468 protein-coding genes, 7 tRNA genes and 2 pseudogenes (2 of these 477 cut by a window edge) are annotated in these 448,134 nt (G+C 70.5%); 193 read left to right on the top strand and 284 right to left on the bottom strand.

Annotated features, from left to right (window positions below):
* The 7 genes from EDF40_RS10640 to infA form a co-directional block, all read right to left on the bottom strand.
* Window positions 1–817, bottom strand: partial view of a hypothetical protein gene (locus EDF40_RS10640; RefSeq protein ID WP_123339474.1) — the 5' portion only. Its footprint begins 302 nt before the window's first position; the window shows 817 of its 1,119 coding nt (coding positions 1–817); the start codon lies at window positions 815–817; its stop codon lies beyond the left edge, outside the window.
* A gap of 160 nt (window positions 818–977) precedes the next feature.
* Window positions 978–1,547 (bottom strand): 50S ribosomal protein L17, encoded by a 570-nt coding sequence (rplQ, locus tag EDF40_RS10635; RefSeq protein WP_123339473.1) that lies wholly within the window; start codon window positions 1,545–1,547, stop codon window positions 978–980.
* 63 nt (window positions 1,548–1,610) lie between these two features.
* Window positions 1,611–2,606 carry a DNA-directed RNA polymerase subunit alpha gene (locus EDF40_RS10630; protein WP_066656999.1) on the bottom strand — a complete coding sequence of 332 codons (996 nt, stop codon included), beginning with the start codon at window positions 2,604–2,606 and terminating at the stop codon, window positions 1,611–1,613.
* Window positions 2,607–2,796: 190 nt separating this feature from the next.
* Complete coding sequence (gene rpsK, locus EDF40_RS10625; protein WP_017885507.1) at window positions 2,797–3,195, bottom strand: 30S ribosomal protein S11; 399 nt, start codon at window positions 3,193–3,195, stop codon at window positions 2,797–2,799.
* Between the two features lie 9 nt (window positions 3,196–3,204).
* A complete protein-coding gene (rpsM, locus tag EDF40_RS10620; RefSeq protein WP_058728274.1) occupies window positions 3,205–3,579 on the bottom strand; it encodes a 30S ribosomal protein S13 in 375 nt (124 codons plus the stop codon).
* A 186-nt stretch (window positions 3,580–3,765) separates the two neighbouring features.
* On the bottom strand, window positions 3,766–3,882 hold the full coding sequence (rpmJ, locus tag EDF40_RS10615; protein WP_071276701.1) for a 50S ribosomal protein L36: 117 nt from the start codon (window positions 3,880–3,882) through the stop codon (window positions 3,766–3,768).
* A gap of 70 nt (window positions 3,883–3,952) precedes the next feature.
* Window positions 3,953–4,174, bottom strand: a complete 222-nt coding sequence (infA, locus tag EDF40_RS10610; protein ID WP_017885509.1) for a translation initiation factor IF-1 — start codon at window positions 4,172–4,174, stop codon at window positions 3,953–3,955.
* Window positions 4,175–4,467: 293 nt separating this feature from the next.
* On the opposite strand from infA, the gene EDF40_RS10605 reads away from it, so the two are divergent.
* Window positions 4,468–5,751, top strand: a complete 1,284-nt coding sequence (locus EDF40_RS10605) for an LCP family protein (RefSeq protein ID WP_123339472.1) — start codon at window positions 4,468–4,470, stop codon at window positions 5,749–5,751.
* Between the two features lie 223 nt (window positions 5,752–5,974).
* On the opposite strand, the gene map is transcribed toward EDF40_RS10605, so the two are convergent.
* From map to EDF40_RS10385, 44 genes are all read right to left on the bottom strand, one after another.
* The gene (map, locus tag EDF40_RS10600; RefSeq protein WP_243692395.1) at window positions 5,975–6,754 is read right to left on the bottom strand and encodes a type I methionyl aminopeptidase; all 780 of its coding nucleotides are present in this window, start codon (window positions 6,752–6,754) and stop codon (window positions 5,975–5,977) included.
* Window positions 6,755–6,814: 60 nt separating this feature from the next.
* The gene (locus EDF40_RS10595) at window positions 6,815–7,405 is read right to left on the bottom strand and encodes an adenylate kinase (protein ID WP_123339470.1); all 591 of its coding nucleotides are present in this window, start codon (window positions 7,403–7,405) and stop codon (window positions 6,815–6,817) included.
* Window positions 7,402–8,724, bottom strand: coding sequence for a preprotein translocase subunit SecY (gene secY / locus EDF40_RS10590; RefSeq protein ID WP_111083457.1), 1,323 nt, complete (start codon window positions 8,722–8,724; stop codon window positions 7,402–7,404). Before secY ends, EDF40_RS10595 begins: the two co-directional genes overlap by 4 nt.
* 147 nt (window positions 8,725–8,871) lie before the next feature.
* Complete coding sequence (rplO, locus tag EDF40_RS10585) at window positions 8,872–9,336, bottom strand: 50S ribosomal protein L15 (protein ID WP_027466723.1); 465 nt, start codon at window positions 9,334–9,336, stop codon at window positions 8,872–8,874.
* Window positions 9,333–9,518 (bottom strand): 50S ribosomal protein L30, encoded by a 186-nt coding sequence (rpmD, locus tag EDF40_RS10580; protein ID WP_173168934.1) that lies wholly within the window; start codon window positions 9,516–9,518, stop codon window positions 9,333–9,335. Before rpmD ends, rplO begins: the two co-directional genes overlap by 4 nt.
* A complete protein-coding gene (gene rpsE, locus EDF40_RS10575) occupies window positions 9,518–10,384 on the bottom strand; it encodes a 30S ribosomal protein S5 (RefSeq protein ID WP_123339469.1) in 867 nt (288 codons plus the stop codon). Before rpsE ends, rpmD begins: the two co-directional genes overlap by 1 nt.
* A complete protein-coding gene (rplR, locus tag EDF40_RS10570; RefSeq protein ID WP_031259041.1) occupies window positions 10,381–10,755 on the bottom strand; it encodes a 50S ribosomal protein L18 in 375 nt (124 codons plus the stop codon). Before rplR ends, rpsE begins: the two co-directional genes overlap by 4 nt.
* A gap of 2 nt (window positions 10,756–10,757) precedes the next feature.
* Window positions 10,758–11,294 carry a 50S ribosomal protein L6 gene (rplF, locus tag EDF40_RS10565; RefSeq protein WP_111083459.1) on the bottom strand — a complete coding sequence of 179 codons (537 nt, stop codon included), beginning with the start codon at window positions 11,292–11,294 and terminating at the stop codon, window positions 10,758–10,760.
* Window positions 11,295–11,300: 6 nt separating this feature from the next.
* Entirely contained in the window at window positions 11,301–11,699 is a 399-nt protein-coding gene (gene rpsH / locus EDF40_RS10560) for a 30S ribosomal protein S8 (RefSeq protein WP_017885519.1), read from the bottom strand.
* A gap of 153 nt (window positions 11,700–11,852) precedes the next feature.
* Window positions 11,853–12,446, bottom strand: coding sequence for a 50S ribosomal protein L5 (gene rplE / locus EDF40_RS10555; protein WP_111083460.1), 594 nt, complete (start codon window positions 12,444–12,446; stop codon window positions 11,853–11,855).
* Complete coding sequence (gene rplX, locus EDF40_RS10550) at window positions 12,446–12,805, bottom strand: 50S ribosomal protein L24 (RefSeq protein WP_111083461.1); 360 nt, start codon at window positions 12,803–12,805, stop codon at window positions 12,446–12,448. Before rplX ends, rplE begins: the two co-directional genes overlap by 1 nt.
* Window positions 12,806–12,808: 3 nt before the next feature.
* Window positions 12,809–13,177, bottom strand: a complete 369-nt coding sequence (gene rplN, locus EDF40_RS10545) for a 50S ribosomal protein L14 (RefSeq protein WP_111083462.1) — start codon at window positions 13,175–13,177, stop codon at window positions 12,809–12,811.
* A gap of 31 nt (window positions 13,178–13,208) precedes the next feature.
* Entirely contained in the window at window positions 13,209–13,493 is a 285-nt protein-coding gene (gene rpsQ, locus EDF40_RS10540; protein WP_111083463.1) for a 30S ribosomal protein S17, read from the bottom strand.
* A complete protein-coding gene (rpmC, locus tag EDF40_RS10535) occupies window positions 13,493–13,813 on the bottom strand; it encodes a 50S ribosomal protein L29 (protein ID WP_111083464.1) in 321 nt (106 codons plus the stop codon). Before rpmC ends, rpsQ begins: the two co-directional genes overlap by 1 nt.
* Window positions 13,813–14,232 (bottom strand): 50S ribosomal protein L16, encoded by a 420-nt coding sequence (rplP, locus tag EDF40_RS10530; RefSeq protein ID WP_111083465.1) that lies wholly within the window; start codon window positions 14,230–14,232, stop codon window positions 13,813–13,815. The genes rpmC and rplP overlap by 1 nt, the downstream gene beginning before the upstream one ends.
* Window positions 14,233–14,234: 2 nt before the next feature.
* Window positions 14,235–15,047 (bottom strand): 30S ribosomal protein S3, encoded by an 813-nt coding sequence (rpsC, locus tag EDF40_RS10525; RefSeq protein ID WP_017885527.1) that lies wholly within the window; start codon window positions 15,045–15,047, stop codon window positions 14,235–14,237.
* Complete coding sequence (gene rplV, locus EDF40_RS10520; RefSeq protein WP_111083466.1) at window positions 15,047–15,439, bottom strand: 50S ribosomal protein L22; 393 nt, start codon at window positions 15,437–15,439, stop codon at window positions 15,047–15,049. Before rplV ends, rpsC begins: the two co-directional genes overlap by 1 nt.
* 25 nt (window positions 15,440–15,464) lie before the next feature.
* Window positions 15,465–15,746 carry a 30S ribosomal protein S19 gene (gene rpsS / locus EDF40_RS10515; protein ID WP_017885529.1) on the bottom strand — a complete coding sequence of 94 codons (282 nt, stop codon included), beginning with the start codon at window positions 15,744–15,746 and terminating at the stop codon, window positions 15,465–15,467.
* 11 nt (window positions 15,747–15,757) lie between these two features.
* The gene (gene rplB, locus EDF40_RS10510; protein WP_111083467.1) at window positions 15,758–16,597 is read right to left on the bottom strand and encodes a 50S ribosomal protein L2; all 840 of its coding nucleotides are present in this window, start codon (window positions 16,595–16,597) and stop codon (window positions 15,758–15,760) included.
* An 18-nt stretch (window positions 16,598–16,615) separates the two neighbouring features.
* Window positions 16,616–16,915, bottom strand: coding sequence for a 50S ribosomal protein L23 (rplW, locus tag EDF40_RS10505; RefSeq protein WP_111083468.1), 300 nt, complete (start codon window positions 16,913–16,915; stop codon window positions 16,616–16,618).
* Window positions 16,912–17,571: a 50S ribosomal protein L4 gene (gene rplD / locus EDF40_RS10500; RefSeq protein ID WP_111083469.1), complete on the bottom strand. Its 660-nt coding sequence runs from the start codon at window positions 17,569–17,571 to the stop codon at window positions 16,912–16,914. The genes rplW and rplD overlap by 4 nt, the downstream gene beginning before the upstream one ends.
* A gap of 2 nt (window positions 17,572–17,573) precedes the next feature.
* Window positions 17,574–18,230: a 50S ribosomal protein L3 gene (gene rplC, locus EDF40_RS10495; RefSeq protein WP_027466731.1), complete on the bottom strand. Its 657-nt coding sequence runs from the start codon at window positions 18,228–18,230 to the stop codon at window positions 17,574–17,576.
* A 12-nt stretch (window positions 18,231–18,242) separates the two neighbouring features.
* A complete protein-coding gene (gene rpsJ / locus EDF40_RS10490) occupies window positions 18,243–18,551 on the bottom strand; it encodes a 30S ribosomal protein S10 (protein ID WP_017885534.1) in 309 nt (102 codons plus the stop codon).
* Between the two features lie 510 nt (window positions 18,552–19,061).
* Window positions 19,062–19,889 carry a DarT ssDNA thymidine ADP-ribosyltransferase family protein gene (locus tag EDF40_RS10485; protein ID WP_123293140.1) on the bottom strand — a complete coding sequence of 276 codons (828 nt, stop codon included), beginning with the start codon at window positions 19,887–19,889 and terminating at the stop codon, window positions 19,062–19,064.
* A gap of 79 nt (window positions 19,890–19,968) precedes the next feature.
* The gene (locus EDF40_RS10480) at window positions 19,969–20,946 is read right to left on the bottom strand and encodes a DNA topoisomerase IB (RefSeq protein WP_123293138.1); all 978 of its coding nucleotides are present in this window, start codon (window positions 20,944–20,946) and stop codon (window positions 19,969–19,971) included.
* 205 nt (window positions 20,947–21,151) lie between these two features.
* Window positions 21,152–22,339, bottom strand: a complete 1,188-nt coding sequence (gene tuf, locus EDF40_RS10475) for an elongation factor Tu (RefSeq protein WP_123293136.1) — start codon at window positions 22,337–22,339, stop codon at window positions 21,152–21,154.
* Window positions 22,340–22,486: 147 nt separating this feature from the next.
* Window positions 22,487–24,604 carry an elongation factor G gene (fusA, locus tag EDF40_RS10470; RefSeq protein WP_111083473.1) on the bottom strand — a complete coding sequence of 706 codons (2,118 nt, stop codon included), beginning with the start codon at window positions 24,602–24,604 and terminating at the stop codon, window positions 22,487–22,489.
* 87 nt (window positions 24,605–24,691) lie between these two features.
* A complete protein-coding gene (gene rpsG, locus EDF40_RS10465; RefSeq protein WP_055950927.1) occupies window positions 24,692–25,162 on the bottom strand; it encodes a 30S ribosomal protein S7 in 471 nt (156 codons plus the stop codon).
* A gap of 5 nt (window positions 25,163–25,167) precedes the next feature.
* Window positions 25,168–25,536, bottom strand: coding sequence for a 30S ribosomal protein S12 (gene rpsL / locus EDF40_RS10460; RefSeq protein WP_017885540.1), 369 nt, complete (start codon window positions 25,534–25,536; stop codon window positions 25,168–25,170).
* Window positions 25,537–25,765: 229 nt separating this feature from the next.
* A complete protein-coding gene (locus tag EDF40_RS10455; RefSeq protein ID WP_123339468.1) occupies window positions 25,766–26,977 on the bottom strand; it encodes a hypothetical protein in 1,212 nt (403 codons plus the stop codon).
* 36 nt (window positions 26,978–27,013) lie between these two features.
* Complete coding sequence (locus tag EDF40_RS10450) at window positions 27,014–27,499, bottom strand: DUF6121 family protein (RefSeq protein WP_123339467.1); 486 nt, start codon at window positions 27,497–27,499, stop codon at window positions 27,014–27,016.
* Between the two features lie 27 nt (window positions 27,500–27,526).
* The gene (locus EDF40_RS19225; protein ID WP_185002963.1) at window positions 27,527–28,120 is read right to left on the bottom strand and encodes a hypothetical protein; all 594 of its coding nucleotides are present in this window, start codon (window positions 28,118–28,120) and stop codon (window positions 27,527–27,529) included.
* 176 nt (window positions 28,121–28,296) lie between these two features.
* Entirely contained in the window at window positions 28,297–29,028 is a 732-nt protein-coding gene (locus EDF40_RS10440; RefSeq protein ID WP_123339466.1) for a hypothetical protein, read from the bottom strand.
* A 2-nt stretch (window positions 29,029–29,030) separates the two neighbouring features.
* Window positions 29,031–29,654 (bottom strand): hypothetical protein, encoded by a 624-nt coding sequence (locus EDF40_RS10435; protein WP_123339465.1) that lies wholly within the window; start codon window positions 29,652–29,654, stop codon window positions 29,031–29,033.
* A 137-nt stretch (window positions 29,655–29,791) separates the two neighbouring features.
* Window positions 29,792–30,844 (bottom strand): type IV pilus assembly protein PilM, encoded by a 1,053-nt coding sequence (gene pilM / locus EDF40_RS10430; protein WP_123339464.1) that lies wholly within the window; start codon window positions 30,842–30,844, stop codon window positions 29,792–29,794.
* A 50-nt stretch (window positions 30,845–30,894) separates the two neighbouring features.
* Window positions 30,895–31,737 (bottom strand): A24 family peptidase, encoded by an 843-nt coding sequence (locus EDF40_RS10425; protein ID WP_260212652.1) that lies wholly within the window; start codon window positions 31,735–31,737, stop codon window positions 30,895–30,897.
* Entirely contained in the window at window positions 31,734–33,575 is a 1,842-nt protein-coding gene (locus tag EDF40_RS10420; protein WP_123339463.1) for a hypothetical protein, read from the bottom strand. The genes EDF40_RS10425 and EDF40_RS10420 overlap by 4 nt, the downstream gene beginning before the upstream one ends.
* Window positions 33,572–34,282 carry a type II secretion system protein J gene (locus EDF40_RS10415; protein ID WP_185002961.1) on the bottom strand — a complete coding sequence of 237 codons (711 nt, stop codon included), beginning with the start codon at window positions 34,280–34,282 and terminating at the stop codon, window positions 33,572–33,574. Before EDF40_RS10415 ends, EDF40_RS10420 begins: the two co-directional genes overlap by 4 nt.
* Window positions 34,279–35,655: a prepilin-type N-terminal cleavage/methylation domain-containing protein gene (locus EDF40_RS10410; protein WP_123339461.1), complete on the bottom strand. Its 1,377-nt coding sequence runs from the start codon at window positions 35,653–35,655 to the stop codon at window positions 34,279–34,281. Before EDF40_RS10410 ends, EDF40_RS10415 begins: the two co-directional genes overlap by 4 nt.
* A gap of 76 nt (window positions 35,656–35,731) precedes the next feature.
* A complete protein-coding gene (locus tag EDF40_RS19610; protein ID WP_123339460.1) occupies window positions 35,732–36,181 on the bottom strand; it encodes a type II secretion system protein in 450 nt (149 codons plus the stop codon).
* A gap of 195 nt (window positions 36,182–36,376) precedes the next feature.
* Window positions 36,377–37,600, bottom strand: coding sequence for a type II secretion system F family protein (locus EDF40_RS10400; RefSeq protein ID WP_123339459.1), 1,224 nt, complete (start codon window positions 37,598–37,600; stop codon window positions 36,377–36,379).
* Window positions 37,600–39,126 (bottom strand): type IV pilus twitching motility protein PilT, encoded by a 1,527-nt coding sequence (locus EDF40_RS10395; RefSeq protein WP_123339458.1) that lies wholly within the window; start codon window positions 39,124–39,126, stop codon window positions 37,600–37,602. Before EDF40_RS10395 ends, EDF40_RS10400 begins: the two co-directional genes overlap by 1 nt.
* 19 nt (window positions 39,127–39,145) lie before the next feature.
* On the bottom strand, window positions 39,146–40,813 hold the full coding sequence (locus EDF40_RS10390; protein ID WP_111083486.1) for a GspE/PulE family protein: 1,668 nt from the start codon (window positions 40,811–40,813) through the stop codon (window positions 39,146–39,148).
* A gap of 178 nt (window positions 40,814–40,991) precedes the next feature.
* Complete coding sequence (locus EDF40_RS10385) at window positions 40,992–42,020, bottom strand: GNAT family N-acetyltransferase (RefSeq protein WP_185002959.1); 1,029 nt, start codon at window positions 42,018–42,020, stop codon at window positions 40,992–40,994.
* 85 nt (window positions 42,021–42,105) lie between these two features.
* Between EDF40_RS10385 and EDF40_RS10380 the strand changes: the two genes are divergently transcribed.
* Window positions 42,106–42,501: a VOC family protein gene (locus EDF40_RS10380; RefSeq protein ID WP_123671416.1), complete on the top strand. Its 396-nt coding sequence runs from the start codon at window positions 42,106–42,108 to the stop codon at window positions 42,499–42,501.
* A 129-nt stretch (window positions 42,502–42,630) separates the two neighbouring features.
* On the opposite strand, the gene rpoC is transcribed toward EDF40_RS10380, so the two are convergent.
* The 6 genes from rpoC to EDF40_RS10350 form a co-directional block, all read right to left on the bottom strand.
* A complete protein-coding gene (gene rpoC / locus EDF40_RS10375) occupies window positions 42,631–46,512 on the bottom strand; it encodes a DNA-directed RNA polymerase subunit beta' (protein WP_111083489.1) in 3,882 nt (1,293 codons plus the stop codon).
* A 45-nt stretch (window positions 46,513–46,557) separates the two neighbouring features.
* A complete protein-coding gene (gene rpoB, locus EDF40_RS10370) occupies window positions 46,558–50,046 on the bottom strand; it encodes a DNA-directed RNA polymerase subunit beta (protein WP_111083490.1) in 3,489 nt (1,162 codons plus the stop codon).
* A gap of 394 nt (window positions 50,047–50,440) precedes the next feature.
* On the bottom strand, window positions 50,441–51,052 hold the full coding sequence (locus EDF40_RS10365) for a hypothetical protein (RefSeq protein WP_123339456.1): 612 nt from the start codon (window positions 51,050–51,052) through the stop codon (window positions 50,441–50,443).
* Between the two features lie 306 nt (window positions 51,053–51,358).
* Window positions 51,359–52,009, bottom strand: coding sequence for a response regulator transcription factor (locus tag EDF40_RS10360; RefSeq protein ID WP_123339455.1), 651 nt, complete (start codon window positions 52,007–52,009; stop codon window positions 51,359–51,361).
* The gene (locus tag EDF40_RS10355) at window positions 52,006–53,361 is read right to left on the bottom strand and encodes a histidine kinase (RefSeq protein WP_123339454.1); all 1,356 of its coding nucleotides are present in this window, start codon (window positions 53,359–53,361) and stop codon (window positions 52,006–52,008) included. Before EDF40_RS10355 ends, EDF40_RS10360 begins: the two co-directional genes overlap by 4 nt.
* Window positions 53,358–53,882 carry a hypothetical protein gene (locus EDF40_RS10350; RefSeq protein ID WP_123339453.1) on the bottom strand — a complete coding sequence of 175 codons (525 nt, stop codon included), beginning with the start codon at window positions 53,880–53,882 and terminating at the stop codon, window positions 53,358–53,360. Before EDF40_RS10350 ends, EDF40_RS10355 begins: the two co-directional genes overlap by 4 nt.
* A 142-nt stretch (window positions 53,883–54,024) precedes the next feature.
* Here EDF40_RS10350 and EDF40_RS10345 point away from each other — a divergent pair, with 142 nt between their 5' ends.
* The 6 genes from EDF40_RS10345 (at window position 54,025) to EDF40_RS10320 (ending at window position 59,192) form a co-directional block, all read left to right on the top strand.
* Window positions 54,025–54,867, top strand: a complete 843-nt coding sequence (locus tag EDF40_RS10345) for a spermidine synthase (RefSeq protein ID WP_123339452.1) — start codon at window positions 54,025–54,027, stop codon at window positions 54,865–54,867.
* A gap of 115 nt (window positions 54,868–54,982) precedes the next feature.
* Entirely contained in the window at window positions 54,983–55,669 is a 687-nt protein-coding gene (locus EDF40_RS10340) for a DUF4064 domain-containing protein (RefSeq protein ID WP_123339451.1), read from the top strand.
* Window positions 55,670–55,794: 125 nt separating this feature from the next.
* Entirely contained in the window at window positions 55,795–56,625 is an 831-nt protein-coding gene (locus EDF40_RS10335; protein WP_123339450.1) for a hypothetical protein, read from the top strand.
* The gene (locus tag EDF40_RS10330; protein WP_123339449.1) at window positions 56,622–57,113 is read left to right on the top strand and encodes a SprT-like domain-containing protein; all 492 of its coding nucleotides are present in this window, start codon (window positions 56,622–56,624) and stop codon (window positions 57,111–57,113) included. Before EDF40_RS10335 ends, EDF40_RS10330 begins: the two co-directional genes overlap by 4 nt.
* Before the next feature lie 47 nt (window positions 57,114–57,160).
* Entirely contained in the window at window positions 57,161–57,856 is a 696-nt protein-coding gene (locus tag EDF40_RS10325) for a CGNR zinc finger domain-containing protein (RefSeq protein ID WP_111083499.1), read from the top strand.
* 76 nt (window positions 57,857–57,932) lie between these two features.
* Window positions 57,933–59,192 (top strand): Nramp family divalent metal transporter, encoded by a 1,260-nt coding sequence (locus EDF40_RS10320; RefSeq protein ID WP_123339448.1) that lies wholly within the window; start codon window positions 57,933–57,935, stop codon window positions 59,190–59,192.
* Window positions 59,193–59,210: 18 nt separating this feature from the next.
* Here EDF40_RS10320 and EDF40_RS10315 read toward each other — a convergent pair whose 3' ends face one another.
* Both EDF40_RS10315 and EDF40_RS10310 read right to left on the bottom strand, forming a co-directional pair.
* Complete coding sequence (locus EDF40_RS10315; protein ID WP_111083501.1) at window positions 59,211–59,513, bottom strand: DUF427 domain-containing protein; 303 nt, start codon at window positions 59,511–59,513, stop codon at window positions 59,211–59,213.
* A gap of 67 nt (window positions 59,514–59,580) precedes the next feature.
* Complete coding sequence (locus EDF40_RS10310) at window positions 59,581–60,186, bottom strand: hypothetical protein (RefSeq protein WP_260212651.1); 606 nt, start codon at window positions 60,184–60,186, stop codon at window positions 59,581–59,583.
* A gap of 97 nt (window positions 60,187–60,283) precedes the next feature.
* On the opposite strand from EDF40_RS10310, the gene EDF40_RS10305 reads away from it, so the two are divergent.
* The gene (locus tag EDF40_RS10305) at window positions 60,284–60,916 is read left to right on the top strand and encodes a GNAT family N-acetyltransferase (RefSeq protein WP_123339447.1); all 633 of its coding nucleotides are present in this window, start codon (window positions 60,284–60,286) and stop codon (window positions 60,914–60,916) included.
* A 3-nt stretch (window positions 60,917–60,919) separates the two neighbouring features.
* Here the strand turns inward: EDF40_RS10305 and EDF40_RS10300 are convergent, their stop codons facing one another.
* Window positions 60,920–61,687: a carbonic anhydrase gene (locus tag EDF40_RS10300; protein ID WP_148053820.1), complete on the bottom strand. Its 768-nt coding sequence runs from the start codon at window positions 61,685–61,687 to the stop codon at window positions 60,920–60,922.
* A gap of 74 nt (window positions 61,688–61,761) precedes the next feature.
* Between EDF40_RS10300 and EDF40_RS10295 the strand changes: the two genes are divergently transcribed.
* The 3 genes from EDF40_RS10295 to EDF40_RS10285 all read left to right on the top strand — a co-directional run bounded on the left by EDF40_RS10295 (window position 61,762) and on the right by EDF40_RS10285 (window position 63,318).
* Complete coding sequence (locus tag EDF40_RS10295; RefSeq protein WP_123339445.1) at window positions 61,762–62,244, top strand: hypothetical protein; 483 nt, start codon at window positions 61,762–61,764, stop codon at window positions 62,242–62,244.
* A 131-nt stretch (window positions 62,245–62,375) separates the two neighbouring features.
* On the top strand, window positions 62,376–62,948 hold the full coding sequence (locus EDF40_RS10290; protein ID WP_123339557.1) for a DUF1684 domain-containing protein: 573 nt from the start codon (window positions 62,376–62,378) through the stop codon (window positions 62,946–62,948).
* A gap of 10 nt (window positions 62,949–62,958) precedes the next feature.
* Window positions 62,959–63,318, top strand: coding sequence for a GntR family transcriptional regulator (locus EDF40_RS10285; protein ID WP_165901018.1), 360 nt, complete (start codon window positions 62,959–62,961; stop codon window positions 63,316–63,318).
* A gap of 111 nt (window positions 63,319–63,429) precedes the next feature.
* Here the strand turns inward: EDF40_RS10285 and EDF40_RS10280 are convergent, their stop codons facing one another.
* On the bottom strand, window positions 63,430–64,263 hold the full coding sequence (locus tag EDF40_RS10280; protein ID WP_123339444.1) for an endo alpha-1,4 polygalactosaminidase: 834 nt from the start codon (window positions 64,261–64,263) through the stop codon (window positions 63,430–63,432).
* Between the two features lie 288 nt (window positions 64,264–64,551).
* On the opposite strand from EDF40_RS10280, the gene EDF40_RS10275 reads away from it, so the two are divergent.
* A complete protein-coding gene (locus EDF40_RS10275) occupies window positions 64,552–66,159 on the top strand; it encodes a DEAD/DEAH box helicase (protein ID WP_123293088.1) in 1,608 nt (535 codons plus the stop codon).
* A 144-nt stretch (window positions 66,160–66,303) separates the two neighbouring features.
* A complete protein-coding gene (locus EDF40_RS10270) occupies window positions 66,304–66,513 on the top strand; it encodes a CsbD family protein (protein WP_111083508.1) in 210 nt (69 codons plus the stop codon).
* A gap of 102 nt (window positions 66,514–66,615) precedes the next feature.
* On the opposite strand, the gene EDF40_RS10265 is transcribed toward EDF40_RS10270, so the two are convergent.
* Window positions 66,616–67,158: an NUDIX hydrolase family protein gene (locus EDF40_RS10265; protein WP_111083509.1), complete on the bottom strand. Its 543-nt coding sequence runs from the start codon at window positions 67,156–67,158 to the stop codon at window positions 66,616–66,618.
* Window positions 67,159–67,302: 144 nt separating this feature from the next.
* Here EDF40_RS10265 and EDF40_RS10260 point away from each other — a divergent pair, with 144 nt between their 5' ends.
* The gene (locus tag EDF40_RS10260; protein ID WP_123339556.1) at window positions 67,303–67,848 is read left to right on the top strand and encodes an alpha/beta hydrolase; all 546 of its coding nucleotides are present in this window, start codon (window positions 67,303–67,305) and stop codon (window positions 67,846–67,848) included.
* A 168-nt stretch (window positions 67,849–68,016) separates the two neighbouring features.
* Here the strand turns inward: EDF40_RS10260 and EDF40_RS10255 are convergent, their stop codons facing one another.
* On the bottom strand, window positions 68,017–68,673 hold the full coding sequence (locus tag EDF40_RS10255) for a PadR family transcriptional regulator (protein WP_111083510.1): 657 nt from the start codon (window positions 68,671–68,673) through the stop codon (window positions 68,017–68,019).
* 162 nt (window positions 68,674–68,835) lie between these two features.
* Here EDF40_RS10255 and EDF40_RS10250 point away from each other — a divergent pair, with 162 nt between their 5' ends.
* Together EDF40_RS10250 and EDF40_RS10245 are read left to right on the top strand one after the other, a co-directional pair.
* On the top strand, window positions 68,836–73,623 hold the full coding sequence (locus tag EDF40_RS10250) for a DEAD/DEAH box helicase (RefSeq protein WP_123339443.1): 4,788 nt from the start codon (window positions 68,836–68,838) through the stop codon (window positions 73,621–73,623).
* Window positions 73,616–74,395, top strand: a complete 780-nt coding sequence (locus EDF40_RS10245) for an Fpg/Nei family DNA glycosylase (protein ID WP_123339442.1) — start codon at window positions 73,616–73,618, stop codon at window positions 74,393–74,395. The genes EDF40_RS10250 and EDF40_RS10245 overlap by 8 nt, the downstream gene beginning before the upstream one ends.
* A gap of 37 nt (window positions 74,396–74,432) precedes the next feature.
* Here EDF40_RS10245 and EDF40_RS10240 read toward each other — a convergent pair whose 3' ends face one another.
* Window positions 74,433–75,359 (bottom strand): LysR family transcriptional regulator ArgP, encoded by a 927-nt coding sequence (locus tag EDF40_RS10240; protein ID WP_123339441.1) that lies wholly within the window; start codon window positions 75,357–75,359, stop codon window positions 74,433–74,435.
* Between the two features lie 70 nt (window positions 75,360–75,429).
* On the opposite strand from EDF40_RS10240, the gene EDF40_RS10235 reads away from it, so the two are divergent.
* Window positions 75,430–76,149: a LysE/ArgO family amino acid transporter gene (locus tag EDF40_RS10235; protein WP_185040727.1), complete on the top strand. Its 720-nt coding sequence runs from the start codon at window positions 75,430–75,432 to the stop codon at window positions 76,147–76,149.
* A gap of 14 nt (window positions 76,150–76,163) precedes the next feature.
* On the opposite strand, the gene EDF40_RS10230 is transcribed toward EDF40_RS10235, so the two are convergent.
* The 7 genes from EDF40_RS10230 to EDF40_RS10200 form a co-directional block, all read right to left on the bottom strand.
* On the bottom strand, window positions 76,164–77,639 hold the full coding sequence (locus tag EDF40_RS10230) for an amino acid permease (RefSeq protein WP_123339439.1): 1,476 nt from the start codon (window positions 77,637–77,639) through the stop codon (window positions 76,164–76,166).
* A gap of 142 nt (window positions 77,640–77,781) precedes the next feature.
* Window positions 77,782–78,654 (bottom strand): hypothetical protein, encoded by an 873-nt coding sequence (locus tag EDF40_RS10225; RefSeq protein WP_123339438.1) that lies wholly within the window; start codon window positions 78,652–78,654, stop codon window positions 77,782–77,784.
* Window positions 78,655–78,722: 68 nt separating this feature from the next.
* Complete coding sequence (locus EDF40_RS10220; RefSeq protein WP_185002957.1) at window positions 78,723–79,544, bottom strand: alpha/beta fold hydrolase; 822 nt, start codon at window positions 79,542–79,544, stop codon at window positions 78,723–78,725.
* 146 nt (window positions 79,545–79,690) lie between these two features.
* Window positions 79,691–79,951: a type II toxin-antitoxin system RelE/ParE family toxin gene (locus tag EDF40_RS10215; protein ID WP_123293075.1), complete on the bottom strand. Its 261-nt coding sequence runs from the start codon at window positions 79,949–79,951 to the stop codon at window positions 79,691–79,693.
* Window positions 79,948–80,208, bottom strand: a complete 261-nt coding sequence (locus EDF40_RS10210; RefSeq protein WP_123339436.1) for a type II toxin-antitoxin system Phd/YefM family antitoxin — start codon at window positions 80,206–80,208, stop codon at window positions 79,948–79,950. Before EDF40_RS10210 ends, EDF40_RS10215 begins: the two co-directional genes overlap by 4 nt.
* A 28-nt stretch (window positions 80,209–80,236) precedes the next feature.
* Window positions 80,237–80,749: a methylated-DNA--[protein]-cysteine S-methyltransferase gene (locus tag EDF40_RS10205; RefSeq protein WP_111083519.1), complete on the bottom strand. Its 513-nt coding sequence runs from the start codon at window positions 80,747–80,749 to the stop codon at window positions 80,237–80,239.
* The gene (locus EDF40_RS10200; RefSeq protein ID WP_260212650.1) at window positions 80,746–82,344 is read right to left on the bottom strand and encodes an AlkA N-terminal domain-containing protein; all 1,599 of its coding nucleotides are present in this window, start codon (window positions 82,342–82,344) and stop codon (window positions 80,746–80,748) included. Before EDF40_RS10200 ends, EDF40_RS10205 begins: the two co-directional genes overlap by 4 nt.
* 343 nt (window positions 82,345–82,687) lie before the next feature.
* Here EDF40_RS10200 and EDF40_RS10195 point away from each other — a divergent pair, with 343 nt between their 5' ends.
* Window positions 82,688–83,224 carry a molybdenum cofactor biosysynthesis protein gene (locus EDF40_RS10195; RefSeq protein ID WP_123339555.1) on the top strand — a complete coding sequence of 179 codons (537 nt, stop codon included), beginning with the start codon at window positions 82,688–82,690 and terminating at the stop codon, window positions 83,222–83,224.
* Window positions 83,225–83,290: 66 nt separating this feature from the next.
* On the opposite strand, the gene EDF40_RS10190 is transcribed toward EDF40_RS10195, so the two are convergent.
* From EDF40_RS10190 to folE, 5 genes are all read right to left on the bottom strand, one after another.
* A complete protein-coding gene (locus EDF40_RS10190) occupies window positions 83,291–83,833 on the bottom strand; it encodes a type 1 glutamine amidotransferase domain-containing protein (protein WP_111083520.1) in 543 nt (180 codons plus the stop codon).
* Between the two features lie 115 nt (window positions 83,834–83,948).
* Window positions 83,949–84,602: an HAD-IA family hydrolase gene (locus tag EDF40_RS10185; RefSeq protein ID WP_123339435.1), complete on the bottom strand. Its 654-nt coding sequence runs from the start codon at window positions 84,600–84,602 to the stop codon at window positions 83,949–83,951.
* Window positions 84,603–84,612: 10 nt separating this feature from the next.
* A complete protein-coding gene (locus EDF40_RS10180; RefSeq protein WP_123339434.1) occupies window positions 84,613–85,428 on the bottom strand; it encodes a pyrimidine reductase family protein in 816 nt (271 codons plus the stop codon).
* Window positions 85,425–86,420, bottom strand: a complete 996-nt coding sequence (gene folP / locus EDF40_RS10175) for a dihydropteroate synthase (RefSeq protein ID WP_260212649.1) — start codon at window positions 86,418–86,420, stop codon at window positions 85,425–85,427. The genes EDF40_RS10180 and folP (EDF40_RS10175) overlap by 4 nt, the downstream gene beginning before the upstream one ends.
* On the bottom strand, window positions 86,417–87,010 hold the full coding sequence (gene folE, locus EDF40_RS10170) for a GTP cyclohydrolase I (protein ID WP_123339433.1): 594 nt from the start codon (window positions 87,008–87,010) through the stop codon (window positions 86,417–86,419). Before folE ends, folP (EDF40_RS10175) begins: the two co-directional genes overlap by 4 nt.
* 176 nt (window positions 87,011–87,186) lie before the next feature.
* Here folE and EDF40_RS10165 point away from each other — a divergent pair, with 176 nt between their 5' ends.
* On the top strand, window positions 87,187–88,659 hold the full coding sequence (locus EDF40_RS10165; protein ID WP_123339432.1) for an NCS2 family permease: 1,473 nt from the start codon (window positions 87,187–87,189) through the stop codon (window positions 88,657–88,659).
* Between the two features lie 147 nt (window positions 88,660–88,806).
* On the opposite strand, the gene EDF40_RS10160 is transcribed toward EDF40_RS10165, so the two are convergent.
* A complete protein-coding gene (locus tag EDF40_RS10160; protein ID WP_123339431.1) occupies window positions 88,807–89,259 on the bottom strand; it encodes a hypothetical protein in 453 nt (150 codons plus the stop codon).
* A gap of 135 nt (window positions 89,260–89,394) precedes the next feature.
* On the opposite strand from EDF40_RS10160, the gene EDF40_RS10155 reads away from it, so the two are divergent.
* A complete protein-coding gene (locus tag EDF40_RS10155) occupies window positions 89,395–89,655 on the top strand; it encodes a hypothetical protein (RefSeq protein WP_148053818.1) in 261 nt (86 codons plus the stop codon).
* A gap of 19 nt (window positions 89,656–89,674) precedes the next feature.
* Here the strand turns inward: EDF40_RS10155 and EDF40_RS10150 are convergent, their stop codons facing one another.
* On the bottom strand, window positions 89,675–90,934 hold the full coding sequence (locus EDF40_RS10150; RefSeq protein WP_260212648.1) for an MFS transporter: 1,260 nt from the start codon (window positions 90,932–90,934) through the stop codon (window positions 89,675–89,677).
* Window positions 90,931–91,503 (bottom strand): transcriptional regulator, encoded by a 573-nt coding sequence (locus EDF40_RS10145; RefSeq protein ID WP_123339429.1) that lies wholly within the window; start codon window positions 91,501–91,503, stop codon window positions 90,931–90,933. Before EDF40_RS10145 ends, EDF40_RS10150 begins: the two co-directional genes overlap by 4 nt.
* A 90-nt stretch (window positions 91,504–91,593) precedes the next feature.
* On the opposite strand from EDF40_RS10145, the gene EDF40_RS10140 reads away from it, so the two are divergent.
* Window positions 91,594–92,109 (top strand): DUF1697 domain-containing protein, encoded by a 516-nt coding sequence (locus tag EDF40_RS10140; protein ID WP_123339428.1) that lies wholly within the window; start codon window positions 91,594–91,596, stop codon window positions 92,107–92,109.
* A complete protein-coding gene (locus tag EDF40_RS10135) occupies window positions 92,106–92,492 on the top strand; it encodes a VOC family protein (protein WP_123339427.1) in 387 nt (128 codons plus the stop codon). Before EDF40_RS10140 ends, EDF40_RS10135 begins: the two co-directional genes overlap by 4 nt.
* A 39-nt stretch (window positions 92,493–92,531) precedes the next feature.
* Here EDF40_RS10135 and EDF40_RS10130 read toward each other — a convergent pair whose 3' ends face one another.
* From EDF40_RS10130 to hxlB, 6 genes are all read right to left on the bottom strand, one after another.
* Window positions 92,532–95,042: a glycoside hydrolase family 65 protein gene (locus EDF40_RS10130; protein WP_123339426.1), complete on the bottom strand. Its 2,511-nt coding sequence runs from the start codon at window positions 95,040–95,042 to the stop codon at window positions 92,532–92,534.
* A gap of 76 nt (window positions 95,043–95,118) precedes the next feature.
* On the bottom strand, window positions 95,119–95,886 hold the full coding sequence (locus EDF40_RS10125; protein WP_111083533.1) for an HAD family phosphatase: 768 nt from the start codon (window positions 95,884–95,886) through the stop codon (window positions 95,119–95,121).
* A gap of 85 nt (window positions 95,887–95,971) precedes the next feature.
* Window positions 95,972–96,712, bottom strand: coding sequence for an alpha/beta hydrolase (locus EDF40_RS10120; RefSeq protein WP_123339425.1), 741 nt, complete (start codon window positions 96,710–96,712; stop codon window positions 95,972–95,974).
* Window positions 96,709–97,203, bottom strand: coding sequence for a GNAT family N-acetyltransferase (locus EDF40_RS10115; protein ID WP_123339424.1), 495 nt, complete (start codon window positions 97,201–97,203; stop codon window positions 96,709–96,711). Before EDF40_RS10115 ends, EDF40_RS10120 begins: the two co-directional genes overlap by 4 nt.
* A 105-nt stretch (window positions 97,204–97,308) precedes the next feature.
* The gene (gene hxlA, locus EDF40_RS10110; protein ID WP_111083537.1) at window positions 97,309–97,935 is read right to left on the bottom strand and encodes a 3-hexulose-6-phosphate synthase; all 627 of its coding nucleotides are present in this window, start codon (window positions 97,933–97,935) and stop codon (window positions 97,309–97,311) included.
* Between the two features lie 11 nt (window positions 97,936–97,946).
* On the bottom strand, window positions 97,947–98,510 hold the full coding sequence (gene hxlB / locus EDF40_RS10105) for a 6-phospho-3-hexuloisomerase (protein WP_123339553.1): 564 nt from the start codon (window positions 98,508–98,510) through the stop codon (window positions 97,947–97,949).
* Window positions 98,511–98,621: 111 nt separating this feature from the next.
* Between hxlB and EDF40_RS10100 the strand changes: the two genes are divergently transcribed.
* A complete protein-coding gene (locus tag EDF40_RS10100) occupies window positions 98,622–99,467 on the top strand; it encodes a LuxR C-terminal-related transcriptional regulator (protein WP_123339423.1) in 846 nt (281 codons plus the stop codon).
* Here the strand turns inward: EDF40_RS10100 and EDF40_RS10095 are convergent.
* From EDF40_RS10095 to EDF40_RS10060, 9 genes are all read right to left on the bottom strand, one after another.
* Complete coding sequence (locus tag EDF40_RS10095) at window positions 99,451–99,945, bottom strand: helix-turn-helix domain-containing protein (RefSeq protein ID WP_123339422.1); 495 nt, start codon at window positions 99,943–99,945, stop codon at window positions 99,451–99,453. The genes EDF40_RS10100 and EDF40_RS10095 overlap by 17 nt on opposite strands.
* Window positions 99,946–100,048: 103 nt before the next feature.
* Window positions 100,049–100,738 carry a response regulator gene (locus tag EDF40_RS10090; RefSeq protein WP_123339421.1) on the bottom strand — a complete coding sequence of 230 codons (690 nt, stop codon included), beginning with the start codon at window positions 100,736–100,738 and terminating at the stop codon, window positions 100,049–100,051.
* The gene (locus tag EDF40_RS10085; protein ID WP_123339420.1) at window positions 100,735–103,227 is read right to left on the bottom strand and encodes an ATP-binding protein; all 2,493 of its coding nucleotides are present in this window, start codon (window positions 103,225–103,227) and stop codon (window positions 100,735–100,737) included. The genes EDF40_RS10090 and EDF40_RS10085 overlap by 4 nt, the downstream gene beginning before the upstream one ends.
* A 126-nt stretch (window positions 103,228–103,353) precedes the next feature.
* Window positions 103,354–103,959, bottom strand: coding sequence for a potassium-transporting ATPase subunit KdpC (gene kdpC / locus EDF40_RS10080; protein ID WP_123339419.1), 606 nt, complete (start codon window positions 103,957–103,959; stop codon window positions 103,354–103,356).
* 2 nt (window positions 103,960–103,961) lie between these two features.
* Window positions 103,962–106,058, bottom strand: coding sequence for a potassium-transporting ATPase subunit KdpB (gene kdpB, locus EDF40_RS10075; protein ID WP_123339418.1), 2,097 nt, complete (start codon window positions 106,056–106,058; stop codon window positions 103,962–103,964).
* Window positions 106,055–107,743, bottom strand: coding sequence for a potassium-transporting ATPase subunit KdpA (gene kdpA, locus EDF40_RS10070; protein WP_123339417.1), 1,689 nt, complete (start codon window positions 107,741–107,743; stop codon window positions 106,055–106,057). The genes kdpB and kdpA overlap by 4 nt, the downstream gene beginning before the upstream one ends.
* Window positions 107,743–107,832, bottom strand: coding sequence for a potassium-transporting ATPase subunit F (locus EDF40_RS10065; RefSeq protein ID WP_017887940.1), 90 nt, complete (start codon window positions 107,830–107,832; stop codon window positions 107,743–107,745). Before EDF40_RS10065 ends, kdpA begins: the two co-directional genes overlap by 1 nt.
* On the bottom strand, window positions 107,829–107,966 hold the full coding sequence (locus tag EDF40_RS19220) for a hypothetical protein (protein ID WP_155896901.1): 138 nt from the start codon (window positions 107,964–107,966) through the stop codon (window positions 107,829–107,831). Before EDF40_RS19220 ends, EDF40_RS10065 begins: the two co-directional genes overlap by 4 nt.
* A 94-nt stretch (window positions 107,967–108,060) precedes the next feature.
* Window positions 108,061–109,008: a YafY family protein gene (locus EDF40_RS10060; protein ID WP_123339552.1), complete on the bottom strand. Its 948-nt coding sequence runs from the start codon at window positions 109,006–109,008 to the stop codon at window positions 108,061–108,063.
* A gap of 62 nt (window positions 109,009–109,070) precedes the next feature.
* On the opposite strand from EDF40_RS10060, the gene EDF40_RS10055 reads away from it, so the two are divergent.
* Window positions 109,071–109,490, top strand: coding sequence for a VOC family protein (locus EDF40_RS10055; protein WP_123339416.1), 420 nt, complete (start codon window positions 109,071–109,073; stop codon window positions 109,488–109,490).
* Window positions 109,491–109,509: 19 nt separating this feature from the next.
* On the opposite strand, the gene EDF40_RS10050 is transcribed toward EDF40_RS10055, so the two are convergent.
* On the bottom strand, window positions 109,510–110,340 hold the full coding sequence (locus EDF40_RS10050; RefSeq protein ID WP_123339415.1) for a putative RNA methyltransferase: 831 nt from the start codon (window positions 110,338–110,340) through the stop codon (window positions 109,510–109,512).
* A gap of 35 nt (window positions 110,341–110,375) precedes the next feature.
* Here EDF40_RS10050 and EDF40_RS10045 point away from each other — a divergent pair, with 35 nt between their 5' ends.
* The 3 genes from EDF40_RS10045 (at window position 110,376) to EDF40_RS10035 (ending at window position 112,714) form a co-directional block, all read left to right on the top strand.
* On the top strand, window positions 110,376–111,131 hold the full coding sequence (locus tag EDF40_RS10045) for an SDR family NAD(P)-dependent oxidoreductase (protein WP_123339414.1): 756 nt from the start codon (window positions 110,376–110,378) through the stop codon (window positions 111,129–111,131).
* Window positions 111,132–111,207: 76 nt separating this feature from the next.
* On the top strand, window positions 111,208–112,146 hold the full coding sequence (locus EDF40_RS10040; RefSeq protein ID WP_123339551.1) for an aldo/keto reductase family oxidoreductase: 939 nt from the start codon (window positions 111,208–111,210) through the stop codon (window positions 112,144–112,146).
* A 22-nt stretch (window positions 112,147–112,168) separates the two neighbouring features.
* Entirely contained in the window at window positions 112,169–112,714 is a 546-nt protein-coding gene (locus EDF40_RS10035) for a GNAT family N-acetyltransferase (RefSeq protein WP_123339413.1), read from the top strand.
* Window positions 112,715–112,818: 104 nt separating this feature from the next.
* Here the strand turns inward: EDF40_RS10035 and EDF40_RS10030 are convergent, their stop codons facing one another.
* From EDF40_RS10030 to EDF40_RS09965, 14 genes are all read right to left on the bottom strand, one after another.
* Window positions 112,819–113,340, bottom strand: coding sequence for a hypothetical protein (locus EDF40_RS10030; RefSeq protein ID WP_123339412.1), 522 nt, complete (start codon window positions 113,338–113,340; stop codon window positions 112,819–112,821).
* A 72-nt stretch (window positions 113,341–113,412) separates the two neighbouring features.
* Complete coding sequence (locus EDF40_RS10025) at window positions 113,413–113,625, bottom strand: hypothetical protein (RefSeq protein ID WP_139179591.1); 213 nt, start codon at window positions 113,623–113,625, stop codon at window positions 113,413–113,415.
* A gap of 64 nt (window positions 113,626–113,689) precedes the next feature.
* Window positions 113,690–113,920 carry a hypothetical protein gene (locus tag EDF40_RS10020; protein ID WP_017887929.1) on the bottom strand — a complete coding sequence of 77 codons (231 nt, stop codon included), beginning with the start codon at window positions 113,918–113,920 and terminating at the stop codon, window positions 113,690–113,692.
* Between the two features lie 34 nt (window positions 113,921–113,954).
* Window positions 113,955–117,125 (bottom strand): GH92 family glycosyl hydrolase, encoded by a 3,171-nt coding sequence (locus EDF40_RS10015; protein ID WP_260212647.1) that lies wholly within the window; start codon window positions 117,123–117,125, stop codon window positions 113,955–113,957.
* Window positions 117,126–117,172: 47 nt separating this feature from the next.
* Entirely contained in the window at window positions 117,173–118,777 is a 1,605-nt protein-coding gene (locus EDF40_RS10010; RefSeq protein ID WP_185002954.1) for a serine/threonine-protein kinase, read from the bottom strand.
* A 220-nt stretch (window positions 118,778–118,997) separates the two neighbouring features.
* Complete coding sequence (locus EDF40_RS10005) at window positions 118,998–119,819, bottom strand: phosphatase PAP2 family protein (protein WP_123339410.1); 822 nt, start codon at window positions 119,817–119,819, stop codon at window positions 118,998–119,000.
* A gap of 48 nt (window positions 119,820–119,867) precedes the next feature.
* Entirely contained in the window at window positions 119,868–121,553 is a 1,686-nt protein-coding gene (locus EDF40_RS10000; protein WP_123339409.1) for a bifunctional 3'-5' exonuclease/DNA polymerase, read from the bottom strand.
* A 48-nt stretch (window positions 121,554–121,601) separates the two neighbouring features.
* On the bottom strand, window positions 121,602–121,808 hold the full coding sequence (locus EDF40_RS09995) for a hypothetical protein (RefSeq protein ID WP_111083557.1): 207 nt from the start codon (window positions 121,806–121,808) through the stop codon (window positions 121,602–121,604).
* 34 nt (window positions 121,809–121,842) lie between these two features.
* Complete coding sequence (locus EDF40_RS09990; protein WP_123339408.1) at window positions 121,843–122,616, bottom strand: hypothetical protein; 774 nt, start codon at window positions 122,614–122,616, stop codon at window positions 121,843–121,845.
* Window positions 122,613–123,473 (bottom strand): carbohydrate ABC transporter permease, encoded by an 861-nt coding sequence (locus tag EDF40_RS09985; protein ID WP_165901014.1) that lies wholly within the window; start codon window positions 123,471–123,473, stop codon window positions 122,613–122,615. The genes EDF40_RS09990 and EDF40_RS09985 overlap by 4 nt, the downstream gene beginning before the upstream one ends.
* Window positions 123,470–124,447, bottom strand: a complete 978-nt coding sequence (locus EDF40_RS09980; RefSeq protein WP_111083559.1) for a carbohydrate ABC transporter permease — start codon at window positions 124,445–124,447, stop codon at window positions 123,470–123,472. Before EDF40_RS09980 ends, EDF40_RS09985 begins: the two co-directional genes overlap by 4 nt.
* A gap of 11 nt (window positions 124,448–124,458) precedes the next feature.
* Window positions 124,459–125,784 carry a sugar ABC transporter substrate-binding protein gene (locus tag EDF40_RS09975; protein ID WP_123339407.1) on the bottom strand — a complete coding sequence of 442 codons (1,326 nt, stop codon included), beginning with the start codon at window positions 125,782–125,784 and terminating at the stop codon, window positions 124,459–124,461.
* Window positions 125,785–125,807: 23 nt separating this feature from the next.
* Entirely contained in the window at window positions 125,808–127,058 is a 1,251-nt protein-coding gene (locus EDF40_RS09970) for a Gfo/Idh/MocA family protein (RefSeq protein WP_123339549.1), read from the bottom strand.
* Between the two features lie 148 nt (window positions 127,059–127,206).
* The gene (locus EDF40_RS09965; protein ID WP_165901013.1) at window positions 127,207–127,995 is read right to left on the bottom strand and encodes a DeoR/GlpR family DNA-binding transcription regulator; all 789 of its coding nucleotides are present in this window, start codon (window positions 127,993–127,995) and stop codon (window positions 127,207–127,209) included.
* 132 nt (window positions 127,996–128,127) lie between these two features.
* Here EDF40_RS09965 and EDF40_RS09960 point away from each other — a divergent pair, with 132 nt between their 5' ends.
* The 5 genes from EDF40_RS09960 to EDF40_RS09940 are packed head-to-tail and all read left to right on the top strand — an operon-like array spanning window position 128,128 to window position 132,818.
* Window positions 128,128–129,006, top strand: a complete 879-nt coding sequence (locus EDF40_RS09960; RefSeq protein ID WP_123339406.1) for an SIS domain-containing protein — start codon at window positions 128,128–128,130, stop codon at window positions 129,004–129,006.
* Window positions 129,006–129,911 (top strand): ROK family protein, encoded by a 906-nt coding sequence (locus tag EDF40_RS09955; protein ID WP_123339405.1) that lies wholly within the window; start codon window positions 129,006–129,008, stop codon window positions 129,909–129,911. Before EDF40_RS09960 ends, EDF40_RS09955 begins: the two co-directional genes overlap by 1 nt.
* Window positions 129,908–131,029, top strand: coding sequence for an N-acetylglucosamine-6-phosphate deacetylase (gene nagA, locus EDF40_RS09950; RefSeq protein WP_123339404.1), 1,122 nt, complete (start codon window positions 129,908–129,910; stop codon window positions 131,027–131,029). Before EDF40_RS09955 ends, nagA begins: the two co-directional genes overlap by 4 nt.
* On the top strand, window positions 131,026–131,985 hold the full coding sequence (locus EDF40_RS09945; protein WP_123339403.1) for a 1-phosphofructokinase family hexose kinase: 960 nt from the start codon (window positions 131,026–131,028) through the stop codon (window positions 131,983–131,985). The genes nagA and EDF40_RS09945 overlap by 4 nt, the downstream gene beginning before the upstream one ends.
* Window positions 131,982–132,818, top strand: a complete 837-nt coding sequence (locus EDF40_RS09940) for a class II fructose-bisphosphate aldolase (protein WP_185002952.1) — start codon at window positions 131,982–131,984, stop codon at window positions 132,816–132,818. Before EDF40_RS09945 ends, EDF40_RS09940 begins: the two co-directional genes overlap by 4 nt.
* Before the next feature lie 28 nt (window positions 132,819–132,846).
* Here the strand turns inward: EDF40_RS09940 and EDF40_RS09935 are convergent, their stop codons facing one another.
* From EDF40_RS09935 to EDF40_RS09925, 3 genes are all read right to left on the bottom strand, one after another.
* Entirely contained in the window at window positions 132,847–134,244 is a 1,398-nt protein-coding gene (locus EDF40_RS09935) for an L-serine ammonia-lyase (RefSeq protein ID WP_123339402.1), read from the bottom strand.
* A gap of 153 nt (window positions 134,245–134,397) precedes the next feature.
* Window positions 134,398–134,592: a PspC domain-containing protein gene (locus EDF40_RS09930; RefSeq protein WP_111083567.1), complete on the bottom strand. Its 195-nt coding sequence runs from the start codon at window positions 134,590–134,592 to the stop codon at window positions 134,398–134,400.
* Window positions 134,593–134,761: 169 nt separating this feature from the next.
* Window positions 134,762–135,700 carry an NADP-dependent oxidoreductase gene (locus tag EDF40_RS09925; protein ID WP_260212646.1) on the bottom strand — a complete coding sequence of 313 codons (939 nt, stop codon included), beginning with the start codon at window positions 135,698–135,700 and terminating at the stop codon, window positions 134,762–134,764.
* 78 nt (window positions 135,701–135,778) lie between these two features.
* Between EDF40_RS09925 and EDF40_RS09920 the strand changes: the two genes are divergently transcribed.
* Window positions 135,779–136,597, top strand: a complete 819-nt coding sequence (locus EDF40_RS09920) for a shikimate 5-dehydrogenase (protein WP_123339401.1) — start codon at window positions 135,779–135,781, stop codon at window positions 136,595–136,597.
* A 75-nt stretch (window positions 136,598–136,672) separates the two neighbouring features.
* On the opposite strand, the gene EDF40_RS09915 is transcribed toward EDF40_RS09920, so the two are convergent.
* The 4 genes from EDF40_RS09915 to EDF40_RS09900 form a co-directional block, all read right to left on the bottom strand.
* Complete coding sequence (locus tag EDF40_RS09915) at window positions 136,673–137,116, bottom strand: SRPBCC domain-containing protein (protein ID WP_123339400.1); 444 nt, start codon at window positions 137,114–137,116, stop codon at window positions 136,673–136,675.
* A gap of 5 nt (window positions 137,117–137,121) precedes the next feature.
* Window positions 137,122–138,567 (bottom strand): NAD(P)/FAD-dependent oxidoreductase, encoded by a 1,446-nt coding sequence (locus tag EDF40_RS09910; protein WP_123339399.1) that lies wholly within the window; start codon window positions 138,565–138,567, stop codon window positions 137,122–137,124.
* Between the two features lie 39 nt (window positions 138,568–138,606).
* On the bottom strand, window positions 138,607–139,032 hold the full coding sequence (locus tag EDF40_RS19500) for a hypothetical protein (protein ID WP_260212645.1): 426 nt from the start codon (window positions 139,030–139,032) through the stop codon (window positions 138,607–138,609).
* Window positions 139,033–139,419: 387 nt separating this feature from the next.
* Complete coding sequence (locus tag EDF40_RS09900; protein WP_111083572.1) at window positions 139,420–140,088, bottom strand: hypothetical protein; 669 nt, start codon at window positions 140,086–140,088, stop codon at window positions 139,420–139,422.
* Between the two features lie 102 nt (window positions 140,089–140,190).
* Between EDF40_RS09900 and EDF40_RS09895 the strand changes: the two genes are divergently transcribed.
* Complete coding sequence (locus EDF40_RS09895; RefSeq protein ID WP_123339397.1) at window positions 140,191–140,466, top strand: hypothetical protein; 276 nt, start codon at window positions 140,191–140,193, stop codon at window positions 140,464–140,466.
* Between the two features lie 32 nt (window positions 140,467–140,498).
* Here the strand turns inward: EDF40_RS09895 and EDF40_RS09890 are convergent, their stop codons facing one another.
* From EDF40_RS09890 to EDF40_RS09880, 3 genes are read right to left on the bottom strand one after another with little or no spacing between them, the layout of a single operon-like run.
* Window positions 140,499–141,026: a GNAT family N-acetyltransferase gene (locus tag EDF40_RS09890; RefSeq protein WP_123339396.1), complete on the bottom strand. Its 528-nt coding sequence runs from the start codon at window positions 141,024–141,026 to the stop codon at window positions 140,499–140,501.
* A 26-nt stretch (window positions 141,027–141,052) separates the two neighbouring features.
* Window positions 141,053–142,330, bottom strand: a complete 1,278-nt coding sequence (locus EDF40_RS09885) for an ABC transporter permease (RefSeq protein ID WP_123339395.1) — start codon at window positions 142,328–142,330, stop codon at window positions 141,053–141,055.
* The gene (locus EDF40_RS09880; protein WP_111083576.1) at window positions 142,327–143,073 is read right to left on the bottom strand and encodes an ABC transporter ATP-binding protein; all 747 of its coding nucleotides are present in this window, start codon (window positions 143,071–143,073) and stop codon (window positions 142,327–142,329) included. The genes EDF40_RS09885 and EDF40_RS09880 overlap by 4 nt, the downstream gene beginning before the upstream one ends.
* A gap of 80 nt (window positions 143,074–143,153) precedes the next feature.
* Here EDF40_RS09880 and EDF40_RS09875 point away from each other — a divergent pair, with 80 nt between their 5' ends.
* The gene (locus EDF40_RS09875; protein ID WP_123339394.1) at window positions 143,154–143,783 is read left to right on the top strand and encodes a TetR/AcrR family transcriptional regulator; all 630 of its coding nucleotides are present in this window, start codon (window positions 143,154–143,156) and stop codon (window positions 143,781–143,783) included.
* A gap of 81 nt (window positions 143,784–143,864) precedes the next feature.
* On the opposite strand, the gene EDF40_RS09870 is transcribed toward EDF40_RS09875, so the two are convergent.
* The 8 genes from EDF40_RS09870 to EDF40_RS09835 form a co-directional block, all read right to left on the bottom strand.
* On the bottom strand, window positions 143,865–144,875 hold the full coding sequence (locus EDF40_RS09870; RefSeq protein WP_123339393.1) for a glycine betaine ABC transporter substrate-binding protein: 1,011 nt from the start codon (window positions 144,873–144,875) through the stop codon (window positions 143,865–143,867).
* Window positions 144,872–145,633, bottom strand: a complete 762-nt coding sequence (locus tag EDF40_RS09865; RefSeq protein WP_123339392.1) for an ABC transporter permease — start codon at window positions 145,631–145,633, stop codon at window positions 144,872–144,874. Before EDF40_RS09865 ends, EDF40_RS09870 begins: the two co-directional genes overlap by 4 nt.
* The gene (locus EDF40_RS09860) at window positions 145,630–146,907 is read right to left on the bottom strand and encodes an ABC transporter ATP-binding protein (protein ID WP_123339391.1); all 1,278 of its coding nucleotides are present in this window, start codon (window positions 146,905–146,907) and stop codon (window positions 145,630–145,632) included. The genes EDF40_RS09865 and EDF40_RS09860 overlap by 4 nt, the downstream gene beginning before the upstream one ends.
* Window positions 146,894–147,541 carry an ABC transporter permease gene (locus EDF40_RS09855; RefSeq protein ID WP_111083581.1) on the bottom strand — a complete coding sequence of 216 codons (648 nt, stop codon included), beginning with the start codon at window positions 147,539–147,541 and terminating at the stop codon, window positions 146,894–146,896. Before EDF40_RS09855 ends, EDF40_RS09860 begins: the two co-directional genes overlap by 14 nt.
* Window positions 147,542–147,749: 208 nt before the next feature.
* Window positions 147,750–148,454 carry a DinB family protein gene (locus EDF40_RS09850; protein WP_123339390.1) on the bottom strand — a complete coding sequence of 235 codons (705 nt, stop codon included), beginning with the start codon at window positions 148,452–148,454 and terminating at the stop codon, window positions 147,750–147,752.
* Window positions 148,451–149,062: a hypothetical protein gene (locus tag EDF40_RS09845; protein ID WP_123339389.1), complete on the bottom strand. Its 612-nt coding sequence runs from the start codon at window positions 149,060–149,062 to the stop codon at window positions 148,451–148,453. The genes EDF40_RS09850 and EDF40_RS09845 overlap by 4 nt, the downstream gene beginning before the upstream one ends.
* 58 nt (window positions 149,063–149,120) lie before the next feature.
* Window positions 149,121–149,999: an aminoglycoside phosphotransferase family protein gene (locus EDF40_RS09840; RefSeq protein WP_123339388.1), complete on the bottom strand. Its 879-nt coding sequence runs from the start codon at window positions 149,997–149,999 to the stop codon at window positions 149,121–149,123.
* A 116-nt stretch (window positions 150,000–150,115) separates the two neighbouring features.
* Window positions 150,116–150,766, bottom strand: coding sequence for a ScbR family autoregulator-binding transcription factor (locus EDF40_RS09835; protein WP_185002949.1), 651 nt, complete (start codon window positions 150,764–150,766; stop codon window positions 150,116–150,118).
* Between the two features lie 73 nt (window positions 150,767–150,839).
* Between EDF40_RS09835 and EDF40_RS19215 the strand changes: the two genes are divergently transcribed.
* Complete coding sequence (locus EDF40_RS19215; protein WP_131920918.1) at window positions 150,840–151,283, top strand: hypothetical protein; 444 nt, start codon at window positions 150,840–150,842, stop codon at window positions 151,281–151,283.
* A gap of 46 nt (window positions 151,284–151,329) precedes the next feature.
* On the opposite strand, the gene EDF40_RS09825 is transcribed toward EDF40_RS19215, so the two are convergent.
* From EDF40_RS09825 to EDF40_RS09815, 3 genes and pseudogenes are all read right to left on the bottom strand, one after another.
* The gene (locus EDF40_RS09825) at window positions 151,330–151,875 is read right to left on the bottom strand and encodes a SpoIIE family protein phosphatase (protein WP_185002947.1); all 546 of its coding nucleotides are present in this window, start codon (window positions 151,873–151,875) and stop codon (window positions 151,330–151,332) included.
* 166 nt (window positions 151,876–152,041) lie between these two features.
* A pseudogene (locus EDF40_RS19660) lies at window positions 152,042–152,491 on the bottom strand (GAF domain-containing protein); the annotation flags it as partial.
* Complete coding sequence (locus EDF40_RS09815) at window positions 152,488–153,264, bottom strand: ThuA domain-containing protein (protein ID WP_260212644.1); 777 nt, start codon at window positions 153,262–153,264, stop codon at window positions 152,488–152,490. The pseudogene EDF40_RS19660 and the gene EDF40_RS09815, both read right to left, overlap by 4 nt.
* A gap of 89 nt (window positions 153,265–153,353) precedes the next feature.
* Here EDF40_RS09815 and EDF40_RS09810 point away from each other — a divergent pair, with 89 nt between their 5' ends.
* Complete coding sequence (locus EDF40_RS09810) at window positions 153,354–153,806, top strand: DUF3817 domain-containing protein (RefSeq protein ID WP_123339384.1); 453 nt, start codon at window positions 153,354–153,356, stop codon at window positions 153,804–153,806.
* A gap of 256 nt (window positions 153,807–154,062) precedes the next feature.
* Here EDF40_RS09810 and EDF40_RS09805 read toward each other — a convergent pair whose 3' ends face one another.
* Window positions 154,063–156,273, bottom strand: coding sequence for an NADP-dependent isocitrate dehydrogenase (locus EDF40_RS09805; RefSeq protein WP_123339383.1), 2,211 nt, complete (start codon window positions 156,271–156,273; stop codon window positions 154,063–154,065).
* Window positions 156,274–156,466: 193 nt separating this feature from the next.
* Here EDF40_RS09805 and EDF40_RS09800 point away from each other — a divergent pair, with 193 nt between their 5' ends.
* Window positions 156,467–156,832 (top strand): hypothetical protein, encoded by a 366-nt coding sequence (locus tag EDF40_RS09800; protein WP_148053817.1) that lies wholly within the window; start codon window positions 156,467–156,469, stop codon window positions 156,830–156,832.
* Window positions 156,833–156,961: 129 nt separating this feature from the next.
* Entirely contained in the window at window positions 156,962–158,653 is a 1,692-nt protein-coding gene (locus EDF40_RS09795; RefSeq protein WP_123339381.1) for a sodium:proton antiporter, read from the top strand.
* 33 nt (window positions 158,654–158,686) lie between these two features.
* Here the strand turns inward: EDF40_RS09795 and EDF40_RS09790 are convergent, their stop codons facing one another.
* The gene (locus EDF40_RS09790) at window positions 158,687–159,181 is read right to left on the bottom strand and encodes a hypothetical protein (RefSeq protein ID WP_111083592.1); all 495 of its coding nucleotides are present in this window, start codon (window positions 159,179–159,181) and stop codon (window positions 158,687–158,689) included.
* A gap of 161 nt (window positions 159,182–159,342) precedes the next feature.
* Between EDF40_RS09790 and EDF40_RS09785 the strand changes: the two genes are divergently transcribed.
* The 7 genes from EDF40_RS09785 to pucL all read left to right on the top strand — a co-directional run bounded on the left by EDF40_RS09785 (window position 159,343) and on the right by pucL (window position 166,289).
* The gene (locus EDF40_RS09785) at window positions 159,343–160,413 is read left to right on the top strand and encodes a M23 family metallopeptidase (RefSeq protein WP_123339380.1); all 1,071 of its coding nucleotides are present in this window, start codon (window positions 159,343–159,345) and stop codon (window positions 160,411–160,413) included.
* Between the two features lie 142 nt (window positions 160,414–160,555).
* The gene (locus tag EDF40_RS09780) at window positions 160,556–161,815 is read left to right on the top strand and encodes a hemolysin family protein (protein ID WP_123339379.1); all 1,260 of its coding nucleotides are present in this window, start codon (window positions 160,556–160,558) and stop codon (window positions 161,813–161,815) included.
* A 114-nt stretch (window positions 161,816–161,929) separates the two neighbouring features.
* The gene (locus EDF40_RS09775) at window positions 161,930–162,841 is read left to right on the top strand and encodes a helix-turn-helix transcriptional regulator (protein WP_123339378.1); all 912 of its coding nucleotides are present in this window, start codon (window positions 161,930–161,932) and stop codon (window positions 162,839–162,841) included.
* Between the two features lie 40 nt (window positions 162,842–162,881).
* Complete coding sequence (locus tag EDF40_RS09770) at window positions 162,882–163,664, top strand: class I SAM-dependent methyltransferase (protein ID WP_123339377.1); 783 nt, start codon at window positions 162,882–162,884, stop codon at window positions 163,662–163,664.
* A gap of 182 nt (window positions 163,665–163,846) precedes the next feature.
* The gene (locus EDF40_RS09765; RefSeq protein ID WP_123339376.1) at window positions 163,847–164,329 is read left to right on the top strand and encodes an FBP domain-containing protein; all 483 of its coding nucleotides are present in this window, start codon (window positions 163,847–163,849) and stop codon (window positions 164,327–164,329) included.
* Window positions 164,330–164,568: 239 nt separating this feature from the next.
* Window positions 164,569–165,366, top strand: a complete 798-nt coding sequence (uraD, locus tag EDF40_RS19605; protein WP_221180463.1) for a 2-oxo-4-hydroxy-4-carboxy-5-ureidoimidazoline decarboxylase — start codon at window positions 164,569–164,571, stop codon at window positions 165,364–165,366.
* Window positions 165,367–165,371: 5 nt separating this feature from the next.
* Window positions 165,372–166,289 carry a factor-independent urate hydroxylase gene (pucL, locus tag EDF40_RS09750; protein ID WP_123339375.1) on the top strand — a complete coding sequence of 306 codons (918 nt, stop codon included), beginning with the start codon at window positions 165,372–165,374 and terminating at the stop codon, window positions 166,287–166,289.
* Here pucL and EDF40_RS09745 read toward each other — a convergent pair.
* Together EDF40_RS09745 and EDF40_RS09740 are read right to left on the bottom strand one after the other, a co-directional pair.
* The gene (locus EDF40_RS09745) at window positions 166,286–167,692 is read right to left on the bottom strand and encodes a nucleobase:cation symporter-2 family protein (protein ID WP_260212643.1); all 1,407 of its coding nucleotides are present in this window, start codon (window positions 167,690–167,692) and stop codon (window positions 166,286–166,288) included. The two genes, pucL and EDF40_RS09745, sit on opposite strands and share 4 nt — an antisense overlap.
* Before the next feature lie 178 nt (window positions 167,693–167,870).
* Window positions 167,871–168,857, bottom strand: coding sequence for an aldo/keto reductase (locus EDF40_RS09740; RefSeq protein WP_123339374.1), 987 nt, complete (start codon window positions 168,855–168,857; stop codon window positions 167,871–167,873).
* A 142-nt stretch (window positions 168,858–168,999) separates the two neighbouring features.
* Between EDF40_RS09740 and EDF40_RS19210 the strand changes: the two genes are divergently transcribed.
* The 7 genes from EDF40_RS19210 (at window position 169,000) to EDF40_RS09705 (ending at window position 176,773) form a co-directional block, all read left to right on the top strand.
* Entirely contained in the window at window positions 169,000–169,266 is a 267-nt protein-coding gene (locus EDF40_RS19210) for a hypothetical protein (protein ID WP_123671343.1), read from the top strand.
* Window positions 169,263–170,813, top strand: a complete 1,551-nt coding sequence (locus tag EDF40_RS18880; protein ID WP_185002944.1) for an FAD-binding oxidoreductase — start codon at window positions 169,263–169,265, stop codon at window positions 170,811–170,813. The genes EDF40_RS19210 and EDF40_RS18880 overlap by 4 nt, the downstream gene beginning before the upstream one ends.
* Window positions 170,814–170,958: 145 nt before the next feature.
* On the top strand, window positions 170,959–171,591 hold the full coding sequence (locus EDF40_RS09725; RefSeq protein ID WP_123339372.1) for a YdeI family protein: 633 nt from the start codon (window positions 170,959–170,961) through the stop codon (window positions 171,589–171,591).
* 9 nt (window positions 171,592–171,600) lie between these two features.
* Window positions 171,601–172,482, top strand: a complete 882-nt coding sequence (locus EDF40_RS09720) for an aldo/keto reductase (RefSeq protein WP_123339371.1) — start codon at window positions 171,601–171,603, stop codon at window positions 172,480–172,482.
* A gap of 165 nt (window positions 172,483–172,647) precedes the next feature.
* A complete protein-coding gene (locus EDF40_RS09715; protein ID WP_260212642.1) occupies window positions 172,648–173,232 on the top strand; it encodes a PadR family transcriptional regulator in 585 nt (194 codons plus the stop codon).
* The gene (locus EDF40_RS09710) at window positions 173,229–173,957 is read left to right on the top strand and encodes an ABC transporter ATP-binding protein (RefSeq protein ID WP_123339369.1); all 729 of its coding nucleotides are present in this window, start codon (window positions 173,229–173,231) and stop codon (window positions 173,955–173,957) included. The genes EDF40_RS09715 and EDF40_RS09710 overlap by 4 nt, the downstream gene beginning before the upstream one ends.
* Window positions 173,954–176,773 (top strand): FtsX-like permease family protein, encoded by a 2,820-nt coding sequence (locus tag EDF40_RS09705; RefSeq protein ID WP_123339368.1) that lies wholly within the window; start codon window positions 173,954–173,956, stop codon window positions 176,771–176,773. Before EDF40_RS09710 ends, EDF40_RS09705 begins: the two co-directional genes overlap by 4 nt.
* 45 nt (window positions 176,774–176,818) lie before the next feature.
* On the opposite strand, the gene EDF40_RS09700 is transcribed toward EDF40_RS09705, so the two are convergent.
* Both EDF40_RS09700 and EDF40_RS09695 read right to left on the bottom strand, forming a co-directional pair.
* Window positions 176,819–177,256 (bottom strand): hypothetical protein, encoded by a 438-nt coding sequence (locus EDF40_RS09700; RefSeq protein WP_123339367.1) that lies wholly within the window; start codon window positions 177,254–177,256, stop codon window positions 176,819–176,821.
* 102 nt (window positions 177,257–177,358) lie between these two features.
* Complete coding sequence (locus EDF40_RS09695; RefSeq protein ID WP_148053815.1) at window positions 177,359–177,682, bottom strand: DUF952 domain-containing protein; 324 nt, start codon at window positions 177,680–177,682, stop codon at window positions 177,359–177,361.
* A 53-nt stretch (window positions 177,683–177,735) separates the two neighbouring features.
* Here EDF40_RS09695 and EDF40_RS09690 point away from each other — a divergent pair, with 53 nt between their 5' ends.
* Window positions 177,736–178,278, top strand: coding sequence for a TetR/AcrR family transcriptional regulator (locus EDF40_RS09690; RefSeq protein WP_123339365.1), 543 nt, complete (start codon window positions 177,736–177,738; stop codon window positions 178,276–178,278).
* Window positions 178,279–178,420: 142 nt separating this feature from the next.
* Here EDF40_RS09690 and EDF40_RS09685 read toward each other — a convergent pair whose 3' ends face one another.
* Complete coding sequence (locus EDF40_RS09685) at window positions 178,421–179,092, bottom strand: SDR family oxidoreductase (RefSeq protein ID WP_123339364.1); 672 nt, start codon at window positions 179,090–179,092, stop codon at window positions 178,421–178,423.
* A complete protein-coding gene (locus EDF40_RS09680; RefSeq protein WP_123339363.1) occupies window positions 179,089–179,487 on the bottom strand; it encodes a cupin domain-containing protein in 399 nt (132 codons plus the stop codon). Before EDF40_RS09680 ends, EDF40_RS09685 begins: the two co-directional genes overlap by 4 nt.
* 108 nt (window positions 179,488–179,595) lie before the next feature.
* On the opposite strand from EDF40_RS09680, the gene EDF40_RS09675 reads away from it, so the two are divergent.
* The 4 genes from EDF40_RS09675 to EDF40_RS09660 all read left to right on the top strand — a co-directional run bounded on the left by EDF40_RS09675 (window position 179,596) and on the right by EDF40_RS09660 (window position 182,842).
* Window positions 179,596–180,765, top strand: coding sequence for a sorbosone dehydrogenase family protein (locus EDF40_RS09675; RefSeq protein ID WP_260212641.1), 1,170 nt, complete (start codon window positions 179,596–179,598; stop codon window positions 180,763–180,765).
* A 73-nt stretch (window positions 180,766–180,838) separates the two neighbouring features.
* Window positions 180,839–181,717 carry a helix-turn-helix transcriptional regulator gene (locus EDF40_RS09670; protein WP_123339361.1) on the top strand — a complete coding sequence of 293 codons (879 nt, stop codon included), beginning with the start codon at window positions 180,839–180,841 and terminating at the stop codon, window positions 181,715–181,717.
* 52 nt (window positions 181,718–181,769) lie between these two features.
* Window positions 181,770–182,642 (top strand): helix-turn-helix transcriptional regulator, encoded by an 873-nt coding sequence (locus EDF40_RS09665; protein WP_165901010.1) that lies wholly within the window; start codon window positions 181,770–181,772, stop codon window positions 182,640–182,642.
* Window positions 182,639–182,842: a hypothetical protein gene (locus EDF40_RS09660; RefSeq protein ID WP_123339360.1), complete on the top strand. Its 204-nt coding sequence runs from the start codon at window positions 182,639–182,641 to the stop codon at window positions 182,840–182,842. Before EDF40_RS09665 ends, EDF40_RS09660 begins: the two co-directional genes overlap by 4 nt.
* Window positions 182,843–182,922: 80 nt before the next feature.
* Here EDF40_RS09660 and EDF40_RS09655 read toward each other — a convergent pair whose 3' ends face one another.
* The gene (locus EDF40_RS09655) at window positions 182,923–183,939 is read right to left on the bottom strand and encodes an aldo/keto reductase (RefSeq protein WP_123339359.1); all 1,017 of its coding nucleotides are present in this window, start codon (window positions 183,937–183,939) and stop codon (window positions 182,923–182,925) included.
* A gap of 123 nt (window positions 183,940–184,062) precedes the next feature.
* Between EDF40_RS09655 and EDF40_RS09650 the strand changes: the two genes are divergently transcribed.
* Window positions 184,063–184,761 (top strand): carboxymuconolactone decarboxylase family protein, encoded by a 699-nt coding sequence (locus EDF40_RS09650; protein ID WP_123339358.1) that lies wholly within the window; start codon window positions 184,063–184,065, stop codon window positions 184,759–184,761.
* Window positions 184,762–184,777: 16 nt separating this feature from the next.
* Here EDF40_RS09650 and EDF40_RS09645 read toward each other — a convergent pair whose 3' ends face one another.
* Complete coding sequence (locus tag EDF40_RS09645) at window positions 184,778–185,749, bottom strand: NAD(P)-dependent oxidoreductase (protein ID WP_123339357.1); 972 nt, start codon at window positions 185,747–185,749, stop codon at window positions 184,778–184,780.
* Window positions 185,749–186,237 (bottom strand): DUF4126 family protein, encoded by a 489-nt coding sequence (locus EDF40_RS09640; protein ID WP_123339356.1) that lies wholly within the window; start codon window positions 186,235–186,237, stop codon window positions 185,749–185,751. The genes EDF40_RS09645 and EDF40_RS09640 overlap by 1 nt, the downstream gene beginning before the upstream one ends.
* 107 nt (window positions 186,238–186,344) lie before the next feature.
* Here EDF40_RS09640 and EDF40_RS09635 point away from each other — a divergent pair, with 107 nt between their 5' ends.
* Complete coding sequence (locus EDF40_RS09635; protein WP_123339355.1) at window positions 186,345–186,995, top strand: SDR family oxidoreductase; 651 nt, start codon at window positions 186,345–186,347, stop codon at window positions 186,993–186,995.
* Between the two features lie 11 nt (window positions 186,996–187,006).
* Here the strand turns inward: EDF40_RS09635 and EDF40_RS09630 are convergent, their stop codons facing one another.
* From EDF40_RS09630 to EDF40_RS09610, 5 genes are all read right to left on the bottom strand, one after another.
* On the bottom strand, window positions 187,007–188,098 hold the full coding sequence (locus EDF40_RS09630) for an acyl-CoA desaturase (RefSeq protein WP_123339544.1): 1,092 nt from the start codon (window positions 188,096–188,098) through the stop codon (window positions 187,007–187,009).
* Between the two features lie 96 nt (window positions 188,099–188,194).
* Window positions 188,195–188,911: a GAF and ANTAR domain-containing protein gene (locus EDF40_RS09625; protein ID WP_123339354.1), complete on the bottom strand. Its 717-nt coding sequence runs from the start codon at window positions 188,909–188,911 to the stop codon at window positions 188,195–188,197.
* A 12-nt stretch (window positions 188,912–188,923) separates the two neighbouring features.
* Window positions 188,924–189,622, bottom strand: coding sequence for a GAF and ANTAR domain-containing protein (locus EDF40_RS09620; protein ID WP_123339353.1), 699 nt, complete (start codon window positions 189,620–189,622; stop codon window positions 188,924–188,926).
* A gap of 118 nt (window positions 189,623–189,740) precedes the next feature.
* Window positions 189,741–190,199 carry a hypothetical protein gene (locus tag EDF40_RS09615; protein WP_123339352.1) on the bottom strand — a complete coding sequence of 153 codons (459 nt, stop codon included), beginning with the start codon at window positions 190,197–190,199 and terminating at the stop codon, window positions 189,741–189,743.
* Window positions 190,200–190,349: 150 nt separating this feature from the next.
* A complete protein-coding gene (locus tag EDF40_RS09610) occupies window positions 190,350–191,051 on the bottom strand; it encodes an SDR family oxidoreductase (protein ID WP_123339351.1) in 702 nt (233 codons plus the stop codon).
* 96 nt (window positions 191,052–191,147) lie between these two features.
* On the opposite strand from EDF40_RS09610, the gene EDF40_RS09605 reads away from it, so the two are divergent.
* On the top strand, window positions 191,148–191,543 hold the full coding sequence (locus tag EDF40_RS09605; RefSeq protein WP_123311419.1) for a MerR family transcriptional regulator: 396 nt from the start codon (window positions 191,148–191,150) through the stop codon (window positions 191,541–191,543).
* 126 nt (window positions 191,544–191,669) lie between these two features.
* On the opposite strand, the gene EDF40_RS09600 is transcribed toward EDF40_RS09605, so the two are convergent.
* Window positions 191,670–192,164 (bottom strand): MarR family winged helix-turn-helix transcriptional regulator, encoded by a 495-nt coding sequence (locus EDF40_RS09600; protein WP_123339350.1) that lies wholly within the window; start codon window positions 192,162–192,164, stop codon window positions 191,670–191,672.
* Between the two features lie 107 nt (window positions 192,165–192,271).
* On the opposite strand from EDF40_RS09600, the gene EDF40_RS09595 reads away from it, so the two are divergent.
* Complete coding sequence (locus EDF40_RS09595) at window positions 192,272–193,063, top strand: SDR family NAD(P)-dependent oxidoreductase (protein ID WP_123339349.1); 792 nt, start codon at window positions 192,272–192,274, stop codon at window positions 193,061–193,063.
* Window positions 193,064–193,071: 8 nt separating this feature from the next.
* Here the strand turns inward: EDF40_RS09595 and EDF40_RS09590 are convergent, their stop codons facing one another.
* The gene (locus EDF40_RS09590; protein ID WP_123339348.1) at window positions 193,072–194,292 is read right to left on the bottom strand and encodes an FAD-dependent monooxygenase; all 1,221 of its coding nucleotides are present in this window, start codon (window positions 194,290–194,292) and stop codon (window positions 193,072–193,074) included.
* Window positions 194,293–194,351: 59 nt separating this feature from the next.
* Between EDF40_RS09590 and EDF40_RS09585 the strand changes: the two genes are divergently transcribed.
* A complete protein-coding gene (locus EDF40_RS09585) occupies window positions 194,352–194,891 on the top strand; it encodes a MarR family winged helix-turn-helix transcriptional regulator (protein WP_260212640.1) in 540 nt (179 codons plus the stop codon).
* Here the strand turns inward: EDF40_RS09585 and EDF40_RS19205 are convergent, their stop codons facing one another.
* On the bottom strand, window positions 194,892–195,167 hold the full coding sequence (locus EDF40_RS19205) for a hypothetical protein (RefSeq protein WP_185002942.1): 276 nt from the start codon (window positions 195,165–195,167) through the stop codon (window positions 194,892–194,894).
* Window positions 195,168–195,341: 174 nt separating this feature from the next.
* Here EDF40_RS19205 and EDF40_RS09575 point away from each other — a divergent pair, with 174 nt between their 5' ends.
* A complete protein-coding gene (locus EDF40_RS09575; RefSeq protein ID WP_123339346.1) occupies window positions 195,342–196,337 on the top strand; it encodes an NADP-dependent oxidoreductase in 996 nt (331 codons plus the stop codon).
* Between the two features lie 12 nt (window positions 196,338–196,349).
* Here EDF40_RS09575 and EDF40_RS09570 read toward each other — a convergent pair whose 3' ends face one another.
* The 7 genes from EDF40_RS09570 to EDF40_RS09540 all read right to left on the bottom strand — a co-directional run bounded on the left by EDF40_RS09570 (window position 196,350) and on the right by EDF40_RS09540 (window position 202,034).
* Window positions 196,350–196,949, bottom strand: a complete 600-nt coding sequence (locus EDF40_RS09570; protein ID WP_260212661.1) for a TetR/AcrR family transcriptional regulator — start codon at window positions 196,947–196,949, stop codon at window positions 196,350–196,352.
* A gap of 167 nt (window positions 196,950–197,116) precedes the next feature.
* Complete coding sequence (locus tag EDF40_RS09565) at window positions 197,117–197,767, bottom strand: dihydrofolate reductase family protein (protein ID WP_123339344.1); 651 nt, start codon at window positions 197,765–197,767, stop codon at window positions 197,117–197,119.
* Between the two features lie 17 nt (window positions 197,768–197,784).
* Entirely contained in the window at window positions 197,785–198,507 is a 723-nt protein-coding gene (locus EDF40_RS09560) for an SDR family NAD(P)-dependent oxidoreductase (RefSeq protein ID WP_123339343.1), read from the bottom strand.
* A gap of 53 nt (window positions 198,508–198,560) precedes the next feature.
* Complete coding sequence (locus tag EDF40_RS09555; protein ID WP_123339342.1) at window positions 198,561–199,130, bottom strand: manganese efflux pump MntP family protein; 570 nt, start codon at window positions 199,128–199,130, stop codon at window positions 198,561–198,563.
* A gap of 356 nt (window positions 199,131–199,486) precedes the next feature.
* Complete coding sequence (locus EDF40_RS09550) at window positions 199,487–200,341, bottom strand: LamG domain-containing protein (RefSeq protein WP_123339341.1); 855 nt, start codon at window positions 200,339–200,341, stop codon at window positions 199,487–199,489.
* Window positions 200,338–201,222, bottom strand: coding sequence for a S26 family signal peptidase (locus EDF40_RS09545; protein WP_123339340.1), 885 nt, complete (start codon window positions 201,220–201,222; stop codon window positions 200,338–200,340). Before EDF40_RS09545 ends, EDF40_RS09550 begins: the two co-directional genes overlap by 4 nt.
* 158 nt (window positions 201,223–201,380) lie before the next feature.
* The gene (locus EDF40_RS09540; protein WP_123293393.1) at window positions 201,381–202,034 is read right to left on the bottom strand and encodes a hypothetical protein; all 654 of its coding nucleotides are present in this window, start codon (window positions 202,032–202,034) and stop codon (window positions 201,381–201,383) included.
* A 173-nt stretch (window positions 202,035–202,207) separates the two neighbouring features.
* Here EDF40_RS09540 and EDF40_RS09535 point away from each other — a divergent pair, with 173 nt between their 5' ends.
* Window positions 202,208–202,657: a MarR family winged helix-turn-helix transcriptional regulator gene (locus EDF40_RS09535; protein ID WP_123339339.1), complete on the top strand. Its 450-nt coding sequence runs from the start codon at window positions 202,208–202,210 to the stop codon at window positions 202,655–202,657.
* 7 nt (window positions 202,658–202,664) lie between these two features.
* On the opposite strand, the gene EDF40_RS09530 is transcribed toward EDF40_RS09535, so the two are convergent.
* The 12 genes from EDF40_RS09530 to EDF40_RS09475 form a co-directional block, all read right to left on the bottom strand.
* Window positions 202,665–203,225 carry an MOSC domain-containing protein gene (locus EDF40_RS09530; protein ID WP_123339338.1) on the bottom strand — a complete coding sequence of 187 codons (561 nt, stop codon included), beginning with the start codon at window positions 203,223–203,225 and terminating at the stop codon, window positions 202,665–202,667.
* A gap of 42 nt (window positions 203,226–203,267) precedes the next feature.
* Entirely contained in the window at window positions 203,268–203,582 is a 315-nt protein-coding gene (locus tag EDF40_RS09525; RefSeq protein ID WP_123339337.1) for a multidrug efflux SMR transporter, read from the bottom strand.
* Window positions 203,582–203,944: a multidrug efflux SMR transporter gene (locus EDF40_RS09520; protein WP_123339336.1), complete on the bottom strand. Its 363-nt coding sequence runs from the start codon at window positions 203,942–203,944 to the stop codon at window positions 203,582–203,584. Before EDF40_RS09520 ends, EDF40_RS09525 begins: the two co-directional genes overlap by 1 nt.
* Entirely contained in the window at window positions 203,941–204,555 is a 615-nt protein-coding gene (locus EDF40_RS09515; RefSeq protein WP_123339335.1) for a TetR/AcrR family transcriptional regulator, read from the bottom strand. Before EDF40_RS09515 ends, EDF40_RS09520 begins: the two co-directional genes overlap by 4 nt.
* Window positions 204,556–204,699: 144 nt before the next feature.
* Window positions 204,700–204,885 (bottom strand): hypothetical protein, encoded by a 186-nt coding sequence (locus tag EDF40_RS09510; RefSeq protein WP_123339334.1) that lies wholly within the window; start codon window positions 204,883–204,885, stop codon window positions 204,700–204,702.
* Window positions 204,886–204,904: 19 nt separating this feature from the next.
* Window positions 204,905–205,771, bottom strand: coding sequence for a hypothetical protein (locus EDF40_RS09505; RefSeq protein WP_123339333.1), 867 nt, complete (start codon window positions 205,769–205,771; stop codon window positions 204,905–204,907).
* 267 nt (window positions 205,772–206,038) lie between these two features.
* Window positions 206,039–207,403 carry a replicative DNA helicase gene (gene dnaB, locus EDF40_RS09500; protein ID WP_111083664.1) on the bottom strand — a complete coding sequence of 455 codons (1,365 nt, stop codon included), beginning with the start codon at window positions 207,401–207,403 and terminating at the stop codon, window positions 206,039–206,041.
* Window positions 207,404–208,050: 647 nt separating this feature from the next.
* Window positions 208,051–208,503: a 50S ribosomal protein L9 gene (gene rplI, locus EDF40_RS09495; protein ID WP_111083665.1), complete on the bottom strand. Its 453-nt coding sequence runs from the start codon at window positions 208,501–208,503 to the stop codon at window positions 208,051–208,053.
* 14 nt (window positions 208,504–208,517) lie between these two features.
* The gene (gene rpsR, locus EDF40_RS09490; RefSeq protein ID WP_017887834.1) at window positions 208,518–208,775 is read right to left on the bottom strand and encodes a 30S ribosomal protein S18; all 258 of its coding nucleotides are present in this window, start codon (window positions 208,773–208,775) and stop codon (window positions 208,518–208,520) included.
* 50 nt (window positions 208,776–208,825) lie between these two features.
* Window positions 208,826–209,413: a single-stranded DNA-binding protein gene (locus EDF40_RS09485; RefSeq protein WP_123311310.1), complete on the bottom strand. Its 588-nt coding sequence runs from the start codon at window positions 209,411–209,413 to the stop codon at window positions 208,826–208,828.
* Between the two features lie 3 nt (window positions 209,414–209,416).
* Window positions 209,417–209,800, bottom strand: a complete 384-nt coding sequence (gene rpsF / locus EDF40_RS09480) for a 30S ribosomal protein S6 (RefSeq protein ID WP_111083667.1) — start codon at window positions 209,798–209,800, stop codon at window positions 209,417–209,419.
* Window positions 209,801–209,992: 192 nt separating this feature from the next.
* Window positions 209,993–211,432, bottom strand: a complete 1,440-nt coding sequence (locus tag EDF40_RS09475) for a CCA tRNA nucleotidyltransferase (protein WP_123339543.1) — start codon at window positions 211,430–211,432, stop codon at window positions 209,993–209,995.
* A 110-nt stretch (window positions 211,433–211,542) separates the two neighbouring features.
* Here EDF40_RS09475 and EDF40_RS19390 point away from each other — a divergent pair, with 110 nt between their 5' ends.
* The 7 genes from EDF40_RS19390 to EDF40_RS09440 all read left to right on the top strand — a co-directional run bounded on the left by EDF40_RS19390 (window position 211,543) and on the right by EDF40_RS09440 (window position 221,032).
* Entirely contained in the window at window positions 211,543–215,688 is a 4,146-nt protein-coding gene (locus EDF40_RS19390) for a DUF6049 family protein (protein ID WP_221180462.1), read from the top strand.
* Between the two features lie 83 nt (window positions 215,689–215,771).
* The gene (trxB, locus tag EDF40_RS09465) at window positions 215,772–216,758 is read left to right on the top strand and encodes a thioredoxin-disulfide reductase (protein ID WP_111083668.1); all 987 of its coding nucleotides are present in this window, start codon (window positions 215,772–215,774) and stop codon (window positions 216,756–216,758) included.
* Between the two features lie 76 nt (window positions 216,759–216,834).
* Window positions 216,835–217,161, top strand: coding sequence for a thioredoxin (trxA, locus tag EDF40_RS09460; RefSeq protein WP_017887828.1), 327 nt, complete (start codon window positions 216,835–216,837; stop codon window positions 217,159–217,161).
* Between the two features lie 161 nt (window positions 217,162–217,322).
* Window positions 217,323–218,627, top strand: a complete 1,305-nt coding sequence (locus EDF40_RS09455) for a PLP-dependent aminotransferase family protein (RefSeq protein WP_123339332.1) — start codon at window positions 217,323–217,325, stop codon at window positions 218,625–218,627.
* A 60-nt stretch (window positions 218,628–218,687) separates the two neighbouring features.
* Window positions 218,688–219,650 carry a D-alanine--D-alanine ligase gene (locus EDF40_RS09450; RefSeq protein ID WP_123339331.1) on the top strand — a complete coding sequence of 321 codons (963 nt, stop codon included), beginning with the start codon at window positions 218,688–218,690 and terminating at the stop codon, window positions 219,648–219,650.
* A 159-nt stretch (window positions 219,651–219,809) separates the two neighbouring features.
* Complete coding sequence (locus tag EDF40_RS09445) at window positions 219,810–220,448, top strand: ClpP family protease (RefSeq protein WP_123339330.1); 639 nt, start codon at window positions 219,810–219,812, stop codon at window positions 220,446–220,448.
* Window positions 220,445–221,032 carry a ClpP family protease gene (locus EDF40_RS09440; protein ID WP_123339329.1) on the top strand — a complete coding sequence of 196 codons (588 nt, stop codon included), beginning with the start codon at window positions 220,445–220,447 and terminating at the stop codon, window positions 221,030–221,032. The genes EDF40_RS09445 and EDF40_RS09440 overlap by 4 nt, the downstream gene beginning before the upstream one ends.
* A gap of 24 nt (window positions 221,033–221,056) precedes the next feature.
* Here the strand turns inward: EDF40_RS09440 and EDF40_RS09435 are convergent, their stop codons facing one another.
* The 9 genes from EDF40_RS09435 to rpmH all read right to left on the bottom strand — a co-directional run bounded on the left by EDF40_RS09435 (window position 221,057) and on the right by rpmH (window position 226,552).
* Window positions 221,057–221,365, bottom strand: coding sequence for a helix-turn-helix domain-containing protein (locus tag EDF40_RS09435; RefSeq protein WP_123339541.1), 309 nt, complete (start codon window positions 221,363–221,365; stop codon window positions 221,057–221,059).
* A 179-nt stretch (window positions 221,366–221,544) separates the two neighbouring features.
* Entirely contained in the window at window positions 221,545–222,510 is a 966-nt protein-coding gene (locus tag EDF40_RS09430) for a ParB/RepB/Spo0J family partition protein (RefSeq protein ID WP_123339328.1), read from the bottom strand.
* Window positions 222,511–222,515: 5 nt separating this feature from the next.
* Entirely contained in the window at window positions 222,516–223,403 is an 888-nt protein-coding gene (locus EDF40_RS09425) for a ParA family protein (RefSeq protein WP_131845076.1), read from the bottom strand.
* Window positions 223,404–223,484: 81 nt separating this feature from the next.
* Window positions 223,485–224,165 carry a 16S rRNA (guanine(527)-N(7))-methyltransferase RsmG gene (gene rsmG, locus EDF40_RS09420; RefSeq protein ID WP_123339327.1) on the bottom strand — a complete coding sequence of 227 codons (681 nt, stop codon included), beginning with the start codon at window positions 224,163–224,165 and terminating at the stop codon, window positions 223,485–223,487.
* Window positions 224,162–224,662, bottom strand: coding sequence for a R3H domain-containing nucleic acid-binding protein (locus tag EDF40_RS09415; RefSeq protein ID WP_123339326.1), 501 nt, complete (start codon window positions 224,660–224,662; stop codon window positions 224,162–224,164). The genes rsmG and EDF40_RS09415 overlap by 4 nt, the downstream gene beginning before the upstream one ends.
* Window positions 224,663–225,631 (bottom strand): membrane protein insertase YidC, encoded by a 969-nt coding sequence (gene yidC, locus EDF40_RS09410; protein ID WP_123339325.1) that lies wholly within the window; start codon window positions 225,629–225,631, stop codon window positions 224,663–224,665.
* Window positions 225,632–225,639: 8 nt separating this feature from the next.
* Window positions 225,640–226,020 (bottom strand): membrane protein insertion efficiency factor YidD, encoded by a 381-nt coding sequence (gene yidD / locus EDF40_RS09405; protein WP_165901008.1) that lies wholly within the window; start codon window positions 226,018–226,020, stop codon window positions 225,640–225,642.
* The gene (rnpA, locus tag EDF40_RS09400; protein WP_123339324.1) at window positions 226,017–226,367 is read right to left on the bottom strand and encodes a ribonuclease P protein component; all 351 of its coding nucleotides are present in this window, start codon (window positions 226,365–226,367) and stop codon (window positions 226,017–226,019) included. The genes yidD and rnpA overlap by 4 nt, the downstream gene beginning before the upstream one ends.
* Window positions 226,368–226,414: 47 nt before the next feature.
* The gene (gene rpmH / locus EDF40_RS09395; protein ID WP_022889115.1) at window positions 226,415–226,552 is read right to left on the bottom strand and encodes a 50S ribosomal protein L34; all 138 of its coding nucleotides are present in this window, start codon (window positions 226,550–226,552) and stop codon (window positions 226,415–226,417) included.
* A 517-nt stretch (window positions 226,553–227,069) separates the two neighbouring features.
* Here rpmH and dnaA point away from each other — a divergent pair.
* The 10 genes from dnaA (at window position 227,070) to EDF40_RS09345 (ending at window position 238,478) form a co-directional block, all read left to right on the top strand.
* Complete coding sequence (gene dnaA, locus EDF40_RS09390; protein ID WP_111083682.1) at window positions 227,070–228,524, top strand: chromosomal replication initiator protein DnaA; 1,455 nt, start codon at window positions 227,070–227,072, stop codon at window positions 228,522–228,524.
* Window positions 228,525–228,931: 407 nt separating this feature from the next.
* Window positions 228,932–230,077, top strand: coding sequence for a DNA polymerase III subunit beta (gene dnaN, locus EDF40_RS09385; RefSeq protein WP_111083683.1), 1,146 nt, complete (start codon window positions 228,932–228,934; stop codon window positions 230,075–230,077).
* A gap of 70 nt (window positions 230,078–230,147) precedes the next feature.
* Window positions 230,148–231,035: a phosphogluconate dehydrogenase (NAD(+)-dependent, decarboxylating) gene (gene gnd, locus EDF40_RS09380; protein WP_123292939.1), complete on the top strand. Its 888-nt coding sequence runs from the start codon at window positions 230,148–230,150 to the stop codon at window positions 231,033–231,035.
* A gap of 31 nt (window positions 231,036–231,066) precedes the next feature.
* Window positions 231,067–232,377 (top strand): DNA replication/repair protein RecF, encoded by a 1,311-nt coding sequence (recF, locus tag EDF40_RS09375; protein ID WP_123339323.1) that lies wholly within the window; start codon window positions 231,067–231,069, stop codon window positions 232,375–232,377.
* A complete protein-coding gene (locus tag EDF40_RS09370) occupies window positions 232,377–232,877 on the top strand; it encodes a DUF721 domain-containing protein (protein ID WP_111083686.1) in 501 nt (166 codons plus the stop codon). Before recF ends, EDF40_RS09370 begins: the two co-directional genes overlap by 1 nt.
* A 133-nt stretch (window positions 232,878–233,010) precedes the next feature.
* Window positions 233,011–235,014, top strand: a complete 2,004-nt coding sequence (gene gyrB / locus EDF40_RS09365) for a DNA topoisomerase (ATP-hydrolyzing) subunit B (protein WP_123292937.1) — start codon at window positions 233,011–233,013, stop codon at window positions 235,012–235,014.
* Between the two features lie 126 nt (window positions 235,015–235,140).
* On the top strand, window positions 235,141–237,798 hold the full coding sequence (gyrA, locus tag EDF40_RS09360) for a DNA gyrase subunit A (RefSeq protein WP_216834274.1): 2,658 nt from the start codon (window positions 235,141–235,143) through the stop codon (window positions 237,796–237,798).
* Window positions 237,791–238,198: a DUF3566 domain-containing protein gene (locus EDF40_RS09355; protein ID WP_027466922.1), complete on the top strand. Its 408-nt coding sequence runs from the start codon at window positions 237,791–237,793 to the stop codon at window positions 238,196–238,198. The genes gyrA and EDF40_RS09355 overlap by 8 nt, the downstream gene beginning before the upstream one ends.
* Before the next feature lie 75 nt (window positions 238,199–238,273).
* Window positions 238,274–238,350 (top strand) — tRNA-Ile (locus EDF40_RS09350).
* Between the two features lie 55 nt (window positions 238,351–238,405).
* Window positions 238,406–238,478 (top strand) — tRNA-Ala (locus EDF40_RS09345).
* 398 nt (window positions 238,479–238,876) lie between these two features.
* Here the strand turns inward: EDF40_RS09345 and EDF40_RS09340 are convergent.
* Window positions 238,877–239,452, bottom strand: coding sequence for a hypothetical protein (locus EDF40_RS09340; RefSeq protein ID WP_123339322.1), 576 nt, complete (start codon window positions 239,450–239,452; stop codon window positions 238,877–238,879).
* 117 nt (window positions 239,453–239,569) lie between these two features.
* Between EDF40_RS09340 and EDF40_RS09335 the strand changes: the two genes are divergently transcribed.
* Complete coding sequence (locus EDF40_RS09335; RefSeq protein WP_111083688.1) at window positions 239,570–240,109, top strand: peptidylprolyl isomerase; 540 nt, start codon at window positions 239,570–239,572, stop codon at window positions 240,107–240,109.
* Window positions 240,110–240,116: 7 nt separating this feature from the next.
* Window positions 240,117–240,971 (top strand): rhomboid family intramembrane serine protease, encoded by an 855-nt coding sequence (locus EDF40_RS09330; protein WP_123339321.1) that lies wholly within the window; start codon window positions 240,117–240,119, stop codon window positions 240,969–240,971.
* A 444-nt stretch (window positions 240,972–241,415) separates the two neighbouring features.
* Here the strand turns inward: EDF40_RS09330 and EDF40_RS09325 are convergent, their stop codons facing one another.
* A complete protein-coding gene (locus EDF40_RS09325) occupies window positions 241,416–241,670 on the bottom strand; it encodes a cell division protein CrgA (RefSeq protein ID WP_123339320.1) in 255 nt (84 codons plus the stop codon).
* Window positions 241,671–241,751: 81 nt separating this feature from the next.
* On the opposite strand from EDF40_RS09325, the gene EDF40_RS09320 reads away from it, so the two are divergent.
* Window positions 241,752–242,396, top strand: coding sequence for an aminodeoxychorismate/anthranilate synthase component II (locus EDF40_RS09320; RefSeq protein WP_123339319.1), 645 nt, complete (start codon window positions 241,752–241,754; stop codon window positions 242,394–242,396).
* 117 nt (window positions 242,397–242,513) lie between these two features.
* On the opposite strand, the gene pknB is transcribed toward EDF40_RS09320, so the two are convergent.
* From pknB to EDF40_RS09285, 7 genes are all read right to left on the bottom strand, one after another.
* Window positions 242,514–244,310 carry a Stk1 family PASTA domain-containing Ser/Thr kinase gene (pknB, locus tag EDF40_RS09315; RefSeq protein WP_260212639.1) on the bottom strand — a complete coding sequence of 599 codons (1,797 nt, stop codon included), beginning with the start codon at window positions 244,308–244,310 and terminating at the stop codon, window positions 242,514–242,516.
* 127 nt (window positions 244,311–244,437) lie between these two features.
* Entirely contained in the window at window positions 244,438–246,186 is a 1,749-nt protein-coding gene (locus tag EDF40_RS09310) for a serine/threonine-protein kinase (protein ID WP_123339317.1), read from the bottom strand.
* Window positions 246,183–247,637: a penicillin-binding protein 2 gene (locus EDF40_RS09305; protein WP_123339316.1), complete on the bottom strand. Its 1,455-nt coding sequence runs from the start codon at window positions 247,635–247,637 to the stop codon at window positions 246,183–246,185. Before EDF40_RS09305 ends, EDF40_RS09310 begins: the two co-directional genes overlap by 4 nt.
* A complete protein-coding gene (locus EDF40_RS09300) occupies window positions 247,634–249,076 on the bottom strand; it encodes an FtsW/RodA/SpoVE family cell cycle protein (RefSeq protein WP_123339315.1) in 1,443 nt (480 codons plus the stop codon). The genes EDF40_RS09305 and EDF40_RS09300 overlap by 4 nt, the downstream gene beginning before the upstream one ends.
* Window positions 249,073–250,431 carry a Stp1/IreP family PP2C-type Ser/Thr phosphatase gene (locus EDF40_RS09295; RefSeq protein ID WP_123339314.1) on the bottom strand — a complete coding sequence of 453 codons (1,359 nt, stop codon included), beginning with the start codon at window positions 250,429–250,431 and terminating at the stop codon, window positions 249,073–249,075. The genes EDF40_RS09300 and EDF40_RS09295 overlap by 4 nt, the downstream gene beginning before the upstream one ends.
* Before the next feature lie 6 nt (window positions 250,432–250,437).
* Window positions 250,438–250,989, bottom strand: a complete 552-nt coding sequence (locus EDF40_RS09290; protein WP_123339313.1) for an FHA domain-containing protein — start codon at window positions 250,987–250,989, stop codon at window positions 250,438–250,440.
* Window positions 250,986–251,666: a DUF3662 and FHA domain-containing protein gene (locus tag EDF40_RS09285; protein WP_123292929.1), complete on the bottom strand. Its 681-nt coding sequence runs from the start codon at window positions 251,664–251,666 to the stop codon at window positions 250,986–250,988. The genes EDF40_RS09290 and EDF40_RS09285 overlap by 4 nt, the downstream gene beginning before the upstream one ends.
* 86 nt (window positions 251,667–251,752) lie before the next feature.
* Here EDF40_RS09285 and EDF40_RS09280 point away from each other — a divergent pair.
* Window positions 251,753–251,839: transfer RNA gene (locus EDF40_RS09280), tRNA-Leu, on the top strand.
* A 224-nt stretch (window positions 251,840–252,063) separates the two neighbouring features.
* Window positions 252,064–252,765: an NUDIX domain-containing protein gene (locus EDF40_RS09275; RefSeq protein ID WP_123339312.1), complete on the top strand. Its 702-nt coding sequence runs from the start codon at window positions 252,064–252,066 to the stop codon at window positions 252,763–252,765.
* Here the strand turns inward: EDF40_RS09275 and EDF40_RS09270 are convergent.
* Both EDF40_RS09270 and EDF40_RS09265 read right to left on the bottom strand, forming a co-directional pair.
* Window positions 252,748–253,365, bottom strand: coding sequence for a TetR/AcrR family transcriptional regulator (locus EDF40_RS09270; RefSeq protein WP_123339311.1), 618 nt, complete (start codon window positions 253,363–253,365; stop codon window positions 252,748–252,750). The genes EDF40_RS09275 and EDF40_RS09270 overlap by 18 nt on opposite strands.
* Window positions 253,366–253,385: 20 nt before the next feature.
* Window positions 253,386–254,921 (bottom strand): PucR family transcriptional regulator, encoded by a 1,536-nt coding sequence (locus tag EDF40_RS09265; RefSeq protein WP_123339310.1) that lies wholly within the window; start codon window positions 254,919–254,921, stop codon window positions 253,386–253,388.
* Window positions 254,922–255,013: 92 nt separating this feature from the next.
* Here EDF40_RS09265 and gabT point away from each other — a divergent pair, with 92 nt between their 5' ends.
* Genes gabT through EDF40_RS19200 form a run of 4 tightly spaced genes read left to right on the top strand, consistent with a single transcriptional unit; the run spans window position 255,014 to window position 259,484 of the window.
* Window positions 255,014–256,375 (top strand): 4-aminobutyrate--2-oxoglutarate transaminase, encoded by a 1,362-nt coding sequence (gene gabT, locus EDF40_RS09260; protein WP_123339539.1) that lies wholly within the window; start codon window positions 255,014–255,016, stop codon window positions 256,373–256,375.
* Window positions 256,372–257,904: an NAD-dependent succinate-semialdehyde dehydrogenase gene (locus EDF40_RS09255; protein WP_123339309.1), complete on the top strand. Its 1,533-nt coding sequence runs from the start codon at window positions 256,372–256,374 to the stop codon at window positions 257,902–257,904. Before gabT ends, EDF40_RS09255 begins: the two co-directional genes overlap by 4 nt.
* Entirely contained in the window at window positions 257,901–259,289 is a 1,389-nt protein-coding gene (locus EDF40_RS09250; protein WP_123339308.1) for an NAD(P)/FAD-dependent oxidoreductase, read from the top strand. Before EDF40_RS09255 ends, EDF40_RS09250 begins: the two co-directional genes overlap by 4 nt.
* 36 nt (window positions 259,290–259,325) lie before the next feature.
* A complete protein-coding gene (locus EDF40_RS19200) occupies window positions 259,326–259,484 on the top strand; it encodes a hypothetical protein (protein ID WP_185002939.1) in 159 nt (52 codons plus the stop codon).
* Between the two features lie 323 nt (window positions 259,485–259,807).
* Here EDF40_RS19200 and EDF40_RS09245 read toward each other — a convergent pair whose 3' ends face one another.
* From EDF40_RS09245 to EDF40_RS09230, 4 genes are all read right to left on the bottom strand, one after another.
* Window positions 259,808–261,166: an NAD-dependent succinate-semialdehyde dehydrogenase gene (locus EDF40_RS09245; protein ID WP_123339307.1), complete on the bottom strand. Its 1,359-nt coding sequence runs from the start codon at window positions 261,164–261,166 to the stop codon at window positions 259,808–259,810.
* Window positions 261,167–261,185: 19 nt separating this feature from the next.
* Window positions 261,186–262,607 carry an APC family permease gene (locus EDF40_RS09240; protein ID WP_123339306.1) on the bottom strand — a complete coding sequence of 474 codons (1,422 nt, stop codon included), beginning with the start codon at window positions 262,605–262,607 and terminating at the stop codon, window positions 261,186–261,188.
* A gap of 161 nt (window positions 262,608–262,768) precedes the next feature.
* The gene (locus EDF40_RS09235) at window positions 262,769–263,827 is read right to left on the bottom strand and encodes an agmatine/peptidylarginine deiminase (protein ID WP_123339305.1); all 1,059 of its coding nucleotides are present in this window, start codon (window positions 263,825–263,827) and stop codon (window positions 262,769–262,771) included.
* Window positions 263,824–264,858 carry a nitrilase-related carbon-nitrogen hydrolase gene (locus EDF40_RS09230; RefSeq protein WP_123339304.1) on the bottom strand — a complete coding sequence of 345 codons (1,035 nt, stop codon included), beginning with the start codon at window positions 264,856–264,858 and terminating at the stop codon, window positions 263,824–263,826. The genes EDF40_RS09235 and EDF40_RS09230 overlap by 4 nt, the downstream gene beginning before the upstream one ends.
* Before the next feature lie 60 nt (window positions 264,859–264,918).
* Between EDF40_RS09230 and EDF40_RS09225 the strand changes: the two genes are divergently transcribed.
* The gene (locus EDF40_RS09225) at window positions 264,919–265,359 is read left to right on the top strand and encodes a VOC family protein (RefSeq protein WP_123339303.1); all 441 of its coding nucleotides are present in this window, start codon (window positions 264,919–264,921) and stop codon (window positions 265,357–265,359) included.
* A 106-nt stretch (window positions 265,360–265,465) separates the two neighbouring features.
* A complete protein-coding gene (locus EDF40_RS09220) occupies window positions 265,466–266,284 on the top strand; it encodes an SDR family oxidoreductase (protein WP_123339302.1) in 819 nt (272 codons plus the stop codon).
* 6 nt (window positions 266,285–266,290) lie between these two features.
* Here EDF40_RS09220 and EDF40_RS09215 read toward each other — a convergent pair whose 3' ends face one another.
* Together EDF40_RS09215 and EDF40_RS09210 are read right to left on the bottom strand one after the other, a co-directional pair.
* A complete protein-coding gene (locus EDF40_RS09215) occupies window positions 266,291–266,944 on the bottom strand; it encodes a DUF1345 domain-containing protein (RefSeq protein ID WP_123339301.1) in 654 nt (217 codons plus the stop codon).
* Window positions 266,945–267,437: 493 nt separating this feature from the next.
* A complete protein-coding gene (locus EDF40_RS09210) occupies window positions 267,438–267,815 on the bottom strand; it encodes a hypothetical protein (RefSeq protein WP_123339300.1) in 378 nt (125 codons plus the stop codon).
* Window positions 267,816–267,870: 55 nt separating this feature from the next.
* On the opposite strand from EDF40_RS09210, the gene EDF40_RS18875 reads away from it, so the two are divergent.
* Window positions 267,871–268,338 carry a hypothetical protein gene (locus tag EDF40_RS18875; RefSeq protein WP_148053814.1) on the top strand — a complete coding sequence of 156 codons (468 nt, stop codon included), beginning with the start codon at window positions 267,871–267,873 and terminating at the stop codon, window positions 268,336–268,338.
* A 5-nt stretch (window positions 268,339–268,343) separates the two neighbouring features.
* Here the strand turns inward: EDF40_RS18875 and EDF40_RS09205 are convergent, their stop codons facing one another.
* From EDF40_RS09205 to EDF40_RS09190, 5 genes are read right to left on the bottom strand one after another with little or no spacing between them, the layout of a single operon-like run.
* Window positions 268,344–269,681 carry an NAD(P)/FAD-dependent oxidoreductase gene (locus tag EDF40_RS09205; RefSeq protein WP_123339299.1) on the bottom strand — a complete coding sequence of 446 codons (1,338 nt, stop codon included), beginning with the start codon at window positions 269,679–269,681 and terminating at the stop codon, window positions 268,344–268,346.
* Window positions 269,681–269,839 carry a hypothetical protein gene (locus EDF40_RS19485; protein ID WP_260212638.1) on the bottom strand — a complete coding sequence of 53 codons (159 nt, stop codon included), beginning with the start codon at window positions 269,837–269,839 and terminating at the stop codon, window positions 269,681–269,683. Before EDF40_RS19485 ends, EDF40_RS09205 begins: the two co-directional genes overlap by 1 nt.
* Window positions 269,836–271,044, bottom strand: a complete 1,209-nt coding sequence (locus EDF40_RS09200) for an FAD-binding oxidoreductase (RefSeq protein WP_260212637.1) — start codon at window positions 271,042–271,044, stop codon at window positions 269,836–269,838. Before EDF40_RS09200 ends, EDF40_RS19485 begins: the two co-directional genes overlap by 4 nt.
* Window positions 271,045–271,046: 2 nt before the next feature.
* Window positions 271,047–272,489 carry an aspartate aminotransferase family protein gene (locus tag EDF40_RS09195; protein WP_123339298.1) on the bottom strand — a complete coding sequence of 481 codons (1,443 nt, stop codon included), beginning with the start codon at window positions 272,487–272,489 and terminating at the stop codon, window positions 271,047–271,049.
* Window positions 272,486–272,968 carry an Lrp/AsnC family transcriptional regulator gene (locus EDF40_RS09190; RefSeq protein ID WP_035809531.1) on the bottom strand — a complete coding sequence of 161 codons (483 nt, stop codon included), beginning with the start codon at window positions 272,966–272,968 and terminating at the stop codon, window positions 272,486–272,488. Before EDF40_RS09190 ends, EDF40_RS09195 begins: the two co-directional genes overlap by 4 nt.
* Window positions 272,969–273,101: 133 nt before the next feature.
* On the opposite strand from EDF40_RS09190, the gene EDF40_RS09185 reads away from it, so the two are divergent.
* The 5 genes from EDF40_RS09185 to EDF40_RS09165 are packed head-to-tail and all read left to right on the top strand — an operon-like array spanning window position 273,102 to window position 278,781.
* Window positions 273,102–274,556, top strand: coding sequence for an aminobutyraldehyde dehydrogenase (locus tag EDF40_RS09185; RefSeq protein ID WP_123339297.1), 1,455 nt, complete (start codon window positions 273,102–273,104; stop codon window positions 274,554–274,556).
* A 31-nt stretch (window positions 274,557–274,587) separates the two neighbouring features.
* Entirely contained in the window at window positions 274,588–275,775 is a 1,188-nt protein-coding gene (locus EDF40_RS09180) for an ABC transporter ATP-binding protein (protein ID WP_123339296.1), read from the top strand.
* The gene (locus EDF40_RS09175) at window positions 275,772–276,992 is read left to right on the top strand and encodes a PotD/PotF family extracellular solute-binding protein (protein WP_221180461.1); all 1,221 of its coding nucleotides are present in this window, start codon (window positions 275,772–275,774) and stop codon (window positions 276,990–276,992) included. Before EDF40_RS09180 ends, EDF40_RS09175 begins: the two co-directional genes overlap by 4 nt.
* The gene (locus EDF40_RS09170) at window positions 276,989–277,924 is read left to right on the top strand and encodes an ABC transporter permease (RefSeq protein ID WP_123339295.1); all 936 of its coding nucleotides are present in this window, start codon (window positions 276,989–276,991) and stop codon (window positions 277,922–277,924) included. The genes EDF40_RS09175 and EDF40_RS09170 overlap by 4 nt, the downstream gene beginning before the upstream one ends.
* On the top strand, window positions 277,921–278,781 hold the full coding sequence (locus EDF40_RS09165) for an ABC transporter permease (protein ID WP_123339294.1): 861 nt from the start codon (window positions 277,921–277,923) through the stop codon (window positions 278,779–278,781). Before EDF40_RS09170 ends, EDF40_RS09165 begins: the two co-directional genes overlap by 4 nt.
* Before the next feature lie 471 nt (window positions 278,782–279,252).
* Here the strand turns inward: EDF40_RS09165 and EDF40_RS09160 are convergent, their stop codons facing one another.
* Both EDF40_RS09160 and EDF40_RS09155 read right to left on the bottom strand, forming a co-directional pair.
* The gene (locus EDF40_RS09160) at window positions 279,253–280,542 is read right to left on the bottom strand and encodes a hypothetical protein (protein WP_123339293.1); all 1,290 of its coding nucleotides are present in this window, start codon (window positions 280,540–280,542) and stop codon (window positions 279,253–279,255) included.
* Window positions 280,539–281,255 carry an ABC transporter ATP-binding protein gene (locus tag EDF40_RS09155; protein ID WP_123339292.1) on the bottom strand — a complete coding sequence of 239 codons (717 nt, stop codon included), beginning with the start codon at window positions 281,253–281,255 and terminating at the stop codon, window positions 280,539–280,541. The genes EDF40_RS09160 and EDF40_RS09155 overlap by 4 nt, the downstream gene beginning before the upstream one ends.
* A gap of 86 nt (window positions 281,256–281,341) precedes the next feature.
* On the opposite strand from EDF40_RS09155, the gene EDF40_RS09150 reads away from it, so the two are divergent.
* The 5 genes from EDF40_RS09150 to EDF40_RS09130 all read left to right on the top strand — a co-directional run bounded on the left by EDF40_RS09150 (window position 281,342) and on the right by EDF40_RS09130 (window position 289,743).
* On the top strand, window positions 281,342–283,909 hold the full coding sequence (locus EDF40_RS09150; RefSeq protein ID WP_123339291.1) for a carboxylate--amine ligase/circularly permuted type 2 ATP-grasp protein: 2,568 nt from the start codon (window positions 281,342–281,344) through the stop codon (window positions 283,907–283,909).
* A complete protein-coding gene (locus tag EDF40_RS09145) occupies window positions 283,909–285,693 on the top strand; it encodes an N-acetylglutaminylglutamine amidotransferase (protein WP_123339537.1) in 1,785 nt (594 codons plus the stop codon). The genes EDF40_RS09150 and EDF40_RS09145 overlap by 1 nt, the downstream gene beginning before the upstream one ends.
* A 2-nt stretch (window positions 285,694–285,695) precedes the next feature.
* Window positions 285,696–287,639 (top strand): prolyl oligopeptidase family serine peptidase, encoded by a 1,944-nt coding sequence (locus EDF40_RS09140; RefSeq protein WP_260212636.1) that lies wholly within the window; start codon window positions 285,696–285,698, stop codon window positions 287,637–287,639.
* 83 nt (window positions 287,640–287,722) lie between these two features.
* Window positions 287,723–288,640 carry a GNAT family N-acetyltransferase gene (locus tag EDF40_RS09135; RefSeq protein WP_221180460.1) on the top strand — a complete coding sequence of 306 codons (918 nt, stop codon included), beginning with the start codon at window positions 287,723–287,725 and terminating at the stop codon, window positions 288,638–288,640.
* A gap of 113 nt (window positions 288,641–288,753) precedes the next feature.
* Entirely contained in the window at window positions 288,754–289,743 is a 990-nt protein-coding gene (locus EDF40_RS09130) for a matrixin family metalloprotease (RefSeq protein WP_148053813.1), read from the top strand.
* A 49-nt stretch (window positions 289,744–289,792) separates the two neighbouring features.
* On the opposite strand, the gene EDF40_RS09125 is transcribed toward EDF40_RS09130, so the two are convergent.
* Window positions 289,793–290,659 carry a phosphotransferase family protein gene (locus EDF40_RS09125; RefSeq protein WP_123339288.1) on the bottom strand — a complete coding sequence of 289 codons (867 nt, stop codon included), beginning with the start codon at window positions 290,657–290,659 and terminating at the stop codon, window positions 289,793–289,795.
* An 89-nt stretch (window positions 290,660–290,748) separates the two neighbouring features.
* Between EDF40_RS09125 and EDF40_RS09120 the strand changes: the two genes are divergently transcribed.
* From EDF40_RS09120 to EDF40_RS09090, 7 genes are all read left to right on the top strand, one after another.
* Window positions 290,749–291,465 (top strand): GntR family transcriptional regulator, encoded by a 717-nt coding sequence (locus tag EDF40_RS09120; protein ID WP_123339287.1) that lies wholly within the window; start codon window positions 290,749–290,751, stop codon window positions 291,463–291,465.
* 91 nt (window positions 291,466–291,556) lie between these two features.
* Window positions 291,557–292,555: a sugar phosphate isomerase/epimerase gene (locus tag EDF40_RS09115; protein ID WP_123339286.1), complete on the top strand. Its 999-nt coding sequence runs from the start codon at window positions 291,557–291,559 to the stop codon at window positions 292,553–292,555.
* Window positions 292,552–293,505, top strand: coding sequence for a 3-hydroxyacyl-CoA dehydrogenase family protein (locus tag EDF40_RS09110; RefSeq protein WP_123339285.1), 954 nt, complete (start codon window positions 292,552–292,554; stop codon window positions 293,503–293,505). Before EDF40_RS09115 ends, EDF40_RS09110 begins: the two co-directional genes overlap by 4 nt.
* Before the next feature lie 11 nt (window positions 293,506–293,516).
* Window positions 293,517–294,278: an SDR family NAD(P)-dependent oxidoreductase gene (locus tag EDF40_RS09105; protein ID WP_123339284.1), complete on the top strand. Its 762-nt coding sequence runs from the start codon at window positions 293,517–293,519 to the stop codon at window positions 294,276–294,278.
* Between the two features lie 118 nt (window positions 294,279–294,396).
* Window positions 294,397–295,788 (top strand): MFS transporter, encoded by a 1,392-nt coding sequence (locus EDF40_RS09100; RefSeq protein ID WP_123339283.1) that lies wholly within the window; start codon window positions 294,397–294,399, stop codon window positions 295,786–295,788.
* On the top strand, window positions 295,785–297,491 hold the full coding sequence (locus EDF40_RS09095; protein WP_123339282.1) for a dihydroxyacetone kinase family protein: 1,707 nt from the start codon (window positions 295,785–295,787) through the stop codon (window positions 297,489–297,491). The genes EDF40_RS09100 and EDF40_RS09095 overlap by 4 nt, the downstream gene beginning before the upstream one ends.
* Window positions 297,488–298,249, top strand: a complete 762-nt coding sequence (locus tag EDF40_RS09090; protein ID WP_123339281.1) for a triose-phosphate isomerase family protein — start codon at window positions 297,488–297,490, stop codon at window positions 298,247–298,249. Before EDF40_RS09095 ends, EDF40_RS09090 begins: the two co-directional genes overlap by 4 nt.
* On the opposite strand, the gene EDF40_RS09085 is transcribed toward EDF40_RS09090, so the two are convergent.
* The 3 genes from EDF40_RS09085 to EDF40_RS09075 all read right to left on the bottom strand — a co-directional run bounded on the left by EDF40_RS09085 (window position 298,246) and on the right by EDF40_RS09075 (window position 301,065).
* Window positions 298,246–298,920, bottom strand: a complete 675-nt coding sequence (locus tag EDF40_RS09085; RefSeq protein WP_123339280.1) for a response regulator transcription factor — start codon at window positions 298,918–298,920, stop codon at window positions 298,246–298,248. The two genes, EDF40_RS09090 and EDF40_RS09085, sit on opposite strands and share 4 nt — an antisense overlap.
* On the bottom strand, window positions 298,917–300,128 hold the full coding sequence (locus EDF40_RS09080; RefSeq protein WP_123339279.1) for a sensor histidine kinase: 1,212 nt from the start codon (window positions 300,126–300,128) through the stop codon (window positions 298,917–298,919). The genes EDF40_RS09085 and EDF40_RS09080 overlap by 4 nt, the downstream gene beginning before the upstream one ends.
* Before the next feature lie 250 nt (window positions 300,129–300,378).
* Window positions 300,379–301,065, bottom strand: a complete 687-nt coding sequence (locus EDF40_RS09075) for an SDR family NAD(P)-dependent oxidoreductase (RefSeq protein ID WP_123339278.1) — start codon at window positions 301,063–301,065, stop codon at window positions 300,379–300,381.
* 107 nt (window positions 301,066–301,172) lie between these two features.
* Between EDF40_RS09075 and EDF40_RS09070 the strand changes: the two genes are divergently transcribed.
* The gene (locus EDF40_RS09070; RefSeq protein ID WP_123339277.1) at window positions 301,173–301,925 is read left to right on the top strand and encodes a helix-turn-helix transcriptional regulator; all 753 of its coding nucleotides are present in this window, start codon (window positions 301,173–301,175) and stop codon (window positions 301,923–301,925) included.
* Window positions 301,922–302,764, top strand: coding sequence for a hypothetical protein (locus EDF40_RS09065; protein WP_221180459.1), 843 nt, complete (start codon window positions 301,922–301,924; stop codon window positions 302,762–302,764). Before EDF40_RS09070 ends, EDF40_RS09065 begins: the two co-directional genes overlap by 4 nt.
* Before the next feature lie 13 nt (window positions 302,765–302,777).
* Here EDF40_RS09065 and EDF40_RS09060 read toward each other — a convergent pair whose 3' ends face one another.
* Entirely contained in the window at window positions 302,778–303,428 is a 651-nt protein-coding gene (locus tag EDF40_RS09060; RefSeq protein ID WP_260212635.1) for a helix-turn-helix domain-containing protein, read from the bottom strand.
* On the bottom strand, window positions 303,425–304,942 hold the full coding sequence (locus EDF40_RS09055; RefSeq protein WP_123339276.1) for an APC family permease: 1,518 nt from the start codon (window positions 304,940–304,942) through the stop codon (window positions 303,425–303,427). Before EDF40_RS09055 ends, EDF40_RS09060 begins: the two co-directional genes overlap by 4 nt.
* 208 nt (window positions 304,943–305,150) lie before the next feature.
* Here EDF40_RS09055 and EDF40_RS09050 point away from each other — a divergent pair, with 208 nt between their 5' ends.
* The 6 genes from EDF40_RS09050 (at window position 305,151) to EDF40_RS09030 (ending at window position 311,405) form a co-directional block, all read left to right on the top strand.
* Window positions 305,151–306,644 carry an APC family permease gene (locus tag EDF40_RS09050; protein WP_123292882.1) on the top strand — a complete coding sequence of 498 codons (1,494 nt, stop codon included), beginning with the start codon at window positions 305,151–305,153 and terminating at the stop codon, window positions 306,642–306,644.
* Between the two features lie 80 nt (window positions 306,645–306,724).
* Window positions 306,725–308,764 (top strand): primary-amine oxidase, encoded by a 2,040-nt coding sequence (locus EDF40_RS09045; protein WP_123339275.1) that lies wholly within the window; start codon window positions 306,725–306,727, stop codon window positions 308,762–308,764.
* Window position 308,765: 1 nt separating this feature from the next.
* The gene (locus tag EDF40_RS09040; RefSeq protein ID WP_123339274.1) at window positions 308,766–309,398 is read left to right on the top strand and encodes a hypothetical protein; all 633 of its coding nucleotides are present in this window, start codon (window positions 308,766–308,768) and stop codon (window positions 309,396–309,398) included.
* Between the two features lie 462 nt (window positions 309,399–309,860).
* On the top strand, window positions 309,861–310,043 hold the full coding sequence (locus EDF40_RS18870) for a hypothetical protein (protein ID WP_123292879.1): 183 nt from the start codon (window positions 309,861–309,863) through the stop codon (window positions 310,041–310,043).
* 18 nt (window positions 310,044–310,061) lie between these two features.
* A complete protein-coding gene (locus tag EDF40_RS09035; RefSeq protein ID WP_123339273.1) occupies window positions 310,062–310,598 on the top strand; it encodes a MarR family winged helix-turn-helix transcriptional regulator in 537 nt (178 codons plus the stop codon).
* A gap of 192 nt (window positions 310,599–310,790) precedes the next feature.
* Entirely contained in the window at window positions 310,791–311,405 is a 615-nt protein-coding gene (locus EDF40_RS09030) for a TetR/AcrR family transcriptional regulator (RefSeq protein WP_111083743.1), read from the top strand.
* Between the two features lie 136 nt (window positions 311,406–311,541).
* On the opposite strand, the gene EDF40_RS09025 is transcribed toward EDF40_RS09030, so the two are convergent.
* Window positions 311,542–312,678 (bottom strand): Gfo/Idh/MocA family protein, encoded by a 1,137-nt coding sequence (locus EDF40_RS09025; protein ID WP_123294463.1) that lies wholly within the window; start codon window positions 312,676–312,678, stop codon window positions 311,542–311,544.
* A complete protein-coding gene (locus tag EDF40_RS09020; RefSeq protein ID WP_185002937.1) occupies window positions 312,654–313,454 on the bottom strand; it encodes a sugar phosphate isomerase/epimerase in 801 nt (266 codons plus the stop codon). Before EDF40_RS09020 ends, EDF40_RS09025 begins: the two co-directional genes overlap by 25 nt.
* A 255-nt stretch (window positions 313,455–313,709) precedes the next feature.
* Between EDF40_RS09020 and EDF40_RS09015 the strand changes: the two genes are divergently transcribed.
* The 5 genes from EDF40_RS09015 (at window position 313,710) to EDF40_RS08995 (ending at window position 318,757) form a co-directional block, all read left to right on the top strand.
* Window positions 313,710–315,008, top strand: coding sequence for an MFS transporter (locus EDF40_RS09015; RefSeq protein ID WP_123339271.1), 1,299 nt, complete (start codon window positions 313,710–313,712; stop codon window positions 315,006–315,008).
* A 4-nt stretch (window positions 315,009–315,012) separates the two neighbouring features.
* Window positions 315,013–316,245, top strand: coding sequence for an MFS transporter (locus EDF40_RS09010; RefSeq protein ID WP_123339270.1), 1,233 nt, complete (start codon window positions 315,013–315,015; stop codon window positions 316,243–316,245).
* 10 nt (window positions 316,246–316,255) lie between these two features.
* On the top strand, window positions 316,256–317,578 hold the full coding sequence (locus EDF40_RS09005; RefSeq protein WP_123339534.1) for a carboxylesterase family protein: 1,323 nt from the start codon (window positions 316,256–316,258) through the stop codon (window positions 317,576–317,578).
* 81 nt (window positions 317,579–317,659) lie between these two features.
* On the top strand, window positions 317,660–318,250 hold the full coding sequence (locus EDF40_RS09000) for a TetR/AcrR family transcriptional regulator (RefSeq protein ID WP_123339269.1): 591 nt from the start codon (window positions 317,660–317,662) through the stop codon (window positions 318,248–318,250).
* Between the two features lie 66 nt (window positions 318,251–318,316).
* A complete protein-coding gene (locus EDF40_RS08995; protein WP_123294468.1) occupies window positions 318,317–318,757 on the top strand; it encodes an NUDIX hydrolase in 441 nt (146 codons plus the stop codon).
* Between the two features lie 4 nt (window positions 318,758–318,761).
* On the opposite strand, the gene EDF40_RS08990 is transcribed toward EDF40_RS08995, so the two are convergent.
* The 3 genes from EDF40_RS08990 to EDF40_RS08980 all read right to left on the bottom strand — a co-directional run bounded on the left by EDF40_RS08990 (window position 318,762) and on the right by EDF40_RS08980 (window position 320,108).
* Window positions 318,762–319,478: a hypothetical protein gene (locus EDF40_RS08990; protein WP_123339268.1), complete on the bottom strand. Its 717-nt coding sequence runs from the start codon at window positions 319,476–319,478 to the stop codon at window positions 318,762–318,764.
* Entirely contained in the window at window positions 319,475–319,663 is a 189-nt protein-coding gene (locus tag EDF40_RS08985; RefSeq protein ID WP_148053812.1) for a hypothetical protein, read from the bottom strand. The genes EDF40_RS08990 and EDF40_RS08985 overlap by 4 nt, the downstream gene beginning before the upstream one ends.
* A gap of 76 nt (window positions 319,664–319,739) precedes the next feature.
* Window positions 319,740–320,108, bottom strand: a complete 369-nt coding sequence (locus tag EDF40_RS08980; protein ID WP_123339533.1) for a VOC family protein — start codon at window positions 320,106–320,108, stop codon at window positions 319,740–319,742.
* Window positions 320,109–320,162: 54 nt separating this feature from the next.
* Between EDF40_RS08980 and EDF40_RS08975 the strand changes: the two genes are divergently transcribed.
* Window positions 320,163–320,801 carry a nucleoside/nucleotide kinase family protein gene (locus EDF40_RS08975; RefSeq protein ID WP_123339266.1) on the top strand — a complete coding sequence of 213 codons (639 nt, stop codon included), beginning with the start codon at window positions 320,163–320,165 and terminating at the stop codon, window positions 320,799–320,801.
* Between the two features lie 37 nt (window positions 320,802–320,838).
* Window positions 320,839–321,672: an SDR family oxidoreductase gene (locus EDF40_RS08970; protein WP_123339265.1), complete on the top strand. Its 834-nt coding sequence runs from the start codon at window positions 320,839–320,841 to the stop codon at window positions 321,670–321,672.
* A 50-nt stretch (window positions 321,673–321,722) separates the two neighbouring features.
* Here EDF40_RS08970 and EDF40_RS08965 read toward each other — a convergent pair whose 3' ends face one another.
* The 11 genes from EDF40_RS08965 to EDF40_RS08915 form a co-directional block, all read right to left on the bottom strand.
* Window positions 321,723–323,012 (bottom strand): CynX/NimT family MFS transporter, encoded by a 1,290-nt coding sequence (locus EDF40_RS08965; protein ID WP_123339264.1) that lies wholly within the window; start codon window positions 323,010–323,012, stop codon window positions 321,723–321,725.
* Window positions 323,009–323,683 carry an HAD hydrolase-like protein gene (locus tag EDF40_RS08960; protein ID WP_111057287.1) on the bottom strand — a complete coding sequence of 225 codons (675 nt, stop codon included), beginning with the start codon at window positions 323,681–323,683 and terminating at the stop codon, window positions 323,009–323,011. The genes EDF40_RS08965 and EDF40_RS08960 overlap by 4 nt, the downstream gene beginning before the upstream one ends.
* A gap of 282 nt (window positions 323,684–323,965) precedes the next feature.
* Window positions 323,966–325,162, bottom strand: a complete 1,197-nt coding sequence (locus tag EDF40_RS08955) for an ABC transporter permease (RefSeq protein ID WP_123339263.1) — start codon at window positions 325,160–325,162, stop codon at window positions 323,966–323,968.
* Window positions 325,152–326,090 carry an ABC transporter ATP-binding protein gene (locus EDF40_RS08950; protein WP_123339262.1) on the bottom strand — a complete coding sequence of 313 codons (939 nt, stop codon included), beginning with the start codon at window positions 326,088–326,090 and terminating at the stop codon, window positions 325,152–325,154. Before EDF40_RS08950 ends, EDF40_RS08955 begins: the two co-directional genes overlap by 11 nt.
* Window positions 326,087–326,881, bottom strand: coding sequence for a bifunctional 2-polyprenyl-6-hydroxyphenol methylase/3-demethylubiquinol 3-O-methyltransferase UbiG (locus tag EDF40_RS08945; protein ID WP_185002935.1), 795 nt, complete (start codon window positions 326,879–326,881; stop codon window positions 326,087–326,089). Before EDF40_RS08945 ends, EDF40_RS08950 begins: the two co-directional genes overlap by 4 nt.
* Window positions 326,878–327,474 (bottom strand): DUF5819 family protein, encoded by a 597-nt coding sequence (locus tag EDF40_RS08940; protein WP_123339260.1) that lies wholly within the window; start codon window positions 327,472–327,474, stop codon window positions 326,878–326,880. The genes EDF40_RS08945 and EDF40_RS08940 overlap by 4 nt, the downstream gene beginning before the upstream one ends.
* A complete protein-coding gene (locus tag EDF40_RS08935) occupies window positions 327,474–329,387 on the bottom strand; it encodes an alpha/beta fold hydrolase (RefSeq protein ID WP_123339259.1) in 1,914 nt (637 codons plus the stop codon). The genes EDF40_RS08940 and EDF40_RS08935 overlap by 1 nt, the downstream gene beginning before the upstream one ends.
* A 159-nt stretch (window positions 329,388–329,546) precedes the next feature.
* Window positions 329,547–329,759, bottom strand: a complete 213-nt coding sequence (locus EDF40_RS19195) for a hypothetical protein (protein ID WP_185002932.1) — start codon at window positions 329,757–329,759, stop codon at window positions 329,547–329,549.
* Between the two features lie 11 nt (window positions 329,760–329,770).
* Entirely contained in the window at window positions 329,771–330,001 is a 231-nt protein-coding gene (locus EDF40_RS08925; protein WP_148053811.1) for a hypothetical protein, read from the bottom strand.
* 236 nt (window positions 330,002–330,237) lie between these two features.
* Entirely contained in the window at window positions 330,238–330,933 is a 696-nt protein-coding gene (nucS, locus tag EDF40_RS08920) for an endonuclease NucS (protein ID WP_111083752.1), read from the bottom strand.
* A 9-nt stretch (window positions 330,934–330,942) separates the two neighbouring features.
* Window positions 330,943–332,355 (bottom strand): MFS transporter, encoded by a 1,413-nt coding sequence (locus tag EDF40_RS08915; RefSeq protein ID WP_260212634.1) that lies wholly within the window; start codon window positions 332,353–332,355, stop codon window positions 330,943–330,945.
* Between the two features lie 127 nt (window positions 332,356–332,482).
* Between EDF40_RS08915 and EDF40_RS08910 the strand changes: the two genes are divergently transcribed.
* Window positions 332,483–333,610, top strand: a complete 1,128-nt coding sequence (locus tag EDF40_RS08910) for a LacI family DNA-binding transcriptional regulator (protein ID WP_185002930.1) — start codon at window positions 332,483–332,485, stop codon at window positions 333,608–333,610.
* 59 nt (window positions 333,611–333,669) lie between these two features.
* On the opposite strand, the gene EDF40_RS08905 is transcribed toward EDF40_RS08910, so the two are convergent.
* Both EDF40_RS08905 and EDF40_RS08900 read right to left on the bottom strand, forming a co-directional pair.
* On the bottom strand, window positions 333,670–334,266 hold the full coding sequence (locus EDF40_RS08905; RefSeq protein WP_123339257.1) for a TetR-like C-terminal domain-containing protein: 597 nt from the start codon (window positions 334,264–334,266) through the stop codon (window positions 333,670–333,672).
* A complete protein-coding gene (locus EDF40_RS08900; protein ID WP_123339256.1) occupies window positions 334,263–335,354 on the bottom strand; it encodes an amidohydrolase family protein in 1,092 nt (363 codons plus the stop codon). The genes EDF40_RS08905 and EDF40_RS08900 overlap by 4 nt, the downstream gene beginning before the upstream one ends.
* Window positions 335,355–335,402: 48 nt before the next feature.
* Between EDF40_RS08900 and EDF40_RS08895 the strand changes: the two genes are divergently transcribed.
* The gene (locus EDF40_RS08895) at window positions 335,403–336,341 is read left to right on the top strand and encodes an amidohydrolase family protein (RefSeq protein WP_123339255.1); all 939 of its coding nucleotides are present in this window, start codon (window positions 335,403–335,405) and stop codon (window positions 336,339–336,341) included.
* Here the strand turns inward: EDF40_RS08895 and EDF40_RS08890 are convergent.
* Window positions 336,307–336,945: a TetR family transcriptional regulator gene (locus EDF40_RS08890; RefSeq protein WP_123339254.1), complete on the bottom strand. Its 639-nt coding sequence runs from the start codon at window positions 336,943–336,945 to the stop codon at window positions 336,307–336,309. The two genes, EDF40_RS08895 and EDF40_RS08890, sit on opposite strands and share 35 nt — an antisense overlap.
* Window positions 336,946–337,061: 116 nt before the next feature.
* Between EDF40_RS08890 and EDF40_RS08885 the strand changes: the two genes are divergently transcribed.
* Together EDF40_RS08885 and EDF40_RS08880 are read left to right on the top strand one after the other, a co-directional pair.
* Window positions 337,062–338,801: a CocE/NonD family hydrolase gene (locus EDF40_RS08885; RefSeq protein ID WP_123339531.1), complete on the top strand. Its 1,740-nt coding sequence runs from the start codon at window positions 337,062–337,064 to the stop codon at window positions 338,799–338,801.
* The gene (locus EDF40_RS08880) at window positions 338,798–339,454 is read left to right on the top strand and encodes a hypothetical protein (protein WP_123339253.1); all 657 of its coding nucleotides are present in this window, start codon (window positions 338,798–338,800) and stop codon (window positions 339,452–339,454) included. The genes EDF40_RS08885 and EDF40_RS08880 overlap by 4 nt, the downstream gene beginning before the upstream one ends.
* Before the next feature lie 110 nt (window positions 339,455–339,564).
* Here the strand turns inward: EDF40_RS08880 and EDF40_RS08875 are convergent, their stop codons facing one another.
* The 5 genes from EDF40_RS08875 to EDF40_RS08855 form a co-directional block, all read right to left on the bottom strand.
* Window positions 339,565–340,368, bottom strand: coding sequence for a MerR family transcriptional regulator (locus EDF40_RS08875; RefSeq protein ID WP_185002928.1), 804 nt, complete (start codon window positions 340,366–340,368; stop codon window positions 339,565–339,567).
* Entirely contained in the window at window positions 340,361–340,903 is a 543-nt protein-coding gene (locus EDF40_RS08870) for a VOC family protein (RefSeq protein ID WP_123339251.1), read from the bottom strand. Before EDF40_RS08870 ends, EDF40_RS08875 begins: the two co-directional genes overlap by 8 nt.
* A 706-nt stretch (window positions 340,904–341,609) precedes the next feature.
* Window positions 341,610–341,999, bottom strand: coding sequence for a tautomerase family protein (locus EDF40_RS08865; RefSeq protein WP_123339250.1), 390 nt, complete (start codon window positions 341,997–341,999; stop codon window positions 341,610–341,612).
* A gap of 191 nt (window positions 342,000–342,190) precedes the next feature.
* Window positions 342,191–343,402, bottom strand: a complete 1,212-nt coding sequence (locus tag EDF40_RS08860) for a lipopolysaccharide biosynthesis protein (protein WP_148053810.1) — start codon at window positions 343,400–343,402, stop codon at window positions 342,191–342,193.
* 29 nt (window positions 343,403–343,431) lie between these two features.
* Window positions 343,432–344,754, bottom strand: a complete 1,323-nt coding sequence (locus EDF40_RS08855) for an MATE family efflux transporter (RefSeq protein WP_123339248.1) — start codon at window positions 344,752–344,754, stop codon at window positions 343,432–343,434.
* A gap of 130 nt (window positions 344,755–344,884) precedes the next feature.
* Here EDF40_RS08855 and EDF40_RS08850 point away from each other — a divergent pair, with 130 nt between their 5' ends.
* On the top strand, window positions 344,885–345,706 hold the full coding sequence (locus tag EDF40_RS08850; RefSeq protein WP_123339247.1) for an ornithine carbamoyltransferase: 822 nt from the start codon (window positions 344,885–344,887) through the stop codon (window positions 345,704–345,706).
* A 13-nt stretch (window positions 345,707–345,719) separates the two neighbouring features.
* On the opposite strand, the gene EDF40_RS08845 is transcribed toward EDF40_RS08850, so the two are convergent.
* The 6 genes from EDF40_RS08845 to EDF40_RS08820 all read right to left on the bottom strand — a co-directional run bounded on the left by EDF40_RS08845 (window position 345,720) and on the right by EDF40_RS08820 (window position 352,015).
* Window positions 345,720–346,586 (bottom strand): arginase family protein, encoded by an 867-nt coding sequence (locus tag EDF40_RS08845; protein ID WP_260212660.1) that lies wholly within the window; start codon window positions 346,584–346,586, stop codon window positions 345,720–345,722.
* A gap of 99 nt (window positions 346,587–346,685) precedes the next feature.
* Window positions 346,686–347,342, bottom strand: a complete 657-nt coding sequence (locus EDF40_RS08840) for a response regulator transcription factor (RefSeq protein WP_123339245.1) — start codon at window positions 347,340–347,342, stop codon at window positions 346,686–346,688.
* Window positions 347,339–348,517 carry a sensor histidine kinase gene (locus tag EDF40_RS08835; RefSeq protein ID WP_123339244.1) on the bottom strand — a complete coding sequence of 393 codons (1,179 nt, stop codon included), beginning with the start codon at window positions 348,515–348,517 and terminating at the stop codon, window positions 347,339–347,341. Before EDF40_RS08835 ends, EDF40_RS08840 begins: the two co-directional genes overlap by 4 nt.
* Window positions 348,517–349,326 (bottom strand): hypothetical protein, encoded by an 810-nt coding sequence (locus EDF40_RS08830; RefSeq protein ID WP_148053809.1) that lies wholly within the window; start codon window positions 349,324–349,326, stop codon window positions 348,517–348,519. The genes EDF40_RS08835 and EDF40_RS08830 overlap by 1 nt, the downstream gene beginning before the upstream one ends.
* A gap of 170 nt (window positions 349,327–349,496) precedes the next feature.
* The gene (locus EDF40_RS08825; RefSeq protein WP_123339242.1) at window positions 349,497–350,309 is read right to left on the bottom strand and encodes an isocitrate lyase/phosphoenolpyruvate mutase family protein; all 813 of its coding nucleotides are present in this window, start codon (window positions 350,307–350,309) and stop codon (window positions 349,497–349,499) included.
* A 368-nt stretch (window positions 350,310–350,677) separates the two neighbouring features.
* Entirely contained in the window at window positions 350,678–352,015 is a 1,338-nt protein-coding gene (locus EDF40_RS08820; protein WP_123339241.1) for a uracil-xanthine permease family protein, read from the bottom strand.
* A 98-nt stretch (window positions 352,016–352,113) separates the two neighbouring features.
* Here EDF40_RS08820 and EDF40_RS08815 point away from each other — a divergent pair, with 98 nt between their 5' ends.
* From EDF40_RS08815 to EDF40_RS08805, 3 genes are read left to right on the top strand one after another with little or no spacing between them, the layout of a single operon-like run.
* Complete coding sequence (locus tag EDF40_RS08815; protein WP_123339240.1) at window positions 352,114–353,562, top strand: hypothetical protein; 1,449 nt, start codon at window positions 352,114–352,116, stop codon at window positions 353,560–353,562.
* Window positions 353,563–353,601: 39 nt separating this feature from the next.
* Window positions 353,602–355,566 (top strand): M13 family metallopeptidase, encoded by a 1,965-nt coding sequence (locus EDF40_RS08810; RefSeq protein WP_123339530.1) that lies wholly within the window; start codon window positions 353,602–353,604, stop codon window positions 355,564–355,566.
* A complete protein-coding gene (locus EDF40_RS08805; protein ID WP_123339239.1) occupies window positions 355,566–356,504 on the top strand; it encodes a serine hydrolase in 939 nt (312 codons plus the stop codon). The genes EDF40_RS08810 and EDF40_RS08805 overlap by 1 nt, the downstream gene beginning before the upstream one ends.
* 42 nt (window positions 356,505–356,546) lie before the next feature.
* On the opposite strand, the gene EDF40_RS08800 is transcribed toward EDF40_RS08805, so the two are convergent.
* Window positions 356,547–356,966 carry a GNAT family N-acetyltransferase gene (locus EDF40_RS08800; RefSeq protein ID WP_260212633.1) on the bottom strand — a complete coding sequence of 140 codons (420 nt, stop codon included), beginning with the start codon at window positions 356,964–356,966 and terminating at the stop codon, window positions 356,547–356,549.
* 130 nt (window positions 356,967–357,096) lie between these two features.
* Window positions 357,097–357,504: a DUF4232 domain-containing protein gene (locus EDF40_RS19480; protein ID WP_260212659.1), complete on the bottom strand. Its 408-nt coding sequence runs from the start codon at window positions 357,502–357,504 to the stop codon at window positions 357,097–357,099.
* Here EDF40_RS19480 and EDF40_RS19475 point away from each other — a divergent pair.
* Together EDF40_RS19475 and EDF40_RS08790 are read left to right on the top strand one after the other, a co-directional pair.
* Window positions 357,467–357,898, top strand: a complete 432-nt coding sequence (locus EDF40_RS19475) for a hypothetical protein (RefSeq protein WP_260212663.1) — start codon at window positions 357,467–357,469, stop codon at window positions 357,896–357,898. The two genes, EDF40_RS19480 and EDF40_RS19475, sit on opposite strands and share 38 nt — an antisense overlap.
* Window positions 357,895–358,170 carry a hypothetical protein gene (locus EDF40_RS08790; protein ID WP_123294504.1) on the top strand — a complete coding sequence of 92 codons (276 nt, stop codon included), beginning with the start codon at window positions 357,895–357,897 and terminating at the stop codon, window positions 358,168–358,170. Before EDF40_RS19475 ends, EDF40_RS08790 begins: the two co-directional genes overlap by 4 nt.
* A gap of 4 nt (window positions 358,171–358,174) precedes the next feature.
* Here EDF40_RS08790 and EDF40_RS08785 read toward each other — a convergent pair whose 3' ends face one another.
* Together EDF40_RS08785 and EDF40_RS08780 are read right to left on the bottom strand one after the other, a co-directional pair.
* Window positions 358,175–358,579, bottom strand: a complete 405-nt coding sequence (locus tag EDF40_RS08785) for an NUDIX domain-containing protein (protein WP_260212658.1) — start codon at window positions 358,577–358,579, stop codon at window positions 358,175–358,177.
* Between the two features lie 23 nt (window positions 358,580–358,602).
* The gene (locus tag EDF40_RS08780) at window positions 358,603–359,925 is read right to left on the bottom strand and encodes a glutamyl-tRNA reductase (RefSeq protein ID WP_123339529.1); all 1,323 of its coding nucleotides are present in this window, start codon (window positions 359,923–359,925) and stop codon (window positions 358,603–358,605) included.
* A 111-nt stretch (window positions 359,926–360,036) separates the two neighbouring features.
* Here EDF40_RS08780 and EDF40_RS08775 point away from each other — a divergent pair, with 111 nt between their 5' ends.
* The 14 genes from EDF40_RS08775 to EDF40_RS08710 all read left to right on the top strand — a co-directional run bounded on the left by EDF40_RS08775 (window position 360,037) and on the right by EDF40_RS08710 (window position 372,734).
* Window positions 360,037–361,878: an alpha/beta hydrolase gene (locus EDF40_RS08775; protein ID WP_123339235.1), complete on the top strand. Its 1,842-nt coding sequence runs from the start codon at window positions 360,037–360,039 to the stop codon at window positions 361,876–361,878.
* Between the two features lie 5 nt (window positions 361,879–361,883).
* The gene (locus EDF40_RS08770) at window positions 361,884–362,549 is read left to right on the top strand and encodes a hypothetical protein (protein WP_148053808.1); all 666 of its coding nucleotides are present in this window, start codon (window positions 361,884–361,886) and stop codon (window positions 362,547–362,549) included.
* Window positions 362,550–362,576: 27 nt separating this feature from the next.
* The gene (gene hemE, locus EDF40_RS08765) at window positions 362,577–363,683 is read left to right on the top strand and encodes a uroporphyrinogen decarboxylase (protein ID WP_123339233.1); all 1,107 of its coding nucleotides are present in this window, start codon (window positions 362,577–362,579) and stop codon (window positions 363,681–363,683) included.
* Complete coding sequence (locus EDF40_RS08760; protein ID WP_123339232.1) at window positions 363,680–365,020, top strand: NAD(P)/FAD-dependent oxidoreductase; 1,341 nt, start codon at window positions 363,680–363,682, stop codon at window positions 365,018–365,020. The genes hemE and EDF40_RS08760 overlap by 4 nt, the downstream gene beginning before the upstream one ends.
* 100 nt (window positions 365,021–365,120) lie before the next feature.
* The gene (locus tag EDF40_RS08755; protein WP_017887727.1) at window positions 365,121–365,375 is read left to right on the top strand and encodes a hypothetical protein; all 255 of its coding nucleotides are present in this window, start codon (window positions 365,121–365,123) and stop codon (window positions 365,373–365,375) included.
* Window positions 365,372–365,830, top strand: a complete 459-nt coding sequence (locus tag EDF40_RS08750; protein ID WP_123339231.1) for a phage holin family protein — start codon at window positions 365,372–365,374, stop codon at window positions 365,828–365,830. Before EDF40_RS08755 ends, EDF40_RS08750 begins: the two co-directional genes overlap by 4 nt.
* A gap of 32 nt (window positions 365,831–365,862) precedes the next feature.
* Entirely contained in the window at window positions 365,863–366,093 is a 231-nt protein-coding gene (locus EDF40_RS08745) for a DUF3618 domain-containing protein (protein ID WP_111083767.1), read from the top strand.
* Window positions 366,094–366,160: 67 nt separating this feature from the next.
* A complete protein-coding gene (gene hemQ, locus EDF40_RS08740; protein WP_123339230.1) occupies window positions 366,161–366,904 on the top strand; it encodes a hydrogen peroxide-dependent heme synthase in 744 nt (247 codons plus the stop codon).
* Window positions 366,901–368,136, top strand: a complete 1,236-nt coding sequence (locus EDF40_RS08735; RefSeq protein WP_123339229.1) for a ferrochelatase — start codon at window positions 366,901–366,903, stop codon at window positions 368,134–368,136. Before hemQ ends, EDF40_RS08735 begins: the two co-directional genes overlap by 4 nt.
* Entirely contained in the window at window positions 368,133–369,092 is a 960-nt protein-coding gene (gene hemC / locus EDF40_RS08730; RefSeq protein WP_123339228.1) for a hydroxymethylbilane synthase, read from the top strand. Before EDF40_RS08735 ends, hemC begins: the two co-directional genes overlap by 4 nt.
* 35 nt (window positions 369,093–369,127) lie before the next feature.
* On the top strand, window positions 369,128–369,844 hold the full coding sequence (locus tag EDF40_RS08725) for a uroporphyrinogen-III synthase (protein ID WP_123339227.1): 717 nt from the start codon (window positions 369,128–369,130) through the stop codon (window positions 369,842–369,844).
* Window positions 369,841–370,896 (top strand): porphobilinogen synthase, encoded by a 1,056-nt coding sequence (hemB, locus tag EDF40_RS08720; RefSeq protein ID WP_260212631.1) that lies wholly within the window; start codon window positions 369,841–369,843, stop codon window positions 370,894–370,896. The genes EDF40_RS08725 and hemB overlap by 4 nt, the downstream gene beginning before the upstream one ends.
* Entirely contained in the window at window positions 370,893–372,224 is a 1,332-nt protein-coding gene (hemL, locus tag EDF40_RS08715; protein ID WP_123339225.1) for a glutamate-1-semialdehyde 2,1-aminomutase, read from the top strand. The genes hemB and hemL overlap by 4 nt, the downstream gene beginning before the upstream one ends.
* A 45-nt stretch (window positions 372,225–372,269) precedes the next feature.
* Window positions 372,270–372,734, top strand: coding sequence for a DIP1984 family protein (locus EDF40_RS08710; RefSeq protein WP_123339224.1), 465 nt, complete (start codon window positions 372,270–372,272; stop codon window positions 372,732–372,734).
* Between the two features lie 227 nt (window positions 372,735–372,961).
* Here the strand turns inward: EDF40_RS08710 and EDF40_RS08705 are convergent, their stop codons facing one another.
* The 5 genes from EDF40_RS08705 to EDF40_RS08685 form a co-directional block, all read right to left on the bottom strand.
* Window positions 372,962–373,570, bottom strand: coding sequence for a hypothetical protein (locus EDF40_RS08705; RefSeq protein ID WP_123339223.1), 609 nt, complete (start codon window positions 373,568–373,570; stop codon window positions 372,962–372,964).
* A 142-nt stretch (window positions 373,571–373,712) separates the two neighbouring features.
* Complete coding sequence (locus EDF40_RS08700) at window positions 373,713–374,543, bottom strand: ABC transporter ATP-binding protein (protein WP_260212630.1); 831 nt, start codon at window positions 374,541–374,543, stop codon at window positions 373,713–373,715.
* Window positions 374,544–374,562: 19 nt separating this feature from the next.
* Complete coding sequence (locus tag EDF40_RS08695; RefSeq protein ID WP_123294516.1) at window positions 374,563–375,270, bottom strand: GntR family transcriptional regulator; 708 nt, start codon at window positions 375,268–375,270, stop codon at window positions 374,563–374,565.
* Between the two features lie 88 nt (window positions 375,271–375,358).
* The gene (locus tag EDF40_RS08690) at window positions 375,359–376,336 is read right to left on the bottom strand and encodes an acryloyl-CoA reductase (protein WP_123339222.1); all 978 of its coding nucleotides are present in this window, start codon (window positions 376,334–376,336) and stop codon (window positions 375,359–375,361) included.
* A gap of 168 nt (window positions 376,337–376,504) precedes the next feature.
* On the bottom strand, window positions 376,505–377,533 hold the full coding sequence (locus EDF40_RS08685) for a 6-phosphofructokinase (RefSeq protein WP_111083779.1): 1,029 nt from the start codon (window positions 377,531–377,533) through the stop codon (window positions 376,505–376,507).
* Between the two features lie 175 nt (window positions 377,534–377,708).
* Between EDF40_RS08685 and EDF40_RS08680 the strand changes: the two genes are divergently transcribed.
* Window positions 377,709–378,638, top strand: coding sequence for a DNA-3-methyladenine glycosylase 2 family protein (locus EDF40_RS08680; protein WP_123339527.1), 930 nt, complete (start codon window positions 377,709–377,711; stop codon window positions 378,636–378,638).
* Window positions 378,639–378,734: 96 nt separating this feature from the next.
* Here the strand turns inward: EDF40_RS08680 and EDF40_RS08675 are convergent, their stop codons facing one another.
* Genes EDF40_RS08675 through EDF40_RS08665 form a run of 3 tightly spaced genes read right to left on the bottom strand, consistent with a single transcriptional unit; the run spans window position 378,735 to window position 381,183 of the window.
* On the bottom strand, window positions 378,735–379,592 hold the full coding sequence (locus tag EDF40_RS08675; RefSeq protein ID WP_123339221.1) for an NAD-dependent epimerase/dehydratase family protein: 858 nt from the start codon (window positions 379,590–379,592) through the stop codon (window positions 378,735–378,737).
* 56 nt (window positions 379,593–379,648) lie between these two features.
* On the bottom strand, window positions 379,649–380,161 hold the full coding sequence (locus EDF40_RS08670) for a GNAT family N-acetyltransferase (protein WP_123339220.1): 513 nt from the start codon (window positions 380,159–380,161) through the stop codon (window positions 379,649–379,651).
* Between the two features lie 11 nt (window positions 380,162–380,172).
* Window positions 380,173–381,183, bottom strand: a complete 1,011-nt coding sequence (locus tag EDF40_RS08665; protein WP_123339219.1) for a TerC family protein — start codon at window positions 381,181–381,183, stop codon at window positions 380,173–380,175.
* 138 nt (window positions 381,184–381,321) lie between these two features.
* Between EDF40_RS08665 and EDF40_RS08660 the strand changes: the two genes are divergently transcribed.
* From EDF40_RS08660 to EDF40_RS08650, 3 genes are read left to right on the top strand one after another with little or no spacing between them, the layout of a single operon-like run.
* Entirely contained in the window at window positions 381,322–382,011 is a 690-nt protein-coding gene (locus EDF40_RS08660) for a YceI family protein (protein WP_123339218.1), read from the top strand.
* The gene (locus EDF40_RS08655) at window positions 382,008–382,523 is read left to right on the top strand and encodes a sigma-70 family RNA polymerase sigma factor (protein ID WP_123294523.1); all 516 of its coding nucleotides are present in this window, start codon (window positions 382,008–382,010) and stop codon (window positions 382,521–382,523) included. The genes EDF40_RS08660 and EDF40_RS08655 overlap by 4 nt, the downstream gene beginning before the upstream one ends.
* Window positions 382,520–383,227 (top strand): zf-HC2 domain-containing protein, encoded by a 708-nt coding sequence (locus EDF40_RS08650; RefSeq protein WP_123339217.1) that lies wholly within the window; start codon window positions 382,520–382,522, stop codon window positions 383,225–383,227. The genes EDF40_RS08655 and EDF40_RS08650 overlap by 4 nt, the downstream gene beginning before the upstream one ends.
* A 343-nt stretch (window positions 383,228–383,570) precedes the next feature.
* On the opposite strand, the gene EDF40_RS08645 is transcribed toward EDF40_RS08650, so the two are convergent.
* A complete protein-coding gene (locus tag EDF40_RS08645) occupies window positions 383,571–384,047 on the bottom strand; it encodes a MarR family winged helix-turn-helix transcriptional regulator (protein ID WP_123339216.1) in 477 nt (158 codons plus the stop codon).
* Window positions 384,048–384,175: 128 nt separating this feature from the next.
* Here EDF40_RS08645 and EDF40_RS08640 point away from each other — a divergent pair, with 128 nt between their 5' ends.
* Window positions 384,176–387,748, top strand: a complete 3,573-nt coding sequence (locus EDF40_RS08640; RefSeq protein ID WP_123339215.1) for a bifunctional proline dehydrogenase/L-glutamate gamma-semialdehyde dehydrogenase — start codon at window positions 384,176–384,178, stop codon at window positions 387,746–387,748.
* Window positions 387,749–387,841: 93 nt separating this feature from the next.
* Here EDF40_RS08640 and EDF40_RS08635 read toward each other — a convergent pair whose 3' ends face one another.
* The 4 genes from EDF40_RS08635 to EDF40_RS08620 form a co-directional block, all read right to left on the bottom strand.
* Entirely contained in the window at window positions 387,842–388,039 is a 198-nt protein-coding gene (locus tag EDF40_RS08635) for a hypothetical protein (protein WP_123339214.1), read from the bottom strand.
* A 10-nt stretch (window positions 388,040–388,049) separates the two neighbouring features.
* Window positions 388,050–388,592 (bottom strand): dihydrofolate reductase family protein, encoded by a 543-nt coding sequence (locus tag EDF40_RS08630; protein WP_123339213.1) that lies wholly within the window; start codon window positions 388,590–388,592, stop codon window positions 388,050–388,052.
* Between the two features lie 90 nt (window positions 388,593–388,682).
* Window positions 388,683–389,024, bottom strand: coding sequence for a hypothetical protein (locus EDF40_RS08625; protein ID WP_123339212.1), 342 nt, complete (start codon window positions 389,022–389,024; stop codon window positions 388,683–388,685).
* Complete coding sequence (locus EDF40_RS08620; protein WP_123339211.1) at window positions 389,021–390,016, bottom strand: SDR family oxidoreductase; 996 nt, start codon at window positions 390,014–390,016, stop codon at window positions 389,021–389,023. Before EDF40_RS08620 ends, EDF40_RS08625 begins: the two co-directional genes overlap by 4 nt.
* 100 nt (window positions 390,017–390,116) lie before the next feature.
* Here EDF40_RS08620 and EDF40_RS08615 point away from each other — a divergent pair, with 100 nt between their 5' ends.
* On the top strand, window positions 390,117–390,779 hold the full coding sequence (locus EDF40_RS08615; RefSeq protein ID WP_123339210.1) for a hypothetical protein: 663 nt from the start codon (window positions 390,117–390,119) through the stop codon (window positions 390,777–390,779).
* Here EDF40_RS08615 and EDF40_RS08610 read toward each other — a convergent pair.
* The 4 genes from EDF40_RS08610 to EDF40_RS08595 are packed head-to-tail and all read right to left on the bottom strand — an operon-like array spanning window position 390,751 to window position 393,199.
* The gene (locus EDF40_RS08610; protein ID WP_221180457.1) at window positions 390,751–391,524 is read right to left on the bottom strand and encodes a YqjF family protein; all 774 of its coding nucleotides are present in this window, start codon (window positions 391,522–391,524) and stop codon (window positions 390,751–390,753) included. The genes EDF40_RS08615 and EDF40_RS08610 overlap by 29 nt on opposite strands.
* On the bottom strand, window positions 391,521–392,354 hold the full coding sequence (locus tag EDF40_RS08605; protein WP_123339209.1) for a nitroreductase family protein: 834 nt from the start codon (window positions 392,352–392,354) through the stop codon (window positions 391,521–391,523). The genes EDF40_RS08610 and EDF40_RS08605 overlap by 4 nt, the downstream gene beginning before the upstream one ends.
* Before the next feature lie 22 nt (window positions 392,355–392,376).
* The gene (locus EDF40_RS08600; protein WP_123339208.1) at window positions 392,377–392,751 is read right to left on the bottom strand and encodes a hypothetical protein; all 375 of its coding nucleotides are present in this window, start codon (window positions 392,749–392,751) and stop codon (window positions 392,377–392,379) included.
* 10 nt (window positions 392,752–392,761) lie between these two features.
* Entirely contained in the window at window positions 392,762–393,199 is a 438-nt protein-coding gene (locus tag EDF40_RS08595; protein WP_111083794.1) for an Lrp/AsnC family transcriptional regulator, read from the bottom strand.
* 246 nt (window positions 393,200–393,445) lie between these two features.
* On the opposite strand from EDF40_RS08595, the gene ddaH reads away from it, so the two are divergent.
* Both ddaH and rocD read left to right on the top strand, forming a co-directional pair.
* Entirely contained in the window at window positions 393,446–394,348 is a 903-nt protein-coding gene (gene ddaH / locus EDF40_RS08590; RefSeq protein ID WP_123339207.1) for a dimethylargininase, read from the top strand.
* Window positions 394,348–395,577 (top strand): ornithine--oxo-acid transaminase, encoded by a 1,230-nt coding sequence (gene rocD, locus EDF40_RS08585; RefSeq protein WP_123339525.1) that lies wholly within the window; start codon window positions 394,348–394,350, stop codon window positions 395,575–395,577. The genes ddaH and rocD overlap by 1 nt, the downstream gene beginning before the upstream one ends.
* A 105-nt stretch (window positions 395,578–395,682) precedes the next feature.
* Here rocD and EDF40_RS08580 read toward each other — a convergent pair whose 3' ends face one another.
* Entirely contained in the window at window positions 395,683–396,675 is a 993-nt protein-coding gene (locus EDF40_RS08580) for an SDR family oxidoreductase (RefSeq protein WP_123353908.1), read from the bottom strand.
* A 126-nt stretch (window positions 396,676–396,801) separates the two neighbouring features.
* On the opposite strand from EDF40_RS08580, the gene EDF40_RS08575 reads away from it, so the two are divergent.
* Window positions 396,802–397,812: an aldo/keto reductase family protein gene (locus EDF40_RS08575; RefSeq protein ID WP_123339205.1), complete on the top strand. Its 1,011-nt coding sequence runs from the start codon at window positions 396,802–396,804 to the stop codon at window positions 397,810–397,812.
* Window positions 397,813–397,880: 68 nt separating this feature from the next.
* Here EDF40_RS08575 and EDF40_RS08570 read toward each other — a convergent pair.
* The 3 genes from EDF40_RS08570 to EDF40_RS08560 all read right to left on the bottom strand — a co-directional run bounded on the left by EDF40_RS08570 (window position 397,881) and on the right by EDF40_RS08560 (window position 398,157).
* Window positions 397,881–397,953: transfer RNA gene (locus EDF40_RS08570), tRNA-Phe, on the bottom strand.
* Window position 397,954: 1 nt separating this feature from the next.
* Window positions 397,955–398,031: transfer RNA gene (locus tag EDF40_RS08565), tRNA-Asp, on the bottom strand.
* Between the two features lie 53 nt (window positions 398,032–398,084).
* Window positions 398,085–398,157 (bottom strand) — tRNA-Glu (locus EDF40_RS08560).
* A 258-nt stretch (window positions 398,158–398,415) separates the two neighbouring features.
* Here EDF40_RS08560 and EDF40_RS08555 point away from each other — a divergent pair.
* Window positions 398,416–399,693: a M23 family metallopeptidase gene (locus tag EDF40_RS08555; RefSeq protein ID WP_123339204.1), complete on the top strand. Its 1,278-nt coding sequence runs from the start codon at window positions 398,416–398,418 to the stop codon at window positions 399,691–399,693.
* A gap of 33 nt (window positions 399,694–399,726) precedes the next feature.
* Window positions 399,727–401,193 (top strand): NlpC/P60 family protein, encoded by a 1,467-nt coding sequence (locus EDF40_RS08550; protein ID WP_123339203.1) that lies wholly within the window; start codon window positions 399,727–399,729, stop codon window positions 401,191–401,193.
* Between the two features lie 231 nt (window positions 401,194–401,424).
* Here the strand turns inward: EDF40_RS08550 and EDF40_RS08545 are convergent, their stop codons facing one another.
* Window positions 401,425–401,916, bottom strand: coding sequence for an inorganic diphosphatase (locus tag EDF40_RS08545; protein ID WP_111086931.1), 492 nt, complete (start codon window positions 401,914–401,916; stop codon window positions 401,425–401,427).
* 64 nt (window positions 401,917–401,980) lie between these two features.
* Here EDF40_RS08545 and tilS point away from each other — a divergent pair, with 64 nt between their 5' ends.
* From tilS to EDF40_RS08480, 14 genes are all read left to right on the top strand, one after another.
* Window positions 401,981–403,000 (top strand): tRNA lysidine(34) synthetase TilS, encoded by a 1,020-nt coding sequence (tilS, locus tag EDF40_RS08540; RefSeq protein ID WP_123339202.1) that lies wholly within the window; start codon window positions 401,981–401,983, stop codon window positions 402,998–403,000.
* A gap of 9 nt (window positions 403,001–403,009) precedes the next feature.
* Window positions 403,010–403,561, top strand: a complete 552-nt coding sequence (gene hpt / locus EDF40_RS08535; RefSeq protein WP_111086933.1) for a hypoxanthine phosphoribosyltransferase — start codon at window positions 403,010–403,012, stop codon at window positions 403,559–403,561.
* Between the two features lie 135 nt (window positions 403,562–403,696).
* Window positions 403,697–405,685, top strand: a complete 1,989-nt coding sequence (gene ftsH / locus EDF40_RS08530; protein WP_123294542.1) for an ATP-dependent zinc metalloprotease FtsH — start codon at window positions 403,697–403,699, stop codon at window positions 405,683–405,685.
* Between the two features lie 9 nt (window positions 405,686–405,694).
* Complete coding sequence (gene folP / locus EDF40_RS08525) at window positions 405,695–406,561, top strand: dihydropteroate synthase (RefSeq protein ID WP_185002926.1); 867 nt, start codon at window positions 405,695–405,697, stop codon at window positions 406,559–406,561.
* Window positions 406,558–406,947 (top strand): dihydroneopterin aldolase, encoded by a 390-nt coding sequence (gene folB, locus EDF40_RS08520; RefSeq protein ID WP_123294543.1) that lies wholly within the window; start codon window positions 406,558–406,560, stop codon window positions 406,945–406,947. The genes folP (EDF40_RS08525) and folB overlap by 4 nt, the downstream gene beginning before the upstream one ends.
* Window positions 406,944–407,501 (top strand): 2-amino-4-hydroxy-6-hydroxymethyldihydropteridine diphosphokinase, encoded by a 558-nt coding sequence (folK, locus tag EDF40_RS08515; protein ID WP_123339201.1) that lies wholly within the window; start codon window positions 406,944–406,946, stop codon window positions 407,499–407,501. The genes folB and folK overlap by 4 nt, the downstream gene beginning before the upstream one ends.
* On the top strand, window positions 407,498–407,986 hold the full coding sequence (locus EDF40_RS08510; RefSeq protein WP_123339200.1) for a DUF3180 domain-containing protein: 489 nt from the start codon (window positions 407,498–407,500) through the stop codon (window positions 407,984–407,986). Before folK ends, EDF40_RS08510 begins: the two co-directional genes overlap by 4 nt.
* Window positions 407,987–408,013: 27 nt before the next feature.
* Complete coding sequence (locus EDF40_RS08505; RefSeq protein WP_123339199.1) at window positions 408,014–408,535, top strand: PH domain-containing protein; 522 nt, start codon at window positions 408,014–408,016, stop codon at window positions 408,533–408,535.
* A gap of 9 nt (window positions 408,536–408,544) precedes the next feature.
* The gene (locus tag EDF40_RS08500; RefSeq protein WP_123339198.1) at window positions 408,545–410,302 is read left to right on the top strand and encodes a PH domain-containing protein; all 1,758 of its coding nucleotides are present in this window, start codon (window positions 408,545–408,547) and stop codon (window positions 410,300–410,302) included.
* Window positions 410,299–410,991 carry a Rossmann-like and DUF2520 domain-containing protein gene (locus tag EDF40_RS08495; protein WP_185002924.1) on the top strand — a complete coding sequence of 231 codons (693 nt, stop codon included), beginning with the start codon at window positions 410,299–410,301 and terminating at the stop codon, window positions 410,989–410,991. Before EDF40_RS08500 ends, EDF40_RS08495 begins: the two co-directional genes overlap by 4 nt.
* Before the next feature lie 84 nt (window positions 410,992–411,075).
* Entirely contained in the window at window positions 411,076–412,602 is a 1,527-nt protein-coding gene (gene lysS / locus EDF40_RS08490; protein WP_123339196.1) for a lysine--tRNA ligase, read from the top strand.
* Window positions 412,603–412,631: 29 nt separating this feature from the next.
* Entirely contained in the window at window positions 412,632–412,835 is a 204-nt protein-coding gene (locus tag EDF40_RS08485) for a hypothetical protein (RefSeq protein ID WP_111086942.1), read from the top strand.
* Window positions 412,836–412,999: 164 nt separating this feature from the next.
* Entirely contained in the window at window positions 413,000–413,131 is a 132-nt protein-coding gene (locus EDF40_RS19470) for a hypothetical protein (protein WP_258373406.1), read from the top strand.
* Between the two features lie 378 nt (window positions 413,132–413,509).
* A complete protein-coding gene (locus tag EDF40_RS08480) occupies window positions 413,510–414,568 on the top strand; it encodes a sigma-70 family RNA polymerase sigma factor (protein ID WP_123294550.1) in 1,059 nt (352 codons plus the stop codon).
* A 150-nt stretch (window positions 414,569–414,718) separates the two neighbouring features.
* Here EDF40_RS08480 and EDF40_RS08475 read toward each other — a convergent pair whose 3' ends face one another.
* A complete protein-coding gene (locus tag EDF40_RS08475) occupies window positions 414,719–415,651 on the bottom strand; it encodes an NAD(+)/NADH kinase (protein ID WP_123339195.1) in 933 nt (310 codons plus the stop codon).
* A gap of 70 nt (window positions 415,652–415,721) precedes the next feature.
* On the opposite strand from EDF40_RS08475, the gene EDF40_RS08470 reads away from it, so the two are divergent.
* Window positions 415,722–416,198 carry a Clp protease N-terminal domain-containing protein gene (locus EDF40_RS08470; RefSeq protein WP_185002921.1) on the top strand — a complete coding sequence of 159 codons (477 nt, stop codon included), beginning with the start codon at window positions 415,722–415,724 and terminating at the stop codon, window positions 416,196–416,198.
* Window positions 416,199–416,420: 222 nt separating this feature from the next.
* Window positions 416,421–418,940, top strand: coding sequence for an ATP-dependent Clp protease ATP-binding subunit (locus EDF40_RS08465; protein ID WP_123339193.1), 2,520 nt, complete (start codon window positions 416,421–416,423; stop codon window positions 418,938–418,940).
* Window positions 418,941–419,025: 85 nt separating this feature from the next.
* Here EDF40_RS08465 and EDF40_RS08460 read toward each other — a convergent pair whose 3' ends face one another.
* Window positions 419,026–419,478 (bottom strand): SRPBCC family protein, encoded by a 453-nt coding sequence (locus tag EDF40_RS08460; RefSeq protein ID WP_123339192.1) that lies wholly within the window; start codon window positions 419,476–419,478, stop codon window positions 419,026–419,028.
* Window positions 419,479–419,601: 123 nt separating this feature from the next.
* Here EDF40_RS08460 and EDF40_RS08455 point away from each other — a divergent pair, with 123 nt between their 5' ends.
* Both EDF40_RS08455 and EDF40_RS08450 read left to right on the top strand, forming a co-directional pair.
* The gene (locus EDF40_RS08455; protein WP_173170102.1) at window positions 419,602–420,144 is read left to right on the top strand and encodes an amino-acid N-acetyltransferase; all 543 of its coding nucleotides are present in this window, start codon (window positions 419,602–419,604) and stop codon (window positions 420,142–420,144) included.
* Between the two features lie 64 nt (window positions 420,145–420,208).
* The gene (locus tag EDF40_RS08450) at window positions 420,209–420,877 is read left to right on the top strand and encodes a hypothetical protein (protein ID WP_123339191.1); all 669 of its coding nucleotides are present in this window, start codon (window positions 420,209–420,211) and stop codon (window positions 420,875–420,877) included.
* Window positions 420,878–420,970: 93 nt separating this feature from the next.
* On the opposite strand, the gene EDF40_RS08445 is transcribed toward EDF40_RS08450, so the two are convergent.
* Together EDF40_RS08445 and EDF40_RS08440 are read right to left on the bottom strand one after the other, a co-directional pair.
* A complete protein-coding gene (locus EDF40_RS08445) occupies window positions 420,971–421,702 on the bottom strand; it encodes a DUF3800 domain-containing protein (RefSeq protein WP_123339190.1) in 732 nt (243 codons plus the stop codon).
* Window positions 421,703–421,776: 74 nt separating this feature from the next.
* Window positions 421,777–421,986, bottom strand: a complete 210-nt coding sequence (locus EDF40_RS08440) for a cold-shock protein (protein ID WP_017887662.1) — start codon at window positions 421,984–421,986, stop codon at window positions 421,777–421,779.
* Between the two features lie 281 nt (window positions 421,987–422,267).
* Here EDF40_RS08440 and EDF40_RS08435 point away from each other — a divergent pair, with 281 nt between their 5' ends.
* Window positions 422,268–422,651 carry an SseB family protein gene (locus EDF40_RS08435; RefSeq protein WP_123339189.1) on the top strand — a complete coding sequence of 128 codons (384 nt, stop codon included), beginning with the start codon at window positions 422,268–422,270 and terminating at the stop codon, window positions 422,649–422,651.
* A 58-nt stretch (window positions 422,652–422,709) separates the two neighbouring features.
* Here the strand turns inward: EDF40_RS08435 and radA are convergent, their stop codons facing one another.
* Together radA and EDF40_RS08425 are read right to left on the bottom strand one after the other, a co-directional pair.
* Entirely contained in the window at window positions 422,710–424,071 is a 1,362-nt protein-coding gene (gene radA / locus EDF40_RS08430) for a DNA repair protein RadA (protein WP_185002918.1), read from the bottom strand.
* A gap of 10 nt (window positions 424,072–424,081) precedes the next feature.
* Window positions 424,082–425,047 (bottom strand): SGNH/GDSL hydrolase family protein, encoded by a 966-nt coding sequence (locus EDF40_RS08425; RefSeq protein ID WP_185002915.1) that lies wholly within the window; start codon window positions 425,045–425,047, stop codon window positions 424,082–424,084.
* A gap of 143 nt (window positions 425,048–425,190) precedes the next feature.
* Between EDF40_RS08425 and EDF40_RS08420 the strand changes: the two genes are divergently transcribed.
* From EDF40_RS08420 to EDF40_RS08395, 6 genes are all read left to right on the top strand, one after another.
* Window positions 425,191–425,280 (top strand) — tRNA-Ser (locus EDF40_RS08420).
* 250 nt (window positions 425,281–425,530) lie between these two features.
* A complete protein-coding gene (locus EDF40_RS08415; RefSeq protein WP_123339186.1) occupies window positions 425,531–427,015 on the top strand; it encodes a phospholipid carrier-dependent glycosyltransferase in 1,485 nt (494 codons plus the stop codon).
* A gap of 46 nt (window positions 427,016–427,061) precedes the next feature.
* On the top strand, window positions 427,062–427,856 hold the full coding sequence (locus tag EDF40_RS08410; RefSeq protein WP_123339185.1) for a polyprenol monophosphomannose synthase: 795 nt from the start codon (window positions 427,062–427,064) through the stop codon (window positions 427,854–427,856).
* 6 nt (window positions 427,857–427,862) lie between these two features.
* The gene (locus EDF40_RS08405) at window positions 427,863–428,291 is read left to right on the top strand and encodes a barstar family protein (RefSeq protein ID WP_221180456.1); all 429 of its coding nucleotides are present in this window, start codon (window positions 427,863–427,865) and stop codon (window positions 428,289–428,291) included.
* A gap of 99 nt (window positions 428,292–428,390) precedes the next feature.
* On the top strand, window positions 428,391–428,819 hold the full coding sequence (locus EDF40_RS08400; protein WP_185002912.1) for a DUF4265 domain-containing protein: 429 nt from the start codon (window positions 428,391–428,393) through the stop codon (window positions 428,817–428,819).
* Between the two features lie 144 nt (window positions 428,820–428,963).
* The gene (locus EDF40_RS08395; RefSeq protein WP_123671171.1) at window positions 428,964–429,290 is read left to right on the top strand and encodes a DUF6984 family protein; all 327 of its coding nucleotides are present in this window, start codon (window positions 428,964–428,966) and stop codon (window positions 429,288–429,290) included.
* A gap of 30 nt (window positions 429,291–429,320) precedes the next feature.
* On the opposite strand, the gene EDF40_RS08390 is transcribed toward EDF40_RS08395, so the two are convergent.
* From EDF40_RS08390 to EDF40_RS08370, 5 genes are all read right to left on the bottom strand, one after another.
* Window positions 429,321–429,740, bottom strand: a complete 420-nt coding sequence (locus tag EDF40_RS08390; protein WP_123339182.1) for a MauE/DoxX family redox-associated membrane protein — start codon at window positions 429,738–429,740, stop codon at window positions 429,321–429,323.
* A gap of 68 nt (window positions 429,741–429,808) precedes the next feature.
* On the bottom strand, window positions 429,809–430,336 hold the full coding sequence (locus EDF40_RS08385; RefSeq protein WP_123339181.1) for a DUF6611 family protein: 528 nt from the start codon (window positions 430,334–430,336) through the stop codon (window positions 429,809–429,811).
* Window positions 430,333–430,881, bottom strand: a complete 549-nt coding sequence (locus EDF40_RS08380) for a hypothetical protein (RefSeq protein ID WP_123339180.1) — start codon at window positions 430,879–430,881, stop codon at window positions 430,333–430,335. The genes EDF40_RS08385 and EDF40_RS08380 overlap by 4 nt, the downstream gene beginning before the upstream one ends.
* Window positions 430,882–430,967: 86 nt before the next feature.
* The gene (gene ppk2 / locus EDF40_RS08375) at window positions 430,968–431,876 is read right to left on the bottom strand and encodes a polyphosphate kinase 2 (protein WP_123339522.1); all 909 of its coding nucleotides are present in this window, start codon (window positions 431,874–431,876) and stop codon (window positions 430,968–430,970) included.
* A 117-nt stretch (window positions 431,877–431,993) separates the two neighbouring features.
* Window positions 431,994–434,231: a hypothetical protein gene (locus EDF40_RS08370; RefSeq protein ID WP_123339179.1), complete on the bottom strand. Its 2,238-nt coding sequence runs from the start codon at window positions 434,229–434,231 to the stop codon at window positions 431,994–431,996.
* A gap of 103 nt (window positions 434,232–434,334) precedes the next feature.
* On the opposite strand from EDF40_RS08370, the gene EDF40_RS08365 reads away from it, so the two are divergent.
* Both EDF40_RS08365 and EDF40_RS08360 read left to right on the top strand, forming a co-directional pair.
* On the top strand, window positions 434,335–435,336 hold the full coding sequence (locus EDF40_RS08365; RefSeq protein ID WP_123339178.1) for an aldo/keto reductase: 1,002 nt from the start codon (window positions 434,335–434,337) through the stop codon (window positions 435,334–435,336).
* A 19-nt stretch (window positions 435,337–435,355) separates the two neighbouring features.
* Window positions 435,356–435,715 (top strand): UBP-type zinc finger domain-containing protein, encoded by a 360-nt coding sequence (locus tag EDF40_RS08360; protein ID WP_123339521.1) that lies wholly within the window; start codon window positions 435,356–435,358, stop codon window positions 435,713–435,715.
* Window positions 435,716–435,794: 79 nt separating this feature from the next.
* Here EDF40_RS08360 and msrA read toward each other — a convergent pair whose 3' ends face one another.
* On the bottom strand, window positions 435,795–436,316 hold the full coding sequence (msrA, locus tag EDF40_RS08355) for a peptide-methionine (S)-S-oxide reductase MsrA (RefSeq protein WP_123339177.1): 522 nt from the start codon (window positions 436,314–436,316) through the stop codon (window positions 435,795–435,797).
* A 543-nt stretch (window positions 436,317–436,859) separates the two neighbouring features.
* On the opposite strand from msrA, the pseudogene EDF40_RS19655 reads away from it, so the two are divergent.
* Window positions 436,860–437,156, top strand: a pseudogene (locus tag EDF40_RS19655) (HNH endonuclease); the annotation flags it as partial.
* On the top strand, window positions 437,048–437,509 hold the full coding sequence (locus EDF40_RS08345) for a DUF4265 domain-containing protein (RefSeq protein ID WP_123339176.1): 462 nt from the start codon (window positions 437,048–437,050) through the stop codon (window positions 437,507–437,509). The pseudogene EDF40_RS19655 and the gene EDF40_RS08345, both read left to right, overlap by 109 nt.
* Before the next feature lie 251 nt (window positions 437,510–437,760).
* On the opposite strand, the gene EDF40_RS08340 is transcribed toward EDF40_RS08345, so the two are convergent.
* Together EDF40_RS08340 and EDF40_RS08335 are read right to left on the bottom strand one after the other, a co-directional pair.
* A complete protein-coding gene (locus tag EDF40_RS08340; RefSeq protein WP_123339175.1) occupies window positions 437,761–438,582 on the bottom strand; it encodes an aldo/keto reductase in 822 nt (273 codons plus the stop codon).
* A gap of 152 nt (window positions 438,583–438,734) precedes the next feature.
* Window positions 438,735–439,193, bottom strand: coding sequence for a DUF4383 domain-containing protein (locus EDF40_RS08335; protein WP_123339519.1), 459 nt, complete (start codon window positions 439,191–439,193; stop codon window positions 438,735–438,737).
* Between the two features lie 178 nt (window positions 439,194–439,371).
* Between EDF40_RS08335 and EDF40_RS08330 the strand changes: the two genes are divergently transcribed.
* Complete coding sequence (locus EDF40_RS08330) at window positions 439,372–439,728, top strand: VOC family protein (protein ID WP_123339174.1); 357 nt, start codon at window positions 439,372–439,374, stop codon at window positions 439,726–439,728.
* A gap of 140 nt (window positions 439,729–439,868) precedes the next feature.
* On the opposite strand, the gene EDF40_RS08325 is transcribed toward EDF40_RS08330, so the two are convergent.
* The 4 genes from EDF40_RS08325 to aztB are packed head-to-tail and all read right to left on the bottom strand — an operon-like array spanning window position 439,869 to window position 444,107.
* The gene (locus tag EDF40_RS08325) at window positions 439,869–441,047 is read right to left on the bottom strand and encodes a hypothetical protein (RefSeq protein ID WP_123339173.1); all 1,179 of its coding nucleotides are present in this window, start codon (window positions 441,045–441,047) and stop codon (window positions 439,869–439,871) included.
* A gap of 29 nt (window positions 441,048–441,076) precedes the next feature.
* The gene (locus tag EDF40_RS08320) at window positions 441,077–442,003 is read right to left on the bottom strand and encodes a metal ABC transporter substrate-binding protein (protein WP_260212621.1); all 927 of its coding nucleotides are present in this window, start codon (window positions 442,001–442,003) and stop codon (window positions 441,077–441,079) included.
* Window positions 442,000–443,232 carry an ABC transporter gene (locus EDF40_RS08315; protein ID WP_123339172.1) on the bottom strand — a complete coding sequence of 411 codons (1,233 nt, stop codon included), beginning with the start codon at window positions 443,230–443,232 and terminating at the stop codon, window positions 442,000–442,002. The genes EDF40_RS08320 and EDF40_RS08315 overlap by 4 nt, the downstream gene beginning before the upstream one ends.
* Entirely contained in the window at window positions 443,229–444,107 is an 879-nt protein-coding gene (gene aztB / locus EDF40_RS08310) for a zinc ABC transporter permease AztB (RefSeq protein ID WP_123339171.1), read from the bottom strand. Before aztB ends, EDF40_RS08315 begins: the two co-directional genes overlap by 4 nt.
* Window positions 444,108–444,157: 50 nt before the next feature.
* On the opposite strand from aztB, the gene aztA reads away from it, so the two are divergent.
* Window positions 444,158–444,790, top strand: a complete 633-nt coding sequence (gene aztA / locus EDF40_RS08305; protein WP_260212619.1) for a zinc ABC transporter ATP-binding protein AztA — start codon at window positions 444,158–444,160, stop codon at window positions 444,788–444,790.
* Between the two features lie 15 nt (window positions 444,791–444,805).
* Here aztA and EDF40_RS08300 read toward each other — a convergent pair whose 3' ends face one another.
* The 3 genes in view from EDF40_RS08300 to EDF40_RS08290 are tightly spaced (at most 49 nt apart) and all read right to left on the bottom strand, a layout consistent with a single transcriptional unit that may run on beyond the window.
* On the bottom strand, window positions 444,806–446,047 hold the full coding sequence (locus tag EDF40_RS08300) for an MFS transporter (protein ID WP_123339170.1): 1,242 nt from the start codon (window positions 446,045–446,047) through the stop codon (window positions 444,806–444,808).
* Window positions 446,048–446,096: 49 nt separating this feature from the next.
* Window positions 446,097–447,125, bottom strand: a complete 1,029-nt coding sequence (locus tag EDF40_RS08295; protein WP_260212617.1) for a Gfo/Idh/MocA family protein — start codon at window positions 447,123–447,125, stop codon at window positions 446,097–446,099.
* A protein-coding gene (locus EDF40_RS08290; RefSeq protein WP_123339169.1) for a Gfo/Idh/MocA family protein crosses the window boundary here: on the bottom strand, window positions 447,122–448,134 show its 3' portion. 7 nt of this gene lie beyond the right edge of the window; 1,013 of the gene's 1,020 nt are visible here — the last part of the coding sequence; its start codon lies beyond the right edge, outside the window — the gene reads right to left on this strand; it ends in the stop codon at window positions 447,122–447,124. Before EDF40_RS08290 ends, EDF40_RS08295 begins: the two co-directional genes overlap by 4 nt.

The raw sequence follows: 448,134 nt of genomic DNA, 5'->3' as shown, positions 1-448,134 counted from the left end.
CGACGAGCTCGGTGAGGTCCGTCGTGTACCAGGCGACCCGTTCGAGCGCGCGGAAGCGTGCCCCGTCCTGCTGGAGCCGGGCCCGTGACCCGCGGAGCGCCCCGCGAGGGTTGATCTTCCGGCTCTCGTGCGCGACGGACACCCGCGCGCGCACGTCGGCGATCGCACGGTCGAGCTTGTCCTGCTGCCGGTTCCAGGCGTCCTCGTCGCGTTTGCCGGTCTCCAGCACGCGCGCGAGCCCCTCGAGGTGCTCGGCCAACACGGCGTTCACCTCGTCGATCCGACGTTCGGCGTCCCAGAAGTGCAGCGGTGGGAACACCAGGAAGTTCACGAGCAGCCCGACGACGACGCCGACGCCCATCTGCACCAGGTACCCGAACGAGTAGCCCTCGGCGTTCGCCCCGCCGACGAGCAGCACGAACAACGCCGCCGTCGAGACCCAGGTACTGCCCTCGCCGAGCACCCGGAACCCGCCGACGAGCACGCCGACGCCGACCGCCAGGGCCACGGCGAGGATCCCCGGGTCGCCCACGAGCATCGTGAAGCCCGCGACGGCGATGCCGAGCAGGATGCCGACGAGCGTCTGGATGCCGTTGCGCAGCCCCGCGTAGACCGTCGTCTGCATCGCGACGATCGCCCCGAGCGGTGCGTAGTACGGGTAGTCGGACGCGACCCCGGGCACGTGCCTGGCGATGAACCAGGCCAGTGCCGCGGCGCCGGCGGCCTTGGCTGCGTGCAGCAGTCGCGGCTGTGTGCCGGACGTGCGGCTCCACCGCCAAGCGCGGCGACCGACGCCCGCGATGTGTTGGAACTCCATGTGGTGACTCTCCCTGTCGGGCGGACACCCTACGGGGCACGCACTGGGAAGGCGACGGTCCTGCGTTCTCCGGACGTCGGGGTGCAGGGGTAGCGCTCCCGAACGCGACGAAGCCCCCGCGACCTGGGTCGCGGGGGCTTCGTCGTGGTGACGCGGGGTCCTACTTGGTGTCGTCGCTCTTCTCGGCGGCGTCGGCCTCGACCTCGGCGGCAGCCTCGGTCTCGGTCTCCGACTCGACCGGCGCGGACTCCTCGGTGGTCTCGGTCTGCTCGACCGGGGCCTCCTCGGTGGTCTCGTCGGCGGCCGGCTCCTCGACCGGAGCGGCGGCGGCCGGAGCCGCGGTGCGCTTCACCGGGGCGGGCGTGCCCGACACCGGCTCGAGGACGAGCTCGATCGACGCGAGCGGGGCGTTGTCGCCCTTGCGGAAGCCGAGCTTCGTGATGCGGGTGTAGCCGCCCTGACGGTCCTCGACCTGCGGGGCGATCTCCGTGAACAGCGTGTGCACGACGGACTTGTCGCGCAGGGTCGCGATGACCCGACGACGAGCGTGCAGGTCGCCGCGCTTCGCGAACGTGATGAGCCGCTCGGCGACCGGACGGAGGCGCTTGGCCTTCGTCTCGGTGGTCGTGATGCGACCGTGCGTGAAGAGGGCGTTGGCGAGGTTGCTCAGGAGCAGGCGCTCGTGAGCGGGACCGCCACCGAGGCGGGGGCCCTTGGTGGGCTTCGGCATGTCAGTTCTCCAGTGGTGAAAGTGGTGCGCGCGGTGTCAGCGCGCTTGCGCGTGAGCGCGAGATCAGTTGTTGGACTCGTCCTCGTCGTACCCGCTGTAGAAGTGGGCGCCGTCGAATCCGGGGACGGTGTCCTTGAGGGACAGGCCGAGCTCGGTGAGCTTGTCCTTGACCTCGTCCACCGACTTCTGACCGAAGTTGCGGATGTTCATGAGCTGCGTCTCCGACAGGGCGACGAGCTCGGACACCGTGTTGATGCCCTCGCGCTTCAGGCAGTTGTAGCTGCGGACCGACAGGTCGAGGTCCTCGATCGGGGTCTGCAGCTCGTTCGACAGGACAGCGTCGACCGGCGCGGGGCCGATCTCGATGCCCTCTGCGGCCGTGTTGAGCTCGCGAGCGAGCCCGAACAGCTCGACCAGCGTGCGACCGGCCGACGCGATGGCGTCGCGCGGCGTGATCGCCGGCTTCGACTCGACGTCGACGACCAGGCGGTCGAAGTCCGTGCGCTCACCGGCACGCGTCGCCTCGACGCGGTAGGTGACCTTGAGGACCGGCGAGTAGATCGAGTCGATCGGGATCTGACCAGCCTCGGAGAACTCGGAACGGTTCTGCGTGGCCGAGACGTAGCCGCGGCCGCGCTCGATCGTGAGCTCGAGCTCGAACCGCGCGGTGTCGTTCAGGGTCGCGATGACGAGGTCCGGGTTGTGGATCTCGACGCCGGCCGGAGCGGAGATGTCCGCTGCGGTGACCTGACCGGCACCCTGCTTGCGCAGGTACGCGGTGATCGGCTCGTCGTGCTCGCTGGAGACGACGAGGCTCTTGATGTTGAGGATGATCTCGGTGACGTCTTCCTTCACACCGGGAACGGTGCTGAATTCGTGGAGGACACCGTCGATGCGGATGCTGGTGACAGCCGCGCCGGGGATCGAGGAGAGGAGCGTGCGGCGCAGCGAGTTGCCGAGGGTGTAACCGAAGCCCGGCTCGAGCGGCTCGATGACGAAGCGCGAGCGGTGCTCGGAGATCGACTCCTCGGTCAGGGTGGGGCGCTGTGCAATGAGCACTGTGGGATTCCTTTCGGCGAAGTGTCCGCTATATGACACTTGGCGGTACGACGGGGCCGCGTGGGCCCCGACGGGTCTGTTGAGTTGTGATCACGCGCACCGATGTGCGCGATCGAACGACCAGGAATGGCCGCGGGCCCTGCCCGACCCCGTCAGGGGACGAGCAGGGCGCGGCCGGTTGCTCCTCGCGTCAGACGCGACGACGCTTCGGCGGGCGGCAACCGTTGTGCGCCTGCGGAGTGACGTCGTTGATCGAACCGACCTCGAGGCCAGCGGCCTGGAGCGAACGGATCGCGGTCTCGCGGCCCGAACCCGGACCCTTCACGAAGACGTCGACCTTCTTGACGCCGTGCTCCTGCGCCTGACGCGCAGCGGACTCGGCGGCGAGCTGCGCCGCGAACGGCGTCGACTTGCGCGAACCCTTGAAGCCCACGGCACCCGAGGACGCCCAGCTGAGGACGGCACCCGACGGGTCGGTGATGCTGACGATCGTGTTGTTGAACGTGCTCTTGATGTGGGCCTGGCCCACTGCGACGTTCTTCTTCTCCTTGCGGCGCGGCTTGCGCGCGGCAGTCTTGGGGGTAGCCATCGGGGTCTCCTATCGAGCCTTCTTCTTGCCTGCCACGGTGCGCTTCGGTCCCTTGCGGGTACGCGCGTTGGTCTTGGTGCGCTGACCGCGCACCGGGAGACCACGACGGTGGCGAAGACCCTCGTAGCTACCGATCTCGACCTTGCGACGGATGTCGGCTGCCACCTCGCGGCGGAGGTCACCCTCCACCTTGAAGTTGCCCTCGATGAAGTCACGGAGGGCGACGAGCTGGTCGTCGGTCAGGTCCTTGACGCGGATGTCACCGGAGATACCGGTCTCGGCGAGTGCCTGGACCGCGCGGGTACGGCCGACGCCGTAGATGTACGTGAGTGCGATCTCCACGCGCTTCTCGCGCGGGATGTCGACGCCTGCTAGACGTGCCATGTGATGGCTGCTCCTGTTGTCGATGGAGGTGTGGAGCAGTACCGGTGCCCGGGCCTCCGACCCGAGGTGTCCCCCGGTCGTCGTGCGACCGGGTTCTGGTACTGCGTTGTCGATCTTCAGTTGTGGGTCGTGCTCGAGCAGCCTGCTGTCCGAGGGACAGCGTCGGCGCCGGTCACGCGCCCGGGACTAGCCCTGGCGCTGCTTGTGACGCGGGTTGCTCTTGCAGATCACCATGACGCGGCCCTTGCGGCGGATCACTCGGCAGTGCTCGCACATGGGCTTGACGCTGGGGTTGACCTTCATTGTTCTTTCCTCGTGCTCGCTGGCTTCGTGCGCGGCAGGATTGCCGAGCCGTTCCTTTCCAGCTCGCGGATCACTTGTAGCGGTAGACGATCCGGCCGCGGGTCAGGTCGTACGGGCTCAGCTCCACGATCACGCGGTCCTCGGGGAGGATGCGGATGTAGTGCTGGCGCATCTTCCCGGAGATGTGCGCGAGGACCTTGTGTCCGTTCGTCAGCTCAACGCGGAACATCGCGTTGGGCAGAGCTTCGAGCACCGAGCCTTCGATCTCGATGACGCCGTCTTTCTTGGCCATAGCCTCACTGTCGCTTGGTTGTGGAACAGGTGTGATCCCCGAACCGGTCTGCGGGTCGGTCGCCACACCCGAGAGGGCATGACACACCAAAGATCGATCCTATGTGGTAAACCCGCAATTGCCAAGTGCGCGCTCGGCACGCCCCCTCACCTGGGGCTTCCGGGGGCGTGCCTGAGTGTTCCACAGTGGTTTGACGGCGCGCTCAGGGCCGACGCCCCCGCCCGGACCGTAGCGTTGCTCCGCAGCCACGTCCGCCGCCCAGTACCCCGCGCGGACCACCGAACGGAGACCACGTGCCCGACGCCAGACGACGCCCCTTCGCCGCACACGGCAAGCAGGCCCGCCGTCGCGGCTGGACCACGCTGGTGACCGTCGTGGCCTCGGCGCTGGCCGTCGTGCTCGTGAGCGGGACGAGCGTCGCCGCCATCGCCGGCGCCCAGCTGGCGACCGCGCCGCAGACCGTGCAGCTCAGCACCGACGACCAGAGCACCGCGAAGACCGCCGACATCACGGCCATCAAGGGCGGCGCGAACATCCTGCTCATCGGCAGCGACACCCGCGTCGGCCAGTTCGACTCCGACGAGGACGTCGAGGGCGCCCGCAACGACGTCACGATGCTCATCCACGTCTCGCAGGACCACCAGCAGCTCACCGCGGTCAGCTTCCCCCGCGACCTGATGGTCCCGATCCCCGCGTGCACGAACCCCGCGACCGGCACGACGTACCCCGCGTCGACCTCGGCGATGTTCAACACGGCACTCGGCAACGGCGGCGTCTCGTGCGTCGTCGACACCGTCGAGAACCTCACCGGCCTCAGCATCCCCTACGCCGGTCTCATCACCTTCGACGGCGTGATCGAGATGTCGAACGCCCTGGGCGGCGTCGACGTCTGCGTCGCGGAGCCCATCGATGACACCTTCACCGGCCTGCACCTCACCGCCGGCTCGCACAACCTCGAGGGCTCCGACGCCCTCGCGTTCCTGCGCACCCGCCACGGCGTCGGCGACGGCAGCGATCTGGCCCGGATCAGCTCGCAGCAGGTGTTCCTGTCGGCGCTGCTCCGCAAGGTCACCTCCGACGGCACCCTGTCGAACCCCATCACGCTCTACAAGCTCGCCGGCGCAGCCCTGTCGAACATGACGCTGTCCGACGGCCTGGCCCAGACCCGCACCCTCGTCGGCCTCGCTTCCGCACTGCGCGGCATGAGCACCGCCAACATGCTCTTCGTGCAGTACCCCGTCGCCGACGACCCCGACGACAGCGCGCGGGTGATCGTCGACCAGGAGACCGCCCACACGCTCAACGTGGCGCTGCAGAACGACGTGAAGTCCTCGCTGAGCGACTCGAGCACCGGGCGCGCGTCAGAGGAGTCGCCGACCGCCGGGGGCGCCGCGACGACGGCACCGTCGACCGGCACCACGCCGTCCGACACGTCGTCGTCGGCGTCGAGCGGGGCACCATCGGGCACCTCGTCCTCGGCGAGCTCGTCCGCCACGAGTACGGCGACGTCGACCCCGCTGCCCTCGTCGATCACCGGACAGAGCGCCTCCGAGCAGACCTGCTCCGTCGGCAACTGACCGCGTCGCGAGACGCCGTCGTCCTGGCACGACACCCCCGAACGCACGAGACGCCGCCGAATCCGACGGCGTCTCGGCGTCTTGCCGGCGTCTCCGCACGACGACGGCGTCTCGCGCGGCCGTGGACGTGGGACCGCCAGGCGCGCGCTGCGCGACGGAGCCGCGCCGAGCCTCCCGGTCGGGGTGCACGGCCGGCAGTGGCGTGTCGGACTGGAGGCCCGTCCTACGGGATCGGGACGGGCGTCACGCCCAGCGGGGCCAGGCCCGCAGCGCCGCCGTCGGCGGCCGTCAGGACCCACACGCCGTCGGCGTGCACCGCGACGCTGTGCTCCCAGTGCGCGGCGTCCTTGCCGTCCATCGTGCGGACGGTCCAGTCGTCGTCGTCCGTCGAGCTGTCGATCGTGCCCGCGGTGACCATCGGCTCGATGGCCACCACCAGGCCGGGCTTCACCGCCGGACCGGCACCGCGGACGCGGTAGTTGAAGACCGGCGGGTCCTCGTGCATGGAGCGACCGATGCCGTGCCCCGTGTAGTCCTCGACGATGCCCCAGGCACCGGTCTCGTCGATGGCGTCCTCGACCGCGGAACCGACCTCGTGCAGGTTCTTCGCGTGGGCGAGCGCCGCGATGCCGTGCCAGAGCGATCGCTCCGTGGTGTCGCAGAGGGTCTGGCGCGCTGCGGACACCTCGGCGTCACCACCGGGGACGACCGTGGTGAACGCGCTGTCGCCGTTCCAGCCGTCGACCTCGGCACCGGCGTCCACCGACACGATGTCACCGGGAGCGAGCACGCGGTCACCGGGGATGCCGTGCACGATCTCGTCGTTCACGGACACGCACAGCGTGTGCCGGTAGCCCGGCACGAGCTGGAAGTTCGGGATCCCGCCGCCGTCGCGGATCGTCCGCTCGGCGATCGCGTCGAGCTCACCCGTCGTGATGCCGGGACGGATCGCCGCACGCACTGCGTCGAGCGCCTCAGCGGTCAGCAACCCGGGGCGCACCATGGAGCGGAGCTCGTCCGGCGTCTTGTAGATCGAGGGCTTGCGGAAACGGACCACGCCGGGTCAGACGCCCGCGGTCAGCCCGCGAGCCGACAGCGCGGCCTGGATGCGGTCGCCGACCTCGTCGATCGCGCCGAGGCCGTCGACGTCGAGCACGAGGCCGCGTTCGCCGTAGGCACCGACGATCGGAGCGGTCTGCTCGGTGTAGACCTGCTGGCGACGACGGATCGTCTCCTCGTTGTCGTCGCTGCGGCCCTGCTGCTCGGCGCGCTTGAGCAGCCGGCCGACGAGCTCGTCCTGGTCGGCGACGAGCTGCACGACCGCGTCGATGCCGGTGCCCTGCTCAGCGAGCAGCGCGTCGAGGTACTCGACCTGTCCGACCGTGCGCGGGTACCCGTCGAGCAGGAACCCCTCGGCAGCGTCCGCCTCGTTCAGGCGGGACTTCACGAGCTCGTTCGTCAGGGAGTCCGGCACGTAGTCGCCGGCGTCCATGATCGCCTTGGCCTGCACACCGAGCGGCGTGCCCTCTGCGACGTTCTTGCGGAAGATGTCGCCCGTCGAGACGGCCGGGATCCCGAAGGACTCGGCGATCCGTCCGGCCTGGGTGCCCTTCCCCGCTCCGGGGGGTCCGACGATGATGAGACGTGCGCTCAACGGAGAAGCCCTTCGTAGTGACGCTGCTGCAGCTGCGAGTCGATCTGCTTCACGGTCTCGAGACCGACACCCACGATGATCAGGATGCTCGCGCCACCGAACGGGAAGTTCTGGTTCGCGCCGAACAGCGCCAGTGCTGCCAGCGGGATGAGCGCGATGAAACCGAGGTAGAGCGAGCCGGGCAGCGTCACCCGGGTGAGGACGTAGTCGAGGTACTCGGCGGTCGGACGACCGGCACGGATGCCGGGGATGAACCCGCCGTACTTCTTCATGTTGTCGGCGACCTCTTCGGGGTTGAAGGTGATCGCCACGTAGAAGTACGTGAACCCGACGATGAGCAGGAAGTACAGCACCATGTAGAACAGGTTGTCGCCGGAGACGAGGTTGTTCTCGATCCAGGTGACCCACGCTGCGGGCTCGGAGCCGTCCGAGGGCTTGTTGAACTGCGCGACCAGGGCCGGCAGGTAGAGCAGCGACGACGCGAAGATGACGGGCACGACGCCGGCCATGTTCACCTTGATCGGGATGTACGTGTTGTTGCCGCCGTACGTGCGCCGGCCGACCATGCGCTTGGCGTACTGCACCGGGATCCGCCGCTGTGACTGCTCGACGAACACGACGGCCATCATGATGACCAGTCCGACCAGGATGACGAACAGGAAGAGCTCGAACGACTGCGACTGCTCGATGGCCCAGAGCGCCGACGGGAACTGCGCCGCGATCGACGTGAAGATGAGGAGCGACATGCCGTTGCCGATGCCGCGCTCGGTGACGAGCTCGCCCATCCACATGATGAGGCCGGTACCGGCGGTCAGGGTGACGACCATCAGCATGATCGCGTACCAGCTGTCGTTCGAGATGATCGACGAGCAGGAGGACGACGCGTTCGTTCCGAAGAGGGCACCTGAGCGGGCGACCGTGATCAGGGTGGTGGACTGCAGCACGCCCAGCGCGATCGTGAGGTAGCGCGTGTACTGCGTCAGCTTCGCCTGACCGGACTGGCCCTCCTTGTAGAGGGAGTCGAAGTGCGGGATGACCACGCGCAGGAGCTGCACGATGATCGACGACGTGATGTACGGCATGATGCCGAGCGCGAAGACCGAGAGCTTCAGCAGCGCGCCGCCGGAGAACAGGTTGATCAGGTCGTAGAGACCGCCGGACGACGAGGCGCTGGCGAGACAGCTCTGCACGGCCGCGTAGTCGACGAACGGTGCCGGGATGTACGACCCGAGGCGGAACAGCGCGATGATCGCGAGGGTGAAGCCGATCTTCTTGCGAAGATCAGGGGTGCGCATGATGCGCGCGACCGCTCTGAACACGAGGACTCCGAACTTCTGGGACCGGGGCCGTCGATCGCGGCCGTTCCGGTGTCGGTCGGCAGGGCCGACCAGGCTGGCGGATGCCGGCCACTGTCAAGGAAACCGTAACGGCGGCCCGTGCGCAAACGCACGGGCCGCCGACGGGGGTTACTGGGAGACGGTGCCGCCAGCAGCCACGATCTTCTCGGCGGCGGACGCCGAGACCTTGTCGACCGTGACCGTGATCTTCACGGTGATGTCACCCTGACCGAGAACCTTGACCTTCTCGTTCTTGCGGACGGCGCCCTTGGCGACCAGGCCCGCCACGGTGACGTCGCCACCATCGGGGTAGAGCTCCGAGATCTTGTCCAGGTTCACGACCTGGTACTCGACCCGGAACGGGTTCTTGAACCCGCGGAGCTTCGGGGTGCGCATGTGCAGCGGCATCTGCCCACCCTCGAAGCCGACCCGGACCTGGTAACGGGCCTTCGTGCCCTTGGTACCACGCCCAGCGGTCTTGCCCTTCGAGCCCTCACCGCGACCCACACGGGTGCGGTCCTTCTTGGCGCCCTCTGCGGGGCGGAGGTGGTGCAGCTTCAGCACCTGCACGCGCTCGTTCTTCTCGTCGCTCATGCGTCGACCTCCTCGACCTTCACGAGGTGCGCCACCGTTGCGATGTACCCGCGGTTCTGGGCGTTGTCCTCACGCTCGACCGTACGGCCGATGCGCTTGAGACCCAGGCTGCGGAGCGTGTCGCGCTGGTACTGCTTCTCGCTGATAACGGACTTGATCTGCGTGATCTTCAGCGTCGCCATCACGCACCTGCCTTCTCGGTCGCGGCACGCAGTGCTGCAGCCTCGGCCTGGAGCAGACGAGCCGGGACGACCCGCTCGACGTCGAGGCCACGACGGCTCGCGACGGCGCGGGGCTCCTCGAGCTGCTTCAGAGCCTCGACGGTCGCGTGCACGATGTTGATGGTGTTCGACGAACCGAGCGACTTGCTCAGGACGTCGTGGATGCCCGCGCACTCGAGCACGGCGCGGACGGGACCACCGGCGATGACACCGGTACCCGGGCCGGCCGGACGCAGGAGGACGACGCCAGCAGCGGCTTCACCCTGCACGGGGTGCGGGATGGTGTTGCCGACGCGGGGGACGCGGAAGAAGTTCTTCTTCGCCTCTTCGACACCCTTGGAGATCGCCGTGGGGACCTCCTTGGCCTTGCCGTAGCCGACGCCCACGAGGCCGTTGCCGTCACCGACGACGACGAGCGCCGTGAAGCTGAAGCGACGACCACCCTTGACGACCTTCGACACGCGGTTGATGGTCACCACGCGCTCGAGGAACTGGCTGTCGCCACCGCGGTTGTTGCGGTCGCGGCCCTGCTGACGGTCACGACCGCCACCACGACGGCCACGGTTGTCAGCGGAGTCGCGGTTGTTCGATGCGGAACCGGCAGCGGTCTCGACGGGACGCTCGGCGACGGCAGGTGCCTCCGCCTCCTTGCCCTTCGCGGCGGTGTCGGTGCCCTCAGCGGCTGCCTCGGTGCCCTCAGCAGTTGCCTCGGTGCCCTCAGCGGTGGCCTCGGTGGCCTCCGTGCTCGCCTCGGTGGTCTCGACGGCGTCCGTGGCCTCGACGGCCTCGGTCTTGGCGTCTTCGTTGGTGTTCGCGTTGTCGCTCACAGGTTCAGCCCTCCTTCACGGGCACCATCGGCGATCGCGGCGACGCGACCGGCGTACTTGCTGCCACCGCGGTCGAAGACCACGGCCTCGACGCCAGCCGACTTCGCGCGCTCGGCGAGGAGCTCACCGACGCGACGGGCCTTGGCGGTCTTGTCGCCGTCGAACGAGCGGAGGTCTGCCTCCATCGTCGAGGCGCTTGCGAGGGTGTGACCCTTCGCGTCGTCGATGACCTGCACGAACACGTGACGCGACGAGCGGGTGACGGCGAGACGGGGACGAGCCTCGGTGCCGGTGATCTTCTTGCGGAGACGGTTGTGACGACGCGCCTTGGCGGCCGCCTTGCTCTTGCCTCGTGTCTTGAGGAGTCCCATGATCACTTACCTGACTTTCCGGCCTTGCGGCGCACGTTCTCGCCGGCGTAACGGACACCCTTGCCCTTGTACGGCTCGGGCTTCCGGAGCTTCCGGATGTTCGCCGCCACTTCGCCGACTGCCTGCTTGTCGATGCCGGCGACCGTGACCTTGTTGTTGCCCTCGACCGCGAAGCTGATGCCCGCGGGCGGCTCGACCGTGATCGAGTGGGAGTACCCGAGCGCGAACTCGAGGTTCGAGCCCTTCGCCTGCACGCGGTAACCGGTGCCGACGACCTCGAGGCCCTTGGTGTAGCCCTGGGTCACGCCGATGATGTTGTTGGCGATGAGGGTACGGGTCAGGCCGTGGAGCGAACGCGACTCGCGCTCGTCGTCCGGACGGGTGACGAGAACCTGGTTCTCCTCGACCTTGGCCTGGATGGGCTCCGCGATGACGAGCGCGAGCTCGCCCTTCGGGCCCTTGACCGCCACGCTCTGACCGTCAACGGAGACGGTCACGCCGGCGGGGATGTCGATGGGAAGACGTCCGATTCGTGACATTGTCGATCACCACACGTAGGCGAGGACTTCCCCACCCACGCCCTTCTGCTCGGCTTCGCGGTCGGTCAGCAGGCCGGACGAGGTCGAGAGGATCGCCACGCCGAGGCCACCGAGGACCTGGGGGATCTCCGTCGACTTCGCGTAGACCCGGAGGCCCGGCTTCGACACGCGCTTGATGCCGGCGATCGAACGCTCGCGCTCGGGGCCGTACTTCAGGTCGATGGTGAGGGTCTGCCCGACTCGGGCGTCCTCCACCTTCCACTCGCTGATGTAGCCCTCACGCTTGAGGATGTCGGCGATGTTCTTCTTGAGCTTGGAGCTCGGGAGCGCGACGGCGTCGTGGTGCGCGGAGTTCGCGTTCCGCAATCTGGTCAGCATGTCTGCGACCGGATCGGTCATCGTCATGATGTTCGTCCATTTCTCGCCTGGTTTCGACACCCGTTCCACGAATGCCGACCTGAGCGATCGAGTGATCCCGGGGCGGTTCCCCAGGATCGGTGTGTTCGTGCGTGCGGGCCGGAGGACGTGAATCCTCCGGCCCGCACCGCCCGAAGTAGTTTAGACCGTCTGCTCGTTGGAGCGGAACGGGAAGCCGAGCTGACGGAGCAGCGCGCGTCCCTCGTCGTCCGTCTTCGCGGTGGTGACGACAGTGATGTCGAAGCCGCGGACACGGTCGATGCGGTCCTGGTCGATCTCGTGGAACACGGACTGCTCCGAGAGACCGAACGTGTAGTTGCCGTTCCCGTCGAACTGCTTGTCGCTGAGACCGCGGAAGTCGCGGATGCGGGGCAGTGCGAGGGAGATCAGGCGGTCGAGGAACTCCCAGGCGCGGTCACCACGGAGGGTGACGTGCGCACCGATCGCCTGACCCTCGCGCAGCTTGAACTGCGCGATGGACTTGCGGGCGATGTTGACCTGGGGCTTCTGACCCGTGATCGCCGTGAGGTCCTTGATGGCCCCTTCGATGATCTTCGAGTCGCGAGCGGCCTCGCCGACACCGGTGTTCACGACGACCTTGACCAGGCCGGGGACCTGGTTGACGTTCGCGTAGCCGAACTGCTCGGTGAGCGTGGCCTTGATCTCGTCCTTGTACTTCTGCTTGAGGCGCGGCTGGGCCTTGGGGGCCTCAGTCGTTGCAGTCGTGTCAGTCATCAGAGCGTTTCACCTGACTTCTTGGCGTAGCGGACACGGACGGTCTTCTTGACCCCGCCCTTCTCCACCTCTTCGGTACGGAAGCCGACGCGGGTCGGCTTCTTCGTCTTCGGGTCGACGAGGGCGACGTTGGACACGTGGATCGAGGCTTCGTGCTTCTCGATGCCACCCGTCTTCGAGCCGCGCTGGGTCTGGCCGACGCGGACGTGCTTCGTGACGAAGTTCACGCCCTCGACGACGACGCGCTGCTTGTCCTTGAGGACCTCGATGACCTTGCCCTGCTTGCCACGGTCGCCGCCACGCTCCTGCGTCGCGCCCGTGATGACCTGGACGAGGTCACCCTTCTTGATGTTCGCCATGGCTTACAGCACCTCCGGCGCGAGCGAGATGATCTTCATGAACTTCTTGTCACGGAGCTCGCGACCGACCGGACCGAAGATGCGCGTACCGCGCGGGTCGCCGTCGGCCTTGAGGATCACTGCCGCGTTCTCGTCGAACTTGATGTAGGAGCCGTCCTGACGACGGGTCTCCTTCTTGGTGCGAACGATGACCGCCTTGACGACGTCACCCTTCTTCACGTTGCCGCCGGGGATGGCGTCCTTCACCGTGGCGACGATGACGTCACCGAGACCGGCGTAGCGACGACCCGAACCACCGAGCACGCGGATGGTCAAGATCTCCTTGGCACCCGTGTTGTCGGCGATCTTCAGGCGGGATTCCTGCTGAATCACTGCTGTCTCCTATTCCGAAGCAGGCCGAGGCCTACTTGGCCTTCTCGAGGATCTCGACCAGGCGCCAGCGCTTGGAAGCGCTGAGGGGACGGGTCTCGCTGATCACGACGAGGTCGCCGACACCAGCGGTGCCGAGCTCGTCGTGGGCCTTCACCTTGGACGTGCGACGGATGATCTTGCCGTAGAGCGCGTGCTTCACGCGGTCCTCGACCTCGACCACGATGGTCTTGTCCATCTTGTCGCTGGTCACGTAGCCGCGACGCGTCTTGCGGTAGCCGCGAGTGAGGGCGGCGGAGGTCTTCTCTTCGTTCGCCATTACTTCTCCTCGGCGGTCTCGGCCTCGGTCGACTCAGCCGGCTTGTCAGCCTTCTTCGTCGTCTTCTTGGCCTTGGTGGCGGTCTCGACGGGCGCGGGAGTGGCACGGATGCCGAGCTCGCGCTCGCGGAGGACGGTGTAGATGCGAGCGATGTCGCGCTTGACGGCACGGAGACGACCGTGGCTCTCCAGCTGGCCGGTGGCCGACTGGAAGCGGAGGTTGAAGAGTTCCTCCTTGGCCTTCTTCAGCTCGTCAGCGAGACGCTCGTTCTCGAACGTGTCGAGCTCCGTCGGACGGAGCTCCTTGGAACCGATCGCCATTATGCGTCGCCCTCCTCGCGCTTGATGATGCGTGCCTTGAGGGGCAGCTTGTGGATTGCACGGGTCAGCGCCTCACGGGCGATGTCCTCGGTGACGCCGGAGAGCTCGAAGAGCACACGACCCGGCTTGACGTTGGCGACCCACCACTCGGGCGAGCCCTTACCGGAACCCATGCGGGTCTCAGCCGGCTTCTTCGTGAGCGGACGGTCCGGGTAGATGTTGATCCAGACCTTGCCGCCACGCTTGATGTGACGCGTCATGGCGATACGAGCGGACTCGATCTGACGGTTGGTCACGTACGCCGGGGTGAGGGCCTGGATGCCGTAGTCGCCGAAGCTGACCTTGGTACCACCGGTTGCCTGACCCGAACGCTTCGGGTGGTGCTGCTTACGGTGCTTGACTCGACGGGGAATAAGCATGGTTACGCCTCAACTCCTGCGCCGGCCGGCGCGTCCTGCGGGGCCTGCTGCGGGCGGCGGTCACCGCGGTCGCCGCCACGACGGTCGCCGCCACGGTCACCACGCTCGCCGCGCGGGCCGCCACGACGCTCGGGGCGCGACGAACGCTGGTTCGCCTGCTCGCGAGCGAGCTCCTTGTTCGTGATGTCGCCCTTGTAGATCCAGACCTTCACGCCGATGCGGCCGAACGTGGTCCGGGCCTCGTAGAAGCCGTAGTCGATGTTCGCGCGGAGGGTGTGCAGCGGCACACGGCCTTCGCGGTAGAACTCCGAACGGGACATCTCGGCGCCGCCGAGACGGCCCGACACCTGGATGCGGACACCCTTGGCGCCGGCGCGCTGTGCACCCTGCAGGCCCTTGCGCATGGCGCGACGGAACGCGACACGAGCGGAGAGCTGCTCGGCGATGCCCTGCGCGACGAGCTGGGCCTCGGTCTCGGGGTTCTTGACCTCGAGGATGTTCAGCTGGATCTGCTTCTTGGTGAGCTTCTCGAGCTCACCGCGAACGCGCTCCGCCTCGGCGCCGCGGCGGCCGATGACGATGCCCGGACGCGCCGTGTGGATGTCCACGCGGACACGGTCACGGGTGCGCTCGAGCTCGATGCGAGCAACACCGGCGCGGTCGAGGGTCTTCTTCAGGTACTCGCGCACCTTGATGTCCTCGGCCACGTAGTCGGCGTAGCGCTGACCGGCCTTCTTGCTGTCGGTGAACCAGTGCGAGACGTGGTCCGTCGTGATCCCGAGACGGAAGCCGTACGGGTTGACCTTCTGGCCCATTAGTTGCTCGCCTTCTTGCTCGTCGCGGCAGCCTCGGCCTCTTCCGGCGTCGCGAGGACGACCGTGATGTGGCTGGTGCGCTTGTTGATGCGGAAGGCCCGGCCCTGGGCGCGCGGCTGGAACCGCTTCAGGGTCGTTCCCTCGTCGACGAAGACACGGCTCACGTAGAGGTCGCGCTCGTCGAGGAAGCTGTTCGTCGAGTCAGCCTTCACCCGGGCGTTCGCGATCGCCGAGGCGACCAGCTTGTACACGGGCTCCGAAGCGCCCTGCGGGGCGAACTTCAGGATGGCGAGCGCCTCGTGGGCCTGCTTGCCGCGGATCAGCTCGATGACGCGACGGGCCTTCTGAGGCGTGACGCGGATGTGTCGCACGCGTGCGATCGACTCCACCATTTCGTTCCTCCTCTGCGTCCCCGCGTTAGCGGCGACGGCCCTTCTTGTCGTCCTTCACGTGACCACGGAAGGTGCGGGTCGGCGCGAACTCGCCGAGCTTGTGACCGACCATCGACTCGGTGACGAACACCGGGATGTGCTTGCGGCCGTCGTGCACCGCGATGGTGTGACCGAGCATGTTCGGGACGATCATCGACCGTCGCGACCAGGTACGGATCACGTTCTTGGTGTTGGCCTCGTTCTGCGTGACGACCTTGCGGAGCAGGTGCTCGTCGACGAAGGGGCCCTTCTTCAGACTGCGTGGCATCTTCTGAACTCCTACTTGCGCTTCTTGCCGGCGTTACGGCGACGGACGATGAGCTTGTCGCTCGGCTTGTTCGGCTTGCGCGTGCGACCCTCGGCCTGGCCCCAGGGGCTGACCGGGTGACGACCACCGGAGGTCTTGCCCTCGCCACCACCGTGGGGGTGGTCGACCGGGTTCATCGCGACACCACGCACGGTCGGGCGGACGCCCTTCCAGCGCATGCGGCCGGCCTTGCCCCAGTTGATGTTCGACTGCTCGGCGTTGCCGACCTCGCCGATCGTGGCGCGGCAGCGTGCGTCGACGTTGCGGACCTCGCCCGACGGCAGACGGAGCTGCGCGTAGGGGCCGTCCTTGGCGACGAGACGCACCGAGGCGCCAGCCGAGCGGGCCATCTTCGCGCCGCCACCGGGGCGGAGCTCGATGGCGTGCACGACGGTACCCACGGGGATGTTGCGCAGCGGCAGGTTGTTACCGGGCTTGATGTCGGCGCCGGGGCCCTGCTCGATGACGTCGCCCTGCTTGAGCTTGTTCGGCGCGATGATGTACCGCTTCGTGCCGTCCACGTAGTGCAGGAGCGCGATGCGCGCAGTGCGGTTGGGGTCGTACTCGATGTGAGCGACCTTGGCGTCCACGCCGTCCTTGTCGGAGCGACGGAAGTCGATCACGCGGTACTGGCGCTTGTGGCCACCACCAATGTGACGCGTGGTGATGCGGCCGGAGCTGTTGCGACCACCGGTCTTCGGCAGCGGACGAAGCAGGGACTTCTCCGGAGTCGAACGGGTGATCTCAGCGAAGTCGGCGACCGACGAGCCGCGACGACCGGGGGTCGTCGGCTTGTAGTTACGAATAGCCATGATTTATCCCTCTGGTCCTCAGCCGACAGCCGTGAAGATGTCGATCGAACCGGACTTGAGCGTCACGATGGCGCGCTTGGTGTCCTTGCGCTTGCCGAGACCGAACTTGGTGCGACGGGTCTTGCCCGGGCGGTTCAGCGTGTTGATGCTCGCGACCTTGACTTCGAAGATCTTCTCGATGGCGAGCTTGATCTCGGTCTTGTTCGAACGGGGGTCCACGATGAACGTGTACTTGCCCTGGTCGATGAGCGCGTAGCTCTTCTCCGAGACGACCGGCGAGATGATGACGTCGCGCGGGTCCTTGTTGAAGCCGCTCATGCGGTGATCTCCTTCGCGGTCTTCGACGCGATGAAGGCGTCGAGGGCGCTCTTGCTGAAGACGACGGCGTCCGACTTGAGGACGTCGTAGGCGTTCAGCTGGCCGTACGAGAGCGCGTGGACGTTCGGCAGGTTGCGGATCGACTTGAGCGTCAGCTCGTCGTTCGACTCGAGCACGATCAGCACGTGCTTGACGGGCGCGACCTTCTCGAGGAGCGTGCGAGCGACCTTGGTCGACGGCACATCGGCCTCGACGAAGCCGTCGACAGCCGAGATGCGGCCACCGCGGGCGCGGTCCGAGAGCGAGCCGAGCAGCGCTGCGGCGATCATCTTCTTGGGGGTGCGCTGCGAGTAGTCGCGGGGGGTCGGTCCGTGGACGACGCCACCACCGGTGTGCTCGGGAGCACGGACGGAACCCTGACGGGCGCGGCCGGTGCCCTTCTGCTTGAACGGCTTGCGACCGGCACCGCGGACTTCGCCGCGGTTCTTGGTCTTGTGGGTGCCCTGACGCGCGGCTGCGAGCTGCGCGGTGACGACCTGGTGGATCAGCGGGACGTTGGTCTCGACGTCGAAGAGAGCTGCGGGCAGCTCGACGGTGCCGGACTTGACACCCGATGCGTCGAGGACGTCGATCGTGGTTGCGGTCGTGGTGGCCATGATCACTTACCCTTCACGGCGGTGCGGACGAAGACGGAGCGGCCACGAGCACCGGGGACGGCGCCCTTGACGAGCAGCAGACCCTTCTCGGCGTCGACGGCGTGCACCGTGAGGTTGAGGACGGTCACGCGGTCGCCACCCATACGACCGGCCATGCGCATGCCCTTGAAGACACGCGACGGGGTCGAGGAAGCACCGATCGAGCCGGGCTTGCGGTGGTTGCGGTGTGCACCGTGCGAGGCGCCGACGCCGTGGAAGCCGTGGCGCTTCATGACACCGGCGAAGCCCTTGCCCTTGGAGGTACCGACGACGTCGACCTTCTGGCCCGCCGTGAACGTGCCGTCCACGGTGAGCTCCTGGCCGAGCGTGTACTCAGCGGAATCGTTGGTCCGGATCTCGGTGAGGGTGCGACGCGGGGTCACGCCAGCGGCCTCGAAGTGGCCAGCGGCCGGCTTGTTGACCTTGCGCGGGTCGATGGCACCGGCGGCGATCTGGATCGCCTCGTAGCCGTCGCGCTCAGCGTTGCGGATCTGGGTGACCACGTTCGGGCCGACCTCGATCACGGTGACGGGGATGAACTTGTTGTTCTCGTCCCACACCTGGGTCATCCCGAGCTTCTTGCCGAGGAGGCCCTTGACGGTCTTGGTTGAGTTCGCCATTGGTCAGCCCCCTTACAGCTTGATCTCGATGTTGACGTCTGCCGGCAGGTCGAGTCGCATGAGCGAGTCAACGGCCTTCGGCGTCGGGTCGACGATGTCGATGACCCGCTTGTGCGTGCGCTTCTCGAAGTGCTCGCGCGAGTCCTTGTACTTGTGAGGGGAACGGATCACTGCGATCACGTTCTTCTCGGTGGGGAGTGGCACCGGGCCGACCACGGTTGCACCGGCACGGGTCACCGTGTCGACGATCTTCCGGGCCGACGTGTCGATGACCTCGTGGTCATACGACTTGAGCCGGATGCGGATCTTCTGTCCCGCCATGTGTCTCTTGTCCTCTCTCTGCGCCGCGCACCCGCAGGCCGCCTGACGCCGCTCGGCTCCGCATTGCTGCAGACCGTGCTGTTTTCCTGAACCAACCGGCCGCATCCGCTGGGGATGACCGCTGTTCACCTGTCAACCGCGCGGGCGACCTTGGCCGTCCAGCGTGGGCAATCGACTTCCTCGCACTCCGGGCGCAACAGTGTCGCGTCCGTCATGACCTCGGGGAGTCGTGTTCTGCTGCCTGCGGCCCAACCCAGCCCTGCTGAACAGGGGGGTTGTGCACTGCCAGAGCAGTGATCCTGCGGACTCGCACCCGCGGGGAATTCGGAACCGGACAAGTCTCGCATGTCCCGAGCCCACGTGCAACCCGGGCGTGTCGCGATGTGCCGGGCGTGTCGACACCGGCTCGCTTCCCCGGATCCACGCGGATCGGACGGCCTGGAGGCACGAGTCGCCGCCGCAACGCGGAGCGCCCTCCGGACATGGTCCGGAGGGCGCTCGTGGAGACGGTTACTCGGCCGTCACCGGGGGGACGAACCACGGCGGGAAGACCGCCACGCGCGGCGCGTGGCCGCCGTGGTCGGCGAGCACCGCACGGACCGTCTGACGGGCCTTGTCGTTCGGGACACCGATCACCGCGACGGACGAGAACGGCACGCTCGGCCCCGCGAGGAGCTCGAGTCCGAGCATCTCGGGGTCGGAGAAGTCGGTGCGGCGGATCAGGTTCGTCCCGGCGTCGGGGCCGACGGCGAACCGGACGTCGTCGGCGTCGGCGTCCTGGTCGGCGACGACCACCGAGTCACCGAACGCCGAGACCGGGACGACGAGCACGACGTAGTCCACCGCGCGCGTGCGTCGGGCAGCGTCGGACCACCGCTCCCCGACTGCGCCGGTGCGGAGTTCGTCCCACCGGACGGCATCCGGCGACAGGGTGAACGGCACGTGGCTCGCGATGGTGCTGCCGTCGGGCGCCTCGGCCTCGGCGCGTGCGGCTCGGGTCTCGGGGCTGCTGACGTCGACGGCGGGCTCCGCCTGGTCGGCCGCCAGGATGGCGCCGGACCCGACGATGCCGTCGAGGTTGTCGATGTGGGTCACGTGGTGCGCACGCAGCGACGCGAACACACGAGCCTCGGGCAGGTCGGCCGACGACGACCGGAGCGACGTCGGTGAACGCAGCGACGTCCCGGGGCCGGAGGCCGGCGGGTCGACGCGCAGGTTGGTGGTGATGCGGGTCCGCCGTGGCGCCGGAGCGGCTGGGATCGCCGACTCCTCACGCTGCCGGGGCGCGCAGATGTCGCAGAGCTCGGTGGGGAAACCGTGGATGCACTCGTCAGTCACGACTGTTGTGGGTCCTTCCGTGCCGTGTGGGGTGGTCCGGCACGTCGACCAACGCTACGTCATCCGGACGCTCCCGGGGTCATTGTCGGTAGAGCAGTGCCCGGACCTCGGACTCGGCGGCGTGGATCCGGGCCGGATCGATGGTCTCGCCGTGCTCGTAGGCATCGAGCAGCCGCGGGTCGATGTAGCTCTGCCGGCACACCGTCGGGGTGTTGCCGAGCTCGTCGCTCGCGGCCTTGACGGCATGGGACACCGCACGCTTCCGCTTCGCCTGCGAGGACAGCGGACCGGTCTGCGCCAGGTCGACGGCGGCGGCCACCGTGCCGTGCAGGGTGCGGAAGTCCTTCGCCGTGAAGTCGTCACCCGCACGCTCCTTGACGTAGGCGTTGATGTCCTCGGCGGACAGCGGCTCCCACTCGTCACCACGGCGTTCGCGGAACGACAGCAGTCGAGCGTTCGGCCCGCGGCGCTTCATGCCGGCGATCACGGTCGCGAGGTCCGCGTCGTGGATCGACGACGACCACTCCTGCCCGCTCTTGCCGGGGAAGTCGAGCTCGATGTCGTCACCGGAGACGTGGGCGTGCGCGCACAGCAGGGTCGACAGTCCGCGGCTGCCGTGCTCGCTGGCGTACCGCTCCGAACCGACCCGCAGCGATCCCTGGTCGAGCATCCGGAACGCTGCGGCCAGCGCTCGGCGGCGATCGGGTTCCGGTCGTCGGAGGTCCTGCGTGACCCCGCGCCGTGCGACCGGCAGCGACTCCGCGAGGGCGAGCGCCCGGTCGTACTTGATCCGGTCCATCCGTTCGCGCCACGACGGGTGGTACATGTACTGGCGGCGTCCGGCTCCGTCGATGCCGGTCGCGAGGACGTGCCCGTTCTCGTACGGCGAGATCCAGACGTCGTCCCACGCCGGCGGGATAACGAGGTCCTCGAGCCGCTGACGCACTGCAGCATCGGTGACGGTCGCACCGTCGGGGTCGCGGTACGAGAAGCCGCGGCCGCTCCGGACACGGTGGTAGCCACGACCGGAGGTCGTGGAACGGCGCAGACGAGTCACCCGGCCGAGCCAACTCCCCGGTGCCTGGGACGCCGTACGGGGCGGACGGACGCCGTCGTGGCGGGCGTACCCCGGGCCTCCCGTCCGCCGCCCGCCAGGGCCGTGAACGGCCGACAGTGGCTCCGAGCGCTGCCATGTCGACCGGTGCAACGACACAGCGGGGCCGAGCCCGAAGGCTCGACCCCGCTGAAGCAGGTAACCGGAGTTACTTGAGGATCTTCTCGACCGTACCGGCGCCGACCGTACGACCACCCTCACGGATGGCGAAACGGAGGCCCTCTTCCATGGCGATCGGCTGGATCAGCTCGACGGTCATGGCGACGGTGTCACCGGGCATGACCATCTCGGTGCCCTCGGGCAGCGTGATGACGCCGGTGACGTCCGTGGTGCGGAAGTAGAACTGCGGACGGTAGTTCGCGTAGAACGGGTTGTGACGCCCGCCCTCTTCCTTGGTCAGGATGTAGGAGTTCGCCTGGAACTCGGTGTGCGGCGTGACCGAACCCGGCTTCACGACGACCTGGCCGCGCTCCACGTCCTCGCGCTTGAGGCCACGGATGAGCAGACCGGTGTTGTCACCGGCGACCGCCTGGTCGAGCAGCTTGCGGAACATCTCGATGCCCGTGACCGTGGTCTTCTGCGTCGCGCGGATGCCGACGATCTCGACCTCGGCGTTCAGGTTGAGCGTTCCACGCTCGACACGACCGGTGACGACCGTTCCACGACCGGTGATCGTGAAGACGTCCTCGATCGGCATCAGGAAGGGCTGGTCGGTGGCGCGCACCGGGTCCGGCACGTGCTCGTCGACCTGGGCCATGAGCTCCTGGACCGACTTGACCCACTTCTCGTCGCCCTCGAGCGCCTTGAGCGCCGAGACCTGCACGACGGGGGCGTCCTCGTCGAACTGCTGCGAGCCGAGGAGCTCGCGGACCTCGAGCTCGACGAGCTCCAGGATCTCCTCGTCGTCCACCATGTCGGACTTGTTCAGCGCGACGACGATGTAGGGGACGCCGACCTGGCGGGCGAGCAGCACGTGCTCACGCGTCTGGGGCATCGGGCCGTCGGTGGCGGCGACCACGAGGATCGCGCCGTCCATCTGCGCCGCACCCGTGATCATGTTCTTCACGTAGTCGGCGTGACCGGGGGCGTCGACGTGCGCGTAGTGACGCTTCTCGGTCTGGTACTCGACGTGCGAGATGTTGATCGTGATGCCGCGCTGCCGCTCCTCGGGAGCGTTGTCGATCTGCGCGAAGTCACGGGCCTCGTTGAGGTCCGGGTACTGGTCGTGCAGAACCTTGGTGATCGCCGCCGTGAGCGTGGTCTTGCCGTGGTCGACGTGACCGATGGTTCCGATGTTGACGTGCGGCTTGGTGCGCTCGAACTTGGCCTTGGCCACTGTGGGTCCTCCTCAGGACTCGGAAGCGTCATCCCCGGCCGGCCCTGGATGGGCTCGCGACCGTTGATGCGCGGTGTGTGTCTGTACTTTACTTGGTGGCGAGGGGCCCGTCGCCGGGCACCCCCGCCTGTGGAGAAGCGCTGAGCGCTACTCCCCCGCGTTCTTCGCGATGATCTCCTCGGCGACCTTGGCCGGGACCTGGCTGTAGGTCTCGAAGGTCATCGAGTAGACCGCACGACCAGAGGTCTTCGACCGCAGGTCGCCGACGTAGCCGAACATCTCGGACAGCGGCACGCTCGCGCGGACCACCTTGACGCCCGAGGCGTCCTCCATCGAGGCGATCTGGCCACGACGGGAGTTCAGGTCACCGATGACGTCGCCCATGTACTCCTCAGGAGTACGGACCTCGACGGCCATGATCGGCTCGAGGATCGCGGGACCGGCCTTGCGGGCCGCTTCCTTGTAGGCGATGGAACCAGCGATCTTGAACGCCATCTCGGACGAGTCGACGTCGTGCGCCGCGCCGTCCTTGAGGATGGCCTTCACGCCGACGGTCGGGTAGCCCGCGAGGATGCCGACCTGCATGGCGTCCTGGATACCGGCGTCGACCGAGGGGATGTACTCGCGCGGGACGCGGCCACCGGAGGTCGCGTTGACGAACTCGTAGACCTTCTCGCTCGTGACCTCCATCGGCTCGAGCGCGATCTGCACCTTCGCGAACTGGCCGGAACCACCGGTCTGCTTCTTGTGGGTGTAGTCGTAGCGCTCGACGATCTTGGTGAGCGTCTCGCGGTAGGCCACCTGGGGCTTGCCGACGCTCGCCTCGACGTGGAACTCGCGCTTCATGCGGTCGACGAGGATGTCGAGGTGGAGCTCGCCCATGCCCTTGATCGTCGTCTGACCGGTCTCGGCGTTGAGCTCGACGCGGAACGTCGGGTCCTCTTCGGCGAGCTTCTGGATGGCCGTGGAGAGCTTCTCCTGGTCAGCCTTCGTGTTCGGCTCGATCGCGACCTCGATGACCGGCTCCGGGAACGTCATCGACTCGAGGACGACCTGGTTGGTCGGGTCACACAGGGTGTCACCGGTGGTGGTGTCCTTGAGGCCGATGACCGCGTAGATGTGGCCAGCGGTCACGTTGGCGACCGGGTTCTCCTTGTTGGAGTGCATCTGGAAGATCTTCCCGATGCGCTCCTTCTTGCCCTTGGTCGAGTTGATGACCTGTGCGCCGGACTCGATCGAGCCGGAGTACACGCGGACGTAGGTGAGGCGACCGAAGAAGGGGTGCACCGCGACCTTGAACGCGAGAGCCGAGAACGGCTCCGACGCGTCGGGCTTGCGGATGATCTCCTTCTCCTCGTCCTTGACGTCGTGGCCGATCATCGGCGGCACGTCGAGCGGGGACGGGAGGTAGTCGATGACGGCGTCGAGCATCGGCTGGACACCGCGGTTCTTGAACGCGGAACCGCACAGCACCGGGTAGAGCGTGCTGCTCACGGTGAGGGCGCGGATCGCGGCCTTGATCTCGTCGACCGAGAAGTCGGTGTCGCCCTCGAGGTAACGCTCCATGAGGACGTCGTCCGCCTCGGCCACGCGCTCGATGAGCTTCTCGCGGTACTCGGCGGCGCGGTCCTGCAGGTCGGCCGGGATCTCTTCGATCTCGTACTTCGCACCCATCGCGACGTCACCCTTGGCGTCGCCGCGCCAGGTGAGTGCACGCATCTGGACGAGGTCGACGACGCCTTCGAACGAGCTCTCCGAACCGATCGGAAGCTGGAGCACGAGGGGCTCCGCACCGAGGCGGTTGATGATCGTGTCGACGGTGTAGTAGAAGTCCGCGCCGAGCTTGTCCATCTTGTTGACGAAGCAGATGCGCGGGACGTTGTACTTGTCCGCCTGACGCCACACGGTCTCGGACTGGGGCTCGACGCCCTCCTTGCCGTCGAAGACGGCGACCGCACCGTCGAGGACGCGGAGCGAACGCTCCACCTCGACCGTGAAGTCCACGTGACCGGGGGTGTCGATGATGTTGATCTGGTTGTTGTCCCAGAAGCAGGTCGTCGCGGCCGACGTGATCGTGATGCCGCGCTCCTGCTCCTGCGCCATCCAGTCCATCGTGGCAGCGCCGTCGTGGACCTCACCGATCTTGTGCGTGATGCCCGTGTAGAACAGGATGCGCTCGGTCGTCGTGGTCTTGCCGGCATCGATGTGCGCCATGATGCCGATGTTGCGGACCTTGTTCAGGTCGGTGAGCACGTCCTGTGCCACAGGGTTCCTCCGGAAGAGTTGTAGGAGAGGTTGGCGGCCGTCCGGGCGCCGGGGTTCTTGACCACCGGTGCCCGGACGGTGCCGGGACTACCAGCGGTAGTGGGCGAAGGCCTTGTTCGACTCGGCCATCTTGTGCGTGTCCTCGCGGCGCTTGACCGCGGCACCGAGACCGTTCGACGCGTCGAGGATCTCGTTCATGAGACGCTCGGTCATCGTCTTCTCGCGACGGGCCTTGGCGTACGAGGTCAGCCAGCGGAGCGCGAGGGTGTTCGCGCGGTGCGGCTTGACCTCGACCGGGACCTGGTAGGTCGAGCCACCGACACGGCGGCTGCGGACCTCGAGGGTCGGACGGACGTTGTCGAGCGCCTTCTTGAGCGTGACGACAGCATCCTGCTGGTTCTTGGCAGTGACGCCCTCGAGTGCACCGTAGACGATGCGCTCGGCGAGGCCCTTCTTGCCGTCGAGCAGGATCTTGTTGACGAGCTGGCTGACGATCGGCGCACCGTAGACCGGGTCGGCGACGACGGGACGCTTGGGGGCGGGACCCTTACGAGGCATCTAACTCAACCCTTCTTCGCGCCGTAGCGGCTACGAGCCTGCTTACGGTTCTTCACGGCCTGGGTGTCCAGGGCGCCACGGATGATCTTGTACCGCACACCGGGGAGGTCCTTCACACGACCGCCACGGACGAGCACCATCGAGTGCTCCTGGAGGTTGTGGCCCTCACCGGGGATGTACGCCGTGACCTCGGTGCCGTTCGAGAGCTTCACACGAGCGACCTTGCGCAGTGCGGAGTTCGGCTTCTTCGGGGTGGTGGTGTAGACGCGGGTGCACACACCACGCTGCTGGGGGTTCGCCTTCAGGGCGGGCGCCTTGGTCTTGGTGACCTTCGGCGTACGACCCTTGCGAACCAGCTGCTGAATAGTAGGCAACTGTTCTCCTGGTTCTTCGCTCGTGCTCTCTGGCCGGCGCGATCCGCCGGCTTCCTCGTCCCACGCTGACGACCGCCTGACGGCGGAGGAACCTGCGGGGGGACGGAGTGGTCCGACTGGGCGATCTCGCTCGCCGGACTTTTCGGGCGCGCCCGAGGGCGCACACCCAGAAGAGACTACCCGCGTAACGGGACGAAATCAATCCGGGCCGGCACCACGCCGGACACCGTCATGAGCCGGTGTCCGAGGACCCGTTGCCGACCGCCGACCGGAACGTCGCACCCGAGCTCGAGAACCCCGTGATGTACCCGCTCGCGTTCACGTTGAGCGGCCCGGCCGTGGCCGTCCCGGTGCCGCCGGCGCCGGCGATGTCCGCCGTGAAGGTGGCCCGGCCGAAGGTGGTGGTGGAGACGAGCCAGCCGTTCGTGGTCCAGCTGCCGACGGCGACGGTGGGCCGCGACTCGAGCGTCCACTTCTCGTTCGTGTAGGTGTACGCGGGGTTCTCGCCGTACGCGTAGAAGCTGCACCCGGCCGGCGCGGCGTCGTTCGAGGCGATGCAGCCGTCCACCCAGGCGTCCACGGCTCGCTTCGCCGCCTGCTCCCCCGCGTCCGTGAGCGTCGCGGTCATCTGCACGGGCGTCGAGGCGCTGCCACCGAACCCGCCCACGACGGCGCTGCCACCCGTGGCCTTGGTCCACTTGCCGCCGTCGTACGTGACCGCGTAGGTGCCGGGGAGGGCGCGGAGACCGACCGAGCCGTCCTTCGGGGTCTTCGTCGACGTGCCCGCGACCTGCACCGAGGCGCCGGCCGGACCCCGGACGCTGACGTCGACGCTGCCGAGCTCCGGCGCCTGCAGCTCCCACACCGGGAACACGCCCCAGTCGGTGCCGGTCTTGTCGAGCGTGAAGGTCGCCGCGACGTCACGGCCGGCCTGGCGCAGGTACGCGCGGACGGTGGCGGTGTCGCCGTCCGTGCGCGTCGCGGCCACCCGGTAGCCGGTGACCTTCGCGGTCGCCTTCGCGTACGCGGCGTCGGTGAGGAGCACGTCGGCCTTCGTCCGGTCGATGCCCGCTGCGTCGAGGGCATCGGCGACCTTGCCCGCGGTCAGGTCGTCGAGGAACGCCCGCACCGGTCGGTCGGCCGAGTGGGTGGCGGAGCCGACGGAGTACCCGACGACACCGGCGACGAGCAACAGCACGACGGCGGTGCCGCCGGCGATGATCCCGATGAGCTGGCCTCGGCGGAGCTTCCGGCGCGGAGCGCGCGAGGCGGTCGGGGCGTACTGCGCGCCGTGCGCGGTCGTCCCGGCCTGCGCCGTCGACCCGGCCTGCGCGTTCTGCGCGGTCGCTGGCGTTCCTTGCGTCCCACGGATCGACGCCACCGACGGCACGGCTCCCCAGCCGTCCTGCTGGTCCGGATCCGGCGTGTGCTGGTCGCTCATCGTTCCCCCGTTGCGTGTGCGTCGTGCCCGGGAAGACTACCGCCCGACGGTGTCGTCCCCCGCGGCGGTGGTCTCCTGCCGCTGCCCGGCAGCGGGCGTCCGGTCCGTCGTCCGGGCCTGGTGCCGGGCCGCGGAGATCCCGCCGATCACCGACAGGAGCGCGACCACGACGGACCCGACCACGAACGGCCCGAGTGCGTAGCCGGCCGGGAAGACGAGGAGCTCGGTCAGGTCGCGGCGGATCGCCGCGTACCCGACAGCGCCGACGCCGAGCATCACCAGGTAGGCGGTCGCGGCGGCGACCAAACCGGTGACACCGGGGTTGCCCTCTCGCGCGCCGACCGCGGTCGCGAGGAACACCACCACGGCGGCGCCGATCACCATGGCCGGGCCGAGGTACGGGGTCGCGTCCGGCTGCGCGATCGCCTCGACGTCGGCGAGGAGCGCTTCGAACCCCGCGACGGCGACGACGAGCGCGATGAAGAGGACGGACGTCATCGTCGCGATCAACCACCGGGACATGAGGTGATCGTATCGCCGACGGGACGGTCAGCGGGTGGCTTCGGTCCGCTCCGCGTGGTCGGCGCCTTCGGTGGCGCCTGCGCTGTCCGCGGTGTCCGCACGCTCCACGTGCCCCTGCGCTGCGGCGACCAGCGCGAGTGCGATCGTCGCGGTGATGATCGGGACGGTCTCGGTCATCGGAGCGACCTGCGTCGTGCTGGTGGTCGGTGCGGCCTGCGTCGTGCTGGTGGTGGGCGCTGCCTGGAGGCCCGGGGCTGCGTCCGCCTCGGAGGGGTCCTCCGGCTCGTGGTCGCGCAGGGCCGGGCCGACGATCGGCAGGACGCCGGTGGTGGACGCCGGTTCGGCGTGCAGGACGGTCGCCTCGGAGGCCGCCGGCTCGCCGCGCTTCGCCGCGCGTCGAGCGCGCCCCATCTTCACCAGCACGACCACGGCCACGATCGCCCAGATGCCGTTGACGATGGTGGACGGCACCGCGTGGTGCGCGGCCACGTTGACGGCGACCGCCAGGCCACCGACGAGGTTGAAGAGCTGGTAGACCGGCCCGTTCGGGAGCTTCCCCGTGGAGAAGAGAATGTAACCAGCCAGCACGGTTACAGCGCCGAACCAACCCAGGAATTCCACGATTCCGACCAACACGCGCGACTCCGGGCACGACGGGAACGGCCGGTTCGAGCCGACCGTTCGAGAGGGGGATGAACAGCCGCGATCACGGCGTCGTGAGCATCGTATGCACACCGACGGGTGTCGCGGAAGAGGGGTCGGCGTGGCGCGTCACACCCCAGTGGGAGGGGGTCAGATCAGCCCTTGGTCGAGGCCGCGGCTGCGGTGTCGGCAGCCGCGTCAGGGGACCGGTCGAGCACGTAGATCGATCCGCCGAAGGTCCATGAACTGCTGCTGCTGGCAGCTCCGTCATCCCCGCTCTTCTCTGCTGACGAGACGGTCGTGATGAGGAACAGTCGATCGCCGCCCTGAACCCCCTTGACGAACTGCAGCGCCTGGTCGAACGAGCCGTCGACCGCAACGGTCACGGGGATCACCGAGAAGTTCTGGCCGGTGACCGCCGCATCCGTGACGAGGCTCGGTGCCTGTGGGGCGGACGGCGCCGCTCCAGCCGTCGCGGACGGCGATGCCGAGGGCGTCGCACCGCCCTGTCCCGCAGCCGCGGGCTCCGCCGCGACCGCTGGCGAGTACGCCGTCGCGTCGCTCGCCGTGAACGAGGAGACCTGCATCCCGGCAGCCGCGGCGGTCGCGTTGAGCTCGTCGATGAACGCCGACAGCCGAGCGCTGTCCGGTACCGAGGTCGCGCGGGTCGACAGCTCGCGCTTCATGGCTGGCAGGTCCGCCGCCTGCTCGCGCAGGCGTGCGAGCTCGCTCCGGCTGGTGTCGTTCGTCTGCTCGACGGACGCAGTCTGGGTGTGTGCCGCGGCCGTCTGTGCGAGCTGCGGCTGGACCGCGAGGAAGAACCCGCCGACGGCGACGACCGCCATCGCGAGGACTGCGAGCAAGAGGCTCAGGCGGTTTCGAGACATGATCAGTCCTTCTTCGCGTTGTCGACGGCGTACCGACCGTCGAACGCCTTCTCGTCGAGGTGGATGGTCATGTTGACCGCGTACCCGCCGCCGTCCTGCGACCGTGCGACCGAGTTGGCGTTCGCATCGACGAACCCGGTGACCCCGCCGACGGCGGTGAGCCAGTCCGGGATCGAGGGCAGGGCGTCGCTCGTGGCGTCGAAGGTGAGCGTCGCGATGCGTTGCCCCTGCAGCGGGTCATCCGACTGCGCGTACGCTTCCTCGGCCCCGGCGGAGTCGATCGTCAGTCCGGTGATCTGCACCCCGGCCGGCAGTCTCGACCGCACCGACGCGAGCGTCGTCGCCCAGTCGATCTCCGTCGACCCGCCGACCGTCTGCGCGCTCTGCAGCAACGCGCTCTCGGATTCGGCCACACGCACGTCGCGGTACTGCCCCTGTTGCTTGGCGAGCGTCGCCGTCTCGCTCTGGGCCGCAGCCAAGTCCTGTTCGGCAGACATGCGATCCGTCATCGCCCAGCCCGTCGCCAGTCCGACCGCGACCGCGACGACCAGCACGCCCGCCCACGCACGCCGGACCGTGGCGCGCTGCCGCCGGCTGACGTGGACCTCGGTGGGAAGCAGGTCCACACGCGGCGGTCCTCCGACTACCAGGACGCGAGTCTTCGCGCCGGCTCTCGGCGTGCGGGGGGTGGCGTCTGCACTGCGGCCGGGAGTCGCCCGGGATGGTCGACGTCGGTCGGTCGAGCGGGTGTCGATCATCTTGGTCATGCTGCTCGACCTCCGACCGCCAGGCTCCAGGCGACCGAAATGGAAGCCGACCGCTCACGGAGGAGTTCCGGCGTGATGCCCCGCGCGGTCCGCGCGGACACGAACGGGTCCCCGACGGCGACCGGCAGGCCGGAGACGTCGCCGAGGCTCTCCCGGAAGCCGGGGAGAGCCGCACCGCCACCGACGAGCACGATGCCCCGCACGACATCGGCAGGTCGGGTGTTCGCGTAGTAGGTCACCGTGTTCCGGACACTGGTGAGCAGTTCGCCGACCGTCTCACGCGTGACGGCCACGGCGCGGGCGTCGTCCGGCGTCTGCGCTCGTCCGACCAGACCGAAGTGCCGCTTGATCGCCTCGGCTTCGGCGAGGGAGACCTCGAGCCGGGTGGCCATCGTCTTGGTCACGTGGTCGCCGCCCGTCGGGATGATGCGCACGAAGGTGGGGACCCCGTCGTTGGCGATCACGACCGACGTCGTGTTGCCGCCACAGTCGACGATCGCGACCGTCCCGGCGCCGGCGACCCGGGGTGCCAAGACCCGTGAAAGGGCGAACGGGATCAGGTCGACACCCACCGGGCGCAGCCCGGCCAGCTCCGCAGCGCGGACGTTCGCGAGGACCGCGTCCTTGATCGCAGCGACGAGCAAGCCGTGCACGACCGGTCCGGACTCACCGACCCCCTCGGACACCGGGTAGAAGTCGAGGATCGCGTCGACGACCGGGACGGGAAGCATGTCCTGGACCTGGAAGGGGAGCGACTCGCGGATCTGCGCGAGCGGCGCCTTGGGCACGGTGAGGTCACGTGAGAGGACGCGCTGGTTCCCCATGCCCAGGACGACGTCCTTGGTCCGGAAGCGGCCGATCGACCAGAGCTCACGGAGTGCCGCCGCGACCGTGTTCGCTTCGAGGACCTCGCCCTGCTTCGTCGCGTCCTTCGGGACCGGCACCTCGGCGACACGGACGATCGTCGGGTTCGCCTTCTCGGCGTCGGCGACCTCCACCGCGCGGATCGTCTCGGCACCGATGTCGATGCCGACGATGTTCTTCGTCATGTCGTGTTCCTTCCGGTCGAGCCGGGCTCAGTAGGTGTCAGCCCGGTTCGTCAGGCGAGGCCGAGGAGTTGGAGGTAGGCGTTCCAGACCGGGACCCCGAAGAACGCGCCCACCCACGCGCCGAGGAGCATCCAGGGGCCGAACGGGATCCCCGTCGAGCGACCCGCACGCTTGGTCAGGAGGAGGACGATCCCGAAGGTACCGCCGAGGAGGAACGCTCCGAAAGCACCCACAGTGAGGGGTCCCCATCCGAGGTACGCGAGCAGGAGTCCCAGGGCTCCGGCGAGCTTCACGTCCCCGAATCCCATTCCCCGTGGTGCCGCGATCGCGAGGACCAGGTACACGCCACCGAGGATCACGAGACCGAGCAGCCCGCGGAGCATCGCAGCCCAATCGCCGGTCAGGACGCTCGAAGCGGCGAGCAGCGCGACCAGCACCGGGTACATCGGCAGGACGATCCGGTTCGGCAACGTGTGCGTGTCGATGTCGATGAGCGCCAACGCGACGCTCACCGCCATGACGAAGAGCAGGGCGACGAGCAGGACCGTCTGGCCTGCGATGACCGCACCGGGCGCACCGGCCTGCGGCAGGAACCGGACGATCACCGCGACGAACAGCACCGCCGTCGACGCCTCGACGACCGGGTAGCGGACCGAGATGGGTTCGGCGCAGTCACGGCACCGGCCACGGAGCACCAGCCAGGACACCAGTGGAACGTTGTCGAACCCCCGGATCGCGCGCCCGCACTTCGGGCACGCGGACGCGGGCGCGACGACGGACATGCCGGCCGGGACCCGGTGGACGACGACGTTGAGGAACGAACCGACGGCGAGCCCGAAGACCGCTCCGAACGCAGCGACGAACGCCGCGAGGGCCGGGATTGCGCTGATCACGAGATCGGCGCTCCGTTCGAGTCGTACGCCGTCTTCGACTCGACCTGGGTGGCGACGCGGTACGTCGTCACGGTCGGCTGCGGGAACTTCGGCGGCGTGTAGGTCGCCAGGCTCGAGTCGAACGTGTACGCCTTCGTGTAGCCCTGCCCGCTCGCCAGACCGACCGCACCGCGGAAGTTCTGCGCGATCGATCCGCTGACCGTGAGGGTCCCCCGGCCGTTCGACGAACCCCGCGTCCAGTTCTGCACGACGAACGTGCCGGTGTTCGACAGGATCGCTGCGTCGATCTCGCGATCGTTCGACAGGATCGCAGCGTTGTTCGTGTTGATCGGGTTCCACACCCAGACCGCACGCTGACCGATCAGCCCGAGGACCGTGGACGCGGACCGGGTCGTCGGGTACCGGATGTCTCCGGTGACGTAGAGGTAGTTCTCGGCGGCGATGGTCACCGCCTTGTCGACCGTTCCCTGCACGAACGCATCGCCGCGATCGCAGCCGTACGGCGCCGTCACCGAGGTGCCACCGCCAGCGGTGGGGTCCGTCTCGGAGTTGCTCGCCGAGGAACCGACGAGGGGGAAACCGACACCGTTCGGCTTCAGGGTGGTCGCGGTGCTCGCGGCCGAGGTCGCGTCGCAGGCCGTCGCGACGTTCTTGAGGGTGGCGTTGCCCTTCCAGTAGTTCGGGTCCGGCGTCGTCCCGGCCGCACGTGCGCTCGGCTCGTTCTGCACGAAGATCAGGTTGTTCTTCGGGATCGTGACGCGAGCACCGCTGGTGCTCCGGAGGTCGGTGGGAGCGCCGCACTTGGCCGCGGCTGCCGACGTGTCACTGTTCACGCCGGTGATCTGCGCCCCGGGTGTCGCGGTCGCTCCGGTGACCTGCGTCGCGATGGTCATCGGCGAGCGCACCGTCATCGTGCCGTCGCCGTTGAACGTGATCTTCGTCGGACCGGTGTAGACGCAGCCGGCTCCCTCGACGGTGCTGGTGGTCGAGGGCAGATCGGATCGCGTGTAGTCGCGCAGGTCACCGATCGTGGCCGGCGGGGTCAACGTCGAGGACGTCGTCGGGTTCGAGGCGTACCGCCCGAGCGTGCACCCACTGCTGCTCACGCCGTAGACGCTCTGGACCGTGCTCTTGAACTGCGCGCCGCACACCTTGAGCTGGTCGTTCGACCGCACCGGCCCCTCGAGCACGTCGCCGCCGCCGAACTGGATCTGGTCGCAGGTCGCCGACGTCGCGACCGGTCGGTACACCGAGGTGCACGGCAGCGTCCCGACGCCCTTCTCGTTCGTGACGGTCGGGTCGCCGGACTCGAAGTTGGTGAAGTAGAGGTAGTTCGAGAACCCGTCCGGCCGCACGTTGGCAACGACGGTCCTGGTCGTGGTGCCGGAGCGCCCGGTCGACTGCACCCGGATCACACCCTGCGACGAGAGCTTGCTGTTGTCGACGGCGTACCGGAACGACGAGTCGCCGGCGGAGCCGTCGCCGGTGGGAACGGACACCCACTGCTGACCGGACTGGTAGTTGAACGCCGCGTTGCCGCCGGTGCCCTTGCTGAAGGTACTGCTCGATGCGGCGCTGAACGGCGCGCTCGACTGCCCGTAGTTGCCGTACGTGTTGTCGGCGTTGAGCCGCGACTGGTAGTCGGCGACGCCGGCGTACGCCGCCGCGATCGCCCGGTTCCACGACCGGTCCGTCGAGGTGACCCTCGCGCCGGACGTGGCGATCGCGACCATCGTCGCGACCAGGATCATCACGACCATGCCGATCCCCACGACGGCGACGAGAGCGACACCACGCTCGTCATCCCGGGAACGGATCGCGCGGAGGAGTCGGATCACGAGGAGGCTCCCATCACGATGTTCGGCATGCTGGCTCTGTTGGTCAGGGTCACGGCGTTCGGGTCCGTCGCACTCGACCCGACCGTCAGTGTCACGCTGACCGAACGGATGTTCGGCAGGTCCGTCACCGCGACCGGCGAGGTCGGCGTTCCGAGCACGTTGTTCGACGCGTCGGTGAACGAGAACGCGACGCTGTTCACTGCTGAGGACACCAGCGTGCGTTTCGACGTCGGAGACGACGGCAGCGTCGCTCCGAGGGCAAGGGGGAACGAGAAGTACGAGGAGTTCCCGGACACCGCGGTGCCGTTCCACGTCGTCTCGGTGATCCGCTTCGTGACCGGGTCGAGCGTCAGCTGGACCTGGACCGGCTGGGAGAGCGTCGAGTCGAGGTTCACGTAGGCGAAGAACCGGATCGACGTCGCGCTCGCGTACTGGAAGGCGAACTGCGAGTCATCGCCGGTCGGCACCGGGTTGTCAGTCGCCGCCCGGAGCATGCGGCCCATCTCGTTCATAGCCGTCGAGGCAGCTCGGGTGTTCTGGCTGATCGAGCTCGCCGTCACGGACGCCTTCTGGGATGCGACGAGGAAGGAGCCCGCGATCGTCAGCACGAGGAGTGAGAGGCTCATGCCCACGATGAGCTCGACGAGCGTGATGCCCCGCTGGTCGGTCCGGGCGCGACCCAGCACTCGGCGGATCCTGCCGATCACGAGGTCGGCACCGTTCGCGGGTCGAGCGTCACGACGTTGCCGCTCGACGAGACCTTGAGGTTCGACACGCTCGGGTTCGAGGCGATGGTCTGGGTGTTGCTGCTCAACACGCCACCGAGCACGGTCGTCCCGCGCAGCGTCCACGTACCGAACGGCAGCGCGATCGTCGTCGCGGCCGAGGGCGTCATACCGGTGAAGGTGTATGTCGTCGACGGTGCGCACCCTGGATCACCGTTGGTCACCGCTGCCGTGTTCTTGACGGTCGCGACGAGGACGGTGTCCACGCCGCCCATCTTCACGTCGAACACCCCCATGGGAGCTCGCGCGGTGGCGGTGAGCGCGGTCGTCGGGTTGTAGCCCGGGGTGGAGCCGTCGGCCGCGTTGAAGATGTTCGGTGACGTCGTCAGGTTGCTCGCCGTGGGCCACGCCGTCGGGTCGACGTCCTTGCACGTCGAGGTGTACGCGCCGGCGATCGCGGTCCACTGGTAGGGGAAGAGCACGGTGGACGTGGTGGTGAACGTCTTCACCGTGTCGTCGTAGCGGTAGGTCATCGGGAGCGAGGTGGGCAGCTTCGCCGTGACGCCGTCCTTGAGGTTCAGGGGGGCGCCGGCCGTGACGGTGATCGCCTGGTCGTACAGGAAGGTCGCGTTGCCGACGCCACCGGCGGTGGTGGCCACCGACGACGACGGAGCGGTCGCTCCGTCCTTGTCGATGTTCCCGGCCTTGGCGATCGTCACCTTGTAGGTTCCCGGTGCGACCCCGACCGCGTAACTGCAGCCGTTCGTGTCGGTCACCGCTGGCGGGTTCGACAAACCGGTCGCGCCGCCGGACACGGGCGTGATCGTCACCGCGACGCCGGCGTTCGGTCCGCCCGTCGCGGTCCGGACCCCGACCACGATCGTGGACGCGCTCGCACTCGACACAGCGGAGGACGGTGAGATCAGGGTGTCGAGCACCACGTTCTTCTGTCGCGGCGACGTCCCACTCGTCCAGGAGACGGTGATCGACACGCGCTTGTAGGCGAGGACCCCCGAACCCGCGCCGCACGAGTTGTCGGAGCCGTCCGAGTTGATCCAGTTGGTGGTCTGCTTGATCGTGTACGCCTGGTTGCCGACCGACTGCAGCGTCGTGTCGTCGTCGAGCGTGAAGACGTCCTTCGTGCTGCGTGCCGCGTCGAGCGCCTGGTTCGCCAGGTTGAGCGCAGCTTCGCGCGAACGGTTGTCCTGCGTGAGGTAGAGCGTGGAGACGATACCCGCTGCGACACCCGCGGCGATCATCGCGAAGACGGTCATCGCGACCATCACCTCGATGATCGAGAATCCCTCTTCGGACTCACGGGCCGCCCGGAGGCGGTCGACGATGCGCAGCAACACGTTCTGCCTCTCGGTCGGAGCTGTAGTGGTCGCGACGAGCCGTGACGGTCGTCACGGCTCGTCGCTGGACGTCATGTCAGCAGGTTGAACCGCTGACGACGCCGGAGGTGTCCGACGTGCAGAAGGTGTTGTTGGTCGAGCTGGTACCGACGATCTTGAACGTCGGCGCGGTGGTGGTCCCGCCGATCGTGTAGGCGATCGACGACGTGTCGCTGCCCAGACTCGCGCCCGCACCCTTCAGCGCCGTGGTGAGCGCGGTGGTTCCGTTGTACGTCCCCGCGGCGGGGAACGAACCGCTGGTCGACTGGATGCTGATCACGGCCGTCTTGAAGTTGGTGATGTCCGACTTCGTGCTCGATTCCTTCGCGTTGTTCGTGATGCCCAGGTACACCGGGATGGCGATCGCAGCGAGGATACCGATGATGATCACGACGACGAGGAGCTCGATGAGCGTGAAGCCCTTCTCGTTCTCTTCCAGAAGACCCTTGCGGCGAGCGTTCAGCTTGCCCATGAGAGCGAAGTACATGGTGTTTCCATTCTTTCGGGAATGTGATGGGGAAAGTGTCCGGCACTTGCTCGGCCGCCGGTGACGAGCGTATTCACACGAGGTTCGGTGCAGAATCCCGAGAACGGGGGTGATCCGGGTGCGAAATACCCCCAGTACCGGGGGTGGAACAGCACGGGCCACCCCCGTCGGAGGGTGGCCCGTGCTGTTGGATCGCTACTTGACGAGCGACGAGATCTGGAAGATCGGCAGGTACAGCGCGACGATCATGCCGCCGACGACCACCCCGAGGAACCCGATGAGCAGCGGTTCGATCAGCGAGGTCAGCGCTTCTGTCGATGCCTCGACCTCGTTGTCGTAGAAGACCGCGATCCGCTCGAGCATCAATTCCATCGAACCGGCGTCCTCACCGACCGCGATCATCTGCGTCACCATTGTCGGGAAGACCGATTCCCGCTCGAGCGGGGCGGCGATTGATTCCCCTTTTCGAACCGCTTCGGAAACACGCCCCAATGCCTGCTCGACGACGAAGTTGTTCGACACCTGTCCGGCGATCTGCAATGCCTCGAGAATGGGCACGCCGGCCCCGATCATGTTCGACAGGTTGCGCGCGAACCGGGCCATCACGATCTTGCGGTTGAGTTGTCCGAACACTGGAAGGCGCATCCGGAGCGGATCGATCACCCGACGCACACGGTCGGTGTTCTTGTTCGCGCGCCACCAGAACCAGCCGACGACCACGGCGACCGCGAGGAACGGCCCGACGTACACCATCGCGTGCGACAAGTAGACGAGCATCAGCGTCGGCAACGGCAGCTGCCCGCCGAGCGACTCGAACATGCCCTGGAAGATCGGCACGATGAACACGAGCATGATGACGACGGCCGCGAGCGACATGCACAGCACGACCACGGGGTAGGTCATGGCCGACTTGATGGTCGAGCGGAGCTTGTGCTCCTTTTCGAAGTTGGTGGCGATGGAGTCCATGGCCTGGTCGAGGAACCCGCCGGTCTCCCCCGCACGGATCATGTTGATCATGATCGGCGGGAACTCGACCGGGTACTTCGCCACCGCGTCGGAGAACGAGACGCCGCGTTCGACGTCGTCGCGGACCTTGCCGAGGATGTCCTTGAGCTTCTTGTTCTCGGTCTGGTCGGCGAGGATCGACAGCGCGCGCAGCAGCGAGAGTCCCGAGGTGAGCATCGTCGAGGCCTGGCGCGACATGATCGCGAGGTCCTTGAGACCGACGCCCTTCTCGAAGCCCGGGATCTTGATCTCGGTCTGCAGGCCGGTGCCGGCCTTGGACTCCGTGATCGCGATCGGCGAGACGCCCATGCCCCGGAGCCGCTGGACGACAGCGCCCTCGGACGAGGCGTCGAGACGGCCCTTGACGAGCTTGCCGGCACCGTCGCGCCCGCGGTAGTCGAATGCGAGGGACATCAGTAGCCTCCGGAGAACTTGTCGCCGAAGTCGATCCCGCTGGCGGCGATCGCGGCTGCCGAGGAGTCGGACGGGGACTCGACGCGCTGCACCAGCCGGTCGAAGCCCTCTTCGTCGTGCACCTTGTCCATCGCGGCCTTGCGCGAGATCGTGCCGACGTTGACCAGTTCGGCGAGGTCCTGGTCCATGGTGTGCATGCCCAGGTCACGGCCGGCCTGCATGGCGGACGTGATCTGGTAGGTCTTGCCCTCGCGGATCAGGTTGCCGATGGCGGGGGTGATCGTCATGATCTCAGTGGCGACGACCCGGCCGACACCGTTGGCCTTCGGCACCAGGGTCTGGCAGACGACGCCCTGCAGGGTCGCGGCGAGCTGCGTGCGGATCTGGCCCTGCTGGTGTGGCGGGAAGACGTCGATGACACGGTCGATCGTGCCGGGGGCACTCTGCGTGTGCAGGGTGGCGAACACCAGGTGACCGGTCTCGGCCGCGGTGAGCGCGACCGAGATGGTCTCGAGGTCGCGGAGCTCGCCGATCAGGATGACGTCGGGGTCCTGGCGCAGCACGTGCTTCAGCGCGGCGGCGAAGGAGTGCGTGTCGGCACCGACCTCGCGCTGGTTGATGATCGCCTTCTTGTGCTCGTGCATGAACTCGATCGGGTCCTCGACCGTCACGATGTGGTCGGCCCGGCTCTCGTTCACCAGGTCGATCAGGGCGGCGAGGGTCGTGGACTTGCCGGAACCGGTCGGGCCGGTGACCAGGACGAGTCCGCGGGGCAGGCCGGCGAAGTCGCCGACGTGCTCGGGGATGCCGAGCTGCTTGAGCGTCTTGATCTTGGTGGGGATGATGCGGAAGGCCGCGCCCCAGTTGCCGCGCTGCTGGTAGAAGTTCACGCGGAAGCGGTACTCCGGCGACAGCGAGTAGGCGAAGTCGAGTTCCTGCTCCTGGTCGAACTGGCCGGCCTGCTCGACCGACAGCATCGTCTTGAGTGCGGCGATGACCTTGCCGCGCGACCACGCGCCTCCGGGGACTGCGGGACGGAGCGAGCCGTCGACGCGGACCGTGGGCGGGGCGTCGGCGGTGACGTGCAGGTCGGATGCGCCTTGGTACACGACCTGGGCGAGCGCGGTGATCAGGTCCGGGTCCGCGACCTCGCGTGCGTGGCGCGAGAACTCGATGTCGCCGCCGATCGTGGCGGTCGGTGCCGGGGCCGCAGGCGCCGTGGGGAGCTGCTGCGTCGGCGCCTCGGCGTAGCCGTAGGTCGCGATCGACGACGGCACGCCGGCGGGCGGCGTCGCCGGAGCGGCGAGCGGCTGCGCGACCGGCACGGCGACGGGCGATCCGGACGGTGCCGGCCAGCCGGCGGCGTCGTCACCGAGGTCGTAGACCTGCTCCGGAGGGGCCGACGCTGCGGCGGCAGCCAGGCGTGCTGCACGGCGGGAGCCCACCTCGGTGCCGGGGTTGCCCGGGTGCCAGCCGGCGACGGGTTCGTCGCCGGGGATCGTGATGTCGTACACGGAGTCGGTCATCTGCTGCGCTCTCTCGTGACTACGCGACCACGCGCAGGATCTCGTCGACGCTCGTGAGACCGAGCTTGACCTTCTCGAAGCCGTCCTGGCGGAGCGTCAGCATCCCCTGCGCCTGGGCGACACGGCTGATCTCGGCGCTCGAGGCACGCGAGACGGCGAGGCGCTCGATCTCCTCGGTGACGGTCATGACCTCGTGCAGGGCGATGCGGCCGCGGTACCCGGTGTTCGAGCAGACCGCGCAGCCGATGGGCGCGAAGAACGCCGGGACCTCGTCGCCGGGGCGCAGGAACCCGAGGGTGCGGAGCTGTTCGGCTTCGTACACGGCGGGGGCCTTGCACCGGTCGCACAGCCGTCGTGCCAGACGCTGGGCCACGACGGAGTCCAGGGCGGAGCCGACCAGGAAGGGCTCGATGTCCATCTCGGTGAGTCGGGTCACGGCGGAGGGGGCGTCGTTCGTGTGCAGGGTGGAGAGCACGAGGTGTCCGGTGAGGGATGCCTCGATGGCGATCTGGGCGGTCTCGTGGTCGCGGATCTCACCGAGCAGGACGACGTCGGGGTCGGATCGCAGGATCGAGCGCAGCGCCGAGGCGAAGGTCAGCCCGGCCTTCGGGTTGACCTGCACCTGGTTGATGCCGGCCATCCGGTACTCGACCGGGTCCTCGACCGTGATGACGTTGATCTCGGGCTTCGCGACCGCGTTCAGGGTCGTGTACAGCGTCGTGGACTTGCCGGAGCCGGTGGGCCCGGTGACCAGGATCATGCCGTACGGCTTCGAGTACGACCGCTGGTACGCCTGGAAGTTCTGCTCGAGGAGGTTGAGGTCCTTGAGGGTCAGCGACGTGTTCGTGTTGTCGAGGATCCGCATGACGACCTTCTCGCCCCACACGGTGGGCAGCGTCGCCACGCGGAGGTCGATCTGGCGGCCACCGTGGCGGACCGACATGCGGCCGTCCTGCGGCTTGCGACGCTCGGCGATGTCGATGTCGCTCATGATCTTCAGGCGGCTGATGACGCCGTTCTGGATGTTCTTCGGCGCCGGGGCCATCTCGTGCAGCACACCGTCGATGCGGTAGCGGATCCGGACCTCGTGCTCACCGGGCTCGATGTGGATGTCCGAGGCGTGGTCCTGGATCGCCTGCGACACGAGCAGGTTCACGAAGCGGACGATCGGGACGTCGTCGAGGGCACCGTCGGCCAGGTCCACCTGGGCCGAGGAGCTGACCGAGGCTTCTTCTTCCAGCGACGAGGTCAGGTCGTTGAGCTCGTCGTCGGCACGCAGGTAGCGGTCGAGCGCGGTGAGCAGGTCGCGCTCGTCGACCTGGAGCGGCTTGATCGGCCGGCCGGAGGCAGCGCGGGCGTCGTCGATCGCGAGCACGTTGGTCGGGTTGACCATCGCGAGGATGAGCAGCTCGCCCTCGAACCCGACGCCGAGGACGCCGTGGCGCCGGCAGAGCGCAGCGGGGAGGATCGAGACCGCGGTGCCGTCGACCGGGTAGTCGGTCAACGGGACGGTTCGCGAGTTGTTCGATGCCGCACGGGCGGTGATGAACTGCGCCTCGCTCACGACGCCCTGGTCGACCAGGCCGCGGATGGCGCGCTCGTCGAGGTCCTCGTCGCCCGTCATCGAGTCGAGGTGCTCGATCGGCAGGGCGCCGTTCAGGATGAGGATCTCGGACAGGGTCGCCATGAGTCCTGTGCCTCCTTGGACTCGCGCGCGGCGAGACGTGGTCGGGTTGCGCACCACCAGGGATGTGGCGCTCGACCACGCTACTTCTGCGACAGTCGTCGGCCGCAGTCCCAGAAGGAGGGGGCGGAGGGGGTCCGGATGCACCCAGAACTGGGGTCCAGGACCCCCGACGCCATGGTCAGAGCGACGCCGACGCGGTGACGTGGACCTCGCCGGCGACGAACCCGAGTCGCTCGTAGATGCGCCCGGCTCCGCTCGGGTTCTCGGCGTCGACGTGCAGCACCGCCGCGGACAGCCCGTCGGCACGGATCGCCTGCAGGGTGGCGTCGAGGACGATCGGGGCGAGCCCCGTCCCCCGTGCTGCACGCACGACGCCGACCCAGTGCACGTACCCGTACGAACGGCCCCGGGCAGCGAACCCGTCGGGCTCCACCTCGACGATCGTGAACGCCACGACCGAACCGTCGGCACCGACGACGACCCGCGACAGGTCCAGCCGGCTCTTGTCCGAGGTGAGGAACCCCCGCCAGTCCGACGCGACCATCGGCTGGGAACCCCAGTGGTCGCGGAAGGCGTCGTTCTTGGCCGTCCGGAGCGGCTCGATGTCGTCCGCCGTGACGGGCCGCAGGACGAGCCCGTCCGCCAGGACGGGCACCGCGTCGGCGTCCGGCCCGCGGTCGTCGAACACGACCTGCATGTCCAGCCAGGTGCGCACCGGCGCGAAGTCGAAGTGCGCCGCCAGCCGGAGCGCCGAGGACCCCTGCCTCCCACCGACGTCGAGCGTCGCCGGCAGGTCGACGTCGAGCGTCGCCAGGCGCTGCCGGGCCCGGCCGACCTGCCAGGCCAGTACCCGCCGCCCGATCCCCTGCCCGCGCAGGTCGGGGTGGACCGCCCCGTCGAGCACGGCGCGCGCAGCAGTGACGCGGGAGGGGACGTCGATGACGATGCCGTAGGCCTGCACATGCCCTCCAGCATCGACGCCCACCACAGTGTCCCTGGTGACGTCCAGCCCCTCAGTGGACAACGACCGTTCGAGGTCAACTGTGGAGGGACGAGCGTGCGGGTCGTCGACCGCGGCCGACGCGACGGCGACGGCGTGCATCGCCCCGACGTCGTCGTGCGCGCCCGCGCGGAACGTCAGCCCGCCGATCGGCGTGGGGAACGAGAGGTGTGCCGGGGCCGTGATCCGTTCGCGCAGGGTCGCCATCCATCCACCCTGCCAGTTCCGCCGCGCGGCGAGACACCGCGGAGAGCCCCTCGACGAGCAGGCCCGACCGGGACCATGATGAGTCATGGACATCACGAGCGTGACCGTGGGGCTGCCCGTCACCGACATCGAGGCGTCCTGCCTCTGGTACGGCGCCGTCTTCGAGCGCACCGAACCGGACCTCGAACCCGAGGACGGTGTCGCCGAGTACGAGGTCGGCGGGATCTGGATCCAGCTCTACGAGGACGACTCCGCCGAGGAGAACCCGGTGAGCGTCCGGTTCGGCGTCGACGACGTCGGCGCGCAGCACGCCCGCATCGGCTCGCTCGGCATCGACATCGGACCGGTCGAGTGCGTCGACGGCGCCGTGAACTGGTTCGACGTCCGCGACCCCGACGGCAACGTCCTCAGCCTGTTCTCGCTCGTGGACGAGACCGGTCGCGGTTCGGGACGCGACAACGGCGCGGACCGCGCGCTCTAGACGCCACCGCTCGCAGGCCGGGAGGCCCGTGGCGGCCTGGCACCGGGCCTCCTGTCCGTCACGTGGTGATGACACGACGAAGGCCCCGCCTCCTTGCGGAGACGGGGCCTTCGTGGGATCACATCAGACTCAGTTGTACGTGCCCGGCGTGAAGTCGTCCGACGAGAAGCTGTCGAAGTCGACGAAGCTCAGGTCGGCGTCCGAGAACGACGAGTCGTCCGCGAAGATGCGGTTGGGGTACCGCTCTGCCTTCGCTTCTTCCGTCGCGTTCACGTCCACGTCGCGGTACCGGCTGAGGCCCGTCCCGGCGGGGATGAGCTTACCGATGATGACGTTCTCCTTGAGGCCGACGAGGTGGTCCTGCTTGCCCTCCATGGCCGCCTGCGTGAGCACGCGGGTGGTCTCCTGGAAGGAAGCGGCGGACAGCCACGACTCGGTCGCGAGGGACGCCTTCGTGATGCCCATGACCTCCTGGCGAGCCGAGGCGGTCTTGCGACCCTCCTGCAGCGCCGCACGGTTCAGCATGTTGTAGCGCGACCGGTCGACGAGCTCACCCGGCAGCAGGTCGGTGTCGCCGTGGTCGACGACGGTGACCTTGCGGAGCATCTGACGGACGATGACCTCGATGTGCTTGTCGTGGATCGGCACACCCTGCGAGCCGTAGACGTCCTGCACACCGTTGACCAGGTGCTTCTGGACCTCTCGGACACCCTTGACCCGGAGGACTTCCTTGGGGTCGACGGTGCCGGCGATGAACTGCTCGCCGAGCTCGACGTGCTGGTTGTCCTCGATGAGGAGCGTCGCACGCTTGAGCACCGGGTAGATGAACGGCTCGTCACCGTTGTCCGGCGTGAGGATGATCCGACGACCCTTGTCCGTGTCCTCGACGACGACGCGGCCGGGGGCCTCGGCGATCGGGGACGCGCCCTTGGGCGTACGGGCCTCGAAGAGCTCCGTGACACGCGGCAGACCCTGGGTGATGTCGTCGGCCGAGGCCGAACCACCCGTGTGGAAGGTACGCATCGTCAGCTGGGTACCGGGCTCACCGATGGACTGTGCGGCGATGATGCCGACTGCCTCACCGATGTCGACCAGGTTGCCGGTGGCGAGCGAACGGCCGTAGCACTTCGCGCAGACACCGACGGCCGACTCGCAGGTCAGGACCGAGCGCACCTTGATGCTCTCGACACCGGCTGCCAGCAGCTTCTCGAGGAGCACGTCACCGACGTCCTCACGAGCCTCGGCGACGACCGTACCCTTGGCGTCCACGGCCTCGGTGGCCAGGGTGCGCGAGTACACGGTGTTCTCGACGCGCGGGTCGCGGACCAGCTTGCCGTCCGCGTCCACGGTCGCGATCGGCAGCTCGAGGCCACGCGTCGTACCGCAGTCGTCCTCGCGGATGATGACGTCCTGCGAGACGTCCACGAGACGACGGGTGAGGTACCCGGAGTCCGCGGTGCGGAGCGCGGTGTCGGCAAGACCCTTACGAGCACCGTGGGTGGCGATGAAGTACTCCGCCACGGTCAGGCCCTCGCGGTACGAGTTGATGATCGGGCGGGCGATGATCTCGCCCTTCGGGTTGTTCACCAGACCACGCATACCCGCGATGTTGCGGACCTGCAGCCAGTTACCACGAGCACCCGACGACACCATGCGGTTGATCGTGTTGTCGACGGGGAAGTTGTCCCGCATCTCCTGCGCGATCTCGTTGGTGGCCTCGGTCCAGATCTTGATCAGGTCGGCGCGACGCTCGGAGTCGGTGATCAGACCCTTGTCGAACTCGCCCTGCACCTTGGCGGCCTGGATCTCGTAGCCCGCGATGATCTCCTTCTTGCGAGGAGGCGTCACGACGTCCGACAGGGCGACGGTCACACCGGAGCGGGTGCCCCAGTAGAAGCCGGCGTCCTTGATCCGGTCCAGCGCAGCGGCCGTCTCGGTCTTGGAGTACCGCTCGGCGAGGTCGTTGACGATCGCGGACAGCACACCCTTGTCGGTGACCTTCTGGACGAACGGGTAGTTCGCCGGGAGGGTCTCGTTGAAGAGCGCACGGCCCAGGGTCGTCTCGAGGAGGACGGTGTCGCCCTGCTCGTAGCCCTCGGGAGCTTCACCCTCGGCGAAGTGGACACCCGTCATGCGGATCTTCGCCATGGCGTTGAGGTGCAGCGTGTGCTGGTCGTTGGCCAGGATCGCCTCGGCGACCGAGGAGAACGCACGGCCCTCACCGACAGCGCCTTCGCGGACGGTCGTCAGGTGGTGCAGACCGATGATCATGTCCTGTGCGGGCAGGGTCACCGGACGGCCGTCGGACGGCTTCAGGATGTTGTTCGAGGCGAGCATCAGGATGCGGGCCTCGGCCTGGGCCTCCACCGACAGCGGCAGGTGCACGGCCATCTGGTCACCGTCGAAGTCCGCGTTGAACGCAGCACACACGAGCGGGTGGAGCTGGATGGCCTTGCCCTCGACGAGCTGCGGCTCGAACGCCTGGATGCCCAGACGGTGCAGCGTCGGCGCACGGTTCAGCAGCACGGGGCGCTCGCGGATGATCTCCTCGAGCACGTCCCACACCTGCGGACGCGAACGCTCGACCATGCGCTTGGCCGACTTGATGTTCTGCGCGTGCGACAGGTCGATCAGGCGCTTGATCACGAACGGCTTGAAGAGCTCGAGCGCCATCTGCTTGGGCAGACCACACTGGTGCAGCTTCAGCTGCGGGCCGACGATGATGACCGAACGGCCCGAGTAGTCGACGCGCTTGCCGAGCAGGTTCTGGCGGAAACGACCCTGCTTGCCCTTGAGCATGTCGCTCAGGGACTTCAGGGCGCGGTTGCCGGTACCCGTGACCGGACGACCACGACGACCGTTGTCGAACAGCGCGTCAACGGCTTCCTGCAGCATGCGCTTCTCGTTGTTCACGATGATCTCGGGGGCACCGAGGTCGAGCAGGCGGCGGAGACGGTTGTTGCGGTTGATCACACGACGGTAGAGGTCGTTGAGGTCCGACGTGGCGAAACGGCCACCGTCGAGCTGCACCATCGGGCGCAGCTCCGGCGGGATGACCGGCACGACGCCGAGCACCATCGCTGCCGGCGAGTTGCCGGTGGCGAGGAAGGAGCTGACGACACGCAGACGCTTGATCGCACGGATCTTCTTCTGGCCCTTGCCCTCGGCGATCTGCAGACGCAGCGCCTCGGCCTCGGCAGCCAGGTCGAACGCCTCGAGCCGGAGCTTGATCGCCTCGGCGCCCATGTAGGCGTCGAAGTAGATCCCGAACCGGTCCTGGAGCTCGTGGAAGACGGCGTCCTCGGGCTTGAGGTCGCCCACCTTGAGGTTGCGGAAGTCCTCCCACACACGCTCGAGACGGGTGATGTCCTCGTCGAACGACTTGCGGACCTGGGACATCTCCTTCTCGGCGGTGTCCTTGGTGCGCCGCTTGACGTCGGCCTTCGCACCCTCTTCCTCAAGGGCTGCGAGGTCGTCCTCGAGCTTCTTGAGGCGGTCGGCGATGATCGAGTCGCGCTGGCCCTCGAGGGTCTTGATCTCGAGACGCATCTCGTTCTCGAGACCCGGCATGTCCGCGTGACGGCCCTCTTCATCGATGTCGATGATCATGTAGGCCGCGAAGTAGATGACCTTCTCGAGGTCCTTCGGCGCCATGTCGAGGAGGTACCCGAGGCGCGACGGGACGCCCTTGAAGTACCAGATGTGCGTGACGGGGGCAGCGAGCTCGATGTGGCCCATGCGCTCACGACGGACCGAGGACTTGGTGACCTCGACGCCGCAGCGCTCGCAGACGATGCCCTTGAACCGGACACGCTTGTACTTGCCGCAGGCGCACTCCCAGTCGCGGGAAGGACCGAAGATCTGCTCGCCGAACAGACCGTCCTTCTCGGGCTTCAGGGTGCGGTAGTTGATGGTCTCCGGCTTCTTGACCTCGCCGTACGACCACTGACGGATGTCCTCGGCGGTCGCGAGGCCGATCCGAATGGCGTCAAAGGAAGTTGCTTCGAGCAATGTTCTTCTCTCTTGCTTGATTCAGGCTTCGATGTACGGGCGGGATCAGATGTCGTCGACGGACGACGACTCGAACCGCGAGGAGATGTTGATGCCCAGCTCCTCCGCAGCGCGGAAGACCTCGTCATCGTTGTCGCGCAGGCTGACCGCCTGGCCGTCGGCCGAGAGGACCTCGACGTTCAGGCAGAGCGACTGCATCTCCTTCATGAGGACCTTGAAGGACTCGGGGATGCCGGGTTCCTGGATGTTCTCGCCCTTGACGATCGCCTCGTAGACCTTCACGCGGCCGAGGATGTCGTCGGACTTGATCGTCAGGAGCTCCTGGAGGGCGTAGGCGGCGCCGTACGCCTCGAGCGCCCACACCTCCATCTCACCGAATCGCTGGCCACCGAACTGCGCCTTACCACCCAGCGGCTGCTGCGTGATCATCGAGTACGGACCCGTCGAACGAGCGTGGATCTTGTCGTCGACCAGGTGGTGCAGCTTGAGGATGTACATGTAGCCGACCGAGACGGGCTCGGGGAACGGCTCGCCGGAGCGACCGTCGAAGAGCTGCGCCTTGCCGGACGAGCCGATCAGGCGCTCGCCGTCGCGGTTCGGGAGGGTCGAGTCGAGGAGGCCCTCGATCTCGCGCTCGTACGCACCGTCGAACACCGGGGTGGCGACCTTCGTTCCCGGAGCGGCGCTGTGCGCTGCCTCGGGGAGGGCCGATGCCCACTCCTGGATGCCCTCGACGTTCCAGCCCTGCTTGGCGAGCCAACCGAGGTGGATCTCGAGGACCTGGCCGAAGTTCATGCGGCCGGGGACGCCGAGCGGGTTCAGGACGATGTCGACCGGGGTGCCGTCGGCGAGGAAGGGCATGTCCTCGACCGGGAGGATGGTCGAGATGACGCCCTTGTTGCCGTGACGACCGGCGAGCTTGTCACCCGCGGTGATCTTGCGCTTCTGGGCGATGTAGACGACCACGCGCTGGTTGACACCAGAGCCGAGTTCGTCGTCGCCGTCCTGCGAGTCGAACACCTTGACGCCGATGATCGTGCCCTCTTCACCGTGGGGCACCTTCAGCGAGGTGTCGCGCACCTCGCGCGACTTCTCGTTGAAGATGGCGCGGAGGAGGCGCTCTTCAGCGGAGAGCTCGGTCTCGCCCTTCGGCGTGACCTTGCCGACCAGGATGTCGCCGGGGCGGACCTCGGCACCGATGCGGATGATGCCACGCTCGTCGAGGTCGGCCAGCAGGTCCGGGCTGACGTTGGGGAGGTCACGGGTGATCTCCTCCTTGCCGAGCTTCGTGTCGCGGGCGTCGACCTCGTACTCCTCGATGTGGATCGAGGAGAGCGTGTCGTCCTTGATGAGGTTCTGCGACAGGATCATCGCGTCCTCGTAGTTGTAGCCCTCCCACGGCATGAACGCGACGAGGAGGTTCTTGCCGAGCGCGAGCTCGCCGTTCTCCGTCGCGGGACCGTCGGCGATGACCTCACCCTGCTCCACACGCTCGCCGGCCGAGACGACCACGCGGTGGTTGTAGCTCGTGCCCTGGTTGGAGCGGTCGAACTTGCGCAGGTAGAAGGTCTGCGTGCCACCCTCGTCGAGCTGCAGGGTCACGGCGTCGGCCGAGACCTCGGAGACGACACCGGCCTTGTCGGCGGTGACGACGTCACCGGCGTCGATCGCGGTGTAGCCCTCCATACCGGTACCGACGAGCGGCGACTCGGAACGGAGCAGCGGGACGGCCTGACGCTGCATGTTCGCACCCATGAGGGCGCGGTTCGCGTCGTCGTGCTCGAGGAACGGGATGAGCGAGGTCGCAACCGACACCATCTGGCGCGGCGAGACGTCCATGTAGTCGACCTCGCCCTTGGCGACGAGTTCGACCTCGCCACCCTTCTTGCGGACGAGGACCTTGTCGTCGGCGAAGTGGAACGAGTCGGTCAGCGGGGCGTTGGCCTGCGCGACGACGAACTCGTCCTCTTCCGAGGCGGTCAGGTAGTCGATGGTCTTCGTGACCTCGCCGTTGACGACGCGACGGTACGGGGTCTCGATGAAGCCGAACGAGTTGATCCGACCGAACGACGCGAGCGAGCCGATCAGGCCGATGTTCGGGCCTTCCGGGGTCTCGATCGGGCACATGCGGCCGTAGTGCGACGGGTGGACGTCACGGACCTCGACGCCGGCACGCTCACGGGACAGACCACCCGGGCCGAGGGCCGAGAGACGACGCTTGTGCGTCAGGCCCGCGAGCGGGTTGTTCTGGTCCATGAACTGCGACAGCTGGGACGTTCCGAAGAACTCCTTGATCGCGGCGACGACCGGACGCACGTTGATGAGCGTCTGGGGCGTGATCGCCTCGATGTCCTGCGTGGTCATGCGCTCGCGGACGACGCGCTCCATGCGGGACAGACCCGTGCGGACCTGGTTCTGGATGAGCTCGCCGACGGCGCGGATGCGACGGTTGCCGAAGTGGTCGATGTCGTCCACGTCGAGGCGCAGCTGCACCGGCTCGCCGTCGCGCACGCCGTTCAGCGTGGTCTTCTCGGCGTGCAGGGACACGAGGTACTTGATCGTCGCGACGATGTCCTTGACGGTCAGCACCGAGTCGGACAGCGGGGCGTCGATCCCGAGCTTGCGGTTGACCTTGTAGCGGCCCACCTTCGCCAGGTCGTAGCGCTTCGAGTTGAAGTAGAAGTTGTCGAGCAGCGCACGCGCGGCCTCGGCAGCGACCTGCTCGCCCGGGCGCAGCTTGCGGTAGATGTCCTTGAGCGCCTCTTCCTTCGTGAGGATGGCGTCCTTCTCGAGGGTCGACTCGATCGAGGCGAAGCCCTGGAACTCCTCCATGATCTCCTCGCTGGTCAGACCCAGCGCCTTGAGGAAGACCGTGACCGACTGCTTGCGCTTGCGGTCGATGCGCACGCCCACCTGGTCGCGCTTGTCGATCTCGAACTCGAGCCACGCACCACGCGAGGGGATGACGCGCGCGGAGTAGATGTCCTTGTCGGACGTCTTCTCCTGCTGGCGCTCGAAGTACACGCCGGGCGAACGGACGAGCTGCGACACGACGACGCGCTCGGTGCCGTTGATGATGAACGTGCCGCGTTCGGTCATGAGCGGGAAGTCGCCCATGAAGACCGTCTGCGTCTTGATCTCACCCGTCATGTGGTTCATGAACTCGGCGTTGACGTACAGCGGAGCGGCGTAGGTCTTGCCGCGCTCCTTGCAGTCGTCGATCGAGTACTTGGGGTCCTCGAGCTCAGGCGCCGTGAACGAGAGCTGCATGGTCTCGCCGAGGTCCTCGATCGGGGAGATCTCCTCGAAGATCTCCTCCAACCCGGAGTGCAGGGCGAGGTCGGTGCGACCCTGCTCCTGTCCCTCTGCGAGACGGGCCTTCCAGACGTCGTTGCCGACGAGCCAGTCGAAGCTCTCCGTCTGGAGTGCGAGCAGATCAGGAACCGTGAGGGTGTCCGTGATCTTGGCGAACGAGAGTCGCGAGTGGTTGCGACCGTTCTTGGGGTTGGTGGATGCGTTGGGCGCAGCAGCCAAGGGTGTGACCTCCGTAGGCCCCGTCGGGCCGATACTGACGAGCAGCATGTAGGTGAGTAGATGATCGCTCGGCGATCCCCGCGAGTTCATGCCCTGCGACCACGCCGACGCGTGCCTGACGCGGAACGTCGGTGCACGTGTGGGATGATCTCCGTGAGCGGGACCCGCCGCCATATACGGGTCCGGCTGCACCAGGGCGAGTTGAGCTTGTCCAACTCAGAACTCTGCGTCGACCGCAATATGACGACACGGATGCCAGGGAGCGCGAACTGCCATCATAGTTCGCGCCGAGTCGTGCTGTCCAGTCCTGGCTTGACCAGATTCGGCAGTGGCGTGTATAAGCCGCTGCGTGCCCGCGGAATTCCCGGCCCGCGCAGTGGACCCGGCCGTGCGCTCAGCCGAGGCGCTCGCGCTCGACGTGCCCCGTGCCTCCCGGCCGGCCCTGCTGTCCCGCCAGCGCACGGAAGGCGCCCTCGGGTCGGCGGGTGCGCACGAAGGTGACGCGGCCACGCTCGTCGGTGATCTCGATGCCGAGTCCGGGGGTGAGGATCAGGGCGCGCACGCCGCGACCGATCCGCAGGCCGACGCCGCCGTAGGTGCGGGCGTCCGCCTCGACGAGTCGGACGTCGGCGATGCGCCGACGCGCGATGCGCCGTGGCGGCAGCGGCCGGAAGTGCAACGTGACGTGCGTGTCGGTGACGGCGAACCCGGCCCGCGCGAGCAGCAGCAGCACGCCCGCCACGACGGCGACCAGCGCCGGCACGATGAGCGCGGCCTCCGGCGCGTCGCCGGGCCAGGCGGTCACGGCCGCGGTCAGGCCGAGCCCGCCGAGGAGCAGGACCGTGCCGACGACACGCATCCAGGTGGGTGCCGTCTCGTGGTCGGCGTGGGCCGGACGGGAGGCGCGGGGCACCCGCGTCGTCCGGCTCGCGGTCGTGTGCGTGGTGGCGCGGGTCATCGGTGCGGCCGGGCGTGCGGTGGGCACGCTCATCGTGTCGGCGGTCATGTCGGGTCTCCTGCGGCTCGGCGGAGTGTTGCATCCCGTATTTTACATGACGGGAGCGATGTGATCACGGCCAGCGCGCGCGGGTGACCGGAAGGGGCACGCGGACGCGCGCCCACGGCGCGCACGCTCGAGCGGTGGGGGCGTTCGACGGCACGTCGTGGTCACGTCGGGAAGGCGGACGCGCGAGGTGTGGGGCACTGCACGCATCGACGCGGTCTCGCGTGACGACCGGATGAACAGTACGGAACGAGTCTTGGCGTCCGCTGGCCGTCCATGTGTACGCATTCACGTACCGGCCAGGACCGGTCAGCGCAGGACGCGCGCGACCGCCTCGGCGCGGGTGGCTACCCCGAGCTTCGCGAACACCTGGTTCACGTACGACTTCACCGTCGGCACCGTCAGGAACAGCTCCGCCGCGATCTGCGGGTTCGTCCGGCCGGCCGCGATGTGCTCGAGCACGTCGGCCTCGCGCGGGGTGAGGTCCGGGAACCGGTCTCGCAGCGCCGGCACAGCGGGCGCGGATGCCGTCGCCCCGCCGCCGGCGAGCTGCGCCACCAGCCGCGCTCCGACGGTCGCGTCGAACGTCGACTGCCCCGACGCGACCGCCCGGATCGCCGTCGCGATCTCGGTCCGTCCGGCGTCCTTCGTCAGGTACCCGCGCGCACCCGCCCGGAGGGCGGTCACGATCGACTCGTCGTCCGCGTAGGTCGTCAGCACGAGCACCGCCACCTGCGGGTGGTCGGCCACGATGCGCGCGGTCGCCGTCGGCCCGTCGGTGCCGGGCATGCGGAGGTCCATCAACACGACGTCGGGAGCGTCACGGTCCACCGCCGCGATCGCCTCGGCGCCGTCGGCTGCCTCACCCGTCACCTGCAGGTCCGGTACGAGCGACAGCACCGTCACCAGGCCGTCGCGGACGATCGCCTGGTCGTCGACGACGAGGACACGGATGGTCACGATGCGTCCGCCTCGTGCTCGGCCACCCGGTCCACCGGCAGGTGCAGCGCGACGACGAACTCGTCGTCGGATCGCTCCGCTTCGACCGTCGCACCGCTGCCGAGCTCCTCGACGCGCTCGCGCATCCCGAGCAGGCCCTGGCCGCCGCCGGTGAGCGGGTTGGCCACGACGACGTCCACGGCGTCGCCGTCGCGGACGACGGACAGTGACACGGGGCGGCCGGGGGCGTGCCTGCGGGCGTTGCTGAGGGCCTCGCGGGCGACCTGGACGACGGCGGCGCGGTGCGCCTCGTCGAGTGCGGCCAGGGTCGCGTCGCCCTGCACCACGATGGTGCCGCCGAACGAGCGGTGGGCGGCGACCAGGGCGGTCAGGTCGGTGCGGTCGGTGCGGTCGGTGCGGTCCGGCACGGGGTCGGTGGACGGCCGGGAGGCGCGGCTCGCGTCCGGCACGTCGGCTCCGGTGGTCCGCGTGGCCTGGTCCGGGGCTGTGGTCCGGTCCGGGGTGGTGGCGCGGTCCGCGGTCGTGGTCGGATCGGGGACGGCGGCCGCGTCCGGGGTGGCATCGGGCTCGGCGTCCGGGGTGGCATCGGTCTCGGCGTCCGCGTCGTCGCGGAGGGCGTGCACGGCCCGGCGGGCCTCGGCAAGACCGTCCGCCGCCAGGGTCCTGGCCTCGCCGGCACGCTTCGTCGCGTCGTCGACCCGGCCGGCCTCGAGCAGGGCCTCGACCGCGTCGAGCTGCAGCACGAGACCCCCGAGCGAGTGCGCGAGCACGTCGTGGATGTCCCGCGAGGCCCGGGACCGGTCGGCGAGGAGCTGTGCCCGCTGCTGGTCCCGCTCGGCCTGCCGCGCACGCTGCGCCGCGACCCGGAACTGCCGGCGGCTGAACCCGATGAGCACGCCGAGCAGCAGCCCGCCGCTCGTGCCGAGGACGAACTGGATCGAGGCGTGCTCGATCGTGGCGCACACGGCGATCACCACCACCGCCCCCACCGCGGTGACCGCTGCGACCCAGACCGGTACCCGGAGGTTCGCGCCGAGCAGGACGATCCCGACGATCACGGGGACGATCATGAGCGAGTCGGTCGCCACCACGGTCAGGGAACCGGCGACGATCATCACCACGCCCGCGACGACGAGCAGTTGCGGCGTCCGGCCGAACTCACGGAGCGCCCACGCGGCGAGCGCCACCGCGCCGAGTACCCACACCCACACGGGGAGCTGCAGCTCGAGTCCGTTCTTCACGAACCAGAACCCGACGATCACGATGCCGAGGGCGTTGAGTCCCCAGGCGGTTGCCGAACGGGACCGACCTCCGGGGAGGTCGGTCGGGTCCTGTCCGCTCAGCAGGGTCACCGGACCATCATGCCGCGGGTGGTGCGGCCACTGGCGGTCCGGTCTCCGCGGGGGATGCGCTGGTCGATGACGACGGCGCGGGCGGCGCGGTTCAGGGCGAGCACGAGCAGGATCGCGCCGGTCGAGGTGAGCAGGTGCGCACCGAGGTGGCCGCCGAGGACGTCGAGGCCGACGCGCACGGCGATGAGCACGATCCAGAGCGACGCCCCGAGCCAGCCCGTGCGGGACTGGATCGTCCGACCCTTGCTGTCCGGGGTGGCGACGGTGCGGAAGCGGGTGATGGTGCCCATCGTCAGGCCCACGCCGATCGTGATCAGGGCCTCGATGCCGAGGAACACGACGTCGATCGTGGTGATTGTCGCCCCCGACTGTGCCAGGACCACCACGCCGATGATCGCCATGATCATCGGCGTGCGCCAGATTCGCGCCGGGTCGAGGTACTGCCAGGTGGCCTGGCGGTACCCGAGGAAGCCGACGAGAGCGACGCCGATCAGGACGTTGACGAGGAGCTGGACCGACATGGTGTGCCTTTCGAGGTGACCCGGCGGGACGTCCCCGACCGATGGATCCAGCCTCGTTCCGGCGCGTCCGCGGGCACACCAACCAGGGGTGGGGGCCCGGGTGGTGATCGCGGTGCCGGTCGGGTGGTGTTCGATTGACCGCATGGCTGATGCGTTCGACGGGTTCCGGATCGGTGCGGGGTACTCGGTGGTCGAGCCGGACCGGCACCGCCCCGGGTCCTTCACGCTCGTGGTGGACGGTACGCCGCAGTCGCACGTCGACCTCGAGGACCCGACCCACCTGGCGTTCGAGTACATCCGGCGGATCGGGCACGCCATCGACCTGCTGCCGTCCGGCCCGGTCACGGCGCTGCACCTCGGTGCCGGTGCCCTGACGCTCCCCCGGTACGTCGCGGTGACCCGGCCGGGCTCCCGCCAGCAGGTCATCGAGCTCGAGCGCGACCTGGTGGACCACGTCCGCGAGGTCCTGCCGTTCCCCCGCGGTGCGTCGATCCGGGTGCGGTACGGCGACGCGCGCGAGGTGCTCGGCAAGCTCCCCTCCGGGCTGCGCGGCACGGTGGACCTGGCGGTGGTGGACGTCTTCGGCGGCTCGCAGATCCCGGCGCACGTGACGAGCATCGAGTTCTACCGCGAGGTCGCTGCGTTCCTGTCGCCGACCGGCATCGTCGCCGTGAACGTGGCCGACGGCGCGGGTCTCGCGTTCGCGCGGGGGCAGGCGTCGACGCTGCAGGCCGTTCTGCCCTCGGTCGCGGCGGTGGCGGACACCGGCATGCTCAAGGGGCGGCGGTTCGGGAACATCGTGCTGCTCGGCTCGCCGACCGACCTGCCGATCGCCGAGATGCCGCGGCGGTACTCCTCGGATCCGATGCCGGCGAAGGTCGTCCACGGGGCCGAGCTGCGGGCGTTCATCGCCGGGGCGCCGATCGTCACCGACGCGACGGCCGTTGCGTCACCGGAGCCGAACCGGAGCGTGTTCGGCGCCTGACCCCGCGGTGACGGCGGGGCGGCGCGCCAGGCCGTTCCCGGGCACTCGGCGGGTGCGGCTGTCAGGATGGTCTGAACGACCGCGCAGGTGCGCGACCGAGCGATGGGATCCCCTGATGACGAACGACGACCGGAGCAACCAGGACCGGACGGGCGACGGCCAGGCGCCGAGCTGGGGCGAAGCCCCGCAGCAGCAGCCCGCCGCCGACGCACCGCGGTACGGCGAGCGGAGCGACCCGACGCCGCAGTACGGGCAGTCCGCCCCGCAGTACGGCGAGCAGCAGAACCAGTACGGGCAGCAACAGCAGTACGGGCAGCAACAGGACCAGTACGGCCAGCAGCAGCAGTACGGCCAGCAGCCGTACGCCGCGGCGCCCGCGAGCTCCGGCTCGCCCGCATGGCAGAGCTACGAGGAACCGAAGGCCAAGAAGAAGACCGTCGGCGTGATCGCATTCGTGGTCGGCCTCGCCGCCCTGGTCGTGGGAGCCATCGGCGGGTACCTGTTCGGGCAGTCGTTCGGCGCTTCCGACGCCTTCCGCGACTCGATGCAGAACAGCGGGGCGACGCCGAGCGACGCGCAGATCACCGAGCTGATGACCTCGTCGAACGTCATCACCGGGTCCCTCATGTTCTACCTGGGTACGGCCCTCGGCCTGTGGGCGATCGTGCAGGGCATCATCGCTGCCGTCACCAAGCGTGGCCGCGGTTGGGGCGTCTTCGCGATCGTCCTCGCCGTCGTCGCGCTCATCGTCTTCGTCGTGGCGGTCGGCGTCGCTGCGGTCGCGGCGAGCGGGATGTCCTGATCCGCTGAGCCCGTCCCGAACGGCCCGTCGTGCTCCGGCACGGCGGGCCGTTCTGCGTCCACCGGCGCGAAGCCTGAGCGCGTCGCACCGGCCGCTCCCGGCAGAGCGCGGCTACCCTCGAACCGATGTCCCTCCCGCCCGACGACCGTCAGCAGCCCGACCCGTCCGACCCGTCCCGTGAACCGCGCCACGCGGCTCCCGTGACGGCCGGGGTCAGCCCGGGCAGCACCTTCGCGCCCATCAGCCTGCGGCCGGCGGTCGACGTCGACGCCGTGCACCAGCGTCTGCGCGACCTCGGTCAGAGCCGCAGCACCGAGGCGCTCGCGGAACGCGCCGAACTCCTCCGCCTGCTCGGCCGACTCGACGAGTCACTCGTCGTCGCGGAAGAGGTCTTCCGCCTCGCGATGTTCACGGGCGAGCGCCAGGACAAGGTCGCCGCCCGGATCCGGCGCGCGCACATCCTGCACGACCTCGGTCGCCACGAGCGTGCCGCGACCGAGGCTGCTCTGGCTCGCGACACCGCCGCGACCGAGGAGTGGCCGGAGCTCGAGGGGGCCGCCGCCGAGATCGAGGGGTGGTCGCTGTTCGAGAACGACCGCTTCGAAGAGTCCCGCGCCGCACTGTCCCGCGCCTACCAGGCGTTCCGCCAGGCCGGTGCCCCGTCCGAGCGCACCGACGCCCTGCGCACCGCGGTCGAGGCGGCGATGCGTGCCTCGATCACGCACCCCGCCGAACCCGCTGACAAGCCGCGGACGGCCCGCGAGGTCGCCGCCCGCCGTGCTGAGGACGACGAACCGACCATGCGCGTCGCCGAGCCGGTCAAGCAGGTCCCGCCGATCCGCCGCCGGGTGCTCGGGGCGCCGGACGCCGCGCGCACCGAGGCCGACGACATCTGGGGACGGATCGCCGCACGGGCAGCCAAGAAGGGCCAGGCCGACCCCCGCGCCGACCAGTGACCGCACTCGAGACGGTCCGTTCCCGAGCCGAGGCACTCATCTCCGAACACCTCGGCGCGGGCGCATGGACCTTCGGGTTCGACCACGCGAAGACCCGCGCAGGACAGTGCGACTTCGCCCGGAAGCGCATCACCGTCAGTCGGCACCTGGCCGCACGGTTCTCGGACGACGACGTCGAGCAGGTCCTGCTGCACGAGGTCGCGCACGCCCTCGCGGGGGCCCGTGCGGGCCACGGCCCGAAGTGGAAGCGGACCGCGTCCGCCATCGGGTACACGGGTTCGCGGCTGCACGACGGCCCGATCGCCAGCGAGCTCGCACCGTGGATCGGGACCTGTCCCGCCGGACACGAGCACTTCCGCTACCGGACGCCCACCCGCCAGCTCGCCTGTGCCCGGTGCTCCCGCCGGTTCGATCCCCGCAACGCCATCGTCTGGCGGCGCCGGAGCGAGGCTGACACCCCGTCGACGGTGGCCTCGACTACCGCATGAGTCCGTCCGCGCGCGGAGGCGCGCCGGTAACCCGTTAGCCTGGACGGATGCACACGGGGCAGCACATCCGCACGGACGCCGGATCCACCTGGTTCTTCGACGCCGGTCGGATCGCCCTGGACTTCGCGCACACCGGTGGGTTCGCCGACGACCCGGACGGTCGGCGTCCCCGATCGCAGCTCGGTGAGCTGCTCGCGAGCCCGGCGGACCTGGACGAGTGGCTCAGCGACCACACCGAACCGATCGACGTCGGGGCGAGCGCGCGCGAGCTGCAGGACGCCCGCGCGCTCCGCGCGGCGATCGCCCGACTCGCCGTCGCCGCAGCCCCCGGCCCGGCGACCACCGCGGCCGAGCGCACCGCCGTCGCGGCGGGCCTGCGTGCCGGGACCGGCCGCACGCGCCCCGCGCCCGACGACATCGACACCGTCAACCTGTTCGCCGCCCTGCCGGACGTGCCCCCGAGCCTCCCGGGTGGCCGCCGACGTGCCGGAGCGAACCGCGTCCGCCTGGCCCAGGCACTGTCCAGCGTCGCGCGCGACGCCGTCGCGCTGTTCACCGAGGTCGGCTTCGACGACGTCGAGGCCGACGGCCGTCCGACGCGTCTGAGCCGCTGCTCGGCGGACGACTGCGCGCTCGTCTTCTACGACTCGTCGCGGGGCGGGACACGCCGCTGGTGCTCGATGCAGCGCTGCGGGAACCGCGCCAAGGTCCGTGCGCACCGCGCTCGGCGCGCGGCGGTCTGAACCGCCCTCCAGCCAGCCGAGAAGGTACCGCGAAGAAAAAGATTCGGCATGCCGAATTCTCTGGCATGCTGGTGCCGTGACCGACACCGCCGCCGCGAGGACCACCGAGCAGCCCTCCGGCACGCCGCGCCGCCGCGCCGCGGGCCTCACCCTGCTCGGCCCGGCGTTCGTGGCGGCCATCGCCTACGTCGACCCCGGCAACGTGGCGGCCAACCTCACCGCCGGGGCGAAGTACGGCTACCTGCTCCTCTGGGTCCTGGTCGCCGCGAACGCGAGCGCGGTCGTCGTGCAGTACCTGTCCGCCAAGCTCGGCGTCGTCACGGGCAAGTCCCTCCCGGAGCACCTCGGCCTGCGGATGCGTCGCACCCCGAGGCTGCTGTTCTGGGGGCAGGCCGAGATCGTCGCGGCCGCGACCGACATCGCCGAGGTGATCGGCGGCGCGCTCGCTCTGCACCTGCTCTTCGGCCTGCCGCTCGTCGCCGGCGGGCTCATCACGGGTGTGGTCTCGATGCTCCTGCTGACCCTGCACAGCCGCCGCGGGACCCGCACCTTCGAAGCCGTCGTCACGGCGATGCTCGCGATCCTGACCGTCGGCTTCTGCGCCGGACTGCTCTTCGCACAGGTCTCCCCCGCCGAACTCGTCAGCGGCCTCGTGCCGCGGTTCGAGGGCTCCGAGTCGGTGATGCTCGCGGCGTCGATGCTCGGCGCGACGGTCATGCCGCACGCGGTCTACCTGCACTCGGCGCTCGCCCGCGACCGGCACGGCGACGTGCCCGCCGGCCCCGAGCGCCGCCGCGTGCTCGTCGCGACCCGGTGGGACGTCGGTCTCGCGCTGGTGGTCGCCGGCGGCGTGAACATCTGCATGCTCGTCCTCGCCGCGGCGACGCTACCCGGGGTCGCGGACACTGACTCGATCCCCGGAGCACAGCGGGCGATCGCCGAGCACGTCGGCCCAGCCGTCGGGGTCCTGTTCGCGGTGGGGCTGCTGGCGTCCGGACTGGCCTCGACCTCGGTCGGCTGCATGGCCGGCGCCGAGATCATGAAGGGGCTGTTGCACGTCCGGATCCCGCTCGTGGCGCGGCGTGTGATCACCCTGGTGCCGGCGATCGTGCTGCTCGCGATCGGTGCCGACGCGACGATGCTGCTGGTGGTGAGCCAGGTGGTGCTGAGCTTCGGGATCGCCTTCGCGATCGTCCCGCTGGTCGTCTACACGTCGCGCCGCAGCATCATGGGCACGGACGTGAACGCCGCGACCACCCGCGTGGTGGCGTGGGTGATCGCGGCGGTCATCGTGGCGCTCAACGTCGCACTGATCGTGCTCACGGTGACGCAGTGAGCGCCGTGACGTCGGTCGTCACTCGACGACCGTGACGTCCTTCCAGAACGCGACGTAGCCCGAGTAGTCCTTGCCGACGCGGTCGAACGACGACGGGATCGGCGTCGGGTAGGACCACGCGCGGTCCTGCAGCGCCTGTCCGTCGACGTTCACCGTGAAGTACTGGGTGTCGCCCTTCCACGGGCAGTGGTACTGGGTGGGGCTCTCGGTGAACAGCTCGGACTTCACGCTCGACGGCGGGAAGTACCAGTTGCCCTCGATCTTGATGAGGTCCTCTTCCGGGGCCTCCGCGATCACCGTGTCGCCGACGACTGCCTTCATGCGTTGCTCCTTCGCTCGCTGGTGCCGGACGGCCTGGACGGCGCTCCGGTCCCTGTCCGCCCGAACGCTACGCCCGGCCCCGCGATTCCCGCAGGACGACCAGTTCCGGTCCGACGGCGAGCGCCGCGTGCACCGGCTCGCGACCGAGGACGGCCGCGCTCTCGGACGCCGTGACCAGGTGCTTCACCGCGCGCCGGAGCCCGCTGTACGCCGCGCAGGCCGCAGCAGCCTCCGGTGAGGTGTGGTCGATCCCGACCGCGGCGAGCGCATCGACGACGGCGCCGGCGGCGAGCAGGTCCTCGACGGCGAAGTCGGGTGCGTCGGGCACGTCGACGGTCTCGCCCGCGGCCTCGGCCGCGTCGTCCAGCGCTCCGGCATGGTGCAGCCCGGCGGCCACGACCGCGACGACGCACCGGTCGCCACGATCGGCCTGGAGGCCCGTCACCCGTTCCGCGATCGCACTCGCGTTGCCGAGGTGGCCGAGCACGACCTCCGGACCGTCCGGCAGCTGGCCGGTCGCGTTCCGCAGCGCGCGGCGCTGCGCCGCCGCGTCCGGCGGGCTCGGCAGGACGTCCACCCAGACGACGAGGTGTGCGCCGTGGGCGATGCGTGCCGCCCCACCGGTGCCCCACGCGAACCGGACCTGGTACTGCTCCTGGGTGCGTTCTGCCACGTCCGTCACGATAGCCGCCCGGACGATGCTGTCCCTCTCCACAGGGTGGCCGTCCCGACAGGCTCCACCATGGTCGACGACCGTAGGATGCACTTCCATGGAGATCGCCCCCGCGCCCACCCTGACCGGCGACCGTGTGACGCTCGAGCCCCTCGCGCAGGAGCACGCGGAAGACCTGCGGGCAGCGGTGACGGACGGCGATCTGTGGCGCACCTGGTACACCTCGGTCCCTGCGCCGGCCCAGGTCGAGGACGAGATCGACCGGCGCCTCGCCGAGCACGAGGCCGGCCGCATGGTGCCCTTCGCGGTGCGGGACCGTCCGACCGGCCGCGTGGTGGGTTCGACGACCTTCATGAACATCGACGCGGGCAACCGACACGTCGAGATCGGCAGCACCTTCCTGGCCAAGTCGGCGCAGCGATCGGGCATCAACACCGAGGCGAAGCTGCTGATGCTCTCCCATGCGTTCGAGGCCTGGCAGTGCATCGCGGTGGAGTTCCGCACGCACTGGCACAACCACCAGTCCCGCGCCGCGATCGCCGGCCTGGGCGCGAAGCAGGACGGCGTGCTGCGGAACCACTCGATCGGTCGCGACGGCACGCTCCGCGACACGGTGGTGTTCTCGATCATCGCCTCGGAGTGGCCGGCGGTCCGGCTGTCCCTGGCCGAGCGGCTCCGGCGGCACGACCGCGCCGAGGGGTCGCGCCGCCGGTCCGCCCGGCACGCCTGACCGTCAGAGCGTGTGACGGACCGTCCGGTCACCGAGCGGCTGGACCGGACGCGCGTTCTCGACGTGCGCTGCCTCGAGGTCGGCGAGCTGGTCGGCGCCGAGCTCGATCGGGTCCTCGAGCACGATCCACCGCACCCCCTCGGTGCAGGGCGGCGTGGTGAGCGAGCCCTCGTAGGTCGCGAAGGAGCGCGACGCGGGCAGCATCGCCTCGACGTCCACCGTGCTCTCGCGACCCGCCCCTGCCGTCGCACCGGCGAGGTAGCTCTCGTAGGCGGGGTTGTGCGCGCCCCGCTCGGCGAGGACCCCGAGGACGGTCAGGGCGCCGCGGTCGTCGGCGTGCACGAAGTGGAACTCCGCGTCGGCCGGGTCGCCGTCGACGGTGTGCTCCGACCCCGCGTGGAAGTGCAGCTGCACCAGGTCGAGGTCCGCGCCGGCGATGGTCGTCGAGGCACCGTCGCCGGCGGTGAACTGCACGGTGTGCCCGTTGTCCGCCGTCAGACCCCGGACAGCACCCGAGCCCACGAGGTCGAGGTCGGCGCCACCGCGGGCGGCCGGGAGATCGATCGGGGACTGCTGGGCGCCGGTTCCGCACGTGCCGTACTCGTCGGTGAGACCACCCCAGTGCTGCGGGGCGCCTGCTCCCTCGTACGACCACGACGTGCCGGCGTCGTGCGCGTCGGCCTCGGGAGGCGTTCCGGCCGCGCAGCCGGCGAGGACGAGGAGGACGGCTGGGGCGGCGAGCAGGGGCAGGCGGGGGTGAGTGGATCGCATGCTGTACACACTCACATACTCGTATTTCACATTTGCCGTGAGTGGTCGACGGCCGCGAGCGTAGGGTCCTGGGCATGCACGTCGGTATCCGGATCGTCCTCGATGCGCCGGTCGACGCCGTGCGCGATGCCCTGCTGTCCCCGTCCGTGATGGTCGCGGTGACGAAGCCGTTCCTGGTGTACCGCTCGCGCAGCCCCGAGGGGTTCCCCGAGCGGTGGGAACCGGGGCACCCGCACCCGATCACCGCGCGTGCGTTCGGCCTGGTGCCGAGCGGCGACACGCACGTCGACCTCGACCTGTACGAGATCGACGGCGTCCCCGTGCAGCGTGACAACGGCGGCGGCACGAGCGGGCTGTTCGGCCGCATGACGATGCGCCACCGGATGGCGGTCGTGCCGGCTCCCGGCGACCGGACGCTGCTCATCGACCGCCTGACCTACCGGATGCGGCCGTGGCCCCTCGGCGCGGTGCTGTGGCCGGGGATGTGGGTCATCTGGCAGTGGCGGGCGTACCGGATGCGTGCGCTCGCGCCCGCCTGGCGGACGGATGCCGCCTGACCGAGGCGAGTCGGGCCTCCCGTCCACCGCGGAGCGGGCGTAGCCTCGACCACGTGAGCCAGACGCGCCCCCAGGAGCCGACGACCGACGACCGTGTCCGCAGCACGCTGGCGACCGTGGACTGGCGGCGCATGACGTTCGACCTGTACCGCCGTGTCCGCGCGACGCCTGATCCCCAGACGGCGCACGCACTGTGGCGGGAGACCCGCGACGCGATGTTCGCGGAGCACCCCGCGTCGCCGCTCCTGGACGAGGACGCCCGCGACTTCGAGTCGCTGCCCGTGCCGGACTACGACCCCGCCTGGCGGTTCCAGGTGCGCATCGAACCGGCCGAGCCCGCCGAGTTCGACTACGAGACCGGCACCGACGGCACCGTGCACTTCGACCGCCTCGGCGTCGTGACGGTCCCGGGCGTCGGCACGCTCGACGTCTGGTCGCACGGCGGCTACGGGGGCGGGCTGTTCGTCCCCGTGAAGGACTCCAGTGCCGGCAAGGCCCGCGGCACGTACGGCGGCGGACGCTACCTGCTCGACACGATCAAGGGCTCGGACCTGGGCGGCGACGACGCCGACTCGCTCGTGCTGGACTTCAACTTCGCGTACAACCCGTCGTGCGCGTACGACCCGGCGTGGGCGTGCCCGCTCGCGCCTCCCGGCAACACCGTGCCGGTGCCGATCCCGGTCGGCGAGCAGTACGACTTCTAGGGTGGAACGCATGGCAGGACTGGTCGCACTCGACGCCGGCGGACGCGTGCCGCCCTTCGAGCAGGTCCGCTCGCAGATCGCGGCGCAGATCGGCGCGGGGTACCTCGTCGACGGCGAACGGCTGCCGAGCGTGCGGGGGTTGGCCGACGAGCTCGGGCTGGCGGCTGGCACGGTCGCGAAGGCCTACCAGCTGCTCGAGGAGGCCGGGCTCGTGCACACCGCGCGTGGTGCCGGCACCCGGGTGGTGCGGCCGGCCGAGGTGCCGGACGCCGTGGCCGATGCGGCCCGCGCGCTGGCTGCCGCTGCCCGCGCGGCGGGACTGTCGGCCGACCAGGCGGCCACCGCGCTCAAGGACGCCTGGCCCGCGTAGCGCGGGGCTTCGGGGCGTAGCTGGTGCTTCCGGGCGTACCTGGTCGGAAGTTCCGGCCCGGTACGCCCGATTCCACTTTCCATCGCGGCCGTTCTGGGAAGGAACCCGCGCTCAGCAGTGCTCGAAGACGTAGGCGTCGTCGGTCGGTGTCACCAGGTCGCGGTCGCGCAGGATCGTCATCGCGGGCCGGTCCTCCAGCCCGCACACCGATGCCCACGAGCGCTCGAGGGTGTCCGCGTACTCGATGTCGATGACCCGCTTGCCGTAGGCCTTCGTGTACGCCGAGCACTCCTGGTACTGCACGCACTCCTCGGCGACGACGAAGTCGAACCCGGTCTGCTTCCGGCCGGAGGCCCCGAGCTGCGGCGTGTTCTTCTGCCCGACGGCCAGACCGTGGCGGTGCCCGGTGTCGACGAGTGACTTCGCCAGCGCCAGGTTGCCGGCGCGCGTCAGACGCTTCCCGCTCCGGGTCCACGAGTCGAAGTTGTCGAACTCGACCGCGTCGAACCCGCGGTCGCCGCAGCGGGCGATGGACTTCGCGAGCACCTTCGTGATGAGCGCGCGCTTCGCGGCCGTCCGGGTGTCGAGGAGCATCTCGTCCGGCCAGCCCGGGTCGGACACCGGCTTGCCGGCCCGGTCGCGCAGGATCGCCGACGGGTAGGACTTCGTCCACGTGCCGGCGGACTCGGGCTGGGTCTGGAACCCGTTGACGTAGCAGATGTCGTACTTGCCCTTCGCGGGCTTCGCGGTGCTGTCCCGCTCGACGATCGTCACACCGGACGGCGGCGTGTAGGAGCCGCCGAGCTGGTAGTCCGGGCGCCCCGAGGTCGGCAGGTTGCGGTAGCTCGCCGCAGCGCTGGTCGGAGCAGCCTCGGCACAGCCAGCGGTGCCGAGCACGGCCACCAGGGCCATCGCGGTGGTGATCAGGACGGTTCGGGTGCGCACCCGGGAATCCTCGCATGCGCACGGCGAACGGACCGGTCCTGGGTTCTGCGGGGTCCACACGCTATGCTGGTGGTACTCGAGACGCCGATCGTCTCGTGCGTCGTACGGACGCCCCGAACTCCCGACCACGTTCCACTGATCCTCTGGTCGATGATCGAGCACCTCCCGAAGGTGCCCAGGCTTCTCTGCTGCGGCGACTGCGCCAGCCACCTCTGTTGGCGCGCATCCCGCCCGCGCGCTGCCTCAGAGCGCGCCCACAGCCGGTCTCATCCGGCTCGAAAGGTCACCATGACCACCAATGACCTCCGTTTCTCCGACCTGGGCGTCCCCGCGCCGATGGTCGCCGTCCTCGCCGACCAGGGCAAGGAGACCGCGTTCCCGATCCAGGAGGACACGCTCCCCGACTCCCTGCAGGGCAAGGACGTCCTCGGCCGTGGCCGCACCGGCTCCGGCAAGACGATCGCCTTCGCGATCCCGCTCGTCGCCCGTCTCGCCGCCAGTGGCCGCAAGCGCCGCGCCGGCCGCCCCCGTGCCCTGGTGCTCGCCCCCACCCGTGAGCTCGCGACCCAGATCGACGTCGCGCTCGCCCCGCTCGCCAAGGCCATGGGCCTGAACACCACGACCATCTTCGGTGGCGTCGGACAGGGCCGTCAGGTCGACGCCCTGCGCGGCGGCGTGGACGTCGTCGTGGCCTGCCCGGGTCGCCTCGCCGACCTCATGCAGCAGGGCCACGTCAACCTCGGTGACATCGAGGTGACCGTCCTCGACGAGGCCGACCACATGGCCGACATGGGCTTCCTGCCCGGCGTGACCAAGATCATGCAGGCGACGCCCGAGCAGGGGCAGCGTCTGCTGTTCTCCGCCACGCTCGACAACGGCGTGGACAAGCTCGTCAAGAAGTTCCTGCACAACCCGGTGATGCACTCCGTCGACGAGGCGAACAGCCCCGTCGAGGCGATGACCCACCACCTGTTCGAGGTCGCCGACGCCGACGCGAAGAAGCACCTCGTGAGCACCCTCGCCTCGGGCAACGGTCGCCGCATCCTCTTCATGCGCACCAAGCACCACGCCAAGCGCCTCGCCAAGCAGCTCAGCAGCCAGGGGATCCCGGCCGTCGACCTGCAGGGCAACCTGTCGCAGGGCGCCCGTGAGCGGAACCTGGCGAAGTTCTCGTCCGGCGAGGCCCTCGTCCTCGTCGCCACCGACGTCGCCGCCCGTGGTGTGCACGTCGACAACGTCGAGCTCGTCGTGCACGTCGACCCGCCCACCGAGCACAAGGCGTACCTGCACCGCTCGGGCCGTACCGCCCGTGCCGGTTCGTCCGGTGACGTCGTCACGGTGACGATGCCCGCCGAGCGTCGCGACGTCGCGCAGATGATGCGCGCCGCAGCCATCAAGGTCACCCCGCAGCAGGTCACCGCGACCTCCCCGGCGGTCACCACGCTCGTCGGCGAGATCGCCCCGATCCGCCACGTCGCCGAGGACCAGCCCGCACAGCAGCAGCGTCAGCCGAAGCAGCGTTCCGCCGATTCCGCCGGTGACCGTGGTCGCCGTGGTCGCGGTGGCCGTCCGGGAGGCTCGGGTCAGCCCGCGCGCTCCGGCTCGGCTTCCGAGTCCGCCGGTTCGGCCGGGGGCCGTCAGGGCCGTCCGGCTCGCGGCGCACGTTCCGAGGGCACCGGGCGCTCCGCCGCCGCGGGAGCGGGCTCGACGGGTGGTCGCCGTACCGGCGGCAGCCGTCGTGCCGGCAGCGACACCGTGCGCGGTGGGTCCTCTGCGGTCTGGTCCTCGGACGGTGGCTACGCAGCGGGCCGTGGAGCCGGCCAGGAGTCGGGCGGGGGCCGTCGTGGCTCGTCGCGCCGTGCCTCCCGTCCGGCCGGCGCTGCCGACCGCCACTGATCTGTCGAACCGGCCCGCGCTGACCAGCGGGGGACAACCTTGGGGGCGCCTGCGAGGCGGACGCCCCCAAGGGCGTAGTTTCTCCTTCACCGGATGCCGCGCAAGCGGCTGACGGGGAAACGTCCGCTGTTGGAAGGAGTGCCTATGGCTGGGATCGAAGACATCAAGAACGCCGCTGAGAAGGCGGCAGGCAAGGTCAAGGAGGCCGTCGGGAACGCGACGGACAACGACCACCTCAAGGCTGAGGGCAAGACCGATCAGGTCAAGGCCGACACCAAGCAGGCGGGTACGAACGTCAAGGACGCCGCTTCCGGCGTCGCAGACAGCCTCAAGAGCGACCGCGACACGAAGTAACAAGCCGGTCCAGTACCGCGCTGCGAAGCCCCCGGATCCGATCGGATCCGGGGGCTTCGTCGTGTGCGGGTGCTCCGTTGTGCTCGGGGACCGAGCCGGTCGCTACATGAGCGCGCCGACCGACGCGAGGCCCGCGCGCAGCAGGGCACCGCGGCCACCCTCCATGTCGTCGGCGACGCCGTCGGACGCGGCTTCCATCGGGGTCATCCAGGTGAGCTCGAGGGCGTCCTGCCGAGGCTCGCACGTGCCGGTGACCGGGACGACGTAGGCCAGCGAGATCGCGTGCTGCCGCTCGTCGGTGTACACCGAGGCGCCGGGCAGCGGGAAGTACTCGGCCACGGTGAACGGCGTCGGGCTCGACGGCAGCTGCGGGAACGCCATCGGGCCGAGGTCCTTCTCGAGGTGGCGGAAGAGCGCCGTGCGGATGGACTCGCCGAACATCACGCGACCGGACACCAGGGTGCGGACGATCGAGCCGCTCGGGGCCACACGCAGGAGCACCCCGACCTCGGTCACGACGCCGAGCCCGTCGGTGCGGACGGGGATCGCCTCGACGTAGCAGATGGGGAGTCGACGACGCGCGTTGGCGAGTTCCTCGTCGGACAGCCAGCCGGAGTCGGGGTCGGGGGTTTGCAACGAGGCCATGCACCGTGTCTACCAGGGACGGCGTCGAGTTCGGCGGAAGGCGCGGGACTTGGGGATGGTTAGCGTTGTCCACATGATCGATGCAGACCTGGTGCAGTGGACCCGTCGGCGGAAGAACGCGCAGGGACACCGCTGCTCGTGACCATGCACGGGGTGGGGTCGAACGAACGCGACCTGCTCGGACTCGCCCCCGCGCTGCCGGCGGCCTGGACGATGGCATCGCTGCGGGCGCCGATGCCGTGGGGCCAGGGGTTCAGCTGGTACCCGCTCGGGACGCCGGGCTCCCCCGCGCTCGAGCCCGTCGACGCCGCGGTCGCCGAGGTGCTCGCGTGGGTCGACTCCGTCGCCGCCGACCACCCGCGGATCGGGCTGCTCGGGTTCTCGCAGGGCGGGTCGATGGCGCTGCAGCTGCTGCGGGCCCGACCGGCTGCGTTCGCCTTCGCGGTGTCGCTGTCCGGGTTCGTCGTGCCGGGGGCGACGGACTCGCGTGACGAGGCCGTCGCCGCCGTCCGGCCGCGGGTGTTCCTCGGGCACGGCGATCTCGACCCGGTGATCCCGGCGGAGGCCACCGCGCGGACGCAGGCGTGGGCGGCGGCGAACACCACCGTGACGGACCGGGCGTACGAGGGCCTGCCGCACGCGGTGTCGGCAGCGGAGCTGTCGGACGTCGCGGCGTTCATCGGGACGTAGGCGCGGGCGCGCAGCGCGCTTGGTGAGCGGCGCGGGACGCGCTTGGTGAGCAGAAATGGTCGGGTCCGACGTGCGGACTCGACCATTTCTGCTCACGATGCGCGGGGGTCAGCCCCGGCGACGACGGACGGGAGGCACGGTGCGGGCTGGCACCGTGCCTCCTGTCCGTCAGTCGGCGAGGATCTGCAGGAGGTCCTTGCGGAGCTGGTCGACCTTGGCGGTGGCGGCCTTGGCCTGGTCCTCCGTCGCGGTCGTCCGGTACATCTGCAGGACGCCCATGGTCTTCCGGAGCGCCTCGAAGAACTCGCGCTGCGCGTCCGGGATCCCTGGAGCCGCGTCGAGTGCCGCTGCGATCTCGTCGGCCTTCGCCTCGGCCTCGGCCTTGCCGGCGTCGGTGAGCTCGAAGAGCGTCTTGCGGCCGTCGCCCGACGAGACCACGAGGTCTTCGTCGACGAGCTGCTGGAGCGTCGGGTAGACCGAGCCGGGGCTCGGCTTCCAGGCGCCGCCGGTGCGCTCGGCGATGGTCTTGATCACGGCGTAGCCGTTCTGCGGCCCCTCGGCCAGCAGGCCGAGGATCGCGAGGCGGACGTCACCGCGGCGGCGGCGTTCGCGACCGAAGCCGGGTCCGCCGAAGCCACCGAAGCCGGGGCCGAAGCCCATGCCCGGCCCGAAGCCCGGGCCGAAGCCACGGCCACCTCGGCCGCCGTGCTCGTGGTCACCGCGGTCGCGGCCGGGGAAGCCAGCGCCGTGGTGCTGCCGCGCGCCGCCGAAACGGGGGCCGCGCGGGTGGTGGTTGCTGTCGTTGTCGTTGTGCATGGGGCGCATGATGCGTCCTTCCTTGTTGCTGAGTCGGCTCGCGACCGGTCTGACTGGTTTCGTCTTCGTCGTATCGCGATGTGTTTACGATAGATCGCTAACTATCGTCTTGTCAAGGGGTACTCCCCGCTCGGGCTGCTGTCGGTGGTGACGGGCAGGATGGGACGGACCATGACGGACGTCTTCGAGCGCTTCTCCCCCGCGACCGCGGAGTGGTTCCGTGGTGCGTTCGACGCCCCCACCCCCGCACAGGCGGGCGCGTGGGACGCCATCTCGACGGGGCAGCACGCACTCGTCATCGCGCCGACGGGTTCCGGCAAGACCCTGGCCTCGTTCCTGTGGTCGATCGACCGGCTCATCAGCGCGACCGACCGGCCCCCGGCCAAGCAGCGCACGCGGGTCCTGTACGTCTCGCCGCTCAAGGCCCTCGGCGTCGACGTCGAGCGGAACCTGCGCAGCCCGCTCGTCGGCATCACGCAGACGGCCCGACGGCTCGGCACCGAACCACCCGAGGTCACCGTCGGGGTGCGCAGTGGCGACACCCCGTCGTCGGACCGGCAGAAGCTGCTCCGCCAGCCGCCGGACATCCTCATCACCACGCCCGAGTCCCTGTACCTCATGCTCACCTCGCAGGCGCGCGAGACCCTGGTGAACGTCGACACCGTCATCGTCGACGAGGTGCACGCCGTCGCCTCGACCAAGCGCGGGGCGCACCTGGCCGTCTCGCTCGAACGGCTCGACGACCTGCTCGACAAGCCGGTGCAGCGCATCGGGCTGTCCGCCACGGTCCGGCCGCCGGAAGAGGTCGCGCGGTTCCTCGGGGGTCGGGCGCCGGTGACGATCATCGCGCCGCCGGCGCAGAAGACCTTCGACCTGCGCGTCGTCGTGCCGGTCGACGACATGGCCGAGCTCGGTGCTCCGCCGGTCGGTGCGGACGCGTCCGACGCGCCCGCGAACGGCTCGATCTGGCCGCACGTCGAAGAGCGTGTGGTCGACCTCATCGAGGAGCACCGGTCGACGATCGTGTTCGCGAACTCGCGGCGACTGGCCGAGCGACTCACCGCGCGGCTGAACGAGATCCACGAAGAGCGCGTCCTCGCTGCGGCGGCTCCGGCCGAGGCGGCCGACGCGCTGGTCCCGGCGGGTGTCTCGCCGGCCGACGACGGCCTGCCGGTGGCGCGGGGTCGCCCGCAGTCGCCCGCGCGGACCTCGGCGCACGCGGTCGCACCCCAGGGCACGAAGCGGCCGCCGGCGCAGATGATCGGCGCGTCCGGGCAGACCGGTGGCGGCGGCTCCGACACCGCAGTGCCCGTGCTCGCCCGAGCCCACCACGGCTCGGTGTCGAAGGACCAGCGCGCGATCATCGAGGACGACCTGAAGTCCGGTCGGCTGCGGTGCGTGGTCGCGACGAGTTCGCTCGAGCTCGGGATCGACATGGGCGAGGTCGACCTCGTCGTCCAGGTCGAGGCGCCGCCCTCGGTCGCGAGCGGCCTGCAGCGCGTCGGGCGTGCCGGGCACCAGGTGGGCGAGATCTCCCGCGGGGTGCTGTTCCCGAAGCACCGCGCCGACCTCGTCAACAGTGCGGTCACGGTGGAACGGATGGTCTCGGGGCAGATCGAGTCGATCTCGGTGCCGGCGAACCCCCTCGACGTCCTGGCGCAGCACACCGTCGCTGCCGGGGCGATCGACACCGTCGACGTCGAGCACTGGTTCGACCTCGTCCGACGCAGCGCCCCGTTCAGCGGGCTGCCCCGGTCGGCGTTCGACGCCACGCTCGACCTGGTGACGGGGCGGTACCCGAGCGACGAGTTCGCCGAGCTCCGCCCGCGCCTGGTGTGGGACCGCGTGCACGGCACCCTGACCGGACGACCCGGGGCCCAGCGGCTCGCGGTGACGAGCGGCGGCACGATCCCGGACCGCGGCATGTTCGGCGTGTTCATGGTCGGCGAGAAGGCCTCCCGCGTCGGTGAGCTCGACGAGGAGATGGTCTACGAGTCCCGCGTCGGGGACGTCTTCGCCCTCGGAGCCACGAGCTGGCGGATCGAGGAGATCACCCACGACCGGGTCATCGTGAGCCCGGCCTTCGGACAGCCCGGTCGGGTGCCGTTCTGGAAGGGCGACGGCATCGGCCGCCCCGCCGAACTCGGTCGCGCGACGGGGGCGTTCGTGCGCGAGGTCGAAGGCGCCTCGGACGACGACGCCCGCGCCCGGGTCGCCGCCGGCGGCCTCGACGAGCGTGCCGTCACGAACCTGCTGACCTTCCTGCGCGACCAGCGCGCGGCCACCGGCCACGTGCCGAACGACACCACGCTCGTGGTCGAGCGCTTCCGCGACGAACTCGGCGACTGGCGGCTCATCCTGCACTCGCCGTACGGCATGCAGGTGCACGCGCCGTGGGCCCTGGCGGTCGCGGCACGGCTGCGTGAACGCCACGGCATCGACGGCGACGCGATGGCCGCCGACGACGGCATCGTGGTGCGCATCCCCGAGACCGACGCCGAGCCGCCGGGCGCCGACCTGTTCGTGTTCGAGCGCGACGACCTCGAGGCACTCGTCACGGACGAGGTCGGTGGCTCGGCGCTGTTCGCCGCGCGGTTCCGCGAGTGTGCGGCGCGCGCCCTGCTGCTGCCCCGTCGGAACCCCGGGCAGCGATCGCCCCTGTGGCAGCAGCGGCAACGGGCCTCGCAGCTGCTCGAGGTGGCCCGGAAGTACCCGTCGTTCCCGATCGTGCTCGAGACCGTGCGCGAAGTGCTGCAGGACGTCTACGACGTGCCCGCCCTGCTCGGCATCGCCGACGAGATCGCCGGCCGCCGCATCCGCCTGGTCGAGACCGAGACCGAGACGCCGTCCCCCTTCGCCCGCTCGATCCTGTTCGGGTACGTGGCCGCGTTCATGTACGAGGGCGACTCCCCGCTCGCCGAGCGTCGGGCGGCCGCGCTGTCGCTCGACTCGACGCTGCTCGGCGAACTGCTCGGCCGCGCCGAACTGCGGGAGCTGCTCGACCCGGCGGTCATCGCCTCGGTCGAACAGGACCTGCAGCGACTGTCGCCGGACCGCCGCGCCCGCGACGCCGAGGGGCTCGTCGACGTCCTGCGGTTGGTGGGGGCGCTCGACCTGTCCGAGGCCGTCGACCGGAGCTGGCTCGCAGGGGCCCCGGACCGCGAGGCGGCCGACGCCGAGGTCCAGGCGATCCTCACCGCGCTCGAACGGGACCGCCGCGTCCTGTCGTTCTCGCACGCCGGGTCCACCCGCTGGGCCGTCATCGAGGACGCCTCGCGCCTGCGGGACGCCCTCGGGGTCCCGCTGCCGATCGGCGTGCCGACCGCGTTCGTCGAACCCGTCGCCGACCCGCTCGGTGACCTGGTCGGCCGGTACGCCCGGTCGCACGGGCCGTTCTCGGCGCAGGAGGCCGCGGGTCGCCTCGGCCTCGGGATCGCCGTCGTGCAGGACACCCTGCGCCGCCTGGTCGCCGACCGACGTGTGGTCGAGGGCGAGTTCCGCCCGGATCGGCAGGGCGCCGAGTGGTGCGACGCCGAGGTCCTGCGCCGGATCCGCACGAAGTCCCTCGCCGCGCTCCGCCACGAGGTCGAGCCGGTGTCGCCGGACACGCTCGCGCGCTTCCTGCCCGCCTGGCAGCACGTGCAGACCCCCGGCACCCGCGGCGGTCTGCGCGGGGTCGACGGGGTCCTGCAGGTGATCGACCAGCTCGCCGGCGTCGCCCTGCCCGCCAGCGTCTGGGAGACCCTGGTGCTGCCCGCGCGGGTGACCGACTACTCCACGAACATGCTCGACGAGCTCACCGCCACCGGCGAGGTCCTGTGGTCCGGCGGTGGGACCCTGCCCGGCAACGACGGGTGGGTGCGCCTGCACCTGGCCGAGACGGCGTCGACGACGCTCGCCGAGCCCTCCGGTGACGAGACCACCGAGCTGCAGCGCGACGTGCTCGGTGCCCTCGCCGGCGGCGGCGCGTACTTCTTCCGGCAGCTCGGGCAGGCCGTCGGCAGCACCGACGACCCGGCCCTGACGACGGCGCTGTGGGACCTCGTCTGGGCCGGGCAGATCACGAACGACACGTTCGCTCCGCTCCGCTCGATGCTCGGCGGCAAGGCGAAGAGCAGCAGCGCCCCGCGGGCCCGCGCCTACCGTGGGCGCCGCCGTCCGACGATGCCGACGCAGTCCGGCCCGCCGTCCGTCGGTGGCCGCTGGTCCCTGCTCCCCCTGGCCGAGTCCGACTCGACCGTGCGGGCCGCCGCGACCGCCGAGCAGCTGCTCGAGCGCTACGGAGTCGTCACCCGCGGGGCCGTCCAGGTCGAGGGGGTCCGAGGTGGGTTCGCGGGCGTGTACCGGGTGCTCGCGCGGTTCGAGGAGTCCGGGCGGGCGCGCCGCGGCTACTTCATCGAGGGCCTCGGCGCCGCACAGTTCGCCACGGGTCCGACCATCGACCGGCTGCGGACCTACGCCCGTGACCTCGACGACGACGAACGCGTCGACCCGGACCGGAAGCGCGAGGCACTGACCCTGGCCGCGACCGACCCCGCGAACCCGTACGGGGCGTCGCTGCCCTGGCCGTCCGACGACCGCGCGGCAGCCGATGCGGGCGACACGAGCGCCGACGTCGCTGCGGTCGCTGCGGCTGCGCAGAAGGCCCCGGCACCGGCCACCACCACCGGCGCGCGCGGCCACCGGCCCGGGCGCAAGGCCGGAGCGCTCGTCACCATCGTCGACGGCCGGCTCGCGGTGTACGTCGAGCGGGGCGGGAAGTCGGTGCTGACCTTCACCGACGATCCCGCCGACCTGGCCGTCGCAGCCACGTCCATCGCGGGCATCGTGCGCACCGGACTGCGGAAGCTCGCGGTCGAGCGCGTCGACGGCGAGTTCGTGCTCGGTACCCCGCTCGGCACCGCGCTGGGCGACGCCGGGTTCACCGCCACCCCGCAGGGACTCCGGCTCCGTGCCTGAGGGCGACACCGTCTACCGGGCAGCCCACCGGCTGCACACGGCGCTCGCGGGCAAGATCCTGACCCGGAGCGACTTCCGGGTGCCCGCGTTCGCGACCGTCGACCTGGTCGGCCGCACCGTGGACGAGGTCGTGCCCCGTGGCAAGCACCTGCTGCACCGGATCGGGGACCTGACCGTGCACTCCCACCTGAAGATGGAGGGGCGGTGGGACGTCTACGCGCCCGGTGAGCGCTGGCGACGCCCGGCGCACCAGGCACGCGCGATCTTCGACACCGAGGACGTCTCGACCGTCGGGTTCACGCTCGGGGTGCTCGAGGTGATCCCCCGCGACCAGGAGTCCGAGGTCGTCGGACACCTCGGCCCGGACCTGCTCGGGCCCGACTGGGACCCCGACCTGGCACTCGAGAACCTGATGCGGGATCCTGCACGTCCGGTCGGACTGGCGCTGCTCGACCAGCGGGTGCTCGCCGGGCTCGGCAACGTCTACCGCAACGAACTCTGCTTCCTGCGCGGGGTCCTGCCGACCCGCCCGGTGGCCGAGGTGCACGACGCCGGCCGGACGATCTCCCTGGCGAGCCGGCTCATCCTGGCGAACCGCGACCGCAGCCACCGGGTGACGACGGGGATCGACCGCCCGGGGCGTCGGTTCTGGGTCTACGGACGCGCGGGCAAGCCGTGCCTGCGGTGCGGCACCCGGATCCGGCGAGGAGACCTCGGCGACTCGGAGCTCACCCTGCGGGACACCTACTGGTGCCCGCGCTGCCAGACCTGAGCCGCGGGCGCAGCGACGAGCACCGGCACGTGCCTGCTCACCGGGTGACGGGGTGCAGGCGCTCGGCGGCGGTCGATCGCACCGCGTCCGTGACCCGCTCGAGCAGCGGTGACGCCAGGTTCCACCGTTGCCACCACAGGGCGACGTCGGCCCGGCGGGTCGGGGTGAGCTCGAGCAGCTCGCCCCGCGCCAGGGCATCGAGGCACTGCGCCTCGGGCAGCATCCCCCACCCGAAGCCGAGCGAGACCGCCCGTGCGAAGTCGGCCGAGGTCGGGACGAAGTGGCGGGGACCGGAGGGCGCGTGGCCGAGCACCCGGCGGAGGTAGCCCTGCTGCAGGTCGTCGTCGCGGTCGTAGTCGACGAGCGGCACCCGGTCGAGGCGGCTCAGCATCCGCCGCTCGGTGTCGGCGTCGGACAGGTAGCGGTCGACGAACGCCGGCGACGCCACCGCCCGGTACCGGTCGATGCCGAGCGGTACCGACGAGCAGCCCTGCACGGGATCCGCCTCGGCCGTCACGGCACCCATCACCGTGCCGGCGCGCAGCAGCTCGGCGGTGCGGTCCTGGTCCTCGCGGTGCAGGTCGAAGACCACCTCGGTGTCGGCACGGACGAGTGCGAGCGCATCGAGGAACCACGTGCCGAGCGAGTCGGCGTTGACGGCGAGCGGGATCGACGGCACCGCGGACCCCGCACCGTCGGCATCGGTCTCGCCGAGTGCGCGAGCGGTCTCGTCGTCGAGCAACCGCACCTGGCGTGCATGCCGGAGCACGACCGCACCGTCGGCCGTCGGGGTGACCGGGGTCGTCCGTTGCAGCAGGACCCGGCCGACCTGCTGCTCCATCGACTTGATGCGCTGCGAGACCGCCGACGGGGTGATCGCCAGGGCCCGGGCGGCCGCGTCGAGGGTGCCGTGGTCGACGGCGGCCAACAGGGTCTCGAGGTGCTCGCGCTGGAACCGGACCATGCAGTGCAGCTTACGGTGCTGTAGGAACGTGAGCTGGTCTACAGACGAGGGTGCACCTAGCGTCGTGCACGTGACCGCACTCCTCCCCCTGCTCGCCGGCCTCGGCACCGGACTCGCCCTGATCGTCGCGATCGGTGTGCAGAACACCTACCTGCTCCGGCTGGCGGTCAGCTCGGGTCTGCGCGTGGTGACGGCGGCGGTCGTCGTGTGCGCGGTGTCGGACGCCGTGCTCATCGTCGCCGGGGTACTCGGCGTCGGGGCCGTGGTCGAGCGGTTCCCGGTGGCGCTCGTCGTCGTGCGGTTCGTCGGGGCCGCGTTCCTCGTGACCTACGGCGTGCTCGCCGCGCGACGGGCACTGCGGCCGTCGAGCGACGCCATTCGCGTGGCCGACGAGGCGGCGGACGACGGCGTGCCGGAGCCGGCCGCGGGCAGTGGACCCGAGCGCCCGGGGACGGTGGTGGCGGGGCGGACGCGCACCGCGCCTCCCGGCCAGGCGGTCACCATGCGCACGGCGGTGGTGACCATGCTCGTCTTCACGTGGGCGAACCCGCACGTGTACCTGGACACGCTGGTGTTCCTCGGGTCCGTCGCGAACGAGCAGGGCCCGGACGACCGCTGGCTGTGGACCGTCGGTGCCGTTGCGGCGAGCTGCCTGTGGTTCGGCGCGCTCGGGTTCGGCGGCCGACTGCTCCGGCCGCTGTTCGCGAAGCCGCTGACATGGCGGGTGTTCGACGGCCTGGTCGCCGTCGTGATGCTGGGCTTCGGCGCCCTGCTGGTCGTCGGCGCGTAGGGGGCCGGAGCCCGCTACTGCTGCCCCTTGCCCACCCGGCTGTTGCGGCGGCTGTAGCCGAAGTAGATCGCGAAGCCGATGACGAGCCAGACGACGAACCGCAGCCAGGTCTCGACCTCGAGGTTCAGCATCAGCCAGAAGCACAGCACGGCCGACAGGATCGGGATCACCGGCGACCACGGCACCCGGAACGAGCGCGGGGCGTCCGGGCGCGACTTGCGGAGCACGATGATGCCGATCGACACCAGCACGAAGGCCGACAGCGTGCCGATGTTGATCATGCCCTCGAGCTTGTCGACCGCGGTGAACCCGGCGAGCAGCGCGACGACGACGCCCGCGACGACCTGCACGCGCACCGGCGTCTGCGTCTTCGGGTTCGTCTTCGAGAACCAGCGCGGCAGCAGACCGTCACGGCTCATCGCGAAGACGATGCGGGACAGGCCGAGCAGCAGCACCATGACGACGGTCGTCAGACCGATCAGGGAGCCGATGGCGATGATGCCGGCAGCCCACGGCAACCCGACGATGTCGAAGGCCGAGGCCAGGGACGGCGCATCCTCTTCCGCCAGGCGCTGGTACGAGACCATGCCGGTGATGACGATGCTGACGCCGACGTAGAGCAGCGTCACGATGCCCAAGCCGATGAAGATGCCGCGGGGCAGCGTCTTCTGCGGGTTCTCGGTCTCCTCCGCGCTGGTCGCGACGACGTCGAAGCCGATGAACGCGAAGAACACGAGCGACGCCGCGGCGAGCAGCCCGAAGACGCCGTACTGCGCGGGCTCGGAGCCGGTGAACCAGGACACGAGCGACTGGGTCCAGACGCTGCCCTCCGCGCCCTTGGCGGGCTCCGACGGCGGGATGAACGGGGTGAAGTTCGCGGCCTTGACGAAGAACGCACCGGCGACGATGACGAACACCACGATGGCGACCTTGATGATCGTGATGACCGCCGAGACCCGCGACGACAGGCGGGTGCCGAAGGCGAGCAGCACCGTGAAGATGCCGACGATCAGGACCGGGCCCCAGGTGAACGGGATCGGGCCGAGCTGGATCGTGCTCGGCAGGGTGACGCCGAAGACGTCGAACGCGGTGCTGAGGTAGATGCCCCAGTACTTCGCGATGACGGCGCTGGCGGTGAGGGTCTCGAGGATGAGGTCCCAGCCGACGATCCAGGCGAGCAGCTCGCCCATCGTGGCGTACGTGAACGTGTAGGCCGAGCCGGCGACGGGGATCGTCGAGGCGAACTCGGCGTAGCACATGATCGCCAGGCCACACGTGACGGCGGCGAGCAGGAACGAGATGATGACGCCCGGCCCGGCGAAGTTCGCGGCGGCGTTCGCGCCGACCGAGAAGATGCCGGCGCCGACGGCGACCGCGATGCCCATCGCGGCGATGTCGAACGTCTTCAGGGAGCGTTTCAGGGACCGGCCCTGCTCCTCGGAGTCGGCCAGAGAGGCCTCGATCGACTTGATGCGGAGCTTCGTTGCCATGGGGTGGATCCCGTCATCGGCTGGGCGGCGGACCCCGTGACAGTACTGGTGTACCACCCCGACACGCAAACAGCGGAGCCGCTGGGCGCACGGGAACCGGGTTCCGTGGGCAGGGCGGGTCGACCGGGAGGCCCGGCTCGGCTCAGGCGGATCGGCGCCAGTCCGCCAGGAACCGCGCTCCGGCCTCGTCGTGGATCACCCCGTCGGGTGCGGTGAGCACCGGGTACGGCGTCGCCGGCACGCCGTCCGAGGGACGGACGTCGACGTGCGCGACCTCGTGGCCGTTCGCGTGCAGCCAGTCCGCCATCGCGTAGTCGCTGCGCGAGTCGCCCATCGTGCGCCAGGCCGTCGGCAGCGCGCCGTCCTGCGCCAGGAGCTCGAGCGACCGCTCGGCGCCCATGTCCTTGCCGCTGCGGTCGGACTCGACGTCGGTCGAGATGATCGTCGGGTCGATCCGCCACTGCACGGCGCCGTCGGCGTCGGGTCGGACGTCGTCGAGACGGCGCACGCCCAGGCCGCGACGCTCGAGGGCCGCCATCGCCTTCGCGTCGAACTCGGGCTGCCGAGCCAGGTACGTGGCGTTCGGCACCTCCACCCGCTGCTCGATCGACACCATGGCGCGCTTCGTCTCGTCGAAGAACACCAGGTCGGCGTACTCGGTGCGGACGAGCTCGCGCATCTCGTCGGCGTAGTCGCGCGGGAGCGCCAGGTCGTCGGCGACGGTGAGCTCACTCATGCCGCCCTCGTACTGCGGGCCGATCGAGCACCAGACGGCGCCCTTCTCGCAGACGGCGTGCACGCGGCCACCCTCGGCGAGACCACCGGCGAGCAGCGGACCGACCACCTCGCTCCGGATGAAGGCGTCGCTCCGGCCGGTGTTGAAGACGACGGGGATGCCCTCGGCGGCGAGGGCGACGAGGTCCTCGATGATGCTCGGGATCGCGATGGTGCGGGAGACCGGGCTGGCGATGGGCCCGTCGACGTCGAGCAGGAGACCGAGACGAGGTGCGTTCACGGCACCATCTTCGCAGGAGAGCTGAACTCCCCAGCACGAGCTGGGTTCACGGCACCATCCTCTCGCAGTCAGCTGCTCGGTGAGACGACCCGGACCAGGAACCCGTCGAGCACGGCGCCGATCGCGGCCGGGTCGGGCACGTGGCCCTGCCCGGGGACCTCGACGTAGTGCGAACCAGGCACGGCCTCGACGACCGCTCGAGCCGCCTGCCGCATCCACTCGTGGCCGTCGCTGCCCGCGGCGACGAGCACCGGGACACCGACCGCTGCTGCCACTCGCTCCGGGATCGCCAGGCCGTTGAGTACCCGCACGTCGCGGCTGAGCACGTGGGCGTCGACGACGAGCGACCGCCAGAGCGCACCCTTCAGCCGCAGCGCCGAGATCTGCCCCATCGGCACCCCCAGGACGTGCGCGAGGAACGCCCGGACCGCTTGGGCGCGACGGCCGGCGGCGACGTGCTCGTCGAGCAGGTCGGCGAAGACGACGTCGTCGGCGTGCGGGTCGACCGTCGCTCGGTACGGCGGCTCCCACAGCACGGCGGCCCCGAGCGGGACGCCGGCGGCGAGGCCCCGGAGGACCACCCCCGCGCCGACGCAGAGGCCGAGCGCGGCGACGGGTCCGTCCACGCTCGCGACGACGGCCGCGAGGTCCTCGACCTCGCGCTCGATCGTCCACGGGGTGGTGTCGCTGCTCGCACCGCGGCCCCGCCGGTCGTACGTGATGACCCGGTAGCGGTCCTGCAGCGCTTCGGTCAGGTGCTCGACGGTGGGGGTGCCGTGGTGGTCGAAGGCGCCACCGACCACGACGAGCGCCGGACCGGTCCCCGCGTCGGACACGGCGATCACCGTGCCGTCGGCGGAGACGACCGTGCGGTCGACGTGCTGGTCCATTGGGAGCCTTCCGAGGGTGGTTCGACGGCGCTGCGTCGGGTCCTCGGGAGGGACCGGGCGGGTCGGTCCTCGAAGCATGGCATCGGAGCGCTCCCACGTCACCACCCGCAACCAGGGGGAGACGATCGATCCGGGTCCGGCTCCGCTCAGCGGTCGCGGTAGATCGCTCGGCGGTGGCCGGCATCGACGACGATCACGATGAGTCGGCCGTCGTCGATCTCGTAGATCAGACGGTAGTCACCTGATCGCACCCGCCAACCGGGTCGGTTCACGAGCTTCCGAGCTGCCGGGGGCCGCGGGTGGTCGGCGAGGATCGCGAGGAGTCCCTCGATCCGCCGACGACCGTCGGGCGGGAGCTTGCGGATGACACGTTGCGCGGACGGGATGACCTCGACCGACCAGGTCATCCGAGTCCGAGTTCGCGCTTGAGATCGTCCCACTGCACGTTCTCGCCGCCGATGCGCTTGTTCTCCGCGATGGCAGCGTCGTACGCGACCAGGTCGTCGAGGTCCTCGGCCGCCTCGAGCAGGCGGTCCAGGACATCCGCGTCCACCACCGCCGCGACGCGCTTGTTGCGCCGGGTCAGGTAGACGGGTTCGTGCCGGGCGTCGTCGATGATCGACGACAGGCGGCCACGTGCTTCGGAGATCGACACTTCGCTCACCTGTACATTCTAGAGCGTTTTGTACAAATCAGACGAGCGCCGTGGTGCCGACCGATTCCCGTTCGAGCAACGATCGCTTGACGTCGAGCCCCCACGCGAAGCCCCCGAGCGTGCCGTCGGAACGCAGCACCCGGTGGCACGGCACGAACAGGGCGGGAGCGTTCCGTGCGCACACACTGGCGGCAGCCCGTACGGCGTCCGGACGGCCCATCGCCCCCGCGAACTCGGTGTAGGTCAGGGTCCCGCCGGCGGGGATGCGGCGGAGCTGCCGCCACCCCTCGGTGAACAGGTCGGTGCCGAACTGCCGCACCGGCACCTGCATGGCGTGCTCGACCTCGCCCGAGTAGAAGGCGTCCACGGCATCAGCGGCGGCGACCGTGCCGTCGACGATGCGACTGGGCCGGTACCGGTCGGCGAGCCGCCCGAGGATCCGGTCGACGGAGTCGGTCCAGCCCGAGGCGAGGACACGGCCCTCGGCGTCCTCGAGCACGGTGAAGGCCCCGTCGGGGGTGTCCAGGGTCTGGATGGTTGCGTCGGTCATCGTTCGTCCTTCCGAGGGTCGTTGTCTGCGTGCCGCGCACGGCCGGTGCCGTGCACCCGCGCACCGGCGGCCGTCGCGATCGCGCGGTCGATGATCGGTCGCCAGCAGTGCATCGTCAGGTAGCTCCGCCAGGGGGCCACCTGCTCCGACCATAGGGAGAGCTCGCGCGCCGTACCGGGCAGTCCGAGTTCCTGTGCACCGTTGCGCACCGCGAGGTCGCTGTGGAGGAACACGTCGGGGTGGTGCCGGACCCGGAGCGCCACGTAGTCGGCAGTCCACGGCCCGATGCCCTTCACCGCCAGCAACCGCTCGCGCAGTTCGTCGAGGGACTGTCCGCCGTCGACCACGAGCCACCCGTCGGCGAGCGCCGCGGCGACCCGCAGGATCGTGTCGACGCGGGCGGCCGGACCGCGCAGTACCTCGTGGCCGCGGGCGGCGATGACCTCGGCGGACGGGAACAGCAGGCCCTCCGGCAGGATCGCCGACGGCACGGCGGCACCGAGCGCCGCCACGAGCCGCGTCTGGGCCGTCCGGGCCGCGGCGACGGAGACCTGCTGCCCGATGAGGGTGCGGAACACGATCTCGTGCGCGTCGACGGCACCGGGCAGCCGCAGGCCGGGGACCCGCTGCACGGCCGCGGCCAGCTCGGGCACGGAGCCGAGCACCGCGTCGACGGCGACCGGGTCGGCGTCGAGGTCGAAGTACGACCGGACGCGGGCGACGAGCGTCGGCAGGTCGGACAGGTCGGTGACGCGCACCCGCAGGTCGATCCCGGTACCGCGACCGGCGGCCGTGGAACCGGCCGTCCCCACGACCGCGGCCGACGCGCTGAACCAGCCCGGGCCTCCCGGCAGGTCGAGCAGCCGCCCGTAGGAGGTGACCCGCCCGGATTCGTCGGTGTCCACCTGCTCCAGGCCCGGCAGGGCGTGCAGTGCGTGCCAGTCGAGGAGCCCCTGCGCGTCGAACGGCGGCCGCGCGGGCAGGTGCACGTGCAGCGCGCCGTCGGACGCGGGCCGGAGCGTCCGCCGGGCGCGCAGCTCGGACGGGGTGACGGCGAAGACCTCGCGGACGGTCTCGTTGAACTGGCGGACGCTCGCGAACCCGGCGGCGAAGGCGACATCCGCGATGGGCAGGTCCGACGACGTCAGCAGCGTGCGTGCCGTCTGGGCGCGGTGTGCGCGGCTGAGCGCCTTCGGGCCGGCACCGAGCTCGGCCGTCATGATGCGGTTGAGCTGGCGCTCGGAGTAGCCGACCCGTGCGGCGAGGCCCGGGACGCCGTCGCGCTCGACGACACCGTCGAGGACGAGGCGCATGGCGCGACCGGCGACGTCCTCGCGCAGGTCCCACTCGGGGCTGCCGGGGGTCGCTTCGGGCAGGCAGCGCTTGCAGGCGCGGAAGCCCGCCAGGTGCGCTGCGGCGCTCGTGCGGTAGAAGGTGACGCCGGCCTCGCGGGGCGTGCGTGCCGGGCAGCTCGGTCGGCAGTAGATGCCGGTGGAGTGCACGGCGGTGACGAACTGGCCGTCGAAGCGTGCGTCGCGCGAGGCGACGACGCGGTAGCGCTCGGCGTGCAGCTGGTCGGTTCCGGAGGTGGTCACGAGCCCAGCCTGACACGCACCACCGACCGCGACTGGCGGAAATCGGACGCCGCGGCGGGGCCCGGGCGGCGGTCCGGCGGCGGGCGGGCGGCCGTCGGGCGGCGGTCGGCGGCCCCGAGGTTCCGAAATCTCGGCATGTCGGCGCTCGATGTGCTCGCCCGTGGAACCTCGGCGCCACACCGACGGCGTGTTGTGGAACCTCGGCGCAGCGGCACCGACGACGGCACGGCATCGACCGGGAGGCCCGGCTAGCGTTGGGCGGGTGACCTCCGGAGACGATGTGGCCGGGTCTGACCACCGGGTCGGCTCCGACGAGCTCGCCGGCCTCGCCGACTGCGCCGACCTGCCGTTCCGGACCGACGTCGACATCGCGCTGCTGCTCGTGTCGCGCCGCCACCGCTACGAGGGCAGGCCGGCCGACGGTGCCCTGCCGGTCCGGTCGGACGACCCGGACGAGCGGCGCGACCGCATCGAGCTGCGCGCGGGACTCGGCATCGTCGGCGACCGCTACTTCGCGGCACGGGCGCACGTCCACGCCTCGGTGACCGTCATCGGGCTCGAGGGCCTCGAGGAGGTCGGACGATCACTCGGCGTGCCGGTCGACCCCGTGGCGACCCGGCGGAACGTGTTCCTGCGGGGCGCCGACGTCGAAGCACTCCGGGGCGAGCCGTTCTCGCTGCAGAGCCCCGGCAGCGGTGCCGTGCTGTTCCGCGGGTACCGGCCGGCGAACCCGTGCGCCTGGATGGACCACGAGGTGGCGCCGGGGGCGTTCCGGGCGATGCGTGGACGGGGCGGGGTGCGGTGCGACCCCGGGTCCGACGGCGTGCTGACCCTCGGACCCGCGGTGCTCCGGACGATCCGCCCCGTCGCGCTGGGCTGACGGCGGCGCCGTCAGCCCAGCGCCATCAGCGACAGCGACAGCGCCGTCAGCGGCAGCGCACCGCGCTCACGCGGTCAGCGCGCTCTCGATCGCGTCGACGAAGGCTGGCAGGTCGTCGGGGTTCCGCGAGGTGATGATGCCGCCGTCGACCTGGACCTCCTGGTCGACCCACTCGGCGCCGGCGTTCCGGACGTCGGTCTGCAGCGACGGGAACGAGGTGATCGTCCGTCCGCGCAGCACACCGGCCTCGATGAGGGTCCACGGGCCGTGGCAGATCGCCGCGACGGGCTTGTTCGCCTCGACGAAGGCCGTCACCAGGGAGACCGCCGAGTTGTCCTGTCGCAGGGTGTCGGCGTTGATGGTGCCGCCGGGGACCACGAGTGCGTCGTACCCGGTCACGTTGACACCGGCGATGGTGGTGTCGGGGTCGAGGGACTTGCCGGGGTCCTTGTCGCCGACCAGGGTCGCGATCGAACCGGAGTCCTGCGCCGCCACGGTCACCGTCGCGCCGCGCTCGCGGAGCTGGTCGACGGGCACGACGATCTCGTCCTGCTCCACGCCGTAGTTCGTCGCGATGACGAGGACCTTCTTGCCGTCCAGGGTTGCCATGGTCGCTCCTTCCGCGGCACGGTGGTTCCGGCCGCACGTGCGGCCCGGTGGTTCCGGCCGCACAGCCGAGGGTCGTCGGGGAGCGCTGGGCGTGCCCGCAGGACGCAGCGGGTCCTCAGCCGCGGATGCGGAAAGCGGACCCTTCGGGCTCGACGGTGATGCCGTCGTACCCCGACACCCGGTAGAGCCCGGCGGTGACGCCCGACTCGTGCGGGCCGACGACGACCGTGGTCGCTCCCGAGGCGATGGCCGACTCGAGACCGGCGGGGGCGTCCTCGAACGCCACGCAGTCCGTGGCTTCGACACCGAGCAGCGCAGCACCGCGCAGGTACCCGTCGGGGTGCGGCTTGCCGTGCTCGACGTCCTCGGACGGCACGAACGCCGTCGGCATGGTCAGGCCCGCTGCTGCCATCCGGCCGGCGGCCAGGTCGCGCGGTGCACTCGTCACGAGGGCCACCGGGACCCCCGCGTCGAGGAGCCGGTCGACGAAGGCGGCGGCGCCGGGGATCTCGAAGATGCCCTCGCTGCTCGCACTCTCCTCGGCGACCAGGGCGGCGGCGATGCGGAGCTGCTCGTCGCGGTCCAGATCGGGAAGGAAGTGCTGGATCGTGCTGATCGCCTGACGCCCGTGCGAGAAGGCCAGGATCTCGGCGGGCTCGATGCCGCGGTCCTGACCGAAGCGGGTCCAGGTGGCCTCGACCACCGCGGTCGAGTCGACGAGCGTCCCGTCCATGTCGAAGAGGACCCCGGACGCCACGATGTCGATCACGCGCCCGACCCTAGCCGACGCGGTCGACCGGCACCGAGACGCGGGCGGTCGGCCCCGAGACGCGGGCGGACGGCTCCGCCCGGACGTACCGGGTGAGCAGCACGTCACCCGCACCGCGGAGCACGTGCGCGGGGCGCATCCGCCGCAGCTCCGGGGAACGGCCGCGCGCGATCCGGGGCCCGGTGCCGCCCTCGAGCGACGGGTCGATCGTCAGGGTCAGCTCGTCGACGGCGTCCGCGGCGATGAGCGATCCGAGGAACGTCGGGCCACCCTCGCAGTGGATCGTGCCGAGCCCCCGCGCCACCAGTGCGTCGCGGACGAGCGACACGTCGACCGAGTCGGGGTCGGTGTCGGTGTCGGTACTGCAGGGCACGACGTCGGCGACGGACGACAGCGCGACCCCGGCGTCGGACGCCGCCGCGGCCGCGGAGGTCAGGACGACGGGCCGGACCGGGGCCTCGGTGAACACCCGGGATCCGGCGTCCAGCGACAGTGACCGCGACACGATCGCGAACACCGGGTGGTCGGGCATGCCGTGCGCCCGGCGCCAGGCCACGTCGGCGTCGTGCAGGACCATCGGCCCGTAGCCCTCGTCCCGCACGGTGCCCGCGGCGACGAGCACGACGTCGGCCACCCGGCGGAGCAGGTCGAACACGCGCAGGTCGTCCGGGCCGCCGAGCGACCCCGACACCCCGGCGGCCGAGGCGGACCCGTCGAGCGTCGCCACGAAGTTCACCCGCAGCCACGGCGCCGACGCACCCGCGGTGTACAGGTCGACCAGGTCGTCGTCGGACAGCTCAGCGATCGACGGGGGCAGGAGGTTCACGTGTTGTGCCGCGCTTCCACCGGGGCTCGCCAGCCGAGCGTCGCCTCGACCATGCGCATCGCGTCGACGCTCTCGGTGACGTCGTGCATCCGGATGATCCGCGCCCCGAGCATCGCGCTCACGGTCGCGACGGCGAGCGACCCCGCCAGGCGTTCGCCGCGCGGGCGTCCGAGCGACTCCCCCACGAAGTCCTTGTTGGACACCGCCGCGAGCACCGGGTAGCCGAGCGCCACGACCTCGGGCAGGCGCCGGGTCACCTCGAGCGTGTGCACGGTGTTCTTGTTGAGGTCGTGGCCCGGGTCGACGACGATCCGCGACTCCGGGATCCCTGCGGCGAGCGCCCGGTCGACGCGCTCCCGCAGGAACCCGACGACGGACGCGGTGACGTCGTCGTACTGCGGCGGCGCTGCGAGGGGCCGTCGGGGTTCGGCGAGCGAGTGCGTGATGACGATCGTCGCCTCGGAGTCCGCGACGACGGCCGCCATCCGGGGATCGGACAGGCCGGTGGTGTCGTTGACCACGCTCGCGCCAGCTGCGATCGCCGCTGCGGCGACCTCGGGGCGGAACGTGTCGACGCTGATGGTGACGTCGGACTCCTGGGCGAGCTGCTCGACGACGGGGACGACGCGGTCGACCTCGTCCGCAGCGGGCAGCTCCGGCCCCGGAGCGAACTTCACGCCGCCGATGTCGACCCAGTCGGCGCCCTGTTCGGCAGCCCGGACGGCGGCGGCGACGGCGCGGTCGAGCTCGAAGGTGGCACCGCGGTCGTGGAACGAGTCGGGCGTGCGGTTCACGATCGCCATCACGGCGATGCGGTGGTCGAAGTCGAACGAGCGGCGTCCGATCGTGCGGACCGGGTCGCGCAGGTCGGGCACCACCCAGCCGGGTCCAGCCGCATCCTGTGGGCCCACGACGCCGGTTCCGGCGCGACGCGCCAGCGGCGGGCCGGCTGTGCCGTCGGGGAGGCCCGTGGCGGCCCCCTCAGACGTCATGCGTCCGCCTCGGTGTCCGTCACACGCCCCGCACCGATGAGCGCGATCGCCTCGGCCCGGCCCGCGGCGTCGGCCAGCGAGCCGTTCGCCGCGACCGTGACGGTCGTCGAGGCGGTCTGGCGCTCCCCACGGGTCGTCACGCACTGGTGCTGCGCGTCGAGGACCACGAGGACCCCCTCGGCGCCGAGCCCCTCGGCGATCGTCGCGGCGACCTGCTCGCCCAGTCGTTCCTGCAGCTGCGGACGCGAGGCCACGGCATCGAGCACACGCGAGAGGGTGCCGAGCCCGATCAGCCGGTCGCCCGGTGCGTAGGCCAGGTGCGCGACCCCGAGGAACGGCAGCAGGTGGTGCTCGCAGACGGACCGGAACTTCACGTCGCGGACGATGACGAGTCGGCCGCGTTCACCGTCCTCGGCGTGCACGGTGCCGTCGCGGGCGATGGCCACGGCGTCCGTGCCGATGCCGGCGAAGAACTCGGAGTACGAGTCGGCGACCCGAGCGGGTGTGCGTTCGAGTTCGGGGCGGTCGGGATCCTCGCCGATGCCGAGCAGGAGTTCGCGCACCGCGGCCTCGACGCGGGCACGGTCCATGCGTGACGTCACCGGTCCATCCAACACCAGCCATGGCCGGAGAACGCGAGCCGGCGCACGGCGTGACGTCCCCCGATCACGCGGGTCGGGCCTCCCGGTCGAACATCGGCGCACCCTGCGCGCCCTGTGAGGATCCTGTGACATGCCGGAAACCCAGCAGGCTTTAAACTTGCTCGGTGAGCGCCCCGCAGACCGACACCCCACCCCGGAACCGCTTCGCGACCGGCCTCGATCGATACTTCTCCATCACGAAGCGCGGATCCACGATCCCGCGCGAGGTGCGGGGCGGACTCGTCTCGTTCGTGACGATGGCGTACATCGTCATCCTCAACCCGCTGATCCTCGGTGGGTTCAGCGCCGACCAGGCCGCCAAGGACGTCTCCGGCGGCTGGCTCGAGAACGCGCAGGTCGCCGCCGCGACCGGTCTCGTCGCCGGCCTGATGACCATCGCCATGGGCGTCATCGCGAACCTGCCGTTCGGCATCGCCGCGGGCCTCGGGATCAACTCGTTCCTGGCCGTCAGCGTCGTGCAGCAGGTCACCTGGGCCGAGGCGATGGGACTCGTCGTCATCAACGGCGTGATCATCGTGGTCCTGGCGTTGACGGGGATCCGGACGATGATCTTCACCGCCGTCCCGGCGCAGCTGAAGGCAGCGATCACCGTCGGCATCGGTCTGTTCATCGCCTTCATCGGCCTCGTCGACTCGGGCTTCGTGCGCTCGTCCGGGCTCGCGTCGCCGCCCCTGCAGCTCGGTGAGGACGGCTCCGTCGGCGCCCTGCCGACCATCGTGTTCCTGATCGGCCTCGTCATCATCGGCACGCTCATGGCCCGCAAGGTCAAGGGCGCGCTGCTCATCGGGATCGTCGCCACGACGATCATCGCGATCATCCTGCAGGCGATCTTCCAGGTGCCGACCTCGGTCGACTCGAAGACCGGCTGGAACCTCAACGCCCCCGGCCTGCCGAGTGCGCTCTTCGCGTTCCCCGACCTGTCGCTCGTCGGCCACGCCGACCTGTTCGGCGCGTTCAGCCGCATCGGGCCGTTGGCGGCGTCGATGCTCGTCTTCACGCTCGTGTTCACGAACTTCTTCGACGCGATGGGCACCATGACCGGCCTGGCGAAGGCCGCCGGCGTCGCGAAGCCCGACGGCACGTTCCCCCGCCTGAAGTCGGCGCTCGTCGTCGAGGGCGTCGGCGCGATCGCCGGCGGTGGCGCCTCGGTGTCGTCGAACACCGTCTTCATCGACTCCGCCGCCGGCATCGGCGAAGGTGCGCGCACCGGCATGGCGTCGGTCGTCACCGGCCTGCTGTTCCTGGCGTCGATGTTCCTCACCCCGCTCACGCAGGTCGTCCCGCTCGAGGTCGCCGCCGCCGGACTCGTCGTCGTCGGCGCCCTGATGGTCGCGCAGGTCGCGGACATCTCCTGGACGGACTTCGGCTCGGCCCTGCCCGCGTTCCTGACGATCGTCGTCATGCCGCTGACCTACTCGATCGCGAACGGCATCGGCGTGGGCTTCATCAGCTGGGTCCTCATCAAGCTGCTGTCCGGCCGGGGCCGCGAGGTGTCGTGGCTGCTCTACGTCGTCGCCGCGGGCTTCCTGCTGTACTTCGCACGAGGGCCGCTGGAGGCGCTGCTCGGCGTCGGCTGAGGCCGGGGGGGCTGGGCAGGGGCTGGTCTGCAAGAGCGACAGTTCCTGTGGGGCCGTCCGAGGGTGGTCCACGAAAGCGACAGTTGTCCGCGAAACATCCGCGGAGAACTGTCGCTTTCGCGTTCGGGCCGGTCGGGAGGCCCGTGCTCAGTCCGGCAGGTCGCTCGGCGTCGCCTCGTGGTGGCGTCGACCGCCGGACCGCCGGTCCTCCTTCATGCCCGCCTCGAACAGGTGGCGGCGCCCCTGCACGAGCTCGTCCCGCGCAGTGCGTTCCAGCTCCTTCGCGAGGGCGTAGTACCCGTCGTCGTAGTCCTCGACGACCTGGAACGTCCAGCGGCCGGCGATGACGTTGCGGCCCACGAGCTCCGTGTCGATGCGGTCGGCCAGTTCGGTGTGGCCCGCCTTCCGGAGCTGCTCGACGGCTTCGCCGAGGTTCAGGTCGGCGGTGCCCGTCAGGCGGTGGAAGCCGTAGAGCAGGCCGCGGGCGTGCTCGATGACCTCGACCGCGGCCGACAGTGTGCCGAGCGCCTCGACCGTGGCGTCGGAGACCCCCTCGGGGACCTGGTGCTGTCCGTCGGGGCCCTGATCGTCGTTCGTCATGCACCCCGTCTACACGAGGGCGTCTGCGACCGCGGACGGTCTCGTCCGCGACCCGCCGTCACGTCGGCGAGCGCTTGCGGGGTCTCGCCCGGCGACCTAGCATTCGAACACACGTTCGAACGAGGAGACCCGATGATGATCACGGAGACGGCCGCCACGGTGTGGTGGTCCGAGGGCGCACCGAGCCGGCTGGTCTGGGGCGGACGCCGTTGGCGGGTGAGCGACACCCCGACCCGTCTGACCGTGACGCGGGCCGAGCTGCCGACCGCCATCACCCACGCCCCCGAGCGCACGGTCGGCTGGCGCTTCCAGGCCACGGCCGACGACGGGGACACGCTGGTGGTCGACATCGTGCCCGAGGGCAGCGGCTGGGGCGTCGCGCGGACGTGGACGTGAGCGCCGCCCCGGATGCGGACTACGTCGTCACGCGCTCGACCAGCTCCCGCTCCGGAGCCGGTCGTTCCATGAGGCGCCAGGCGCCACCCGTCAGCGGCGCGAGCGTCACGACGGTGTAGAGCACGACGACCGCCCCGAACGTCGCCTGCACACCGACACCCTCGGCCGCGAACCCGGCGAGCAGTCCGCCGAGCGGGATCCCCGCCCACGACCCGGCTCCGAGCAGCCCGAACACCCGAGCGCGCATGTGCTCCGGGATGCGCTCGAGCTCGACGGCACCGAGGATCGGGTTGAGTGACCCGGCGGCGAGGCCCGACACCGCCGAAGCCGCGAGCATCCACGGCAGCCCGAGGCCGAGCGCCGGCACCAGGAGCGAGGGCCCACCCGCGAGCACGAAGCACACGACGAACGTGATCCGGCGAGGCACGCGGTGTGCGACGTACCCGAAGGCCACCGACCCGAGGAACGCCGCACCCCCGAAGGTCCCGGTCACGAAGCCCAGCGCCTGTGCCCCGCCGAGGGTGTCGGCGGCGTAGAGCGGGAGCAACGTCGTCGACCGGGCCGCGTCGAGCAGGTTCGTGATCAGCACGAGGGCGATCACGAGCCGGAAGAACGGATCGCGGACGCAAAACCGGAACCCTTCGGCGATGTCCCGCCAGTACCCGTTGGTCGGAGCCGCGTCAGCGCTCACAGCCGCTGCGCCGTCGCGCGCTGGCCGGACCAGCACCGCAGCGAGCAGGGCTGCGGTGCCGAACGCCACCGCGGTGCAGACGAGTGCGGCCATCGGACCCGCGGCGGCGACGAGCACCCCGCCGAGCGGTGCACCGATGAGCACCGAGAGTCGCTGGGACGCCTCGAAGTGACCGACCGCGCGCTCCAGTGGGACGCCGGCCGATCGTGCGAGTCCCGGGAGCAGGACCCGGCGTGCGGACTCCCCGGGCAAGTCGAAGAGGCCGCTCACGAACACGAGCGCCAGGAGCGCCCAGAACGGCAGACCCACCGTCCAGGCGAGGACCGGCATCGCCAGGAGGGTCGCACCGCTGACGAGGTCCGACGCCACACTCGAACGGACGAACCCGACCCGTTCGACGAGCGCCCCGCCGAACGGGCCGCCGAGGACGATGGGCACCGTCGCGGCGAAGGCGGCGATCCCGACGTCCGTCGCCGAGCCACCCCGGGCCAGCACGGCGAAGGGCACCGCCACGGTCGTGACGACGTTGCCGGTCCGCGAGACGACCTGGACCGCGAGCAGTGCACGCAACCGTGCCCGGGCGTTCACGGTCGCCCCATCCGGTAGCTCTGGGTGACGGCGATGACGCGCTCCGACCCGTCGCCCGGCGTGTGCGCGTCGCTCACGGCCGTCCATCGCTCGACGACGGCACGCAGTTCGGCGCCGAGCCCGGTGAGTTCGACGGCGGTCAGCCGCAGCACCTCGTCGGAACTGGTCGACGCCGCGACCCACTCGCGGCCGAGCACGGGCGCCTGGTCGATGAACCGCCCGTACTCGGCCGCGTACGCATCGGCGACGGTGTGGTCGAGTCCCGTCGTGGCGAGCATCCGTTCCGGGTCGTCGAACGCATCGGCGAGGTCCCACGACGTGTGGTCCGCAGTGGCACGCCACCACCGCTCCCGCCGGTCGGAGCCGAGCTCCGGCGCCGGCTCGATGAAGTCCGCGTCGGCCAGACGCTTGCAGTGGTAGCTGATCGTGCCGGGCGCCTCGTCGATCTCGTCGCCGAGCATCGCGGCGGTCTGCGGTCCACCGGAGCGCAGGAGCCCGACGATCCGCAGTCGGGTCGGGTGGGCGAGGGCGCGCATGTGGGCGGCGTCGTCGAGTCTGCGCACGGTCATGCTCTGAGAATAGATGCACAAGAACTCTTGCGCAATGCTTCTTGTGCAGTTGATCGACTGGGACCGCCGCCACCGCGCTACGGTTCCGGCATGGCGAAGTGGATCGCGCTGCTGCGCGGAGTGAACGTCAACGGCATCACGATCAAGAACGCCGACCTCGCGGAACTGCTCCGCGGACTCGGCTTCGAGGACGTCCGCACGGTGCTCGCATCCGGCAACGTGGTGTTCGGCACGGACGCCGATGGGCGCACCCTGAAGGCCACGATCGAACAGGCGCTCCGCGAGCGCTTCGGCTACGACGCGTGGATCGTGCTCGTCCCGCACGACGACCTCGAAGGCATCGTCGAACGGTTCCCGTTCGACCGGGCCGACGATCGGCACGACTACGTGGTGTTCGGCTCCGACGACGACGCCCTCGACGCGCTGCTCGCCGACCTCACGCTCGACGCCGCCGTGGAGCAGGTCGCCCGGGGTGACGGGGTCGTGTACTGGTCGTGCCCGAAGGGGTCGAGCACGGACACCGTGTTCGCGAAGCGGGCCGGGGCAGCACGCTTCAAGCGCACGACCACGACGCGCAACACGAACACGCTCCGGAAGCTCCTGTGACCCGAGGCGCCCTGCACCACGTCGAGCTCCGCACCGCCCGTCTCGACACGGCGAGCAGCGCGTGGGGCTGGCTGCTCGGCGAGCTCGGCTACACGCCGTTCCAGGCGTGGTCGGAGGGCCGGAGCTGGCGGCTCGGCAACGTCTACGTCGTGCTCGAGACCGCACCGCTCGACGGCACGCACGACCGACGACGCCCCGGACTGAGCCACCTCGCGTTCCACGCCGGCGATGCGGAGCAGGTCGAGCAGCTGTGGGCGGACGCGCCGACGCACGGCTGGACCCGCCTGTACGAGGACCGGCACCCGTTCGCCGGCGGACCGGACCACCGTGCGGCCTTCCTGGAGGACGCCGACCGCTTCAAGGTCGAGCTCGTCGCGAGCTGACCGGTCGAGCGGGGCCCTTCCGGCCGCCGGACCGGCGTCCTACGCGGTCGTCTCGTCCACGTCGAAGTCGCGCTGGAGCGAGATCGTCGGGATCGACGCCGTGATCACGGAGCCGTCGGCGCGGAGCGTGCCCTGGATGTCGCTCGTGGTCGGTGCGTGCCCGGACATGCGCGGCCCCTGGTGCGGCAACGGAACAACGGTCGGCTCGCCGGCCTCGATGTCCCACTGCTGGTTGTGCACCCAGGCGGTGAAGCCCGTGCCGGTCTCGACCGTGAACGTCATGCCGTCCTGGCCGAGGTCGACGCGGACCCGCGACCCGCGCACGGTCAGACGGTAGGTCAACGAGTCCCAGTGCCGCGGCAGTCGCGGGTTGAACGTCATCCGGCCGCCGTGGTCGCGCATGCCGCCGAACCCGTTGACGAGCGCACCCCAGATGCCGCCGGTCGACGCGATGTGCACGCCGTCCGAGGTGTTGCCGTGCAGGTCGGCCAGGTCGACGTAGAGCGCCGTCTGGAAGTACTGGTCGGCGAGGTCGTGGTACCCGACCTCGGCCGCCATGATCGACTGCACGACCGCCGACAGCGTCGAGTCGCCCGTGGTGAGCGCGTCGTAGTAGTCGAAGTCGCGGCGCTTCTCGGCCGCGGTGAACTCGTGCCCCTGCAGGAACAGCGCGAGCACGACATCGGCCTGCTTGAGCACCTGGAAGCGGTAGATGACCAGCGGGTGGTAGTGCAGCAGCAGCGGGCGCTTGGACTCGGGGGTGTTCTCGAGGTCCCAGAGTTCCTTGTCGAGGAACTGGGCGTCCTGCGGGTGGATGCCACGGTGCGGGTCGAAGGGGATCTCCATCGACTCGGCGGCGTGCTCCCACTCGACGAGCTCGTCGGGGCGCAGACCGGTGCGTCGGACCATCCGGTCGTACTCCTCGACGTCGTCGGCCGCGAGTTCGCGGCACGCGTTCACCGCGAACCACAGGTTCGCCCGCGCCATGACGTTCGTGTAGAGGTTGTCGTCGACGACGGTCGTGTACTCGTCGGGCCCGGTGACGCCGTCGATGTGGAACTTCTTGTCGCCGTTGGAGCGCCAGAAGCCGAGGTCGGCCCACAGTCGAGCGGTCTCGACGAGCACGTCGATCGCCCCGCGCTTGAGGAACTCGGTGTCACCGGACGCCCGCACGTACTGCATCAGGGCATGGGCGATGTCGGCGTCGATGTGGTACTGCGCGGTACCGGCGGCGTAGTACGCGCTCGACTCCTCACCGTTGATCGTGCGCCACGGGAACAGGGCACCCCGCTGGTTCAGCTCGCGAGCCCGCGAGCGTGCGGCGTCGAGCATGTTGTAGCGGAACCGCAGCGCGTTCCGGGCGACGATCGGCGCCGTGTACGACAGGAACGGCAGGACGTAGATCTCCATGTCCCAGAAGTAGTGCCCGCCGTAGCCGGAGCCGGTGACGCCCTTGGCGGCGATGCCGTGCCCGTCGGTGCGGGCCGTGGCCTGCGCGAGCATGAACAGGTTCCACCGGACGGCCTGCTGGATCTCCGGCTGCCCGGCGATCTCGACGTCGCTCCGGGCCCAGTAGTCGTCGAGCCAGACGCGCTGCTTCTCGAACGTCTCGTCGATGTTCTCGGCGTGCGCCCGGTCGAGCGTGCGGTCGCAGCGGTCGGCGAGTTCGCGCACCGGGACACCGCGGGAGGTGTGGTAGACCACGTGCTTGACGAGTCGGATCGGCTGCCCGGCACGCGCCTGGACGCGGTAGACGTGCTTGGCCAGGTCGTCGTCGATCGACGACGACTCGTCCCAGCTGTTCTCGGTCTCGAGGTGGTGCTCCACACCGACGCAGATCGTCATGCCGGAGCTGGACGCCTGGTACCCGAGCAGGGAGCGGGCACCGGTGCTGCGCTTGAGCTTCGGTTCGAGCACCCGGTCGGTGAAGGCCTCGGCCTTGCGGGGGTCGAAGGCGTTCGCGGCGGCCCGCATCCCCGCGTGGTACTCGTCCTGCACGTCCTGGCGGTTCAGGATCTGGCTGGACAGCAGGATCGAGGCGTCCGCGTCGAGCACGGTGACCTCGTAGTCGATGACGGCGAGGTGCCGATCGGTGAACGACACCAGGCGGCGGGACCGGATCAGCACGCGCTTGCCGGACGGCGTCGACCACTCGGTCTCGCGGAACAGGTAGCCGCCGCGGAACTCGAGGCGCCGCGTGTGGTGGAGGATGTCCGCCTCGGCCAGCACCAGGGGTTCGTCGTCGACGTAGAGCCGGATCACCTTCGCGTCGGGCGCGTTGATGATCGTCTGACCGGTCTTGGCGAACCCGAAGGCGTCTTCGGCGTGCCGGATCGGCCAGGTCTCGTGGAAGCCGTTGATGTACGTGCCGTACTGCACACCGCCACGGCCCTCGTCGAGGTTGCCGCGCAGGCCGAGGTACCCGTTGCCGACGGCGAAGTTCGTCTCGGCGACGCCCTGCTGGTCGGGGGTGTACTCGGTCTCGACGAGTGCCCACTCGTCGATCGGGTACCGGACGCGGTCGAGCGGGTCCGAGGTGATGGGGTTCATGGTGCTCCGTGGGAAGGGAGGGTGGCGTGGGGACGTCGGTTCGACCGGGAGGCGCGGCTCGCCTCCGGCGCGCTGGCTACGTCGTGCTGGTGGTCGCGTGGGGAAGGTCCGCGACCAGGTCGGCGAGGTCCGTCACGACGACGTCGGCACCGTGTTCACGCAGCGCGTCGGCGCCCGCTCCGCGGTCGACCCCGACGACGAGCCCGAACGCCCCGTTCCGGCCGGCTTCGACACCACTGGTGGCGTCCTCGACCACGACGCACTCGGCGGCGGTCAGTCCGAAGCGCCCGGCCGCGTCCAGGTAGGTGTCGGGGGCGGGCTTGCCGGCCAGGCCGTCCTGACGGGCGACGAGCCCGTCGACCACGACCGTGAACCGGTCGAGGATGCCGGCGGTCCGCAGCACCGAGACGGCGTTCGCGGAGCTCGAGACGACCGCGACGTGGAAGCCGGCGTCGATCGCGGCGGTGAGGAACCGGAGCGAGCCGGGGTACGGCTCGACGCCGTGTTCGTCCAGCTCGGCGGTGAACTCGGCGTTCTTCCGGTTGCCGAGACCGCACACGGTGTCGTCGTCCGGGCCGTCGTCCGGGGTGCCCTGCGGCAGGTCGATCCCCCGCGACTCGAGGAGCGACCGCACGCCGTCGTACCGCGGCTTGCCGTCGATGTACGCGAAGTAGTCGGCCTGTGTGTACGGCGCGACCCCGTGCGCTTCGAGGTACGGCGTGAAGAGCCGGCTCCAGGCGCGCATGTGCACGTCGGCGGTGGGGGTGAGGACACCGTCCAGGTCGAACAGGAGCGCTCGCGTGTCCGCGAGTCGCGCGGGTGTGCGCCGGGTCGGCGTCGTCATCTGCAGCCCTTCAGGGAACGGGGTTCGTGGACGTTGCTCTCGTCGAGTCTAGGACCGCTCCAGCACGCGTGTTCAGACCGCGCCGTCAGCGCAGGCCAGGGGCCGGCGGCAGGTCGCGCGCCCATTCCTCGATCGCCGAGGAGATCTGCTCGCGGGCGGCCTCGCGGCTGATGGTCGCCGTGCGGTCGCCCGGCTGGTCCCCGTAGGCGCCGAAGTCGGCGTGGTTCGAACCCTGGACCTCGGTCATCGTCGCGGTCGACGGCAACAGGTGCCGGGCCGCGTCGACCTTGTCGGGGGTCGAGAGCCCGTCACGCGAGCCCGAGACGCTCAGCACGTCGATGTACGAGCTGCTGATGTCGTTCGCGCAGTAGCTGCCGAGCAGCAGCAGGCCGTCCGCGTCCTGCGCGAGCTGGCAGGCACGGACCCCGCCCAGCGAGTGCCCGCCGACCGCCCAGGTCGCGACATCCGGCGCGTGCGCCTCGAAGGTCGAGAGCGGCCGGGTGTCGAAGAACGCGAGGTTGAGCGTCGGCTTCGTGATGACGACCGTCGTGCCGTTCGCGACCACCTGCCGGAAGGTCGCCATGTACGCGTACGGATCGACCTTCGCACCCGGGATGAACACGATGCCCTTGCCGTCGGCCTGCCCCGTGGGCGTCATCACCACGGAGTCACCGGCATCCTGGACCGACACACGGTCGTCGCGCCAGACCTGCAGCGCAGCGCTCCGGGTGCCCTGCATCACGATGTGCGCCCAGACGAGGAACACCACCACGACCACCAGCAGCACGGCGACGATCCACGCGGTCCACCGCAGTACTCGGTTCATGCGACCACCGTACGACGCATCAGCACCTCGTTCCGACCGTCGGGCAGGGGAGCGCCCGGTTCGTCGAGTGCGGTGAACCCGGCGCGCTCGTAGGTGTGCCGGGCGACGGTGTTGTCGGGCATCACGGAGAGTTCGAGCGCCCCGCCACCGGAGGCCGCTGCCCACTCCGCGATCGTCTCGATCAGGGCACGTGCGACGCCTCGGCCCCGGCTGGCGGGGTCGACCCACATCGAGATGAGTTCGGCTGGCGCACCGGCGTCGGCGCCCGGGACACCGCTCGCCATCCCGACGACGTCGCCCTCGGCGGCGACCGCCAGCAGGTCGAGCGCACCGGGGATCGACAGGCGTGTCCGCCAGCGGTGCTCGGGGGCGTCCGCCCAGTCCTGCAGCGTCGAGCCGAACGCGTGCGGGGAGTCGGCGAGCGCTCGCAGCCGGACGGGTCGCCAGACGCGCCAATCGTCCGCGGTCACCCGGCGCAGCTCGATCGTCACGCCTCGACGGTACCGGCGGAGGTCCCTCGGTGAGCAGAAATGGTGGGGTGCGGGATGCGCACTCGACCATTTCTGCTCACCATCGCGCCGCGGGCGCCGCGGGCGCTACGCCGTGATCGCGGCGCGGATCTCCGCGGCTGCTGCGCCGACGTCCGACGCGCTGTAGATCGCGCTGCCGGCGACGGCGATGCGGGCACCGGCCTCCTGCACCGAGGCGACGGACGACGCGTTCACGCCGCCGGCGATCGAGAACGGCACACCCGACTCCTTGCCGGCGTCGAGCAGCGTCGAGAAGGTGAAGCCCTCTTCCGCCTGCTCGTCCAGCCCGGCGTGCACCTCGACGAACTCGGCGCCGAGCGCGACGACCTCGCGGGCACGAGCGGCCTTGTCGGAGACGCCGATCAGGTCGACGACGATGCCCTTGCCGTGCTTCTTCGCGGCCTTGACGGCACCGACGATGGTCGAGTCACCGGCGACACCGAGGACGGTGACCAGGTCGGCACCCGCCGAGAACGCGATGTCGGCCTCGAGCTCGCCGGCGTCCATCGTCTTGAGGTCGGCGAAGACGATCTTGTCCGGGTGGGCTTCCTTGATCGCGGTGACGGCGGACAGGCCGGCGCTCTTGATCAGGGGCGTGCCGAGCTCGAGGACGTCGACGTGCGGCGCGGCCGCGGCGGCGAGTTCGAGGGCGGCTTCGGTGGTCAGGGTGTCCATGGCGAACTGGAGCTGCATGTGGATGCCTTTCATTCGAGGTTTGCGTGTCGGGGCCAGAGGTCGTCGGCGGACTGCCCGCCGCGGGACCAGAGCGTGTGGAACAGCGCGTCGCCGACCAGGGCGACGGCCTGCTCGAAGAGGCTGCCGGCGTACTGCGCCGAAGCCGTGCCGGAGCGATCGGTCTTCGTCGCTGCCGGCAGCACGAGGGTGACGTCCGCGACCTCGGACAACGGGGAGTCGTCGGTGGTCGACAGGGCGACGACGGACGCGCCGACGTCGTGCGCGGTGCGGGCCGCCTGCACGATGCCGGTGGTCGTCCCGGAACCGCTCGCGACGAGGAGCACGTCCCCGGGTCGGATCGCGGGCGTGGTGACCTCTCCGACGACGTGGACATCGCGACCGAGGTGCATGAGCCGCATCGCGGTCATGCGCAGCGCGAGTCCGGAACGGCCGGCACCGTGCACGAAGACACGGTGGGAGCGGTCGATCAGGTCGAGGGCACGCTCAGCCGACGCATCGTCGACGTTCGCGGCGAGGTCGGTGACCTCGCGCACGATCACGTCGAACGCTGCGGGGACGGTGGGTTCTGCCATGTGCACGAGCATGCCGTCACGCGGGCCACCGCACCGCTACCCGCGTCGGCAGGCATCCCACCCGATCGGGTGGCCCCGTCCGCACGGGTGGGACAGGTAGGTTCGGCTCCCATGGACGCATCGGGAACGGACCTGGAGGCCCGTGGCGGCTCCGCCAGTCGGCTCGCCGCCTCGGAACACGCCCGGACCGTCGCCGAGCAGGCGGACCGTCAGGCGCTCACCCTCGAGTCCGTGCTCGCCGTGCTCCGGTCGCCACGGGTGTCGGACGCCGCCGCGCGGGCCGAGGCCGTCGAGATCGCGTCGGCGGCACTCGTCGACCTGCGCACCGAGACCGACCACCAGCGCAGCACCCTGCTCGAGCCGGTCACCGGGGCGTTCTCGCGCCTCCGAGCCGACCTGCGCCCGCTCGTCCGGTTCGGCGACCTCGACGTGCAGTTCGTCGAGCCGCCCACCACCGGGCGCGCGCTGCCCGGCGACGTCGCCCACGCGGCCCGCGCCATCGTCCGGACCGCCGTCCTCGCGCTTGTCGACGGTGGTGCGGCCAAGCGGGTCCGCATCCAGTGGGACTGCGACGGCCGGAACCTGCTCATGCAGCTCCGTGACGACGGGTCCGGCACCCTCGACGTGCACGACGACGCCATGCGGCCGATCGCAGAACGGGTCGTCACCCTCGACGGCCGCGTCCAGGTCTCGAGCACACCGGACTGGGGCTCGGTCCTCGACATCTCGCTGCCCCTCGACCCGTCGCCGACCGAGGTGGACTCGGTCGCGGACGACGACCTCACCCCGCGGGAGCGCGACGTGCTGCGGCTGCTCGCGACGGGTGTCGGCAACCGCGAGATCGCCGAGGGCCTGGGCATCAGCGTCAACACCGTGAAGTACCACGTGGCGAACCTGCTCCGGAAACACGGGGCCCGCACCCGTGCCGAGCTCGCCGCCTTCAGTTCCCGGGCGTGACCCGCCGCGACCGCGACAGCGGGTACCGGCGGTCGAGCGAGGGTTCGACGACGGTCGCCATCAGGAACTGCGAGAGCAGCTTGCCAGCGGCCCAGTAGACGGGGATCACGAAGATCGCGAACCCGGTCCAGACCCCGGCACCGATGAGGGCGATCGTCCCGAGTGTCACGACGATGCCAACACCCGAGTAGAGGTACTGCCACCCCCGCGTCGCCGACTCGCGTTGCACCTGCTGCTGCTCCGCCCGCTCGTCGAGTCCGCGCACTCCGGGCTCGAGGGACTCCCGCTCCTCGGTGACGAACAGGTCTCGCACGGGCACCTCGAGCGCCGCGGCCACCGACGACAGCGACTCCAGGCTCGCGTCGTTGCCGCTCTCCATCCGCTGCACCGTCCGCACCGCGAGGCCGCTCGCCTCGGCCAGTCGTTCCTGGGTCCACCCGCGCAGCCGCCGCAGCTCCCCGATCCGCATCTCGTTCATGCCCTGAACACTAGGGATCCCCGGAACGACGCACCACGACACGGACCCGACACCTGCACGACAGCGACCCGCCAGTCACGCGACAGCGGTCCGACCGCCTTCGTCACCGCCCTCCCGGCGCGAAGCGGTACCCCATGCCGGACTCGGTGACCAGGTACCGCGGGGTCGCCGAGTCGGGCTCGAGCTTCCGCCGCAGCTGCGCCATGTACAGCCGCAGGTACCCGGAGTCGTTGCCGTGCGACGGCCCCCACACCTCGGTCAGGAGCATCTCGCGGGTCATCAGCCGGTCGGGGTTCGTGACGAGCACCTCGAGCAGGCGCCACTCGGTCGGGGTCAGCCGGATCGCGGGACCGCTGGCCGGGGTGACCTGCTTCGCGACGAGGTCCACGACGAGGTCGCCGATCCGGATCGTCGGCGCGCTGTCGACGCCGGCCGGGGCACGGCGTCGTCCGAGGGCCCGCAGCCGCGCCAGCAGCTCGTCCATCTGGAACGGCTTCGTCACGTAGTCGTCCGCGCCGGCGTCGAGTGCGTCGACCTTGTCGGACGAGTCGGTCCGTCCGGACAGCACGAGCACCGGCACCTGCGACCACCCCCGGATGCCCTCGAGCACCCCGATGCCGTCGAGCCGGGGCATGCCCAGGTCGAGCAACACCAGGTCGGGGCGTTCGGTGATGACGGCGTCGATCGCCGCGCGCCCGTCCTTCGCCGTCACGACCTCGTACCCGCGGGCGGCGAGCGTGACGGAGAGCGCTCGGACGAGTTGCGCGTCGTCGTCCGCGATCAGGACCTTCACCGGAGCTCCACTCCCACGTGCCCGGCGATCGGAAGCCGCACCACGACGGTGAGCCCACCACCCGGGGTGTCGTCGACCTCGATCGTGCCGCCCATGCCCTCGGTGAAGCCCCGCGCGAGTGCGAGACCGAGCCCGAGGCCCGTCTCGTTGTCGGTGTCGCCGAGCCGCTGGAACGGCTGGAAGACCTCGTCGACCCGGTCCGACGGGATCCCCGGACCGTGGTCGGCGATCCGGAGCTCGACCCCGCCGCCGAAGGCGCTCGCCGCGACGCGCACGCGGGTGCCGTCGGGGGCGTAGCGGACGGCGTTCGCGAGCAGGTTCACGACGACCCGCTGCAGCAGGACCGGGTCGGCGAGGACCGGCGGCAGGTCCGCAGGCAGGTCGAGGTCGACGTCGTCGGGCCCGAGCTCGAGCTCGTCGAGCGCGGGGGCGACCACCGTGTCGAGGGCCAGCGGCCCGGACGCGACCGCGAGCACACCCGCCTGCACCCGGCTGACGTCCAACAGGTCGGCCAACAGCACCGCCAGCTGACCGAGGCTCTCGTCGGCGGTCGCGAGCAGTGCCTCCCGGTCGGCCCTGGACAGGTCGACGTCCAGCGCACGCAACGACTGGACGGCGGCCGAGGCGGCCGCGATCGGCCGGCGCACGTCGTGGCCGACGGCCGCGAGGATCGCGCTGCGGACGCGGTCCGCCGCCGCGATCCGCTCCGCGTCGAGCGCGGTGCGCGTCAACGAGCGGTGTTCGACCGCGGCGTCGAGCTGCTGCTCGACGACGCGCAGCAGCCGGCGCTGGGTCGGGTCGTCCGCAGCGCCCGCGAACTCGAGCACGGCGCCGGACGGGAGGCTCGTGGCCGCGTCCGGCGTCTCGCCGAACGTCCCCGACGTGGCCGGTTCTTCGTTCCCCTGCCGGATCCGGACGCCGGCGAACCCGAAGGCCTCGCGGGTGCGGTCGAGCAAGGCCTGCAGGGCGTCGTCGCCGCGGAGGACGCTGCCGGCGATCCCCATCAGCAGGCCGGACTCCGCCGCGGCGCGACGGGCGGCACGGGAACGCCTGGCGGACCGGTCGACCACGAAGCTGACGAGCACGGCGCTGATGACGTACATGACCAGGGCGAAGAGGTGCCACGGCTGCTGCACCGTGACCATGTGCAGGGGTTGGACGAAGAAGAAGTCGAGGCTCAGTCCGGACAGCACCGCCGTGAACACCGCCGGCCACATCCCGCCGACGAGCGCCACGACGAGCACCAGCAACTGGTACGCCAGGACGTCCACGGTGATGGCGTCGGGGTCGCTGCCGATCGACAGGACCCAGGTGAGCAGGGGCCCGACCAGGACCGAGAGCACGAACGCGGCGAGGACCCGTCCACGCGACAGACTGCCGCCGAGCTTCGGCAGGGCGAAGCCACCACCGGCGCGCTCGTGCGTGACGACGTGCACGTCGATGTCGCCGGACTCACGGATCACGGTGTTGCCGATGCCCGGGCCGGTCAGGGCCGCGGCGAGCCGACTGCGACGGCTGACGCCGATGACGATCTGGGTCGCATCGATCGACCGCGCGAACCGCACGAGGGTCGACGGCACGTCGTCGCCGACCACCTGGTGGTACGTCCCGCCGAGCTGTTCGAGCAGGGTGCGCTGGGCACCGAGCGCCCCCGGGTGCCGCTCGCGCAGGCCGTCGTTCGTCGTCACGTGCACGGCCGCGAGTTCGCCCCCGGCACTGCGGGCAGCGATGCGGGCCCCGCGGCGCAGCAGGGTCTCGCCCTCGGGCCCGCCGGTCAGGGCGACGAGCACGCGCTCCCGGGTCTCCCACCGGTGCTCGATGCCGTGCTCAGCGCGGTAGGCCTTGAGCGCGTCGTCGACCTCGTCTGCCAGCCAGAGCAGCGCGATCTCGCGCAACGCCGTCAGGTTCCCGAGCCGGAAGTAGTTCGACAGGGCCGCATCGATCCGGGCAGCCGGGTACACGAGTCCGTCGGAGAGCCGCTCGCGCAGGGCAGCCGGTGCCAGGTCGACGACCTCGATCTGGTCGGCCGCGCGCACCACGGCGTCGGGGACGGTCTCGCGCTGCACGGTGCCGGTGATCTCGCGGACCACGTCGCCGAGGGACTGCATGTGCTGCACGTTGACCGTCGAGATGACGTCGATGCCGGCGGCCCGCAGCGCTTCGACGTCCTGCCAGCGCTTCTCGTTCGCACTGCCGGGAGCGTTCGTGTGCGCGAGTTCGTCGACGAGGGCGACCTCGGGTGCCCGGGCGGTGACGGCGTCGAGATCGAGGTCGTCCAGGTCGACACCGCGGTGCGAGACGGTGCGGCGCGGGACGACCTCGAGGCCGTCGACGAGCGCGGCGGTGGCGGCACGTTCGTGCGTCTCGACCACGGCGACGACGACGTCCCGGCCCTCGTCGAGCAGCCGGCGGCCCTCCTCGAGCATGGTGAACGTCTTGCCGACGCCCGGTGCGGCACCGAGCAGCACCCGTAACTTGCCGCGCTTCACGTGCTCATCCTCTCGCGTCGAGTTCCGCAGCGGGTGCGAAGCCAGGCGCAGGGCGGGATCGCGCCCCCGTGTGGTCATCGCGCCCCAGTGAGTCGGGGCGCGATGACCACCGCGGGGCGCAATCGATCACGAGGACGCCTTCGCCAGCGCGAGGTTCAGGGCCAGCACGTTCACGACGGGCTCGCCGAGGAACCCGAGCTGGCGCGACTCGGTGTGCTCGGTCACGAGCGTCCGCACATCGTCGACCGACATGCCCCGCGCGGACGCCACCCGCTGCACCTGCTGGAGTGCGTACTCGGGGCTGATGTCCGGATCGAGGCCCGAACCCGAGGCGGTGACCGCGTCGGCCGGCACCTCGGACACGGACACGCCGTCGGCCTTCGCGACCGCCTGCTGCCGCTCCTTGACGGCCTTGAGCAGGTCCGGGTTGTTCGGTCCGAGGTTCGAGCCACTGGACGCGTTCGCGTCGTAGCCGTCCTGGCCAGCTGCGGAGGGCCGCGACTGGAACCAGCGATCAGCCTGCTTGCCGGAGAACGACTGCCCGATGATCGAGGACCCCACGACGGCGCCCGACGAGTCGGTGACCTCCGAGCCGTTGGCCTGCTCGTGGAACACCCCCTGGCCGACGCCCCAGACGGCGAGCGGGTAGCCGACGCCGAGCACGACGGTGGCGAGCAGGGTGAGGCGGATGGCCACACCAGCGGAACGGACGGTGGAACGTGCAGATGCCATGACTAGAACCCCGGGATGAGACCGACCACGAGGTCGATCAGTTTGATGCCGATGAAGGGGACGATCACGCCGCCGAGCCCGTAGACGAGCAGGTTGCGGCCGAGGATCGACGACGCTGCGGCGGCGCGGTACTCGACGCCGCGCAGGGACAGCGGGATGAGCGCCACGATGACGAGCGCGTTGAAGACGACGGCCGACAGGATCGCGGACGACGGGCTGTGCAGCCCCATGATGTTCAGGGCCGCGAGCCCGGGGAACGCCGCCTGGAACATCGCCGGGATGATCGCGAAGTACTTCGCGACGTCGTTGGCGATGGAGAAGGTGGTCAGGGCACCACGGGTGATGAGCAGCTGCTTGCCGATCCGGACGACGTCGATGAGCTTGGTCGGGTCGGAGTCGAGGTCGACCATGTTGCCCGCCTCCTTCGCCGCCGTCGTGCCGGTGTTCATCGCGACGCCGACGTCGGCCTGCGCCAGGGCCGGGGCGTCGTTGGTGCCGTCGCCGGTCATCGCGACGAGGTTGCCGCCCTCCTGTTCGCGCTTGATGTACGCGAGCTTGTCCTCCGGGGTGGCCTCGGCCAGGAAGTCGTCGACGCCGGCCTCGTGCGCGATCGCGGCCGCGGTCCGGGGGTTGTCGCCGGTGATCATCACCGTGCGGATGCCCATCGATCGGAGCTCGGCGAACCGTGACGCCATGCCGTCCTTGACGACGTCCTTCAGGTGCACGACGCCGAGCAGGGCGACCGCGCCGTCCGAGGAGCGGCGGCCGACGACCAGTGGGGTGCCGCCCTGGTCGGAGATCTCCGCGACGGTGGAGTCGATCGCGGCGACCAAACCGGCGTCGGGGGTGTCAGCCCAGGCCAGCACCGCTGCAGCGGCACCCTTCCGGATCTGCGACCCGTCCGGCAGGTCGAGCCCCGACATGCGCGTCTGCGCCGTGAACGGCACCTCGACGGCGCCGTCCGGCAGCGCCGGCGTCACCCCGGCGTCAGCAGCGAGCGACACGATCGAACGACCTTCGGGCGTCGAGTCCGCAGCACTCGACAGGGCTGCTGCCGCCATCAGCGAGGCCTCGCTCACGCCCGGCACCGGCACCACCCGTGACGCCCGGCGGTTGCCGTACGTGATGGTGCCGGTCTTGTCGAGCAGCAGGGTCGTGATGTCGCCGGCCGCCTCGACCGCGCGGCCCGACATCGCGAGCACGTTGTGCTGCACGAGCCGGTCCATGCCCGCGATGCCGATCGCGGAGAGCAGGGCCCCGATGGTGGTCGGGATGAGGCAGACGAGCAGGGCGATCAGGACGGGGACGCTGACCGTGGCACCGACGAGTCCCGCGATGGGCTGCATCGTCAGGCAGACGATCACGAACACGATCGACAGCGAGGCGAGCAGGATGTTCAACGCGATCTCGTTCGGCGTCTTCTGCCGGGCTGCACCCTCGACGAGGCGGATCATCCGGTCGATGAACGTCTCACCAGGCGTCGAGGTGATGCGCACGATGATCCGGTCGGACAGCACCCGGGTGCCGCCGGTGACCGCACTGCGGTCGCCGCCGGACTCGCGGATGACGGGCGCGGACTCACCCGTGACGGCCGACTCGTCGACGGACGCGATGCCGTCGATGACGTCACCGTCGCCCGGGATCACCTCGCCGGCGACCACGACCACGACGTCGCCCTTGGCCAGGTCGACCGAGGCGATCTCCTCGGTCGCGTTGCCGACGGCTGCTGCGTCGGCCTGGTCGTAGCCGAGCACCCGGCGGGCGCTCGTGGTCGAGCGGGTCTTCCGCAGCGTGTCGGCCTGCGCCTTGCCCCGCCCCTCGGCCACCGACTCCGCCAGGTTCGCGAAGACGACGGTCAACCAGAGCCACACCGCGATGGCGATGGTGAACGCGGACGGCTCGACGACGGCTGCGGCCGTCGTCAGCGCGGCGCCGACCTCGACGATGAACATGACGGGGTTCCGCCACATCAGTCGCGGATCGAGCTTGCGCAGCGCGCCCGGGAGGCCCGCCACCAGTTGACGGGGTCCGAATGCGGACGAGCGGGTGGCCGGCTCCGGGGCGGTGGTCGCCTCGTGCTCGGAGGTCACGGATGTCATGACAGTCCTTCTGCGAGCGGGCCCAGTGCGAGCACCGGGAAGTAGGTGAGTGCGGTGACGATGACGGCGACGCCGCCGAGCAGCCCGATGAACAGCGGACGGTGGGTGGGCAGGGTGCCGGCCGTCTCGGGCACGCGGTCCTGAGCGGCGAGGGATCCGGCGAGCGCCAGGACGAACACCATCGGGATGAAGCGGCCGAGCAGCATCACGACACCGAGCGCGGAGTTCATCCACGTCGTGTTCGCGGTGAGCCCGCCGAAGGCCGAGCCGTTGTTGTTCGCACCCGAGGTGAAGGCGTAGAGCAGCTCGGACAGCCCGTGGTTGCCGGGGTTGAAGATCGACGTGCCGAGCACCTGTTCGCGGACACCGGGGATCACGAGCGAGAGTCCGGTCGCGAGGAGCACGAGGGTCGGCGTGACCAGGATGTACAGCGCCGCGAAGGTCATCTCCTTGGCGCGGATCTTCTTGCCGAGGTACTCCGGCGTCCGGCCGACGAGCAGGCCGCCGATGAACACCGTGATGACGGCGAGCACGAGCATGCCGTACAGACCGGAGCCGACGCCGCCGGGGGTGACCTCGCCGAGCATCATGTTCAGCATCGCCATCATCCCGCCGATCGGCGTGAAGCTGTCGAACATGCCGTTCACCGCACCGGTCGAGGTCGCGGTCGACGTCGTGCCGAACAGGGTGGTGCCGAGGATCCCGAACCGGGTCTCCTTGCCCTCCATCGCGGCGCCGGCTGCGTGCGTGGCGAGTCCGCCGCCACCGAGCTCGGCGATCGACATCACCGACAGAGACACGAGGAAGATCGCGCCCATCACGGCGAGGATCGCGTAGCCCTGGCGGTCGTCACCGACCATCCGGCCGAAGGTGCGCGGCAGCGAGAACGGGATGACGAGCATCAGGAAGACCTCGACCAGGTTCGTCCACGCCTGCGGGTTCTCGAACGGGTGCGCCGAGTTCGCGTTGAAGTAGCCGCCGCCGTTCGTGCCGAGTTCCTTGATCGCCTCCTGCGACGCCACGAACCCGTCGGGCAGGTGCTGCGTGCCGCCGACCAGCGTGGTGACGTCGGTGCCGCTCCCCCACGACTGGATGACGCCGCCGGCGACGAGCACGATCGCGAAGACGAACGCGCCGGGCAGCAGCAGTCGACCGACGCCGCGGACGACGTCGACCCACACGTTGCCGAGCGTGCCGGACTTGCGCCGGGCGAACCCGCGGACCAGCGCCACGGCGACGGCGAGCCCGACGGCTGCGGACAGGAAGTTCTGCACCGCGAGGCCGGCCATCTGCACGCTGTACCCGACGGTGGCCTCGGGTGAGTACGACTGCCAGTTCGTGTTCGCGACGAACGACGCCGCGGTGTTGAACGCGAGCGACGGGCCCACGGCGGGCAGCCCGAGGTCGCCGGGCAGCACGACCTGGATGCGCTGCAGCAGGTAGACGAGCAGGAGGCCGACGACGCTGAAGAGCAGCACGCCGCGCAGGTACACGGGCCACGACTGCTCGGCGTCCGGGTCGACCCCGATCAGCCGGTAGACCCCGCGCTCGATCCGGTTGTGCCGGACGGGTGTGAAGACCCGGGCCATCCAGTCGCCGAGCGGCCGGTAGGCGACGACGAGCAGCAGGACGAGCGTGGCGACCTGGACGATCCCCGCCCAGACGTCCGCGGTGCCCGCGCCCATCAGAACCGCTCCGGACGCACGAGCGCCCAGACGAGGTACACGACTGCGGCGATGCCGAGGACGGCGGCCGCGATGGTGATGCCGATCACAGCCGTTCCACCCCCTTGGCGATCAGTGCCACCACGCCGAACACGGCGAGGACACCGGCGACGACGAACACGTCGAACACGAGGGACTCCAGAAGGTCTGCGGTGTCCGCGCCGGGCGACGCGGACGGCACCACGTGTGGTGCCTGGACCGATGCTGGGTCCTGCGCCGGGCCTCCAGGCCGCTCCTAACGGTTTCCTCACGCCGCCCCGGCGGACGCATGCGCCCCGCTAACGCGCGCTCGCCGCCCGGAGCCGCGTGGCCAGTGCACCGACGGCGTCGCGGAGGTCCTCGGGACCCTCGACGACGAAGTCGACCGCGAACCCCGCGAACGCTCCGGCGAGCCCCGGCCAGGACCACGAGCCGAGCGTCACGCGGCTCCGCTCGTCGGACAAGGGTTCGACGACGGCGTCCTCGGGCAGGTAGGGCGTGATCGTCCGTGCGTCGGCGGCCGTCATGGTGACCGAACCGACGCACGGCCACACATCGGCCTGCGCAGATCCCTTGAACCGCGCCGACACGAAGGCCGCGGGGTCGTCACCGGGCACCGGCCGCGGGGTGAAGGGCACCCGTGTGCGCATCCGCGGGGTGATCCGGTCGACACGGTGGGTGCGCCAGTCGTCGTGGTCGAGGTCCCAGTCGAGCAGGTACCAGCGGCCGTTCCGGGCGACGACGGCGTGCGGTTCCACCCGGTGCAGGGTCTCGTCCTCGCCGTACCCGAACCGGAAGACCTCGCGCAGGTGGACGGCCTCGCTCACCGCGACGAGCACGTCCGGGTCGGTGCGGGTCCGCCCGGACGTCGAGACCGCCTGCACCGCGTCGATGCGCGACCGGAGCCGCGCGGGCATGACCTGCCGGACCGTCGCCAGTGCTCGGGCAGCCGACTCCGCGATGTCCGCGCCCGACGCGGGCGCGGCGGCGAGCGCCAGGGCGATCGCCACCGCCTGGTCGTCGTCGAACAGCAGGGGCGGCAGGTCCGATCCCGCTGCGAGTCGGTACCCGCCAGCGGGCCCGCGCAGTGCCTCGACCCGGTACCCGAGCTCGCGGAGCCGGTCGACGTCGCGGCGGACCGTGCGGGGGCTGACCTCGAGGCGTCCGGCGAGCTCGTCGCCCGGCCAGTCACGGTGCACCTGCAGCAGTGACAGCAGCGCGAGCATGCGCGAGGAGGGTCCGGCCATGCCGATCATTCTCGCCGGAGAAGCGGACACGATCTGACCGCATCGACGGTCATCCTCGTTCCATGAGCATCGAAACGACACCCCACCTCAATTTCGACGGCAATGCCCGCGAGGCCCTCGACTTCTACGCATCGGTCTTCGGCGGCGATGTCACCGCCGCCACCTACGGGCAGATGGGCGCCCTGGACGATCCCGCCTGGACGGACCGCGTCGTCTTCGGCCAGGTCTCCACCGACGCCGGGTTCCGGGTCATGGCCTTCGACGTCTGGCCCGGGCAGCCCTACGACCAGGGATCGAACGCGTTCTACGTGTTCGTGCACGGCGACGACACCGCCGAGATCGAGCGGTACTGGGCCGTGCTGTCCGACGGCGCCGAGATCCGGCAGCCCCTCGCTCCCTCGGCCTGGGCGCCGCTCGCCGGGCAGCTCCGCGACCGGTTCGGCGTGGTCTGGCAGCTCGACGTCGCCCCGGCTCAGGAGTAGTCGGTCGCGGTGGCCGCGGTCAGCGCGTCGGCGACCACGTCGACACCGTGACCGCGGCCGTCACCGTCGCTGGGGCGAACGCCGCGTCCGGTGCGACGTGGTGGTGGCTCGGCCCCATGTGCACGACGTCGTGGACGTCCTCGGCGGAGAGGTCCATCGTCCAGGTCAGGTGCTCGGAGGACCGCAGGACGAACGACGGCGTGAGCGAGTCGTGCAGCCGCCGCTCCTTCTCCGGGTCGACGGAGATCGTCGCCTCGGCCAGCTCTGCCAGGTGGCCGGTGCGCGGGGTCACGACGACCAGCACGCCGTCGGGGTGCAGGACACGGGCGTACTCGGTCTGGTTGCGCGGTGCGAAGACGTCGAGGACGACGGCGGCAGCGTGGTCGACGACCGGGAGGCGCTCGGTCACGTCCCCGACGACGGCTCCGGCACGTTCGTGGACGCGGGCCGCCCGTCGGATCGCGATGGCCGACAGGTCCAACGCGACCCCGAGCCTCCCGTCCGCACCGTCCGGAACGTGCGCTGCGTCCAGCGCACGCGCCAGGTACGTTCCCGGACCGGACCCGACGTCGAGCACGATGCCGGGGGCCGTCGCCTCGGCGACCACGTCGGCAAGCGCCCGCTCGACGGGCGCGTAGTGCCCGCGCCCCAGGAACCGCAGCCGCGCGTCGACCATCTCCGGGGTGTCCGCGGTGAGCGCCCGACGCTTCGCCGGCAGGAGCGTCAGGTGGCCCTGCTTGGCCTCGTCGAACCGGTGCCCGGTCGTACAGCCGACCTGGCCGCCGTCGACCCGACCGAGGGGCTCGGCGCACACGGGGCAGGCGAGCATCGGCAGCAGGTCGTCACGCACCGGCCCAGCGTACGGGGCCTCGCTAGCCTGGCCGGATGTCGCTGCAGCAGCTCTTCGGTCTCGACGGACGCACCGCCCTGGTGACGGGAGGCAGTTCCGGCATCGGACAGGCGATCGCGGTCGCTCTGGCGGACGCGGGAGCGCACGTGCGCATCGCGGCACGGACGGCTGCGACCATCGACGCCACCGTCGCGGCGATCCGGCAGGCGGGTGGCTCGGCCGACGGCATCGTCGCGGACCTGTCCTCGCGTGCCGGAGCACACGCCCTCGCCGACGCGGCGGGCGACGTCGACGTCCTCGTGAACTCCGCCGGGATCAACCTCCGGCCGCCGATGGCCGACCTCGACGAGGCCACCTGGGACGCCACGATGGCCGTGAACCTCGACGCACCCTTCCTGCTCGGCCAGCGGCTCGCGCCCGGCATGGCAGCACGTGGCCACGGCCGGATCATCAGCATCAGCTCGCAGCAGGCGCACCGTCCGTTCGCCGCGAGCGGCGCGTACGGGGTCTCCAAGGCCGGCCTGGAGGCACTGGCCCGGTCCCAAGCGGAGGCCTGGTCCGCGCAGGGGGTCACCTCCAACGTCCTCATCCCCGGTTTCGTGCGCACCCCGCTCAACGAGCGGCTCGGTTCCGACCCGGCCGCTGTGTCAGCGCTCGCGGCGCGGACGCTGGTCGGCCGGAACGGACTCGCGTCGGACTTCGCCGCGGCGGCGGTGTTCCTCGCCGGCCCCGGGTCGGCCTACGTCACCGGGCAGTCGATCGCGGTCGACGGAGGGTTCTCCGTCCACTGAGCGGGTGCCCGATGCGCCGGCCTGGGGTACTGGCAGGGCCTGCCTGCACCGGGGACCGGCTGGCAGGATCGTGGGCGTGAAGACACTGGAGTTGCCACAGACGGACCTCACCGCATCCGACGTCGTCGTCGGCTTGATGCGGATCAACGACATGAGCGACGAGGACATCCGCGCGCTCTACAGCGCCTCGCGTGACGCGGGCGTGAACATGTTCGACCACGCCGCGGTGTACGGCGAGTGGCACGGCTGCGAGGAGCGGTTCGGCGCGGCCGTCACGCTGTCGCCCGCGGAGCGCGCCGAGATCGTGCTGCAGACCAAGGTCGGCATCCGACCGACGCCGAAGGGCGCGTACTTCGACTTCTCGTACGAGCACATCCTCGAGTCCGTGCACGAATCGCTCGCCGCGCTGCAGACCGAGTACGTCGACGTCCTGCTCCTGCACCGCCCCGACGCCCTGGTCGAGCCCGAAGAGGTCGCGAAGGCCTTCGACGAGCTGCACGCCGCCGGCAAGGTGCACCACTTCGGGGTCTCGAACCACACCCCCGGCCAGGTCGACCTGCTCAAGAAGCACGTCCGCCAGCCGCTCGCGTTCAACCAGGTGCAGCTGAGCATCACCCACGCCAACGTCATCGCGCAGGGCCTCACGGCGAACATGGGTGGCCTCGACCAGTCGATCTCCCGCGACAACGACATACTCAACTACTCGCGGATCAACGACATCACGCTGCAGGCCTGGTCGCCGTTCCAGAAGGGGTTCTTCGACGGCGTCTTCCTCGGCGACCGCGAACAGTACGCCGACCTCAACGACGCCCTCGAGGAGATCGCCGCCGCGCACGGGGTCACCCCGACCGGCATCGCCGTCGCCTGGATCACCCGGCACCCCGCGCACTTCCAGGTCGTCCTCGGCACGACGAACCCGCAGCGTGTCCGCGACTCGGCGGCCGGCTCGGACGTCGAGCTGTCGCGTGAGGAGTGGTACCGGATCTTCACCGCTGCGGGGCACACCGTTCCGTGAGTCCGTCGGGCAGGGTGGAGTCGTGCTCCACGACCTCACCCTGCCCGTCCGCCTGTCCGCCCGCGCCGGTTCGGTGGTGGTGCGGAACGCGGCCGACGGCGACCTCGACGCCCTGATGGCGCTGTTGTCCGACGACCCGATCAGTGCCGCCCGCGGCGATGTCGCCGCCCCGGAGGACCGCCCGCAGTACGCCGCGGCCCTTCGATCGATCACCGAGGACCCGACGAACGCGCTGCTGGTCGCCGAGGACGAGTCCGGTCGGCTCGTCGGCACACTGCAGCTCACCCGGATCCCGGGCATGGCCCGCCGCGGTTCGACGCGGCTGCTCGTCGAGGCGGTGCGGGTCAGCAGCGCACTCCGCTCCGGTGGCATCGGCAGCGCGCTGATGCGCTGGGTGACCGACGTCGCAGCGCCGGACCTCGGGACCCCGCTCGTGCAGCTCACCTCGGACGCCGCCCGGACGGATGCGCACCGGTTCTACGAGCGCCTCGGCTTCACCGGATCGCACGTCGGCTTCAAGTACCGGGTCCCCGACCCTTCCGCCATCCCGCCTGATATGTCACACTGAGACCAGTCGCCCCATCGAGGTGGGTGCGGAAGTGATCCCCGGGAGCTCCTGCGGTATAGCGGGGCCCGGGGATTCGCGCGTTCACCGACGGTGTTCGTGGACGCTCAGCACGTGATCCAGCTGCTCGAGATAGGCCGTTTCCCTCGCCGAGCCAGCGCGACCACGCCGCAGACCGCATCCGCCGCCCAGAGAAGTGGCTCGCGACCACCCGGCAGGTGCTCGAACACGAGCCCGTGAACCAACTTGCGTGACCGCAGGGCGTCAAGGTGCGCGCGATCGTTCCGGTCCGAGGGCCCGCGAGATTCGAGGACAACTCGGTCGACACCGCTCGCGCGGAGTTCGAGGATCAAGTGCTCAAGAGCAAGACGGCGACGACGCTCGCTCCGGACGGATCGGTCAGTCACGATCACGACCCCGATGGCTTCGAACGGATGGTCGCACAGCATCCCGACGATCCCGGTACGGTGCCGGGCGTCGCTCTCAGACCAGTGCAGCTTCCGCGCCGATCGTGGCTTGATGGCGCAGAGCGAGTCCCGGAACCGCTCAGCATCGCTGTCGGCAACCGTCACCGCCCCGAGGATGTACGCGCCGGGGTCACGTTCGTCTCCGGGCTCGGACTCGTCCACGTAAGCCGTCGGTACCATTCTGGAATACTAACGACCAGATGGGGCCGCATGGCCAATTCGACCGGGCGCGCGCTAGTCGTCGGAGGCGGAGCCCGCAGACCTCGGCGTCGGCACGTTCACGTCGACCGGGGACACCCCGGCGGGGTCGGCGGAGGCACCACCCACGACGTCGAACGAGATCCCGAGCATCGCCGGGTCCTCGTCGAGTTCGAGCCCGTCTTGACGGACCTGGTCCTCTGGGATTGCACGGCCACCGGACGGGTCCCACGAGTTCGCGATCGACATGCGCACGAGCATGCCCGAGCCGCTTGGCAATCGCCCAAGAAACCCCGGAGGACCCCCGGAACGGTCAGAGGTCGTCCGGGTGCAGCCGCTCGCCGGCGTGCGGACGCCGGAACACCGGGCCGCCGCCGGCCTCGTCCTCATCGTGGTGGCTGACGGGCGAGACGCTCGGGTCGGCGGAGTCGTCGCCGACGTCGGCGCCGCGGTCCTCCTCCATCTCGAGTTCGGACTCGTCACTGCCGTCCACGGGGATGGACCGGCCCTGCTGTTCGGGATCGAACGGTGCGCTCATCGACATGGCGCGAGCATGCTCCCGCTCGGTGAACGCCGGGTCAACGCTGTCCGTCGGCCGCGATGAGCTCGAGCTGCGTCAGCGTCAGGTCGGTGCCGGCGGTGAACGTGAACGACGAACCACCGCCGATGATCCGGAACACCCGGGTCTGCCCGGCCCACGTGAACTCGGCACCGTCGACCGCCGTGACCGTCTCGCCGAGGGACACCTGCCACGAGTACGAACCCGGGGTCGCCACCGTCACGGTGTACAGCGACGCGGCGGGGCAGTCCACGTCGAACGACACCGACTCCCCCGCGGCGAGCGCCGTGAGGGTCCGTCCGGTGTCGTCGACCAGTGGCGACGAGCCCTCCGAGGACATCCCGACGGGCAGCAGGTCGACCGGGGCGTCCCGGTAGCCGTGCACCTCGGAGGCCGAGACCGGGCGGGTGTCCGATGCCCACCCCTGCGGTTCGGACGACAGCGTGAAGACGATGCGCGACGCCGACACCACCACGTGGTGCGGGATGCTGACCGAGGTCCAGGGCGAGCCGTCGACCGTCACCGACGCGACGTAGGCACCTGCGGAACCGTCGGCGACCTCGATGACGGTCTCCGCGCCTCCCGGCTGCCGCAGCACCGTCCTGCGGACCGACGGCGGGACGAGCACGTAGGTGCCCGTGGACGGCGCCAGCGGGTACAGGCCGATCGTCGCGAAGACGTACCAGGCGCTCATCTCGCCGTTGTCCTCGTCGCCGGGGTAGCCCTGGCCCAGGTCGGAACCGACGAAGAGTCGTTCCAGAGCCGAGCGGACGATCCGGTGCGCGTCGTCGTGCCGACCGGTGAACATCGGGAAGAACGGGATGTGGTGCGCCGGCTGGTTGGACAGGCCGAGCATGCCCATCCGGACGTCGCGGGCCTCGGTCATCTCGTGGATGGGGAAGCCGTACGCGCCGGATCGGACGGTCGCGCCGGTCTCGGGCGTCGCGAAGAAGGCGTCGATCGTGGCGTCGAACCGCGCCGGGCCGCCGTGCAGGTCCACGATGCCGGCGCCGTCGTGGGGTGCGGTGAAGGCAGTACCCCACGCGTTCGTCTCGGTGTAGTCGTCGCCCCAGTCGCGCGGGTCGAACTCGGTGCCGACCCGCCACGAGCCGTCGGGGTCGCGGCCGATGAAGAAGCCCCGCTCGGAGTCGAACACGTGCCGGTACTGCAGCGATCGACGGGCGAACCACTCCGCCTCGGCCTCGTACCGGGACAGGTCGGCGGGCGTGCCCGCCCGCGACGCGAGCAGCCCCGCCATCACCGCGAGTCCCCAGTCGTTGATGGCGGCGTCGAGGGTCCAGGACATCCCCTCGGACGTCGCGGTGTCGACGTGGCCGCGGAAGGCGCCCGGGAGGCTCCCCTTCCGTCCGACACGCTCGTCACGCGGCGGGACGGTCGCGTTCCGCACGGCGCTCCGGTACGCCTCGGCGAGGTCGAACCCGGTGATGCCCTTCGCCGCGAGGTCGGCGAAGACGGTGTCGCTCGTGGTGCCCGTCATGCAGTCCTCGGCGCCGGGGGCGCTCCAGCGCGGCGTCCACCCGCCGTCGTGGTGGTGCTCGACGAAGCCCTGCGCGAGCTCGCCGGCGGTCTCCGGGGTGAGGAGTCCGAGGAGCGGCCAGGCGGTGCGGTAGGTGTCCCAGAACCCGTTCGTGGTGGTGAACGGCCCCTCGACGACCTCCGGCCCGGGCTCGTCGCGGATCGGGTCGGCGAGGACGGCTCCGTACGGGGAGCGGTGGTGCGGCGACCCGGTCAGGGCGGTCTCGCCGGCACGGTTCGGGTAGAGGAACAGCCGGTAGAGGCCGGAGTACAGGCTCACCAGCTGGTCCGGGGTGGCTCCGTCGAACGACAGGGTCGCGAGCTTCTCCGTCCAGAGCGCCTCGGCGCGGGTGCCCATGGCGTCGAAGGAGCCGGCGGCGTCGAGGTTCGCGCGGGCGTCCTCGATGGAGACGGTGGAGATGCCGAGCAGGACGTCGACGACAGCGGTGCCGTCCACGGCCAGCCAGCCGCGCAGCTCGTGCTCGCCGATGCTGGTGTGGTCCGCGGTCACGTGCGGGATCCGGACGTGCACGTGGTGTGGCGGGGTGCCGGGGCGGTCGTCGAGCAGGGCCTCGACCACGGCGGTGCCGTCGGTCACGGTCACGGAGACGTCGGAGACCCACCCGTGGTGGTCGAGCACGATGCTGCGGGTGCCGGTGAACCGGAAGCCGAGGGCGAACTCCCCCGCGGTCATCTCGGCCGTCACACCCTGGTCGAGGGCGACCCGGTACCGGTGCGGACCGTCGATCTCGTCGTCGTGGTCGAAGCCGAGCGCGCGGGCGGCCCGGTCGACGTCGGGGGTGTCGAGTGGCGACGGCATGACCTGGAACACCCCGCGGTCCCCCATCCACGGCGACGGGATGTGGCTCGTCGCGAACGCCTGGATCGCCGGTCGAACCCGGCCGTCGGCTTCGGTGCGGGAGTGCTCCTGGTACGCGTACGGCCAGCGGTTGCTCGACGCGTCGGTCATCGGCAGGCCGAAGACCCCGCCGTGCGGGATGCCGACGAGCGGCGCGTTGTTGCCGCGGGAGAACCGGGACGAAGCCTGCGTGCCGCGGGTCGTGCGGACGTGGTCGAGCGGCGTGACCGGTGCCGGGCGTGCCGGGGCGATCCGGACGTCGTCGAGCCAGCCGCGCAGGGCTGGACGCTCCCCGTCGGCGTCCGACGGCTGCGTGTCGGAGCCGAGCCGGGCCTCCAGTCGGTCGACGACCAGCCCCGCGAACGGCGTGAGGTCCACCGCGCGACGGTTCCACTGGTCGACCCACTGCTTGCGGGCCGCGTCCTGCGCCTCGGGCGTGAGCGGGTCGCCGTACTGGTCGCGAGCCTGTCCGCCACGCACGGCCTGGTGCTCGCTCAATCGTGTGCCGTCGGTGAAGACGACGTCGACGGCGAAGGCCGTGGCGTCCCAGAAGTGCGGCAGGTCCGCCTCGGTGGGCTCGGTGGCGCCCTGCGGCAGCGTGCGTTCGGGGAACCAGACCCACGACAGTTCGTCGCCGGGTGCGACCACTCGGCCTCCGGAGCCGGGGACGAGCGCCACGACGGCGCCGTCCCCCGCTGGTCGTTCGACCAGCCACCCCTCCGACGATCCGAAGCCGACACCGTTCCGCGCCGCGACGGCCGTCGTCGGCCCACCGCTCCGTTGCAGTTCTCGCACGGGTCCAGCGTATTTGGTCCAGCGTCTGGACGAAAACGCTCGGCGTGTCAGCCCTTGTTCTGCCCGGGCGCGTTCTCGGATTTGCCGGGCCCGGAGTCGACCGCGGTGTCCGCCGCGCCGGTGCCGTCCTGGGGTTGCTGCACCGGGTTGGACGCCGGGCTGCTCGGCTCGGGACCGACCGGCGGGTCCTGCGTCGGTTGCGCCGGTTCGCTCGGTTCCTCGCTCGGCTGCTCAGCAGGCTCGGACGGTTGCTCGGCCGGTTCGGAGGGCTGCTGCTCGGCCGGTTCGCTCGGCTGCTGCTGCTCGTCGCTCGGCTGTTGGTCCTCGCTCGGCTCCTGCTCGGGCGGTGCGGTCGAGGTCGAGTCGGTCGGTGCGGGCGTGCTGTCGCCGTCCCCGTTCAGGGCGAAGACCGCGACACCGATGCCGACGAGCACCAGGATCACCACGACGATCGCCGTGATGATCGGTCCCTTGCGCCGCTTCTCGCGCTGCGCCGGGTCGTCACCGGTGCCCGGGCGGACGGGCGGGGCCGCGGGTGGCACCCCTCCGCCGGCGCCGGTCGGGCCGCCGGCGCCGCGCTGGGCACCGAGGACGGTGGTCGAAACGTCGTCCGCGACGTTCGGCTGCTGGGCGTCCATCACGCGGGTCGCGTCGTCCGCACCCGACTGTCCACCCGGACGGGAGGCGCCAGTCGCCGGCATCACGCGGGTCGCGTCGTCCGCGTACGCGGCCATCGGAGCCGTGGCTGCGGCGGCGGCACCGGCTGCGGCGGCACCGGCCGCCGCACCGCCTGCGGCCGCCGTGAGTGTTCCGGGCCCGCCGGGCAGGAGCTGCGTGGCGGTCGAGGGCTCGTCGCGGCCCAGGGCGCGCAGTCGTTCGGCTGCCTCGGCCGCGCTCGGGCGCTCGGACGGGTCCTGCGCGGTCATCACGTGCAGCAGCGTGCGCCAGGCCGTCGGCAGGTGCTGGTCGATCTCCGGGCTGCGGGTCAGCCGCGCGGTCGCGGACTCGATCGCGCTGCCCGGGAACGGCGTCTTGCCGGTCATGCACTCGAGCAGCACCAGCCCGAGCGCGTAGACGTCGGCCTTGCCGGTGATCTCCTGCGCGAGGACCTGCTCCGGCGCCAGGTACGCAGCCGTCCCCATCACGGTGCCGGTGCCGGTCACGCGCGAGGCGTCACGGAGCAGGGCGATGCCGAAGTCGGCGAGCTTGACGTGGGTGCCGTCGCGTTCGAGCAGCACGTTGGCGGGCTTCACGTCGCGGTGGACGATGCCCTGCGCGTGCACGGCGCTCAGCCCGTCGGCCACCTGCGAGCCGACACGGGCCGCGGTCGTGGGGTCGAGCGGTCCCTCGCGCAGTCGGGTGGCGAGGTCGCTGCCGGGGACGAGCTCCATGACGAGGTACGAGTCCCCGTCCTCGTCGTCGAGGGCGGCGTCGTACAGGGTGACGAGGGTCGGGCTGCGCAGTGTCGCGAGGGTCTGGATCTCCGACTCGGCTCGGGCTCGTTCACCGTGGTCGACCGGTCCGATGCGGAACACCTTGACGGCGACCTCGCGGCCGAGCTGCTCGTCGACCGCCCGGTACACGGACGCCATGCCACCGTGTCCGAGCGTGCCCGTGACGCGGTACCTGCCGCCGAAGACCCGTTCTTCCATGCGGGGCAACCTACCCGTAGCGGCTGACGGGGCTCTGCCGCCGGTCCCTGATCGGTCGAGTCCCGGAGCTTGGTGAGCAGAAGGTGTCGAGTGCATTCGGCCGACTCGACCTCTTCTGCTCACGAGATGCGCGCGCGGCCTCACCGCGGGTCATCTCACGCCGCTCAGAGGAGAGTCGTTCAAGTGTTGGAGCAATTACTGGAACAGTGGCCACATCGGTTCAGGTCTTCTTGACGATGTCGGCGTCCGGGGTGGGTTCGGCACCGTGGCGGAGCGCCGTCAGGTACAGCCGGTGCGCGGTGACCACGAGGGCGAGCCAGGCGAGCCCCAGCGCCCACGCCGCCAGAACGTCGGTGAGCCAGTGGTGCCCGAGGAACACCCTCGAGGCCCCGACCGACAGCACGAACAGGGTGCCGACGACGATCGTCCACACCCGCGTGACGACCCGCGACTGTCGCAGGAGCAGCAGGTACACGATCGTCCCCACGATCACCGTCGCGTTGAGGGTGTGGCCGGACGGGAACGACGGCGAGTGCTCGTACGGCGGCACCGCGTCGGAGAGCGGCGGACGCGCTCGACCGATGAGGTCCTTGCCCGCGATCGTCATGAGCAGCGAGCCGCCACTCGCCGCGACGAGCAGCACCAACGGGGTCCACGCCCGACGCTGGATGGTGAACCCGACCAGGAACCCGAGGGCGACGATGGGCATGCCGATCGTGCCCGCGATGTCGGTCCACCACGTGACCAGGCGATCCCCCACGGGCGACCGGAGGGTGAGTGCCCAGTCGAGCACCGGACGGTCGAGCACCGCGACGTCGTCGGCTTCGCGGACGGCGTCGTAGACCTCGGAGGCGAGCCAGGTCGCAACGACGGCGATGCCGATCCCGACGGCCAGCGTGAGCAGCAGGAGCGGCATCGCGCCGTACCGGTGGCCGAGGGTGGTCCACCCCTGCGCGGTCGCCCGGCCCGCGCGGGTGCGCCAGCGGGTGAGGTCGACCTCGCCGACGGTGCGGTCGGCGGCGTCCCCGCGTTCGGTGTCCATCCCTCCAGCCTGCCCGAAGCGCCCGGGAACCGCCGAGGCAGGTACCGGTCAGTCCTTCGCCTCGGAGTACGCCCCCACCACCGCGACCGACAGCGGGAACGTCACCGGGAAGTCCTGGAACAACAGCCGACCGGCATCGACCGCGGCGTCACGGATCTGCGTCGCCACCCACTCGGCGTGCTCCTCCGGCGCGTGCACCACGATCTCGTCGTGCACGAAGAACACCAGGTGCGGGCCGTCCGTCACGGCCCCGGGGAACCGCGCGGTGAGCCGGGAGCGCAACGACCCCATCCACGCGAGCGCCCACTCGGCCGCGGTCCCCTGCACCACGAAGTTCCGGGTGAACCGCCCCCAGCTCCGCGCCCGTGACTCGACGGCACGCTGCATCGCCGGGGTCCCCTCGACCGTGTAGGCCTGGTTCCTGGCCTCGAACCACGACGGCTCCGGCACGGGCGACGTCCGACCGAGCAGCGTCGTGACGGGTTCGCCCCGCTCCCCCGCGCGTGCGGCGCGTTCGACCAGGTCGAGCGCGCGCGGGAACGCCCGCACCAGGCGCGGGACGAGCCGACCACCCTCGCCCTGGGTGGCGCCGTACATCGCGCCCAGCATGGCCACCTTCGCCTGCTGCCGGGTCTCGACTGCGCCCGAGGCCACGACGCCGTCGTACAGGTCGCGTCCGTCGCCCGCGGAGGCCATCGCGCGGTCACCGGCCATCGCGGCGAGCACGCGCGGCTCCAGCTGCGCAGCGTCAGCCACGACGAGCTTCCAGCCCGGGTCGGCGACGACCGCCCCGCGGATGCCCTTCGGCAGCTGCATCGCTCCCCCGCCGTCGGCCGCCCAGCGTCCGGTCACGACGCCGCCGACCACGTACTTCGGGTGGAACCGGCCGTCGCGCACCCAGTCGTCGAGCCACGTCCAGCCGTTCGCCGTCAGGAGCCGCGCGAGTCGCTTGTACTCGAGCAGCGGTTCGATGACGGGGTGCTCGATCTCCTGCAGCTCCCACTTGCGGGTGCTCGTCACCATGAGCCCGGCACGGCGCAACGACCGCAGGACGTCGGCCGGCGAGTCCGGGTTGAGCGTCGGGTCGTCGAGGCGCTCACGGACGACGGCGGCGATCTCCTCGAGCCGGCGCGGCCGCACGCCGTACGGGACGCGCGGCCCGAGCGTCTCCTCGAGCAAGCGTTCGTGCACGTCGGCACGCCACGGCAGCCCCGCGTGCAGCATCTCCGCCGCGACGAGGGCTCCGGCGGACTCCGCCGTCGTCAGCAGACGGAGGGCACCGGGCGACGTCGACCCCGCGACCGCCGCGAGCTGGGCCCGGAACTCGGCGACCGGGTCGACGTCGTCGTCCGGCACCGACGCGGTGAACAGGGCGTCGTCGAAGAGCTGGGCCTGCGTCGGCCGGACGACCCGGGCCTCCGCCACCGGCGCGTCGAGCGCGTCCGCCGGTGCGGCCGCGAGTGCGGAACCGCGCGCGGCCAACGCTGCGCGCAGGATCCGTCGGCACAACCGCAGGTCGACGCAGCGCCCCACGCGTCCGCCGGCGGCGAGCACGGCCGGGTACCAGCGTGCGGTGTCGTCCCACACCCAGCGCACGCTCGGTGCGTCGTGCGCCGCGACGAAGGCCGGGAGGCCCGACTCGTCCACGCGCATCGGCTCACCATCAGCGGTCCCCGAGTCGGTCAGGGGCGTCGCGAGGACGCCGCCGTCGACACGGCGGAGGACGAGGTGCACGGAACGATCATGCCGTGCCCCACCGTCACCGGCTGACGGGGTGACGGTTCAGGCGCGCTTCGGACCGCCGGGGCGCACGGCTGCGGTGTCGGCGACGTCGATGCGGACGTCGCCGTCCTCGGCGCGGGACACCTCGACCCGGGGGTCGGCGTCGTGCGCGTCGGACCCGGACATGCGCCGGAAGGTGTCCTGGCGTCGTTCCTCGAACGTCATGTCCACGCCGTCGTCGAGGTGGTCGTGGTCGGGCTTCGTCATGCGCTGCACGGTACGCGCTGGCTGCTGCGCGCGATCAGACGACGGGTGCGGTGCCGGTCCGTTCGGTCCAGTGCGCGCCCGCCGCCCACCGGTCGAGCACCGCCCGGGGCAGGCGACCGGACGCGTTCGAGGCGCGCGCCGTGGCCAGCGGCACGCCGAACACGAACTTCGCCACGCTCTCGTCCCCCTCGGCGGCGTCGTGCGGGCCGGGCGGCGCGAGCCGGAACCGTCGCGCGAAGCGCACCAGGTTCGCATCGGGACCGAGCACCGTGGCCAGACCGGGATCGAGGATCCACGAGCGGCACTGCCACCGACCGGCGGCGAGCGCCGGTGCGAGGGCTCGCAGGACCTCCGGCGCGCGGGAGAACGACCGGTCGCAGGCGTCCGGATCGAGCGGCCCGCTCTCCGGGACGTGGACGCCCCAGGCCGGCTGGCCGTCGGGCAGGTGGTCGCCGAGTTCGTACTGGAGGCGCCCCACGGCCACCACGCGACCGGTCGCCACCGCGACGAGCCAGTCCACCCCCGTGCCACGCAGACCGTACCGGTCGAGTTTCCGGCCGACGTCGGCGACGGACGCCTCCGCCAGGCTGCGCGGGAGTCCCCGCGCCTCGAGCGCCGCGGCGTTGCCGGGCACGGACGCGCGGAACGCGGCGACCAGCAGGGCGTCCCGCTGGGCGGGCTCCGCGTCGGCGACGGTGGCGGCCAGTGCGGCCGCCACCGTGGCGGAGTCGTCCGGCGACCCCACGGCGGCGGCGAGGACCGCGACGGACGCGGGACGGGCCTCCTGGCCGGGGGTGTCGGCGGTCACTTCAGACCGGACGAGGCGAGCCCGTCCATCACCCGCCGCTGCAGGACGATGAACATGATGAGCACCGGGGCCATGGCCATCAGGCTCGCGGCCATGAGCACCGGGTAGTCGATCGTCCGGTCGCTCGACAGCGTCGCGAGTCCTGCGGCAAGGGGCATGTCCTCGGCACGGGTCGAGACGACGAGCGGCCAGAGCAGCTCGTTCCACGACCACAGCACCGTCGTGATCGCGAGCACGCTGATCGAGGGACGCGCGAGCGGCAGCATGATCCTCCAGAAGGTCTGGAACGGGTTCGCGCCGTCCATGCGCGCAGCCTCTTCGAGCTCGGGCGGCATGTTCAGGAACGCCGTCCGCATCAGGAAGGTGCCGAACGCGCTGAACAGGCCCGGCGCGACGATCCCCATCAGGGTGTCGAGCCATCCGAGCCCCTGCACGATCTGGTACTGCGAGATCAGGTAGACCTGCGACGGCACGAGCAGGATCGACAACACGATCGCGAGCAGGATCGCCCGGCCGCGGAACCGCATGCGGGCGAAGGCGTAGCCGGCGAGCGTGCAGAGCACGATCTGCGCGAGGGTGCGGATGATCGTGACGTACACGGACGTGCCGAGCTGGCTGAGGAACGGCAGACGCTCGAACACCTGCGCGTAGTTCTGCCACTGCAGCTCCCCCGGCCAGAACGTCGGCGTGACGGACTGCACTTGGGCGTTCGTGGACAGCGACATGATGATCTGCCACACGAACGGGAACGCCATCGCGAAGCCGCCGACGCCGAGGACGACGTGGATCCACCAGTGACTGCCGCCGCGACGACCGGGCCGGCGTGCTGCCCGTGGCGGTGTGACGGTTGCGGTCATGCCTGCACCCACTTCCGTTGGACGCGGAACTGCACGAGCGTGACGATGCCGATGAGCAGGAAGATCACCATCGCGATCGCGGCCGCGAAGCCCTTGTCGTTGTCGATGAACCCGGCGCTGTAGAAGTAGAAGACGAGCGACATCGTCTTCGGGATCACCGGGTTGGTGCTGCCGAGGATGGCGTAGAGCAGGTCGAACAGCTGGAAGCTCGAGATCGTCGTGACGATGACCACGAAGAAGATGCTCGGGCTGAGCAGCGGGACCGTGACGGAGCGGAACTGCCGCCAGCGGCTCGCGCCGTCGAGTTCGGCGGCCTCGTACAGCTCTGGGGGGATGTCCTTGAGGCCTGCGCCGAGGATGATCATCGAGAACCCGAGGGACGACCACAGGCCGACGAAGCTCACCGCGACGAGCGCGAACCCGGGCGTCGAGATCCAGTACGGACCGTCGATGCCGAACAGTCCGATGAACCAGTTCACGATGCCGTAGTCGCCGTTGAACATGATGCGCCAGACGAGGGCGATCGCGGCCGGCATGGCGACGTAGGGCAGGAAGAAGAGCACCCGGTAGAACTGCGCGAACCGCAGGCCCGGGGTGTTCAGCAGGCTGGCGAGCCACACCGCGATCGGGATGCCGGCCAGCACGATGACCGTGTAGACGATCGTGTTGAGCAGCGACTGGTACAGCTGCGGGTCACCGGCGAGCCGGACGTAGTTCGCGACGCCGCTGAACGTCGCACCGCCGAACACGCCCCAGCTGGTGAACGAGTACCAGAACGTCTGGATGATCGGCCAGATGTAGAACGTGCCGACGCCGATGAGCAGTGGCAGGACGAACAGCCACGGCCACCAGCCGTCGGTCCGTCGGGGTGCGCGCTTGCCGCCGGCCGTCGGGCCGGGGGCGCCCCGCCCGGACGAACGCGTCGTCCGGGCGGGGGTGGAGGCGGCCTGCGGCCGCTCGGTGTTGATCGTCATCGGCTCGGGACTCACTGTTCCTTGGCGAGGGCGGCGTCCATCTTCTGCGCGAGCTGCTTCGCGACGTCGTCGACCGGGGTCGACCCGTCGAAGGCGTTCGGCAGGAGGTTGGTCTCGAGGGTGTTCCACGCGGCGGTGTTCTTCGACACCGGCAGGGGCTTGGCGTAGTCGACGGCGTCGAGGAACACCTGCAGGTCGGCGTCCGGCATCGTCTTCGTGAAGGCGGACTGCGTGCCCTCGTAGGCGGGGATGACGGCGCCCATGTCGCCCTGCTGCTGCTGGGCGGTCTTGCCGGCGAGGTAGACCTGGAGCGCCTGCGCCGCGGCCTTGTTCTTGCTCGCTTCGGACACGACGTTCGAGACACCGTGGATGACGGTCGCCTGCTCCTTGCCCTTCGGCAGGGGGTACACGACGATGTCCTTCTCCATCGCGGTGCCGGTCAGGGCCGAGCGGAACCAGCTGCCGCCCTGGTACATCGCGAGCTTGCCCGACGTGAACCACTGGTCGGCGGTGGTGTCGGTGAGCTGCTTCATCGACGGCGAAGCGCCCGAGTCGATCAGGTCCGTCCAGAACTGCAGGCCCGCTTCCGAGGCCTTCGACGCGTACTCGGACTTCGTGCCGTCCGCGTTCACGACCGATCCCCCGGCCTGGAAGATCGTGTCGTAGTAGGTCGTCTGGCCGTCCATGCCGCCGGCCGCGCCGTACGCGCCGTCGGCCTTGAGCTTCTCGCTGAGCTCGGCGCCGGTCTTCTGGAAGTCGTCCCAGGTCCAGTCCTTCGACGGCAGGTCCATGCCAGCCTTCTCGAACAGGGCCTTGTTGACCCAGACGCCGATGGTGTCGAAGTCCTTCGGCACGCCGTACTGGGTGTCGTCGTACGTGTACAGGTCGTTGAGCGCGCTCGAGTACTTCGCGGGGTCGATGTCGCCGGCCTTGACCTCGCCGGTGATCGGCGCGAGCTTGCCGTTGGCCGCGTACAGCTGGAAGTTGGGGCCGTTCATCCAGAACAGGTCGGGCAGCGTGTTGCTCGAGCCCTGGGTCTGCAGCTTCGTCCAGTAGTTGGCGAACGGCGTGACGTCGACGCTGACCTTGATGTCCGGGTACTCCTCGTTGAAGCCCTTGAGGTTGGCCTTGATCGCCTTGACCTGGTTCTCGTCCCAGACGGCGTACGTCAGGTTCGCCTTGGTGTCCTTCGCGGCGGCGGTGTAGTCGCCGCCGGAGCTCGACGCCCCGGAGGACGTGGAGCACCCGGCGAGGAGTGCGGCCGCGCCGAGGGCGGCGACGGCGCCGACGAGGATACGGCGGACGCCGGTTCCTCGGGCGGGGATGTGTGCGGTCATCGGGAGGTCCTTTCGCACGGCCGTCAGGAACCGACGGTCTGGGCGGGGTGGGTGGGGTGCGGAGCGGGTCGTGTGGAGGGTGTGGCGGGCCGGCTGAAGTGCGCGATCGTCTCGGCCGGCAGTGGCGGGACGTCGATGGGGACGGAACCGGTGCGCAGCGAACGGGTCGCCAGGGCACCGGCGGCGACCGCGGCGCGCGCCGCGATCGGGGACAGCTCCGTCGGTTCGCCGAGGGCGACGGACCGCAGGAACTCGGTCATGGTGATCAGGTCGGCGTCGGCGTGGCCGTCCTCGACGCCGTCGATCGGGTACTCGCGGTCCCCCGCGGTGTCCCAGCCACGACGGTGCGTCCAGACCTTCACGACGCCACCGCCGGTGTCGCCGATGTTCTCGAGGCGGCCCTCGGTGCCGATGACCGTGTAGTTCCGCCAGTAGTCCGGGGTGAAGTGGCACTGCTCGTAGCTGGCCTGCACGCCGTTGTCGAGCGTCATCATCACCATCGAGACGTCCTCGACGTCGACGACCGGGTTCAGCCCGGTCTGGGCGAGCGGCGGCCAGTTGTCGTGGGAGAACCAGTCCCCCATCAGCTCGCCGCTGCGGTCGCGTCGGTCGGTGACGTCGCCGTACACCGACAGCGACCCCATGCCCACGACGCGACTGGTGTCCCCGCCGCCGAGTGCGTGGATGACGTCCAGGTCGTGGCTGGCCTTCTGCAGGAGCAGGGAGTTGACGTTCGCACGGTCGGCGTGCCAGTCCTTGAAGTAGTAGTCCCCGCCGTTGCCGACGAAGTGGCGGCACCAGACGGCCTTGACCTCGCCGATCTCGCCGCGGTCGACGATCTCGCGCATCAGGCGGACGACGGCCGCGTGGCGGAAGTTGTGGCCGACGTAGAGCGGGGTGCCCGTCTCGGCGGCGGTGTTGAGGACCGCGTCGGCGTCCTCGACCGTGATGGCGAGGGGCTTCTCGAGGTAGACGGCGATGCCCGCGCGGAGCAGGTCGATCGTGATCTCGGCGTGCGTCCAGTCCGGCGTGGTCACGATCGCAGCGTCGACCTGGCCCGTGAGGTCCTGGTGGTGCTCGACCACCAGCGCGTCGGGGTACTCGTCCCGCCCGCGCTCCCGGCCCGCTGCGGTGACGTCCGCCACGGCGACGACCTGCGCCCGCAGTGCCGGGTCCGCGGCGACCGCCTCGGCGACGTGCCGTGCGATGGCGGACCGCTGGCCCATCCCGATCACCGCGACGCGGAGGATCCCGTTGTCAACGCCCATGCTCATCTCGCTCCCTTGCGTGATTGTGACGCCCATGATGCCGAATCGATCATGAATGCACAATAGGCGCTCACGGATCGCTCATGGGTCCACGACGGGAGGGTTTTACACGATCGAAACGTCGCGCCCGGGATCCGGGCGCTCGTCCGTCGGCTCAGTCGGCGACGACGAGCTCCACGCCGGCGCTGGCGAGGTCGGCTGCGAAGGCCGGCGGGACGGGCTGGTCGGTGACCAGGACGTCGATGCGGTCCAGCGGGCAGATCCTGGCGAACGTCGACCGCTCGATCTTGGTCGAGTCGGCGACCACGATGACCCGTCGGCCGACCGAGGCGAAGTGCCGGCTGACCTCGGCCTCGCCCTCGTGCATGGTCGTGGCGCCGTACTGCCCGGTGAGCCCGTCCACCCCGAGGACCACGAGGTCGAGTGCGAACTCGTCGAGGGTGTCGCGGACGAGCGGGCCGACGAGCTCGTACGACTGCCGCCGCGCCACCCCACCCGTGACCACGATCTTGACGTTGGCGCGGACGGACAGCTCGTACCCGACGTTGAGCGCGTTCGTCACGATCGTGATCCCGAACTCGCCGTCGGCACGGATGAACCGCTCGCTCTTGCCGAGTTCCCGCGCGACCTCGGTCGTGGTGGTCCCACCGTTCAGCCCGACGGTCTCGCCCGGCTGCACCAGTCGCGCGGCGGCACGGGCGATGGCGGTCTTCGCCTCGGCCTGGCGCGCGATCTTGTACTGCAGGGGCAGTTCGTAGCCGGCCCCGAGCGCCGCTGCTCCGCCGTGCGTGCGCGTGACGAGCCGCTGGTCGGCGAGCGTCGTGAGGTCGCGTCGGGCCGTGGCGGCCGAGATCCCCAGCAGCTCCCCGATCTCGGCGATCGACACGTTGCCGCGTTCGCTCACCAGTTCGAGCAGGGCGTTCAGCCGCTGTTGGGGGGTCATGACGGCCATCCTACGGTGCCATCGCGACCGCTCGGTGATCGGAATTGACGCTTTGGTCTTCCATCGCGCACGATCGCTCGCTACGCTTCCTGATCATCGATCACCCGGATCGAACCGGACCGGAAGGCTCCCATGACCGACACCTTCGTGAGCGCCGAACTGGCCTCCCAGCCGGAGACCTGGCGCGCCGCCGCGGAACTCCTGCCGACCTTCTCGGACGCGCTCCCCCAGCCCGGTGAACGCGTCGCAGTCATCGGCTGCGGCACGAGCTGGTTCATCGCGATGAGCTACGCCGTCGCCCGTGAGCAGGCCGGCCTCGGGGTCACCGACGCCTTCGCCGGCTCCGAGTACCCCGCATCGCGCGAGTACGACCGTGTGCTCACCATCAGCCGCTCGGGCACCACGACCGAGATCGTCGACCTGCTGCAGGCCTTGCCGTCGCAGCGCACCGTCCTGATCACGGCCGTCGCGGACAGTCCCGCCGCGGCCGTCGCCGACGACGTGGTCGCACTGCCCTTCGCCGACGAGCGTTCCGTCGTGCAGACGCGGTTCGCCACCACGGCGCTCGCCCTGCTGCGCGCGTCGATCGGCGACGACGTCGAGGCCCTCGCCGCCCAGGCCGAGATCGCGCTGACCCTGCCGATCGACGACCTGCTCGACGCCGAGCAGGTCTCCTTCGTGGGCCGCGGTGCAGCCGTCGGCCTGACGTTCGAAGCCGCACTCAAGACGCGGGAGGCCGCGCAGTTCTGGGCCGAGTCCTACCCGGCGATGGACTACCGGCACGGGCCGATCGCCATCGCGCAGCCCGGCCGACTCGTCTGGTCGCTCGGTGCCGCTCCACAGGGGCTGGCCGACGAGGTCGCCGCCACCGGTGCGCGCTTCGTGCAGCACGACCTCGACCCGATCGCCGGCCTCGTCGTCGTGCACCGGTTCGCCGTCGCCCTGGCCGAGGGCCGTGGGCTGGACCCGGACAACCCCCGTTCGCTGACGCGGTCGGTCATCCTCACCTGATGGCGGGCGCAGGCGCGGTGCTCGGGGTCGACGTCGGCGGCACGGGCACCAAGGCCCGACTGACCGACGCCGACGGACTCGTCCTGGACGAGACCCGGGTCCCGACGCCGCGCGACGATCCGTCGGGGCTCCGACTGGCCGTGGCCGTCGCCGACCTGGCAGTGCGGGCACTCGACCGCGGTCGGCTCGACGCCGTCGGGCTCGTCACGCCCGGTGTCGTCGACGAAGCCGCCGGCACCGTCGTCCTCGCGGTGAACCTCGGCTGGCGGGACGTGCCGGTCCGCGACCTCGTGCGGGCCGAGCTCGTCCGACGCGGTGTCGACGTCCCGATCGCCTTCGGCCACGACGTCCGCGCCGGTGCCCTCGCCGAGACCCACACCGGTGACACGGCACTGTCCCGCGGATCGGTGGCGTTCGTACCCGTCGGTACCGGCCTGGCCAGCGCGCTGGTCGTCGACGGCCAGGTCGTGTCCGGGGGCGGATGGGCGGGGGAGATCGGCCAGGTCCTGATCCCGTCCGGACCGCACGCGGGGCGCCGGGTCGAGGAGATCGCATCGGCCGGGGGAGTCGCACGCCGCTCCGGGTCGGCATCGGCGCACGCAGCCATGCTCCGGGTGCGCGACGGCGACCCCGTGGCGACCGCCGTCTGGGACGACTGCATCGCCGTGCTCGCGGACGCCCTCGCCTGGACGACCGCGGTCGCCGGCTGCCACACCGTCATCGTCGGCGGGGGACTCGCCCAGTCCGGACCGCTGCTGTTCGGGCCGCTCCGCACGGCGGTGGCCGAGCGGCTCGTCGGGGTCCGCGCACCGGAGATCCTGCCGGCCACCCACGGCGACGCCGCCGGAGCCATCGGCGCGGGCCTGCTCGCACGGCGGGTGCTCGAGAACGGGGTGCTGCTGTGACCACGCTCGTCCGCGCGCCACGCATCGTGACCGCCGCCCACGACCTGCACGACGGGTGGCTCGTCCTCGGCGACGACGCCACCGTGCTCGCGGTCGGTGCCGGCACACCGCCGCGCGCGGACTCCGCGGTCACCGTCGAGGGCACCGTCGTGCCGGGCTTCGTCGACCTGCACGCCCACGGCGCACTCGGCCACGACTTCGCGACGTGTTCCGCCGCAGACGCCCGAGCGGCGGCCGCGCACCACCGGTCACGGGGGACCACGACCCTCGTCGCCTCGATCGCGACCGGGCGTCCCGACGACACCGTCGCAGCCCTCACGCGCCTGCGACCGCTCACCTCGGACGGCACGCTGGCGGGCCTGCACCTCGAAGGGCCGTGGTTGTCCCCGGCCCGCCGCGGAGCCCACCGGGTGGACCTGCTCCACGCCCCGGACCCGCTCGAGGTCGACGCGTACCTGGCGGCCGCCGACGGCGCGCTGCGGGTCGTGACACTCGCCCCCGAGCTCCCCGGGGCCCTCGACACCGTGGCACGGTTCGTCGCCGCCGGGGTCGTCGTGGCGATCGGGCACACCGACGCCACCGACGAGCAGACCCGCCGGGCGATCGACGCCGGCGCCACGCTCGTCACGCACCTGTTCAACGGCATGCCACCGCTCCACCACCGCACACCGGGGCCGGTCGGGGTCGCCCTGACCGACGACCGCGTGCTGCTCGAGTGCATCGTCGACGGACACCACCTCGATCCGACCACGATCGGGCTCGTCCAGCGGAGCGCCCCTGGCCGCCTGGTGCTCGTGTCCGATGCGATGTCGGCGACGGGCTGCCCCGACGGTGACCACACCATCGCCGGGTCCGCGGTCTCGGTGCGCGGCGGGGTCGCCGTGCTCGCCGACGGGTCGTCGTTGGCGGGCAGCACGATCACCGTCGCCGACGCGGTCCGTGCGCTGCTGACGAGCGGGGTCGCGGTGCCCGAGGTCGTCGCGGCCTCGGCCACACGTGCGGCTCGGCTGCTCGGTCGACCGGCGCCGCTCACGGTCGGCGCACCTGCCGACCTCCTCGTCCTCGACCCCGACACCGGTGCGGTGCGGAACCCCCTGCGGACGGCGGTGATCTCGTGATCGTCGTCGTCACGCCGAACCCGGCCGTCGACGTCACCTACCGGGTCGCCGAACAGCGCATCGGCGAGACCCAGCGGGTCCTCGACGTCGCACGGCACCCGGGTGGCAAGGGCCTGAACGTCGGTCGGGTCCTGGCGGCGACGGGTGTCGCGACGCACGCCGTCCTGCCCCTCGGGGGGACGCCCGGCCACTGGATCTCGGACGCGCTCGACGATCTCGGCCTCGACCACACCGACGTCGTGGTGTCCGGCACGACCCGCACGACCGTCACCGTGGTCGACGACGTCGCCCACCCGACGATGTTCGGCGAGCCGGGCCCGGTGCTCACCGGCACCGAGTGGGACGCCGTCGCCGCAGCGGTCGACGGACTGCTCGGCCGCGCCGACTCCACCGCCCTCGTGGTGTCCGGTTCGCTGCCCGGCGGTGCCGCACCCGACGTCGTCGCGCGCTGGGTCGCCACGGCCCACGAGCACGGCGTCCTGAGCGTCGTGGACTGCTCCGGTGCCGCACTGCTGGCGGCGGCGAGCGCGGGTGCCACCGTCTGCAAGCCCAACCGCGAAGAGCTGCTCGAGGCCACCGGTGCCGCGGACGAACGCACCGCCGCCCTCCGGCTGCTGGAACGCGGCGCGGGCGTCGTCGTGGTCTCCCGCGGTGCGCACGGCATCGCCGCCCACACCACGGACCACGTGCTCGAGGTCCCAGCGGTGCCCGGCGTCTCGGGCAACCCGACCGGGGCGGGCGACGCAGCGACTGCCGGTCTGGTCGGTGCCCTGGTCCGATCGGGTGACCAGCAGGGCACCGGCGCCCCCTTCGCCGACGACACCCTGCTCCGAGCGCTCCGGTCCGCCGCTGCCCACGGGGCCGCAGCCGTCCTGCGCCCGGTGGCGGGCGAGGTCGACCCCGCCGACGTCCACCGCTTCCTGACCCACTCCGACCGAACGAGGACCCCAGCATGATCACCGACCTCGCCCTGACGGGCCTGCTCGACACCGCCCGCACGGCACACCGCGGCGTGGGCGCGTTCAACGTCGTGCTGCTCGAGCACGCCGAGGCCATCGTCACCGGGGCCGAGCGGGCCGGACTGCCCGTCATCCTGCAGATCAGCGAGAACTGCGTCCGGTACCACGGTGGTCTCGCACCGATCACGACCGCGACCCAGGCGATCGCCCGGGCCGCCGACGTCGACGTCCTGGTCCACCTCGACCACATCGAGGACGCGGACCTCGTCGCCGCCGGCATCGGCCTGGGCGTGGACTCCGTCATGTACGACGGCTCGCACCTGGACTTCGCGGCGAACGTCGCCGCCACCCGTGCCCTCGCGGTCCGGTGTCACGCCGCCGGCGTCGCCATCGAGGCCGAGCTCGGCGAGGTGGGCGGCAAGGACGGCGTGCACGCTCCGGGTGTCCGCACCGATCCCACCGATGCCGCCGCGTTCGTGGCCGACACCGGGGTGGACGCCCTGGCCGTCGCCGTCGGGACCTCGCACGCGATGCAGACCCGCGAGGCCTCGGTCGACCGCGACCTGGTGGAACGCCTGCGTGCCGCGGTGCCGGTCCCGCTGGTCCTGCACGGTTCGTCTGGGCTGTCCGACGACGAACTGCGGGGCGCGGTGCAGGCCGGCATGACGAAGATCAACATCTCGACGCACCTGAACGGCCTGTTCACGCGTGCCCTGCGCACCGTGCTCGACGAGCGGCCCGACCTGGTCGACCCCCGGAAGTACGTGTCGGCCGGGCGCGAAGCGATCTCCACCGAGACCGCACGGCTGCTGACGCTCCTGCACGGCTGAGCGGTCGCCGCCCGGGCAACCGCAGTGCTCAGCAGAGCGGGACGTTCACCGCGAGCCCACCCATGGCGGTCTCCTTGTACTTCGTCGACATGTCCGCCCCGGTCTGCCGCATCGTCTCGACGACCTGGTCGAGCGACACGTGGTGCACGCCGTCGCCACGCAGGGCCATCCGTGCGGCGTTGATCGCCTTGTTCGCCGCGATCGCGTTCCGCTCGATGCACGGGATCTGCACCAGGCCACCGATCGGGTCGCAGGTGAGCCCGAGGTTGTGCTCCATCGCGATCTCCGCGGCGTTCTCGACCTGTTCCGGGGTTCCCCCGAGGACCTCGGCGAGCCCGGCGGCCGCCATCGACGCGGCCGAGCCGACCTCGCCCTGGCAACCGACCTCGGCGCCGGAGATCGAAGCGCGCTCCTTGTAGATCGACCCGACGGCGCCGGCTGTGAGCAGGAACCGCACGACGGCGTCGTCGCGGGCGGCAGCGGTGATCGCGGGGACGTACGTGAGCGCGTAGTACAGGACCGCGGGGATGATGCCGGCGGCGCCGTTGGTGGGTGCGGTGACGACCCGGCCGCCGGTGGCGTTCTCCTCGTTCACCGCCATGGCGACGAGGTTCACCCACTCCATGGCGAACAGCGGGTCGTGGTCGGGGTCCTCGCGGGTGAGCTGCTCGTGCCAGGTGGCTGCACGACGCCGGACATCGAGCCCGCCGGGCAGGCATCCGTCACGGCGGACGGAGCGGTCGACGCACGAGTCCATGACGGCGTGGATGTCGAGCAGCCCGGAGCGGACGTCGGCGTCGGTGCGGGTGACCGACTCGTTGGCGAGCGCCACTCCGCTGATCGGCAGGCCGGAGGCAGCGCAGGCGGCCAGCAGCTCGGCGCCACTCGAGAACGGGTACGGCACGCGGTCGTCGACCGGGATCGCCGCCCCCGCGACCACGGCACCGTCGTCCACGGCACCGTCGTCCACGCCGTCGCGCGCGATGAAGCCGCCGCCGATCGAGTAGTACGTCTCGTCGGCCAGGTCGGCACCGGCTCCGTCACGGGCTCGCAGCCGCATGGCGTTGGGGTGCCGGGGCAGCATGGTCAGGGGGTGCAGCACGATGTCGGCGATCCGGAACGGCACGGTCGCCCCACCGTCGAGTCGGAGCAGGCCGTCGTGTTCGAGGGCGTCCAGCGCCCCGGTCATCGCGTCCGGGTCGACGGTCTCGGGGTGGGACCCCATCAGGCCGGCGACCACGGCGCCGAGGGTGCCGTGGCCCTGCCCGGTCGACGCCAGTGAGCCGTACAGGTCGACGGCGACCGAGGCGACGGGCAGCCCGGCCACCAGGGACGCGAACTCGGCGCCGGCCCGCATCGGCCCGACAGTGTGCGAGCTCGAGGGACCGACACCCACGCTGAACAGATCGAAGACGGAGACCGGCACGCCGCCACACTAACCCGTCCGGACGGACCGGGACTCGAGCTGGCCGTGCCGAGTCTCGGGCTGAGCGACAGATCACGGACTCACGAGCGCGAGAACTGTCGCTCACCGCGAGACTCGGCCCCCGCGCACGCCCCAGTCCGGACGGACCGGGGGTCAGCGGCGGGTGTTGCCCTCCGCCGGCACCACGAACCACAGGACGACGTAGGCGATCCACAGCGGCCCGGGGAACAGGCTCAGGATCACCCAGCCGATGCGGACGAGGGTGCGGGAAAGGCCGAAGCGATCGGCGAGGCCGGCGCAGACACCGGCGAGGATGCGGCCGTTGCGGGGACGGGAGAGTGTGCTCATGGGGACGACGCTACGCACCAGCGACGAGCCAGGGCATCCGGGCAGTACCCCGGAGCACGGTGGGGACAACCCCCGAACGACCCCCGAACGCCCCCCGAACGACCCCGGAACGACCCCGGAACAGCCCCGGAACAGCCCCGGACGCCCGGGCCCCGACCACCGATGCCCGTCAGGGGATCAGCACGATCTTCCCGCGGGTGTGCCGCTGCTCCAGCTGCTCGTAGGCGTCCTGCACCCGGTCGAGCGGGAAGGTCGCCGCGATCGGCACCTCGACCTCGCCGTTCGCCACCTGCATCGCCAGGGCGCCGAGGATCTCCGGGTCGGCCGTGTCCGCACTGCCGGAGGCCTTCGCACCGACCTCGGCGGCAGCCTCGAAGGCGATGATCGTCTCGATGCGGTCGACCGGCACACCCAGGGCGATCCCCAGGTGCACGTACTCCGGACCGTACGTGTCGATGACGGCGTCGATGCCGTTGGTGGCGAGCTCGGTGATGCGCTCCTGCAGGCCCTCGCCGTAGGCAACGGGCCGTGCACGCTTCGACCGGAGCCACTCGTGGTTCGCCTCGGACGCGATCGCGATCACGTCGATGCCCTCGTTCGTCAGCAGCTGCGTGACGAACCCGCCGACACCACCGGCGGCACCGGACACGACGACGGTCTCGCCGGGTCGGGGGTCGACGGCACGGACGGCTGCGGCAGCGGTCGTGGCGACGATGTCGAGCCCACCGGCGACGGTCCAGTCGAGCAGTCGCGGCTTCTGCACGACCTGTTCGGCCGGCACCGAGACGTACTCGGCCTGGCTCGCGCGGTCCCACGACCACCCGAGGACCTCTTCACCCTCGTCGACGCCGTCGACGCCCTCGCCGACGGCCACGACGATGCCGGCGAAGTCGGTACCCTGACCGGACGGCAGCGCGTCGGAGGTCCCGCCGTCGAACAGCCCCTGGCGGATCGCCGACTCGCCCGGGTTGATGCCGGCGGCGCGGACCCGGACGAGCGCCCGACCGGCGGTGGCCTCGGGGACGGGGACCTCGGCGACGTGCAGCACGGAGCGGTCACCCCACTCGTCGAAGCGGACGGCGCGCATGGTCTCCGGGATCTCAGTCATCGCGTCCGACGGTACCCCGAGCATGACGAACGGTCCGCGTGGACCGCTCCATCGTTGCGACGGTGGGAGACTGGCCCCATGCCCATCCTCAACAAGGACATGCAGGTCTGCATGTCGCTCGCGGCCCGGCCGAGCAACATCGGCACCCGGTTCCACAACTTCCTGTACGACGAGCTCGGGCTCAACTTCCTGTACAAGGCGTTCACCACGACCGACCTGCCCGGCGCCGTGGCCGGCATCCGCGCCCTCGGCATCCGTGGCTGCTCGGTGTCGATGCCCTTCAAGGAGGCGATCATCCCGCTCGTCGACCACATCGAGGAGTCCGCCGCCGCCATCCAGTCGGTGAACACGGTCGTGAACGACGACGGCGTGCTCACCGCGTCGAACACCGACTACGAGGCGATCGCCGCGCTGCTCGGGTCGCACGACGTCGACACCGCGTCCCGGGTGCTGCTCCGCGGCTCCGGCGGCATGGCGAAGGCCGTCACCGCGGCGTTCCGCGGCGCCGGCTTCGACCGCCTGACGGTCGTCGCCCGCAACGAGCAGACCGGTTCGGCGCTCGCGTCACAGTACGGCTACGAGTGGGTCGCCGAGGAGCGCGAGGCGGGGGAGTCCGACCTGGTGGTCAACGTCACGCCCCTCGGCATGCGGGGCGACCAGCACGACGCGCTCGCCTTCGCGCAGGACCGGATCGAGGCGGCCCACACGGTCTTCGACGTGGTCGCGTTCCCGTCCGAGACCCCGCTGGTCCGTGCGGGACGGGATACCGGCAAGCACGTCATCACCGGCGCCGAGGTCATCGCGCTGCAGGCGGCGCGCCAGTTCGAGCGGTACACGGGCGTCGCCCTGACCGACGACCAGGTGGCGCGCGCCAGCGAGTTCTCGCGCGCCGAGTAGTCGACGCGACCAGAAGCCGGACGGGAGGACCGTGGCGGCGCCGCCACGGGCCTCCCGTCCGGCTCGTGGGACGCCTCAGGCGTTCGTCGCGCGTCCGACGGCCACCCACCCGAGGCGGCGCAGCGTCTCGTGGTTCCGGACCCAGATGAGCGGCTGCATGAGGAAGTCGGGGACGTAGGCGCCCGGACCGGCAACCGCGTTCTCGACGATCGTCACCTTGCAGCCCTTGCGGTGCGGCTCCACGGTCAGCTCCACACGGGCCTCACCGATCGGCCACCCCTTCGGCTGGATCACCATGCGGTGCGGCGGGTCCCACACCAGCGAGGTCGTGACGTCGTCGATGACGAGCGGCCAGGCACCGAACGAGTGGTGCAGGTGCGTGCCGACCTGCGGCCAACCGGCCTCCTGCTTCCGCATGCGTGAGGCGCCGACCACCCAGGTCGTGTAGAGCCAACCGTCGCCGAGCACGTCGAAGACGTCCTCGGGGGCACAGTGCAGGATGCGGACGTTTGTCGCCATGGTGATCAGCCTTCCGGGGTGAGGTCGACGTCATCGGGCAGCCCGAAGGTGTGCCGGAGTGCGCTCTTCGCGGCACGCCAACCGGCCATGCCGTGCACACCGGGGCCGGGCGCGGACGACTCGGAGCACAGGTACATGCCGCCGCCCATCCGCCACGGGTCGCTGGACAGCACCGGGCGCTTCACGAGCTGCCAGAAGCTCGCGGCACCGGCGGCGATGTCGCCGCCGACGTAGTTCGGGTTGTGGTCCGCCATGTGCGCGGCCGTCCGGCTCGACGTGTGCAGGATCGTGTCGCGGAACCCCGGTGCGAACCGTTCGACCTGGCGCGTGATCGCCTCGGTCTGGTCGACGTCGGACCCCGCCGGCACGTGCGCGTAGGCCCAGAAGACGTGCTTGCCCTTCGGCGCACGGGTCGGGTCGACGACGGTCGGCTCGGAGCCGAGCACGTACGGCCGTTCGGCGTGCTGGCCGTGCGCGACCGAGCCCTCCGCAGCGGCGATCTCGGCTCGTGTCCCGCCGATGTGCACCGTGCCGGCCCGGCGCAGCGCCTCGTTCGTCCACGGCACCGGATCGGACAGCGCGAAGTCGACCTTCGCGGCCGCGTTGCCGAACCGGAACCGGCGGAGCGCACCGCGCTTCGGCGTGGGGATCTGCGAGCCGGCGATCCGCAGCATGCCGGGGACACTCGTGTCGAAGAGCACCGCCTTCGCCGGCGTGAGGTCACCGAGCGACCGGACCTCGTGCCCGGTGACGATCCGTCCGCCGTGCGCGACGAGGTCGTCGGCGAGCGCGTCGACGATCGCCTGGCTGCCGCCGATCGGCACGGGCCAGCCGCGGGCGTGCGCGTAGGCGCCGAGCGACAGCGCCGCGGCGGCCGTCGACAGCGAGGGCATGTGCTGGATGGAGTGCGCCGCGACCCCGGAGACCATCGCCGGGGCGGCGTCCTGCCGGAAGCGGGCGTTCCAGACGCTGCTGCCCTGCTCGAGTGCGCGCAGGCCGAACCGCAGCACCGTGAGCGGGTGTCGCGGCACGTGCAGCAGGGCGTCGGTGGCGAAGTCGGCGACCTGGTCGGCCGCGCGGGCGAGCGGACCCATCAGGTTCCGGAAGGCCGGGCCGTCCACACCGAGCTCGGCGGCCGTCCGCTCGAGGTCCTGGTACGCGATGCCCGCGCGCCCCCCGTCGAGCGGGTGCCCGTACTGCACCTCGGGCAGACGGAGCTCGATGCGCTGCTCCATCCGGAACAGCCGGAAGAACTCGGACTGCAGCGCCATCGGGTGCACGGCCGAGCAGACGTCGTGCAGGAACCCCGGCAGGGTGAGCTCGGCGGTGCGCGCACCACCGCCGATCGTGTCGTTCCGTTCGACCACCTCGACGGACAGGCCCGCACGGGCGAGCGTCACCGCCGCTGCGAGTCCGTTCGGTCCGGCCCCGACGACCACCGCATCAACCATGGTCCGAGCCTAGGGACTCGTGTCTGCGCGTGGTCCCGGTCAGATGACCGAGGCTCCGGATGAGACAGCGATCTGCTTCCGGGCCACGACGGCGTCGATCCGTTGTGCTCCGGCGATGAAGGCCGCAGCATCGTGGTCGACGTACCCCGCGATCGCGATGATGTCATCGCGGATCCGTTCGAGTGGAGCCGCGTGGACGGGCTCGTGGTGCGCGAGACGGTTGCGGAACCGGCGGACGTCATCGAGGCGACGATGCAGTTGCTTTCGGCGCACCTTCCCCAGCCGGGGGAAGGCGTGCACGAGTCGGGGTTGCCACAGCGTCGTCTCGTAGCTCCACAACGGATCTCGCGGGACCCCCGCGTCCGTGAGCCCCACCCAGAACCCGAAGCTCGTGGCCGCGACGATCTGATCCGGCTCGGGGTCGCTCACGCCACGGCGGACGAGTGTCCGGGTGGCATCGCTCACTGCCCGACGCTCTCGATCCAGGAGCCGGACCGTTGGGTCGTTCCACCAGTCGTCCCGGCGGGATCGTCGGAGTTGGTCGTGGATCGCGTTCCGGACGAACACTTCGAGGCACCCGACCGGCCCCCAGAACGCCGCCGCGATCTCGCAGTTCCAGGCGTACAGCCGAGATCCGAGGTCAACGCGGCCGCCGTACCGAGCCGCGTACCGGTTGAACCGTGGCGCGCTGAGCAGATGCGGCAACTCCGGCAACATCGCTGGATCGATCATTGCGCTCCCCCGAACTGCCGTGTTGAACAGCAATCGCCCCAGGAGTCCGGCGGTGCCGAATGGTCCTGGGGCGTTACCCGATCAGCCTAGCGACGCCGGGGTGGAATATCAAGTACCGGTTCAGGGGCGGGCGACGTCGGGGTCGGCCGGGTCGGAGCCGTCCTCGTCGCCGTCGGCGTCGTCGGGCTCGTCGGCGTCGACCGGGGTCGAGCCGACGGGGTGCTCGGCCAGCAACGTCGCGAAGTCCTCGTCGAGCATCTGCTGCAGGCGGTCGTCACGGCCGATCTCGTAGTCGTCGGCCGGACGCTGGGCCCAGCCGAGGCGCCCGACGACCGTGGTGCCGATGTCGTCCCAGGCTCGGGCGCGGGCGGCGAGCACGATGCCGTCGACGAAGTGCTGGTCGTCACGGCGCTTGTCGAGCATCGTCGCGAGTTGCTCGTACGTCGCCTCGCGCGTGCGCAGCTTGAGGTCGTCACCGCGGCGGTAGTCGTGCTGGTGCCGTGAACGGCCCTTCGACTTGCTCGACGTCGATCGGATCTCCCGCATGCGCGCGGCGTCGCCCCGCTGCTCCTCGGCCATGCGGTGGAGTTCCTCACGCGCGGCCTCGGCGATCAGCGCGTGGTCGAAGTACCCCTGGTCGCGCAGCGCGTTGGTGATGATCCGGTTGCCGACCGCGATCGTGACCGCGGCCTTCGCGATGAGGAACCCCTCGTCGACGGCCCGCTTCAGTTCGACCTGGCTGATGGGTCGATCGCGCACGTCGTGGTTGCGTCGTCCGAACAAGGCCATGCTCCGACGATACCGGCGTCCGGTGACCATCCGTCGGCAGGTGGACCCGGATCACGCCCTGGAGGGACGACACGCCCCGCGTGGTTCCGTAGCGTCGGGTGCATGGTCACGTACACGGAGTCCCCCCGCACCGGTCTCGGCACCGCGAGCCTCGTCCTCGGGATCTGTTCGCTGCTCGCCGGTTGGACGTTCGTCGCGCCGATCGTCGGGCTGTGCCTGGGCGTCGCGTCGCGCAGCCGGGAACCGCTCGCCCGTGGTCGTGCGGGCTGGGGGATCTTCCTGAACCTCATCGCGCTCGCCGTCTGGATCCTGCTGCTCGTGCTGGCGGTCGTCGGCGGTGTGTTCGCGGTCTGGCAGGGGGCGACGCAGGGCTCCTGACGCACGCGCACGGGGGCGGCGGGGAGTCTCGCCTAGAGCAGCAGGCCGTAGACGGCGACGTCGGCGCGGACGGGCCCGAGCGGCAGCGCACCCCGCAGGGTCCCCTCAAGGGCGAACCCGAGCCGTTCGGCGAGCGCGCGGCTGCGGACGTTGTCGACGCCGGTCCGGATCTCGAGCCGTGCGGTGCCGCGTGCCCGCGCGACCTCGACCAGGACCCCGGCGGCTCGCCCCGCGACACCGCGGCCCTCGTGTCCGGCGTCGACCCAGTAGCCGAGTGACGCCTGGCCCAGGTACGGGTCGAAGGTCAGCGACGCGACCCCGACGATGCGGTCGTCGGAGCGGATGACGCAGGGGAGCGCGCGGTCCATCGCGAACTGGCCGAGCAGCCGTTCGGTGTGCAGTCCGATGGTGTCGCGGTCCTGCGGATCCCACGCCCACGGTTCGGCCGCACGCAGCCGGTCCAGGTTCGCGCGCACGAGTTCCAGCACCGGGTCGACCGTCGTCAGGTCGCGCAGCGTCAGCGTGTACCCGTCGCCGAGGTCCCGCCCGAATGCCGCCACCCGTCAGAGACTATGCACGCCCGGCCCTACTCGTACCGGAGTGCCTCGATCGGGTTCTGCCGCGCGGCGCGGCGCGCGGGGAGGGTGCCGGCGAGGAACGCGATGAACATCACGACGAGGACGATCGTCGCCACCGAACTCGGCGCGAACTGCATGATCTGCAGGCCCGGCAGGTCCTTGAGCAGCGTGCCCGCGAGCACGTTCGAGATGCCGGTCCCGAGCAGGATCGCGACCCCGGCTCCGATGGCGCTGCCGAGGAACCCGATGAAGACCGCCTCGAGCGAGAACAGCATGTAGACCTTGCCGCCGCCCATGCCCATCGCCTTCATCAGGCCGATCTCGCGGGTGCGTTCCTGCACGCTCATCAGCAGCGTGTTGATGATGCCGAAGCCCGCAGCCACCAGGGCGATGACGGCGAAGGCGTTCAGGACCCCGACGATGCCGCTGATGACGGTCTGGAACTGGCCGAGCTGGTCCTGGATGGTCTGCCCGAGGAACCCGGCGTCCGACAGCGCCTTCTTGACCGTGGTCGCGGAGGCCCCGGAGTCGAGCGTCGCGGTGGCGCTGGCGTACGAGGTCGCGATCGAGTCCGGCTTGCCGATCTCCTGCGCGGCCTGCATCGCGTCGGTGAGCGCGGCGTTCGCCCCGGCACCACCGCCGAACAGCGACTCGTTCTGCACACCGACCACCGTCGCGGTGAGGGTGTGCTCCTTGCCCTGGTAGTCGTCCACCGCGAAGGTGAGTTCCTCGCCGACGGCGGCCTTCGCGCTGCCGAGTCCGAGGTTCTCCAGGTAGTTCGTCGGCAGGATCACCTGGTTCGCGTCGGTGTCGTCGTCGAGCTGCTTCCCGCTCGCCAGGTCGGCGTCGAGCTCACCCGCGTTGGCGGTGAGGGAGACGACGTACTTGCCGTCGTCGCCGTGCTCGGCGTACTTCGGCGCCAGGGCGACCGCCGGACGGATGCTCTTGATGCCGTCGATCGCGCGGATGTCGTCGACGTCGGACTGCGACAGGTACGAGAACGACGCCGGACCGCGGTCGACGCTCTGGCCGGACTCGTCGGGGTCGTACTTGGCCGGGCCGCTGTCGGTTGACGCGGTGTCGACGGCCTTCGTGATGGTCAGGGAACCGGTGTCGCCGATCGACGAGACCTGGGTGTCGATGTAGTTGCTGACCCCCGTGCCGATCGCCGAGGTCAGCGTGATCGTGAAGGCGCCGATGAAGATCGCGATGACGGTCAGGGTCGTGCGCAGCTTCGACCGGAAGGTGTTCGAGACCGCGGTACGGAGCAGATCGAGGAAGTTCATGCGGAGTGCCTTCCGTGCGTGGCCTGCTGGTCGACCGCGGCACCGGCGGTGGGCGTGCCGTCCGATCCACCGACGATGAGTCCGTCGCGGACGTTGACGCTGCGGTCGCAGCGGGCCGCGAGTTCTTCGTCGTGCGTGACCACGACGAGCGTGATCCCGCGTTCGCGCTGCAGGCCGAAGAGCATGTCCTCGACCACCTGCCCGGTGTTCGTGTCGAGGTTGCCGGTCGGCTCGTCGGCGAAGATGACGCTCGGCTCACCGACCAGCGCGCGTGCGATGACCACGCGCTGCTTCTGCCCGCCGGACAGGTCGTTGGCGTCGTTCTTCGCCTTGTCGGCCAGACCGAGGGAGTCGAGCGCCGCCATGCCACGGCGCTTCCGTTCGGCTCCGGAGACGCCCGCGATCTTGAGCGGCAGCACGACGTTGTCGAGGACCGAGGTCTTGGGGGTCAGGAAGAACTGCTGGAACACGAACCCGAAGGTGCTGTTGCGCGTGCGGTTCACCTGCCGCGCGCCGAGGGTCGCCGCGTCGGTGCCGTCGAGCAGGACCTGCCCGGTGGACGGCTTGTCGAGCAGTGCGAGCAGGTGCATGAGCGTCGACTTGCCCGATCCGGACTTGCCGACGATCGCCAGGCTCTCGCCCTGGTGCACCTGGAGTGACACCCCCTTGAGTGCGTCGAACCGCGTCGGGCCTCGGCCGTAGGTCCTGGCGAGGTCTCGGGCCTCGAGCACGGGAGTGGTCATGGCCCCACCGTAGTGTCCACTGCACGACTGCAAGTTTGCGTTTGCTGTAGATCATGTGACGTTCCGGTTACAGTCGGGCCATGCCCGACACCGCGCCCGCCACCGAGATGGGTCTGCGCGACCGCAAGCGCATCGAGACACGCCACCGCATCGCGGAGGCGGCTCGGTCCCTCGCGCTCGAGCAGGACATCGACCGCACCACGATCGAACAGATCGCCGCACGCGCCGAGGTGTCGCCGCGCACGTTCTTCAACTACTTCGAGAGCAAGGAGGACGCGGTCCTCGGGCACACCGAGCTCGACCTGGACGCCGAGACCCTGGCAGCGCACCTCGAGACCGTCGCGGGGGAGCCGGCTGCGCAGGCCGTGGTCGACCTGGCGTTCCTGGTGTTCGGCTCGTCGTTCGGCGACGAGCACGAGCGGCTCGCCCGGAAAGAGGTCATCGTGCGCTTCCCGCAGCTCATGCGCCGCCAGGTCAGCCGGATGACGACCGTGGCCGAGGCGATGACGGGTGCGGTGCGCACGATCCTCGAACGCGATCCGGCGTGGGGGCCGGACGCCGCGACCCCGCAGGCCGCCGAGATGCTGCTCGGCATGTGCATGACCGGCCTGCGGAGTTCGGCGCGGCAGGAGGGTTCCGACCCGGAAGAGGTCCGCGCCCGCGTCGTCGCGTCGATCCGCGACACGGCTGCGCGCATCGCTGCGGCTTGAGACGGAACGACAGACGGACGGGAGGACCGGTGCCAGCTGGCACCGGGCCTCCCGTCCGTGACGTGGATGCGTCGAGAGCCGTCACGGCGTCGTGATGAAGCCCTCCTTCACCATCCAGTCGAACGCGACGTCGGCCGGCTCGCGCCCCTCGACGTCGACCTGTCGGTTCAGCTCCTGCAGCACCGCGTCGGTGAGCTTCGGCGAGATCTGGTCGTAGACGTCGGCGAGCTGCGGGTACTCCTTGAGCGTGGCCGAGTCGAGCACCGGCGCGACGTTGTACGCCGGGAAGAAGCCCTTGTCGTCCTCGAGCACGGTCAGGCCGAGCGACTTGATGCGGCCGTCGGTGGTGAAGACCTCGCCGAAGTTGCACTTGCCGCGGTCGGTGGCCGTGTAGACCGTGCCGGTGTCGAGGATGCTGACGTTGTCGCTCGGGATCCCGTTGTCGCCCGAACCGCCGAGCTCCAAGCCGTACTTCTTGAGCATCGGCTTGAACCCGTCGGCACGCGAGTTGAACTCCGACTCCACGCAGAAGGTGCGCTGGTCGACGGGGAGCTTCGCGATGTCGGACAGGGTCGTGATGTCGCCGAGCTCCTTGACCGCCTCGTCCCGCACCGCGAACGCGTAGGTGTTGTTCATCGGCGCCGGGTTCAGCCACGTGAGCCCGTTGCCGGCGTCCTCCTTCTTGACCGCTTCCCACTGCTCGGTCTTGTCCGGGATCCCCTCGGCGTGGCCCATGAAGGTCAGCCAGGCGGTGCCGGTGTACTCGTACGTGAAGTCCGCACCGTGCGAGGTCATCAACTCGCGGACGGCGACGCTGCCCGGCACGTTGGTCTCGTCGGTGACGTCGAACCCTGCGGCCTTCGCGGCGAGCACGGCGATCTTGCCGAGCACGAGCTGCTCGGTGAAGTTCTTCGACGTCACGGTGATGTGGGCACCGTCCGGCAGGTCGTCGATGCGCTCGATGGTGCCCGGACCGGCCTCGGGGACGAAGGACGTCGCGGGCTGCAGGCCGCAGCCGGCCAGGACGAGCGCGGTGGCACCGGCGAGTGCGACGGCGGCCCCGCGGCGGAGGCGGCGGGTACGGCGGTTCATCGGAGTCCCTTCGGACGTGCGACGGTCTCGACCACGCGGCCGAGCCAGTCGATGGAGAGGGCGAGGAGCGCCACGAGCAGCGCCCCGGCGACGAGCACCTTCGGCAGGAACAGCGTCACGCCGGTCGTGATGAGGAGACCGAGGCCACCGGCACCGACGAAGGTGGCCAGGCTCGCGGTGCCGACGAGCAGCACGAGCGCCGTCCGGATGCCGGACAGCATGACCGGCACCGCGAGGGGCAGCTCGACGCGCATCAGGACGCTGAACGCGCTCATGCCCATGCCACGGCCGGCCTCGACGAGGCGCGAGTCGACGCTCTGCACGCCGATCATGGTGTTCCGGAGGACCGGCAGGATCGCGTAGAGCACGAGTGCGACCACGGCGGACCAGCTGTTCAGGCCGAGCCACGCGGCGAGCAGCACGATCAGGCCGACAGCGGGGGCCGCCTGCCCGAAGTTCGCGACGCCGAGCACGTACGGGCTCGCCCGGCGGAGGGGACCGCGCGTGAGCACGATGCCGAGCGGGATGCCGATCACGAGCACGAGCACCGTCGCCTGCAGGGTCAGCACGAGGTGCTGCCCGGTCAGGTCGAGGATGTCGGCCGGGTTGAGCGTCGTGCGTTCGGTGGGCGTGAGGTCGGCCGTGGCGAGCCAGACCGCGAACCCGGCGAGCACGACCAGGATCGCGATCGGCTGGAACAGCAGGCCCTTCCAGGACGTGCTGGCGCCGGTGGCGGGGCCGGCGGTGACAGCACTCACAGGTCTTCCCCGGAGGGCGCGATCACGGGCGCGGCCGGCGAGGACGGCAGCGTCTCGATCTGGTTGGTGTTCGTGCCGACCGGCGTGTACGCGCGGTCGTCGGCCGCTGCCGCACGCGACCGGGTGATGGCCTCCATGACGACCTCGACCGTGATGACACCGCGGAACGCCTCGCCCCGACCGGTGACCAGTGCGGCCCCCGCGCTCGAGACGAGCATGGTGTCGAGGGCGTCGTTGAGCGTCGAGGCCTCGCCCACGATGGGCAGCTCCGGGTCGACGCCGTCCGGGATCCGGTCCAGGCGCTCGAGCTGCCGGCGGGACGGCCAGCCGATCGGCCGCTGCCGACGGTCGACCACGACGGCGTGCCCGTGACCCCCGGCCTCCTGCATGCGCTGCAGGACGGCCTTCGCCTCCTCGCCGGGGGAGCAGGTCACCGCGGAGACGACCTCGACGTCGCGGACGCGGTTCAGGGTGAGCTGCTTCAGCCCGGCGCCCGATCCGATGAAGTTCTCGACGAACTCGTTCGCCGGCTCCGCCAGGATCCGCTCCGGGGTGTCGTACTGCACGATGTGGGCGCCCTCGGTGAAGATGACGATCCAGTCGCCGAGCTTCACGGCCTCGTCGAAGTCGTGGCTGACGATGACGATCGTCTTGTGCAGCTCTTCCTGGATGCGCAGGAGCTCGTCCTGCAGGCGCTGCCGGGTGATCGGGTCGACCGCACCGAACGGCTCGTCCATCAGCAGGACGGGCGGGTCCGCGGCGAGCGCCCGGGCGACGCCGACGCGCTGCTGCTGCCCGCCGGAGAGTTCGCGGGGGTAGCGGTCGCGGTAGGTGGCGGGGTCGAGCGACACGAGGTCGAGCAGCTCGTCGACGCGCGCCGCGATCTTCTCCTTCGACCAGCCGAGCATCTTCGGCACGATCGCGATGTTCGCTGCGACGGTCATGTGCGGGAAGAGCCCGCCGGCCTGGATCACGTAGCCCATCCGGCGTCGGAGCTCGTCGGCGTCGATGCCGGTCACGTCGTCGTCGCCGACGACGATGCGGCCCTCGGTGGGCTCGATCAGGCGGTTGATCATCTTGAGGGTCGTCGTCTTGCCGCAGCCGGACGGGCCGACGAGCATGACGATCTTGCCGGCCGGGATCTCGAGGGTGATGCCGTCGACGGCGGGCTTCGACTGTCCGGGGTACCGCTTGGTGACCTCGTCGAGCAGGATGCTGCGGCCGGTGACGTCCCCGTCGGGCGCGGTGGTGGTGGCGGAGTCAGTGCTGGACACGGATACCTCTCGAGATGGTCAGGCGGCCGAGGCCGAGGAGGAGCAGGTCGAGGACGAGGGCGAGCAGGACGACGCCGACCACCCCGACGACCACGGAGTACAGGGCGTTCGCGCCGCCGAGGCGCGAGAGTCCGGAGAAGATGAAGCCGCCGAGCCCGGGGCCGAGCGCGTACGCAGCGATGGCCGCGATGCCCATCACCATCTGGGCGGACACGCGGACGCCGCTCAGGATGATCGGCCAGGCCATCGGCAGCTCGACCTGCACGAGGGTCCGGAACCGGCTCATGCCGATGCCGCGCGCGGACTCGACCACGCTCGGCGGGATCTCGGCGAGGCCGACGACCGCGTTGCGCAGGATCGGGAGCGCGGCGAAGAAGACGACCGTCACGACGGACGGCAGCACGCCGAAGCCGAGCGGGACGATGAGCAGGCCGATGACCGCGAAGGACGGCAGGGTGAGGCCGATGGCGGACACCCCGTTCGCGACGGAGGTCAGGCGGGGACTGCGGTAGACGAGTGTGGCGAGCACCACGGCGATGACCGTGGCGAGCACCGTGCACTGGACCACCAGTGAGAAGTGCTGCCACGACGAGAACCAGATCTGGCTCCATCGCTCCACGACGTACTGGAACACGGGTGGGCGCTCCCCTTCCGGTCGGCCGAACTGCCCACGGGTCGGGGCACAAGCTGCGCCAAAGCTACGCAGGGCACGGACCGGTCGCACGACGAGGTGCAGCGGAGACGATCGATTCCTGTGCAGACAGCCGAGCGAGAACCCCTGGTCAGCGGCCAGTTCGACCGTCGAGCCTGAGAGAACGGTAACGATCGTGAGGGGCCATCGGCTACATGGCCAAGCCCCGGAGGCCGGACCGCTCGGCGATGTCGACGAGCTGCTCGCGCCAGAGGACCCACTCTTCCGGGCTCTTGTCGGCCAGGTTGCCGTCCCCGTCGCCCGCCAGTCCGTCGAGCATCTCGCGCACGATGTCGGCGTGCCCCGCGTGCCGGGCCGTCTCGTACGCCATGTGCACCAGGATGCGGTGGAGCGTCACCTCGCGGAGCTCTTCCGGCCACCAGGGGACCGTGCCGCGGGCGTCGAGGTCGAGCGCTTCGATGGTCGCGTCGGCGTGCGCTGCGCTGCGGTGGTGGAAGGCAACGACGTCGTCCAGGGTCTCGTCGAGCGTCGCGTACATGTCCTCGCCGTCCTCCGATTCGAGCCAGGCGGGCGCGTCGGGCAACGGTCGACCGAAGACCTCGCCGAAGTACCCGGCCTGCACACCGGCGACGTGCTTCACCAGCCCGAGCACGTTCGTGCCGGTCGGGGTCACCGGCCAGCGGGCCTGCCGTTCGGCCAGGCCGTCGAGCTTGCCGAGGAGCGCGGCGCGGTGCTTCTGCAGGTACCGGTGCAGCGTCCGCTTCACCGCAGCGGCCGAGGCCAGGGGATCGGTGTCCGACGACGCGCCCTCGTCCGACAGGGCCGAGTTCCCGCTGGACGCGAGGCCGGTGGTCGTCGCGGGGTGGACCTCGGGGACGGCGTCGGTGCTGCTCATGCCCTCGATCGTGCCACCACGACGTCCTGCAGGCGTGCCGATTCCTGCACGGCCACCCGCTCCGCGGTGAGCAGCAGCCCGGCCACCTCGGCCGAGGTGCGCGCAGGGGCGTCGTTCCAGCTCGTCAGGTCGCGCACGCGACCCATCCGGACGTCGGGCGCCGGACACCAGAGCACCGGCGCGCCCTCGTCCACGGCGAGCGCGTGCCAGACCAGGTCGAGGGAGTGCTGGACCCGCGGCGAGTGCACGGCGTGCGGCCCGCCAGCGGCCGAGACGACCGCGCCGACCAGGCACGCGGCGACGAGCGGTCGCCCCTGCACGTCCATCGCGGCGGCACTCGTGGCCTTCCGCATCCGGCCGTGCTCGTCGAGGTACGCGAACCAGGCGTGCTGGATCCAGCCGCGTTCGACGACGCCACGCGCGTCGGACAGCAGGTGCTCGAGCTCGCCGAGTTCCTGCAGCCGGGCTTCGACCCGTCGGACGCGTGCGGCGGCGCGGCGCTCGGCGAGGCGGTCGAGGAACCCGCGGAGGCCGGTTCGCTCGGATCGGGTGGGGGCGGGAGAGGCGTCGGTGGCGACGTCGTGCTGGACGCGGAACTCGAGGGTCATGAGGGCCCCTCCGATCGGCTGTGCACGGATGGTGCGGTCACGATAGCCCCGCGGGGTCTCAGCCGTCCAGCACCGCGTCGATGCTGCGCCGCGCGACGCTCCGGAAGGCGCGTTCGTCGGACGTCGCGAGCGCGGAGGCGAGCGCGATCGCCCACCCGCGCGCGCGTCCCCAGGTGCCGTCGGGAGCGGCGACCAGCGTCCGGAACGCGTGGCGGGCCTCCCGGTCGAGCGTCAGCCAGGCGGTGGCGAGGTCGACGGCGGGGTCCCCCGAGGTCACGTCGCCGAAGTCGACGACCGCCGACAGGCGTTCGTCGCCGTCCGGCGTGCGGTCCACGAGCAGGTTGAACGGGTGCAGGTCGCCGTGCACCCAGACGGGAGGCCCGGTGTGCGTCGGCAGCGCCGCCGCGGTCCGCCAGACCGCTGCCAGCTCCACGGCCCGGGGCACGTCCTGCGTGGCGAGTCGCGTCAGGACGGCGTCGCTGCGCGTCGCCAACGGCACCGCACGGAACGGGTTCGCCGGAGCATCCGCCGGAGCCGGCACGTGCAGCAGTCGCACGAACCCCGCGAGGGCCTCGGCGACCCGGACACCGGCAGCACGCTCGCCGACGGGTGCTCCCGGCAGCCACGGGACGACGCTCCACGACCAGGGGTACCCGAGCGCCGGACGGCCCACGCGCACCGGAGCCGGCACCGGGACGACGGGTGCGACGCGGGCGGCGATGTCCGGCAGCCACCGCTGCTCGTGCTCGACCAGGCGTGCCGCGAGCTCCCGACGCGGCAACCGCACGGCGTACTCGTCGCCGAGTCGCACGATGACGTTGTCCCAGCCGTTCGCGACGACCACGAGCCGGAGGTCCGCCAGGTCGGGGTGCTGGGCGCGCAACAGTGCCCGGACGAGCGGGACGTCGACGTCGACCTCTGCCGGTGGTGTGGGCACCGGCTCAGGCTAGTGGGCCGGTGGACACATGCCCGCGAACGGGGGCAGGTGCGGAAACCGACCGCTGGGTATCCTCGTGAAGCGGTGACGTGGGTGTTTCCCTGGGGGGACCCGCGTCATTCCGGCGCGATGATGGCGATGAGTCGCGGGACCTCTGGCCGGAGGCGTTCGGTGACGAGCGCGGCGAGCAGCACCGTCCAGAGTTCCCGCAGGCGTTCGTACAGGTCGGTGCGGTCGGCGAGCACGTCCGACACCGTCTGCACGCCCGTGTACGCGGGGATGACGACGCGTCCGACCAGCTCCGGGTCCCACCGCGGGTCGACCTCGCCGGCGTCGATCGCCTGGCGAACGGTCTGTGCGATGAGCGCCATCCAGTCGGTGTACGGGTCCTGACGGGGGACGTCGTGCGTCGCGACCTCGGTCGACAGACGGATGCCGGCGCTCACGACGACCTCGGTGACCATCTGGGTCGCCAGTCCCTGCGACATCCACATGAGGGCTTCGAGCGGCGTCCGGCTCCGGGCGACCGCGGCTTCTCCGTAGCGCCGCGAGACCTCGTGCTGCTGCGCGATCACGGCAGCGGCGAGGTCGGCCTTCGACGCGAAGTGGAAGTACAGCGCGCCCTTGGTCAGCCCGATCCGTTCGGCGACGCCGTCCATCGACGCGCCGAGGTACCCGCGCTCGTCGAACTCGGCGGCCGCGGCCCCGATGATCGCCGCGCGGGTCTCGAGCGCCCGCTGCTGCCGGGTGCGTCCGTCCTGGGCCATCACCTGCCGATCGTAGTCCGCTCCGAGGCTGCGCACGGCCCGCGTCCGGGCGGGTGCCCTACGGTTGGCCGCCATGGACGGATGGCGGAACCCCGCGCGGTGGGCGCGGACCGGACGGTGGCTGCTGCTGCCGATCGCGGTGCTCGACTGGGTGGCCCTCGCGCCGCAGACCATCGTCGTGCTCGCGTTCCTGATCGCCGTCGTCGGGCTCGCCGGGATGGCAGCCGCGCTCGTCGTGCACATGCTCGGGCGCTCCCGCGGGGTGATGGCGCTGCTCGGTGTCGTCCTGCTGCTCGGCGGTCTCGTGGTGTTCGGCCTCGACCCGTTCCCCAGCTCGTTCCCGCTCATCGACGCGTGGTGGCCCGAGTCGATCACGCAGCCGCAGGTGGTCGGCAGTGCCTACTGGCAGCTCGCCGGCCTCGGCATCGAGCTCGCGGGCTTCGGACTGCTGGCCACGCTGCTCGTCGTCGCGCTCACCGGCGCACCGCGATCACGGCAGGACCGCTTCCGCTCCTGACCGCGGCGGACGACTGCGCGGCAGCGGCGTCGTCAGCGGACGGTGTTCAGCGCCGCCCGAGCACGACCAGCGTCACGTCGTGGGCTGCACCGGCCGGCACCAGGGCGCGGACCCGTTCGACGACCGCGGCACCGGTGGGCTCGGCAGCGACCAGGGCGGCCAGGTCGTCGAGGTGTCGGATCCCCTCGAGCGCCAGGACGCCCTCGGTGCACACCACGAGCCGGTCGCCCGCCGCCAGGTCGAGCGTGGCGGGGGACCGCGGCACGGACTCCGGCTGCAGGCCGAGCGGCAGGTCGAGCGAGTGCAGCGCCCAGCTGGTGCCCTCGGCGCGGACGAGCACCGCGAGGCCGTGGCCGGCGTCCCCGAAGACGACGTGCCCCGACGTCGGGTCGAGCCGCAGGTGGAAGAGCGAGCCGACGGCGTCCGCAGTGGACAGGTCGGCGGTGATCTGGGCCTCCAGGCCGACGATCGCGTCCTGCATGGCGGTCTCGGTGCGTGCGACGACGGCACCGCGGACCGCGGACCGCGGAGGCCAACAGGCCGGACGCGCGTCCGGCCGCCGCGACGCTCCCCATGGTGACGTGCAGTGCACCGTCGGTGGCGAGTCGCCAGTCGGCGACGTCTCCGCCGCCGTCCTCGGTCCGGAGCACCAGGGTGTCGAGGTCGTGTCCGGGGACCTCGACGGGTTCGGGGACCAGGCCCTCGAGCACGCGGGTCACCCGATCGCGGTCGATCGCGTGGCCGAGTTCGCGCTCCGCCCACCGCGCGAGGTCACGCAGCAGGTCGAGGTCAGCCGCCGACAGCTCGCGCGGGGTCGCGTCCATGATGCAGAGCGTGCCGACACGGGTGCCGTCGAGCATCGACAACGGAGCTCCGGCGTAGAACCGGATGCCCTGCTCGGTGACCGCTGCCAGGTCGCGGAACCGGGGGTCCAGCAGCGCGTCCGGCACCACCATCGGCTCGTTCGTGAGCACCGTCGTCGAGCAGAAGACCTGCTCCGCCGGGGCACTCCCGCCCTGCCGCCACCCCTGCGTCGACTGCGCCGTCACGACGCTGCCGTGCACCAGGTTCAGGAACGTCAGCGGGACCCCGAACGCCTCTTGGGTCATGCGGGTGATGCGGTCGAACCGCTCCTCCGGACCACTGCCGAGGACACCGAGTGCCTCGACGACGGCGGTCCGGTGCGCGGCGGGGTCCAGCTGGGTCATGCGCCCTGTCTACCCGCACCCTCCGTCAGGAACCAGTCCCGCGGGTGCTGGTCGGCCGTCAACTCGCGTCGCTCGGACACCGGAGCGGCCCACGCCGCCGCGTTCGACAGCACGCGCTGGATGTCCGGGTGGTGGTAGACGGGGTACTCCTGGTCGCCGGGGGAGAAGTAGAAGACCTTCCCCAGACCGCGGCGGTAGGCGACACCGGACCGGAAGACCTCGCCGCCGGCGAAGGTCGACAGGAAGACCTCTTCGTCGGGGCGCGGGATGTCGAAGTACTCGCCGTACATCTCCTGCCGGTCGATCACGATCGGGTGCGGCACCCCGGCGGCGATCGGGTGCTCCGGCGCGATCGTCCAGACGAGTTCGCGCTCGCCGTCGTTGCGCCACTTCAGCGAGCAGGTGGTGCCCATCAGGCGCTTGAACGGCTTCGAGTAGTGCCCGGAGTGCAGCACCACCAGGCCCATGCCGGCGTGCACGGCGTCGACGACCAGGTCGACCACGGCGTCGCTGACGTCGTCGTGGGCGGCGTGGCCCCACCAGAACAGGACGTCGGTCGTGGCCAGGCCCTCGGCGGTGATGCCGTGGTCGGGCTCCTGCAGCGTGGCGGTGCTCACGGTGGCGTCGGGGTGGTGCTCGCGGAGCGCTGCCGCGATCACGGTGTGCATGCCGTCGGGGTAGTGCCCGATGACCGTCGCGTCACCGCGGGTCTCGTGCACGTTCTCGTTCCAGACGACGATGTTCAGGGGACGGTTCTCGGTCGGCACTGACATGGCTCCAACGCTAGCCTCCCCGGGCGTCGAATCGATACGACCACCGGAGTGTCGGGGGTTTCCCGGGACGCGTCCGCGACGATGTGGGCATGACTCCCCGCTCCCTGTTCCGTGCCGCCGCGGTCGCCGAACTCGTGACCTGGACCATGCTCATCGCCGGGATGGTGCTCAAGTACGGCCTGGACGCCGGCGACTGGGGCGTCCGGATCGGCGGCGGGGTGCACGGCTTCGTGTTCCTGGCCTACCTGGTGGTCACGACCGTCGTCGCGGTCAACCAGCGGTGGTCGTTCGGGGCGCTCGTGCTCGGCTGGGCCAGCGCCGTCGTGCCCTACGCCACGGTGCCGTTCGAGGTCGCGGTCGCCCGCCGAGGCATGCTCGAGGGCCCGTGGCGCCGCTCACCCGACGCGCGCTCGGGTTTCTGGGACCGTCTGCTGTTCTTCGTGGTGCGTCGCCCCGCGGTCGCGGTCGTCATCGGGGTCGTGGCGGTCGCCCTGGTGTTCGTGGTGCTGCTGGCGGCGGGGCCGCCCGTCCCGCGCTCCTGAGCCTCGTTCCGGCTCCGGCGTCGCGGGGTCGTGCCGCCGCGAGTTCGCGCCGCCGCGAGGTTCCACGACATGCCGCTCAGGTTCGCCGAGGTTCCAGAGACGGCCCGATCGCGGCGCGAGATGCCGAGATTTCGGAACCTCACGGGACGCGACAGGGCGGGGGCAGGGCCGGGCGGGCGGGGTGGACGCGCGCCGCGACGGACGGGAGGCCCGGTGCCAGCTGGCACCGGGCCTCCCGTCCGTCAGGTGCGTGCGTCTAGAGCGCGGCGAGCGTCGCGTTCAACGTGGCGGACGGGCGCATGACCGCGCTCGTCTTGGCGTCGTCCGGGCGGTAGTAGCCGCCGATGTCGGCCGGGTGCCCCTGCACGCCGTTCAGCTCCTCGACGATCTGCTGCTCCTGCGCGTCGAGCTTGCCCGCGATCTCGGCGAACGACGCGGCGAGCTCGGTGTCCGTCGTCTGCGCCGCGAGCTCTTCGGCCCAGTACTTGGCCAGGTAGAAGTGGCTGCCGCGGTTGTCGATCGAGCCGAGCTTGCGGCCCGGGGACTTGTCCTGCTCGAGGAAGGTCCCGGTGGCACGGTCGAGCGTCTCACCGAGGATCTTCGCCCGCTCGTTGCCCGTCACGCCGGCGAGGTGCTCGAGGCTGACCGCCAGGGCCAGGAACTCGCCGAGGCTGTCCCAGCGCAGGTAGTTCTGCTGCACGAGCTGCTGGACGTGCTTCGGGGCGGAGCCGCCGGCACCGGTCTCGAACAGCCCACCGCCACCGAGCAGCGGGACGACGGAGAGCATCTTCGCCGAGGTGCCGAGCTCCATGATCGGGAACAGGTCGGTCAGGTAGTCACGCAGGACGTTGCCCGTGACGGAGATGGTGTCCTCGCCGCGGCGGATGCGCTCGAGCGAGAAGCGCATGGCGTCCTCGGGCGAGAGGACCTCGATCTGCAGGCCCTCGGTGTCGAGCTCGCCCAAGTACTGGCGGACCAGACCGATCAGGTTCGCGTCGTGTGCACGGGTCTCGTCGAGCCAGAACACGGCCGGGGTCTCCGAGGCGCGAGCACGGGTGACGGCGAGCTTGACCCAGTCGCGGATGGCGACGTCCTTGGTCTGGCAGGCGCGCCAGATGTCACCGGGCTCGACGTCGTGCTCGATGACGACGTCGCCGGCGGCGTTCGTCACACGGACGACGCCCGCACCGGGGACCTCGAAGGTCTTGTCGTGCGAGCCGTACTCCTCGGCCTTCAGCGCCATGAGGCCGACGTTCGGGACCGAACCCATCGTCGACGGGTCGAAGGCACCGTTGACGCGGCAATCGTCGATCACGGTCTGGTAGATGCCGGCGTAGCTCGAGTCCGGGATCACGGCGAGGGTGTCGTGCTCGTCGCCGTCCGGGCCCCACATGTGGCCGGAGGTGCGGATCATCGCGGGCATCGAGGCGTCCACGATGACGTCGCTCGGGACGTGCAGGTTCGTGATCCCCTTGTCCGAGTCGACCATCGCCAGCTCGGGACCCGCGGCGATGCCGTCGGTGAAGGCCTGCTTGATCTCCGCGCCGTTCGGCAGGGCGTCGAGTCCCGCGAGGATCGAGCCGAGACCGTCGTTCGGGGTGAGCCCGGCGGCGGCCAGGTCGGCACCGAAGCGCTCGAACACCGACGGGAAGAACGCCTTGATGACGTGGCCGAAGATGATCGGGTCGGAGACCTTCATCATCGTCGCCTTGAGGTGCACGGAGAACAGGATGTCCTCGGCCGCGGCGCGCTGGATCTGGTCCTGCAGGAAGGCCTCGAGCGCTGCGACGTGCAGCACGGTGCCGTCGACGACCTCGCCCTGCACGACCGGGATCGACTGCTTGAGGACCTGGGTCTCGCCACCCTCGGCGACGAACGTGATCGTCAGGACGTCGTCGGCGGGGGCGATCCAGGACTTCTCGTTCGAGCGGAAGTCGTCGACGCCCATCGTGACGACGTTCGTCTTCGAGTCGCCGCTCCACGCACCCATGCGGTGCGGGTGCTTCCGCGCGTAGTTCTTGACGGACAGGGGAGCGCGGCGGTCGGAGTTGCCCTCGCGCAGCACGGGGTTGACGGCGCTGCCCTGGACGCGGCCGTAGCGGGCGCGGGCGTCGCGCTCCTCGTCCGTCTTCGGCTCGTCGGGGTAGTCGGGCAGGTCGTAGCCCTGGGACTGCAGTTCCTTGATCGCGACCTTGAGCTGCGGGATCGACGCCGAGATGTTCGGCAGCTTGATGATGTTCGCCTCGGGGGTCTTCGCGAGCTCGCCGAGCTCGGCCAGGGCATCGTCCACGCGCTGCTCGTCGGTGAGCCGCTCCGGGAACTGGGCGATGATCCGGCCGGCGAGCGAGATGTCGCGGGTCTCGACGTCGACACCAGCGGTGCCGGCGAAGGCCTGGATGACCGGGAGGAAGGAGTGGGTGGCGAGGAACGGCGCCTCGTCCGTGAGGGTGTAGATGATCTTGGCCATGCTGGCGGGTACTCCCTTGTTCGACCGTCGGTACGTCCACGCTACTCGTGGTGCGGGATGTCTCGACATCAAGATACATGGTCCGGCCTGCGTCCGGCAGGTACTCGGCAGACGTCCTGGATGCGCACTGTCGGCTCATAGGAACGCTCGGTGGACTGGTCTTCCGCAGTTCCAGAGCCGCAGGAGGGCGATCATGGCGACGACACGAGTGACACCGGAGGACTTCGGGTGGACCGCGGAGGACCTCCGCTCGGCCTACGCCTCGGACGGCAGTGGCCCGTACCGGTACGCGCCGGATGGCAGCGGACCGTTCTCGTACGACGACGACGGTTCCGGTCCGTGGCTCGTCGGGCCGGAACCGCGCCGGGGGCTGGCACGGTTCGCCCCGCGCGACCGCGGTGGACGCTCCCGACTCCGCCGCATCGGCACAGCGGTGAGCGCCGGGGCCCTGGCGCTCGTGCTCGCCGTCGGCAGCGTCGCAGTCGTCGCCCACACCGCCCCGCCACACCCCTCGGTCCAGGCGGGAGCAGTCCACAGCGCCGGACCCGACGGGACCTGATCGCGCGCACGGTGCCGGTTCCATCACGTGGTGCGAGGTTGACCGCCGGGTGCGCGCCTGCTGCGCCGCACGGAGCCGTCAACCGCGCACGGAGTGACGACGCACGCACGGTGATGCCACGCTGGACCGGTGACCGAACTCCTCGTCGTGGGCGTCATCGCCCTGATCGCCATCGCCGGTGCCGCCGTGCTCGGGCCCCGCATCGGGGTCGCGGCACCGCTCGTGCTCGTCGTCGTCGGGATCATCGCGAGCCTGCTGCCGTTCATCCCGGACGCGAAGATCGAGCCGGAGTGGATCCTCGCCGGGGTGCTGCCGCCGCTGTTGTACTCGTCGGCGGTGTCGATGCCGTCGATGAACTTCCGGCGCGAGTTCGGCGCCATCAGTGGCCTGTCGGTGCTGCTCGTCATCGCGTCGAGCCTGGTGCTCGGCCTGTTCTTCGCGTGGGTGGTGCCGGACCTCGGGTTCTGGTGGGGGATCGCCCTCGGTGCGATCGTCAGTCCCACCGACGCCGTCGCCACCTCGATCGTCAAGCAGACCTCGGTGTCGCGCCGGGCGATCTCGATCCTCGACGGCGAATCGCTGCTCAACGACGCCACCGCGCTGGTGCTCCTGCGCACGGCCATCTTCACCGCTGGTGCATCGTTCTCGTTCTGGGGTGCGCTCGGCGACTTCGCCCAGGCCGTCGCCATCGCCGTGGTCATCGGCTGGTTCGTCGGCTGGTTGAACGTGTTCGTCCGCGCCCGGGTGCCGAACGCCGCGGTGAACACGGCGCTGTCCTTCGCGGTGCCGTTCGTCGCTGCTCTGCCGACCGAGCACTTCGGCGGGTCCGGGCTCGTGGCCGCGGTCGTCGCGGGGCTGTTCACCGGCATCGTCGGGCCGCGCAAGCTCCCGCCGGGGCACCGACTGTCGGACGCGCAGAACTGGCAGACCATCGAGCTCGTGCTCGAGGGCGCGGTGTTCCTGACGATGGGGCTCGAACTCGCGAAGATCCTCGGCGACGTGCAGCGGGAGCACGCGGGCATCGGTCCCGCGCTGCTCATCGCGGTCGGCGCCCTCGTGCTCACCGTGCTGGTGCGGGCCGCGTACGTCGTCCCACTGCTGTTCGCGCTGTCGGCAGCCGCCAAGCGCGGAGAACGGATGCAGGAACGCTTCGCCGAGATGCACGCCGGCGACCGCGACGCGATGAGCGACGTGATCCGCGAGCACCGGCCGGGCAACCGGGCGCCCTCGGAGCGGGAACTCGACCGGTTCACGACACGCGTCCGCCGCACCCTGGCGGACATCGCGTACTACACGAAGGCGCCGCTGGGCTGGCGCGAGGGCACCGCCGTGGTCTGGGCCGGCATGCGTGGGGCGGTGACCGTCGCCGCCGCGCAGACCCTGCCCGAGGGGACGCCGCAACGATCGCTCCTGGTGTTCATCGCGTTCGCGGTGGCCCTGCTCTCACTCGTGGTCCAGGGCGGCACGATCGGCCCGCTGCTCCGACGGATCGCCGCCCCCGCACCCGACACGTCGGCGCGGGACACCGAGGAGCGCAAGCGGCTGCTCGAGCTCATGCGGACGGCGGCCGAAGACGTCCCCGGCACTCGCGAGGCCGGCCCTCGAGCGCGCGAAGAACTCGAGGCAGCCGACCCGGCCGAGCTCCGGGCGTGGATGGGACGCGAGAAGGCCCGACGACTCGCGGTGCTCGAGGCGCAGCGTGCGGCGATCCTCGACGCCCGCGACGACGGTTCCTTCGACGCCGAGGTGCTCGAGTCGATGCTGCAGAACCTCGACGCCGAGCAGATCGCCCTCGAGCTCCGTGGGGCACCTGCCCGCTGACGACGGCCAGCCGATCAGGCCCGGTCTGGCCGATCAGGTACCGATCGACACCCGGAACACCCGGACGCCGGCCGCCCGGAGTGCTGCGAGCCCGAGCCGCATCCGCATGCTGCGGAACGGCCGCTCGAACCCCGACGGCGCGGACGCGGCATCGATCTGGTGGAGCACCTCGGACGTGAGGGTGCGCTCGACCTTGGGCGCAAGCCGTGTCAGTCCCGAGACCGTCACCACGATCCGGACGGCGTGCGGCACGAGCAGCGGATCGATGAGCTCGGCTGCTGCCTGCGCACGGTGGAACGCGGGGTCGTCACCGGGGCGCCGGATCGCGATGACCGCGAGTTCAGCGTCCCAGGTCTCCTCGGGGTCCGGCAGGTCGTCGACCCCGATGACCCGCATGCGTGCGGCGTCGATGCCCGCGCGCACCGCGGCGGCGCGGAGCACGGGCAGGAGTTCCTGGGTGCCGGCGAGCACGACGTCGGCGGTGCCGAGGTCGACCTGCGCGGGCCGCTCTCGCGGCGATCGGGCCATGGTGCGGGTCCTTCCGTCGCTTTCCCACGACGCTACCGATGTCGGACGGTCGGGGGACGTCGGGGCCCGCGGTGATCAGGTGCCTCCCAGCCCCGCGGTAACGAAAAGATCACGGTGGGGCCTGTACAAAGCGACAGAGTCGTGCAGAATGGTGGGCGGCCATGACGACTGCACCCGAACTCGACCAGCACCCGGAGACCCCGGTGGTGCACCTGTCCCGTCGCGCTGCCCTCGAGGCCGAGCGCGCCGCAGCCCGGAAGCCCCAGCGCCGAGCGGACAAGCCGGAGAAGCCGGAGAAGCCCGCCAAGGTCGCGAAGCCGGCCAAGGCAGTGAAGGTCGCGAAGCCCGCCCGGTCGGCGAAGTCCGCCACGGCAGCAACGGTCGCGAAGCCCGTCGGCCGCCGCGCCACCGCAGCCCGCGCGACGACCGAGCACGTCGACACCCGCATCACGCGCGTGGTCCGCCGCCCCGCTGCCACCGTGACGAGCGTCGCGAAGGCCCCACGGGCCTCCCGGTCCGGTCGTGCCGGACGGATCACCCTGACCAGCGCGGCTGCGGCGATCGCGATGTTCGCCGCCTCGGCGATGCCCGCCCACGCCAGCGCCGGCACCTCGATGGCGACCTCGACCATCGCGCCGATCGTGCGCACTCAGGACTACGCGGTCACCCAGGCGGTCACCGCGACCGGGCTCGACCGCGACGGGTTCACCGTCGGCGGCGGTACGACGCGCCGGATCGTCACCACCGGCGGCACGGCCGACACGAGTGGCATCGCGGGCGAAGCCGTCTCGTACGGCGGCGCGGTCCGCTCCCCGTTCCCCGGCCCGGTGCAGATGAGCTCGGGCTTCGGCTACCGCTCGGCACCGTGCGGCGCGTGCTCCTCGCTGCACCAGGGCCTCGACTTCACGCCCGGCATGGGCACGGCCATCGGTGCCGTCGCCGCGGGCACCGTCCGGATCTCGGGCACGTACTTCTCGTACGGCAACGCCGTGATCATCGACCACGAGATCGACGGCCGCCAGGTGTCGACGCTCTACGGGCACATGATCCCGGGGTCGTCGCCGCTCAAGGTCGGCGACCAGGTCGAGGCCGGCGAGTTCATCGGACTCGTCGGGTCCTCCGGCGTCTCGACCGGTGCGCACCTGCACCTCGAGGTCCTGATGGACGGCGTGACCCCGATCGACCCCGAAGCGTGGCTCGAAGCCCGCATCGGCCGCTCGCTGACGACGTAGCCCTCGACACCACCCACCCCGGACGCACAGCAGACGTCGAGCGCTGGTGGGGTGACGTCCCAGCTGTCCTGTGCAGACTCACAGGCATGGACGATCACCACAGACCGCCCGCCCGTCGTCGATCCGAGGAAGCTGCCCGCTGATGGGCGCCGACACCTGGATCGCCTTCGGGCTCGTCATCCTCTTCGTGCTCGTCGGCGGGGTCTTCGCCGCCGCCGAGATCGCACTCGTCTCGCTCCGTGAGTCGCAGCTGCAGCAGCTCGAACGCCGGGGCTCTCGTGGCCTGCGGGTCGCCGAACTCGGGCGTGACCCGAACCGGTTCCTCGCGGCCGTGCAGATCGGTGTGACCGTCGCCGGGTTCTTCTCCGCCGCGTACGGCGCCTCGTCGATCGCGCCGGACGTCGCACCCGTGTTCACCGGGCTCGGACTCGGCCAGGGAGCCGCCGAGACGGTCGCTCTCGTGCTGATGACCCTCGTCATCGCCTACCTGTCGCTCGTGTTCGGCGAGCTCGTGCCGAAGCGACTCGCCCTGCAGCGCGCCGAGGGCTTCTCGATGCTCGTCGCACCGACCCTCGACCGCTTCGCCACCCTGATGCGCCCGGTGATCTGGGTGCTTTCGGCTTCGACGAACCTGGTCGTCCGTGCACTCGGTGGCGACCCGAACGCCCGCAGCGAGTCGATGAGCACCGAGGAGCTCCGCGGCCTCGTCGACGAGCACACCGGCGTCGACGAGCAGGGCCGCCGGATCGCCCGGAGTGCGCTGGACGCCGGTGACCGGATCCTGCGCGAGTCGATGCGCCCCTGGTACGACGTGTCCACGATCGACGCCGCGCTGACCATCGCCGAGGCCACCGACCACGCGATCGAGGTCGGGCACACCCGGTACCTCGTGACCTCCGGCGGACGCGACGAGGTCGACGGCTTCGTGCACCTCCGCGACCTGCTCCGTCCGAGCGACCCGTCCGCACCGGTGTCGACTCTGGTGCGCCCGGTGCTCGCACTGCCGGAGACGAAGTCGCTGTCGAGCGCGATCGCGGACATGCGGACCGACGGGCACCAGATCGCCCTGGTCGTGGACGAGTACGGCGGCAGCGCGGGCATGGTCACGCTCGAGGCGCTGCTCGAGGACCTCGTCGGCAGAATCCGCGACGAGTACGACGAACCCACGGCCGAGCACGACGGCGTGGACGGGTCCACGGTGCTCGAGGACCTCGTCGCCGACGGCGGTCCGGCGCTGCCCGACGGTGACTACGAGACCGTCGGCGGCCTCGTGCAGGTCCACCTGGACCGCGTGCCGGAGGTCGGCGACGTCGTCGCCGCCGGCGGGCACCGCCTCGAGGTGACCGCCATGGACGGTCACCGCGTGGCGCGCGTGCGGATCACGGCCGACGTCACGCTCTGAACTCCGCGCAGCTGACCTGGAGGCCCGTGGCGGCGCCGCCACGGGCCTCCCGTCCGCCCGGCGGGTACCGCCAGTGCCTGCCGGACGGACAGCGCCGCCACGTACGCTCTCCCCATGGGTATCGACGTGCGCAACGAGATCCGCGACTTCCTGTCCTCCCGGCGAGCGCGGCTCACCCCCGAGCAGGTCGGCATGCCGTCGTTCGGCGGCGGGGTCCGACGCGTCCCCGGGCTACGGCGGCACGAGGTCGCGATGCTCGCCGGCGTGAGCGTCGACTACTACACGCGGCTCGAGCGCGGATCGCTCAAGGGGGTCTCGGACAGCGTGCTCGAGGGCCTCGCGAGCGCCCTGCAGCTCGACGAGGACGAGCGCGTCCACCTGTGGGACCTCACCCGACTGGCGAACTCCGGCGTCAAGACGATGCACCGCACCGTCCCCACGCGGGTCCGTCCCGGCGTCCAGCGCCTGCTCGACGCCATCACCGGAGCGCCTGCCTGGGTGCGGAACGAACGCGGTGACGTCGTCGCGACGAACGAGCTCGGTCGCGCGCTGTACTCGCCGATGTTCGCCGGCCCGGGGCGCCCCGTGAACACCGCACGCTTCACGTTCCTCGACCCCGCGGCCCGAGACTTCTTCCCGGACTGGGCGCAGACCGCGAAGGACGCCGTCGCCGTGCTCCGGGCAGCCGCGGTGTCGAACCCGTGCGAGCCCGGACTCATCACCCTCGTCGGGGAGCTCTCCACGCGCAGCGAGGAGTTCCGCGGCTGGTGGGCCGCGCACGACGTCCGACTGCAGCGCGCCGGCGGGAAGCGCATCGACCACCCGATCGTCGGCGAGCTGCGCCTGGCGTACGAGGCGCTCGACCTGGTCGCCGACCCCGGCCTGACGTTGTTCACGTACTCGGCCGAGCCGGGCAGCGAGTCCGAGCGGTCACTGGCCCTGCTCGGCACCTGGGCCGCGACGGAACGGGCCGAGCAGTACGCGGCCCTGCGCGCGACGGAGTCCGAGTCCGAGTCGGTCGACTGAACCGCTGGTCGGGCCGGTGCACTGTTCGTAGGCTGGGGCCGTGACGAGGACGACGGACGGATCAGCGGGGGACGCCGACTACGCCCGCATCGGCCAGGACTACCGGCAGTACCGCCGCCCCGAACCGACGTTCGCCCGGGCAATCGCAAAGGCCCTCGGCGACGCCCGCACCGTCCTCAACGTCGGTGCCGGTGCCGGATCCTACGAGCCGACCGATCGCGACGTCACGGCCGTCGAACCCTCGGCGTCGATGCGCGCCCAACGACCGGACACCCTGTCGACGGCGATCGACGCCACCGCCGAGGACCTGCCCTTCGACGACGACACGTTCGACGCCGCGATGACGACGTTCTCGGTGCACCAGTGGGGCGACCTCGAGCGCGGGCTGGCCGAGCTGCGCCGGGTGACCCGGGGTCCGATCGTGATCCTGACGTGCGACCCGGCCCGCGTCGAGGACTTCTGGCTCGCCGAGTACGCACCAGAGGTGATGGCGACCGAGGCCCGGCGCTACCCCGCGCTCGACCGCATCGCCGCCGCACTGGGCGACGACACCGTCACGAACACCCCGCTGCCGATCCCGTTCACGTGCGTCGACGGCTTCTCCGAGGCGTACTACGCCCGGCCGGAGCGCCTGCTCGACCCCGGCGCCCGGAAGGCGAACTCGGCGTGGAGCTTCATCGACGAGCTCACCGCACGGCGATCGGTGGCCGCACTCCGGGCCGCGCTCGACTCCGGCGAGTGGGACCGGCGGCACGGGGCGCTGCGGATCCGGCCGACCTACGAGGGCGCCCTCGTCCTGGTGACGGCCGTCCCCGCCGCTTGACACGTCGACGTAGGCTGTTGGAGTGAGCTTCCAGGAGGTGGTCGGCGCCCGGAGCGCCGGCATCAGGGCGTGAGGCCCCCGGTCGTGCCCGCAGGCACGGCCGCCCTCGTCGAACCCTGACCTCCTCCCGCCCGGTGCGGTGTGCGTCCGCACGCCCCGGGCCCGCTCGAAAGCGATGCACCATGCTCCCCATCACGGAGAAGACCCTCCGCACGTCCTTCGTCAACGCCTCCCGCAAGGAGACGACCGACATCACGCTGCCCGCCGACTTCGAGGCGATCGACTGGGACGCGCTCGACTTCCTGGGCTGGCGCGACCCGAAGATCGGTCGGCGTGCGTACGCCGTCGTGCCGACGCTCGAGGGAACGCTCGTCGGCATCGTGTTCCGGCAGGCCGAGGCCTCGTCGCGCTCGCGCGCTCAGTGCTCGTGGTGCCAGGACGTGAAGCTGCCGAACGACGTCGTGTTCTACAGCGCGAAGCGGTCCGGCAAGGCGGGGCGGAACGGCGACACCGTCGGCACGCTCGTCTGCCAGGACTTCCAGTGCTCGCGGAACGTCCGGAAGCTTCCGCCGCCCGCCTACGAGGGCTACGACGTCGAGGCCGCGCGCCTGCGGCGCATCGAGGACCTGCAGCTGCGGGCCGCGTCCTTCGCCACGGAGGTCTGAGCCGCCGGCGTCCTCGGAAGACGCCGCCGAGTCAGCGAGACGCCGCCGGATTCGGGGGCGCGTCGCGCTGACGCCGGCGTCTCGCGTCCGCAACGCGACGGACGCCGGACGGGAGGCGCGGGGCGGGGCCGCCACGGGCCTCCCGTCCGGCAGACGCGAGCGTTTCAGGGCCGCGGGCCGCGTTGCGGGGGAAACCGCCCGGTAACGCGGGTGAAACGGTCGTTCCGTAGCCTCGGCACATGGACCTCGGCGACCTCGACGACGCGACCGCCCCCGACGCTGCCGTGGTGATCCGGGGATGGGCCGACGTGCCCGCGTGGGTCGACGCCCTGGTGGCCGCGCGCCCGTTCGGCACGGTGTCGGCGCTGCTCGATCGAGCGCGAGTCGAGTCGGCGTCGTGGGGTGCGCCGGAGCTCGACCACGCCCTCGCGCAGCACCCGCGGATCGGTGAGCGGACGACCGATGCCTCATCGGCTCGCGAACAGTCGTCGATGCGCAGCGCCGGCGACGAGGTGGCCGGCCGGATCGCCGACGGCAACGCCGCGTACGAGCAGCGGTTCGGGCGGGTGTTCCTGGTGCGGGCCGCCGGACGGACGCCTGAGGAGCTGCTGGCCGAGCTCGACCGGCGCCTCGCGGGCGACCCGGCGGTCGAGACGCGCGAGGCCGCCGCTGCGCTGGCCGACATCGCGCTGCACCGCATCCGTGCGACCTTCGCCGTGCCGCACCTGACCACGCACGTGCTCGACGCCACCACCGGCACCCCGGCGGTCGGCGTCGGCCTGACCCTCAGCACCGTGGACGGTGACGTCGTCGCGACCGGCTCGACCGACGCCGACGGCCGCGCGGCGCTCGGCCCCGACGTGCTCGAGCGCACCGACCACGTGCTGCGCTTCGACACCGGCCCGCACTTCGCCGCTGCCGGGGTGCCGACCTTCCACCCGTTCGTGACCGTGGCGTTCCGCGTCACGGGCACCGAGCACCTGCACGTCCCGCTGCTGCTGAGCCCCTTCGCCTACAGCACCTACCGAGGGAGTTGACCGCCATGTCGGAGACCTCCGTCCACCTGGGACCGAACAAGTACGGCAAGGCCGAGAACCGCCTGGTCCGCGTGACCCGGCACGGCGACCGGCACGAGATCGCCGACCTGACCGTGACGTCGCAGCTCATCGGCGAGGCGTTCGCCGGGTCGTTCACCAGCGGCGACAACTCCCGGATCGTCGCGACGGACACCCAGAAGAACACCGTGTTCGCCCTGGCGAAGGAGCACGGCGTCGGCGCCCCGGAGGACTTCCTCGCGCTGCTCGCCGACCAGTTCACGAGCGAGTTCGACTGGGTCGAGGGCGGGCTCTGGCAGGCCGAGGTGCACCCGTGGGAACGCATCACGGTCGACGGGCAGCCGCACGACCACTCGTTCCGCCGCACCGGCACCGGGACCCGTCTGGCGACGGTGCACGTCGAGGGCGGCGAGCGCCACGTCACCGGCGGCGTCAAGGACCTGGTCGTCCTGAAGTCGACCGGGTCCGAGTTCCACGGGTTCCCGCGGTCGCGGTTCACGACCCTGCCGGAGACGACGGACCGCATCATGGCGACCGAGGTCACGGCGCGGTGGCGGTACCTGCCGTCCGCCGTCGCAGCGGGGATCGACTACGACCACCTGTACGAGGAGGTCGTCGCCGTGATGCTCGAACAGTTCGCCACGGTGCACTCGCTCGCCCTGCAGCAGACGCTGTGGGAGATGGGGCGGGCGGCGATCGAACTGCGGCCCGAGCTCGCCGAGGTGCGGTTCGCGATGCCGAACAAGCACCACTTCGTCGTGGACCTGTCGCCGTTCGACCTGACGAACGAGAACGAGGTGTTCATCGCGGCCGACCGCCCCTACGGGCTGATCGAGGGGACGGTCGTCCGCGACGGCGTGGCCGAGGCGCCCCGTGCGTGGGAGCACCTGCCCGCCTTCGTCTAGGCCGAGGGCTCCTCGCGCGGCAGCGCGATCGGCGCCGTCGACCGCACCCCGTCGTACGAACCGACCGCCGGGTCCTCGCCGTACCGCTCGGCCACGGCGCGCGAGCCGAGCAGCAGGTTGAGCAGGATCGCCGCGACGGCGCCGGCCGAGATCCCCGAGTCGAAGACCAGCGTGAACCAGGTCGGGAACTGCCCGTAGATGTCCGGGGCGACGGTCGGCAGCAGCGCGATGCCGAGTGGCAGCGCCACCACGAGCACGTTCCGGTTGTCGAACCGCACCTTCGACAGCGTCCTGATGCCCGACGCCGCGACCATGCCGAACAGCGCGACACCGGCACCGCCGAGCACCGCGTGCGGGATCGCCTCGACCACCGCGGCCACCTTCGGCACCAGGCCGAGCACCACGAGGATGCCGCCGGCCGCCGTCGCCACGTACCGGGAGCGCACGCCGGTCAGTGCGACGAGCCCGACGTTCTGCGCGAACGCCGTGTACGGGAACGTGTTGAACACCCCGCCGACGACGGTGCCGAGTCCGTCCGCGCGCAGGCCGTCGGCGAGCGTGCGCTTCGACACGGGACGCCCGGTGACCTCGCCGACCGCGATCATGTCGCCGGTGGTCTCGGTCATGATCACGAGCCCGACGACGAGCATTGACACGATCGAGGCGAGGTCGAACGTCGGCAGCCCGAAGTGGAACGGCGTGACGAACGCGAACCAGCCCGCGTCGCCGATGCCCGACCCGTCGACCATGCCGGGGACGAACAGCGCCACGACCGTGCCGAGCAGCAGCCCGAACAGCACCGAGACCCGGGCGAGCCCCCGCGGCGCGAACCGTTCGACCAGGACGATCGCGAGCAGCACCCCGGCGGCGAACGCGACGTCGAGCGGGTCGGCAGCACCGTCCTTGCCGCCGTCGGTGACCCAGCCGGCGGCGACGCTCATGAGCGACAGACCGATGATGAGGATGACCGTGCCGGTGACGATCGGGGGGAACAGCCGGACGAGCTGCGCGAACCACGGTGCGACGACCACCATGAAGACGCCGCACGCGATCGTCGCCCCGTACACGGCGGTGATGCCGTGCTCGGTGCCGATCGCGATCATCGGGCCGACCGCGGCGAAGGTGACACCCTGCACGAGCGGCAGCCGGACTCCGAACCGCCAGAAGCCGACGGACTGCACGATCGTGGCGATGCCCGCGACGAACAGGTCGGCGCTGATGAGGAAGGCGAGGTCGGCGCTGTCGAAGCCGAGGGCCCCACCGACGATGAGCGGCACGGCGATCGCGCCCGCGTACATCGCGAGCACGTGTTGCAGGCCGAGCGGCAGGAGCCTGGCGAGCGGTGGGACGGAGTCGACGCCGTCCTCGGTCGGTGTCGCGCGCGGTGTCTTCGTGGTCGTCATGGCGTCCCCTTCGAGCGGTGGTTTCCCTGTGCTCCGGACGCTATGCACCCCGTGTTTCCCCGCGATGACGGGCGTGGGTCGCGTCGGTCACCGGACCAGCGCCCGAAACGCACGCCGAGACGGACAGGAGGCCCGTGGCGGATGCGCCACGGGCCTCCCGTTCCGAACGATGTCGCGTCTACCGACCGATGGTCGACATGTCGGGGTAGCGGTCGCCGGTCGGGACCGGGAGCGCCGACAGGCGCGTGACCTGGTCCGCGGTGAGGGTCAGGTCGGCGGCACCGACGTTCTCCTCGAGGCGCGACACGCGCTTCGTGCCCGGGATCGGCACGATGTCGTCGCCCTGGGCGAGCAGCCAGGCGAGGGAGACCTGTGCCGGGGTGGCTTCGGCCTCTGCAGCGATCTCCTTGACGGCGTCGACGATGCGCATGTTCTGCGCGAACGCCTCTTCCTGGAAGCGCGGGTTCGCCAGGCGGAAGTCGTCGGAGTCCAGGTCGGACGGCTTCGTGATCGCACCGGTCAGGAACCCGCGGCCGAGCGGCGAGTACGGCACCAGTCCGATGCCGAGCTCGCGCAGGGTGTCGAGCACCGCACCCTCGGGGTCGCGCGTCCACAGCGAGTACTCGCTCTGCAGCGCGGTGATCGGGTGGACCGCGTGGGCCTTCCGGATCGTCTCGGGTCCGGCCTCGGACAGGCCGATGTGCCGGATCTTGCCCTCCTGCACGAAGCCGGCGAGCTGCCCGATGACGTCCTCGATCGGGACGGCCGGGTCGACGCGGTGCTGGTAGTACAGGTCGATGTGGTCGGTGCCGAGGCGCCGCAGGGACCCCTCGAGGGCCTCGCGCACGGACTCCGGTGCGGAGCTGATGCCGCGTCCGGTGGCGGGCGTCTCCTCACCGGCGGTGTGGGTGATGAGGCCGAACTTCGTCGCGATCACGACGTCGTCGCGGCGGTCGGCGAGGGCCCGGCGGAGCAGGTCCTCGTTCGTGTAGGGGCCGTACGCCTCGGCCGTGTCGAACAGGGTGACGCCGAGGTCGATCGCGCGGTGGATCGTGCGGATCGACTCCGCGTCGTCGGTGCCGGCGCCCGTGTAGAAGGCGCTCATGCCCATGGTGCCGAGGCCGACGGGTCCGACCTCGAGGTCTGCGAGCTTGCGTGTCTGCATGGTGCAGGTCTACTCCGGGTGCACCGCTCGGAGGAAGGCACTGCCTGTGCCGGTCAGACACGGGCACCGTTCGTGTGGATCCTCCAAGGTCCACGCGGGCCAGCGCGGCGTAGACACGGCGGCGGTACGCTCGGAGGACGGGGTGGACGCCCCGGGACGGAAGGGGAACGTCGTGGTCGTCGTGTGGATCGTCATCGGAGTGGTCGTGGCCATCGCCGCGCTGCTCACCGTGCTCGAGGTGCAGAACCGCCGTCGTGCGAAGCTCCTCGCCCACCTCGAACCCGTCGACCCGACCCTCGGAGCCCGATCCCTCGCCGACGCCGAAGCGGCGCACTCGATGACCGAGGGCCTCGCGAAGTCCGCACACCCCGGCATCACCGGTGCCGGCGGCGGACTCGCCGGGTCGTGACGCACCGCCCGACCAGGCGGATCCTGCTCGCCGGAGGCGTCGGACTCGGGCTCGCCGGGGTGCTGGCAGCGTGCAGCCGGCCGAGCCCCGCTCCGTCAGGTTCGCCGCGACCGACCTCCAGCGGCTCCGCACAGCCGACGAGGACGCCTTCGAGCACGCCGACGCCCGGCGGCCCCGACTCGTGGGACGCCCTCGCCGCCGCCGTCTCCGGCACGGTGCTCCGGTCCGGGTCGAACGGCTGGGACAGCGCGCGCGTGCTCGAGAACCCGCGGTACGACGACGCCGACCCGCAGGGCATCCTGCGCGTCGCCGGGGTCGCAGACGTGCAGGCCGGTCTCGCGTTCGCGCGGAACACCCGCACCCCCGTCGCACTGCGAGCGGGCGGGCACTCGTACACGGGCTGGTCGGCCGGCGGCGCACCCGGGACCGACGTCCCGCGGTCGCTCGTGATCAGCACGCAGGACCTCGACGGCATCGAACTGCACGACGACGACACCGTCACGATCGGCCCGGGTGCGCAGCTCGGGGACGTCTACGCCGCGCTCGCGAAGGCCGGGCGGGCGATCGGCGCCGGTTCCTGTCCGACCGTCGGCATCGGCGGGCTCACCCTCGGCGGCGGGGTCGGCGTGCTCGTCCGCTCGTTCGGGCTGACCTGCGACCAGCTCACCGGCGTCACGCTCGTCACCCCGGACGGCGCCGTGCACGAGGTCTCGACGTCCACCGAACCGGACCTGTTCTGGGCCTGCCGCGGTGGGGGCGGTGGAACCGTCGGCGTCGTGACCGCACTGACGTACCGGACGCAGGCCGCGCCTCCCGTCCTGCTCTTCAGCATCACGTTCGCGTGGTCGGCCGCCTCGGCCGTGGTGCGCGCCTGGCAGGACTGGGCGCCCACCGCCGACCCGAAGCTGTGGTCGACGCTCAAGCTGCTGAACGGCAGTCGGCACTCCGCCCCGACGGTCACCGTGACCGGCGTGTGGACCGGATCGAAGACCGGCGCCGACACCTCCGTCGACGGTTTCATCGCCGCCACCGGTGCGAAGCCCCTCGTCCACACCGGGCGGGTGCTCACCTACGGCGCCGCGATGTCCGCGCTGGCGGGGAAGCCGCAGCGGGTGTCCGAGGCAGCGACGTCGTCGATCGGATCGGCGAAGCTCACCGACGCGCAGATCGACGTGCTCGTCGCCCAGGCGGCCGCGGCGGGCGACGTCGACGGCAACCTCGAGGGCGGGGTCGCGCTCGACGCCCTCGGCGGCGTCGTGGCGGACGTCGGCCGGACCGACTCGGCGTTCCCGTGGCGGTCCGCGCTCATGACCGTGCAGTACACCGCGGTCTTCGCCGACGGCGCGGACCCTGCACCGTTCGACGCGTACGTGCGGGGGTTCCGACGGGCGATGCGGCCGGCGTGGGGCGACGCGGCGTACGCGAACTACTGCGACGCGGCGATCACGGACCCGTCGGCGTACTTCGGGGACAACACCTCGCGCCTGCACCGCATCGCCGAGCAGGCCGATCCGACGGGCGTGCTCGACCAGCCGAACTGGGTCTGACGCCGCACGAGTCTCGGCCCGACGCACGCGAGTCTCGGTGTGAGCGACAGTTCTCGTGGCGCGCACCGCGAGAACTGTCGCCCACGCCGAGTCTCGGGCAGGAGCCGGGGCGACCAGCCCGCCGACCGCGTCCTACGATGACCGCATGGACATCGTCGACCTGGTGCTGCCGGACGTCGCTGCCTGGCGTGCTTGGCTCGACGCGCACGAGGGCGACGCCGACGGGGTGTGGCTCGTGCTCGCGAAGAAGGGCGTCACGGAGCCGACGACCCTGACCTATGACCAGGCGCTCGACGAGGCACTGTGCTCGGGGTGGATCGACGGCCAGAAGCGCGGTCGCGACGACGCCACGTTCCGGCAGCGGTTCACCCCGCGTCGGAAGGCCTCGCTCTGGTCGCAGCGGAACATCGGCCTGGTGGCGACGCTCGTCGCCGAGGGACGGATGCGGGACCGAGGCCAGGCGGAGATCGACCGCGCGAAGGACGACGGCCGGTGGGACCGCGCCTACTCCGGGGCCGCGGCGGCAACCGTGCCGGAGGACCTGCAGGCAGCGCTCGACGCGTCCCCGGCCGCCGCCGCGTTGTTCGCCGAACTGGACGCCACGAACCGGTACGCGGTGCTGCACCGGATCACGACCGCGCCGAGTGCGACGGCCCGGACGAACCGGCTGACCAAGCTCGTCACCGGCTTGGCGCGCGGCGAGACCCCGTACCCGCGTCCGGACCGGTCGGAGCACCGGGGGACACCGACTCAGGGACCGGCAACGCCTCGGGCGTAGACCGGGGACATGACCACTGGCACCGACACCACGAACCGTCCGGCCGCCGCCTCCGGCACCTTCCGCATCGGGGGCGACCTCGAGGTCCACCGCCTCGGCTACGGCACCATGCAGCTCACCGGCCCCGGAGTCTGGGGGCCGCCGAAGGACCACGACGAGGCCGTCCGCGTCCTCAAGCGCGCCGTCGAGCTCGGCGTCGACTTCTTCGACACCGCCGACTCCTACGGCCCCTACGTCGCCGAGGACCTGCTGCACGAGGCGCTCCACCCCTACGGCGACGACGTCGTCATCGCGACGAAGGCCGGACTCACCCGGACCGGTCCGAACGAGTGGCCGCCGGTCGGCCGTCCGGAGTACCTGCGGCAGGAGGCCGAGATGAGCCTCCGCCGTCTGGGCCTCGAGCGCATCGACCTGTTCCAGCTGCACCGCATCGACCCGAAGGTCCCGCTCGAGGACCAGGTCGGCGAGCTGAAGAAGCTGCAGGACGAGGGCAAGATCCGGCACATCGGCCTGTCCGAGGTGTCGGTCGACGACGTCAAGGCTGCCCAGGAGATCGCGACGATCGTCTCCGTGCAGAACCTGTACAACCTGCAGAAGCGCGACGCCGAGGAGCTCCTCGACTGGTCGACCGAGCAGGGCATCGCGTTCATCCCGTGGTTCCCGCTCGCGACCGGCGGGCTGACCGGCGAGGACTCACCGCTCACCGAGATCGCGTCGCGGAAGGGTGCTTCCCCGGCGCAGCTCGCCCTCGCGTGGCTGCTCAAGCGCTCGCCCGTCGTGCTCCCGATCCCCGGCACCTCGAGCGTCTCGCACCTGGAGGACAACCTGCAGGGCGCGACCATCGAGCTGACCGACGACGAGTTCGAGGAGCTGTCGAAGCTGGGTTCCTGACCCTTCGGTCGCGGACGCGACCGAACGGCGGACGGGAGGCACGGTGCCAGCTGGCACCGTGCCTCCCGTCCGTCTCCCGCGCTCTCCACCACCGCGCTTGCGCATGCATACGCGGTATGGGCATACTCGGTATGTCCATGGTGGACGAGAGACGGGGGAAGTGTCATGAGCGTACGGATGGGCGTACTCGCGCTGCTGGTGGGGGGACCCGGGTACGGGTACCAGCTCAGGGGGGAGTTCGAGCACCGCACCGGCGGGAGCTGGCCGCTGAACATCGGCCAGGTCTACACGACGCTCGACCGCCTGGAACGCGACGGCCTCGTGGCCCGCGGCGACACCGACGACGACGGCCACGTCGTCTACACGGTGACCGACGCGGGTCGCGGGGAAGTGGCGCGCTGGTTCAGCGAGCCGGTGCCCGCCAAGCGCGGGCGTGACGAGCTCGCGATCAAGTTCGCTCTGGCCGTGACGGTGCCCGGCGTCGACGTCGCGCGCCTGGTGCAGGTGCAGCGCGGTGCCGCGATCCGGAACCTGCAGGACCTGACCCGGCTCAAGCGCACGACCGATCCCGCGACGGACCTGGCGTGGTCGCTCGTGCTCGAGTCGATGGTGTTCCAGGCCGAGGCCGAGGTGCGGTGGCTCGACCACGTGGAGTCGACCGTGGCGCGGTACCGGCCGGACGACCACCCGGCGGCCGACGCTGGAGCTTCGTCCCCGACCGCTGCCGACACCGCCCGGAGTGCACGGTGAGCGCCGCACCGCTTCTGCAGCTCGACGCCGTCAGCGTGCACTACGGCTCCGGCGCGAAGGCCGTCACGGCGCTGGCCGGCATCGACCTGGCCGTCCAGCGCGGCGAGATGGTCGCCGTCATGGGGACCTCGGGTTCCGGCAAGTCGACGCTGCTCGCCTGCGCCGGCACCCTGCTGCCGCCGACGAGCGGCGAAGTGCTGATCGACGGCGAGTTCGTGTCCGACCGGCCCGCCAAGGAACTCGCGGCCCTCCGCCGTCGCCTCATCGGGTTCGTGTTCCAGGACTTCAACCTGATCCCGTCGCTCACCGCGGTCGAGAACGTGGCGCTGCCGCTCGAGCTCGACGGCTGGAAGGCCTCGCAGGCCCGCCGCGCCGCGGAACTGGCACTCGACAACGTCGAACTCGCGCACCGCGGCGACGCCTACCCCGACGACCTGTCCGGCGGGCAGCAGCAGCGCGTCGCGATCGCCCGGGGCGTGGTCGGCGAACGTCGGCTCGTGCTGGCGGACGAACCGACCGGCGCCCTCGACTCGCAGACCGGCGAGGTCGTGCTCCGCATGCTCCGACGGCACGTCGATGCCGGAGCCGGCGCGCTGCTCGTCACCCACGACGCCCGGCACGCTGCCTGGGCGGACCGGATCGTCTTCCTGCGCGACGGTCGCGTGGTCGACGAGACCGTGTACTCGGGCGTGGAGCTCACCCTGTCGGACCGGACCGCGTCGTGAGCCGGCGTCGGCGTCCCGGTACCGGCCGGACGCCGTTCGCCCTCCGACCGGCGCTCCGTCTGGGGCGTCGGCTGGCCTTCGCGAAGGCCGGACGAGCAGCGCTGATCATCGCGCTCATCGGGATCCCCACCGCCGGGTTCGCGGCAGTGGCGGTCGTCGTGCAGTCGACGCAGCCCACGACCGCGGAGTCGCTGGACTACGACCTCGGCAAGGCAGCCGCGCAGATGCGGGTGTCCGGTCCGGACCTGCCCGGCATGCGGCAGGACCCGGTGCAGTGGCAGTTCACCGACGCGAAGCGGAACAGCCCGGTCACGAAGGCCGACGAGGACGCGCCGTTCGCGAACGTGCTCGCCCACGTGCCGGACGGTGCACTGTCGATCCCGGTCGGCGGCACACCCGTCGTGGTGCAGGGTCCGCGGGGCCCGGTGGGTCTGGCCGCGGTGGAGGGCAGCGTCTGGGACCCGTCGCTCGAGGGCCACTGGCGCGTCCTCGACGGTTCGGCGCCGACCGCGCGCAACCAACTCATGGTCACGCCCGCGACCCTCGACCGGCTCGGCGCACACATCGGTGACACCGTCGACCTCACCGATCCCGTCACGAAGCGGTTCACGATCACCGGGACGATGCGCGACCTCGGTTCGGCGCCCAGCGAGCAGGGGGTGTTCCTGCCGTGGGGGACGACCCTGTCGACGACGGACACCACCGACGACGTCGGCCTGACCGACGTCACCGTCTACTTGCCGTCGGACGCCCCGACCTGGTCGGAGATCCGGCAGCTCAACGCGCACGGCATCGTCGTGCAGTCCCGCCCGGTCGTGCTCGACCCGCCGGACGCCCGCCTGCCCGGCGGCCAGGTGAACTCGTCGCTCGGCTGGTACCTCGGTGCGATGGCGCTGCTCGGGGTCTTCGCGATGTTCGAGGTCGCGCTGCTCGCCGGGGCCGCGTTCCTGGTCGGCACGAGGGCGGACACCCGTTCGTACGCGATCGTCACGAGCGTCGGCGGGGACAAGCGGTTCGTCCGGACGATCGTCGCCGGGTCCGGCCTCGTGCTCGGGTCCATCGGCGCCGTCCTCGGCGTCGCGGTGGGCACCGGGATCGGCGTCGCGGTGTTCCGCCTGATCGACAACGGCGACGTCGTGTCGTTCCCCGGCTTGCACGTGCCCCCGCTCCTGCTGCTCGTGGTCGCGGCCGCCGGCGTCCTGGCCGGGCTGGTCTCCGCACTCGTCGCTGCTCGGGCCGCCACCCGCATCAACGTGCTCGCGGCGCTGCGGGGTTCGCTCCGACCCGCGCCCGTCGACCGTCCCGCTCGTCGTCGGCGACGCATCTGGGGGCCGGTGCTCATCATCGCCGGTGCCGTGATGACGCTGGCGTGCGGCGCCGGCGTGCTCATGCTCAACGACCGCCGGGTGCAGGACGACCACTGGGCCTGGGTGGCCGGTGCCGGGGTCGCGCTCGGGCCGTGCCTGATGCAGCTCGGCATCGCGATCTGCTCGCCGTGGCTCCTCGCACTGGTGTCCCGGATGTCCGCACGCCTGGGCCTGTCGGCTCGGTTGGCCGCCCGCGATGCCCGGCGCAACCCGGTCCGGACGGTGCCGGTGCTCGCCAGTGTGATGAGCGTCGTGTTCGTCGCGTCGGTCGTGATCACGTGGAGTGCATCGAGCCACGCGCAGTACGTCCGCGGGTACGAGTACACGACGGCGGTCGGGGTCGCGACGTCCGAGGTGCAGCTGTCCAGCAAGGACGGTGCCGCCAGCGGGCACGACGCGGCGTTGACGGCGCACGCGGCGAAGGTCGTGGCGCGGGTGCTCGACCACGACCGGATCCGGGTGCTCGGCGTGGCCGAGGGCTGGGCGGGCGACACCCCGTCGTCCGTGACGATGCCGCACCGGTGGACGGACTTCGACTGCGACGGCTACGACTCCACCTCGTGCTCGTACTACCTCGACACCGCTGACGCGACCGTCCCGCACATCTGGACCGGCACCGTCGACGACTACGCCGTGCTCACCGGCCACCGCCCCTCGGCCGCGGTCCGGGACGCGCTCGAGGGCGGCGAGGCCGTGTCGCTCTGGCCGGAGTACGCCCACGACGGCGCGGTCCGCATCGACACGTTCCACGACCGCACGTGGGAGAGCCCGACGATCACGACGACGACGAAGCCGGACGCCAGCGTGTCGATCCCGGCCGTGCTCGACGTGCAGTCGCCGCGGATCCAGGTCGGCGTCTTCATGACGAAGGTGACCGCTGCGCACTACGGGGTGCACGCCGTCGACGGCATGCTCGTCACGACGCTGCCCGGGGACATCGCGCCCGAGCAGTGGGACGAGCTGAGCTCCGCCTGGCAGAGCTTCGGCGGCGCGGACCGCGCTCGGTGGGACGGCCCGCAGTTCGCGTACGAGGCCGGGCCGGTCGACAACGGCGCACTGATCCGGGCGATCGTGCTCGCGCTGGCCGCGGCGGTGACGATCGGTGCGACGGCGGTGGCCATCGGGCTCGCGCGGTCCGACGGGCGCCGGGACGACGAGGTGCTCGACGCGATCGGTGCCGCACCACGACTGCGACGGCGGGTGTCGACCTGGCAGGCGGCGATCCTGGCCTCGGTGGGCGCGGTGATCGGCACTCTGCTGGGGCTGCTGCCGATGCGGGCACTCACCCTGCGGTTCACGGAACCAGCTGTCGGGTCGAACCACATGCCGTTCGTGCCGGACTGGTCGATGCTGGCCCTGCTCGCGATCGGTCTGCCGCTGCTGGTGACGGCCGGGGCATGGCTCACCGCGCACGGCCGACGCCGGGTGGCGGTGCGCCGGGCGCACTGAGGTGTGGGCGGCGCTGCACACGGCGCCGCCCCGGTGCAATCCCGGTCAGGTGCCGGGCTGCACCACCATGAGCACGGCCACGACGACCCACACCACGTTGAACAGGCCGACCAGGGCAGCGAGCTTCCGCGGCGAGCGCTCGGTCCCGTTGCCGCGCAGGACCTCGCGCTGCTCCGGCAGGACCCCGAGCGCGAGGATCCCCGCAGCCACCGCGGTCAGACCGATCGAGACGAGCAGCCAGGCCTCGTCGAGCGCCCCGACCTCGAACGCCAGGGCCGTGCCGAAGGTCGGAACCGCGAGCGAGATGATCGAGTACACGTGACAGACCCGGTGCAGGACCCTGGCGACCGCTCGGGCCCCCTGGTCGTCCGGGTCGGCGACGAGCGCGCGGGCCGGCTTCGGGAACATGCTCCCGGCGACCGCGACGGGCCCGAGGGTGAGCAGCGCCGCCACGACGTGCACGGTGAGGAGGACGCTGGACATCGCTCCCAGCCTAGGACGCGGTACTTCGTGAGCAGAAACGGTCGGGTCGCCGTCGGCGGACTCGACCATTTCTGCTCACGAAGTGGTCGCCGTCCGTGCCGCTCACCGCCGGGCGATCGGCACCTCGGCCAGCACGACCTCGTCGTCCATCGGGATCGGACCCCGCACCCGCGGGAGTCCGTCGACCCACTCGACCGTCACCCCCGCAGCTGCGAGCCCCTCGACGCTCAGGTCGATCCGGAGCAGGGGCAACGCGAGGTCGCCGTACCGCTCGGCGACGACCTCGGACACCCGGTCGGGCGTGGTGGCGCGGACGTACCCGCCCGGCTCGAGCGGCACCCCGCGGGTGGACACCTCGTACTCGCCGAACCCGCGGCTCATCTCCCAGTCGTCGGCGATCGCCACGTGACAGACCACATCGGTCATGGAGCCTCCTCGGTAATGAAACGGGAGCGTATCATTACCGCTAGGATGGGTCCGTGAACAAGCGTGGACGTCCGACCGCTGACGAGCGGATCGCCCGGGACGAGCGTATCCTCGACGTCGCGACCGACCTGTTCCTGGAGCACGGGTTCGCGGGCGTCGCACTCGACCGCGTCGCCGCGGAGGCCGGGGTCACGAAGCGCACGCTCTACACGGCGTTCGGCGACAAGCCCGCGATCCTCCGAGCAGTCGTCCGGCGGCAGCACCCGTACGCCGACCAGCCCGCCGCGGACCTCGTGTCCACGGCCACGGCGATCGGCAGCGCGTTGCTCTCGGACCGTGCGGTCGCCCTGCACCGACTCGTGATCGCGGAGTCGACGCGGTCGCCCGAGCTCGCCCGCGAGTTCCACGAGGCCGGCCCGCTCGCCGCCCAGCAGGCCCTGGTCCGCGCCGGAGCGACTCCGGACACCGCCTCCGAGCTCTTCACCCTGCTGCTCGGGGAACTCCACCGCCAGCGCCTGCTCGGCCTGGCTGCGGCCCCGACGGCGGCGGCGGTCGCCGCACGCGCCGCGCGTGCCGTCGCGCTGCTCTCGACGTGACCCCAGGGCGGACGGGAGGCCCGTGGCGGCGTCGCCACGGGCCTCCCGTCCGCCACATGGTGAGCAGAAATGGTCGGGTGGCCGCCGCGGACCCGACCCATTCCTGCTCACGAAGCGGCGAGCTGCGCGGCGCGCACCGCGCTCAAGCGGGGTCGGGCAGCGCCTCCGCGTACGTGCGGAACTCGCCGCGCTCCGAGTGAATCGCCCACAGACGATCCGCGATGGACTCGCCGGAGTGCTCCGGCTTCCCGTCGTCGATGCCGAACGGGATGATGAGCTGACCGACGTGGACCTGCTCGTCGCGCACGGCGTCGTGCAGGAGCTGGGCGTAGGCGCTCTCGGCCGCGAAGGCGACCGAGGTGCCGGTGACCCGGGCGCCGGGACGCACCGCACTGCCGCCGTTCACGAACAGGATCGTGCCGCGGCCGATCGCGCGCATGCCGGGCAGCACCTGGCGGACCGCGTTGACCGAGCCGTAGACCGAGAACTCGATCGGGCCGACCAGGTCCTCCGCGGTGGTCTCGAGCACCGGGCGCATGTACTCCTTGGCGGGGAGCGGGCTGTACTGCAGCACCTCGATGGGGCCGAGCTGCTCGGTCGCACGCTCGAGGGCGCTGCGGAGCGAATCGCCGTCACGGACGTTCGCGGCGAACCCGGCGGCCGTGATGCCCTGCTCGCGCAGCGACGCGGCGAGGCCGTCCAGGCGGTCCTGGTTGCGGGAGACGAGGGCGATCGAGAAGCCCTCACGGCCGAAGCGTTCGGCGACGGCGAGACCGAGGCCCTTGCCGGCCCCGATGATGGCGATGGTGGTCATGCGGAGTACTCCTCGTCGGTGACGTGCTCGAGCCAGGTGGTGGTGGTCGCCGGGTCGTCGGCGAGGTCGAGCATCGCGAGGTGCTCCATGTAATCCGTCGGGGTCGCACCGTGCCAGTGCTCCTCACCCGCAGGCGTGTAGACGGTCTGGCCCGGCTGGACCTCGATCACGCCGCCGTCACGGGTACCCATGCGCGCAACACCCTCGGTGACGTGCAGGGTCTGGCCGTTGGCGTGCGAGTGCCAGGCGGTGCGGGCGCCGGGCAGGAACCGGACCTTCGCGACGGTCATCGACTGGCCGGCTTCCCTCGGGCTGGCGATGGCGTCGAGGTACACGTCGCCGGTGAACTGCGCGGCCGGGTTCTTGACGGTCGGCTGCTTCGGTTGGATCTCCATGGCCCCGACGGTAGGCCGATGTGCGCACCGGAGGGAGGTGCCGGTCGTACCCCTCAGCCGTTTCCCGAACACGGCGTGTGTGATCGACGGACGATCCGGAGGACCACCGTGGACAGCAGCGAACACCCGACCCAGCAGCCGAGCCCGACCCGCACCCGACGCGCCTGGTCCGCAGCGGGCATCGCCGCCGTGGCCGCCCTCGCCCTGAGCGGCTGCGCCGATGCCGCGCCGGACGACGACCGCGGCTCGTCGGCGAGCGCCCGTGCCACCGCCCCCGCCGACCTGCCCACCGGGCAGGTCGCGCTCGACGGCGACACCAGTGACGTGGTCACCGGGCTCGAGGCACCGTGGTCGGTCGTCCGCACCGGCGACGACGGCGACGCCCTGGTCAGCGAACGCGACTCCGCGAAGGTCCTCGAGCTGCAGGACGACGGCTCCACGCGCGAGGTGGGCACCGTCGACGGCGTCAGCCACGGCGGCGAGGGCGGGCTGCTCGGGCTGGCCCTGCACGACGACGACCTGTTCGTGTACTCGACGGCCGACGACGGCAACCGGATCCAGCGGTTCGAACTGACGGGCAGCGCCGGGTCGTGGGCGCTCGGCGCCGCCACGACGATCATCGACGGGCTGCCGTCGAACACGTTCCACGACGGCGGCCGCATCGCGTTCGGCCCCGACGACATGCTCTACGCCAGCGTCGGGGACGCCGGCACGAGCAGTGACGCGCAGGACGAGGACTCGCTCGCGGGCAAGATCCTGCGGCTCACCCCGGACGGCGACGTGCCGGACGACAACCCGTTCGACGGGTCACCCGTCTGGAGCCTCGGGCACCGCAACGTGCAGGGCTTGGGATGGTCCTCCGACGGCACGATGTTCGCGTCGGAGTTCGGCGAGAACACCCTCGACGAGCTGAACGTGATCGAGGCGGGCGAGAACTACGGCTGGCCCGAGGTCGAGGGCGAGGGCGGCGCGGGCCAGGGCTTCGTCGACCCGGTGCAGCAGTGGTCGACGGACGAGGCGTCCCCGAGCGGCCTGACGGTCGTCGACGACACCGTGTTCGTGGCCAACCTGCGCGGCGAGGTGCTCCGGGCGATCCCGGCGGACGACCCCGGGACGTCGACCGAGTACTTCCCGGGCGACTTCGGCCGGATCCGGACCGTGCTCGAGGGGCCGGCGGACACCCTCTGGTTCGTCACGAACAACACCGACGGCCGTGGTGACCCCGCAGCGGGGGACGATCGCATCGTCTCGGTCCCGCTCACGCGGGCGGCGGGCTGAGCCAGCGACCTCGCCCCACAGGGGTTCCGGCAGCCCCTCGCTCGCACACTGTCCAGCCGGTTACCGTGACGGCATGAACCACCGCGACGAAGCCCGCGACTTCCTGTCCAGCCGTCGCGCCCGCATCACTCCTGAGCAGGCCGGGGTGGAGACGTTCGGCACCCGCCGTCGGGTCACCGGGCTCCGGCGCGAAGAGGTCGCACGGCTGGCAGGCGTCAGCATCGACTACTACACGCGGCTGGAGCGGGGGAACCTGCAGGGCGTCTCGGACAGCGTGCTCGAGGCCGTCGCTGGCGCACTGCAGCTCGACGCCGCCGAGCTCGAGCACCTGCGCGACCTGTCCCGGCACCAGAACGCGACACCGCGGCGCGCGGGCAAGGTCGTGCCGGTGGCGGCCGTCCGCCCGGAGCTGCAGTACCTGCTCGACGTCATCACCGATGCGCCGGCGATGATCATCAACAACCGGCAGGACATCGTCGCCGCCAACGCGCTCGGCTACGCGATGCACTCGGACCTGGTCGCGGCACCGGCCCGGCCGATGAACTTCTCGCGCTTCATCTTCCTCGACCCGCAGGCCCGGAACTTCTACCAGGACTGGCAGCGGGCGGCGCACACGAACGTCGCGATCCTGCGGCGCGAGGCCGGTCGCACGCCGAACGACCGCGATCTCGCAGCCCTCATCGGCGAGCTGTCGATGCGGAGCGACGACTTCCGCGCGCTCTGGGCGGCGCACGACGTCCGCCGCCACTACGCCGGCGTGAAGTCCTTCCGGCACGCCGTGGTCGGTCCGCTCGAACTGCACTTCCAGACGCTCGAACTCGCCGAGGACCCCGGGCTCGCGCTCACGATCTACCCGGCGACCCCGGGCAGCCCGACCGCTGACGCGCTCCGCCTGCTCGCATCGTGGGCGGCGACGGAGCAGATCGCGGAACGCGCTCGCGCATCCGCCTGACGGGTACCAGCAACCCCTTCTTCCCCGCGCGGCACGGTCCTACCGTGGACGCATGGACACCAAGAGCGAAGTGCGCGACTTCCTCCGCACCCGCCGCGAGCGCGTCACGCCGCAGCAGGTCGGCCTGCCCGACTTCGGTGGCGCCCGACGGGTCAAGGGTCTCCGCCGCGAGGAGCTCGCGCTCGTCGCCGGCATGAGCGTCGACTACTACATCCGCCTCGAGCGCGGGAACCTCACCGGCGTCTCGGAGAGCGTGCTCGAGTCGCTGTCGCGCGCGTTGCGCCTCGACGACGCCGAGCACGCGCACCTGTTCGACCTGGCCCGCGTGCAGAACGCCTCGGCGACCACGCGGCGGAAGCCCCCGACGTCGAAGGTCCGACCGAACGTGCAGCGCATGCTCGACGGCATGACCATGCCCGCGTGGGTGCGCAACGGCCGCTCGGACTTCCTGGCCGGCAACGCCCTGGCACGTGCGCTGTACTCGCCGCTGTTCCTCGACCCCGCCGGCACCCCGAACACCGCCCGCTTCGCGTTCCTCGACCCACGCGGTCAGGAGTTCTGGCGCGACTGGGACGTCGTCGCGAGCGACATGGTGGCCGTGCTCCGCGCCGAGGCGGCCCGGTCGCCGTACGACAAGGGACTGACCGACCTGATCGGCGAGCTCTCCACCCGCAGCGAGGAGTTCCGGCAGCGCTGGGCAGCGCACGGCGTCATGCGGCACCTGAACGGCTCGAAGCGGGTGCACCACCCCGAGGTCGGCGACCTCGACCTGACGTACGAGACGATGGAGCTCGCGACCGACACCGGTCTGACGCTCATCGCCTACGGCACCGAGCCGGGCTCACCGTCCGAGGAACGCCTGCAGCTGCTCGCGAACCTCGTCGCCACGACGGCCGCGGCCGTCCCGGAACCGGAGGACGCATGAGCGAGACCGAGTCCGTCCCGACGACCGCAGCCGCCGCGCCGCTCGGCTTCCTGAGCCGCTTGCGGTTCCGCTGGCGCGCTGAGCAGGAGATCCACGACCTGACCCGCGACCGTGCGCTCGAGCAGCGCGTGCGTGCCGAGGCCGCCGTGCGGCTCGCGCCCGGCCCGTGGCACCTCGGCGAGCTGTTCCGACGTCGCTGACGTCGTGCGCGTGCCCAGATGGCGGACGGGAGGCCCGTGGCCAGCTGGCCACGGGCCTCCCGTCCGTCAGTCGGTCGCGTTCACCGGCGACGTGCGGCGGGTACCAGGGTGTGCTGCCCGTAGCTGTTGTCGTCGGGGTTGATCGTGACGCCCGGTGCGACGAGCTCGTCGATGCGGTCCAGGACCTCGTCGCTGAGCACGCGGTCGGCGGCGGGGAGCTGCGACTCGAGCTGCTCCATGGTGCGCGGGCCGATGATCGCGCTCGTGACGCCGGGGTGCCGGATCACCCACGCCAACGACATCTCGATGAGGGACATGTCCTGCGACTCGGCCAGGAGTGCGAGTTCCTCGACGACGTCGAGCTTCCGCTGGTTCGCGGGCGTCGACATGTCGAACCGGGCCGCGGGGCGGTGCTTCGCCGTCGGGGTGCCGGGAGCGTCCTTGCGCCAGCGGCCACTGAGCCAGCCGCCGCCGAGCGGGCTGTAGACGAGGGTGCCCATGCCGTAGCGCTGCGTGGTCGGCAGGACGTCCTCCTCGATGCCGCGCACCAGGATCGAGTACGGCGGCTGCTCGGTGCGGAAGCGCTCGAGCCCACGACGCTCCGAGGTCCACTGGGCCTCGACGATCTCGGCGCCCGAGTACGACGACGATCCGATGTTCCGGACCTTGCCCTGGCGGACCAGGTCGGTCAGTGCGCCCAGGGTCTCCTCGACGTCCGTCGTCGGGGACGGACGGTGCACCTGGTACAGGTCGATGTGGTCGGTGCCGAGGCGGCGCAGGGAGTTCTCGACCTCCTGCACGATCCAGCGGCGTGAGCCTCCGGAGCGGTTCGGGCCCTCGCCCATCGGCATGAAGAACTTGGTGGCGAGCACGACGTCGTCACGGCGGTCCTTGATGGCCTTGCCGACGATCTCCTCCGAGACGCCGTCCGAGTAGGCGTCGGCGGTGTCGACGAAGTTGATGCCCGCATCGAGGGCGCGGTGGATGATCCGGATCGAGTCGTCGACGTCGGCGTTCGCCCACGGACCGAACATCATGGTGCCCAGAGCGAGCGGGCTCACCTCGACGCCGGTGCGTCCGAGCTGGCGGTACTCCATGGTTTCCTCTCCGTGCCCGCGGGTCTCGCCGGGCACGGCTGCCACGCTAGGCCGGTCCCCCACGGCGAAAGGGGGGAGGCCCTTACCTCCCTCGATCGGCGGGGCGGTCGTAGCGTCGGGGGCATGACGTTCGCCGAGACCGACCCCGAGTTCGCCCAGTACCACGCCGACTTCGTGGACGAGACGCTGCAGCACGCGTCGCTCAACAGCCACGACCGCGCGGTCGTGCAGCTCGGCGCGATGATCGCCGCCGGCGCGCAGACCGCCTTCCGACAGCTGCTCGGCACCGCGCTCGACGAGTCACTGACCCCGGTCGAGGCGAAGGAGATCGGCTACCAGGCCGTCGCCTACGTCGGGTCCGCGCGCGCCTCGGACTTCCTCAGGATCACCAACGACGTGTTGATCGCGCGCGGTGTCGAGCTGCCGCTCCCGGGCCGGTCGACGACCACCCCCGGCGACCGACTCGAACGGGGCCGTGCGGTCCAGAGCGCCGTCGTCGGCGCCGGACGTGTCGACGCGATGTACGAGAACGCCGCCGACGACACCGTGCACTTCCAGCGGTTCCTGTCCGGCAACTGCTTCGGCGACACCGTCGGACGGGACGGGCTCGACCTGCCGACGCGTGAGCTGCTGACGTTCGCGGTCCTCGTCGCACTCGGCGGTGCGGACGCGCAGGTCACGGGACACGTCGCGGGCAACCTGCACGTCGGGAACACCCGGCAGCAGCTGCTCGACGTGCTCACCGTCCTGGTGCCCGTGATCGGCTACCCGCGGACGCTCAACGGGCTCGCCGCCGTGAACGAGGGCGCGCCTGCCGACTGAGGTCGCGGCCGGTCTGTCAGACGACGAGGGGGCCGGCGGCCTCGAGCTGGTCGTGGTCGACCTGCCAGCGGACGGCTTCGAGCACCGTCTGTTCGGCGGTGAACCCGGGCGCGTAACCGAGCAGACGGCGGGCCTTCTCGACGCTGAACACCTGGCTGCGTGACAGGTGCTCCCAGCTGGCGCCAGCGTGCTCTGGAGTCGTGGTCTCGCGGAACCGGTCCCAGCTGACGGACTCGAGCCGGGCCTCCTGTCCGAACCACGACGCTGCCAGGTGGGCGTACCCACGCGCGGTGAGCGCCGTCGGGGCCGTGATGAAGAAGTCCTCGCCGACCGCCGCCTCGCGGTGTTCGACGGCGAGCTGGAAGGCCTGCGCGACGTCGTCCGCGTGCACGTGGGCCATGGTCTCGGCACCGAGGCCGGGGACCTCGATCGCGTCGCCGGCGGACAGCCTCGTCAGCACCGACGGGTCGAGGTTGCCGAGCGGACCGATCGGCACCCAGCCCGGGCCGCTGATGTGACCCGGGTGCAGCGTCGTCGTCGCCAAACCCCCTGACGCGGTTTCTTTCTTGAGCATCCGGGCGATCGCGTCCTTCTGCACGCCGTAGTCGCCGAAGGGCGGCGTGAAGTCGTCCTCGGTGATCGGCAGCACACGGGATGCACCCGCGCGCCAGATCGATCCGCAGTGCACGAGGTGCGTGCCCGTTTCGCGGAGCGCTTCGACGAGGGCGGCGGCGGACGACTCGGTGAAGCAGACGAGGTCGACGACGGCGGCGGCGCCGAGCGCGGCGATCCGCGCTCCGAACGTGCCGTCGCGGTCCTCCTGCTCGCGGTCCGCGGTGACGCGTTCGACCTGCTGCCACTCGGGGGAGTCGGCGTAGGGGGTGCTGGTGCCGCGACTGATGGCGACGACCTCGTGACCGGCGCGGACGAGGCGGGGGACGAGGAACGTGCCGATGTGACCGGTGGCTCCGATGACGACGATGCGCATCAGTCGGCGGTGATGACCTTCACGGAGCCGGCGATGGTCGCGGCGTCCTCGGCGAGCGCCACGACCGGGTCGGGCAGGCGGGTGGTGGCACCGACGAGCTTGCGGGCACCCCACCCGACGAACGACCCGATGATCGCACCGACGCCGCCGAGGATCGCGCCCTCGATGCGCAGGTCGCGCTTGCCGGTCGTGCCGAGTGCTGCGCCGACGAGCGCACCGGACCCGATGCGGCCGATCAGGCCGGCGGGGGAGATGCGGTTCGGGGTCATCGGCAGCTTGTCGCCGATGAGTTCACCGACGGCCGAGGCGACGAGGAGTCCGCGGCCGAGCGGGGTGCTGAAGACCTTCCAGTCCTGCCACGACCCCTTCAACGAGGACCGGTCGTGGTTCAGCGCCAGCACCGCGAGTGGGGTGGCACTGCGGCCGCCGCTCAGGATGCCGAGCACCAGGGTGCGGACCAGGGTGTGCTGCTCGTGCTGCGTGCTCATCGTGTCTCCAGACGTGGTCAGGTCCGACCGTACGCACGCAGGCCGCGAGCGCTCCGAGGGTCCTCACGGACTGCGGGTACTGAGCTGGCCCGAGTAGCGTCCGCCGCATGAGCAACGTCATCGTCTTCGGCGGCCACGGCAAGGTCGCACTCCTCACCACCCGCATCCTCAGCGACCGCGGCCACACCGTCACCTCGGTCATCCGCGACGCGGACCAGTCCGACGAGATCCGTGCCCACGGCGGCGAACCCCGGGTCGCGGACATCCAGCAGCAGTCCCTGACCGACTTCGCGGAGCTCGTCCACGGGCACGACGCCGTCGTGTGGTCCGCCGGTGCCGGCGGCGGGTCCGCCGACCGCACGTGGGCGATCGACCGCGACGCCGCGATCCTGTCGGTGCAGGGCGCGAAGCAGGCCGGCGTCGACCGCTACGTCATGGTGTCGTGGTCCGGGTCGCAGCTCGACCACGGGGTACCGCAGGACAACGACTTCTTCGCCTACGCGCAGTCGAAGGCGGTCGCCGACGCCGTGGTGCGCGACTCCGGGCTGCAGTGGACCATCGTGGCGCCGAGCACCCTGACGGACGACGAGGCCACCGGCTCGGTCGACTGGGCGGGCTCGTCGAGCGACGTGCCGCGCGGCGACGTCGCACACGTGATCGCCGACGTGCTCGAGACCCCCGGCACGGCCGGCAACACCATCCGGTTCAACTCGGGATCGACCCCGATCGCGGACTTCCTGCGCGCCGACGCGGTCTGAGTCCGCGGTCGTCAGCGCAGTCGTTCGACCATCGGGCACGCGAACGGGTCGCGAGCCGCCAGGCCGACCTCGTTGAGGTACCGGACCACGATGACGTAGGAGTGCACCAGCGTCGTCTCGGTGTACGGTACACCCTGGTCGGCGCAGTACTTCCGGACCATGTCCCGGGCGGCCCGCAGGTTCGGTCGGGCCATGCTCGGGAACAGGTGGTGCTCGACCTGGTGGTTCAGACCGCCCATGAAGTACTCGACCCAGGCGCCGCCGCCGATGTCGCGCGAGGTCAGGACCTGGCGTGAGAAGAAGTCCACGCGGCGGCCGGGTTCGATGACGGGCATGCCCTTGTGGTTCGGCGCGAACGCGATCCCCATGAGGAACCCGAATACGGCGAGCTGCACACCGAGGAACGCGAAGGCGATGCCGACCGGCAGGAACCAGAACACGACCCCCAGGTAGAGCACGAACCGGCCGACGAAGACGGAGCCCTCGGCCCACCGTCGCTTCACCGGGCCACGGCTCGTGTACGTGCGGATCGACTGCCAGTGCAGGTTCACGCCCTCGACCAGGAGCATCGGGAAGAACGCGTACCCCTGCACGCGGACGAGCACGCGCAGGAACCCGGTCCGGCTGGCAGCGTCCTCGGGCCGGAACGAGATCGCGTCGAACGAGATGTCGGGGTCCTTGCCGACGGTGTTCGGGTTGGCGTGATGCCGGGTGTGCTTGTTCATCCACCACGCGTAGCTGATGCCGGTCAGGAACGTGCCGGCGTACCGGGCCGCCCGGTCGTTCCAGTGGTGCGACGCGAACACCTGTCGGTGGGCGGCCTCGTGCGACAGGAACGCGAACTGCGTGAACAGGGCGCCCAGCACTCCGGCCACGATCAGCTGGTACCAGGAGCCGCCGAGCACGGCGAACGCCCCGCCGGTGACGCCGAGCAGCGCGGCGAGCACCGCGATGAGGCCCCAGTACCAGCCCGTGCGGCGGCCGAGCAGCCCAGCGGTGCGGACCTGCGCGAGCAGCGCGGTGTATGTCGAGGTGGTGTCGGTCCGAGCCGACCGTCGTTCGGTCTTCCGGTAGCCCGTCGGTACGACCAGTTCGTCGCCCATGGTGTCCTCCTGGATCCAGTGCTGCGCCTGCAACCGGGGTCCGGGGCTACGACTTGCTCGTGATCGTACGCCGGCCCGGACCGGGGACACACGGGATCAGGCGGGCAGGACCAGGCGGCGTTCGACGATGGCTCGGGCGACGTCGGCGAGGCGCTCCTGGTTCGACCGCGCGTACTGCCGCAGCAGTTCGAACGCTGCCTCGGTGTCGACCGAGTGCGTGTACGCCACGAACCCCTTGGCCTGCTCGATCACGACCCGGCTGTCGAGGGCTCGCTGCAACTGCGCCTGCGTCAGCGCCGCGTGTTGCAGGGTCCGCTGCTGCAGGATGCTGATGGTCGCGACGTCGGTCAGGGCCTGTGCTGCCAGGGCGTCGTCGCGGTTCAACGCCCCCTCGGTCTCGCGGAACAGGTTGAGCGACCCGAGCGTGGTGTCCCGCAACCGCATCGGGATCGCGTGCACCGACGCGTACCCCGACTCGGCGGACGCGGCGGCGAACGTCGGCCACCGGCGTTGCATCTCCGCCTGGTCGCTCACGGACACCGGACGCCCGGTCGCGAAGCACTCCACGCACGGCCCTTCGCCGGCGTCGAGCTGCAGGAGTCCGACGAAGCTGGACCGCTCACTGGTCGACGCCACGACCTCGAGTTCCTGGTGCTGGTTGGCCAGCAGGATGCCGGCCGCCGAGGCGTCGAAGATGTCGACGACGCTGTCGACCAGGTTCTGCAAGAGGTCGACGACGTCGTACTCGTCGACGAGCGTGTCGGTCAGCGTGACGAAGGTGTCGATGAGCCGGCGCTCGCGGGTCGGTGCCATGGTGCGTGCTCCTCAGTTCTCGGAACCGTACGGCCGGGCGAGGTCGATGCGGCGAGCGATGACGTCGTTCGAGACGTCGCGGACGGTGCGTTCGGTGGCGAAGGCGTGCGCCTGCAACACGAGGAGGGCGTCGGTGACGTCCACCCCGAGCTGTGCTGCGACCATGCCGGTCGCCTGGTGCACCTCTCGTCGGGAGTAGCGGCTGGTGCCCATGTCGGCGCGGCCGTCGGCGGCCGCGGCGAGCAGGGCATTACGGAGCACCCGACGGGCTGCGACCTCGGTGAGCTCCACGGCGCCGCGGATCTGCCCCACGGTCAGGGTGCGCTCGCTGTCCACGGACAGGTCGACGGCGCCGACGGGGATCGTCCCGATGCGCATCGGGAACGAGAACACCGCCCCGACCCCGGCGCGGAGGAGTTCCTCGAGCGCGAGCGGCCAGTCGGTGTTCGTCGTGCCGGACAGGTCGGACTCCAGGACCGGGCGGCGGGTCGTCAGCGCCTGCCAGCACGGGCCCTCGCCGAGGTCGAACTGGATCTCGTCGATCCGCGCGGCGCGCGCGTCGCTCGCGCACACCGTCGCCGACCCGAGTGGGTTGCCGAGGGTGGAGATGCCGACCCCGGTCACGGGCAGCGTCGTCAGGAACGGCGGGCACATGTCGGTGCCGTCGGGTGCGGCCTGCAGTGCGGAGACTGCCGTCGTGAAGTCGTTCATCGCGAGGAAACCGTCCGGGTCCGTGAACGCGGGGCTGATCCGGTCCCCGCGTTGTGCAACGCTAGCGCAGTGCCCCGCGGGCGTCGCCCGCCGCGCACGTCGACCCGCGCGGACACGGTCAGCCCGCGCTGACGCGCGACGGCTCCGGCACGAAGTGGATCCGCTCCGCCGCCCGCGTGACCTCGCGGGCCCGTGCGGTGCGGTCGTCGAACTCGATGCGGGCTGCGTCACGGACCTGCTCCTTGTCGAACAGCGACGCCCGGCTCACGACGTCGACGATCGTCGCGACCACCGTGGCGAGACCGCGTTCGAGCTGTCCGAGGTTCGTGTTGCCGATGACGAGACGACGGTCCTGCACGTCGAGCGTGACGTCGGGGTAGCCGGCCGTGACGAGCTGCGCGTGTCCGTCGGCACCGCGCAGGCCGGCCATCTCGGCTGCGTCGGGTCGGCGGTTGAACACCGCCGGGACGTCGTAGTACTTCGCCGCCGTGGGCTTGCCGAGCTCGGTGGGCAGGCCGGAGGCCACCACACTCGTGAGCGCGAGCGGCGTCGAGGCCGCCTCGGACTGATCCGTCATGATGACTCCCTTGGCGGCTCCCCGCGGGAGCTCGAGAGGATCTCGGACTCGGTACGGCGACACCGTGGCGTCAGTGTGGGACCCGCGGATGTGAGCACTCCCAGCCGCGGCCCGACGCCGGGGCTCCACCACGCCCCGGCGTCACCTCGCTCAGGCGAACCGCGCGTAGAACATCGACGGGTCCTGCGACAGCGACGCCTTCACCGCGCTGCTCCACTCGTCGACGACGACCTCGGCCGCACCCCGCTCGACGCCGTCCAGCGCGGCCCGCGCCACGTCGGCCGGGTCGACCTTCGGCCCCTCGTAGCCGTCCATCATGTCCGTGTCCGCCGCCCCGAGGTGCAGCCCCTGCACGCTGATCCCCTTGCCGGCGAGCTCTAACCGGACGGCGTTCGTCAGGTTCCACTCGGCGGCCTTCGCCGCCGCGTACGCGCCGGATCCCGGGTAGACGAACCAGGACAGTGCGGACAGGACGTTCACGATGCCGCCACCGCCGTTCCGCTCGATCACCGGTGCGAACGCCCGGATCATCGCGAGGTTCCCCCAGTAATGCGTGTCCATCTCGCGGCGTGCGTCCGTCAGGTCGTCGGTGAGCAGCGAGCCCGTCGTCGAGATGCCCGCGTTGTTCACGAGCAGGGTGACGTCGCCGGCGGCTGCGGCCGCCGCCTCGACCGACGCCTGGTCGGTGATGTCGAGCGGCAGCGCCACGACGCCCTCGATGTCCACGAGCTCGGGTCGGCGTGCGGTCGCGTAGACCTTGGTGGCGCCGCGCTCCAGCAACTGCAGGGCGAAGCGGCGTCCGATGCCCCGGTTCGAGCCGGTGACGAGTGCGACCGATCCAGCGATGTCCATGGTGTCTCCTCCTGCCGCGCGGGTGTCTCCCGCAGCGGCTCGGTTACGCTAAGACCTCACATCCATGTCAGGAGCAAGCCCCGGATCGGAGACCGCATGCGGATCGGCGACCTCGCCGCGGAGACGGGCGCCAGCGTGCGCTCGCTGCGGTACTACGAAGAGCAAGGACTGCTCACCGCGTCGCGGACCACCAGTGGGCAGCGCGTCTACGACGCCCCGGCGGTCGAACGCGTCCAGCTCGTGCAGCAGCTGTTCGCCGCCGGTCTGCCGAGCCGCACCATCGTGCAGCTGTTGCCCTGCGTGGACAGCGGGCACGCGACGCCGGAGTCGTTCGCGCTGCTCGTCGCCGAGCGCGACCGGATCACGGCGCAGATGGCGGAGCTCGAGGCCGCGCGTGGCCGGCTCGACGAGGTCATCGCCATCAGCGAGCACCCGACTGCCGAGCACTGCCCGGCGCTGCGCGAGCCGGCAGACGGAGCGGTCGCGGCCTGAGACGGAACGCCAGAACGGACGGGAGGCACGGTGCGCGCCCGCACCGTGCCTCCCGTCGGCCGCCTGGTCACGACCAGAGCGCCGCCAGCGTCGCGGAATCGGCTCCTCGACCGCCGCGCGGTCAGATCAGCGCGTCGCAGGCGGCGTCCACGCCGGAGCAGCGTCCACCGCGTCGCCGATGCTCCGCGCGATGACCCTGAGCTGCCGCGTCTGGGTCTCGGTGAGCGTGTCGAAGACCAGGCGCTCGACCAGGGCATGGTGCGCGGGCGTCGACTCGAGGACCTTGCCGTGCCCGTCGTTCGTCAAGACCGCGAGGGTGAAGCGGCCGTCCGTCGGGTCGACCACACGGCGCGTCCACCCCTTCGCCTCGAGCCGCGTCACCGCGCGGGACAGCCGCGAGAGCGTCGAGCTCGCGTACCCGGCGAGCGTGCTCATCCGCAGGGTCCTGTCCGGCGCGGCGTCGAGGGCGGTGAGGACCCCGAGTTCGAAGTGCGTGAGGCCGCTGTCTCGTTGGAGTTGAGCGTCTAGAGCGACCGGGAGCCGTTCGAGAATCGTCGCCACCGCTGCCCAGATCTCGAGTCGTTCGCCGTGCAGGCCGTGTGGTTCGTCGGGCAGTGCCATTGAGGCATCCTACGGCCCGTGACTTGCCTGAGCAAGTAAACCACCGTACGGTTACTTGCTCAGGCAAGTCACCGGGTCGAGCGACGCGGGACGAAGAAGGAGGATCCATGGACCTGCAGCTCCAGGGCAGAACGGCGTTCATCAGCGGATCGACGCAGGGAATCGGGTACGCGATCGCCTCCGCACTCGCAGCGGAGGGCATGCGCGTGATCGTCAACGGCCGGGAGGACGCCCGGGTCGAGGCAGCCGTCGATCGCCTGCGGCGCGACCAGCCGGGAGCCACGGTGTCCGGGATCGCGGCCAACTTCGGAGACCCGGGCGAAGTCACCCGACTGCTCGGGTCCCTCGACGACGTCGACGTCCTCGTCAACAACGTCGGACTCTTCGGCCTCGCCGCCTTCGAGTCGATCGCCGACGAGGACTGGTCCCGGTACTTCGAGGTCAACGTGATGAGCGGGGTTCGCCTGTCGCGGCACCTGCTCGGCGGGATGCTCGAACGCGGGTGGGGTCGCATCGTGTTCATCGGGAGCGAGTCCGGCGTGAACGTCCCCGCGGACATGGTGCACTACGGAGTGACCAAGGCCGCGGTGATCGCGCTCGCGAACGGACTCGCGAAGCAGACACGTGGGACCTCGGTCACGATCAACACCGTCCTCGGTGGTCCGACGTACTCCGACGGTGTCGCGACGACGGTCGAGGCGATCGCCGAGGCGCAGGCTCTTCCGGTCGAGGCGATGCGGGCCGCGATCATCGGTCAGAACCGGACCAGCCTGCTCGAGCGCTTCATCGACCCGGCCGAGATCGCGGCGCTCGTCACCTACCTCGCGAGCCCGCTGTCCTCCGCGACGAACGGCGCCGCGATCCGGGCGGACGGCGGCGTCCTGACCGGGCTCCTGTAGGTGGCACGTCAGCCCAGGTGCGAGTAGTCCGGCAGGTCGATCGCGTCCGCCGGCGGCGTGAAGAACCGGTCCCCGAGCCGACCGATGAACGGGGTGGAGGCGACCCGGACCGCAGCACCGAACGCAGCGATCCCGAGTCGGCTCTTCGGGTTCGCGACCCGCGGCACCCCCGGCGGTAGCTGCTGCGCCTGCGTGACGTACGGCCGCATGATGCGCTCGTAGCCGCGGAAGGCATCGCGGTGGTCGACGTGTGCGGCGAGTTCACCGGCCAACACGTACGCCCCGGTGAGCGACAGGCTCGTGCCCATGCCGCTGACCGGCGAGGCGCAGTACGCGGCGTCGCCCACGAGCGCGACCCGACCCTCGGACCACCGCGGCGCGCGGACCTGCCCGATCGACTCGGAGTACAGATCGTCGGCGGCGTCGATGCCCGCGAGCACACGACGTGCTTCCCAGCCGGCGCCCGCGAACACCTCGTGCAGTCGTCGGCGCTGCTCCTCGATCGATCGTCGCTCGGATCCGGCGCGCTCCCGTGTCCGGTCGGTCACGAACGACAGTGTCGCCCGGATCGTGCCGTGCGGGTCCGGCCGCAGCGTGACCGATCGGCCACCCGGTGCGTTGTACCAGCGCCACCAGTCGTCGTCGGCGTCGGTGCGGGGGATCGTCGCGTAGGACGTCTCGAGGCCGAGGGACCGGATCTCGGGCTCGTCGCCGAAGACCAGTCGCCGGGTGCTCGACCCGACGCCGTCCGCCGCCACCACCAGGTCGAACCGCTCGTCGGAGGCGTGCTCGAACTGCACGGTCACGCCGGCGCCGCCGTCGTTGTCCGCGATGCCGGTGATGCGGTCGCCGAACCGGTACTCGGTGGTGTCGGCGGTCCGGCTGACGAGCAGCTGCGCGAGGTCACCGCGCAGGATCTCGAGCTCCGCCGTGGCGCCGCCCGAGTCCGTGGTTCCGGCCGGGAACTCCGCGATGACCGAACCGGAGCGGCCGATGAACCGCGTGCCGACCTCACCGGTCGTGGCGGCACGGATGTCGTCTTCGATCCCCATCCGCCGCGAGACCTCGCGCCCGGCGCCCCGCACGTCGACGTTCTGGCCGCCGGTCCGGAGTTCCGGCGCGCGCTCGACGATCGTCGTGTCGTACCCGTACCGGTGCAGCCAGTAGGCCAGGGCGGGTCCGGCGATGCTCGCACCGGAGATGAGGACGCGCTTGCGGTCGGTCGACATGTTGCCTCGAATCTTGATTACCAATGAGATTGGCAATCTACACGACTACCATCGACCTCGTGCCGCACGACGAACCGACAGCGCCCACCGACGGACGACGAGACCGCGACGCCCGGAGCGACCGCGACGACCGACGCGACCGCGAAGCCGCCCGTCGGGACGGACGACCGCTGCCCGACGACGACATCCGCGCCCGGGTGCAGCAGGTCGGGGTGCGGCAGCAGCGGTTCGAGCGACACCTCGCCCGGGCGCTCGACGTCGACGCGGCCGGGCTCGAGGCGATGGACCACCTCATCACCCACGGACGGTCCACCCCGACCGAGCTCGCGCGGCGACTGGAGATCTCCACCGCCGCCATGACCCTCGTGCTCAACCGACTCGAGTCCGCCGGCCACGTCACGCGCGAGCGGCACCCCAGCGACGGCCGGAAGCTCGTTGTGACCGCAGCCGAGCGGTCGTCCGATCGTGCGTACGACCTGGTGCTCCCGTTGATCGAGGGCATCGAGGACGTCGTCGCCGACATGGACGACAACGAACGCGCCACGGTGCAGGCGTTTCTGGACCGTCTGATCGGGATCTACGACGACGCGATGGACTGATCAGTCAGCCAGCACGGGCGACCACGGCCGCCCGCCGAGGTTCCACCGCGTCCACGACTCGAGCTGCGCCTTCGCGCTCTCCAAGCTGGTGTGCTCGCCGATGACCTCGCCGGAGCGCAGGCGCACCTCGTAGCGGGCGGTGAACTCGACGGTGCCGATGTGGAACGGGCCGGCGTGGGCTTCCCAGAGTTCGCCGTCGAGGGCCGTCCAGCTCGTCGACTCGTGCAGGGACGCACCAGTGGGGGCTGGTGGGACGTTCAACTGCGAGGAGGACATGGCCTGTTCCGGTCGGCATCGGACGAAGAGATCGTGCCGGCAGCCGGGGGCCTGGGTCACCTGCGGTCGACGGTAGTCCCTCTTCGTGCGGGTGGCCCAGGGTCGACCGATTGACATCGTTTACTGAGTGCACTCAGAATTGAGTCTTCTCATCGATCCTTCAGGAGCACCACCATGCACGCCTTCGCGTTCGACCAGTACAAGCAGCCCCTCCGCGAGACCGAGGTCCCCGAACCGGTCGTCGGTGACCACGACGTCCTCGTGGCCGTCGCCGCCGCCGGCCTGAACCAGCTCGACGAGAAGATCCGCCAGGGCGAGTTCAAGCTGATCCTGCCGTACAAGACCCCGCTCGTCCTCGGCCACGACGTCGCCGGCACCGTGATGGCGGTCGGCGCAGGCGTCCGACGGATCAAGCCCGGCGACGAGGTCTTCGCCCGCCCCCGTGACCACCGCATCGGCACGTTCGCCGAGCGCATCGCCGTCGACGAAGCCGACGTGGCCCGCGCGCCGTCGAACGTGAGCGCAGCCGAGGCTGCCTCGATGCCGCTCGTCGCCCTGACCGCGTGGCAGGCGCTCGTCGAGAAGGGCAGGGTCGGACCGGGCACGAAGGTACTCGTCCACGCGGGCTCCGGTGGCGTGGGGACGATCGCGATCCAGCTCGCCAAGCACCTCGGTGCCCACGTCGCCACCACGGCGTCGGCCGCCAACGCCGACTTCGTCCGCGAGCTCGGTGCCGACGTGGTGGTCGACCACCGAACCCAGGACTTCGAGCAGGAACTGTCCGACTACGACTTCGTCCTCGACAGCCTGGGCGGCGAGAACCTCGACAAGTCCCTGCGCGTGCTGCGCCCCGGCGGCAAGGTCGTGAGCATCAACGGCACCCCCGACCCCGCGTTCGCGAAGGAGGCCGGGCTGGGCCCGGTGATCCGCATGGTCATCGCCGGCATCAGCCGCGGGGTCCGCGCGCAGGCGAAGCGACTCGGGGTCACCTACGAGTTCCTGTTCATGCGTGCCGACGGCGGGCAGTTGCAGCAGATCGCCGACCTCGTGCAGGCCGGCGCGATCCGCCCGGTGGTCGGCGCCACGTTCGCCTTCGACCAGACCCCCGAAGCGCTCGTGTCGATCGGGACGAGCCGCGTGCGCGGCAAGACCGTCGTCGCCGTCGCCTGACGGGAGTCCGGCTCAGTGCGGCAGGACCGCCTCGAGCTGCGCCCGGATCGACTCGACGACGCTCGCCACGCTGGTCTCGGGGTCGACGTGCGACACCATGGTGACGAACACCACCGCCGAGACCACGTGCGCGAGCGTCGCGGCCCGTGCGTCGTCGAGACGTCCGCGGTCGATCAGGATCTCCGCGATCGCCTGCTCGGTCATCCCCGAGATCGCGAGCGCTCGCGCATGGTGCGGCTCGCCAGGGTCCCCGAAGGCCATCTCCCGCAGGTAGGTCCGCCCGTTGGACACCTGCACCCGGTTGCAGGCGACGATCGGCGTCACGAGCGCGAGCACCGCATCGAGCACGTCGTCGGTCGCCTCAGCAGCTCGACGGCCCTGTTCGAGCGCCTCGTCGTACTTCGCGTTCTGCACCAGCAGCAGCAACTCGCCCTTGGTCTTCGCGTACAGGAAGAGCGTGCCGGCTCCGATGTCCGCGCGCTCCGCGATCTGCTGGGTCGTCACGTCGTCGACGCCGTGCTCGGCGAACAACTCGCCGGCAGCAGCCGTGATCCGGTCGAGCTTGTCCTGCCGGTTCCGCTCACGCCGACCTGGGACCTGTGTCACGTGCACACTCCGGATCTGGTCGGCGATGGGGTCGACCCATCCTGCCATCCGCAGGAGAACCCCGGGACCCGGCCGGCGGCCGTCGACGTGGCGCGCAGTGCGGACGGGAGGCCCGTGGCGGCCTGGCACCGCGCCTCCCTTTCGCACGTCGGTGCGCTCAGTGCCCCCGGCGGTCAGCGCGCCGCCCGCGTGAACGTGCGGTGCACGACGCCCGACGGCGACGCGACCGTCTCGACGGCGAAGCGCTCCTCGATCCCCTCGAGTCCGTCCCAGAGCCGCTCGCCCCGGCCGAGCACGATCGGCACCTCGACCAGGTGCAGGTGATCGACGAGGTCGGCCTGCAGGAACTCGCGGACGGTCTCGACCCCGCCGCCGATCCGGACGTCGCGGCCCGGTGCGGCCTGGCGGGCGAGCTCGAGCGCTTCCGCCGGGGTCGCGTCGATGAAGTGGAAGGTCGTCCCGCCCGCCATCTCGAGGGGCTCGCGCGGGTGGTGCGTGAGCACGAACACGGGCGTGTGGAACGGCGGTTCGTCGCCCCACCACCCGGTCCAGCCGTCGTCGGGCCACGGTCCGCGCTGGGGTCCGAACTTGTTCCGCCCCATGATCTCGACACCGATCTCCGGTCCCCAGGCGCGTGCGAACTCGTCGTCGACATCGGTGGTCCCACCGGACGCGCCCTGCATCGCACGGAAGGTGGCGGTGGCGGCGAACCACCCCATGAGTCGACCGTCGGCGTGCCCGAACGGCCGGTCGACCGACTGGTCGGCTCCGGCGCCGTACCCGTCGAGCGAGATCGCGAAGTTGTGGACCCTGACCGTCGACATGGTGCTCCTGTCCTGCTTCAGAGGGTGATGCCCGTCGCCGTCGCCAGGGCGTCGACGAGTTGGCGGCGGAACTGCGGGTCAGCGACCGCCTGGTGCGGCTCCTGCCGCTGTCCGTGGAACCAGTAACTACCGCTGGTGGTTGCGTCGGGGTCGGTCACGAGGGCCTCCTGCGTGCGGTGCCCGAGCTCGAGGTCGTCCGACGCCCCCGCGCCGCCCATCTTGGTCGGGACCCAGCCCGGGTCGACGGCGTTGCTCAGGACACCGGGCCGGCGCTCGGCGACCTCGGCGGCGAGCGCGGTCACGAAGAGCTTGGTGTCCGAGTACGTGTTCGTCTCCGCGATGCCGTCCCAGTCGACGGCGTCCAGTCGGGGGCGGCCGCCGCGGTGCATCCCACTGCTCAGGTACACGTGCCGGGTCGGCACGTGGAGCAGCGCGGTGAACAGGTACGGCGCGACGACGTTGACCGGGATCAGCGCACGGCCGGAGATCACGCCGGCGTTGTGCACGACCGCGTCGATCGGGTCGTCGGCGTCGAGGTCGCGCGCGGCGGCGATCACGGCGTCGCGGTCGGACAGATCGGCGACGACGAGCGTGGCACCACGGTCGAGCAGGTCGGCGACCGCGTCCGCACGTGCCGTGCTCCGGGCGTGCACGACGACGTCGTGCCCGTCGCGGAGCAGGGTGTCGGCGGTCGCCCGCCCGAGGCCGTCGGTCGATCCGGTGACGAGGATGCGGGACATGCGTTCATCATGCGCCGGGTGGCGGAGGCGTGTGCGGCGCGACACCGCCGACCTCAGCCGATGACGCCCGTGTGCTCGAGCACGATGTTCACGCCGATCAGGATGAGCACGACACCGCCGGCGATCTCGGCCGGCTTGCCGAACCGGGCTCCGACACGGCGCCCGACGACCACGCCGGCGAAGGACAACACCGCCGTCGTCACACCGATGAGCAGCACCGCGCCGCCGATCGACACCGGCAGGAACGCCAGCGTGACCCCGACCGCGAGGGCGTCGATGCTCGTCGCGATCGCCAGGACCAGGAGCTCACGGATCGGCAGGCGGTCGGTGTCCTGCGCGGTGTCCTCGTGCTTCGAGAACGCCTCCCACAGCATCTTGCCGCCGATCAGCGCGAGCAGCCCGAACGCGATCCAGTGGTCGAAGGCGGCGATGTACTGCGCGAACGCCGAACCGAGCAGCCACCCGAGCAAGGGCATGAGCGCCTGGAACGCACCGAACGCCAGCGCGATGACGAGGGCGTGCCGCACGTCGAAGCGCTTCATGTGCAGGCCCTTGCCGAGGGCGACGGCGAAGGCGTCTGCGGAGACGCCGAGCGCGATGAGGAAGAGAGCCCAGAACGACATGGGGGCGGCGCCTTTCGAGACGGTCGGACGGAGACGCCGACGTCTCAGGACCTGTCGATCCTGGCACGGTTCCGAGTACGAAAAGGCCTGATCAGAGGGATTCGGCAGGCCGAATCCGGGGGTTGGTGCGCCCGCCCCGGTTCCTGACGGAATGCTCGCGGCGGTGTCGGGCTACGCGAGGTTCCACGACACCCCGCCCGCGTGCCGCCGAGGTTCCGATCGGGGCGCTGCGCGCGCGCGAGGTTCCAAAATATCGGAACCTCGCGCGGCGGGGTGCGGCGGGGTGGGCGCGACCGCGGGCGGACAGGAGGCCCGTGGCAGGCCCGCCCCGGGCCTCCCGTCCGCCCTGCGGCGCGTCAGCGACCGGCTGCTGCGTGGGCGGCGACCTGGCTCGCGGACAGTTCCGTCCCGTAGACGGCCGCGTACCGCATGGACCCGGTGAAGTAGGCATTGGCGGGCGAACCCGGCCATCCGCCGATGGTGTCGTAGCCGATCCGGAACCAGCCGGTGTAGTTCTCCGGCGTCTTGTACGTCGCGTTCGACGCGACCAGCGTGCCGTCGACGTACAGGCGCATGCCGTTGGCCGGTGACATCGTCGTCACGGCGTGGTGCCACGCGCCGTCGGTGTAGGCCTTCGGCGACGAGACGACCTGGGTCGTGCCGCTGTACGTCCCGAACGCGAGCTGCCCGCTCGTGTTGAGGTAGAGCTTGCGGTCGTGCTGCCCGGATCCGCCGGTCTGACTGCTGCCGAAGCCGATGAGCTGTCCACCGGCGACCGTGGTCTTGAACCAGACCTCTTCGCTGAAGGTGGTCGGGTTGGCGTACGAGCGCGAGGTGGAGACGTAGCTCGTCGAGCCGTTCAGCACGTAGGCGCTGCCGGTGTCGCGCGGGCAGGCGTTCGGGTCGGGAGTGACCGCCGTCATCGCGCCCTGGTAGGTGCCGATCACGCCGCGGCCCGACCAGTCCGTGGCGGTCTTCGCGTTCGTCGACTCAGTGAGCCGGTACGCGAACAGGGCGTTCGCGGTGTCGGCTCCGACGGCGCCCGTGCAGGTGAAGTACGGGGCGGTCGCGGCGGTGTTCGTGTCGTTCCGCACGGTGGCGCTGTAGGCAGAGCGCGTCAGCGCGAACTGGTTCAGCAGGACGACGACGGCCAGGGCGACCACGAGCAGGAGGGCGACGACACGGCCGTCACGCAGGCGACGGAGGATCACGATGCGCGCACCGCCTCGACGCGGCCGACGGCCAAGCAGGCCACGAGCGGTACCAGGCACACGGCGATCAGCGCCACCCACCCGAGTGGGTCGAGGTCGATGTTCGAGGTCAGCTGGTAGTGCCCGTTCTTCGTGAGTTCGTGGATGACCACGCGGCCGACCTCACCGTCGACCAGGTGCACGGTGTTGCCGCCGTGGGCGTCGATGCGCACCGGGAAGATGCCGGACGAGATGACGGTGGCCTCGACGCCCGTCGGGCTCGAGGTGTTCGTGATGGTCGTCACGTTGACGAACGGCTTGAGCACGAACGCGGCGTACGAGACCGTCAGGGCGGAGCCGGCGATCCGCAGGCACGTACGGGTGACCCGGTCGGTGAAGGCACTGGTCAGGGTCAGGATCAGCAGCGTGCCGATGAGCAGGATCGGCGCGGCGCGGAACAGCCAGCCGAGGTGCGGGACCAGGAGCGCCGGGGTGCCGATCACGTCGGCCTGTGACAGCGTCCACGGGTCGACCGCGCCGTTCACGTCGCCGCGGGTGTGCAGACCGCCGTCGGCGTCGATCGCGATGATGCGGTGCGTGTAGACGACGTCCGGGTTGGCGGAGGTCTCGAACGAGACGACGTCGCCGACGCGCAGGGTGGTGACGTCCACCGGCAGGTCGAGTACGAGGGTGCCGACCGGGGCTGCTTCACCCATCGAGGGCGTCTCGACGACGAACCAGCGGCCACCGGCCGACAGGAACAGGACGGCGGCGGTGAGCAGCAGGGCGGCGACCAGGGCGAGCAACCAGGCGAGGACGGTCTCGGAGCGGGTGACCGCGCGACCGCGGAGGACCGGACGGTCGAGCGTGCCGCTGAGCGGGATCGCTGCGGTCTGGCTCATGTCGTGCTCCTGCGGCTCGGTGGGGTTCGGCTCGGCGCTTGCTGCGCTTGGTGGAACGGGGGTGGCGACGCTCGGCCGGAGGGGGGTCGGCCGAGCGTCGCCGGTCTGGGGTCACGGGACGTCCCGGGACGGCTGGGGGGAGCCGGCCCGGAGCGGGATCAGGCCGTGAACGTCCAGGTCATGGGGACCGAGGCTGCGAGGCCCTGGTAGGTGTTGCCCGCCGAGGAGTCGAGGGTCACCGCGAAGTTGAACGGCGTCGACGCGCCGGCGGCCGGAGCTGCGGGCATCGTGAAGGCCGACGCTGCGGCGCCCTTGAAGCTGGCGAGCGTGCCACTGAAGACCGTGGTCGAGCCCGAGGTGATGACGAGGTTCATCTTGGCGCAGAGGTCGGTCGCGGTTCCGTTCGAGGAGCCGTTGTTCGACTGGGTACACGTGCTGCCCGGCGTCAGGGTGAAGGTGCTCGCGGCCGCGGTGCCGGTGTTCTTGATCGAGATCGCCGTGTTGACCGTGTTGCCCGGCGTCATCGTCGTGCTGCCGCCGAACTTGTTGATCGTCGAGCAGGTCGCGGAGTTCGTCGAGACCGAGCCACCGTCGGTGCTGAGGCAGGTGACGGTCGCGCCGGCGTTCTGCTCCTGCATGATCAGCGTGCCGCTGGCGGCGGTGTTGCTGCTGTTCGTGATGCTCGCCGCGAACCCGGACAGGGTGCCGGTGAGCGAGAGGGAGAGGAGCACGGCGGCGAAGATGCCGGCGAGGAGCGCCACGGGGGCGAAACGGATCCGCTTCAGCGCGGAGGTGCGGAGCTTGGTGGACACGGTGTACCTCATCGGTTCGGTGGTTCGCAGTGGTTGGGGGAAGCAAGTCACTCGGGCGGATTTGCTTCAATCATTAAGATAGTCATTGCTTGACCAAGTTAGCCACTCGCACACCTACCCCAGTGCGGGGGACGCTCGTGTCCCCCGGGTTCCCGACATGGAAGGATTCCCCCGTGACCCCCGCCGCACACGATGACGACGCCGCCGACCTGATGGCCGCGTTCACCGCTGTCGTGCGCGCGAACGCGAGCCTGGTGAACCAGCTCAGTGCACGAGCCGGGGTGCACGAGAACGCCCTGCGAGCACTCGTGCTCATCAGCGACACCGGCTACTCCACGCCGACGGAGGTCGCCGGGTACCTCGGCCTGACCTCGGGCGCGGTGACGAACATGATCGACCGGATGAGCACCGCCGGACTGCTCGAGCGCGCGCCGAACCCGAACGACCGGCGTGGGTCGTTGCTGCGCCTGCTACCGACCGGCGACGAGGTCGTCGCGGACTACCGGCAGCGCTACGCGGCCATGCTCCGGGCGGTCGACGGCGCGCACGGCGGCGAGCTGCACGAAGTGCTCAACGACCTGGCGACGAGCCTGTACCAGCAGGCCGCGGCGGCCGGGGAGTAAGCGCTCGTCAGACCGGCTGGAGCGCCTGCTGCTCGCCGATGGGGAGCTCGACCCGGATGCGGTCACCCGTCCGGACGACACCACCCGTCACGACGACGCTCATCACGCCGCCCTTCCGCACCACCGCACCGTCCTCGTCCCGGCCGAGCACCTCGCGCAGCAGGCCCGGTTCGAACCCGTTGATCTGCTGGCACGGGTTCCGCAGGCCTGTCACACGGACGCGCGCCTCGTTGCCGAGGTGCAGCACGGTCCCGGTCGGCAGGCTGAGCAGGTCGACACCGCGGGTCGTGACGTTCTCGCCCATCTGGCCCGGCTCGAGGTGGTACCCGGCGTCGGCGACCTCGTCGAACACCTCGGCGTGGAGCAGGTGGACCTGCCGCAGGTTCGGCTGCGAGGGGTCACGTGCCACGCGGGAACGGTGCTGGACGGTCGTCCCGGCGTGGGCGTCGCCCTCGATGCCCCAGCCCTCGACCAGGGTCACCTCGTCGACGACGGGCTTGCTGAACCGATGGACGTCGTCCCGGCTCACGGCGATCACGCGCGGCTGGTCGTCACGGTTGTCGGTCATGGTGCGATTCTGGCGCAGGTTCGGTTTCGACGCAGCCCCCGGTCAGTGTCCGAGCTCGACGAGGAAGACCCCGGCGATGATCAGTGCGATCCCGCCGAGCATGAGCGCCGTCAAGGGTTCGCGGAAGAGCACCCGGCCCAGGATCGCCGTCAGTGCGACACCGGTCGCGGCCCAGATCCCGTAGGCGACACCGATCGGCAGGCCGAGCGTCAGCGCCACGGCGAGCAGGCTGAACGCGACGAGGTACCCCAGGACGACGGGCACGAAGAACACCTTCTTGCCGTCGGTGGCGAGCTTGAGGCTGATCGTGGCACCGACCTCGGAGACGATCGCGACGGCGAGCAGGACCCAGGCCATCAGAACGCCTCGCGCTCTGGCGTCTGGCGCTTCCGTGCGGCGAGCGCTCGCTGCGAACCGATCTCGACCAGCAGCACCCCGGCAGCGATGAGCACGATGCCGGCGACCATGGTGAGCGTGAGTGCCTGCCCGAACAGCACGGCCGCGAGCACCGCGGTCAGGGCGACGCCGGAGGCGCCCCAGATGCCGTAGGCGACCCCGACCGCCATCCCCGCGCGCAGCACCAGGATCAGCATCGCGAACGCGGCGACGTAGCCCACGACGACGAGCGCGTACCACCCGGGCTGGTCCACCGCGGCCTGCATCGAGAGCGCTCCGGTGACCTCGGCGACGATCGCGGTCCCGAGGAACAGCCACCTCATGCTCCGCTCCCGTCCGCCAGGGCAGCGATCGCCCGTGCCGCGACCCGGACGGTGGCCTGTGCGGCTGTGTCGTCCCGGTCGGCGAGCCACGTCGAGCCGATGCCGTCGGCGGTCGCGATGAGCAGCCGGACCAAGTGCTCGACCGGCACTGCCCAGCGGATGCCGTCCTCGGCGGTCCACTCGTCGACCTGCTCGCGGACGGCGTCGAGGTACGCGTGCTGCTCCCACGCGGCCAGGTCCTGCAGGTCGGGGTCGCGCCGTGAGTGGGTGACCAGCTCGACGACGGCGAGTGCGGTCGCTGGATCGTCGCGCGTCTGCGCGAGGTGGGCCGACAGGCCGGAGGCGATCCGGGCCTCCAGGTCGAGCCGCGTGACCGGCGGTGCGAACGCGACCGCCATGGCCGTGCGGAGCTGGCGTTCGAGCACGGCACGGAAGAGCGGCGCCTTCGATGCGAAGCAGTAGTGGAAGGCGCCGTGCGGCAGGCCAGCGCGGGCGGTGACCGCGCGGGTGGTCACCGCGCTGATGCCGCCGTCGCGCAGGACGGCGATCGCGGCGTCGACGAGCTGCTCGCGTCGTTCCTCGACGCTGCGGTGCTCTTGCTGGAGGGTCATGGTCCGACCGTACCGCCGGACTTGGCCATGTGGCCAAGTCGGGCGGTGAACTCTCAGCGTGGGTCGGGTTCGCCCCAGCACCCCGGCCCACAGCAGAACGACCCTCGGCCAACCGGCTGAGGGTCGTTCTGTGGCGCGACGTGCCTACTTGTGGCTGGAGCGCTGCGTGAACTTGGCGTTCACGACGCCGTAGAGCACCCAGACGACGACCACGACGAGGGCAACCATGCCGACGGTTGCCGGCAGCATCCCTTGCGCGAGGAACGGGACGAGCAAGAGGCTGGCCACGCCGAGGACGGCGAGGGTGATCTTGTAGCTGCGAGGAGACATCAGACCGTCCTTACTTGCACTAGTTGCACTGGCTGGCACTCTTGTCGAGAACGAACGGGTTCCAACCCGAGAGCGGAGTCCCGGGGACTCCGTACCCGACGATACCGAGGCAGTTGTCGTTGGCGTTCGCACCCTGCGCGAAGGCGGTGATCGCACCGCTGACGAGGGCGCAGACACCGCCGACGACGGGAGTGCCGATGAGGGCGCACCCTGCCGTCAGCGCAGCCGTCCCGGCAGGTCCGCCCGCTGCGATCGCCTTCGTCTCGGCGCGGTTGAAGTACACCGAGCACCATCCGACGCCGCACCCCGTCGACGGGTCGGCGGTCACCGGGAACACCGCCCCGGTCGTGTCGACGTGCTGGGTGACGACGTTCGAGCCGGGTACGACCGTGTACGTGGTCGGGAGTTGCTTGCCGTCAGCGTCGTGCGCCCACGGCGTCTCGAGGTAGTTGACGACGTCGCCGCTGGCGTTCTTCACCTGCACCTTGCCGCCGTCCACGAGGGCGAGCGTGTCGGTCTCGGAGCCGATCTCGAACTCGTAGTCGGTCGGCGCCGACGCGTTGTTGATCACGATGAAGCTGGCGTTCGTGCCGTTCGCCCCGGTGCCCGTGACCGTCCCGAAGTCGGCCCCGCGGTAGACGTCCGAGCCGGTGGCGGCATCGGCCGTCGCAGCCCCGGGGACGACCGGGGTGACTGCGACGTGCGATGCAGAGTCCACCTGGACCCTCGACTGGGCAGCGGCTCCGGTCGGTGCGGAATCGCTCGTACCGAGCAGGCCCTGCTGCTGGACGACCGCGAGCGGATCGTCGGACGCCGCAGCGTTCGCCGGTGCTGCGACGAGTGAGCCAGCGAGCACAGCCGCCGCGATGGCGCCCCCTGCGGTCATCTGGCGGATTCGTGAGTGGTTCATACTTCGGTCCCCTGTCTCCGACGCTGAGGTCGGTCCCGTTGTAGTCAGCAACGTTGCCGACGAACCGACCCTATGACCCCCCGTTGGAGGGGTAGACCCATCGTTACACTTCCGTGACTCCGGTCGGAGGGACTCTGCGCGCAGTGAGCGCTCCTACCTCACCCGCTATCCGGCGCCGAAGGCTGCGTCTCGGAAGTCTGATGTGCGGCTGGTGGACCAGTCACCTGGGGGACGACACCCGCCCTACTGCGGCATGTCCACGAACCGCGAGAACATCCCGTGGAACGCCACGGTGATGGTGTCCGTCGGACCGTTGCGGTGCTTCGCCACGATCAGGTCGGCCTCACCCTGCCGCGGGTTGTCCTTCTCGTACGCCGACTCGCGGTGCAGCAGGATGACCATGTCGGCGTCCTGCTCGATCGACCCGGACTCACGCAGGTCGGAGATCGCCGGCTTCTTGTCGGCGCGCTGCTCGGGACCACGGTTCAGCTGGGACAGCGCGATGACGGGGACCTGGAGTTCCTTCGCCATCAGCTTCAGCGCACGTGAGAACTCGGAGACCTCTTGCTGGCGGCTCTCGACCTTCTTGCCCGAGGTCATCAGCTGCAGGTAGTCGATGACGACGAGCTTGAGGTTGTGCTGCTGCTTGAGTCGACGGCACTTGGCGCGGATCTCGACCAGCGTCATGTTGGGGGAGTCGTCGATGAAGAACGGGGCGTCGTTGATGCGCCCGCGGGTCTGCGCGATGGTGGTCCAGTCGCGGGAGTCCACGGTGCCCTTGCGCATGTTCTGCAGGGGCACGCTGGTCTCAGCGGACAACAGACGCATGGCGATCTCGGCGCGACCCATCTCGAGCGAGAAGAAGGCGGCGGTCTGGTCGTGCTTGATCGCGGCGGCGCGGCACAGGTCGAGCGCAAGGGTCGACTTACCGAGGGCGGGTCGAGCGGCGACGATGATGAGCTGCCCGGGGTGGAAGCCGTTCGTCAGGCCGTCGAGCTGCGCGAACCCGGTCGGCACGCCGGTCATCTGGCCGTCGCGGCCCTTGGCGGCCTCGATCTCATCGAGCGCGGCGGAGATGGCGTCGGTCAGGGGGACGTAGTCCTCGGTCTGCACGCCGCCGGCGACGTTGTAGACCTCGGCCTGGGCGCTGTTGACGAGGTCGGTGACCTCACCCTCGGACGCGTAGCCCATCTGCACGATGCGGGTACCGGCGTCGACGAGGCGACGGAGCACGGCCTTCTCAGCGACGATGCCGGCGTAGTACCCTGCGTTGGCCGCGGTCGGCACCATGCTCGTCACGCTGTGCAGGTACTCGGCGCCACCACCGCGGGACAGCAGACCGGTCTTGGTCAGCTCGTCGGTGACGGCGATGACGTCGGTGGGCTCGCCGTGCGAGTAGAGCGACAGGATCGCGTCGAAGATGACCTCGTGCTTGGGGACGTAGAAGTCCACGCCACGAGCAGTCTCGATGACGTCGGCGACGGCGTCCTTCGACAGGAGCATGCCGCCGATGGTCGACTGTTCGGCCAACAGGTCGTGCGGCGGGGTGCGTTCCATGCCGCGCTCCGCGTACTCCTGCGGTGCGGGCTCAAGATGCGCGATCGACACACTCTCTCCTCTGTTGAACGACGCAGGGCTGGACACAGTGGTCCGACACCTGCAACGACTTTCTACCCCCAGCGACTGACATCCCCGAGTCGCTGGGCCAAGCTACGGCCGCAGAGTTATCCCCAACAAACGGCCCTGTGGATAACTCTGTGGAGGGATTGCGGAACACGCCGGGATGCTGTGTGGAGAACTGTGGATGGACCTGTGGAAACAGAGCCATGGGAACACACTTTCGACCACTTGACCGGGGGTTTTCGTGCTCACACGGTGTGTGGAAAAGTGGGGTTCAAGTACGCCTTGAAGGTTCCGATTTGACACGTTTCTGCTGTGTAAAACGACTTGACAAGCACCCCTCCTGTGGGAAGTGTTCTCGGGCCGTTCCCAGCAAGCCGGACCGTGCCTGAGAGGTAACCAGCCAGCCAAGCCGAGCCCGCCCGTGCAAGCCGAGCCGGGCCTCCCGGCCGTTCTGGACGACCGTGCGTTGATGGTGAGCAGAAGATGTCGAGTGGGGGATCGAGACCCGACCTTTTCTGCTCACCAAGTGAACCCGCACGCCCCGCGCCCCGCACCACGCGGAGCCCCCGCCAACGCAACGACGGGCGGGCCTCCCGAAGGAGACCCGCCCGTCGTGGAGCGGAACGTCAGTGCTACTTGGCAGCGACGACCTTGAGCGAGATCACGGCAGTGATGTCCTCGCGCAGACGCACGGTGGCCTCGTGGTCACCGACGGTCTTGATGGTCGCGGGGACCTCGACCTTGCGCTTGTCGAGCGAGCCGACGCCCTGCGCCTGGACGGCGTCAGCGACGTCGCCCGGACGGACGGAGCCGAACAGACGACCGTCCTTGCCGGCCTTGACCGCCAGGGAGATGGTCGCGTTCTCGAGCTTCATCTTGAGGTCCTGTGCCTCTTCGATGGTGGCGAGCTCACGCGCGGTGCGCGCGGCACGGATCGACTCGACCTGCTTCTCGCCGCCCTTGGACCACGCGACAGCGAAGCCCTGGGGGATGAGGTAGTTGCGGGCGTAGCCGTTCTTGACGTCGACGACGTCACCAGCGGAACCGAGGCCGGAGACCTCGTGGGTGAGGATGAGCTTCGACATGTGTCGACCTCCGATCAGCGGCCGGAGCCGGCGTAGGGGAGGAGCGCCATCTCACGGGCGTTCTTCACGGCACGGGCGATGAGGCGCTGCTCCTGGACGGAGACGCCGGTGATGCGACGGGCGCGGATCTTTCCACGCTCCGAGATGAACTTGCGAAGGGTCGCAACGTCCTTGTAGTCGATGACGCCGACCTTGATCGACTTCGCGGGAGCGGCGTTCTTGCCGCCCTTGCCGCGAGGCTTCCGGCGGTCGCCGGTGCTCTTTCCAGCCATAGTGATTTGTCCTTAGAAGAAAAGTTGTGTGTCCGTCGGAACCGAGAGGATCAGAACGGGGTCTCGTCGTCGAAGTTGCCGCCGGGGGTGCTCCACACGTCGTTCGACTGTGCGTTGCCGCCGCCCTGCTGGCCACCCTGCGGGGACCACGGCTCGTCGGACTGGCCACCAGCGGAGGCGTTGCCGCCACCGTTGTTGTTCCAGCCGCCGTTGCCGCCGCCCTGCTGACCGCCACCGTTGCCGCCGCCGACCTGGCCACGACCGCCGCCGCCACCCGCTGCGCGGGTGATCTGTGCGGTCGCGTACCGGAGCGACGGGCCGATCTCGTCGACCTCGAGCTCGATGCTCGTGCGCTGCTGACCCTCGCGGTCCTGGTAGGAACGCTGACGCAGACGACCCTGCGCGATGACGCGCGAGCCCTTCGTCAGCGACCCCGCCACGTGCTCGGCGAACTCCCGCCACACACTCGCGCGGAGGAACAGCGCGTCGCCGTCCTTCCACTCGTTCGCCTGACGGTCGAACGTGCGAGGCGTGGAGGCGATGGTGAAGTTCGCCACTGCGAGCCCGTTCTGCGTGTACCGCAGCTCGGGGTCCGCGGTGAGGTTGCCCACCACCGTGATGACGGTTTCGCCGGCCACGGGTTACTCGGCGCTCGCGGTCGCGGTTGCGGAGGCGTTGGCAGCCTTGCGGGCTGCGCGTGCCTCGTCGCGCTGCTTCTGGGCGGCGACCTGCGCGATGCCCTCTTCGGCGCGGAGGACCTTCGTGCGGAGCACGGCCTCGGAGAGACCGAGCTGACGGTCGAGCTCCTTGGCGGCCTCGGGCGAGGACGTGAAGTCGACGACGGCGTAGATGCCCTCGGACTTCTTGGCGATCTCGTAAGCGAGCCGGCGACGGCCCCAGACGTCCACGTTGTCGACGGTGCCACCGTCGTTGCGGATGACAGCGAGGAACTTGTCCAGGCTGGGAGCGACGGTGCGCTCATCGATCTCGGGGTCGAGGATCGCCATCAGTTCGTACTGGTGCATGCGGAACCCACCTCCTCTGGTCTCAGCGGCCCCGGGCAGTTCCCGGGGCAGGAGGGTTGATGCATGTGCCACAGCGCGCAGACACGCGCCGGGCAACCTGCACAGACTACCCGACGGCCTGGAGGCGCGCCACCGGTCTGTGCAGAACCGTCGCGTCCGTCAGGCGGTCGCGTCTCGGGCGTCGGTGTCGCGTCAGGAGCTGGTCGCGTCCCGCGCGGCCCACCAGTCGCGCAGGCGCGCCTCGGCTGCGTCGGCGCCGAGGGGTCCGTCGTCCATCCGCGCCTCGAGCAGGAAGCGGTAGGCCTCGCCCACGGCACGCCCCGGCGGGATGTCGAGGATCCGCATGATGTCGTCGCCGGTCAGGTCGGGCCGGATCGAGTCCAGTTCCTCTTGCTCGGCCAGGACGCGGATCCGCTCCTCGAGGTCGTCGTACGCGAACGCCAGGCGGTCGGCCTTGCGGCGGTTCCGCGTGGTGACGTCCGAGCGGGTCAGCTCGTGCAGCCGTTCGAGCTGCGGGCCGGCGTCGCGGACGTAGCGCCGGACGGCCGAGTCGGTCCAGGCACCGTCGGTGTACCCGAAGAACCGCAGGTGCAGCTCGATCAGGCGGGACACCGCGGCGATCGTGTCGTTGTCGAAGCGCAGGGCACGGAGCCGCTTCTTCGCGAGCTTCGACCCGACCAGGTCGTGGTGGTGGAAGCTGACGGCGCCGCCCGGCTCGAGCTTCCGGGTGGCGGGCTTGCCGATGTCGTGCAGCAGCGCCGCGAGCCGCAGCACGGTGTCCGGGGGGTCGCCCGCGTGCCGCTCGGCCTCGTAGCCGATCGCCTGTTCGAGCACGGTCAGGGAGTGCTCGTAGACGTCCTTGTGGTGGTGGTGCTCGTCGATCTCGAGCTGCATCTCGGGCAGCTCGGGCAGGAACCGCTGCGCCAGCCCGGTGTCCACGAGCAGCCGGATGCCCGGCACGGGGTCGCCCGTGTTCAGCAGCTTGACGAGTTCGTCGCGCACCCGCTCGGCGGACACGATGTCGATGGAGTCGACGAGGTCCTGCATGGCAGCACGGACGTCGTCGTCGACGGTGAACCCGAGCTGCGACGTGAACCGCGCTGCCCGCATCATCCGGAGCGGGTCGTCGCGGAACGACACCACGGCGGCCTGCGGGGTGCGGAGGCGGGCGGCCAGCAGGTCCTCGACGCCGCCGTGCACGTCGACGAGCTCACGGGCCGGCAGCCGGAGCGCCATCGCGTTGACGGTGAAGTCGCGGCGGAGCAGGTCGTCCTCGATGGTGTCGCCGAACGCGACCTCGGGCTTGCGGGTCTCGCCGTCGTACACGTCACTGCGGTAGGTGGTGATCTCGACCTGCTCGCCGCCGACCCGTGCGGCGATGGTGCCGAACTGGCGACCGACGTCCCACGTGGCGCTCGCGATCGGTTCGACGATGCGCAGGATGTCGTCCGGACGGGCACTCGTCGTGAAGTCGAGGTCGGTGACGGGACGACCGAGGAAGGCGTCGCGCACGGGTCCGCCGACCAGGGCCAGCTCGTGTCCGGCGTCGGCGAAGGCCCGAGCGAGGAGGTCGACGGGCTCGGTGGTGGCGAGTGCGTCGAGTCGTTCGACGGCCTGGGCAACGGACTGCATGACGGTGCTCATCCTCCCAGATCGAGGCCCCGAGTTCTCCACAACCCCGCGCGCACGGGACCTGTTCATGGTCGCGCCTCATACACTCGTGCTCGGCCCGAACCGACCCCGTGGCCCGCTTCCGTATGCACATCCTCCGCACCACGCTCGCCGCAGCCGCGTCGACCCTCGTCGCGCTCGGCCTGGTCGTCGCGCCCGTCAGCGCGCCGCACGCCGATGCTGCGACGGTCTCTTCGGCCAAGACCCGCCTCGCCGATCCGGCTGCTGCCGACGCGGGCAAGGCCACGATCTCGGTCGCCCCCGCGAACCGTGGGATCGTGCAGCGCGACCAGGACCTCACCCTCTCGGTGACCGTCACGAACGACACCGACACCGCCCTGCCCGCAGGCTCAGCGGAGTTCGACATCTTCCGCTCCGTGAGCACGCGGGACGTCCTGGCCGACTGGCTTGCCGACACCACCACGACCGGTTACCTCGGCGCCCCGATGGACTCTGTTGACATTCCGGAGGTCCCGGCGCACCGTTCGGTCACCATCGACGCGGTCGACATCGTCTCGGGCAACGTGGCGCTCGGCGGGTACTCCTCGTTCGGTGCGCGGCGCATCGCGGCGGAGTACACGGCCGGCGACACCTTCGCCGTCGCCCGCTCCGCGATCACCTGGTACCCGGACTTCGAACAGGTGCCGGTCAGCGTGTCGGTGGCGATGCCGGTGACGGTCCCGAAGTCCACCGACGGCGTGCTGAGCGCCGCCGTCCTGGCCTCCGCCACCTCGGTCGACGGCACCCTGACGCAGCAGCTCGACGCGGCCGAGGACCACAACGTCGCCGTCGCCGTCGACCCGCGGATCATCGCCTCGATCCGGATCCTCGGCGAGAACGCCCCGTCCTCCGCGACCGCGTGGCTCCAGCGCCTCGAGTCGCTGCGGAACGAGACCTTCGCGTTGTCCTACGCCGACGCCGACGTCACCGGGCTGCGCCAGGCCGGATCGGACGGCATCCTCGCTCCGATCTCGCTCGACCAGTCCGTGAAGTCCGAGAACTTCCCCGGCGCAGAGACCCCCGCACCGACTCCGACCGCCACCCCCGACCAGACGACGACCCCGAGCAGCACCGCGTCCCCGACCGACGACGCCACCACCGGCTCCGGCTCCGGCTCGGGCGAGACCACGGAGACGCTGCCCACGACCGCGCAGCTGCTGGACTTCCCCTACTCGATGGACTCCATCGCCTGGCCGACCGAGGGCACCGTGTCGTCGTCGGACCTCGAGGCGCTCGAGCGAGCCGGCACGAAGACCACGATCGTCTCGAGCGGCAACACCTCGGCCGGCGCGAACGCCACGGTCCCGGCGTCCGAGAAGGTCGGCGACGACCACGTCCTCGTGTCCGACCAGTCGATGTCGTCCCTGCTGCGGGACGCCGCGAACGCCCCCGATCGGCAGAGCTGGTCGACGGCGATGTCCGAGCTCACCGCGACCCTCGCGACGTCCGCACGCGGCGGCACCGCGACCGGCCCGATCATGCTCACGCTGGGTCGCGACTGGCCCTCGGACTCCAGCCGCCTCAGCCAGACCCTCGACGCCCTCGAGAGCACCGCATGGGTCGCCCCGGCCGACCTGTCGACCGCATCGAACGCCGTCGCCGGCTCGCTCACGCTCGACAACGCGTCCAGTGGTGCCGACCGCGTCGAGCAGCTCAAGCGCCTGGTGCAGGGCGAACAGGGGCTCTCCGCGTTCGCCACGATCCTCGACACCCCCACCGACCTGACCGCGCCGGCGCGCCTGCAGCTGCTCGCGCTGGCGTCGAACGCATGGCGGGGGGACGACGAGGGGCTCACCACGGCCGTCGACGCGCGCACCGCGAACTGGGCGAAGCAGACCGGCGAGGTCGGGATCGTCGACTCGAGCAGCCTGACCCTGCTCGGTGACCGGTCGTCGCTACCGGTGTCGATCCGGAACAGCTCCCCCTACCCGGTGACCGTGCACCTGTCCGTCAGTCCTTCGAACTCCGCCCTCCGGGTGGTCCGCAACGACATCGTCGTCGAGATCCAGCCGGACTCGTCGACCCGTGCAACCGTCCCCGTGCAGTCCGTCGCGAACGGCAAGGTCGAGCTGACCATGTCGCTCTCGAGCCCGACCGGCGTCGCGGTCGCCCAGCCGGCCACCGTCGAGCTCAACGTCCAGGCGCAGTGGGAGACGGTCATCACCGCCGCTGCGGCCATCGCCCTGTTCGGCATCTTCGGCTTCGGCATCTTCCGCAGCATCCGGAAGCGCATCCGTCGTCGCAACGGCGAACTCGACGACGAGGACGACGACGACCCCAACCGCCCGCTCGCCGTGCAGCCGGGTGCGCCCGGCGCGTCCGCTGCGCCCGCGGGATCGGTCGTCGGACCGGGAGGCCCGGATCACCCCGCCGAGGCACCCACCGCGTTCGCCGTGGCCGGCTCCGGCACGGCCGCTGTCGCGGCTCCTGGAGGCGACCACCTGCAGGACGCGATCGCCCGTGCCGGGGCCGAACCGGGCCTCCCGTCCGACGCCCGTACCAGCCCTGTCGCGGACGCCCGCGAGCCCGAGGAGCCGACCATCAGCGCCACCCCGCCCCAGCCCGACGTCGACGCGGAACCGGTCGCCGAGCGCAGCCTGGGGCGTGCGAGTGCGATGCTCGCGGCGGGGACGATGCTGTCGCGCATCCTCGGATTCGCGAAGACGTTCGTGCTGGCCTACGCGATCGGGCAGTACAAGAGCCCCGCCGGAGACGCCTTCGCGATCTCGAACCAGCTGCCGAACAACATCTACGCCCTCATCGCGGGCGGCCTGCTGTCGGCGGTGCTCATCCCGCAGATCGTCCGCGCCATGAAGAACGGGACCGACGGCGGCCAGTCCTACGTCAACAAGATCGTGACACTCGGTGGCTCGGTGTTCATCGTCATCACCATCGTCGCCACCCTCGCTGCTCCGCTGCTGGTGCGCCTGTACAGCTCCCAATCCACCTCGGGCGGCAAGGGCCTCTCGCCCGAGGCGTACGACCTCGCCGTCCTCTTCGCCTTCTGGTGCCTGCCGCAGATCCTCTTCTACGCGATGTACTCCTTGCTCGGCGAGGTCCTGAACGCGAAGCAGGTCTTCGGACCGTTCACCTGGGCGCCCCTGCTCAACAACGTCATCTCGCTCGCCGGTCTCGTCGTCTTCATCGCGATGTTCGGCGGCAGCGCCGCGAACTCGGGCGTCGACGACTGGGACGCCACGAAGATCGCGGTGCTCGCGGGCAGCGCCTCGCTCGGCGTCCTCGCCCAGGCAGCCTTCCTGCCGTTCTTCTGGCGCCGAGCCGGCCTGAGCTTCCGTCCCGACTTCGGCTGGCGGGGCGTCGGTCTGAAGGCAACGGGCACCGCGGCCGGATGGCTGTTCGCGATGATCCTCGTCACCCAGCTCGCCGGCATCGTGCAGTCGCGCGTCGCGTCGCTCGGCTCGGGTGCCGCCGGCAACGCCGTTCTGCAGAACGCCTGGCTGCTGTTCATGCTGCCGCACTCGATCATCACGGTCTCGATCGCCACCGCCTACTTCACGCGCATGAGCCACGACGCGGAGCGCGGCGACCTCGGCGCGGTCCAGAAGAACCTGTCGCTCTCGCTCCGCATCGTCGGGCTCTTCACGGTCTTCGCGTCCGTCGCACTGATGGTCGTCGCCGTGCCGTTCGGACGGATGTTCTCGGACACGTTCGACGGCGCGCTGTCGATCGGCGCCGTGCTCTTCGCCTACATGCCGGGCCTCGTGCTCTTCAGCATCCTGTTCATCATCCAACGCGTGTTCTGGGCCATGCACGACCACCGCACGCCGTTCTTGATGCAGTGTGTCCAGTCCGTGTTGTTCGTCATCGGCGCGCTGGCGGTGACCACACTCCCCAACGAGACGATCGGGGTCGCGATCGCCGCATGCACCACGTTGGCCGGCACCGCGCAGACCATCGTGGCGCTGGTGCTCGTCCGCAAGCGCCTGGGTGGCATGGAGGGTCCCGTCGTGACCCGCTCGCACGTGCAGTTCATCATCGCGGCGCTGATCGCCGGCGTGGTCGGTCTGGTGGTCGCGAACTTCCTCGGAGCATTCTCCGCAGCCGGGTTCGCGATGTCGGACCGCACCGGGGCACTCATCACCATCGTCCTGACCGGCGCCGTGATGGTCCTCGTGTACTTCGGGGCGCTCGTCGTCGCCAAGAACGGCGAGATCAAGAACGCCGTCGGCATGGTGAAGAGCAAGCTCGGTCGCTGACCGCACGGTTCCCGGACGTCGCGGAATGCCGCGCCGGTACCATGTGTTGACCCGGTCAGCACGCAACGGAAGGGCAATCAGGCATGCGCCAGCTCATCATCATCGGTTCCGGTCCGGCCGGGTTCACCGCCGGCATCTACGCCGCGCGCGCAGAGCTCAAGCCGCTCATCGTCGCGTCCAGCGTCGAGACGGGCGGGGAACTCACCAAGACGACCGAGGTCGAGAACTTCCCGGGCTTCCCCGAGGGGATCCAGGGTCCCGACCTCATGATCAAGATGCAGGAACAGGCCGAGAAGTTCGGCGCTGAGGTTCTGTACGACGACGCCGTCTCCGTCGACCTCACCGGCGACGTGAAGAAGGTCACCGTCGGCTCCGGCGAGACCTACGAAGCCCTCGCGGTCATCTACGCGACCGGTTCGGCGTACCGGCACCTCGGTATCGCCGACGAAGAGCGCCTCTCGGGCCACGGTGTCTCGTGGTGTGCGACCTGCGACGGCTTCTTCTTCCGCCAGAAGAACATCGCCGTGGTCGGCGGTGGCGACTCCGCGATGGAAGAAGCGACGTTCCTCACCCGCTTCGCCGACAAGGTCACCGTGATCCACCGCAAGGACACCCTCCGCGCGTCGAAGATCATGCAGGACCGCGCCCACAACGACCCGAAGATCGAGTTCGCGTGGAACAAGGAGGTCATCGGCATCCAGGGTGACTCCGCTGTGACCGGCGTGACCCTCAAGGACACCGTGGACGGCACCGAGAGCGAACTCGCCCTCGACGGCCTGTTCATCGCGATCGGCAACGACCCCCGCGTGCACCTCGTGCACGGTCAGCTCGAGCTCGCTCCCGAGGGCACCATCGCCGTCGAGGGCCGCACGTCCAAGGCCGTCGGCGTCCCCGGGGTCTTCGTCGCCGGCGACGTGCTCGACCACACCTACCGCCAGGCCATCACGGCCGCCGGTTCCGGTGCGGTCGCCGCGCTCGACGCCGAGAAGTACCTCGCCGACCTCGAGGACACGCTGACCGACGCTGCTGCGGGCGAGACCCCGGTCGAGCCGGTCACCATCTCCGCCTGACCCGTACGGCCCCCGGAATGCCGGGGGCCCGTCCGCGGTTCCACACCCAGTACCGACTTCTCACGAAAGGACACCCATGTCCAACGCAAAGGCTGTCACCGACGCCACCTTCTCGGACGAGGTCCTCAAGTCCGACAAGACGATCCTGGTCGACTTCTGGGCCGAGTGGTGCGGCCCGTGTCGCGCCGTCTCGCCGATCCTCGACCAGATCGCCGAAGAGCACGCCGGCAAGATCGAGATCGTGAAGCTCAACGTGGACGACAACCCCCAGTCGGCCATGAACTACCAGATCACCTCGATCCCGGCGATGAAGGTCTTCAAGGGCGGCGAGGTCGTCAAGACCGTCATCGGCGCCAAGCCGAAGCCCGCGCTCGAGGCCGACCTCGCCGAGTTCCTCGCGTAGGTCGCCTCAGCACCACCGAACGCCCCGTCCTCGTCCTGCTCAGCATGCGTCGGCGGGGCGTTCGCATGCCACCCGTTGCGGATCGGCCCCCGCCGCGGAGCCCGGGTTTCCGGGGTCGATGTCGTAGTGTGGCGGGAATGTCTCACTGATCGGAGCACGGTATGACGAACGGCAACAGCCTCGACCCCTGGTACGACTCCTACGCCCAGCGCACCGCCGGGCTGAGCGCCTCCGAGGTCCGAGCCCTGTTCGCCGTCGCCTCGCGCCCCGAGGTGGTCTCGCTGGCCGGCGGCATGCCGTTCGTCTCCGCGCTGCCGAGGGAGCTCGTCACGGGCTCCCTGGACCGCGTGATGAACGAGCACGCGGCCATGGCACTGCAGTACGGCGGCGGACAGGGTCTGCGGTCCCTCCGCGAGCACATCGTGGACGTCATGAGCCTCGAGGGCATCCGTGCCAGTGCCGAGGACGTCGTCGTGACGACGGGCTCGCAGCACGCACTCGACCTCGTCACGCGGCTGTTCATCGATCCGGGCGACGTCGTCCTCGCCGAGTCCCCATCCTACGTCGGTGCGATCGGTGTGTTCCGGTCGTACCAGGCCGAGACCGTCCACGTGACGACCGACGAGCTCGGTCTGGTGCCCGAGGCACTGCGGGAAGCGATTGCGAACCTCCGCACGCAGGGCAAGCGGATCAAGTTCCTCTACACGATCCCGAACTTCCACAACCCGGCCGGCGTCACCATGAGCCGTGAGCGCCGCATCGAGGTGCTCGACATCTGCCGGTCGAACAACATCCTGGTGCTCGAGGACAACCCCTACGGACTCCTCTGGTTCGACGAGCCGGCCCCGCAGGCGATCCGTTCCATCGACGAAGAGGGCGTCGTGTACCTGGGGTCCTTCTCGAAGACCCTCGCACCCGGCTTCCGCGTCGGTTGGGCGCTCGCACCGCACGCCATCCGCGAGAAGCTCGTGCTCGCCAACGAGTCCGCCGTCCTCGCCCCGAACTCCTTCGGTCAGTACGTCGTGAACGCCTACCTGGACGCCGCGGACTGGAAGGGTCAGGTCGACACCTTCCGAGGCATCTACGCAGAGCGCCGTGACGCCATGCTGTCCGCCCTGGGGGAGTTCCTACCGGACCTGTCCTGGACGAAGCCCAACGGTGGCTTCTTCGTCTGGCTGACGCTCCCCGAGTCACTCGACTCGAAGGGCATGCTGCCGCGCGCTGTGAAGGAGCTCGTCGCCTACACGCCGGGGACCGCCTTCTACGCCGACGGTCGCGGCGGCGGGCACATCCGTCTGTCGTTCTGCTACCCGACCCCCGAGCAGATCCGCGTCGGCGTGAAGCGGCTCGCCAACGTCGTCAACGACGAACTCGAGCTGATCGAGACGTTCGGCCCGACGACTCGGCCGAACAGCGTCGTCCGCGAGACGTCCTCGGTCAGCGCTCCGCCGCCGAACATCTCCTGATCAGCGCTTTTCCTCGGTGCGTGGCCCATCAGCACCGTCGTTCCACCCCGGAGGACCCCCATGGCTGAGCTCACCCGTCGTCACGTCGTCGTCGTCGCCGGAGGGATCTCGCACGAGCGTGACGTCTCCCTGCGCTCCGGGCGACGGGTCGCCGATTCGCTGACCGGGTACGGCTGGCAGGTCGACCTCCGCGACGCCGACGCGCTGCTGCTGCCGGCTCTCGCCGAGTCCCGCCCGGATGTCGTGTGGCCGGCTCTGCACGGCGCCTCCGGTGAAGACGGGGCCCTGCGGGGCATCCTGGAGGCGGTGGACATCCCGTTCGTCGGCTCGCGTTCCACGTCGGCCCGGTTGGCATGGGACAAGCCCACGGCGTCAGCGCTGGTCGCGCGGGCAGGCGTCCGCACCCCTCGATCCGTCACGCTGTCCCACGACGTGTTCCGTGAACTCGGCGCCGTCGGGGTGCTCAAGGCCATCGCGGGGGAGCACCCGGTCCCGCTCGCCGTGAAGCCGGCACGCGGCGGGAGTGCGCAGGGAGTGACCCTCGTCGACGACGTCAATGACCTGCCACGAGCCATGGTCACGGCCTACACGTACTGCGACGACGTCGTGGTCGAGCAGCTCATCCGCGGCACCGAGGTCGCGGTCGGCATCATCGACACGGGCGACGGACCGGTGGCACTCTCCGCGGTGGAGATCGTCCCACGGAACGGCATCTACGGCTTCGAGGCGCGGTACAACGCGGGAGAGACGACGTTCTACACCCCCGCTCGACTGTCCGACGAGTTCGCGACCGCTGCAGCCGACGCCGCCGTCGCGGCACACGCGGCCCTCGGCCTCCGCCACCTGTCCCGCGTGGACCTCATCGTCGACGGCGCTGGTACGCCCTGGTTCCTCGAGGCCAACGTACTCCCGGGCCTGACCGAGACGTCGCTGCTGCCGCAGGCACTCTCCGCGTCCGGTTTCGATCTCGGGTGGACGTACGCAGAGCTCGCCGAACAGGCGATCCGCGACCACCACGCCTGATCCGCACGCTCCCACGTTCCGTGTTCCACGTGGAACACGGGCGTTCGCAAGCGTCGATGTTCCACGTGGAACGTCGGTACCCGCGGTTCGCTGCTGAGAGCTGATCTGCTCTGAGCAGCATCCGATGCGCCTGGTCATCTGCCGGCGCACGGTGGACGCATGACCGATTCACCATCCCCCGCAGCCTTCACGACCGAGTACCGGCGTGCCCTTCTCGACCAACGCGTGCTCGTACTCGACGGCCCTCTCGACGATGACAACGGCACCGTCCTCATGACGCAGCTGGTACAGCTCGCGACGGCGGACCCCTGGAACGACATCGCGCTCTGGATCCATTCGCCCGGAGGCTCGGTCCCGGCGATGCTCGCACTCCGGGACCTCATGCGGGTGATCCCCAACGACGTCAGCACGCTCGCATTCGGGATCGCCTGCAGTGCGGGGCAGTTCCTGCTGTCCTCGGGTACTCCTGGCAAACGGCGAGCACTGCCACACAGCCGGATCCTGATGCACCAGGGATCCGCAGGGATCGGGGGGAGTGCGGTGGACGTGGCGCTGCAGGCAGACCACCTCCGCAACACCCGCGACACCGTGCTCGGACTCATCGCAGCGGACACCGGGCAGACGGTCGACCGAATCTTCGAGGACTCGTTGCACGACCACTGGTACTCCGCGCAGGAGGCCCTCGACTACGGGTTCGTCGACGTGATCGTCGACGACTTCTCGGTGATCCGGCCCCAGCAGCTCCGCTCCACGGTGACCGGCTTCGGCGGACCTGCGGCAGGGGAGGGAGACCGATGAGCGCCTACACGATCCCGAACGTCATCGCGCGGGACGCTCGCGGCGACCGGGTCCTGGACGTCTACTCGCACCTGCTCACCGAGCGGATCATCTACATCGGTACCGCGATCGATGCTGGCGTCGCCAATGCCCTCATCGCGCAACTTCTCTTCCTCGAGTCGGACAACCCGGACTCTGACGTGCAGCTCTACGTCAACTGCGACGGCGGCGATCCGAGTGCCATGCTCGCCGTCTACGACACGATGCGGTTCGTCCGCCCCGCCGTCGCGACCACCTGCGTTGGGCAGGCAATCGGTGTCGGAGCCGTCCTGCTCGCCGCGGGCGCCGAAGGAAAGCGGTCGGCCCTGCCGCATGCTCGGGTCGTGCTCCACCAACCCGCGGCTCAGGGGCAGGGGGCAATTCCCGAGCTCATCCTGCAGGCCGACGAGGTCGTTCGGATCCGAGCCGAGATCGAGCACCTGCTCACCGAGCACAGCGGCCAAAGTGTCGACCGACTCCGAGCCGACACGGATCACGATCGCGTCTTCACGGCCCGTCAGGCCCAGCAGTACGGGCTCGTGGACCACGTGATCACTCGACGCTGACCGTCGGCGCTGACTGGCGAAGCGTCACGCTGCGAGAACGAACGCGCTCCGCACTTGTTCGCCACCAGTACCTGTCGAACGCGCCCGCTCGCGAAGCTGTTCTGCTGCCGCTGCGGTCAGGTCCAGTAACGAGCTCTCGAGTGCGCCCGCCACGGCTGCCAGCATCTCGCTCGAAGGCTCCTTCCGCCCCCGTTCCATCTCCGACAAGTACTGCGGCGACACCCCTGCACGACGAGCGACGTCGTGCAGGGTGTCCCCGCGGCCACGGCGACGAGCGCGGAGCTCTTGTCCGACGACGTCACGCCAGAGCGGCTCGGGATTGCGGGATCTCATGATGCGAGCTTGGCAGTGTTCCACGTGAAACGTTCGGACTTCCCGTTCGCTGCTCGTGAACGTCAACCAGCTGAACGGCTCTGCGCCCCGTACCGGGCCGAATTCTCTCTCGCTGACCCCGACACCCGTACCGGGCCTGCGAAGCCCGCTACGGGCCGCACAGCACCGTCGGCGAGCCGTCAGGACGAGATGTCGCTGATCCCGAGCTCGGACAGGATGCGATTGAGGTCGTCGCCGTTCGCGAAGTCGATGGTCACGGAGCTCTTCCGCGCGCCCACAGCGATCTTGACCCGGGTGTTCAGCCGGTCGCCGATGCGCTCGGCAAGGTCGTTGAAGTGTGCTTGGTTCTTCGAGGGCTGCGGGGCCGTCTTCGGCGGAGTCTTCGTCGCCAACTGCTGCGCGATCGCTTCGGCAGCGCGCACCGACAGGTCCTCGTTGACGATCTTCTCGGCGAGGTACTCCATGGCTTCGGCGTCCGGGGCAGCAAGGATCGCGCGAGCGTGGCCGGCTGACAGCACACCGGCAGCGACCCGGCGCTGCACGGGGGAGGGGAGCCGCAGCAGACGGATCGTGTTGGTGATCTGCGGACGCGAGCGGCCGATGCGCTGACCGAGCTGTTCCTGAGTGATCCCGAAGTCCGCCAGGAGTTGCTGGTACGCCGAAGCTTCTTCGAGCGGGTTGAGCTGCGCCCGGTGCAGGTTCTCGAGCAGGGCGTCCCGGAGCATCGCGTCGTCCGGCGTCTCTTTGACGATCGCCGGAATCGTCGTGAGCCCGAGCTCCTTGGTCGCCCGGAGGCGACGCTCACCCATGATCAGCTCGTACTGCGGCTCCGTCCCCGCAGCCCCGGGGATCGGGCGGACGACGATGGGCTGCAGCACGCCGATCTCACGGATGGAGTGGACGAGCTCCTGCAACTCCTCTTCGCGGAACTCCTTACGCGGCTGCTGCCCGTTCGGGATCACGTCCAGCGGGTTGAGGTTCGCGAGTCGGGCTCCCGGAACCGCGACGAGTTCGTCCGCGGTGGGTGCGGACGCCGGCGACCCACCGGTCGGGAAGAACACGTCGACCGGGCGGTCCTGCTGGTCCGTCGCCGTCGGGATGAGCGCGCCGATGCCGCGTCCGAGTCCGGTTCGCTTGGGTGCCATCAGTCTTACGCTCCTCGTGCTGCGATCTCGGCGGCCGCTTCCAAGTAGGAGAGCGACCCGGTGGAGTTCACGTCGTACGCGACGACGCTCTGTCCGTAACTCGGCGCTTCACTCACCCGTACGGATCGGGGGATCATCGCCTTCAAGACCTGGTCACCGAAGTGCTCGCGCACGTCGTTCGCCACCTGGTTCGCCAGGTTGGTCCGACCGTCGTACATGGTGAGCAGGATCGTCGAGACCCGGAGGTTCGGGTTGAGGTGCCGCTCGATGAGCTCGATGTTGCGCAACAGCTGGCTGAGTCCCTCGAGCGCGTAGTACTCGCACTGGATGGGGATCAGGACTTCCTGCGCCGCCACGAAAGCGTTGATCGTGAGCAGGCCAAGGGACGGCGGGCAGTCGATGAACACGTAGTGGTACGGCTCGTCCAGCGACTGGAGGTACAGATCGAGCGCCGTGCGCAGCCGCTGCTCTCGAGCGACCAAGGAGACGAGCTCGATCTCAGCACCCGCGAGGTGGATCGTCGCCGGGACACACCAGAGGGTGTCCGACTCGGGGGACCGCTGCACAGTGTCGGCCATCGCGGCCTCGTCGACGATGACGTCGTAGATGCTCGCGACTTCAGCCTGGTGGTCGACGCCCAGGGCCGTTGACGCGTTGCCCTGTGGGTCGAGGTCGATCACGAGCACCCGTGCGCCACCGTGGGCGAGCCCGGCGGCCAAGTTGACGGTCGTCGTGGTCTTTCCGACGCCACCCTTTTGGTTCGACACGGTGATGATCCGCGTCTTCGGGGGCAACGGGAACTGCTGCGTCGCGATCGCACGGCGCCGGCGGTTCAGGTCGGCGATCTCGCGAGCAAGCGGAGTCGACGCGTCGTAATCGGTCGATGAGCTCAACGAGTGCCTCTTCCCCGGTTCGATGTTTCACGTGAAACGTGGAGCAGCATGGGATCAGTTGTCCCGATCCGAGCCGCAGGGTCAATCAACTGTAGCCCGGAAGACGCGCGTGGTCTCTGCGACCACACCGTCCCCGAGCTCGAGGACCTCGACGTCCGAGAGGTGCTGGCGCAGGATCACCTTGCGTGCCTTCTCGATCTCCTCGTCGACTCGCGCACCCTTCATCAGGATGAGCTGCCCGCCCGAGCGGACAAGCGGAACCGTCATCGGGATGAGCTTCGACAGCGCACTGACTGCTCGCGCCGTTACCTGGTCAACCACGATGTCGTCGGAGACGTCCTCGGCGCGGCCACGGACCACTGTCACGTTCGACAGGCCGAGCCGGCTCGCCTCGCTGGTGAGCCAGTCCACTCGACGCTCCATCGGCTCGATGAGCGTGAAGTGCACGTCCGGACGGGCGATCGCGAGCACGAGACCGGGCAATCCTGCACCCGAGCCGACGTCGGCAACCCGGCCACGGGCCTCCAGGAGGGGCGCCAGCAATGCAGAGTTGAGGATGTGTCGCGTCCAGAGTCGAGGCAACTCGAGCGGGCCGATCAGGCCCAGCTCCTCGCCCCGGCGAGCCAGCTCGTTCGTGAACGACCGAGCCGTTTCGATCTGATCGCCGAAGAGCGCGGACGCAGCTGCAGGCTCAGCCTCGAGCACCGGAGCAGCGTCCGAAGGTGCGGGAGCGGTGTCCGCGGACACCGACTCGTCCGTCATCGGGTGACGACCGTGTGGCGGTCCCGACCCTCACCCTCGGACTCCGAGTGGAAGCCCTTCTCAGCGACGAGGTCGTGGACCAGCTTGCGCTCGTACGACGACATCGGGGGGAGTGCTGCGGACGACGATCCACCCTCGATGCGCTCGACGGCGGTGTCGACCAGTCGCTGCAGCTCGTCGGCACGAGCGTCACGGGAGCCGCCCACGTCGAGGATGAGCCGGCTGAACTCGCCCGTCTCCGCCTGGACGGCGATGCGGGTGAGTTCCTGCAGGGCCGTGACGGTGTCCGGCTTCGAGAGGACGCGGAGCGCCTCGCCGTCGTCGGTGACCGACAGGTAGACGCGACCGGCGCGCTCCTCGATCTCGATGTCTCCATCGAGGTCGCAGATGTCGAGGAGTTCCTCGATGTAGTCCGCAGCGATGTCGGCCTCGTCACGGGCGTCCTCGTCCGGGACCTCGGTGGTGTCGACGGCTGCGGCGGTGTCCTGCTCGGTCACTTACTTCTTCCCGTTCTTCTTCGAGCGCTGCTTGCCGACCGGCTGCGAACGCTGGGTGGTGACGCGCACGGCCTCGATCTCGGCAGCACCAGCACCGGCACCGGCCTCGGCGAGCACCGGGTTCGCGATCCCGCGACGCTGGGCCTTCTTGGCCAGGCGTGCCTCTCGTGCCAGGGCCGCCTCGGAACCGGGCGTCGGCATGCTGCGGATGACGAAGTACTGCTGCGCCATCGTCCAGACGTTGGAGGCCAGCCAGTAGAACATGACGCCGAGGGGGAAGCTCAGACCCGAGATCACGAAGACCAGCGGGAGGATGTACAGCATCATCTTCTGCTGGCGGTACATCGGCGACGCCTTGGTCTCCGGCGACATGTTCTTGGCGACGAGCTGCAGCTGTGTGATGAACTGCGAGGCCGTCATGACGACGATCATGAAGCCGGCGATCGCACGCACTTCCCACCCGGAGGCGTTGGTGAACGTCTCGTGCAGGGGCGCACCGAACAAGGCCGCGTTGCCGAACGACGCCGCGAGGTCGTTCGTGAGCAGGCCGACGCCGGTCTTGTTGATCTGCGCTTCGTGCAGCACCGAGTACAGCGAGAAGAAGATCGGCATCTGCAGCAGCAGCGGCAGGCAGGAGCTCAGCGGGTTGGTGCCCGTCTCCTTGTAGAGCGCCATGGTCTCGCGGCTCATGGCCTCACGCGAGAACTGGTCCTTCTTGCCCTTGTACTTGTCCTGGATCTTCTTCAGCTGCGGCGCGACCTCGAGCATGCGGCGCTGCGACTTGATCTGCCGCACGAAGATCGGGATCAGCGCGGCGCGGACCACGAAGGTCAGGAAGATGATGGAGAGGACCCAGGTGATACCCGCGCCCGGGTCCATGCCGATGCTCTCGAAGACCCAGTGGAAGCCGACGAGGATGGCGGAGACCACCCATTTGAGCGGCCAGAGGATCGTACCGATGATTTCCATGGGGACGGCTACGCCTTTCGAGTGCGCTGGGGGAGCAGGACCGGCCGGGCCGTTCCGACCGCGGGGTGCGGCTGCTGCGGGATCGGCGCGAGGACGAACCCGAACCGGTTGACGACGAACGGGCGACGACGTTCCGTGACGTCGTCGATCCCGCCTGCAGCCCAGGGGTTGCAGCGAGCGATTCGCCAGGCGCCCATCGCGGATCCGCGGACGACGCCGTACTGCTGGATCGCTTCGAGGGCGTACCGGGAGCACGACGGGTGGTACCGGCAGACGTTGCCGTACAACGGGGAGATCACTGCACGGTAGGCGCGGAGCACGACGACGCACGCGTTGCGTGGGAGCAACGCGGCGACCCAGGCCAGCCGGGTCCACAAGGTGCGGTTCATGCTGCCTTCTCCACCCCGCGCGCGAAGGAGCGCACGACGTCTTCGAGCAGGGTAGGCCATCCGGCCTGCGATGCGGCTGGCAGTGCGCGCACCACCACGTCGTACCCCACGGGGGAGTCGTCGAGGATGCCGTGCGCGATCGCCTTGAGCCGCCGCCTGATCAGGTTCCGGGTCACGGCGTTGCCCACCGTCTTGGCGACGATGAAGCCGAACCGCGACGGTCCGGTGGGGTCCGTCGAGCGACGGACCACAGACACGACGACGTGCGCCGTGGCGCTCTTGCGACCACGACGCACGACGTTCCGGTAGTCGTCCCCGCGGACGATGCGGTTGGCGCTGGCCAACACTGCGATGCCGGGGTCAGACCGAGGACCGGATCAGGCGGTGAGCCTGATCAGGCCGAGAGCTCGGTGCGGCCCTTGGCGCGACGCGCCGACAGGATGGCGCGGCCGGCACGCGTCCGCATGCGGAGGCGGAAGCCGTGCTTCTTGGCGCGGCGACGGTTGTTCGGCTGGAAGGTGCGCTTGCTCATGATCTCTCCACACGGCTGCTCGCGGCGAGCCGTCACGTATGTATGTGTCATCGCTCGGTGTCGAACGACGCAGATGGGCGCGACCAATCGGCCGCAGTCAACTGGTTAACGGTACGTGACAGCAGCGAGCAGGTCAAACGCCGATCGGGCCGGCCTCGGTGCCGGAGGCGTCGAGGACACCGCTGCGGTCCATTCTCCACATTGGGGACAACTTCCGTTCGGTGCCACCCGGCCCGGTCCTTTACAGTGGGGTCATCGATCGGCCCCGCGCCCCGGTACGACAGGGAAGTACTCCTGTCCGACGGATCCGGGCGGTCGTGGACAACACTGTGGACAACCCTGTGGGAACACGCGCGGTACGAGGCGTCGACGAAGCCCCCGAGACCCCGACGAACCGCCGGCGCACGACACGGTCCGCTGAGTGCCACACCCCGCGGCACTCCGGCACGTCCGACCCAGCAGGACGCACCCCGGTCCGGCACCGAACGCACGACACACACCTGGAGACGAGCGCGACATGACGATGCCGGCCGACCCCGTCGAGGACCTCTGGTCATCCGTACTCGGAATCCTCAGCGAAGACCCCCGCATCACGCCGCAGCTCCACGGGTTCCTCAACCTGGTCGAACCGAAGGGCGTCCTCGCCGGCACCCTGTACCTCGAGGTCCCCAACGACCTGACCCGCGGCATGCTCGAGCAGCGGATCCGCATCCCGATCACCGAGGCCGTCGCCCGCATCGGTGACGACTCCGTCGCGAACTTCGCCATCACGGTGAACCCGGACATGGCGTCCGAGCCGCGCGTCGACCCGAACGTGCCAGAGTACGCCGAGCCCGTGCAGGAAGCGGTGGAGCAGAGCGCTGCACCCCGCCAGTACATCGAGGCCCCCTTCGTGCCGAGCCAGATCGACTCCCCGGGCACGAGCGGCCGGCCCGAGTCGCGGCTGAACCCGAAGTACAACTTCGACAACTTCGTCATCGGCTCGTCGAACCGCTTCGCCCACGCCGCAGCGGTCGCTGTGGCCGAGGCTCCGGCGAAGGCCTACAACCCACTCTTCATCTACGGCGACTCCGGGCTGGGCAAGACCCACCTGCTCCACGCCATCGGGCACTACGCCGAGAGCCTCTACCCGGGGATCCGCGTCCGGTACGTGTCGAGCGAGGAGTTCACCAACGACTTCATCAACTCGATCGCGAACAACCGCTCGAACCAGTTCCAGCAGCGCTACCGCGACATCGACATCCTGCTGATCGACGACATCCAGTTCCTGCAGGGGAAGGACTCCACGCAGGAGGCCTTCTTCCACACGTTCAACACGCTGCACGACCACAACAAGCAGGTCGTCATCACGTCCGACGTCGCACCGAAGCACCTGACCGGCTTCGAGGACCGCATGCGCTCCCGCTTCGAGTGGGGTCTGATCACCGACGTGCAGGCGCCCGAGCTCGAGACACGCATCGCGATCCTCCGCAAGAAGGCGCAGTCCGACCACCTGCAGGTGCCGGACGACATCCTCGAGTTCATGGCGTCGAAGGTGTCGAGCAACATCCGCGAGCTGGAGGGGACGCTCATCCGCGTCACGGCGTTCGCGAGCCTGAACCGGACGGCCGTCGACATGGCCCTGGTGCAGACCGTCCTCAAGGACCTGATCACCCTCGACGAGGACAACGTCGTCGCGCCGACGGACATCATCAACCACACCGCGGAGTACTTCAAGCTCTCCGTCGACGACCTGTACGGCTCGTCCCGTTCGCAGGCGATCGCCACCGCGCGACAGATCGCGATGTACCTGTGCCGCGAGCTCACGAGCCTGTCGCTCCCGAAGATCGGGCAGCTGTTCGGCAACCGCGACCACACCACGGTCATGTACGCGAACAAGAAGATCACCGAGCTCATGAAGGAGCGACGGTCGATCTACAACCAGGTCACCGAGCTCACGAGCCGCATCAAGCAGGACCGCCGCTACCGCTGAGATCGGTACGTCTCCAGGCGCATCCACCATCTGAGACGGTTCCATGGGCCGGAGTTCTCACAGTGTGGATAGCCTGTGGATAACTATGGAGGACACGCCGCCCGGTTGTTCACAGCGAGGGGGCCTCCTGTGGAAACTGGGGATGGAAGTGGATAGATGAGATTCATTCATCCCGACGTCGCCCACAGATCGCCCACAAGTCACAACCGTGTAGTTCCCTACGGCCGAGCGGCATGCACAGGGTTATCCACAGTGTGCACAGGCGTTAACACCATTACTCCTGGTTAACGATCCATCTCCGCGGGACAACCTTGTGGACGGCGGGATGACAAGAAATCCGGCCCACGTCCGCCTGTGCCAGAATGGGGCGGCCGGACAGTCCAAGCCGATCGACAGGGGTTCCAGCTGTGAAGTTCGAGGTCAACCGGGACGTCTTCTCCGAAGCCGTCTCCTTCGCGGTGAAACTCCTCCCACAGCGCACGACCCTCCCGATCTTGTCGGGCGTCCTGATCCACGCCGACGGCGATCGTCTGACGCTCTCGTCATTCGACTACGAGGTCTCGGCGCAGACGTCCATCTCGGCGCAGATCGACGACCCGGGCACGGTCCTGGTCAGCGGTCGCCTGCTGAACGACATCGCGAGCCGACTGCCGAACGCCCCCGTGACCTTCACGACCGAGGACTCCAAGATCTCGGTCTCCTGCGGATCGGCGCACTTCACGCTGCTGTCCATGCCGGTCGAGGAGTACCCGACGCTGCCCGAGATCGGTCCGCAGACCGGTGTCATCCCCGGCGATGCCTTCTCCGAGGCCGTGTCGCAGGTCGCCGTCGCCGCGAGCCGCGACGACGTCACCCCGGTCATCACCGGCGTCCAGCTCGAGGTCGGCGACAACGACCTGTCGCTCATCGCCACGGACCGGTACCGCGTGGCCGTCCGCACCATCGCGTGGGACTCCGGCCGCGTCGGCTCGGACCCGCTGCACGCCCTCGTCCCCGCCCGCACCCTGCAGGAGGTCGGTCGCACCTTCGGGTCGGCGTCCACCGTCTCCGTCTCGATCAGCGGCAACTCGGACCGCGAGCTCATCGCGTTCCACGCCGACGACAAGACGGTCACCTCCCTGCTCATCAAGGGCAACTACCCGCCGGTCCGCCGGCTCTTCCCCGAGAACGTCAACGACCACGCGGTGATCAACACCGCGGAACTGGTCGAAGCCGTCCGACGGGTCTCACTCGTCCTGGAGCGCGAAGCAGCGCTCCGGTTCTCCTTCACGGTCGACGGGCTCACGCTCGAGGCGATCGGATCCGAACAAGCGCAGGCGTCAGAGTCGATCAGTGCGTTGCTGACCGGAGAGGAAACGGTGGTCTCGCTGAAGCCCGCCTTCCTCCTCGACGGACTGAACGCGGTGCACTCCGAGTTCGTCCGCATCTCCTTCACCAAGACGGAGAACCCCAACAAGCCGGGCCCGGTGCTGATCACCGGCCAGACTTCGCAAGAGGCTGCTGCGACCGATGGATACCGGTACCTGCTGCAGCCCAACCTGCTGCTGCGATAGGCGCAACAGGAACACTGCGCTGACGCACCAGCTGCGGCCTCAGCGCGACGACGAAACAGAAGAGGAAATCATGCACATCGGTCTTGTCGGCCTTGGTCGCATGGGCAACAACATGCGTGCCCGTCTCCGCAACGCAGGGATCGAGGTCACCGGTTACGACGCGAACCCCGCCGTCTCCGACGTCGCGAGCCTCGCAGACCTGGCGGGCGCCCTGCCCGAGGGTCAGCGACTCGTCTGGGTGATGGTGCCGCACGGCAAGATCACCGACGACGTCATCACCGAGCTCGCTGGCGTCCTGAACGAGGGCGACCTCGTCATCGACGGTGGCAACTCGAAGTGGCTCGACGACACCACGCACGCCGAGCAGCTCGGTGCGCGCGGCATCCGCTACATGGACGCCGGCGTCTCCGGCGGCGTGTGGGGCAAGGACAACGGCTACGGCCTCATGGTCGGCGGTGACGTCAAGGACGTCGAGTTCGCCATGCCGGTCTTCGACGCACTGCGCCCCGAGGGCCCCCGCGAAGAGGGCTTCTCGCACGCCGGTCCGATCGGCGCGGGGCACTACGCCAAGATGGTCCACAACGGCATCGAGTACGCGATCATGCAGGCCTACGGCGAGGGCTACGAACTCCTCGAGGCCAAGGACCTGATCACCGACGTCCCCGCCGTGTTCGCCGGATGGCAGCGCGGGACGGTCGTCCGTTCCTGGCTGCTCGACCTCATGGTCCTGGCCCTCAACGAAGACCCGAAGCTCGACGAGCTCGAGGGCTACGTCGAGGACTCGGGCGAGGGCCGTTGGACGCTGGAAGAGGGCATCGAGCTCGCCGTGCCGATGCCGGCGCTCTCGGCGTCGATCTTCGCCCGCTTCGTCTCGCGTCAGGGCAGCGCGTCCCCGACGATGAAGGCCGTCGCGGCGCTCCGCAACCAGTTCGGCGGTCACGCCGTCAAGAAGTCCTAGGACCACCCGGGGAAACCCGGACTCGGCCCGCGTGCACGTCGACCATCTCCAACTCACCGACTTCCGGAACTACCGGGAGGCGGACGTCGACCTCGCACGCGGGCCGAACCTGTTCGTCGGGCGGAACGGACAGGGCAAGACCAACCTGGTCGAGGCGATCGGGTACCTGTCGACGCTCGGTTCGCACCGGGTCCCGACGGATGCCGCGCTCGTCCGTCAGGGCTGCGACGCCGCGATCGTCCGGGCCCGCCTGGCGCACGAGGACCGCAGCATCCTCGCCGAGGTGCAGATCAACCGCACCGGAGCGAACCGTGCGCAGGTGAACCGGTCGGCGATCAAGCCCCGTGAACTCCCGCGCTACTGCACCTCCGTCCTCTTCGCTCCCGAGGACCTCGCGCTGGTCCGTGGCGAACCGGCCGGTCGGCGACGCATGCTCGACGAGCTGCTCGGCCAGATCGCACCGCGGATGCAAGGGGTGCTGGCCGACTACGACCGCACACTCCGCCAGCGGAACACCCTGCTCAAGTCGGCCCGTGCCACCGGCGCCAAGGCCAACGCCCTGTCGACGCTCGACGTCTGGGACGACCGCCTCGTCGGACTCGGTGCCGAGATCGTCGCCGCGCGCGACCACCTGACCCGCCGGCTCGCACCGTTCGTCGCCGAGGCGTACGCCACCGTCGCGGGCGAAGACCACGATGCCTCGATCGCCGGTGTGCTCTCGATCCGTGGCGGCGACCCGGAGGCCGCCGCGGCGACGGACCCGGTCCTCGGTACCCCCGACGAGCCGGTGAGCGTGACCGCCGCAGCCGAGGCGTTCGCGGCTGCCCTCGAGCGGCGTCGTCGCGACGAGCTCGACCGCGGGTTGACCCTCGTCGGGCCGCACCGGGACGACGTTCTGTTCCAGCTCAACGGGTTACCTGCCCGCGGGTACGCCAGTCACGGAGAGTCCTGGTCGTTCGCGCTCGCGATCCAGCTGGCGAGCGCGTCGATCCTGCGGGCCGAGTCGAACCTCGGCGACCCGATCATCATCCTCGACGACGTGTTCGCCGAACTCGACGAGTCTCGACGTGAGCGCCTCGGGAACGCCGTGGCCGACTACGAGCAGGTCCTCATCACGGCGGCGGTGTTCGGCGACGTCCCCTCGCAGCTGGCTGCGCACACGGTGCGGATCGAGGCGGGCACGATCGTGACCGACGAGGCGGACGCCAGCCGGGCCTCCAGGTCGAACACGGACACGACCGACGCGACGGACGACACCGACGCGACGGACGACACCGACGCGACGGACGACACGGACGCGATGGACCACACCGACGCGACCCCGCCGGAAGCCGACGCCTGATGCCCCGGCCGTGGAAGCCGACCGAGCCGTCGCGGCTGTACCGGCACCTCCGAGCCGTCTTCGGCGACCCGTCGAAGCGCGGGGTGGACGCCCGCCGCCGTCGCTCCCGCGAGTTCGACGCCGACACCGTCCCGTACGGCCGCGGCCGCGAACCCCGAGGGCTCGGCGACGTGGTCGGATCCCTGGCCAACGAGCTCGGGTGGACCGAACCCCTGGCCCGCTCGGAGCTGTTCGTGGACTGGCCGAGCGTCGTCGGTGAGGAGCTCGCGAAGCACTCCACCCCGGTCACCATCGACGACGGTGCGCTGGTCATCCGGTGCGACTCGACGGCCTGGGCGACGCAGCTCCGACTCATGCGTGCCAGCGTCACGACGACCATCGCCGAGCGGCACCCGGAAGCCGGGGTCGAGTCGATCCGGGTTTCAGGGCCGGACGTCCCCACCTGGAAACGCGGCCCCAGGACGGTCCAGGGGCGCGGTCCTCGCGACACCTACGGTTGAGCCGACGAAATCATCCTGTGGTGCCAAAAAAGCCCGCCTGTGGGCCGGATGAGCCCTCGAAAGAGGGGCCTCTGCGGTAGACTGGGAGGTGCAGTGCGCGGGCGTTCCGCGCGCAGGCAGGAGCACGCTCGACATGGCATCAGAATCTGAAGACGACCCGCAGAACCCGCTCGACGCGGAGACCCCGCAGAGCGAACCGTCCTACGGAGCAGACCAGATTCAGGTGCTCGAGGGGCTCGAGGCGGTCCGCAAGCGTCCCGGTATGTACATCGGTTCGACGGGGCCCCGCGGTCTGCACCACCTGGTCCAGGAGATCGTCGACAACTCCGTCGACGAAGCCCTCGCCGGGTACTGCGACACCATCGACGTCACCATCCGTGAAGACGGCGGTGTCCGCGTGGTCGACAACGGCCGTGGCATCCCGGTCGGCATCCACGCGGCCGAGGGCGTCTCGACCGTCCAGGTCGTCCTGACCGTCCTGCACGCCGGCGGGAAGTTCGGCGGCGGCGCGTACGCGGTGTCCGGTGGTCTGCACGGCGTCGGTTCCTCCGTCGTGAACGCGCTGAGCTCCGAGCTCGACGTCGAGGTCCGACAGCAGGGCCACGTCTGGCGCCAGAGCTACACCGACGGCGTCCCGGTCGCACCGCTGACCAAGGACGAACCGTCCGACGAGCACGGCACCACGATCACCTTCTGGCCGAACGCCGAGATCTTCGAGACCGTCGTCTTCGACTACGAGACCCTGCGCACCCGGTTCCAGCAGATGGCCTTCCTCAACAAGGGCCTGCGGATCAACCTGCGCGACGAGCGCACCCCGGAAGAAGGGGAAGAGGCGCGGAACGACTCCTTCATGTACGAGCGTGGTCTCGCCGACTACGTCGAGTACATCAACGCGCAGAAGAAGGCCGACCTCGTCCACCCGGACGTCATCGGCTTCGAGTCCGAGGACACCGAGCGCAAGATCGCGCTCGAGGTCGCGATGCAGTGGAACACCTCGTACCAGGAGAGCGTCCACACCTTCGCGAACACGATCAACACGCACGAGGGCGGCACCCACGAAGAGGGCTTCCGCGCGGCCCTGACGTACCTGGTGAACAAGTACGCGCGCGAGACGAAGATCATCAAGGAGAAGGACGACAACCTGACGGGTGACGACATCCGTGAAGGACTGACGGCCGTCATCTCCGTGAAGCTCGGCGAACCGCAGTTCGAGGGCCAGACGAAGACGAAGCTCGGCAACACCGAGGCGAAGGGCTTCGTGCAGCGCGTCGTCGGCGCCGAGCTCACGCACTGGTTCGAGAGCAACCCGACCCAGGCCCGTGACGTCGTCCGCAAGGCGATCCAGGCGTCGCAGGCACGGCTCGCGGCCCGCAAGGCCCGCGAGACCACGCGTCGCAAGGGGCTGCTCGAGTCGGGTGGCATGCCCGGCAAGCTGAAGGACTGCCAGTCGAAGGACCCGACCCTGTCGGAGATCTTCATGGTCGAGGGCGACTCCGCCGGCGGTTCCGCCGTGCAGGGCCGCAACCCGATGACCCAGGCGATCCTGCCCCTGCGCGGCAAGATCCTGAACGTCGAGAAGGCGCGGCTCGACCGCGCGCTCGCCAACCAGGAGATCCAGTCGATGATCACGGCGTTCGGCGCCGGCATCGGCGAGGACTTCGACCCGGACAAGGCCCGGTACCACAAGATCGTGCTGATGGCCGATGCCGACGTCGACGGCCAGCACATCACCACGCTGCTGCTGACCCTGCTGTTCCGCTACATGCGGCCGCTCATCGAGCGCGGCTACGTGTACCTCGCGCAGCCGCCGCTGTACCGCCTGAAGTGGTCGAACGCCGCACACGAGTACGTGTTCAGCGACCGCGAGCGCGACGCCCTGATGCAGTCGGGCATCGCCGCCGGCAAGCGGATCCCGAAGGACAACGGCATCCAGCGCTACAAGGGCCTCGGCGAGATGGACTACAAGGAGCTCTGGGACACCACGATGAACCCGGACACCCGCACGCTCCTGCAGGTCACGCTCGAGGACGCCGCCGCGGTGGACAGCACCTTCTCGACGCTGATGGGTGAAGACGTCGACGCACGTCGCCAGTTCATCCAGCAGAACGCCAAGGACGTCCGCTTCTTGGACATCTGAACAGTCTCGACCCTGGCCTGGAGGCGCGGTGCCAGCCGCGCGCTCTGGTCCGGACCACCTGTGGTCGCGTCCACCGCGACGAACGTCACCACGGCCTCCCGGCCGTCAGAAAGGTAACGCAAGCCAATGGCTGACGACAACGAGAACGCCCCCGACGAGCAGCCCGAGATCGTCCACGGCGACAGCGGGGACATCGTCGTCTCCGGTGACCGCATCTCGCAGGTCGACCTGCAGCTCGAGATGCAGCGTTCCTACCTCGACTACGCGATGTCGGTCATCGTCGGCCGTGCGCTGCCCGAGGTCCGCGACGGCCTGAAGCCGGTGCACCGCCGCGTGATCTACGCGATGTTCGACGGCGGCTACCGTCCGGACCGCGCGTTCTCGAAGTGCTCCCGCGTCGTCGGTGACGTCATGGGGCAGTTCCACCCGCACGGTGACTCGGCGATCTACGACGCGCTGGTCCGTCTGGTGCAGCCGTGGTCGCTGCGCTACCCGCTCGCACTCGGCCAGGGCAACTTCGGCTCGCCGGGCAACGACGGCGCAGCAGCGCCGCGGTACACCGAGACCAAGATGGCGCCGCTCGCCATGGAGATGGTCCGGGACATCGACGAGGACACCGTCGACTTCCAGGACAACTACGACGGTCGGACCCAGGAGCCGGCGATCCTGCCGGCACGGTTCCCGAACCTGCTCGTCAACGGCTCGGTCGGCATCGCGGTCGGCATGGCGACGAACATCCCGCCGCACAACCTGCGCGAGGTGGCCGAGGGCGCGAAGTGGGCGCTCGACAACCCCGAGGCGACGCGCGAAGAGCTCCTCGCCGCGCTCATGCAGCGCATCAAGGGGCCCGACTTCCCGACCGGTGCGCAGATCCTCGGCACCAAGGGCATCCAGGACGCCTACCTCACCGGTCGTGGTTCGATCACGATGCGCGCCGTCGTCAACGTCGAGGAGATCCAGGGTCGCACCTGCCTCGTCGTCACCGAGCTGCCGTACCAGGTCAACCCGGACAACCTCGCGATCAAGATCGCCGACCTGGTCAAGGACGGCAAGCTGGCCGGCGTCGCGGACATCCGCGACGAGACCTCTGGTCGCACCGGCCAGCGCCTCGTGATCGTGCTCAAGCGCGACGCCGTCGCCAAGGTCGTGCTGAACAACCTGTACAAGCACACGCAGCTGCAGGAGAACTTCGGCGCGAACATGCTCGCGATCGTCGACGGTGTGCCCCGCACCCTGCCGCTCGACGGGTTCATCTCGGCGTGGGTCGCGCACCAGGTCGACGTCATCGTCCGCCGCACCCAGTTTCGCCTGCGCGAGGCCGAGAAGCGCGCGCACATCCTGCGCGGCTACCTCGCAGCGCTCGACGCCCTCGACGAGGTCATCGCGCTCATCCGTCGTTCGCCCGACGTCGAAGAGGCCCGCTCCGGCCTGATGGACCTGCTGTCCGTCGACGAGATCCAGGCGCGCGCGATCCTCGAGCTCCAGCTCCGTCGACTGGCCGCGCTCGAGCGCCAGAAGATCCACGACGAGGCCGAAGAGCTCGAGCGCAAGATCGCCGACTTCCAGGACATCCTGGCGTCGGAGACCCGGCAGCGCACGATCATCCGCGACGAGCTCGAGGAGATCGTCGACCGCTTCGGCGACGACCGCCGCACCGAGATCATGCTCGGCTACGACGGCGACATGTCGATGGAAGACCTCATCCCCGAAGAGGAGATGGTCGTCACCATCACCCGCGGCGGGTACGTCAAGCGCACGCGCAGCGACCAGTACCGCTCGCAGCACCGCGGTGGCCGTGGTGTCCGTGGCGCCCAGCTCCGCGCGGACGACATCGTCGAGCACTTCTTCGTCACGACGACGCACCACTGGCTGCTCTTCCTGACCGACCAGGGCCGGGTCTACCGCGCCAAGGCGTACGAGCTGCAGGAAGCCGGCCGCGACGCCAAGGGCCAGCACGTGGCGAACCTGCTCGCGATGCAGCCGGACGAGCAGATCCAGCAGGTGCTCGACATCCGTGACTACGAGGTCGCGCAGTACCTCGTCCTCGCGACCGAGCACGGGCTGGTGAAGAAGACCGCGCTCACCGAGTACGACACCAACCGCACCGGAGGCATCATCGCGATCAACCTGCGCGACGGCGACAAGCTCCGGCAGGCGCTGCTCGTCGACGAGCACGACGACCTGCTGCTCGTCTCCCGACAGGGCATGTCGCTCCGGTTCACCGCGACGAACGACACCCTGCGGCCGATGGGTCGGTCGACCTCCGGTGTGAAGGGCATGTCCTTCCGCGACGGCGACTCGCTCCTGGCCGCACGCGTGGTGGCGGACGACGGCTTCGTCTGGGTGATGACCGAGGGCGGGTACGCCAAGCGCACCGCCGTCGACCAGTACCGCATCCAGGGACGCGGTGGTCTCGGCATCAAGGTGGCGAAGTTGGCGACCGACCGAGGCGACCTTGTGGGTGCTCTCATCGTCGGTGAGGACGACGAAGTGCTCGTCGTGCTGCAATCGGGCAAGGTGGTAAGGTCTGCCGTGGCCGAGGTCCCTGCCAAGGGTCGCGACACCATGGGTGTCGTCTTCGCCAGGTTCGCGGCGAACGACAAGATCATCGCAGTGGCCCAGAACACCGAGCGGAACCTGGTCGACCAGGACGACGCCGAGATCGAGCCAGCGGGCCCGGTGGAGACGGTCAGCCCTTCCGAAGCGGCCCCGGACTCCACTGATCCCATCGACACCGAGCCCGTCGCGGACGAGGCCGGAGAGGACCAGTCAAGCAATGAGTAGTGTCGCCGAGAAGCTCCAGAAGAAGGCGAAGCGACCCGTCGGCACCCGCCAAGTGCGGCTGCGGCTGGTTTACGTCGACTTCTGGTCGATGGTGAAGCTCAGCTTCCTCATCGCCCTGGCCGGCAGCATCGTGATCGTGGTCGCCACGGCGCTGGTGTGGGTCATCCTCAACCAGACGGGCGTGTTCACGCAGGTGGACGCCTTGTTGAAGGACGTCACCGGTCAGAACAGTTACTCGATCATGGACCAGTTCTCACTGGGTCAGGTGCTCGGGTTCTCCATCGTCGTGGGCATCCTCAACGTGGTCGTCGGCACCGTGCTCGGCGCCATCGTGAGCGTCCTCTACAACCTCAGTGTTCGCATCACCGGCGGCTTGCTCGTCGGCTTCACGAACAACTGACACACCCGGGCCGGGTGAGCCGATCGCTCGATTTCGTTCTGCGAGATCCGTGGGGTAGGCTTTCATCCGGTCTGAGGGGCTATAGCTCAGGCGGTTAGAGCGCTTCGCTGATAACGAAGAGGTCCAAGGTTCAAGTCCTTGTAGCCCCACCAGTTCTTCGGAACACACGACAATTCCATCCCGCCGCCGATCACCTCGGTGGCACCCGGGGCCTTAGCTCAGTTGGTAGAGCGCCTGCTTTGCAAGCAGGATGTCGGGAGTTCGATTCTCCCAGGCTCCACTCCACTCCGGGATGACCCTGCTGCGGTCGTTCCACTCTCCGCCGGATCGTTCCGCCGTGCTGGCCTCGTGCCTTCGGCACTGGCCGCTCCGCGATGGCCGCCTCCGTGAGACGCCGAGCGTTCGTCGTCGCGCGTGCGTGCTCGGGTCGGGCGGGTGCCGGTGCGCCGACGTCTCGCGGCGCCGAGGTTCCGAAATCTTGGCATCTCGGGCGCTCCAGGGGCCGTCCGTGGAATCTCGGCGGGCAACGGGCGGCATGTCGTGGAACCTCGGCGTCGGCCGACGGGCGCGTCCGCGCGGTACCGGACACGGGAACACCGCGCGTCGTCGCAGCGCTGCACCCGGAGACGACGAAGGGCCCCGGCGGAGTGCCGGGGCCCTTCGTACGAACCGTGGAGGTCAGGCGGCAGGCTTCTCCGCCGTGTCAGCGTCGTCGGCAACCCACAGGTCGTCGTCGGCGCGGAGCGTCTGGTACGCGGCGTACGCAGCACCAGCAACGGCGACGACGCCGACGATGATGAGTGCGACACCACCGAAGCCGATGCCCTTCTTCTGCTGCGACGGTACGTACTTCGCAGCAGCCTTCTTCGCCTTCTTGCCCTTCTTCTGGGCGTTCTTCACGATCTTCTTGACCCGGGGGTCCTTCGCGAGGTCGGTGACGCTGAGCACAGAGCCAGCGGTCGACACCAGCCCGGGGATGACCTCGGACTGGAACTTGTGCGAAGCGCTGTGTGCTGCGGACGTCGCAGCGTGCACGCCCGTTGCGACCGCGGGACGGATCCCGTTGTCGATCGCGTTCTGCACACGGGGGGCGATGTCCTTGCGGGCTGCGTCGGCTGCGTTCGACCGGGCTTCCGCCAGGATCGCGTTCGCGTGCTCGAGGACCTTGCGCTGCTCTCCGAGGAGCGAGGCGGTCTGGCCCTTGAGCTTCTTGATCTGCTTCCGACGCTTGCGCGGGATCTCGATCGTCGTCATCTGGTACCTCCATCGGATCGGCGTGACACCCATCCTGCCACCAGAGTCCCTGACAGGTCACGGAGCCTCACCTGTGGGTACGGTCCGTACGCAGCCGCTACATGCGAGAATCGGAACATGTCTCTGCACACCGCTGTCGCAACGATCCACACCAACAAGGGCGACATCCGCGTCAACCTGTTCGGCAACCACGCACCGAAGACCGTCAAGAACTTCGTCGACCTCGCCACGGGCAAGCAGGAGTGGACCCACCCGGGTACGGGCAAGGTCTCCACCGACAAGCTCTACGACGGCGTCGTCTTCCACCGCATCATCAAGGACTTCATGATCCAGGGCGGGGACCCGCTCGGCCAGGGCATCGGTGGCCCGGGCTACCGCTTCGACGACGAGATCTCCCCCGAGCTCACGTTCCAGAACCCCTACATCTTCGCCATGGCCAACGCCGGCATCCAGGGTGGCCGTGGCACCAACGGCTCGCAGTTCTTCATCACCACGGTGGCGACGCCGTGGCTGCAGGGCAAGCACACCATCTTCGGTGAGGTCGCCGACGACGAGTCGCGTGCCGTTGTCGACGCCATCGAGGGTGTCCCCACCGACGGCCGTGACAAGCCCGTCGAGGACGTGGTCATCCAGAGCATCGACGTCGAAGGCGTCTGATCCTCACGTGACCGACCAGGCGTACAACCCGAACAACACCTGCTACCGGCATCCGGACCGGCAAAGCTTCGTGCTCTGCCAGCGCTGTGGGCGGACGATCTGCCCGGAGTGCCAGACGCCGGCGGCAGTCGGGGTGCACTGCCCGGAGTGCGTGCGTGAGCAGCGCGCACAGTCCGCGGCGAACCGTCGCGCGTCCGGAGCCCCCAGTGGGCTGACGGTCGCGCGACGGCGCTTCGCGATGCTCGACCAGAAGGCGACGGTCGTCATCGTGGCGATCACGATCGCCATCTGGCTGCTGGACCAGGTCAGTGGGGGCTTCTTCACCAGCCTGCTCGCCTACAACTCGCTGCTGCTGCCCACGCAGCCGTGGCGGGTCGTGACCGTGCTCTTCGTCCACTCGGGCATCCTCCACATCCTGTTCAACATGTGGGCGCTGTGGATCTTCGGCCGGATGCTCGAGAACATGCTCGGTGCGTGGCGGTTCGTGGCGCTGTACTTCATCACCGGGATCTTCGGTTCGATGCTCGTCACGTTCCTTGCCCCCGGCACCTGGGTGGTCGGGGCGTCCGGCGCGATCTTCGGGCTCTTCGCGGCGTTCTTCGTCCTGCAGCGGAGCCTCGGTCAGAACGCCGTCCAGCTCCTGGTGATCATGGGCCTCAACCTGGTCGTCGGGTTCCTCCCGGGGACGAACATCTCGTGGCAGGCGCATGTCGGTGGCATCATCGGTGGCTTCCTGGTGGGCTTCGTGTTCGCCAAGACCCGGAACATCCGGCAGCGGCCGCTACAGATCGGCCTGCTCGTCGCCTCCGCACTGGTGGGTATCGCCCTCACCGCAGTCGGGTACGCGGTCACCATCGGCTGACACGGTCCGGTCACACGTCCCCGAACGCCCCGTCGCCTCCGCGGCGGGGCGTTCGGTGTTCCCGGGCCATCGCTGCCGGCAGCCGTCCGTTCCGCGACCACCAGGCGGACGGGAGGCACGGTGCCGGCCCGCCACGGGCCTCCCGTCCGCCGTCGGCACGCGACTCGGGCGCGACATGCGCTCGTCCACAAGGCCCTCGCCGAGTTATCCACAGGTGTGGAGAAAGCGGTGAGTTACACGCGTGTGATTATCCCCATTGTGGACTCAGCTGTGGATAACTCCGGGGTCCGGGTGTGGATGACGATGTGGAGAGTGTGGAGAAGTGTGGACAACCACCCGGATCCTCGATGATCTGGGTACCGGGGGCCGGAAGTCCTGTGGACAACGACAACGCCCGCCGCACCAAGTGGTGCGACGGGCGTCGGAGTGTCTCGAGGCTGGAGATCAGCGCCAGCGCGTGGTCATGAGGAAGCCGATGAACATGATGCCGAAGCCGACCAGGATGTTCCACGAACCGAGGCTCGGCACGGGCAGCGTGGCGTTCGAGATGTAGAAGACGATCACCCAGACGAGGCCGATGATCATGAAGCCGAACATGACCGGCTTGAACCACACCGGGTTCGGGGCGTCCCCGGCGGTGTCGACCGAGTCGGCTCGGGTCTTCCGGGCGGGCTTGGTGCGGTCCTTGTCACTGGCCATGGCCGGTATCCTACCGTGACCACGTGTGTGGATCGGCCCGCAGACCGCTGCACACATCCCCCACGAGTACGGTGAACCGCCATGACCAGGATCCTCGTCGTCGACAACTACGACAGCTTCGTCTACACGCTGAACGGCTACGTCCAGCAGCTCGGAGCCGAGACCGACGTGGTGCGGAACGATGCCTTCCCCGAGTCGGAGATCGCCGACCGCATCGCCGAGTACGACGGCGTGCTGCTCTCGCCCGGCCCGGGGACTCCCGCGGACGCCGGTGTCTCCATCCCCACGGTGCACGCGGCGATCGCGTCCGGCACTCCGCTGCTCGGGGTCTGCCTCGGGCACCAGGCGATCGCGGAAGCCCTCGGCGCCACCGTCACGCACGCGGACGAGCTCATGCACGGCAAGACCTCGCAAGTCGACCACGACGACAGCGTGCTGTTCGCCGGGGTCCCGCACCCGTTCACGGCGACGCGCTACCACTCCCTCGCGATCGTCGACGGCACGGTGCCCGACGAGCTCACCGTGACGGCGCGTACCGGCGGTGGCGTCATCATGGGCGTGCAGCACCGCGCGCACCCGGTGTACGGCGTGCAGTTCCACCCCGAGTCCGTGCTGACCGAGGGCGGCTACCGCATGGTCGGCAACTGGCTCGAGACCACGGGCCTGTCGGGTGCAGCGGAGCACGCTGCCGGTCTGGGTCCGCTCATCGCGACGCACCGCGCCTGACCAGGCTGCAGTCCGCGTGCCGACACGACGGCGTCGTGTGGGGCTCGTGAACCGTCCGCGCGTGGGAGCTGCGGTGCGTGGCGGCGGTGCGCCGTCCCTCCAGACCGGTCACGCCGGTCAGCGACCGTCGTCGCCGCCGTCCTTCTCGTCGCCGTCGTCACCGTTGGCGGGCGGTGCCTGCGAGGGCTGAGCCGGCGCAGCGCAGTAGGTCAGGGCGACCGAGCTGCCCTGGTCGACGTCGCCCTGCGGGGTGTCCTGCTGCGTGACCGCACCGCCGGTGCACGAGTTCGTGGGCGCGGGGCTGACGGTGAGACCGAGTTGCTCCAGCGCGGCCTTGGCGTCGGCGTACTGCTGGTTGGTGACGTCCGGCAGCTGCACCTTGCCATTGGAGATCGTGAGGTCCACCACGGAACCCTTGGCCTGCATCGAACCCGTCTCGGGGTCGGAGCTCAGGACGGTCCCCGCCGGGACGTCCGACGAGTAGTCCGAGCTGATCGCGCCGAGCTGGAACCCGGCGGCGTCGAGGGCCTGCTGCGCAGCCGACTGTGTCTGACCGCTCAACTGGGGGATCGCGACGGGTGCCGGGCCGAGCGACACGACGACGTCCACGCTCTGGCTCCGTCCGACGTTGATGCCGGAGCCGGGGTCGGTCCGGATGACGGTGCCCTTGGCGACGTCGTCGGAGTTCTCCTCGACCTTGACGGCCGTCAGGTCGCGCTTGGCGAGGGCTGCCTTCGCGGCGTCGAAGGTCGACCCGGCCACGTTCGGCACACTCACCGAGGACGACACCGGGGGCTTGCCCGGCTGCAGGTTCGCGACGAAGAACACCACGCCCACGATGACCGCGACCGTCAGCAGGATGCCGACCCAGATCCACGCCACGGGCGGCCGGTTCTGGGTGCGCTGCGGTCGGTGTTCAGCGGTGTCGTCGTCGAGCTCGCGGAAGGCTGCGGCCGGGTTCGACGTGGTGCGCGGGTCGACCCCGAACAACACGGTCGATGCGTCGTTCGCCGCGTTCTGCTGGAGCTTCTTGGTGGACGTCGGCACGCGACCAGCGGCGGCCTGCTGCAGGTCGGTGCGGAACTCGGCGGCGTTCTGGAAGCGCCGGGTGCGGTCCTTGACGAGTGCGTGCAGGGTCACGGCGTCGAGCGCCGGTGAGACCGCCGGGGTGATCGACGACGGTGCAACCGGGTGCTCGCTGACGTGCTGGTAGGCGACGGCGACGGGGGTGTCCCCGAGGAAGGGCGGTCGTCCGGTGAGGAGTTCGAAGAGCACGACACCGGTCGAGTAGATGTCGGTGCGGGGGTCGACGGTCTCGCCGCGTGCCTGCTCCGGCGAGAAGTACGACGCGGTCCCGAGGATCGAGGTGGTCTGCGCGACCGTGGCCGAGGTGTCGGTGATCGCGCGCGCGATGCCGAAGTCCATGACCTTCACCTGGCCGGTGTGGGTCACCATGACGTTGGCGGGCTTGATGTCGCGGTGCACGACGCCGGCACGGTGCGAGTACTCGAGGGCCGTGAGGATGCCCTCGGTGATGCGCACGGCCTCGTCCGGGGCGACCGCGCCCTCGGCGATGATGTCGGAGAGCGGCCGGCCCTCGACGTACTCCATGACGATGAAGGGGACCTGCACCTCGGCGCCGGACGTCTCCGTCACGGTCTCCTCGCCGGCGTCGTAGACCCGGACCACGGTCGGGTGCGCCATGCGTGCGGCCGCCTGGGCCTCTTGCCGGAACCGTGTGCGGAAGGCCGGGTCGTTGGCCAGGCTCGGCTTCAGCAGCTTCACCGCGACCTTGCGACCGAGACGCGTGTCGTTACCGAGGTGCACGGTGGCCATGCCGCCTCGACCGATGACGTCACCGATCTCGTAACGGTTCGCGAGGAGCGTGATCCCCGCGGTCACACCTTCTGGCACGTACTCCTCCGTCTGTCGGTCCGGGCTAGTGTACGGCAGCCCGACCTGGTGAGACGCTGGCCACGGACGGGTCGACCGAACCGTTACCGAACGGTGTCGACAGCCCCCGTCCGGGGGACGTTCGCGGTCAGTCCTGCGGTCCCTGGCTGGGGTTGATGCCCTCGGTCGGGTCGGTCGTCGGCTCCGGGTCGGCCTCCCACGTCGCACTCGTGGTCGACGAGCTCGGCGACGTCAGGTCACCGCACTCCGCCGTGTACGAGAGCGAGATCGTGCCCGGGTCCTTCCCCGTGACCTCGATGGAGGTGTTCGTGACCGTCCCGGTCGACTGGTTCTTCGCGTCGGTGCCGTTGTTGATCGTGTACGTGTAGCCGCTCAGGGAGTGGCCGGCGGGGCATGCCGTGAACGCGTTCCACGAGAACGTCACCTTGCCGTCCGACGAGACCGTGCCGGCCGTCGGGGCGTCGGGTGCGGTCGTGACCGTCGCCACCTCGGTGTACGCCTTGATGGTCACCAGCGATCCCGGTTCGAGGTTGCCGGTGGGGTCGAGCGACTGCACGGTGCCGACCTGTCCGGCGTTCGCCGCCGGGTCGCCGTCGACGATCGTGGCCTCGAGCCCGAGCTGCTGCAGCTTCGCCTGGGCATCGGTCGCCTGCATGTCGACGTAGTCGGCCTGCGACACCGTCACGCGGGCCGGTGTGGTCGGTGTCGGGGGCGGCGTCTGCGAACGGGTCGGCTTCGGGCTGCTCGAGGACTTCGTCGGGGTCGGCTCCGGCTCAGCCGCACCGTTCAGTGCGAAGGCGCCGACGACACCGGCGATCGCGAGCACCACGACGATCCCGACGACCCACCAGATCCAGGCGCGCTTCTTCTTCGGCTCCTCGGCCTCGTCGTTCGACGGGGACACCGGTGCGCCGGGTCCGCCGGCGCCCGCGGCTGCCGCGGCGGACTGTGTGCCGAGCAGTGCCGTGGCGGCGTCGTTCCCCTGGCCCTGCGGCGGGTTGAACGCGACGGTGCCACCCTGCGCGATGGCGGGGACGGCGACGGTGGCCGCTGCGACGTCACCACGGCGGAGCGCCTGTGCGGCGCGCGCCAGGTTGGCGGCGGTGGCGGGACGATCGGCGGGCTTCTTCGCGATGCACGAGATCACGAGGGCAGCGACGGGCTCGGGGATGTCCCCGGGCAACGCCGGCGGCTGCTCGTTGATGTGCGCCATCGCGATCGCGACCTGCGACTCACCCGTGAAGGGACGACGACCCGCGAGGGCCTCGTACGCGACGATGCCGAGCGAGTAGATGTCGGTCGACGGCGACGCCGGGTGCCCGCTCGCCTGCTCGGGCGAGAGGTACTGCACGGTGCCCATGACCTGGCCGGTCGCGGTGAGCGGGACCTGGTCGGCGATGCGCGCGATGCCGAAGTCGGTGATCTTGACGCGGCCGTCCGGCGTGATGAGCAGGTTGCCGGGCTTGATGTCACGGTGCACGAGACCGACCGCGTGTGCGGCCTGCAGGGCGTTCGCGGTCTGCGCGACGATGTCCAGGACCTTGTCGACGGGCAGCGTGTGCTCGCGCTCGATCATGGTCGACAGTGCTTCGCCGGGGACGAGCTCCATCACGAGGTAGGCGCTGCCGTCCTCTTCACCGTAGTCGAAGACGTTGGCGATGCCCTCGTGGTTGACGAGCGCAGCGTGGCGGGCCTCGGCGCGGAAGCGCTCGAGGAACCCGGGGTCGCCGAGGTACTCGTCCTTGAGGATCTTGAGTGCGACGGTTCGGCCGATGACGAGGTCGGTGGCCTGCCACACCTCTCCCATGCCGCCGATGGCGACCCGGGACGAGAGCTGGTACCGCCCACCGAAGGTGAGTCCGCTGGTGGGTCTCATTTGTTCAGCACCGCCTCCATGACTTTCTTCGCGACCGGGGCCGCGACCGTGTTGCCGACTCCCGACTGACCGAGCCCGCCGCCGTCTCCGACGACGACCGCCACGGCGACCTCCGGGTCCTTCGCGGGCGCGAACCCGGTGAACCAGAGTGTGTAGGGATCGCCTGTTCCGCCCTCGGCCGTGCCCGTCTTCCCTGCGACGTCGACACCGTCGATCTTGGCATTCGTTCCGGTCCCGGCGTTCACGACGCTCTGCATGGCCTCGGTGAGGTCAGCGGACTCGGAGGACGACAGCGGATCACTGTACTGCCTCGGGGAGAAGGACTCGACCGTCTTCAGGTCGCTCGTGGTGATCGAGTCGATGAGCGAGGGCTGCATGACCTTGCCACCGTTCGCGATGCCAGCCGACACCATGGCCATCTGCAGCGGGGACACCCGGACGCTCGCCTGCCCGAACGCGCTGAGCATGAGCTGCGCCGTGGAGTCGACCTCGGGGTACTGGCTGGCGGTGGCGGACATCGGGACCTCGATGGCGTCACCGAAGCCGTACTTGTCGGCCATGCTCTTGATCGCGTCGTACCCGAGCTTCTGCCCGAGTTCGGCGAACGGGATGTTGCACGAGTACTGGATGGCCGTGCGGAGCTTGACCTTGTCGCCACCGCCGCAGGTGCCACCCTCGGCGTTGTTGATGTACGAGCTCGTGCCGGGGAGCTGCAGGCGTGACGGGTTCGGGAACGTCGAGTCGAGGTTGTACTTGCCGCCCTCGAGCGCCGCCGATGCGACGACGAGCTTGAAGACGGATCCGGGCGTGTACAGGTCGCCGCCGATCGCGCGGTTCTGCAGCGGGGACGACGAGGCGCCGAGCAGGGCGTCGTACTGCTCCTTGACCTTCGCGGTGTCGTGCGAGGTGAGGGTGTTCGGGTCGTAGCTCGGCTTCGAGACCATCGCGAGGATCTTGCCGGTCTTCGGCTGGACGGCGACGACGGCGCCGCTGTTCGTGCCGAGGGCGTCGTACGCGGCCTGCTGCACGGCGGGGTCGATCGTCAGGTTGACGTTGTCGCCCTGGACGTCCTGGCCGGTGAGGATCGAGTTGAGGTTCTGGAAGAACGAGGCGTCCGAGTTGCCGGACAGCACGGTGTTCTCCGCGCTCTCGATGCCGGTGTTGCCCTGGCCGATGGTGAAGTACCCGGTGACGGCGGAGTACAGGTCCCCGTTCGTGTACTTGCGCTGGTACTCGTACTGGTCGTCCACCGGGGTCGACTCGGCGATCGGGCTGCCGTCGACGAGGATCGCACCGCGCTTGGTCGAGTAACTGTCCAAGATGGTGCGTGAGTTGCGGGAGTCGGCGCGGAGCGTGTCAGCCGAGAAGAACTGGATCGAGGTCGTCGACACGAAGAGTGCGACGAACATGAGCACGATGACGGTCGAGACACCGCGGAGCTGTCGGTTCATCGACGACGCTCCTTCCTGGTCGCGCGCGCGGACCGCCCGCTCGCGGCGGGGATCGCGCCCTGCTGGACGCGTTGTTCGGCTGGGATGGAATCGGTGAGTCGCAGCAGCATCGCGGCGATGATCCAGTTGGCGATGAGCGAGGAACCACCCGCGGCCATGAACGGTGTGGTCAGGCCGGTCACCGGGATCACGCGGGTGATGCCACCGACGACGACGAACACCTGCAGGGCGATCACGAAGCCGAAGCCGACGCCGAGGAGCTTGCCGAAGTCGTCCTGTGCCATGAACCCGACGCGGATGCCGCGCGAGGCCAGCACGATGAAGAGCGCCAGGATCGCGAAGACGCCGATCAGGCCGAGCTCTTCGCCGAGCGAGGCGATGATGTAGTCGGCGTTGGCGACGGGTGTGATGTACGGGCGCCCCTGGCCGAGGCCGGTGCCGGTGATGCCGCCGTTCGCGAAGCCGAAGAGCCCCTGCACGAGCTGGTAGCTCGCCTGGGTGTCGCGGCTGAAGACCTCTTGGTTGAACGGGTCGAGCCACTGCTCGAAGCGGCCGTGCACGTACTCGAGGGCGCTCTGCGCGACGAGGGCACCACCGACGAACAGCGCTAGACCGATGACGACCCAGCTGATCCGCGCGGTCGCGACGTAGATCATCACGAGGAACAGGCCGAAGTACAGCAGCGCCGTGCCGAGGTCGCGCTGGAAGACGAGGACCGCCATCGCGGCGCCCCACATCACCAGGATCGGGCCGAGGTCGCGGGCACGCGGGAACGTCATGCCGAGGAACTTCTTGCCGACGATCGACAGTGAGTCGCGCGCGGTGACGAGGTACCCGGCGAAGAACAGCGCCATGGTGATCTTCGCGAGTTCGCCCGGCTGGAACGAGAACGGTCCGATCTTGATCCAGACCCGTGCGCCACCGATGTTCTGACCGATGCCGGGCAGGATCGGCAGCAGCAGCAGCGCGATCGTCAGGAACATGAAGATGTAGCGGTACCGCTGCAGGAACCGGTGGTTCCGCACCAGCAGCAGCGTGATGATCGCCAGGACCATCGCGAGCATCGTCCAGACGATCTGCTTCACACCGATGGCGTCCCAGCCGGTCAGGCCGTTGTGGACGTCGATGCGGTAGATCTCCGCGATGCCGATGCCGTTCAGGACGAGTGCGATCGGCAGGACGAACGGGTCGGCGTTCTTGGCGACGACCCGCAGCACGACGTGCATCACGAGCCCCAGCCCGAGGATGCCCCCGCCGACCCACAGCACCGAGGTGTCGAACAGTCGCCCCTTGGTGCCGAGCTGCACGAGCACCATCGCGCCGGCGCAGATGCCGCAGGCGATGACGAGCAGCACGAGCTCGAGGTTCCGAGCACGTGCGGGTTCACGGAGCTTGATCGTGATCGCCTGCGTGAACGACTGGGCGGTGGCGTTGCTCATCGCGAGCCCCGGGTCGGGGACGGGGAGGGCGTCGACGACCGGGTCGGTGACGGCGAGGGTGACGAGGTGGATCCGCCGTCACCGCCGGTACCGGCTTGGTCCTGCCCGGTCTCGGCGGCCTTGCGCAGTCGGTCGACGATGTCCCGCGCGTCGTCGAGCGACTGCGCGTTGATCGTCGAGCGGACGTTCTCGCGGGTGTAGTCCGGGAGCATCGACACGGTGATGTCGGTGTCCTCGTAGACGTCCGACAGCGCCAGTGGTCCGATCGACTGCTGGACGCCCTTGTAGATCGCGACCGTGCCGCGGTCGGTGCCGACGTAGTAGTGGTCCTGGGTGATCCGCCAGCCGAGGAACACGGCCCCGACCAGGGCAGCGACCGCCACCACGAGCGCGACCGTCCACGAGACCCGACGTCGGATGCGGCGTCGGCGGTCCTCGGCGATCAGCTCCGCGAAGAACTGGTCGGATTCGGGCTCGAAGTGCGAGTCCTCTGGAGCCGTGGTGACCTTGAGCGGGTGCAGCAGGATCGTGGGGAGGCGGATCGGCTTGCGGCCGGTCGACGCCTCGAAGGTCAGGGGAGCGGCCGCGGACCCGACGGTGGTGGCCGCGTCGTCGTCGTCGTCGACCTCGTCCGCGGTGACGTCCATGACGACGACGGTGACGTTGTCGGGGGCGCCGTGGTCGAGGGTCTCCTTGACCAGGCGCTGCGTGACCTGGTTGGCGTCCATGTTCGACGCCAGCGCGTGCCGGATGCGCTCTTCGGCCAGGTACGACGACAGGCCGTCGGAGCACAGCAGCCAGCGGTCGCCCGGCTGGATGTCCATGATCGCGGTGTCGACCTCGGGTGCCGCATCGACGTCGCCGAGCACCCGCATGAGCACCGAGCGACGGGGGTGGACCGCGGCTTCTTCCGGGGTGATCCGGCCGCTGTCGACCAGGCGCTGCACGAAGGTGTGGTCCGACGTGATCTGCTGCAGTTCACCGTCGCGGTGGCGGTAGATGCGCGAGTCACCGATGTGGGCGATCGCGATCTGGTCGCCGACCCGGATCATCGCGGACACCGTGGTGCCCATGCCGGTCAGTTCCTGGTGCTCGAAGACCGTCTCGGTGATGAGCTGGTTCGCGGCGATCAGTGCCGACTGCAGCGCGAACTCGGCGTCGTGGGCCGAGGGGAACTCGCGGTCCACCTCCCTGATGCGCCGGATCGCGATCGCCGAGGCGACGTCGCCGCCGGCGTGCCCACCCATGCCGTCCGCGACCGCGAACAGGTGCGCCCCGGCGTAGCCGGAGTCCTGGTTGTTCGCGCGGATGCGGCCCACGTGGGACACAGCGGCGCTCAACGTGCGAGCGGTCATGCCGGGTTACCGCCGCAGCTCGAACGTCGTCGTCCCGATCGTGATCGGCGTGCGCTCCGCGACGATCAGGGGAGCGCTCACCTTCTGACCGTTGACGAAGGTGCCGTTCGTGGACTCGAGGTCGGTGAGGAGCCAGCCGTCGGTGCGCAGGTCGAGCCGGGCGTGGTTGGTCGAGGTGTAGTCGTCGCGGATCACGACGTTGGACTCGCTGGAGCGACCGATCGTGATCGGTCCGCCGCCGAGCGGCATCTCCATGCCCTCACGCGCGCCCTCGGTGATCACGAGGCGGGTCGCGGCTGGCGATGCGGACTGCGTCGCCTGGGTCGGTTGCCCGATCAGGTCGGTGAACGCTCCACCCGAGGCCGCTGCCGGCGCCGCCGCTGCGGGGATCGTCGGGGTCGTCGGTCCGGAGGGAGCCGACTTGGAATCCGTGGGGATCGTGCGCACGCGCTGGCCGAAGAGATCACTGCGCAGGGCGAAGACGATCACGAAGACGAACAGCCAGAGCACCGCGAGGAACGCGAAGCGCAGGACGAGCAGGGTCAGGCCTGTGGTCATCGAGCACCTCCGTCGTTCTCCGGGATCACCCGGAACACCATACGGGTACGACCGATCTCGATGGTGGAGTCCGGCTCCACGATCGCCTGTTGGAAGTGCTGTCCGTTCAGCTTCGAGCCGTTCGTCGAGCCCAGATCCGTGGCCTGGGCGTGCTTGCCGTCCCACAGGACCTCGACGTGCTTCCGGCTCGTCCCGGTGTCCGCGATGGTGATGTCGGCGTCACTGCCACGGCCGATCACGGTGCGTCCGCGCTGCAGGCGGTGGCGCTGCGAGCCGATGTCGAGCACGGCGATCCAGGCGACGTCGCGCTGCACCGTGGTGGAGTCGATCTGCAGGATGCCCGTCGACAACGTGCCGTCCTGCTGCAGCCGGATGGTGACCGGTCCGGAGAACGAGTAGTTCTGCGCGACGGCGTGCTGGTGGGCCATCTGCGTGAGTTCGTCGATGAGCGGACGACCGACGTCGTTCATGCGCGTGAAGTCCGGCGGCGCGAGGCGCACGGTGAACTCGTTCGGCACCAGGATGCGCTCTCGCGACACCACGGCGGCCTTCGTGTCGAGCTCGCGGCGCAGGGCGCTGGAGATCTCGACCGGCTGCACACCGGAGCGGAAGGTCTTCGCGAACGCGCCGTTCACGGCGCGCTCCAGCCCTCGCTCGAAGTTGTCCAGCAGGCCCATGTGTCTCCAGAGTCGTCGGTCGTCAACCACTGCATGGTAGTGGTTGGCGCAGGGGGCAGTCTGTGCGTGGTAGTGTTTTGGGGCTGGCGCGAGTGGCGGAATTGGTAGACGCGCACGGTTCAGGTCCGTGTGCTGGAAACGGCGTGGGGGTTCAAGTCCCCCCTCGCGCACCAGGCAAACAGCGAAAGGCCCCGGAGGAATCCGGGGCCTTTCGTGTTTCTTCCGGGGCGTCCCGGAGCGGCCGTCGCCGGATGGCGGATCAGGTCCGATCGGCGTCCGTCGCGTGGTCGGGATCCGGCCAGGAGGCGCGGCTCGACCCCGACACGCCGGGTCCGGAGAACCCGTGGTCGGGTCTTCCCGCACCGCTCCGGTCCACCCGCGCCGCTAGCGTGACCAGGTGACCGAAGATCGTGCAGCAGTCCCTCGTCCCGGTGTCGACGTCCCCGATGCCCGTGGGCGGACCGGACTCGACGCCGTCGGCCGTGACCTCGAGCGCAACCCCGACGTCGTCGTGCGGGACGTCGAGGTCGTGTCGGACGGCTGGCACGTGCTCCGTCGCACCACGCTCGACGTCCGGCGCCGGGACGGCCGGTGGGACCGGCAGCAGCGCGAGACCTACGACAGGGGGAACGGCGCCACGGTGCTGCCGTACGACGCCGAGCGCGGCACCGTCCTGCTCACCCGGCAGTTCCGGTGGCCGGCGTACGTGAACGGGCACCCGGACGGGATGCTCATCGAGGCTGCGGAGGGGCTGCTCGACGAGGACGACCCCGAGACCGCCGTCCGACGCGAAGCCGCCGAGGAGCTCGGCATCCGGCTGGGTGACCTGGTGCGCGTCGGCGACGTCTTCATGAGCCCCGGTTCGGTCACCGAGCGTGTCCACTTCTACGTCGGTGCCTACACGCCGGCGGACCGGGTCGAGGCGGGAGGCGGGGTCGAGGACGAGGGTGAGGACATCGAGGTGCTCGAGCTGGCACTCGACGAGGCGCTCGCGATGGTCGAGGACGGCCGGATCGCCGACGGCAAGACGATCATGCTGCTGCAGTGGGTGGCACTGCGGTCGGTGGCAGTGCGGCGGGTGTCACCCCGACAGGGCTGAGCCGTCCAGGCCCACCGCTCGGGCGATCGTCGTGCGGACCAGGCCTTCGCGGGTCGGTCGGTCGAGGTAGTCGACCAGGGCGTACCCGTTGGTGGCGTCGACGAGCGCGAAGAGCAGGCGTCCTACGCCGTCCGGGTCGTCGGTCCACAGCACGCCCGTGCGCACCCCGTCGACGACGACCGTGGTCGCGAGGACTTGCCAGTCGTCCATGACGTCCCGTGCCGCGGTCGCCAGTGCCGCGTTCGTGCGGCCGATGCTCCACGCGTCGGCCCAGAGGGTGGCGACGTCGTCGCGCGCGGGATCGGCGATGCAGCCGAGCAGGGTGCGGAGGCCGGAGACGGGGTCGGGCGCAGCGGCGACGATCGCGCGGACCTCGGCGACCTCGGCTGTCGCGACGGTGCGGAACGTCTCGCCGACCAGGTCCTCCATGCTCGGGCGGTAGTGGGCGACGAGCGACGGCGCGACCCCGATCACGGCGGCGACCCCGCGGAGCGTCACCGCCGCGAGGCCCTCGGCGCGCGCCAGGTCGACGGCCGCCGCCGCGATCTGGGATCCGCGTTCGGCCGGGCTCAGGCGCCGGCGGGCCGGTGTCGTCGGCATCGTCCCACCGTATCCGCGCGTCACGCGCCCTCGACGACGAAGGCTGCCCACAGGTCGGCACGAGTCGCGAAGACGGCGAGGTCGCGGTCGAGGAGCCGACCGGCGTGCTCGACCCGGGAGCGTGCGGTGTGGCGGTGGATGCCGAGCACCTGGGCGGCGCGGTCGTACTCGCAGTTCTGCTCGAGCCAGGCACGGACGGTGCGGGTGAGCTCGGTGCCCGCCGATCGGTCGTGTTCGAGCAGGGGAGCGAGGAACGCGCGGGCGACGGCTCCGGCGTCGACGTCCACGTGGGCCAGGTGTGCGAGGACGCCTTCCCGGGCGAGGTCGCCGAACTCGGTGGTGCCCGGTCGTCCTTCGCGCCGACGGTCCAGGGCCTGCACGGCCTCGGTGCGAGCGCGGCCGAACGACCGGTACGCGGCACCGTCCGACAGGCCGGCCCGCAGGTCGAAGCGTCCGACCAGTTCCTCGACGATCGCGGTGTCGTCGGCGCTCACGCACAGGAAGAGGGCGTCGTCGACGGCGAAGAAGAGCTGTCCGGGCCGGTCCTGCACCCACAGTTCGAGCAGGTCGACGACGGTGTCGAGGTCGTGGTCGTCGACGTCGAGGGCCGCGATCCGGACGGGTTCGGCGGGCAGGGGACCCCACACCTCGCGCGACGTCGACTGGACCACCTCCGGATCGCCGACCGAGAGCATCGTGAGCAGGCCGGTGCGCAGGAGCCCGCGTGCCCGGGCCAGCTCACGGTTCTGCTGCAGCGCGAGTCCGGCGAGGGCGATGACGGACGTCACCACCTCACGACCGGCGCGGTCGAGCGCACCGCCGTTGGCGATCGCGAGCACCCCGCTCAGGTGGCCACCGCTGCCGAGGGTCTGCAGCGTGAACCCGGTGTGGTGCTCGGTGGTCACCGGCAGGCTCGCCCGCTGTCCCGCGCGCAGCAGGCGCAGCGCCGCGGTCCGGAGCAGCTCGAGGTCCTGGGCGGGCACTTCGTCGCTCGGGTGCCCGCGGTCGAGCCGTCCCGACACGTCGAAGAGCCCGACCCAGCCGTCGAGTTGCCCGGAGAGCTCGGCGATCGTGGCCCCGAGCCCGTCCGGGCGCATCGCTGCGAGCGAGATCGCCCGCTGTGCGGCGAGGGCCCAGGCGTTCCGGGCGTTCGCGTCGCGGGCGACCGCTTCGGCGTTCGCCTGCGCGACCGCGATGAACGAGGTCTCGTAGGGCACCTCGAACAACGGGAGCCCGTGCTGCGAACAGGCGGCGACGAGGGCGTCCGGGGTGCCCGCACGGACGACCTCGGTGCCGAAGCCGAGTGCGACGACGCCCCGGTCGACGAGTCGGCGGACGTACGGGCCGGCGACGTCCTCCGGGACCTCGGCCTCGGCGCCGAACTGGGTGCCTGTGGTCAGCAGCCCCTGCCCGTCGGCCAGGAACGGCGTCGGGTCCTCGAGGTCGGAGCTGTGCAGCCACGACAGCGGGGCGTCGAGGGCGCCCGTGTCCGCGTCGGTCAGCGGTCGGAGGCGGAGGTCGGCACGGTGTAACAGGGAACGCAGCGTCGCGGGCATGGGAGCACCTTATCCACCGGGGCGATCGGACCGGTCCTCGATGTACACGGTGGACAGCCGCCGTGGTCACCGCAGGCTCCTACCATCGCCGCATGTCCTCCACCGCAGCACCCTCGATCAGTGCGCCCACCGGCGGCCCCTCGCTGCCCCAGGAACGACGGCTCGTCACGGCCGTCCCCGGCCCGCGATCACGCGAGCTCATGGCTCGGAAGGCCGGAGCCGTCGCGGCCGGGGTCGGGGTCGCCGTGCCGATCGCCGTCGTCGCGGCCGGTGGCGGGGTCGTCGTGGACGCGGACGACAACTCGTTCGTCGACCTGGGGTCCGGGATCGCCGTGACCAGCGTCGGCAACGCGCACCCCGCCGTCGTCGCCGCGGTCACCGAGCAGGTCGCTGCCTTCACCCACACGTGCTTCACGATCGCCGCCTACGACGGGTACGTCGCGGTCGCCGAGGCACTCAACCGGCTGACCCCCGGTGACCACGAGAAGCGCACGGCGCTGTTCAACTCCGGCGCCGAGGCCGTCGAGAACGCCGTGAAGATCGCGCGCAAGCACACCGGTCGGCAGGCCGTCGTGGTGTTCGACCACGCGTACCACGGGCGCACGAACCTCACGATGGCGCTCACCGCGAAGAACCAGCCCTACAAGGACGGCTTCGGCCCGTTCGCGCCCGAGGTCTACCGGGTGCCGATGTCCTACCCGTTCCACGACGGCCTCTCCGGACCCGAGGCGGCGAAGCGCGCGATCAGCCAGATCGAGAAGCAGGTCGGCGCGGCGAACACCGCTGCGCTGCTCATCGAGCCGATCCAGGGGGAGGGCGGCTTCGTCGTCCCCGCGCCCGGGTTCCTCACCGCCCTGTCCGAGTGGACCACGGCGAACGGCGTCGTGCTCATCGCCGACGAGGTGCAGACCGGCTTCGCGCGCACCGGGTCGATGTTCGCGAGCGAGCACGAGGGGATCGTGCCGGACGTCGTCACGACCGCGAAGGGCATGGCCGGCGGTCTGCCCCTGTCCGCCGTGACCGGGCGCGCCGAGATCATGGACTCCGCGCACGTCGGCGGGCTCGGCGGCACCTACGGCGGCAACCCGATCGCCTGCGCCGCCGCCCTCGCCGCGATCGACGCGTTCGAGCACGACGGGCTGATCGACCGAGCCCGCGAGATCGGTGAGGTGCTGCTCGGACGACTCCGTGCCGCGCAGACGACCGACCCGCGGATCGGTGACGTCCGCGGACGCGGCGCGATGGTCGCGATGGAACTCGTGGACCCCGCGACCGGCGAACCGGACGCAGCATTGACCGGGAAGGTGGTGCGGTCGGCGTTCGAGCACGGCGTCATCGCGCTGACCGCCGGTACGTACGGCAACGTCGTCCGGTTCCTGCCCCCACTGTCGATCGGCGACGCCCTGCTCCACGAGGGACTCGACGTCGTCCTGGAAGGACTCGCAACCGCATGACCACCGGCACCACCACCGCCCCTGCGGCCGACCGCACCGACGCCGAACGCGAGCTGCTCGCCCGCGTCCCCACGGGCCTCCTGGTCGACGGCACCTGGCAGTCGTCGGCTGACGGCCGGACCTTCGCCGTCGTCGACCCCGCCACCGGCGAGACGCTGCTCGACATCGCAGACGCAACCCCCGAAGACGGTGTCCGCGCCCTCGACGCCGCGGAAGCCGCCAAGACGGGCTGGGCGAGCACACCGCCGCGGTACCGTGCCGAGCTGCTCCGTCGCGCGTTCGACCTGCTGCAGGAACGCCGCGAGGAGTTCGCGCTGCTCATGACGCTCGAGATGGGCAAGCCGCTCGCCGAGGCCCGCGGCGAGGTCGCGTACGGCGGGGAGTTCCTGCGCTGGTTCTCGGAGGAAGCGGTCCGGATCGGCGGCTCGTACGGCACCAACCCGGAGGGCACCGGCCGTGCCACCGTCTCGCACAAGCCCGTCGGCCCCGCGTTCCTCATCACGCCGTGGAACTTCCCGCTGGCGATGGCGACCCGGAAGATCGCACCGGCGCTCGCCGCCGGGTGCACGGTCGTCGTGAAGCCGGCCGAGCTCACGCCGCTCACGACGCTGCTGTTCGTCGACCTGCTGCGCGAGGTCGGTCTGCCCGCCGGGGTGGTCAACGTGGTCCCGACAACGCGGGCCGCTGACGTCTCCGGGCCGGTGATCGCCGACCCCCGGCTCCGGAAGCTGTCCTTCACGGGCTCGACGCCGGTCGGACGCACGCTGCTCGCCCAGGCGGCGCAGAACGTGCTCCGGACGAGCATGGAGCTCGGCGGCAACGCCCCGTTCCTGGTGTTCGCCGACGCCGACCTCGATCTGGCCGTGGAGGGCGCGCTCGCCGCCAAGTTCCGCAACACCGGGCAGGCGTGCACCGCCGCGAACCGGTTCCTGGTGCACGAGGACGTCGTCGACGAGTTCACGCGCCGGATCGCCGAACGCGTCGAGGCCATGCGGGTCGGCCGCGGCACCGAGGACGGCGTCGCCATCGGACCGCTCATCGACGACCGCGCCGTCGACAAGGCGCACCGCCTGGTCACCGACGCGCTCGACCGCGGGGCGACGCTCCACACCGGCGGCCACCCGGTCGACGGCCCCGGCACCTTCTACGCGCCCACGGTCCTGACCGACGTGCAGCCCGGCAGCGACCTGCTCCGCGACGAGATCTTCGGACCCGTCCTGGCGATCCGGACCTTCCGGACCGAGGACGAGGCCGTGGCCGCCGCCAACGACACCGAGTACGGTCTGGTCGGCTACGCGTTCACCGAGGACCCGGCCCGCGGCCAGCGCCTGACGGAGCGGCTCGAGACCGGCATGCTCGGACTCAACACCGGGGTCGTCTCGAACGCGTCGGCCCCGTTCGGCGGGGTGAAGCAGTCCGGCCTCGGCCGCGAGGGCGGTGGCGAGGGCATCGCCGAGTACCTCGAGACCATGTACACGCTGACCCCGGATCCGTTCCGGAGCACCACCACCGAAGGAGCAGCACGATGATCGAGAGCGACGTCGTCGTCATCGGAGCCGGTGTCACCGGCCTGACCGCCGCGAACCGCCTGCGCGCCGCGGGACTGACCGTCACGGTGCTCGAGGCGCGCGACCGCGTGGGCGGCCGCACCTGGACGAACGACATCGATGGCGTCACGCTCGAGATCGGTGGCCAGTGGGTCTCGCCCGACCAGACCGCACTGCTCGAGACCCTCGACGAACTCGGACTCGACACGTACGACCGGTACCGCGAGGGCTCGAGCGTCTACGTCGACGCCGAGGGCACCCGCACCGAGTACACCGGCGACATCTTCCCGCTGCCCGAGGCGACGGCGAACGAGATCGAGCGACTCGTGACCGTCGTCGACGAGTACGTCGCAGCGGTCGACCCCGCGCGCCCCTGGGAGACCCCGGACGCCGCCGCACTCGACGAGGTCTCCTTCCGTGCCTGGCTGCACGCGCTCAGCCCGGACCGCGTCGCCACCGACAACGTCGAACTGTTCATCGCCGGCGCCATGCTCACCAAGCCGGCGCACGCGTTCTCGGCACTGCAGGCCCTGCTGATGGCTGCCTCTGCCGGGAGCTTCACGAACCTGGTCGACGCCGACTTCATCCTCGACAAGCGCGTCGTCGGCGGGATGCAGCAGGTGTCGGAGCGGCTCGCCGAGCGCCTCGGTGACGCCGTGCACCTGAACGCGCCGGTGCGCACCCTCCGCTGGACCGACGACGGGGTCGTCGCGCTCGCCGACGGCGGCATCGAGGTCCCCGCCCGGCAGGCGCTCGTAGCCGTGCCGCCGCCCCTGTACTCGCGGATCTCGTACGAACCCCCGCTGCCCCGTCGCCAGCACCAGCTGCACCAGCACCTGTCGATGGGCTTCGTCATCAAGGTGCACGCCGTCTACGGCCGGCCGTTCTGGCGCGGCGCCGGGCTCTCGGGCACCGCGTTCAGCCCGTACGAGGTCGTGCACGAGGCGTACGACAACACCGAGCACGGCTCCGAGCAGGGCACGCTCGTCGGGTTCGTCTCCGACCAGCACGCGGACGACCTGTTCGCGCTGTCGGCCGAGGAACGGAAGGCCCGGGTGCTCGGTTCGCTCGCCCACTACTACGGCGACGAGGCCCTGCGCCCGGTCGTCTACTACGAGAGCGACTGGGGCACCGAGGAGTGGACCCGTGGCGCCTACGCGGCGAGCTTCGACCTGGGCGGGCTCGTCCGCTACGGCGCCGACCAGCGTGCAGCCGTCGGCCCGATCCGGTTCGCGTCGAGCGACCTGGCCGGGCAGGGCTACCAGCACGTCGACGGGGCGGTGCGGATCGGGCGCGAGGTCGCCGACGAGATCCTGGCCGTCACCCCGGTCGCCGCCGGCTCCGGCGCTGCCGCCTCGTCCGTCTGAACGGGTGCAGCGTCGACCGCGCGTAGCGTCCGGGCCATGAGCGACACGACGGCGAACGGATCCAGCGACCCCAGCGAGGTCGAAGCGCAGTACACCGAGGACCTGCCCGACGGGTCGCCCACGGGCGACGCGACGAAGGACCCGGAGCAGGACAGCGACATGGACTCCGGCGGCGAGCCCGCCGACCCGCAGTAGGAGCGGCGGCGCGGCGGCGGCGCGGGACGCCGGCGTCTTCGCAAGACACCCCCACGTGCACGAGGCGCCGCCGAATTCGGCGGCGTCTCGTGCACGATGCGGCGTCAGCGCGAGACGACGGCGTCTCGCACGCGACGCTGTGGACGCACGACAGACGGACGGGAGGCGCGGTGCCAGCTGGCGCCGCGCCTCCCGTCCGCTCGTGGCCCTGTACACGACCTGGCCCTGTACACGACGCCGGCGTCTGCTTCGGACGCCGTCATGCGTTCGAGACGCCGCCGTCTTCGGGGGCGTCGGCGCGATACGACGGCGTCTCGCGTCCGTCAGCCGATGCGGATCAGCTTCTTGTTGACGAACTCGTCGGCCCCCAGGGGGCCGAGCTCGCGGCCGAAGCCACTCGCCTTGACGCCGCCGAACGGCAGTTCGGGGCTGTCCGCGCCGACGATGTTGACGTAGACCATGCCGGCCTCGAGCCGGTCCGCGACGCGGAGCGCCTGGTCGGCGTCGGTCGTGAACAGGTACGAGCCGAGGCCGTACGGGGTGTCGTTGGCGAGTGCGACGGCGGCGTCCTCGTCGGCGACCCGGTACACGGCGGCGACGGGGCCGAAGAACTCCTCGCGGTACGCGTCGTTGTCCGGCGTGACGTCGGTGAGGATCGTCGGCACGAAGGCGTTGCCCCGGCGGTCGCCGCCCGTGACGACCGTCGCTCCCTGCGCGACGGCGGACGCGAGCTGCTCCTGCAGGCGGTCCGCGGCGGTCGGGGACGACAGCGGGCCGAGCTCGGCGCCGGGCACGGACGGGTCGGTCGGGGAGACCGCCGACATGGCCGTCGTGAACTTCGCCAGGAAGTCGTCGTACAGGTCGTCCACCACCAGGAAGCGCTTCGGGGCGTTGCAGACCTGCCCGTTGCCCTCGAGGCGGGTGGTGACGGCGGACTCGACCACGGAGTCGAGGTCGTCCGTGGAGAGCACGATGAAGGGGTCCGACCCACCGAGCTCGAGCACGACCTTCGTGAGGTTCCGGCCGGCGATCTCGGCGACGGCGGCACCGGCGCGGGCGGACCCGGTCAGCGAGACGCCCTGCACGCGTGGGTCGGCGATGACCTCGGCGGCCTGGTCGTTCGTCGCGAAGACGTTCGTGTACGCGCCCTCGGGGAACCCGGCGTCGTGGAAGATCCGCTCGATCGCCAGGGCCGACTCGGGGCACTGCGGTGCGTGCTTGAGCAGGACCGTGTTGCCGATGAGCAGGTTCGGACCGGCGAACCGGGCGATCTGGTAGGCGGGGAAGTTCCACGGCATGATGCCGAGCAGCACGCCGATCGACGACTTCCGGATGAAGGCGCTGCCCTCGGAGCCGTCGGCCAGGGTGATCGGCTGGTCGGCGAGGAACTCCTCGGCGTGGTCCGCGTAGTAGTCGTAGATGTCGGCGCAGAAGTCCACCTCGCCCTCGGCCTGGTCGATCGGCTTCGCCATCTCGCGCACGATCATGGCGGCGAGGTCGGCGTGACGCTCCCGGTACAGGTCCGCGACGCGGTGGAGCAGGGCCGCGCGGTCCGCGACGCTGCTGGTGCGCTCGCGGTGGGCGCGGTCCGCGACAGCGATCGCTGCCCGGAGCTCGTCGTCGGTGATGGTCGGGAACGTCTCGAGGGTCGTGCCCGTGGTGGGGTCGGTGACGGCGTACATGGCGTCCTCTCGTGGTGGGTCAGGCCTGGTCGGTCAGCTGCTTGTTCACGCCGGTGACCGGCTGGTTCTCGTCGAAGCTCTTCGGCAGCACCCGGAAGCCCTTCGTGATGACGAGCAGGTAGGCGAAGCCGATCGCGGCCCACACTCCTCCTGCGATCAGTGCGTCGGCGTGGAGCTGCGACCAGAGCACCCCCGTCAGCACCATCGCGAGGCCGGGCAGGACGATGTACTTCCACCGGTCACCCGCGGTGTGGCGACGGCTCTGCCGGACGGCGAAGTGCACGATGACGCTCGCGTTGACGAAGGTGAAGGCCACGAGCGCGCCGAAGTTGATGTACGACGAGATCGTGTCGAGTGAGAAGCTCATCGCGAGCAGCGTGACCGCGCCGACGAACACGACGTTGAACACCGGGGTGTGCGTGCGCGGGTTGACGTAGCCGAACACCCGCTTCGGCAGGACGTTGTTCCGGCCCATCACCATGAGCATGCGGGCGACGCTCGCGTGCGAGGCGAGCCCCGACGCCAGCGCAGCGACGAAGCCGGCCGACACCAGGACCGCCTGGAACACCGGGCCACCGACGAGCAGGCCGCTCTGGGGGAGCGGGTCGTCGGTGAACTCGCCGAACGGGGTGTTCGTCGGGAACCGCAGCTGCGCGAAGTACGCGGACACCAGGAAGATCGCGCCGCCGAGCAGCACCGTCAGCATGATCGCCTTCGGCATGATCCGGATCGACTTCGCCTCTTCCGTGTACATCGTCACGGCGTCGAAGCCGATGAACGAGAAGCAGACCACTGTCGCACCGGTGAGCAGGGCGGACATCGTCACGCCGTCGTGCACGAACGGCTCGGTGCTCGCGATCGTGCCGGCGCCGGCACCGTGGACGAGTTCGATGACGGTGAAGACCACGAACGCGATCATCGCCAGGATCGCGCCGATGAGCAGCACCATGTTGAGGTTCGACGTGCCCCGCATCGACAGGCAGATCACCGTCGTCACGAACACCGTGTAGACGACGACCGTCACCCACGACGGCAGTGCCGGGAACACCTGCTCCAGGTAGAGCCGGATGATCAGGGCGTTCACCATCGGCAGGAGCAGGTAGTCGAGCAGGGACGCCCAGCCGACCATGAACCCGAGGTTCGGGTGCATCGACTCCCGCACGTACGTGTAGGCCGAGCCGGCTGCCGGGTAGACCCGGACCATCTTCCCGTAGCTGATCGCCGTCAGGGCCATGATGACCAACGCGATCAGGTACGCGCTCGGCACGGCGCCGTCGGTCTGCCCGGAGACGATGCCGAAGGTGTCGAACACCACCGTCGGGGTCATGTAGCCGAGGCCCAGGCCGACGATCGCCCAGAGTCCGAGGCTCCGCTTCAGGGAACCGCCGCGCGCAGGAGTTGCCGGAGCTGTCGGTGCGGGGACCGCGGTCGGTGATGCCATGTGCGTTGACTTCCCTGCTGGGTCGGGGGATGGGCAGCGCCGGAGCTGGGCTGGGCAGCGTCGCCCGGACTGGTTCGGAGCAACATACCGATGTGCGAGTGCTGGGTGGACCGGCCGCGGTGTACAGACGTCGGGCAGCCGCTGTACACCGCGGCGATGGCTCAGACCGCCGGCTGTTGCTGCGTGATGCAGTGCAGGCCGCCGCCGCGCGCGAAGACCTGACGAGCGTCGATCGAACGCACCTGACGACCCGGGTACACGTCGGCGAGGATGCCGCGGGCGCGGTCGTCGGCAACGGCGTCACCGAACGCGCAGGCGATCACGGCGCCGTTCACCACCACGTGGTTGACGTAGTTCCAGTCGACCGGGCCGTCGTCGTCGGTCAGGGTCAACGGGGCCGGCAGTTCGACGATGGTCGCGTCCGTGGCCTGCTCGAGCGCCCGACGGATCTGCGGCATCACCAGGTGGTCCGGGTGGCCGGCGTCGGGCTGCGCGTGCAGCAGGACGGTGCGGGAGGCCGTGGTGGCGCTGGTGGCGCTGGTGTCGCTGGTACCGCTCGGCGCGCCCGCGAACGTCGCGACCATGTCGACGTGGCCCCGGGTCCCGAACCCGTCGTAGTCACGGGTCAGGCCGCGAGGCAGCCAGACCACGTCCGTCGCGCCGATCGTCCGGGCCAGCTCGAGTTCGACGCGCTCGCGGTCGGCGTACGGGTTCCGTCGCGGATCGAGCTGCACGGTCTCCGTCACCAGGACCGTGCCCGTGCCGTCGACGTGGATCGCCCCGCCCTCGTTCACGAGCAGCGACGGGATCCGATGTGCACCGGCGGCGGCGGCGACCGTGGCGGCGACCTCGGCGTCTCGGGTCCACGTCGACCAGGAGTTCGCGCCCCAGCCGTTGAAGACCCAGTCCACGGCGCCGAGCTCGCCGGTCACGTCGTCGACGACGAACGTCGGCCCGATGTCGCGCATCCAGAAGTCGTCGAGGGGCGCTTCGAGCACCTCGACCGCGGTCGACAGCAGGCGACGAGCGTCGGCTCGCGCGACCGGGTCCACGACGATCGTGACGGGCTGGTGCTCGCTGATCGTGTTGGCGGTGGTCGCCCACGTCCGTCGCGCCGCCTCGGCGCTCGCCGCGTCGTCACCGAGCGTCAGGCCGGGGCGCGGGAACGCCATCCAGCTGCGTTCCTGCGGGGCTGTCTCGGGAGGCATCACCCACGTCATGCGCGCACCTCCGGTCCGGCGTCGGTCGCCGCCACCCCGATGGCCGCGTCGATCGCATCGCGTGCGCCGTACGCGTGGCGGTCCTCGTCGACCGGGGCGACGATCCCCGCGTAGAGGTCGGGGCGACGGGTCACGTAGAAGGGGAACAGTCGGAGCCACTCCGTCCGGGCCTCGAGGTCGAGGTCCGCCACGAGCACCGCGTCAGCGTCACGCGGTGCCTCGGCGAGGACGCGGCCGAACGGGTCCGAGATGAAGGACGACCCGTAGAAGGTGATGTCGCCCTCGTCACCCCACCGGTTCGGAACCACCATGAACTGGCCGGCAGTGATGCCGTTCGCGACGATGACCTGCCGCCAGATCGGGGCGGTGTCGAAGTCCGGGAACGTCGGCTCGGAGCCGATCGCCGTCGGGTAGACCAGGACCTCGGACCCGGCGAGGCCGTAGGACCGGGCCACCTCGGGGAACCACTCGTCCCAGCAGGTCGGCAGCCCGAGGCGTGCGCCGAGTCCCGCCGGCTCGTACACCGGGAAGGCGTCGTCGTCCGTCCCCGGGCGGAAGTACGTGTCCTCGTAGTAGCCGGCGCTGATCGGGATGTGGGTCTTGCGGGTCCGGCCGACCAGGGTGCCGTCGGGGGCGACGAGGACGGCGGTGTTGTAGCCACGGGGGTCGTCGGGCTGGTCGTCGTCGGCAGGGCGCTCGTACAGCGAGGCGTGGACGAACACCCCGTGCTCGATCGCCTGTGCCCGGGCGAAGGTGACCGTCGGGCCGTCCTCGAGCGACTCGGCGAGGTCCTTCGGGATACCACTGGCCGGGGTGTCGCCGGGGTAGCGGCGCAGGGTGAGCTCGGGCAGGAACACCGCCGCGGCGCCGTTGGCCGCGGCGGTGGCGATGCCGTCGGCGAGCAGTGCGCGGTGGGCAGCGGGGTCCGCGAGCCAACGCACCTGCACGAGGGCGATGCGGGTCGTGCGGCGGGGGGTGCCGGTGTCCTGGTGCAGCGGAGACGGGTGCGGGGGAGCGATGACGACGTCCATCCCGCCATTGTTGATCGCATGGTCAATGAGCGCAAGGCCCAGGGGGAGTTGGGTGGGGTGATGAGTGAACCCATCGTCACGCCGCTCGGCTTCTCGCACGTGCGCCTCACGGTCACGGACATCCGCCGGAGCAAGGCCTTCTACGAGCAGCTGTTCGGCATGTCGCCCGGCAGTGACTTCAGCGACCAGATCGATGACCCGACGATCCACGACGACCCGTGGCGGACCTACGGCGGGTGCTCGTTCACGTTCGGCGGGCAGACGCTCGGCCTGCGACCGGTCGCCCCCGCCGAGGACCGGTTCGATCCCGACCGAGTCGGCCTCGACCACGTGTCGTTCCGCGTCGGGTCCGTCGACGACCTGCACGCCGCCGTCGAGCGGCTGGACGCCGCCGGCATCGAGCACGGCGACGTCACCGACCTGCCGCCGTTCGGCCTGGTGATCCTGTCCGTGCAGGACCCCGACGACGTCAACCTGGAGTTCGCGGCACCTCGACCCTGAGTCGCGGTCCGCTGGTGTCCGCTTGCCGCGTCCGTCACCCGGACCTCCAGGTGCCACGGAAGCGGGGAGCGTTGCCTGATCGCGTCAGATCTCAGGAGGAGACAGCATGAGCAAGACCTGGTTCATCACCGGAGCGTCGAAGGGCTTCGGCCGCGAGTGGGCGGAAGCCGCCCTCGAACGTGGAGACTCCGTCGCCGGCACGGCCCGCGACACCGACGACGTGCAAGCACTCGTCGACCAGTACCCGGACACGTTCCTCGGACTGCAGCTCGACGTGACCGACCGTGTCGCGGACTTCGCGGCCGTGCAGCGCGCGGCGGAGCACTTCGGCTCGCTCGACGTCGTCGTGAACAACGCCGGCTACGGCCACTTCGGCATGGTCGAGGAACTCACCGAGGACGACGTCCGCGCCCAGCTCGAGACGAACCTGTTCGGAGCGCTCTGGGTGACCCAGGCCGCGCTTCCGATCATGCGGGAGCAGGGTTCCGGGCACGTCATCCAGGTCTCGAGCATCGGCGGGATCAGCGCGTTCCCGACCGTCGGCGCCTACCACGCGTCGAAGTGGGCGCTCGAGGGGCTGTCGCAGTCCCTGTCGCAGGAGGTCGCCGGCTTCGGCATCCACGTGACGCTCATCGAGCCGGGCGGCTTCTCGACCGACTGGTCCGGACCGTCGTCGAAGAAGAGCGACGAGATCGCCGCCTACGCCGACGTCCGCGAGGCCGCGTCGAAGCGCCCGTCGGCCGCCGACCCCGGCAAGCCCGAGGCGACCCGCTCGGCGATCCTGAAGGTCGTCGACGCCGAGCAGCCGCCCCTGCGCGTCTTCTTCGGCAAGGCGCCGCTCGGCATCGCCGAGCAGGACTACGCGTCCCGCCTGGCGACCTGGCGCGAGTGGCAGCCGGTGTCGGAGGAAGCACACGGCTCCTGAGCGACCTCAGCTGATGATGTTGACCGCGCGCGAGATGACCAGGGCCAGCAGGATGAACCCGCCGAGTGCCTGGTAGGCCATGATCATCTTCGCGCGCACGGTCATCGGCATCGTGTCCGTCGGGCTGAACGCGACCCTGTTCGTCATCGCGACGTAGAGGTAGTCGAGGTAGACCGGTCGCCACGCAGCGGTCTTCGGGTCGGTCTCCTGTGGGAACTGGAAGTCTGCCTCGTCACTCGTCCACAGCTCCGGACGCCGTCGGGCCACCGGCCCGCCCCGGTCGAGCTCCCAGTACACGAGCCCGAACGCGATGATCGTGCTCACCCACACCTGCAGGGCGGTGAGCAGCACGGCACCGCCGTCGGCCTGGCCACCGAGGAGCACCTCGATCGTCCGGACCACGGTCAGCTGGTTCGCGACGGTGAGCAGGATCGCCAACGAGAAGGACACCCACCGCGACCAGGTCGTCTCGCGGGTCAGTCGTCGCGGGTTGAAGACGACGAGCGGGATCAGCAGCAGGACGCCGAGCACCGGGACCACCCACGACGGGAAGAACAGCACCTCGCTCGGCAGGAACAGGCTGAGCCCGAGGTTCACCAGGACGGCGATCGCCACCGGCGCGCGGTGCTCGTGCCGGTGTGTGGTCCGCGTCGTCGTCACGGCTCCGAGTGTGGCACTCGAACATCGTTCCGGGCCCGTGCGACCCGTGAGGGTCCGGTCAGCAGGGCAGCCGTGTCACTCTCACCGGCACCTGGAACATCAGTAGGCTGGTGGCGGGCCGCGTCACCGCCGGAGCGTGGCCCGAGCAAGGATGAAGCCCACCGCTGGGCAAACAGCGATGGGCTTCGATTTGCTCTCCGAGTGGAGAACGAGGGACAGAACGCGTCCCGAGCTTGAACTCGGAACAAGTGTAACTCGATCACCGTCGGGTCGCACGTCCCTCGGCCCCTGCTCTTCGTGTCCGCCGGCGCTGACACGGAAGGTGGTTCGGATGTCCTCCGACGACGAACCGCGTCGACGCCGTCAGGTGCCGTGGTTGGGGATCGCGACGTTGCTCGTGACCCTGGCCCGGTTCCTGCACGACGTGTGGCGCAAGGGTTGAGCCCAGGGTGTCCCGCGCTCTTGCCGGCGCGGGGCACCCGTCGGGAGCCGCTCAGTCGACGCGCGCCGGCACCCGGTCGTCCTCGACGTCCGCCCGGATCACCGCGAGCGCCAACCCGCGCCGGCCGCGGGTCGCCCACACCGCGGTGACCGGGCGCGGGGCGTCCGCGTCGGTGGCCCGCCCCGACCCGGCGAGCAGTCCCACGAGCGGAGCGAGGAGCGTGCCGACCACGGCGCCGGTGGTGTTCGCGAGCAGGCCGGTGAACACGCGCCTCCGGGCGACCGCGTGCCGGGCGAGAGCACCGAGGGGCACGAAGAGCAGCACGTTGAACAGGACCTGCGCGGACGCCGGGTCGACGGTACTGACCGCCAGGGCGGACGGAGCCGATGTCAACCGCTCGGAGGACCCGGGATCGATCCGTCGTCGCACGGGGTCGCGTCGCCCGGGGGACGATCCGCGGGCGCTCGGTGCGCAGGCTGATGGCATGTCCGAACGCAACCGTCCCACCGTCCGTCTCCTCGCCGCCGTTGTGGTCGCCGGCTCCGTCGCGGTGCTCGCGACCGGGTGCAGCTTCGTCCAGCAGCAGACGGGCGATGCCTGGTCCGTGACCTACGAGGTCAGCGTCGACCAGCCGAGCGGGGCCGCGCTCACCGACGTGCGCGTCGAGGGCGCCGAGAAGCGCGGCGACGCCCCGGAGGTGCACCGGCTCGGCACGCAGGAGACGAGCACGCAGAAGACGAGCACGGAGGAGACGAGCACGCAGAAGACGGGTACCTGGGAGCACGAGTCGATCGTCCTCGCCGAGCAGCGCGCCTCGGTCCGGGCGACCCCGGCGCGGGGTGCGACGGCGACCTGCCGGATCCTGCTCGACGGCAAGCGCGAGATCGCCACGGAGACCGCTGCGGCGGGTGAGCCCGTGACGTGCTCGGTCGACACCCCCGCCTTCGACTGAGCGGATCAGCCGCCGACGGGCGTCGCGAGCACGAGCGGCTCGACCTCGGAGCCGAGCAACCGCCCGGCCGCCCGCAGTCCGGACAGCAGCGCGCCGTGCACGGTCGCCGGGTCGTCTCCCCACGTGGCCTCGCCGGCGAGTTGCACCCGGCCGGACGGCGCTCCGAGCAGGTCGTGGTCGTCCGGTGACGCCCCGACGTGCAGGTACGAGTAGGAGCCTCGTGCGAACGGGTCGTCGGCCCACCGGGTGATCCGGAACGCCTCGGGTTCGGGGACCGACGGGCCGAACATCCGCCGCAGGCCGCCGATGCCCTCTTCCACGATCATGGCGTCCGGCAGGGTCTCGAGGCGCCGGGCGCCGGTCCCGCCGACCAGTGCGGCCAGTACCGGCGCTCCGGTCACGCGGGACATGTCGTACCAGGAGTGCCAGTCGACACCGGCCGACCCCTGCTGGCGGACCACCCACGACTCGCCCCAGAACCGCTCCGGGAACCGCAGGAACACCTTGTCGTAGACCCCCATCCCGAGCCGGCCCATCGCACCGGTGACCGCCTCGGCGAGCGGCGGGTCGAACGTCACGTCACCGGCCTGCAGCACCCCGAGCGGGACGGTCACGACGACGTCGTCCGCCGTGACCGACGATCCGTCGGCGAGTCCGACCACGACACCCGTCGCGGACTGCGTCACCGACTGCACGACCGCGGACAGCCGGACGTCGAGCCCCTCGGCCAGGGCGGCGGCGTACTGCGCGTAGCCGCCGGGGAACACCACCTCGTCGCCGGGGACGTGTTCCTCTTCGAGGCCGCGGGCGTCGAGGACGGTCACGGGTGCGCCGCAGAGGTCCTCGGAGCGGTGGGCCATGTACTCGCGGACCCGCGCGGCCCGGTCGCCCTGCCACTGCAGGGACCGCAGCACGGTGTCGACGGCGGCCGCGTACGTCGAGGGCGGTGGAGCGTGTGCGACGACGGTGTCCAGGGCGGCGTCGACGGTGTGCAGGTCCGCGACGAACGCCGACGCCTCCGCAGCGGACAGCGGTGCGCCGGAGGGGCCGTGCCACGCGATCGGCCGGCCGTCGAACTGGAAGCTCCCGACGGTGAACTCCACGGTCTCGATGCCGAAGCGGGGAGCCAGGGCCCAGAGCGGGTTGCCGTCGACACCGTGGATCCACGAGGCGCCGAGGTCCACGGGCACGCCGAGCGCGGTGTCGGTCCAGGTTCGGCCGCCGATCCGGTCGCGGGCCTCGAGCACGACCACCCGCTGGCCGTCGACTGCGAGTGCCCGGGCAGCAGCGAGCCCGGCGACCCCGGCCCCCACCACGACGACGTCGGCATCGAGTGCAACCATCAGTGCCCTCCGGTCAACGGTGCCATCAGCCGCGCGGCCAGGCTCGGCCGTCCGGTCAGGGCTTCTTCGCGGTCGGCCAGGTCGGTCGCCACGAGCCCGGCGTTCGCCCCGAGGAACCGGAGTGGCTCGGGCTCCCAGTCGGGTGAGCGGTGGTTCACCCACGGCAGCGCGGTGAGCGGCGACGCGACCCCGCGCACGAGGTCGGCGAGCGTCCGCCCGGCCAGGTTCGTCGTGGAGAGTCCGTCACCGACGTAGCCGCCGGCGGTGCCGACGTGCCCGTCCCAGGTGACGGACGCGCACCAGTCGCGCGGCACCCCGAGCGGGCCGCCCCACGTGTGGGTGATCGGGGCGTCGGCGACGGCGGGGAACAGCTCCACCAGGGAACGCCGTAGGTGCTCGAACACGCGTGGTACCCGGTCGTAGCCGGGGGTGATCGCGGACCCCAGTGGTAACGGGCCCCGCGTCCGCCGAACGCCAGTCGGTCGTCCGCCGTGCGCTGGCCGTACACGAGCAGGTGCCGGTAGTCGGAGAACGTCTGCCCGTGCTCCAGGCCGATGCGGTCCCACACCGCCGCGGGCAGCGGAGCGGTCGCGATCATGAGCGAGTAGAGCGGCAGGATCCGCCGTTTCGTCTGTTCGAGCTGTGCGCCGTACCCCTCGACCGCGATGACGACCGCGCCGGCCGTGACGGTCCCACGCGACGTGACCACATGCCCGTGGTCCCACGACGAGGCGGGCGTGTGCTCCGCGATCCGGACGCCCCGGGCCTCCAGGGCGGCCGCCAGGCCACGCACCAGTGCTGCGGGCTGCACCCGCGCGCAGTCCGGGGTCCACGCGACCCCCGCCGATCCGGCGGCGTCGCCGGATCGCGCCGGGCGCCAGGTCATGGCGTCGCCCCACTCGGCCGCCGAGGCGACCTCGTCGTGCGCCGAGCGTTCCTGCACGGCGGACCGTGCGTAGAGGACGGTGCCGCCCTTCACGTAGTCGCAGTCGACCCCGGCTTCGGACGCTGCACGGCCGACCTCGTCGACGGTGTCGCGCATCGCTGCGCGCAGCGCGAGTGCGGCGTCGCGGCCGTGCTCGCGCGCGACGGACTCGGCGGAGCGCGGGAACAGCGCCGAGCACCAGCCCCCGTTGCGACCGGAGGCGCCGAACCCGGCGATCTCGCGTTCCAGGACGACGATCTGGAGGCCCGGGTCGGCCTGGTGCAGGTACCAGGCGGTCCAGAGACCCGTCAGTCCACCGCCGACGATCGCGACGTCCGCGGTCGTGTCGCCGTCGAGCGGTGGCCGGGGCGCCAGGTCGTCGCGTCCGGTGGACGCGAGCTGGTCGAGCCAGAACGAGACGCCCCGGTAGCCGCTCACGGTCAGATCTTCGACGAGGCCTCGGACAGGACGCTCCGCAGGATCGAGGTGATCTCGCGGAACTCCGGCTGCCCGATGGTCAGCGGCGGAGCGAGCTGCACGACCGGGTCACCGCGGTCGTCGGCCCGGCAGTACAGCCCGGCGTCGAACAGGGCCTTCGACAGGAACCCGCGCAGCAGCCGCTCGGACTCGTCGTCGTCGAAGGTCGTCTTGGTGGCCTTGTCCTTGACGAGCTCGATGCCGTAGAAGTAGCCGTCACCGCGGACGTCACCGACGATCGGCAGGTCCTTCAGGGTGTCGAGCTCGGCCTTGAACAGCGGGGCGTTCTGTCGCACGTTCGCGAGCAGGCCCTCTTCCTCGAAGATGTCGAGGTTCTCCATCGCGACGGCGGCCGACACCGGGTGCCCACCGAACGTGTACCCGTGGTAGAAGGTCATGTCGCCCTTGGAGAACGGCTCGAAGAGCTTGTCGCTGATGATGGTCGCGCCGATGGGGGAGTAGCCCGAGGTCATCGCCTTCGCGCACGTGATCATGTCCGGCACGAAGTCGTAGGTGTCGCAGGCGAACATGGTGCCGATTCGGCCGAAGGCGCAGATCACCTCGTCCGAGACGAGCAGGACGTCGTACTCGTCGCAGATCTCGCGCACCCGCTGGAAGTACCCGGGCGGCGGGGTGAAGCAGCCGCCGGAGTTCTGCACCGGTTCGAGGAACACCGCCGCGACGGTGTCGGGGCCCTCGAACTCGATCATCTCGCGGATGCGCTCGGCCGCCCAGAAGCCGAACTGCTCCTCGGTGCCGCCCGGGAAGCCCATCTCCTCGGCGCGGTAGTAGTTCGTGTTCGGCACCCGGAACCCACCGGGCGTCAGGGGCTCGAACATCTGCTTCATCGCCGGGATGCCGGTGATCGCCAGGGCACCCTGCGGGGTGCCGTGGTAGGCGACCGCGCGCGAGATGACCTTGTGCTTCATGGGCTTGCCCTGGAGCTTCCAGTAGTACTTCGCGAGCTTGAAGGCGGTCTCCACCGCTTCGCCGCCGCCCGTCGAGTAGAAGACCTTGTTGAGGTCGCCGGGGGCGTGCTCGGCCAGGCGGTCGGCGAGCTCGATGGCCGCCGGGTGCGCGTAGGACCAGATCGGGAAGAAGCTCAGCGTCTCCGCCTGCTTCGCGGCCATCTCGGCCAGGCGCTTCCGACCGTGGCCGGCGGCGACGACGAACAGGCCGGAGAGCCCGTCGATGTAGCCCTTGCCGTGGCTGTCGTAGACGTGGTGGCCCTCGCCGCGCACCATGATCGGTACGTCGGCACCGGCCTGGTTCGCGCCGTGTCGGGCGAAGTGCATCCACAGGTGGTCCCGGGACTTCCGCTGCAGGTCGGCGTCGTCGACCGGGGCGAACGGGTCGTAGGAGTGGAGCCGCGTGGGCTGTCCGGTCGTCTGGTCTGAGATGGTCATCGCGTTCCCCAGTCGTAGAGCTGTTTGCGGAGTTGCAGGTAGACGAAGGTCTCGGTGCCGGCGACGCCCGGGATGGCCCGGATCGTGCCGTTGAGCAGTTCGATCAGGTCGTCGTCGTCCTCGCAGACGACCTCGACCATCAGGTCGAAGCTGCCGGCGGTCATGACGAGGTAGTCGACCGCCGGCAGCTGTTCGAGGGCATCGGCGACGGTTCGGGTGTCGCCGCTGACCCGGATGCCGATCATCGCCTGCCGGTGGAAGCCGAGCTGCATCGGGTCGGTGACCGCGACGATCTGCATGACGCCGGTCTCGGTGAGCTTCTGGACGCGCTGCCGGACCGCCGCCTCGCTGAGACCGACGGCCTTGCCGATCTCGCCGTACGGACGGCGGCCGTCCGCCTGGAGTTGTTCGATGATCCGCTTCGAGGTGTCGTCGATCGGTCCCGGACGTCGTGGTGCTGCCGCCATGCCGGACAGCATGGCAGCGAGGCTCGGAGCGCGCAAGGGATTCCGTTGTGAACACCGTGTTTCGCGACGATTTCCGTTGTTACGGTTCTCCACAACCTCCGAATCCGTCTTCCGCGCCGCCGGAATCCGTGTCAGGATCACCGCCATGCTGGACACGACGGAAACGGTGACCACGACGCACGAGGTGCGCAACTTCGTCGGTGGGTCGTTCGTCGAGTCGGGCACGGACACCCGGTTCGACCTGGTCGACCCCACCACCGAGCAGGTCTACGGCACGTCCCCCGTGTCCACGGCTGCCGACGTCGATGCGGCCTTCACCAGCGCGAGCACCGCCTTCGCGACCTGGCGCCGCACGACCCCCGGCGAACGGCAGCTCGCGCTGTTCCGGATCGCGGACGCCATGGAGCAGCGGGCATCGGAGTTCGCCGACCTCGAGTCCCTCGACACCGGCAAGCCCCGGGCCACCCTGGTCGAGGACGAGATCCTGCTGTCCGTCGACCAGATCCGCTTCTTCGCCGGAGCCGCCCGCAACCTCGAGGGCCGCAGCGCCGGCGAGTACATGGCCGACCACACCTCGTTCGTCCGGCGCGAGCCCATCGGCGTCGTCGCCCAGGTCACCCCGTGGAACTACCCGCTCAACATGGCGGTGTGGAAGTTCGCCCCGGCGCTCGCCGCGGGGAACACCACCGTGCTCAAGCCGAGCGACACCACCCCGCTCTCCACCCTGCTGCTGGCCGAGGTCGCCGCCGAGTTCCTGCCGCCCGGCGTGCTCAACGTCGTCGTCGGCGACCGCACCACCGGCGCCGCGATGATCGACCACCCCACCCCGCAGCTCGTGTCCATCACCGGGTCGGTCCGCGCGGGCATGGAGGTCGCCCGCGCCGCCGCCGGCGACCTGAAGCGCACCCACCTCGAGCTCGGCGGCAAGGCCCCGGTGATCGTGTTCGACGACGCCGACATCCCGTCCGCCGTCGCCGGGATCGTCGCCGCGGGGTTCTTCAACGCCGGGCAGGACTGCACCGCCGCCACCCGGGTGCTCGTGCAGGACGGCATCCACGACGAGTTCGTGGCGGCGCTCGCCGCCTCGGCACGTGCGACCGCGACCACCGGCGCCGACACGACCACCCCGTACTTCGGCCCGGTGAACAACGCGAACCAGCTCGCCCAGGTCCGGTCCTTCGTCGACACCCTGCCCGACCACGCCACGATCGAGCTCGGCGGCGGGCGGCAGGGCGACGTCGGCTACTTCCACCAGGCCACGATCGTGTCCGGCCTGCGCCAGACCGACCGCATCGTGCAGCAAGAGGTGTTCGGTCCCGTGCAGACCGTGCAGCGCTTCACGACCGAGGACGAAGCACTGCGCGCCGCGAACGACGTCGAGTACGGGCTCGCGAGCTCGGTGTGGACGACCGACCACTCGCGGGCGATGCGCTTCGCCCGTGACCTGGGCTTCGGGTGCGTGTGGATCAACACCCACATCCCGATCGTCGCCGAGATGCCGCACGGCGGCTTCAAGCACTCCGGCTACGGCAAGGACCTGTCCCAGTACGGGTTCGACGACTACACCCGCATCAAGCACGTCATGTCCTACATCGGCTGACCCCGATCCTTCCGAAGCAGCAGGAGGCACCATGGCAATGACCGGCACGTTCGCCGAATCCGGAGCCGATCTCCGACTCGAGCAGATCACCAAGTCGTTCCCCGGACACACCGCGGTCGACGCGCTGGACCTGACGGTGCCGGCCGGCTCGTTCTTCGCCCTGCTCGGCCCCTCCGGCTGCGGCAAGACCACGACGTTGCGGCTCGTCGCCGGGCTCGAGGAGCCCACGAGCGGCACCATCACGATCGGCGGCGAGGACGTCACCGACACGAAGCCCTACCAGCGGCCCGTCAACACGGTGTTCCAGAACTACGCGCTGTTCCCGCACATGAGCGTGCTCGACAACGTCGCGTTCGGCCTGAAGCGGCGACGGATCCCGGACCCGATGGCGAAGGCGCGCGAGGCCCTGCACCTGGTCGAACTCGATGCCTCGGCCGACAAGCGCCCCGCCTCCCTGTCCGGCGGCATGCAGCAACGCGTCGCCCTGGCCCGCGCGATCGTCAACCGGCCGGCCCTGCTCCTGCTCGACGAGCCGCTCGGCGCGCTGGACCTGAAGCTCCGCCACCAGATGCAGCTCGAACTCAAGACGATCCAGGCCGAGGTCGGGCTCACCTTCCTGCACGTCACGCACGACCAGGAAGAAGCGATGACGATGGCCGACACGGTCGCCGTCATGAACGGCGGCCGGATCGAGCAGATGGGCAGCCCCCAGGACCTGTACGAACTGCCCCGCACCGCGTTCGTCGCGAACTTCCTCGGTCAGTCGAACCTGCTCGAGGGCGAGGTCCGCGGCACCGACGGCCCGCTGCTCGTGGTCGCGACCCCGGCGGGCACCATCGCCGTCCCGGCCGACCGCGCCGTCCGGACCTCGGGCAGCGTCGTCGTGGGCGTCCGTCCCGAGAAGCTCAAGATCCGCACCTCGGAGCCCACCCCCGAAGCCGGCCGCAACATCCTCGGCCCCGGCCGCGTGGTCGACGTCTCGTTCTCCGGGGTCAGCACGCAGTACCTGGTGGACGTCCCCGGAGCCGGCCGCGTCTCCGTCTTCGCGCAGAACTCGAAGGGCGGACCGCGGATCGCCACCGGCACCGAGGTCTGGCTCACGTGGGGCGTCGACCACGGTTTCGGCCTGGAGGCGCACCCCGCGTCCGACCAGACCGTCACCACCCACGCCGCCACGGGCCTCCAGTCCGCACCCGCCACGGCAGGATCGCTCGCGTGACCGGCGGGGGACCCGGCCCGGACCTGCTGCGCGGACTGACGTCCGTGCGCGTCAGCCGACGCGGCCTGCTCGCCGGCGGAGGAGCCGCCGCGCTCGCGGCGCTGCTCACCGGGTGCAGCATCAAGGGCTCAGCCGCCTCCGGCGCCGAGAACGCCGTCGACTGGACCGCGTTCTGGAAGGACGCCAAGGCGACGAAGCAGCTGAACTTCGCGAACTGGCCGCTCTACATCGACTCCGACCACGGCAAGTCCGAGTCGCTCGCGCTGTTCCAGCAGGCCACCGGCATCAGCGTCGACTACCAGGCGGTGATCCAGGACAACGCGACGTTCTACGCGACCGTCTCGCCGATCCTGCGGGCGCAGGGTGCCACCGGCTACGACCTGGTCGTGATGACCAACGGGTTCGAGCTGACCCAGATGATCAAGAACGGCTTCGTGTGCGAGCTCGACCACTCGCGGCTGCCGAACTTCGCGGCGAACGCGGGTGACTCGGTGAAGGACCCGACGTACGACCCCGGCAACAAGCACTCCGTCGTCTGGCAGACCGGGTTCACCGGGATCGCCTACAACCCGAAGTACATCGACCGCGAGATCACCTCGTTCCAGGACCTGCTCGACCCGGCGTTCGCGGGCCGCGTCGGGCTGATGAGCGACAACACCGAGCTCGGTTCCCTCGGACTGCTCGCGAACGGCATCGCCCCGGAGACGTCCACCCCGGCGGACTGGCGGAAAGCGCAGGCGTGGTTGCGGAAACTGCGCCCGAGCGTGACCGGCTTCTACGACCAGAGCTACATCAACAAGCTCGAGAACGGCGACACCTGGATCACCCAGGCCTGGTCCGGCGACGTCTTCCAGGCGCAGCAGTCCGGGTTCGAGGACCTGAAGTTCGTGACGCCGGAGGAGGGCCAGATGATGTGGCACGACAACCTCATGATCCCCCGGCAGGCAGCGAACCCGGTGGCCGCCCTCGAGTGGATGGACTTCTACTACACGCCGAAGATCGCGGGCATCGTCGAGGACTGGGTCAACTACGTCTGCCCGGTCCCCAGCGCCGAGGCCTACGTCCGTGACGAGCTCGACGACGCGACGGTGGCGGACAGCCCGCTGGTCTTCCCGGACTCCGACGTGCTGGACCGGTCGCACGAGTTCCGGGTGTTCGAGAACTACGACGAGTACTCGGAGTGGAACGGCATCTTCAACGCGGTGGTGCAGTCGTGACCGCCGTCGGGGTCGCCGGCCCGGGTGCCGCACCGACGCCGGGTGCCGGTCCGGCACCGGTCCGTCGGGGACGCCGTCGCAGCACGCCCTTCCTGCTCGCGTTGGTCGGGACCGCGTACCTCTGCGTGTTCTTCGTCATCCCACTCGTTTCCGGGCTCATCGTCTCGCTCATGTCGGGCAACCCGGACGACGGGTACACCTTCACGTGGAACTGGGGGATCTACGGCTCGCTGTTCATCGACCCGCAGGTGCCCTACCTGACGTTCCTGCTCCGGTCCCTCTGGTACGGCGCCGCCGCCACGGTCGTGACCATCATCGTCGGCTACCCGGTGGCGTACTTCATCGCGTTCCGGGTCTCGCCGCGGTGGAAGAACCCGCTGCTCATGCTCGTGTTCGTGAGCTTCCTGGTGTCGTTCATCATCCGCACCGACATGTGGGCGTTCGTGCTCGCGTCGCAGGGTCCGGTCGTCACCTTCCTGCAGGCGATCGGCCTGGCAGGCAAGGACTTCCACATCCTCGGCACCGGCGGCGCGGTGATCTTCGGCGACGCCTACAACGACCTGGCGTTCATGGTGCTGCCGATCTACGCCGCGCTCGAACGCATCGACCCGCGACTCGGCGAGGCCGCCAACGACCTCTACGCCGGCAAGTTCCGGGCGTTCTGGCACACCACGCTGCCGCTGTCCCGCTCGGGCATCTTCGCCGGCGTCCTGCTCGTGTTCATCGACAGCGTCGGCGACCCGGTGAACTCTGCCCTGCTCGGCGGCACGAACACGTACACGATCGGCCAGGCGATCCAGGACGCGTACTCCGGCAACCAGCAGTACAACGTCGCCGCGGCACTGTCGACCGTGCTCATGGTCGTGCTCGGCATCATCCTGTTCATCTACGCCCGCGTCTCCGGCACCGACGACCTCGAGGACCTCGTATGACCGCCGTCGCACCGTCTCGTCCGTCCACCGTGACCACCTCGTCGCCCGTCGTCCACCGCCACGGCGTGAACCGTCGCGGGCCCTGGCTCGCGATCGTCTACTGGGTCACCATCGCGATCACGCTCGTCCCGATCGTCTACATGATCGTGTACTCGTTCAACGACGCCCCGACGAACCGGCTGTCGTTCGCGTGGAACGGCTTCACGACGTACTGGTACGCGAACCTGGTCAACGTGTCCGGGCTCGGAGCCGCGTTCGTCACCTCGGTCGTCGTCGCGTTCCTGGCCGCGATCATCTCGGTCGCGATCGGGCTGCCGCTGGCCCTCGCGCTCGAGCGGTACCGGTTCCGCGGTCGCGGTGCCGTGAACGCCGTGGTGTTCGCGGACATCGCGGCGCCCTCGATCGTGGTCGGCTCGGCGTCGCTGTCGTTCTTCCTGTCGGTGGGGCTCGGCACCGGGTTCCTGACCGTGCTCATCACCCACGTGGCGTTCGACGTCGCGTACGTCGTGGTGGTGCTCCGCGCCCGGATCTCCGGCACGTCGCGGGTGCTCGAAGAGGCCGCGAGCGACCTCGGGGCGACGCCGTTCCAGGCCTTCCGGCTCGTGACGCTGCCGTTGCTCGCGCCGGGCATGCTCGCGGCCGGGCTGCTGGCGCTCGCGATGTCGATCGACGACTACGTCATCACCTCGTTCGTCGCCGGGCCCGCGGTCACGTTCCCCCTGTTCGTCTACGGCGCCGCGAAGGCCGGGATGCCGCCGCAGGTGCTGTGCTTCGGGACGCTCGTGTTCGCGGTGGGGCTGCTCGTGGCGCTGCTGAACGGTGCGCTGAACCGGCGCCTGGCCCGGACGCGCGGGTAGGCGCCGGCCTGCACGGTGCGGGTTGTGCGGGCTGGTGCGAGGTTGCGCGCATGGTGCGTGCTTGTGGCGGCGCACGGTGCGTGGAACCTCGCACGGGGTGGCGAGGTGCGCACGGTGCGGACGGGAGGCGCGTGGCGGACGGGCGCCGTGCCTCCCGTCCGCCTGTGCGGTGCGTCCACAGCACGGTGCGGGTTGCGCGGGCTGGTGCGAGGTTGACCGCATGGTGCGTGCTTGTGGCGGCGCACGGTGCGTGGAACCTCGCACGGGGTGGCGAGGTGCGCACGGTGCGGACGGGAGGCGCGTGGCGGGCTGGCGCCGTGCCTCCCGTCCGCCTGTGCGGTGCGTCTACTGCACGGTGCGGGGTGCGCGGGCTGGTGCGAGGTTGACCGCATGGTGCGTGCTTGTAACCGGGCACGGTGCGTGGAACCTCGCGCGGGGTGAAGAGGTCCGCACGGGGTAACGGTCGTGTGCTCAGACCGCCGTGTCCACGAGCTGCGGGCCAAGCGCCCGACGCCGGGCCTGCAGCACTGGGGAGACCATCGCGGCGACCATGATGACGAGCCCGATCGCGACCACGAACGGCAGTGGCCGGAGCGGGTCCGTCCAGGTCGTCAGTGCGGCGGGCCCACTCGCCAACGCCAACGGAAGCGCGATGAGGACAGCCGTGACCACGACGGCGACGGCTTCGAGGACCGCCGCGACGAGCGCCGTCCGGAACGTGCCGCCGGTCACGACGAGCAGGGCCACGTCGCGTCGTCGGCTGAGCGTGGTCATCACGACGGTGGCAGCGCCGGTGAAGAGGACGATGAGCACCGGCCCGCCGAAGATCGCGAGGCCGCCGAGGTAGTACGCGGGGGAGTCCCACACGCCCGCCAAGCCGGTGAGCGACCCGAGCAGCATCGCCACGGAGAGCAGGGCGATCGCGGAGTGGCTGCGCGTGAGGTGGTACCGCAGCGACTCGCGCGCGAGGAACCACGCGGCGGGTGACCCTGGCAGTGCCGCGGTCCACCCGGAGACCAGCGCTCGGCAGAGCCACGGTGCCGCGGCGATGACGCAGACCATGACCGGCACGAGGAAGACCATCGAGATCCCGCGCTCGCCCATGAGGTTGAGGGCGTACAGCGCGATGGCAACCCCGCCGGACACCCACACGATCACCTTGCGGCCGACGCTCGGTCGCGGTGGTTCGAGCTCGGGCTCACGGACGGCGAACAGCGCCGGAGTGCTCGAGGCGGCCCGCGCGGCACCGATCGCACTCAGCAGCACGGTGAGCTCGAAGGCTGCGAAGGCGATGAGCCCGTCGGGCACGCCGAGTCGGGGTTCCAGGGCCGGGCTGCCCGTGCTCCGCATCGGGGCGGAGAGGAAGGCCATCAGGGACTGCAGCGTGAGGGGCATCACCGCGAGGGCCACGGCGAACGCGGCCAGTGACACCGTCGCGGCCTGCGCGAAGACCACGCGTCGGATCAGCGCCGGGCCGATGCCACCGAACTGCCAGAGCGCGTGGTTCCGGCGCTGGATCCGGATCGAGAACGTCACGAGGACGTTGAGCGCCCCGATGACGACGATGGCGTTCATCGCGCCGAACACCAGCGCGTGGTTGCGGAGGGCGTCGGCGTCCGCCCGGTCGGCGATCCCCGCAGCGGTCGAGACGTCGCCCGCGCAGACGAGCGCGACGACGGCTGCGAGGACCATGACGACGAACGTCGAGACCCAGAGTCGCCAGGCCCGGAGGACCTCGGCGAGGACGAGTCGCGCGATCACCTGGACACCGCCGCGAGGACGTCGGTCACCGACGGATCGATGAGCTCACGATGCAGCCGACCGTCGCGCAGGACGAGCACTCGGTCGCCGAGCGCCGCGGCTTCGAGGTCGTGCGTGACCATCACCACGGAGCGTTGCCCGACGGCCGCCGCTCGCAGGAGTTCGAGCACACGGGCACCGGACTCGGTGTCGAGGGCGCCGGTCGGTTCGTCGGCGAACACCACGTCGGGTGCCGTGACGATGGTGCGGGCGATCGCGACACGCTGCTGCTGTCCACCGGAGAGCTGTCCGGGACGGTGCCGGGCGACCGCCGTCAGTCCCACCGCGTCGAGGGCGTCCCGGACGACGGCGCGATCGACGGATCCGGTCGACAGTCGGAGGGGCAGCGCCACGTTCTCGAACGCCGTCAGCGCCGGGATGAGGTTGTACGACTGGAACACGAACCCGAGGTGGTCTCGGCGGAACGCTGCGAGGGCGTCTCCGCGGAGGTTGGCGAGGTCGGTGCCGTCGATGCGCACGGTGCCGGCGGTCGGGGCGTCCAGTCCGGACAGGCACTGGAGGAGGGTCGACTTGCCGGAGCCGCTGGGCCCGACGATCGTGACGAGTTCGCCGCGGCCGATGGTCAAGGTGACGTCGTCGAGGACGGTCACGTCACGGCCTGCGGAACTGGGGAACCGACGCGTCAGCGCCGTGGACTCGATGAGTGCGGTCATCGATCCAATATATGACATATGTTACGAGCATGCGTCGGGCGGTGTGCCGCGGCGCGCACCACAGCCGCCGCGCGTAGGTTCCAGCCATGAGTGCAGAGCTGACGCTCGGCGCCGAGGAAGAGCTGCACCTCATCGACCTCGAGTCCGGCCGACTTTCCGCGAAGGCCCCGCGCCTTCTGCCCAAGCTGCCCGCCGACCGCTTCGGCGCGGAACTGCAGCGCACGACCATCGAGACGAACACCCCCGTGGTGCGCACCCTCGACGACCTGCGGCGGGTGATCGTCGACCTGCGCCGAGAGCTCAGCGCCGCGATCGCACCGGCAGGGGTCACCATCGCGTCGGTCGGGACGGCGCCGCGGTCCGAGTACGCCGACTTCGAACTGACCAGCGGCGGACGCTACGGCCGGATGCAGGAGCAGTACCGGATGCTCGTCGACGAGCAGCTCATCTGCGGCCTGCAGGTGCACGTCGGGGTGAGCGACCGCGACCTGGCGGTGCAGATCGCCCAGCGGGTCGCGCCGGTGCTGCCGGTGCTGCTGGCCCTGAGCGCGTCGAGTCCGTTCTGGAACGGGCAGGACACCGGGTACTCGTCGTTCCGCAGCATCATCTGGCAGCGGTGGCCGTCGGCCGGCAGCTTCGGACGGGTGTCGAACGCGGCGGAGTACGACAAGGTGCTGGACGACCTGATCGCGTCGGGGGTGATCGCCGACAAGAAGATGGCGTACTTCGACGTGCGGCCGTCGTCGCACGCTCCGACGCTCGAACTCCGGGTCTGCGACGCCACCCCGATCGTCGACGACGCGGTGCTCATCGCCGGGTTGTTCCGGGCCGCGGTGCGGAAGGCCGAGATCGCCGTCGAGTCGGGCGCCGAGTGGCACCCCCGCAGCGAACCCCTGCACCGTGCAGCGATGTGGCAGGCAGCGCGCACGGGGCTGAGCGGCGAACTGCTCGGCCTCGGGCAGCACCCGGACCGCCTGCCCGCCGAGGTCGCCGTCCGGCAACTGGTGTCCCGCCTGCGCCCGGAACTCGAGGAGCTCGGCGACTGGGGCACCGTCACGGACCTGCTCGAGGACACCCTGGCCCGCGGCAACTCCACCGATCGACAGCGCACCGCGTACGCCGAGCGCGGTGAGCTCGACGACGTCGTCGCCCTGGTGGTCGAGGACACCGCCGGCACGCCGTCCGGACGTGACGAGGACCCGGCGGTCGCGGTCCCCGGGTACCGCGTGCGCGCCGGCGACGAAGCGGTCGGCCCCGGTGCCCGCCCCCGTCCGGCGTTCCGCGACCTGGCGACGTACTTCACCGCCTGGGACGCCGACACGACGAACGAGCACTGCGCCGCACGCGACGCCTGGGCCCGCGAGCACGAGGTCGGCTTCGTCGTGGACGGCGGCGTTCAGGCGTTCGGGTGCGACCTGGTGCCGCGGACGATCAGCGCGTACGAGTGGTCGCAGCTGGAGCGCGGCCTCGGGCAGCGCGCACGGGCGATCGAGCTGTTCCTGCGCGACGTGTACGGCGAGCGGCGGATCGTGGCCGACGGGGTCATGGACGAGCACCAGTTCGTCGGTGCGAACGGCTGGGACCCCGACGCCTCGCGCCTGCCCGGTCACGCGGTGCGGGCACCTGTGCTCGGCTTCGACCTGGTGCGGAACGAGTTCGGCGGCTGGCGGGTGCTCGAGGACAACGTGCGCTCGCCCTCCGGGGTGGCGTACGGCATCGCCCTCCGCGAGCTCATGGACGCCGTCGTGCCCGACGCGCCCCGTCCGGCGCTGTTGCGGGACCCGCACGGCGTGACCGACCGCCTGCACGAGACCCTGCGCACCAACGCGACCGCGGTGACCGGCAACCCGGACCCGGTGCTCGCACTCGTCAGCGACGGCCCCGCCGCCGGCGCGTGGTTCGAGCACCGCAGGCTGGCCGACGGAGCCGGGCTGCGCCTCCTGGCCGGGTCCGACCTGGACGTCCGTGACGGACGCGTGGTCGACGCGACGACCGGCGACGTGCTCGACGGCCTGTACCTGCGGATCGACCGCGACGTGCGGGCCCTGACTGCTGACCACGCGCCGGAGCTGGGCGCCCGCGTCCTCGACGTCGCCGAGGCCGGACACGTCCACCTGTCGAACGCTCCGGGCAACGCCCTGGTCGACGACAAGGCGATGTACGTCAACGTGCCGGACCTGATCTGGTACTACCTGGACGAGAAGCCGCTGCTCGAGTCGGTGCCGACGTACCGCACGAGCATCGAGGGCGAACGCCTGTCGGTCCTCGACCGGGTCGGCGAACTCGTGACGAAGCCGGTCGACGGCGAAGGCGGACGCGGGGTCCTGATCGGGCCGAGCGCGAGCGCTCCCGAGGTCGCCGAGCGACGGCGTGAGATCGCCGCGGATCCTGCTGGTTGGGTCGGGCAGGAAGTGGTGCAGCTGTCGTCGCACCCGACCATCGGACCGGCGGGCCTCGACCCCCGGCACGTCGACCTGCGCGCGTTCGTCTACCTGACCGGGACCGGAGCGGACGACGCGCACCTCGCCGACGTCGCGCTGACCCGGGTCGCGCCCGAGGGCAGCATGGTCGTGAACTCGTCGCGCGGCGGCGGGGCCAAGGACACGTGGATCGTGGGATCCGCCGCGACGGCGGCGGCCGAGGGAGAGCGCTGATGTGTGGACTCGCGGGCGAGATCCGGTTCGACGGCACGGCCCCGGACGTCGGAGCAGTGGCGCGGATGACCGGGTGCATGGTGCACCGCGGCCCCGACGGTGACGGGCTGTGGGCACGCGGGCCGGTCGCGCTCGGGCACCGACGACTGTCGATCGTCGACCTGTCCACCGCCGGTGCACAGCCGATGGTGCTGCCCCGGGCCGGACTGACGATCGCCTACAACGGCATGGTCTACAACTACGAGCAGCTGCGTGACGAGCTGCGCGGCAAGGGGCACGAGTTCTTCTCGACGTCGGACACCGAGGTCATCGCCGTCGCCTACGCCGAGTGGGGCACGGCCTTCGTCGAGCACCTGATCGGCATGTTCGCCATCGCGATCTGGGAACACGCCAGCGGCCGACTCGTGCTCGCGCGGGACCGGCTCGGCATCAAGCCGTTGTACGTGGCACAGGTACCTGGCGGGCTCCGCTTCGCGTCGTCCCTGCCTGCGGTGCTGGCCGGCGGCGGCATCGACACGTCCATCGACCCCGTCGCCTTCGCGTCCTACATGAGCTTCCACTCGATCGTGCCCGCACCCCGCACGATCCTGTCCGGCGTCGGCAAGCTCCCGCCCGCCACGGTCCGGGTGATCGAGCGCGACGGCACATCCCGCGACACCGTCTACTGGGAGCCGCGGTTCGAACGCGACCCGGGCAAGGCCGACTGGACCGATCGCGACTGGGAGCAGGCGTTCATCGGGTCGCTCCGCACCGCGGTCGAGCGCCGCATGGTGGCCGACGTCCCCGTGGGCGTGCTGCTGTCCGGCGGCATCGACTCGTCCCTGGTCGTCGGACTGCTCGCCGAGGCCGGGCAGCAGGACCTCGCCACGTTCAGCATCGGCTTCGAGGCTGCGGGCGGTGAATCCGGCGACGAGTTCGAGTACTCGGACCAGGTCGCGGAGCACTTCGGCACCGACCACCACCGCATCCACATCCCCTCGTCGCGCCTGCTCGACGGCATCGACGGTGCGGTCGCCGCCATGAGCGAGCCCATGGTCAGCCACGACTGCGTCGCGTTCTACCTGCTGTCGCAGGAGGTCTCGCAGCACGTCAAGGTCGTGCAGTCCGGCCAGGGTGCCGACGAGGTGCTCGCCGGCTACGACTGGTACCCGCCGCTCGCCGACGTCCCCCGCGACCAGGCGGCGGAGGCCTACCGCTCCGTGTTCATGGACCGCCGCTGGCCGGCGCTGCAGGGGCTGCTCGGGGAGCGCTGGAAGAGCGACGACGACACCCCGTCGGCGTTCGTGGACGCCACGTTCGCGGTTCCGGGCGCGGAGACGAGCGTCGACGCTGCGCTCCGCAGCGACACGATGACGATGCTCGTCGACGACCCGGTGAAGCGCGTCGACAACATGACGATGGCGTGGGGCCTCGAGGCGCGCGTGCCGTTCCTGGACCACGAGTTCGTCGAGCTCGCCGGCGCGATCCCGCCCGCGCTCAAGCTGTCGGACGGCGGCAAGGGCGTCATGAAGCGAGCGTCGCGCGGCATCGTCCCCGACAGTGTCATCGACCGCAGCAAGGGGTCGTTCCCGGTACCCGCGATCCGGCAGCTCGAGGGCCCGTACCTGGAGCGGGTGCGCACGGCACTGCACGCGCCGGAGGCACGTGAGCGCGGCCTGTTCGACCCGGGTACGGTCGAGCGGATGCTCCAGGACCCGAACAGCACGCGGACCGAGATCGGCGCGAACGCGCTCTGGCAGCTCGGCCTGATCGAGATGTGGCTGCAGCAGCAGGGGGTGCGGTGAACGTGGGTTCCATCCGGACTGGAGGCTCGGCGAGCGTCGCGTCGTCGGCCGACGTCCGTCCCTCGGTCACGACCAGGGCCGCGGCCGACCTGGGTGAGCGGCTCGCCGCCGCCTGGGGGTCGTGGGGCCCCACCATGACCCGGAACGCCCGGCGCGTGGCGTTCGTGTCCGACCGGCACGGCACCCCCGAGGTGTTCGTGCAGGACGTCGTCGTCGACGGCGAACTGCCCGAACCGGTCCGGATCGCGCTGTCCGACGACCCCGTGATCCGGGTGTCGTGGTCGTCCGACGGGGAGTGGCTCGCCGTGGCGATCGCGACCGACGGCGGCGTGAAGCAGCAGGTCTGGGTGGTCCGGCCGGACGGCACCGACGCCGCGCAGATCGCCGGTTCGCGGTACCAGCACGCCGAACTCGGCCCGTGGAGCCGCAGCGGGCACCGGGTCGTCATCACGCTGCCCTCGACCGAAGCCGACCAGCCGGCCCGCTCGTACCTGGTCGACCCGGTGTCCGGCGACCGCGACGACCTGGCCGTCGGCGAACTCATCCACATCCTCGACCTGTCGGTGGAGGAACGGCTCGTCGTGCTCAGTGACGGGCAGCGTGGGCAGGAGTTCGTCGTCGTGGTCGACCGGCTGACCGACGAGAGCCACGCCCTGTTCGCCGACGACCCCGACGGGTCCGCCGAGATCGCGTTCCTGCGGCCCTCGCCCGCGAGCGAGACCAGCCCCCTCGTCGCCTACGTCGCCACCGAGGCCGGACTGCCCCGCCGCGGACTCGTCGCGCAGCCGGTCGGACCACACGGCTGGCGTGGTACGCCCCGACGGATCATCGAGCGCGCCGACGCCGAACTCGAGTACCTCGACGCCGACGACGCCGGCCGCACGCTGCTGCTCGTCTGGAACGTCGACGGGCGCAGCGAACTCGACCTCATCAACACCCACGACGCCTCGCGCACCCCGGTGCCGGACCTGCCCGGGTACGTCGTCACCGACCCGGTGCTGAGCCGCGACGGCCGGAGCGTGCTGCTCGCCGTCGAGGGCCCCACGCGACCGCGGGAACTCTGGCGGCTCGACACGAACGCGCTCACCTGGAGCCGGGTCACCGACGTGCCCACGCTGCCGGACGTGCAGCTGGTCGAGCCGACGCTCGAGCGGTTCGCCGCGCGTGACGGACTGGAGCTGACCGGCTGGCTGTACCGGGCGGTGGAGCCGGCCGCGTCGGTGGCGGATGCCGACGACGTGACGCGGGACGTTCCTCCCGGCCCGCGCGCAGCGCTCGTCCACCTGCACGGCGGACCGGAGTCGCAGGAACGACCCACGTTCTCGCCGCAGCACCAGGCGCTCGCCGCAGCGGGCGTGACCGTCCTCGCCCCGAACATCCGCGGATCGTCCGGGTACGGACACGAGTTCGTGCACGCCGACGACCTGGCCCTGCGGTGGAACGCGCTCGCCGACGTCGTGGACTGCGCACGGTTCCTGGTGTCGAACGGGTACGCCGACCGCTCCCGGGTGGCCGTCGAGGGCCGCTCCTACGGCGGGTACGTGACCCTCGCGTCGGTGGCGTTCACGCCCGACGTGTTCGCGGCCGGTGTCGCCGTGTGCGGGATGAGTGACTTCGCCACGTTCTACCGGGACACCGAACCGTGGATCGCCTCTGCCGCTGCGACGAAGTACGGGCACCCCGTCGACGACGAAGCGCTGCTCGCGGCCCTGTCGCCGATGCGTGCCATCGACGACGTCACGGCGCCGCTGCTCGTCGTGCACGGCGAGCTCGACACGAACGTCCCCATCGGCGAGGCGCACCAGGTGGTCGCGGCGCTGCGGGAGCGGTCGCACGACGTCGAGTACCTGGAGCTCGCAGGCGAGGGGCACGAGTACCGGCGGGCATCGTCGCGGGCGCTGCTGGTGCGGCGGATGGTCGAGTTCGTGGCGGCGCGCTTGGCGTGAGGCGCTGGCGGGGTGCTCGCACCGCGCCGTCACGGGGTGCAACGATGCGCCGGCGGCGCTCGCCGCGGGCAGAGAATGGTGGGATGACGACGACTGCGCCGACCTCGACCGCGCTGCCCCGACCGGGAGAGGTCCGCGTGGCCTCGGCAGCGGAGGTCGAGCAGGTCGTCCAACGCGCCACGAACAACTACGCCTCCGGGGTCGTCGCGGACACCGCCGGGTGGGCGGACGGCGATCGTCGGCGGATCGAGGACCTCGGGTTCCGTGGTGGTGATGCCCGCGGTGAAGCGCTCCGGACCCTCGACCTGACGATCGGCGACGACGGCACCCCGACGCGGATGCTCGACGCGCCCGCGATGGCCGCGCTGAACAGCCACCACGCGAGGTTCGCCGAGCGGCGCGGCGACGTGGTCCGCTACCGGACCGACGTGTCGGTGTGGACGGGGATCCCCGAGCAACCCACTGCGCAGGACTGGGAGGACGTCCGGGCGCTGCTCGGTTCTGGCGGGATGCTCGGCGTCGGTGCCGCTGCTGTCCTGCCGTCGGGGTGGGAGCTGGTCGAGGGCGCCGGCGGCGTGCAGCTCACCGGTGAGGCCATCGAGGGGGTCCCCGACGACGAGGCCGTCGTGCTGACGCCCGACGACGTGCCGGAGATGACCGCCCTGGTGGAGCGGACGAAGCCGGGGCCGTTCCTGCCGCGCACCATCGAGCTCGGCACGTACCTGGGCATCCGGCGCGACGGGCGGCTCGTCGCGATGGCGGGGGAACGGTTGCACCCGCCGGGGTGGACCGAGATCAGCGCCGTGTGCACCGATGCGGAGTACCGAGGCCAGGGGTTCGGGCGGCGGCTGGTGCTCGCCGTCGCGCACGGGATCCGGGAGCGCGGTGAGACCCCTCTGATGCACGCGGCTGCCGGGAACACCGGGGCGATCGGGCTGTACCAGCACCTCGGGTTCCGGTTGCGGGACCGTGGGGCGCCCCGGTTCGTGCGGGTGCCCTGACCGGCACTTCGGGGGGTTGACGACCCGAGGGGCGCTCCGCACACTGTCTGGACCGCACCGAGGAGTCCTCGGCGCGCCTGGACAGGGGAGCAACCATCGTGAAGACGTCGTCCGTGACCGCAGGAGCGGTCGCATTCGGGATCGCGCTGACCTCGGTCGTCATCGGGATCGGAGCCGCTGCGCCGGCCGTCGCGGCCACGACGTGCAGCGGGGACCGGGTCACGGTCCAGCAGCTCGCGAGCGGCTGCGCCGTGGCGTCACCGACCGTGGTCCTGCCCGACGGACGGCAGTTCGTCGTGCCGGCGGCGGGGACGACGGTCTCCGCCATGCCCGTCGCAGCGACCGGGGCGGACGACGCCGGCGACGTCTCGATCACGAACACCGGCCGGACGGGCGTCGCCGTGCGCGTCGACGACGTGTGGTCCGGATCGGCGGCGGCCGTGCAGCAGGAACGGACGGCGGTGCGTGCGCGCACGGCGGTGCCGGACCGTGCGGGCGTGGTCTCGCGCGGGGCAGCCACCACGGCAGCGACGAAGGCCGCCACCAGCTGCACCAACACCTCGTACACCCGGCTCGGGTTCCGGTGGACCGCACCGGTGCAGTGGAGCTACAACCCGAACAACCAGAAGGTGACCGGGCCGTCGGCCATCGGTGCCGGAGCCGACGCCTGGACCGGTGCGGTCACGGCGTGCGGCCGGACGATCAACTCGACGGCCGACCAGAAGCACCTCGGAACGCTCAAGCAGTCGATGGGCGTCACGGCGACCGGCGGGTGCGGAACCGCCAACGCGTCGAGCGTCGTCGGGTGGGGATCGCTGCCGTCCGGGACCCTCGGGGTGACCTGTGTCTGGTCGCGGTCCGGCACGGCGGTCGAGACGGACCAGCGGTACTCGACCTCGGTCAACTGGTCCGCCGCAGCGACGTGCTCCGGTGATCGGTTCGACCTGCGCGGGGTGGCCACGCACGAGTGGGGTCACGCGTACGGCCTCGGCCACACGGCGAAGAACAGCGGCCTCGTGATGCGGCCCTCGGCCACGACGTGCGACACCGCACAGCGCGGGCTCGGGCTCGGCGACCTGATGGGGATCGACGCGATCTACTGAGTGGTCCGGGTCCGGGTCCGGGTCCGGGTCCGGGTCCGCCGGTCCACGGTCAGAACCGGGCGAGGGCGTCGCGGAGCATGTCGTGGCCCTGCGCCTCGAAGCCCTCGTCGCCGACGGCGTAGGCCCACGCGGCCGTCCCCACCGCTTCGCGCAGCTGCAGCCACCGCCACGCATCGGGTCCGCGCGGATCGTCACCGTAGCCGGCGAAGAACGCGGCCTCGAGCTCGGGATCGCGCTGCCAGTGCAGCACCGCGAGCCGGGTGAGGTCGAACGACGCCGGGCGCCAGCCGAAGCGGCCGAAGTCGATGACGCGAAGCCGGCTGACGTCGTTCTCGACGTCGACGATCCAGTTGCGCGGGTGGAAGTCGCCGTGGGTCGGGACCAGGGGCTCGTCCGGGTGGTCGACGGGGAGCCGCTCCAGTGCCGCGCGGGTCCGGGCGACGACGTCCGCCGAGATCCGGTGCGGGGCCTCGAGCGCGGCGAGGGCCTTGGCCTGTTCCCGCAGGAGGAACTCCGGATCGTGCCGGGTGCCCTGGTCGTGCAGGCGGCGGAGCAGCGTGCCGGCCTGACGGTGGACGTCGGGGGCGTGCTCGTCGGCGGTGCCGAGCGCGAGGTGGCCGGGGACGCGTTCGAGGACCAGGACCCGGTGCTGTCCGTCCGCGGCGACGAGGGCGCCGGTGTCCCCGGTGGCTCGCAGCGCGTCGGTCACGGTCCGGTGCGCCTCGAGTTCGCGCGGGAAGTGCGTGTTCTCCTGGCCCGACGCCTTCACGGTCCAGGCTCGGCCTCCGGCGACGACGTGCAGGACCCTCGTGTCGAGCAGACCCCACGAGTCGTCCGCGACGACGACCGCGTCGGGGAACGTCCGGAGCACGAACGCGATCTGGTGACCGTCGAGTCCGGTGTCGCTCCACTGCATGGCGGCACGTTACCGGAGCCCGGGCGCGGCCCCGCTGCCCCTGTCGCCCGTTCGACGATGGCCGTTCGTGGATTCTCTAGGATCGACGCATGACGAGCACGATGCCCGGGTTCGGGAGCGAGCGCATCGCGCAGCTGGGCCTGCGTGACCGTGTGTACGACCGGGTGCTCGAGTTCCTCATGGGTCACGACGTCGAACCCGGCATGCGCCTGTCGATCGACGGGCTCGCTCGCACGCTCGGCGTCTCCCCGACGCCGGTGCGCGAAGCCCTCGTGCAGCTCGAGCGCACCGGCCTCGTCACCCGAGAAGCGAACAAGGGCTACCGGGTCTCCCCGCCCCTGGCCGGCGACCAACTCGAGGCACTGTTCGACGCCCGGCTCATCGTGGAGAGCGGTGCCGTCGAGCTCGCCGCACGCGGTGACGTCGACGCCCTGCGGGAGCGGCTCGGCACGGCGCTCGACGAGCAGGCTGCGGTGGCCGACGAGGTCGCGGCGGTCGGTGCGGCTGAGGCGTCGGAAGAACTCATGGCCCGGTTCTTCCGAAGCGACTGGCAGTTCCACCAGGTGATCTTCGACGCGACGCGGAACCCCTTCCTCGAGGAGATGTCCGAGATCATCACGACCCGCGTGCACCGGATGCGGCAGATCGTCGAGGGTGGCGGGGACGACACCGACCGCGCCGTGCACGAGCACCGAGCGGTGGTCGATGCCCTCGCGGTCGGGCCGACCGAAGCGGTCGCGGCGATGCGGCACCACATCGACGCCGTCCGGCTCCGGTCGCGCGCGGACGCTTCGCACTCGAGCTGATCGCACAGGGGTTGCGCTCTGTCGAGGTGCGAGTATCTTTCCTATAGGAAAGAGGTTCACCGCCGAACCCCGACATGCGAAGGAGCATTCCGTGAGCACACCGCAGGACTGGGTCGACCAGGATTGGGACCCCACCACCTGGACGTCGGACACCTGGCCGATCGCCGCCTGTCTGCACGGCTTCGCCCAGGTCACGCGCGACGGCACTGCGTTCCACGATGCCCCGGCCGAGGTCTGGGACGACGTGTTCGCACAGATCGCCGCCGCCGGGTTCTCGCTCGCCGAACTCGCCGACAGCCACATCCGCCCCGCGGACCTCGAGCGATCGCGTCGCGACGAACTGTTCGCCGTCGCGAAGGCGCACGGCATCGGGATCCCCTCGGTGCACCTGCAGCGCAAGAGCGTCATCCAGCCCGGACACGAGGAGGACAACCTCGCCTACGCCCACCGCACCATCGACGCGGCGGCCGAGTGGGGCATGCAGGTGTTCTCGACGGGCCTGCACCAGCCGTTCAACGAGGCCCAGAAGCGCGCGCTGTGGTTCTGGACCGCGCAGGGCCCGAAGGACCCGGACGACCCCGAGGTCTGGAACGCGGCGGTCAAGCGCCTGCGGGAGCTCGGTGAGCACGCTGCCTCCGTCGGACTGCCGATGGCGCTCGAACTGTACGAGGACACCTACCTCGGCACCGCCGACAGTGCCGTGCGCCTGGTCGAGGACATCGGGCTCGACAACGTCGGCCTGAACGCGGACGTCGCGAACCTGATCCGCCTGCACCGGCCGATCGAGGACTGGCGGGAGCTCTTCGCGAAGACCATGCCGCACACGAACTACCTGCACGTGAAGAACTACACGCGTGACGAGGCCGGCGACGGCAGCTGGGCGACGAGTGCGCCGAGCACCATGGAGACGGGTCTCATCAACTACCGCCAGGTCCTGCGCGATGCCGTCGCCGACGGGTTCCGCGGGATCGTGATGACGGAGCAGTACGGCGGGGACAGCCTCGGCGTCTGCGCCACCAACCAGCAGTACATCCGATCGGTGCTCGCGACCACGAGCGTCGGAACGAAGAACCAAGGAGCAACCCGATGAGCACCCTCGACATCGCCGTCGTCGGATCCGGCTACATGGGCGGCGGGATCGCCCAGGTCCTCGCCCTCGCCGGCCACACCGTCCGGATCGCCGACGTCTCGGCCGAGATCGCCGCGTCCAACCGAGCCCGGCTCATCGCAGAGACCGAGCAGTTCGTTGCGGACGGCCTCTTCCCCGCGGACGCCGTGGCGCGCGTCGACGCCCACCTCAGCGCAGCCGCCTCCATCGAGGAAGCGGTCGCGGAGGCCGACTTCATCGAGGAGGCCGTCCCCGAGAAGATCGAGATCAAGCACGCGACCCTCCGCCGCATCAGCGAAGCCGCCCGCCCCGACGCGATCATCGGCTCGAACACCTCGACGATCCTGATCGAGTCGCTGGCCGAGGCGGTCGTCGGCCCGGAGCGGTTCCTCGGCGTGCACTTCTCGAACCCGGCCCCGTTCATCCCCGGCGTCGAGCTCATCCCGCACCCGACCACGAGCGAGCACGCGATCGCGGTCGGCGAGACCGTCGTCGCCGCGACCGGCAAGCAGTCGGCGCGGGTGAAGGACTCGACCGGGTTCGTGCTGAACCGCCTGCAGTACGCGTTGTTCGAGGAAGCCACGAAGATCGCCGACGAGGGCATCGCCACCCCCGACGACATCGACACCATCGTGCGGACCACGTTCGGGTTCCGCCTGCCGTTCTTCGGCCCGTTCGCGATCGCCGACATGGCCGGCCTCGACGTCTACGCGTTCTGCTTCGAGTCGCTGCAGACCCGCTGGCCCGAACGCTTCGCCACCCCGCCGTCGCTGCAGCAGCACGTCGACGCGGGCGAGCTCGGCACGAAGTCCGGCGCCGGGTACCTCGAGGTGCCGGCCGACCGGACGCCGGAGCTCGTCGCCTACCGCAACAAGGCCTACGTCGCGATGCAGAAGCTGCTCGACGACCTCGGCCCGGCGCCGATCCACTGAGGGGGACGAGCATGAGCAACCAGGACCGCACCGTCGTCCTCACCGGAGCGGCATCACCGCGTGGCATCGGTCGCGCCACCGCCCACCACCTGGCCGAGGCCGGCTGGGACATCGGCATCATCGACCTCGACCAGACCGCCAGCGAGCAGGTCGCCACCGAGATCCGCGAGCAGCACGGCGTCCGTGCGGTCGGCGTCGGCGCGAACGTCGCCGACGAGACCGCGGTCCGGGCGGCGTTCGACACGATCGAGGCCGAACTCGACCCCGTCGTCGCCCTCGTCAACCTGGCCGGCGTCTCGTCCGCGCACGCCTACCTCGACCTGCCCGAGGGGGAGTGGCACCGCGTGCTGTCGATCAACCTCGACGGCGTGCACTTCGCCAGCCTGCGGGCAGCGGAGTCGATGGTGCAGCACGGCTACGGCCGCATCGTGAACCTGTCGTCGGTCTCCGCCCAGCGCGGCGGCGGCACCTTCAGCAAGACCCCGTACACGGTGGCGAAGGCCGGCGTGATCGGCCTGACCCGTGGCCTGGCCCGCGAGCTCGGCCCGCGCGGCGTCACCGTCAACGCGATCGCCCCCGGTCCGATCGACACCGACATCATGGGCGGCACCCTGACCGAGGAGCGCAAGACCGAGATGGCAGCGGACGGCGTGCTGCCGCGCATCGGTACGCCGCGGGACATCGCCGCGGCGATCGCGTACCTGATCAGCGAGGACGCCGGCTTCGTCACCGGCCAGACGCTGAACGTCGACGGCGGCCTGTACATGCACTAGAGCCGACCGGCCACGGATCGCGCGCCGTCCGCGTGACGCGATCCGTGCCTCCCGTCCGACCGGCCGACCGACCGCCGGACGCCCCGAAACCGCACCGTGCTCGCAAAGGAGCGAACCCGTGTCACTTCCCCCTGCCCCCGCGCTCGGGTCGACGAACGACCCCGGCCTCAAGTCCGCCATCGGCAAGGCGACGAAGCACCTGATGCCGATGCTCGTCATCCTGTACTTCGTCGCGTTCCTCGACCGCACCAACGTCGGTTTCGCCGAAGAGGCCCTGAGCGTCGACCGCGGCATCTCCGACGCGGCCTTCGCACTCGGCGCCGGCATCTTCTTCATCGGCTACGCGATCTTCGAGATCCCGTCGAACCTGCTGCTCAAGCGCTTCGGCGCCCGCTTCTGGCTCGCCCGCATCGCGGTCACGTGGGGCATCGTCGCCGCGCTGTTCGCCTTCACGACGAACGACACGATGTTCATCGTCCTGCGCTTCATCCTCGGTGTGACCGAGGCCGGGCTGTTCCCCGGCGTGATCATGTACCTGTCGGAGTGGTTCCCGAACAAGGTGCGCGTGCGGATGTTCGCGATCTTCTACCTGGCGCAGCCGTTCTCGCAGATGATCGGCGCCCCGTTGTCCGGCGGACTGCTGAGCTTCGGCGACCAGGCGACCCCGTTCCACGGCTGGCAGGTCATGTTCTTCGGCGAGGGGATCCTCGCGGTCCTCGCCGGCATCGCGGCCCTGGTGTTCCTGACGAACAGTCCGCAGCAGGCGAAGTGGCTCGAGCCGGGCGAGAAGCAGTCGCTCACGGCGGCGATGGCGCGCGAGGACACCGCCCGCAGCGCGGACGGCCCGACCGGCATCTGGAAGGCCATGGCGAGCGGCCGGGTCTGGTACTTCACGATCATCTACTTCTGCCTGCAGGTTGCCGTGTACGGCACGACGTTCTACCTGCCGCAGCAGGTCTCCTCGCTGCTCGGGCAGGACGTCGGATGGCAGGTCGGCCTCGTGACCGCGATCCCGTGGCTCGTCGGCCTCGTCGCCTGCTACCTGGTCGGGTCGAAGGCGGACTCTGTCGGTCGCCGCCGTCGCTGGGGCACCATGTTCTACATCACGACCGGGCTGTCGATCCTCGGGTCGGCGTGGGCCGGCGCGAACGGGCAACCGATCCTGGGCATCGTGTTCATCACGCTGGCGGTCGCGAGCTTCCTGGCCGTCGGCCCGATCACCTGGGCGTACCCGACGGCGTTCCTCACCGGGGCAGCCGCCGCGGCGGGCATCGGCCTGATCAACTCGCTCGGCAACCTCGGCGGGTTCGTCGCCCCGATCATGCGCACGGCGATCAACGAGGTGGTGCCGACCGACAGCGGTGCGTTCGGGATCGTCTCGCTGGGGGTCCTGGCGTTCGTCGCGGCCGTGATGATCTTCTGCACGAAGTTCTTCCGGGGGTCGAAGGCGGATGATCTCCTCGACACCTCGCATGTCCGCACCACGACGTCGAAGGAGACGAACGCGTGACCAGACTGTTCAACGACCCGGCGGACTTCGCCGACGAGGCGACCGACGGCTTCGTCGCCGCGAACGGACGATGGGTGCGGAAGGTGCACGGCGGCGTCGCCCGCGCCACCACCAGCCCCGAGGGCACGGTCGCCGTCGTGATCGGTGGCGGCTCCGGCCACTACCCGGCGTTCGGTGGTCTCGTCGGGCCGGGCCTGGCAGCCGGTGCCGCGATGGGCAACCTGTTCGCCAGTCCCAGTGCCCAGCAGGTGGCCGGTGTCGCGCGGGCGTCCGAGCACGGCGGCGGGGTGCTGCTGAGCTACGGCAACTACGCCGGTGACGTCCTGAACTTCGACGCCGCGGCCCGCACACTCGAGGCCGACGGCATCCCGGTCCGCACGGTCCGGGTCGCCGACGACGTGGTGAGTGCGCCCGCGGACCGCGCGCAGGAACGGCGTGGCATCGCGGGAGACCTCTGCGTCTTCAAGGTCGCCGGTGCCGCCGCCGAGCAGGGCCGCAGCCTCGACGAGGTCACGGCCGTCGCCGAGCGCGCCAACGACCGCACGCGGTCGTTCGGCGTCGCCTTCTCCGGCTGCTCGCTGCCCGGTGCCGACGAACCCCTGTTCACGGTGCCCGAGGGGCGGATGGCCATCGGCATGGGCATCCACGGCGAACGGGGCATCGACGAGACGGACGTCCCCACCGCGGACGGCCTGGCGTCGCTGCTGGTGACCCGACTGCTCGACGAGTTGCCGGAGAGCGTGACACCCGACGGCGCGCGTGTCGTCCCGATCCTCAACGGGCTGGGCAGCGTCAAGTACGAGGAGCTCTTCGTCGTCTACCGCTCGGTGCAGCAGCGGCTGGCCGACGCGGGGGTCGTCATCGTCGAGCCCGAGGTCGGCGAACTCGTCACGAGCTTCGACATGGCCGGCGTCTCGCTCACCCTGTTCTGGCTCGACGACGAACTCGAGGAACTCTGGGCAGCAGCCGCGGACACCCCTGCGTACCGCAAGGGCGGTGCCGTCCCGCAGGAACGCGTCGATCCCTCCACCGTGGAGGCGGACGCCGAGGGCGTCGCCATCGGCGCGGCGAGCGGCGAATCGCGCGCGGTCGGCGAGCAGGTCGCAGCCGGCTTCGCCGCCGTCCGCGCGCTCCTCGATGAGCACGCCGACGAGCTCGGACGCATCGACGCCGTCGCGGGTGACGGCGACCACGGCATCGGCATGCAGCGCGGGGCTCACGCCGCAGCGGCCGCAGCCACCGACGCAGTAACCGCCGGCGCAGGTGTCGGTTCCGTCCTGCGGGTCGCCGCAGACGCGTGGTCCGACAAGGCCGGCGGCACGTCCGGTGCGATCTGGGGAGCCGCCCTGGAGGCACTGGGTCGCGTCCTCGGGGACGACGAGCGTCCGTCAGCCGCCACGGTCCAGAGCGCGGTGCACGCCGCCACCGAGGCCGTCCTCGCGTTCGGTGCGACCACCGGCGACAAGACCATGGTCGACGCGCTCGTGCCGTTCGACGAGGTGCTGCGCACCCGGGTCGACGCGGGAGCGTCGCTCGCGGACGCCTGGGCCGACGCCGTCAGCGCCGCCCGCGAGGCCGCCGACGCCACCGCGTCGCTCGTGCCGAAGATGGGCCGCGCACGCACCCACGCCGAGCAGGCCGTCGGCACACCGGACCCCGGTGCGGTGTCGTTCGCGCTCATCGTGGAGACCCTCGCACCGTGATCACCATCGGGGTGTCGCTGAAGACGTACTTCTCGCACGCCCGGACCCTGGAGTGGGCCGCGGCCGTCGCGGAGATCGCCCGGCGGCACCCCGCGACCCGGTCGGGAGCGGCCTCGCTGTTCGTGGCGCCCACGTTCCCGGCGCTCGTGCCCGTGCGCGACGTGCTCTCCGGGTCGGGGGTGCTCCTCGCCGCGCAGGACCTGTCGTGGGCCGACGAAGGAGCGTTCACCGGCGAGGTCTCCGGCGCCGAACTGCTGGAGATCGGGGTGGACCTGGTCGAGATCGGGCACGCCGAACGACGCTCCCTGTTCCACGAGGACGACGCGACCGTCACCGCGAAGGTGCACGCGGCCTTCCGCAACCACTTGCGTCCGCTCCTCTGTGTCGGAGAGACGACCCGGTCCTCCCCGTCGGGTGCAGCGGAAGCGGTGGCGGAGGTGACCGCGCAGCTCGACCGCGGTGTCTCGACGGCCATCGCGGACGGTCTGGCCGGGGCGATGACCGTTGCCTACGAGCCGGTGTGGGCGATCGGTGCGCCCGCGCCGGCGCCGGACGACCACATCGTGGCGGTGCTCGCGGGGATCGAGCAGCACCTCGCCACGCGACCCGAGTTGCGCGGGAGCACCGTGCTGTACGGGGGCAGCGCCGGGCCGGGGCTGCTCACGCGAGGTGCAGGGCGGATCAGCGGGCTGTTCCTCGGTCGGTTCGCGCACGACCCGGCTGCGGTGGAGGCGATCCTCGACGAGGCCGCAGGCTAGGACCCGTCGCGGGTGCCCGCCAGTCCGTGGTCGTGCGCGTAGACCACGAGCTGCACGCGGTCCCGCAGCGCGAGCTTGCCGAGGATGCTCGAGATCTGGGTCTTCACGGTCGACTCGGTGACGTACTCCTTCGTCGCGATCTCGGCGTTCGAGAGCCCGCGGGACGCCCAGCCGAACACCACCCGCTCCCGCTCGGTCAGCGCCTGGAACTCGGGCGGCTGCGGCGCCGGTGCCCTCGCGACGTCGGCCCCGAACAGCTGCGCGAGGTCGTTCGGGGCGATCACCGAGCTGCCCTCGTGCACCGCCCGGACCGCCGCGAACAGGAACGTCGGGGTGGCGTCCTTGAGCAGGAAGCCGCTCGCACCGAGCCGGATCGCGGTCGCGGCGGCGGGGTCGAGGCCGAACGTGGTGAGCACGACGACGCGGGGGAGCGGGCCCTCGACGGCGCCGGAGAACAGCTGCCGGACGGTCTCGACGCCGTCCATGCCGGCCATCCGCATGTCGAGCAGCATGACGTCGGGCCGGAGTTCCTGGATGCGGGCGAGGGCCTCGGCACCGTCCGTGGCCTCGCCCACCACCTGCATGTCGTCCTGGGCGTCGAGCACCACGCGCAGACCGGCGCGGAACAGCGCCTGGTCGTCGGTGAGCAGGATCCTGATCGGTTCGGTCATCGGACGGGTCCCCCTTGGACGTCGAACGGGATGCGGGCGCGTGCGGCGAACACGTCGTCCAGCGCGGCGGCGTCGAACGACCCGCCGAGTGCGGTGAGGCGGGTGTGCATGCCGTCGATGCCCCGGCCGGAGCCCCCGGTGGTGCCGTCACCCACGACGTTCTCGACCTCGAGCACGAGGTCGGCGCTCCGCCAGGTCTCACGGACCACGACGGACAGCCCCGGAGCACCGTGCCGGAGCGCGTTGGTCAGCATCTCCTGCAGCACGCGCCGGGCGGCGGTGCCGGTGTCCGGTCGGAGCGGGACCGGGACGCCCCGCACCGTGCGGTCGACGTCGACTCCGGCGTCGCGGATGCCCTGCACGATCTCCTCGAGCGAGCCAGGATCGGTCGTCTCCCCGGAGCCGTCGATGTGCCCGAGGACCTGCCGGACCTCGAGCAGCGAGCTGCGGGCGGTGCTGGCGATGGTGGCACTGACCTCGCGGATGCGGGCCTCGTCGGCCAGGAACGGGACCGAGTCGGCCTGCGCGATGATCACCGCGAGCGAGTGGCCGACGACGTCGTGCACGTCACGGGCGATGTCGGCGCGGATGCGCTCGGACTCCGCGACGTCGATGGCACGGGTGGCGGTCGCCTCGGCTTCGCTGGCGACGGCCTCGGCACGCGACGCGGCAGCCTCGGCATCGGCTCGACGGACGGATTCGCGGTCGCGCGACCGGAAGGCCCGGACGGCGACCCCGCCCGCCCACACCCCGAGGAGCGCGGTGACCGGTGCGGCCATGGCGAGGAACGCCTGGTCGCGGGGGCCGTTGAGCAGCACCAGGTACCGGAAGCCGGTGACGGCGAGGTAGAACGTCGCGCCGACGCCCGCGACGAGCGCGAGCACCCCGGAGAGGATGACCTCGGTCCGGGTCCCGACGACCGCCGCGGTGCCGATGACGACGAAGATGGCGAGGTCGACGAGTGACGGGCGCTCGCCGCCGCCGACCTGGATGATCCCGAGGACGACCACCATGAGCATCGCCGCCGACGGGGAGACTCGTCGGAGCGCGATCGCGCCGGCGGCAGCGAGCACGGCGAAGAAGCTCGCGTGCTCGAGCTCGACCTCGAGCGGCAGCAGGAAGACCAACGCCGCCAGGACCGCCCACGCCACGTCGACGACGATCGAACGGGTGGCGAGCGGCCGGATGAACGTGCGCCGGTCCGTCACGGCTCGATCATCGCATGCCGCCCACGCCGGGCAGCGCGGACCGACGTCACGCGCCCGGGGTCATGGCGGCGAGGGCGATGACGGTGGCGGCGACGATCGCGGCGCAGAGCAGCAGCGTGGCGATCGTGTGTTTCGTCGAGGACTCCATGTCTCCAGACTCGCGGTCCGGAGTCGCCGGGGCATCGGGCGCAGGAGCGAAGCGCTTCGTCCCTGCGGGTGAAGCGAGGGGCGAGCACCCGGTACTCGGGGATCAGACCACGACGGATCCCCGCTGGCGGTGCGCGACCGAGACGGACTCGCCGGACACCGCGTTCAGCGGCGACGACAGGAACGCGATGAGGTCAGCGATCTGCTGCGGGGTCGAGTCGCCGGGGCCCCCTGGACGGACCTCGGCGGACGGGTTGTCCGTCACGGTCCCGGGGTTGACGACGTTCACCGTGACCCCGGTACCCGCCACGTCGTCGGCCAGGTTCTTCGCGATGACGCTCACCGCCGTGTTCCGGAGTGACGCCGTGATGTTGCCGGAGAAGTAGGCGTTCTGCCCGCTCACGACGACCACGCGGCCGAACCCGGCCTCGCGCTGGGCGGGGAGCACGGCGTTCGCGACGCGGAGGAACCCGAGCGCCTTGCCGTCGATCGCGTCGAGGACCTGCTCGGGGTCGGACTTCCGGGCCGGGTCGAGGGTGCTCGCGCTCGGGGCAGCGGTCACGACCAGCACGTCGATGCGCCCGTGCCGCTCGAGGACGGTGGCGATACCCGCGTCCACGGAGTCCTGCGAGGCGGTGTCGATCGACACGCTGTCGTCGGAGTCGTCGGCGCTGCGGGACGCGACGACGACGGTCGCCCCCTCGGCCCGGAGGCGGTCGGCGACGGCGGTACCGATGTACCCCTTGCCTCCGACGACGAGTGCGACACGGTTCTTGAGTTCGAGGTCCACGCGTCCACGCTATGCCGATCACCGGGCCAGGTCATGGGGCGCAGTGCGCGCGTTCTCGAATTCGATACGACTCACCGCAACTGTCTCATCCTTGATACGATCGTGGGGTGCAGATCGACCAGGTCATCCCCGAACTCCGCGGCACCGCTGGCTTCGGTGCGACCCGGATCGCTGCCCGTTCCGGAGTGAGCCGGCCGACGGTCTACCGCATGCTCGGTGGCGCGTCGCCGCGGGTCGACGACCTCCGCGAGCTCGCCATCGCGGCGGGCTTCGACCTCGACGTCACCCTCTCCGTCCTCAGCGATCCCCTCGCAGCGGTGGCGGCGCGGTCACGGCTCGGCGATGACCGCCTGGCCGACTGGGCCGACCCCGCGTCCGAGTGGGTCGCACGTCTCGAGCGGTTCGTCGGGCCTGCGGAGCACGCGGACGCTGCTGCCGTGATCGCGGAGGCCGGAGCTGCGGCTGGTCCGCTCCACCGGGACGGAACCGTCCTGCTCACCGCCGACACGTGGGACATCGATCGCCTCGTGTCCGCCGGGCGCGCGTCGAACGCGCCGTGGGCGCTGTCCGGCTGGGCGGCGCTCGACGCACTCGGCATCGGTGACGGCATCGTCGCGCCGACGATCGTCTGGACCGAAGATCCCCGCGCGTTCGCCCAGCTCCTCGGTGACACGTTCCGCCGCGGACGAGGTGAGGCCGTGGACGTCGCCGTCGTGCCCGCGCACCCGTCCGTGTTCATCGGCGCGACCGAGATCGAGGCGGTCCACCTGGTCGACCCGCTCCAGGGCCTCATCGACGCCGCCGGCCTCGGGGAGTCCGCCCGGAGCGCAGTGGCGCAGTACGCGGGGGGCGGCCGATGAGTCCGCAGCAGCCGTGGGACCTCGGCCCTGGCGCGTACGTCAAGCGGCCGGGGCGGCCGACGCCCGTCCCACCCGAGGAGCGCGCCGGATCGGTCCGGACGGCACCGGACGAGGCCCTCGCCGCGACCGGGGTGTCGTGGGACGCAGCCCGGATCGACCTCGGTCGCATCGGACGGTCGTCGTCCTCGCGTGCGCGCCACCGCTTCAGCGCCGTGCTCCCCGACCTCGTGTGGAACGCCGCAGCACTCGAGGGGAACACCTTCACCCTGCCCGAGGTCCGGACGCTCCTGGACGGTGTCACCGTCGGCGGGCACCCCATCGAGGACGAGCGGCAGGTGTTCGCGCTCGTCGACGGCTACACGCATCTCGACGCGCTCGTCGCGTCGCAGGGATTCGTCCTGTCGAAGGTCGTGTCGGACGACTTGCACGGCCGCGTCGCGGTGCACGAGGCCATCGAGTCCGGGGCCTTCCGCGGGGAGGGCGACGTCGGTGGCGGTGGCGCCGTCCGGTTGGCGTCAGGCGGCGTGGTCGACGGTGTGCCGCAGGACGAGCTCGAAGAGCGGTTCGCATCGATCTGTGCGTTCGTCGGAGCGCTGGAGGACCCCCGGGAACGTGCGTTGGCCTACTTCGCAGCGGCGACGCGCTCGCAGTTCTACTTCGACGGCAACAAGCGCACGGCTCGCCTGATGATGACGGGTCTGCTCATGTCGGAGGGGTACGACGCGGTGAGCATCCCGTTCGTGCGCCAGTTCGAGTTCAACCAGGCGTTGGACGTCCTCTTCACGCGGGACGATGCGACCCCGCTGATGGCGTTCGTCGCCGACTGCGCTGCGTCCTGAGCGAGGTCCTTCCTCACCCGAGCAGCGGCTCGAGCCGCGTCACCGCCCGGCGCAGGTGCACCAACGCGTCACCCGGCGACGACACCCGGGCCGCCGGCGCCGACAGGGTCAGCCCCGCCACGAGCTCTCCGCGCTCGCCGCGGACGGGCAGCGCCAGGCACCCGAACCCCGCCGTGAACGCGCCGACCTGGTGCACCGGTCCGAGGCCCCCTTCGGCGTGCAACCGCCCCATCGCGCTCGACCCGGGTGCGGCCCGCAGTGCGGCTTCGTCGAGCAGGGGGAAGTCCGGGTCGACGTCGATGTCGCGCACACCGTCGGCGTCGTAGCGCGCCAGGTGCACGCCCGCCCGGACGGCGGAGCGGACGTCGGCGAGCACCGAGCGCACGGCCCGGGGCAGCGGTGCGAGTGCCGGAGCCGGCGACACCCCGGCCAGGTCGGCGACCTTGTGGCCGAGGGCGAAACCGCGCAGGTCCGGCAACCGGACGAGGTACTCGTCCTCGACGAGCAGGGTGATGAGCCGGTACGTGGTGGCCCGCGGCATCCCGAGGGCGTCCGAGATCTGCTGGGCGGTGACGCCCGGTCCCGCGTGCGCGGCGGCCTCCAGCACCGCGAGGGCGTTCTGGATCGCCTTCGGCTGCCGCGCGCGGAGTCCGGGTTCGCTCACCGCACCTCCGCCTGGTGGCTGGTTCCGGCGGACGGACGGGAGGCCCCCAGCAGGTCCGCCTCGACCGGCACGTCGTACACGGCGTGGCTCCGACCCCGCCGCCAGGGTCGGCGACGCGTGGCCACCAGGAACGCGACCACCACCGCGGCGACCGTCCCGACGGCGAGGGCGACGGCCGGCCAACGGGACGACGCGGCCTCGACCCCGAGGTAGGTGAGCAGGACGGCGGTGAGCAGCACCCCTGTCGTGACGGCGACCACCGCGACCCCGGCCGTCAGCTCGCCGATGCGCCGCAGGAACACCGGGGCCGCGAAGCACGTCAGGGCGTACGCGGCGATGTACCCGAGGGCGGCGACGACGAGCTCGGCCTCCATCAGCGTCCACGTCGGGATCCCGCTCGCCAGGCCCAGGACCGGCAGCACCGTGAGCACGCCGCACGCGACCGCGCCGGCCACGAACGGGGTCCGGAAGCGCGGTGACGCCCGACCGAGCACCCGGGGCAGGACCCCCTCGCGGCCCATCGCGAACAGGACCCGCACGAGCGCCGTGGTCGAGGCGATCGCGCACGCCGCGAACGACGCCGCGATCCCGAGGTCGAGCGCCCACCCGATCCACTGCATGCCGAAGGCGTTCGCCAGCTCGTTCACGGGCGAGGCGCTCGACGCGAGGTCGGCGCCCACGGCGGCGAACCCCATCTGCTGGGCCGCTGCGCTGACCACGTAGAGGACGCCGGCGACCAGGACGGTCCACGAGATCGCGCGGGGGATCGCCTGGAACGGGCGCCGGGCCTCCACACCGAGCACCGACGCGCTCTCGAACCCGACGAACGCGGTGACGGCGAGGGCGGTGCCGACCGCGAACGACGCCGGCTGCGTCGGCCCGAGGGCGACGGCGGAGGCGTCGGCCGGGTGCAGGCGCGCGACCAGCGCGACGATCAGGACCACGATGACCGCCACCGACAGCGACTCGACGAGCAACGTCAGCCGGGTCGACAACCGGACCCCGAGCGCGATCACCGCGAAGACGGCCGCGCCCATCACCAGCACCACGACGATCGTGACCAGGGCGTCGTCGCCGGCGGCCGGCACGAAGCGGGACAGCAGGTAGTCGAGGTAGTAGCCGCTGCCGGTGAGCGAGAACATCGCGATGAAGCCGTACCCGAGCAGGAGTGCTGCGCCCGCGACGACCCCGGCGACCGGGCCGAGCCCGAGCGAGACGTAGGTGTAGAGCGACCCGGTGCCGGCGACGCGTCGGACGAACTGGTTCACCGTCCGCCCGACCAGGAACGACAGCGCCATCGCGGCCAGCAGCGACCACGTGGCCCCCTGGCCGGCGACCGTCGCGACGAGGACCGGGATCGTGGTGGCGGCGGCGGACGGTGCGACGGCGGACACCGACTGCGCGAGCACGTCGACCGGGCCGATGCTCCGCCGCGACAACCCGTCGACGGGGGAGCGCGTGCCGACGCCGGGTACCCGTGGCGGGTCGGCGATGGCTCGGTCGAGCGCGGTCATGCGGCAACCGTAGGGCCGCGCCGTTGCGCCCGTGTCTCGGTGGTGTTTCGGCGGCGTCTCACGCAAATGAGACGCCTCCGACGAGCACGTCCCATTCGGCGGCGACAGGGCTTCACGCCGGTGGAACGACACCGCAACGGCGGCACGGGACCGTGGTCACACCCAGCACCACCACCTGCGTCCCACCCACCCGAACCGGAAGGCCACGATGTCCAGCATCACGAAGGACCCCGCGTCACTCGGAGCCGCACCCGCGCCGCAGCGGACCATGCGCGGCTCGCTCGGCGTCACCGCGATCGTGTTCATGGTCGTCGCGGCCGCTGCCCCGCTCACCGTCGTCGGCGGCGCCGCCCCGCTCGGCATGCTGCTCGGCAACGGCGTCGGGTTCCCGTCGCTGTACGCCGCGTCGGCCGTCGTGCTGCTGCTCTTCTCGGTGGGCCTGGCGGCGATGACCCGGCACGTGCCGCGGCCCGGCGCGTTCTTCACGTTCGTCGGGCACGGGCTCGGTCGTCCGGCCGGCGCGGGAGCCGCCACGCTGGCGCTCCTGACGTACACGACCATCCAGGTCAGCGTGCACGGCTACATCGGGTACCTGCTCGGGGTCACCGTCACGGGCCTCGGCGGGCCGGACATCCCCTGGTACGTCTGGTCGCTGGTCGTCGTGGCCCTGGTCGGGATGCTCGGCTACCGGCACATCGACCTGTCGAGCAAGGTGCTCGGCGTGATGCTCGTCGGCGAGGTCGGCATCGTGCTCGTCCTGGTCGCCGCGATCGTGTTCCGCGGCGGGGCCGACGGCCTGTCCCTCGCACCGTTCGAGCCGACCCAGATCATGTCCGGGTCGCCCGGCGTCGGGCTGATGTTCGCCATCGCCGCGTTCATCGGGTTCGAGGCCACCGCGATCTTCCGCGACGAGGCGAAGGACCCGGAGCGGACCATCCCGCGTGCGACCTACACGGCCGTGATCGGCATCGGTGTCTTCTACACGCTCGCGTCGTGGGGGCTCGTGATGGCCTGGGGCCCCGACGGCATCCTCGCCGAGGTCGCGAAGGACCCCGGGTCGCTCATCCTCACCACCGCCGCGCAGTACATCGGCAGCGCCGGGGAAGCCGTGCTCAACGTGCTGCTGCTGACGAGCATGTTCGCCTGCGTCCTGTCGTTCCACAACGTCATCACCCGGTACCAGCACTCGATGGCGAACGCGTCGCTGCTGCCCGGCCGGCTCGGCGACGTGCACCGGAAGCACGCGTCGCCGCACACCTCGAGCCTGGTGCAGACCGTCACCGCCGCCGTGCTGATGGTGCTGTTCGCGGTGCTCGGCCTGGACCCGGTGCTGCAGGTGTTCAGCTGGTTCGCCGGTGTCGCCACCCTGGGCGTCGCGATCCTGATGGCCGCGACGAGCCTGGCCGTCATCGTGTACTTCCGCCGCAACCCCGGGGACCGGCGGGTCTGGAACACCATCGTCGCGCCCGTCCTCGGGTTCCTCGGACTCGTCGCCGCCGCCGTCCTGATCTGGGTGAACTTCCCGACGCTCGTCGGCGACGTCGACGCCTCGGGCGCGAGCGTCTTCGGCGTCGTGAGCATCGTGCTCACCGGCCTGGTCGTGGTCGTCCCCGTCATCGGCGTGGTGCAGGCGGTGGTGCTGCGACGCCGCAGTCGGAGCCGCTACGAGCTGATGCTCGACCGTCTCGCCACCGAGAGCTGACCCGCCAGGCGCACCACGCGCCTCCCGGCCGAACCGACCTGACCCCACGCACGACGCAACGCGCAAGGAGCACCACGCACATGACGATCACCGAACCGACCACCGTGACCACCGACGCAGCCACCACCACGCACCCGCTCGGCAGCCTGACGCCCGACGAGTTCACCGCCGTCCGCGACCTCGTCACGGCGCAGCCGGACTGGACCGACACCACCCGCTTCGCCTACGTCGGCCTCGAGGAGCCGCACAAGCAGGAGGTCCTGGCGTGGCAGGCCGGCGACGGCCCCCTGCCGGACCGCACGGCCCGGGTGATGCTGCTCGACATGGCGACCGGTCGCTCCACCGACCGCGTCGTGTCGATCACCACCGGCGCGGTCCTGCGGACCGACGTGCTGGACGGGTCCCGTGGCCAGCTGCCCGTCCTGATCGAGGAGTTCGACGCCGTCGGCGAGATCGCGAACGCGGACGAGCGCTGGGTCGCTGCCCTGGCGAAGCGCGGCCTGTCCGCCGACGAGGTCAAGTGCGTGCCGCTGTCCGCCGGGTACTACGACTACCCGGAAGAGGTCGGTCGGCGCATCCTGCGCGTGCTCGCCTTCAAGCAGGACCACCCGGCCGACCACGTGTGGGCGCACCCCGTCGACGGCCTGTCGGCGTACGTCGACGCGGCGAACCGGGCCGTCACGCGGATCGTGGACGTGGCGGACATGCCCGTTCCGACCACCTCGGGGAACTTCGACGACCCCGCGATGCAGGGCGAACCGCTCGACCTCAAGCCAATCGTCATCACCCAGCCCGAGGGGCCGTCGTTCCGCGTCGACGGCGAGTTCGTCGAGTGGGCGAACTGGCGGTTCCAGGTCGGCTTCGACGCCCGCGAGGGGCTCGTGCTCCGCCAGCTCTCGTGGCAGGACGGCGAGCGGCTGCGCCCGATCGTGTACCGGGCCTCGATCGACGAGATGCTCGTGCCGTACGGCGACCCGTCGCCCGTGCGGTTCTGGCAGAACTACTTCGACACCGGCGAGTACCTGTTCGGTCGGTTCACGAACTCGCTCGAGCTCGGCTGCGACTGCGTCGGCGAGATCCAGTACTTCGACGCCGTCCTGGCCGACGAGCTCGGCAACCCGCAGACCATCCGCAACGGCATCTGCATGCACGAGGAGGACTTCGGCACGCTCTGGAAGCACGGCGACATCTACACCGGTTCGCAGGAGATCCGTCGGTCCCGGCGCCTGGTGATCTCGTTCTTCACCACCGTCGGCAACTACGACTACGGCTTCTACTGGTACCTGTACCTGGACGGCACGATCGAGTGCGAGGCGAAGCTCACCGGCGTGCTCTTCACCAGCTCGTACCCGGGGCGCTCCGTCGACGGCGGGGACTACCCGTACGCCTCCGAGGTGGCCCCGGGCCTCGGTGCCCCGTACCACCAGCACCTGTTCTCGGCGCGGCTCGACATGATGGTCGACGGGCTGTCGAACGCCGTGGACGAGGTCGACGCCGTGCGGGTGCCGGTCGGGCCGGGCAACGAGCACGGCAACGCGTTCACGAAGTCGGTGACCCGGATCGCGTCGGAGTCGTCGTCGGGTCGTCTCGCCGACGCGTCCAAGGCGCGCACGTGGTTCGTGTCGAACACCGAGGAGCGCAACCACCTCGACCGCCCCACCGGCTACGTGCTGTACCCGCAGGACGCCCCCGTGCTGCTCGCCGACGACTCGTCCTCGGTCGCCGCCCGTGCCGAGTTCGCCCGCAAGCACCTGTACGTCACGCAGTACGACCCGGCGGAGCGCTTCGCCGCCGGCGACTTCGTGCACCAGAACCCCGGCGGCGACGGGGTCGCCCGGTACGTCGAGGGGGACCGTCCGCTCGACGGCGAGGACATCGTGCTCTGGCACACCTTCGGCCCGACGCACTTCCCGCGGCCCGAGGACTGGCCCGTCATGCCGGTCGACTACGCCAAGTTCACGCTCAAGCCGTACGGGTTCTTCCCGCGGAACCCGGCGCTGAACGTGCCGGCGGCCGTCGGGGCGTCCGCCGGGTCGCACTGCTCGCACCACGTCTCCGGCGCCGTCGGGGCCGCACACGACGCAGCCGAGCACCAGCACGACCACGGGCACGGACACTGACGTGACCGACCTGCTCGGGCTCGCCGCGATCGTGCCAGCGTCCGCCGGGGCCTGCTGCACGGTCGGGGCGTGGCGCCCCGGCCGTGCGGTCGACGTGGTGGCGGCAGTGGTGATGGTGGCCGCGATGGTGGACGGGGCCTTCGGTCCGCGCGTGCTGCCCGGGGTGCTCTGGTTCGTGGTGCTCGCGCTGCTCGCCGTGGTGGTCGCGGCGGTGCACCGGGTGCAGAGCGCGTCCGGCGCGTCCGGTGCGTCCGGTGCGTCCGGTGCGTCCGGTTCGGACGGGAGGCCCGGGTCGGCTCCGGCGGTCCGGGGCACCTCGGCGCACGGTCGGTTCGGGCGACTGCACGCGGCGCTCGGTTTGCTGGTGATGGGGGCGCTCGGGGTCGGCATGGCGCACGACCCCGGCATGACCGGCATGGCGGGTGTCGGCACGGCGGGTGTCGGCGTGCACGGACACGGCGGTGCGGTCGCCGTCACGTGGCAGGTCGTCCTCGGCGGCCTGACCACCGGCTACCTGCTGCTCACCGCCCACATGGTGCGGGACGGGATCCGGCGTCGGACCCGCGCGCTCCCCGTCGTCGAGACGCTCGCGATGGGGATCGCGGTGGCGGTGATGGCCGCGGCGATGGTCTGAAGCCTGCAGGCAGGCACGCCGGAAGCATCCCGCGACGACGGAACCGCCGCGGGATGCTCCGAGCACCTAGCCCTTCCGCCCCAGGTCGTACAAGAACCGCGCCACGGTCACGAGCAAGCTCGTACGAGAGCGTGCCCACGTACACTTGCTCCCGAGCGCTCAGCTCGGGAAGACTTGTTTCCCTGGCTTTCCACTCGGAGAGCTGATCGAAGCCCACCACCGTTGCTGCGGTGGTGGGCTTCAACTTTGCCCGGATGCACTCCCCGGCGAGAGTGGCATCTGATGTGCAGCGTATCGGAGGGTCTTCGACCGCAGGCCGCCGCCGCGCGCTGGTGTGCGAAGCGAACGGTTCGGCGCGCGAAACGTACAGTTTGCGAATCGTTCGTTGCGGAAAACGTTCACGTCGTGAAAGAGTTCGAGCGTCCGCAGGGGACGCACGGCCGCAGAAGGGCGGGATCAGACATGCACAGCACGTACTCCGGGATGCCTCGGGCGGCACGGATCGGTGGTAGCCACACCCGCATCGGTCTGACCGACCCGGCCGTCATCGACGCCTACGTCGAGCGCCGCATCGAGGACCCGTCGCTCCTCGCCGGTCGCGCCGAGCCGGCGTACGCCGACTTCTTCACCGTCCCCGCCGCGTAGCAAGGAGCGCATGATCACATGCCGTTGACCGTCGTCCGTCGAGAGCACGTCCACCTCTACGCCCACGAGCCCCGATCCGAGGCTGCGAAGACCGCCGTCGACGCCCTGCTGCGCCTCCAGCACGCCGAGGAGCAGCAGATCGAGTCCGCACGCATCGAGAGCGGGCTGAGCAAGAACGAGTCCCTGGCGATCCGGTACATGCTCCAGGCCCACCGTGACGGCCGCACCATGGGCCCCAAGGACCTCGCCGTCATGCTGACCGTGTCGAACGCCTCGGTCACGAAGCTCGTGGACGCGCTCGTCGACAAGGAACTCCTCGTCCGCGCTGCGCACCCCACCGACCGTCGCGCGCAGGTCCTCGAACCCACGGACCTCGCCGCCGAGAAGATCGATGCCTCGTACGCCCGCTTCCACGAGGCCGTGGTCGGGGTCCTCGACCACCTGTCCGACGCCGACAACGCCGTCCTCGCGGAGTCGCTGACCAGGATCGTCGACGCGCTCGCCGATGGTGAGCCGACGCCGGTCGACGAGTACACCGTCGACGACCAGGGCTGACGAGCCCGGGGCTGGCGCGACCGGTCCGACGCGACCGGCCCGACGCGACCGGCCCGACGCGACCGCCCGACGCGACCGGCCCGACGCGACCGAGGCGGTCGACGCGAGCACCCGTCGACGGGAGGCGCGGTACCGGATCGCTGCGGGCCTCCAGACGGTGGCGGAAAAACCTTCCAGCGGTAAGTTGGGTGCATGACGCACCCCGCCGACGACGACGCGGCCCCGCCGCGACGCGGCGGGTACCGCAAGGGAGCCGAGCGCCGGACCCAGATCCTCGACGAGATGATCCGCATGGTCGCGGAACAGGGCGTCGACGCATCGTCGCTGCGGTCCGTGGCCGAAGCCCTCGGGATCACCCACGCGGCGCTCCGCCACTACTTCCCCAGCCGTGACGAACTGCTGCTCGCCGTCTACCGCGAGCACGAGGTGCGCGAGCAGGGGGCGCCTGACCGGTTGAAGTCGGCGATCGGGGACATGCGCGACAGTGCCTCGCGCAATCGTGCGGTGCCGGGCCTGGTGCAGCTCTACACGACGCTCGCGGCCGACGCCGTGCAGGAGGGGCACCCGGCGACCCGTGACTTCATGCGGGAGCGGTTCACGCGGCTCCGGGCCGACCTGGCCGCGTTGATCGCGGCGGACCAGGCAGCGGGGCGGATCCGCAGCGACCTGGACCCGGTCGACCTCGCTTCGCTGAGCATCGCGGCGTCCGACGGGCTGCAGGTGCAGTGGTTGCTCGACCCCGAGGCGGTCGACGGCGAGAAGGTGCTGCGGTTGCTCGAGCAGATCGTGCCGGCGCCGCCGGAGTGAGCGCGGCGCGTGCGCGCGTGGCGCGTGCGTGCGCGCGTGGCGCGTGCGTTTCGTGAGCAGAAATGGTCGGGTCCCCGTTCGGGACCCGACCATTTCTGCTCACCAGGTGCGGCGCGGTGCGCGACGCACGACGTGACTACGCGTTCGCGGCCTCGGCGAGGACCGCGGCGGCGGGGTCGAAGTCCTCGGGGAGCGGCTGGATCGGGTCGATCGACGAGGTGATCTCGACGGACTGACCCGACTCGGCGGCGTCGCGGATGCCGAGCATGACGTCCAGCGCGTGCGACGCGACGGCACCGGAGGCGCGCTCCGGGCGGCCCTCGGCGATCGCGCGGGCCAGCTCGACGACACCCGTGCCACGGCCCCAGGTGGAGCCCTTGTGCGTCAGCGTGGTCGGCTCGTCCTTGCCGAGCGTCCACAGCGTGCTGTCGCCGTCGAAGACGTTCGGGTCCGGCAGCACGATGGTGCCCTCGGAGCCGTTGATCTCGACGAAGCCGTTGCGGGGCAGTGCGTGCTGGAACGACAGGGTCGTCTGGGCCGACTGGCCGCCCTCGAACGAGATGAGCGCTGCGTGGTGCGTGGGCACCTCGACGGCGAACTCGGTGCCGGCGCGGGGGCCGGAACCGATCACACGCGTCTCGCGGGACTTCGACGACACGGCCTGCACGCGCGAGGCGGCGCCGAAGGCGTGCAGGAGCGTCGTGACGTAGTACGGGCCGATGTCGAACAGCGGACCGGCGCCCTGGGCGTACAGGAACTCGGGGTCCGGGTGCCACTGGTCCGGTCCGGGCACGTGGAACATCGTCGTCGCGGTGAGCGGCGTGCCGATGTCGCCGCGGGCGATGGCTCGGATGGCGGTCTGGATGCCGGCACCGAGGACGGTGTCGGGGGCGCAGGCGTAGCGGACACCGGCGGCGGCAGCGGCTGCGAGCAGCTCCTGCGCGTCCGAGGCGTTCGTCGCGACCGGCTTCTCGCTCCAGGTGTGCTTGCCGGCAGCGATGATCTGCTGGCCGACCTTGGCGTGCTCGGCGGGGATCGTGATGTTCACCACGATCTGGATGTCGTCGCGGGCGAGGAGCTCCTCGACCGTGCCGGACGCGGGCACGCCGTACTTCTCGGCCTGGGACGCGGCGCGCTCGAGGATGAGGTCGGCGACCATCAGGACCTCGACGTCGGCGAACTGGGTCAGGTTCGTCAGGTACTGGTCCGAGATGTTCCCCGCACCGATGATGCCGACTCCGATGCGGCTCACTTGTCGTTGTCCTTCAGCCATGCGAGGGACTCGGTGATGCCCTGGAAGACGTCGCCGGAGTAGGCGTCGAACTCGACGACGCGGATGGCCTGCGGCGCCGCGGCGAGGATGCCCGCCACGTTCACGTCGCCCTGGCCCGCGGGGGTCTGGTTCTCGAACGCACGCTGCAGCGCCTCGGGCACGACGAGCGCGCTCTCCGACGAGGGCAGTGCGGTGAGGATGTCACCGTCGACCTTGCCGTCCTTGACGTGGATGGCGACGACGCGGTCGCCGAGTGCCCGCAGGACGGCGGGGGCGTCGGCGCCGCCGACGGTCGCCCAGAAGGTGTCGAGCTCGAGCACCGTCTCCGGGCTGATCTGCTCGACGAAGTGGTCGTAGACCGTGCGGCCGTCGACCTTGTTCGTGAACTCCCACTGGTGGTTGTGGTAGCCGAACTTCAGGCCGCGCGAGGCTGCCTCGGCGGTCAGGACGTTGACGCGCTCGGCGATCTTCGCGACGTCGTCGGCGGTCTGCCAGCGGTCGGTCGGGATGAACGGGTCGATGACCGTCTGGATGCCGAGGCGCTCGGCGGCGTCCCAGATCGGCGCGGTGTCCTCGGCGTCGATCACGGCGACGTGGCCGGACGGTGCCTTGAGGCCGGTCGCGGCGAAGGCACGCTCGAGGTCCGTGGCACGCTCGACGAACGCGTAGGGCTCGACGTTCTCGTACCCGATCTCGGCGACACGGGCGATGGCCTTGTCGAGGTCTTCGGCGATGGCGTCTCGCAGCGAGTACAGCTGCACAGAAGTGGTGGGCATTGCAGAGGCTCCTTCGGTCCTGTCTGGGGGTCGCGACTCCCAGGTGTCGAAGCACCGGGTGTCGCAGTCCGTCGAGGAGCGATGCTCCACGGCGAGATCGATGACGACGCTACCCCAAAAACCACCCGGTGTGTAGTTTTTGCGTCCCCCCGTGTCGCACGTCAGTACATGAACGACACCTGTCGATGTATGCTCAGCCAGTCAAAACCGTGCACAGGACGGTTTTGGCTACCAGCATCGACTCAAGGAGGCGTCATGAGCACACCCGAACCCGGCAGCCCGGCACTGTTGCACCCCGAAGAGGGCATCACCCAGCCGATCAGCACCGTGAAGGTGGGCATCGGCTACCAGATCGCCCTGTTCCTCGGGCAGTTCGGCCTCTTCGTCGCACTCATGGCACCGGTCTACGTCAGCATGCAGCTCAAGGCGCAGGCCCTGGTCGGCGACGACGCGGCGAACGTCATCGGCTCAGTGCTGCCGATCGGCGCGTTCGGTGCGCTCATCATGAACCCCCTCGCCGGCGCGCTGTCCGACCGCACCCGCACCCGCTGGGGTCGTCGTCGGCCCTGGCTGCTGAGCGGTGTCGTCGTGTTCGCGATCGCCCTGGCCTGGATCGCCTACTCGCCCGACGTCCTGAACCTGACGCTGGCCTGGCTCCTCGCCCAGCTCGCCGCCAACGCGACGCTGGCCACCCTGCTCGCGAGCTTCGCCGACAACGTCCCCCAGCTGCAGCGCGGCCGTTCGTCGAGCATCATCGCCCTCGCGCAGAACATTGCCGTGCTCGCCGGCACCTACCTGTCGGTGTTCTTCGTCGCGAACCTGCCGGTGCTGTTCATCGCACCCGGCATCCTGGCGATCGTCCTCGTCGCGGTGTACGCCGTGGTCGCCCGTGACGATCTGCCGACGTACAAGCTGAAGAAGTTCACGTTCCTGAACCTCATCGCCTCGTTCTGGACGAACCCGATCAAGAACCCGGACTTCGCGTTCGCCTGGTGGTCGCGCTTCCTGATCATCTTCGCCACCTTCATGTTCACGACCTACCGCCTGCTCTACATGGAGAAGCACCTCGGCATCGAGGACGCGAAGGAGGCCACCGCGGCCGTCGCCTTCGGTGTGCTGCTCTACACGATCGCGCTCCTCATCAGCGCGGCGCTGTCCGGGTGGGCGTCCGACAAGATCGGCCGTCGCAAGGTCTTCGTCGGTGGCTCGACGGCGATGTTCGCGGTCGGCCTGGTCGTGCTCGCGCACGCCGACACCGTGAACGGCTTCTACGTTGCCGAGGTCATCATGGGCTTCGCCTACGGCATCTACTCGGCCATCGACACGGCGCTCGTCGTCGACGTGCTGCCGAACGCCGACCGCCCCGGCAAGGACCTCGGGGTCATCAACATCGCCAACGCGCTGCCGCAGTCGCTCGCTCCGGCCGTCGCACTGTTCTTCCTGAAGATCGGGTCGGGCGACGCCGCCGACAACTACACGCTCATGTGCTGGGCCGCCGGTGCGATCGCCATCATCGGTGCCCTTGTAGTGATCCCCATCAAGCGGGTTCGATAGCCGGATGCACACCTCCGGGGTCGACGTGGACCGCAGCCAGCTCGCCGGGTGGCGGAACGCGATCATCGTCGCGTTCGCCATCGGCGGGATCAGCCTGGCCGGCTGGGGCCCCAGGCTCCCGGAGCTCCGCGTCGAGCTCGGTGTCGACATCGGCACCATCGGTCTCATGCTCGGCGGTGTCACGATCGGCTCGATCGGCGGCCTGCTCAGCGCCGCCCCGCTGCTCCGGCGCCTGGGCGGCCGACGTGCCCTGACGGCGGTCGCCGTCCTGGTCCCTGCCGCACTGGCACTCATCGGCGTCGCCGCTGCGCTGCACTCCGTGCCGCTCGCGAGCGTCGGGTTCGTCGTCGCCGGTGCCGGGATCGGCGCGCTCGACGTCATGGCGAACGTCGAGGGCACGGCGATCGAGGCGCTCGCCGGTCGCACGCTGCTCCCGTTGATGCACGCCGCCTGGTCGGGAGGCGCGGCCCTCGGCGCCGGGATCGCCGCCCTCTGCGCATGGCTGGGCATCACCCCCTCGGCCCAGTTGATCGGTGAGGCGGTCGTCATCCTGGTGGTCGGCGTGATCGCCATGCGTGCGATCCCGGACGGCACGCGCGCCGAGGAACACGACACGACGCTCACCCCGCGGCAGCGCCTGCGGCAGTGGGCGCGCGGCTGGGCGGACGTCCGCCTGCTGCTGATCGGCGTCGTGATGCTGGGCGTCGAACTCGGCGAGGGGTCGGCGAACAACTGGCTCGCCCTGGCGGCCACCGACGGACACGGCCAGACGGCGACGATCGGCGCCCTCTTCTTCACCGTGTTCGCGGTCTCCGAGGCCGCGACGCGCGTCTTCGCCGGCCCCGTCGTCGATCGACTCGGACGGGTCCGGACGGTCCGCTGGACGACCGCGCTCGGCATCCTCGGCGCCGTCCTGTTCATCGTCGGCACGACCTGGTGGCTCACGCTAATCGGCGTGGTCCTCTGGGCGGTCGGCGTCTCGATGGGGTTCCCGCTCGGCATGTCGGCAGCGGCGCAGAGCGGCCCGAACCCGGCCGCCCGGGTCAGCGTCGTCGCGTCGATCGGGTACTTCGCGAACTTCGCCGGCCCGCCCGTCATCGGCGCGATCGCCGAGCAGGTCGGCGCGCTCAGCGCACTCTGGTTGATCGCCGTGCTCTTCGTGGCCGCCTTCGCCGCATCCGGGTCGCTGCGTCCGGTCGCCGAACCGACCCACGAGCGGGTCAGCGACCCTCGGTAGCGTGGAGCCCATGCTCGACGCGACGCCTGCCCCGTTCGACACCCCGGCCGGTCGCATCGTCGGGACGGTGGACGGCGACGTCGTCCGCGTGCTCGGGATCCCCTACGCGCGGGCCGACCGGTTCGCGCCGCCGGAGCCGATGCCGCCCTTCGCGAGCGAACTGCACGCGTCGACGCCGTCCCCCGTGGCGCCGCAGCCGCACGCGCAGTTCGTCGACCAGCTGCTCGGCGAGGTCGAGGACATCACCGTCGACGAGCACTGCCAGCGCCTGTCGATCACGCTGCCCGCCGACGTGACGCCCGACGAGCGCCTGCCCGTGATGGTCTGGATCCACGGCGGCTCGTACGTCATCGGCGGCGGCGACCTGCCGATCTACGACGCCCGTGACCTCGTGACCGAGCAGCGCGTGATCGTGGTGTCGGTGACCTTCCGGCTCGGAGTCCTCGGGTTCCTGGGCGACGGGGCGTCGATCCCGGCGAACCTCGGACTGCTCGACCTGCTCGAGTCGCTCCGCTGGGTGCAGGCGAACATCGCCGCGTTCGGTGGCGACCCCGACCTCGTCACGGTGTTCGGGCAGTCGGCCGGCGGCGACGCAGCAGCCCACCTGATGATCAGCGACGGCGCGGCCGGGCTGTTCCGCCGGGCGATCATCCAGAGCGCACCGCTCGGGCTGTCGCGCGGTCGTTCCCGGATGAACCGCGCGATGATCCGGGCGGTCGGTGCCGTGCACGCCGACACCCCGCTCGACGACCTGCTCGAACGGCAGGCCCTCGGCACCCGGGCCGCTGCGCCGTACGGACTCGCGGGCGGGATGCCGTTCGGCACCCAGTACGGATTCGCCCCGTTGCCCGCCGAACGCGACCTCGACGACGCCTGGAGCCGAGTCGCTCCCGACGTCGACGTCCTGATCGGGTCCGCGACGGACGAGACCGGCATGTACGTGCCGTTGGTCCGCGGTCTGTCCCGGGTCGCTCGGTCGCGGATCCTGCGCCCGGCGCTCCGCTGGTGGGTGGTCCGTCCGCTCTCCGACGTCATCTACGGCCGCGACGTCCGACGCTTCACCGCGCGGCACCGCCGAGCCGGCGGGCGAGCGACGTCCTACCGGCTCCTCCGTGGCGTGACGACCGCGCCGACCGGCGCCGTCCACATGAGCGACCTGCCGCTGTTGCTCGGCGGCCGTGAGGCCTGGGCCGGCACCCGCTTCGTCCCCGAGCGCGACTGGCCCGAGGTCGAGCGGCGCGGCCGGGCCTTCCGTGCGATCTGGGCCGAGTTCGCCCGGACCGGCGCCGTCACCGCCCCGGACGACGAGACGCTGACGTTCGATCGGCACTGACGTTCGACCGGCACTGGCCGTCTTCGCGCCCCCTGAACTGGCGGTCGCGTGGTCGCCCCCCGGGACCGGACAATCGTCAGCATGCCCACGCCCGACGCCGATCTCCGTGCACGCATCGTGTCCGGTGCGATCGAGGCGTACCGCGCGACGGACTTCCACCGGGTCGGACCGGACGAGGTCGCCGAGCACGCCGGGGTGCCGGTCGCCGAGGTCAGCCGAGCGTTCCCGATGTGGGAACTCCTCGTCGTCGCGGTCATCGACCGGTGGAACAACGGCAGCCGACTCGCGCTGTGGCCCGTCGCCGAACGAGACGGTGCCGTCGCGTACCTGCGCGCCCGACTCGAGGCCGGCATCACGGACCCGGCCCTCGTCCGGCTCCGGATCGCCGTGCTCAGCGCTGCGTCGAACCCCGGCCACCCCGCAGCCGGGTGGTTCCGCACCCAGTACACCCGGGCGTTCGAGGACCTCACCCTCGCCCTGGTCCGTGACGTCGTCGCTGCACGCGAGCCGCGGGGCGCCTCGCCCCGGCACGCTGCCGAGCAGCTCATGGCACTGTTCGAAGGGCTGCAGCTGCAGGCGATGGTCCGCGACGAGGCCGAGCCGCTGAGCGGCTTCGACCGCGCCGTCGCCCGGATGCGGGTCGGCTGGGCGGCAGCGCGCGTCGACGCCTGAGGACTCCGGACGGGAGGCACGGCGCGGCTTGCGTGCGTCGGCTCGCCCACCTGGCATGGTCGGCCCATGGAGTACACCGACTACGACACCCGGCTCGCCGCGTACGGCGTGATCACGGACGGTGACCGGGTGCTCCTGGCGAAGCTGCGCTTCCCCGAAGCCGGCACGTGGACGTTGCCGGGCGGTGGCGTCGAGTTCGACGAGACCGTCGAGCAGGCCGTCGTGCGCGAGGTCCGCGAGGAGACCGGGTACGAGTCCGAGGTCGGCGCCCTGCTCGGCGTCCGGCACCACGTCGTCCCCGCCGAGCGCCGGATCCACGCCAACGGTCGCCCGATGAAGGCCGTGCAGGTCGTGTTCCGCGCGACGGTCGTCGGCGGCACACTGCGCGACGAGATCGACGGGTCGACCGACGAGTCGCGCTGGCTGCCGATCGCCGAGCTCCCGCACCACCGGCACGGGCTGCTCGTACCCGTTGCACTGGCGTGGGCGGGTGCGCTCACCCGCTGACCCCTCATCCGGCGGCCAGCGTCGCGAACTGTGCCGGGATCTCAGCGGGTGCCGGCGGCTGGACGGACCACCCGAGTGCGCGGAGCGCCCCGGCGGTCTCGGCGGGGAACTGACGAGCAGTCGCGGCCGCTTCACCTCGGCGCCACTGCTTCCGGAACTCGTGCACCGCTGACCGCCAGGTCGGGAGCGAATCGACTCCGCACTCGACGATGACGAACTCCACCACGTCGGCGAGACTCGGTCGGAAGTGCGGGCCGCCGAGCGGGAAGTGCAACGAGGACAGCCGAGCGGCGTCGCGACGCCCTGATCCGTTGTCGCCCGCCCTGGCCAGCAATGCACTGAACGAGCCGCGCTCCGCGTGCAGGTGCCAGTGCGACTGCGGGGTGGCGGTCAACGCTTCTTGGAACTCGAAACGGACCAGCGGTTGCCGGTCGTCTGCGAGGAACAGGGTGAACCGGCTCTCGTTCACCTCGAGCGCGTCGAGGTGGTCGAACCAGCGAAACCGCATCGACAGCGTGACGTCGGCGGTGTGGACGCCTCCGACCGTCAGACTGACTCGCGGGGTGCTTCCTGCCTCTGGAGCAGGCTGGATGACGATCGTCCCGCTCGGCACGTCGAGGTCGTAGTCGACTCGCGCCCCGTGTCCGGGCAGGCAAGTGTCCAGGAGAGCCTGCGCGAGTTCCATCTGCTGTTGCGCCGCTGACTCCGCACTGCCGGTCATCGCTCACCCAGCAGGAAGGAGATGCTGTCGAGCCAGTCCTGTGCCAGAAACTCGTCGATGAAGAGATCGCGCCACTGCTCGGTCGGCGCGAACTCTCGTTCATCGAGGTCCCACTGCGCCCGGACCCGCGCGCGTTCGATGAGGAGTTCCTCGCGGGTCCAATGTCGTCCCACCACAGCGGTCATGGCCGTCCTCTCGTCGGTGTGGGACGACGGTAGGGCGGTCAGTGGAACCGGCGCGAGCTTTCTGAACACAACATGTTCACTCGGCGACGACGCTCAGCACGTTGCCCGACGGGTCGGTGAACCAGGCGATGAGCGGCCCGCCCTTGCGGTTCACGCCCTTCTCGTCGGTCATCCCCTCGTACTGCAGGAACGTGACGCCCTTCGCGGTGAGCTCGTCCACCGCGGCGTCGACGTCCGGCACGGGGAAGTTCAGCACCGTGAAGGCCGCCGGTTCGTGCGCAGGGCCCTTCGGGTAGACGAGGACACCGTGGCCGTCGCCGAGCTGCAGGAAGAGCATGCCGTGGTCCTCGGTGACCTCGACCCCCAGGACGTCCTGGTAGAACGCCTTCGCCTCCGGGACGTCGCGTACCGAGAACCCGCTGAACGCCTTCGTCGCATCGACCATGCGGCCAGTGAACCACCCCGGTCCGGTGTCGGCGCGCTCTGCCAGGATGGGGCCGTGAGCCACCCGGACAGCAGCGTCGACGACGCCGTCGAGCGTGCGGTCGAGCTGGCCTCGGCGGGGACCCGGGCAGTGCTCGGCATCGCGGGTGCTCCCGGTGCCGGCAAGTCGACCCTGGCCCGCCGCGTGGTCGCCGCCGTCGACGAGCGACTCGGGGCCGGCACCGCGGTGCAGGTGCCGATGGACGGCTTCCACCTGTCGAACGCGGCGCTCGACGCCCTCGGCCGGCACGACCGCAAGGGCGCCGTCGACACGTTCGACGCCGACGGCTACGTCGCCCTGGTCCGACGACTGGTCGGTGCCGACACCACCGTGTGGGCGCCGGACTTCGACCGCCGCATCGACGAGCCCGTCGCCGGGAGCATCGCCGTCCCGCAGGCCGCCCGGCTCGTGGTCTCCGAGGGGAACTACCTGCTCGACGACGCCGAACCGTGGGCAGCGCTCGGCAGTCTGTTCACCGAGACCTGGTTCTGCGCCGTCGACGACGGGGTTCGGGTCGACCGCCTGGTCGGTCGGCACATGCGTCACGGACGCGACCACGACGCCGCGCGCGCGTGGGCGGTGGAGGTCGACGGCGTGAACGCGGCGAGGGTCGCGCCCACGGTGATCCGCGCCTCCAGGACGGTGCGGACGTGACCGTCAGAACGACGCGACACCGATCGAAGGAGCGACCATGACCATCGCCATCACCGGAGCGACCGGCAACATCGGGGGCGCCGTCGCACGCGCGCTCGCCGCGGACGGCGTGCCGTTCCGGATGATCGTGCGCGACGCAGCGCGCGCCCCGGAGCTGCCCGGCGCCGAGGTCGCGGTCGCGACGTTCGCCGACGCCGACGCCAGCCGGGCGGCGCTCGAGGGGGTCGACGTGCTCCTGATGGTGTCGGCGGCCGAGGCCGAGGACCGGCTCGACCAGCACCGCACCTTCGTCGCAGCAGCTGCCGAAGCGGGTGTGCGGCACGTCGTCTACACGTCGTTCCTCGGCGCGGCCGAGGACGCGACCTTCACCCTCGGCCGCGACCACTGGGCGACCGAGCAGGCGATCCGCGCGACCGACACGGCGTACACGTTCCTGCGGGACAGCTTCTACCTGGACTTCGTCGAGGACCTGGTCGGCGAGGACGGTGTGATCCGCGGCCCAGCAGGCGACGGCGCCATGGCGGCGGTCGCCCGTGCGGACGTCGCCCGGGTCGCCACGGCCGTGCTGCGGGACCCGGCTGCCCACGTGGACCGCACCTACGAGCTGACCGGGCCTGCGGCGATCACGCTCGCCGAAGCCGCCGCGGTGGTGTCCGAGGTGCGCGGCCGCACGGTGACGTACCACCCGGAGACGTTGGACGAGGCGTACGCATCACGAGCGCAGTGGAACCCCGAGCCGTGGCAGGCCGATGCGTGGGTGAGCACCTACACGGCGATCGCCGAGGGGGCGCTCGCGCACGTGTCCGGCGACGTCGAGCGGATCACCGGCCGGCGCCCGATGTCCCTGCGTGAGGTGCTCGCCGGGCGGTAGTGGGCGCGTGCTCACGAAGCGCTCCGCAGCGAGCGAACAAGCAGGGCCGCTCAGGACACGCGGCGCGCGGCGATCGTGCCGACGACCCCGAGCGTCAGCACCGACACGAGCACGACGAGCAGCGGTGCCGTCCAGTCCCCGGTCGCACCGTGCAGCGCCCCGGCGACGAGCGGTCCGGCCGAGCCGATCAGGTACCCGCCGCCCTGCACGAACGCGGACATCCGACGGGCATCGGCGTCGCTCGACACGATCCGCACGATCACGATGAAGATCACGGTGATGCCGCCGCCCTGGGCCGCGCCGCCGAGCACCGACCACAGCAACCAGAGCTGCGGGGCGAAGAGCAGCCCGAGGGGCATCGCCAGCCACAGGAACGCGACGAGCGCGATGATCGCCCGCGGCCGCCACTTCGCCGCGAGCAGCGGGACCCCGAGCGCACCGACCACGGCCAGGATCTGGAACACCGACGAGCTCGCCCCGGACGACGCCTTCGAGAACCCGATCTCGTCGTGCAGCAGGGTCGGGATCCAGGCGGTCAGGGCGTAGTACGAGAACGCCTGGCCGCCGAAGGCCAGCGTGAGGCCCCACGTGATGAGCCGTCGTGCGGGGCGGACCGGCTCGGCGGCGGTGGCAGCAGCGGCCGCCGCGGCCCGGTCGGCGCGGATCGTCCGGATCGCCCCGGTGTCGAGCACCTGGTCGATCGGACCGGTGATCGGCAGGGGTTCGTCGTCGTCCGAGCGCACCGGGCGGCGCCATGCGGCCCGGGCGCCCACTGCGTACGTCCAGGCGAACCCGGCGATGACTGCGAAGACCGCCCACACGGCGATGGCGATCGGCCAACCCCACAGCGCCGCCAGGGGAGCGGTCGCGAGTGAGGTGATCATCGACCCGACGTTGAGTGCCGACGTGTAGACGCCGGTGACCAGGCCGACACGCTCCGGCGAGGTGTCCCGCCGGATGACGACGGGGATCACCACGTTGCCGATCGTGATGCCGATGCCGATCACCGCGGTGCCGATGAGCAGTGCGGCCGACGACGGCATCGAACGGACCACGGTGCCGGCGAGCACGATGACGAGCGACAGGGACACCGCACGCTCGGGGTCGGCCTTCGCGATGACCCAGCTGGCGAACGGCGTCGCGAGGGCGAAGCACAGCACCGGGATCGTCGTCAGCAGCCCGGCGATCGTCGCGGTCAGGCCGAGGTCGGCGCGGACGTCGCCGATGACCGGGGCGGTCGCGACGATCGGGCCGCGGAAGTTCAGTGCGATCAGGACGATGGCCGCCGGCAGCAGCCAGGCGGCACCGCGGAGCCCCCGCCCGACGACGTCGCCGCTCATGCTGACGGCGTCGCGGACGGCAGCAGGATCGGCAGCAGGTCGAGTGGGGTGGCGGCGCGGGCGATGGTGCCCTCGGCCTCGTCGGGGGAGCCGTAGCCCCACTCGGCGAAGACGACCGGGACGCCGTGCACGGTCGCGCCCTCGACGTCGTGCTTCCGGTCGCCGATCAGCACCGGGCGGCTGGTGTCGAAGCCGTGGGCCTCGAGGCGTCGCAGTGCCTCTTCGACGACGTCGGCCTTGCTCGACCGCACCTCGTCGTCGCTCGCACCCGTGATGATGTCGATGTCCCCGGTGAGTCCGTAGTGCTCGAGGATGTAGGTCGCCGGGGTCTCCGGCTTGCTCGTCGCCGTCGAGATCGGCAGCCCCGCCTGGTGCAGGGTGCGCAGCACGACGTCGATGTCCGGGAACATCTCGGAGTCGAGCGCCCCGTGCGAGAAGTAGTGCTCGCGGTAGACGGCGAGGGTGCGGTCGGCCAGTTCGTCGTCCATGCCCATCGCGACCCGGAACGTGTCCATGATCGGCGGGCCCACGAACGACATCAGGGTGTCGTGGTCCGGCACCGGGACGCCGACGGTGCGGAAGGTGTGCGTCAGGCTCTCGAGGATGCCCGGCGCGGAGTCGCTGATGGTGCCGTCGAGGTCGAACAGGATGGCGGAGAACGGGCTGGTCATGTCCTGTCCACCCTAGCCGGGCCGTAGCGGGCGACCACCCGGGGTCGCGGCGGCGACGGGGTGGACCGGCGCCGCGCCTCCAGGCCGGGGACCGGACGGTCCTCGTAGTGCCCGGAGGGCGACGTCGACGGACGGCGCTCGCCGATCAGCGGCGTTTCCGCGAGAACCAACCCCCGGCGGTGAGCGAGAGGCCGGCGATCACGGCGATGACGACGATCCAGATGATTGTTGTGGTCTCCACGTTGTGCTCCTGTCGGTGTCGTGCGGTGGGTGTGGTGCTTGTCAGGGGTTCGGGTGCTGCGGGCGAGTCCGGGGCGAGCGGACCGGCCTGCGGAGACGGCTGCGGCGGCCGGTGATGGACCGGTGGTAGACCCTCGCACCGCCGACCGCGGCGATCACCGTGGCCGCGGCGATCACCGCCACGGACGCCACGAGGTCGACACCGGCGACCTCGCCGGCAGCGAGCCGCATCGGCATGAGGATCGCGGAGAACGGCGGGATCAGGCTCATCACGCGGACCCACGGATCCCCGATGCCCTGGAGCGCGAGGATCGCGACGACGAACACCGCTGCGTTCAGCAGCTGGAGGGGCAGCAACGACGAGGACAGTGCCTCCGGCCGCTTCGCGGTGGCGGCGACCGCCCCGTAGATGAAGCCGTAGAAGGCGAACCCGAGGACGAACCACATGATGCTGACGAGCGCCGCCGGGGCGATGAGGTCCTGCAGGCCAGCCGTCCCGAACACCCGCACGGCGCCGATCCCGACGAGGGCGAGGATCGCCATCTGGATGAGACCGAAGAGCCCGGTGCCGACGACCTTGCCGACGAGCAGGGACACGGGGCGCACGCGCGAGAACAGGATGTCGACGACCCGCGTCGTCTTCTCCTCCATCGTTCCCTGCGCGACCGACCCGCCGAGGCCGGCGATCTGGGTGAACAGCACGATGGACACGACGTACGCGAGCACGAGTCGTGCTGCGTCGCCGGACGAGTCGGAGACGGCACGGACCACCGGTTCGGGGACCGAGACCGGACTCCCGGTGGTGTCGGCCACCATCATCTCGAGTGTGCCGGTCCTGATCGCGGCTGCGACGGCCAGGCCGGCGGCCTCGTCGGCGCTGTCGGCCATCGTGACCGTGACCTGGCCGTCGGCCACCGCTGCCGTCCCCGCGACGTCGCCGGCATCGAGTGCCCTGGCCGCCGCGCCCGCGGAGTCGACGGGACGGATGTCGACGCCGGGGACCGCGCCCCGGTCGTCCGCCGAGAGCGCGGCGACGGCCTCGGGCGTCGCGGCGAACGCGAGCGCGGTCGAGGCCGTGTTGCCGGCCAGCAGTCTGGGCACGAGCGCGAGCGCCACGATGAAGAGACAGCTGACCACCATGCCGATCCAGAACGACCGCATGCGCAGTCCGACGTGGACCTCGCGGCCGGCGATGTGGCCGACCTGTCGGAGGTCGAGCCGTGGTCGATCAGAGAGCATCCTGCGTCACCGCGTCTCGGTAGAGGTCGGACAAGGTCGCGCGGGCCCGCTCGACGCCGATCACGTCGACGCCGGCGGCCAGGCGGCGGAAGACGTCCGCCTCGGTGCCGGACGGTACCCGGACCACGTGGCGATCCGGATCGGTCGTCGTGCCGCTGAGCGCATGGCGGCCGCTCGTCACGACGTCCGCACCGAGCTCGGCGAGCACACCCGGAGCGACGGGGGTGGCGGTGCGCACGACGTGGAGGTTCTCCGTCCCCTCGAGGAGGTCGTCGACCCGGTCCTCGGCGACGATCCGCCCGTCGTGGATGATGACCACCCGGTCGCACACGCGCTCCATGAGGTCGAGCTGGTGACTCGAGAACAGGATCGGGCGGCCGGACCGTGCGGTGTCGGCGAGGACCGCGCCCATCGCGTCGACGCCGCTCGGGTCCAGGCCCGAGAACGGTTCGTCGAGCACGAGCGCCGTGGGGTCGCCGAGCAAGGCGGCGACGAGCTGCACACGCTGCCGGTTGCCCAGGCTGAGTTCACGGACGACGTCGCCGAAGCGATGCCGGATCCCCAGCACGTCCCCCCACCGCGCGACCTCGGCACGAGCCTGTCGGCGACCCATACCGTGGAGCCGGGCCAGGTACACGAGGTGGTCACCGACCCGCATCTCCGGGTACAGACCCTGTTCCTCGGGCATGTACCCGATGCCGCTGCGGTACGCGGAGTCGATCGGGCACCCACCGACCGAGACCGTCCCGTCGTCGGCCTCGAGCAGGCCCAACAGGATCCGCATCGTCGTGCTCTTGCCGGCGCCGTTGCTGCCGATGAAGCCGGTGACCTGCCCCGACGGCACGGTGAAGGAGACCCCGTCGAGCACGAGCCGGGACCCGAAGCGCTTGTCGAGGTCGCGGACCTCGATGGTGCCGGCCGGGTTCATGCCGGCCGCCGGAGGACCGCGACCCAGAGCGGGTTCTCGCCCGCTTCGTAGGGCGTGCCGTACCAGTCGCCGAGCAGCGCGACCCGTTCGAGGCCGGCGTCCTCCGCCCACGCGGCGAGTTCGTCGGGCTCGACGAAGGCGACCCGTTCGTCGAACTGCGTCACGGACCGCGGTTCCTCCCACCGGTGCGCGACGGACCAGGTGTCCGCCGCGGTGTCCAGACGGTAGGTCGACGTCAGGCGTGCACCGTCCGGGCGTTCGGTGACGACCGGCAGGGGCTCGATGCCGAACCTGCCGACCGCGGTCGCTCGGTCGTACGCCTCGACCACGAGGTGGCCACCCGGCGCGAGCCAGGACGAGGCTCGTCGCACAACGCCTTCCCGGTCGGCCGGGTCGGGCAGGCAGGAGATCGAGCCGAGGACACAGGCGACGAGGTCGGCCGATCCGCTCGGTTCGGAGTGGTCCCGCATGTCCGCGTCGACCACCGTCGTCCGGGCGCGGGTCGAGGCGTCCTCGGCACCGAGGTTGTCCCGCAGGCGGTCCACCATCGCGGACGACACCTCCACGGCGCGCACGGTGTGTCCCGCGCGCGCCAGCGGGATCGCCACCCGGCCGGTCCCGGCACCCAGTTCGACGATCCGGGACGCGGGAGCGACGAGGCTCCCGAGCGCCTCGGCCTCGAGCGCGCCACCGTGCTCGAACACCCGGTCGTAGACGCTCGCCCACGCTCCGCCGTACCCACCGGAGCGGTCGATGTCCTGGCGGTCCCGGTCGATGTTGCTGTCGATCACGATCGGTCCTCCGTCGGCGCGGGCAGTTCCGCACCCTCGATCCGCGGGACGAGCCCGGAGACGAAGCGGTACTCGGGATCGCCGGACTCGTCGTAGCCGCTGTAGAGCACCACCATGAACTGGAAGGCGTCGCTGCCCGGTTCGAGGTCGCCGGCGCGCTCGCGGCGTTCGACGGCGTGCCGGATGTAGTTGGCCACGAGCCGGTACGAGGACGCCTGCTGCATCTGCTCGACCTCGAGCGAGTTGAGCGCGATGAGGTCGATGCCGACGTCGAAGAACGCTTTCTCACGGCGTCGGCCGGGGAACCAGAACGCGTGCACGAGCCGCCGGCGGACGATGCTGGAGGCCTCGTGCCACGGGGACACCTGGCCGTCCGCACCGCGTGTCCGGTACATCAGGTGGAAGTCCTGGGTGGCCGGCTCGGGAGCGAAGAACCGCCAGTTCGGGATCGTCAGCCCGACCGGGTCCAGGCTGCGGAGCCGGTCGAAGCTCCGCTGCGGGTGCTGGGTCAGGAGCGTCAGGACGAACCAGCCGGCGAACACCGCCTCGACGGCGGTCGTGATGACGGTGGTGGGTGCGGGTCGGCGGCCCATCACCGCGCACCCTCGGCTTCCACGGGCACCCGCGGTGTCGTGTGCCGGAGGACGACGGCGGCGATCCGGGTGACGACGGCGCGGTCGGCGAGGAGACCGAGGTGATCGGTTCCGTCGACCACGGTGAGACGACCGTCGGCACCGGCGGCCACGAACTCCTCGTCGAGCGCCCGCTGGTGCGGGTGTTCCCGCAGGGTCCGGTCGGCAGCGACGACGTCGACACGAGCCGAGGTCGTCGGCAGGCTCCCCACCGGTGCGCGGAACACCTGGTACAGGCTCGTCCACTCCCGTTTGGCGGTGGACCACAGGGCGTGGTCCCGCAGTTCGGCCCGCAGCCGCGCTGCGACCTCGTCCGGGTACAGGAACACCCACGGCGGGACGTCGAGCATCACACCGAGTCCGAGCCGGAGCGAGGGTGCGACGAGTCGCATCGACATGTCGAGCATGCGGGCACCCTCGGCCTGCACCGCGGACACGGCGACCTCGCCCGGGTGCGTCGGGTCGATGAGCACGACCCCGGTCACCCGTGACCCCAGACGCTCCGCCGCACGGGTGACGAGGTACCCGCCGAGCGAGTGCCCCACCAGCACGACGTCCCGATCGGCGGCGACCGCGTCGACCAGGTCGACCAGGTCGTCGACGGACTCCTGCAGGCTGTAGCTGTCACGTGAGAAGTAGCTGCTCGCGCCGTACCCGGCGCGGCTGTAGAACAGGGTGTCGACCCGTCCGGCGAGCTCCTCGCCGTACCAGTGCCAGTAGGTGGCGGAGGACTGGTGGCCGCTCTCGAACACGACGAGCGGCAGAGCCTCCGCACCGGGTGCGCGCCGGAGGCGGTAAGACAGCACGTTCCGTGACGGGGTGCGGTGCCGCCGGGCCTCCGGCCCGTCCGCTCGCTCGATCCCGGCGCGGCGCACCAGCGCGGAACCGACGCCGACGACGGCGAGGATGCCGGTGACCGAGGCGACGATCGCTGGGAGCCGAGCGGGCGAGCGGTGCGAGCCTGCCGTCAGCGACCGCGCCGCGCGCCCCTGCACCACCGAGAGGATGGCCGGGTAGGTCGCCATGAAGGCCCACACGAACCGGGCGAGTCCCATGTACCGCGCGTTCGCCAGGTGGAACGCGGCCATCGCCCCGACGATCCCGTAGGCCGCGCGGGTCGGCAGCACGAAGACCAGCGGGAACGCGGTCTCGAGGACGAGGACGGCGTGCGCGGCGAGTCGGGAGAGGCGGGGGTGCGCGGTCAGGAACCGGTAGAGGCCCTCATCGCCGTACGTGCGGGTGCGCAGGATCCCCGGGAGCGCCTCGCCGGTCCGCCACGTCCGGCTCACGATCTTCACCAGGCCGGAGACGCTGTACGACAACGCGGCTTGCATCGCCAGGAACCACACCGCCGCTTCGGCCGCTCGGGGTGAACCGCGACCGACACGGCCGAGGGCTGCCGAGGTCTGCACGAGGAAGGCGAGCTGGTCGGACCCGTCCGAGCCGTAGTGGTTCTTCGGGTGCAGCACGAGCGCGCTCGCAGCGAGGAAGGCGTTCGCCGGGGCCCGGTGTGCCGTCACGTGCAACGGCAGGAAGAGCGACAACCCCGCGCCGATCCGGAGCACGTGGACGACGTTGTCGATCTTCTCGTCCGAGACGCGGTCGAGGAACGGCATCAGCCGGGGGAACCGGGTAGCCATCGCGCTGCGACCGTACGTCCAGTCACCCAGGCCGCCGGGACGTTGGTCACGTCGGCTGAAGAGGTACTCGACGCTGCTGAGCACCTGCGTGACCGCGCTCATCCGCTCGGCCGCGAGCAGCGCCGTGCGCGGTCGGGACACGGCGGTCAGCACGTCGCCGATGCCCGCTGTGATCGCCCGGAGACGGGGTGCGCGGAGCGGAGGGAGGTGCGCGAGGACGGACCGGGCGTTCACGCTCGGTCCCCGCTCGCGGGTCGCTGGTGCATGGGTGTGTGGCCTCCTGGGCGAGGGAGTCGCTTGTGCGACCCGTCTGGACGAGGACGTACGTGACCCGACCGCTGCGCGGTCGAGCGGGGTGCCGGCCGACGAGGAACCGTCGGCCGGCACAGGTGGTCAGCCGATGGCCTGACCGATGGTGAACCCGGCCGTGAAGGCGGCGGCACCCGCCGCTGCGCCCTTGAACGCAGCGACGAAACCGGGGCAGAAGGCCGCGGCCGTGGCGGGCGTCGCGAGGACCGGGACGGAGGCGCTCAACCCTCGGCTGGACACGTCGGCGAAGGGCAACGTCGCGAGCGCGGCGTCCGCGTTCACTTTCTCGAGCAGCATCGTCACCACCCCTAGTCGGCCGTCGCGACGCCGACCCACACGCCGGCACCGAACAGCCCGGCGAAGGCAGCCGCGCCGGCGACCGCTCCCTTGTTGGCTGCCACGAACGCGGCAGCGGCCGTGACGGTGGCCGGGGTGGCCAGCACGGGCAGCTCCCCTGGTGCTCCGGACCAGTTGGTGCGGTCCATCTGCAGGTTCGCGATCGATCGATCGCTGTTCACACGTGACGCGAGTGACGTCATGGTCTTCCCCATTCCTCTTCCGTTGTCGACATCGATCACGGCCGGCACCGCCTCGGAGGGCGACGAGATGACGGAGGACAGCTGCGCCGGTCGCCCCGCGACTCCCCCCTGTCAACTCTTACAGGTTCGGTCACAGGGGTCGCAGGTTCACCCCTCTTTCGAGGGGCGTCACATGCGATTGACACGGAAACCTCAGGTCTCCGTACCCCAGAAGGAGGACCCGGGTCCCGCCTGTTCTAGAACAGGCGGGTGTGGCCGCCCTCGATGCCGCGCATCGCGTCGTAGTCGAGCACGAGGACGCGGATACCGCGGTCCTCGGCGAGGGTTCGTGCCTGCGGTGCCACCGTCTGCGCCGCCAGCACGCCCTGCACTGGACGCAGGTGCGGGTCGCGGTTCATGAGCTCGAGGTAGCGCGTGAGCTGCTCGACCGCGTCGATGTTGGCGTTGCGCTTCATCTCGACCGCGACGCTCGCTCCCGCGTCGTCGCGGGCCAGGATGTCGACCGGCCCGATGGCGGTCATGTACTCGCGGCGGACCAGCGTGTGGCCGTCGCCGAGCAGTTCGATCTGCTCCGCGAGGAGCTGCTGCAGGTGCGCCTCGACCCCGTCCTTCACCAGGCCCGGGTCGACGCCGAGGTCGTGGGTCTGGTCCGCGATGACCTCGTGGATGGACACGATCAGGCGGTCCTGGGTCTTCTTCTGCGTCACCGTCCAGACCTCGGTGATGCCACCGACTGTCTGCTCCTCGTCGGGCTCGCTCATCTCGATCGAGCACGGCGGGCTCATCCAGTTCAGCGGCTTGTAGCTGCCACCGTCGGAGTGCACGAGCAGCGAGCCGTCCGCCTTGAGCATGAGCAGACGGGTCGCGAGCGGCAGGTGGGCTGAGAGCCGTCCGGCGTAGTCGACGGAGCAGCGGGCGATGACGAGACGCACCCGGGAAGCCTAACGGGCGTCGCGTCCCGACCCGGACGGCGCGCTCGTCGCGTCGGCAGTGCTGGTTGCGTCGGCAGCGCTCGTCGCGTTGTCGACGTTGTCGACGTTGTCGACGTTGTCGACGTTGTCGACGTTGTCGGTGTGGTCAGCGCTGTCGGCCGGGAGGCGCGGCTTGCCCCCGTCGTGTCCGTCGCCGCCCCCGCGGGTCGGCCGGGCGGCGGCGCCGGTCTCACGGGCAGCACCCGACGCGAGTCCCGCCGCGATGATGAACACGAAGACGACCAGGAGCGCACCGAGCAGTCCGACGTGCTCGCCGAGGAACCCGATGAGCGGAGGACCGGCCAGGAACGCCACGTACCCGATGGTGGCGACGGCGCTGACCTTGGCGGCTGCGGTGCGGGGGTCGTCGGCGGCGGCCGACATGCCCATCGGGAAACCGAGGCTGGCACCGAGGCCCCAGAGCACGACGCCCACGATCGCGAGCGGCACGTTGTCGATGAAGATGAGCATGCCGAGGCCGACCACGGCGACGGCCGCGCTGATGCGCAGGATCGGGACGCGCCCGAACTTGTCGATGAGGGGGCTGCCGGCGACGCGGCCGACGGTCATCGCCGCGAGGAACACGGTGAGCACCCCGGCGCCGGCGGCGTTGTCGAGCCCGTGGCCGTCGATCATCGCGAGCGGCAGCCAGTCGTTCGCGGAGCCCTCGGCCAGGGCCATGCCGAGCACGATCACGCCGATGAGGATCGTGGACGGCTGCGCCCAGACCTGCATGCGGGTGAGCGGCGTGGCGACCGGACTGGTGTCGGTGGAGACCTGCTCGGCGAAGCGGTGCTCGTCCTGGAACTTCGTGACGGCGACGAGCATCACGGCGCTCGTGATGACGACCAGCACGATGAAGTGCACGGAGACCGGGATCTCGAGCCGCTCGGCCAGGGCACCGAGCCCGGCGCCGGCCAGTGTGCCGAGGGAGAACGCTGCGTGGAACAGCGGCATGATCGTGCGCCCGCCGGCCTTCTCGGCAGCGGCGCCGGAGACGTTCATCGACACGTCGCACAGGCCGTTGCCGAACCCGAAGGCGATCAGGGCGATCCAGATGGCGGCGAAGCCCCACCCGAGCGTGACCGCGATGCCGGCGAAGACCATGCCGAGCGCCAGACAGGCGGCGGCGATCTGGATCCCGCGCCGTGCGCCGAGCTTGGCGACGATGTGGCCGGCGAAGGTCAGGCCACCGATCGAACCGACGGCCATGCCCAGGACGAGCAGGCCCATCTCGAAGGTGCTCGCCCCGAGGGAGTCGCGGACGCTCGGGATCCGGCCGAGCCACGTCGCGATGTCGAGCCCGGACAGGGTGAACACCACGAACACCGCGATGATCCAGGCCCTAGTGGTCGGAACGGTGCGGGTGGACGGCGTCGTCATGGTGGTCCCATCGTGCTTCGTTGCTGGTGGTCGTGGTGCGCGTGGTGCGGGTCGCGCTGCGCGTTTTGTTCGGAGTCGGCCGCTATCGAATCGATTCGACCGCTTGTTCCCGCTACGCTAACCGGCGATGGACGAACCGGCAACAGCACTCGGCGCGTCGCCTTCCCGCGACGGCGGCACCCGTCCGTCGCGCCCGACGCTGGCCGCGGTCGCCCGCGCCGCCGGTGTCGCGCCGTCGACGGCCTCGCTCGCGTTCAGCGGCAGCGGCCCGGTGTCCGAGGACGCCAAGGCCCGAGTCCTCGCCGCCGCCGCAGAGCTCGGCTACGGCGGCCCCGACCCCCGTGCGCGTTCGCTCCGCCGAGGGCGTTCGGGCGTCATCGGTGTCGTCATGGACGAGCGTCTGAGCGATGCCTTCCGTGACCCCGTCAACGTCCTGACGCTCGACGGCATCGCCGAGGTCGCCGGGGCTGCGGGCGCTTCGCTCTTGCTGGTCCGGAGTCCGCTCGATGACGAACAGGGAGCCGGCCCCCTCGTCGATGCCCCGATGGACGCCGTCGTGCTCGTCGGGTGCAACGTCCGGATCGACCCGGCCGTGGCGGTGCTGCGGCGCCGGCAGATCCCCGTCGTCGCGATCGAGGCGGACGAGATCGAGGGTGCCGTCCCTGTTCAGCTCGACAACCGGGATGCCTCGCGCCGTGCTGCTGCGTACCTGCAGGACCTCGGGCACGCCGACGTCACGGTGGTGACGCTGCCGCTCGACGCTGCTCGTCGGCGGGGGCCGGTCGACGACGACCGGTTCGCGTCGGGCATCGCGTTCACGACGCTGGAGCGACTGCGGGGCGTGCGCGAGGTCTACCCCTCCGCCGTGGCGGTCGAGACGGCGGGGAGCTCGGTAGAAGAAGGACGCCTGGCAGGCGTGGAGCTGTTCGCTGCCGATGGCCCTCGCCCCACCGCCGTCATCGCCCAGAGCGACCTGATCGCCGTCGGGGTGATCTCGGCTGCCCTCGACGCCGGGCTGCGGGTGCCCGAGGACGTCAGCGTCGTCGGGTTCGACGGCATCACGGTGGACGACAGCCTGTTGCACCGCACGCCGATCCGGCACCTGACCACGCTCGTGCAGCCGTTCGTGCAGAAGGGCCAGGCTGCCGCTCGTGCTGCGCTGGCGATGCTCGAGGGGGCGGAGCCGCAGCCGGCGTCGTTCGTCTCGGAGTTGCGGGTGGGGGACACGACGGGGCCGCCGCCGGCTGTGCGCTGATCCCACCCGTCCGCATTCCGCCAGACCCCTACGGGTCGGTCAGCGCGACTTCGCGAGGATCACCGCGACAGGGCGGGAAGCACGACGTCATCGACGACCTCGACGATGTCGTCGCGGGACAGCGGACCAGTGGTGAGGTGACGGGCGAGCACGAGTGCGGCGCCAGCGCTGACGCGTGATGGGCTGACAGCGCTCGAGGGGATCTCGCCACGGGCCGCGGCACGTCCGAATGCTTCGGTCACGAGGCGTTGGCGCGGCTCGATGAGCAGCGCGACGATCCGCTGCCACATCTCCGGCCGCCGCTCCCGCTCGAGGAGGAGCGGCGTGAGGACCCGTCCGACCGGGGAGGTGAGCCCGTCGGCGAGGTCGGTGAGGAACGCGATGAGTTCGTCGCGGAGGTCGCCGACCGGCTGGAGTCGGGTCCCCCCGGGGTGATCGCTCCGCTCCGCGGTGTCTTCGGTCCAGGCGAGGGCGGCGAGGACGAGCTGCTCCGGACCGGTCCAGCGCCGGTAGAGCGAGGCCTTGCCCGCACCGGCTGCCGCGGCGACGTTCTCGAAGGTGAGGCCCGCCATGCCGTGGTCAGCCAGCTGTTCGAGTGTGGCGGCGAAGATCGCGTGCTCGAGGTCAGCACCGCGCCGCCGGACGGGAGCGTTCACGAGATGAGTGTCCCACCGACCCACACAGCGCCCGGCTGAGCGAGGACGGCTGGGTCGACGAGGGGATCGCCGGTCGTGAGCAGGAGGTCCGCACGCAGCCCCACTTCCACACGCCCGCGGTCGTGCAGACCGAATGCCGCCGCTGCCCCATCCGTGGCAGCGGTCAGTACCGCGCCGTTCGTCATCCCGGTGTCCCGCAAGAGGAGCATCTCCTCGTGGAGGGCCTCGCCGTGGCGAACCGGCGCGAAGGGGGTCTCGTTCGCGTCCGTGCCGGCGATGACTGGCACACCGGCGCTGTGCATCCGGCGCACGCTCTCGACGGCGTTCTCGAACGCGGCGTCGGCACGGTCCCCGAGTCGCGCGCGGGCCATCGCGCGCATCATCACGAGGGTCGGTGACGCGATGGTGCCCTGGGCCGCCATCCGCCGGACGGTCGCGTCCGGCAGCGGCCGGTCGAGGGGCGCGTGCGTGAGGATGTCGACCCCGGCGTCGAGCCCGCGGACGAACGACGCGGCGGTCACGACGTGGGCCACGGTCCGGAGCCCCCGGCTGCGTGCACCGTCGACCAGGGCCGTGATCGTTGCGACGACGAGCGCGGGGACGTCGGTGGCGTCGGGGTCCTCGATGATGATCTTCACCAGGTCCGACCCGTTCGCGGCCCGCCAGTCCAGGTACCGCTCGGCATCGGCTGCGCTGCTCACGCCGCTCGCGTCCGGGAAGCCCATCCGAGCGATCTGGGTGCTGCCCGGTGCCGAGGCGGCCGAGCCCGCGCTGAGGAGCCCCGGGGCCCCTGGTGCTCGTCGCTGCTCGTCGACGAGGGAGTCCGGGTGTGTCCCGAGGTCGACCATCGTCGTGACGCCGGCTCGGACTGCGGACGACAGCGCCGCCGGGGAGCCCAGGTGGACGTGCGTGTCGATCAGGCCCGGAACGAGGAACTGCCCCGTTCCGTCGACGACCGGACCGCCGGCTGGAGCGACGGTCCCCGCGGGACGGACCGTGCTGATGTGCTCGTCGAACTCGACGTCGACAGCCTCGGTTGTGGTCACCCCGCCGGAGCTGGTGCGGACGTTGCGAATGGTCGTGGTCATGCGGTCTACGATACAGAATCGTTCACTACACGCAACGAGGAGCCATCGATGTCCGAACTGATCGACGTCCACGCACACTTCGTCACCGCGGACTACGTCGCAGCGGCCCGAGCAGCCGGGTACGAACAGCCGGACGGCATGCCCGCCTGGCCGAGCTGGTCGCTCGCCGGCCAGCTCGGTGACATGGACCGCCGCGGGATCGCCCGAGCGGTCCTGTCCGTCTCGTCGCCCGGAGTGCACTTCGGGGACGACGACCGAGCCGCGGAGCTCGCGCGGACGCTCAACGACGAAGCCGCCGCGATCGCGGCCGCGCACCCGGACCGGTTCTCGTACTTCGCGTCCCTCCCGGTGCCGGATGTCGACAGTGCGGTCCTGGAGGCCCGGCGCACGTTGCAGGGACCGGGTGCGGTCGGCGTCGTCCTCGAGTCCAATGCGCACGGCCAGTACCTGGGAGATCCCGCGTTGGAGCCGCTCTGGGCCGAGCTCGACGCCCGCGGCGCGGCCGTCTTCGTTCACCCGACCTCGCCCGTCGGGTGGGAGCACACCGCCCTCGGGCGTCCTCGCCCGATGCTGGAGTTCATGTTCGACAGCACCAGGAGCATCGTCGACCTGGTGTTCGCCGGCGTCCTCGACCGGTACCCGGACGTGCGCGTCATCGTGCCGCACTCGGGCGCGACCCTGCCGGTCCTCTCTGACCGGATCGCCCTGTTCCAGCAGTTGTTCGGCGCCACCGCCGGCACGATGCCCTGGAAGGACGCGATGCGGCGGCTCTGGTTCGACACGGCAGGCACGCCGTTCCCGCTGGACGTGCCAGTACTCGCCGAGGTCGCCGGGACGGACCGGCTGCTCTACGGCAGCGACTCGTGCTGGACGCCGACGCAGGGCGTGGACGCGCAGATCGCCGCGCTCGACGATGCCGAGCCGCCGCACGACGCGACGAGTTGGCGGGAACTCACGACCCGGAACGCTCGGCGTCTGCTCGACTGACTCCGGCGAGGACGCTCTGGATCGCGGGTCCGGCGATCGCGACGACGGTGTCGTGGTCGGCTGCGAGCACGGCAGGGACCCCGAAGACCTGCCGGCTCGTGATGATCCCGACGAGCATGGCCGCGGCGAGCCCGGCCCGGAGCGTAAGGTCCTCGTGATCGGCGCCGGAGGCTCCGTGCACGAGGCGGGCCTGGATGAAGTCCCGCAGCTGCGCCGTCGCGTCCTCGTTGACCATCGCACCTCGGAGCATCGCCATCAGCGGTTCCGACTCCTCCGGGGCGCCTTCCCAGGCCTGCAGGAACGCCCGGACGACGCGCTCGCCGAGATGCTCGTCCGGACCCTCGAAGGCCGTGTCGAAGCGCCGGAGCGCGGACGGGGAAACGGCCATCACCGCTGCGAACAGGTCGGCCTTCGACCCGAAGAACTGCATCACCTGCGAAGGGTCGACGCCGGCGTCCGCCGCCACGGCCCGGATCGTCGTGCCGGCGAAACCGTCGCTGGCGAACCGCGCACTCGCCGCCGCGAGGACCGTCGTGCGGGTACTGGCCGCCCCGGGACGGCGACCTACGCGGGAGGTCGTCGCTGCTTCCGTCGTTCCGTCCATGCCCGCAATCTACTCCGCTGACGGGTTTCTCAACACACGTTGAGTTCTTGCCGGATCGGACGTACGCTCGCCTCGACGACGAGCCCACGGAGGACTCCCGCACGAAGGAGAACACGATGACCGACCAGAGGATGACCGTCCCCTCCACCCCGCTGCCCGCGCCGCGCACGGGTGTGCTCACCCCCTTCGAGCCCGGCACCCGAACCCTCGAGGCCGGGTTCCGGATCGCGCCGCAGTTCAAGCCGCTGCCCGTCGACACGGTGTTCGACAAGGACGTCGCGATGCAGCTGCGCGACGGCACGACCATCCACGTCGACGTGTTCCGCCCGGTCGGCACCGAGCCGGTGCCGGTGATCGTGGCATGGAGCCCGTACGGCAAGGCGCAGGGCACGTCGCTCAGCGTGATGGGGGTGTTCGGGCTCGTCGGACTGCCGAACAGCACGGTGTCCGGACTCGAGAAGTTCGAGGCACCGGACCCGGCGTACTGGGTCGAGCACGGCTACGCGATCTGCAACGTCGACATCCGCGGCGTGGTCGACTCCGAGGGCGACAGCGTGCTCTGGGACCGGCAGGAGGGCCGCGACGCGTACGACGTCATCGAGTGGCTGGCCGAGCAAGAGTGGTGCGACGGCAAGGTCGGCATGAGCGGCACGAGCTACCTCGCCGTGTCGCAGTGGTTCACCGCCGCCGAGCAGCCCCCGCACCTCGTCGCGATCAACCCGTGGGAAGGCGTCAGCGACGTCTACCGCGACCTCGTGATGCGCGGCGGCATGCCCGACACCGGGTTCGCACAGCAGCTGCAGGACGGCAGCTTCTTCGGGAAGGGCCAGAAGGAGGACATCCTCGCCGAGGTCGACGCCCACCCGCTGATGACCGACCTGTGGGAGCAGAAGATCCCTGACTTCTCGCAGATCGAGGTGCCGGCGTACGTCGTCGCGAGCTACTCGAACACCCTGCACACCGCCGGGACCTTCCGCGCCTGGCGTCGGATCGCCAGCGACGAGAAGTGGCTCCGGATCCACAACACCCAGGAGTGGCCGGACTACTACGACCCGGCGAACGTCGAGGACCTCCGCCGGTTCTTCGACCACTTCCTCAAGGGCGCCGACAACGGGTGGGAGACCACTCCGAACGTCCGGTACTCGGTCCTCGACCTGCAGGGCGGAGACGAGGTCGCCGTGCCGGCTGAGTCGTTCCCGCCGCAGGACGCCGCTTCGACGAAGTACTACCTCGACGCCCGGACGCGAACGCTGACCACGGCCGCGCCCGAGGCGCCTGCGGAAGCGTCCTACGCCGTCGACGCGAACCCGGACGCCGTCTCGTTCCTGACCCGCTTCGACGAGGAGACCGTCCTGGTCGGGTACCCGAAGGCGCACCTGTTCGTCGAGGCCCGGGGCGCCGACGACATGGACCTGTTCGTCTTCGTCCAGAAGCTCGACCGCGGGGGAACGCCGCTGCAGGCGTTCACCGTGCCGAACCAGTCGGCGATGGCGCACGACCTCACCGACCACGGCGCGACGATCCTGCGCTACAAGGGCTCCGACGGACGCCTCCGGGTGTCCGCTCGGCACCTCGACGAGGCCCTGTCGACCGACGACGTCCCCGCGCACTCGTTCGACCGCGTCGAGAAGCTCGCTGCCGGGCAGGTCGCCGAGATCGAGATCGACCTGTTCCCGGTCGGACTGCGCTTCCACGCGGGCGAGCAGCTGCGGTTCATCGTGAGCTCCCGGAACCTGCTCGGCACGCTCATGCCGGCGATCCGCGAGTACGTCGGCGCGAACACCGGGCGGCACGTCGTGCACACCGGCGGCGACCAGGCCTCGTACCTCCAGCTCCCCGTCCGGGCCGCACGGTGACCGGCGCGACCGTGCGCCTGGCCGGCGAGGACACCGACTCGACCATCGACGGGTTCGAGCTGTTCTCGGCCCGCCGGGCGCTCGCGCTCCTGAAACGGAAGCTGGGACGCGAGCGACTGCTCGAGCTCCTGGCCGACGAGATCGCTGCGGGTGACGCGTTCCTCCGCGCCCACCTCGAACGCTCCGGCGGCGAGCAGGCAACCGGCACGACCACGCTCCGTGCACGGGGCATCAGTGCCGCGCAGTTCGGTGCGTGGCTCGGCGCCGCGTTCGCCCGCGAGGACGTCATGCTCGCCGGACACCCGGAGCACTACGGGATCCACGCCGAGCCGGGGCGCAACGTGAACATCGTCGAGACCCTCGATGAGTACGTCTGCTCGTTCTTCATGCGCCCCTGGGACGACAGTGCCGTCGTCGAGCAGGAGCTGCCCGCCGCAGAAGCGCCTGCCGGTCGCCGGTCGCACATGCTGTTGGCGGACGGGACGGTGATCGGCTCGATCGCGAACTCCTTCGACGAGGAGCAGGACGGCTTCACCGCACGTCTGTCCGTCACCCTGCCGGCGACCTGCGCCCCGGCGGTGATCGAGCAGCACCTCGAGCACTTCGCCGTCGAGTTCCGCAGCTGGATCCTCCGAGCCGCCAACGAGCGGTGACCGTAGCAGCGCAGTCCGGTAGCCCATCGGTCATCGAGACGGTGGCTCAGGGCAGCGTTCGCTCCCACGTCGACGTCGGCCGCTCCGCGCGCGACCGTGAGCTGCGAGTCCTACTGCCAGGTGGCGGTGTCGGGGTCGATGCCGCGGGCGCGTGCGCCGGCGTCGATGATGCGACGCAACCATGAGGCGAGCCCGGCTCGGATGCCGTCGTAGTGTGCGGCGTACGCGGGATCGGCTTCGTAGATGCGGCCGAGGACGACCTGTATCTGCCGGGTGATCGGGAAGTAGGCGGAGAACACCTCGCGATGCTGTTCAACGAGACCGTCCGCGGCCGGGCTACCGGGTTCGACACCAGCATCCATGGCGTCGGCAAGGGCCTGATCAAGCGCCGCCGACGCATCGGCGACGGCCTGCCAGTCGTCCACAGTGCGTGACGCGGAGCGTTCGGCGTAGTGCCGCCACTCCGGCGTCTCGCCGTAGAGTTGCCGCGCCTCAGCCGGCCACTGCGGATTCCATCCAGACCCGAACATCGCGGTCTGCTCCTCAGCGGTCATGAGCAGCCCGTGCTCGTGGGCGTCGGCCATCCGGGCAAGGTCATCGCCCAGCGCGCTGAGATGCTCGATCCGCGCCGCAAGCTGGGACTGCTGGGCGCGCAGCGCAATGACAACAGCCGCACTCGGATCGTCGAGAACGTTCCGAATGGCTTCCAGGTCGAGCCCCAGCTCGCGGTAGACGACGATGCGCCGCAGCCGCTCGAGGTCGCCTTCGGCATAGAGCCGGTACCCGGCAGCTGACCGTGACGACGGCCTCGCAAGGGCGATCTCGTCCCAGTGATGCAACGTCCGGACCGTCACGCCCAGGCGCGCCGCGGCCTGACCAACAGTCAGGTCCACGGCGTCGCTGTCATCAGGCATGCGCTCCATTCTTCTCGCCGTCGGCGTCAGGTGCGGTGATGCCGATCGCTTCGAGGTTCTTGGCGGTCTGGCTGGTCGGCTCGAAGGGTTTCGCGGCAGTGAAGACGACTCGCACCTTCTCCGGCGTGATCACCTCGACATCGCGGGTGCCCCAGGGCGTGTCCCGCGGCTCGCTCACCACGCCCGCGTCGTGGGCTCGGCACGCGGTGACGAGGGCGTCGATCTGGTTCAGGACGCACGCGAAGCTGACGCTCACCGCCGGCGCCGGCGCCTGATCCGGAGCGGACGCGGTTGGGACCAGCAGGACGTCCTGAAAGGCCCACCGGCGCAGGTGCACGAGCTGGCCCGGCACGCTGAACAGGTCGAAGAAGCCCAGGCCGCGGGTCCAGAAGTCGACGGAAGCGGCCAGGTCGGTTGTCGGGATCGTCACGAACGACGGCATCCCGTATATCCCGTGGAACGGCTCAGGCGCGACCACGTCAGGGCCGGGGGCGGGGACCGGGCTCATCTCAAAGGCGTTGTAGTAGCTGCTCATGGGTCCACGTTCTGCCCTCACGCGGCGTGAGGGTCAAATCGGGGAACTCTGGGACCAACCTGTTGGCCCGGTTCACCGAGTTGCGGCCCGCGTCCGGAGAACGATCGGCTACCGGGCGTGCGCTGCCCCGTGGTGATCTGACTCGTCGTCTCGAGCGTCTGCTCTTGGTCGTCGGAGAAGAAGACCAGCGCATCCCGCGGCCAGGCAACCGCAGATGGCTGCCGCCGGAAGGACAAGTTGCCAACCGCCCACGGTCAACAGCAGACCGCCAACAACGGCAGTGACGAATGCCAGCACTCCCACAACGGTCGATGCACGGCGGACCGGATGCGCCACGAGTTCGTCTTCCGCACGGTTCCTCGCGATCACTCCGACACGTGCGACGGTAGCGGCCACCGCAACTCCCAACGGGATCGCGACCTGTGAGGCGACAGCCACCGATTCCCAGCTCACGTAGCTGTAACGGATCTTGCCGAGGCTGAACATCCCGACCGCGAAGACTGCGCCAGCGAGAACGACCACCGCGGGAAGCGTCGCTCGGCGTAGCCAACTCAGCACCGCTTTCTCACGGGATCGCACCATGTCGACAGATTAGAACTGCACAACGCAGTGCAGGCGCGACGTTCACCGACCTGCGCGCCGGAAGTCAAAGCCAATACCCTCCAGCGCGGGCTCCCGCGGGCGAGCAGGTCGGCGTCCGTCGCCCTCAGACCTCGACGGTGTAGTCGAGCGCGAGGTCGGCGGCGTTCCGGCCCCGGATGCCCCAGTTCACCTTCGGCGTCTCGGTGATCGTGATCTCGATACTGTGCGACGAGATGCCGGCAGCGGATTCAATTCGGGCAAAGAGCTCGCTGATGAGCCTTCGCTTCGCCCCGTCGCTCCTGCCCTCAAACATCGAGATCTCGATGATCGTGTAGTTCGGACCCCGGTCCTCCGGGTAGACGAAATCGGAGGAGTCGAGACCGATGAACCGCTGGAACCGCTTCTCTGGCGGGTAGTCGAGCGCCTTCGTGATCGCGCCATGGATTGCATCGGAGAGGGCAGCACGATGTGCATCGAGAGACGCACGAAGGCCGAAGACGACTACTTGTGCCATGACCCGATGCTAGCGAGCGCGGGGCGTCCTGTAAGCCGGTCGACTACCGCGACTTCGTGCGCATCGGTCCAGCTCCCCCCTCGAGCCCCGTGCTTCCTGATGGGGGCGTTCTCGCATAGGTGGTCCGAAACGATTCCGAACGACGGGACGTCAAAGAGGCGCCCCACGGACGCCCACCATGTGCGGAGGAATCAGCGCCGCCGCACCCCGAGCCCCACCACCGCCACGAGGTTGACAGCACTCCCCACCAAGAACCCCGTCGTCCCACCCGCGACTCCCGCGACCGGCCCGAGCACCGCCATGAGCACCGCCCCGACGACGAAGCCTGCGACCGACGCCAGCGCGACCTGCCGCGACCTCCCCGATGCGAGCAACAACGCCGCCGGCACGAGCCCGACGGTGAACACCCACACCGCGACCATCAGGTACCGCAGGTCCGCGACGGCAGCGGCACCCTCGGCGGGGTAGACGATCGGCAGGAACCACCCGGCGAGCAGCGCGACCAGGCCGAACACGACGGCAGAAGCAGCAGCGAACCCGACGACGAGCAGCAGCGCTCCGCGAGACCGCAACGATCCACCATCGGTCCGGTGCGCGAACGCCGGCACGAGGACCTGCCCCAGCGCCTGCCCGAGCATCGACGCCGGCGTCGCCAGGGTGAACGCCGCCGCGTAGACCCCGGCGTCGTGCGCTGACGACGTCACCTGCGCCGAGATCATCGTCAACTGCAGCAACCCGTTCGACGTCACGACCGCCAGCACGTTCCACGCCGCGAACCCGAGCACCCCGGCAGCGGGTTCGCGCGAAACCGGTGCGAAGCCGTTGCCCCGCGGCCAGCAGGCGATCGCGAACACCGTGTACCCGATGGCCAGGGGCAGCAGCACGAACGGCTCGAGGCGGGCGACGCACGCCACCACGAGCAACCCGAGCGCCAGGACGCTCGTCACGGAGTCCCACAGCGCGACACGCGGCGCCCGGTCGTAGCCGAGCTGCGCTCCGCGTGCGTAGCAGTACAGGCCGTAGCCGACGACGACGCTGACGCCACCGAGCGCCATCCCGGGGCCGTTGCCCCAGGCCAGCGCGACCGGCACGGTGACCGCGGCGAGCACCACGCTCGACACCAGCATCGAGACCCCGAGCAGCCGGTTCACCGCGGCGTCCGACCGCCGACCCCGCAGCGCGATCGCCAGGTACCGAGAGGCGGTGTTGCCCGCGGCGTTCGGCCAGAGCAGCGCGACGAACACCGACAGGGACAACAGTGCCGTGGTCTGCCCGAGGGTCTCGGTGCCGAAGACCCGCCCGACGACGACGGTGACGAGCAGCTTCGCGACGCCCTGCACCCCGATCCCGACCGTGGCGAGCACGGCCGACGACGCCACAGAAGACGACGGAGCCACAGGCACAGAAGCCCTGCTGGAAGAACCAGACCCGCTCACCGCGCCAACGCCTGTTCCACCCATCCACGCCGATGCGCGCGCAGCCCGAGCGTCACCGCCCGGACCCCGATGTACCCGAGGGCGAACGCCGCCCACAGCCCCGCGAGCGTCCCACCAGCCCACCACAGCAACGGCAGGTACACGACCAGGTTCACGCCGCCCGCGATCGCCAGGTACCGCGCATCCCCTGCGCCGATCAGCACCCCGTCGAGCACGAAGACGTACCCGGCGACGGGCATCCCGACGGCGATGAGCACCAGCACGAGCGGCAGCGCGTCCTGCACAGCGGACGAGTCGGAGAACACCGGCCCGAGCACTCCGCTCACGGCCAGGGTCAGTGCCCCGAGCAGCGCCCCACCGATGATCCCGAGCAGTACGAGCCGCCGCGTCACCAGCCGGACCCGCTCAGGGTCCCGCGCCCCGAGCCCGTGCCCGACGAGCGCCTGCCCGGCGATGGCCAGGGCGTCGAGCGCGAACGCCAGCGTCGAGAAGACGGTCAGCCCGACCTGCGTCGTCGCGAGTCCTGTCGTGCCGAGTCCGGCGGCCGCGCCGACGGTCGCGAGCATCGCGATCCGCAACGACGCGGTCCGCAGGAACAGCCAGGCCCCGGACCGCAGCGCCCGGACGACGCCCGAGGCGCCGGGCCGCAGCGGCGCTCCCGACGATCGCGCGGCGCGCACCGCGATCCGGACGTAGACGATCGCCATCGCCCACTGCACGATGACGGTGCCGGCGGCGGACCCCTCGACGCCCCAGCCCGCGCCGTAGATCAGGACGGCGTTCAACAGCCCGTTCGCGACGAACCCGATGGTCGCGACGACGAGCGGGGTCTTCGTGTCCTGCAGCCCGCGCAGCAGCCCGGTCGAGGCGGTGACGACCAGGATCCCGGGCAGCCCGATGAGCGACACCGTCAGGTACGCGGTCGCCGCCGCCGAGACTTCGGGCGACGCACCGAACAGGTCGACGAGCGGCCCGGCGAGCGGCCACCCGACGAGCGCGAGCACCACTCCCAGCACGAGCGCGAGCCACATCCCGTCGATGCCCGCGTGCACGGCGCCTCGACGGTCACCACCACCGAGCGCGCGCGCCACGGCCGGCGTCGTCGAGTACGCCAGGAACACCAGCAGCCCGGTCACGGTCGACAGCACGGCACTCGCGAGTCCGACGGCCGCCAGCGGCGTCGCGCCGAGGTGCCCGACGAGCGCGGTGTCGGTCAGCAGGAACAGCGGCTCGACCACGAGCGCGCCGAGCGCGGGTACCGCCAGCCGGACGATGTCGCGGTCGACCGCACGCCGTTCGGCAGTGACTGCGGCTGTCATCGTTCGGGGCACCGGGCCATTCTGGCGGGGATGCGGCACGGGCGTCGTTCGCACACCCGGTGATGGTCGCCATCGTCGACTTGGCCGGTCCTGCTGGATGGCTCGGTGCACAGGCCCCTACGCTGCTCGGATGCGTTCTCTCGTCAAGCTCGATGACTGGTCTGCATCTGACGTCGACGCGGTCTTCGACCTGGCTGACGCATTCCGTGCGGGCCGGGGGCCCGTGACGGAGGGCGCGGCGGTCATGTTCTTCCCGCCGACGAGTCTGCGCACCAGGGCCACGTTCGAGCGGGGCGCTTCGCTCATGGGGCTCGAACCGATCGTGTTCCCGGACACGACACTCGACAAGCCGGAGGCACTGTCAGATGTCGCTCGCTACCTCGAGAACTGGGTCGACATCGTCGTGGTGCGCCACCACGACCTCGCCGTGGTCCACGCCTTGGCCGCGGCTCACGCGTTGCCGGTCGTGAACGCGATGACGGACGACAACCATCCGTGCGAGGTGCTGTCCGACCTTCACGCCTTGCGGCAGCGGGGCGACATCACCGTGATGCGCTTCCTCTTCGTGGGCGCGGACGGCAACATCGCCAGGGCGTGGCAGGAAGCCGCTCGCGTCCTGCAACTCGACCTCATCCAGTGCTGCCCGGCCGAACTCGCAACCCCGGGAGCTGCGTGGACCGACGACCTCGAGGCAGCTGTTCGGTCTGCGGACGTTGTCCTCACCGACGGTCCCGGTGCGCATGCTGACGCGCTCGAGCAGTATCGGATCACGGCGGCTCTCCTCGACCTCGCGCAGCCGGGAGTCCGCTTCAACCCGTGTCCGCCGTTCGTGCGTGGCCGTGAGGTCAGTGTCGACGCTGTCGAACACGCCGCATTCGTCGGACACGACTTCAAGGCCGGACTCCTCCCGGTACAGCAAGCCGTCATGGCGTTCTGCCTCGGCCTCGGCTGAGCAGGCGTCCTGATCACCGATCCGGCCCAGGTCGCGGCTCCTGCAGCTCACGGCCGAGGCCGCCGAGGCTGGCCGTGAGGACCTCTGTGAGGAGTCGGGCATGCGTGCCGTCCGGGTCGAGATCCGGATCGTAGACGGTGATCGATGCGCCGACGGCACGGGGAGCGAGCGCGCGGAGCAGCTCGATCAGCTCGTGTGGCGTGCAGCCGCCCGGATCGGGACTGTCGACGGCGGGCATCACCGCTGCGTCGAGCACGTCGACGTCGACCTGCAACCAGTAGCCCGCCGCACCCGCCGTCGTCCGCAGGGCCTTGACGACTGTGGCAGTGCCACGGGCGCGCCACTCCGAGGTCGGGACGACTGCGCCGAGCACCGAGCGGACCTCCGCGAGCTCGGCGTCGTCGTCGCGACAGCCGACGTGAGCAGTTCGTGCAGCATCGAAGTACGGGCCGGCACCGTCGATGTCGGACAGCGACGGCCAGTGGTGCCCGACGGCGGCGGCGAGGTCCTCCCCGGCCACGCTCGCGCACGCGTCGCTGTTGCCCGGGTTCCGGAAGTCGGTGTGGCCGTCGACGTGCACCAATCCGACGCCGTCCCGTCGTTTCATCGCGAGGCCGGCGCCGAGCAGCACGCTGCAGTCTCCGCCGACGACCAACGGTGCGGCTCCGGAGGCGAGCACCGTGTCGATGCGGTCGGCGAGCCGCCGCGCGTGGTCGATCACGGCGCGTTCGTTGCGAACGACACCGGGAGCACGGGTTGCGTCGTCATCGACGTAACGGCCGGGAAGGACCACGCCGGCATCAGCAGCTCCCTGCTCCGCGAACCGGCGGTGGAGGCCGGCTTCGCGGAGCGCCTCGGGTGCTTTCGCCGTGCCGGGCACCGCGCCTGGCTGTGGTGGCCGCAGGCCGAGATTCGTCGGGGCAGAGACGAGCGCGATCACCCGACTGAGTGTGTCAGACCGTGCCCGCCTCGCTGTCGGTCAGGTGAGGTGGTGTTCGTGGGCGTAGATCGCTGCGGCGATGCGGTTGCGGAGGCCGAGCTTGGTGAGGACTCCGGCGACGTGGGTCTTGACGGTGACTTCGCCGATGCCGAGCGCTGCGGCGATCTCGGCGTTCGACTGGCCCTTCGCGACGAGGAGGAGCACCTCGTTCTCCCGCTGGGTGAGGTTCGGGAGTGCGCGCCCGTCTGGTGCCCGGAGTGGCCTGGTGGGGAGTTGCGGTGCGAAGCGGTCGAGCAGGAGCCGCGTGATGCGGGGCGCGGTCACGGCATGGCCGGCAGCGACGGCGCGGACGCCCGCGAGGAGCTCGGCGACCGGCGCGTCCTTCAACAGGAATCCACTGGCACCGGCACGCAGCGCCCGGTAGGCGTACTCGTCGAGGTCGAAGGTGGTCAGGATCAGGATCTTCGCGTCGGGGTCCTCGGCGAGGAGCCGTCCGGTGGCTTCGAGGCCGTCCATGCCGGGCATCCGGATGTCGAGGAGGATCACGTCCGGGCGAAGTGCGTTCGCCTGACGGACGGCGCTCCGACCGTCCGGGGCCTCGCCGGCGACCGTGATGTCCTCTGTGTCGTCGAGGATGAGCCGGAACCCCATCCGGATGAGGGCCTGGTCGTCGACGAGGAGCACGCGGATGGTCATGCTCGTGCTCCTCCGGGCCGGATGGCGATGGGGATCGAAGCAGCGATCCGCCATCCGCGGGTGCCATCGGGTCCCGCATCGAGGATGCCGCCGAGCTGGGTGATGCGTTCTTCCATCCCGACCAGCCCGGAGCCTCCGGCTCGGGTCTCGTACGTGACTCCGGTGCCGTCGTCCTCGATGCTGAGGACGAGCGCGTCTCGCGAGGCCCTGATGTTCACGGTGAACGTCGTCGCGCTCGCGTGCTTGAGGGTGTTCGTGATGGCCTCCTGGGTCACCCGGTACACGGCGACCCCGATCGCTGCCGGAACTCGGTCGACGGCGCCGGCGGTCTGCAGTGTGGCACGCAGGCCGGCTGCGGTGACGAGGTCGAGCAGCGCCGGTAGCCCGTCGATGCTCGGCGTGGGCAGCAGTCCATCGCTCCCTCGGATCGTCCCGACCGCGTGACGGGTGTCGGCAAGGGCCGTGCGGGCGGTGCGTTCGATCAACCAGACGGCCTCGTCCACGCGCTCCGGTTGCCGAGCCGCCCTGCCGGTGCTGGCCGCCGCGAGGGTGACGATCACGGCGAGGCCGTGGGCGATGACGTCATGCATGTCCCGCGCGATCCGGTTGCGCTCGTCGGCGACCGCGAGCATTGTCTGCTGCTCACGTTCACGCTGTGCGCGAGCGCTCTGCTCCTGCAGGACCGCGACCACGCGGCGGTGGTTGCGGACCGAGGCACCGCACGCGGTCGCCGCGAGGACGAACACGGTGAGGACGGTCAGCATCTCGGTGAAGTGGAGCCCGTGCGGCCACGTGGCGGACGCGGCCACCGCACCCACCTCGGCGATCGCGACCGTGATCGCGGTGTCCCGCACCGGGCGGTGGGCGGCGACGGTCGCCAGCGCGACCAGCACGCTCACGTCCGCAGCGAGCTGCACCCCGATCGACCACTGCACGACGGCGACGACGCTGATGCCGAAGAAGACGGCAACGGGCCATCGTCGACGCACAGTCAGCGGCGCGATCATCGCCAGCGACAGCGTGACGTACGCCACGAGCAGCGGGTCACCGGCCCGGGCGTGGAAGACCAGCTGCGGTGTCACCGCGACGGCGAGGGCACCGGCGATGACGGCATCCGCGACGATCGGGTGCGCCCGCCACCACTGCCGTACCGTGCGGTCGTGACCCAGGACCATCACATCCCGCTGCCGTCGAAGAACGCGGCCAGGGCGGGTGCCGTGTCCGCGACGGTCGACAGGTTCGCCAGGAGCACGATCCCGAGGAACAGCAGCATTCCGGGGAGCAGGATCCCGCCGCCGGCGAGCACCCGGCGGAGACGCCGATCGGCCTTCGGGGTCCGGGTCCGCTGCACCCAGATCGCCGCTGTCCCGGCGACGACCACGATGATCGCAGCGACCGCGGTCACGACGAGTGCTGCGTGGTAGCGGCGGAAGTCATCGATGAGCGCCGCCAACGGCGGGGTCATCGTCCCGGACGCGAGCTCACCGCGGACCTGGAGCACCGAGGTGCCGTCCATCGGGAGGAAGTTCAGCACCGATGACAGCGGAGCCACCGCACCCTGCACGTTCGCCATCACGACCAGCAGCACGACCGGGGCAATCGGAGCACCCAGGACGCCGACCAGGAACAGCCCGACGCGACGCCCCCGCGATCGTGCCCGTGCGAACGCGGTCCAGACACGTTGCCCGACCGGGACCAAGACGACCAGCAGGGCGACCGCGACGATCGCCTTCACGACGTGGAACACGGTCCAGAACGACACCGCGGTGGCCAACGGCGAACTCGACGTCCGCCCGGACCCCACCCACTGCGCGAACCCAGAGGCCACGGCTCCGGGAAGCGCCGCGACGGACAGGTGCGTCCCCGAGGACCAACCGGCGATCGCTGCCGGCCACACGACCACTGCGATCGTCAGCGCTCCCGCCAACGTGAACCACACCACCCCACGGCGATCCACAGTTGCCGGCGCGTTCGTCATCGTCATCATCACCCTCCACCACGTCGGGCGCATCCCGACGAGACAACGGTAGGGAGCGTGACCACACCGCGGCGTCCTCCCCGGACACGAGATGTGGGGTCGGCGAACCTCCTCCTCGGGGAGGACCCGGCGGACGGAACCTGCGAGTTTCACACGCTCGGCACCGGTTTCGGGGTTCAGTCGCGGACGACCTCGTTGATCGCGGCCCAGCCGAGCGTCGGTGGTGCCGAGACGACAGCACCCGGCGTGCCGAACATCTGTGCAGCCCAATCGCTGGCGACGCTGTACGCGGCTTCGGCGATGGCCGATCCAGCGCTGACCCGGCTCGCTCCCGCCCGGGCGAGGTCACCGACCGACAGGGTCCCGGGCCCGAACGCGACGTTGAGGGGCAGCTCGATCGCGTCCACGAGCATCGAGATCGTGGCGGCCGACAGTGCTCCGAGCACGAAGACGCCACTGGCGCCGGCGCTGGCGTAGGCGTTCGCACGGGTGAGCGTCTCCTCCGCCCAGGCGTCGCTGCCGGGCCCGCCCCGCAGGTGGGTGTCGATCCGAGCGTTGACGAAGAGTGGGATGCCGGCATCATCCGCAGCCTGGCGGGCTGCGCGGATGCGGTCCTCCTGTTCCGCCACCGGCCGGAGGGAGTCCTCGATGTTCACGCCGGAGACGCCGAGCTCGAGGAACGCGGACACGGTCGAGGCGACGTCGCTCGGTGTCTCGCCGTACCCGCGCTCGATGTCGGCGGTGAAGGGGACGTCGACCGCCGCCGCGATCGGCCGAACGGCGTCCAGTGCGCCGTCCCGGGTCAGGTCGTTGCCGTCGCGGTGGCCGCTTGACCAGGCGACGCCGGCGCTCGTCGTCGCGATCGCACGCGCTCCGGCCGAGAGGACGATGCGCGCGGACGCGACGTCCCACACGTTCGGCAGGACGACCGGTGCGCCGGGGACGTGCATCGCGGTGAAGGTGCGCGTGCGCTCGAGGTGCGTGCTCATCGTGCAATCTCAGCACACCGGCTCAGAACGGCCAGTCCGACGGGTGGGTCAGCGGCACTGCACGATCTGCACGCCGTCTTGGTGGGCGATCCGTCCGGGGCTGTCGGTCCGCAGCTCCACCCACGCGACTCCGTACCGGTCGAGCAGGTCGAGGTAGTCCGCGCTCATCGTGAGCAGCGCCGTGGCACTCGTTCGGAACCAGGATCGCGCTCCCGGATTGTGTGTCTCGTCGTGGCCGCGCCGAGGCCGGCCCACGTCGTCGACGTGCGTCGTGACGGACGGGAGGCCCGTGGCGGCGCCGCCACGGGCCTCCCGTCCGGTGGTCCCACGTCGTCAGGCCGGACGCGCGTTCCGGCCGACCACTCGCGTCAGTCGGCGCGCGGCTCGGCGGGGACGCCGCCGGTGGCGGCGTGCGCTTCCTCTGAGGCAGCGGGCGTCGCCTCGTCGGTGCCGCGCGCCCGCCCGATCAGGTCCATCAGGTGGTAGACGACGATCGCGGCGATGGTGCCGAGGATGATGCCGCCGAAGCTCGCCTGGCCGAATGCGAACGTGAAGTCCGCGATGCCGATGATGAGCGCGATGCCAGCGGTCAGCTGGTTCTTCGGCTTCGAGAAGTCAACCCGGTTCTCGACCCAGATCCGGATGCCGATGACACCGATCAGGCCGTACAGGGCGGTCGTCGCACCGCCGAGCACGCCGGCGGGGACCGAGGAGATGACCGCACCGATCTTCGGGGAGAGGCCGAGCAGGACGGCGGCGACCGCGGCGACCCAGTACGCGGCGGTGGAGAAGACGCGGGTGGCGGCCATGACGCCGATGTTCTCGCCGTAGGTGGTGGTGGCGGAGCCGCCGCCGGCACCGGCGAGCACGGTGGAGATGCCGTCGGCGAAGAGCGCACGCCCGGTGAGGGGCGTGAGATCACGGCCGGTGAGCTGTCCGACACCCTTCACGTGGCCGACGTTCTCGGCGACGAGCGCCAGCACGACCGGCACGAACGCCAGGTAGATCGCGAGCTGCGACGGGTCGAACGCGGGAGCGGTGAACGTCGGCAGGCCGATCCACGGTGCCGCGTCGACCTTGGAGTAGTCGACCTGACCGCCGATCAGTGCTGCGACGTAGCCGATGAGGACGCCGATGACGATCGACAGGCGACCGATCAACCCCTTGAACAGGACGGTGACCAGGATGATCGCGGCGAGGGTGATGACCGCGACCACCGGGGCGGCCGTGAAGTTGTCCTTCGCCGCCGGAGCCAGGTTGAACCCGATCAGGGCGACGATCGCACCGGACACCACCGGGGGCATCAGGCGGTCGATCCAGCCGGCGCCGGCCAGGTGCACCACGAGCCCGACGATCGCGAGCAGGGCGCCGACGACGATGATGCCCGACAGGGCGAGGGGGATGCCGCCGATCTTGGTGGCAGCACCGATCGGCGCGATGAACGCGAACGACGACCCGAGGTAGCTCGGCAGCCGGTTGCCGGTGATGAGCAGGAACAGGATCGTGCCGATCCCGCTGAAGAGCAGGGTCGTCGACGGCGGGAAGCCCGTCAGCAGCGGCACCAGGAAGGTGGCGCCGAACATCGCGACGACGTGCTGCACGCCGAGACCGATCGTCCGGCCCCAGGTGAGTCGCTCGTCCGGTGCCACGATCGTCGTCGCGGAGACGGTCTTGCCGTCGCCGTGCAGCTTCCACGGAAGTCCCATGCGATGACCGTACCGGCAGCCGTACGCCCGTGACGTCCCGCGGTTCCCACCTGTGGACAACTTGTATATGGTGTGTGGAGTACCACCGGAGGAGCACCATGCCGCAGTCGTCCCCGTCCATCTCCCCAGCACGTCGCGCCCTGGCGACCGTCGCCGTCGCGGCGGTCGCGCTGTCGCCCGTCCTGGCGGCCACGTCGGCCAGCGCCGCGAACGGGTCCAGTGCCGCTGCGACGCGGCAGACACCGCGGGCCGACTTCACCGCCGGTGTGCGGTCGATCGACCACGGACTGGGTGTCGTCACACTCGTCGGGACCGGGCCGGCCGGGGGCAGCGTGGGCATCACGGGCGACGGTGTCGAGACCACGTGGACCGAGGCCGGCCCTGACGGGTCGTGGAACACCCCGGTCCGGGTGCGATCGGGTGCACGCGTGCTCCACGTCACCTCGCAGGTGACCGGACGACAGGTCGACGTCCCGGTGGACGTCCTCGTGCTCACCCCGCCGGAGATGCTCGCCACCGTCGACGGCCTCGCCCGCACGATCACCCTCGACGGCTCCGGGCACCCCAGAGCGCACATCGTGATCAAGGACGGCAGGGAGACCGTCGGCGAGACCGATACAGATGCGGACGGTGCCTGGTCCGCCACCCTGCGGGACCTGGCCTTCGGCGACCACCACATCGAGGCGTGGCAGTACTTCGACGGCACGCACAACGGCGGTGTCGACGACGTGTACACGGTCTCGGGTGCGGCGATCGTGTCCACCGCGACCGCTTCGCGTGAGACGGAACGGGTGTCGATCACCGGACGGGCACCGGTCGGGACGACGCTGCGGTTCGCGGACGCCGACGGGCCGGTCCTCGACCCCGACGGCCACCCGGTGACGGCGACGACCGCGGCGGACACCTCGTGGTCCGTCGAGCTGCCCATCCCAGCCACGGCCCGCTTCTACTCCGTCACCGTGACGACCTTCGACGGCGGGACCGAGCTCGGCGCGACCGAGGCGCGGGTCACGGTCCCGCTCGCACTCACCGGAACGGTCGACGTCCTCGCCGACGGGTCCGTCCGGCTCACGGGCACCGGCGAGATCGGTGGGGTCGTCGCGCTCGAGGCCGAGGACGGCACCGCGATCGAGAGCGCCGACGGACACCCGATCGCGACGTCGATCGGACGCGGCTGGGAACTCACGGTCCCGCGCACGCTGCTGCCGGGCGACGTGGTCGTCGCGCGGCAGCGGGTGGACGGCGTCGAACAGGGTGCGCTCCGCCTGGTGCTGCCGAAGCTCCCGGTCCGCCCGACGCCGCGGCCGGAGCCCGGCCAGGGCCCCGGTCACGGCACGGGCTCCGGGCCCGAGGTGTCCACCGGTACCCACCCGACGGCGCAGCACGCGGCAGCGGGCCGGATCACCGTCGCCTCGGCGAAGCAACTGGCGTACACGGGAACCGACCCCGGCGTACCCATCCGGATCGCCGCTGCGCTCCTGGCGTCCGGCCTCGGGGCGCTCGTCGTGGCCCGCCGGTTGCGTCGTGGCGCAGCCCACCGCGACTGACTCCGCTCGAACATGGCGTCGGTGGCTATCGTGGACGGCATGACCGACGTCGCACGTGCCTCCGGCATCCACACTGACGAACTCGACCCCGCGGTGCGCCCCCAGGACGACCTGTACCGCCACGTGAACGGCACCTGGATCGCTGAGACGCCGATCCCCGACGACAAGGCCCGCTACGGCTCGTTCACGGTGCTGGCGGAGGCCGCCGAACTCGCCGTCCGCGCGATCATCGAGCGCTCGCAGCAGGCCGCACCCGGCACCGAGGAGCGCAAGGTCGGTGACCTCTTCTCCTCCTTCACCGACGAAGCACGGCTCGAAGAGCTCGCCACCGCGCCGATCGAGCCGCTCCTCGCCGAGATCACGGCCATCGAGTCCGTGCCGGAGCTCATCGCCAGCGTCGGACGCTTCGAGCGTCTGGGGCTGCCGAGCTTCCTGCAGCTCTTCGTCGACAACGACCCGGGCGACCCCGAGTCCTACGTCGTGTTCCTCGAGCAGTCCGGTCTCGGCCTGCCCGACGAGTCCTACTACCGTGAAGAGCGCTTCGCCGACATCCGGACGAAGTACCGCGAGTTCGTCGCGGCGATGTTCCCGCTCGCTGGGTTCGAGGACGGCGGCGACCGCACCGAGCACGTCATCGCGCTCGAGACGGCCCTGGCGTCGAAGCACTGGGACAACGTCACCACCCGCGACAGCCAGAAGACCTACAACAAGCTGCCCTGGGCCGAGGTCGCGGCGCTCGCCGAGGGCATCGACCTGCAGACGTGGTGGCAGGCCATCGACGCACCGGCCGGCGCGTTCGAGACCGTCGTGGTCCGCGAGCCGTCGTTCATCACCGGCCTTGCCGAACTCCTGCGCGACCAGCCGCTCGAGGTCTGGAAGGACTGGCTGCGCTGGCAGGTCATCCGTGGCTCGGCCGCGTACCTGACGAGCGCGTTCTCGGCCACGAACTTCTCGTTCTACGGCACCGCCCTCACCGGGGCGCCGAAGCAGCGCGAGCGCTGGAAGCGCGGCGTCTCCTTGGTGGAGGGCGCGATGGGCGAGGCCGTCGGCCGGATCTACGTGCAGGAGCACTTCGACGAGACCTCGAAGGCCACGATGGACGACCTCGTCGCCAACCTGGTCGAGGCGTACCGGCAGAGCATCACGGCGCTCGACTGGATGACCGACGAGACCCGTGCGCGTGCTCTCGACAAGCTCGACAAGTTCACGCCGAAGATCGGGTACCCGGTCAAGTGGCGCGACTACTCGGCGCTGCCGGTCGTGCCCGACGACCTCGTCGCGAACGTCCGCGGCGTCGCGTCGTTCCAGGTCGACCGCGAGCTCGGCAAGATCGGCAAGCCGATCGACCGCGACGAGTGGTTCATGACCCCGCAGACGATCAACGCGTACTACAACCCCGGTTTCAACGAGATCGTGTTCCCCGCGGCGATCCTGCAGTTCCCGTTCTTCGACGCCGACCGCGACGCCGCCGCCAACTACGGTGCGATCGGTGCCGTCATCGGCCACGAGATCGGGCACGGCTTCGACGACCAGGGCTCGCAGTACGACGGCGACGGCAAGCTCGAGAACTGGTGGACCGAGGCCGACCGCACGGCGTTCGAGGAGCGCACGAAGGCCCTCATCGCCCAGTACGACGCGCTCGTCCCGACCGAGGTGCCGGACGGCCACGTCAACGGTGCTCTGACGATCGGCGAGAACATCGGGGACCTCGGTGGCCTGTCGATCGCGTGGAAGGCGTACCTGCTGTCGCTCGACGGCCAGGAGCCCCCGGTCGTCGACGGCCTGACCGGTGCCGAGCGGTTCTTCCTGAGCTGGGCGCAGGCGTGGCAGATGGCGATCCGTCCGGAGGAAGCCGCGCGCCTGCTGTCGATCGACCCGCACTCGCCGAACGAGTTCCGGTGCAACCAGGTCGTCCGCAACATCGACGGCTACTACGACACGTTCGGCGTGACCGAGAAGGACGCGATGTACCTCGACCCCGCCGAGCGCGTCGCGATCTGGTGATGGTGGAGCCGGACGCGGCTCGGTCGTCACGCCGTCGGCGGCCGGAGGACCGCTCGGATGGTGGCGGCCGGGCACGCGGTCGGCACAGCGGTCGGCCGGACGACCGCTTCGGCGCCACGACCGAGGCCCTCGGCGCCCTCGCCCTCGACGGTGCCGGGGTCAGCGCCTCGGTGATCGACACCTCGACCGGCAAGGCCCTGCTGGCGATCGACGACACCGTCGTGCAGCCCGTCGCGAGCCTCGGCAGGGTGCTGCTGCTGATCGAGGTCGCGGCGCAGCTCGAGGACGGCCGCCTGCACGGCGACCGCCTCCAGCGCATGGCACGGGACACCGCGACCGGTGCCGGCCTGTGGCAGTTCCTGCAGGAACCGACGATGCAGGTGCCCGACCTGGCGACCCTGGTCGGCGCCACCGGTGACACCTGGGCGATGAACGCTCTGCTGTCGACGGTCGGCATCGACGCCGTCCGCGAGCGTGCGGAGTCGCTCGGCATCCAACGGACCGCGCTGATCGACCGGGTACGCGACCGTCGTGGTCCGGACGACGCCCCGGATGCCTCGGTGGCCCCCACCGGTGAACTCGCGTGGGTGATGCGCGGACTGGCGCTCGGTGAGGTCGTGGACGAAGCGGTCTCGAACCGGGTGCTCGGCTGGCTGTCGCTGGCGAGTGACCTCAACCTGGTGGCCGGCTCGTTCGGCCTCGATCCCCTGGCGCACCGTGCGCTCGACCACGGGTTGCAGGTCGTCGCGGTCACCGGATCGAGCACCGGCGTCCGCGCCGAGGCGGGGATCCTCCGCGGCCCGGGCTCGTCGGTCAGCTACGCCGTGACGGTGACGTTCGACGATGCCTCGTTGCAGCGGCGCCTCGCGGTGATCGAGGCGCTGCGGACCATGGGCACCGAGGTGCTCGAGGCCGTGCACGCACCCGCTCGTCGCTGACCCGGGCGGGCGCAGTCCCGCGTCGGTCCGGTGTCGTTCCGCTCAGCGGAGCAGCACGAACGAGCGCAGCGGCTGCGGCTCGACGTCGTGTACCTCGATGAACCCGAGCGACTCGTAGAACGCCCGCTGGCCCGGTTCGGCGTCGGTCAACAGGACGGTCTGCCGGATGTCCTCGTACCGACGGAGCACCGCATCGAGCAGCGCACCGCCGATGCCGAGCCGATGCGCTGACGGCACGACGAGCACGTCCTGCACGTACACGATGGTCACCCCGTCGGAGATCGTGCGGACGAGACCGAGCAGCCGACCGGCAGCGTCGCGGGCGGTCAGCACCGAGTGGGATCCGGCGATCGAAGCCGTCAGGGCCTCGGGATCATCGGTGTAGGCGGTCCACCCGACGGCGTCGTACAGCGCCACGAGCTCGGCCGTACCTGGTCGTTCGTCCCTGATCGTGAACGTCACGGTTCCATGGTGCCCGAGTCGACGCTGACCACGCCCCCGCACAACCGAAGTGATCTCGAACCGTGCAACTGCGTGGCGCGCAGTGACTTTGGTTGTGCGGCGCTCCGCAGCGGCAACCCCGCAGCTCCCGCTACGACGTCGCCTGCCCCTCCGGCACGAGCGCCTGCACGGACAGCAGCGACGCATCGGCGGACGAGCACGCCTGGTAGTCGGCGTCCTTCGCGAACAGCGACTGCTCGGATCCGGGCGGGTACACGCGGAAGCCGTCCGGGGTCTTCGGCGAGCAGTCGGCCTTCGAGTAGTTCCCGGCCTGGACGATCTTGAGCGGTGCCACGGCGGTCTGCCCGGCGGCCAGGGTCACGGTCGGGTGCGGTGAGTTCTTCTCCTGCGTCGCCGCGGCACCGATCTGACTGCCGTTGCCACCGCCGACGAACGAGACGCCCGGCCAGCCCTGCAGGGTGCAGGTGGTCGACCCGGTGTTCTGCAGAGCGAGGTGCACGATGACGCTTCCGGCCGCACCGCCGCTGCCCGGCTCGATGCTGGCGGCGAGCGAGGACGCGGCACAGCGACTGCCAGCGGCCGACCCGGACCCCGACGACCCGGATCCGGAGGACCCGGAACCGGTACCGGCCGCCGCCGACGAGCCGGACGACGGCGTTGCGGACGACGATGACGCCGACGAGGACGACGATGCGGACGGCGACGGCGCGGGTGCGGTCACCGTCTCGGTGGCGGAGGATTCCCCGCCGGAGGCACAACCCGCCAACGCCCCGACTGCGACGAGCCCGGTGACGGCGAGCAGGAACTTCGATCGACTGCTGCGTTGCATGGTGCACAGGCAACCACCACCGGGAGACCGCGGTTCGGTCGGCATCCAGGGACCGCGAGCACACTCCGGAGCAAGGAACCCGAGCAGCGGAGGTCGGACATGACGGGCAAGCACGAACAGGCACGTGGCGACGAGGGTCGCGCGGACGGGGTCGAGACCCGCGCAGGTGCCTTCACGGACAGCGACATCCCCGGCGAGGAGCGCGTCACGACGACGGAGCCCGTCGGCGAGTTCGTCGCGAGCGACATCCCGGGTGAGGCGCGCCCGGAGTCGAGCGGACCCGACGGCGAGTACGTCGAGTCGGACATCCCCGGCGAGGCCGAACCGACGCAGGACGGCGAGACCGGCCACTACGTTGACAAGGACCAGGCCTGACGACTTAGTCGATGCGCTCCGCCGCCACCAGGCGGCGGAGCGTCTCCACGCCCGCTGGCGGGCAGCGACCGGCGTCCGTCGAGGTGACCCACTCGACCTCGTCCACCTCGGCCGAGGCGACGGGCGTGGCGGAGTCCAACGGGCCTCCTGGTCGGACCAGGAACAGCGTCATCGCGACCATCGTGCCGGGCGCCTGCCCGTGGGCGGGCTCGAGGACGACACCGAACGGGTCGACGTCATCGGCGGTCACCCGCAGGCCGGTCTCCTCGTGGGCTTCGCGGATGGCGGCGTCAAGGTCGGTCTCGTGCGGCTCGGCCTTGCCGCCGGGCAGGTAGAGCACGTCGCGCGCTCGCGCACGCACCATCAGGACGCGTCGGTCCCGCACCAGCAGGAGCGCGCTGACACGCAGGGTCGCGGGAGCTGACGGGAGGCTCAGCTCGCGTCCGCCTCGTCAGCGCGCTTCGAGACGGTCGGGTCCAGTGCGGTGCGGTCGGCGAGCGGGACGACGGGCGCCGGAAGCTCTGCCTCGGGCTCGGGTCGCACGCCGAACAGGGCGTCGATGGCCCCGACGAACTCCTCACCACGACCGGCGCGGCCGAGCTCGCGCGCTCGGACCGACGGACGGTGCAGCAGCACGCCGACCAGGTGCCGGAGCGCCCGCTCGGTGTGTTCGGCGGACTCGCCGTCGGCGTCACCGCGGCGCTTGGCGCGGTCGATCTCGTCGTCGAGGATGTCGAACACGTGCTTGCGGAACGCGACGAGGGCCGTGGTGGTCGACTGCTCGAGCGCCTGCGCCCGGAAGCGGGACACGGCGTCGTCGACCATCGCACGGGCCTCGGACTCGGCGTTCAGCTCGGAGATCGGGGCGTGCAGGCTGATGGTCTCGAGGTCGAGCAGCTCGACGCCGTCCACACCGGCAGCGGCCGGGTCGACGTTGCGGGGGAGTCCGAGGTCGATGACGATGCGGCGGATGCCGTCGTCGAGGTCGGCTGGTGCGACGACCGGGAGCTCGCTCGACGTGCAGGTGATCACGACGTCGCTGGTGCCGATCGCGTGGCGCAGGTCACGGGCGGCGACGAGGTCGTGCTTCGCGGCGAACCAGGCGGCACGGCCCGAGGGCGAGAACACCTGGATGTGCGCGGCGCCGCGGTCGCGCAGGGCCGCGATGGTGGTGGCCGCGTAGCTCCCGGTGCCGATCAGCAGCACGCGGGTGTGGGCCCAGTCGGTGACGCGCGACGACGCGAGCTGCAGGCCGAGGCGCACGAGCGAACGACCGGCGGCGCCGATCCGGGTGCGGGTCTTGACGCCGCGCGAGGTGTGGGCGGCTTCCTGGAACAGCCGCTCGAGGTCCGAGGTGGTGGTGCCGTTGCTCCGGGCGTCCTCGAGCGAGCGGCGGACCTGCCCGGAGATCTCGGTCTCGCCGACGACGACGGACTCGAGCCCGCTCGACACGGCGAACAGGTGCTGCACGACGTCCTTGCCGCCGAGCACGTTGACCGAATCACGCAGTTCGGTGGCGTCCAGGTCGCTCGCAGCGGCCACGGCCTGCACGGTGGCGGCGACGGCGGAGTCGCGGTCGTCGCCGGCGAAGTCGAGGTAGGCCTCGAAACGGTTGCACGTGGCGAGGACGACGGCGCCGTCCAGGACGTCGGAGTCCGTGACGAGATGGCCTGCTGCGGCCGGGGCAGCGATGCTCAGTCGCTCCAAGAGGTCGAAGCTGGCGTTGCGATGCGACGCCGTGAGACAGATGAGCACGTCTTCCATGGTAACCCGCGTTCCATCCCGGTCCACCGCGAAGGGAGCCAGTGTGGAATGTATTGTCTGAAGTGCTACATTTGAACCCGGTCGAGATGGCATGGGGGTCATGTGGGGATCGAGTTCGACGACGATGCGGCGCGTCGCTTGGCAGTGTGCGCGACCGAGGTCGCGCAGCGTCTCGGCGGCAGTGCCTGGTCGTGGCGGAGCGCAGCGGAAGGCGCGCTCGACGACTTCCACGGTGCGTACGCGACCATGTTCCGGCAGACCCGCGCGATGGAGTCCGAGGATCGAAGCCGCCTTGCCCGGGCGCTGGAGGACCTCGCCGAGCAGCTGTGGGTCGTACAACGCCAAGCGCGTCAGGAACGCGAGCGGATCGCCGACCTCGCTGCGTGGCGGACGCGGGAAACCGATCGTGATGCCGCTCGGGTCGCCGGCGTCGGCCCGTGGGCACCGGTGCTCGACATCGCCGGCGACGTGTTCGACCCGAAGCCGTCCGAGGCCCCGGGGTGCCCGACACCCGTCTCGGCGGCGTTCCGCGCGCGGCACCGGCACCGGCAGCGCACTGGCGGAACGGACTCGGGCGGGCGGAGCGGGGCGGATCCTGTAGGGCTGCGAGGGTTCGCAGCGGCGACGAGGGGACTGAACCGCACGGCGGAGCAGGACATGGTCCGGCTGCGGAACGCGTGGTCGGGGTTCACGAGTCGGTGCGGATGGGTGCCCGTCGACGCCGAGACGCTGCCACACGGTTTCGAGCGGTACGTCATCGAGAACGCCGAGGACGCGTCGTGGGCGGAGCGGATCGCAGCGGCGTTCGCGGCGGCGGGTGGTGCGGGCACGCTCGCGAACGTCGTGCTCGACGCGGCGGGTACGTCCGCACTGCCGGCGGGGTTGCGGGAGCTGCTGGACCCGACGCTCACACCGGCGGAAGTCGCCGCCGCGTGGGCCGCGTTGGGCTTCACCGCGGCGGATGTCCGCGCGCTGCCCCTGGCGACGAAGATCGAGTTCGCGAACCTCGACGGGCTGCCGGCCGTCACGCGGGACATCGCGTCGCGTGCGGTGCTGGCTGTGGCGCTGCGGGATCCCGGGCGGGTCTACCGCCTGCTCGGACTGGCGGCCACCCCCACCGCGATCGACCTGGACGAGTTCACGGAGCAGGTGCGCGCGCTCCGCGACGGCCTGCGGGATGCCGACGACTTCGCTGCAGCGCTCCGTTCGCCGACTGCTGCAGTGGCGCAACTCGTGGGCTTCGGGGCGTCGAACGGGGCCCTCGTGGCGGCGATCTCGCTGGGTGACCTCGACAGGGCGTCGAACGTGTCGGTGAACGTCTCCGGCGCGGGCACGACGCTCGGTAGTGCCAGCGAGAAGGTCACCGCCGCGAACTTCCTGCTCGACACTGCAAGGAGGAAAGCAGTCGACGCGGATTCATTCGCGATCGTGTCGTGGTTCGGCTACCGCACCCCGGGCTTCCCCGAGGTGCCGCAGCAGCACCGCGCCAGTGACGGCGGCGTCAACCTCGCCGGGTTCCTCGACGGCATCCACGACAGCCGCGGCGGCGCTCCCCGGTCCCTGACGGTCCTCGGGCACTCGTACGGTTCCACGACCGCCGCCGAGGCGCTCGTCCAGACGCGGTACCGCGTCGACACGCTCGTCACGTACGGATCCGCCGGTGTCGCCAGCGACACGGCACCTCCTCGGCTCAACGTCGACCGGGTCTACGCCACCACGGGATCGAACGACCACATCGCGGGCATCGGCCTGATCGGCGGTCGCAAAGACCCCGGCACCGTCGCGGGCGTCACGACCTTCAGCGCCGACGACTCTGCGGGTACCAAGGGCGTCACCGGGCACGACATGTTCCCGGACGACCCGGACAAGGTCGGCTACCTCACGCCGGGTTCAACCTCGCAGCGAGCGATCGCGTCGGTCATCGCCACCGGGGCACCAAGATGAACACCATGCACCGCACACTCCGCATCGTCGTCACCGCGCTCGTCGTGGTGGTCGTGCTGTCGGGGTGTGGGGTGGGAGGGACGAAGATGCAGAAGGACGCAGCGGGCATGACCCGGGCTGACGTGGCGCGGTTGTCGTTGCACGAGGAGTACGACCGGTACCGGGATCGGTACGGCCACATGCAGCGGATCCTCGAGGACGCGCAGGTGCAGGTGTACGACGGTGCATGGGAGTGGAACAGTGGCGACCGCGTTCCGGGTGGCGGTGAGGGTGTCGTGCCGTTGCGCGGATCGGATGTCGAGAACAGCTACTTCCTGCACACCGCCCGGTTGTGGTCGCCGAGTGGTGCGTCGGGTGCGCCAGCAGACTTGGAGCCGATGGTCGAGTACTTCACCGCGCAGGGCTGGCAGGTGTACGACCGCACGCTGGGCGATGACCACGACGTTCGGGGTGTGACGGGGGATGGGTGGCAGGTGTTCTACACGGTGCAGTCCAACGGCCGGTACTCGCTCGACGTGTACAGCGAACCGTTCTGGACCAACGACGCTCGCTCACTGCGAGGAGCCGTCGCTGGGCGGAGTGAGCGGAACTACCCGGAGGAGTCGCTGCCCGGGGTGTACCCGCCGTTCCCCGAGTGGGACGCGCCGATCGTCAGCCCGCCGAAGATCTGACCCGGCAGCCGGTGGGAGAATCGTCCGGTGACCGACGCACCGACCACCGCCCTCCCCGCCTCGCACCCGCTCGTCTCCGGGCGTACGTCGGGTTCGCCGCTCGTCCGGGCCCTGCGGGGTGACCGTCCGGAGACGCTGCCGGTGTGGTTCATGCGGCAGGCCGGTCGGTCGTTGCCCGAGTACCGCGAGCTCCGGGTGGGCACTGCCATGCTCGACGCGTGCCTCGACCCCGAGATGGCGTCGGAGATCACGCTGCAGCCCGTCCGCCGGCACGGGGTGGACGCCGGCATCTTCTTCAGCGACATCGTCGTGCCGATCAAGCTCGCGGGCGTGGACGTCGAGATCGTCCCCGGTCGCGGCCCCGTGCTCGGCTCACCGATCCGCACCGCGGCGGACGTCGACGCCCTCGAACCGCTGGACCCGGCGGCCCTCGAGCCGATCCGCCAGGCGGTCGCCCGCACGGTCGAGCAGCTCGGCGACACCCCGCTGATCGGATTCGCAGGCGCACCCTTCACGCTCGCCGCGTACCTGGTCGAGGGCGGCCCCTCGAAGGACCACATCCGCGCCCGCACCCTCATGCACGCCGAGCCGGAGACGTGGTCGCGGCTGCTGGCCTGGGCGGCCGAGGTGTCGGGGGTGTTCCTGCGGGCCCAGGTGCTCGCCGGGGCCTCGGCCGCACAGCTCTTCGACTCGTGGGTCGGATCCCTGTCGCGCGCCGACTACGTCCGGTACGTCGCACCGCACTCGGCGCAGTCGCTGTCCCACGTGGCCGACCTGGGCGTACCGCGCATCCACTTCGGCGTCGGCAGCGGCGAGGTCCTCGCCGACATGACCACGCTCGGCACCGACACCATCGGCGTCGACGCGGTCGGGGTCGACTGGCGGCTCCCGCTCGACGATGCCGTCCGCCGCGTCGGCACCGGCGTCAGCGTGCAGGGCAACATCGACCCGGCGATGCTCGCGGCCCCGTGGGAGGTCCTCGAAGCGCACGTGCGCGAGGTCGTCCGCCGCGGTGGCGCCGCCCGCGCCCACGTCGTGAACCTCGGCCACGGTGTGCCGCCGGAGACCGACCCGACGGTGCTGACGCGCGTCGTCGAGCTGGTCCACTCGCTCGGCGACGGGTCTGCCGCGTGACCGACGTCGTCGTGGTCGGCGGCGGCATCGCCGGACTCGTCACCGCCCGTGACCTGGCGAAGGGTGGTGCGAACGTCGTCCTGGTCGAGTCGTCCGGGGTGCTCGGCGGCATGATCCGCCGGCACACGGTCGGCGGCATCGACCTCGACATGGCGGCGGACTCGTTCGCGACCCGCACCGACGCCGTCGGCCGACTGGCGATCGAACTCGGGCTCGGCAACGACGTCGTCGCCCCGGACCCGCGCGGTGCCTGGTTGATGACCCGCGACGGTCGGACGTCCCCGATCCCCGCGACCGGGCTCCTCGGCATCCCGAGCACCCCGATGGCCGCCGACGTGCTCGCCGTCGTCGGGCAGAAGGGCGGGCTCCGCGCACAGATGGACTCGCTGCTGCCCGGACCGGTCGGCGCCAAGGCGGAGTCCCTGGGCGAACTCGTCCGGCGGCGCATGGGGGAGCGGGTCCTCGACGACCTGGTCGTCCCGATCGCCGGCGGCGTGCACTCCACCCACCCCGACCAGCTCGACCCGGAGCGAGTGGCTCCCGGCCTCCGCGCGGCACTGCTCCGCGAGGGCTCGCTGGCCCGCGCGGTCCTGGCACTCCGGGCCCGCGCGGCCGCCGGTACCCCGGTGCAGGGGATCCGCGGCGGGATCGTCCGGCTCGTGGACGAACTCGTCGCCGACATGGAGACCTACCGCGTCGACGTCCGGCTGCACACCCGGGCGACCCGGATCGAGGCGCACGCGGTCGAGGTCGTCTCCGTCGACGGCACGGTCGAACGCCTGCCCGCCCAGCACACCCTGTCGTCGGTGCCCGACCCCGAGCGCACCGCGGCACCGGACCGGACCGGGATCGAGCTCGTCACGCTCGTCGTCGACCAGCCCGAGCTCGACGCAGCCCCCCGCGGAACCGGGATGCTCGTGCACCCGGACGCGCAGGCCGTGTCGGCGAAGGCCTTGACGCACGCGACGGTGAAGTGGCCGTGGCTCGCCGAGGCGGCTGCCGGCCGCCACGTGCTGCGCCTGAGCTACGCGACGCCGGCCGACGCGACCAGCGCGCACGGCGCGAGCGGTCCCGACGACGCGGCCACGAGCCTCCCGGTCGACCCGGACGGACCCGTCGGCACCCGGGCGCTGCACGACGCGGCCACGCTGCTCGGCGTCCCCCTGACGGCGGCGCACGTCGTGGGTGCTGCGCGCGTCCGCTGGCACGGTCCGGACCTGACCGCTGCCGGTCTCGGAGCGGGGGTCGTCGGTGTCGGCGAGGTCGCGACCGGACGGGGCCTGGCCGGGATCATCGCGGCCGCCCGCACCGCCGCTGGACAGATCCTGGATTCCTGAGCGGACCCCAGACCGCCCGGGGGCTACTGTTGGTGAGACCGTCGGACGTATTCCGTTCGGCGCATGACCACCGCACACTGAACCAACGGAGGAATCGCACATGCGCGGAAAGCTCCTGTTCGTCGCCGGCGCCGCACTCGGGTACGTCCTGGGATCGCGAGCCGGACGGGCGCGGTACGAGCAGATCAAGACCGTCAGCGGCAAGGTCTGGAACAGCAACGGCGTCCAGAAGGGCGTGCACGTCGCTGAGGACTTCATCGCCGACAAGACCCCGGACGTCGCCGAGTTCATCGGTGAGACGACCAAGAAGGCCGTCCGCAAGGTCGGCCAGAAGAAGGACACCACCACCTCATGACCGACACCCGCGACCGCAAGTCGCGTTCGCTGTTCGGTCTGGTGGGCGACGTCCCGAAGCTCGTCAAGGGCCTGGTCAAGGGTGAGATCGACCTGCTCAAGGCCGAGATGCTCACGAAGGCCAAGATCTTCGGGCTCGCCGCGGGGCTGCTGGTCGGTGCACTCGTCATCGTGCTCTACGCGATCGGCGTGCTCCTGACCGCCGCCGTGATGGGCCTGGCGACCGTGATGCCGGCCTGGCTCGCAGCGCTCGTGATCGCCGTGGTGATGCTGATCGTCGCCGCCATCCTCGGGTGGATCGGCTGGAAGCGCCTGAAGAAGGGCCTGCCGATCACGCCGAAGCGCACGATCGACAGCGTCAAGAACGACATCAACGCGGTGAAGGGGATGGGCAAGAAGCCCACTCCGCCGAGCCAGTACGGCAGCCGCAAGCCGGACGTCGGCGGCCGGTTCTGAGCCCCGACAGCCGCACCACCGACGGAGGAACCGTGACCGATCCGCACGACGATCTCGCAGACCGCGTCGCCGCGACCCGCGCCCAGCTGTTCGACACCCTCGACGCGATCGAGGACAAGCTCAACGTGCCGAAGCAGATCGGCATCGCGGCGTCGAAGGTCAAGCGCGGCATCGACGAGAAGCCGGTCCCGTACCTGGCCGGCCTCGCAGCCGGAGTAGCGGTGGTCGGGGGTATCGTCGTGATGGTGCTCCGACGGCGGTAGACCGCCCGAGCGCGGTCCACCGGGTGCGGGGCGGCCACAACCCTGGCAACCGATAGGACAAGGACCCATGAGTTCCGACGCGCCCGCTCCTGCATCCGCGCACACCTCTCCGCACGAGACCGACCCTGCGATCGGGATCGATCCCAACCTCATGACGGCGTACGCCCTCTGGGCCGTGTTCCGCAGGCCGCTCGGCCCGGTCCACCGCGTCGGTGACGACGCCGTGGCCGAGCTCGACGCCGTGGTCGCGTCCGCCGCCGAGCGCGGGGTGACCGTCCGTGGCTTCTACGACGTCTCCGGCTTCCGTGCCGACGCCGACGTCATGATCTGGCTGCACGGCGACGACGCGCAGGTCATCCAGGCCGTGCTGCGCGAGATCCGCCGCACCGGGCTGTTCCAGGACACCGAGCCGGTGTGGCACGTGATGGCGATGCACCGCGAAGCCGAGTTCAACAAGCGGCACACCCCGGCGTTCCTGCGCGGCAAGGACCCCGAGGCGTGGATCACGGTGTACCCCTTCGTCCGCTCCTTCGAGTGGTACCTGCTGCCCGAGGACGAGCGCTCGAAGATGCTGCGCGACCACGGGATCGCCGGCGCCAAGTACCGCCGCGTCCTGACGAACACCATCGCGACCTTCGCCCTGAGCGACTACGAGTGGATCCTGCCGCTCGAGAGCCCCGAGCTCGTCGACCTCGTCGACCTCATGCGCGACCTGCGTGCCACCGAGGCCCGTCTGCACGTGCGCGAAGAGGTCCCCTTCTTCACGGGTCGTCGCGTGACGACCGCCGAACTCCCGGAGGTGCTGTCATGACCGACACCAGCCTGATCACGAACGGTCAGCCCGTCCTCGCCGCCACCCCCGCGGCCGCTTCCGGCCCGGAGCACGTCGAGGTCCCGACCGCCTACGACGCGATCCTGCTCGCCGGCTTCGGTGGCCCCGAGGGCCAGGACGACGTCATCCCCTTCCTGCGCAACGTCACCCGCGGCCGCGGCATCCCCGATGAGCGGCTCGAAGAGGTCGCGCACCACTACCGGCACTTCGGCGGTGTGAGCCCGATCAACGCGCAGAACCGCGCGTTGAAGGCGGCGCTCGAGGCCGAGCTGGCCTCGCGTGGCATCGACATGCCGGTGCTCTGGGGCAACCGCAACTGGGAGCCCTACCTCGAGCAGGCCTTCACCGAGGCCGCCGACAAGGGCTACAACAAGCTCATCGCGATCGCCACGAGCGCCTACTCGTCGTTCTCGAGCTGCCGCCAGTACCGCGAGGACTATGCGCGCGTGCTCGACGAGACCGGTCTGCTCGGCACCATCGAGATCGACAAGATCCGGCAGTTCTTCGACCACCCCGGCTTCGTCCGCCCGTTCGTCGACGGCGTCCGTGACGGCATGGCGAAGGCCATCGCCGAGAACGCTCGGCTCGAGGTCGCGACCGAGCTGCACGTGCTGTTCTCGACGCACTCGATCCCGTCGACCGACGCTGCGAAGTCCGGCCCGGACTACCGCGGCTTCGACGAGCACGGCGCCTACGAGGCCCAGCACCTCGCCGTCGCGCAGGTCGTCCTCGACCAGGCGTGGGCGGAGCTGCTCGAGCAGCCCGAGCACGCACACCTGCAGGGCACGTCCAAGCCCGCCTGGAAGCTCGTGTACCAGTCGCGCTCCGGCCCCCCGACGCAGCCGTGGCTCGAGCCCGACATCAACGACTACATGAACGAGGAGCTCAAGGGCGGCTCGACCCGCGCCGTGCTCATCGTCCCGCTCGGCTTCGTGAGCGACCACATGGAGGTCATGTGGGACCTCGACGAGGAAGCCACCGAGACCGCGCAGGAGCTCGGCTTCTGGTCGGTCCGCACGCAGACCCCCGGTGTCGACCCGGCCTACGTCTCCGGTCTCGTCGACCTGGTGCTCGAGCGCGTCAACGGCACCCCCACCAGCGAGCGTCCGCACCTGACCGACATCGGTCCCTGGTACGACGTGTGCCGCCCGGGCTGCTGCGAGAACGTCCGCGCCGGCTTCAAGCCCGCCGCCGCCGGCGTCGCCCCGTGACCGACGCACCGACCCCGATCCGGCTGGGCACCCGCGCCAGCCGGCTCGCGGTCGCGCAGTCGCAGGACGTCGCCGACCGCCTGGCAGCGGCGTCCGGTCGTCCGGTCGAGCTCGTCACGGTCACGAGCGAGGGCGACACGAACCGCGCCTCGCTCGCGTCACTGGGGGGCACCGGTGTGTTCGCCAGCGCCCTGCGCGAAGCCCTGGTCGCCGGCGAGGTCGACGTCCTGGTGCACTCGCTGAAGGACCTGCCGACCGCGCCGTACCCGGGCCTGACGATCGCTGCCGTGCCGAAGCGTGCCGATGCCCGCGACGTCCTCGTGGCGCGGAACGGCGCGACCGTCGAGAGCCTGCCCGAGGGCGCGAAGGTCGGCACGGGCTCACCGCGTCGCGTCGCGCAGCTCAAGGCGAAGCGCCCCGACCTCGACGTCATCGACATCCGCGGCAACATCGACACCCGCCTGGGCCGGGTGGACGACGACCTCGACGCCGTCGTGCTCGCCGCCGCCGGGCTCACCCGCATCGACCGGCTGTCGGCCGCCACCGAACTGCTCGACCTCGGCTTCTGGCCGAGTGCTCCGGGGCAGGGCGCGCTGGCGATCGAGACCCGTGCTGCTGAGACCGACACGAACCTGCTCGCCGCACTGCGCAAGATCGAGCACGCCCCGACCCGCCTGACGGTGTCGGCCGAGCGCGAGGTCCTGGCGAAGCTCGAGGCCGGCTGCTCCGCCCCGATCGGTGCGACCGCGGTCGTGGACGCCGAGCTCCTGCTCGTCTCCGCTACGGTCTACAGCCCCGACGGCGCCGAGTACCGCACGGCGTCGCACGCGGCCGTGCTCGAGGGATCCGCGCAGGACCGTCTTGCCGAAGCACTCGAGGTCGGTGGCCGCGTGGCCGCCGAGCTGCTCGAGAACGGTGCCGGTGACCTGGCGGACCTCGCCGACTCGGTGAAGTAGAGCCCGTCACGGACACGCCCGCTCCCGTCGTCGTCATCCCCCGGGGTGGCGCGTGGGGCGAGCGCGTCGCGACGGCGGCTCGGCAGCGCGGGCTCGACCCGCGGGTCGTCCCGATCATCACCACCGAGCCGCCGCTCGACTGCGGCCCGCTCGACCGTGCCGTCGCCCGCATGGCCGGGTACGCGTGGGTGGTGGTGACCAGTGCGACGGCCGTGACGGTGCTCGCAGAACGCGTGGCGGGCCTCCCGTCCGGTGTCCGCGTTGCGGTGGTCGGTGAGCCGACAGCCCGTGCCGCGCGTGCTGCGGGCTGGGTCGTCGACCTCGTGCCGGAGCAGGCCTCGGCCGCTGCCCTCGTCGACGCGCTGCCGGACACCGACGGCACCGTGCTCTTCCCGCGCTCCGAGATCGCCGCGCCGACCCTCGTCGACGGGCTGCGGGCCCGCGGCATCGACGTGGACGACGTGGTCGCGTACCGTACCGTGGGGACCGGCGACGAGCCGATCACCCTCGACGCGGTGCCCGACGCGGTGCTCGTGACGAGCGGCAGCGTCGCCCGCGAGATCGCCCGCCGGATGACCCCGCTCGACCCCCGCACCCTCGTGGCCTGCATCGGCCCCGGAACCGCCGCCGACGCGCGCGCAGCCGGACTGCCGGTCCACGTGATCGGACCCACCCGGTCCGCAGAAGCCCTGCTCGACGCCGTCGTCGAGGCCCTGAACCCCACCGCCCCCGAACAGGAAGGCCACCCGTGACCGGCCGTTTCCCCCAGGTCCGCCCCCGTCGACTCCGCGCCACCCCCGCGATGCGACGGCTCGTCGCCGAGACCCGGCTGCACCCAGCCGAGCTCGTGCTGCCGATGTTCATCCGCGAGGGCGCCACCGACGCCGTCGACATCTCGAGCATGCCGGGCGTGCAGCAGCACTCGCTCGACTCGTTCCGTCGCGCCCTGGTGACGGCCGCGGAGGTCGGGATCGGCGGCGTGAACCTGTTCGGCGTCCCGACCACGAAGGACGCCACCGGATCCGGGGCGACCGACCCCGACGGCATCCTCAACGTGGCCATCCGCGTGGCGAAGGAAGAGGTCGGTGACGAGCTGGTCGTGCAGTCCGACCTGTGCCTCGACGAGTTCACCGACCACGGCCACTGCGGCGTCCTGGCGGCGGACGGCTCCGTCGACAACGACGCCACCCTGCTGCGGTACCGCGACATGGCGGTCGCTCAGGCAGAGGCCGGCGCCGAACTGGTGTGCCTGAGCGGGATGATGGACGGCCAGATCGCCGCCGCGCGTGACGCGCTCGACGTCGCCGGTCACACCGGCACCGCGCTGCTGGCCTACGCGGCCAAGTACGCGTCCGCCTTCTACGGCCCCTTCCGCGAGGCCGTTTCGTCGTCGCTCGTCGGCGACCGGCGGACCTACCAGATCGACGCCGCCAACGGTCGACAGGGGCTGCGCGAGGTCGCGCTCGACGTCGACGAGGGTGCCGACGTCGTCATGGTGAAGCCGGCGATGAGCTACCTCGACGTGCTCGCCGAGACCGCTGCGACGTCGCCCGTGCCGGTCTGGGCCTACCAGATCTCCGGCGAGTACGCGATGATCACGGCAGCCGCACAGAACGGCTGGATCGACCGCGACGCCGCCGCGATGGAGTCGCTCATCGGCATCAAGCGTGCCGGCGCCGACGCGATCCTGACCTACTTCGCCGTCGACATCGCACGGAAGCTCAACCAGGAGGCCGGTCTCCGCACCTCCGGCACCACCGCCGCAGTCGCCGGCATCGCCTCGACCGGGAAGGCCCCCGAATGACCACGAACGACCAGCTGTTCGGCCGCGCCAAGAACGCGATCCCCGGCGGCGTGAACTCGCCCGTCCGTGCCTACGGATCGGTGGGCGGCACCCCGCGCTTCCTGGTGTCGGCGAAGGGCGCGTACGTCACCGACGCCGAGGGGCGCGAGTACGTCGACCTCGTGGCGTCGTGGGGTCCCGCGATCCTCGGACACGCGCACCCCGGCACCGTCGAGGCCGTGCAGCAGGCCGCCGCGCGGGGACTGTCCTTCGGCGCCTCGACCCCGGGCGAGACCGAGCTCGCCGAGCTCGTGAAGCAGCGGGTGTCGGTCGACGGCGACGGCCCCATCGAGAAGCTCCGCATGGTGTCGACGGGCACCGAGGCCACGATGACGGCGATCCGGTTGGCCCGCGGCTACACCGGCCGCGACCTGCTCGTGAAGTTCGCCGGGCACTACCACGGGCACTCCGACTCCCTGCTCGCCGAGGCCGGATCGGGTGTCGCCACCCTGGCCCTGCCGGGCAGCGCGGGCATCACCGAGGAGACCGCGGCGCAGACCCTGGTGCTGCCGTACAACGACCTCGACGCCGTCCGCCGAGCGTTCGACGAGCACTCCGAGCGCATCGCCGGCGTCATCGTCGAGGCCGCCGCGGCGAACATGGGCGTGCTCGCTCCCGAGCGCGGGTTCAACCGCGCGCTCGCGCAGATCGTGCAGGCGCACGGGGCGCTGCTCATCGTCGACGAGGTCCTGACCGGGTTCCGCGTCGGGTCGGCCGGCTGGTGGGGCCTCGAGGCGTCGAAGGTCGTCCCCGACGGCGCCGGGTGGAAGCCCGACCTGATCACGTTCGGCAAGGTCATCGGTGGCGGCATGCCCCTCGCCGCGCTCGGCGGCCGACGCGAGGTCATGGACTTCCTCGCCCCGCTCGGCCCCGTGTACCAAGCGGGCACCCTGTCCGGCAACCCGCTCGCGGTCGCCGCCGGCATCGCCACGCTCCGGGCCGCGACGCCGTCGGTGTACGAGTCGCTGAACCGCACGGCCTCGGTCATCTCCGCGGCCACGTCGGACGCACTGTCGGCCGAGGGCGTCGCCCACACCGTGCAGCGCGCCGGCAACCTGTTCTCGTTCGCCTTCACGGACACCGCCCCGCGGAACTACGACGACGTGCGGGCGCAGGACGTGTTCCGGTACGCCCCGTTCTTCCACGCGATGCTCGACGCCGGCGTGACCCTGCCGCCGAGCGTGTTCGAGGCATGGTTCGTCACGGCCGCCCACGATGAGCGGGCCGTCGGGCGGATCCTCGACGCGCTGCCCGCAGCAGCGAAGGCAGCGGCCGCCGCGGCGGCGTAGGGGTCGGGTGCTCCGTGCTGGAGCCGCGGCTGGTTGACTGGCCACATGCAACTCGCCGAGGCCCTCATCGAGCGCGCCGACCTGCAGAAGCGCATCGAACAACTGCGCGGCCGCATCGCCGCGAACGCCCGCTACCAAGAGGGTGAGGAGCCCGACGAGGACGCCCGCGAGCTCCTCGCCGAGGCCGAGCGGTCGATCGACGCGCTCGAGGTCCTGCTCGCCCGCATCAACGCGACGAACGCCAGCACCACCGTGGCGTCCGGGCAGACCGTCACCGCGCTGCTCGCCCGACGCGATGCCCTGCGGCTGCGGCACGCGCTCGTCACCGGAGCGGCGGACGCCACGGCCGGCACGAACGGCGGGTACCGACAGCTCCGCAGCGAACTCCGCACGTTCGCCGCGTTGCCGACCGCCGAGCTCCGGTCGCGTGCCGACGCCCTGGCGAAGGAGATCCGCGAACTCGACGCGGTCGTCCAGCGCACCAACTGGGAGGTCACCCTGGTCGACTGAGCAGCGGGGCGGTGCGTCGGTAGACGGACCGGGGCGGGTACGGACCCGACGACCGGCGGGCAACCCGGTCACCTGTCGGCGCAGTGGGCAGCGCCATGGCGAGAGCCGTGCACATCGCAGCCCAGTACGGCGCACCAGGTACGGTGCACACCGCACCACGCACAACCGCGTACCGACCGGACCGACGAGGGCGGGACAGGGGACAGCGCCGCCCCACCCTCGACGGGTCAGGAGCAGTCGGCCTTGGTGAAGGTCGTGTCGAGCGTCTTCGAGGTGCCGTCGAACGCGTAGGTGTAGCGCATGTCGACGCCCTCATCGAGCAGGTCCTTCGTGTCGCTGTTCGAGCAGAGCGTCGGGCCGACCGAATCGCGGATGGCGCTCTCGGTGATCGAGGCCGGGTCGACGCTGGACGACACCGTGTAGTCGTAGTGGATCGCGTTGCCCTCGGCCTCGACGCCCGTCCACGACGTCACCGAGTCGACCTGCTTCGGCAGGTCGCTCTGCTCGCGGATCTGCACGACGGCCTTCGAGACCTTCTCCTCCGTCGAGTCGCTGAACGCGGCGGTGAGCGCCTGGCGGACCAGGAACGCGACGACCACGGCGACGACGACGCCGAGCAGCGAGATCAGGACGCGCTTGCCACGGGACTGCTTGGGCGGCGGGGCGTACGGGGCTCCGGCGGGAGCGGGCTGCGCGTACGGCTGCTGGCCGGGCTGCTGCTGCGCCCAGGGCTGCTGGCCGGGCTGCTGCTGGCCGGGCTGCTGCGGGCCGGGCTGCTGCGGGCCGGCGTTCGGCTGCGGCTCGGACCCCGGGTAGGGCGGCGGTGTGGTCGTCATGGTGTTCCCCCTCGTTGCAGTGCGCGGCCTGACACCGTCGTCCGGCGCCGGGTCCCTCCCCGACACGGGCCGCAGTCACCTGAGCGACCATCCAAGCACAGGCCGGGGCGCCGCAACGCGCCTGTCCGACCCCCGCGCCGTCTCAGGCGGAACGGCGTGCAGCCCAGCGGCCCTCGGAGCGCAGGATCGCGAGCGGGAAGTCGAACGCGTGCGACACCGCCGACGACGTGATGACCTCGTCCGCCGTGCCCTGTGCCACCACGGCACCGTCACGGAGCAGCATCGCGTGCGAGGTCGACACCGGCAGGTCCTCGAGGTGGTGCGTGACCATGACGCTGCCGAGCTCGGGGTGTCGGTGCCGCAGCGTGTCGACGGTCTCGAGCAGGTGCTCGCGCGCGGCGACGTCGAGTCCGGTCGCCGGTTCGTCGAGCAGCAGCAACTGCGGCTCGGACATCAGCGCCCGTGCGATGAGGGTCCGTCCGCGTTCGCCCTGGGACAGCACGGGCCAGCGTGCGTCGCGTCGTGCGGCGAGCCCGACGTCGGCGATGTGCTGCTCGGCGAGTGCGACCTGCGCGGCCGTGGGCTCCCACCGCATCATGAGGTCGGTGGTGCCGGTCAGGCCGGTCAGCACCGTCTCGAGCACGGTGAGCGGGGAGAGCATCCGGTGCCGCGGGTCGACGTGGCCGATGTGCTCACGGAGTTCGCGGACGTCGACGCGTCCGAGGCGCCGGCCGAGCACCTCGACCGAGCCCGCGGTCGGGTGGCCCGTCGCGCCGAGGACCGCGAGCAGCGTCGACTTGCCGGCGCCGTTCGGTCCGAGGAGCGCCCAGTGCTCACCGCGGCGGACGGTCAGGTCGACGTCGTGCAGCAGGTCGCGGCCGGAGCGCGTCACACGGACGCCCTCGGCACGGAGCAGGACGCCGTCTGCGCGGAACTGGACGCCCGCGGCGCGGGACTGGTCGGTGTCGGTCACGACTCCATCGTGGCCGACGTCAGCGCCGTTCGGTGCCGTCCGCCAGGGCGCCGCCCTCGGCGACGAACGCGCGGGCCTGCACGGTGTGCTCCTCGACGGTGCTGCTGAGCGAACGGATCACCGCGGCCGCTGCTTCGCCGTCGCGCTTCGAGATCGCCGCACGGAGCGGGTCGACGAAGTGCTTGACGTCCCAGAACATGCCGCTCTGGTGGGTCAGGGCGAGGAAGTTCGCGCGGGGCAGCAGCGAGGTCGACAGCTGGACCAGCAGGTCGTTGTCCGCCGCACCGATCAACTGGGTGACGACCGCGCCGACCTGTGTCGAGACGTCGCCGGCCCGCTCCTGCTCGGCGGCTGTGCGCAGGGCTTCCAGCGTGTCGACGAGGCGCGTGGCCGCAGCGTCGTCGAGCTTCGGGACGGCCCAGCGGGCCGCGAGCTCCGTGACACCGGCGAGCACCTGGATGGTGTCGTCGAACTGCTTGGCGGTGGGCGACGCGACCCGGGTGTACCGGTTCGCCTCCATCTCGACCAAGCCGTAGTCGACGAGCTTGGCGATCGCCTCACGGATGGGCGTGCGACTGACCCCGAGCCACTGGACCAGCTCGTCGTCGTTGAGCCGTTCGCCGGCCTGCAGCGTACCGTCCTGGATCGCGGCCAACATCTTCTCGAGGACCACGTCGCGGAGCAGCTTGCGCGGCGAGTTCTCGACGGTCGACTTGGGTACCGGCATGACGGACTCCTCGTGTCACGGACGTTTGGTATCCAAACCCTAACGTGTCAATATGCAATCGCTTGCGGAATAACAGCATCCCAGAACATCAGCCACGCACGTCGACCACAGTGCGTCCGTGCACCCGACCGGCGACCACCTCGACGCCGATCTCGATCGCCTGCTCCGGGGTGACGGTCCGGGTGACACCCGCCAGCAGCGCCGGGTCGAGATCGGTCGCCAACCGCTCCCACGCCCGGTGCCGGAGTTCGGACGGGGCGTCCACCGAGTTGATGCCGAGCAGCGACACCGCACGCAGGATGAACGGCAGCACCGTCGTGGGCAGCGCGGAGTCCTGCGCGAGCCCGCACGCCGTGACGGCTCCACCCCACCGGGTGCCGGCCAGCACGTTCGCCAGGGTGGCCCCGCCGACGCTGTCCACGGCGCCGGCCCACGCGGCACGCTGCATCGGCTTGCCGGGCTCGGACAGGGCACCCCGGTCCACGACCTCGGTCGCGCCGAGGCGTCGGAGCGAGGCCTCGTTGGTGCTCCGTCCGGTCGACGCGGTCACCTCGTAGCCGCGCGCGTCGAGCAGGGCGATCGCCACCGTCCCCACCCCGCCGGACGCACCCGTGACGAGCACCCGCCCGGCACCCGGTTCGACGAACCGTTCGAGCGCGAGGACGCTGAGCATCGCCGTGAACCCCGCCGTGCCGATCGCCGCCGCGAACGAGTCCTCGATCGCCGCGGGCAGGACCACGAGGGAACCGGACGGCACCACGGCGTGCTGGGCCCAGCCACCGTGCCGGGTCTCGCCGAGTCCGGCACCGTTCAGCACGATTCGGTCGCCGATCGCCACGTCGTGCACGCCCGGTCCGAGCGCCGACACGGTGCCGACGACGTCGATGCCGGGCACGAGCGGGTCGACCCGCGCGACGCCGGGGTTCCTGGCGAGGGCGAGGCCGTCCTTGTAGTTGACGCTCGAGTACGTGACGTCGACGAGGGCTTCGCCCTCGGTCGGATCAGGCAGGTCGACGTCGGCGACGGTGGGCGGGGCTGAACTGGACACGACTACGGCGCGGGTCATGCGCCGGACGCTACCCCGGGCCTCCCGGCCAGCGGTCCGTTCTTTCCCAGAACGCGCGCGATCCCTGGCGGAATCGGGCGTACCGGGTCGGAAAAAACGACCAGGTACGCCCGAAACGGTCAGGTACGCCCTCGGCCAGCGCTCCGGCGAGCGCTCACCGGCCAGCGCTCATCCGAACATGATGGCGGCTTCGTCGAACCGCGCCTGCGGCACGGTCTTCAGCTCGCCGAGCGCCTCGTCGAACGAGACGTGCACGATGTCGGTGCCCTTCAGGGCGACCATCCGGCCCCATCGTTCCTCGACCACCGAGTCGATGGCCGCCAGGCCGAGCCGCGTCGACAGCACCCGGTCGTACGCGGTCGGCGTGCCACCGCGTTGGATGTGCCCGAGGGTCGTGGCGCGCGTCTCGATGCCCGTCATCTCCTCGATGAGGGGCGCGAGCCGCTCACCGATGCCACCGAGCCGCGGACGCCCGAAGGCGTCGAGCCCGCGCTCGGTGTGCGCGTTGTCCTCGTGGTCGGGGACGAAGCCCTCGGCCACCACGACGAGCGGTGCACGACCTCGGTCGTAGGCGGCACGCACCCACTTCGCGATCTGTTCCATGCTCGTCTTCTGCTCCGGGATCAGGATCGCGTGCGCACCCGCGGCCATGCCGGAGTGCAGGGCGATCCAGCCCACGTGCCGCCCCATGACCTCGGCGACCATGCAGCGGGAGTGCGACTCGCCGGTGGTGCGGAGGCGGTCCATCGCCTCGGTCGCGATCGCGACGGCGGTGTCGAAACCGAACGTGTAGTCGGTGGCGCCCAGGTCGTTGTCGACCGTCTTCGGGACGCCGACGATCTTCAGCCCGGCGTCGGTCAGGCGCTTCGCCGCGGCGAGCGTGCCTTCGCCACCGATCGCGACGATGGCGTCGATGCCGTGGCGGTCCAGGGTCTTCGAGATGTTCTCCACGCCGCCGTTGGGGCCCTCGAAGGGGTTCGTGCGGCTGGTGCCGAGGATCGTGCCGCCCTGCTTGGCGATGCCCTGGATGTCCTTGCGGCCGAGCGGGACGATGTCGCCGTCGACGACGCCGCGCCAGCCGTCCCGGAACCCGACGAACTCGTGGCCGTGGATGGCGATGCCCTTGAGGACGATCGCGCGGATGACCGCGTTCAGGCCGGGGCAGTCGCCTCCGGAGGTGAGGATGCCGATGCGCATGGGAACTCCGTCGTCGGGTGGTGCGGGTGGGGGTCGTGGGGGACTGCGACCATCATGACTGACGGTGGTTGCGCATTACCATCCCGGTGTGACCCTGCTCGACTCCGCCTCGTCGTCCGCCGGTGCGTCCGGCGACGCGTCTGCCGGTGCGTCCGTCGATGCGTCTGGTGCTCCCATTGCGTCCGGCGATGCGTCTCGCGTCGACACCGTGTACCGACCGGGAGGCCCGGTGAACCTCGCGTCGACCCTGCGGCCCCTGCAGCGCGGCACCGGCGACCCCGCCTACAAGGTGGTCGGGTCGGTCGTGTGGCTCGCCCTGCGGACACCCACCGGCCCCGCTGCCGTCGCGATCCGGCCGGCCGGCGACACCATCGCGGTCTCGGCGTGGGGTGACGGTGCTTCGTGGGCGGTCGAGCACGCGCCGGAGATGCTCGGTCGCGGCGACGACTGGGACGGGTTCGACGTCTCCGGCCACGCGTTCCTGGCGACGGCCCGACACCGGCAGCCCGGACTCCGGCTGCTCCGGACGAACACCGTCGTCGCGATGCTCGTGCCGGCGATCATGGAGCAGAAGGTGACCTCGCGGCAGGCATGGGGTGCGTGGCGGTACCTGCTCCGTCGGTACGGCACGCCCGCGCCGGGCCCCGCGCCGGACGGTCTCATCGTGCCGCCGACGGCCGACGAGTGGGCGCGGATCCCGAGCTGGGAGTGGCACCGAGCCGGCATCGAGCCCGGACGGTCGGCGACGGTGATGCGCGCGGTGCGTGTGGCTCCGGCGCTCGAACGGACGCTGACGCTCGGTCGCGGCGGTTCGGTCGTGTCGGCGCGGCTCCAGTCGATCCCCGGCATCGGGAAGTGGACGGCTGCCGAGACCGCGCAGCGCTCCCACGGCGACCCCGATTCGCCGAGCGTCGGGGACTTCCACGTCCCCGCGCTGGTCGGGTGGGCGCTGACCGGGGGACCGGTCGACGACGACGGGATGCTCGAGCTGCTCGAACCGTGGCGGGGGCACCGGGAGCGGGTCGTGCGGCTGATCGGCGGCTCGGGGTTCCGGAAACCGTCGTTCGGGCCGCGGCTCACGATCCAGGACCACCGCGGGCACTGAGCGGTCGCGCGCGGCCCGCTGCGGTCCGCACCTGTTTCGCGACACGACACCAGGTGATCACGTGGTGTCGTGTCGGAGAACCGGTGTCGCGCCGGGTCAGGGGTGGCGGACGCCCTCGCCGGCCAGCACGGCGCGGTAGCCCTCGCGGAACGTCGGGTACTGCGGCGCCCAGCCGGTCGACCGGAGCAGCGCGTTCGACAAGCGCTTGTCACCACCGGACTGCCGGGCACCGCCGTCACCGGTGACGGGCTCGGGAACGCCGAGCTCCTCGGCCAGGAACCGCAGCACGTCGTCGAGCCGGCTCGGTTCGTCGTCGGTGCCGAGGTACGTCGGCGCCGGGTCCTCCACGGTCGCCAGGTGCACGAGCGCCGCGGCGGCGTCGTCGCGGTGGATCCGGTTCGTGTGCGGCGAGGGACCCGGAGCCAACCGGGCCGAACCGGAGCGGACCTGGTCGATCAGGCGCTCGCGGCCCGGACCGTAGACACCGGACAGCCGCACGAGCACGGCGTCGGGAGCACGGTCGCGCAGCAGCGCTTCGGCCTCGACCAGCACCTCGGCGGTCGGGGTCGCACCGTGCGCCGGGGTGTCCTCGGCGACCACGCTGCCGTCGTCGACGTCGTACACCGCGGTCGAGGACACCACGAGCAGGCGTGGATCGGCGTCCGAGGCATCGATGCCGTCGAGCACGTTCCGCAGGCCGTCGACGTAGGTGGCGCGGTACTCGTCGACGTCACGGCTGCCCGCGGCGAAGGCCACGACGACGACGGAGGTGTCGGCGGGGATCTCGGGGACCTCGTGCCGCAGGTCGGTGCTGCGGCCGGTGATCGGGGCCGGGACCAGTTCGGCGCGGCGTCGGAGGCCGATCACGTGGTGTCCCCGGCGCGCGAAGCGGAGACCGGCCTCGGTCCCGAGGTCGCCGCAGCCGGCGATCACGACGGTGTCGTTGTTGTGCACCCGTCGACCTTGGCACGGACACCTGGTGGACGCTCCCGCACCCGGCCTGCTGCCGCTCAGAGCACCTTCCGCAGCAGCACGGAGTCGCCGTGCTCCTGGTCGCGCTCACGCTGCCCGGTGTCGACGAAGCCCAGCTTGCCGAGCACCCGGAGCGACGCGGTATTCCAGTCGCGGACCGTGGACACCAGGTGGCGGTACCCGAGCTCGCGTGCCGCACTGATCACCGCGCCGGATGCTTCCGTGGCGTACCCGTGGTTCCACGACGCCTGCAGGAACTCGTACGCCAGCTCGGGTTCGTCGGGCGCACCGACGCTGTTCGCGACGAGGCCGCAGTAGCCGACGGCGGCACCGGTGTCCCGGCGCTCGACGACGAGCAGACCGGGCGCCGGCGTCTGGTCGTACCCGCGCGCCCACTCCTCGAGATCGGACACGGTGGGGTGTCCGTCGGCCGAGAGCCGTCGATGCGGCGGCACGCGTGGATCCCGTTCGGCCCAGAGCCGACGGTGGAACGCGGCGTCGGTGCTCCGCCACGGCCGCAGGCGCAACCGCTCCGTCTCGAGTGCCGACATCTGATCGCCGCTCAGTCCGAGGTGCGAGCGGGTTCTTCGTCCTTCGCCTCGACGCCGTCGTGGCGCATCCGCACGACGCTGGCCAGGGTCGACAGCGCCATCGCGGCGATGATCACGATCAAGGAGACCCACGTGTTGATCTCCGGCGCCCACTCGATGTGGTCGCCACCGTTCAGGAACGGCAGCTCGTTGTCGTGCAGTGCGTGCAGGACGAGCTTCACGCCGATGAACGCGAGGATCACCGCGATGCCGTACTTCAGGTAGACGAGCCGCTCCAGCAGGCCGCCGAGCAGGAAGTACAGCTGCCGCAGGCCCATCAGGGCGAAGACGTTCGCGGTGAACACGATGAACGGGCTCTCGGTGATGCCGAAGATCGCGGGGATCGAGTCGAGGGCGAACAGCAGGTCGGTGGTCCCGATCGCGATCAGCACGATGAGCAACGGGGTGAAGTGCCGCACGCCGTCGTGGGTGGTCCGGAACTTCATGCCGTCGAACGTGTCGGTGAGGCGCACGCGACGGCGGAGCAGCCGGACGATGAAGCTGTCCTTCTGGTCGTCGGCATCGTCCTCGCCGCGGAGCTGCTGGATCGCCGTCCAGATCAGCCAGGCGCCGAAGATGTAGAAGATCCACGAGAAGTTCTCGATGAGCTGGGCACCGACGAGGATGAAGATGCCGCGCAGCACGAGCGCGATGATGATGCCGAGCATCAGCACCTCTTGCTGGATCTTCTTCGGCACCGAGAACCGCGCCATGATGATGACGAAGACGAACAGGTTGTCGATGCTCAGGCTGTACTCGGTGAGCCAACCTGCCAGGAACTCACCCGCCGAGTCGCCGCCAGCGAACACGAGCATCAGGACCGCGAAGACCAGCGCGAGCCCCACGTAGACGCCCACCCACGTCGCCGACTCGCGCAGCGTCGGCACGTGCGGTCGGCGCGCGACAATGAGCAGGTCGGCGAGCAGGATCGCGACGATCGCGATCAGCGAGCCGACTTCGAACACGACGGGGAGTTCGGGCATTGCGGCCTTCCTGGCTGCGGGGGATCGGGTGGATGAACAGCCTGACAGAGGTGGATGAACAGCCTGACAGATCCGAACGCATCCGGCAGCCGGATCGTTCCGGGTGAACGATCCGCCCCACCACCTCGTTGACCGGGTATGGGACTCCGCACACGCACCAAGGTCATCATCGGCATCTCCACCGGCGTCGTGGTCATCGCGGCCGCCGCCGTCATCGCCGGTCCGTCCATCTACGCGAACACCGTCAACGGACAGGCCGCCGCCGCACCCTCGCTGCAGGCGACGTCGTCCGCCAGCCTCGACGCGGCGGACGCCGACGGCACCTGGACCAGCGCGAAGACCTCGTACGCCGGCTACCGGGTGCACGAGGTCCTGCAGGGGAATGATGTGAACGTGGTCGGACGCACGAAGGACGTCGAGGGCACCGCCGAGGTCGACGGCGGCTCCCTCGCGACGGCGACGGTCACGGTCCAGGTCGCGAAGATCTCCACCCCCGAGTCCGCGCGCGACGCCTACTTCCGGGACACAGCGCTCGAGACGGACAAGTTCCCGACGGCGACGTTCACGCTCACCAAGCCCGTCGACGTCTCGAAGGCGCTCGACGGCAGCACGCAGGACGTCACCCTGACCGGCACGATGGACCTGCACGGCGTCACGAAGGCCGTCACCGCCGACGCGCAGGTGGCGGTCGGCACGGGTGGCACCGTGCAGGTCGCCGGCTCGGTGCCGATCACGTTCGCCGACTACGGCGTGCAGGCCCCCTCGCTCGGCTTCGTCACCGTGGACGGGAAGGGCTCCGTCGAGTTCTCCCTCGACCTGCAGAAGTGACCGTGTCGAGTCGTTCCGCCGACGAGCTGCTCGCGACGCTGTACCGCGAGCACGGTGACGCGCTCACCCGGTACGTCCGGCACCTGACGCGGGACGGCTCGGCGGTCGAGGACGTCGTGCAGGAGACCATGGTCCGCGCCTGGCAGCGCCCGGCGGTGCTGGAACGCGCGCCGGACAGCGCCCGCGCCTGGCTGTTCACGGTCGCGCGGAACCTGGTCGTCGACGACGCCCGGTCCGCCCGGAACCGCCGGGAGTTCGGCACCGAACACCCCGTCGACCGCGCCGAGTCGGACCGCACCGACGCCGTGCTCGACCGCATCGTCGTGGCCGACGCGCTCGCATCGCTCTCGCCGGACCACCGCCGCGTGGTCGTGGACGCCTACTGGCTCGGCCACACGGTGCCGGAGATCGCACGACGACACGACATCCCCGAGGGCACCGCGAAGTCGCGGTTGCACTACGGGCTGCGAGCCCTGCGGCTCGCACTGCAGGAACGAGGAGTGACCCGATGAGCGACGACCAGTACGCAGAGTGGGACGCGGCGTACGTGCTCGGGTCCCTGAGCCCGGACGAACGGCTCGAGTACGAGCAGCACCTGGAGACCTGCGACCGTTGCACGGCCGCCGTCGCCGAGCTGGTCGGCCTGCCCGGTCTGCTCGCCAAGCTGCCGGCCGACCAGGCGATCGAGATCGCCGAACCGGACGGGAGGCCCGACACCGGTTCCGAGAGCACCCTCGCCTCCGTCGCGCACCGCGTTCGACACCGTCGCCGTCGTCGCCGGGTCTGGGTCGCCGCCACCGCAGGGCTCGCGGTGGTCGCTGCCGTCCTGGGCGGACTCGCCGTCGGCACGGCGGGAGACCGCGGCTCGGTGCAGGCCGGACGTGACGTCTCGGCATCGGCGACCGCGGACCGCTACGACATGACCGGCGCCCAGGGACTCGACGTCGACCTGGCCGTCAGCGGCGAACAGTGGGGCACCCGCTTCGACTGGGGTTGCTCGTACGGCGGCAAGGAGTGGGCGGCGGACGGCTCGGTCATGTACGACCTCGTCGTGGTGCGGTCCGACGGCACCGCGCAGATCGTCGGCTCGTGGACGGCCGCGGGCGAGGACGCGAAGGGACTGTCGGCGTCGACGGACATCCCGCGCGACGACATCGCGAGCGTGCAGGTGCGGCTCCGCGGCGAACAGGGAGCCCTCGCCGTCGTCGACCTGTAGCGCCCGCCCGCCCCCGCCCCCGCCCCCGCCCCCGCGCCCCGCCCGACCCCGCCCCCGAGCCCCCGAGGTTCCGAAATCTCGGCATCTGGGCGCAGCTCAGGGGCGTTCGTGGAACCTCGGCGCTCCCCGTGCGGCGAGTCGTGGAACCTCGGCGGAGGTGCGCGGGAGAGCCATCGCCAGGGACCATGTTGAACGGCGCGCGCGGAGCGGCGGTGTGTGACGACCAAGTCCGGGTCCCGAGGTTCCGAGATCTCGGAACCTCGACGCGGTGAGGGGGCGTTCGTGGAACCTCGGCGCTCCCCGTGCGGCGAGTCGTGGAACCTCGGCGGACGTGCGGGGGCGGCTAGCCCGAGGCGGCCTCGTCCGACACGTCGGGGCCGATCGCGTCCTGGACGCGCGCACTGACGGACCGGAGGGTGTCCGCGTCGGTCCCCACGGGCCTCCAGAACAGGTCTTCCAGCGCACCGGTGTGCGCGCGGATGCCGGCGAGCACCGCGCGGCGGCCATCGGGGGTCATCTCCACCCAGCTGCCGCGGCCATCGGTCGGGCAGTCGGCGCGTCCGACCAAGCCGCGGGAGACCATCCGTGTGACCTGGTGACTGACGCGCGACTTCTCCCAACCGATGCCGGCGGCGATGTCGCGGACGCGCAGCCGGTGGTCCGGCTCACGCTGCAGCCCGATCAGGATCTCGAACTCGGGGATGGAGATGCCGGCGCCAGCCTGGACGGCCTGGTCGAGCGCTCGGTCGAGGCGTCGCCAGACGTCGTGGTAGGCGTCCCACGTCGCCCAGTCGTGGCCATCGTTGCCCTGCGTCGACATGCCGACCAGCGTATCCACCGTGGAGGCCGACCGACCCCGCCTCCGCGTCTTTCATCCGTCCGGATGACTCCTGGCCGACGTGCGGCGCGCTCCAAGGTGAGGTCGGAGGTGCGGCATACGATCGGAGCATGCCGAGCGCCCGCCTCCAGGACTGCACCGACGACGCCGTTGCGCTGGTCCGCAAGTGGCTGGCGGCGTCCGCCGGGGCGAAGCCGGACGCCGGTGCCGCCCGTCTCGCCGAGGCCCTGCGCGACGAACGCGGGCTCGACTTCACGCGCAGCTTCGTCGACAAGGTCATCCGCCCCGAAGACCCCCGGGTCGCCGCCCGCAACCTCGAACAGGTCAGCCGCGACGTCCCCGACTTCCTCGCCTGGTACCTGCGGGGCGCGGTGACGCTCGGCGGTGGGTTCGCGACGATGGCGCCGTGGGCGGTCATCCCCACCGCTCGCCGGATCCTGCGCCGGATGACCGGCCACCTGGTGATCGACGCGAGCACGGCGAAGCTCGGTCCGGCGCTCGCCAAGGTCGGTGGGCCGGGTACCCGGCTCAACGTGAACCTGCTCGGCGAAGCCGTGCTCGGCAGCGCCGAGAGCGACCGTCGGCTGCAGGGGACGATGGACCTGCTCGCCCGCGACGACGTCGACTACGTGTCGATCAAGGTCAGCTCGGTCGTGCCGCAGATGTCGATGTGGGCGTTCGACCAGACGGTCGAGCGGGTCGTCGACCGGCTCGTGCCGTTGTACCGGCTCGCGGCCGCTCCGCTGGCGTCCGGTGGCCAGGCCAAGTTCATCAACCTCGACATGGAGGAGTACCGCGACCTCGACGTCACCCTCGCGGTGTTCCGGACCCTGCTCGACCGCGACGAGTTCGCGGGGCTGCAGGCCGGCATCGTGCTGCAGGCCTACCTGCCCGACGCCGCAGGGGCGCTCGAGTCGCTGACGACGTGGGCGCAGGAACGCCGTGCCCGGGGCGGCGCACCGATCAAGGTGCGGCTCGTCAAGGGCGCGAACCTGGCGATGGAGCACGTCGACGCGATCGTGCACGACTGGCCGCTCGCCACCTGGGGCAGCAAGCGCGAGACCGACACCGCCTACCTGCGGATGCTCGACGCCGCGTTGACCCCGCAGCGCACCGACGCCGTGCGCATCGGCGTCGCCGGGCACAACCTGTTCGACCTGGCGACCGCGTGGGTCCTCGCCCAGCGCCGCGGGGTGACCGACGCGGTCGACGTCGAGATGCTGCTCGGCATGGCATCGACGCACGCCGACGCCGTCCGAGCCGACGTCGGACAGATCCTGCTCTACACGCCCGTTGTACAGCCGGACGAGTTCGACTCCGCGATCGCGTACCTCGCCCGCCGCCTGCAGGAGAGCTCGAGCCCCGAGAACTTCATCGCCGCAGCGTCCGACATCGACCACGACGCCAGCGTGTTCGACCGCGAACACGGCCGGTACCTGGCGTCGGTCGCGGCCCTCGACGAGCCGGTGCACACGACGCACCGCACCCAGGACCGCCACCTGGCACTCGGCGACCCCGTCCTGCGCGACGCGTTCCGGAACGCCGCGGACACCGACCCCGCCGTTCCCGCCAACCGTTCGTGGGCGCTCGACGTCCTGCGCCGGGTACCGCGCTCGCAGCTCGGCGCGCAGACGATCCGCGGAGCCAAGGTGGCCGACCGCTCCAAGCTCGAACGCATCATGGCCCGCACCGCCCAAGCCGGCGTCAACTGGGGGCGGCAGGACCCCTCCGACCGTGCTGAGCTCCTCGACCTGATCGGGCACGAGCTCGAGACCCGCCGCGCCGACCTGATCGAGGTGATGGCGGCGGAGACCGGGAAGACCTTCTCCGAGGCCGACACCGAGGTCACCGAAGCCGTCGACGCCGCCCACTACTACGCCGAGCGCGCCCGCCGTCTCGGCGACGTCGAGGGGGCCCGCTACGTCCCGCCGCGCCTGACCGTCGTCGTGCCGCCGTGGAACTTCCCCGTGGCGATCCCCGCCGGTGGCGTGTTGGCGGCGCTCGCCGCGGGCAGCGGAGTCGTGCTCAAGCCGGCACCCGAGGCGAAGCGCAGTGGTGCGCTGCTGGCCGACGTGCTCTGGGACGCCGGCGTGCCGCACTCGTTGCTGCAGCTCGTCGACCTGGCCGAGGACGAACTCGGCCGTGACCTGGTCGGGCACCCCGCCGTCGACCGCATCATCCTGACCGGTTCGGCCGACACCGCGCGATCGTTCCGGTGGTGGCGCGCCGGTCTGCCGCTCAGCGCCGAGACGAGCGGCAAGAACGCGATCGTCGTCACGCCGAGCGCCGACATCGACCTCGCGGTGCAGGACATCGTGCAGTCCGCCTTCGGCCACGCCGGCCAGAAGTGCTCGGCGGCGTCCCTGGTCGTCCTGGTCGGCACGGTCGGTGAGAGCGAACGCTTCCGTCGGCAGCTCGTCGACGCCACGCGCACGCTCCGGGTCGCCTGGCCCGACGACCCCACCGCCCAGGTCGGACCGGTCATCGCCGAGCCCGAGGGCAAGCTGCGGCAAGGGCTCACCGAGCTCGGCCCGGGGGAGTCCTGGCTCGTGCAGCCGACGGCCCTCGACGACTCCGGGCGGCTCTGGTCACCCGGCATCCGTGACGGCGTCCGCCCGGGCAGCGACTTCCACCAGACCGAGTACTTCGGCCCGGTGCTCGGCATCATGCGCGCCGAGACGCTCGAGCAGGCGATCGCGATCCAGAACGGCACCGACTACGGCCTGACGGCGGGGATCCACTCGCTCGACGCCGACGAGGTGGCGGACTGGCTGGCGAGTGTGCGCGCCGGCAACCTGTACGTGAACCGCGGCATCACCGGTGCGGTCGTCGGTCGGCAGCCGTTCGGCGGCTGGAAGCGGTCGTCCGTTGGCACCGGCACGAAGGCGGGCGGACCGATGTACGTCGCGACGCTCGGCCGGTGGGAGCCGGTCCCGCGCACGGTGCACAAGAGCATCCAGCTGCACGGACTCCCGCCGCGCGTGACCTCGGTGATCGAGGCCGCACGCAGCGGCCTGTCGTTCGAGGAGTTCGACCAGGTGCGGGCCGGTGCGCTCAGCGACGTCCGGGCGCGCGAGGAGCTGTACGGCGGGTCGCACGACCTGGCGGGGCTCGTGGTGCAGCGGAACGTGCTGCGCCACCGACCGCAGTCCGTCATCGTGCGGCAGGCCGAGGACGCCTCGGCGGGTGACCTGGTCCGGGCGCTCGTCGCCGCCACGGCTGCCCGCGCCCACGTCCTGCTCAGCACCGCCCGCCCGTTGCCCGGTCCGCTCAGTCAGCTGCTGGCCTCGAGTCGGTCGCCGCTGGACGTCGTCGACCACCGGGTCGAGTCCGACCAGGACTTCCACGCCCGTGCGTCGTCCGGCGCCGTGTTCCAGGCGAACTGGACGAGCGATGAGGATGCCGAGCCCGCCGACGCCCTCGGGGACATGCTCGCGCAGGGACAGGACCGACCCGTGCACACGGCGTTCGGCGGCCCCGGCGCACGGATCCGGCTCATCGGTGGCGATCCCCTGGCGCTCGAGGAAGCCCTCGGAGCGAGCATCGACGTCGCGATCCACGACGCGCCGGTGGTCGAGGCCGGGTTGATCGAGATGCTCCCGTTCATCCGTGAACAGTCGGTCTCGATCACCGCTCACCGGTTCGGGGACGTCGACGCGGACTTCGCTGACCTGCGCGTCTGACAGCTGCCGCTTGGTGAGCAAAAATGGTCGGGTGCGCTGCGGCGGACCCGACCATTTCTGCTCATGAAGTGTGCGGCGTGGCGCTGGCTCGCGTCAGTCCTCGGTGTCGCCTGCTTCTTCGTCCTCGACGCCGGTCTCGTCCATCCGGTCACGCAGGTGGTCGGCCATCGCTCCGGCGCCCTCGCCGTGGTGGTCGTGGTCGACCTGTTCGATCAGGCCGTGCAGCTTCTCGTGGTTCGTGGCCTCGTTGGCGCCGTCCATGACGGGCTCGGTCTGCTCGTTGTCGCTCATGGCTCGGACGCTACGCCGCGGTGGCTGCGGACCGGTAGTGCAGCTCGACGGCACCGCCGCTGAACGGCGTCGTCCCGACCAGCTCGAACACCGGGGTCGGCGCCGCGACCGGCAGCAGCGGCGCACCGGCGCCGAGCGCCACGGGCATCACGGTGACCCGGAGTTCGTCGAGCAGTCCGGCCTGCTGGTACTGCGCCGCGAGCAGTCCGCCGCCGACGACCCAGACGTCGCGCTCGCCGGCTGCCCGTTCGAGGTCGGCCTGGTGGTCCGCGACCTCGCCCGACACGAAGCGCACGTCGGCGCCGTCCGGCACCGGTAGGTCACGCGTGGTGAACACCCACGTCGCCAGGTCCGGGTACGCCCAGGTGTCGTCGTGCTCGAGCAGCCACTCGTACGTCGTCGAGCCCATGACGATCGCGCCGATGCCCGCGAAGAACCGGTCGTGGTGCTCCTGGAACGGCTCGAAGCCGAACTGCAGCAGCCAGTCGAGGTCGTCGTCCGGTGCAGCGACGAAGCCGTCCAGCGAGGACGCGACGGAGTAGGTGGTAGCCATGCCCCGGACGCTACCGAGCACCCCCGACAGACGTCAGCGCCGACGGACGTCAGCGCTGACATCGCCGCCTGCCGTCAGCGCCGCCTGCCGTCAGCGCCGGCCGCCCCGACCGACGACGGCGACCTCGGCGACGGTGAGCACCGTGGCGATCCACACCTGCTGCAGGGCGAACCCGCGGCGCCGTGGGTCGAGGGCGAGCGGCACCATCGTCACGCCGTGCACCGCGTCGACGGCCGCGCTCAGCGTGTGCGCGTTCCCGGAGCCCGTGCGTGCGACGAGGGCGGCCTGCACGAGCTGCCGGACGCCGAGCACACCGTGCAGCACGGCCTGGTCGTGGCCACGAGCCGCTCGGCCAAGGTGCCACAGGCCGAGTCCTGCCCGACACAGCTCGACGACGGCTGCACCCCGCACCGACGATCCGCGGCGGTTCATCGTCGTCGTCCGGCCACGAGTGCGACGGCCCCGACCGCGCCGAGTGCCGCCCCGATGATCCCGTTGCCCATCCGGCGGTGCTCCACCCACCAGGTCTGCGGTGACCAGGCGTGCGCGGACTCGTCGAACACACCGTGCGCGCCGTGGTCGCCCGGCACCGGCTCGTACAGGTTGTCGTGCAGCTCCTGCCCGTCCTTGTCCGGCGCCTGCTGCCCGGAGACGAGCGTCTTGGCGGCGTACCAGTCGGCGAAACGCCCGCTGATCCGGTTGCCGAGGATCGTGTAGACGGTCGACTCGCCGACCCAGGTGCGACGGCGCGGCCGCTCGGCCACGGCAGCGATCGCGCGGGCACCGACTTCGGGCTGGAAGATCGGGGCGACCGGCTGCGGGTGGTGCGGCAGCTTCGACTTCACCCACCCGAACTGGATCGTGTTGAGGGCGGGCATGTCGACCCGCGACACCTTCACCTTGCTGCCCTGTTCGAGCAGCTCGGAGACGACGGACTCGGTGAACCCGACGATCGCGTGCTTCGCGCCGCAGTACGCGGCCTGCAGCGGGATGCCCCGGAAGCCGAGTGCTGAGCCGACCTGGACGACGTGTCCCTGGCCGCGGGGCACCATCCGGGAGAGCGCTGCTCGGGTCCCGTTGACGAAGCCGAGGTAGGTCACGTTGAGCGCCCGCTCGAAGTCCTCGGGCGCGGTGTCCAGGAACTTGCCGAACACCCCGACCATCACGCCGTTCACCCACAGGTCGATCGGCCCGAGTTCCTGCTCGACGCGGTCGGCCGCGGCCTCGACGGCCTCGCGGTCGGACACGTCGGCGACCAGGGCCAGCCCGCGACGCCCCGCGGCCTCGACCTCGGCCACCGCGGCGTCGACGCCGTCCCGTCCACGGGCGAGGACGGCGACGTCCCACCCCCGCGCGGCGAGCTCCCGGACGGTCGCACGCCCCAGTCCTGCGGATCCACCGGTCACCACTGCCACTCGAGTCATGGCTCCCTTGTACCTGCGGCCGACCGCGCACCACTCAGCCGGTGTCCCCCGGATCGGCGGGCACCGAACCACGATCACACCGACCGGCCATGATGGCCACGTGGAGACCCGAGATCCCGAGCGCGACGACCTCGCTGAGGAAGCCCCTCCCGGCTGGGTCCTGAACACCCCGAACCGGCTGCTCGAGGTCTGGCTCTACCCCGTGCTCGAGCTGCTCCTCGCCGCCGCGCACGTCGCCCTCGGCATCGCCTTCGGGGGCGTGTTCGCGCTCGTCGTCGGCATCGCCGCTGCGGTCGTGTTCGGGATGGGTTCAGTCGCGCTGCTCGTGACGGGCTGGCGCGCGTACGACGAGCAGACGCGTGCGGCCTCGTGGCGCTGCCACGTCACCCGGGTGGTGGTGGCAGTGACGAGCGCGGCGGTCGTCGCGGTGGCGAGCCTGGTGGTCGGGACTCCATCCGGCCTGGTGTTCGGCGCGATCGCCGGGATCCCGATGACGTTCCGGTTCGCGCGCGTCGTCCCGCGCATCGACCACCTCGTCGTCGCGTGGGCCTCGGCGTCGGTGGCGGTGATCTGCACGACCCTCGCCGTGATCGGGTTCACCGCGCCTGGCCTCCCGGAGTACCGGACCGTCGCCTGGATCGCCGGGTCCTTCTTCGGGTTGTTCGGTGCCGTCGTCGCCGTTCACCAGTTCCGGGCAGCCGCCCGCGCACCGCGTGACGGGCCCGAGTCCGGCCTCACCGCCCCCGACCGAACCGCGTCGTGACCCCCGGCGAGTAGAGCACCGAGTCCGGCTCGAGCTCGGTCAACCCGAACGGCAGCCCGGCGGCCCCGATCAGGTCGTCCCGCAGCGACACCACCGAGGCACGGTGCAACGGCCACGCGTCGTGCTCGTTCGGCCAGAAGCGTGTCCGCGCGGCCCGGTGCACGTGCATGCCCCACCGAGCGGTCAGGAACGTCTCGAGCGGCCCAGGCTCGTCCAGTACCTCGCCCACGCGGACGTCGAGCATCGACCGCAGGTGCGTCCCGTGCCGCCGCATCGCGTACCCGATGCGGCCGTCGCCGCTCCGCGACTCGGCGTCCGCCCACCAGTACGGCAGCCCGGTGGCCACGCGTGCGCCGAGGGTCGGCAGCAGCTTGCCGGCGTCGAGCGACAGGAACACGACACCGTGCTGGCCCTGCTCATCAACCGTGTAGACGCGGACGTTCACCTCGACGAAGTCGCCGATCGAGCCGGTCCGCCCCAGCGCCCCGAGGGGCGGGAACCGGGTGTCCTCGAACCGGAACGCGATGAGGCCCACCCAGGTGGTCACTCCGTCGTCGGTGCCGTCGAGCGCCATCGTGTCGGGCCGCGTTCCGGCCGGCAGCAGCGGGGCCACCGCCGACACGTCGACGCGCCAGTGCACGAAGACGACGTCGAGCCAGTCCTGCGAGATCCAGGGGCGGCCCGGCAGGCCGGGGGCGACGGCCTGGAGGCCCGGGGTGCTCTGGGTGGGTCGGTTGTCGGTCACGATGTGGTCGCCTCCGGTTCGATGTGGCCCGCGACGGGCGCGTCGTCCCACCCCTGCTGCGGGGTGTCGCAAGTGCCGCGGAACACGTACTGCGATGGCCGCTTCCGCTCGCTCGACGTCCAGTCGATCGCGGGGCGTCGCCGTTCGGGCGTCAGGTACCCGATCCGGTAGACGGCCATGAGCTCGAGCGACTCGGGCACCCGGAGCAGCCCCTCGATCTCCGCCCAGGCACCCGGGGTCTCCATCGGGAAGGACACGAACTGGATCCCCAGCCCGAGCTCGGTCGTCGCGAGCCAGATGTTCTCCATCGCCGCGCCCATGCTGAACACCGAGTAGAAGCCGGACAGCTCCTGCTGCCGGTACTCGTGGCGGTCGAGCATCACCCCGAGCAGCAGCGGCGACCCGGCGACGAGCTTCCGGTTCTCCTCACCCAGGCTCTGCGGTACGCGGAGGGTGTTCATGAGCAGCTGCCCGCGCTTCGTGAACACCTGCTTCGTGAACGGCCGGAGCGGCCCGGGCAGCTTGTCGAACAGCATGCCGTCGCGCCGCTCGTCCATCTCGGCCTTCGAGAACCGGAAGTACGGCTTGTACCGCTCGAAGAACGTCCCCTCGGCCATGGTGCGGGTCATCGAGCTGCCGCTGATCGCGGCGACCCGGTCGATCGTGTCGCGCTCCTCGACCAGCACGAACCGCCACGGTTGGCTGTTCAGCTGGGACGGGGCCCGGCCGGCGAGCTCCATGAGCAGCCGTTGGTGCTCCTCGGACACCGGGTCGGGCAGGAACGCCCCGTTCGTGGTCCGGCGGCGTCGGATGGCCTCGAAGAGCTCCACTGCTTCCCCTCGTGTCTCGTCGTCACGGTCGACGCCGCACCAGCAGCGCCCCCAGGTAGGACGGCGCGGCGGCCACCGCGATCTTCCAGTGTGCTCCGGAGCGCGGGTTCGTGCGGGGCGTGAGCGCGAGCGGGACGACTGCGGGCAGCAGGAACAGCGCCGAACGGTCCCGGGTCCACAAGGGTGTCGTCGCGGCGGCCCCGGTGAGCGTCGCCGTCACGACGAACAGGCCGTGGTGCACGACGCGGAGCTTCTTCGTCCGGATCAACCGGACGGCGACGGCCGTGCCCCAGAGGCAGTTCGCGACGTAGGCGACGCTCGCGGCGGTGACCAGCTGCCGGGCCGGGTGCGATCCCGTGGGTGCCGAGCCGCGCCTCCAGGCCGCTTTCCGTCCCATGCGTGGGACGTTACGCGGTGTCGCGACTGACCAGCTTGGAGAGCACGATCGCGGAGCGCGTGTGGTCCACCTGCGGGGCGAGGCGGACCTTGTCGAGCGCCTCCTCCAGCGCGGACAGGTCCTTCGAGCGCATGTGCACGACGGCGTCGGCGCTCCCCGTGACCGTGCCGGCGTCGATGACCTCGGGCACGGTGTCGAGCAGCGCACGGAGCTCGTCGGGGGAGACCGTGCCGCGGCAGTACAGCTCGACCCAGGCCTCGGTGCCGCGGTCCTCGACGGCGGGGTCGACCTTGATCGTGAAGCCCTGGATGACGCCGTCGCCGACGAGCCGGTCGACACGGCGCTTGACGGCCGATGCCGAGAGTCCGACCACCGACCCGATGTCGCCGTAGCCGGCGCGGGCGTTGTCCCGGAGTTGATCCAGGATGCGGTGGTCGAGCGAATCCATTGCACCCATCGTACGCGGACTTCTTGCGAGGTCGGCGGGTCGGACGCACGAAACGTGCGTCACCCGAACGGGTGTCACGGCGCTTCGCTCCCGGTACTGCACTTGCCGGACGGTCTGTGTCAGGATCGACGTGGCGTCGACCTGGTCCGCTACGGCGAGTGAGCCTGCATCTCGCCGGAGCACCTCTCCTTCGTTCCGTTTCGGTTCCTGGCAGGCTCGGGCCCCGGTCCCTTCTCAGGAGGACTGATGTCGAACACCGCACCCTCGACCACCGATGCACCGGCCCGTACCGCCACCAAGCGGACGATCCTGATGTGCAAGCCGGACTTCTACACGGTGAGCTACCGGATCAACCCGTGGATGCACCCGGAGGAGCCGACCGACACGTCGAAGGCCGTCGCCCAGTGGCAGACGCTCGTCGACGTGTACGAGCAGCTCGGCTTCGACATCTCGTACATCGACCCCATCGACGGCCTGCCGGACATGGTCTACGCGGCCAACGGCGGGTTCGTGCTCGACGGCATCGCCTACGGAGCGAAGTTCCAGTACCCTGAGCGCCAGCCCGAGGGCCCGGCGTACATGGACTGGTTCCGTCAGGCCGGCCTGACCGTCGCCGAGCCGGAGCAGACCAACGAGGGCGAGGGTGACTTCCTGCTCATCGGCAACACGATCTTCGCCGGCACCGGCTTCCGGTCGGACAGCACCTCGCACGACGAACTCGCGACGATCTACGGCCGTGAGGTCGTCACCCTGAAGCTCATCAACCCGAGCTTCTACCACCTCGACACCGCCATCGCCGTGCTCGACCCGGAGCCCGACGCTTCCGGCCGGTCGAACATCGCGTACCTCGAGAGCGCCTTCGACGAGCCGTCGCTGGCGATCCTGCGCGAGCGCTTCCCCGACGCGATCATCGCGACCGAGGAAGACGCCGCGATCCTCGGCCTGAACTCCTACTCCGACGGGTACAACGTCGTGATCGCTGCGCGAGCTGTTCGGTTCGCCGAACAGCTCAGGGAGAAGGGGTACAACCCGATCGGCGTCGACCTGTCCGAGCTGCTGCTCGGCGGTGGCGGCGTGAAGTGCTGCACGCTCGACCTGCACCCGGTCGGCACCGGCACCTCGGTCGCGCGTTCGCTCGGGGTCAGCTGATGCCGGCGGCAGCGTCGCTCGGGGTCAACACCGCGGCGGCGCTCGCCGTCGAGGACCGCGCCCTCGCGCACAACTACAGCCCGCTGCCCGTCGTCATCGCGTCGGGTGCCGGAGCAACCGTCACCGATGTCGACGGCAAGCAGTACCTGGACGGCCTCGCCGCGTACTCCGCGGTGAACTTCGGCCACGGCAACCCGCGGCTGCTCGACGCCGCCCGGGCGCAGCTCGACCGGGTGACGCTCACGAGTCGTGCGTTCGTGAACGACCAGCTCGGGCCGTTCGCCACGGCACTGGCGGCGTTGACGGAGACCGAGATGGTCCTGCCGATGAACACCGGTGCCGAGGCCGTCGAGTCCGCGATCAAGGTGTCCCGCGCCTGGGGCTACCGCGTCAAGGGGGTCCCCGCGGATCGCGCGACGATCATCGTGGCGTCCGGGAACTTCCACGGCCGCACCACCACGATCATCTCGTTCTCCGACGACCCCGACGCGCGCAACGACTTCGGGCCGTACACCCCGGGCTTCCGCACCGTGCCGTACGGCGACGCCGCTGCCCTGCGCGCGGCGATGGACGACACCGTCGTCGCCGTGCTGCTCGAACCCATCCAGGGCGAGGGCGGCGTGGTCATCCCGCCGGCGTCGTACCTCCCGGAAGTCCGGGAGGTCTGCGACGAGTTCGGTGCGCTGTTCATCGCTGACGAGATCCAGTCCGGGCTCGGCCGCACCGGCCACACCCTCGCCGTGCAGCGCGTCGGGGTCCGCCCCGACCTCATCACGCTCGGCAAGGCACTCGGCGGTGGCATCGTGCCGGTGTCCGCGGTCGTCGGCTCGCGCGCTGTCCTCGGCGTGCTGCGTCCCGGTGAGCACGGTTCGACCTTCGGTGGCAACCCGCTCGCTGCGGCCGTCGGCGCCGAGGTCGTGGCGATGCTCGGCGAGGGCACGTTCCAGCAGCGCGCCCTCGACGGCGAACCGTTGTTGCGCGGGCTGCTCGACGACCTGCTCGGCAAGGGGGTCGTGTCGCACCGCGTCGCCGGACTCTGGGCAGGGATCGACATCGACCCGGCGCTCGGCACCGGCAAGGAGATCTCGAAGGACCTGGCCGACCGTGGGCTGCTCGTGAAGGACACCCACGGTTCGACGATCCGCTTCGCTCCGCCGCTCGTCGTCACCGACGACGAACTGCGCACGGCGATCGGCACGCTCGCGTCGGTCTTGGCCGCGCGCGCCTGAGCCGCGCGCTCGGCGCCGCGCGCTCGGCGCCGCGCGCTCGCTTCGTGAGCAGAAATGGTCGGGTCGCCACACGGCACCCGACCATTTCTGCTCACCAAGTGCGGCTCACACCGCCCAGCGCGCCGCCAACTCGTCCATCAGCCCGTCGAGGCGCTCGTCAACGACCTGCGCGTCGGGGTTGGCCTCGAACCAGGCGATGACCTCGCGCACGCCCTGCCGGTAGGGCGTCCGCGGCCGGTACCACGGCACGAGCGACCGGATCTTGCTGTTGTCGAACACCGAGCTGTTGGCCTTGTCGCCGAGCAACGCCGCACCCCACTCCGGGTCCACGGCGTTGATCGCGTCCGCCGGCACGTGCACGATCCGCAGGTCGGACACCCCCGCCGCCGCCGCGATCTCGTGCGCGATGGCGTTCCACGTCGGCGCCTCGTCACTCGTGATCGTGAAGGCCTCACCGATCGCCGACGCGTTGTCGAGCAGCCCGGTGAACCCGACCACGAAGTCACGACTGTGCGTCAGCGTCCACAGCGACGTGCCGTCACCGGTGATGATGATCGGCTTGCCGGCGCGCATCCGCGCCACCGCGGTCCAGCCGCCGGTGAGCGGCAGCTTCGTCTCGTCGTAGGTGTGCGACGGCCGCACGATCGTCACCGGGAAGTCCTGCTCCCGGTACGCCTCCATCAGCAGTTCCTCGCAAGCGATCTTGTCGCGCGAGTACTGCCAGTAGGGGTTCTTCAGCGGCGTCGACTCCGTGATCGGCAGGTGCGTCGCCGGCGTCTGGTACGCCGAGGCCGAGCTGATGAAGACGTACTGCCGCGTCCGTCCGGCGAAGAAGTCGATGTCGGCCTGCACCTGGTCCGGCGTGAAGGCGACCCAGTTCACGACCACGTCGAAGTGACGGTCGCCGAGTGCGTCCGCCAGGTCGCTGCGGTCCGACACGTCGGCCTGGAGGCGCGTCACACCCTGCGGGATCGGCCTGCCCCCGGTGGTCCCCCGGTTCAGGACCGTGACGTCGTGGCCCTGTTCGGTCGCCTCCCGCACACAGGAGGCGCTGATCACGCCGCTCCCGCCGATGAACAACACGCTCGCTCCGGTCATGGATGCTCCCTCGCTCTCCGCGGCGCAGCCCTGCGCCGTCGTCCCATGTGATCCTGCACCGTCCCGGCCGACTACCGTCACGGGTCGGGTCGCACCGACGCGCCCCACGACAGGAGTGACACGCACATGGAGTACCGCTACCTCGGCAACTCGGGCCTCAAGGTCTCCGAGATCACCTACGGCAACTGGCTCACCCACGCATCCCAGGTCGAGAACGACGCGGCCATCGCCTGCGTCAAGGCCGCCCTCGAGGTGGGCATCTCGACGTTCGACACCGCCGACGTCTACGCCAACACCGGCGCGGAGACCGTCCTCGGCGAAGCCCTCAAGGGGGAGCGGCGCCAGTCGCTCGAGATCGCCACGAAGGTGTTCGGGCCGACCGGGCCGAAGGGGCACAACGACACCGGGCTGTCCCGCAAGCACATCCTCGAGTCGATCGACGGCTCGCTCGGCCGGCTGCAGACGGACTACGTCGACCTGTACCAGGCGCACCGCTTCGACCACGAGACCCCGCTCGAGGAGACGATGCAGGCCTTCGCTGACATCGTGCGCCAGGGCAAGGTCCTGTACGTCGGCGTGAGCGAGTGGACCGCCGAGCAGTTGCGTGCGGGCGCCGCGCTCGCGAAGGACCTCGGCTTCCAGCTCATCTCGAACCAGCCGCAGTACTCGGCGCTGTGGCGGGTCATCGAAGAAGAGGTGGTGCCGACCTCGAAGGAGCTCGGCATCTCGCAGATCGTCTGGTCCCCGATCGCGCAGGGGGTCCTGACCGGCAAGTACAAGCCGGGTCAGCCGCTGCCCGAGGGTTCACGCGCCACCGACGACAAGGGCGGCGCGGACATGATCAAGCGGTTCATGCGCGACGAGGTGCTGTCCTCGGTGCAGGAGCTCGAGCCGATCGCGAAGGAGCTCGACCTGTCGATGGCACAGCTCGCCGTCGCCTGGGTACTGCAGAACGAGAACGTCGCGAGTGCCATCATCGGGGCGTCGCGTCCGGAGCAGGTGCACGACAACGCCGGCGCTGCCGGTGTCACGATCCCCGCGGAGCTGCTCAGCCGGATCGACGATGCCCTCGGTGCCGTGGTCGAGCGTGACCCGGCGAAGACGAACGACAGCAGCCCGAAGACCCGCGAGGCCTAGCGCCGACCCGGGCCAGACGGCTCAGACAACGGAAAAGGCCCCCTGCCGGAGCAGGGGGCCTTCACCGGTGGCTGGACACGGCATCGATCCGTGGACCTTTCGATTTTCAGTCGAACGCTCTACCAACTGAGCTATCCAGCCGTGGCGACCCTGACGGGACTTGAACCCGCGACCTCCGCCGTGACAGGGCGGCACGCTAACCAGCTGCGCTACAGGGCCATGTTGAATTGCTGTGGTGTTGCTCAGTATTACTTGCTCGCTCACTCGGAGAGTGACCCCAACGGGATTCGAACCCGTGCTGCCGCCGTGAAAGGGCGGTGTCCTAGGCCACTAAACGATAGGGCCGCAAGTGGTGCTTCGCGCTACCGATGGACAAGCATACGGATGCCCCCGGGGGTTCGCAAATCGGGCCGCGTTCCCGCGGAATCCCCGGCGTGTCGCGCCCTCCCGGCACCGGGTGTCGAGGTTGCGGTGCGAGCATCGTCGTCGGCTCCACGCCCCTCGTCCGAGGGGCTGTGGGGCTGCGACACCTGTTGTTACTGTTGCGTCTGTTAACAGTGTTACGTGCGTGAGCCTTGCCGCGCTGTTACGAAATCGAGATACATGTCGACCTCACCTTCGCTCTCCCTCCGCAACCGCAGCCGCCTCGTCGCCGCTGCGGTCGCCATCGCGCTCGCTGGCAGCACCCTCGCGGTCCTCGCCCCGGCGACCTCGGCCAGCGCCGCGAGCTACCCGAGCTGGTCCGAGGTGCAGAAGGCCAAGTCCTCGACGAGTGCGCAGCAGGCGAAGGTCTCTGAGATCAAGTCGCTCATCTCGACCCTGAAGTCCGAGGCCGCGGCGAAGCAGAAGGCCGCACAGGCAGCCGGCGAGGCCTACCAGGCTGCACAGAACAAGTACGACGAGGCGACCCTCGAGCAGAAGACGCTCCAGTCCCAGGCGGACGACGCCGAGCAGACCGCCGCACAGTCCGAGGAGCAGGCCGGTCAGCTCGCCGCGCAGCTCGGTCGGGCCAGTGCCAACGACGTGACGACCGACATCCTCACGCACCCCTCGGACTCCGGTGACCTGCTCTACGAGCTCGGCGCAATGTCGAAGCTCAGCGAGCAGGCCGACGGCATCTACTCGCAGGCGTCGCAGGACCGGGGTACCGCGCAAGCCCAGGCCGACAAGGCGGACAAGGCCAAGGCGGCGTTGGGCGACCTCGCCGAAGCAGCCCAGTCGAAGATGCAGCAGGCGCAGGGTGCCGCCGACGCGGCACAGACCGCCGTCGACGCCCAGAACGACAACGAGTCGCGGCTCGAGGCCCAGCTGACCGCCCTCACCACCAAGCAGCGCGGTGTCGAGGCTGACTACCGCAAGGGCGTCGCCGCCGAGAAGGCCCGACAGGCGCGCATCGCCGCTGCTGCGGCCAAGGCAGCCGCGAAGGCCGCGGCGACGAGCCAGGGCGGCACCGGCGGCGGGACGGCCAACTCTGCCGGGTGGGTCCGTCCGGCCGGTGGCTTCCAGACCAGCGGCTACGGCATCCGCGTCGACCCGTACACGCACTCCACGGCACTGCACGCCGGGGTCGACCTCGCTCCCGCCTGCTACGCCCCGATCTACGCGGCCCACGACGGCACCGTGACCTTCGCGGGCAACGGCGGCGGCTACGGCAACGAGGTCATCCTGGACAACGGCGGCGGCATCTCGACCGCCTACGGACACATCGTCGACGGCGGGATCATGGTCGCGAACGGCCAGCACGTCTCCGCCGGGCAGCAGATCGCCAAGATCGGTTCGACCGGCTGGTCGACCGGGTGCCACCTCCACTTCGAGACCCGGGTCAACGGTGCTGCCGTCGACCCGGTCCCCTTCATGGCAGCGCGGGGGATCTCGGTATGAGCATCAGCGCAGCCGGGATGCGTTGACCCCGCCATGACCCTGTCCGCTCGCTCGTTCTCCTGCGGGATCGCCACCGTCGCCGTGCTCGGCATCGGACTGTCGGTCGTCGTCGCAGGACCTGCCCAGGCCGCGCCGTCGGCGCCGTCCTGGGACGACGTCAAGGCCGCGAAGTCGGATGCCGCCGACGCGCAGCAGACGGTGGACGAGCTGAGCGACCGGCTGACCTCGCTGCAGGCCGCCGCGGACCGCGCCGGCATCGTCGAGCAGCAGGCCGGGCAGGCGTACGCCCTCGCCGCCTCGCAGCAGCAGGAGGCGAAGGACACCCTCGCCGACCTGTCCGCGCAGTCGAAGCGGGCCAAGGGCAAGGCGGACGACTCCGCGGGCCAGGTGGCCGCGCTCGTCGTCGAGCTGTCCCGCACGGGCGGCGGCGACCTGTCGACGACGATGCTCACGGACGCCTCGGACTCCGGCGACCTGCTCTACCGCGTCGGCACGATGTCGCACCTGTCCGAGCGGTCGGCGACGATCCTGGCCCAGGCCCGCTCCGACCAGAAGACCGTGGACTCGCTCGCCGACCAGCAGGCCGTCGCCACGACGGCGCTGAGCAAGGCGACCGAAGCGACGAAGACCGCCTTCGCCACCGCCAACGACGTCTCCGCCGACGCCCAGGCCCGGGTGCAGAAGCAGCAGGACCAGCAGGACGAGGTCCTCCGTCAGCTCGCGTACCTCAAGGGCACGAGCGTCGCGACGGAGAGCGCCTACTGGAGTGCGCAGCAGGCCAAGGCGGCCGAGACCGCCCTGGCGGCCCAGACGAGCAGCAGCGGCACCGGCACGGCCACCGGCAGCGGCGCGAGCGGCACCAGCACCGACAACGGCACCAGCGGTGGCAGCAGCAACGGCAACACCTCGACCACCAACCCGAGCGCCGGCGGCGGTAGCGGCAGTGGCACGACCACCCCGTCGCGCCCGAGCACCCCGTCGAAGCCGAGCACGCCGGCGGCGCCCGCTCCCGCGCCCGCCCCGGCTCCCGCCAAGCCGAGCACGCCGACGCCGTCGAAGCCGAGCACCCCGGCGCCCAGCACTCCGGCACCCGCCCCGAGCAGCCCCTCGAAGGCCGCCGGTGCGATCTCGTACGCCCGCGGGCAGCTCGGCAAGCCCTACGTCCTCGGTGGTGCCGGCCCGAGCACCTGGGACTGCTCCGGCCTCGTGATGATGGCGTACAGCTCGCAGGGCATCGCGACCGGCGGCCACAACGTCGTCTGGCAGTACAACTACTTCGGCTCGATCGGTCGCCTCGTGCCGCTTTCGCAGCGCCAGCCCGGCGACATCCTCTTCTACTCGTCGAACGGAACCGCTTCAGGCGGTTACCACGACTCGATCTACACCGGCAACGGGATGATGGTCGAAGCAGCCAGACCGGGCGTCGGCGTGGTCGAGCGGGCGGTCTGGACGCCGAGTCAGCTCCTGCCCTACGTCGCCCGCCCGAGCGGCTCCCTGTAGCCCCTTCCCGGTGTGCCCGATCGTTCCCAGAACGGCTGCGGTAGCAAGCGGGATCGGGCATACCTGCCCGGATCAGAGCAGCAGGTACGCCCGTTCCCACCAGGTACGCCCGAACCCGCACGGCACAGCAAGCCCCCCACCGCCCGAACCCACACGGCGCGCCCCCACGAACACAGAACGGCGCCCGCCCTCCGGATGGAGAGCGGGCGCCGTTCGAGTATGTGCGGAGCGTCAGTGACCAGCGGGCACGTACGCGGCCTGGCCGGCCTGCACGATCGCCTCGGCCTCGGCGGCGTCGCCCCAGCCCTCGGCCTTGACCCACTTGTTCGGCTCGAGGTCCTTGTAGCGCTCGAAGAAGTGCGCGATCTCGGCCTTCGTCTGCTCGTCGACGTCCGAGATGTCCTGGATGTGCGTCCAGCGCGGGTCCTTCGCGGGAACCACGAGGACCTTCTCGTCCTTGCCGGCCTCGTCGCTCATCTTGAAGACGCCGACCGGACGGACCTTGACGCCCACGCCGGGGAACGTCGGGAACTCGAGGAGCAGCAGCGCGTCCACGGGGTCGCCGTCGTCAGCCAGGGTCTTCTCGAAGAAGCCGTAGTCGGTCGGGTAGACGAACGACGTGAACAGCACGCGGTCGAGGTAGACACGACCGGTCTCGTGGTCCACCTCGTACTTGTTGCGGCTGCCCTTGGGGATCTCGACGACGACGTCGTACGCGGCCATGTCTGTACTCCTGGTGTGTCGGTGGGGCTGTCGGTGGTCCCGAGAGCGCGGCTAACGTTACCGGGTGAACTCTCCGCGTCCCCGGCTGGACCCTGCCGTCGCCGAGACCCGCCTGGCGGTCCGCGACCTGCTCGCCACCGCGCTCGACGACGGCGTCGTCACCGCGGGTGACCTCGTGCTGGTCGCGCTGAGCGGCGGACCGGACTCGCTCGCGCTCGCCGCGGCCACCGCGTTCGAGGCGGGCAAGCAGGGGCTCCGAGCCGGGGCAGTGGTCGTCGACCACGCGCTCCAGGCGGGCTCCGAGGCGGTCGCGAGCCGCGCCTCCCGGCAGGCATCCGAGCTGGGTCTGGACCCGGTCGAGGTCCGCAGGGTCGCGGTCGGCTCCGACGGCGGTCCGGAGGGCGCCGCCCGGGAGGCCCGCCACGCGTCGATCGCCGAGGTCGCCTCCGCCACCGGGTCGCGTCTCGTGCTGCTGGGGCACACCCTGGACGACCAGGCCGAGACGGTGCTGCTGGGCCTGCTGCGCGGCAGCGGGCCGGACAGCCTGTCCGGCATGCTGCCGCTCGCACGGCGCGACCAGGGGCCGGCCTACGGCCGCCCGCTGCTCACCGTGCGTCGGCACGCCACGCGGCAGGCGTGCGCCGCCGCCGGGCTGGCGCCGTGGCACGACCCGCAGAACGACGACCCGGCGTACACCCGGGTGCGGGTCCGGAACGCGCTCATGCCGGTGCTCGAACGCGAGCTCGGAGCCGGGGTGCCCGAGGCGCTGGCGCGGACGGCCGACCAGCTGCGCGAGGACTCGGCGGCACTCGACCACTTCGCCGAGGAACTGGCGGAGGACATCGCCGAGCACTCCGAGGCCGGCATCTCGCTGTCCGTCCGGGCGCTCGGGGCGAACCCGCCGGCGCTCCGGCAGCGACTCGTGCGCCTGGCGGTGGAGAGCGAGTTCGGCGTGACGCTGTCGCGCGTGCAGACGCTCGAGGTCTGCCGGCTCGTCACGGACTGGAGCGGACAGGGGCCGATCGACCTGCCGGGCGTCCGGGCGTCGCGATCCGGTGACCGCCTGTCGTTCAGTGCCGGTTAGGCTGGACCGGTGGAACTCTCCGACGTCCAGGCAGACCTGTCCGAAGTCCTCTTCACCCCCGAGCAGATCGACGACAAGCTCGCCGAACTCGCGGCGGTCGTCGACGCCGACTACGCAGGCCGCGACCCCCTGCTCGTCGGTGTCCTGAAGGGTGCCGTCATGGTGATGGCGGACTTCTCGCGGCACCTCAAGATGCAGGCGCGGATGGACTGGATGGCGGTGTCGTCCTACGGCTCCGGCACGAAGTCGTCCGGTGTGGTGCGGATCCTCAAGGACCTCGACACCGACCTGCACGGCCGCGACGTCCTCATCGTCGAGGACATCATCGACTCCGGTCTGACGCTGTCCTGGCTCAAGCAGAACCTGCAGTCCCGCGGTGCCGCGAGCGTCGAGATCGTCGCCCTGCTGCGCAAGCCCGAGGCCGCCAAGGTCGAGGTCGACGTCAAGTACGTGGGCTTCGACATCCCCGACGAGTTCGTGGTCGGGTACGGCCTCGACTACGACGAGCGCTACCGGAACCTGCGCGGTGTCGGCGTCCTGGCGCCGCACGTGTACTCGTAACCCGTCCAGGGGGTACATGCCTCGGGTGGAGTTCGCCCGCAGAGGACACCCATTCTCGCCACAGAATCGCGGCCGTATGCTGACCTGCACGCAACTTCGGCAGAGAAAGGTGTCGGGCACTCGCGCCCGGATCACATGAACTTCAAGCGCATCTTCCGCGGCCCGTACCTCTACGTGCTGATCGCGCTGGCGGGCATCTTCATCGGCTGGAGCGTCATCAGCCAGGGCAGCACGACCGAGGTCAGCACCCAGAAGGGCCTCGAGCAGCTCGCCGACGGCAAGATCTCGTCCGTCATCGTCAACTCCACCGAGCAGCGGGTGGACATGATCACCCGCGACGGCGACAAGCAGGAGCAGTTCTACTACTCCACGCCCCGTGGCGAAGAGGTCATCCAGGCCGTCAACGACGCCAACCTGCCCAAGGGCTACGACGACCATGTGAACACGGGCAACTGGTTCCTGTCGCTCCTCGGCGTCCTGCTCCCCTTCCTGATCATCGGTGCCCTGTTCTGGTTCCTGCTCTCGAGCGCCCAGGGCGGCGGCTCGAAGGTCATGCAGTTCGGCAAGTCGAAGGCCAAGATCAACAACAAGGAGAACCCGCAGGTGTCGTTCGCCGACGTCGCGGGCTCCGACGAGGCGATCGAGGAACTCCACGAGATCAAGGAGTTCCTGAAGGAGCCGGCGAAGTTCCAGGCCGTCGGCGCCAAGATCCCGAAGGGCGTGCTGCTGTACGGCCCTCCCGGAACCGGCAAGACCCTGCTCGCCCGCGCCGTCGCCGGCGAAGCGGGTGTGCCGTTCTACTCGATCTCCGGTTCGGACTTCGTCGAGATGTTCGTCGGTGTCGGTGCGAGCCGTGTCCGTGACCTCTTCGAGCAGGCCAAGGCGAACTCGCCGGCCATCGTCTTCATCGACGAGATCGACGCCGTCGGTCGTCACCGTGGTGCCGGCATCGGCGGCGGCAACGACGAGCGCGAGCAGACGCTCAACCAGCTGCTCGTCGAGATGGACGGCTTCGACGGCAAGACGAACGTCATCCTCATCGCCGCGACGAACCGCCCCGACGTGCTCGACCCCGCGCTCCTGCGTCCGGGCCGCTTCGACCGCCAGATCGGTGTCGACGCCCCGGGCATGGCCGGCCGCAAGCAGATCCTCGAGGTGCACGCGAAGGGCAAGCCGCTCGCCGCGAGCGTCGACCTCGAGCTGCTCGCCCGCAAGACGCCGGGCTTCACCGGCGCCGACCTGGCGAACGTCCTGAACGAGGCCGCGCTGCTCACCGCCCGGTCGAACGCGCAGCTCATCGACAACCGCGCGCTGGACGAGGCCGTCGACCGTGTCATGGCGGGCCCGCAGCGTCGGACCCGGATCATGTCCGACCAGGAACGCCTGATCACCGCGTACCACGAGGGCGGCCACGCCCTGGCGGCAGCGGCGATGCGGCACACCGACCCGGTCACGAAGATCACGATCCTGCCGCGCGGCCGTGCCCTCGGGTACACGATGGTGCTCCCGCTCGAGGACAAGTACTCGGTCACCCGCAACGAGCTGCTCGACCAGCTCACCTACGCCATGGGTGGACGCGTCGCCGAGGAGATCGTGTTCCACGACCCCACCACCGGCGCCTCGAACGACATCGAGAAGGCCACCGGCACCGCCCGCAAGATGGTCACCGAGTACGGCATGAGCCAGGCCGTTGGGTCCGTCAAGCTCGGTTCCGGGTCGAGCGAGCCGTTCGTCGGCCGTGACATGAGCGGTGGTACCGGGCGCGACTACTCGGAGAACATCGCCCAGACGGTCGACGCCGAGACCCGTGCGCTGCTCGAGGCCGCGCACAACGAGGCCTACCAGGTGCTCAACGACAACCGCGACATCCTCGACCGCCTGGCCGGTGAGCTCCTCGAGAAGGAGACGCTCGACGCCCCGGAGCTCGTGGAGATCTTCAAGGACGTCCGCAAGCTGCCGGAGCGCCCGCAGTGGCTCTCCAGCGACAAGCGTCCGGTGAGCAACCTGCCCGCGATCGACGTGCCCGGGCAGGCCGCCGCCACCGCAGCGGACCAGTCGGACAGCGAGTCGACCTCGAAGCCCCGTCGTCGCCCCTTCGGCAACCCGGGTATCGCCCCGGCGTAGGGGGCCGGCATGACCGACCTGCCGACGAGACGTGCTCGTCGGCTCGACACCCGCGGCGGTCCGACACCGGACCGCACGCGGGTGTTGGGCATCCTCAACGTGACGCCGGACTCGTTCAGCGACGGCGGGCTGCACCAGGCCTACGACGCCGCCGTGCAGCACGCGCGTGACCTCGTCGCCGCGGGTGCCGACATCATCGACGTCGGTGGGGAGTCGACCCGGCCGGGCTCGGAGCGCGTGCCGGTGCCGGTAGAGCAGGAGCGTGTGCTGCCGGTCGTCCGGCAGCTCGTCGCCGAGGGCATCCCGGTGAGCGTCGACACGATGAACGCCTCGACCGCCGAACGGGCCGTCGAACTCGGCGCCGCGATCGTCAACGACGTGTCCGGCGGCCTGGCCGACCCGGACATGGCCCGCGTGGTCGCGTCGACCGGGGTCGGGTTCGTGGTCATGCACTGGCGTGGCCACAGCGACCGGATGTACCGCAACGCCGAGTACGTGCACGCCGTCGACGAGGTCCGGCGCGAGGTCGAGATGCGGGTCGCCGAGCTCATCGTCCTCGGGGTGCGCCAGGAACAGGTCGTGATCGACCCGGGCCTCGGCTTCGCCAAGCAGGGCGTGCAGAACTGGGAGATCCTGGCCGGCTACGAACGGTTCGCCTCGATCGGCCTGCCGGTGCTCGTCGCCGCATCACGCAAGCGGTTCCTGGACGGAGTGGGCAGCCCCGAGGGTGCCCCGCCGAAGGACCGCGACCTCGCCACCGCCGCCATCAGCCTGCTCGCCGCCGAACGCGGTGCGTGGGGGGTGCGCGTGCACGACCCGGCACCGACCCGTGCCGTGCTCGACGTCTGGGACGCCTGGAGGGCAGCTCGCTCGTGAACGACACCATCCGCCTCGTCGGGGTCCGCGCGCGCGGCCACCACGGCGTCTTCGACCACGAACGTGCCGACGGTCAGGACTTCGTCGTCGACGTCGCCGTGGAGCTCGACGCCCGCGCGGCCTCGGGCAGCGACGACCTCGACGCCACCGTGCACTACGGCGTCCTCGCCGAGCAGGTCGTCGCCGAGATCGAACGCGACCCGGTGGACTTGATCGAGACCCTCGCGGAGCGCATCGCGGCCGCGGTGCTCACCCACCGTGCGGCCCTGGCGACCGAGGTCACCGTGCACAAGCCGCAGGCGCCCATCACCGTGCCGTTCACCGACGTCTCGATCACCATCCGCCGTGCCCGCGGGGCGACCGTGCCGGACGAGGAAGAAGAGTGAGCCGCGTCGTCGTCGCGCTCGGCGCCAACCTCGGCGACCGGGGGAGCACCCTCCGCGCCGCCGCCCGAGCGGTCGCCGCGCTGCCCGGGGTCCACCCGGTGGCGTCGAGCCACGAGGTCGAGTCGGTCGCCGTCACCCTGGACGGCCGCGACGACACCAAGCCGCGGTACCGCAACGCCGTCGTGGTCGTCGACACCGACCTCGAGCCGCAGGCGTTCCTCGACGCACTGCACGGCATCGAGGACGAGCACGGCCGCACCCGCGACGTCCGCTGGGGCGACCGGACCCTCGACCTCGACGTCGTCGCCGTCGACGACCTGCGCATCGATACCGCCACGCTCACCGTGCCGCACCCCCGTGCCGCCGAGCGCGCGTTCGTGCTCGCACCGTGGCTCGACGCCGACCCCGCGGCCGTCCTGCCCGGCGCCGGACCGGTGGCCGACCTGCTCGCCGCCGTGGGGGACGACACCGAGCGCGTCGACGAGCCGCGCCTGTTCGCGGACGTGCCCCGCGCCTCCCGGGCCACCACCGAAGGGAACGTGACCCAGCCGTGAAGCCGACCCGTCCCTCCACCCTGCTCAGCATCGCCGTCGTGACCGCGGTGGCGGGCTTCGCGTTCGACGCGGTGCTCGCGTCGCGACAGTCGCCGGCGCTGCTGCTCGCCGTGCCGCTCGGCATCACGCTCGCGTTCATCGGCGTCGCCGTCGTGCTCATGGCGCGACCCGTCCGCCGGCACGCCCGCGAGGGCGCGGGCCGGCAGCGCCCGGTGGACCCGCTCTACGCCACGCGCGTGGTGGTGCTGGCGAAGGCCTCGAGCATCTGCGGCGTCCTGTTCGGCGGCTTCGCGATCGGGCTGGTCGTGTACCTCCTGACCCGCTCGGTGACGCCTTCGCTAGGCTCGACCCTGCCGAACGTGGTCGCCGTCGGGGGCGGGATCGTGCTGACGGTCTGCGCACTCGTGGCAGAGCGCATGTGCATCGCTCCTCCGGGCGACGACGACGAGCCGGGCGACCCCCGGAACGGCACGACGGCGAACTGACCCGAGCACACCCACTGGAGGCCCGCGATGGCGCGTGAACGACTCGACGAGCCGGGCCTCGGCCTGACCGGCATCGACTGGACCAGGGTGTCCGCGAAGCTCGTGTGGACCGAACTCATCACGACCCTCGTGATCGGCCTCGTGGTGACCGCCGGCCTGGTCCTGATCGGGATCGTGAACGACGGCTTCGGCTCGGGCGCCGGCACCGTCTGGCTGCTCATCGGCATCGTGGTGCTCGTCGTCACGCTCGTCACCGCGGCGCTGACGCCCCGCCGGGTCCGTGCGATCGGCTACGCCCTGCGTGACGACGACCTGGTGGTCCGCCGCGGCCTGATGTGGCAGCGCTTCACGGCGGTGCCGTACGGGCGCATGCAGCTCGTCGACGTGGCGCGCGGTCCGCTCGACCGGGCGCTCGGCATGAGCGAGCTGAAGTTCGTGACTGCCGCGGCCGCCACGAACGTCCGCATCCCCGGTATCCCCGCGACCGACGCCGACGAACTGCGCGACCGGCTCGTCGAGCTCGCCGAGTCCCGCCGCGCCGGGCTGTAGGGGGTCGCGGTGACCTTCCGACCCAGCCCGCCGCCGCCCGCCCCGCCCACGCGCGGGAACGCCGCTGCCGCAGCGCCCCTGACCGACGGCGAGTGGCACCGCCTGCACCCGCTGACCCCGCTGCTCAAGGGCGGGATCTTCCTGATCGTCATCCTCGGCTACGTGCTGAACAGCCTGCGCGACCAGCTCGTCGAGTTCTTCATCCCCGGCGGCGAGCAGCAGGACGGCGACCCCGTCCGCTACGTCTACGAGCACGGCGTCGTCGGCTGGGTGCTGCTCGGCGTCGCGGTGTTCCTGCTCGTGCTCATCGGGCTCTTCTACCTGTCCTGGCGCATGCACGAGTTCCGGGTCACCGGCCAGATCGTCGAAGTCCGCTCGGGCGTGCTGTTCCGGAACCACCGCAAGGCCCGGCTAGACCGGATCCAGGGCATCAACATCTCGCGTCCGCTCATCCCGCGGGTGTTCGGCACGGCGAAGCTCGAGATCGCCCAGGCCGGCAACGACGCCAACGTGCAGCTCGCGTACCTCGGGGTGAAGGCCGCCGACGACCTGCGGCTGCGCATCCTCGTGCTCGCCTCGGGTGCGAAGGACGACGACCGTGGCAGTGGTCCGGCGCGCGCGTCGAACGGTGTGCTGCAGGACCGCGTCGACGAGATGTTCTCGCCCGAGCTCGACCCCGCCGCGGTGCAGGCCACCCGGATCGTCAAGGTGAAGCCCGGCCGGCTGATCGCGTCGATGCTGCTCTCCGGCACCACCGTCTTCATCCTGCTGGCCGTGGCGGCGATGATCGTCAGTGTCGCGCTCACCGGCGAGTACGGGATCCTGTTCGGCCTGTTCCCCGCCGTGATCGGTGCGGGCAGCTACTACGTCCGCAAGTTCTCGCGGTCGCTGCAGTACACGATCGCCGAGACCCGCGACGGCATCCGGATCGGGTTCGGGCTCGTCTCGACCTCGAACGAGACGCTGCCCCCGGGCCGCATCCACGCCGTCAGTGTCGCGCAGCCGCTGCTCTGGCGGCCGTTCGGCTGGTGGGACGTGCGGATCAACCGTGCGACGAACGCCGGCAACGGGGCATCGAGCAACCAGCAGGCCTCCGCCATCGTGCTGCCCGTCGGCACCGCGGCCGACGTCCGCGAGGTCCTCGACATCATCCTGCCCGGCCTGGTCGGCACTGCCGTCGCGGGCCCCGAGGCCTCGCAGGAGGCCCTGCGGGAAGGCTCCGCCGAGGCCGTCAGCGTCGTCGACGACAGCCTCACCACGAGCGGCGACGAGGGCGGCTTCGTGCACTCCCCGCGCCGCGGTGCGTGGCTCCGCCCGTTCGCGTTCCGGCGCAACGGGTACCGGTTCGTGCAGGGCGCGGTGCTGCTCCGGCTCGGCGCCGTCTGGCGGTCGCTCGTCATCGTGCCGCTGCCCCGGGTGCAGAGCGTCAAGGTCGAGCAGGGTCCGCTCGAGCGTGCCCTGCGGCTCGCCGCCGTCCACGTGCACACCGTCGCCGGGCCGGTCTCGGCCCGCGTCGGTGCGCTCGACGCACGGGACGCGCAGCGTCTGTGGTCCGAGACCACCCAGCGCGCCGTCGAGGCCGCTGCGGTCGACACGTCCCACCGGTGGCGCGAACGGGAGGCCCGTCCCGAGTCCGCCAGGCACGCTGCGGACGTGCCGTGGCCCGGGTACGGAGCCCCTGCCGGGCCCGACGGCGACCACCGGCCCGGCACCGTGCCTCCCGGCCCGGGGTGGAGCGACGTCCCGCCCACCGGAGCGGCCCGATGAGGGCCGGGCGCCTCGGCGTGGGCGTCGTCGGTGCCGGACGGGTCGGACCCGTGCTCGGCGCCGCACTCGCGAACGCGGAGCACGCGGTCGTCGGGGTGACCGCCGTGTCCGCCGAGAGCCGTGACCGTGCCGAGGCGATGCTGCCCGGCGCTCCCGTGCTCGCGACGCCGGACCTGGTCGAGCGGAGCGAACTCGTGCTGCTCGCCGTGCCGGACGACCAGCTGGCCTCGCTCGTGCAGGGCCTGGCGGACGCCGGCATCTGGCAGCCCGGACAACTCGTCGTGCACACCAGCCCGGACCACGGCGTCGGCGTCCTCGCCCCCGCGATGGCGGCCGGCGCGATCCCGCTCGCCATCCACCCCGCGATGGCGTTCACCGGCACCAGCGTCGACCTGTCGCGGCTCCGTGACGCCTACTGCGCGGTCACCGCTCCCTCGCCCGTGCTGCCCATCGCGCAGGCCCTGGTGGTCGAGATGGGCGCCGAGCCGTTCGTCATCGCCGAGGGGGACCGGCCCGCCTACGCCGACGCCGTCCGCGCCGCCGTGAGCTTCTCGACGGCGATCGTGGACCAGTCGGCGGGCACGCTCTCCGGCATCGGCGTCGACCACCCCGGCCGGGTGCTCGGTGCGCTCGTCCGCTCCGCCGTCGACAACGCACTGACGGCCGCCGACGGGCAGTCCACGCTGTAGCGAGGGTGGCCGCCGGTTCGGGGGCGGGCGCGCGTCGCGGGTAGCATTTCCCCCGACCCCCACGACCATCGGAGCCGCACCCGCATGACCGACGAGACCGCCACCACCGACACCGCGATCGCCGAAGCCGCCGCACTGGCCGAGCAGGAGACCAGCGAGCAGCGACAGGTCCGGCTCGACAAGCGCGCGAAGCTGCTCGAGTCCGGCATCGAGGCGTACCCCGCCGAGCTCCCGATCACGACGACGATCCCGGCGGTCCGCGACCGGTACGCGCACCTCGAGACCGGCGAGGAGACGCAGGACGTCGTCGGTGTCGCCGGCCGCATCGTGTTCTCGCGCAACACCGGCAAGCTCTGCTTCGCCTCGCTGCAGTCCGGCGACGGGTCCCGCGTCCAGGCGATGGTGTCCCTCGCCGAGGTCGGAGACGAGTCCCTCGCGCGCTGGAAGGAGTTCGTCGACCTCGGCGACCACGTGTTCGTGCACGGCCGTGTGATCTCCTCGCGCCGCGGTGAGCTGTCGATCATGGTCGACGAGTGGAAGATCGCGGCGAAGGCGATCCTGCCGCTGCCGAACCTGCACAACGAACTGAACGAGGAGACGCGGGTCCGCCAGCGCTACCTCGACCTCATCGTCCGCGACGAAGCACGCGCCACCGTCCGCGCGCGTGCCGCCGTGATGTCCTCGCTCCGCCAGACCTTCACCGAGCACGAGTACCTCGAGGTCGAGACGCCGATGCTGCAGACCCAGCACGGTGGCGCCTCGGCTCGTCCGTTCGTGACCCACTCGAACGCCTTCGACACCGAGCTCTTCCTGCGCATCGCGCCCGAGCTCTTCCTGAAGCGCGCGGTCGTCGGCGGCATCGACCGGGTGTTCGAGATCAACCGGAACTTCCGCAACGAGGGTGCCGACTCGTCGCACTCGCCCGAGTTCGCGATGGTCGAGGCGTACCAGGCGTACGGCAACTACGAGCAGATGGCCGACCTGACGCAGGAGCTCGTGCAGCGCGCTGCGCGGGCCGTGACCGGCGGCTCGCTCGAGGTCACCCTGCCTGACGGCAGCACGTACGACCTGGGCGGCGAGTGGCCGCGCATCGACATGTACGGCTCGCTGTCCGAGGCCGCCGGTCGCGAGATCACCCCGGAGACCCCGCTGTCCGAGCTGCAGGAGCTCGCCGCTGCCGAGGGCGTCGAGGTCGCGCACGCCACGCACGGCAAGTACGTCGAAGAGCTCTGGGAGCACTTCGTCATCGACTCGCTCGACCGCCCGACGTTCGTGATGAACTTCCCGGTCGACACCTCGCCGCTCACCCGCGAGCACCGCACCCGTCCGGGCATCGTCGAGAAGTGGGACCTGTACGTCCGCGGCTTCGAGCTCGCGACGGCCTACTCCGAGCTCGTCGACCCGGTCGTGCAGCGGGAGCGCTTCGTCGAGCAGGCGAAGCTCGCAGCCGGCGGCGACCCCGAGGCGATGCGCGTCGACGAGGAGTTCCTGCGAGCCCTCGAGCACGCGATGCCCCCGTCGGGTGGCATGGGCATGGGCGTCGACCGCCTGCTCATGGCGATCACCGGCCTCGGCATCCGCGAGACGATCCTGTTCCCGTTGGTGAAGTAAGACCCGGTTCCCCGGGGTACGATGCTCCGGTGCCGCATGGAGTCGTGACCGGGATCATCTTCGCCCTGACGCCGACCATCGTCGTCGGCCTCATCTTCTGGTTCGTGATGCGCGCCATCATGCGGGCCGACCGCACCGAGCGTGCCGCGTACGCCAAGGTCGAGGCCGAGGAGCGTGCCCGGTTCGAGCGGGAGCACGGCGTCCCCGCGCCGGCACCGGCCTCGGCCGAGTAGCGCCGCCCGACCCAGTCCTGTCCGAAGGCCGTCGTCCGCACCGCGGACGGCGGCCTTCATCGTTCGCGCCCCCTCGACGGCTGTGCCCGCTCGACGGCTGTGCGCCCTCGACCGGTCACACGCCGTTCACCTCGCCGTCGCGCGCCGGGGTGAGCATCGTCCGCATGGCAACCACACACCCCTTCACGGGCCGCAGCCTCGTCGGTGACATCGAGAGCGAGTACGACGAGTTCGACCGAGACGCCGACCTCGAGGCGTCCAAGCGCCGGGACGGGTGGCTCGAACCCTCCTGGTGACCCCCACCCACTCGGTTTTCGGGGTACGACCACCGGATCGCATCGATCCGGCCGGACGTACCCCTTTTGCATGTCCGGAAGGCGCGGCGCCACGGGGTACAGGTTCGGAAACGCGTGAGAAACACTCCTGCAACGCCGGAAACATCACGTCACACCCTTGATCCGCGGCAGTTCGAGGGACCACACTGGCAGCATCGCTGTACCCCACGGGGGACGGTTTCGATGACGAAGCACGGAGAAGCCTGAGAATCATTCCGATCGGTTTGTGGGGTACACCTCCGGACCGCTTTACTCGTGAACACCCCAAGCAGTACCCAGAAGCAACACCCCCAGCACCACCGCACGAAGCCATCACCGCCGAACGCAGGGAGCAACACCATGACGATCGCACCGGCTGCACCGAGCACCACCCGCCGCGCCACCACGAAGAAGGCAGCGGCATCGAAGACCCAGGGCGCCGAGTCCGCGACGACCTCCCTCGACACCGAGGTCGAGGCCGACGAGCAGCTCGCCGGCGTCCGCGGTGCCTCCGTCGACCAGGTCGGCGACTACCTGCGCCACATCGGTCGCCTCTCGCTCCTCACCGCCGAGGAAGAAGCGCAGATCGCCCGTCGCATCGAGGTCGGCCTGTTCGCGGAAGAGAAGCTCGCGACCGAGAAGGGCCTCGCGAAGACCCTGCAGCGTGAACTCCGCTGGCTCGTCCGCGACGGTGAGCGCGCCAAGGAGCGCATGATCACCTCGAACCTCCGCCTGGTCGTCAGCATCGCGAAGCGTTACTCGCAGCGTGGCCTGCCGTTCATGGACGTCATCCAGGAGGGCAACCTCGGCCTGGTCCGTGCGGTCGAGAAGTTCGACTTCACGCAGGGCTACAAGTTCTCGACCTACGCCACCTGGTGGATCCGCCAGGCGATCTCGCGTGGTCTGGCCGACAAGGCCCGCACGATCCGCATCCCGGTCCACACCGTCGAGCTGATCAACAAGATCTCCCGCACCGAGCGCGACCTGACCGTCGACCTCGGCCGCGCCCCGATGCCCGACGAGGTCGCCGCCGAGCTGAGCATGACGGTGGAAGAGCTCGTCGACCTCAAGGGTCGCTCGCACGAGCCGGTCTCGATCCACACCGTGGTCGGCGACTCGGACGACAGCGAGCTCGGTGACTTCATCGAGGACGAGGACGCTGCGTCCCCGAACGAGCTCACCGAGACCACGCTCCTGCACCGCGACATCCGTTCGATCGTCGCCGAGCTGCCGAGCGAGGAAGCCAACGTGATCCGCATGCGCTACGGCCTCGACGACGACAAGCCGATGACGCTCGACGAGATCTCGAAGATCGTGCACACGACCCGCCAGGCCGTCAGCCGGGTGGAGTCGCGCGCCAAGCTGCGTCTGTTCGCCAAGGCGGTCTCGCAGGACATGCAGCTGTACCTGACCGACTGAGGTCAGCAGGCTTCGGCCGGCGCTCGCGTCGGCAGGGGAACCCGGGTCGGTCTGTGGGAAGACGATCCGGTGGGGTGATGGGAAGGCCCGCTCGAGCACTGCTCGAGCGGGCCATTCACGTTCGTGGGCGCCGGACGCCGGCCCGGACCGCTACTGGTCGAGTTCGCGCCCGAGCTTCTGCCGCAGGTCGCTCGGGATCAGCTCGATGAGCTGGTCGGGCCGGACCGGCAGGTCGAGCAGGCTCAGCTTCACCCGGCCGGTGCGTCCGTGCCGCTCGGCGTCGAGTCGGACGACGCTGCCGGCGTCCTTGCGGAGTCGGACGTCGATCTGCGCGCCGGTGGCGACCTCGCCGACGACGAGCCCGTCGACCTCGAGTGCGGCGCTCCTGGTGCCCTCGGCGATGTCGAACCGGTAGCGCTCGCGCGCGGCGAGCACCACGGCGCGGTCGATGCCCGCCATCGGGGCGACCGGGGTGACGACGGACCCGGAGAGTGCGGGGGAGAGCACCGGGCCACCCGCGGCGTAGTTGTACGCGGTGGAGCCGGCCGGGGTCGCGGCGACGATGGCGTCGGCGCGGTAGTAGCCGTAGCCGAGCCCGCCGACACTGAGGTCCGCCGACACCTGACCGGAACCGGGGCGCCGCACGATCGTCAGGTCGTTGAACGCCAGGTAGTCGGTGCGTGCGCCGCTCCAGGCCAGCCGGGCCTCGAGCGCGTGGTGCGGCTCGAGCTGGTACTCGCCGGCCGACAGTCGGTCGAGCGCTGCCTCGAGCTCGGGCGGTTCGATCTCCACGAGGAACCCGACGTTGCCGTAGTTCACGCCGAGCACGGGGACCGGGCGCTTCGCCACGAGTCGCATGGCGCCGAGCATGGTGCCGTCGCCGCCGAGGGCCACGACGAGGTCGACGCGTGCGGTGAAGTCGTCGTCCTCCACCGCGGTGATGCCCCCGCCGATCCGCTGCGCGTCGGCTCGGCGGGCGACGAGCTCGCCCCGGCCGGACGCGTTCCATCGCTGCAGGGTCGTGACGGACTCCTGCACGTTCTTGGTCGGGTGGACGACGAGGCCGACGACGGGCTGATCCATGACCGGATGGTACCGAGCCGCGCTGAACCGAGGGGTGTTCAATTGCTATTGCATGCGATATTCTGAATACATGCAGATCGCTCAGCTGTCCGTCGCCCTCCCCACCGTCCGGCAGGGTCGCGAGATCGTGCTGCTCGCCGACCTCGAGTCCCACGAGACGGGCTTCGGCTTCGTCGACGCGGAGCACCTCCTGCTCGCCGCCGTCACCCTCTGCAGCGGGATGCCCCGGTTCCGCCCGATCTTCGACGCGCACGGCGTGACCCCCGAGGCCGTCCGCTCCGAGATCAGCGTCTTCGTCGGTGCGCGGGCCGCGTGCCCCGACGAGCACGACCGGGTCGCCTGCACCCCGGCGGCCGCCAGAGTCCTCGCACGAGCAGCCGTCCTCGCCGGTCCGGCCGAGCGCGTCCGCCCGGTGCACGTCGTGCTGGCCGTCCTCGACGGCGTCGACGACCCCTTCATGGGCTCGGCGCACGACGTCCTCGACGCCCTGGGCGTCGAGCCGCGCCGCTTCCGGCGCGCCCTGCGCCGGGCAGCGCGCCGTGCCTGACACGCGACCCACGAGCGATCGGGAGGCCCGTGGCGGACGCCGCCACGGGCCTCCCGTCGTCTGTTCCGTTCGCTCACTGCGCACATCGCGCAGTGAGGTCACGCCCACGGCGAACAGGGGCAGCCCGCACGGGGAGCGCTGGTTACTCTCGGAGTACGTGACCGGACTCAGACGAGACCGGACCAGCTGTCGGCTCCGTCAGAAAGGGCCAAGGGAGAGCACATGTTCGAGAGATTCACCGACCGAGCCCGTCGTGTTGTCGTCCTCGCTCAAGAAGAAGCGAAGATGCTCAACCACAACTACATCGGCACCGAGCACATCCTCCTCGGCCTGATCCACGAGGGCGAGGGCGTTGCTGCCAAGGCGCTGGAGTCGCTCGGCATCTCGCTCGACGCCGTCCGCGAGCAGGTCCAGGACATCATCGGCCAGGGTCAGCAGCAGCCGACCGGGCACATCCCGTTCACGCCGCGTGCCAAGAAGGTGCTCGAGCTGTCCCTGCGCGAGGCGCTGCAGCTCGGCCACAACTACATCGGGACCGAGCACATCCTGCTCGGCCTGATCCGCGAGGGCGAGGGCGTCGCAGCCCAGGTGCTCGTGAAGCTCGGCGCCGACCTCAACCGGGTCCGCCAGCAGGTCATCCAGCTCCTGTCCGGCTACCAGGGCAAGGAAGCGGTCGCCGTCGGCGGCGAGCAGCAGCAGAACGCGCAGCAGGGTTCGCAGGTCCTCGACCAGTTCGGTCGGAACCTCACCCAGGCCGCGCGCGACGGCAAGCTCGACCCCGTCATCGGGCGCGAGAAGGAGATGGAGCGGGTCATGCAGATCCTCTCCCGCCGTTCGAAGAACAACCCCGTCCTGATCGGTGAGCCCGGCGTCGGCAAGACCGCCGTCGTCGAGGGCCTCGCCCAGGCGATCGTCAAGGGCGACGTGCCCGAGACGCTGAAGGACAAGCAGCTCTACTCGCTCGACCTCGGATCGCTCATCGCCGGGTCCCGCTACCGCGGTGACTTCGAGGAGCGCCTGAAGAAGGTCACGAAGGAGATCCGCACCCGCGGCGACATCATCGTCTTCATCGACGAGATCCACACGCTCGTCGGTGCCGGCGCTGCCGAAGGCGCGATCGACGCCGCGTCGATCCTCAAGCCCCTCCTCGCCCGCGGTGAGCTCCAGACCATCGGTGCCACCACGCTCGACGAGTACCGCAAGCACTTCGAAAAGGACGCAGCACTCGAGCGTCGCTTCCAGTCGGTGCAGGTCAACGAGCCGTCGCTGCCGCACACGATCAACATCCTCAAGGGCCTGCGCGACAAGTACGAGGCGTTCCACAAGGTGTCCATCACCGACGGTGCGATCGTCTCGGCCGCCAACCTGGCGGACCGCTACGTGCAGGACCGCTTCCTGCCGGACAAGGCCATCGACCTGATCGACGAGGCCGGCGCACGCCTGCGCCTCTCGATCCTGTCGGCGCCCCCGGAGCTCCGCGAGTTCGACGAGAAGATCTCGACGGTCCGCGGGCAGAAGGAAGCCGCCATCGAGGAGCAGGACTTCGAGAAGGCCGCCAGCCTGCGTGACGAGGAAAAGAAGCTCCTGGGCGAGCGTCTCCGCCTCGAGAAGCAGTGGCGTGCCGGTGACGTCGCCGCGTCCGGCACCGTCGACGAGGGCATCATCGCCGAGGTCCTGGCGCAGGCCACGGGCATCCCGGTGTTCAAGCTCACCGAAGAGGAGACCTCGCGTCTCGTCTTCATGGAGAAGGCACTGCACCAGCGGGTCATCGGTCAGGAAGAAGCCATCTCGGCCCTGTCCAAGACCATCCGCCGGACCCGTGCCGGTCTGAAGGACCCGAACCGCCCCTCGGGCTCGTTCATCTTCGCCGGGCCCACGGGCGTCGGCAAGACCGAGCTCGCCAAGGCGCTCGCCGAGTTCCTGTTCGACGACGAGGGCGCACTGATCTCCCTCGACATGTCGGAGTTCGGTGAGAAGCACACCGTCTCGCGTCTGTTCGGTGCCCCTCCCGGGTTCGTCGGCTTCGAGGAGGGCGGCCAGCTCACCGAGAAGGTGCGCCGCAAGCCGTTCTCCGTGGTCCTGTTCGACGAGATCGAGAAGGCCCACCCGGACATCTTCAACTCGCTGCTGCAGGTGCTCGAGGAAGGCCGTCTCACCGACGGCCAGGGCCGCGTGGTCGACTTCAAGAACACCGTCATCATCATGACCACGAACCTCGGTTCGCAGGGCATCGCCGGTGGACCGGTGGGCTTCCAGGTCGAGGGTGACTCGGCCGTCGGCTACGACCGCATGCGCGGCAAGGTCAACGAGGAGCTCAAGAAGCACTTCAAGCCGGAGTTCCTGAACCGCGTCGACGACACGATCGTGTTCCCGCAGCTGTCGCAGCCTGAGCTGCTGCAGATCGTGGACCTGTTCGTGAAGCGCCTGGCCGACCGTCTGCTCGACCGCGACATGACGGTGGAGCTCACCCTCCCCGCCAAGGAGCAGCTCATCAAGGTCGGGTTCGACCCGTCCCTCGGTGCACGCCCGCTGCGTCGCGCGATGCAGCACGAGGTCGAGGACCAGCTGTCCGAGCACATCCTGCAGGGTGAGCTCACCGCCGGTGACCACGTGAAGGTCGACTTCGTCGACGGTGCGTTCCACTTCGAGACCGGGCGTCAGCCGGGCCGCGAAGAGGTCCTCGCCGGCGCAGCCGCGGTCGAGACCGCGCCCGACGCGCCCCAGGGCGAGATCGAGTCCTAGGACCCGACACCAGACAGACGGGAGGCCCGGTGCCAGCTGGCACCGGGCCTCCCGTCTGTCCGCGTGCGGACGTGTCAGGCCGTGATCACGCCTGCACGTCGCCGCGCCAGCCCGTGTCGGTCGGAGCCGACTCGACGCGCTCCTTGTAGTTCTGCAGGTCCTTCTTGATGGCGTGGCCACCGACGCCGACCGCAGCGCCGAGCTTCTCGAGGAAGCCGGAGGGCTCCCAGTCGATCTGCGCGGTCACGCGCGTCTCGTTGTCGGACAGCTTGTGGAAGGTGACGACGCCGGCGTGGTCGGTCTCGCCGTCCTTGACGGCCCAGGCGACCCGCTCGTCGGGGTGCTGCTCGGTGATGACGGCGCGGAACTCACGCTCCTGGCCGGCGACCTTCACGGTCCAGTCGGTGGTCTTGTCGTCGACCTGGACGATCTTCTCGACCTCGTCGAGGAAGTGCGGGAACTCCTCGAAGCGGGTCCACTGACCGTACGCTGCGGAGACGGGGACGTTGACGTCGACGGTTTCGATGATCTGAGGCATGGTGTGGACGGTAGGCGGCCACGCCTGGGCGCAGTACAGCGGGGTGTCCCCCGGAGCGGTCGGGTGCCGCTCGTCCGCGCACGGGGCTTCGGTTGCCCTCCGGCGCGGTCTAGGGTTGTCGGGATGACAGAGCACGGGAAGCACGCGTTCCACGAACGTGACGAGCACGGGATCCTGGTGCGTCCGGCACTCGCCTCGGACGTCCCGCACATCCAGCGGCTCATCGCCCCCTACGTCGACCGGCGCATCCTGCTCGGCAAGGAGAACGTCGCGCTGTACGGCTCGATCCAGCAGTTCCGGATCGCCGAGGGTCCCGACGGCGTCCCGATCGGCTGTGGTGCCCTCGCCGTCTTCTGGGACGACATCGCCGAGGTGCGCACGCTCGCCCTCGACGCCGACTGGATCCACAAGCGCGTCGGACACCGGATGCTCGAGGCGCTCGAACACGACGGCCGCGAACTCGGCGTCGCGCGGATCTTCTGCCTGACGTTCGAGGTCGACTTCTTCGCGAAGCACGGCTACCTGGAGATCGGCGAGCAGGTCGTCGAACCGGCGGTCTACGCCGAGCTGGTGCGGTCGTCGGACGAAGGGGTCGCGGAGTTCCTCGATCTCGCCCGGGTCAAGCCGAACACCCTCGGCAACACCCGCATGCTGAAGATCCTCTGACGCTTTCGCGCGGCACCCGGCGGGGGTCCCGCACCGGGCATCCACGGTTGTCTACCCTGTGCGCATGTCGTCGTTGCGTCACCCCGTCGGGCCCGAGAAGCCGGTCGTGTACTGGCGCCGTCGTGCAGCCGTGCTCGGCGCACTCGTGATCATCGTCGTGGTGATCGTGCTCATCGTCGTCGGACGGGGGAGCGCGTCGACCCCGACGGCAGCGCCCACGTCCTCGCCGTCCGCTTCGGCCCCGGCTTCGGCCGGTGGTACGTCGTCCGCTGCCCCGTCCCGTTCGGCGTCGGCATCTGCGTCGGCGTCTGGGTCCGGCGCTGCCGACGGGTCGACGTGCAGCAAGGACCAGGTCGTCCTGACGCCCGTGCTCGACAAGGAGGCGTACGGCCCCACCGAGGACCCGAAGATCGCCATGTCGATCAAGAACACCGGCATGAACTCGTGCCACCTCGACCTCGGGTCAGCGCAGCAGGTGCTGACGATCAGCTCGGGCGAGGAACAGTACTGGTCGTCGAAGGACTGCCAGACCGGCGGCACGAACCAGGACGTCACGATCAAGTCCGGGCAGACCCTGACCACGCCCGCGATCGCCTGGGACCGCACCCGGTCCTCCACCACGACGTGCGATGCGTCCCGCCCGGCGGTCTCGGCCGACGGGGCGAGCTACCACCTGCAGGTCGAGGTGGGGAACCTCGAGTCGAAGGCCTCGGTGCAGTTCATCCTGCAGTAGCCCGGGCGTCGCGCGGGCTGGTAGCCTCGATCCAAGTGGATTGGGAATGCCCGATCGGCGTCGAACCCCCGGAACCCCCGGGGGTTCTCGCTTTCACGGGTACACCTTCAGGCCCCAGCCCTTCACCGAACCAGACGGCGACTTCGGCATGCGCTCGAGGATCCGGTCCCACGCGCGGTTGGGCTGCTCGGGCTTGAGGAGATGTGTGCCGATCGGACGAGCGACGAGATCGGCGATCTGGAGCCCGGCACTGTTCGTCTGCTTGCTCGCGATCTTGAAACGGAAGGTCTCGGCCATCCCGCGCATCTTCGTGGTGCTCATGATTCGGTCGAACTCGGCCTCCAGCTCCCGGTCCTCGGAGCGGCCCCGACTCTCGAAGACCACGAACGTCTCGCACCGGGACGCTCCTCGATCCTGGAGCTGCAAGAAGACCCGTTCGAGCCCGAACTCGAGCGCGACGTGGTACGGACTCGTGTCCTCCCCGACCCGGCGGACGAACTCGTGCTTCCGGATGGCGGATGCAACCACCCCGAAGCGCTCATCGAACACGGCGTCGACTCTTGCCATGAAGTCGCTGCGGACGGAGGCGTTCAGGAGGATGTCGAACGGCGGAGCTGACTGACGCATCTCCCGCTCGTGGAGGACGACCATGTCGTGGTTGAAGAAGTCGAACTTGAGGCGTTGGACGAGCGGAACGATCCGGTCGACGTAGACGTCGACGGGGAAGATGCAGAACGCGAGCACGAACATCGGGTAGTCCGGATTGATGCGCGTGAGACTGTGATCTCCGCTTTCGTCGACGTAGACGATGTATCCACTGCGCACCGGTCCAACATATCAGTGGACAGCAAACGGCCCCGCCGTCCAGAGGACGACGGGGCCGTTCGAAGCTGATGCGATCAGCCGAGGACGGTGATGTTCTCCGCCTGCGGGCCCTTGCGGCCCTCGGTGATGTCGAACTCCACCTTCTGGTTCTCCTCCAGCGACTTGTAGCCGTTGCCGGCGATCGCGGAGAAGTGCGCGAAGACGTCAGCGCTTCCGTCGTCCGGGGCGATGAAGCCGAAGCCCTTTTCGTTGTTGAACCACTTGACGGTACCGGTAGATGCCATGATGGCGTTTCCTTAGCTTTCTTGCGTTCCGCCATGGTGCGATCGCACCTGCGGAGCCCCGACGTACGTCGACGGGGGTGATGCGCCACGCGGGCAGGTGCCGGCGGGACGGGTTCGGGGTCAGGCCTGATGGCCAGTGACCCTGGTAGTCCGAGTTGAGGGGCAAACCACCTCGCCCGAACGTTGAGCGCCGCCGAAGCGGTTCCATCAGGCTAGCGTGCTCTGGGCCGACTGGCTACCCGTGCGTCACTGAACGACGAAAATCTGGTGGAATTGCTCAGATGGCAGACAAGGAACAGCGCTTCCGGAGTGAACAACTCGAGGAAGCCCTCGCGAAGCAGGACGTCGCTGCGGTGGCGTTCGCGCTGCGCAACGACATCGTGATCGTCCCCCGGCTCGTGACCGGCAAGAAGGACATGCAGGTGCGGGTCTTCGGGCGCGAAGGCTCCGAGAAGCGCGTTCTGCTGCTGTTCTCGTCGGCGGACGCCTACACGGCGATGGTGCCGGACGAGAAGATCCGGCAGGTCATGGTCTACGACGGACCGCGACTCGAAGAGTTCCTCGCCGCCCACCTCGACATGCTCGAGGGCGTGTTCTTCGACATCGCCGGGCCGAACACCATGCAGGCGACGCCGGGGGACCTGCTGGCCGCATTGCGCGCTTAGGACTGGCCGTCGGGTTGTCCGCGGGGGGCCGTCGGGCTGTCCGTGGTGGGCCGTCGGCTCAGAACGCGCGGTCGAGCTCGCGCTCGCGAGCTGACTGCGTCATCGAGAACGCCACACGCAGTGCTTCGCGCAGGTGCCCGGAGTCCGAGCCGAGCACCGTCGTGAACCCGAGGCGGGTGGCCTCGTTCAGGCGCTGCTTCGTGCCCGTGGCCGGACGGATCTCGCCGGCGAGGCTGATCTCGCCGATGGCCGCGAGTGTGTGCGGGTACGGGCGGTCACGTGCCGCACTCGCCAGGGCCAGAGCGATCGCCAGGTCGGCGCCGGGTTCGGTGAGCTTCATGCCGCCCACCGTCGAGACGTAGACGTCGGCATCGGAGAGCTTGAGGCCGGCTCGGCGTTCGAGCACCGCGAGCAGCATCGCCACGCGTGAGGCATCGACGCCGTTCACGACCCGACGGGGCTGCGGTGCGGAGCTCGGGACGATGAGCGCCTGGACCTCCACCGGGAGTGCCCGGCGCCCCTCGAGCGCCACGGTCACGCACGTGCCGGACACCGGGGTCGCGTTCTTGGACATGAAGAGGCCGCTGGGGTCGGGGACCTCGTGGATGCCGTCGCCGCCCATGTCGAAGCACCCGACCTCGTCCGTGGGGCCGAAGCGGTTCTTCAGCGCCCGGACGAAGCGGAGCGCGGTCTGCCGGTCGCCCTCGAAGTGGCAGACGACGTCGACCAGGTGCTCGAGCAGGCGCGGCCCGGCGATCGTGCCGTCCTTCGTGACGTGGCCGACGATCAGGACGGGGAGGGCGCGGTCCTTCGCGATGCGGATCAGGGTCGAGGCGACCTCGCGCACCTGGGACGTCCCACCCGCGATGCCGTCGATCGAGCTGGACGAGATGGTCTGGACGGAGTCGGCGATGAGCAGGTCTGGCTTGACCTGGTCGATCTGGCCGATGATGACGCCGAGGTCGACCTCGCTCGCCAGGTAGAGGTCGTCGTGCATCGCCCCGGTGCGCTCGGCGCGGAGCCGGACCTGGTCGACGGACTCTTCCGCGCTGACGTAGAGGACGCGTTTGCCGGACGCCGCCGCGCGCGAAGCGACCTCGAGCAGGAGCGTGGACTTGCCGACGCCGGGTTCGCCGGACAGCAGGACAGCTGCGCCGGGGACGACCCCGCCGCCGAGCACGCGGTCGAACTCGCCGATGCCGGTCTGCCAGCGCTGCACCGTCGTGCCGCGGGCTTCGGTGATGGGCCGCGCGGCTCGGGCGCCGGTGACGGCCACAGCTGCGGTGCCACGAGTGCTCGCCGAGACCGCCGAGGAGTCCTCGACCGTGCCCCAGGTCTGGCACTCGCCGCACCGGCCGACCCACTTGACACTGGTCCAGCCGCACTCGGTGCATCGGTAGAGGGACTGCGGGCGCGCCATGTCGTCGAGGCTAGGCCGTGCCGCCGACATCGCCTGAGCGGTGCACCGGCTCGTCGGGAAGGGCGATCGAACCCGTCATCCGGTTGCGGATCCGTTCGACGGGACTCGGGCGGTTGGCGTGGTCGAGTGCCTCGGCACCGTCGGTGTCCTGCTCGGCACGTGCGTTCGCGACCGCTCCGGCCTCACGCCCGAGGTTCTCCGCCTCACGCGCGGAGAGGTAGTGCCGGATCGCCGCGACCGTGTCCGCCCGGGCGTCGACCGCCGGCTCGAACGCGCTCGCCCAGACCTCGTACCCCCGGTCGTTCGGGTGGAACAGGTCGCCGTAGCTGTTGAAGAACGTGCGGCGCACCCCGACCCGCTTCGTGATCGTGTGCAGCGGCGCCACGGTCAGCCCGAACTCGGCGGCCACACGGTGCACGATCTCGTTCGCCACCGCCACCTTGCGCTCGCGGTCCGGCACGAACATGCACGGCAGCTCGGCCACCACAGCGTGCGACGGCACCGCGCCGTAGATCGCCCGGATGTTCCGCTCGAACTTGTCCGGGTCGAAGTCCGCGATGTCGTTCGCCCCGATCGACACCGTGCAGATGTCGGGTGTGTACTGCCGGAGCTTCGGCAACTGGTCGCGCTTGGCACCCCAGGTCGTCGAGCCCGAGACGCTCAGGTTCACGACCCGCACCGACTCGTGGGAACGATGCCGGATCCGGCGCGCCAACAGACCCACGTACCCGCGCGACGGCACCGTCGCGCCGACGCCCTGGGCCGCCGAGTCGCCGATCGCCACGTACAGGAGCTGCCCCTCGTGCTGCTGTCGCTCGTGCCACCAGTCGGCGTGGATCGGCAGCATGTCGACCACCCGTTGCGCGGCCGCCCGCTGGCCCTTGACGCCGGCCCGGGCCCCGACGGCGGCTGCCCCGAGGACACCAGCCCCACCGAGGACGGACGTCAGGAGTGCGATGAGCGTGCGGGTCTTCATGTCGTGGACGGTACGCCCGCAGGCCGAGTCGACGACGTGGGCGGCCTGTGGGTGTGGGAAGAGCCGTGGAGGTGACCGCCTGTGGAGGGCGAGCCGACGTCGGGTGGCGTGACGGGCCTCCCGGATCGTGTAAACTCTTTCCCGGTACCGTGTCCGAGCGGCCGAAGGATCATGTCTCGAAAACATGTGTGGGGGCAACTCCACCGTGGGTTCAAATCCCACCGGTACCGCCACAGGGCGATTCACGGATCTCGATGAAGACATTCTCGGGATTCGTGAACCCCACGACGAAGGCCCCCGGGAGCATCCCGGGGGCCTTCGTCGATGATGACGGTGGTCACGCTCTTCCCTCGTGCGGCAAGACTCAGGGGTGCAGGTGTGGATGCCCCAACGGTTGACGGCGTCGGCGGACCGCATGTGTGAGAATTGTCGTCCGTGACGGTCTCTCATGGTGCTCGCCGATCGCTTGACCGTCCTCAGACCGTGCGCGTCATCGCGTTCACCATCGTGGTCGTCGCAGCATTGGTCTTCGCCTACTGGCACGTCGGTCGGCAGCGCGTGGACGTCGACGAAGACGTGTACGTGGTCTCGGGGTGGGAGTACCTGCACGGCGTCTTCATCCGGAACCTCGAGCACCCGCCGACCGCGAAGTACCTGTTCGGACTCGCCGAAGTCGTGCTCGGGGCACCGGGGCCGCTCGGTCCGCGGTACGTCGCCGCGACTGCCTCGTTCGGCACCGGACTCATCTTCTTCCTGTGGTTCCGGCGATCCGTTGGGTTCTGGGCGGCACTGATCACCGCTGCGTTCTGGTGGCTCACCCCGCGGGCGAACGGGATCGCCTGGTCAGACCCGGGCTCCGGCGTGGCGACGAGGATGGACCGCACCGCCCTGCTCGAACCGGTCATGGTGTTCTTCGCCGTGGCAGCGATGTACGCGGCGTGGCGGTGGATCAACGGTTCCGATCGCCGACGGTGGTTCTGGGCCAGCGCGTCCGGATTGCTGCTCGCGCTGTCGGTGACCTCGAAGGTGACCTCGGCGGTGCTCGTGATCGCGATCATCGCGTTGCCGATCCTGTTCCGCCGGTGGTCGGACCTGCTCACCGGCGGGCTCATCGCCGCTGGGACGTTCGTCATCGCCTTCGTCCTGCTGTACGCGCCAGTGGGGTTCGAACGAGGCTTCCTCCACATGCTCCAGTTCCAGACGGAGCACTCGACAACCGGCCACACGATCGAACTGCTCGGGCGCGAGTACCAGTTCGCCCCGTGGTGGGCGAACTTCGTGTACTTCTCGCAGGGCACGAGCCGCTGGATCGTGCTGGTCCTGATCATCGGCCTCGTCGCGGCCTTCGTGTTCCGACCCGACCGCCTGGTGGCGTACTTGAGCATCGGCCTCGGCGCGCAAGTCGCGTTCCTGACCTCGTCCGACGTTGCGCTGGCCCACTACTACTACGCATGGATGCCGCTCCTCATCGCCCTCGCCGGTGTCGGCTTCGGTCGCGCGGGCTGGCCGGCGCGAAGTCCCGGCCGGCGCCAGGCCACCCTGCGGGTCGCGGGCGTGGGCCTGGTGCTCCTCCTCGCCGTCGCCCCGGTGGTCCGGCTCGGCGCCGCGGTTGCCCACGCCCGTCCGGCTGGCATCGCAAGGCTCGACGCGGAGCTGCGCGCCCGCGGAGTCGACGGCGGCACCATCCTGTTCGGCGGGTACAACTTCGTCGCGTGGAAGCCCTACTTCTTCCCGCGGGGCACCTGGGAGCCCGACGCCGACGACATCACCGCCGTCGTCCAGGGCGTCGACAGCCGCTTCCCGATGAAACCAGGCGTCTCCTCTTTCCTCCGTGCCCACCGTGACGACCTCGAGTACTTCACCGTCGACGAGCTGCAAGTGTGGATCCCGAAGGGCGGCGCTCTCCAGGAACGTGGTGGTGTGCTCGAACCCTCACCTGCGCGCACCGAATCCACTCAGTCGCACTGAGGCGTGTGCCCGGTACTCTTCCTGGCGTGAACGCGGACCAACGACCATGAGCGAGACCCTGGTCATCATCCCGACCTACGACGAGGCGGAGAACGTCCGTCCCATCGTCGAGCGCACGCTCGCCGCGACGGACGACGGAGTCCACGTGCTCGTCGTCGACGACAACTCGCCCGACGGCACCGGTGACATCGCCGACGCGATCGCCCGCGAGTCCGACCGGGTGCACGTCATGCACCGCACGGTGAAGGACGGCCTCGGCGGCGCGTACCTGTCCGGGTTCGCGTGGGGCCTCGAGCACGGCTACGCCAAGCTCGTCGAGATGGACGCCGACGGGTCGCACCACCCCGAGTACCTGCCGTGGATGCTCGAGCTCGCGGACACGAACGACCTCGTGCTCGGGTCCCGCTGGATCAAGGGCGGCAAGGTCGAGAACTGGCCCTGGTACCGCGAACTGCTCTCCCGTGGCGGGAACCTCTACACGCGCCTGGCCCTCGGCATCGCCGTCCGCGACGCCACCGGTGGGTTCCGGGTCTTCACCTCGCAGGCGTTCGAGCGGATCGACCTGGCCGGCGTCGCCTCGAAGGGCTACTGCTTCCAGGTCGACCTGTGCTGGCGTGCCCTCGAGGCCGGTCTGCGGGTCGTGGAGACCCCGATCACGTTCACGGAGCGGGAGTTCGGTGTCTCGAAGATGAGCGGCAACATCGTGCGCGAGAGCCTGGCCCTCGTGACGAAGTGGGGCATCGACCGCCGCATCCGCGAGACCCGTTCGCTGGTCAAGGACCACCGGAAGCTGCCGTCCGTGCGCACCAACGCGCACGCCAGCCCTGCGCCTCGGGAGTGACGCGCCATGCCGATGGGGCGGGAGAAGCTGAAAGCACTGAAGGTGGAACTCGGCGGTCCGATCGAGTCCGAGGGGGAGGTCTCCCTGCGGCTCGATGGGAAACGCTGTCGCACGCGCGCCGATTTCCTTCGTGAGATCGGGGTGGCACTTCAGTTTCCGCCGTACTACGGCGCGAACTGGGATGCGCTCGAGGAGTGCGTTCACGATCTGACGTGGTTGCCGGATGCGCACGTCAACCTGGTGGTGGAGAACGCGGACCAGCTCCTCGTGAGCGATCCCGAGCGAGAATTGGACATCTTCGTCGATGTCCTTCGAGCGGGTACGGAATGGCAGCGTGCGCTCACGATGCACCTTGGCGGAAATTCGAGTGGCCGCATCTCGACGGCCTTCGCTGCCCTCCTCGAGGGTCAATGTTCTTCATGGCGCGCCGAGTGAGAGCATCTTCGCCGCGTTGCGCCGTCACGGGGAATTGACATGGTGTTGAGCGCTCGATCAGAAGCGTGGGCGCTGCACCCAAAGCCCGCCTGGGCACCCTTGGTCGACTTCGTCGCGAACGTCGAACTCGAGGACGACCCAGATTCGCTGCTTCGCTATGAACAACTCGTGTTCGAGCGCCTGCCTGAACAGCGCTTCCGACTGTGCTGCGTGCCGTTCTACCATCACGGCTACGCTCTTGGCGACGTCGTGGAACTCGTTGATCGGGAAGGGTTCGGTTGGACCCCGGCGCGGGTGCTCGAGCGGAGCGACTACTGGGTGCTCCGCGTGCTCCTCCAACAGGATCGCGGAGCATCGGCGATCCGGAGTCTCATCGAGAGCATCCACGCGCCAGTCGAGACCACATGGCGACTCGTCGCGTTCGCAGTACCTGGACGCGACCTGCTGCAACGCGTTCGAGCTGAGCTGGATGAGCTCGAGCAGGAAGGACTTCTGGTGTACGAGACCGGGTGGACAGATGGAGGGTGAATTGCAGCCGTATTCGGGAACCTCATCACCGTCGCGTTGGTGCGCTGAGACCAGCGCGGGCCACGGCTTGAGGCGGACCTGATCTCCGCGGCGGTGCGCGGAGCGCGTGAGCGTGAGCCGTTCACGCAGGGAAGGCGATGAGACTTGGCAGCACGAGGTCTCACGACCGCCGAATCGGACCTGATCCGCTGGTTGCTGGCGCACTGCATGCCGCAGGACGCGAAGCCCGCTCCCACCGACCTGTCCACCGCGCTGGTCGCTCGGTACGACGAATCAGAGTGCCTTCGCTTCGAGAAGCCAGTCTCGTCCGGTGAACGGGGTTTCCACTCCGACATGTTCACCTTCGACGACGTCGATGGCGTTTCGATCACTGCGTTCCTGACCTTCGACCCGCGAGGTCGTATGCAAGAACTCGACCTCTGGAAGGCAGACGACTCGAGGATCGTGGGTCTGCGCGATCCCTCCCGCTGAGGTGCCGATGGCCCGCTGCGGGAGTCCAGCTCAGCGCCGCTTGCGCAGTGCGTTCGTCGCCCACAGCGCGACGGCGATCAGCACGGGCTGGAACAGGAGCCGGACGAACCGCTTGGTGTCCGTGTCCAGGCCGAAGCCGTCACGGTGGTGCATCCACTGGGCGATGTTGCCCGGGAAGATCGCGGTGAAGAACACCGCGGCGACCCACCCGACGGTGGCCTGCCGGCGGACCAGCAGCATCAGTGCGGCACCAAGGGAGATCTCGGCGATGCCCGAGGCCAGGACCGTGACGTCCGGGTCCAGGGGGACGAACTCCGGCACCTGTGCCCGGAACTCCTGACGTGCGACCGTGAGGTGGCTGATGCCGGCCCAGGTCATGGCGGCACCCAGCAGGATGCGGACGACGGTGCGGGGCTTGGTCGAGCGGGGAGTGCGGGGGCGGGAGGTCATCGGGCGGGGGCCTTTCGAGGGGTGCCGGACACGGGTGCCCGGTTGTGCGCAATTGAATTGCGCACAACCTAACACGGCATCGCCCTCGCACGAGGACGCTCTTCCGGCAGCGCGGCCCAGACATCGGCCCACACGAGCTCGAAGTCGACGGGCGCGAGTCGGTGCGCCCGCACCGCCCGCTCCAGGATCGAAAGCGCGTCGAGCGAGCCGGCGAGGAGCCGCTCGTCGCCGTACACCTCCGGCCGACCGTTGCCCAGGAACGTGGTCACGGTGATCGAGCGCACCCGTGGCCGCAGTCGTCTGGTGGCCCGCGCGAGCACCGCGAACCCCGCGGCGTACAGCGCGAGTCCGACGGGCATGCCCGCCGCCGGTACCGAGACGGCGACGACCACGACCACGAGCGCGGTGAACACCCCGACGGCGGGCCAGACGTGCCATGCCCGGAGCAGCAGGCGTTCGCTCGTGTTCGTCCCGGGTGGGAACACGACGAGTGTCCGCGAGGTCCACATCGTGCGTCCCACCGGCCGGATCGTGTACCGGCCCCACAGGTGCGGCCCGTCGATCAGGCGGTCGCGGACCGACGTCGCCGTGGTCACCGCTCCACCGGCAGGAGCTCGGCGCGGACGGGCACGGCCGTGCTGACGACGTCCCGGTGCCGGACGGTCGTGAGGCAGGGGAAGCAGACCAGGTCACCATCGCGGACGTCGGCCGGCAGCGGAGCCGGGAGGCGGTGGAACGGACCGTCGGCCTGACCGTCACATCGGGTGACGACGTACATCGTGGCGAGGGGAGCGGTGCTCCGGCGTCCGATCAGGCGCACCTGGTCGAGCACGGCGCAGGTCGGCAGGACCGCGTCCAGTTCCAGGAGCACCACCCCGGTGCGCGGCCGTCGGACCCGGGTGACCGACGCGACCGCGACGCTGACGTCTCGAGGGGTCCAGCCGCGGGGGCGGTAGCGCGGCGGCGACTGCTCCGCGGTGTGCACGCTCGGGGTGCCGGTCAGGTCGGCGAGCCGGACCATCGAGATCGCGGCGACCACCAGGTCGTCGGTGGTCGCCACGGTGTGGGCCGGCCACAGGACCGGGTCCATCGGATCCGACAGGGACGCGCGGAGCGTCGGCATGATCGCTGTCAGTGTCACACCGGACACGTTCCCGCGCGGACAGGCAAGGGGGAAGGTGCCCTGACGGAACCCCTACGCCCGAGTGACGACTCCTGACAGTCCGCTCACTCGATGTCGACGTCCCGCTTGCCGCGCCGCACGATCAGCGGGTCCGGCTTGCCGATCACGTCGACCGCCTTGTCCGGGTAGTCGAACTGCGTCAGGAAGTACCGCATCGCGTTGAGTCGGGCGCGCTTCTTGTCGTTCGACCGCACGATGGTCCACGGTGCGTACCGCTTGTCGGTCCGGGTGAACATCGCCATCTTCGCCTCGGTGTAGTCCTCCCAGCGGTCGAGGGACAGCAGGTCGATGTCGGACAGCTTCCACCGGCGCACGGGGTCGAGCTGCCGCATCGCGAACCGGGTGCGCTGCTCGCGGCGGGTGACCGAGAACCAGAACTTCGTCAGGTGGATGCCGGAGTCGACGAGCATCCGCTCGAACTGCGGCACCTGGGTCATGAACGACTCGTACTCGGCGTCGTCGCAGAACCCCATGACCCGCTCGACGCCGGCGCGGTTGTACCAGGAGCGGTCGAACAGGACCATCTCGCCGGCCGACGGCAGGTGCTGCACGTAGCGCTGGAAGTACCACTCGCCGCGTTCCCGCTCGCTCGGCTTGCTGAGCGCCACCACGCGCGAGGTGCGGGGGTTGAGGTGCTCCGTGAACCGCTTGATGGTGCCGCCCTTGCCCGCGGCGTCGCGGCCCTCGAACAGCACGACGACCTTCTGGCCGGTGTCCTCGAGCCAGTACTGGCACTTCAGGAGCTCGATCTGCAGCTGGTACTTCGCGTACTCGTACTCCTCGCGCGGCAGCCGCTCGTCGTACGGGTAGTCGTCGCGCCACGTCAGGACGGGGTTGCCGTGCGGGTCGATGAGGTCCGGGTCAGCAGTGTGCCCGTCGGCGACGCTGTAGCCCTCGGTCCGGAGCTGCTCGATGTACTCCCGGAGTGGTTGCGAGTACGGCGCTGTGTCCACGGTGTCTCCCTCACTGCCCACCGATCGACGGTTCGTCGGTCGGCTCGTGCCCATCTTGTCCTGCACAGCCCCACGGATGCCGAACCACGCGTGTCGCCCCGGTGAAGCTCGTCCCGCTCAGCCGACACCGCAGCGTCGTTCGGTGCAGCTGATGACGCTGCCGTCCCAGGTCGGGTGCGCGCTCCCGGCACCGACCCGACGATCGCCCACCGCGAGCACCGGCGTCTGGTCGGCGGTGAGGCCCATCGCGAACCCACCGCCGTCCTCGGATCGTTCGTCCGGGACGTACCGCGCGATGGTGCTCGTCCAGGTCGTCGAGCACGTGCGGTCGAGACACGACACCAGGTCGATCGACTGCCGGTCGGTGTTGCGGACCGCGATGAGTGGCCTGCCGGTGTCGTCCACGACCACGGCGGGAGGTTGCTGGTCGGCCCCCGGCAGGTCCAGGTCGACGACGGTCGAGGCTCCGCAGGCAGCGTCGTCGCATGAGATCAGCTGCTGCGTCGTGCTGCCGGCGGGCCGGTAGAGGACGATCGGCCGGTCGCGGGTGCCGAGACCGATCTGCGCGCCGTCGGTCATGTCGAAGGTCGACGAGTCGGCTTTCCCCGTGGTGATGTCCGGCGTCTCGACCCGCGGTTCGCCCGCGACGGTGGTGGAGACGATCCTGAGCTTCGGCAGCTCGAGGTCCCGCCCGCTGTCGACGAGCGAGACGACCGCGGTGCCGCTCTTCGTGACCGTGATGCCGAGGGTGCCCGATGCCGACAACGTCGGTACCCAGTCGAGCGGGACACGCTTGGTGATCGAGGTGGAGCACAGGTCGTCGTCGCAGAACGTGATGGAGAGTTGCGCCCTTGCTCCCGACACACCGCGCACGATGCCGGCGACGACGGGGTGCTCGCCCGTGGTGGTGACGGCTGCCGCGGTCAGCGTGGCGTTGCTCCGTGCGAACACGGACTCACCGCTGCGGAAGGCCACGTCGAAGCCGGCGACGGACGTCCGGGTGCCGTTCGGGGTCGAGAAGCCGTGCGTCGCCGGTCCGGTCGCCCAGCGGTGGAGCTGGGCGGGCGTGCTGTGCACGACGTCGAGTTCGAAGCGGTCGGATCCCGACCCCGACCCCTCGACCGGACGCCACTGCGCGGTGATCATCGCGCCGTCGGGCAGGCCGGCGATCGCGGTACCGAGGATCGACGCCGGCTCGAGCGACGGGTCACAGGTCGCGCCGGAGCACCGGTCCACCTGTGCACCCTCACCCCCGAGTCCGCTCAGCGCCACGGTGTCCGCGCCGACCTCGGTGACCGCCGCCCCCCGCCAGATCTGCGGAGTCTGGGCGGCGGAGTAGCTGGTGAACCCGAACGGGTTGGCCAGCACGGTCGGCACGAGGACGATCGCGGGGACGAGGAGCGTCGCGAGTCCCACGAACGCCCCGCCCCGGAGACGGCCGGGCGACCCCTCAGCCGAGCCTGCCGCGGCCGCTGGCACCGGCACCGGCGCAGCAGCGGGAGCGGTCCACCACACGGACGTGGAGCGGACAGCCGCCCCTCGCACGGCGATCGCGATCAGGAGCAGGACGGTCGCGCCGGGCACGAGGAACGAGATCGCCGCGCTGAGCACCGCCGTGACGACCGAGGGGGACTGCACCCCGACCAGGGCGGCGAGGCCGACGTGGACCACCCCGAGGACGAGCCCCGTGGTCACCAGGGCTCGGCGCGGCGAGCGGAAGACCTCGACGTCGGGCGACTGCTGGACGTCACGGGTCCGCCAGGCGTTCGCGAACGCCGTCCGCCACGTGGTGCCACCGACCGCGATCTGCGGCCACGCCATCAGCAGTGGCGCCGCGACGACCAGCGCCACGAACACGAGCAGGGTGATCGCGAGGGCGAGCCAGGGCGACACTGCGGTCGCGACGGTCGCAGCGACGGCGATCAGGAGCACCAGCGCTGTGACCAGGAACGCGAGCAGCACCGCTGGCGCCCGCCGGGCCGCAGCGCGCCAGGCACCCCGCGCCGACGATGCCGCCCGCGCGGACCCGACAGCGCCGACCATGGCGACCGTCGCCGCGGTGATCCCGAACGCGTTCCCCAGGACGAGCAGCGCACCGGCCGTCACGACCACGGCGAGCCAGGTCGGGCCGGGGTCGACCGTGCTGAACGCACCGTTGACGATCGCGAGCGCACCGCGACCACCGAGTACGACTACGACGAGGCCGGCCAGCAGCGCCGAGGCGACCACCGGCACGGCGAAGGCGATCGCGGGGGCGGTGCCGCTGAACGCCAGCGCCCCCGCCGGCGGCGGCCCGAACAGCTTGCTCGTCGCGGACTCCTGTGGCGCGCTGTCGCTGATCTGCTCGTCGTGCATCGTCTGGTTCCCCCTGGTCTCGGACGTGCCCCCATCCTGTCAGCCCCTCCGCCATCCGCTAGCGTCGACAACGGCCAATCCCCCGACCCCGGATCGAGCAACGATGCCTGACGTCCACCTACCTGCCGCCGACCGCTACGAGCAGCTCCCGTACCAGCGTGTGGGGAGGAGCGGCCTCATGCTGCCGCGTATCTCCCTCGGCCTGTGGAACAACTTCGGCGCCGACCGCGCACTCGCCACGCAGCGCGACATCGTGCTGCACGCCTTCGACCGCGGGATCACCCACTTCGACCTGGCGAACAACTACGGTCCGCCTGCCGGGTCGGCCGAGGAGCAGTTCGGCCGCATCCTCGAGTCGGACCTGCGTCCGTACCGTGACGAGATCGTGGTGTCGACGAAGGCCGGCTACGACATGTGGCCGGGCCCGTACGGCGACCGGGGCTCGCGCAAGTACATGCTCGCGTCGCTCGACCAGTCGCTCGGGCGCCTCGGGCTGGACTACGTCGACGTCTTCTACTCGCACCGTCCCGACCCTGAGACCCCCATCGAGGAGACGGTCAGCGCGCTCGTGACCGCGGTCCGTTCGGGCAAGGCGCTCTACGCGGGCATCTCGAACTACGACCCGGCGCAGACCGCCGCGGCAGCCGAGGCGCTCGCCGCCGAGAACATGCACCTGCTCATCCACCAGCCGCGCTACAACATGTTCGACCGGGTCCCCGAGGACGGGCTCTTCGACGAGCTCACGCGTCTCGGCACCGGTGCGATCGTGTTCTCGCCGTTGGCCGGTGGGCTGTTGACGGACCGCTACCTGGACGGTTCGGTGCCGGTCGGGTCGCGTGCGGCCGAGGGCCGCTGGTTCGGTGCGGACCGCATCGACGACGAGTACCTGACCACGGCGCGCGCACTCAACGACATCGCGGCTGCCCGCGGGCAGACGCTCGCGCAGCTCGCGATCACGTGGGTGCTCCGGCAGCCCGCCGTCACGTCGGCGCTGGTCGGGGCATCGAGCGTCCGTCAGCTGGACGGCACGCTCGACTCCCTCGCGGGTGCCCCGCTCACTGACGAGGAGCTCGCGGCGATCGACGCCCTGGTGCCGCGTCGCTGAGCCGGGCAGGATGAGCGACATGACCGACGACAGCGACATGATCCACCCCCGGGTCGCGCCCAGCGGCGACGGGTGCGTCGAGTGCGACGCCACCGGGTCCTGGTGGGTGCACCTGCGCCGGTGTGCCGCGTGCGGCCACGTCGGGTGCTGCGACGACTCGCTGAACACCCACGCCACCCGGCACTGGGAGGCGACCGGGCACGCGGTCATCCAGAGCTACGAGCCCGGCGAGACGTGGGCGTACGACTACCGCGACCAGTCCACGTTCGAGGGCGTGGAGCTCGCGGCGCCGACGAGCCACCCCGTCGACCAGTCCGTCCCCGGGCCGGCGGACCGCCTGCCGGCGGTCTGGTTGGAACTGCTCGGCGGGTCGCGCTAGGGCCGTCGACGCGAAGGGAGACAGACGGGAGGCGCGGTGCCAGCCGGCACCGCGCCTCCCGTTCGTCAGTGGGTTGCCCCTAGACCGCCGCGGTCGCCTCGTCGCGGTGCGGGAGCTTCCAACCCGGGCGCACGAAGTGGCAGGTGTACCCGGCGGGGTACTTCTCCAGGTAGTCCTGGTGCTCCTCTTCGGCCTGCCAGAAGTCGCCCGCGGGCTCGACCTCAGTGACGACCTTGCCGGGCCAGATGCCGGAGGCGTCCACGTCGGCGATGGTGTCGCGCGCGACCTGCTCCTGCTCGGGCGAGGTGAAGAAGATCGCGGAACGGTAGGCACGGCCGACGTCGTTGCCCTGGCGGTCCTTCGTCGACGGGTCGTGGATCTGGAAGAAGAACTCGAGCAGGTCGCGGTACGAGATCTCCGACGGGTCGAAGACGATCTCGACCGACTCGGCGTGGTCACCGTGGTTGCGGTACGTCGCGTTCGGGGTGTCACCACCCGAGTAGCCGACGCGGGTGCTGATGATGCCGGGACGGCGGCGGAGGAGCTGCTGCGCTCCCCAGAAGCAGCCGCCGGCGAGGATGGCGGTTTCGGTGGTGGTCATGGTGGCCTCCTGAGGTCGTCGTGCCGCTGGCTGCGGCACCGTGTGGTGCAACCGGCAACGGCGGCTGTCTGTTCCCGTCGCCGGGCCGGCACACCTCGACAGTACGAGGACGTGCTCTGCGTCACCTCTGCGGTACGGTCGGGCTCACCTGAAGCGGTCATCCATGCCTGACGATGGACTGTGCCACCCACGACGTTCGTGGCCGCTGGGTCTCGCGCTCTGTTGCGTTGTGTTCCTCGAGGTGTTCGCGGCGATCGGCTCGCTGCCGGGGATGCTCGTCGCGCAGGTGCAGTACACGTCGTGTGCTCCGACGAGACGATGCGGTGTTCGTACGCGGTCGGCGATGTCGCGGAGCTCATCGTGCCGCTCCTCGCACTCATCGTCGCGATCACGACCTGGGTCATCGGGGCATCTGGTGTCCCCACGGTGCGGCGAGCCCCCCGGCGCTCGCCTACTCGTCCGCGACCAGGGCGTGGTAGGCAGCGCCTTCGCCGGCGACGTCGAAGTTGATCGCGATTCGGATCTGCTGGTTGTGGCGAGAACACGCAGAACCCCCATCTCGACCACGTCATCCCGAAGAACAAGGGCGGTGATGGCGCAGAGAGCAACATCACCCTCGCGTGTCCGCCCTGCAACCTGTCCAAGGGCGCGAAGGACTGGCCCGGCATGGGGCAGGAAGGCTACAACTACAAGGAGTGGATCCCACCGCTCATGCGAAAGGAAGCACAGGAATGCCGGACTACACCGTCGTCACGCACGAGAACCCAGTGCTCGGGGTCGAGAAGGTCGTCCGGGTGGAGCTTGATCCGTCGTGGGACCCGATCCGCTACGAAGACTTGACGATCATCATCCTCGACGACGGCCGCAACGTTGTGAGCTGTGTCCCCTTGTTCGCGAAGAATGTACACCTGGGAGACATCATCAATGCGGTCGAGAATCCTTCGACCGGACAGCTCGAGTACGGGGATCGTGTCGACCGGGGACAGTCTTGGGTCTTCAGGATCAGTCCTCGCGATGAAGACGCTTTCCGCATCGTTCACGACGTCATCCACGAATTCGGCGGTGCCGTCGAGACGTGGGGCTCGATCACAGGAGTAGCGATCCGAGGGGATGCGGCTGCCGACCAGTTCGCGGACCGGTTGCAGCAGCTGGAAAACGACGGACTCCTCGAGTACGACACCGCAGAGCGCTGAGAGGGCGGACACGGGACAGCACCAGTTGCGCACGTCCCCCGGGCCCGGGGGAAGTCCGATCGGCGAACGCCGATCTCGACGGCTCGGCGGTCACGGTCAACGATGTGAGCGGAACGAGCTTCCGGCTGTGAGTGCCCCTGCGCCGCCGGTTGTTGCGTTCGAGGCCGACAACCCGCACTCGTCGTTCGCTGCGACGTTTTGGAGGCACGGTGCCAGCTGGTACCGCGCCTCCAGTCCGGGGTGGGGCCGCGTCAGTTCGTGGTGTCCTCGAGCGCGTCGAGCGCGGCCACGTCGTCGGCGGCCAGCACGAAGTCGACGTCGGCGTTGTCGGCGATGCGCGACGGGGTCGTGGACTTCGGCAGCGGCAGGACGTCCTTCTCGAGCAGGTAGCGGATCGCGACCTGGGCGACGGACTTGTCGTACTTCGCCGCGATCTCGGCGATCTGCGTGTTCTCGAGCAGGCCACCGGTGGCGAGCGGCGAGTAGCCCTCGGTCAGGATGTCGTGCTCGCGGTCGAAGGCGGTCGTCTCGTCCTGGGTGTTGCCGATGAACCAGCGGATCTGGTTGGCGTGCGGGACGACGTCCGTGCGGCCGAGCAGGTCCTCGAGGTCGGGGACGGCGAAGTTCGAGACACCGATCGAGCGGGTCCGGCCAGCGTCGTAGACCTCTTCCAGCACCTTCCACACCTCGACGTTGCCGTCGCGGTGGTCGGAGCCGATGGCGTCCCAGGGCCACGGTGCGTGCACGAGGTACAGGTCGATGACGCCGACGTCGAGGTTGCGGCTCGAGGTCTCGAAGGCATCACGGGCGCCGTCGGCGGTCTTGATCTCGGCGGGCAGCTTCGTCGTGACGAAGACCTCGTCGCGGGGGACGGCGCTGTCACGGATGGCCTGGCCGACGCTGGCCTCGTTGCCGTAGGCCAGGGCGGTGTCGATGTGGCGGTAGCCGGCGTCCAGGGCGGTCTTCGTGGCGTCGTAGGCGTCGTCGCCGGACGGGATCTGCCAGGTGCCGAAGCCGATCTTCGGGATGTGCAGGCCGTTGGACAGGGTGAACGTGTCGGTGAGAGCGGGCATGCGTCGGACAGTACGCCGCCCGGTTCCGGGGGCGGTCACGGGACGCAACGCTGGGCCGCCGCGTACCGCGCCCCGGAACGGGCATCGCGCCCCGACTCACACGGGCGCGATGCCCGCCAGGGGGCGCGAACGCGTCAGACGACGGACGACTGTCAGCGCGTGCGCGCGCCGATGCGCGGCAGCACGAAGCCGAGGATGATCATCGCGACGGCGAGGAACGCGTGCAGCACGTTGTCCGCGCTGTTCAGGGGGACGAAGTTCGCGGGGTCCGCCATGCCGGCCGTGAACAGCCCGTAGACGAACAGGACCGCGTAGACGATGCCGCCGACGACCAGGTAGAGGCGAGCGCCCGACGCCGAACGGGCTGCGACGAGTCCGACGATGCCGAAGAGCAGGTGCACGATGTTGTGCAGGACCGACACCTGGAACAGCCCCAGGAGCAGGGCCATGGAGCCGTGGCCGGCCATCGACATCGACCCCATGTCCATCGTGAGTCCGGGGATGAAGCCGGCGATGCCGACGATCAGGAAGACGACCCCGAAGAGGAGTGCACCCTTCTGGGTCCACGTCGAGCCGGTGCGGTTGCGAGCGGTTGCTGCGTTGCTGGTCATGGTGGGACCTCTCATCTCGTACGCGTCGCGGATGTGACGCACAGGGCATTCGTAGTCGATGCGCAGTCGGATTGCAGGGACGATCCGATTTCCGAACGTCGGCGCACCTGCTGAGTCGGTGCGCATGCCGTGCTGCCTACGCTCCGCAACACGGCAACACCCGACGGAAGGCAGCACCATGGCAAGCGGAGTCGCAGCGGTATGGGTCCCGGTCACCGACATGCACCGGGCGGTCGCGTTCTACCGCGACACCCTCGGACTGACGGTCACGGACGAGTCCGACGACTGGAGTGAGATCGACGCGAACGGTCTCATGATCGGGCTGAACGGTCGCGAGTCGGCGAGCCCGTCGAGCGGCGGGGGAGCGGTCATCACGTTCCAGCCGGACGGGTCGATCGAGGACGAGTTGGCCAGCATCCGTGAGCGTGGTGCGGACGTGCAGGGCGAGATCAGTGAGCACCCGTGGGGCAAGATCGTCCCGTTCAAGGACAGCGAGGGCAACGACCTGCAGTTCTACGCGCCGCCGCAGGGCTGACGCGACCCCAGGACGGACGGGAGGCCCGGTGCCAGCTGGCACCGGGCCTCCCTCGCAGCCTCGGTCGGCGCGCCCCGCGCAACGCTTCGCGTTGCCGCTGAGCGGGGCGCGCCCGTCTGCGCGTGGTCGCCTGCAGAGCGCTACGCGACCGCGATCTCGTTGGGCACGCCCGGCAGTGCGTCGCTGGAGGCGACGACCTTCCCGGTGGTCAGGTCCACGGCGTGCACCTTCCGCTCGGCGGGGTCGGTGACGTAGGCGATGTCGCCGGCGACCTTCACGGCGGGGTGGGCGTCCTGCCACTCGGCCGGGCCCTCCCACGCGTCGATCACGGGGAACGAGTCGAGCTGCTCCCCGCTGGTCTCGTCGAAGGTGTGCAGGGCGCCGTCGTCACCGAGCACCACCGCTTCGTCGCCAGGGCCGCGTGCGAGGTCGCGGAACGTGAAGCCGACGCCGTCGGGCAGGTCCGCGACGGTGTACTTCCCCGAAGCCGCGTCGATCAGCGCGATCTGGTCGAGCAGGTAGCCCTCGCTGTCCGGGTCGTCGTTGTAGTCACCGACCGCGACCGACGACGTGTCCGTGGTGAACAGGTTGCCGGTGCGCCCGTACTCGGTCGGGGCGTCGAGCTTCTCGAACGCGCCGTCGGCGTAGACGAGCGCGCCGTCGGTGCAGCCGAAGACCGCGACCTCGTCCTGGACCGCACCTTCGCCGTGCACGTCCGGGCACGATTCGGAGCGGGTGAGTTCCTCGCCGTCGGCGTCCAGGGCTCGGACGCCACTCCGGCTCTCCTCGGTGCCGATGGTGGTCAGGAGCGTGCCGTCCTCGAGCTCGATCGCGACGCCGTGGTGCGCCGCCTCGGACTCGGTGGTCCGGGAGTCGGGCAGGGCGTCGCCGTCGAGGTCGGTGTTGTCGAAGGTCGTCACGTCGCCGGTGCCGTCGGCGAACAGGGCGGTGCGGTCGCCGTGCACGACGGCGTGCCCACCGGTGTCGGCCGGGAAGACCGCGTCGGTGAGGGCCGGGTCCGCTGCGGTGTCGAGCACCCGGAAGCCCTCGGGCACCGTGACGAGCACGTGGCGGCCGTCGCCGGCGGGGTTCACGCGGGTGAAGCCGTCGACGGCGTCGTCGGCCACGACCTGCAGGTCCTGGTCGAGCACGAGCAGGCCGCCGTCGTAGGTCAGCGTGATGCGGGTGCTGTCGGCTTTCGGGGCCGAGGTGCTCTCGGCATCGGCGGCGTTCGTGGCGCACCCGGTCAGGGCCAGGGCAACGGTGCCGAGCAGCGCGGCCGGCAGTGCCGCGGCGCGGAGGGTCTTGGTTTTGGTCATGGGCAACACTGTACTGATTCTCATTCTCATCAAGAAATCGGAGCCGTCAGGCCGTCGACGATCGACTCGGTGTTCGAGTGCATCATCCCGAGGTAGGTCGACGCGGCGCCGTCCTCGGTCAGGGACTCGGTCGCCAGCGAGCGGATCGACACCTGCAGGTCGACCTCGTCCGCCAGGACCTCGGCCAGGCGTGCGGGTTGCGAGGCGTCGGCGAAGATCGTCGGGACGCCGGCCTGCTCGATCGCGTTCGCCAGATCACGCAGGTCGGCGGCACTCGGGGACGCCAGGGTCGTGCCGCTCGGGATCACGGCACCCACCACCCGGAAGCCGTAGCGGTCGGCGAGGTAGCCGAACACGTGGTGGTTCGTCACCAGGGCCTTGCGATCAGCGGGGATGGTGTCGAACGCGGCGGTCATGTCGTCGTCGAGGGCATCGAGCCGGTCGGTGTAGGCCTCGGCGCCGGGAGTGTCGATGCCGACGGCGTCCAGCTCCTCGTCGAGGGCCTCGATCACGTCGACCATGCGCGCCGGGTCCGTCCAGAAGTGCGGGTCCGGGCCGCCGTCGTCGTCGGTGGTCCACTCCAGGGCGTCGATCGCGTCACCCGCGGTGAAGACGGCCACGCCGTCGTCGGCCGCGGCGCGGACGTGGTGGGCCACGCCTTCCTCGAGCCCGAGGCCGTTCTCGACCACCAGGTCCGCGCTCCGGAGTCGCGCCGCCTGCTGCGCGGAGACCTCGAACGAGTGCGGGTCGCCGCCAGGGGGCATGAGCACCATGACGTCGACGTCGTCGCCGACGACCTCGGTCACGACGTCGCCCAGGATGTTCGTCGTCACGGCGACGAGCGGACGGTCCGACCCGGTCGTGGTGCAGCCGGCTGTCGTGACAGCAACGGCTGCGACGACGAGGGCCGCTGCCACCGCACGCGCGGTGCGCCCGACCGGCAAGGTTCCGCTCACAGTCCCACCTCGGCGAACGCGACGGGCGCGAACGGGAGCTCGATGGTCCGGGCCACGCGGGCGCCGTCCGCGAAGTCGACCTCGTGCACGACGGCGGCCGTGGGGTCGGCCACGTAGGCGCGCTGCGCGTCGAGCTGCAGCAGCGGCGCGGTGTCGGTGTCGGTGTCGCTGTCGACCAGGGGATCAGTCGTCGCGACCTTCCCGGTCGAGGCGGTCACCACGACCACCCGACCCGCGTCGTCGACCCCGACCACGTGCTCGTCCTGGTCGTCGACGGCGACCACCGCACGCAGCGGTTGTTCGGTCGGCACGTGCCGCCAGGAGCCCTGTCGGACGTCGAGCAACCAGAAGCCGGTGTCGCCCGCGAGTCCGGCGACCGTGGGGCGGCCGGCCCGCGCGGCGAAGGCGGTCGGACGCTCGGCGTCGTCCGGCAGTGCGACGAACGAGGTCGCACCGGCATCGTCGACGACGACCGCTCCGTCGGCGCAGCCCACCACGGCGCCCGCGCGGGTGACGATGCCACCAGCGGGGTCGGTGCAGGCCTGTCCGGCGCTGGTCGACCCGGTCGACTCGGTCTGTTCTCCGTCGGTGTCGAGGACGCGGACGGTGTCGCCCTCGGCGGCGACCAGGTGCTCGCCGAGCGGGAGCAGCACGGTCGCGTCGAGTCGTGCGGTCTCGTCGAGCTCGCCCTGCCCGAGTGCCGCGCGGTCGAGCACCACCGCTTCGCCGCGCTCCGGCCAGGCGATCGTGGTCATCGTCTCCGACGAGTGCACCTGGACCGGACCGCCGCCCTCGAGCGTCCCGACGACGCGCGGCTCGGCGGCGTAGTAGTGCGTGTGGTCGCCGTGGTCGACGGTCCAGGATCCCCCGTCGACGACCGTGGTGCGGTCGCCGTCGCTCGTCACCAGGAACCGACCGTCGGTCGCGGAGTGCTCGGCTGCGCCGATGCGGTCCAGGTCGGTCGTCTCGCCGGTGAGCAGGTCGTGCAGCGCCGTCTCGCCGGTCGCGGAGACGGCCAGGAGGCCCAGCTGCGGTTCCTGGGACTCGGTCGCGCCCGCGACGTAGCCGTGCGGGGCCGTGGTCGCGCTGGCGTCGTCGGCCGGCGGTGTCGACGCGGTGGAGCACGCCGTGACGGTGAACGCGAGGCCGGTCGTCAGGCCCAGGGCACCCAGGAGTCGCGTGCGTCGTGCGCGTGTGTGGGGGCGGTCGGTGGTCGGGTCGTGGTTCATGATGCCTCTCGTGCTGGTGCTCGGACGGGGTGTTCGACGGGCCTGGTGGTCGCGCGCGCGGTGCTGCGTGCGATGGCTGCCAGCCCGTGGGACAGGGCGACCCCGGCGACGGCGACGGCCGCGATGCTGGCGCCGGCGGCGGTGCCGGCGTGCCACGAGACGAGCAGGCCGACCAGGACGGCGACGACACCGAGCACCGCGCCGAGGAACATCGTCGAGGCCACGTGCTTCGTCCAGGCGCGGGCCGCGGCGGCGGGCGCGAGCAGCAGCCCGACGACCAGCAGGGTGCCGACCGCGCGGTACGAGGCGACGACGGCGAGGGTGACCAGGCCGATGAGGACCACCTCGGCGAGCCGGGGATGCAGGCCGAGCGTCGCGGCCTTGCGCACGTCGAAGGCCAGTGCCGTGAACGGTCGGTGGAACACGGCGGCGACGAGCAGGGCGACGGCGACCGCGATCGCCAGGCCGACGAGGTCGGTGCGGGTCACGGCCAGCACGTCGCCGAACAGGATCGCGGTGACGTCGGTGGCGAAGGACCGCGATGCCGACACGATGATGACCCCGAGCGCGAGCATCCCGACGAAGAGCAGCCCGATCGAGGTGTCGTACGACAAGCCACCGCGTCGTCGGAGCGCCCCGACGCCGAACACCATCACCCCGGCACTCACGGCGGCGCCGAGCACCGCGGGGACTCCGGTGAGCGCTGCGATCGCGACGCCGGGCAGCATGCCGTGCGACAGTGCCTCGCCCAGGAACGCCATCCCGCGCACGAGCACCCACGTCCCGACGACGGCGCACAGCACCGCGGCCAGGGCGCCACCGGTCAGGGCACGCACCATGAAGTCGACGGTGAAGGGGTCGGTCAGCCAGGTCACGATCCGAGACGCTACATGAAAACGACTATCGATACTGATAGCGTGCTCAGGTGTTCGCGACCGATCCGATGCCCGCCGTCCGCCTCGAGCAGGTGACCGCCCTGCGCGGGGAGCGGACCGTTCTCGACGGCCTCGACGCGGCCTTCCCGGCCGGCCGGGTCACCGCGCTGACCGGACCCAACGGATCCGGCAAGTCGACGCTGCTCGACGTGGTGGCGGGCGTGCTGCGGCCGACCGCCGGGCGCATCACGGGCCTCCCGTCAGGCGGCGTCGCCCACGTGAGCCAGTCCGTCCCGCCGACCACGCTCCCGCTCACGGTCCGCGCGGCCGTCACGATGGGCCGGTGGCGTCACCGGGCCTGGTGGCGACCGCTCGGACGCGACGACCGCGCCGTCGTCGACGCGCAGCTCGAGCGGATGGCGATCACCGAACTGGCCGACCGCCCGCTCGACGCGTTGTCCGGCGGCCAGCGGCAGCGCACGCTCGTGGCACTCGGGCTGGCGCAGCGGGCGCGCGTGCTGCTCGTCGACGAACCGACGGCCGGCGTCGACGCGGCGTCCGCTGCGCTCGTGGTGGCGGCGCTCGCCGCCGAGGCCGCCGACGGCGTCGTGGTCGTGCATGCCGCACACGATCCGGTGGCGATCACCGCAGCCGACGCCGTGGTCACGCTCCCCGCGTCCTGACGGCGCGGGTGGCGGTCAGGGGCAGGCGACGGCGACGGAACCCGTCGAGGTCGTCACCGGCACCGGTGCCGGAGCCTCGTCGGCGACCGGCGCTGCGCTCGAGCGGCGCAGCCCGAGGGAGACGAGCACGATCGCACCCACGACGGCGACCCCTCCGGACAACCAGAAGTCCGCAGCGAGACCGAACGACGACACCGCTGCGCCGCCGAGCACCGACCCCGCGGCGATCGCGAGCTGGATGGTCGTGACGAACAGCGCGAGCCCGGTCTCGGACCCGGCGGGCGAGGCCGTGGACATCCACGTCTGCATGCCGAGCGGCAACGCGCCCCAGACCAGCCCCCACACCACGAGCAGCACGAACACCCCGACGACGGAGTGCGCGAGCAGGGGGAGCAGGACCACGGCGACCGCGAGGGCGACCTTCGACACGCTGATCGTCCCGAGCACGCTCCGCCCGAGGGTGAAGCCGGCGGCGAAGTTCCCCACGATCCCCGCGACGCCGAACACCAGGAGCGCGAGCGTGACGGTGTCCGGGCCGACCCCGACCAGGTCCTGCAGGTACGGCGCGATGTACGTGTACGCGGCGAACTGTGCGGCGAACAGGAACGCCGCGGCGATCAGACCGACACGGGCGCGGGGGACGCGGAGCAGCGAGCCGAGCGTCGCGAACCGGACCTGCTGCTGCGCGGGGATGCGCGGCAGCATCGCGAGCTGCAGGACGAGCGCGACCAGACCGAGCACACCGCCGATGACGAACGCGAGCCGCCAGGTGGCGAGCGACGAGACGAGGGCGCCGAGCGGCAGGCTCACGACCGTCGCGACCGAGACGCCGGCGGTGATGAGCGAGGTCGCCCGGATCGTGGCGGCCGGCCGGACCAGTCGACCGGCGATGCCGGCGCCGATCGCCCAGAACCCGCCGATGCCGACGCCCAGGAGCATCCGGGCCACGAGCAGCACACCGAACGAGGGCGCGATCGCCGCGAGCCCGTCCGCCACCACGAGCAGCACGGTCAGCGAGACGAGCACGACACGGCGGTCCACCCGCGAGGTCAGGACCGTGACGACCGGCGCCGCGACGGCACCGACCAGCCCGGTGGCGACGACCATGAGTCCGGCCGTGCCGATCCCGACGTCGAGGTCGGCGGCGATGGCGGGCAGGAGTCCGATCGGCAGGAACTCGGAGAGCACGAGGACGAAGGATCCGAGTGCGACGGACGTGACACCGAGCCACCCGCGGCGCTCTGCTGACGAGGTCATGGGTTCGTCAAGCAGCGCCGGTCGCGGGCCATTCCCGCGTGTCGTGTCGCTACTCGCTGGCTACCGACACGGTGCGGCCCGACGCCACCGACTCCTGCGCGGCGAGCACGATCGACAGGGTCCGCAGCCCGACGTGCACGTCCGGCTGCGGCTGCACGCCCGATCGGACGGCGTCGACGAACGTCCGGAGCATCGCCGCGTCGGGGTCGGCGCCGTAACGGGACTCGATCGGCAGTCCGGTCTCCGCGACGATCCCGCGTGCAGCCGCCCCGAAGAAGTCGAGCGACACCGTGCCGCCCGTCCCGGCGACGTCGAGCGTCAGCCCACCCCACACCGCCGAGGTGTCCGGCTTGCTCCACGAGCAGTCGATCGCCGCGACGACGCCGTTCGCGTACGTGATCGTGACGAGTCCGGCGGTCTCCGCCTGCGCCCGGGCCGCGTGCAGCGTGCGGTTCGCCACCGCGGTCACGGTGACGGGCGCCGACCCCATCAGGCCCTCGAGCAGGTCCGCGATGTGCACGACGTGGTCGACGATCGCGCCGCCGCCGGACAGCTCCGGCTCGGTGAACCACGACCGGGTCAGGGGGAGCATGCCGTTGTTCGCGCCGCGGACTGAGAACAGCTGCCCGAGCGCTCCGGAGTCGTGCGCCGCGCGGAGCTTGTCGAACGCCGAGGTGAACCGCACCGGGAACGCCACCATGAGCATGACGCCCGCGGCCACGACGGCGTCGCGGATCGCGAGGCCGTCCTCCCACGTGGTGGCGAGCGGCTTCTCGCACAGGACGTGCGCTCCGGCGGCGGCCGCGGCCTCGACGAGTTCGCGGTGCTGGGCGTTCTCGCTCGTGACGACGACGGCGTCCGGGCCCCAGGCGAGCAGCTCGTCGTAGGTGTCCGCGTAGTCGACCCCGAGCTCGTCGGCCAGGTCGCGGCCGCGCAGCTCGACGACCGTCTCGCCCGTGCTGACGCCGCCTGGGTCGGCACCGCGGACCTCGACCCCGGGCATCGCGGCGAGGGCGGTGAGGTAGCCGATCGCGTGGGTGTGGGCGAACGACATCACGGCGATCTTCAGGGCGGTCACGCGCGAGCCCCCGTCGTCAGGGACACCGGCTGCCCGGTGTCCATCGACTCGAGCGCCGCGTTCGCGATCCGGACCGCCTCGGCGCCGTCCGCCGCCGTCACCCGTGGAGCGGCACCGCCGGTGAACGCCCCGAGGAACTCGGCGAGCTCGAGTCCGTACGGGTCGTCGGCGGGGTCGACCTCGGGCAGGAAGCCGTCTGCGGCGTCGGGCACCGCGAGGTCGGCGACGTAGTCCTGTTCGTCGAGCGACCGGTGCGCCAGGCTGCCGCGCGTGCCCGTCACCGAGTACTCGGTCGAGAACGCGAGGTGCTGCGGTCCCCAGATCCCGGCGACGTGGCTGATCGCCCCGGACTCGTGCGTGAGCAGGACGTGTGCTGCCTCCACCGGCTCGGCCTCGGTGCCGGCACGGACGCCGACCGCCGACACCGTGGTGACGGGTCCGGCGACCCACCGCGCGATGTCGAGGTCGTGGATCATCTGGTCCATCACGATGCCGCCGGACAGTGCCCGGTCGGCGAACCACGCGGTGCGGATCGGGAAGGCCCCGGAGCGCACGAACCGCAGGACCGCCAGGTCGCCCAGGAGGCCCGTGGTGACGGCGTCGTGCAGGCGCACGTACGCGGGGAAGAAGCGCACCACGTGGGCCGGGAAGAGCTGTCGGCCGGCGTCCTGCGCACGGGCCACCAGGTCCGCAGCGTCGGCGTCGGTCCGGGCGAGGGGCTTCTCCGACACGACGTCCTTGCCGGCGGCGAGTGCGGCCCGCACGACCTCGGCGTGGGCGAAGGTCGGTGTCACCACGTCCACGACGTCGACGGCGGCGAACAGGTCGTCGAGCGAGTCGACGACGGTGATCGACGAGCCCGCGGCGGCTGCGGCCGGGGCGAACACGGCCGCGAGCTCCGGTGCACCGTCCTGCGCGTACACGACGACCGGGCCGAGCCGGAGCAGGCCGGGCATGTGCGCGTGGGCGATGCCGCCGGCGCCGACGAGGCCGATCCGGGGAGGGGTCG

This window comes from Curtobacterium sp. PhB170, assembly GCF_003752345.1.
In the GTDB taxonomy this organism is placed as follows: Bacteria; Actinomycetota; Actinomycetes; order Actinomycetales; family Microbacteriaceae; genus Curtobacterium.
Note: the sequence above shows the minus strand (reverse complement) of the source record. Positions and strands in the feature narration are given on the sequence as shown.

Bases quoted from the DNA above. Each gene is read 5' to 3' on its own strand.
- rplQ (WP_123339473.1), bottom strand. From the start codon at position 1,547: ATGCCGAAGCCCACCAAGGGCCCCCGCCTCGGTGGCGGTCCCGCTCAC.
- rpsK (WP_017885507.1), bottom strand. From the start codon at position 3,195: ATGGCTACCCCCAAGACTGCCGCGCGCAAGCCGCGCCGCAAGGAGAAG.
- rpsM (WP_058728274.1), bottom strand. From the start codon at position 3,579: ATGGCACGTCTAGCAGGCGTCGACATCCCGCGCGAGAAGCGCGTGGAG.
- rpmJ (WP_071276701.1), bottom strand. From the start codon at position 3,882: ATGAAGGTCAACCCCAGCGTCAAGCCCATGTGCGAGCACTGCCGAGTG.
- infA (WP_017885509.1), bottom strand. From the start codon at position 4,174: ATGGCCAAGAAAGACGGCGTCATCGAGATCGAAGGCTCGGTGCTCGAA.
- map (WP_243692395.1), bottom strand. From the start codon at position 6,754: ATGGTGCGCCCCGGGTTGCTGACCGCTGAGGCGCTCGACGCAGTGCGT.
- rplO (WP_027466723.1), bottom strand. From the start codon at position 9,336: ATGAGCGACGAGAAGAACGAGCGCGTGCAGGTGCTGAAGCTGCACCAC.
- rpmD (WP_173168934.1), bottom strand. From the start codon at position 9,518: ATGGCGACGCTGAAGATCACGCAGATCAAGTCCGTTATCAGCGAGAAG.
- rplR (WP_031259041.1), bottom strand. From the start codon at position 10,755: ATGGGACTCCTCAAGACACGAGGCAAGAGCAAGGCGGCCGCCAAGGCG.
- rplF (WP_111083459.1), bottom strand. From the start codon at position 11,294: ATGTCACGAATCGGACGTCTTCCCATCGACATCCCCGCCGGCGTGACC.
- rpsH (WP_017885519.1), bottom strand. From the start codon at position 11,699: ATGACGATGACCGATCCGGTCGCAGACATGCTGACCAGATTGCGGAAC.
- rplE (WP_111083460.1), bottom strand. From the start codon at position 12,446: ATGACTGACACGACTGCAACGACTGAGGCCCCCAAGGCCCAGCCGCGC.
- rplX (WP_111083461.1), bottom strand. From the start codon at position 12,805: ATGGCGAACATCAAGAAGGGTGACCTCGTCCAGGTCATCACGGGCGCG.
- rpsQ (WP_111083463.1), bottom strand. From the start codon at position 13,493: ATGGCGAACGAAGAGAAGACCTCCGCCGCCCTCACTCGCGGCTACCGC.
- rpmC (WP_111083464.1), bottom strand. From the start codon at position 13,813: ATGGCGATCGGTTCCAAGGAGCTCCGTCCGACGGAGCTCGACACGTTC.
- rplP (WP_111083465.1), bottom strand. From the start codon at position 14,232: ATGCTTATTCCCCGTCGAGTCAAGCACCGTAAGCAGCACCACCCGAAG.
- rpsC (WP_017885527.1), bottom strand. From the start codon at position 15,047: ATGGGCCAGAAGGTCAACCCGTACGGCTTCCGTCTCGGGATCACGACG.
- rplV (WP_111083466.1), bottom strand. From the start codon at position 15,439: ATGGTGGAGTCGATCGCACGCGTGCGACACATCCGCGTCACGCCTCAG.
- rpsS (WP_017885529.1), bottom strand. From the start codon at position 15,746: ATGCCACGCAGTCTGAAGAAGGGCCCCTTCGTCGACGAGCACCTGCTC.
- rplB (WP_111083467.1), bottom strand. From the start codon at position 16,597: ATGGCTATTCGTAACTACAAGCCGACGACCCCCGGTCGTCGCGGCTCG.
- rplW (WP_111083468.1), bottom strand. From the start codon at position 16,915: ATGAGCGGCTTCAACAAGGACCCGCGCGACGTCATCATCTCGCCGGTC.
- rplD (WP_111083469.1), bottom strand. From the start codon at position 17,571: ATGGCCACCACGACCGCAACCACGATCGACGTCCTCGACGCATCGGGT.
- rplC (WP_027466731.1), bottom strand. From the start codon at position 18,230: ATGGCGAACTCAACCAAGACCGTCAAGGGCCTCCTCGGCAAGAAGCTC.
- rpsJ (WP_017885534.1), bottom strand. From the start codon at position 18,551: ATGGCGGGACAGAAGATCCGCATCCGGCTCAAGTCGTATGACCACGAG.
- rpsG (WP_055950927.1), bottom strand. From the start codon at position 25,162: ATGCCTCGTAAGGGTCCCGCCCCCAAGCGTCCCGTCGTCGCCGACCCG.
- EDF40_RS10455 (WP_123339468.1), bottom strand. From the start codon at position 26,977: ATGAGCGACCAGCACACGCCGGATCCGGACCAGCAGGACGGCTGGGGA.
- EDF40_RS10450 (WP_123339467.1), bottom strand. From the start codon at position 27,499: ATGTCCCGGTGGTTGATCGCGACGATGACGTCCGTCCTCTTCATCGCG.
- EDF40_RS10440 (WP_123339466.1), bottom strand. From the start codon at position 29,028: ATGTCTCGAAACCGCCTGAGCCTCTTGCTCGCAGTCCTCGCGATGGCG.
- pilM (WP_123339464.1), bottom strand. From the start codon at position 30,844: ATGACGAAGAACATCGTCGGCATCGACATCGGTGCCGAGACGATCCGC.
- EDF40_RS19610 (WP_123339460.1), bottom strand. From the start codon at position 36,181: ATGTACTTCGCTCTCATGGGCAAGCTGAACGCTCGCCGCAAGGGTCTT.
- EDF40_RS10400 (WP_123339459.1), bottom strand. From the start codon at position 37,600: ATGTCCCTCGCATTCGACTACCGCGGGCGCGACGGTGCCGGCAAGCTC.
- EDF40_RS10395 (WP_123339458.1), bottom strand. From the start codon at position 39,126: ATGACCGACTCCGTGTACGACATCACGATCCCCGGCGACGAACCCGTC.
- EDF40_RS10390 (WP_111083486.1), bottom strand. From the start codon at position 40,813: ATGGCGACCCTGTCCGAGATCCTCATCCTGAACGGCGCCCTGCCGATC.
- EDF40_RS10385 (WP_185002959.1), bottom strand. From the start codon at position 42,020: ATGGCGACCCTGCGCGAACGGATCACGGCCCCGGCACACCTCTCGTTC.
- EDF40_RS10380 (WP_123671416.1), top strand. From the start codon at position 42,106: ATGGACATCACGAGCGTGACCGTGGGGCTGCCCGTCACCGACATCGAG.
- EDF40_RS10365 (WP_123339456.1), bottom strand. From the start codon at position 51,052: ATGACCGCCGACACGATGAGCGTGCCCACCGCACGCCCGGCCGCACCG.
- EDF40_RS10350 (WP_123339453.1), bottom strand. From the start codon at position 53,882: ATGTCGGTCCAGCTCCTCGTCAACGTCCTGATCGGCGTCGCTCTCGTC.
- EDF40_RS10345 (WP_123339452.1), top strand. From the start codon at position 54,025: ATGGCTGATGCGTTCGACGGGTTCCGGATCGGTGCGGGGTACTCGGTG.
- EDF40_RS10340 (WP_123339451.1), top strand. From the start codon at position 54,983: ATGACGAACGACGACCGGAGCAACCAGGACCGGACGGGCGACGGCCAG.
- EDF40_RS10335 (WP_123339450.1), top strand. From the start codon at position 55,795: ATGTCCCTCCCGCCCGACGACCGTCAGCAGCCCGACCCGTCCGACCCG.
- EDF40_RS10325 (WP_111083499.1), top strand. From the start codon at position 57,161: ATGCACACGGGGCAGCACATCCGCACGGACGCCGGATCCACCTGGTTC.
- EDF40_RS10315 (WP_111083501.1), bottom strand. From the start codon at position 59,513: ATGAAGGCAGTCGTCGGCGACACGGTGATCGCGGAGGCCCCGGAAGAG.
- EDF40_RS10305 (WP_123339447.1), top strand. From the start codon at position 60,284: ATGGAGATCGCCCCCGCGCCCACCCTGACCGGCGACCGTGTGACGCTC.
- EDF40_RS10300 (WP_148053820.1), bottom strand. From the start codon at position 61,687: ATGCGATCCACTCACCCCCGCCTGCCCCTGCTCGCCGCCCCAGCCGTC.
- EDF40_RS10295 (WP_123339445.1), top strand. From the start codon at position 61,762: ATGCACGTCGGTATCCGGATCGTCCTCGATGCGCCGGTCGACGCCGTG.
- EDF40_RS10290 (WP_123339557.1), top strand. From the start codon at position 62,376: ATGACGTTCGACCTGTACCGCCGTGTCCGCGCGACGCCTGATCCCCAG.
- EDF40_RS10285 (WP_165901018.1), top strand. From the start codon at position 62,959: ATGGCAGGACTGGTCGCACTCGACGCCGGCGGACGCGTGCCGCCCTTC.
- EDF40_RS10275 (WP_123293088.1), top strand. From the start codon at position 64,552: ATGACCACCAATGACCTCCGTTTCTCCGACCTGGGCGTCCCCGCGCCG.
- EDF40_RS10270 (WP_111083508.1), top strand. From the start codon at position 66,304: ATGGCTGGGATCGAAGACATCAAGAACGCCGCTGAGAAGGCGGCAGGC.
- EDF40_RS10265 (WP_111083509.1), bottom strand. From the start codon at position 67,158: ATGGCCTCGTTGCAAACCCCCGACCCCGACTCCGGCTGGCTGTCCGAC.
- EDF40_RS10260 (WP_123339556.1), top strand. From the start codon at position 67,303: ATGCACGGGGTGGGGTCGAACGAACGCGACCTGCTCGGACTCGCCCCC.
- EDF40_RS10255 (WP_111083510.1), bottom strand. From the start codon at position 68,673: ATGCGCCCCATGCACAACGACAACGACAGCAACCACCACCCGCGCGGC.
- EDF40_RS10250 (WP_123339443.1), top strand. From the start codon at position 68,836: ATGACGGACGTCTTCGAGCGCTTCTCCCCCGCGACCGCGGAGTGGTTC.
- EDF40_RS10240 (WP_123339441.1), bottom strand. From the start codon at position 75,359: ATGGTCCGGTTCCAGCGCGAGCACCTCGAGACCCTGTTGGCCGCCGTC.
- EDF40_RS10230 (WP_123339439.1), bottom strand. From the start codon at position 77,639: ATGGCAACGAAGCTCCGCATCAAGTCGATCGAGGCCTCTCTGGCCGAC.
- EDF40_RS10220 (WP_185002957.1), bottom strand. From the start codon at position 79,544: ATGGACCAGCACGTCGACCGCACGGTCGTCTCCGCCGACGGCACGGTG.
- EDF40_RS10215 (WP_123293075.1), bottom strand. From the start codon at position 79,951: ATGACCTGGTCGGTCGAGGTCATCCCGTCCGCGCAACGTGTCATCCGC.
- EDF40_RS10205 (WP_111083519.1), bottom strand. From the start codon at position 80,749: ATGACCGACGCAACCATCCAGACCCTGGACACCCCCGACGGGGCCTTC.
- EDF40_RS10190 (WP_111083520.1), bottom strand. From the start codon at position 83,833: ATGGCAACCCTGGACGGCAAGAAGGTCCTCGTCATCGCGACGAACTAC.
- folP (WP_260212649.1), bottom strand. From the start codon at position 86,420: ATGACGTCTGAGGGGGCCGCCACGGGCCTCCCCGACGGCACAGCCGGC.
- folE (WP_123339433.1), bottom strand. From the start codon at position 87,010: ATGGACCGTGCCCGCGTCGAGGCCGCGGTGCGCGAACTCCTGCTCGGC.
- EDF40_RS10160 (WP_123339431.1), bottom strand. From the start codon at position 89,259: ATGACGAACGACGATCAGGGCCCCGACGGACAGCACCAGGTCCCCGAG.
- EDF40_RS10155 (WP_148053818.1), top strand. From the start codon at position 89,395: ATGATCACGGAGACGGCCGCCACGGTGTGGTGGTCCGAGGGCGCACCG.
- EDF40_RS10145 (WP_123339429.1), bottom strand. From the start codon at position 91,503: ATGACCGTGCGCAGACTCGACGACGCCGCCCACATGCGCGCCCTCGCC.
- EDF40_RS10140 (WP_123339428.1), top strand. From the start codon at position 91,594: ATGGCGAAGTGGATCGCGCTGCTGCGCGGAGTGAACGTCAACGGCATC.
- EDF40_RS10130 (WP_123339426.1), bottom strand. From the start codon at position 95,042: ATGAACCCCATCACCTCGGACCCGCTCGACCGCGTCCGGTACCCGATC.
- EDF40_RS10125 (WP_111083533.1), bottom strand. From the start codon at position 95,886: ATGACGACGCCGACCCGGCGCACACCCGCGCGACTCGCGGACACGCGA.
- EDF40_RS10120 (WP_123339425.1), bottom strand. From the start codon at position 96,712: ATGAACCGAGTACTGCGGTGGACCGCGTGGATCGTCGCCGTGCTGCTG.
- hxlA (WP_111083537.1), bottom strand. From the start codon at position 97,935: ATGCAGCTCCAGTTCGCCATGGACACCCTGACCACCGAAGCCGCCCTC.
- hxlB (WP_123339553.1), bottom strand. From the start codon at position 98,510: ATGGCAGAACCCACCGTCCCCGCAGCGTTCGACGTGATCGTGCGCGAG.
- EDF40_RS10100 (WP_123339423.1), top strand. From the start codon at position 98,622: ATGGACGCATCGGGAACGGACCTGGAGGCCCGTGGCGGCTCCGCCAGT.
- EDF40_RS10095 (WP_123339422.1), bottom strand. From the start codon at position 99,945: ATGAACGAGATGCGGATCGGGGAGCTGCGGCGGCTGCGCGGGTGGACC.
- kdpC (WP_123339419.1), bottom strand. From the start codon at position 103,959: ATGGCATCTGCACGTTCCACCGTCCGTTCCGCTGGTGTGGCCATCCGC.
- kdpB (WP_123339418.1), bottom strand. From the start codon at position 106,058: ATGACATCCGTGACCTCCGAGCACGAGGCGACCACCGCCCCGGAGCCG.
- kdpA (WP_123339417.1), bottom strand. From the start codon at position 107,743: ATGGGCGCGGGCACCGCGGACGTCTGGGCGGGGATCGTCCAGGTCGCC.
- EDF40_RS10060 (WP_123339552.1), bottom strand. From the start codon at position 109,008: ATGGCCGGACCCTCCTCGCGCATGCTCGCGCTGCTGTCACTGCTGCAG.
- EDF40_RS10055 (WP_123339416.1), top strand. From the start codon at position 109,071: ATGAGCATCGAAACGACACCCCACCTCAATTTCGACGGCAATGCCCGC.
- EDF40_RS10045 (WP_123339414.1), top strand. From the start codon at position 110,376: ATGTCGCTGCAGCAGCTCTTCGGTCTCGACGGACGCACCGCCCTGGTG.
- EDF40_RS10025 (WP_139179591.1), bottom strand. From the start codon at position 113,625: ATGTCGATCGCGAACTCGTGGGACCCGTCCGGTGGCCGTGCAATCCCA.
- EDF40_RS10020 (WP_017887929.1), bottom strand. From the start codon at position 113,920: ATGTCGATGAGCGCACCGTTCGATCCCGAACAGCAGGGCCGGTCCATC.
- EDF40_RS10010 (WP_185002954.1), bottom strand. From the start codon at position 118,777: ATGGAAGAACGGGTCTTCGGCGGCAGGTACCGCGTCACGGGCACGCTC.
- EDF40_RS10005 (WP_123339410.1), bottom strand. From the start codon at position 119,819: ATGGACACCGAACGCGGGGACGCCGCCGACCGCACCGTCGGCGAGGTC.
- EDF40_RS09995 (WP_111083557.1), bottom strand. From the start codon at position 121,808: ATGACGAAGCCCGACCACGACCACCTCGACGACGGCGTGGACATGACG.
- EDF40_RS09985 (WP_165901014.1), bottom strand. From the start codon at position 123,473: ATGACCGCAACCGTCACACCGCCACGGGCAGCACGCCGGCCCGGTCGT.
- EDF40_RS09980 (WP_111083559.1), bottom strand. From the start codon at position 124,447: ATGACGATCAACACCGAGCGGCCGCAGGCCGCCTCCACCCCCGCCCGG.
- EDF40_RS09975 (WP_123339407.1), bottom strand. From the start codon at position 125,784: ATGACCGCACACATCCCCGCCCGAGGAACCGGCGTCCGCCGTATCCTC.
- EDF40_RS09970 (WP_123339549.1), bottom strand. From the start codon at position 127,058: ATGAGCATGGGCGTTGACAACGGGATCCTCCGCGTCGCGGTGATCGGG.
- EDF40_RS09965 (WP_165901013.1), bottom strand. From the start codon at position 127,995: ATGACCCCCCAACAGCGGCTGAACGCCCTGCTCGAACTGGTGAGCGAA.
- EDF40_RS09960 (WP_123339406.1), top strand. From the start codon at position 128,128: ATGACCGACACCTTCGTGAGCGCCGAACTGGCCTCCCAGCCGGAGACC.
- EDF40_RS09955 (WP_123339405.1), top strand. From the start codon at position 129,006: ATGGCGGGCGCAGGCGCGGTGCTCGGGGTCGACGTCGGCGGCACGGGC.
- EDF40_RS09940 (WP_185002952.1), top strand. From the start codon at position 131,982: ATGATCACCGACCTCGCCCTGACGGGCCTGCTCGACACCGCCCGCACG.
- EDF40_RS09930 (WP_111083567.1), bottom strand. From the start codon at position 134,592: ATGAGCACACTCTCCCGTCCCCGCAACGGCCGCATCCTCGCCGGTGTC.
- EDF40_RS09925 (WP_260212646.1), bottom strand. From the start codon at position 135,700: ATGACTGAGATCCCGGAGACCATGCGCGCCGTCCGCTTCGACGAGTGG.
- EDF40_RS09920 (WP_123339401.1), top strand. From the start codon at position 135,779: ATGCCCATCCTCAACAAGGACATGCAGGTCTGCATGTCGCTCGCGGCC.
- EDF40_RS09915 (WP_123339400.1), bottom strand. From the start codon at position 137,116: ATGGCGACAAACGTCCGCATCCTGCACTGTGCCCCCGAGGACGTCTTC.
- EDF40_RS09910 (WP_123339399.1), bottom strand. From the start codon at position 138,567: ATGGTTGATGCGGTGGTCGTCGGGGCCGGACCGAACGGACTCGCAGCG.
- EDF40_RS09900 (WP_111083572.1), bottom strand. From the start codon at position 140,088: ATGGCCTTGTTCGGACGACGCAACCACGACGTGCGCGATCGACCCATC.
- EDF40_RS09895 (WP_123339397.1), top strand. From the start codon at position 140,191: ATGGTCACGTACACGGAGTCCCCCCGCACCGGTCTCGGCACCGCGAGC.
- EDF40_RS09885 (WP_123339395.1), bottom strand. From the start codon at position 142,330: ATGAACTTCCTCGATCTGCTCCGTACCGCGGTCTCGAACACCTTCCGG.
- EDF40_RS09880 (WP_111083576.1), bottom strand. From the start codon at position 143,073: ATGACCACTCCCGTGCTCGAGGCCCGAGACCTCGCCAGGACCTACGGC.
- EDF40_RS09875 (WP_123339394.1), top strand. From the start codon at position 143,154: ATGCCCGACACCGCGCCCGCCACCGAGATGGGTCTGCGCGACCGCAAG.
- EDF40_RS09870 (WP_123339393.1), bottom strand. From the start codon at position 144,875: ATGAACCGCCGTACCCGCCGCCTCCGCCGCGGGGCCGCCGTCGCACTC.
- EDF40_RS09850 (WP_123339390.1), bottom strand. From the start codon at position 148,454: ATGAGCAGCACCGACGCCGTCCCCGAGGTCCACCCCGCGACGACCACC.
- EDF40_RS09845 (WP_123339389.1), bottom strand. From the start codon at position 149,062: ATGACCCTCGAGTTCCGCGTCCAGCACGACGTCGCCACCGACGCCTCT.
- EDF40_RS09835 (WP_185002949.1), bottom strand. From the start codon at position 150,766: ATGGCCCAGGACGGACGCACCCGGCAGCAGCGGGCGCTCGAGACCCGC.
- EDF40_RS19215 (WP_131920918.1), top strand. From the start codon at position 150,840: ATGGACGGATGGCGGAACCCCGCGCGGTGGGCGCGGACCGGACGGTGG.
- EDF40_RS09815 (WP_260212644.1), bottom strand. From the start codon at position 153,264: ATGTCAGTGCCGACCGAGAACCGTCCCCTGAACATCGTCGTCTGGAAC.
- EDF40_RS09810 (WP_123339384.1), top strand. From the start codon at position 153,354: ATGACTCCCCGCTCCCTGTTCCGTGCCGCCGCGGTCGCCGAACTCGTG.
- EDF40_RS09805 (WP_123339383.1), bottom strand. From the start codon at position 156,273: ATGGCCAAGATCATCTACACCCTCACGGACGAGGCGCCGTTCCTCGCC.
- EDF40_RS09800 (WP_148053817.1), top strand. From the start codon at position 156,467: ATGGCGACGACACGAGTGACACCGGAGGACTTCGGGTGGACCGCGGAG.
- EDF40_RS09790 (WP_111083592.1), bottom strand. From the start codon at position 159,181: ATGGCCCGATCGCCGCGAGAGCGGCCCGCGCAGGTCGACCTCGGCACC.
- EDF40_RS09785 (WP_123339380.1), top strand. From the start codon at position 159,343: ATGACGACTGCACCCGAACTCGACCAGCACCCGGAGACCCCGGTGGTG.
- EDF40_RS09780 (WP_123339379.1), top strand. From the start codon at position 160,556: ATGGGCGCCGACACCTGGATCGCCTTCGGGCTCGTCATCCTCTTCGTG.
- EDF40_RS09775 (WP_123339378.1), top strand. From the start codon at position 161,930: ATGGGTATCGACGTGCGCAACGAGATCCGCGACTTCCTGTCCTCCCGG.
- EDF40_RS09765 (WP_123339376.1), top strand. From the start codon at position 163,847: ATGCTCCCCATCACGGAGAAGACCCTCCGCACGTCCTTCGTCAACGCC.
- uraD (WP_221180463.1), top strand. From the start codon at position 164,569: ATGGACCTCGGCGACCTCGACGACGCGACCGCCCCCGACGCTGCCGTG.
- pucL (WP_123339375.1), top strand. From the start codon at position 165,372: ATGTCGGAGACCTCCGTCCACCTGGGACCGAACAAGTACGGCAAGGCC.
- EDF40_RS09745 (WP_260212643.1), bottom strand. From the start codon at position 167,692: ATGACGACCACGAAGACACCGCGCGCGACACCGACCGAGGACGGCGTC.
- EDF40_RS09740 (WP_123339374.1), bottom strand. From the start codon at position 168,857: ATGCAGACACGCAAGCTCGCAGACCTCGAGGTCGGACCCGTCGGCCTC.
- EDF40_RS09725 (WP_123339372.1), top strand. From the start codon at position 170,959: ATGGACATCGTCGACCTGGTGCTGCCGGACGTCGCTGCCTGGCGTGCT.
- EDF40_RS09720 (WP_123339371.1), top strand. From the start codon at position 171,601: ATGACCACTGGCACCGACACCACGAACCGTCCGGCCGCCGCCTCCGGC.
- EDF40_RS09715 (WP_260212642.1), top strand. From the start codon at position 172,648: ATGAGCGTACGGATGGGCGTACTCGCGCTGCTGGTGGGGGGACCCGGG.
- EDF40_RS09700 (WP_123339367.1), bottom strand. From the start codon at position 177,256: ATGTCCAGCGTCCTCCTCACCGTGCACGTCGTGGCGGCGCTGCTCACC.
- EDF40_RS09695 (WP_148053815.1), bottom strand. From the start codon at position 177,682: ATGACCGATGTGGTCTGTCACGTGGCGATCGCCGACGACTGGGAGATG.
- EDF40_RS09685 (WP_123339364.1), bottom strand. From the start codon at position 179,092: ATGACCACCATCGCCATCATCGGGGCCGGCAAGGGCCTCGGTCTCGCC.
- EDF40_RS09680 (WP_123339363.1), bottom strand. From the start codon at position 179,487: ATGGAGATCCAACCGAAGCAGCCGACCGTCAAGAACCCGGCCGCGCAG.
- EDF40_RS09670 (WP_123339361.1), top strand. From the start codon at position 180,839: ATGAACCACCGCGACGAAGCCCGCGACTTCCTGTCCAGCCGTCGCGCC.
- EDF40_RS09665 (WP_165901010.1), top strand. From the start codon at position 181,770: ATGGACACCAAGAGCGAAGTGCGCGACTTCCTCCGCACCCGCCGCGAG.
- EDF40_RS09660 (WP_123339360.1), top strand. From the start codon at position 182,639: ATGAGCGAGACCGAGTCCGTCCCGACGACCGCAGCCGCCGCGCCGCTC.
- EDF40_RS09655 (WP_123339359.1), bottom strand. From the start codon at position 183,939: ATGGAGTACCGCCAGCTCGGACGCACCGGCGTCGAGGTGAGCCCGCTC.
- EDF40_RS09650 (WP_123339358.1), top strand. From the start codon at position 184,063: ATGACGTTCGCCGAGACCGACCCCGAGTTCGCCCAGTACCACGCCGAC.
- EDF40_RS09645 (WP_123339357.1), bottom strand. From the start codon at position 185,749: ATGCGCATCGTCGTCATCGGAGCCACCGGTCACATCGGCACGTTCCTC.
- EDF40_RS09640 (WP_123339356.1), bottom strand. From the start codon at position 186,237: ATGAGCACGCAGCACGAGCAGCACACCCTGGTCCGCACCCTGGTGCTC.
- EDF40_RS09635 (WP_123339355.1), top strand. From the start codon at position 186,345: ATGAGCAACGTCATCGTCTTCGGCGGCCACGGCAAGGTCGCACTCCTC.
- EDF40_RS09630 (WP_123339544.1), bottom strand. From the start codon at position 188,098: ATGGGCGACGAACTGGTCGTACCGACGGGCTACCGGAAGACCGAACGA.
- EDF40_RS09625 (WP_123339354.1), bottom strand. From the start codon at position 188,911: ATGGCACCGACCCGCGAGCGCCGGCTCATCGACACCTTCGTCACGCTG.
- EDF40_RS09620 (WP_123339353.1), bottom strand. From the start codon at position 189,622: ATGAACGACTTCACGACGGCAGTCTCCGCACTGCAGGCCGCACCCGAC.
- EDF40_RS09615 (WP_123339352.1), bottom strand. From the start codon at position 190,199: ATGACGGATCAGTCCGAGGCGGCCTCGACGCCGCTCGCGCTCACGAGT.
- EDF40_RS09610 (WP_123339351.1), bottom strand. From the start codon at position 191,051: ATGGACATCGCTGGATCGGTCGCACTCGTCACCGGCTCGAACCGGGGC.
- EDF40_RS09605 (WP_123311419.1), top strand. From the start codon at position 191,148: ATGCGGATCGGCGACCTCGCCGCGGAGACGGGCGCCAGCGTGCGCTCG.
- EDF40_RS09600 (WP_123339350.1), bottom strand. From the start codon at position 192,164: ATGGCACTGCCCGACGAACCACACGGCCTGCACGGCGAACGACTCGAG.
- EDF40_RS09595 (WP_123339349.1), top strand. From the start codon at position 192,272: ATGGACCTGCAGCTCCAGGGCAGAACGGCGTTCATCAGCGGATCGACG.
- EDF40_RS09590 (WP_123339348.1), bottom strand. From the start codon at position 194,292: ATGTCGACCGACCGCAAGCGCGTCCTCATCTCCGGTGCGAGCATCGCC.
- EDF40_RS19205 (WP_185002942.1), bottom strand. From the start codon at position 195,167: ATGTCCTCCTCGCAGTTGAACGTCCCACCAGCCCCCACTGGTGCGTCC.
- EDF40_RS09575 (WP_123339346.1), top strand. From the start codon at position 195,342: ATGCACGCCTTCGCGTTCGACCAGTACAAGCAGCCCCTCCGCGAGACC.
- EDF40_RS09565 (WP_123339344.1), bottom strand. From the start codon at position 197,767: ATGTCGACGGTCAGGGTCCACAACTTCGCGATCTCGCTCGACGGGTAC.
- EDF40_RS09560 (WP_123339343.1), bottom strand. From the start codon at position 198,507: ATGTCCCGCATCCTCGTCACCGGATCGACCGACGGCCTCGGGCGGGCG.
- EDF40_RS09555 (WP_123339342.1), bottom strand. From the start codon at position 199,130: ATGTCGTTCTGGGCTCTCTTCCTCATCGCGCTCGGCGTCTCCGCAGAC.
- EDF40_RS09545 (WP_123339340.1), bottom strand. From the start codon at position 201,222: ATGAGCCAGACCGCAGCGATCCCGCTCAGCGGCACGCTCGACCGTCCG.
- EDF40_RS09530 (WP_123339338.1), bottom strand. From the start codon at position 203,225: ATGACCGACAACCGTGACGACCAGCCGCGCGTGATCGCCGTGAGCCGG.
- EDF40_RS09525 (WP_123339337.1), bottom strand. From the start codon at position 203,582: ATGGCCTGGGTCCTGCTCGCCGTCGCGATCGTCTCCGAGGTCGGTGCC.
- EDF40_RS09520 (WP_123339336.1), bottom strand. From the start codon at position 203,944: ATGAGGTGGCTGTTCCTCGGGACCGCGATCGTCGCCGAGGTCACCGGA.
- EDF40_RS09515 (WP_123339335.1), bottom strand. From the start codon at position 204,555: ATGACCCTCCAGCAAGAGCACCGCAGCGTCGAGGAACGACGCGAGCAG.
- EDF40_RS09510 (WP_123339334.1), bottom strand. From the start codon at position 204,885: ATGTCTCCTCGCAGCTACAAGATCACCCTCGCCGTCCTCGGCGTGGCC.
- EDF40_RS09505 (WP_123339333.1), bottom strand. From the start codon at position 205,771: ATGACCGCAGGGGGCGCCATCGCGGCGGCTGTGCTCGCTGGCTCACTC.
- rplI (WP_111083665.1), bottom strand. From the start codon at position 208,503: ATGTCGAAGCTCATCCTCACCCACGAGGTCTCCGGCCTCGGTTCCGCT.
- rpsR (WP_017887834.1), bottom strand. From the start codon at position 208,775: ATGGCTGGAAAGAGCACCGGCGACCGCCGGAAGCCTCGCGGCAAGGGC.
- rpsF (WP_111083667.1), bottom strand. From the start codon at position 209,800: ATGCACCAGTACGAACTGATGGCGATCCTCGACCCCGAGATCGATGAG.
- EDF40_RS09475 (WP_123339543.1), bottom strand. From the start codon at position 211,432: ATGCAGTCCGTTGCCCAGGCCGTCGAACGACTCGACGCACTCGCCACC.
- trxB (WP_111083668.1), top strand. From the start codon at position 215,772: ATGCGCCAGCTCATCATCATCGGTTCCGGTCCGGCCGGGTTCACCGCC.
- trxA (WP_017887828.1), top strand. From the start codon at position 216,835: ATGTCCAACGCAAAGGCTGTCACCGACGCCACCTTCTCGGACGAGGTC.
- EDF40_RS09455 (WP_123339332.1), top strand. From the start codon at position 217,323: ATGACGAACGGCAACAGCCTCGACCCCTGGTACGACTCCTACGCCCAG.
- EDF40_RS09450 (WP_123339331.1), top strand. From the start codon at position 218,688: ATGGCTGAGCTCACCCGTCGTCACGTCGTCGTCGTCGCCGGAGGGATC.
- EDF40_RS09445 (WP_123339330.1), top strand. From the start codon at position 219,810: ATGACCGATTCACCATCCCCCGCAGCCTTCACGACCGAGTACCGGCGT.
- EDF40_RS09440 (WP_123339329.1), top strand. From the start codon at position 220,445: ATGAGCGCCTACACGATCCCGAACGTCATCGCGCGGGACGCTCGCGGC.
- EDF40_RS09435 (WP_123339541.1), bottom strand. From the start codon at position 221,365: ATGAGATCCCGCAATCCCGAGCCGCTCTGGCGTGACGTCGTCGGACAA.
- EDF40_RS09430 (WP_123339328.1), bottom strand. From the start codon at position 222,510: ATGGCACCCAAGCGAACCGGACTCGGACGCGGCATCGGCGCGCTCATC.
- rsmG (WP_123339327.1), bottom strand. From the start codon at position 224,165: ATGACGGACGAGTCGGTGTCCGCGGACACCGCTCCCGCACCTTCGGAC.
- yidC (WP_123339325.1), bottom strand. From the start codon at position 225,631: ATGGAAATCATCGGTACGATCCTCTGGCCGCTCAAATGGGTGGTCTCC.
- yidD (WP_165901008.1), bottom strand. From the start codon at position 226,020: ATGAACCGCACCTTGTGGACCCGGCTGGCCTGGGTCGCCGCGTTGCTC.
- rpmH (WP_022889115.1), bottom strand. From the start codon at position 226,552: ATGAGCAAGCGCACCTTCCAGCCGAACAACCGTCGCCGCGCCAAGAAG.
- dnaA (WP_111083682.1), top strand. From the start codon at position 227,070: ATGACGATGCCGGCCGACCCCGTCGAGGACCTCTGGTCATCCGTACTC.
- gnd (WP_123292939.1), top strand. From the start codon at position 230,148: ATGCACATCGGTCTTGTCGGCCTTGGTCGCATGGGCAACAACATGCGT.
- EDF40_RS09370 (WP_111083686.1), top strand. From the start codon at position 232,377: ATGCCCCGGCCGTGGAAGCCGACCGAGCCGTCGCGGCTGTACCGGCAC.
- gyrB (WP_123292937.1), top strand. From the start codon at position 233,011: ATGGCATCAGAATCTGAAGACGACCCGCAGAACCCGCTCGACGCGGAG.
- gyrA (WP_216834274.1), top strand. From the start codon at position 235,141: ATGGCTGACGACAACGAGAACGCCCCCGACGAGCAGCCCGAGATCGTC.
- EDF40_RS09355 (WP_027466922.1), top strand. From the start codon at position 237,791: ATGAGTAGTGTCGCCGAGAAGCTCCAGAAGAAGGCGAAGCGACCCGTC.
- EDF40_RS09340 (WP_123339322.1), bottom strand. From the start codon at position 239,452: ATGACGACGATCGAGATCCCGCGCAAGCGTCGGAAGCAGATCAAGAAG.
- EDF40_RS09335 (WP_111083688.1), top strand. From the start codon at position 239,570: ATGTCTCTGCACACCGCTGTCGCAACGATCCACACCAACAAGGGCGAC.
- EDF40_RS09325 (WP_123339320.1), bottom strand. From the start codon at position 241,670: ATGGCCAGTGACAAGGACCGCACCAAGCCCGCCCGGAAGACCCGAGCC.
- EDF40_RS09320 (WP_123339319.1), top strand. From the start codon at position 241,752: ATGACCAGGATCCTCGTCGTCGACAACTACGACAGCTTCGTCTACACG.
- EDF40_RS09310 (WP_123339317.1), bottom strand. From the start codon at position 246,186: ATGAGACCCACCAGCGGACTCACCTTCGGTGGGCGGTACCAGCTCTCG.
- EDF40_RS09305 (WP_123339316.1), bottom strand. From the start codon at position 247,637: ATGAACCGACAGCTCCGCGGTGTCTCGACCGTCATCGTGCTCATGTTC.
- EDF40_RS09300 (WP_123339315.1), bottom strand. From the start codon at position 249,076: ATGAGCAACGCCACCGCCCAGTCGTTCACGCAGGCGATCACGATCAAG.
- EDF40_RS09295 (WP_123339314.1), bottom strand. From the start codon at position 250,431: ATGACCGCTCGCACGTTGAGCGCCGCTGTGTCCCACGTGGGCCGCATC.
- EDF40_RS09290 (WP_123339313.1), bottom strand. From the start codon at position 250,989: ATGACCACAGGCCTGACCCTGCTCGTCCTGCGCTTCGCGTTCCTCGCG.
- EDF40_RS09285 (WP_123292929.1), bottom strand. From the start codon at position 251,666: ATGGGCCTGCTGGACAACTTCGAGCGAGGGCTGGAGCGCGCCGTGAAC.
- EDF40_RS09270 (WP_123339311.1), bottom strand. From the start codon at position 253,365: ATGCCGACGACACCGGCCCGCCGGCGCCTGAGCCCGGCCGAACGCGGA.
- EDF40_RS09265 (WP_123339310.1), bottom strand. From the start codon at position 254,921: ATGCCCGCGACGCTGCGTTCCCTGTTACACCGTGCCGACCTCCGCCTC.
- gabT (WP_123339539.1), top strand. From the start codon at position 255,014: ATGTCCTCCACCGCAGCACCCTCGATCAGTGCGCCCACCGGCGGCCCC.
- EDF40_RS09255 (WP_123339309.1), top strand. From the start codon at position 256,372: ATGACCACCGGCACCACCACCGCCCCTGCGGCCGACCGCACCGACGCC.
- EDF40_RS09250 (WP_123339308.1), top strand. From the start codon at position 257,901: ATGATCGAGAGCGACGTCGTCGTCATCGGAGCCGGTGTCACCGGCCTG.
- EDF40_RS19200 (WP_185002939.1), top strand. From the start codon at position 259,326: ATGAGCGACACGACGGCGAACGGATCCAGCGACCCCAGCGAGGTCGAA.
- EDF40_RS09245 (WP_123339307.1), bottom strand. From the start codon at position 261,166: ATGTACGCCGTCACCGACCCCACCACGGGCACGACCCTCGAGACGTTC.
- EDF40_RS09240 (WP_123339306.1), bottom strand. From the start codon at position 262,607: ATGGCATCACCGACCGCGGTCCCCGCACCGACAGCTCCGGCAACTCCT.
- EDF40_RS09235 (WP_123339305.1), bottom strand. From the start codon at position 263,827: ATGACGTGGGTGATGCCTCCCGAGACAGCCCCGCAGGAACGCAGCTGG.
- EDF40_RS09230 (WP_123339304.1), bottom strand. From the start codon at position 264,858: ATGGACGTCGTCATCGCTCCCCCGCACCCGTCTCCGCTGCACCAGGAC.
- EDF40_RS09225 (WP_123339303.1), top strand. From the start codon at position 264,919: ATGAGTGAACCCATCGTCACGCCGCTCGGCTTCTCGCACGTGCGCCTC.
- EDF40_RS09220 (WP_123339302.1), top strand. From the start codon at position 265,466: ATGAGCAAGACCTGGTTCATCACCGGAGCGTCGAAGGGCTTCGGCCGC.
- EDF40_RS18875 (WP_148053814.1), top strand. From the start codon at position 267,871: ATGTCCGAACGCAACCGTCCCACCGTCCGTCTCCTCGCCGCCGTTGTG.
- EDF40_RS09205 (WP_123339299.1), bottom strand. From the start codon at position 269,681: ATGGTTGCACTCGATGCCGACGTCGTCGTGGTGGGGGCCGGGGTCGCC.
- EDF40_RS09195 (WP_123339298.1), bottom strand. From the start codon at position 272,489: ATGACCATCTCAGACCAGACGACCGGACAGCCCACGCGGCTCCACTCC.
- EDF40_RS09190 (WP_035809531.1), bottom strand. From the start codon at position 272,968: ATGCTGTCCGGCATGGCGGCAGCACCACGACGTCCGGGACCGATCGAC.
- EDF40_RS09185 (WP_123339297.1), top strand. From the start codon at position 273,102: ATGCTGGACACGACGGAAACGGTGACCACGACGCACGAGGTGCGCAAC.
- EDF40_RS09180 (WP_123339296.1), top strand. From the start codon at position 274,588: ATGGCAATGACCGGCACGTTCGCCGAATCCGGAGCCGATCTCCGACTC.
- EDF40_RS09165 (WP_123339294.1), top strand. From the start codon at position 277,921: ATGACCGCCGTCGCACCGTCTCGTCCGTCCACCGTGACCACCTCGTCG.
- EDF40_RS09155 (WP_123339292.1), bottom strand. From the start codon at position 281,255: ATGACCGCACTCATCGAGTCCACGGCGCTGACGCGTCGGTTCCCCAGT.
- EDF40_RS09150 (WP_123339291.1), top strand. From the start codon at position 281,342: ATGAGTGCAGAGCTGACGCTCGGCGCCGAGGAAGAGCTGCACCTCATC.
- EDF40_RS09145 (WP_123339537.1), top strand. From the start codon at position 283,909: ATGTGTGGACTCGCGGGCGAGATCCGGTTCGACGGCACGGCCCCGGAC.
- EDF40_RS09135 (WP_221180460.1), top strand. From the start codon at position 287,723: ATGACGACGACTGCGCCGACCTCGACCGCGCTGCCCCGACCGGGAGAG.
- EDF40_RS09125 (WP_123339288.1), bottom strand. From the start codon at position 290,659: ATGCAGTGGAGCGACACCGGACTCGACGGTCACCAGATCGCGTTCGTG.
- EDF40_RS09120 (WP_123339287.1), top strand. From the start codon at position 290,749: ATGACGAGCACGATGCCCGGGTTCGGGAGCGAGCGCATCGCGCAGCTG.
- EDF40_RS09110 (WP_123339285.1), top strand. From the start codon at position 292,552: ATGAGCACCCTCGACATCGCCGTCGTCGGATCCGGCTACATGGGCGGC.
- EDF40_RS09105 (WP_123339284.1), top strand. From the start codon at position 293,517: ATGAGCAACCAGGACCGCACCGTCGTCCTCACCGGAGCGGCATCACCG.
- EDF40_RS09085 (WP_123339280.1), bottom strand. From the start codon at position 298,920: ATGACCGAACCGATCAGGATCCTGCTCACCGACGACCAGGCGCTGTTC.
- EDF40_RS09065 (WP_221180459.1), top strand. From the start codon at position 301,922: ATGAGTCCGCAGCAGCCGTGGGACCTCGGCCCTGGCGCGTACGTCAAG.
- EDF40_RS09055 (WP_123339276.1), bottom strand. From the start codon at position 304,942: ATGACCGCGCTCGACCGAGCCATCGCCGACCCGCCACGGGTACCCGGC.
- EDF40_RS09050 (WP_123292882.1), top strand. From the start codon at position 305,151: ATGTCCAGCATCACGAAGGACCCCGCGTCACTCGGAGCCGCACCCGCG.
- EDF40_RS09045 (WP_123339275.1), top strand. From the start codon at position 306,725: ATGACGATCACCGAACCGACCACCGTGACCACCGACGCAGCCACCACC.
- EDF40_RS18870 (WP_123292879.1), top strand. From the start codon at position 309,861: ATGCACAGCACGTACTCCGGGATGCCTCGGGCGGCACGGATCGGTGGT.
- EDF40_RS09035 (WP_123339273.1), top strand. From the start codon at position 310,062: ATGCCGTTGACCGTCGTCCGTCGAGAGCACGTCCACCTCTACGCCCAC.
- EDF40_RS09030 (WP_111083743.1), top strand. From the start codon at position 310,791: ATGACGCACCCCGCCGACGACGACGCGGCCCCGCCGCGACGCGGCGGG.
- EDF40_RS09025 (WP_123294463.1), bottom strand. From the start codon at position 312,678: ATGGCTGAAGGACAACGACAAGTGAGCCGCATCGGAGTCGGCATCATC.
- EDF40_RS09020 (WP_185002937.1), bottom strand. From the start codon at position 313,454: ATGCCCACCACTTCTGTGCAGCTGTACTCGCTGCGAGACGCCATCGCC.
- EDF40_RS09015 (WP_123339271.1), top strand. From the start codon at position 313,710: ATGAGCACACCCGAACCCGGCAGCCCGGCACTGTTGCACCCCGAAGAG.
- EDF40_RS09010 (WP_123339270.1), top strand. From the start codon at position 315,013: ATGCACACCTCCGGGGTCGACGTGGACCGCAGCCAGCTCGCCGGGTGG.
- EDF40_RS09005 (WP_123339534.1), top strand. From the start codon at position 316,256: ATGCTCGACGCGACGCCTGCCCCGTTCGACACCCCGGCCGGTCGCATC.
- EDF40_RS09000 (WP_123339269.1), top strand. From the start codon at position 317,660: ATGCCCACGCCCGACGCCGATCTCCGTGCACGCATCGTGTCCGGTGCG.
- EDF40_RS08995 (WP_123294468.1), top strand. From the start codon at position 318,317: ATGGAGTACACCGACTACGACACCCGGCTCGCCGCGTACGGCGTGATC.
- EDF40_RS08990 (WP_123339268.1), bottom strand. From the start codon at position 319,478: ATGACCGGCAGTGCGGAGTCAGCGGCGCAACAGCAGATGGAACTCGCG.
- EDF40_RS08985 (WP_148053812.1), bottom strand. From the start codon at position 319,663: ATGACCGCTGTGGTGGGACGACATTGGACCCGCGAGGAACTCCTCATC.
- EDF40_RS08980 (WP_123339533.1), bottom strand. From the start codon at position 320,108: ATGGTCGATGCGACGAAGGCGTTCAGCGGGTTCTCGGTACGCGACGTC.
- EDF40_RS08970 (WP_123339265.1), top strand. From the start codon at position 320,839: ATGACCATCGCCATCACCGGAGCGACCGGCAACATCGGGGGCGCCGTC.
- EDF40_RS08965 (WP_123339264.1), bottom strand. From the start codon at position 323,012: ATGAGCGGCGACGTCGTCGGGCGGGGGCTCCGCGGTGCCGCCTGGCTG.
- EDF40_RS08960 (WP_111057287.1), bottom strand. From the start codon at position 323,683: ATGACCAGCCCGTTCTCCGCCATCCTGTTCGACCTCGACGGCACCATC.
- EDF40_RS08955 (WP_123339263.1), bottom strand. From the start codon at position 325,162: ATGCTCTCTGATCGACCACGGCTCGACCTCCGACAGGTCGGCCACATC.
- EDF40_RS08950 (WP_123339262.1), bottom strand. From the start codon at position 326,090: ATGAACCCGGCCGGCACCATCGAGGTCCGCGACCTCGACAAGCGCTTC.
- EDF40_RS08940 (WP_123339260.1), bottom strand. From the start codon at position 327,474: ATGGGCCGCCGACCCGCACCCACCACCGTCATCACGACCGCCGTCGAG.
- EDF40_RS19195 (WP_185002932.1), bottom strand. From the start codon at position 329,759: ATGCTGCTCGAGAAAGTGAACGCGGACGCCGCGCTCGCGACGTTGCCC.
- EDF40_RS08925 (WP_148053811.1), bottom strand. From the start codon at position 330,001: ATGACGTCACTCGCGTCACGTGTGAACAGCGATCGATCGATCGCGAAC.
- EDF40_RS08915 (WP_260212634.1), bottom strand. From the start codon at position 332,355: ATGACGACGCCGTCCACCCGCACCGTTCCGACCACTAGGGCCTGGATC.
- EDF40_RS08910 (WP_185002930.1), top strand. From the start codon at position 332,483: ATGGACGAACCGGCAACAGCACTCGGCGCGTCGCCTTCCCGCGACGGC.
- EDF40_RS08900 (WP_123339256.1), bottom strand. From the start codon at position 335,354: ATGACCACGACCATTCGCAACGTCCGCACCAGCTCCGGCGGGGTGACC.
- EDF40_RS08895 (WP_123339255.1), top strand. From the start codon at position 335,403: ATGTCCGAACTGATCGACGTCCACGCACACTTCGTCACCGCGGACTAC.
- EDF40_RS08890 (WP_123339254.1), bottom strand. From the start codon at position 336,945: ATGGACGGAACGACGGAAGCAGCGACGACCTCCCGCGTAGGTCGCCGT.
- EDF40_RS08885 (WP_123339531.1), top strand. From the start codon at position 337,062: ATGACCGACCAGAGGATGACCGTCCCCTCCACCCCGCTGCCCGCGCCG.
- EDF40_RS08875 (WP_185002928.1), bottom strand. From the start codon at position 340,368: ATGCCTGATGACAGCGACGCCGTGGACCTGACTGTTGGTCAGGCCGCG.
- EDF40_RS08870 (WP_123339251.1), bottom strand. From the start codon at position 340,903: ATGAGCAGCTACTACAACGCCTTTGAGATGAGCCCGGTCCCCGCCCCC.
- EDF40_RS08865 (WP_123339250.1), bottom strand. From the start codon at position 341,999: ATGGCACAAGTAGTCGTCTTCGGCCTTCGTGCGTCTCTCGATGCACAT.
- EDF40_RS08855 (WP_123339248.1), bottom strand. From the start codon at position 344,754: ATGACAGCCGCAGTCACTGCCGAACGGCGTGCGGTCGACCGCGACATC.
- EDF40_RS08850 (WP_123339247.1), top strand. From the start codon at position 344,885: ATGCGTTCTCTCGTCAAGCTCGATGACTGGTCTGCATCTGACGTCGAC.
- EDF40_RS08840 (WP_123339245.1), bottom strand. From the start codon at position 347,342: ATGACCATCCGCGTGCTCCTCGTCGACGACCAGGCCCTCATCCGGATG.
- EDF40_RS08835 (WP_123339244.1), bottom strand. From the start codon at position 348,517: ATGGTCCTGGGTCACGACCGCACGGTACGGCAGTGGTGGCGGGCGCAC.
- EDF40_RS08830 (WP_148053809.1), bottom strand. From the start codon at position 349,326: ATGACGATGACGAACGCGCCGGCAACTGTGGATCGCCGTGGGGTGGTG.
- EDF40_RS08825 (WP_123339242.1), bottom strand. From the start codon at position 350,309: ATGAGCACGCACCTCGAGCGCACGCGCACCTTCACCGCGATGCACGTC.
- EDF40_RS08820 (WP_123339241.1), bottom strand. From the start codon at position 352,015: ATGGGACTTCCGTGGAAGCTGCACGGCGACGGCAAGACCGTCTCCGCG.
- EDF40_RS08815 (WP_123339240.1), top strand. From the start codon at position 352,114: ATGCCGCAGTCGTCCCCGTCCATCTCCCCAGCACGTCGCGCCCTGGCG.
- EDF40_RS08810 (WP_123339530.1), top strand. From the start codon at position 353,602: ATGACCGACGTCGCACGTGCCTCCGGCATCCACACTGACGAACTCGAC.
- EDF40_RS08805 (WP_123339239.1), top strand. From the start codon at position 355,566: ATGGTGGAGCCGGACGCGGCTCGGTCGTCACGCCGTCGGCGGCCGGAG.
- EDF40_RS19475 (WP_260212663.1), top strand. From the start codon at position 357,467: ATGACGCTTCCGGCCGCACCGCCGCTGCCCGGCTCGATGCTGGCGGCG.
- EDF40_RS08790 (WP_123294504.1), top strand. From the start codon at position 357,895: ATGACGGGCAAGCACGAACAGGCACGTGGCGACGAGGGTCGCGCGGAC.
- EDF40_RS08770 (WP_148053808.1), top strand. From the start codon at position 361,884: ATGCACCGCACACTCCGCATCGTCGTCACCGCGCTCGTCGTGGTGGTC.
- EDF40_RS08755 (WP_017887727.1), top strand. From the start codon at position 365,121: ATGCGCGGAAAGCTCCTGTTCGTCGCCGGCGCCGCACTCGGGTACGTC.
- EDF40_RS08750 (WP_123339231.1), top strand. From the start codon at position 365,372: ATGACCGACACCCGCGACCGCAAGTCGCGTTCGCTGTTCGGTCTGGTG.
- hemQ (WP_123339230.1), top strand. From the start codon at position 366,161: ATGAGTTCCGACGCGCCCGCTCCTGCATCCGCGCACACCTCTCCGCAC.
- EDF40_RS08735 (WP_123339229.1), top strand. From the start codon at position 366,901: ATGACCGACACCAGCCTGATCACGAACGGTCAGCCCGTCCTCGCCGCC.
- hemL (WP_123339225.1), top strand. From the start codon at position 370,893: ATGACCACGAACGACCAGCTGTTCGGCCGCGCCAAGAACGCGATCCCC.
- EDF40_RS08710 (WP_123339224.1), top strand. From the start codon at position 372,270: ATGCAACTCGCCGAGGCCCTCATCGAGCGCGCCGACCTGCAGAAGCGC.
- EDF40_RS08705 (WP_123339223.1), bottom strand. From the start codon at position 373,570: ATGACGACCACACCGCCGCCCTACCCGGGGTCCGAGCCGCAGCCGAAC.
- EDF40_RS08695 (WP_123294516.1), bottom strand. From the start codon at position 375,270: ATGCCGGTACCCAAGTCGACCGTCGAGAACTCGCCGCGCAAGCTGCTC.
- EDF40_RS08690 (WP_123339222.1), bottom strand. From the start codon at position 376,336: ATGACCCGCGCCGTAGTCGTGTCCAGTTCAGCCCCGCCCACCGTCGCC.
- EDF40_RS08685 (WP_111083779.1), bottom strand. From the start codon at position 377,533: ATGCGCATCGGCATCCTCACCTCCGGAGGCGACTGCCCCGGCCTGAAC.
- EDF40_RS08670 (WP_123339220.1), bottom strand. From the start codon at position 380,161: ATGTCGGCACTCGAGACGGAGCGGTTGCGCCTGCGGCCGTGGCGGAGC.
- EDF40_RS08665 (WP_123339219.1), bottom strand. From the start codon at position 381,183: ATGCCCGAACTCCCCGTCGTGTTCGAAGTCGGCTCGCTGATCGCGATC.
- EDF40_RS08660 (WP_123339218.1), top strand. From the start codon at position 381,322: ATGGGACTCCGCACACGCACCAAGGTCATCATCGGCATCTCCACCGGC.
- EDF40_RS08650 (WP_123339217.1), top strand. From the start codon at position 382,520: ATGAGCGACGACCAGTACGCAGAGTGGGACGCGGCGTACGTGCTCGGG.
- EDF40_RS08645 (WP_123339216.1), bottom strand. From the start codon at position 384,047: ATGTCGACGCAGGGCAACGATGGCCACGACTGGGCGACGTGGGACGCC.
- EDF40_RS08640 (WP_123339215.1), top strand. From the start codon at position 384,176: ATGCCGAGCGCCCGCCTCCAGGACTGCACCGACGACGCCGTTGCGCTG.
- EDF40_RS08635 (WP_123339214.1), bottom strand. From the start codon at position 388,039: ATGAGCGACAACGAGCAGACCGAGCCCGTCATGGACGGCGCCAACGAG.
- EDF40_RS08630 (WP_123339213.1), bottom strand. From the start codon at position 388,592: ATGGCTACCACCTACTCCGTCGCGTCCTCGCTGGACGGCTTCGTCGCT.
- EDF40_RS08625 (WP_123339212.1), bottom strand. From the start codon at position 389,024: ATGAACCGCCGCGGATCGTCGGTGCGGGGTGCAGCCGTCGTCGAGCTG.
- EDF40_RS08620 (WP_123339211.1), bottom strand. From the start codon at position 390,016: ATGACTCGAGTGGCAGTGGTGACCGGTGGATCCGCAGGACTGGGGCGT.
- EDF40_RS08600 (WP_123339208.1), bottom strand. From the start codon at position 392,751: ATGGGACGGAAAGCGGCCTGGAGGCGCGGCTCGGCACCCACGGGATCG.
- EDF40_RS08595 (WP_111083794.1), bottom strand. From the start codon at position 393,199: ATGGATTCGCTCGACCACCGCATCCTGGATCAACTCCGGGACAACGCC.
- ddaH (WP_123339207.1), top strand. From the start codon at position 393,446: ATGTCGAACACCGCACCCTCGACCACCGATGCACCGGCCCGTACCGCC.
- rocD (WP_123339525.1), top strand. From the start codon at position 394,348: ATGCCGGCGGCAGCGTCGCTCGGGGTCAACACCGCGGCGGCGCTCGCC.
- EDF40_RS08580 (WP_123353908.1), bottom strand. From the start codon at position 396,675: ATGACCGGAGCGAGCGTGTTGTTCATCGGCGGGAGCGGCGTGATCAGC.
- EDF40_RS08575 (WP_123339205.1), top strand. From the start codon at position 396,802: ATGGAGTACCGCTACCTCGGCAACTCGGGCCTCAAGGTCTCCGAGATC.
- EDF40_RS08555 (WP_123339204.1), top strand. From the start codon at position 398,416: ATGTCGACCTCACCTTCGCTCTCCCTCCGCAACCGCAGCCGCCTCGTC.
- EDF40_RS08550 (WP_123339203.1), top strand. From the start codon at position 399,727: ATGACCCTGTCCGCTCGCTCGTTCTCCTGCGGGATCGCCACCGTCGCC.
- EDF40_RS08545 (WP_111086931.1), bottom strand. From the start codon at position 401,916: ATGGCCGCGTACGACGTCGTCGTCGAGATCCCCAAGGGCAGCCGCAAC.
- ftsH (WP_123294542.1), top strand. From the start codon at position 403,697: ATGAACTTCAAGCGCATCTTCCGCGGCCCGTACCTCTACGTGCTGATC.
- folP (WP_185002926.1), top strand. From the start codon at position 405,695: ATGACCGACCTGCCGACGAGACGTGCTCGTCGGCTCGACACCCGCGGC.
- EDF40_RS08505 (WP_123339199.1), top strand. From the start codon at position 408,014: ATGGCGCGTGAACGACTCGACGAGCCGGGCCTCGGCCTGACCGGCATC.
- EDF40_RS08495 (WP_185002924.1), top strand. From the start codon at position 410,299: ATGAGGGCCGGGCGCCTCGGCGTGGGCGTCGTCGGTGCCGGACGGGTC.
- lysS (WP_123339196.1), top strand. From the start codon at position 411,076: ATGACCGACGAGACCGCCACCACCGACACCGCGATCGCCGAAGCCGCC.
- EDF40_RS19470 (WP_258373406.1), top strand. From the start codon at position 413,000: ATGGCAACCACACACCCCTTCACGGGCCGCAGCCTCGTCGGTGACATC.
- EDF40_RS08480 (WP_123294550.1), top strand. From the start codon at position 413,510: ATGACGATCGCACCGGCTGCACCGAGCACCACCCGCCGCGCCACCACG.
- EDF40_RS08475 (WP_123339195.1), bottom strand. From the start codon at position 415,651: ATGGATCAGCCCGTCGTCGGCCTCGTCGTCCACCCGACCAAGAACGTG.
- EDF40_RS08470 (WP_185002921.1), top strand. From the start codon at position 415,722: ATGCAGATCGCTCAGCTGTCCGTCGCCCTCCCCACCGTCCGGCAGGGT.
- EDF40_RS08465 (WP_123339193.1), top strand. From the start codon at position 416,421: ATGTTCGAGAGATTCACCGACCGAGCCCGTCGTGTTGTCGTCCTCGCT.
- EDF40_RS08460 (WP_123339192.1), bottom strand. From the start codon at position 419,478: ATGCCTCAGATCATCGAAACCGTCGACGTCAACGTCCCCGTCTCCGCA.
- EDF40_RS08455 (WP_173170102.1), top strand. From the start codon at position 419,602: ATGACAGAGCACGGGAAGCACGCGTTCCACGAACGTGACGAGCACGGG.
- EDF40_RS08450 (WP_123339191.1), top strand. From the start codon at position 420,209: ATGTCGTCGTTGCGTCACCCCGTCGGGCCCGAGAAGCCGGTCGTGTAC.
- EDF40_RS08440 (WP_017887662.1), bottom strand. From the start codon at position 421,986: ATGGCATCTACCGGTACCGTCAAGTGGTTCAACAACGAAAAGGGCTTC.
- EDF40_RS08435 (WP_123339189.1), top strand. From the start codon at position 422,268: ATGGCAGACAAGGAACAGCGCTTCCGGAGTGAACAACTCGAGGAAGCC.
- radA (WP_185002918.1), bottom strand. From the start codon at position 424,071: ATGGCGCGCCCGCAGTCCCTCTACCGATGCACCGAGTGCGGCTGGACC.
- EDF40_RS08425 (WP_185002915.1), bottom strand. From the start codon at position 425,047: ATGAAGACCCGCACGCTCATCGCACTCCTGACGTCCGTCCTCGGTGGG.
- EDF40_RS08410 (WP_123339185.1), top strand. From the start codon at position 427,062: ATGAGCGAGACCCTGGTCATCATCCCGACCTACGACGAGGCGGAGAAC.
- EDF40_RS08405 (WP_221180456.1), top strand. From the start codon at position 427,863: ATGCCGATGGGGCGGGAGAAGCTGAAAGCACTGAAGGTGGAACTCGGC.
- EDF40_RS08390 (WP_123339182.1), bottom strand. From the start codon at position 429,740: ATGACCTCCCGCCCCCGCACTCCCCGCTCGACCAAGCCCCGCACCGTC.
- EDF40_RS08370 (WP_123339179.1), bottom strand. From the start codon at position 434,231: ATGCACGACGAGCAGATCAGCGACAGCGCGCCACAGGAGTCCGCGACG.
- EDF40_RS08365 (WP_123339178.1), top strand. From the start codon at position 434,335: ATGCCTGACGTCCACCTACCTGCCGCCGACCGCTACGAGCAGCTCCCG.
- EDF40_RS08360 (WP_123339521.1), top strand. From the start codon at position 435,356: ATGACCGACGACAGCGACATGATCCACCCCCGGGTCGCGCCCAGCGGC.
- msrA (WP_123339177.1), bottom strand. From the start codon at position 436,316: ATGACCACCACCGAAACCGCCATCCTCGCCGGCGGCTGCTTCTGGGGA.
- EDF40_RS08345 (WP_123339176.1), top strand. From the start codon at position 437,048: ATGCCGGACTACACCGTCGTCACGCACGAGAACCCAGTGCTCGGGGTC.
- EDF40_RS08340 (WP_123339175.1), bottom strand. From the start codon at position 438,582: ATGCCCGCTCTCACCGACACGTTCACCCTGTCCAACGGCCTGCACATC.
- EDF40_RS08335 (WP_123339519.1), bottom strand. From the start codon at position 439,193: ATGACCAGCAACGCAGCAACCGCTCGCAACCGCACCGGCTCGACGTGG.
- EDF40_RS08330 (WP_123339174.1), top strand. From the start codon at position 439,372: ATGGCAAGCGGAGTCGCAGCGGTATGGGTCCCGGTCACCGACATGCAC.
- EDF40_RS08325 (WP_123339173.1), bottom strand. From the start codon at position 441,047: ATGACCAAAACCAAGACCCTCCGCGCCGCGGCACTGCCGGCCGCGCTG.
- EDF40_RS08315 (WP_123339172.1), bottom strand. From the start codon at position 443,232: ATGAACCACGACCCGACCACCGACCGCCCCCACACACGCGCACGACGC.
- EDF40_RS08300 (WP_123339170.1), bottom strand. From the start codon at position 446,047: ATGACCTCGTCAGCAGAGCGCCGCGGGTGGCTCGGTGTCACGTCCGTC.